Source organism: Nocardioides sp. LHG3406-4, assembly GCF_049897745.1.
GTDB lineage: Bacteria > Actinomycetota > Actinomycetes > Propionibacteriales > Nocardioidaceae > Nocardioides.
In genome coordinates, this window is sequence record NZ_JAFCWV010000004.1 from 141,610 (window position 1) to 515,858 (window position 374,249).

Consider the following 374,249-nt stretch of genomic DNA (forward strand, 5'->3'; position numbering starts at 1 on the left):
CGGGGCCGGGGGCCCCCGCGGCGGGGCGTCCTTTCGCTTCCCCCCCGCTTCCCCGGGGGGGCCGGCCGCTGCCCCCCGCCCGGGCCCGACGGCATTTCCCACGGTGGTGTCGGGAGCCCGAGCTCAGCGCCCCGACAGGCGACGACCCAGCAACCGGGTGGTCTGCCGGACCTCGCGGGCGGTCACGTCGGCGCTCCGCTCGTCGGTGGACGGCCACGTGACCGCGACCGCGGCCACCGGGTGCGCGTTGTGGTCGAGCACTGCGGCCGCGACGCTGACGAACCCGGGCGTGACCTCGCCGTCCTCCACGGCGTACCCGCGTTGTCGGGTGTCGCTCAGCACCGTCCGGAGCGCCGTGAGTGATCGCGGTCCCCGGCCGTGCCGGTCGACGAAAGCCTCCCGGTCGGGGTAGAGCGCGCGGACCTGCGCGGCCGGCAGGGCGGCCAGGATGGCCCGGCCGCTGGCGGTGAGGTGCGCAGGCAGGCGCACGCCCACGTCGGTGACCAGCGGCGGCCGGCCCGGCACCCGCTCCTCGAGCACGTAGAGCACATCACGACCGTGCGGAACGGCCAGGTGCGCCGCGCAGCCCGTGCTGTCGACCAGGGCGGTGAGATGCCGACGGGCGAGACGCTGCAGGGGCGCCTGCCGGGCGTAGCCGCTGCCCACCTCGAAGGCGGCCACGCCGAGGCCGTAGCGGTGCTCGTCGGGCAGGTGGATCACGAAGCCCTCGTCGATCATCGCGTTGAGCAGGTGGTACGCCGTGGAGCGCGGCAGGCCGCACGCGCGCACGATCCGGTCCAGCGGCACCGGGTCGGGCTGGCTGGCCAGGAACCGCAGCACCCGCAGGGTCTTCGTCGCGGCCGGGACCTGGCTCATGGGCGCATCATGCCGGGTCGGTGCTGCTCCGGTCGGCCACGGCCCGGTCGGGCCCGCTCAGGCCCGGTGGCTGCCGCCCTCCGGGGTGCCGCCGCCGATCGGCCGACCGTCCGCGTCGAAGCGCGGTCCGGTGTAGTGCGGATCGCGGATCGGCAGCCCCTGGGCGTCGTACTCCTCGCCGACGGGGGTGCCGACGGGGGTGCCCGCGGGGGACGCCGCCGCGGCTCGCGCCCGCTCCGCTGAAGCGGTGTCGGGGGTGTAGTCGTCCGAGCGGGTGTTCACGTTCGGGTCCAGCTGGTCGGCGGAGCGGATCTTCTCCTCGTGGGCTGCCTGCTCCTGGGTGAAGGCGGTCCCGGCCTCGGCGGCGCGCTGCTCGGCACGCTCGGCCTGGATCCGGGCCTGCTCCGCCTGGGCCTCGGCCTCCTTCGCGCGGGCCTGGGCCTCGGGGATGTTCATGGCGCGCTGGTCGGCCTCCTGGCGCAGCTGGGCGGCGCGCGCAGCGTTGTCCTGACGGCTCTTCTTGCGCATCGACGCGGCGATCAGCCCGACGAGCGCGAGTACGACGACGACGATGACGATGGTCCAGACGATCTGCTCTGTGCTCATCTTCAGCCTCCTTCGGCCGTTCATCGGCCCTTCTTGGCTCGGCCACGGGTGTGCGGCCGGGCGTGCCGTCACCGTGACACAGCGGGGCCGGTGTCGCCACCATCCCTGGAGACGAAGTCTGGAATACGAGACGTGGGTGGTCGTACCGCTCTGGCCGCGAACGCCGCGACGGGGCTTGGATGGAGCCATGGTTGCGACGACTGACACCACCGTCCAGGTGGGCACCGGCCCCGTCTCGTTCGCCGAGCTGGTGAGCGTCGCACGCGACGGCGCACCGGTCGAGCTGAGCCCCGGGGCCTGCGCCGCCATCGACCGGGCACGGGCGGTCGTCGAGGAGCTCGCGGCGGCACCGACCCCGTCGTACGGCATCTCCACCGGCTTCGGCGCGCTGGCGACCCGGCACATCCCCACCGAGATGAGGGCGCAGCTGCAGCGGTCGCTGGTGCGTTCGCACGCCGCCGGCTCCGGCCCCGAGGTCGAGAGGGAGGTGGTGCGCGGGCTGATGCTGCTGCGGCTCTCGACCCTCGCGACCGGCCACACGGGAGTCCGCCTCGAGACCGCCCAGCTGCTCGCGGGCCTGGTGAGCCACGGCATCACCCCGGTGGTGCGCGAGTACGGCTCGCTGGGCTGCTCCGGCGACCTCGCCCCGCTGGCGCACTGCGCGCTGGCGCTGATGGGCGAGGGCGAGGTCCGCGACGCCTCCGGCGAGCTCATGACGGCGGCCGAGGCGCTCGCCGCGGCGGGGCTGACGCCGGTGGAGCTGGTGGCCAAGGAAGGTCTGGCCCTCATCAACGGCACCGACGGGATGCTGGGCATGCTGGTGCTCGCGATCGCCGACCTGCAGCTGCTCGTCCGCACCGCCGACATCGCCGCGGCCATGTCCGTTGAGGGCCAGCTGGGCACCGACCGGGTGTTCGCGGCCGACCTGCAGGCGATCCGGCCGCACCCCGGCCAGGCGGCCTCGGCGGCCAACCTCGTGGCGCTGCTGGCCGACTCCGGCGTGGTCGCCTCCCACCGCGGCCCCGACTGCAACCGCGTGCAGGACGCCTACTCCCTGCGCTGCTCCCCGCAGGTGCACGGCGCGGTGCGCGACACGATCACCCACTGCGCGACGGTCGCCGAGCGGGAGCTGACGTCGGCGGTCGACAACCCGGTCGTGCTGGCCGACGAGGGTCGCGTCGAGTCCAACGGCAACTTCCACGGGGCACCGGTGGCCTACGTCCTCGACTTCCTGGCGATCGTCGCCGCCGACCTGGCCTCCATCAGCGAACGGCGTACCGACCGCTTCCTCGACAAGGCGCGCAACCACGGCCTGCCGCCGTTCTTGGCCGACGACCCCGGTGTCGACAGCGGGCTGATGATCGCGCAGTACACCCAGGCCGCGATCGTCTCGGAGCTGAAGCGGCTCGCCAACCCCGCCAGCGTCGACTCGATCCCCTCGAGCGCGATGCAGGAGGACCACGTCTCCATGGGCTGGTCGGCGGCCCGCAAGCTCCGCCGGGCAGTGGACGGCCTGACCCGGGTGGTGGCGATCGAGGTGCTCACCGCCGCCCGTGCGCTCGACCTGCGCGCCCCGCTGGAGCCCTCGCCCGCCACCGCGGCTGTCGTGGCCCTGCTCCGCTCCTCCGGCGTCGAGGGCCCCGGCCCCGACCGCCACCTGTCCCCGGAGATCGAGACCGCGGTCTCCCTCGTCTCGACCGGCGCCGTCCTGGCCGCCGCCGAAGCAGTGATCGGAGAACTTCGATGAACGACTCACCCGAGAACCCGAGGCTCCCCATCCACGCCGCCACCGGAACCGAGCTCACCTGCCGGTCCTGGCAGACCGAGGCCCCGCTGCGGATGCTGATGAACAACCTCGACCCGGCCAACGCCGAGCGGCCCGAGGACCTGGTCGTCTACGGCGGCACCGGCAAGGCCGCGCGCAACTGGGCGTCGTACGACGCGCTGGTGCGGACCCTGCGCACCCTCGGCGACGACGAGACCATGCTCGTGCAGTCGGGCAAGCCCGTGGGTGTCATGAAGACCAACGAGTGGGCGCCGCGGGTGCTGATCGCGAACTCCAACCTCGTGGGCGACTGGGCCAACTGGGAGGAGTTCCGCCGACTGGAGGACCTCGGGCTGACGATGTACGGCCAGATGACCGCGGGCTCGTGGATCTACATCGGCACGCAGGGGATCCTGCAGGGCACGTTCGAGACGTTCGCCGCGGTCGCCGACAAGAGGCACGGCGGCACGCTCGCCGGCACCATCACGCTGACCGCCGGCCTCGGCGGCATGGGTGGCGCGCAGCCGCTGGCGGTGACGATGAACGACGGCGTCGCGATCTGCGTCGACGTCGACCAGTCGCGCATCGAGCGCCGTATCGAGCACCGCTACCTCGACGTGCAGGCCGACTCGCTCGACGACGCGGTGGCGCGGGCGATCGCCGCACGGGACGCGCGTGAGCCGCTCTCGATCGGCGTGCTGGGCAACGCGGCCGAGATGTTCCCGGCGCTGCTGGCGAGCGGCGCACCCATCGACATCGTCACCGACCAGACGTCGGCGCACGACCCGCTGTCCTACCTGCCGGTGGGCGTGGCCTTCGAGGAGTGGCGCGACGCCGCCGCCCGCGACCCGGAGGGCTTCACCAAGGACGCGCAGGCGTCGATGGCCGCGCACGTGCGCGCGATGGTGGAGTTCCACGACGCCGGCGCGGAGGTCTTCGACTACGGCAACTCGATCCGCGACGAGGCTCGCAAGGGCGGCTACGACCGTGCGTTCGAGTTCCCCGGCTTCGTGCCTGCCTACATCCGGCCGCTGTTCTGCGAGGGCAAGGGCCCGTTCCGTTGGGCCGCGCTGTCGGGCGACCCCGCCGACATCGCCGCCACCGACCGGGCGATCCTCGAGCTGTTCCCCAACAACGAGCGCCTGCACAAGTGGATCACCATGGCCGGCGAGCGGGTCTCCTTCCAGGGCCTGCCCGCGCGGATCTGCTGGCTGGGGTACGGCGAGCGCCACCTGGCGGGCCTGAAGTTCAACGAGATGGTCGCGTCGGGCGAGCTGAGGGCCCCGGTCGTCATCGGCCGCGACCACCTCGACTGCGGGTCCGTCGCGTCGCCGTACCGCGAGACGGAGTCGATGCTCGACGGCTCCGACGCCATCGCCGACTGGGCGATCCTCAACGCACTCGTCAACACCGCCTCCGGCGCCTCGTGGGTCTCCTTCCACCACGGCGGCGGCGTCGGCATGGGCCGCTCGCTGCACGCCGGCCAGGTGTGCGTCGCCGACGGCACCGACCTCGCCGCGCAGAAGATCGAGCGGGTGCTCACCAACGACCCCGGGATGGGTGTCATCCGGCACGTCGACGCAGGTTACGAGCGGGCCGTCGAGGTGGCCGCCGAGCGCGACGTGCGCATCCCGATGACGGAGTCCTGAGCCTGCGTGTTTGCGGGATAGTCCGGTGCAAAATGCGGCTGCGGGAGCCGATTTGGCCCTGATTTGCACCGGACTACCCGGGCCGCAAGCCGTCCACAGGGCCGCCGGAACCCCGGTTGTGCACAGTCGTCTCCGAGGGGTCCCCGGGCCGTCCGGGGGTGGGCCGAGGGTGGCCGGATGGACCCTCTCGCGAGCACTCGGTGCGTCCGACCTCCGGTCGTCTGGCCTGCGGCCGCCGGGGCGGGTGACCTCACGTGGGACATCGCCCGAGGGTCGAGCCACCGCCAGACGTCGCCGGGTCGCTACGTTCCCGCCACGGTGGCTGACGACCCTGTGGAGCAGCGGATCGCGGAGCAGGGCTCGCGTCGCTTCCGCGGTGCGGTGACCGCCTGGGCGGCCCTGCGCTGGCAGGGCGCCGCCTACTTCGACGGTACGGCGAGCGACGGGACACGGCTGCCCGTGCCGCTCGTCTCGCACGCGAAGCTGCGGCCCGACGAGCGCATCGCCGTCTCACGTGAGCAGCTCGCCCTGGCCGACCGGATCAACGTCGCTGGGCTGTGGTGCGCCAGCCCCGAACGCGCGGTCTACGACGAGGTCCGTCGCCGCGGTTCCCTGCGTGCCGGCGTGGAGGCGGTCGACATGGCGGCCGCGGCCGGGCTCACCACCGTGGACGCCGTACGGCACTACGTGCACACGGCTGGCCCGTGGACCGGTGTCGACCTCGCCCGCCGTGCGGTGGCCCTGGCGCTCGACTCGAGCGGCTCTCCGCGCGAGACCCGCATGCGCCTGGTGTGGGAGCTCGACGCCGGGCTGCCCCGGCCGCTGTGCAACGTGCCGGTGTTCTCCCGGGGCGGCACCCTGCTCGGCTACCCGGACCTGCTCGACCCGGTCGCGGGCGTCGTGGGCGAGTACGACGGCGCCGCTCACCTGTCCGCGGTCAACCGCCGCCACGACGTCGCCCGCGAGGAGCGCTTCCGTGACCACGGGCTGGAGTACTTCACCCTGGTCGCGGGCGACCTCGGCGACCTCGCCGCAGTCGTACGCCGGATGCTGCGCGCGCGCAGCCGGGCACGATTCCTGCCCGAGAACGATCGTCGGTGGACCTTGGAGGCGCCGGCGTGGTGGTCGGTGGCGTGAGCCCTGCTCTGGAGGTAGTCCGGTGCATTTCGGGGCTCGGGACGCCGAGACAGCCCTGATTCGCACCGGACTACCCCCAGACGGCGGAGGTTGCTGCGACATGCCAGAGTGCGGGGCATGCGGGGCGGGAGCTGACATGGCGATCCACCGGGACGCGTGGGGGATCCCGCACATCACCGCGACCTCCGTGCTCGCCATGGCGCGCGAGCAGGGGCGTGCGTGCGTCGAGGACCGCGCCGAGCAGCTGCGCCTCGACCGGTTGCGCGGCGAGGGCCGCACCGCCGAGCTGACGGGCACCGCCGGCCTCGAGTGGGACTGCTTCGCCCGCCGGGCGCTGCTCGACGAGACCGGGCGGCGCGCGTACGACGGCTCGGCGGCCGAGACGCAGGCCTTCCTCGCGGCGTACGCCGACGGCGTCAACGACGCCCTGCCCGCCGACCACGAGCCGTGGCACCCGTGGACCCCGGCCACGGTCTTCCTCGTGCACCACATCCTCTTCGGCACCTTCCCCTCGAAGCTGTGGCGGCACCACGCGGGCGAAGCCCTGGGCGAGGAGGGCGCGGACCTCTTCAGGCTCGAGGGTCCGCCCAACGGGAGCAACGCGTACGCCGTCGGCGGAGGCCGCACCGCGACCGGCAGGCCGCTGATCGCCGGAGACCCGCACCGGCAGTTCGAGGACCCCAACGTGTACGCGCAGGTGCGACTGGAGTGCCCGGAGTTCGACGTTGCCGGCTTCGCCTTCCCGGGCGTGCCGGGCATCCAGCACTTCGGGCACGCGGGCGGGGTCGCGTGGGCGATCACGAATGCGACAGCGGACTACCAGGACGTCTTTCGCGAGACGGCCGAGACGCTGGCCGGCGCGCGGCGGCGCACCGAGACCATCGAGGTGCGTGGTGGCGAGCCGGTCGCCATCGAGGTGGTGGTGACCGACCGCGGACCGGTCGTGTTCCACCTGGCCGACGGTGGCTGGTCGCTGCGCACCCCGTCGCTGGTGCTGGGGGCCCTCGGTCTCGACGCGCTGCTGCCGCTCCTCCGCGCGCGTACGGCCGACGACGTCGATCGGGCCCTCGACCACTGGGTGGAGCCCGTCAACAACGTCGTCATCGCCGATGCCGCGGGCACCGTACGGCGTCGGGTCGCCGGGCGGGTGCCGCGGCGGCGCGACGGCATCCGTCGTACGCCCGGCCACGCCGGCGACGGGCACGGCTGGGCCGGGTGGGTCGACGAGCTGCCCCGCACCGAGGCCTCGCCCGACGGCTACGTCGTCACCGCGAACGACCGGGCCACCCCGGCGTACGACGCGATCGGCCTCGACTTCGCCCCGCCCCACCGCGCCCGCCGGATCACCGAGCTGCTCGAGGCGCAGCCCCGCCTCGACGTCTCCGCGGCCGGCGCCGTCCTCGCCGACGTGCGCCAGACCGGCGGCGAGGCCCTGCTCGCCCGCATCGCAGCCCTCGACGGGCTCGTGGGACGCGACCGTGAGGTCGCCGACCGGCTCGCCGCCTGGGACCGCGAGATGACCGTCGACAGCGAGGAGGCCGCCCTCTTCGTGCGCCTGCGCGACCACCTGGTGCAGGGGATCTGCGCCGCGGGCGTGCTGCGAGCGCTGCGCGCCCCGTCGCCGTACGGCGACCTGCTCGCCCCGTGGTTCTCGCTGGAGGCCCGGGTCGCAGCATCGATCGACACGCTGCTCGCCCACGGCAGGCCCTGGGGGCTCCCCCTCGAGCCCTTGCTCCGCGATGCGGTGTCGGCGGCGGGCCGGGCGCATGAGGAGAGGTGGGGAGACGTGCACCGCTACCAGGCCCTCTCCCAGCACGGGGTCGGCACGGCGCCCGCCCTGCCCCTGCCCGGCGACACGCACTGCGTGCTCGCCACCGGCTGGTTCCCCGGGCTGGACGTCAGCGTGCGGGGACCGGTCGCCCGCTACGTGTGGTGCCTGGCCGACCGGGAGGCGAGTCGCTGGGCGGTGCCGCTCGGCGCCTCGGGCGACCCCGGATCGCCGCATCATCACGACCAGCAGCAGACCTGGGCGCTCGGCGGCACGCTGCCTCTCGCCGGGGGCTGAGGGGATCGAGGGGGAGCGCCGAGGTCAGGCCGCGACCGGCGAGGCGAACCACAGCGTGCGGTGGCTCCAGTCGCCCGGGCCGCGGCGCGTCCCGGAGCAGACGATGATGACCAGCTGGGGCGGGCCCTCGGGACTGTAGATCTCGGGCATCAGCGTCTCGGCCGGCACCTCGGTGCGACGGGACACGTCGTAGCAGGCCAGCTCGCCGTCGGCACCGCGGACGAGGATGCGACCGCCTGCCTGCAGACTGCCCAGCAGCCGGTTGCCCAGCGCCGAGCCGTCGGGCCAGGTGTGGGCGTTGAAGAGGACGTGCCCGGCCGGGCTGCCCGGTGCGACACCGGGAGCGTCCCAGGCGAGCTCGGCCTTGCCCTCGGCGGTCAGCGGGGGTACGCCGACCACGCCGTTGCCGTCGCGGGGGATGGCGAGGACCGGAGCACCGGGCGTCACGCCACGCACCGACATGCTGGTGGGCGTGAACCCGCCCGACGTGGCACGGCACCGGGGCTCGGCCCTCGGCTTCCGCTCGGTCGGCGGGGGGACCGTCGGGGTCGGGGTCGGGGTCGGGGTCGGGGTCGCAACGGCGGTGGAGGAGTCCGTGGCCGACCGGTCCGGCTGCTCGCCCTGGTCGCGGACGACCCAGGCGGTGACCCCGACGAGCAGCACGGCGAGTGCCACGAGAGCCACCAGGAGCCTGGTGTGACGATGCGACGGCGGCGAGGAACTCACCCGCCCACGCTATGCCCCGAGCAACCCGATCGCCTCGTGGATGCCGAGAATGCGCTGCGCCGACTCGACGTGGAGGCTCTCGATCATCCGGCCGCCGTAGGTGACCACACCCGAGGTGCGCGACTCCCAGGCGGCCAGGATGCCGCGCGCCTCCTCGACCGCCGCCTCGCTCGGCGCGAAGGCCGTGTTGGCGCCGTCCACCTGACCGGGGTGGATCAGCGTCTTGCCGTCGAAGCCCATCTCGCGGGCCTGCCGGCACTCGGCCAGGAAGCCGTCGGTGTCCTTCACGTCGTTGTAGACGCCGTCGATGATCGCCTTGCCGCTGGCCCGGGCCGCGAGCACGGCCAGGCCGAGGCCCGTGAGCAGCGGGTGCCGGCCGGGCACGTGCTCGGCGTACAGCTCCTTGGCGAGGTCGTTGGTGCCGATGACCAGGACCGTCAGGCGCTCGGCGGCGGACGCGATCTCCTCGGCGTGCAGCATGGCGTACGGCGTCTCGACCATCGCCCACAGCTTCGTGTGCTCCGGGGCGCCGTGGCGGCCCATCGCCTCGACGAGCGCGAGCACGGCATCGGCACTGTCGACCTTGGGTACGACGATCGCCGCCGGCCCCGCTTCGCAGGCGGCGCGCAGGTCGTCGGCGTGCCACTCGGTGTCGGCGCCGTTGACGCGGATCGTCACCTCGCGGCGGCCGTACGCGCCGCTCGCCGCCGCGGCGCACGCGGAGTCGCGAGCGGTGGCCTTGTCCTCCGGCGCGACCGAGTCCTCGAGGTCGAGGATCAGGGCGTCGCACGGGATCGACTTGGCCTTCTCGAGCGCGCGCTCGTTGGAGCCGGGCATGTAGAGCACCGAGCGGCGCGGGACGAACTCGGTCATGCCTGCACCTCGTCGTACATCTTCCTCAGCTCCGGGTCGATCTCGGACAGCTGCTCGGCGAGGGTCACCATCACCTGGCACTGCTTGACCGAGGCGTCGTCCTCCATCTTGCCGTCGAGCATCACCGCGCCCGTGCCGTCGCCCAGCGCGGCGATCACCCGACGGGCGTGCGCGACGTCCTCGACCGACGGGCTGAAGACCCGGTTGGCGATGGCGATCTGCTTGGGGTGCAGGCTCCACGCGCCGACGCAGCCGAGGAGGAACGCGTTGCGGAACTGGTCCTCGCAGGCCACCTCGTCGGCGATGTCGCCGAACGGGCCGTAGTAGGGATAGATGCCGTGCATCGCGCACGCATCGACCATCCGGGCGATCGTGTAGTGCCACAGGTCCTGCTGGTACGTCGCCCGCTCGGCGTCGTACTGCGTCTGGCCGCCGTCCTCCGGAGCATCGGCCCGCACCAGGTAGCCGGGGTGGCCACCGCCGACCCGGGTGGTCTTCATCCGCCGGTCCGCGGCCAGGTCGGCGGGGCCGAGCGAGAGGCCCTGCATCCGCGGGGAGGCGGCGCAGATCTCCTCGACGTTGGCCACGCCGCGGGCGGTCTCGAGGATCGCGTGCACGAGCAGCGGCTTCTCCAGACCGGCCTTCGCCTCGAGCTGGGCGAGCAGCCGGTCGACGTAGTGGATGTCCTCGGCGCCCTGCACCTTCGGCACCATGATGACGTCGAGCTTGTCGCCGATGGCCGGCACCAGTGTGGTCAGGTCGTCGAGCGCCCACGGGCTGTCCAGGCTGTTGATGCGGGTCCACAGCTGGGTCGGCCCGAAGTCGACCTCCCGCCCGATGCGCACCAGACCCGCGCAGGCGGCCTCCTTGTTCTCAGCCTTGACAGCGTCCTCGAGGTTGCCGAGGAGCACGTCCACGTGACCGACCAGGTCCGGCACCTTGGCCGCCATCTTCGGGTTGCCGGGGTCGAAGAAGTGGATCGCGCGGCTGGGCCTGGCCGGCACCTCGCGGAGCGGAGCCGGCGCACCTACCGCGAGCGGGGCGAAGAAGTCCTTGGCTGAGCGCATGCTGCGGAACCTATCGCTGGTCGGGCTCCGCAGGTATGACCGATCCCACGCGCCCTTGTAACGCGCAGTTATGTGCACTGGGCGCCCGGTGTGCGGGGGTCCCAGTGGTCATAACTGCGCGTTACATGGGTCAGGCGCCCCTGCGGCGCCACCAGCGCCGGGGCTTGGGAGCCTCCGCCTCGCTGGCGGCCACCGCCACGCGCTGCGCCTCGATGCGCGCCGTACGACGCGCGCGCCAGGCCTCGACCTCGTGCTCGACGTCGCGCCGGCGGGTGACCACCGGCGGGGCGCTGGGCCCGGTCGGCGGGGTGTAGAGCGCCCTGCGGACCCGCTCGTTGAAGTCCTCGACCTCGCGACCCACCTCGGACTCGGCCGTGATCGCGTCGAGCCGGCCGTCGAGCTCGGCGTCCTCCTTGCGCAGCTGCAGGGCCGGCGGCAGGACGCCGGTGATCTGCTCGCGCTCGATCAGCTTCTTGACCCACCAGTCGGGGTCCCATCCTTCGGCCGAGTCGGTGCCGATGCCGGGGATGGGCTTGCCGCGCCCCGGCAGGTCGTCGAACTCGCCCCGCTCCATCGCCTGCTGCACCTGCAGGTCCACCCAGCGTGCCTGGTTCTGGATCCGGGTCGCGGCGGCCGATCGGCCCGTGCGCGTGTCCCGCTCGGGCGAGCGGTCCGGCGCCGTGGGCTTCCGCTCCTCGCTCATCTCACGAGGGTACGTCGGCCGCTTCGCCGTGCGCATCGGAGAAGGCGTGCCGGGGAGCCGCCAGCAGGGCCAGCGCCGCGAGCAGCGCGGCACCGGAGCAGACCGCCCAGACCGTGAGGTAGCCCGACAGCGGAGCCTCGGCCTCGGTCGCCCCCTCGATGGAGCCCGTGGACGCCAGGGCGATCGCGAAGACCGCCGACGCGATAGCAGCCCCGAGGGTCTTGGTGCCGTTGGTGAGCCCGGTGGCGATGCCGGTGCGGTCCGGAGGCGCTGTCGCCGCGGCCGCGGCCGGCAGCGACGCCACCAGCGCACCCGAGCCCACGCCGGCGACCGCCATGTTGGTCAGCGCCTGCCACGTCTCGTCGTGGAAGGGGATCCACAGCGCGTAGCCCAGCGCCACGAGCAGGCAGGCGAGCACCAGCGTGCGGCGTACGCCGAACCAGCGGGTGGTCAGCGGCAGCGTGAACGCCCCGATGGCCAGGGTGATGACGTAGACGCCGATCAGCGTCGACACGAAGGCCGAGTCGGCGCCCAGCCCGTAGCCGCGGACGGCCGGGTCGGCCTGCGCGAACGTGGACAGCGGGATCTGGCCGCCGAGCACCGGGATCCCGAAGAGGAAGGCGGTCAGCTGCACCGGCCACTGGCCCGCGCTGGCGAGGAGGCGGACGTCGATGATCGGCTCCGGATGGCGCAGCTCGTAGCGGACGAACGGCACGAACGCGAGCACGCCGAGCAGCACCAGGCCCCAGCCCGGCAGGGAGCCCGCGCCGTCGAGCCGGATCACCATCAGGCCGGCCATCACGATGCCGATCGCCCCGGTGACCAGCGCAAGGCCGCCCCAGTCGATGCCGCCACCGGCCTCGCCGGGGGTGTCCTCGATGCCGACCCAGATCAGCAGCAGGACGACCGTCACGACGACGGCCGGGATGGCCAGCACCACCCGCATGTCGAGAGTCTCGACCAGAGCCCCGCTGGTGAGAGCTCCGACGATGACGGCGAGCTCGAGCGCGCCCACGAGCACCGCCGCACCGCGACGGGTGAGGAGCTGCTGACGACCGGAGTCGCGCGTGCGGCGATGGATGATCGCCACCTCGAGAGGCAGCCAGATCACCGCCGCGCCCTGCAGCGCCCAGCCGATGAGGAACGTCGTGAACGACGGCGCCACCACGGTGATCCACGAGCCGATCGCGGTGACCGCGGTGGCCAGCACCAGCACCCGCTTGTGCCCGATCAGGTCGCCCAGCCGCGCGAGCAGCGGGATGCACAGCGCGGAGAGGATCAGCTGCGCGGCCTCGAACCAGTTGACGTCGCCCTCGGAGATCGAGAGGTGGTCGGCGAGCTGCGGGAAGATCGGCGTGTAGTAGCCCTGCAGCACACCCGACGCGACCTCGACCGCGACGAGGAACCCGACGATGGCGACGAGTCCGGGGACCTTCCTGGGCACGGCGGTGGTGGCCATCAGCCGATGCTCTCGATCAGGTGCTGGTACCAGAGCACCCCGTCGGCGAAGTCGTCGATCCCGATCCGCTCGTCGTAGGAGTGGATCGACTCGCGCTGCTCCTTGGTCATCCGGAACGGCGCGAAACGGTAGACCCGGTCGCAGATCTCGGTGAAGCTGCGGCTGTCGGTCGCGGCCATCATGACGTACGGCGCGGGCACGGCATCGTCGAACGCCGCCCGGATCGTGCGCTCCAGCAGGGCGAACGCCTCGTCGTCGAGGTACGGCGACACGGGGGAGGGCTCGTTGGCGTCCACCACGTCGATGCGCACCCGGTCGTCGCGGATCGCCGTGCGGACGTGCTCGAGCACGCCCGCGACTGTGTCACCCACCATGATCCGGATGTTGACGCCGGCGGTCGCGGTCGCCGCGATGACGTTGAGGGCGGGCGAGCCGGAGAGCGTGGTGACGGCGACCGTGGTGCGGGTCATCGCCGCCGTCTCCGGGCCCGCGGCGAGCAGGGCGCGGGTGAGCACCGGCCGGATGCGTTCGGCGTGGGCCATCAGCGGCCGCAGCGCCCGGGGTGCGTGCGGGGCGATGCGGCGCATCAGCTCGAGCGTGGGCGCCGGCGTCGAGGCCGGGAAGGGCGACTTCTCCAGCCGCATGATCGCTCGGGCGAGCCGAGCCGTGGGGCCGAGCTTCGCCGGTGTGGACGCGTGTCCGCCGCGGCCCTCGACGGTGAGCTCGAGCGACGTGACGCCCTTCTCGGTCACGCCGATCACGCCGACCGGCGGAGCCACGCCCGGGAAGGCCTGGTGCGCGATCGCGCCGCCCTCGTCGAGCACGAACCACGGCCGGACGCCGCGGCGTACGAGCTCGGCGACGGCCTCGGGCGCTGCCTGCCCGAACACCTCCTCGTCACAGCCGAACGACAGCCAGACGTCCTGCGCGGGCGTGAAGTCCCGCTCCAGCAGTCGCTCGACCGCCTCGCAGATGCCGGCCAGGCAGCCCTTGTCGTCCAGGGTGCCGCGGCCCCAGAGCACACCGGCCTCGACGACCCCGGCGAACGGCGGGTGCGTCCACTCGCCCTCGACGGGTACGACGTCGAGGTGGGCCATCAGCACGACCGGCCGCTCGTCGCTGCGGCCGCGCCAGTGGAGGAGGAGGCCGTGGGTGTGGATGCGGATGACGTCGAGACGCTCGTGCACGAGAGGGAACTGGTCGGCCAGCTCGACGAGGAACGCGTCGAAGGCGTCGACATCGACGAGGGCAGGGTCCCGGTGGGAGACCGTGGGGATGCGGACGAGCGCCCGGAGCTTGGCGACCGCGCGGTCCCGCACCGCCTCGAAGTCGGCCTCACGGAGGGTCACGGGCGCAACCTACTGGACCAGCGGCCGCGGTGGACGACATCGGCGAGCGGCATGCGGCTCCTCCGCTTCGGCGAGCCGAGCGCGCCGCCGGGTGCGGGGTGGCCGATGGTGATCGCGCCGATGGGGTCGTAGGCGTCGGGGATCCCGAACTCCCGGCGTACGGCGTCGAGGCGCTCCGGCGGGATGCCGAAGAAGCACGCGCCGAGCCCGGCGTCGGTCACCGTCTGCAGGATCAGCAGCGAGGCCATCGCCGCGTCCATGTGCCAGAAGGGCATCGGCCAGCGGGCCGCCACGCTCTCGGGGTCCTGGTCGGTCCAGCCCTTGTCCGGCGCGGCGTACCGGTCGAGGTAGGCCGCCTTGCTCGAGCACGGCAGCACGACGACCGGCGCGCGCATCATGCCGGTCAGCCAGGCGTCGGGCGAGGTGGTGTCGGCCGTGGACTCCCAGTATCGAGTCACGTCGGCAGGGGTGTCGAGCACCACGAACGCCCAGCCCTGGCTGAAGCCGGCGCTCGGCGCGCGAGTGGCGTTGGCGAGGCAGCGGTCGACGACGGTCCGGTCGACCGGACGGTCGGCGTAGCTGCGGACCATGTGGCGGCGTCGTACGACGTCCTGGAACTCCATGCCCAGAGCATGCCCTGCTGGCCACCTGTCTCGGATCCGAGAGCGCAGCAGCGGGCGCGCGGTTGCTCGGGCGGCGCCGTGGCGGTGGACTGAGGCGGTGAGCTTCGAACGCATGTGGCGCGACCTGACCCCGGTGGGCCGTGACCAGCACTCTGGCGGCTACTTCCGGCAGCCGTGGACCAGCGCAGAGACCGAGCTGCGGGTCTGGTTCGCCGAGGAGGCGTCGGCGCGCGGTCTCGACCTGGAGACCGACGGCATCGGCAACCTGGTCGCGTGGTGGGACCCCGCCGGCAGTGGGCGGCGAAGCGGACTGCTGACCGGCTCGCATCTCGACTCCGTGCTCGACGGGGGGGCGTACGACGGCCCGCTGGGCGTCGTGTCCGCCTTCGCGGCGCTCGACCTGATGCGCTCGCGGGGCGACGCCGTGTCGACGCCGATCGGGATCGGCGTGTTCGTGGAGGAGGAGGGCTCGCGGTTCGGCATCGCCTGCCTCGGCTCGCGGCTGGCCACCGGCACCATGACCTGGTCGAGCGCGCAGGAGCTGCGCGACCGGGACGGCGTCTGGCTGCCCGACGCGCTGGCCGACGCCGGGCTGGACCCGTCCCGTGGCTTCGTGGACCTCTCGGGCGTGACCGCCTTCGTGGAGCTGCACGTCGAGCAGGGCCGCGACCTCGTCGACCGAGGAGCGGCGGTCGGGGTGGCGAGTGAGATCTGGCCGCACGGGCGCTACCGCTTCGACTTCCACGGGGAGGCGAACCACGCGGGCACCACGCGGATGGAGGATCGCCGCGACCCGATGCTGACCTACGCGATGACCGCGCTGGCCGCCAACAAGCAGGCCCGGGTGGCCGGGCAGCGGGCGACGTTCGGGCGCGTCGAGGTCACGCCCAACGGCACCAACGCCGTGCCGTCGCACCTCGTCGCCTGGTTGGACGCGCGCGGCGACAGCGAGGCGTCCTTGGCGGCCCTCGTCGGGGAGATCGAGCGGCAGGGCGTCGACCGGGCCGGCCGCGACGGAACGCACCTGACCGTCACGCCGGAGTCGGTGTCGGGGGCGGTGCACTTCGACAGCGACCTCGCCGCCAGGATCGCCGCCGACCACGAGGGCGGCGCCTGGCCGGTCATCCCCACCCAGGCCGGGCACGACGCCGGCGTGCTGTCGGCGGTCGGCGTACCGACCGCGATGCTCTTCGTGCGCAACCCGACCGGCGTCTCGCACTCGCCCGACGAGTCCGCCGACACCGCCGACTGCCTGGCCGGCGTCGATGCCCTGGCCGACACGCTCGCCCGGCTGGCGCGATGACGTCGTACCTGCTCGAGAAGGCCTGGGTGGGCGGCGCCGTCCGCGACGGCGTGCTCGTCGAGATCGAGGGCGGGCGGTTCACATCGGTCGAGGTTCGTGGGCGAGTCGTGGGGTTCGAGGGGAATGCAGAGGGCACGAACCCCGGGAGTCACCGGATATCCGGTGACCCCGAGCGGCTCCCCGGCCTCACCCTCCCCGGCCTCGCGAACTGCCACAGCCACGCGTTCCACCGGGCGCTGCGCGGGCGCACCCAGCGCGAGCGGGGCACGTTCTGGACCTGGCGCGACCAGATGTACGCCGTCGCCGGCCGCCTGGACCCCCACTCCTACTACGCGCTGGCACGCGCGACCTACCGCGAGATGCTCGCCGCCGGCATCACGGCGGTGGGCGAGTTCCACTACCTGCACCACCAGCCCGACGGCACGCCGTACGCCGATCCCAACGCCATGGGGCACGCCCTGATCTCGGCCGCCCGTGACGCGGGCATCCGGATCGCGCTGCTCGACACGTGCTACCTCAGCAGCGGGTTCGGCCAGCCGCCGGAGGGGGTGCAGGTCAGGTACGACGACGGCTCGGCCGCGGCTTGGGCCGGGCGGGTCGCTGACCTGGAGGCGGCCGACGGCGTGGTGATCGGCGCGGCGATCCACTCCGTGCGCGCCGTCCCGAAGGATCAGCTCGCAGAGGTCGCCAAGGCCTCGGGGGACGGGCCGCTGCACGTCCACCTCAGCGAGCAGGTCGCCGAGAACGACGCCTGCCTCGCGGCCCACGGGGTCACCCCCACCCGCCTCCTCCACGACGCCGGCGCCCTCGGCCCGATGACCAGCGCCGTGCACGCCACCCACCTCACCGACGACGACATCGCGCTACTCGGGACGTCCGGCACACGCAGCTGCCTGTGCCCCACCACCGAGCGCGACCTCGGCGACGGGATCGGCCCGAGCCGCCAGCTGCACGACGCCGGCAGCCCGCTCACCCTCGGCAGCGACAGCCACGCGGTCGTCGACCTCTTCGAGGAGATGCGCGCCGTCGAGCTCGACGAGCGGCTGGCCACCCGGCAGCGCGGTCACTGGGCCGCCGCCGAGCTGCTCGCCGCCGCGACGTACGACGGCCACGCCAGTCTCGGCTTCGACGACGCCGGCGCCATCGCGGTCGGGCAGCGCGCCGACCTCGTCACCGTCGACCTGACCAGCCCGCGGACCGCCGGCACCGGCGCCGGACCCGAGACCGCCGTGTTCGCCGCCGTCGCCGAGGACGTCACCCAGGTGGTCGTCGACGGTCGCGTCGTGATGCGACAAGGTGACCGGGTGGACATCGGCCGAGAGCTCGACGAGGCGATCGGCAGGATGTGGGCATGAGCACCGTGCTGACTCACATCGGCGAGCTCGTCACCAACGACCCTGCCCGGGACGGCCTCCTGGGCCTGGTGGCCGACGCGGCTGTCGTGGTCGAGGGCGGCCGCGTCGCCTGGGTCGGCCCCTCCGACGACGCTCCGGCCGCCGACCAGCAGTACGACGTGGGCGGGCGCGCCGTGCTGCCCGGCTTCGTGGACTCCCACTCCCACCTCGTCTTCGCCGGCGACCGGGCCCAGGAGTTCGCCGCCAGGATGACCGGCGAGCCCTACGCCGCGGGCGGCATCCGGACGACCGTCGCGGCCACCCGCGCGGCCACCGACGAGCAGCTCACCTCCCACGTCGCGCACCTCGTGCAGGAGATGGCCCGGCAGGGCACGACCACCTTGGAGATCAAGAGCGGCTACGGCCTCACGGTCCACGACGAGGCGCGCAGCCTCGCGGTGGCGCGCCAGTTCACCGACGAGACGACCTTCCTCGGTGCCCACGTCGTGCCCGCCGACACCGATCCCGCGGCGTACGTCGATCTCGTCACCGGTCCGATGCTCGCCGCGGCGGCCCCGCACGCTCGTTGGATCGACGTGTTCTGCGAGGAAGGCGCCTTCGACGCCGACCAGGCCCGCGCGATCCTGACCGCCGGCGCGGTCGCCGGGCTGCGCGGCCGGCTCCACGCCAACCAGCTGACGTACGGCGCCGGGGTGCGGGTCGCCGCGGAGCTCGGCCTGGTCGCGGTCGACCACTGCACCTACCTGGCCGACGCCGACGTCGACGCCCTGCGCGAGTCCGGAACCATCGCCACGCTGCTGCCCGGTGTGGAGTTCTCGACCCGGCACCCCTACCCCGATGCGCGCCGGCTGCTCGACGCCGGCGTGCGCGTGGCGATCGCCTCCGACTGCAACCCCGGCTCGTGCTTCACGAGCTCGATGTCCTTCTGTGTGGCGCTGGCCGTGCGGGAGATGGGGATGAGCCCCGCCGAAGCGGTGCACGCCGCCACGGCCGGTGGTGCCGCGGCGCTCGACCGCGACGACGTGGGCGTGCTCGCCCCCGGTCGCCGTGCCGACCTGACCGTGCTGGACGCGCCCAGCCACGTCCACCTGGCCTACCGCCCCGGCGTACCCCTCGTCCGCGGCGTCTGGCAGGGCGGCCGGCCCCTCGCCTGAACCTACGGCGCCCTCTGAGGTAGCCACCGCCCGCATCTGAGGTAGCGCGGCCGGCGTAGATAGGGCACGACTCCGATGTGCGGGGCTACCTCAGCGACGGAATCTCTTCTCACGAGGCACCACAGGCAGCACCGAGAAGGGAAACCGAGATGTACACCACCGATAACTACCTCAACGCCGAGATCGAGTACCGCGCCAACCGGGTCCGGGATTCGTGGGGAGGCCGCAGGCGCCGGAAGGACAGCAGGGACGTCCCCGCGACCCGTCCGGTACCGGGTGAGACCACCCGCACCGTCCGCTGAACCGGGCAGCACTCGTGGCAAACACCGCGACGCTGTCGGGGACTCAGGACATGATGGACACCGTGCCCACCCGCAGCGCCGATCTCGTCGGACGCGATGCCGAGCTGAAGGAGCTGAGCTCCCGGCTCGGCATCGTCGCGTCCGTGCGCGACCAGCCCGGCCCGCAGCAGATCGTGCTGCTCGCCGGCGACGCCGGGGTGGGCAAGACCCGGTTGCTGAGGGAGCTGCGCGACCGCGCGCACGCCGCCGGCTGGCACGTGGTGGCCGGGCACAGCCTCGACCTGGGTGACAGCGCGCTGCCCTACCTCGCCTTCTCGGAGATCCTCGGCCGCCTCGTCGCCGACCAGCCGGCCGTCACCGCTGCCACCATCGAGGACCACCCCGCCCTGGCCCGGCTGCAGCCCGGCCGCCGCATCCGCTCGCTCGACGACGGCCGCGAGGACGGCGGCCTCCAGCGCGCCGACCTCTTCGAGGCGGTGCACGCGCTGTTGACCCGCGCCGCCGCCGACGCGCCGCTGCTCGTCGTGGTGGAGGACACCCACTGGGCCGACCAGTCGACCCGCGACCTCCTCAGCTTCCTCTTCACTCGGCCCTTCGACGCTCCCGTCCACCTCGTCGTGTCCTACCGCTCCGACGACCTCCACCGCCGCCACCCGCTCCGCCGCCAGGTCGCGGAGTGGTCCCGCCTGCGCGGTGTCGAGCGCGTCCAGCTGGAGCCCCTCGCCGCCGTCGACGTACGCCGCCTGGTGCGGCTGCTCCACCCCGACCCGATCGCTGAGTCCGACGTCGTCGACATCGTGTCGAGGGCCGAGGGCAACGCCTTCTTCGTGGAGGAGCTGGTCGGCGCTACCTGGGCGACCGGCGGGGTCCCGGCCGACCTGGCCGACGTGCTCCTGGTGCGGCTCGACCGGCTCGACGACGCTGCGCGCCAGGTGGTGCGCACCGCCGCGGCCGCCGGTCGGCAGGTCTCCCACCACCTGCTCGCCGCGGCCTCGGGCGTGGACCCGCGGGCCCTCGACGGGGCGCTGCGCGACGCCGTCGAGATGAACGTGCTCGTCCCGGCGCGCGAGGCCTACGCCTTCCGGCACGCGCTGCTCGGCGAGGCCATCTACGACGACCTGCTGCCCGGGGAGCGGGTGCGGCTGCACGCGTCGTACGCCGCGGTGCTCCGCACGGGCGAGGCCGTCGGCACCTCCGCGGAGCTGGCCCGGCACGCCCGGCTCGGCCAGGACCCGCGGACAGCCCTCTTCGCCTGCATCGAGGCCGGCAACGACGCGATGCGGGTGGGTGGACCCGAGGAGGCGGCGCAGCACTACGAGCAGGCACTGTCGCTCCTGAGCGACCCGGCCGTCGGCGACCTGGCCGACATCGACGTGCCCGACCTCGTGGTCCGCACCGCCGACGCGCTCACTGCGGCCGGCCACGTGCCGCGCTCCATCGCCGTGCTGCGCGAGCAGCTCGAGCAGCTGCCTGCCGACGCACCTGCCGCAGCCCGCGGCCAGCTCATGACCAGTCTCGCGCTGGGTCTGGCGATCACCGACCATCCCCTCGACGAGCTCGAGATGGCTCGCCAGGCGGTCGAGCTGGTCGCCGACGCGAGCCCGCAGCAGCGGGCCCGCTCGCTGGCCGGCTACGCGCGCATCCTCAGCGGCCACCTGCGCCACGACGAGGCCCGTGACGCCGCCACGGAGGCGCTCGCGCTGACCCGTCAGCTCGACATGCCGCGGCTCAGCGCCGACATCCACACCACCCTGGCCGGGCTCGACCGCCGGGCCCTCGTCGACGAGATCGGCGTCTCGCTGCGTGAGGTGATCGAGCAGGCGCGGGCGGCGGGAGCCGTCAACGCCGAGCTCCGGGCGCGCTACCTGCTCGGCCGCTTCCACCAGGACCGCGCCGAGTTCGACGAGGCGGTCGCCGCCTACGCCGCCGCCCGCGGCCGCGGCGTCGAGGTCGGCACACCGTGGTCGCCGTTCGCGTTCGAGAGCCGGTTCATGGAGGCGATGGTGCTGTTCGCGTCCGGTCACTGGGACGCCGCCGCCGCGCTCGCGGACATCTCCGGCGAGTCGCCGCCTCCTGTCTACGAGGCGATGCTCACCGCGGTCACGGCCCAGCTGATGGCGGGCCGCGGCGAGAGCGGGGCGAGCGAGCGCGCGCGGTCGGTGCGCGGGTTCTGGCCCAAGGAGGGCATCGTCGCGATCACCACGGCGACGGCTCTCCTCGAGCTGGCCGAGCACGCTGCCGACGTCGACCTCGCCATGACGACGTACGACGACATCGTCGGGGTGCTGTCGAAGACCTGGCACGACCGCTTCCAGGCGCGGCTCCGGCTGGCGACCCAGGCGCTCGGCGTGCTCGGCACGGCTGCGGCCGGCCTGAGCGGCACCGAGCGCGACGACCTCGCGCAGGTGGCCGGCGACCTGCTGGCCGACGGGCACCTCGTCTACGACTACCACCGCGAGCTGGGAGTGGAATTCGGTCCCGAGGCGCAGGCCTGGATCGTCCGCCTCGACGCCGAGCACCTGCGCTGGCGGTGGGCCGCCCAGATCGACCCGCCCGACGAGGACGAGCTGGTCGGAGCGTGGCGCGAGACGGAGGCGAGGTTCGCCCACTACGCCCACGCCCACGAGCTGGCCCGGGTGCGCGCCCGGCTGGCGGCCATCCTCCGCGGCACCGACCCGGCCGCATCCCGTGAGCTGGCCGACGCGGCCAGGGCGACCGCCCACGAGCTGGGTGCGGAGCCGCTCGTGGCCGAGCTCGTGGCTCTCGGCTCCCAGGCGGTACGCCGCGAGCCCGCCGCCGTGGACGCCCTGACCCCCCGCGAGCGGGAGATCCTCGAGCTGGTCGCCCAGGGCCGCAGCAACGGCGAGATCGGCAAGCAGCTGTTCATCAGCGCCAAGACCGTCTCGGTGCACGTGTCCAACATCCTCGGCAAGTTCGACGCCTCCTCTCGCACTGAGGCGGCCGCGATCGCGCGGCGCCGGGGCCTGCTCGGTTAGGGCGTCTCGTCTCGTCTCGGAGAGGCTCCTCGCCGTTGTTGGAACGTTCGCGCAACGCGCTTTGCTGGAACGTTCGTGCCAGTGATCGGGCCGTTGTTGGAACGTTCGCGCAACGCGCTTTGCTGGAACGTTCGTGCCAGTGATCGGGCCGTTGTTGGAACGGTCGCGCGACGCGCTTTGCTGGAACGTTCGTGCCAGTGATCGGGCCGTTGTTGGAACGGTCGCGCGACGCGCGTTGCTGGAACGTTCGTGCCAGTGATCGGGCCGTTGTTGGAACGGTCGCGCGACGCGCGTTGCTGGAACGTTCGTGCCAGTGATCGGGCCGTTGTTGGAACGGTCGCGCGACGCGCGTTGCTGGAACGTTCGTGCCAGTGATCGGGCCGTTGCTGGAACGGTCGCGCGACGCGCGTTGCTGGAACGTTCGTGCCAGAGATCGGGTCGTTGTTGGAACGTTCGCGCAACGCCGGTTGTGCGAACGTTCCAACAACCAGGCGGCCTCCTCCGCAGCCGGCCCCCACGCCACCCAAGCCCTCTTCACCGACACCGGTGTGGCGGGCACTTGACGGGCGGAGTAGGACTAGGGGGGCGCGGTGGATCGCCCGCCGTCGAATACCAGGAGGCAGCGATGACGACGACTCCCCAGAACCCCACCGGTGGCCTGAGCGACGATGAGATGGCCACCTCCGCGACGCCCGAGGCAGGCTCGGTGCCCGGACCGGCCGACGCCGACGGCACCGACGGTGGGGACGCGGACGGCACCGACGGTGGCGACGCGGACGGCACCGATGGCGGCGACGCCGACGGCACCGACGGCACCGACGCCGACGGCACCGACGGCACGGACACCTGAGGCCGCGTCCTGAGTGCTCTCGACCTGCTCAGCGGTGATGCCCAGGCCTTCGCACAGAAGGTCTGGGCATCCCGCGTCCACCTGCACCAGACCGATCCCGCACGTCTGGTCGGCATGCTGTCGCTCGACGACGTCGACGCGCTGCTGACCACGACCGCGATCCGCACCCCCGCCGTCCGGCTGGCCCGTGACGGCATGGTGCTCCCGGAGGCGTCGTACACGCGCGGGGGCTCGCTGGCCGGCAAGCCGCTCACCGGGCTCGTCGACGCCCGCAAGCTGCTCGACCTCGTCGACGGCGGCGCCAGCGTGGTGCTGCAGGGGCTCCAGCGCTACTGGCCGCCGCTCACCCGCCTCGTCAGCGAGCTCGAGGCCGAGCTCGGCCACCCCTGCCAGGCCAACGCCTACCTCACCCCGCCGGGCTCGCAGGGCTTCGCGGTGCACTCCGACTCCCACGACGTCTTCGTCTTTCAGACCCACGGCACCAAGCGGTGGGAGGTGCACACCGACGACGGCGTCCAGGACGTCCTGCTCGAGCCGGGCCTCGTCATGTACCTCCCGACCGGCACCCCGCACGCCGCCCGCGCCCAGGACACCGCGTCCCTCCACGTCACCCTCGGCATCAACCAGCTCACCTGGCGCGATCTCGTGCGCCGTGCCGTCACGCCCCTGCTCGACGCAGTCGACCCCACGCACCTGCCTGCGGCGTACGCCGGCGATCAGGCCGCGCTGGGCGCCGGTCTCGCCGACCGGCTGACCGCGCTCGCCGACGCCGTCCGCGGGCTCGACACCGACGCGCTGGCGCGCGAGCAGGCCGAGGGCTTCCTGGCCTCCCGGCCGATGTCCCTGGCAGGCGGGCTGCGCGACCGGTTCGCGCTGCCGGCCGTCACCGGCGAGACCGTGCTGCACCGCCGGGCCGGCCGGCCCTTCCGGCTCGTCGACGCGGGGCAGAGCACCGTGCGCGTGCTGCTGGGTGACCGGCACCTGGACGTGCCCGCCCGGATCCGCCCTGCCCTCGAGCGGGTGGCCGACCGGTCCGAGCTCCGTCCCGCCGACCTCCACGACCTTCTCGATCCCGACAGCGCACTCGTGCTCTGCCGGCGGCTCGTGCGCGAGGGCGCGCTCACGGTGCAGGGGTGACCCGCTGCGCGGCCGCGAGCCTCGCGCGCGGCGACCAGCTCGCGGGCACGGCCTCGACCGTGCGGTCCTTCTTCCTCGTCGAGGACCCCGGCCCGTGGGGCACCGCGATCCTGCGGGACAGCAGGCTGCCCCCCGAGGTGCGTACGGCGCTCGGCGCAGCCCCAGGGGTGCGGCCGCTGCTCATCCGGCGCACCGGCCGGAAGCAGCCCGACGGGGTCCGGGTCTTCGCCGTCCAGGTCGACGCCGCGGGCGGCTGGGTCGAGTCGGCCCGGCTCGACTCGGTGCACGACGTGACCTCCCTCGGCCTCGCGTCGCTCGCCGCCGGGGAGTCGATGGGGCTCGACCCCCACACCGACCCGCTCGTCCTGGTCTGCACCCACGGCCGGCACGACGCGTGCTGTGCCGAGCTCGGTCGGCCGGTGGCGCTGGCCCTCGCCGAGGCGGGCGTCGACGCCTGGGAGTGCTCGCACATCGGCGGCGACCGCTTCGCCGGCAACCTGCTCATGCTGCCCGACGGCGTCTACTACGGCCGGGTCGACCCCGACTCCGTCGCCGGGGTCGTGCGAGGGCACCTCGCCGGTCGCCTGGACCTCGACCTGATGCGGGGACTCAGCCACCTGCCGATGCCCGTGCAGGCCGCCGAGATCGCCGTACGCCGCCAGCTCGGCGTCGCCGACCTGCGCGCCGTCGTGCCACTCGGCCACCGCACCGCGGACGGCATCGTCGAAGCCCGCTTCGCGGTGCCCGGCGGAGAGGCCAGGGTGCGCGTCCGCACCACGCTGGGGCCCGACTCCGCCCTGCTCACCTGCCAGGCGCGCGGTTCCTCGGAGCTGCCCCATCATGAGATCGTCGAGGTCCGGCTCACCGGAGGCTGATAGGGATGGGCAGCACAGCAGGCAGCTTCGACACCGACGAGATCGCTGACCTCGCGGCGCAGCGCCATCGGTCGATGAGCCCGTCGCGCGGCTCGGCGCTCCGGCCCGTCGACCGCTCCGCGCTGCCGCCCGGGCCGCGCTGGCCGGTGTTCGCCCAGAGCGTGGGACTGCTGCGCTTCCGGCACCGCTTCGTGCCGTGGCTGCACCGCCGGTACGGCGACGTCTTCACCGTCCGGCTGATCCCGCAGGGCCGGCCGCTGGTGCTGTTCACCCGTCCCGAGCACGCGAAGGAGATCTTCGCCGGCGACCCCGAGGTCTTCCACGCCGGGAAGGGCAACGCGATCCTCGGCCCGATGATGGGCGAGCACTCCCTCCTGCTGCAGGACTCAGGGCAGCACCGGCGGGCTCGCAAGCTGTTGATGCCGGCCTTCAACGGGCATGCCCTGCACGGCTACGCCGCTCTCGTCACCGAGGTGGCGCGCGCGGAGGTCGCGTCGTGGCAGCGCGGCCAGGAGCTGCGTGCCCTCGACCGGATGAACGCGCTCACGCTCGAGGTCATCCTGCGCGTGGTCTTCGGCGTCACCGACGACGCGCGCCTCGCACAGCTGCGCCCACGCGTCAACCGCACCGTCGACATCTCGCCGGTCGTGCTGCTCGGCTGGGGCTGGCCGAGGCTGCAGCGATACGGACCCTGGAAGCGCACGGTCGAGAACGCCCTCGAGCTCGACCGGTTGATCTACGCCGAGATCCGCGAGCGTCGGCGGGCACCCGACCTCACCGAGCGCACCGACGTGCTCTCCCGGCTGATCCGCATCGAGGACGGTGGCGACGCGCTCACCGACACGGAGCTGCGCGACCAGCTCGTGACGCTGCTGCTGGCGGGTCACGAGACCACCGCGACCGCTCTGGCCTGGGCGCTCTACGAGGTCGGCCGCGACCCGGCGCTGCTGGCCCGGTCGCGCGAGGCAGCCCGCACCGGCGACGACGCCTGGCTGGACGCCGTGCTCAAGGAGTCCATGCGGCTCCACCCGGTGATCGCGATGGTCGTGCGCACCCTGACGAAGCCGGCGACCATCGGCGGCTGGGACCTCCCGGCTGGCGTGACCATCGGCCCGTCGATCCTCGTCGCGCACGCCCGCGCCGACAACCACCCGGAGCCCGAGGCGTTCCGCCCGGAGCGCTTCTTGGGGCAGAGCCCGCCCGTCAACACCTGGATCCCGTTCGGCGGCGGGGTACGCCGCTGCATCGGCGCCGGCTTCTCCCTGATGGAGGGCGTGACCGTGCTCCGCGAGGTGCTGGCGGCGTACGACGTCACGGCCGTCGGCGACGACGAGCCGAAGGTCCGCAACATCACGAGCGTGCCCCGCCGCGGCGCACGGATCCGCGTGCACTAGTCCCCGCCGCCGGTTGAGGCGCCGCTGGTTGAGGTGCGAAGGCGCCCTGGCGCCTGAGCCTCGAAACCAAGGCAACCCAAGGACAAGCACCCACCCCAGCCACCCGTCACGCAATCGACGGAGGCAGCCTCTCCGGCACGACCGGCTGCCACCGACCGCCGACCCAGCGAGCCGTGGTGGCGCCCGACGGGTGCTCCCCGACGTGCGGCCCCCTGTCGGCGAGCACGACGGGGAGGTGGCCCTCCGGGCCGAGGGGCCTCCAGTGCGCGTGCACCCACTCGCCGTCCCAGCCGCGATGCCCTTCGACCCACCACGCACGGGACTCCTCGTCGAGTCGCGGGGCGTCACCCGGGGGACGCGGACCGATGACCGGCGGAGCCGCCGGGGGAGGCAGCACGTCGTCCGGCCCCTGCAGGACGCGATCCCTCGCCCAGGCGCTGTAGCCGAACCGTCCGAGCGCCCGGATCCAGTCGTCGAGGATGCGGCCGTACGTCGTCTCGACCTCGATGTGCCGCTGGGTGACCGCGTCCCAGGCCCGCCAGCCCTGCACCAGAGCGGGGGTGTCCTCGAAGCGGCTCTCGGCGTCCGGCGGGTGGATCGTGTCGGCGGCGACGACCAGGCCGCCCGTGCGCGCGAGGCGCATCGTCTCGTCCACCAGGCCGTCCAGCCTCTGGGCATCGAGCGACAGCTCCTCGGCCGCCTCGCTGAGCGACGCCAGGTTGCCGGACACCTCGGTGGCCGCATCCAGGAGCGACCGGCACCGGGCGCGGAAGCTGTCGCCGGCCGCTCCGTCGAACCGGCGGCGGTCGAGGCCGAACCCGGTCGCGTAGGCAACCTCGGCCCGGCGGACCGCCCTGCCCAGCGCCCGCAGCTCCGCGGCGTAGGCCGGGGCCGGGGCCGGGTCGCAGCGGAACCGGCCCAGGTCGATCGGCGCGAACGTCACCGCTCCCACCCCTTCTCGAGGAATCGGTCGGCGACGAGCGCGTCGAGGGCATCGGCCTCCAGCACGAGCCTGTCGAGGTCGGTGGACATCTCCGTCGCGGCCCTGCCGATCGCACGGGCGACCCTCCTGGTGTTGGCCATCGAGTCGGCGACGTAGGGCCGGGCGAGGATCTCTCGAGGTACGTCGATCTCGGCGGCCCGGGTCACCGATGCGCCGGCCACGTCGAGCTGCTCGGCCACGGCTCTCACGGCCCTGGGGCTGATGCGCACGGTGTCTGTCATGGTCGTGAGATGCCCGACACGAGGAGGCGGAAAACGCGCCCGATCGGAGCTGTGGAGAACGGGCGTACCCACTCGCCATGGTCATCGGGGATGATGGCGGCCAACACCATGTCGAGCCTGGAGGTGCACTGTGGCGGATCGGATGTCCGAGCCCACCGAGCGTCCTGTGCTGAGCGGCCTCGTCGCCCTGGTCGGGGTGGGTCTCGTGGTGGGGCTGCTCGCCGGGATCACGGCGTTGATGGGCACCAAGGTGCTCGGCGTCGGCGGTGGCGGCGCCGACTCCACGCAGAACGCGTCCTCCGGCCAGTCCCTCTTCCTGCCCGACCCGGTGCAGACCGACACCCCGAGCGGGCCGTTGATGACGCTCGATCCCAACAGCCCGACCCCGTCGGTCACGCCCTCCGACGGTGGCTCCTCGGCGCCCTCCGCGACCGGGATCACCCTGTTAGCGGGGCAGACCCAGGTGGCGGCCATGGGGCAGATCGACCTGACGGGGGTCTACCCCGACGGCGAGGGTGCCATCCTCCAGGTGCAGCGGTTCGAGGACGGCTCCTGGGTCGACTTCCCGGTGACGGTCTCGGTCGGCAACCAGACGTTCGCGACGTACGTCATGACCAGCCGGCCGGGGGAGAACAAGTTCCGGGTCGTCGACACCGACACGGCGGCGGAGTCCAACGAGGTCGTCGTCACGGTCGGGTGACGAGGGCGGCCACGGCGGCCTCCCGAGGCTCCTCCTCTGGATCCGGCAGCCGCACCCGGCGGCGCAGCAGTGCCGCGACGGCCGGCTGTCCGGCCAGCACGCCGCCCAGCACCAGGAGCATGCCGAACACCTGGGTCAGGCCGAAGGCCTCGGCGGCGAACGCCACGCCGAGCACGGTGCCGACCAGGGGGTTGATCAGCCCGATGAGAGCGGTCCCGCCCGCGGGCATCAGCGTGAGACCGCGGAACCAGCAGTAGTAGGCGAGTCCGGTGCTGATGATCCCGAGCCAGGCGTAGCCGGCCGCGGCCGACAGGTCGATGGCCGGCGGTGCGCCCTCGACCAGGAACGCGAGGGGCAGGAGGAGCACCCCGCCGGCCACGAGCTGCCACGACATCAGCGTGAGCAGGTCGACCGGCGCCGGCCATCGCTTGATCAGCACGTTGCCGAGCGCGGACACGAGGACCGATCCGATGGCGCCGGCCAGCCCGAGCGCGGTGACGCCGTCGGGACTGCGCATCACCAGGAGGCCCACGCCGGCGAGCCCGACCACGGCCGCGAGCACTCGCAGCACGCCCGGCCGCTCCCTGATCAGGGGCCACGCGATGGCCATCACGGCGAGCGGCAGCAGGGCCTGGACCGTGGCGGCGAGGCCGCCGGGCAGGTAGTAGGCGGAGAGGAAGACCAGGGGGAAGAACGCGCCGATGTTGCAGATGCCCAGCAGCACCGACTTCCACCACCACTCGCCGTGCGGCAGCTGGCGGCGCCAGGCGAGCAGCGCGAGGCCGATCGGCAGCGCGCGCACCAACGCGGCGAACAGCGGGCGGTCCGGCGGCAGGAACTTCTCGGTGACGATGTAGGTCGATCCCCACGCCATCGGCGCGACCGCGGTCAGCAGGATCGTCGAGAGCCCGGGCCGATTCGTTTCCATGGAAGACATATTACTTTCCTGGGCAGATATATTCCCGACCATGGAACCCGACCACGTCGGCAGGCTCATGCAGCAGTGGAACGCGGAGCGCCCCGACCTCGACGTCTCCCCGATGGGCGTCATCGGCCGCCTCCATCGACTGGCCGACGCGCTGAACGAGCAGCTCCGGCCGGTGTTCGCCGCGGCCGGCCTGACCGACGGCGAGTACGACGTCCTGGCGGCGCTGCGGCGCTCAGGGACGCCGTACGAGCTGACGCCCGGCGAGCTGAGCGCGTCGACCCTGGTGACGTCCGGAGCGGTCACCAAGCGGCTCGACCGCCTCGAGCAGGCGGGTCTGGTCACCCGCGAGGTGTCGGCCGAGGACGGCCGGTCGCGGCGGATCCGCCTCACCCCGAGTGGGCTGGAGCTCATCGACCGCGTGGTCGAGCAGCACATCGCCAACGAGCACCGGCTGCTGTCGGACCTCAGCGACCTGGAGCGCAGCCGGCTGGCCCACCTGCTGGAGCACTGGGGTCGCAGCGCTGAGCTGGGGAGATAGGCGGCGCTCCCTGGATGCCGGGGTGTTCGCCGCGCCGCGGAGACGTCATTCTTGCCTCCGTGACCACCGAGACCCCGCAGACCACCACCGAACCGGCTTCGACCCCCGCGCGCTACACCGCCCTCGCACGGCTTGCGTGGCGCTACGGACGGTCGGACCTCCTGTCGGGTGCAGGCTTCGACGAGTTCACCTTCGACGACGACGAGACGCCGCTGGGCGACGAGGAGAAGGCCGCGCAGTTCGCCCGCGACCTCGAGGCGATGGGACCGACCTACATCAAGCTCGGCCAGCTCCTCTCCACGCGCTTCGACCTGCTGCCCGCGGCGTACACCTCCGCCCTGGCGCGTCTCCAGGACGACGTCGACCCGTTCCCCTTCGAGGTGGTCGAGGAGATCGTGGAGAGGGAGCTGGGCGCCGAGCTGCGCCACCTCTACGCCGACTTCGACCGCGAGCCGATGGCCGCGGCCTCGCTCGGGCAGGTGCACCGCGCGACGCTCCGCGACGGGCGTCAGGTCGTGGTCAAGGTGCAGCGCCCGGAGGCCCGCGACGTCGTGCGCGGCGACATGGACCTCCTCGCGCGGCTCGCCGCGATGGCGGACAAGCGGACCGAGACCGGTCGGCGCTACGGCTTCGAGAAGCTCGTCGCCCAGTTCCGGCGCTCGATCGCAGGCGAGCTCGACTACCGGCGCGAGGCGCGCAACCTGGAGAGGTTCGTCCGCCTCACCAGCGACTACGACCTGCTCGTCGTGCCGGCCCCGGTGCTGACGCACACGACGGGCCGGGTGCTGACGATGGACCGCGTCGAGGGGCGGAAGGTGACCGACGTCGGCCGCCTCGGGCTCACCGACGTCGATGCGCGGCCGATCGTCGAGCAGCTCTTCTCCTGCTACCTGAAGATGATGCTCCACGACGGCGTGATCCATGCCGACCCGCACCCGGGCAACCTGATCCTGACCCACGACCACCGCCTCGCGCTCATCGACCTCGGGATGGTCGCCAACGTCCCGGGCAGGTTGCAGGACCAGGTCGTCAAGCTGCTGCTGGCCATCACCGACGGTGACGGGGAGGAGGCCTCCCAGGTGCTCGCCGGCATGGGCCACCCGCTGCCCGACTACGACGCCGCAGCCTTCCGCGAGGACGTCTCGCACGTGGTCTCGGAGGCGGTCAACAGCGGTAGCGACCTCAAGGCCGGGTCCGTGCTCGTGGAGCTGAGCCGGCTGTCCGGTGCCCACGGGCTGATGCCGCCGGCGGAGATGTCGATGATCGGCAAGGCGCTGCTCAACCTCGACCAGGCGACCCTGCACCTCGATCCGGACTTCTCGCCGGCGGAGGCCCTGCGGGACAACGTCGGCGACATGCTCACCCACGGCCTCAGCATGAGCGCCGGCGGGCTGATGGCGGCAGCGATCGAGGCCAAGGAGTTCACCGCCATGCTGCCCAAGCGGGCCAACCGGATTCTCGACACCCTCGCCGAGGGGGAGTTCCACGTGCAGGTGGACGCGATCGACGAGGAGCGGCTGCACACCGTGCTCCAGCGGGTGGCCAACCGGATCACCCTCGGCATCGTGATCGCCGCGACGATCATGGGCGCCGCCTTGATGATGCGCGTCCCGGGTGGCTCGAGGATCCTCGGGATGCCGGCCGTGGCCCTGTTCTTCTTCACCTTCGCCGTGGGCGCCGGCGTGGCGCTGACCGTCTGGATCGTCAGCACCGACGGCAAGGTCGCCCGGACCGGCCACGAGCGGACCCGGCGGGAACCCCGGGGCTGACCCGGGAACAACCCGTGTCCACCCTGCGTTGCGATCACTGAACGAAGTTGAGTTGATTCGACTCAACTAATTTGCCAGACTCGTCGCAGTGGCGCAGGATGGCCGCAACCCCACTACATCAGCAAGACATCTGCAGTACTCACACCGGAGGTAATCCATGGCTCGCGCGGTCGGCATCGATCTCGGTACGACGAACTCCGTCGTCGCCGTCCTTGAGGGTGGCGAACCCACCGTCATCGCCAACGCAGAAGGCGCCCGCACCACCCCGTCGGTGGTCGCGTTCGCGAAGTCCGGCGAGGTTCTCGTCGGCGAAGTGGCCAAGCGCCAGGCCGTCACCAACGTCGATCGCACCATCCGCTCGGTCAAGCGCCACATGGGCACCGACTGGAAGGTCGACATCGACGACAAGTCCTTCACCCCCCAGCAGATCAGCGCGTTCGTGCTGCAGAAGCTGAAGCGGGACGCCGAGGCCTACCTCGGCGAGCCGGTCACCGACGCGGTGATCACCGTCCCGGCGTACTTCTCCGACGCGCAGCGCCAGGCCACCAAGGAGGCGGGCGAGATCGCCGGCCTCAACGTGAGCCGCATCGTCAACGAGCCCACCGCCGCCGCGCTCGCCTACGGCCTCGACAAGGGCGACGACCAGACGATCCTCGTCTTCGACCTCGGTGGCGGCACGTTCGACGTGTCCCTGCTCGAGATCGGCGAGGGCGTCGTCGAGGTCAAGGCCACCTCGGGTGACAACCACCTCGGTGGTGACGACTGGGACAACCGCGTCGTCGAGTGGATGGTCAAGAAGTTCAAGGACAACAACGGCGTCGACCTCGCGGCCGACAAGATCGCCAAGCAGCGCCTCCAGGAGGCCGCGGAGAAGGCGAAGATCGAGCTGTCGTCGTCCGCTGAGACCACCGTCCACCTGCCCTACATCACCCACGGCGAGTCCGGCCCGCTGCACTTCGAGGAGAAGCTGACCCGCTCGGAGTTCCAGAAGATGACCTCCGACCTCCTCGACCGCACCAAGGCGCCCTTCCAGAACGTCCTCAAGGACGGTGGCGTCGCAGTCGACAAGATCGACCACGTCGTCCTTGTCGGTGGCTCCACCCGGATGCCCGCCGTCAGCGACCTGGTCACCGAGCTCCTCGGGGGCAAGCAGCCCAACAAGGGTGTCAACCCCGACGAGGTCGTCGCCGTCGGCGCGGCCCTGCAGGCCGGCGTGCTCAAGGGCGAGGTCAAGGACGTCCTGCTCCTCGACGTCACTCCGCTCTCGCTCGGCATCGAGACCAAGGGCGGCGTGATGACCACCCTGATCGAGCGCAACACGACGATCCCGACCAAGCGCTCGGAGATCTTCACCACCGCCGACGACAACCAGCCGTCCGTCGAGATCAAGGTGGCCCAGGGCGAGCGCCAGATGTGGGCGCAGAACCAGCCGCTCGGCAACTTCGAGCTGACCGGCCTGCCGCCCGCGCCCCGGGGCATCCCCAAGATCGAGGTCACCTTCGACATCGACGCCAACGGCATCGTCCACGTCTCCGCCAAGGACCACGCGTCCGGCCGCGAGCAGTCGATGACGATCTCCGGCGGCTCGGCGCTCGGCAAGGACGAGATCGACCGGATGGTCAAGGAGGCCGAGCAGTACGCCGAGGAGGACGCCCGGCGCCGCCAGACCGTGGAGGCCCGCAACCAGGCCGACGGTCTCGTCTACTCGACCGAGAAGTTCCTGGCCGAGAACTCCGAGAAGGTCCCCGACGACGTCAAGACCGAGGTTCAGGCCGACGTCGACGCGCTGAAGGCGACGCTCGAGAACGCCGAGTCCTCGGCGGACGAGATCACCGCCGGCATCACCAAGCTCGGTGAGTCCAGCCAGAAGATGGGCGCCGCGATGTACGCCGCCGCCGAGGCCGACCAGGCCGCTGCCGGTGGCAACAGCGAGGCCACGGGCGACGCCGACGACGATGTCGTCGACGCCGAGATCGTGGACGAGCCCGCCGACGCGGGCACCGGTGACCAGGCCGCGGGCTCGGACGCCGAGGGTGAGACCAAGTGACCGGTTCCCCCGGTGACCCGGCGGCCCGCACGGCCGACGAGCCCGAGGTCGGGGCGCCCGTGGACGACTCCACGGGCGCCCCGGCGCGGCCGGACGCCGACGCCGCGGCCGGCGATGCCTTCGACGGGGCCCCGACGGAGTCGCCAGGCAGCGACCAGGTCGACGGCGCTGAGTCCGCTGGGTCCACTGGGTCGGCTGAGTCCGCGGCGCTGGCCGAGCGCACCGCCGACCTGCAACGGCTCCAGGCCGAGTTCCTCAACTACAAGCGGCGCGTCGACCGGGACCGCGACCTGATCCGCGAGAACGCGACGTACGCCGTCCTCGCGCCGATCACCGAGGTGCTCGACACGATCGACCGGGCCCGCGAGCACGGGCCCCTCGACGACGGCTTCAAGACCGTCGCCGAGCAGCTCGAGCGGGTCGTGACGGGCCTGGGTCTGACGAAGTTCGGGGCCGTGGGCGACGCGTTCGACCCGACGATCCACGAGGCGCTGAGCCATATCGGGGAGGATCCTGAGGTCGAGGTGACCACCTGCAAGGTGATCGCCAAGGCCGGCTACAAGATCGGCGACCGGGTCGTCCGAGCGGCGCAGGTCCTGGTCGTCGACCCGGTCAGCCCCGCGAGCACGGCCTGAGTGCGAAGAAGAGACGTGACGACACCGAAGGGAGGCGCGCATGAGCGCAACTGACGGCATGCGCGCCGACTGGGCGGGCAAGGACTTCTACGCCGTGCTGGGCGTGAGCAAGGACGCCACGGCCGACGAGATCAAGAAGGCCTACCGCAAGCTGGCGCGTGCCAACCACCCCGACTCCAACCCGGGCGACACCGCCAAGCACGACACCTTCAAGGCGGTGGCCGAGGCGTACGACGTCGTGGGCGACGCCGAGAAGCGGGGCAAGTACGACCAGATGCGCGACCTCTACCGCTCCGGCGGGTTCGGGCAGCGTGGTGGCGGCGGCTATGCCGACGCGGGAGCCACCGGCTTCGACCTCAACGACTTCCTGCGCGACCGGGGCGGCACCGGCGGTGGGGGCGGCGGCTTCGGCGACATGTTCGGCGACCTCTTCGGCAACCGGGGCGGGCGCTCCCGGCCCCAGACGCGCCCGCGCAAGGGGGCCGACGTCGAGACGACGGCCACCATCGGGTTCACCGACGCCATCGAGGGCGTGACCGTGTCGCTGCGGCTCACCTCGGACGCCCCGTGCCCCGACTGCAACGGCACCGGCGGCAAGCCGGGCACCCGGCCGCACGTCTGCCCGGAGTGCGAGGGCGCGGGCTTCGTGGTGTCGTCGGTGGGCGGTGCCTTCTCGATGAACGAGACCTGCCCGGTCTGCGGCGGCCGCCAGCTCGTCTACGACGAGGCGTGCCCGACCTGTCACGGCACCGGCCGCGGCGTCTCGGCCCGGACCATCCAGGCCCGCATCCCGGCCGGCGTGAAGAGCGGCCAGCGGATCCGGGTCAAGGGCAAGGGCGCGGTCGGCGAGCACGGCGGCCCGCCCGGCGACCTGTTCGTGGTCGTCAAGGTGGGTGCGCACCGCATCTTCGGCCGCAAGGACGACAACCTGACCGTCGACGTGCCCGTGTCGTTCGCCGAGGCGGCGCTCGGTGCGGAGATCACCGTGCCGACCCTGAGCGGCTCAGCCGTCACCCTGAAGATCCCCGCCGGCACCCCCAACGGCCGCACCTTCAGAGTCCGCGGCAAGGGCGCACCGCGCAAGGACGGCACGAAGGGCGACCTCCTCGCGACCGTGCAGGTCCAGGTCCCCGCCAAGCTCGACCCGGCCGCCCGGGAGGCGGTGGAGGCCTACCGCGCCGCCACTGCCGGCATCCCGCTGCGGGCCAACCTGTTCGAGTCATGACCGGGTTCGCGACGCCCAACCCCGACGCCGCCGTCTACGTCATCTCGGTGGCCGCCGAGCTGACCGGGCTGCACCCGCAGACGCTGCGGACCTACGAGCGGATGGGCCTGATCACCCCGGGGCGCACCGGCGGCGGCGGCCGGCGCTACTCCCACCGCGACCTCGAGCTGCTCCGGCTCATCGCGGACCTCACGTCGCGGGGCATCGGCATCGAGGGCGTACGCCGGATCCTCGTGCTCGAGGACCAGGTCGCCGCCCTGCGCGCCCGCAACGCCGAGCTGGTCGCCGAGCTCGAGTCCGCTCGCGACGCCGTACGCCGCACCCCGTCGTCAGCGGGCGTGCCCGCGAGCCGGGTGCCGGCGCTGCGCGCCCCGCTGACGGGCAACCAGCTCGTCGTCTGGCGCCGGCAGCGCTAGTCGGCGGGCCAGCGGCCGGGTCGCGACAGCCCGGCCGGCAGGCGGGTCTTCCCGTCGCCGGTGGTGGCGTTGACCTGGGGCTGGGTGAGGAAGACCGCGGCCGACAGGTCGGCACCCCGTACGTCCGCGCCGCGCAGGTCGGCCCCGAGCAGGTCGGTGTCGGACAGGTCGCACTCGCGCAGGTCGGCGCCGAGCAGCAGCGCACCGCGCAGGCAGGCCCCGGCCAGCGGCTCGGCACGCATGTCCCGCCCGGACAGGTCGGCGCCCGCACGGTCGGCGCCCAGGGGGCCACGGATGCGCTCGCTGGCCGACCCGAGCTCGGCCCCGACCTCCGCCCGCACCGCGTCGACGTCGACGCCCAGCACCGACTCTGCGTCGCCCGAGGCCAGGGCGGTGATCCGCTCGAGCAGCTCGCTCGCTGCCGGTGACGGTGAGCGGCGCTCGACCTCGCTCAGGTGGAACAGCATCTCGTGGAGCTGGCGCATCGCGGAGAGCACGGCGGCCATCTCGCCCAGGTTGTCGGCCTCGCGCCACGACGTGCCGCCGTACGTCCCCTGCGAGACGTGCTGGCCGGCGCCGAAGCACTCGAAGACCGTGCATCCGGGCCAGCCGCGATCACGCAGGCCGTCATGGATCCCGCAGCCGTCGTCGGCGCCCAGGTGCCGGCAGGGCGTGCCGCTGTCCTTGTCCTCGCCGAAGCCGGACCGCGCCCGGAACGGCATCAGGACGCAGCAGAGTCCGAAGCAGCTCGAGCAGTCCGAGACGAGCTGGAGCCGGGTCACCCGGCCGTCGGGGTCGGCGGCTCGACGTAGTCGCGGCCGAGCGGATAGGGGCGCACCGGGCGCACCGGCCCGGAGTGGGCCACGCGTCTGAGGTGGCCGATCAAGGTCTTCGCCGAGACTCCCTTGATGATGTAGGCGTCGGCACCCGCGTCGAGCGCCGCCTCGGTCATGTGGGTCGCGCTGATGGCCGAGCAGATGACGATCTTGGAGCGCGGCGACTGCTCGAGCAGCAGCGGCAGCACCTCCAGCCCGGTCACCTCGGGCATGGCGAGGTCGAGCAGGATGATGTCGGGCTGGCCGTCGCGGACCACCTGGAGCGCCGCCATCGCGTCGGAGGTGTCACCGAGGATGTCGAAGCCGCGCGACTCCAGGGCGATCCGCAGGATGCCGCGCAGGTCGTCGTCGTCGTCGACGACGACCACGCTGATCGGCTTCTCCTCCTCGACCGGGGCGGGCGCCTCGATCACGGGCTGGTCGTCCGAGCGCGACTTCTTGCCGAACAGCTTCACATCATCCTCCACAAGGGACAGCGTGGTCATGCTAGTGCGCGATGCTGTCCGGGTGACGCTGCCACGGGTGCGCGTCGGGTCGCGCTCAGGGGTCGGGGTCGGGCAAAGTTGAGTGGAATGGACTCAACTTGTGGCGCGTTGTGCCAGTGGACGCCAGAGTGATCCCGGGGGCACGCGTCACCCCCGGACGACGAAAGCAGGAGCCAGCGTTGAGCCAGTTCGGAGCCGACAAGTTCACCACCCGCAGCCGCGAGGTCATCGAGGCCGCACAGCTGTCCGCGACGACGGCGGGCAACACCGTGACCGAGCCCGTCCACCTCCTGGTGGCGCTGCTGCGCCAGGAGGACGGCCTCGCCCGCACGCTCGTCACCAAGGCCGGCGTCGACGCCGACTCGCTGACGGCCCGGGCCCAGGCCGCGCTCGACACCCTGCCGCGCGCCACAGGCTCCACCGTGGCGCAGCCCTCGGCGTCCTCGGCGCTCACCCGGGTGCTGGCCGGCGCCCTGGACCTCGCGGCGTCGATGAAGGACGAGTACGTCGCCACCGAGCACCTGCTCATCTCGCTGGCGACCGTGGAGTCGTCGGCCAAGAAGGTGCTCACCGACGCGGGCCTCACCGCCGACGGGATGCGCGAGGGCCTCACGGCCGTGCGCGGCAACCGCCGGGTCACCAGCCAGGAGGCGGAGTCGACGTACGAGGCGCTGGACAAGTACTCCGTCGACCTCACCGAGGCCGCCGAGGAGGGCCGGCTCGACCCGGTGATCGGCCGGGACGCCGAGATCCGCCGGGTGATCCAGGTGCTGTCGCGCCGTACCAAGAACAACCCGGTGCTGATCGGTGAGCCCGGCGTCGGCAAGACGGCCGTCGTCGAGGGACTCGCGCAGCGCGTCGTCGCCGGCGACGTGCCCGACTCGCTCAAGGGCCGGCGCGTGCTGAGCCTCGACCTGGCCGCGATGGTGGCCGGTGCGAAGTACCGCGGCGAGTTCGAGGAGCGCCTCAAGGCCGTGCTCGAGGAGATCAAGGACGCCGGCGGGCAGGTCATCACCTTCATCGACGAGCTGCACACGGTCGTCGGCGCAGGCGCCGGAGGCGACTCCGCGATGGACGCCGGCAACATGCTCAAGCCGATGCTCGCGCGCGGCGAGCTGCACATGATCGGTGCGACGACCCTCGACGAGTACCGCGAGCGCATCGAGAAGGACCCCGCGCTCGAGCGTCGCTTCCAGCAGGTCTTCGTCGGCGAGCCCAGCGTCGAGGACACCGTCCAGATCCTGCGCGGGATCCAGGAGAAGTACGAGGCCCACCACGGCGTCCGCATCACCGACGCCGCGCTGGTCGCGGCCGCCACCCTCAGCGACCGCTACATCACCGGCCGTCAGCTGCCCGACAAGGCGATCGACCTCATCGACGAGGCGGCCTCTCGGCTCCGGATGGAGATCGAGTCGTCGCCGGAGGAGATCGACCAGCTGCGCCGCCAGGTCGAGCGGCTCAAGATGGAGGAGTTCGCGCTCGCCAAGGAGAGCGACGACGCCTCCGTCGACCGGCTCGCGGCACTGCGTTCCGACCTCGCCGACCGCGAGGAGGAGCTGCGCGGACTCGAAGCGCGCTGGGAGCAGGAGAAGGCCACCCTCGAGGACGAGGGCGAGCTGCGTCGCCGGCTCGACGCGATCCGGGTCAACGCAGACAAGCTGATGCGCGAGGGCAGGCTCGACGAGGCCAGCGAGATCCTCTACGGCAAGATCCCCGAGCTCGAGAAGAAGCTCTCCTCGGTCGAGGGCACCGAGCGGACGGACCTCGACCCCCTCGTCGGCGAGGAGGTCGGTGCCGAGCAGATCGCCGACGTCGTGGAGGCCTGGACCGGCATCCCCACCGGCAAGATGCTGCAGGGCGAAACCGCCAAGCTGCTCGAGATGGAGGCGGCCCTCGGGGAGCGCCTGATCGGGCAGCGCGAGGCCGTCGGCGCCGTGAGTGACGCCGTACGCCGCTCGCGGGCAGGCATCTCCGACCCGAACCGGCCGACCGGGAGCTTCCTCTTCCTCGGCCCGACCGGCACCGGCAAGACCGAGCTGGCGAAGGCGCTGGCCGACTTCCTCTTCGATGACGACCGGGCGATCGTGCGCGTCGACATGAGCGAGTACTCCGAGAAGCACTCGGTCGCCCGGCTCGTGGGCGCGCCCCCCGGCTACGTCGGGTACGACGAGGGTGGCCAGCTCACCGAGGCCGTGCGCCGCCGCCCGTACTCCGTCGTGCTCCTCGACGAGGTCGAGAAGGCGCACCCTGAGGTCTTCGACATCCTGCTGCAGGTCCTCGACGACGGCCGGCTGACCGACAGCCAGGGCCGCACGGTCGACTTCCGCAACACCCTGCTCGTGCTCACCAGCAACCTCGGGTCGAGCTACCTGGTCGACCCCACCCTGGACCCGGCGACGAGGAAGGACTCGGTGATGGGCGTCGTCCGTGCGCACTTCAAGCCGGAGTTCCTCAACCGGCTCGACGAGGTCGTCCTGTTCGACGCGTTGACCATGGACGACCTGGCGCACATCGTCGACCTGCAGCTCGCGCTGCTCGAGAAGCGACTGGCGGTCCGCCGGATCACCCTCACCGTCTCCGACGAGGCGCGGACCTGGCTGGCCGAGACCGGCTACGACCCGGCGTACGGCGCCCGGCCGCTGCGCCGGCTCATCCAGTCGGCCATCGGCGACCCGCTCGCCCGGATGCTGATCGGTGGCGAGGTGGGCGACGGCGGCTCGGTCGCCGTGGACGTCGGGGGCGACGGGCTGGTCCTGTCCCCGGTGTGACCGGTCTGAACGCGGGTCCGCGGCTCTTGGGCCGCAATGGTGGAATGGGGCCGTGAGCGACACCGAGAAGAGCCTGCCGCGACCGCGTCAGGTGACGTGGGCCGGCTGGATGATCATGGTCGGTTCCGCGTTCGTCGTGCTCACCGGCTACGAGGTCATCTCCGGCGTGCGGTCGCTGCAGTCGCGCGACGCGATCGAGAAATTCCTCGCTGAGCCTCCGGGCGACGGACTCGGCATGTCGGTCGAGAGCGTGGTGATGCTCCTGCACGTGAGCGCCATGGTGGCTGCCGGCTGCGCCACGGCAGCGGCCGTGCTCGGGTTCCACGTGCTCCGCCGGCACCGCGGCGCCCGCCTCGGCCTCGCCGTGCTGGCCGCACCGCTGTTCGTGACCGGCATCGTCACGGGTGGCTTCATGTCGTCGCTGGTGGCGGTGGCCTCGCTGATGCTCTGGCTCCAGCCGGCCCGTGACTGGTTCGACGGCAAGGCGGCACCGCCGGTCGAGCGCGGGAGCGGGCAGCAGGCCGTCTGGCCGCCCCCGGTGCCCGAGCAGCAGCCCCCGGCACCCACGGGCGCCGCCCGCCCGTTCGACGGCTTCGGCCGGCCGCCGGTCGCCCTGGCGCCCGTCGTCCAGCAGCCACCGGTCCGGGCCACCAGGCCCGACTCGCTCGTCGCGGCCGCGATCATCACGTGGGTCTTCGCCGGCTTCGCGCTGATGTCGTCGATCGTCGCCCTGGCGGTCGTGGCCTCGTCACCCGACGTGCTCCTCGACGAGATCGCCAAGCAGAACCCCGACATCGAGACCCAGGGCGTCACCGACTCGACGCTGCTCGCGACGACCTACTTCCTGGGCGCCGTGGTGATCCTCTGGTCCGCCCTCGCGTGCCTGTGCGCCGGTGTCATGCTGCGCCGCAGGCTCCGCGCGGCGCGCGGCCTGCTGATCTCATCGGCGGCGGTCGCCGCGTTCTGCCTGGTCGGCACCCTGGCCTCGGTCGCCCTCGCCGTGCCCGCGGTCGCGGCGATCGTGGTGATCGCACTGCTGCGTCGTCCCGACGTGCGAGCGTGGGTCTCCGGCCGCTGACGCTGCGGCCGCCCCTCACGCGCTGAGGTCGGCCCCGGCCAGCCGTCGCAGCGCGGCGGAGATGACGTCGGGCTCCTTGCAGAAGGCCCAGCGCACCAGGTGGCGACCGGCGTCCTGGTCGTCGTGGAGGCCCTGGGTCGGGATGGCCACGACACCGGCGCGCTCCGGCAGGGCGCGGCAGAACGCCATGCCGTCGGCCCAGCCCAGGTGCGAGACGTTGGTGGTGGCGAAGTAGGTGCCCTGCGGCACGCGTGGTGCGAGCCCCGCCTCGGCGAGCCCGGCACAGAGCAGGTCACGCCGTTGCTCGAGGGAGGCGGCCAGCTGGGCCGGGAAGTCGGGCTCCTCGTCGAGGGCCAGCGCGACGGCCGGCTGCAGCGGAGCGCCCGAGGTGAAGGTGAGCCACTGCTTCGCCGCGAGCACGGCGCCGACCAGGTCCGCCGGTCCGGTGGCCCAGCCGACCTTCCACCCGGTGAAGGAGTAGCTCTTGCCCACGCTGGAGAGCGTGAGCGTGCGCTCGAGCATGCCGGGGAGCGTCGAGATCGGCACGTGGGTGCTGCCGGTGAAGACGAGGTGCTCGTAGACCTCGTCGGTGATGACGACCAGGTCGTGCTCGATCGCCACGTCTGCCACGGCCCGCAGCTCGTCCTCGGTGAGCACCGTGCCTGTGGGGTTGTGCGGGCTGTTGAGCAGCACGAACCGGCTGCGCGGAGAGACCGCCGCGCGCAGGGCGTCGACGTCGAGGCGGAAGTCGGGCGCCCGCAGCGTGACGGGTCGGCGTACCCCTCCGGCCATCTCGATCGTCGCGACGTAGGAGTCGTAGTAGGGCTCCAGCACGACCACCTCGTCGCCGGGCTCGACGAGGCCGAGCATGGCCGCGGCGATCCCCTCGGTGCAGCCGGTGGTGATCACGACCTGGCTGTCCGGGTCGAGCTCGATGCCGTAGTGCCGGATCTGGTGGGCCGCGACTGCCCGGCGCAGGGCGGGCACGCCGGGGCCGGGCGCGTACTGGTTGCGGCCCGTGCGCAGCGCCTCCTCGGCTGCCGCGATCACCGACGGCGGACCGTCGACGTCGGGGAACCCCTGGCCGAGGTTGATCGCGCCGGTGCGCAGGGCCAGGGCCGACATCTGGGTGAAGATCGTGGGAGGTGTGCCGCGCAGCCGGCTCGCGACGGGTCGGGGCCTCTTCGCAGACATGCCCGCGAGCGTAACGACGACCCGCCTAGACTCACCCGCATGTCCGCCGAGCCAGCGCCCACCCGGCGGCGCCGGGGCCGGATCCTCACCATCGTCGGCCTGCTCATGGTCCTCGCCGGCCTGGTGATGCTGGGCTGGGTCGGCTGGCAGATGTACGGCACCAACTGGGTCTCCGCCCGCAAGCACACCGAGCTCGTCGAGAAGGTGGAGAAGAGCTGGCACCAGGGCAAGGACACCGTCGAGGCCTCAGATGGCACGGTCCAGGCCGTCGTACGCATCCCCCGCTTCGGGGACGACTACGCGGTCCCGCTGCTCGAGGGGGTGGCCGACGACGCCCTGGCGGCCGGCTTCGGGCACTTCGAGAGCTCCGCGGCGCCCGGCGCCAAGGGCAACTACGCCCTCGCCGCGCACCGCGTCACCCACGGCGAGCCGTTGCGGCGGATGCCGGAGCTCGTGCCCGGCGACGAGATCGTCGTCGAGACCCGCGAGTGGACCTACACCTACGTCCTCGACACCGGCGGCGACGACCTGATCGTGCCGTTCACCCAGACCTGGGTGGTCGACCCGCTGCCGACCAATCCCGATCCGGACGGGCCCCAGCCCGAGCAGAAGCCCGGCCAGCGGCTGATCACGCTGACGACCTGCTCGGAGATCTTCCACACCGACAACCGGATGATCGCCTTCGGTCACCTGCTCACGAAGGAGCCGCGGACGACCTGAACCGGTCGAGGCGGCCGGTCCAGTAGGTCACCCAGACGGTGCCGGCGATGCCCACGCCGCCCAGGGCGAGACAGGCTCCGACCAGCGGCATGACCACGGTCAGCGCCCCCAGCGCCACGGGCGCGGCGGTGTTGCCGAGGTCGGCGGCCAGCCGCCAGCCGCCGAGGTACTGCGCACGTCCGGCCACGGGCGCGGTGTCGGCGCCCATCGTCATCACGATCCCCGAGCCGAGGCCGTTGCCGACGGCGATGAGCACCGAGATGGCGAGCACCGACCAGAACGTCTCGGCCAGTGGCAGCAGGAGTACGCCGACCGCCGCGGTCGCGACGACCGGGAACGCGACCCAGACGCGGCCGAAGCGATCCATCACCCAGCCGGCGGGGTAGAACAGCGAGACGTCGACGGCGGCGGCGAGACCGAAGATGAGGGAGGTGGCCGACGCCGAGAGGCCGACGTGGTCGCACCACAGCGGGAGCAGGGCCAGCCGCAGCGAGCGGGAGGCGGAGATGACCGCGACCGCGCTGCCGAGCGTGACGAGCACCCGACGGTGCTGCCGCAGGACCGACCACACAGACAGCGGTCCGTCGACCGCCTGGGCCGCCCGTGCGTCCGCGCCCAGGTCGGGCATCCACTGCACCATCGCCACGGCGGCGAGGCTGGCCACCGCCCCGAGCGCGAAGACCGACGACAGCCCGAAGAAGTGGATGAGCAGCGCTCCGATCAGGGGTCCGGCGAGCATGCCGATGCGGTGGCTCCCGCCGAGGGCGGAGAGCGCCCTGGCCCGGAAGTGGATCGGCACCGCGTCGATCATGAAGCCCTGCCGCCCGAGGAGGAAGACCGACCAGGCCATCCCCGTCAGCAGCACCAGGACCGCGAAGATGACCAGGTTCTCGGTGCGCCACGCGAGCACGAAGACGACGAACTCCAACAGGCCGGTGACCGTCAGCGCCCGTCGCTCGCCGATGCGAGCCACCAGTGCCCCCGCGGGCAGCGACATCATCAGCTGCCCGATGCCGATCAGGGCGACCACGAGCGCGGCCTGACCGACGGTGGCCCCGAGCTCACGCGCGTGCAGCGCCACGATCGGCAGGATCGCGCCGTGACCCAGCCCCTCGACGATGCTCGGCCCGTATGCCGGCACGGCGATCTCGCGGAGGCGGAACTCGGGTGCGGACGTCATCAGGGCACCGATCCTAGGAGTCGCTACCCTCACCGCCATGAGCAGCATTGAGCCGCAGGGCTCCACCACACCGACCAACGACGCCGACACGCTGGCCGCCGACATCGACGCCTGCTGCCGACTCCGGGGGGAGTTCACCCTCCGCTCGGGTCAGGTGGCGAGCGAGTACTTCGACAAGTACCTCTTCGAGTCCGACCCGGCGCTGCTGGCGCGGGTCGCCGCCCGCATGGTCCATCTCCTGCCCGCCGGCACCGAGCTCCTGGGCGGCCTCGAGATGGGTGGCATCCCGATCGTCACCGTGCTGAGCGCCGACACGGGGCTGCCCGCCCTCTTCGTCCGCAAGAAGGCCAAGGAGTACGGCACGTGCAAGCTCGCCGAGGGGCCGGACGTCGAGGGCCGGCGCATCACCCTGGTCGAGGACGTCCTCACCACCGGCGGCGCCGTGCGTGACGCCACGCGCGCACTCCGTGAGCGCGGGGCGATCGTGGAGGTCGTCGTGTGCGCGATCGACCGCAGCCCGGGTGAGGAGAACCCGCTCGCCGACGTGGGCATCGATGTCCGTCCGGTGCTCACCAGGGCGCAGCTGGACGCCGCTCGCGCCGCGTCCTGACCGCCACGCCTCAGGTCAGCGGGTCGACGTCCTGCCCGGCGACGTCGCGGTCGGGCCGGCCGTCGTGGTCACGGTCGTCGGCCGCGGGGGCGCTGGTGCGCTTGTGCCGCCACCACTCCCAGGCCACCGGGATCAGCGAGAAGGCGAGGATCACGGCGATCGCCTTGTCGATGTTCTCGCCCAGCGCAGGGAAGGCCGAGCCGAGGAAGTAGCCGAGCAGGGTGATGCTGAGCACCCAGGCCACGGCTCCGATCAGGCTCCAAGTGAAGAACCGGCGGCGGTCCATCCGGGTCACCCCGGCGACCACGGTGATGTAGGTGCGGACGAAGGGGACGAATCGCCCGATCACCAGCGCCTTGTTGCCGTGCTTGTCGAAGAACGCCGACGTCTGGTCGAAGTACTTCTGCTTGAGGATCCGGCCGTTGCGCTCGTAGAGCGGGGGACCGACGGCGCGGCCTATCTCGTAGCCGACGACGTTGCCGAGGAAGCCGGCGACGGTGAACAGCACCAGGGCGATCAGGAGCTCGACCGACGGCGGCCCGGGGAAGACGTCGATCCGCTCGGTGGAGATGAACAGCCCCATCGCGAACAGGAGCGTGTCGCCGGGCAGGAACGGGAAGAACAGCCCGCACTCCACGAAGATGATCACCAGGCTCAGCCAGAACGCGGCGCCCCCGAAGCGGTCGAGCAGCCAGTTGGGATCCATCCAGTCCATCCCGAGCAGGAGGGGGTGGAGGTCCAGCAGTGCGGTCACGCGCGCAACCCTAACCGGCCCGCCCACATAGCCTGCGGGCATGGACGAGGAAGAGCGGGCGCCGTACGACCCGATGCCGCACGGTCCGCCCGAGGTCGGGGTCGGGCCGTGGGACGGACCGCTGCCGACCGGCCCCGGCAGCGAGGTGTACGACGCCGCGCTGCTCGCCGAGGGCGACCGCCGCAACGTCGTCGACCGCTACCGCTACTGGTCGATGGCCGCGATCGTCGCCGACCTCGACACCCGGCGGCATGACTTCCACGTCGCCATCGAGAACTGGCAGCACGACTTCAACATCGGCACGATCGTGCGGTCGGCCAACGCGTTCCTGGCCGCGGAGGTGCACATCGTCGGCAACCGGCGGTGGAACCGCCGGGGTGCGATGGTGACCGACCGCTACCAGCACATCCGGCACCACGAGACGGCCGCGGACCTGGCGGCGTACCTCCACGAGGTGGACGTGCGGCTGCTCGGCATCGACAACCTGCCCGGCTCGGAGCACCTCGAGACCATGAGCCTGCCGCGCCGGGTGTGCTTCCTGTTCGGTCAGGAGGGGCCGGGACTCTCCGACGGTGCGCGGGCGGCGTGCGACGGCACGTTCTCGATCGCACAGTTCGGCTCCACCCGGTCCATCAACGCATCGGCCGCGGCGGCGATCGCCATGCACACCTGGATCAGGGAGTACGCCGACCTGTCGGGCGACGGCGCCTGGCGGGGCTAGTAGTCGAACCGCACGTCAGCGTAGAAGTTGACCCCGCGGTCGACCTTCCGGGGGAAGCGGCTCTTGGGCGCGAACACGTAGCGCCCGTTGTCGGACCGCTTGGCACGCAGGGGCCCCGACGACCACACCTTCCGCTTGAAGAAGTCGGTCGTGCGGGCGGCTCGGCCGGCCGGCAGGTAGTAGGACGCGACGTAGGACCGGCCGGCGCGCAGCCCGACGGGATCGGCGAGGGTGACGGTGCGCCAGCCGGCCTTCGCGGGCTTGGCGCCCTTGCGCGGGATCTTCGCGCGGACCAGCCTCGTGCCGCGGTCGGACCAGAGGGTCACCGAGCGCGGGGCCACGCGCCCGCTCACCTGGAAGTAGCGGAGCGCCACCACCGAGCCCGCCCTGGTCGGGGTGAACTCCACGCCCACCTCGACGCCACGCCGCGCGGAGAGCTTCCCGCGAGGCTTCCTGCTGCCGAAGAGCGTGACCGTTCGAGTGCCGTGCGCGGGGGGGTCGGTGGTGGGTGGGCCCGTGGTTGTCGCGGACTCGGTGGTGAACGACCAGGAGAGCGGCGCGAGGTCGATGCCGTCGGTGGACGTGACGCCGCTCAGGCTGGCGGTCACCTGGGTCTGAGGAGCGAGTGCGGCGGACGGCGTGAAGGTCAGCGTGCGCCCGCCCTCGGAGGTCGTCACGCTGCCGGCTACCGGCGCCGAGCCCTGGCTCACCGTGAACGCGGCACCCGGGTCGATCGGCGCGGAGAAGGACACGGTGACCGCGGTGGTGCGGGGCACTCCGGTCGAGCCGGGCGCCGGCTGGCGACCGGTGACCTCGATGGTGGGGAGGGGGTCGGGCGGCCCACTGGGCTGGAACCGGACGTCGACGTAGTAGTTGGAGTTGCGGACGACCGTCTGGGGGAACGCGCCGGGCGTGCCCGAGAAGACCCCGGCGTCGCCGCCGGCGAAGCCGCCAGGCACCGAGACCGGGTCGGCCTCGATCCCGTGGAGCTCGAAGGCGTCGAGCTCGGCGGCGTAGTGACCGTTGGGCGCGGAGTAGGACACGACGTAGGTCTGGCCGGCCTGCACCGTCACCGGGGCGGGGAAGCTCACCGACTGCCAGCCGGTGGCCGACTCCGACGTGAAGGTCGCCTCGCCCAGCTTCGTGCCACCCGAGGTCCAGAGCCGACCCACGTGCGTGCCGGTGTTGCCGGCGCCCTTGTAGAACCGGACCCCTGTGACCGCACCGTCGCGCATCGGGATGAACCGCAGACCCAGCTCGTACGGCGAGCCGTCGCCGCTGTCGGGGACCGCAGGCACCTCGTCGCCGAAGATCGAGCAGGGACAGGTGGCCTGCGGGTGCCGGGCCCTGCCGGGGCCGATGTTGGCGCTGTCGTCGACCGCGCGCACGCGCACGGCACGCGCGCCGTATCCGTGCTGGGTGTAGGTGTAGCTCCAGCTCGTGGTGCCTTCCGCGGGGTGCCAGGTGGCGCCGCGGTCGGTCGAGACCTCCACCCCGGCGACCTGGCCTCCGCCCACGTCCTGCGCGGTGCCGCTCACGGTGACCCGGGCGCCGTTGGCCTGCTGGCCGCCGAGCGGACCGATGGTGACCGTCGGCCCGACCGTGTCCGTCGAGGCGGACGCGGGCGACAACCCGGCCATCAGGGTGGTCGGCTGGGCGTCCATGTCGGCGAGCAGGTTGACCTGGGCCTGCTGCATCGCGGGGTCGGGTGGCGGGGCGCCGAACGAGGCGTCGTGCACGTCGTCGAGGCCCCAGGTCCACTGGATCGTGCCGGCGCCGAAGACGAGCGCGCCGCTCTGCGCGCGGTACATCGTCATGTGGTGGGTGGTCTGACCCGGGGAGACGGTGTTGCCGAAGTCCTGGAGTCGCTCCTGGGTCGTCCCGGTGGTGGTGGACAGACGGATCAGCCCGGGTGGCCGGAAGCCGTTGTCGAGGTCCTCGTCGGACTCGTAGCCCACGGTGCGCGGGGTGAGCTCCCGGGAGCCGCCCGGTGGCAGGGCGGCGAGGTCGGTGTTCCGCCACAGGCGCAGCCTGCCCTCGCGGGAGTCGACCTTCAGTGGGAACTCGTTGTGGTTGGCCATGAACATCGTGCCGGTCACGGCGTTCTCGGGGATTCCGGCGCCGGCGCTCTGCGGGGCGAAGCGAGGGTCGCGGAAGGTGCCGGTCCACTCGGGCTCGGGGTCGGCCTTGCCGTTCGCCCAGGTCTCCTTGTAGCTCGTCATGGTGCGGTGGTCGATCTCCCAGCGGACGCGCCAGTACATCTCGTTGCCGGAGAGGAACATCAGGTTGACTCCCGCGTCACGCGCGGCCAGAACGTTGGCACGTTGGCGGCCGGACCAGTACTCGTCGTGCCCGACCGACAGGTAGGTCTTGTGGTTCGTCAGCAGGTGCCCGCGCCGGTCGGTGTCGGGCCCGGCGATGTAGGAGACGTCGTAGCCGTTGCGCTCGAGGAACCGCACGAGCGGGTACTCGTTGGCGAAGTAGAAGTCGCGCTTGGTCGTCTGGTAGCGCGTGTTGAACGGCCGGTTGTAGGAGAGCTTGTAGGCGCGAGCTGGCGTGCCGTGCGAGCCGCCGCTGTAGTAGTTGGGGCCGCCGTAGTTGTTGTAGGCCTGCCACGTGGTGTCGGAGGTCTGGAACACCAGGTCGGAGTGACTGGCGTCGTCGCGCACGATGAAGGTGACGTGGCTGTCACCAACGCCGTCCCCGCGGACGAGGCGCGCGATGTAGACACCCGACACCGCGGTCGGCGGGACGGTCCACGACGCGGAGACGGCCCAGCTGCCGCAGTCGACCATGTCGGTCGCGACGTCGTTGGCGCAGTTGGGCTGGTCCTGGGCGACGGTCGGGATGGGCTGGGTGTCGATCCGGCGCGCCCCGTCACCGGCGTACCAGCCGGTGCGGTAGATCTCGACGCTGAACGACGGCGCGGTCGTGTCGACCTTGAAGTCGATCCGCTCGCCGCGGTTGACCGAGATCTGGGTGGCGAAGCCCTGGATGGTCTCGTCGCCGGCCTCCTGGATGTCCCAGACGCTCTTCGGGGTGCCCGGCTTGGCGTTCTCGCACGCGATCTCGTTGGCACACGCCGCACCGGCGGGCGGCGCGAAGGCGGTCACGGCCACCTGGGGGATCGCGAGCAACGGCGCGGCGAGCGCTACGACGAGTGCTGGTCTGGCGCGTAAGCGGCCGCGGGCGTGATCCCTCGGCCGTCCCGTCCCCCCGGACGACGGCCATGACACCTTTGAAGGGAGGAGCCCACCCAAGAGCCCCCCGCGGCTCCTGCTCACTTAGGCATGTCAGCACGAAGGCAGGGCGCCGCGAATCACCACAATGAGGGAATGGTCGAGAGGTGCGGCGTCGTCAGGCCGCGAGTGTCACCGCTCGAGCAGCAGGGCGACGACGTAGAGCACGCCGCCGACGACGGCCACCGCGCCGAGCGTGGCCCCGACCCTGCCGATCGGGGCGTCCAGCGGGTCGCGGGCGGCCGACGCCTGCATGCCGAGCACGATGGCGACGACCCCGAAGATGACGGGCACGCCGCCCATCAGGACCGCGAAGATCCCGTCCGGGTAGCTGGTCTGCGCGACGGAGAAGGAGAGCCACTGCACCGCCGTACCGACGACGCCACCGCCCAGGGCGCCGAGGATGCCGAGCGCCAGGGCCAGGAACGCGGTGAAGCGCTGGCGTTGGCCGTCGGCGTCGACGGCTCCGGTGGGCGTGGACACGTACCGGTCGTCGCTCATGTGATCCCCCGATCAGACGCGAGCCGTCTCGCGTGCTGAGGTCACCCTAGGGGGAACCGGAGTCGGGCGAGACGAGCGGCTAGGGTTGAAATCGACGTCAGCACGCGCTGTTCCGCCACATCTTCGAGGAGCTCCCGATGCCCATCGCCACCCCCGAGCGCTACGCCGAGATGCTCGATGCGGCCAAGGCCAGGTCGTTCGCCTACCCGGCCATCAACGTGTCGTCGTCGCAGACGCTCAACGCCGCGCTGCAGGGGTTCGCCGACGCCGGCTCCGACGGCATCATCCAGATCTCGACCGGCGGCGCGGAGTACCTCTCCGGGCCCAGCGTGAAGAACATGGTCACCGGCTCCGTGGCCTTCGCGGCGTACGCCGCCGAGGTGGCCAAGAGCTACCCCGTCAACATCGGCCTGCACACCGATCACTGCCCTCAGGACAAGCTGGACGGCTTCGTGCGGCCGCTGATCGACATCTCGGTCGAGAGGGTCGCGCGCGGCGAGGCGCCGCTGTTCCAGTCGCACATGTGGGACGGCTCGGCCGTCCCGCTCGACGAGAACCTCGAGATCGCCCGGGAGCTGCTCGCCAAGTGCGCGGCCGCGCACATCATCTTGGAGGTCGAGATCGGTGTCGTCGGCGGCGAGGAGGACGGCGTCGACAACGCGATCAACGACCAGCTCTACACCACGCCCGAGGACGCGCTGGCCACGGTCGAGGCGCTCGGCACCGGCGAGCATGGCCGCTACATGGCGGCGCTCACCTTCGGCAACGTGCACGGCGTCTACAAGCCCGGCAACGTCCAGCTCCGGCCGGAGATCCTCAAGGCGGCGCAGGAGGCCGTGGTCGAGAAGCTCGGGCTCGAGGCCGGCGCGAAGCCGTTCGACCTGGTCTTCCACGGTGGCTCCGGCTCGACGGCCGAGGAGATCGCCGCGGCCGTCGACTACGGCGTGGTCAAGATGAACGTCGACACCGACACGCAGTACGCCTTCACGCGCCCCGTCGCCGCGCACATGTTCAGCAACTACGACGGCGTGCTCAAGGTCGACGGCGAGGTCGGCAGCAAGAAGGCCTACGACCCGCGTGCGTGGGGCAAGGCCGCCGAGGCCGGCATGGCGGCCCGGATCGTCGAGGCCTGTGAGAACCTCCGCTCCGCCGGCACCACGTTGGGCGCCTGAGGCCGGCTAGGGCAGCAGCCTCTGGACGATTCCCCGGTTGGCCTCGGCGGCGCGCTGCTGCTCGCCTGCGAAGGCGCTCACCACGACCAGTGCTCCGGTGATGGCAGGCACCGCCCACTGCATGGCCCGAAGCTGACGCTGTGCGTTCGCGACGGCGGGCGGCGTGCCGGCGTCGGGCTGCGTGCCCGACTCCGCCGGCATCCGCGTCTCCTCGGAGACCCTGCGCCCCAGCACCCGGGAGTATGCCGTGACACCCAGGGCGGCCGCGGTCAGCGCGGTCTTTGCCACGGCCATCGAGCCGACGCCCTGCTGGGCGGTGATCCGGCCTTTGTTGCCGGCGAGCTGGCCGACGGCGCCGACGAGGTGGGCGCCGATCGCAGCGGCGTTGACGGGCGTCCAGCGGTCCCAACCGACGTTGGCGACCGCGCCTCGATCGGTCGACGAGCCACCTTGTCCCGCCGCGGGGTTGAGGGCGACGGCATTGGCCAGCGTCCCGCCGAACCAGGCGGCGAGACCGACGTCGTGCAGGGAACGGGAGAGCGTGTTGCGAGCCATGATGGTCCTTCCAGAGCGGGTAGATCCTCGCGGTACCCCGTGCTCCGCGTCCCAATCGCCTCGTCGCCTCAGAAGAGAGCCGCGTCGCTAGCGGCCGGCCTTCGTCAGCGGAGCGAAGTGGCGGGGCCGCTCGAAGAGCACCACGGCCACCAGGCCGAGCGCGAGCACCATCGGCACGAGCAGCAACGACTGCGCCATCGCGTCGCTGAACGACGTCGCCACGGCCGCCGGCAGCTTGGCGACGGCAGCGGGCTCACCCTGGGTCGCGCCGAGGCCGTTCGCGGCGAGCCGCGAGTCGATGAGTACGGCGATCGCCGCCGAGCCGAGGACCGAGCCGACCTGCCGGTTGGCGTTGTAGACGCCGGCGCCGGCACCCGCCAGCCGGAGCGACAGGTTGCGGTTGGCGGTGGTGCTCAACGGCGCCCACAGGAAGGAGCTGCCGACACCGACCGCAGCCAGTGCGAGCACCAGCTGCCACAGCGCGGTGTCCGGCGCCATCCACCACGACAGCAGCAGCAGGCCGGCGATGAGGAAGCCGAACCCGAGCACGGTCAGGATGCGGGGGTGCACCCGGTCGCTGAGCTTGCCGACCCACGACGCCAGGACGAGCGACACGACGGCCATCGGCACCAGCAGCAGCCCGGCCTGCGTGGGGGAGTAGCCGCGCACGACCTGGGCCCACAGCATCAGGGGGAAGCCCATCGCCGTGAAGGCGAAGCCGACCGTGGCGATGCCGAGGTTGGCGATCGAGAAGTTGCGGTCGGCGAAGAGACCCAGCGGCATCAACGGCTCGTGCGGGTTGCGGGACTGCCACCAGACGAAGCCGACCAGCACCACCAGGCCGACGACGATCAGCCGCCACACGGTGATCGGGCCGATGATGACCGACCAGTCGTACTGGTGACCCTCCTGGACGCCGAACACCAGCAGCAGCATCCCGGCGCCGCTGAGCGCCACTCCGAGCCAGTCGAACCGGTGGTGGTGGGTCTCCAGGCGGGGCACGAGCCGCATCGCCAGCACGAGCGCCACCAGGCCGATGGGCACGTTGACGAAGAAGATCCACTCCCAGCCGAGCGAGTCGACAAGCACCCCTCCCAGCACCGGGCCGATCAGCGTCGCCACGCCCGCCGTGGCACCCCACAGCGACATCGCGCGACCGCGGTGGGCGCTGGGGAAGATCCGGGTGATGATCGCCATCGTCTGCGGCGTCATCAGCGAGGCACCCAAGCCCTGGAACACGCGCGCCAGGATGAGGCCGTCGATCGAGGTGGTCAGCCCGCACCACAGCGAAGCCGCCGTGAACAGCACGAGCCCGAGGACGTAGAGCCGCCGCGGACCGAACCGGTCGCCGAGCCGCCCCGTGATCAGCACCGGGACGGCGTAGGCCAGGAGGTAGGCGCTGGTCACCCACACGACGGTGTTCACCGGGGCGTCGAAGTCGTCGATGATCGCCGGCGTCGCCACCGAGACGATCGTGGTGTCGACCAGGATCATGAAGAAGCCCAGGCACAGCGCGAACAACGCGGGCCACGGGCTCTGGGCCGTCTCGGACCGGGGGTGAGTGGGAGCTTCGGCCATGGCATCACTCAACCACGCGGCGCCGACGGCCCTTCACCGACCACTACTGTGGCGGCATGAACCACCTGGACCTGATGGCCGGCCCGCCCCCCACCCACCTGCCGGTCGACCCGGCCGATGCCGAGCTCGCCGGCGGCGAGGCTCCCTTCGACGTCGTACGCCGCCGCCCCGCGTCGCCCGCCGCCTGGGCCGCGCTGGCCGGGCAGGCGCGGGAGCAGGGCGCCGACGACGTCACCGTCTACGCCTACGCGCGGGTGGGCTACCACCGATCGCTCGACATGCTCCGCCGCAACGGGTGGAAGGGGCACGGCCCGGTGCCGTGGGAGCACGAGCCCAACCGCGGCTTCCTGCGCGCGCTCGCCCTGCTGGCCCTCTCGGCGCGCGCCATCGGCGAGACCGACGAGTGGGAGCGGTGCTCGGAGTTCCTGCGCGACTCCAGCCCCGCGGCGCACGCCGAGCTGCTCGGCTAGCTCCCGGCTCCCAGCAGGTCTCGCACGCGGTCCATGCCGAGGGCGACGACCAGCGTCGGCAGCCGGGGTCCGCGGTCCTTGGCGACGAGCAGGTTGTAGAGCAGCCGGAAGAAGTCCTTCTGGTCGGCCTTGACCTGGTCGGTGGGCGCGTCGTCGAAGCCCAGCCCCCGCGCGACCTTGGGAGTGCCGTAGACCACCGACGTGACCTCGTCGAGGTCCATCGAGGCGGGTAGCCGGTCGAGGAAGATCCGCAGCCACAGCTCCTCGTCCTCCGACAGCGCGGCGAGCCGATCGGTGTCGGGCGACTCCCGCACGATCGTGCGGTCGGCGTCGGGCACGAACTCCGCGGTCCACTGCATCGCCTTCGCTAGCCGCGGCTGGAGGTCGTCGACCGAGTCGTGCGCGTGACCGACGTGGGAGATCACCGAGCTGATGAGGTCGGCGGAGCCGGCGGTGACGTCGGCGACCGACGACAGCGTGCGGAACGGTACGACGACCCGCGGGGACGGCAGCGCGCCGGCCGTGGCCGTCGAGGAGGCGCGCTCCCACGCCAGCACGGCGGCGTCGCGCTTCTCCGGGTCGGCGGCCTTGCGACCGAGCGCGTCCCACTCGTCGTACAGGCGCACGACCTCGGGGCCGAAGTCGATCGTGAACGCCTGCTTGGGCTGCCGACGCACGTAGAGCCAGCGCAGGATCGGCGCCTCGAGCACGCGCAGCGCGTCGGCGGCGGTGGGCACCCCTCCCGACGACGACGACATCTTCTGCACTCCGGCGAACCCGACGAACGCGTAGGTCACCCGTGAGGGGGCGCGCCAGTCGAAGATCGTGCCGACCAGCTCCTGGCCGACGGTGTAGGAGGATCCGGGCGTCATGTGGTCGAGCCCGGCCGGCTCGAAGTCGACCTTCTCGTAGGCCCACCGCATCGGCCAGTCGACCTTCCAGACCAGCTTGCCGCCGTCCTCGGTGGTGAGGTTGGTGCGGCCCGCGTGGCCGTCCACGTCGCAGGTGTAGGTCAGCTCGGTCGTCTCGTGGTCGTACGACGTCACGGTGGTGGTGTCGCGCCCGCACTCGGCGCACCACGGCTTGAACGGGAAGCGGGCGAGGTCGCCCGACCCCGTCGCCTCGTCGTCGGCGGCGATCGAGTCGGCGAGCGCGGCCGCCTCCTCGGCGGACTCGGCGGCGGCGGCCACAGCGGCCGCCGGCGCCTTGGTGCGGTGCTTCGCCAGCACCTGCTCGATCTCGTCGCGACGTCGCACGGCGAGAAGGATCTGCTCGCGATAGGCGCCGGAGGAGTACATCTGCGTCTGGCTGATCTCGTCCATCTCGACGCCCAGCTCGACCAGGGCCGCGCGCAGCGGCGCCTTGAAGTGCTCGGCCCAGGACTCGTGGCAGCCCCACGGGTCGGGGACCGACGACAGCGGCCGGCCGATGTGCTCGCTCCACGAGGAGTCGACGCCCGCCGGCACCTTGCGGAAGCGGTCGTAGTCGTCCCAGCTGTGCAGGTGGCGTACGGCGACGCCACGGCGGCGCAGCTCCTCCGCGACGAAGTGCGGGGTCAGGAACTCGCGCAGGTTGCCCAGGTGGATGGGACCGGAGGGGGAGGCGCCCGACGCGACCGTCACCAGGGCACCCTCGCCGGCGTGCCGGACGGCGTCGTCGGCCGCTCGGGTCACCCAGTCGACGGGCTCGGACTGGCTCTTGCCTCGTGCCATCGGCGGTGGTTCCCTCCCTGATCAGGTGCGCTGGTCGCATGCGCTGGTCGGGCGGCCACGCTACAGGTGCCGGTGCGGTCGACCGAGCGCGGAGGGACACCGCAGAAGGAGGACCGTCAGAAGGCCCGAGATGACCCTGAAATGACAAGGACGCCGGAATCGATCCCCTGCGACGATTCCGGCGGCCCCGCGATGGTGGTCGACGCCCTGGGTCCCCCGACCCCGGCATCGGCACATCGGTGCCGAGTTTGACAGCCGAATTCCCTCTTGCCGTGGCTCCAAGTGGCCAGTGGCACTAACCTGCCACCATGCCCATGCGTCCCGTAGCGGCCGCCCTCGGGCTCCCGCCCGAGGTCGACCGGCTGTACCGGCAGGTGTACGCCGGCAGCGGCACGCGCGTCGACGAGGTCGCCCAGAGCCTGCTCCGCACCCGCGAGCAGCTGCTGGCCGAGCTCGGCCCGATGATCTCCTCGGGCGTGGTGCGCCTCGAGGACGACGTGCTGCACGTCGCGTCACCGGCCGAGTCCCTCGGCCTGATGCTGGCGGCGGAGAGCCGGAAGGCCGACGAGGTCGCCCAGCGGCTCGCGGGGCTCTCGCGAGCGCTGCCCTTCCTCGGGGAGGGCGACAGCCGGGTCGAGGACGTCCACGCGCTGGCGATCGACGGGGAGCGCCTCTCCAGCGACCGCAGCGTGCCCCAGACGCTGGTCTCGTGGATCGAGGAGACGTCGGGGGAGGTGCTCTTCCTGCGACCCGACCAGTGGCGGATGCCCAGCGAGTCCATGATGTTCCAGGCCACGATGACCGCGGTGCGGGCGGGGCGCGTCGTCCGCGCCATCTACCCGGCCCGGGCCCTCCAGGAGGCGCCCGACGTGCTGGTCAGCCGGGCGCGCAGCGGTGAGCAGATCCGGGTGGTGCCGGAGGTGCACACCAGGCTCGCCATCGTGGGCACCAACCGGGCGATGCTCCCCGACCCGCCCGGCGTGGCCAACGCGCACCGGCTGGTCATCCGGCAGCGCGGGCTGATCGAGATGCTGGTGGCCTACTTCGACGCCCTGTGGGACACCGCCGCCGCCGTACCCCACCTCGACTCCGGTGATGCCCGCCCCGATCTCCGCCGGCTGCTGCTCACCCAGCTCGCCGCGGGGGCGAAGGACGAGCAGATCTCCCGCACCCTCGGGATGAGCCTGCGCACCGTGCGCCGGCGGATCCACACCCTGATGAGCGACCTGGGCGTCGACACCAGGTTCGCGGCGGGCGTCGAGGCCGTACGCCGCGGCTGGATCTGACCGGCCCTACGGCTGGTCCGCCGGGTCGACGGCGTCGCCGGGGGCGGGCAGCACCATGGAGTAGGCGCCCCGCTCGACCCGCCACGACCGGGACCGCTCGGGCCCGTAGATCTCGCCGTCCGCGGAGACGAAGAACGGCTCGCCGGCCACCGTGACGGTCGTGCCGCGCAGGGCGCGCACGTCCTCGCGCTCCTGGTGCCTGCCGCGGCGCAGGTCCAGCACGTAGCCGAACTTGGCCAGCGGTCCCACGGCGCGCGACACGACCACCTCGACCGCGCCGGTCTCGGGGTCGGCGTTCGGTGTGACCTCCGTGCCGCCGCCGACGAAGGCGCCGTTGCCCACGGCGACCATCAGCACCGGTTGGTCCAGGTCGTTGACCACGACCCCGTCGACCTCAACCCGCAGCCGCACCCGCGGCGGCAGGAAGGCGGCCAGGGCCGCTCCGATCGGGTAGCCGAGCTTGCCGAGGTTGACCCTCCCGACCCCGATGGCGCCGAGCCGCTTCTTCCACCGGTGACCACGGCGGCTCGCCTGCGCGCTCGCGCCGACGTGCACGTTGTTGACGACGACCTCGCCGGTCTCGTCGACGATCAGGTCGACCGCCCGCACCTGGCCCTTCAGCACCAGCCGGGCGGCGCCCGCCGGGTCGATCGGGATCCCCGTGGTCCGGGCGAAGTCGTTGCCGGTGCCGAGCGGGAGCAGGGCCAGGACCCGGCCGGTCAGCTCGTTGCGCCGGTGCAGCGCCGAGACCACGGCGTGCAGGCTGCCGTCGCCGCCGGCCACCACGATCCGCCGCGACCCGGCCCGGTGCAGCACGCCGTCCAGCTCGCCCGGGTTGGAGGTGGCCGCGACCTCGACGGAGGCGCCGTCGCGGAGGATCGCGAGGGACTCGTCCAGGGCTGCCTGGTCCGCCGTGCCGGCGCCGCTGTTGGTGATCACGAGGAGGGGGTCCACCGGCGGGACACTACCCGGCGGCCCGGGAGGCCCTTTGGTAGCGTTGTGCCGCAAGAGCCCCGGTGCCCAAGCAGTACTTGCGCCCGGGGTTGTCTCTTTCCCGAAGCCGTACCGATGAAGGGGGCTGCGATGCCCGCGATCATTGTTCTGGGCGCCCAATGGGGCGACGAGGGCAAGGGCAAGGCGACCGACCTGCTCACCACGACCGAGACGATCGACTACTGCGTGCGCACCAGCGGTGGTCACAACGCCGGTCACACCATCGTGGTCGACGGTGAGAAGTTCGCCACCCACCTGCTGCCGAGCAGCATCCTCACCGGGGGCACCATCTCGGTGATCGCGAACGGCGTGGTGGTCTCCCCGGAGGCGCTGTTCCGCGAGATCGACCTGCTCGAGGCCCGGGGCGTCCCGGCCGGAGAGCGCCTGGTGGTCTCGGCCAACGCGCACGTCATCGCGTCGTACCACTCGACGATGGACAAGGTCACCGAGCGCTTCCTGGGCAAGAACAAGATCGGCACCACCGGGCGCGGCATCGGGCCCGCCTACGCCGACAAGATCAACCGCCTGGGCATCCGGGTCGCCGACCTGTTCGACGAGAAGATCCTGCTCGCCAAGGTCGAGGCGGCGCTCGACGTCCGCAACCACCTGCTCGCGAAGGTCTACAACCGCCGGGCCGTCGAGGCGGAGTCGGTGGTCGAGGAGCTGCTGTCGTACGCCGACCGGCTGAGGCCGATGGTCACCGACACCTCCCTGCTGCTCAACACGGCGCTCGACGCTGAGAAGACGGTGCTCTTCGAGGGCGCCCAGGCGACCATGCTCGACGTCGACCACGGCACCTACCCGTTCGTGACGTCGTCCAACGCCGTCGCGGGCGGGGTGTGCACGGGCGCCGGTGTCGGCCCCACGCGCATCGACCGGGTCATCGGCGTCATCAAGGCCTACACGACCCGGGTGGGCGCGGGGCCGTTCCCCACCGAGCTCTTCGACGAGGACGGCGAGAAGCTGTGGAAGGTCGGCGGGGAGGTCGGCGTCTCCACCGGCCGCGACCGGCGCTGCGGCTGGTACGACACCGTCATCGCCCGGTACGCCACGCGCGTCAACGGCCTCACCGACCTGTTCCTCACCAAGCTCGACGTGCTGTCGAGCTGGGAGAAGGTGCCGGTGTGCGTCGCCTACGAGATCGACGGCGTGCGCCACGACGAGATGCCCATGACCCAGACGGAGTTCCACCACGCGAAGCCCGTCTACGAGCTCCTCGACGGGTGGTGGGAGGACATCTCCGGCTGCCGAACCTTCGCCGACCTGCCGAAGAACGCGCAGGCCTACGTGCTGGCCCTCGAAGAGATGTCGGGCACCCGCATCTGGGGCGTCGGCGTCGGCCCCGGGCGCGAGCAGACCCTCGTCGTGCACGACTGATCGGGAGCGATCCGTGAAGACCCTCGTCATCGGCACCGGCGGCCGCGAGCACGCGCTGGCCCTGGCGCTCTCCCGCGACCCCGGCATCACCGAGGTGCACGCAGCCCCGGGCAACCCGGGCATCGCGGCAGTGGCGACGCTCCACGACGTCGACCCGATGGACGGCGCCGCGGTCGCCGACCTGGGGGCGCGGCTGGGCGTCGACCTGGTCGTGGTCGGCCCGGAGGCACCGCTCGTGGCGGGTGTCGCCGACGCGGTCACCGAGCGAGGCATCGCCTGCTTCGGGCCGTCCCGGGCGGCAGCGCGGCTCGAGGGCTCGAAGGCCTTCTCCAAGGAGGTGATGGCCGCCGCCGGAGTGCCGACCGCGGCCTCCCGCGTGTGCAGCACGGCCGCGGAGGTCGAGCAGGCGCTCGACGCCTTCGGCCCGCCGTACGTCGTCAAGGACGACGCCCTCGCGGCCGGCAAGGGCGTGGTCGTCACCACCGACCGCGCCGAGGCCCTCGAGCACGCGGCCTCGTGCGACCGCGTCGTGGTCGAGGAGTTCCTCGACGGCCCCGAGGTCTCGATCTTCGCGGTCTGTGACGGCACGACCGCGCGGGCGCTCCCACCCGCCCAGGACTTCAAGCGCATCTTCGACGGCGGCCGCGGCGCCAACACCGGCGGCATGGGCGCCTACTCCCCGCTCCCGTGGACGCCGGCCGACCTCGCCGAGCGGGTGCTCGCCACCGTCGTCCAGCCGACGCTCGACGAGATGGTCCGACGCGGCACCCCCTTCGTCGGCGTGTTGTACGTCGGCCTGGCGCTGACCGCGGCCGGGCCGCGCGTGATCGAGTTCAACTGCCGCTTCGGCGACCCCGACAGCCAGCCGGTGCTGGCGCTGCTCACCTCCCCGCTCGGCGAGCTGCTCAGGGCCGCCGCCGACGGCGACCTGGGCGTCGTACCCGCCCCAACCTTCGCCGACGGGGCGGCGGTGACCGTCGTGATGGCGAGCGCCGGCTATCCCGAGTCGTCCTCGAAGGGCGACGTCATCGTCGGCACCGAGACGCTGGCGAAGGAGCGCGACGTCGAGGTGATCCACGCGGGTACATCGCGCACCGACGCCGGGCTCGTCACCGCCGGCGGCCGGGTGCTCGCCGTGTGCGCGACCGGCGCCGACGTGGCCGACGCACGTGCGAAGGCCTACGAGGGCGTCGCCACCATCTCGTTCCCCGGCGCCCAGTGGCGCCGCGACATCGCCGCCGTTCCACTGGGTGTCGTCGAGGGCGCCTCCCTGACCGAGGAGACCACATGACAACCACCCCGACGGCTGTGCCGAACGTCCTGGCCACCCGCTACGCCGGCGCCGACCTCGCCGCGATCTGGTCGCCGGAGCACAAGATCGTGCTCGAGCGGCAGCTCTGGATCGCCGTGCTCAAGGCCCAGCGCGACCTCGGCATCGACGTGCCCGCGGGGGTTGTCGAGGCCTACGAGCAGGTCGTCGACAAGGTCGACCTCGCCTCGATCGCGGCTCGCGAGCGCGTCACCCGTCACGACGTGAAGGCGCGCATCGAGGAGTTCTCCGCCCTCGCCGGGCACGAGCACATCCACAAGGGCATGACCTCGCGCGACCTCACCGAGAACGTCGAGCAACTGCAGATCCTGAGCTCCCTGAGCCTGGTGCGAGACCGGGCCGTCGCCGCGCTCACGCGCCTCGCCCGGCTGGCCGCCGAGCACGAGTCGACCGTGATGGCCGGCCGCTCCCACAACGTCGCCGCGCAGGCCACCACGCTGGGCAAGCGCTTCGCGACCATCGCCGACGAGATGCTCGTCGGCCTCCAGCGCGTCGAGGAGCTCATCGCCCGCTACCCGCTGCGCGGCATCAAGGGCCCGGTCGGCACCTCCCAGGACATGCTCGACCTCCTCGACGGCGACGCCGCCAAGCTGGCCGACCTGGAGTCGCGGGTCGCCGCCCACCTCGGCTTCGACCACGTCTTCACCAGCGTCGGCCAGGTCTACCCGCGGTCGCTCGACTTCGACGTCGTCTCCGCGCTGGTCCAGCTGGTGGCGGGGCCCTCCAACCTCGCCACCACGATCCGGCTGATGGCCGGGCTCGAGCTCGTCACCGAGGGCTTCAAGGAGGGCCAGGTCGGCTCGTCGGCGATGCCGCACAAGATGAACACCCGCTCGTGCGAGCGCGTCAACGGCCTCGCGGTCATCCTCCGCGGCCACCTCTCCATGGTCGGCGAGCTCGCCGGCGACCAGTGGAACGAGGGTGACGTCTCCTGCTCCGTCGTACGCCGCGTGGCGCTGCCTGACGCGTTCTTCGCCGCCGACGGGCTCTTCCAGACCTTCCTCACCGTGCTCGACGAGTTCGGCGCCTTCCCGGCGGTGATCCAGCGCGAGCTCGACCGCTACCTGCCGTTCCTGGCGACCACGAAGGTGCTGATGGCGGCGGTGCGCAACGGCGTGGGCCGCGAGGTCGCGCACCGGGCGATCAAGGAGGCTGCGGTCGGCGTGGCCCTCGCGATGCGCCAGGGCCAGGCCGACAACGACGTCTTCGAGCGACTGGCCGCCGACGAGCGGCTGGCCCTGAGCGCCGACCAGCTGGCCGTGCTGGTCGCCGACCCGATCACGTTCACCGGGGCTGCGGTCGACCAGGTGCAGACCGTCGTACGCCGGGTCGAGGAGGTCGCGCGTCGACACCCCGAGGCGGCGGCGTACTCGCCCGGCGCGATCATCTGACCCGACCGTGCGGCGCGCCGGCGCGGGTCAGAGGTAGTTGCCCTTCTCCTCCTCCTCGTCGAGGAGGTCCTCCCAGGCCTCGGCGATCTCGAGCCCGTGCGCTGCGATGAGCTGGGAGAGGTTCTCGTGGAGCAGCTGGCCGTGCGGGGACTCGCCGGAGAAGACGGCCTCCCAGGTGTCCTCGCCGTCCTTGACCTTCTTGACCAGCGCGGTCATGTCGTCGTCGAGCCGGCCCTTCTCGGCGAGCTCCTCGAGCGCCTTGCGCTCGTCGTCCGACAGCAGCGGCCGCGCCCGCATCTTGTCGAGGTGCGAGCGGAGGTCGGCCTGGGCGACGTTGAACTCGGAGCGCGCCTTGGCCAGCTCGGCCAGGATCTCTTCCTCGCGGGTCATGCGGGAAGGGTACTCAGGCCGTGGCGGTCGCCGAGGGCAGCTCGTCGGGGTTGAAGAAGTCCTTGACCATCTCGATGTAGCTCTTGACGGACTTGAGGATGTTGAAGAACTTCTTCAGCACGTTGAAGGCCTTCATCAGGGCCTGGAACGCCTGGTAGCAGGCTTGGACGACCCGGGCCCAGCCGATCCCGGGGATGCTCATCGTGGCCAGGGCCGAGGACACGGCCTGGACCGCGGACTTGATGGTCTCGACCACGCACATGGCGGTCTCCCAGGCGTCCTTGCAGATCTGGACGACGTTCTGGCCCATCTCGATCATCTTGCCCGCCTGCGAGTCGAGCATGCCGACCCACTGGCCCATGTTGTTGCGGGCGGAGTCGGACGCGGTGCCGCTCCACGTGCCCGAGACGGTGTGCCGGCCGGCCTCGAGGTTCGTGGCGACCGCGCTCACGGACTTGCCGAGCGAGCCCCACGAGGAACCCTGCGTGGAGGCGCCCACGGTGTCGCCGCCGATCTTCTCGGCCAGCTCGGCTCGGATGTCGAATCCGGTGAGCATCGCGATCAGGTCGCACACGATGTCGTAGGGCTGGCCGAAGCTCACCTTGGGCAGCTCGCCCTGGGTGGCCCTCGGACGCGCGAGGGTCGTCTCGACCGCGTCGCCGAAGGCGGTGGACCCGTTGCGGCCGTCGTAGGACTTGCCGCCGTAGGTCTGCGAGACGCCGGCCTCGGTGAGGGTGAAGTCCCTGGCCGTCGCCTTGAGGGCCTCGGCGTGGTCGGCCATCCGGGTGCCGTCCTCCTCGAGGGCGGTGTGCAGCTTCGGCACCAGGGAGTTGTAGGAGCCCATCATCAGCTCGAGGATCGGCCCGAAGTCGGACTGGGTGACGCTCGAGGAGGCGCCCGACTTCACGGCCTTGAGGTCGTCGCTGGCCCTTTGCACCAGCGCGACGTACCCGTCGAGCTCGGACAGGTCGACCTGCATCTCGCGGCTGCCGCTGGCCCCGTGGTCGAGGCGGCCGTGGTGCCGCGTGCCGATGTAGTTCTCGAGAGTGGTGTCGTACTCCATGGCGGCCTCCGGGCTCAGGGCTGGTGAGCGCCTCCTGCCCCTCTCCGGCCGGTCCGAAACCTCCCGAACCAGAAAGTCCTGGCGAGACGCACGGCGTCCAGCGCCGGTCGGTCACGCCGGTCGCCGGCCGCGCCGTGGATAGGGTTTGCGCATGCCCGCCCCGTCGCTCCCCCCGGCCCCGGCCATCGCCGGCACCACCCACCTGCACTCCGGCAAGGTGCGCGATCTCTACGTCGTCGACGAGGGCGAGCACTCCGGGGCGCTGCTGATGGTGGCCTCCGACCGCATCTCCGCCTACGACCACGTCCTGGCCACCGAGATCCCCGACAAGGGCCGCATCCTCACCGCGCTGTCACTGTGGTGGTTCGACCAGCTCTCGCACCTCGTGCCCAACCACCTGCTCTCCACCGACGTGCCCGCCGAGGTCGCCGGCCGCGCGGTGATCTGCGAGAACCTCACCATGTTCCCCGTCGAGTGCGTGGCGCGCGGCTACCTCACCGGCTCCGGGCTCCTCGACTACCGACGCACCGGCGAGGTGTGCGGCATCCCGCTGCCTGCCGGTCTGCAGGACGCCTCGCGGCTGCCCGAGCCGATCTTCACGCCGGCCACCAAGGCGGCCCTCGGCGACCACGACGAGAACGTCGACTACGCAGCCGTGGTCGAGGAGATCGGCGACGACTTCGCGGCGGAGCTGCGCACCCTCACCCTCGCGGTCTACGGCCGCGCGGAGGCGATCGCCCGGGAGCGCGGGATCATCCTGGCCGACACGAAGCTGGAGTTCGGCCGCCGGGCCGACGGCACCATCGTGCTGGGCGACGAGGTCCTCACGCCCGACTCCAGCCGCTTCTGGCCGGCCGACGACTGGCAGCCGGGCCGCGCCCAGGCGTCGTACGACAAGCAGGTGGTGCGCGACTGGCTCACCTCACCTGCCTCCGGCTGGGACCGCAGCGCCGGCGAGCCGCCCCCGCCGCTGCCCGACGAGGTCGTCGAGCTCACCCGCGGCCGGTACGTCGCGGCCTACGAGCTGCTGACGGGGGAGTCGTTCTGAGCGGGACGCGCTTCGGCTGCGTCGTCGACCTGCCGCACCCGCCCGAGCGGGTGTTCCGCTACCTGGCCGACCCGCGCAACCGCCCGGAGTGGCAGTCGACCCTGATGTCGGTGCGACTCGAGGACGCCGACGCCGAGCCCCGGGTCGGCCTCGCCTGGAGCGAGACGACGGTGGTCGGGATGCGGGCCAGGCTCGAGATCACCGAGCTCGTGCCGTTCCGCGTGCTCGCCGAGACGGCCCGGATGGGCGGCATCGTCGGCACGCTGGTGCTGCACTTCACGGCGCGGTCGGGTGGCTGCCGGGTCGAGGCCGAGGGCCGGATGTCGGCGTCCGGGCCGCTGCGGTACGTCGCCGCGGCCGCTGCCCGGATCGCGGGCCGGGTGGCCGCAGCCGACCTCAGGAGGGCCGGTCGGGTGCTGTCCACGAGAGGACCTGGCGACTAGGTTCCGGGGTACCACCGCGTCGAACTGAGGAGATGGCCTTGGACAACCTGTCGATCCTGCTGGAGGACTCGGCCGCGAGGTACGCCGACCGCGAGGCCGTGGTCCTCGGTGACACCAGGCTGACCTACGCCCAGGTCGACGCGGCCGCCAACCAGGTCGCGAACCTGCTGGTCTCGCGCGACGTGCGGCCGGGCGACAAGGTGGCGCTGAGCTGCCCCAACCTGCCCTACTTCCCGATCATCTACTTCGGCATCCTCAAGGCCGGCGCCGTCGTGGTCCCGCTCAACGTCCTGCTCAAGGGCCGGGAGGTCGCCTACCACCTGGCCGACTCCGACGCGAAGGCGTACTTCTGCTTCGAGGGCACCGACGAGCTGCCGATCGGGCGGGCCGGCCACGAGGGCTTCGGCCAGGCCGACGGGTGCGAGCACTTCTTCGTCATCACGGTCGACCCGGCCGCAACGTCGCCGATCGACGGCACCGAGACCCTCGGGCAGGGGATGAGCGGCCAGCCCCCGACGTTCGAGACCGTCGAGGTCGACGCCGACGACACCGCGGTCATCCTCTACACGTCGGGGACGACCGGTCAGCCCAAGGGCGCCGAGCTGCGGCATCGGAACATGCGGGACAACGCGTGGGCCGGCAAGGACCTCTTCGGCGCAGACGCTGACGAGCCCGACACCTACCTGTGCGTCCTGCCGCTCTTCCACTCCTTCGGCCAGACCGTGATCCAGAACGGTGGGTTCGCCTTCGGCGGCACCGTCGTGCTGCTGCCGCGCTTCGACGCGGATGCCGCGCTCAAGACGATGGCCCGGGAGAAGGTGACCTTCTTCGCCGGCGTGCCGACCATGTACTGGGGGCTGCTCGGCGCCCTCGACGACTCCGGGGTGGACGTCAAGGCACTGGCCGGCAACCTCCGGATCGCGGCCGCCGGCGGGTCGGCGCTGCCGGTGGAGGTGCACAAGGACTTCGAGAGGCGGTTCGGGGTGACCATCCTCGAGGGCTACGGCCTCTCCGAGACCTCGCCGGTCGCGAGCTTCTCGCCGAGGGGCGAGGCCGCCCGCGTCGGCTCCGTCGGCCGGCCGATCCTCGGCGTCGAGATGAAGCTGCTCGAGCCGGGCACCTGGGACGAGGTCGAGGACGCTCCGGACGCGGTCGGCGAGATCGCGATCAAGGGCCACAACGTCATGAAGGGCTACTACAACCGCCCCGACGCCACCGACGAGGCGATCCGGGACGGCTGGTTCCGCTCCGGCGACCTTGGCAGGCGCGACGCCGACGGCTGGTACTACATCGTCGACCGGTCGAAGGACATGATCATCCGCAACGGCTTCAACGTGTACCCCCGCGAGGTCGAGGAGGTGCTGATGACCCACCACGACGTCAGCCTGACCGCCGTGATCGGCGTACCCCACGAGAGCCATGGCGAGGAGATCAAGGCGTACGTCCTGCGTACGCCGGGCGCCACGGTCACCGAGGACGAGCTGGTCGAGTGGAGCAAGGAGCAGATGGCGGCGTACAAGTACCCCCGCGAGGTGGTGTTCGTCGACCAGCTGCCGATGACGGCCACCGGCAAGATCCTCAAGCGCGAGCTGGGCTGACGTGGCCATCCTGCTCGTGGCCGTCGGAGGCGTCATGCTGCTGATGGGCGGCGTCTGGACCGCCCAGGGGCTCGGCTGGCTCGACGGCAGCCCGATGACGGGCCAGGAGATCTGGGCGATCATCGGCCCGATCGTGGCCGGACTCGGGGTGGCGCTGATGATCGTGGGGGCTCAGCGGCGCGGCCGTTCGGGCCGCCGATAGACTCATCCCGCACCCATCCCCCGAACCCTGGAGCGCTCCGTGGCCCGGTACGTCGTGGAAGTCATGCCCAAGCCCGAGATCCTCGACCCGCAGGGCAAGGCCGTGCTCGGCGCCCTGCCCCGGCTCGGGTTCGCCGGGGTCGTCGACGTGCGTCAGGGCAAGCGCTTCGAGATCGAGATCGACGGCGACGCCACCGACGAGCGTCGGGTGGAGGTCGAGAAGATGGCGGAGACGCTGATGTCGAACCCGGTCATCGAGGACTTCACGGTCCGGGTCGAGGAGACCGTCGCGTGAAGGTCGGCGTCGTCACGTTCCCCGGCTCCCTCGACGACGTCGACGCCCAGCGCGCCGTACGCCTGGGCGGGCACGAGGCCGTCGCCCTCTGGCACGGTGACCACGACCTGCAGGGCGTCGACGCGGTCGTGCTGCCCGGCGGGTTCTCCTACGGCGACTACCTGCGCGCCGGGGCCATCTCGCGGTTCGCTCCGGTGATGACGGAGGTGGTCGAGGCCGCCGGACGGGGAATGCCGGTGCTGGGCATCTGCAACGGGTTCCAGATCCTGTGCGAGTCCCACATGCTGCCCGGCGCGCTGATCCGCAACGACCACCGCAAGTTCGTCTGCCGCGACCAGCGGCTTCGCATCGAGAACACCCGCACCGCCTGGACCGGGACGTACGCCGAGGGCGCCGAGGTCACCATCGTGCTCAAGAACGGCGAGGGCGGCTACGTCGCCGACGACGACACCCTCGACCGGCTCGAGGGAGAGGGGCTCGTGGTCGCTCGCTACCTCGGCGACAACCCCAACGGTTCCCTGCGCGACATCGCCGGCATCACCAACGAGCGGGGCAACGTCGTGGGCCTGATGCCTCACCCCGAGCACGCCGTCGAGACCCTCTGCGGACCGGGGACGGACGGGCTCGCGTTCTTCAGCGGCCTGGCCGTGGCGACCTTCGCCTGATTCCGCAGGTTTGGGCCCTGCAGGGGCCGGGTAGGCCCCCAGCATTCGCTGCCGTCAGCGCTGGAGAGTGGCATGGAGGTCAATCCCGACGAGCTCGTGAAGCTCGCCGCGCAGTCCCAGTCGGCTGCCCACGTGCTGGCCACCCAGTGGACAGCCGCACAGGCGACGCTCGCCGTGGCCCACGACTCGCTCGGTGACAGCCCGGCTGCGGCCGCCATCGCCGACACCTACGACACCGCCACCGCCGCGGCCGACCAGGTCGTGAAGTCGCTCGCCCAGGTGCTGATGGACGGCGTGCAGGCCCTCCAGCAGGCAGCGCTCGACGCCCGCGAGGCCGACGACAAGGCGACGGAGGCCTTCCTCTCGGTGCGCGAGAGCGGCGCCGACGACGGCAAGAGCGGCGACCAGCGGCGCGGCGGCAGCCACGGGCACGGCCAGGGAGACGGGCAGGGACACGGGCAGGGACACGGGCAGGGACACGGGCAGGGACACGGTCGCGGGCACGGGAACGGGGGCGACTGATGGTCGCCAACCCCTTCCAGCTGCGCGCCGACGTCACCGCGCTCGACGTCGCCGCCCAGACCTGGGCCGAGATGGCGGTCGCGATGTCGACGGCGGCCGACGAGCTGGTCGCCACCGCGCAGAAGGCCTTCAGCAGCGGCTGGGAGTCGATGTCCTCCGAGGGCTACGACGCCCACCGCAAGCAGGTGGTCGGCACCCTGGACAGCCTCGCCCTGGTCGCCGAGAAGATCTCCGACACCCTCACCAAGGTCTCCGGCAGCCTCACCGCCGCCCAGCGCCGGCTCGATCGAGAGTGGTCCTTCGTGGCGCTGGTCCCGCACAGCGTCGTCGGGGCCGACGGGATGGTCGTCTTCACCCCGGGCTCCGACGAGCAGAACACCCAGGTCGAGATGGCCAAGTCCAACGCCGCCGGCATCCGCAGCGACCTCGACTTCGCCCTGTACGGCGACGTCGACACGCTGCGGCGCGCCAAGACGGAGTTCGACTACACCGCCCGCCAGTGGGCCGACGTGGTCGCCCGCGGCCCCGAGGGCATCGACGTGCTGGGTTGGCTGGCTGCCGATCACACCGCGGGCTCGACCTCCACGACCACGGTGCTGGGCGAGACGCAGTCAGGCTCCGTGACGGCCGGTGCCGGGGGCGGCGGCCTGACGGCGGCGTCGTACGCACCGGTCGGCAGCGTCAGCTTCAGCGCACCCAGCCTGGGCGGCGCGGCGCTCGCCGGGGCCTCGGCGCTCTTCGCGGCCGGGAAGAGCGGTCGTCGCAGCCGGGCGGCCCAGGCGGCAGCCGGGACCGGCGCGCTCGGTGCCAGCCCGATGGCCGGTGCGGCCGCCGGCCGCGGGGGTGGTGGCGCGATGCTGGCCGGGAAGGGTGGTGGCTCGCGGCCCGGGATGCGCGGGTCCCAGGCCGGCGGCTCCGCGCGTGCCGAGGACCCGGCCGCGGCGCGGGAGGCCGCGGCGGCGAAGGAGGCCAAGCAGAAGGCCATCGCCGACCGCAGGGCCGCCCGGGCGGCTCGCAAGGCGGCGCGGGAGGCAGAACGCGCCCGGGCCGCCAAGCCCGTCGCCAACATCGTCGACGACGAGTGACGGCAGGGGCTACCTCCGGCCAGCAGCCAGGGCCGCCCACACCTCGGGCGTGGTCGTGCCCGTGACGGTCACGCCCCGCGCCCTCTGGTAGGCCCGGATCGCCGACTCCGTCCTGCGGTCGTAGACGCCGCTGCCCCCCAGCTTGCCGCGCCCGGTGGCGTTCAGGGCGCGCTGGACGCGGAAGACGTCGGCCCCGGCCGAGCCGACCTTGAGCACCGGGGTGGAGCCCTCCGCGAGGAACGACACCCAGTCCCCGCGGGTGAACGCCTTGCCCGCGGTGCGGCCGCGCCCGGTCTGCCACTGGGCCACGCCGTTGCGGGTCTGCTTGTTGTAGCGGCCGTTGACCTTGCCGGCGTACAGCCCGCGGGCGGTGAGGAAGCACTGCAGGACCTTGACCCGGCTGGCCTTCGCCTTCTTGGTGGTGAGCCGGGGGAAGCTCCAGTAGCTGGTCTTGAGCCCGCCGCACCAGCTCTCGGCATCGGCGACGGATCTCCGGCCGAGCTCGAGGTAGTTGCTGTCGATGTTGATCGTGACGCCGCCCCACGTCTCGTTGTGGCCGCCGAGGTACTGCTTCACTCGGCCGCCGGGCCTCCAGCCGTCCTCGCGGATGTAGGACGTCGAGGTGTTGGCGATGCCGTCCCAACGGGCGATCCAGATGCGCGAGGGGAGGGTGAACTGCCCGGGGCGCTGCACGCGGGCATCGTCGATCATCTTGATGCCCGAGCCGGCGCTGGAGTACATGCCGGGCACGAAGCCGCGCGCCAGGACCCGCGTGGTCCAGCCGTGGACGAAGCGCAGGGCCGACTCGCGGCAGTGCGTGTCGGTGAGGTCGAAGCCCTCGAGGTCGTACCAGATGGTGCTGCCCGGTGCGATGCCGAGGACGAGGGCGTCGTCGACGTTCTTGTCGGCCTCCGTCGAGCCCTGGCCCTGGGCGATGGCGTAGGTGCCGCTGGCTCCCGGGTTGGGGTTGATCTTGAAGTCGTCCTTGTAGCGCGGGAACCGCGGCTGGCACGACGCCTGCGGTCCGAGCGCGATCGGGAGCAGCCGCCAGCCGTTGGCCAGCTGGGTCGAGATCCACGCCGGCGTGAGGTTCGGCTGCTCTCGGCAGGCGCGCGAGTCGCCGGAGATGTAGATGCCGACGGCGAGGAAGGGGGAGTGGCGCAGCCAGGCGTCCATCTTCCTCTGGTCCGGCGCCAGGCACTGGTCGAAGCCGTAGCCGGTGAAGTCACCCGGAGTGACGACGTTGGTGCGACGGGCGGCCGGGGGCGGGGTGGTCCCGGCCGGCGCGATGGTGACGGCGAGCAGGCCCGAGGCCAGCACCAGTCCCACGAGCGGGGCGAGGACGGCGGACAGTCGGCGGGGAAAGCGCATCGGGGTGCTCCAACGACGGGGAAGGCCGCTTCTGGGGGTCACAGGTCCCGATCACCCTAACCTCACCGATCACACGCGTCACAGAGTTCGCCAAACGGCCGGCGGGAGAGACCGGGCGCGGCGCCTGCGGATCAGCGCCACCGTCGCCAGCAGGGCCAGGAGCGCGAAGACGCCGGAGGTGAGGAACGCCTCCCGGGCGCCCGGCAGGAACTCACCGGGCACGGACCCGGCGGCGTACACGGACACCACCACCGCGAGACCGATCGCGCCGCCGAGCTGCTGGAAGGTCTGCAGCAGGCCCGAGGCGGATCCCGCATGCGCCGGGTCGACCCCGGCGAGGACGGTCGCGGTGATCGGCATGAAGACCAGGCCGGCGGCGAGGCCGTTGAGCACCATCGGGCCGAAGACTCCGGCGAAGTAGCCGTCATCGGCCCCCACGGTGCTGAGCCACGCGAAGCTGACGGCCAGACCGAGGGTGCCCGCCACGATCATGGGGGTCGCCCCGAGACGACCCAACAGCCTGGGGGACACCCGCGACATCGAGAAGATCCCCAGCGTCATCGGGAGGAAGGCCAGGCCGGTCGCCATCGGCCCGAAGCCCAGCTCGCCCTCGATGTACTGCACCGCGAGGAAGAACATCGACAGCTGGCCACCCACGACCAGGGCCATGACCGCCAGCGCGCCGACCCGTCGACGGCTGCGGAGCAGCTCGGGACGCAGCATCGGGTGCGCCACGCGCCGCTCGGTGACGGCCAGTACGGCGAGCGAGGCGACGCCGACGGCGAGCCCCACGACGGTGTGAGCGGAGCCCCAGCCGTGCTCGGGGGCGCCGATGAGGGACCAGACGATCGCGACCGCGCCGAGCGTCGCACTCGCGGCGCCGACCAGGTCGAAGCGGCCGGGACGACGGGCGGTCTCGTCGAGGAACCGACGGGTCAGGACCAGCACGGCCAGCCCGATCGGCACGTTGATGATCAGGGTCCAGCGCCAGGAGCCGACGTCGGTGAGGAAGCCGCCGAGGAGCAGGCCGATCGACATGCCACCCGAGGACACGGCGCCGAAGAGCGCGAGCGCGCGGTTGCGCGCCGTCTCGTCAGGTGCGCTGGTGGTGAGCAGCGCGAGCACGCCGGGGGCGGCCAGCGCGGCGCCGACGCCCTGGGCCGCGCGGCTCAGGACGAGCATGTCGGAGGACTGGGCCAGTCCGCCGATCAGGGAGGCCACGGTGAAGATCGCCAGGCCGGCCTCGAAGAGGCGGCGCCGCCCGAAGACGTCGCCGAGCCTGCCGCCGAGGAGCAGGAGGCCGCCGAAGGCCAGCGTGTAGGCGTTGAGCACCCACGACAGCGACGCGGGCCCGATGGACAGGTCGGTGGCGATGTGCGGCAGCGCGACGTTCACGACGGTGGCGTCGAGGATCAGCATGAGCTGGGCGACGAGCACGATGGCGATGCCGGCCGCGGCCCGGGCCGCGTTGTCCGGGAGCTCGGAAGGAAGGTCGGTGGCTGCTGGGCTGGTCACCGAGCCGGCTACCGGGGTGCTGAGTGTTTCGGTGGACATGGAGAAGGGTCCTGTTCTGGCCGGATGGGCCGAGGTACGCTGTATCCGGAGGATGACTCCGCTTCAGTGGAAACAATACGGAGAGTCCCTCCGTTTAGCAAGCCGAGCCTGGGAGGACACGTGCGAGCCGACGCGAAGCGCAACCATGACCGCATCGTCGACGTGGCCCGCGAGGTCTTCCGCGAGCAGGGCTACGACGCCTCCCTGGACCAGATCGCCAAGCGGGCCGGGGTCGGGGCGGGCACGCTCTACCGTCACTTCCCGACCCGGGACGCGCTCCTCGACGCGATGATGCAGAGCTGGGTCGACCGGGTGCAGGTCGCGGTCGAGAAGGCGGTCGGCCACGAGGGCGAGCCGCGCGACCTGCTGCTGCTGTGGTTCGACGAGTACATCGGCCTGATCAGCTCCTACCGGGGCGGTCCGGCCAAGATCACCTCGGCGATGGGAGACCCCGACTCCCCGATCCGCACCAAGTGCGAGGTCCTGCGGGCCGCGACCGGCCGCGTCATCTCGCGCCTCAGCGACGAGAAGGCTCTGCGCGACGGCGTCGACCCGCTGCAGGTGGCCCGGCTGGTGGGCGGCGTGGCCGCGGTGGCAGACCAGGCCGAGCTCGACCCGGGCGCCGTACGCCCGATGCTCGAGGTCGTCGCCGACGGCCTGCTGCGCTGAGGCGCCGCCCGACGGCCCGTAAATGCGCGGGCGGACGTCGGTGGCGGCGCCTACCGTGGTGCCCATGGTGAGCAGTCTCGGTACGTCGTCGGCCCCGGCCCGCACGGAGCCGAACCGAGCCGCTCGGCCGACCGGCCGGGCAGCGGCCCGGGTGCCCGTCGACTGGCGCCGGCTGCGCCAGCCGATGTCGGTCTTCTGCTTCACGCTCTCCTTCGTCGGCGCCATCGGCACCGCCCTGGGCTCGGTCGTCGCCGGTCGCCTCGCCGAGCAGGCGACCGAGCGGCTGGCCGTGCTCCTGGCCCTCTGCGTCGTGGGCGCCGCGGTGATCGACACCGTCGCCAAGACCGTCTGGGCCGGGGTCGTCGACCGCGCCGAGGGCAGGCTGCGGTCCGACCTGCTCGACGCGGCCATGTCCCAACCCCTGTCCGCGCTCTCCGAGCAGGCCGTCGGCGAGGTCCTCGACCGCATCGACGACGACACCTGGGAGGTCGGGCAGCTGCTGCGGTGGGGGGTCTGGCAGGCCGCGCGCACGCTGCTGGCGTCCGGCCCGCTGTGGGTGGTGGCGACGCTGACGTGGTGGCCGGCCCTCTTCCTCTTCCCGCTCACCGCCGTCGCCGCGGTCCTCGCCGTACGCCGCCTGCTGCCGCTCGTCGCCCGGCGCAAGGTCGTCGAGGAGGCGGCCTGGACCGACCACGCGGCCGCCACCGAGGAGGGCGTGGCCGCACGTGACGACCTCCGCACGAGCCTGGGGCAGGCCTACGTCCTGCGGCGCAACGCCCGCATCGCGGCCACGGTGCACGCCGCGCTCGACAGGGTCCTGGCCGTCGAGGCTCGCATCACCCGTCGCAGTGGCACGCTCCTGCACGCCGTGCTGGCCGGCACCGCGGTCCTGGGGATCGCCCTGGTCGAGGGCGGGGGGCTCTCCACCGCGGCGCTGGTCACCCTGTTCCTCGTCACCACGACCTTCGTCGGCCAGGTTGACCAGCTGGCCCGCCACCTCCCCGACCTGCAGGAGGGCTTCGGCGCGGTGCTCCGCCTGCGCGGGATGCTCGCCGTGCCCGCCGAGCCGACGGGTGGGCTGCCGCTGCCCGACGGCCCGCTCGACGTCGAGCTCCGGGACCTGCACTTCTCCTACGCCGAGGGCACCTTCGCCCTCCGCGACGTCGACCTGGTCGTCCCCGCCGGGCACACCTGCGCCCTCGTCGGCCGCACCGGCTCGGGCAAGTCGACGCTCGCCTCGCTGCTCTCGCGCGCCGCCGAGCCGGAGCCCGGCACCGTGCTGCTCGGCGGGGTCGACGTGCTCGAGCTCGACCTGCAGGAGCTGCGCGCGGCGGTCGGCGTCGTCACCCAGCGCACCGAGATCCTGGCCGGCAGCCTCGCCGACAACCTCACGCTCTTCGGCTCCCACCCACGCGAGACCGTCGAGGCGGCCGTGGCCGAGCTCGGGCTGACCGAGTGGGTCGCCGGCCTGCCCGACGGCCTCGACACCACGCTCGGCCCGGGCGGCACCAGCCTGTCGGCGGGCGAGGAGCAGCTGGTCGCCTTCGCCCGCCTGCTGGTGCGCGACGTCCGCGTCGTGGTGCTCGACGAGGCCACCGCCCGGATGGACCCCGTGACCGAGGCCCGCGTGGTCCGCGCGGCCGACCGGCTGATCTCGGGCCGCACCGGGCTCCTGGTGGCCCACCGCCTGTCCACCACGCGCCGGGCCGAGCAGGTCGCGGTCCTCGAGTCCGGGCGCGTCGTCCAGCACGGCCCCCGGGAGCGCCTCGCGGTCGACGACGGCCCGTTCCGGGAGCTGCTTCTGGCCGCCGCCCACGAGGTGGAGATCGAGGAGCACCACCACGACGACAGCGCGATCGGCACCGTGCGCCGCACGACCACCCCGCCGCCCCGCCCGCACGTGGAACCCCGCCCCAGCCTGACGCGGGCGACCTGGAGCGCGCTCGTGATCGAGCCCCGGTGGGGACTCCTCGGCATGGGGCTGTTCCTGCTCTCGTCCCTCACCGGGGCCTTCGGCGCGCTCACGGGCTGGGTGTGGGGGCTGGCGGTGACCGACCTCCAGGCAGGCGACGTCCCCGTCGGCCTGGCGGTCGCCCTGGTCATCTCACTCCTGGCCAGCCCGCTGCTGCTCTCCCAGGCGTTCCGCACCTACCCGCGCTGGTGGATCTCCGTGCGGCTCCGGGTGCGGCTCACGGTGCTCAACGGCCAGACCGAGCAGCGCCGCCTCGAGCGCACGCCGCCCGGCGAGGTGGTCGCGCGCACGATGGACGCCGACCGGCTGGCGCGCTACGCCGACCGCTGGGTCGACTTCGTCAACGGCCTCGCCATCGTCATGGTCACCGCCGTGATCGCCGGCACGTGGCTGGCCGGACTGGTGCTGCTCACGGTCATGGTGGTCTCGGCCGGGGCGTCCTCGTTCGGACGTCGGGTGGCCGGTCGCTCGGCCGCCGCGTCATCCACGGCCCGCGCCGGCTTCGGCCGATCCCTGGTGTCGGTGCTCGAGTCGGTCCGCACCGTCAAGCTCGCCGCGGCCACGCCGTACGTCCACGAGCACCTGCGGCAGGTCGACGCCGGGCGGGTCGACGCGGCCGTGCGCGAGCACCGCGTGCAGGCCATGCTCGACGGTGTCCCGGTCATCATGGTCCAGTGCGGGGTCGTGGCCGCGTGGGTCGGGCTGCTGACCGGCCAGTGGGGGCTCGCCACAGCGCTGCTGGTCGCGAACGCCGTGAGCGGCTTCGACTGGTTCGGTCGGGTGGCGGGGTCGGTCGTGACCGAGGCGCCGGGCGTCCGCGCGTGGATGCACGCCACCAGTGAACTCGCTGGTGGCGGCGACCTGATGCGGCTGCCCCAGGGCGTCGACCTGGTGGCCGGCACGGCTCCTGCTCCGGCCGTGCCGGCGCGCACGCCGCTCCGCGAGCTGACCCTGCGCGACTTCTCGGCGGTGCACGACGACGGCACCATCGGGGTGCGCGACGTCGACCTGACCGTGCGCGCCGGCGAGCTGGTGCTCCTGCTCGGCCAGGTCGGGTCCGGCAAGTCGAGCCTGCTGTCGGCCCTAGCCGGCCTGGTGACCAGCACCGGCGAGGTCCGGTGGAACGGCGAGCTCGTCGAGGACCCGCAGACCCAGCTCCGCCCGGCGCGCGTCTCGCACGTGGCCCAGGTGCCGCGCGTGCTGTCGGGCACCTTCGCCGGCAACGTCGCGCTCGACCACGACGAGCGCGAGGTCGCCCCCGCCGTCGAGACGGCCCGTCTCGGGCGTGACGTGGCCGAGGCCGGTGGACTCGACGCCGTTGTCGGGCACCGCGGCGTGCGTCTCTCCGGCGGGCAGGTCCAGCGGCTCGCCCTGGCGCGCGCCCTGGCGTGCGACGCCGACCTGCTGCTCGCCGACGACGTGTCGTCGGCACTCGACGCGACGACCGAGACCGAGCTCTGGGTCTCCCTGCGCAAGGGTGGGGCCGCCGTGGTCGGGGCCACCAGCAAGGCGGCCGCCCTCGCCCAGGCCGACCGGGTCGTGGTGCTGGTCGACGGGCAGGTGCGTGAGGAGGGCCACTGGACCGACCTCTCTGCCCGGTGGAGCCACCTGGCCGGCTGATGACCGCCGTGTGGCGGCCGTCTCCTCCGCCGAGGCAGTGGTCGGGGGAGTGCCGCTGGGCCGGTAGATTGGCGCCGTGCTGGACACCGTCTCCGTAGCCGCCGAAGATCCCAACCGCGACCAGCCCTGGGCAGACCTGGGACTCAAGTCCGACGAGTACGCCCGGATCCGCGAGATCCTCGGGCGCCGGCCGACCAGCAGCGAGCTGGCGATGTACTCCGTGATGTGGAGCGAGCACTGCTCCTACAAGAGCTCCAAGGTGCATCTGCAGCAGTTCAGCGAGATCCCGCAGGAGACCCCGGTCGGCAAGATGCTCGCCGGCATCGGCGAGAACGCCGGCGTCATCGACATCGGCCAGGGCTACGCCGTCACGTTCAAGGTGGAGAGCCACAACCACCCGTCGTACGTCGAGCCCTACCAGGGCGCGGCCACCGGCGTGGGCGGCATCGTCCGCGACATCCTCGCGATGGGCGCCCGCCCGGTCGCGGTGATGGACCCGCTCCGCTTCGGCCCGCTCGACGCCGAGGACACCCATCGCGTGCTGCCCGGGATCGTGGCCGGCGTCGGGGGCTACGGCAACTGCCTGGGCCTGCCCAACATCGGCGGCGAGGTGGTCTTCGACGAGACCTACGTCGGCAACCCGCTGGTCAACGCGCTCTGCGTGGGCGTGCTGCGGCACGAGGACCTCCACCTCGCGAAGGCCAGCGGCGTCGGCAACAAGGTCGTCCTGTACGGCGCCCGTACCGGCGGCGACGGCATCGGCGGGGTCTCGATCCTGGCCAGCGAGACCTTCTCCCAAGGGGTCGACGGAGCCACGGGCCCGGCCAAGCGGCCGAGCGTGCAGGTCGGCGACCCGTTCATGGAGAAGCTGCTCATCGAGTGCACGCTGGAGCTCTTCGCGGCCCGGGTGGTCGCGGGCATCCAGGACCTCGGGGGCGCCGGCCTCTCCTGCGCGACCTCCGAGCTGGCCAGCGCCGGCGACGGTGGCATGCACGTCAGCCTCGACCAGGTGCCGCTGCGCGACTCGACGCTGGCGCCCGAGGAGATCCTGATGAGCGAGAGCCAGGAGCGGATGATGGCGGTCGTCGAGCCCGGCGACGTCGACGCGTTCCTCGGGATCTGCGCCAAGTGGGACGTCGAGGCAGTCGTGATCGGCGAGGTCACCGACACCGGCCGCCTGTGCATCGACTGGCACGGCGAGCGCGTGGTCGACGTACCGCCCCGCAGTGTCGCCCACGACGGGCCGACCTACCGGCGCCCGGTCACGCGGCCGCCGACCCAGGACGCGCTCCAGGCCGACGTGGCGGAGAAGCTGCCGCGCCCCGAGAGCGGCGCGGAGCTCCGCGAGACGCTCCTCCGGCTGGTCGCCAGCCCCAACCTCTGCGACAAGTCGTGGGTCACCGACCAGTACGACCGCTACGTGCGCGGCAACACCGTGCTGGCCCAGCCCTCCGACAGCGGCATGATCCGCGTCGACGAGGAGACCAACCTCGGCGTCGCCGTCTCGACCGACTGCAACGGACGCTTCGCCCTGCTCGACCCCTACGCCGGCGCGCAGCTGGCGCTCGCGGAGTCCTACCGCAACGTCGCCACCGGTGGCGCCCGGCCGCTCGCGATCTCCGACTGCCTCAACTTCGGCTCCCCCGAGGATCCCGGCGTCATGTGGCAGTTCGCGGAGGCCTGCCGCGGCCTCAAGGACGCCTGCCTCGAGCTCGGCATCCCGGTCACCGGCGGCAACGTCAGCCTCTACAACCAGACCGGCGAGACGGCCATCCTGCCGACCCCGGTGGTGGCCGTGCTCGGGGTCGTCGACGACGTCACCCGGCGCACTCCGTCGGCCTGGACCGACGCCGGGGACCGGATCTTCCTGCTCGGCGAGAGCCGCGAGGAGCTCTCCGGCTCCGAGTGGGCCCACGTCGTGCACGGGCACCTCGGTGGCCTGCCCCCCACGGTCGACCTCGCCGCGGAGCGGTCGCTGGCCGAGCTGCTGGCCGACGGTGTCGGCCTGCTGACCAGCGCCCACGACGTGTCCGACGGAGGCCTCGCCCAGACGCTCGTGGAGGCCGCGCTCCGCCACGACGTCGGGGCCGCGGTGGCCCTGCCCGGCGACGCCTTCTGCGACCTCTTCGGCGAGTCCGCCGCGCGGGTCGTCGTCACCGTCCGTGACGCCGACGCCGATGCCCTGGTCGAGCTGGCCCACCGCCACGGCGTGCCCCTCACCCCGCTGGGTCGCACCGGCGGCACCGAGCTCGTGGTGGAAGGTCAGTTCACCGTCCCGCTGTCCGAGGTGCGCGCCGCATGGACCGCCACCCTGCCGGCCGCCCTCGGATGAGCCGGTGCGGATCACCCGTCGCGTGCTGCTCGCCGCGGTGGGTGCCACGGCACTGGTCGCGGGCTGCGGGGACGACGTGACCGACCCGGAGAGGATCGCGTACGGCGACGGCGACGCGCAGTTCGGTGAGCTGACCCGGCCCTCAGGCTCCTCCCGGGGGCTGGTGGTCGTCATCCACGGAGGGTTCTGGAAGGCGGAGTACGACCTGGGCCTGGGCCGGCCGCTGGCGGCCGACCTGGCCGCGCGCGGCTGGACGACCTGGAACATCGAGTTCCGCCGGGTCGGGGCCGGCGGTGGCTTCCCGGCCACCTTCGACGACGTGCACGCCGCCATCGAGAAGCTCGCCGACCTCGACGTCGACACCAGTCGCGTCGTCACGCTGGGCCACTCCGCCGGCGGTCACCTGGCCACCTGGGCCGCGGCGCGCGGCCGCTTCGACCGTTGGCCGACCGCGGTCCCGGTGACTGAGGTCGTCTCGCAGGCCGGCGTCGTCGACCTCACCGGCGCCTACGACGCCGACCTGGGCTCAGGCGCGGTGGCCGCCCTGATGGGCGGCCCGCCCGGCCCCGACTACGACCTCACCGACCCGCTCCGGCAGGTGCCTCTGGACGCACCCGTCTGGTGCGTGCACGGTCGGGCGGACACCGTGGTGTCGCCCGAGCAGTCGGTGCGCTACGTCGACCGGGCCCGCGCCGCCGGCGCCACCGCCGAGGTCGTCGAGGTCGACGGCGACCACTTCGTCGTCATCGACACCGACTCGGAGGCGTGGCGCCGTACCGTGGAGATCCTCGACGGACTCTGAGTCCTCGCCGGGTCTACGTCGCCGATGCGACGTCGGTGATCGAGCGGGCCGCCAGCGCCAGCCGCAGCGCGGTCTGCTTCGTGGGGTCGTCGATGTCGTGTCCCAGGTGCTCGGCGATCCGGGCCAGCCGCTGGTGCACCGACTGCCGTCGGAGGTGGAGGGCCCGGGCCGTCGCTGCCTTCGACCCGCCGCTCGCCAGGTAGTGGTGAAGGGTCGACAGCAGCGTCTCGGCGTTGCGGGCCCGCATCAGCCCGCCGAGCTGCTCCGCGACCAGGTCCGTCAGCTGCAGCGGCGTGCCCACGGCCGCGAGCAGCCGCTCGACGGTGACGTCCTCCGCGAGCACCAGTGGACCTGGCCGCGGGCTGAGGCCGTGCAGGCGCAGCGCCTGGTCGGCGGCCCGCAGGCTGCGCCCGGCCCCTGACAGGGGCCCGAGGCCCCCGAGCGCGGAGACGGGGCCACGGGCCCGGCTGAGGCGCTCGCGCACCGTGCCGAGCGCCTCGGTCGCGTGGCGGGCGGGTACGGCGAGCAGCGCGTAGGTCGTCCCGTCGAGCTCCGCGGCCAGCGCCTGGGCGCCGACCTCGTGGGCGACGTCCTGGGCCAGGGCGAGTCCCGGCTGCTGGCCGGTCGAGCTGATCGCGAGCCCCACCCACTGCGAGTCCGGCCGGATGTGGGACGCCGCGGCATGGGCGGCCAGCGGCCCGGGCCCGCCGGCGTCGCCGTCCAGCAGGCTGGTCAGCAGCAGCCGCCGCTCGCGCCCGCTCAGCAGCGGCTGCTGGTGGCCGCGGAGCACCTCCAGGGCGAAGATCTCGGGTGCTCGGTCGGTCGCGGCCCGCACCAGGTCGGGGTCCGAGGTCCCGTGCCCGATCGCCAGCCGGCCGAGCAGCAGGCCGTCCGCGGTGACCGGGGCCGTGGCGGCGGGGCCACGAAGGACGTCGGGCACGTCGTCGGCGGCCGCAGCGAGGACCAGTCCGGTCGCGTCGGTGACGACCACAGGACGACCCACGAGGTCGGCCAGCGTGGTCGTCAGGCCGTCGAGGCCACCGCGCTGCGCGAGCACGCGGGACAGCGCGCGAGCGACGTCGTCGGCGTGCCGGAGCCGGACGATGGAGCGGTCGAGGATGGCGCTGTTGATCTGCTCGGTGACCTCGACGAAGGGATAGACGCAGCCCAGGACGATGAACGGGAGGCCGACGGCACGCGCCTCCCGCACCATCTCGTCGGGCACCTCCGGGAACGTCTCACCCAGCTCCAGGGCGAGCCCCGCCACGTCGCGGTCGGCGAGGGCGCGGACGTAGGCGCGACGCTCCGCGGGAGTAGATCCGGCCAGCCCCAGGCCGGTCGTCAGCAGCAGCTCGCCGCCGCGGAGCAGCGGGGCGATGTCGTAGATGTCGCTGCTGTGCACCCACCGCACCAGCCGGGCCGCGGGGTCGCCGGACATGACGAGCGGCTGGGCCTGGCCGAAGCCCGGATGGTCGAGGACTGCCTGCAGGGTGAGAGCCAACGCTGGACCTCCGACGGCGAGAGGGCGAAGGGGAACCATACACATCGTCCGGTCCCGGGACCGCCTTTGCGGTCACCCTGTCCCTTGTTCCGTGTCCGGGGGGTGGCGCACACTGCATCCGCACCGTCACTTTCCCCATTCGTCTTCGCGTCCGTCTACTGGAGGTCCGTCGTGGCCACGAGCACGCCTGCGCACAGATCCGCCGACTGGACCCCGGACTGGTCCGGCGAACACAGCCTCGCGCCGGTCCCCGACGAGGCCCGGTCCTCGACGGCTGGCCACCAGTTCTGGATCTGGGCCGGCGCGAACATCGCGCCCATCAACTGGGTGCTCGGCGCGCTCGGCATCTCCCTCGGCCTGTCGCTCTTCGACGTGGTTCTCGTCCTGGTCCTCGGCAACCTCATCGGCATGGGGATGTTCGGCTTCTTCGTGCTGATGGGCCAGCGCACCGGCGTGACGCAGATGGTGCTCAGCCGCAGCGCCTTCGGCCGGCGCGGCGCCTACCTCCCGACCGCCTTCCAGTTCGTGATCACCATCGGCTGGTGCGCGATCAACACCTGGATCGTGCTCGACCTGGTCACCAGCCTCTTCGAGGAGCTCGGCATCGACGGCGGTCGCGGCCTCAAGATCGCGGCGGTCCTGGTCATCATGGCCACCCAGGTGCTGATCGCGGCGTACGGCTTCCGGGCGATCGCCTCCTTCGAGAAGTACACCGTCCCGGTGACGCTCGTCGTCCTCGCCGCCATGACGGTGGTCGCCTGGGCGAAGCTCGACGTCGACTGGGGCTTCTCGGGCACGGGCCTCGCCGGTACCGAGCGGCTGAGCGCGATGAGCACCGTGATGACCGCCATCGGCATCGGCTGGGGCATCTCGTGGTTCGCCTACGCCTCCGACTACTCGCGGTTCGTGCCGCGCAGCATGCCGGCGCGCAAGGTCTTCGCCGCCAGCGCCCTGGGCCAGTTCATCCCGGTGATCTGGCTCGGCGTCCTCGGCGCGACGCTGGCCACCGTCAACCCGGGCGTGGACCCCGGCCAGCTCATCGTCAACTCCTTCGGGGCCCTGGCGATCCCGGTGCTGCTGCTGGTCCTCCACGGCCCCATCGCCACCAACATCCTCAACATCTACAGCGCTTCGGTGTGTGCGCAGACCCTCGACATCCGGGTCGACCGCAAGGTCGTCGCCTACGTCGTCGGCGTGCTCGCCACGGTGTTCACTGTCTGGCTGGTGTTCAAGGACGACTTCGCCTGGGCCCTGGACGGGTGGCTGGCGAGCATGGTGACGTGGGTGGCGCCGTGGGGCGCGATCATGCTGGTGCACTTCTACTGGATCAGCCGCCAGAACGTCGACATCCCCGCCCTCTACGACAAGCCCGGTGTGTCACGTCTCGGCGACTTCCGCTGGGACGCGATCATCGCGTTCGTCGTGGGCATCTTCGCCACCTGGTGCTTCGAGTTCGGCATCCCCGAGGCCCTGCAGGGTCCGGGCGCCAAGGCCCTCGGCAACGTGGACCTCTCGTGGCTGGCCGGCTCCATCGCCGCGGGTGGGATCTACGCCATCTTGGGAGCCAGCCGACGCCGGTCGTCGGGCTCGTCGGCGGTGACTCCGGGCACCGACCGGGTCGGCAGCTGATGCAGCTGCGCGTCCGCGGAGCGCTGCTGGAGGACGGGGCGGCGCTGGTCGACCTCGAGGTGGAGGACGGCGTCGTCTCGTCGCTCGAGCCGCACTCCCCGGATGCGGGGCGGCGCGGCGCGGCGGTGGAGATCGACGCGGCCGGAGCCCTGGTGCGGCCGCCCTTCGTCGAGCCGCACATCCACCTCGACGCGACCCTCACTGCCGGGGAGCCCCGCTGGAACAGCTCCGGCACGCTCTGGGAGGGCATCGCGGTCTGGTCCGAGCGCAAGCCGAGCATCACCCGGGCAGACGTCATCGCCCGCGCCGAGCAGGTGCTCCGGTGGCAGGCGGCGCAGGGCGTGCTGTTCGTCCGCAGCCACTGCGACGTGACCGACCCGGACCTCACCGCCCTCGACGCGCTCCTGGAGCTGCGCGAGCTGGTCAGCGACGTGATGGTGCTCCAGGTCGTCGCCTTCCCCCAAGAGGGCATCGTCTCCTTCCCCCGCGGCGCGGAGCTGCTGGAGGAGGCGGTACGCCGCGGCGCGGACGTCGTGGGCGCGATCCCGCACTACGAGGACACCCGCGAGGACGGCGTCCGCTCCCTTGAGATCGCCGTCGACATCGCGGAGCGGTACGACCGGATGGTCGACGCGCACTGCGACGAGATCGACGACGAGCAGTCCCGCTTCATCGAGGTGCTCGCCACCCTGGCCATGCGCAGCGGACTGCGAGAGCGGGTGACCGCCAGCCACACGACCGCCATGGGCAGCTACAACGGGGCCTACGCACACAAGCTGCAGCGGCTCCTGCAGCGCTCGGGGATCAACCTTGTGAGCAACCCGATGATCAACCTGGCGCTGCAGGGACGCTTCGACGACTACCCCAAGCGTCGTGGGCTCACCCGGGTGAAGGAGCTGGTCGCGGCGGGGGTGAACGTCGCGTTCGGCGCCGACGACGTGGTGGACCCGTGGTTCCCGCTCGGTACGGCGAACCCGATGATGCTGGCCCACAGCGGCGTCCTCGCGGCGCAGCTGACCGGCCAGGCCGAGATCGCGGAGACCTTCGAGATGGTGTCGAGCAGAGGCGCTCGGGTCCTCGGCGTCGAGGCGTCGTACGGGCTGCGGGTCGGGGGCCCTGCCAGCTTCGTCGTGGTGCCGGCGTCCTCCCGCATGGACGCGGTACGGCGCCAGGTCGCTCCGCGCTGGGTCGTGTCCCGTGGCCGCGTGCTCGCCGAGCGCGACCCCTCCCCGGTGCGGCTGCAGTGGCGCGGCGACGAGCACGAGATCGACTTCGTCCGCGCCGCGGACGAGGGTGCCGCCACCTGGCGGCACGCCAGTGTCCAACGAGAGGCGTGACCCGAGTGCCGCAGCAACATGACGTGACCCGCCCGGCAGAGCCGGTCGCGTGGCCGGCGGGCATCCAGGCGGCCGCGACCCTCGGGTTCGACATGGATGCGGAGTCGGTGGTCCTCACCGTGCAGCCGTCGAGCGCGTCCCGGCTCTCGGTCATGTCGCACCAGGCCTACGGCCCCCTCACCGGGATGCCCAGGATCCTCGCCCTGCTTGCCCGCCGCGGCGTGCGGGCGACGTTCTTCTGCCCGGGCTTCACGGCGGAGCGCTATCCCGACCTGCTCCGCCGGGTGCGCGACGAGGGTCACGAGATCGCCCACCACGGCTACCTCCACGAGTCGGTCGCCGGCATGAGCGCCGAGCAGGAGGCGGCGATGATCGACCGCGGGCTGGAGGCGCTCGAGAAGGTCACCGGGGAGCGGCCCGTGGGCTATCGCGCGCCGATGTGGGAGACGACGTACGCGACGCCGGGACTGCTCCTGGACCGCGGCTTCCTCTACGACTCCAGCCTCATGGACGGCGAGCTGCCCTACGAGCTCGCCGAGGGCGAGCAGGACGACGCCCGGTCGCTGGTCGAGATCCCCGTGCACTGGGCCCTGGACGACTGGGAGCAGTACGCCTACCTCCCCGAGGTGTTCGGCTCCGGCCTGATCGAGGACCCGGAGAAGGCGCTGTCCATGTGGAGCGCCGACCTCGCGGCCATCCACGAGGACGGCGGCTGCTTCGCGCTCACCAACCACCCCTTCCTGTCGGGCCGCCCGGCCCGGATCAGGGCGCTGGACCGCCTCGTGGCCCAGATGCAGGAGCTGCCCGGGCTGTGGCTGGCACCGGCGGAGGACATCGCCCACCACGTCCGGAGCCTTGAGCTGGCCCCGCGCGTGTTCCCGCAGCCCGTCGTGAACGACTGAGAAGGAGCCATCCTCGTGGACCCCGCATTGATCATCGGACCTGTCGACGGCACCCGGGTGCCCCGCTTCGCGGGTGCCCCGACGTTCGCCCGGCTGCCCCGCGTCGACGAGGTGAGCGACTTCGACGTCGCCATCCTCGGCGCCCCGTTCGACGGCGGTGTGTCCTTCCGTCCCGGCGCGAGGTTCGGCCCGGCGGCGGTGCGCCAGGCGTCGCGGCACCTCCGGCCGGCGTACCACCCGGACCACGAGGTGGCGCCCTTCCGGGTGCTGCAGGCCGTGGACGCCGGCGACGTCCCGTGCAACCCCTTCGACATCGACGAGGCGCTGCGGCAGATCGCCGACCACGCGTCCGAGCTGGTCAGCGACCGCCGTCGCCTGGTGACGATCGGCGGGGACCACACGGTGGCCCTCTCCGCCCTGCGGGCCGCGGCTCGGCACCACGGCCCCATGGCCGTGGTCCACTTCGATGCCCACCTCGACACCTGGGACTCCTACTTCGGCGCCGACCGGACGCACGGCACCGTCTTCCGGCGCGCTGCCGAGGAGGGGCTGCTGCTCCCCGACGCCTCGACGCACGTGGGCATCCGCGGCCCGCTGTACGACGCCCAGGACCTGGTCGACGACGCGCGCTTCGGGTTCTCGGTGGTCCGCGCCGGCGACTTCGACCGGCTCGGGGTCGCCGAGATCGTCGGCCGGGTCCGCGAACGAGCAGGCGACGCGCCGATCTACCTCTCGGTCGACATCGACGTCCTGGACCCCGCGGCCGCGCCCGGGACCGGCACGCCGGAGGTCGGCGGCTTCAGCTCCCGAGAGCTGCTCGCACTGCTGCGCGCGCTGCCGGGGGAGCAGATCGTGGCGGCGGACGTCGTCGAGGTCAGTCCTCCCTACGACCACGCCGAGATCACGTCGCTGGCCGCCGCCACGGTGATCTACGACGTCATCTCATCGATGGCCCGGCACCAGTCCGCGTGAGCCGCGGGCGCGCCGACCACGCCTAGACGACGAGGGCCCGCTCGCGCCACTCGCTGGGCCTGGGCACGCAGCGGACCGACTTGCTGGCCGTGAGGTAGGCCGCGAGCACGATGGTGGCGGCGAGCAGGATCGCGACCGCCCACGGCCCGCCGTAGCGGTGCAGCAGCCCGGCGCCCAGGATCGGCGCCAGCGGCATCAGCGCGACCGCGAGGAACTGGGCGCTGGCCGAGACCCGCCCCTGGAGCCGGTCGGGCGTCTGCGCCAGCCGGTAGGCGCCGATGCCGGCGTTGCCGATCGGGTTGAGGAAGAGGAAGAAGAACGAGCAGACGCCCACGACGAGGGGGCTGGCCCACCACACCATCGGCACGAGCGGCAGCGCCAGGCCCCACGAGACCCCGACGGTCAGGCGCCCGGTGGCCACCCGGTCGATGACGTACGGCGCCACGAGCGCGCCGAGGATCCCGCCGATGCCCGCCGCCGTCTCGACCAGGCCGATGTGGGCGGGGTGGAAGCCGCCCTGGATCATCCGCAGGAGGACGACGAACAGCAGCGCGTTGGTGACCAGGTTGACCAGCGACGCCCAGGACATGAGGACCCGGAAGAACGGCCTCGCCAGGATGAAGCGGACGCCCTCGCCGATGTCGGCCAGCACCCGGGTGTGGCTGGTGCGCGGGGGAGCGGACAGATCGGTGCGGATCCGGGTCAGGGTCAGGCAGGAGACCGCGAAGGTCATCGCGTCGAAGGCGAACGGCAGCCACCGGGTGAGCGCGAAGAGCGCGCCGCCGAGCGGGCCGCCGACGAGCGAGGCGACGTGGCGGCGGGCCTGGTTCTGGCTGAGTGCGGTCGGCAGGTGGCCGGTCGGGACCACCGAGCGGATGGCGGAGATCTGCGCCGGCCCGAAGACACCCGATGCGGCCCCGGTGAGCAGGCCCACCACCGCCAGGTGCGGGATCGTCAGTCGGTCGAGCACCCCGGCCACGACCAGCGACGAGTAGAGGACGGCTCCCGAGCCGCTCGCCACGAGCATCAGCGTCCTGCGGTTGAGCCGGTCGGCCAGCGCGCCGGCCGGGAGCAGCACCACCGCGGTGCCGAGCAGGTGCGCCGCCTCGACCCAGGCGGCGACCAGCACCGATCCCGACAGGGCGTAGGCGATCAGCGGGAACACGAAGATGGACACGCGACTGCCCAGCTGGTTGATCGTCTCGCCGACCCACAGGACCGTGAAGTCACGGTTGATGGCGAGGCTGCGGAAGCCGGGCATGCTGCTATCGCACCGCCCGCAGCCGGGCAGGGGTCGAGGCAGGCCGCGAGGGCGGCCAGGGGTGACCGGAGCCGGTCATGGGGCCTCCCGAGACGCCCGATACTGGAGTCGTGAGTGAAACACCAACCAACCCAGCGGGCAAGCCCCGCCTGCTGACCTGTGGACCGCGTCCGTCGCGAAGGGGCGTGCGCTGATGCCGCCCCGGCTGCGCATCCTCGACCGGGCCGCGCTCCAGGCGGCCCTCGACGCGCACGACGTGCGCGCGCTGACCAAGCACTTCATGGCGGTCCTGGCCGAGCGAGCCCCCGGCCGCTCCGTCGAGGTCCGGGTGCCGCCGTACGCCGCGGTGCAGGTCGTCGCGGGCATCCGGCACACCCGCGGCACCCCGCCGGCCGTGGTCGAGATGGACGCCGAGACCTGGCTGGGGCTGGCGACCGGGGAGCTGACCTGGGCGGCGGCCGAGGCGTCCGGGCGGGTCCGGGCCAGCGGCCAGCGGGCCGACCTCACGGCGTACCTGCCCCTTGCGTGAGGATGGGCGCATGCAGCTGCGCTCCCTCGCCTTCCGAACCGACCTGCGCCTCCTCGAGCTGACCGGGAGCGAGATCGACGACCGGGGCACCCACCTGGTGGTCCGCACCCCGGCCAATCCGACCTACCACTGGGGCAACTTCCTGCTCCTGGCCGAGCCGCCACACCCCGGCGGGGCACGTGAGGTGATGGCCGCCTTCGACAGCGAGTTCCCACGGGCGCGGCACCGGGCGATCGGCATCGACGGAACGCAGCCCCACGACCTCGAGGAGTTCGTCGCCGCCGGGATGACCGCTGACGTCGGCGTGGCCATGACCTCCACCTCCGTCGTCGAGCCGGCGCGTCGGGCCGACGACGCGACCTACCGCCCGCTGGAGTCCGCCGACGACTGGGAGCAGCGCGTCGCCATCACCGTCGCCAACAACCGCGCGGACGACGTCGACGGCCACCTGGAGTTCGCACGCGGCAAGGTCGCCCAGGAGCAGGCGCTGACCGAGCAGGGGTACGGCGCCCGCTGGGGCGCGTTCGAGGGCGACCGGCTGGTGTCGACGGCCGGGCTCTTCCGCACCGACGACACGACCGCCAGGTTCCAGTCGGTCGAGACGCACCCCGAGGCCCGGCGCCGCGGTTTCGCCGGGACCCTAGTGCACCGGCTGGCCACGCACGGTCTCGGCGACCTCGGGATCACCACGCTGGTCATGGTGGCCGACCCCGAGGCCGAGGCGATCCGCATCTACCGTGCCCTCGGCTTCGAGGTCACCGAGCACGTGACGGAGCTGTCCCAGGTCGACTGACCCAGGTCCCGCCGGTCCGTAGCAGGGCCGTACTAGGTTTGCCCCCATGCCGTTGAGCGACAGTGACCTGCGAGCCCGTGTCCGGTCCGTGCTGCCCGGGATCCGCAAGGACCTGGAGGACCTGGTCCGCATCCAGTCGGTGAGCGCCGACCCGGCCCGGGCCGGTGAGGTGCAGCGCAGTGCCGAGGCGGTCAGGGCGCTCTTCGAGGCAGAGGGCTTCGACGCCGCGATCACCAGCGCCGAAGGCGGCGGCCCGGCCGTCATCGCCCGCAAGAACGGCCCGGAGGGTGCGCCGACGGTGCTCCTCTACGCCCACCACGACGTCCAGCCCGAGAACGACCACGCCGACTGGGACTCCCCGCCGTGGGAGCCGACCGAGCGAGACGGCCGCCTGTTCGCCCGCGGCGCCGCCGACGACAAGGCCGGGATCGCCGCCCACCTCGCGGCCGCCCGGATCTTCGGCGACGACCTGCCGGTCAACGTCGTCATGTTCATCGAGGGCGAGGAGGAGGTCGGCTCCGAGACGCTGGTGCCGCTGCTGCGCCAGCACCACGACGAGCTCGCGGCCGACGTCATCGTCATTGCCGACTCCGGCAACTGGGACATCGGTGTCCCGGCTCTCACCACCAGCCTGCGCGGACTCGTGCGCGTGGACATCGAGGTCCGCACGCTCACCCATGCCGTGCACTCCGGCATGTGGGGAGGGCTCGTGCCCGACGCCCTGATCGCCCTGTCCCGGTTGATCGCCAGCCTCCACGACGACCGCGGCAACGTGGCCGTGGCGGGCCTGGGGTCCGGCCCGGCCGCCGACGTGGACTACCCCGAGGAGCGGCTGCGCGCCGAGTCGGGCGCCGTGCCGGGCCTCGAGTGGATCGGCGACGGCAGCGCGGTGGAACGCCTGTGGACCCGGCCGGCGCTGTCGATCACCGGCCTCGACGCGCCCAAGGTCGAGGGTGCCAGCAACACGCTCGTGCCGTCGGCCCGGGCCAGGATCAGCATGCGCGTCGCGCCCGGCGACACCACCGACAATGCCCTCGCCTGCCTGAGGAAGCACCTCGAGAGCCACCTGCCGTGGGGCGCCGAGCTCGCCTTCGCCGTCGTCGACACGGGAGAGGCGACCGCCATCGACGCGGAGGGACCGGCGTACGACGCGGCCCGGGCGGCGTTCACCACGGCCTGGGACGGCACCGAGCCGATCGACATGGGCGTCGGCGGCTCGATCCCGTTCATCGCGGAGTTCCTCCGGGCGTTCCCGAAGGCCAGCGTGCTCGTGACGGGCGTCGAGGACCCCGACACGCGCGCCCACGGCGCCAACGAGGGTCTCCACCTGGCGGAGTTCGAGCGGGTGATCCTCGCCGAGGCCCTGCTCCTGCAGAACCTGGCGAACGGAGCCTGAGCTCAGACCGCGACCGTGGCGGCCGGCAGGGTGACCCGGAACGTCGTGCCCTTGCCCAGGGCGCTCTCCACCGCGATGCGTCCGCCGTGGCGCGTGACGATGCGCCGCACGATGGTCAGTCCGAGCCCGGTGCCGGGCAGGGCCACCGCCTCGGGGTTGGTGGAGCGGAAGAACTCGTCGAAGATCCGCTCCTGGTCGCGAGGTGAGATGCCCAGGCCCTCGTCGGCGACCGTGAGGACGATGTCGCGGCCGCGCCGGTCGAGACAGACGGTGACGGCGCGTCCCTCGGGGGTGTACTTGACGGCATTGCCGATCAAGTTGCTGCACACCTGGTCGAGGTCGCCGGAGTCGCCGAGGGCGACGACGGGCTTGGTGGGCGGGTCGTAGCTGATCATCAGGCGCTTGCGGCTGGCGGTCAGCGAGACCAGGTCCAGGGCGTCGTCGACCAGCCGGCCCATTTCCACGGGCACCGCGATCAGCGGGTTGTTGGGGTCGCCGACCTTGGCCAGCGTGAGCATGTCCTCGATGACGCGCTCCATGCGCATCGCGCCGCGCTCGATCGAGCTGACGGACCGCTGGGCCCTCACGGGCACGTCGGCGGTGGCCTCCAGCATCTCGACGTGACCGAGGATGGCGGTGAGCGGATTCTTCAGCTCGTGGGCGACCGTCGCGATCAGCTGGCTCTTGTAGGTGTCGAGCTCGCGCAGCTCGGAGACGAGCTGCTGCTCGCGCTCGAAGTTTCGCGCGTTGAGCAGGGCCCGGCCCAGGTCGTGGGCGATGTCGAGGGCCGTGGACGTCTCGACCGGGGTCCACTCCACATCGGGGCCGCTGCGGGTGAGCACCAGGTTGCCCAGGCACTCCGGGCCGGCACCGAGCGGCACGAACAGGAGGGAGGAGACGGCGAGCGTGTCGAGGAACTCGAAGATGAGCTTCTCCTGCTCGGTCGTGATGATCGCGGGGGTCGGGCGCTCACGGCCGATGATCGTGACCTCCTGCACCCGCCAGAGCAGCTCCGCGGCCGACCGGCCGATGCGGACCAGCTCGGCGGGGAGCTCCACGTCGGTGCCGGCGTTGGAGTAGGTCGCGGTGCGGCCCTCTCCGTCCTCGTCGAAGGTCTGGATCCACATGCCGATCACGCCCAGCCCCTGGGTGATCGCCGACTGGGAGACCTCCATGATCCGGTCGACCTTCAGCTCGGAGCTGACGTCGCGCACGATATGGCGGGCCGCGGTCGCGAGCCGCACCTGCTCCTCGAGACGACGGCGGGCGACCTCGGTGAGCACGGCGCGGCCGGCCTGGGCGGCGTACTTGTTGAGCACCGCCCGCTTGGCCTCGTCGGGTCGCTTCCCGTCGTCGGGCACGTCCATCGAGAGCGTGCCGAGCATCCGGCCGCTGTCGTCGTAGAGCGGGGCCAGGAGCAGGTCCATCGGATCCCACGAGTCGGGGCCGTCTCCGACCTCCATGTCGGGTACCCAGGAGGAGAGCTCCTCCTCGTCGGAGAGGCGCTCGGCCGGGACGAAGCGCAGCATGCCCCACTCGTCGGCGCGCTCGATCTCCATCAGGATGGACTCGACGCTCTGGCGTGACCCCATGAGCTGCTCGCGAGCCTCGTCGTTGCCGGCGACGGCCACCGTCTCGAGCCGGCCGTCGTCCTCGCGCAGGACGTTGATGACGGCCACGCCGAAGCCGACGAGGTCGACGACCCCCTCGGCGATCAGCTGGAGGGCGTCGTGAACCACCGGCACGCGTCGGCCGTCGCTCATGTGTCCCCCAAAGTGTGCCCAGTGGAATGTGACCCCCATGGCAGGGGCCCCTATCACGCGAACCCATGCCCACCCCAAACTCCGGCGTAGTCTAGGCGCTGCCGGGGGTCGGCCGATGCGTTATCCACAGAACTTTCCTCGTCAGAGGACTTCGGACCAGGACTGGCGGGGTCGCCGCAGGTGTCCGGTCGGCGGGCCCGATGCCGGCGCGGCGCGGGTGCGCCTAGACTCGGAGGGTGCCGCAGTCGAGCAGACGCCAGGGCGGTGACGGCCGCCTCACCGATGCCGTCGATCCACACGACCAGGGACCCCAGGACGCCTGCGGGGTCTTCGGCGTCTGGGCCCCCGGCGAGGACGTCGCCAACCTCACCTACTTCGGCCTCTACGCCCTCCAGCACCGCGGCCAGGAGTCGGCGGGCATCGCGGTGAGCAACGGCCGCCAGATCCTGGTCTACAAGGACATGGGCCTGGTCTCGCAGGTGTTCGACGAGTCGACGCTGGCGTCGCTGAAGGGCCATGTCGCCATCGGCCACGCCAGGTACTCCACGACCGGTGCCTCCACCTGGCACAACGCCCAGCCGACGTTCCACCCGACGCCGGGCGGATCGATCGCGCTCGCCCACAACGGCAACCTGATCAACACTGCCGAGCTGGCCGAGATGGCCGAGATGGCGTCGTACGACGACGAGCTGGACCTGCACGTCAGGATGGGCGCGGCTCCCACCAACGACACCGCGATCGTCACCGCGCTGCTGGCCCGCCACCCCGACACGTCGCTCGAGGAGCGGGCCGTCGAGGTGCTGACCCAGGTCACCGGCGCCTTCTCCTTCGTCTGGATGAACGAGGACACGCTCTTCGCCGCCCGCGACCCGCAGGGCGTGCGTCCCCTCGTCCTGGGTCGGCTCGAGCGCGGCTGGGTGGTCGCCAGCGAGGACGCGGCCCTGGCCACCATCGGCGCCAGCGTCGTGCGGGAGGTCGAGCCCGGCGAGATGCTTGTCATCAACGAGAACGGCCTGGTCTCCCGGCGCTTCGCCGAGGCCGACCCGAAGGGCTGCGTCTTCGAGTACGTCTACCTCGCCCGGCCCGACGCCAAGATCAGTGGGCGCAGCGTCCACGAGGCGCGGGTCGAGATGGGCCGCCAGCTGGCCCGCGAGTTCCCGGTCGACGCCGACATGGTGATGCCGGTGCCGGAGTCGGGCACCCCCGCCGCCACCGGGTACGCCGAGGAGAGCGGCATCCCGTTCGGGCTCGGCTTCGTCAAGAACTCCTACGTCGGCCGAACCTTCATCCAGCCCAGCCAGACGCTGCGCCAGCTCGGCATCCGGCTGAAGCTCAACGCGCTCGAGCACATGATCCGTGGCAAGCGCCTGGTCGTCGTCGACGACTCGATCGTCCGTGGCAACACCCAGCGCGCCCAGGTCAGGATGCTGCGCGAGGCGGGCGCCGCCGAGGTGCACGTGCGCATCTCGTCGCCTCCGGTGAAGTGGCCGTGCTTCTACGGCATCGACTTCGCCACCCGCGCCGAGCTGATCGCCAACGGCCTCGCGATCGAGGAGATCCGGTCCAGCATCGGCGCCGACTCGCTCGGCTACATCTCCCTGGAGGGGATGGTCGAGGCGACCGGCCAGCCCAGCGACCGGCTGTGCAAGGCCTGCTTCACCGGCGACTACCCGATCCCGCTGCCCGACGAGTCCCGCCTCGGCAAGCACCTCCTCGAGACGTCGGTGACCGACTCGCAGCTGTCCGGCAAGGACCTGCCCGTGCTCAACAACCCGTGACTGGAGCATCCGTGAGCGAGTCCGCCTACGCCGCAGCCGGCGTCTCGATCGAGGCCGCCGACACCGCGATCGAGCTGATGAAGGGCTGGGTCGAGAAGGCACGCCGTCCCGAGATGATCGGTGGCCTCGGCGGCTTCGCAGGCCTCTTCGACGCCTCGGCCCTGACCCGCTACACGCACCCGCTGCTCGCCACCTCCACCGACGGCGTCGGCACCAAGGTCGCCATCGCCCAGGCCATGGACCAGCACGACACCATCGGCTTCGACCTGGTGGGCATGGTCGTCGACGACCTCGTGGTCTGTGGCGCCGAGCCGCTCTTCATGACCGACTACATCGCCACCGGCCGAGTGGTCCCCGAGCGCATCGCCGCCATCGTCAAGGGCATCGCCGAGGCGTGCGTCGTCGCCGGCTGCGCCCTGATCGGCGGCGAGACCGCCGAGCACCCGGGCCTGCTCGGGCCCGACGAGTACGACGTCGCCGGCGCGGCCACCGGCGTCGTCGAGGCCGACCGGCTCCTCGGCCCGGCCCGCGTGCGCCCGGGAGACGTCGTGCTCGCCATGGAGTCGAGCGGCCTGCACTCCAACGGCTTCTCCCTCGTCCGGCACGTGCTGCTCGAGAAGGCCGGCTGGGCGCTCGACCGGGAGGTGCCCGAGCTCGGCCGCGCGCTGGGCGACGAGCTGCTCGTGCCCACGCGCATCTACGCCAAGGCCTGCCTCGAGCTGGCCGACAGGACCGCCACGCACGCGATGTCGCACGTCACCGGCGGCGGCCTCGCCGCCAACCTCGAGCGGGTGCTGCCGGTGGAGCTGACGGCCACCGTCGACCGGGGGACCTGGAGGCCGCAGCCGATCTTCGACGTGGTGGCCCGGACGGGCGGGGTCTCGCGCGCCGACCTCGAGGCCACGCTCAACTGCGGCGTCGGCATGGTCGCCCTGCTCGCCCCCGACGACGTCGACACCGCCATCGAGGTGCTGGCCGGCCACGGCATCTCGGCCTGGGCCGCAGGAGAGGTCAGCGGCGCCTCCGACGACACCGCGGGCCGCGTCGTACTCACCGGCGACCACCCCGGCTGAGCGGTCAGCGACGTTCGCTCCTGGCGAAATCCGGCATCCGGACGGCGAAACGACTGCCTGGGTGTGCGGGAACACCCAGGCAACAGGTAGCGTTGCCCCCACGAGAAATCTTTGAGACAGCCCGGGAGCCATCGTTGCCCCGGCCGACTTGCGAGGGGGCTGACCCTATGGGGCGCGGCCGAGCTAAAGCCAAGCAGACGAAGGTCGCACGCGACCTGAAGTACCGCACTCACGAGACGGACTTCGGGGCGCTCGCCAGTGAGCTGCACGGTGGTGACAGTGGCAAGAAGGACGACCCGGTCGATCCTGAGCTCCTCGAGAAGTGGTCCGACGTCATCGAGCCCTCGCGCGACTGATCTCGCACGGCTGGTCTGACGGCTCCACCGGCTCGTCCGGTGCAGCCGTCTGACTCGTCAGCCGAGCCAGATGCCCCGCAGGCGACCGACGTCGCGCATGCGGCGCTCGGCAAGCCGGTCGGCCGCGATGGCCGGCGGCACGCTGTCTGTGCGAGCGAGTTCGAAGACCGCCCGCGTGGTGTCGAAGATGCCCGTGGCGCGCTGTTCGGCGCGCTCAAAGGAGAAGCCCTCGAGCTCGTCGGCGACCTGGATCACGCCGCCGGAGTTCACGCAGTAGTCGGGCGCGTAGAGGATGCCGCGGTCCTCGAGCGCCTTCTCGATGCCGGAGTGCGCCAGCTGGTTGTTGGCGGCGCCGCACACGATCTTCGCGCTCAGCACGTCGACGACCTCGTCGCTCAGCGCCCCACCCATGGCGCACGGCGCGTAGACGTCGAGCTGGCCGGCGACCAGCTCCTCGGTCGAGGAGACGGTCCTGACCTGCGGGAACTCGTCGCGCACCCGCTCGAGCGTGGGCTGGTGCACGTCGGTGGCGACCACCGTGGCGCCGTCCTCGACGAGGTGCCGCACGAGGTGCCGGCCGACCTTGCCGACGCCGGCGACGCCGACGGTGCGCCCGCCGAGGGTGGGCTCGCCCCACACCTCCTGCGCGGCCGCGCGCATGCCCTGGAACACGCCGTACGCCGTGAGCACGGAGCTGTCGCCCGCGCCGCCGTGGGCGACGGTGCGACCGGTGACGAAGGAGCACTCGCGCGCGATGTGGTCCATGTCCTCGCTGTAGGTGCCGACGTCGCAGGCGGTGTAGTAGCGGCCGCCCAGTGACTGGACGAAGCGGCCGTAGGCGCGCAGCAGCGCCTCGGACTTCAGGCGGGCGGGGTCGCCGATGATGACGGCCTTGCCGCCGCCGAGGTCCAGACCGGCCAGCGCGTTCTTGTAGGACATGCTGCGCGAGAGGTTGAGGACGTCGGTGACCGCGTCGGCGGTCGACGAGTAGGGGTAGAAGCGGGTGCCGCCGAGGGCGGGACCGAGCGCGGTGGAGTGGATGGCGACGATCGCCTTGAGCCCGGTGGCCGGGTCATTGGCGAAGACGACCTGCTCGTGCTCGCCGGCCTGCTCGAACACATCTCCGGACGCGGTGCTGGACATGCGGGCCTCTCTCTGGGTGTCGGCCACGGGGATGGTGTGGCGTTCAGGTAGAGCCACGGGGTGGTGTGGCGCTCCTCACGATCGTATCGGCGTCCCGCCGGCGCTCGCGCATCACCACCAGGTCTCCGTGGGTGCCGTACCCCGGGAGCGGGCCGCCGGTGCGCCGCGCGTCGAACGTCGCCATCAGCCAGCCGCCGTCTGTGTGCACGAGGCTCGGCCACGGGATGTTGGTGGGGTACGGCGCCCGCAGCGCGCCGACCTCGGTGAGGTCCAGGTCGAACACCGGGAACCGCTCGCGCTGCCCGCGTCGCCCGTCGCGTCCGTCGCTGGCCAGGACCCGCCACTGCTCGTCGGGCAGCCGCAGGAGCGTCACGCCCTCCGTCGCGCGGCGGTCCGTCGCCGCGGCCCGGAGGGTGAGGTCGTCGAGGGTGGGTCCCACCGCCAGCGCCGGGTGGAAGCGGAAGAACTTGCGCGCCGACGCGAAGCCGACGTGCCACAGGTCGCCGATGCGCACCAGGTGCGGGTCCCACTGGCCGCGCGAGCGCAGCCCGTCGAGGGGCAGCGCCATCGCCGTCGTGTCCAGCACGTGCCGACCGGTGGTGAGATCCGCACCGGTGCGGGCGAGCGTGATCCCGACGGCGGGCCGGCGGCGGTCGAAGTCGCCCCAGGTGCTCGTGGCCACCAGCCACCCGTCGTCGTCGCGCACCAGGTGCGTCGCGTGGTCGCCGTACACCCCGGTGCCGGTGGGGCGGCGGAAGAAGAGGTCCGAGCGGTGCTCGAGGGCCAAGGTGACCGGGTCGAGACGCCAGAGGCCGGTGTGGGCCGTGTCGAAGAAGCCCGGGCCCGCGTGTGTCGCCGTGAGCCACACCCAGCCGTCCGGTGAGTACGGCGACCCGTCGGCGTGCGAGACGAGGCGGGTGTCGCGTAGGCCGAGCTGGCCGAAGTCGCCGTGCTCGCCCCCGCCGCCGTCGTACTCCACGGTCAGCGAGGCCAGCCACTCCTCGTCCCGGGTGTCGACGAGGTCGAGCAGCCCGACCCGGCCGCGCACCACCCAGTCGCGGCCGTCGCGCGCCCACACCGTGAGGTGGACGCCGGTGAGGGTGAGGGCGATCGCCTCGGGAGCCGAGGGGAGCGAGCCCATCCGGCGGCTGCGGTGCGTGCTCCCGGCACCCGCCGCCGTGCGCACGCTCAGCCCGATCGCGCCGTCGGCGTAGCCGCCGGCGAGGCGCACGCCGTCGGCGCCCACGAGCGCGATCTCCCCGAACCCCGCATCCAGGGTCAGCGTGGCGGCGAGGTAGGGCGCGACGGCTCCGAGCCGGTGCGGTCCCGGGCCGGTGGCCGATCGTCGCGAGGCAGGGGAGACCAGGTCGATCGGGCGCAGCCGAGCCACGATCTCCAAGGGGGGCAGCACCCGCGCATCCTCTCAGCCGACTCATGCGCTGGGCGGCCGGCAGGGCCGGGTCGGGCCGCGCCGGAGGAGTTCTCCGAGCGAATGCGAGGTGTTGGCCCGTCGTTCACCTGACGACGACCGGCCGTTCCTGCGGGCTCCAGACACTGTGCTCGCTCCACCCCAGCAGCCACCTCGGGCCGTCCTTCGAAGGCAACACCCTCGTGACCTTGATCCCCGCCGTGCGTCCCGATGTGGACACCCGGCCGCGCAAGATCTCCCGTGCGACCACGGGTGCCGACCGGCTCTTCGAGCACGGAGCCCGCCTCGTCGGGGCGACCGTGCTCCTCGTGACCGGCGGCATCGGCGCCTTCCTTGCGTGGCAGGCGGTGCCGACCCTGAAGCGGTACGGCTGGAGCTTCTTCACCGAGACCGCCTGGCAGCCCGAGGCCGACGTCCTGGGCATCGGCGCCGTACTCGTCGGCACCGCCTCGGTCGCTGCGGTCGCGATGGTCATCGCCTTCCCGCTCGCCCTGCTCACGGCCCTCTACATCAGCGAGTACGCCCCCGCGTCGATCAAGTCGACGCTGGTGTCGATGGTCGACCTGATGGCCGCGGTGCCCTCGATCATCTACGGGATGTGGGGCTACTTCCTGGTGATGCCCCACGCGGCGGCGTTCGCCCTGTGGCTGCACCGGAACCTCGGGTGGATCCCCGTCTTCGACGTGGACGCCGATCCGAACGCCGCCGTGTGGGACCAGTCCCGCTACATCGGCAGCGCCTTCTGCGCCGGGATCGCCGTCGCGATGATGGTGCTCCCGATGTCTTGCGCCGTGATGCGGCAGGTCTTCTCGCAGACCCCGCCCGGCGAGAAGGAGGCGGCGCTCGCCCTGGGCTCCACGCGCTGGGGCATGGTGCGCACCGTCGTGATCCCCTTCGGTCGCGGCGGCATCATCGGCGGCACGATGCTCGGCCTGGGCCGCGCACTCGGCGAGACCATCGCCGTGCTCCTGATCATCTCGCCGGACTTCGTCATCAAGCCCCGCGTCCTCGAGGTCGGCACGTCGACCGTGAGCGCGCTGATCGCGGGCCGGTTCGGCGACGCGAGCGCCGCCCAGCTCTCCGCCCTGCTGGCCGCGGGGTTCGTGCTCTTCGTCATCACCCTGCTCGTCAACACCGTGGCCGCGCTGATCGTCAACCGCAGTCGCTCCGGTGCCGGGACCGACGCATGAACACCCCACGACGTTCTTCGCCTCCCCCGCTCCGCTCCTCCGTCCAACAGCGTCGCGAGGACCCCGCATGAGTACGACGACCGGCACCGAGGCGCCCGCGCGCACGCACGTCCCGGTGCTCGACGACGACGCCGCACCCGCGCTGCCCCGCCCCGGGCTCGGCCGCCCGACGGCCGAGGAGCGCTTCATCGTGCTCGGGTCGTGGGTGGGCGCGTTCGCCCTGGCCTGGCTGGTCACCCAGCGCCTCCTGCCCCTCGGCGGACCGGCCTGGCTGCTGGTGGCGTGGCTCGTGCTCGGCCTGGTGATGACGGCCGTCACCAGCTCCGTCGGCGGCACGCGCGTCGATGTCATCGACCGGGTGGTGACGGGCGTCGTCACGACCGGGGCGATGGTCGTGGGTGCCGCCCTGGTCAGCGCCGTCGTCTTCGTCGTCTACCGCGGCTGGCAGCCACTCCTGCACCTGAACTTCTTCGTCGACGACATGTCCGGGGTCGGCCCGCGGAACGCGTTCGACCAGGGCGGCATCGTGCACGCCGTCGCCGGCTCGATGATCCAGCTCGGCATCGCGGTCGCCGTGACCCTGCCGCTCGGCATCGGCACCGCGGTGTTCATGACCGAGGTGGGCGGCCGCTTCGCCCAGCTCGTGCGCACCATCGTCGAGGCGATGACGGCGCTGCCCTCGATCGTTGCCGGCCTGTTCATCTACACGACCCTCATCGTGGCGGTCGGCTTCCCGCGCTCGGGCTTCGCTGCTGCCATGGCGCTGAGCGTGATGATGCTGCCCATCATCGCGCGCGCCGCCGACGTCGTCCTCCGCGTCGTACCCGGCGGCCTGCGCGAGGCCAGCCTGGCCTTGGGCGCCTCCCGGTGGCGCACGGTCTGGCACGTCGTCCTGCCCACCGCCCGACCGGGGCTCGCCACCGCCGTGATCCTGGGTGTGGCCCGGGGCGTCGGCGAGACGTCACCGGTCCTGCTGACCTCGGGCGCCGCGTCGTTCGTCGTCATCAACCCCACCGACGGGGTGATGAGCTCGCTGCCGCTGTTCATCTTCACCGGGGCCCGCAGCCCCGAGCCGATGATGATCGAGCGCGCCTTCGCCGCCGCCACCGTGCTGCTCGTGCTCGTGCTGGCCCTCTTCGTCATCGCCCGGCTGGTCGCGCGTCAGCGCACCGGCCCCCGTCGCACCCTCCGCCGCAAGCCCGCCCCGTCCAGGGAGACCCGATGATCCGCCCGCTCCGACTGCTGCTCACCCTCGTGCTGGCGGCCATGCTGCCCGCCGCCGTCGGTGGCATGGCGCACGCCGACGAGGGTGCGCCGGCAGGGCGCGCCGCCTACGCCCAGATCGAGGGCTCGGGCAGCACCTGGTCGGAGGTGATCGTCCAGCAGTGGATCTCCGACGTCGACGCGCTGGGCATGAAGGTGACCTACAACGGCGGCGGGTCGTCCCAGGGCCGCAAGAACTTCTCGCAGAACGTCACGGACTTCGGCATCTCCGAGATCCCCTACCCGGGCGTCGACGAGTTCGGCAACGCCGACAACTCCAATGGTCGCGAGTTCGCGTACCTGCCCATCGTGGCCGGCGGGACGGCGTTCACCTACCAGCTCAAGATCGGCAACGAGCTGGTCCGCAACCTCCGGCTCTCGGGCGAGACGCTGGTGAAGATCTTCACCAACCAGATCACCAACTGGAACGACCCCGCCATCGCCAAGGACAACAACGGGCGCGCCTTCCCCTCCCTGCCGATCACCCCCGTCGTGCGCTCCGACGGCTCGGGCACGACGGCCCAGCTCACCACCTGGATGGACAGCGAGTACGGCTCGCTGTGGCAGGGCTACTACGGGCGCGACGGCTACACGTCGTACTACCCGCGCAAGGGCCGGATGATCGCCCAGTCGGGCTCCGACCAGGTGATGAACACGATCTCCGGGTTCGCCGGCAACGGCACCATCGGGTACGTCGAGTACTCCTACCCGCTCAACAAGGACTACCCCGTTGTCAAGGTGCTCAACAAGGGCGGCTTCTACGTCGAGCCGACGCAGTACAACGTGGCCGTCGCGCTGACCAAGGCGAAGATCAACCAGGACAAGTCCTCGCCGCTCTACCTGACGCAGGTCCTGGACGACGTCTACCGGTCGACCGACCCGCGGGCCTACCCGCTGTCGTCGTACAGCTACATGATCGTCCCGACCGGCGCGTCCGACCAGCGCATGTCGACCGCCAAGCGGCAGACGCTCGGCGACTTCATGTACTACTCGCTCTGTGAGGGGCAGTCGAAGGCCGGCCCCTACGGCTACTCGCCGCTTCCCCTGAACCTCGTGCAGGCCGGCTTCCAGCAGCTGGCCCTCCTCAAGCAGGCCGACCCGGCCGTCGACCTGACGAACCGGGACGTCACCAAGTGCAACAACCCGACGTTCGTCAGCGGGGACCTCAAGCGCAACAAGCTCGCCGAGATCGCGCCCCAGCCAGCCGCGTGCGACGAGGTCGGCGAGGGACCCTGCGGCACCGACACCGGCACGGGGGAGCCGTCCACCGACGACGCCGCGGCCACGGACGGCGAAGGCGGCAAGACCAAGGGCGACAAGAACGGCGACAAGTTCGGGGCCGAGGATCCCGGAGAGTCCTCGGCGCCACCGCCGGGAGCCCCGGCGATCGACCCGGTCACCGGCGAGCAGGTGCCGGGAGGGACGACCGTCGACGCCACGGCCGCCACCGGCACGGGAACCACCGAGCAGATCTACGCCACGCCCACCGAGCTCGCCGCCGACCGGCCGACGGACCGCAAGGCCTTCGGCTGGCTGGCCGTGCTCGAGCTGCTCGCCCTCATCCTGGTCCCCGGCGTGGTCGCCGCGGTCCGCTCCCGCCGCAACGGGGCCGCGCAGTGAGCGCCCGCCGGAGGGTCGTCCGGCTCGCGGTCTGCCTCGGCCTCCTCGCGCTGGCCCCGCTCCTGGTCGTCAGCCCCGACGGGCCGTCGGCGGCCGCGGAGCCCGACGGGCCGGCGTACTCGCAGACCAAGCACCTCACCCGCACGTTCCTCACCAGCGGCGAGGAGCTCGTGGTCGACGAGCGGGACGTGACGGTCAGCGCCGACCGCACCACCGACCTGCGCGGCCGGGAGCGGATCAACATCTCGTGGACGGGAGCCCACCCGACCGGGGGCCGGGCCGCGAGCCCGTACGGCGAGCAGGGGCTCCTCCAGGAGTACCCCGTGGTCATCCTGCAGTGCCGCGGCGTCGACGACCCCGCGCTGCCACCCGAGCAGCAGCTCTCGCCGTCGACGTGCTGGACGTCGACGCGCCAGCAGCGCAGCCAGCTGGTCGACGAGAGCTCGGCCGCCTGGCGCCACGACCTCTACGCCACCGAGGCCGACCGCGCGGCCAAGTCGGGACTGGTCCCCGTGCCCGAGGCCTGCAACGACGTCGAGTCGTTCTCCACCCACATCACGCCGTTCGTCGCCGCCGACGGCACTGTCTCCCCGTCGTGCACGGCCGAGACCATGGCCCCCGAGGCCGCGGTGGGGGCGGCGTTCCCGCCGGCGGAGATGGCGGCGTACACCGACGTCGCGGGGAACGGGTCGGTGAAGTTCGAGGTGCGCAGCGCCGTCGAGAACGAGTCCCTCGGCTGCTCCGACCAGGTGAGGTGCTCGGTCGTGGTCATCCCGATCCAGGGCCTCTCCTGCGCCGACGACGACCGCGAGTGCCGCAAGTCCGGTCGCTTCGAGCCGGGCGCGAGCAACTTCGCCAACGATGGCGTCGACGCGAGCGTGTCGCCCTCCCTGTGGTGGGCTGAGTCCAACTGGCGCAACCGCTTCTCGATCCCCGTCACCTTCGGCCTCGCCCCCGACGCGTGCGACGTGCTCGACGACCGCCCGCCGACCGGCTTCTACGGCTCCGAGCTGATGGCCCAGGCCGCCCTCCAGTGGTCGCCGGCCTACTGCCTGCGCAAGGACCGCTTCAAGTTCCAGCACAACAAGATGTCCGACGAGGCCGCGTTCGCCCTGATGGAGAACGGTGGGGGCGCGGCCGCCCTGGTGTCCGGAGTGCACAAGCAGCGGGGCGAGGACCCGGTCGCCTACGCACCGACCGCCGTCACGGGGTTCACCATCGCCTACGTCGTCGACCGCCCCGACAACGCCGGCGAGGTCACCGACCTCAAGCTGACACCACGGCTGCTGGCAAAGCTCCTCACCCAGTCCTACGTCGGCAGCGAGCGCGGCGCCGGCCATCCCGGCATGTCCGCCAATCCCGCCTCGATCAACCTCGACCCGGAGTTCCAGGCGCTCAATCCCGGCCTCGACCTCGTCCCCCGCGAGGCGGCGGCCACACTGCTCTCCCTCTCCGAGTCCAGCGACGTCGTGGAGACCCTCACCGGCTACCTCGCCCAGGACAAGGACGCGGCCGCGTTCGTCGCAGGCAAGGCCGACCCGTGGGGCATGGTGGTGAACCCGTCGTACAAGAAGATCACCCTGCCCAGGGCGGAGTGGCCGCTGCTCGACAGCTACGTGCCGCCGAGCAACCAGGAGTGCTACCAGCAGAACCCGTCGCCGTACTTCACGCAGCTCGCGGCGCCCGTCACGTCGATGCGCAAGGTCGCCGAGGCGGTGCTCGACGCCTGGCCCAACGTGCAGACAAAGTGCGACCGCTCCACGACCTCAGATCCCTGGCGGGTAGGCCGGGCCGACCGTCAGGGAGTCGGGGCCCGCTTCATGCTGGGCGTCGTCAGCCTCGGTGACGCGCGCCGCTTCGGCCTCCGCGAGGCCGCCCTGGCCACCAGCAAGGGCGCCTTCGTGTCACCGACGCAGGCCGCCCTGGCCAAGGCCGTGTCGGTGGCTCGACCCCCGAAGAAGGACGGCCAGCCGTTCACCCTCGACGTCGCCGACGTCGTCAAGTCCCGGTCCGGCTACCCGGGCACGATGGTCGTCTACACCGCTGCCCGCACGTCGGGGCTCGACGAGGCGGACGCCGGTCGGGTCGCCGACTTCATCAAGATCGCCACCTCCGAGGGGCAGCAGCCCGGGTCCGGCAACGGCGAGCTTCCGGAGGGCTACCTGCCGCTGGCGAAGTCCGGCCCGACAGCGCCGCTGCTCGAGCAGGCACGCGCCGTGGCGGCGAGCATTAGGGACCAGAAGGCCGCCCCCACCGCCGACGACGACGCCGACGACCCGGTCAAGGGAGATGACGGGAACTCGCCCGGTGCCAAGGTCCCCGACACCACGCCCGACGCCCCGCCGCCCGCGGCGGACCCCGCGACGGGGAAGCCCGACCCCGCCAAGGCACCCGAGCCCGAGGCGCCGGAGCCGGTGGCGATGCCGGACACCGTGCTGGTGAGCTCGGGCGTCGCCGGGGGCCTGGTGCCGGTGCTGCTCGGAGTGGTCGTCCTGGGGGCAGCGTGCGCCGGCCTCCTCCGGGTCGCGACCGGTCGCCGGAGAGCCCGGTGACCAGCCTCCTCGAGCGCCCGACCGCGGCCGCGCGCCGTCTCACCGGCGCGCCCCGCCGATCCCGCACTGGACGGCCGCCGGCGGCCGAGGGCACGTCCACGCGGCCCGGAGCGGGCCGCCGTCGCCCCACCGGACCACCCGCCCAGCGTGACCAAGCGCTGTCGATGGTGTCCACGACGGCCTCGATGCTGGTCCTGGTGTGCGCCTGGGTGCTCGTCCAGGTGATGTTCCTGGGCGGCCTGGCCCAGCAGCGCGACCAGGACCGCCTCTACGACGAGTTCCGTGAGCAGCTCGCCGCGGCCACCGCGCCGATCGGGCCGGTGACCCCTCTCGGCGACCCGGTCGCGCTGCTCTCCATCCCCTCCCTGGGCCTGGAGCAGGTCGTCGTCGAGGGCACGGCGTCGGGCGACCTGCTGGCCGGCCCCGGCCACCAGCGCAACACCGTGCTGCCCGGGCAGGTCGGCACGTCGGTCGTGATGGGCCGGGCGGCGTCGTACGGCGGCCCGTTCGGCGACATCGCGGACCTGCGTCCCCACGACGTGATCGAGGTGGTCACGGCACAGGGCCGCCAGGAGTTCTCCGTCCTCGGCGTACGCCGGGCGGGGGACCCGCTGCCGCAGCCGCGTCCGGCGACGGCGGCCCGCGTGATCCTGGTCAGCGCCGAGGGCCAGGGCCGGCTCGCGGCCGTCGCGCCCTCCGACGTGGTCTACGTCGATGCCGAGGCGGAGAAGGCCTTCCCCGCGCCGCCCGGCCTGCCCGCGGCGATCCCGGATTCCGAGCAGGCGATGGCCACCGAGCCGGGGGCACTGCCGTTCCTCGCCCTGTGCCTGGCCCTGCTCCTGGCGATGACTTTCGGGGTCATCGCCGCGCGTCAACGCTGGTCGACCGCCCTGGTGTGGGTCGTCGCGACTCCGGTCGTGGTCGCCGTCGCCTGGGTCACCACCGATGCGGTGATGCGGCTCCTGCCCAACCTGCTGTGACCGGGGCCCGCCCGGGCGCCGGAGCTCCACCAGCACGACCTCAACCAACACTCAGAAAAGGAAGCACATGTCTGTTCGCAGGCTCTTCGCGGGCGTGGCCACCACGTCCCTCGTCGCCGCGTCGTGGGCCATCATGGCTCCGGCCCAGGCCGACCCCTCCGCCGTCCCGACCCTCGGCGACGTCGTGGGTGTCGGCTCCGACACCACGATGTACGCCGTGTCCTACCTGGCCGACGGCCGGGACGGGATCGCCGGCTACAACGTCGGCCGGTCCACCGGTCGCATCATGTCCTTCGACGCCGCAGTCAAGGACGCCAGCGGCACGCAGACCAACTCCGCCACGGTGGTCCTGCAGGCGGGCCACCCCGCGGTCACCCGGCCGAACGGCTCCGGCGCCGGCAAGGGCCTCCTGTACGGCCCCGGCAACAACCCCGACGTCGACTTCGCTCGCTCCTCCTCGGCCATCAACGCGGCCGAGAAGACCAACGGGCTCTTCGCCTTCCCGTTCGCCAAGGACAACCTGGCCCTCGCCACGGCCACCGCGTCCAACGCGCCGGCCACGATCAGCCCCACCGACATGGTGCGGATCTACAGCGGCGCCGTCACCAACTGGAGCCAGCTGGGCGGGTCGGCGGGCGCCATCGCTCCCAAGATCCCCCAGACCGGCTCGGGCACCCGGGACTTCTTCGTCGCCCAGCTCAAGGCCGCCAACGGCGGTGCCGACGTCACCTTGGCGCCGAGCGTCACCGAGGTGCAGGAGCACGACGACACGCCGATCAAGTCGAACCCCAATGCTGTCGCGCCGTTCTCGGTGGGCCGTGCGGGCCTCCTCGGCACCCTGCGCATGGAGGGCGGCTTCGCCGCCTCCCGGGCGCTCTACAACGTCGTCCGCCAGGGCGACGTGGCCAAGCCGGAGATCACCGCGATCTTCGGTGAGAGCGGGTTCGTCTGCTCGCCCGCTGCCAAGCCGCTGATCGCGAAGGCCGGCTTCGAGCAGCTCCTGCCCCGCACCCAGGGCGGCGCCTGTGGCGTGCCGACCCAGGACCCGACCACCAACCTGGCCGTCCAGCAGGTGACCACCTCCACCACGGTGTCGGGCACGTCGGCCGCCGCGGGCGCACTCCGGCTCTCCGCCAAGGTCGGCAGCTCCTCGGCGCCGGACGGGATCGTGAGCTTCTTCATCGACGGCGCGGCTGCTGCGTCCGGCTCTGCCGTGCTCACGGGCGGCACCGCCACCAAGGACCTCACCGGTCTGGCAGCGGGCAACCACACGGTCGTCGCGAGGTTCGTCCCGAGCGCCAACTCGGTGTTCACGGCCTCGGAGTCCAGCCCGACGACGGTCGCCGTTCTGGGCAGCGTCGCGGTGGTGCCTCCGCAGGTGGTCAAGGCGACGTCGAAGGTCGCTGAGTCCTTCAAGTCGAAGGTCAAGCACGGCAAGCGGGCGAAGGGCGTGATCACGATCAAGTCCTCGGTCGCCGGCCGCGTGGCCACCGGCAAGGTCGTGATCAAGCTCAAGAAGAAGGTCGTCGGCAAGGGCACGCTCAAGGGCGGCAAGGTCACGATCAAGCTCAAGCCCCTCCCGAAGGGCAAGAACAAGCTGAAGGTCACCTACGTCTCGGGAGCCGCCACCATCGGCGGCAGCACCAAGACGTTCACGATCAAGCAGCTGTGAGACCGGCGGGCCCGGGCGGTTGCTGACGCCGTCCGGGCCCGCTGCCCGCACACCCCGAAGAGAAGTCACGAAGAGAAGGCACCATGACTACCGCCGCATCGTCCTCCTACACCGACGAGACCGTCGCGCTGCCTGCGGTCCGGGCCGACGGCCCGGCCGCTGAAGAGGGGGGCGTCTCCCTCGCTGAGCTCGAGGCTCGCGAGATCACCGCCTGGTTCGGCCAGCACAAGGTGCTCGACCGGGTCTCCCTGACCATGCCTGCCGGCGGGATCACCGCGCTGATCGGGCCGTCGGGATGCGGCAAGTCGACGTTCCTCCGGATCCTCAACCGGATGCACGAGCTGGTGCCGTCGGCGGCGCTGTCCGGTGAGGTGCTCCTGGACGGTGTCGACATCTACGACGCGCAGCGCAAGCTGACCGACGCCCGTCGCAGCATCGGCATGGTCTTCCAGAAGCCCAACCCCTTCCCGGCGATGACCATCCGCGACAACGTCGTCGCCGGGCTCCGGCTGACGGGCACGAGGGCGTCGCGCGCAGCCAAGGACGAGCTCGTGGAGCGGTGCCTGGTGAGGGCCGGCCTGTGGAACGAGGTCAAGGACCGGCTCGACGCCCCTGGCGGCGGGCTCTCCGGCGGCCAGCAGCAGCGGCTGTGCATCGCCCGGTCGCTGGCGATCAGGCCGCGGGTCCTCCTCATGGACGAGCCGTGCTCGGCGCTGGACCCGACCTCCACGCGGGTGATCGAGGAGACGATGAAGGAGATGGCGAAAGAGGTCACCATCGTCATCGTGACCCACAACATGCAGCAGGCCGCCCGCGTCTCCGACACGTGCGCGTTCTTCCTCGCCTCGCAGGGCACCCCGGGTGTGATCGTCGAGCACGGCGACACCGCGGCGATGTTCAGCCACCCCCAGGACCAGCGCACCTCCGACTACGTCAACGGCCGCTTCGGGTGAGACTCGGCCACCTCGTGGCCACGCTCGCGCTCCTGGCCGGCCTCGGCCTCACGGCGTACGTCGCGCAGCACCAGGCCGGCTACCGGGACCCGGTCCTGGCGACCACCGTGCAGGTGCCACCACCGGTGGTTGAGGTGCCTCCGGCGCGAAGCGGTGGCGATTCCCGGACCCGGGCATCCGTCGCTCCGGTCGATGAGCACTGGGTCGAGGACACGGCGGCCCGGGCGGGCATCCCCGTCCCGGCGATGCGCGCCTACGCGCGCGCGACGCGGCAGGTCCCGGAGTCGTGCCACCTCGGCTGGACGACGCTGGCCGGCATCGGCTGGCTGGAGTCCCACCACGGCACGATCGGTGGCCGCTCCGTGTCGGCCGACGGCCACCCGTCGCCGCCGATCCTCGGCCCCGCCCTCGACGGCCACGGCCGGTTCGCCGCGATCCCGGCGTCGGCACAGAGCGCCCGGTGGCACGGCGACGCCACCTGGGACCACGCCGTGGGCCCGATGCAGTTCATCCCCTCCACGTGGTCGGCCTGGGGCGCCGACGGTGACGGCGACGGCGTCGCCGACCCGAACGACCTCGACGACGCGGCCCGTGCGGCCGCGCGCTACCTGTGCGCCTCCGGCAGCCTGGCCAGCGGCGCCGGCTGGGCGGCGGCGGTCTACTCCTACAACCACGAGGACGTCTACGTCGCGGGTGTGTTCCGCGCCGCCGAGACCTACGCCGAGCGCACGGCCTAGCTGTACCCGGCGATCACGTCGGTGATCAGCCGTTCGATCAACCCGATGCCGTGCTTGTCGACGTAGCTTCCGGCCCGGTTGGGGCCACACCGAACCACGAAGCGCCCGGTCGGGACGTGACCGGGCGCTTCGGGTGCTGGTGGCCAGGGGCGGGGTCGAACCGCCGACCTTCCACTTTTCAGGCGGACGCTCGTACCAACTGAGCTACCTGGCCAAGCGGGAGAAACCATACACGGGGCGGACCGTCGCCGAAAAAGGGGAACGACTCACAGCAGGAGCACGACGGCAGCCGTGACGCCGGCCAGCACGATGAGCGCGCGCAGCAGCGTGGGAGGGACCCGCCGGCCGATCCGCGACCCGGCGTACCCGCCCACGACGGAGCCGCTCGCCAGCAGCAGGATCGCCGCCCAGTCGAGGTCGGCCACGAACAGGAAGATCAGCCCGGCCACCACGTTGCCGGCCATCACCGCGAGCGTCTTGAGGGCGTTGAGGATGCGCAGGTCGATGTCGAGGCCCAGGCCCAGCACGGCCATCGCCATGACGCCGGACCCGGCGCCGAAGTAGCCGCCGTAGACCCCGGTCAGGGTGGCGAAGAACGTCGTGGTCGGGGACATCCGGGTACGCGGTTCCGGCGCCGGTCCGTCGTGGCGGGACCGCATCCAGCGCGAGATGCGGGGCTGCGCCCCGACGAGCAGGCAGGTGAAGAGGATCAGCCAGGGCACGACGGCCTCGAAGACCTCCGACGGCAGGGCGAGGAGCAGGAAGGCGCCCGCGACCCCACCGAGCCCGCACGCCGCCAGCACGGCCACCGCGATCCGCGGGTGCTCGCGCAGCTCCTCGCGGTAGCCGAAGGAGCCGCTGATCGCGCCCGGGGTGAGCCCGACGGTGTTCGACGCGTTGGCCACCACCGGTGGCAGTCCCACGGCCAGCAGCACGGGGAAGCTCAGCAGGGAAGCCACGCCCACGGTGGAGGTCAGGACCCCGGCGCCCAGCCCCGCGGCCAGGACGGCCAGCTGCTCCAGGCCGGTCACCGCTCGCCGTCGCGCAGGACGGCGACGTCGCTGACCATCTCGACGTGGGAGTGCATGGCCGCGGCGGCCGCGGCCGGGTCGCCGGCCCCGATCGCGTCCGCGATGGCCCGGTGGCTGGCCAGCGAGTCGCGTGGCCGTCCGGGCTGGGAGAGCGACTCGATGCGCGACTCCTTGATCAGGTCGCCGATCTCGTCCATCAGCCGGGCGAGCAGCAGCGAGTGAGCGGCCGCGGTCACGGCGCCGTGGAAGCGCTCGTCGCCCTCGACGCCGCGTCCCCCGGCGTCGATGTCGTGCTCCATCACCTGGAGGGCGTCGTGGATGCGGGCGAGGTCCTCGTCGGTACGACGCGCGGCCGCCAGCGCGGCGATCTTGGTCTCGAGGGCATCGCGGGTCTCGATGATCTCCGGCAGCCGGTCGGCATGCGCGCGGATCGCGTCGACGATCCGCGAGGCCTTGGGAGGCCCGGTCACCACCGTCCCGTCGCCGTGCCGCACCGCGACCACGCCGATGACCTCGAGCGCGACCAGCGCCTGGCTCAAGGTCGCGCGGCTCACGCCCAGCCGGGAGGCGAGCTCGCGCTCGGGAGGCAGCCGGTCGCCCGTGCCCAGCCCGTTCTGGGCGATCCACGTGGTGATCTGCTCGGCCACCTGTTCGTAGAGGCGCGTGCGCATCGGCCGGACCGGGAAGTCCCGGCCCTCGCCTGCACCGGCCTCCGCGCTCGCCTGGGGCCCGGTCTCCGACGCGTGGTGTGCATCCGACATGACCCCAGCCTATTGACGTGCGGTTCATTGACCTATTGGCTAGGCCACTGAGCCAACCGTGGCGTCGCTCGTCGTACCGAGAGCTCGGAGGAGGCATCGATGGGACCGGAATGGGTTGCGATCATCGCGCTCGTCGCGTTGTTCGTGGTCGGCACGCTGCTGCCGATCAACATGGGAGCGCTGGCGTACGTCGCCGCGTGGCTGGTGGGCATGTACGCCCTCGACCTCGACGAGAAGGAGATCCTGGCCGGGGTCAGCGGTGACCTCATCCTGACGCTGATCGGTGTCACCTACCTCTTCGCGATCGCCCGGAACAACGGCACGGTAGACCTCATCGTGCGGACCGCCGTCCGGGCCGTGGGTGGCCGGGTCGCGCTGATCCCCTGGGTCATGTTCGCGGTGACCGGGGTGCTCACGGCGATCGGTGCGGTCAGCCCGGCCGCGTGCGCGATCATCGGCCCGATCGCACTCGGCTTCGCCGGCCGCTACGGCATCAGCCCGCTGATGATGGGCATGATGGTGGTGCACGGCGCCCAGGCCGGCGGCTTCTCGCCGATCAGCATCTACGGCACCATCACCAACTCGGTGATGGAGGACGCCGGCCTGCCGTCCAGTGAGATCACGGTCTTCCTGGCCAGCCTGGTCGTGAACACGATCATGGCGGTGATCCTCTTCCTGGTCCTCGGCGGGCGTGAGCTGATGAGCCGGCGCGTCGACCCGGACGAGCCCGACCGCGTCGATGACGACGCCGGGGCCCCGCGCGGCGGTGCCGGCGCGACGACCATGGCGCCCCAGACCGCCGGGGTCCGTCTCGACCAGATCCTGACGCTCGTGGCCTTCGTGGCCGTCGCGGTCATCGCACTGGCCTTCGACAAGAACATCGGCTTCGTCGCGATCACCGCGGCCGTCATCCTCGCGATGCTCTCGCCCACCGAGCACAAGGACGCCGTGAAGCAGATCGCGTGGCCGACCGTGCTCCTGGTGGCGGGTGTCAGCACCTACGCCACCATCCTCACCCTCGCGGGCTCGCCCGAGTTCGTCGGCAACTGGGCCGCCGGGCTGGGCGCGGTCGCCATCGGCGCCCTGGTCCTCTGCTACGTCGGGGGCGTCGTGTCCGCGTTCGCGTCGTCGACTGCCCTGCTGCCCGTGATCATCCCGATCGCGGTGCCGCTCATCGCCGACGGCGGGATCAGCGCGGCGATGTTCGTGGCGGCGCTGGCCGTGTCCTCGACGATCGTCGACGTGAGCCCCTTCTCCACGAACGGAGCCCTGATGCTGGCCAACAAGCCCGACTCCATCGAGGAGCCGGTCTACTACAAGCAGATCCTGACCTACAGCGTGATCGTCGTCCTGGTCGGCCCGCTACTCGTATGGGCGGCCCTCGTGCTGCCGGGATGGTGACCCGATGACCGGACCCCTCGCCGACCTCCTCGTCGTCGACCTGACCCGGGCCCTGGCCGGGCCGCACGCCACGATGATGCTGGGCGACCTGGGCGCTCGCGTGATCAAGGTCGAGACGCCCGACGGTGGCGACGACACCCGCGGCTGGGGCCCGCCCTTCGTGGGCGAGCCCGACGCGCGCCAGTCGACGTACTTCCTCTCCGCGAACCGCAACAAGGAGTCGATCGCCCTCGACCTCAAGGACGACGGCGACCGCGACGTGCTGCTGCGGCTCGTCGACCGCGCCGACGTGCTGGTCGAGAACTTCCGCACCGGCGTCCTGGAGCGGCTCGGCTTGGGCATCGCGAGCCTCCAGGAGCGCAACCCCCGGCTCGTGGTGCTCTCGATCACCGGCTTCGGGCACGACGGCCCCGAGGGCGGTCGAGCAGGCTACGACCAGATCGCCCAGGGGGAGGCGGGACTGATGTCGCTGACCGGCTCCGGCCCCGACGACCCGCAGCGCGTGGGCACCCCGATCGCCGACCTGCTCTCGGGCATGTACGGCGCGTACGGCGTCCTCGCGGCGCTCAACGAGCGGCACCGCACCGGGCTGGGCACGGTCGTGCGCACCTCACTGCTGGCCTCCGTCGTGGGGGTGCACGCCTTCCAGGGCACCCGGTGGACCGTGGCCGGCGAGGTCGGCCGCGCGCAGGGCAACCACCACCCGTCGATCGCGCCGTACGGCCTCTTCCACTGCCGTGACGGCTCGGTTCAGATCGCGCTCGGCAGCGAGAGCCTGTGGCGCCGGTTCTGTGCCGGCTTCGAGCTGGACCCGGACGCCGAGGGGCTGGCCACCAACGCCGACCGCGTCGCCGCGCGCGAGCGCGTCATCGAGGTCGTGGAGGGAGTCTTCGCCGACTGGGACAGTGAACCGCTCCTCGCGCGCCTGGCGGAGGTGGGGGTGCCCGCGGGCAAGGTGCGCACCCTCGACGAGGTCTACGCCTGGGACCAGACGCGCAGCCAGGGGCTGCTGGTCGAGGTCGACCACAGCACGCTCGGCACGGTCTCGCTGCCGGGCCCGCCGCTGCGGTTCTTCGCCGCCGACGGTCATGAGGTCACCCGCCGCGACCACCAGGCCCCGCCAGTGCTGGACGAGCACGGCGGCTCGGTCCGGGCATGGCTCGACGAGGATCCCGCATGACGGAGCGCTGGGGCGCGCACCAGCTTCTCGGGCTGGTGCTGGACGACGACTCGTTCGAGTCGTGGGACGTGCCGATCGACATCTCCGGTCACTCCGAGGCCTATCGCACGACCCTCGAGCGAGCCGCCCAGAAGGCGGGCACCGACGAGTCGGTGGTCACCGGCCGAGGCCTGATGCGCGGCCGCCCGGTCGCGGTGGTGGCCAACGAGTTCGGCTTCCTCGCGGGCTCGATCGGTCGCGCCGCCGCCGACCGGATCACCGCCGCCGTACGACGGGCCACCGCCGAGGGCCTGCCGGTGCTCGCCACGACGGCCTCGGGCGGCACCCGCATGCAGGAGGGCACCCCGGCGTTCGTGCAGATGATCGAGATCTCGCGCGCGCTGATGGCGCACCGGGCGGCGGGGCTGCCCTACCTCGTCTACCTGCGCAACCCCACCATGGGCGGCGTCTTCGCGTCCTGGGGGTCGCTGGCGCACGTGACGGTGGCCGAACCCGGGGCGCTGGTGGGGTTCCTGGGCCCGAAGGTCTACGAGGCCCTCCACGGTGAGCCGTTCCCGAGCGACGTCCAGACGGCCGAGAACCTGGCCGCGCGCGGGGTCATCGACGCGGTGGTCGCCGCGGAGGACCTGCCGGAGCTCGTCGACCGTGCCCTCGCGGTGCTGGTCGACCCTCCCGACGAGCCGACCCTGCCGCGCCGTACCGGCGAGGTGAGCGACGAGGGCTCGGCGTGGGAGGCGATCCAGCGCACCCGGGCCGAGGGACGGGTGGGCGTGCGGGACCTCCTGAGGCACGCCGGCTCCCGCACCCTGCGCCTGGCCGGCACCGACGAGGGCGAGCGTGACGAGACGCTGATCGTGGCGCTCACGCGCCTCGACGGGCAGCCCTGTGTCGTCGTCGGGCAGGACCGCACCCGACAGACGGTCGAGACCCCGATGGGCCCGGGTGCGCTGCGCGAGGCGCGGCGCGGCATGCGGCTGGCCGAGGAGCTCCGGCTCCCGCTGGTCACCGTCATCGACACCCCGGGTGCCGCGCTGTCGCAGCACGCGGAGGAGCGTGCCATCGCCGGCGAGATCGCTCGCTGCATCGCCGAGCTCGTCACCATGACGGTGCCGACGCTGGCTGTGGTGCTCGGCCAGGGCTGCGGGGGAGGGGCGCTCGCGCTGCTGCCCGGGCGCACTGTCATCGCCGCGGAGAACGCCTGGCTCTCGCCGCTGCCTCCCGAGGGGGCCAGCGCGATCGTGCACCACGGCGACACCAGCCACGCCGCGGAGCTGGCGGAGCAGCAGGAGGTGCGCGCGATCGACCTCCACCGCTCCGGCACCGTGCACCACGTGGTGCCCGAGATGCAGGGCGACACGGCCGAGCAGCTGGCGCTCGCCGTCGCCGCCGAGTGCGCCGTACGCCTGCAGGAGATGACCGCCGGGACGGCGTGACATTTGTTGGCGCGACGCGGCCGCCCCTATGCTGTCGGGGCGCTCGCGAGAGCGCAGGCCCCCATCGTCTAGCGGCCTAGGACGTCGCCCTTTCACGGCGGTAGCACGGGTTCGAATCCCGTTGGGGGTGCGCAGCATCGGCCGGTCATCCCGATTGGGAGACACCGGCGGAGATGGGTTAGAGTTCACCCGCTCCACGCACCAGGAACGTCAGCACCACAGCATCACCATGAGGCCCCGTAGCGCAGTTGGTTAGCGCGCCGCCCTGTCACGGCGGAGGCCGCGGGTTCGAGTCCCGTCGGGGTCGCCACCAGGGCTCTGATCCGGCAGCAGCCGGATCAGAGCCCTACGTGTCTGTCGGTGACTCCTCAGCCCGCAGGCGGGTGGTCGCCGCCGTCGGCCATCCGGCGCAGCGCAGCGGTGAGGGTGGGCAGGTCCACCTCCCCCAGGTGGTCCAGGAAGCTGCGCCGCATGCTGCGCAGGTGGACGGGCCAGGCCTTCTTGAGCCGCCTGAGTCCCGCATCCGTCAGCACCGCCTCCGCGCTGCGGGCGTCGGTCGAGCACTGCTCGCGGCGCACCAGGTCGTCGCGTTCGAGTCGGCCGACCGTCCGGCTGACGGCACTCACGGACTGGTGACACTGCCTCGCCAGCTCGGACATCCCGAGCCGCCGCGAGGGCGCCTCGGACAAGAACATCAGCACGCTGTACTCGGTGATCGAGAGGCTCTGGTCGGTCACGAGGTCGGCGTCCCAGCGGCGCATCAGCTCGCGCATCGCAGGTTGGAGCGCGCGCACCAGGGCCTCCTCGTCGGCGTTCATCGGCTGTTCCCTGCGCGGCGCACCCATGGGGGCAACGCTACTTGCTCGACGCCGCAGCGGAGTCCTGCGGAGATCCGGATATTTGCATGCGCACGCAAGTAGTGATTACCTTGCATACGCAAACAAATTCCACCCAAGGAGCGCAGATGCCGCACATCGCCATCATCCTCGGCAGCACCCGGCCCGGTCGCAACGGCGAGCAGGTCGCGAAGTGGGTGCTCGAGGTCGCCTCGAAGCGCCAAGACGCCACCTACGAGCTGGTCGACCTCGCCGACCACCCCCTGCCGCACCTCGACGAGCCGCTGCCCCCGTCGCTGGGGCAGTACAGCAACGAGCACACCCACCGCTGGGCCGAGAAGATCGCGTCCTTCGACGGCTACGTCATGGTCACCCCGGAGTACAACCACTCCACCTCCGGTGTCCTCAAGAATGCCATCGACTACCTGTTCAAGGAGTGGAACAACAAGGCCGTCGGGTTCGTCGCCTATGGCTCCGTCGGAGGCGCCCGCGCCATCGAGCACCTGCGCCTCGTGGCCGGCGAGCTCAAGATGGCCGACGTCAGGACCGGCGTCGCGCTGAACCTCTTCTACGACTTCGAGAACTTCACGACCCTCCGCCCCGGGGAGCACCAGGAGCTGGCGCTCAACACCCTCTTCGACGAGCTCGTCGCCTGGAGCACGGCCCTCGCCCCGCTGCGGCTCGCCGCCCGGCAGGAGGAGCTGGCCCACTGAGGCTCGCCCTCCGGGTCGTCGGGGGCCTCCGCCTTCTCCACTCTCCTAGGATCGGGTGATGCCGGTCGACGTCGCACCCGAGGAGTTCGAGGCGCTCGTCGACCGGGCGCTCGACGAGATCCCCGACGAGCTGGCGGCGCTCATCCGCAACGTCGTCGTGCTCGTCGAGGACGAGCCGCCCGCCGACGACCCCGAGCTGCTCGGCTACTACGACGGCGTCGCGCTGACCGAGCGGGCGAGCAACCACGCGTTCGAGCTGCCCGACCGGATCCTCGTCTTCCGCGGGCCGCTGTCGCGGATGTGCGAGTCCGAGGACGAGCTCGTGGACGAGGTGCGGATCACGGTGGTGCACGAGATCGCCCACCACTTCGGCATCGACGACCGCCGGCTGCACGACCTCGGCTACGCGTAGCTCCCGACTGCGAAGCCGGCCGAGCAGCCCGCCAGTGCCAGGGCCAGCGTCAGCGCGAGGTAGCGGCCGCCGGTCGACCAGCCCCGCTCGTGGGTCTGCACGGCCAGCGACGACCAGGTGGTGAAGCCGCCGCAGAAGCCGACGCCCAGCAGCGCCAGCACATGCTCACCCGGCGTGGTCGCGCTCAGGAAGCCGAGGAACGTCGAGCCCACCACGTTGACGACCAGGGTGCCCAGCGGCAGCTCGTCGTCGAGGAGGTGTGCGACGGCGTACCGCACCGGTGCTCCGACCGCGGCACCCAGCGCCACCAGGAGCACGATCACTCGTCCACCTCGTCGTCGCTCGCCGGGACCGGCGCCAGGCGACGACCGAGGTGTACGGCGACCAGGCAGGCCGCCACCGTCCCGAGCAGGTAGGCGAGGGCCAGCGCCGGGTGACCGGAACCGAAGAGGCCACGTCCTTGCTCGGCGTACGCCGAGAACGTCGTGAAGCCGCCCAGCAGGCCGGGGCCGAGGGCGAGCACGAGCAGGTGCCGCCGCCGGACGGCGGCGAGGGCCGGGAGCAGGGCGAGGGCGAGGGAGCCGGACACGTTGATCGCGAAGGTGGTCCAGGGAAACCCGGACCCGTCCGGCACGGCGTACGTCGCGGTCCAGCGGAGCACCGCCCCGAGGGCGCCGCCGACCGCCACCGCTGCGAGTGCTGCAGGGCTCGGTGCTGATCGGGTCACGACACGCGATGCCCGGCGCTGCGAGGCCGAGACGACCAGGGCGTGGGCTCCTCGCCGGCGATCTGCCGGATGAACTCGCCGAGGAACCACACCTGGAACTCGCGCTGCGCGGGAGTGCGAGCGGTGGAGAGCAGCCGCTGAGCCCTGCAGAAGGCGTCGGCGAGGTCGAACATCTCCAGCATCGTCGCGAAGATGGTCGCCGCCTCAGGCGGCGACTGGAAGGTCAGGTCGACGCGCGTCTCGCCACGCCGGGCGTGCTGGGCGACCTGGAGCTCCGCGCTCGGCGGGAACTGCCGTTCGTACGTCACGAACATCGACGAGAGGTCGCGAGCGAGTGGGTAGTCGGCCTCGTGCGCCAGCGCGAGGAGCCGCAGCTCGCGACGCAGGTCGCTGTACTGGTTCTGGGTGCCCATGAAGAGCTTGAGGTCCACGCCGAGCAGCTGGATCTCGATGGCGTCGGCGGGCGGGCTCCAGTCGGGCTCGTCGGTGCGGACGTCGATGACGCCCTCCCGGAACGCGTCCTCGTGCATCTCGGCCGCCGGCTCGAACCACACCACCTTGCCGTCGGGCTCCATCGAGGCGCCCCAGGTCACCGACGACATGGCCACGATCGACAGCCCGCGTCCGAACGTCGCGAGGAAGCCCTCCTCGGAGTCCTCCTCGAACAATGCCGGCTGCGGAGGCTCGGGCTGCTGCAGCGAAGCGTCGGCCACCTCGATGCGGGGATGCTCGCGGGTGCCGCGAACCCGCACCCACAGCGGCGGCTCGCCGTGCAGGACGGCGTTGGTGACCAGCTCCGAGACGCCCAGCTCGGCGCACTCGACGAGGTCGTGGCGCTCGAGCTCGCGGCATACGGCGACGACCCAACGGCGCGCGTCGGCGACGGCGCTGGGCTCCGCCTCGAGCGGAAGCGCTTGCTTGGTGAGCGGCACGGACCTTCCTGAGTTTCCGGGAGACGGATCAAGCCAATCACGGCTCGTGTACCCACGCGGCGCGACACGTAAACCTGGGTATTCCGATATTGCGGACAGTGGCGGGGCCCGACCGTCTTGTGACCAAGGGAACCACGTCGCCAGTTGGGGTCTGGTGCCCGGGGCGCGGGACACTGGAGACTAGGAAGAGACGAGCACAGGAGGGCAGCAGATGTCCGACCAGATGGCTTCCACCCGGCACCGAGTGGTGGTGATCGGCTCCGGTTTCGGCGGACTGTTCGGGGCCAAGGCGCTGAGTCGCGCAGACGTCGACGTCACGATGATCGCCAAGACCACCTACCACCTCTTCCAGCCGCTGCTCTACCAGGTGGCGACCGGGATCCTGTCCCCCGGGGAGGTCGCTCCGCCCACCCGCGAGGTGCTCAGCCGGCAGGACAACGCGAACGTGCTGCTCGGCACGGTCACCGGCATCGACCTGGAAGCTCGCACCGTCACCTCGCACGTGCTCGGCCGCGAGACGGTGACGCCGTACGACTCACTGATCGTGGCTGCCGGCTCGGCGCAGTCCTACTTCGGCAACGATCACTTCGCCGAGCACGCCCCCGGCATGAAGAGCATCGATGACGCTCTCGAGCTGCGCGGCCGCATCTTCGGCGCCTTCGAGATGGCCGAGCTCGGCGCCAACCGCGGCGACAACGTCGACCACCTGCTGACCTTCGTCGTCGTGGGCGCGGGTCCCACCGGTGTCGAGATGGCAGGCCAGATCGCCGAGCTGGCCCGCCGCACGCTGCGCAAGGACTTCCGGAGCATCAACACGCGCCAGGCACGGGTCATCCTCGTCGACGCCGCCGGCCAGGTGCTGCCGCCGTTCGGCGCGCGCCTCGGTCAGGAGACCAAGGAGGAGCTGGAGAAGCTCGGGGTCGAGGTGCTGCTCGGGGCGATGGTCACAGATCTCGACGAGCGCGGCATCGAGGTGAAGTACAAGGACGGCCGCACCGAGCGCATCGCCGCGGTCACCAAGATCTGGGCCGCCGGCGTCCAGGCGTCGTCGCTCGGCAAGATGCTGGCCGACCAGACCGGCGCCACCGTCGACCGCGCGGGCCGCATCGGGGTGAATCCCGACCTCACGCTGCCGGGCTATCCCGAGGTGTTCGTGGTGGGCGACATGGCCGGCCTCGACAACCTGCCCGGGGTCGCGCAGGTCGCCATCCAGGGCGCGAAGTACGCCGCGAAGACGATCGACGACCGGCTCAAGGGCAAGCCGCCGCGCAAGCCGTTCAAGTACTTCGACAAGGGCTCCATGGCGGTCATCAGCCGCTTCAACGCGGTGGCGATGATCGGCAAGCTGCGGATCACCGGCGTCGTGGCCTGGCTGATGTGGCTGGTCCTGCACCTCATCTACATCACCGGCTTCAAGAGCCGCGTCACCGCCCTGCTCCACTGGTTCGTGTCGTTCGTCGGCCGCGGCCGGTCCGAGCGCACCACCACCGAGCAGCAGATCTTCGGCCGGGCGGCCCTCGCGCGACTCGAGCGGGGCGCGACCGACCTGGTCTCCGAGCCCGGTGCGTACGACGCCGCGCGCGACCGGCTCGAGACCGCGCGTCGCGCAGAGCTGGAGGCCCAGGCCATCGAAGAGGCGAGGCTCACCGACGCGGGCGAGCGCGGCACGGCCCGCTGAGAGCCTGCCGATGATCGACCTCGCCCTGCCTGCCCTCCGCTACGCCGACTCGTGGATCGCCGCGGTCCGCGAGTTCGGCGCCACCACGATGCACGGCAGCGGGCTGTGGGATCTCACCGTCGACGACGCCACCGAGGCCACGCTCGCGGAGCGGATCCCCGGCCTGCTCGCGATGTCGGACCACTCGATCCAGCCGCCGAACGGCCTGGTACACAGCGACTACTGGTGGCTGGTCGAGGGCGACGACTTCGTCGGCTACCTCGCCATCCGGCACGCGCTCAACGACTTCCTGCTCCAGGAGGGCGGCCACATCGGCTACGCCGTACGTCCCTCGCGGCGCAGGCAGGGGCACGCCAGCCGGGCCCTCGGCCTGGCGCTGGTGCGCTCCCGCGAGATCGGGCTCGACCGGGTGCTGCTGACCTGCGACGAGGACAACGCTGCCTCGCGACGCACCATCGAGCGCAACGGCGGCGTCTACGAGGACAGCCGCCGCGGCAAGCGCCGCTACTGGATCGACACGCGGTAGGCCTCCAGGGGCTCGAACCCTGAACCAACGGATTAAAAGTCCGCTGCTCTACCCATTGAGCTAGAGGCCCGGGACATGAGGAGCTTCACCGAGAGTCGCCTCCGGAGAGCAGATGCATCCACACGGTCCGTGCGCCCATCTTGCAGCATCGCCAGCGGGACCGCATGACGGCCGGGCTCGGGAGACACCGCGGGACAGCAGCCGAGCTCCCAGACTGCGCAGATCGCTGTGCCCGTGCGTTGTTGCGGACCGGCTGCGACAGGCCGCTGAGGTAATTAGATGTCTATGATAATCTATTCCCGCGGGAATGGGTGACCACCCGGGGGCCGGCAGAAACCGAACGCGCCGATCGTGCGCCGCTGAGGCCGTGTGGTGCGCGATCCGCTGTGCGCGGATCAGATCCTTGGAGGAGCTTCGAATGACAACATCGACACAGGTGGCCGGCCCTGCGCGGGCCGCGCTGCCTACTTCGTGGAGCGGCGTCTTCGCCATCGCTCTGGGGGCCTTCGCGCTCGTGGTCGCCGAGTTCGTCCCGGTGGGGGCCCTACCGCAGATCGCGGAGGACCTCGACATCTCGCAAGGCACGGCCGGCCTGTTCGTCACCGCCACTGCCCTCGTCGGCATGATCGCCGCCCCGTCGGCGGCGATCCTCGCCCGTGATCTGGACCGTCGTCTGGTGCTCATCTCGCTCACCGTCCTGCTGCTCGCGTCGAGCGTCCTCTCAGCCTTGGCTGACAGCTTCGTGCTGCTACTCGTGGCACGACTCGTCCTCGGTGCAGGGGTCGGCGGCTTCTGGGCCATCTCGATCTCCGCGGCTGCTCGACTCGTGCCGCCGGACCGCGTGCACACCGCCTCGTCGATGGTGTTCGGCGGCATCGCCATCGGGTCCGTCGTCAGTGTTCCGGCCAGCACGCTCATCGCCAGTCACGCGAGCTGGCATGTGGCGTTCGCAGCCGCTGCAGTCTTGGCCGTCCTGACGCTGGTCGCGCAAGCGCTGATGGTGCCGCGCATCGTGGCTCACGAGGCGGTCGGTCTCAGACACTTCCTCGACGTCTTCGGCTCGAGACGCATCACCCTGCTGCTGGCGGGCGCCGTCCTGATCGTGAGCGGACACTTCGCTGCCTACACCTTCATCGTGCCCTACCTTCGGCAGACAACCCACCTGGGCAGCTCGACCGTGAGCGGTCTCCTTCTCATGTACGGGACGCTCACTGTGGTGGGGAACTTCGTGGGCGGCGCCGCGGCTGGCCGACGCCTGCTGACCACGGTTGCTACGACCGGGATCGGCTACACCGTCTCTCTCGTGCTCGTCTCTGCGCTCGGGTCGAGCGAGGTCGTCATCGTGGGCCTCGTCGGATGGGCCCTGGCGTGGGGTGCCGCGCCAGTAGGCATTCAGCTGTGGTTGCACCGCGAGGCCGAAGGGAGGTTCTCCGGCGAAGCCGTGCAGGCCCTCTACACCTGCCTGTTCCAGCTCTCCATCGCTCTTGGCTCCCTGCTGGGAAGCATCACGGTCAACGTGTCCAGCGAGCGGTTCGGGATGTGGCTCGGCGCCGTGCTCGTTGCTGCGGCGACGGTCGCCGTCCTCTTCCTCGTGCGGGTGGTGAGGTCCGGCGGCCGCCGGGCATCCCTGCGACCTGCCGACGGACTCGGCTAGGCCGGCCGCACCCCTTCAGCGTCGACGCCGCGAATAGGTGCCCTTCCTGCCGGTGGCCCTGCTGTGCTCAGGAGTGGTCCGTGGACAGTGAGAGCGCGCGCCAGGTCGCCTGCTCAGCGGCCACGTGCTCGAGCTTCGTGGCGATGGCGCCGAACGAGTCGCTCCCGAGCTGGATGCGCAGGGGAGGGCTCTCGGAGCGACTCAGCGCCACGATCGCCGTCGCGGCCTTCACGGGGTCACCGGGTTGGGCGTGGTTGACCTGGCCGGCCCGCTCCCGCGTCGCCCCGGCCGTCTCGGCGTAGTCCTGGATGACTGTCTCCTCGGTGTGCAGGCTCGAGCTGTCGAGGAAGTCGGTCCTGAAGTATCCAGGCTCGACGAGGGTGACGTGGATGCCGAGAGGCCGGACCTCTCGTGCGAGTGCCTCGGAGAGGCCCTCCACCGCGAACTTGGTGGAGTTGTAGACCCCCCACCCCGGCGTCCCGACGAAGCCCCCGACGGAGCTGAGGTTGATGATGCGGCCCGAGCGTTGGGCACGCATCGTGGGCAGCGCGGCGCGCAGGACGGTGAGAGTCCCGAAGACGTTGACGTCGAAGACCGCACGAGCGGCACCATCCGTCGTCTCCTCGACCGCGCCGATGAGCCCTCGTCCGGCGTTGTTGACGAGGACGTCGATTCGGCCGAACCGGGCGACGGCGTCGGCCACCGCCTGTCGCGCGTGGATGTCCGACGTCACGTCCAGCGGCAGTACGAGCAGCTTGGCACTTGCTCGGAGCGCCTCGCTCGACAGGTCTTCGGGATCGCGTGCGGTGGCGACCACCGAGTCGCCGGCGTCCAGGGCCGCTTCGACGATGCGGGCGCCGAGTCCTCGCGATGCACCTGTGACGAACCAGGTGGTCATCGGGACCTCCCTCGGCACCGGGTGTCGGTGCTCATGATGCTCCGGTCCCGGCATGTGACTCAGAAGGAGCGTGCCCGCCACGCACTGCCGCCAGGATGCGATCGGACAGAGGGGTGCCCGCACTGGCTCGCGCCAGCACCAGGGCGCCGACCAGGAGGGAGGCCTCGCGGATCGCCTCGTCCGAGGCCGGTGTCTCCTCATCGTGATCGCCCAACCATCGAGCGAAGTCCTCGACGCCTTCGGCGTAGCGCAGTCTCGCGTCGGGTGACGTCTCGGAACGCATGAGATCGGCACTGAGTCCCGTCGAGGGGCATCCCTGAGCCAGGTCGTCGCGGTGCTCGGGCGACAAGTAGTAGTCGATGAGCTCGGACTTCGCGGCAGCGCGGTTGTCGTGCTCTCGATCGTAGGCCCGAAGCGAGACCGTCAGGTCCTCGAAGGCGCGCTGCGTCGCCTCAGCCAGGAGGACGTCCTTGGAGGCGAACTGCTTGTAGAAGCCTCCGTGGGTGAGGTGGACCTCCTTCATGAGGTCAGCGATGCTGACCCGATCGAATCCGCGCTCCCGGAACTGCCGGGCGGCTGCGTCGACGATCTGACTGCGGTGCTCCAGCGCCTTCTCGCGTGATACCCGTCCCATGACGCCTCCAGTCGGTCGGTCCCACAATAGATTACTGCCGTCATCTCCAGACTAGGCCACCGGTGGTGACCGGTCGAGAGGCGTTCGCTGCCGCGAGGGCCTCCCATGTCTGCGGACGTTCGCCCTTTCGTGCCCTGAAAGGGGCGGTTGTGTTCTGCTCATCCACCAGATAGATTACGCTCAACATCTAAACGACTCCAGGAGTGAACATGACCATCCCCTCCACCGGCACCGCACTGATCACCGGTGCGACCGCCGGCCTCGGTGCCGCCTACGCCGACCTGCTGGCCCAGCGCGGCCTCGACCTCGTGCTCGTCGCGCGCGACAAGTCCCGTTTGGACGACGCAGCCTCCGCGCTGGTCGCGAAGACCGGCCGGACCATCGACGTACTGGCGGCCGACCTCACGACCCGCGAGGGCATCCGAGCTGTCGAGGACCGGATTCTCGGCGACGGCAACCTGAACTTCCTCGTCAACAACGCCGGCGACGGCCTCTTCGGGCCGCTCTCCGCTGCGGATCCCGACACGCTCGAGCGGCTCGTGGCTCTGAACGTCAGTGCCTTCACCAGGATCGCCGCGGCCGCGGCGAAGGCATTCGTCGATCGCGGTGAGGCGGCCATCGTGAACATCGGGTCCGCCCTCGCGCTCAACATCATGCCGATCAGCGCCGCCTACAGCGCCACGAAGAGCTACGTCATCACGTTCACCCAAGGGCTCGCCCAGGAGTTCGCGGACAGTCCTGTCCAGGTGCAAGCAGTCCTTCCCGGGGGTTTGGCCACCGGCTTCTGGAACGGCTCTGGGCTCGAGCTCGACCAGCTTCCTTCCGAGATCATCATGGCACCGGCGGACGCGGCGGCTGCCGGTCTTGCGGGCCTGGACGCGGGCGAGCTCATCACGATTCCCTCGCTTCCCGACGCTGGAGACTGGGCGGCGTACGACGCCGCCCGAGAGGCGCTGATTCCTCGTCTGTCGCTTGCGACGCCGGCACCCCGCTACCAGTCCTGACTCAACGTCGCCGCGGGAAGGGGGGCCGCGGCGACGTGAGGACGGCTGGCCCTGGCCGGTGGGCCGGCCGCCGAACGTTCCGACTCGAAGGCGCCTTGGCGCACCTCCCGACACTGCGACTGCGGTGGCCACGCCCGGAATGGAAGTTCCCCAAGTTGAGCGATGCCATTTCGGCTGCCGACGTCTTGGCTGGGAGGGTCGATACCACCCGAAGGCGCGTCCTCGGGATCGCGCCCTCGTCTGCCGAGATGGAGGAGCGATGAGATCGACCCGAAAGCTGACCGTCCTGGTGACGGGAGCCGTACTGGCTCTCGGCGGCGTGTCGACGTCACCCAGCGAAGCCCACCCGGGCCACGGCCACGGGGATGGCGCCACTGGCACTGCCGTCAGGGCGTGGAACGAGATCACGGTTAATACGCTCATCGGACTACCGGGGCCTGCCGGGGGCGCCCCACCCGCGGCGCAGGTCCACGTCGCGATGGTCCAGGGTGCGGTCTTCGACGCTGTCAACGCGATAGGGCGCCAGCACTACCGGCCATACCTGCTGGACGAGCGCTTCCCCGCTGGGGCCTCGATGGACGCGGCGGTGGCAGCCGCGGCCTACGGGGTGCTACGCGACATCGTGTCGACCGTGCCGAACCTCCCGGACACCAGTCGGACCACCGCGCTCACCACCCTCGCCACGCAGTACGCGGCCGCGTTGGCCGACATCCACGACGGCTGGCGCGAGGCGCAGGGGATCGCCGCCGGTGAGGCCGCGGCTCGGGTCATGATCGCGGCCCGCAGGGACGACGGCCGGTTCGGACCCTCGCAGTGGGTGCCCAACACCGATCCCGGACACTGGTGGCCGCTGACGGACCCGGCCACCGGGCAGCTCGTCCTCGACCCCACCCCGTGGGTGGGCGCGGTGGAGCCGTTCACTCTCGAGTCGTCCTCGCAGTTCCGCACGCGCGGACCGCTCAGGCTCTCCAGCGCGAGGTACGCCCGGGAGCTCAACGAGGTGAAGGCCATCGGTGCGGTCAACAGCGCCGTCCGGACGACAACCCAGACCTACATCGCCCGGTGGTGGCAGAGCACGCCGGTCAGGAGCTGGAACGAGGTGAGCCGCGACCTCGCGATGCGCCACGGCCTGGACGTGGTCGACACCGCCCGCCTGCTCGCGCTGCAGAACCTCAGCGGCGCCGACGCGGCGATCAGCTGCTGGAACGACAAGTACTACTGGGACTTCTGGCGCCCCTGGAACGCGATCCAACGCGCAGCAGAGGACGGCAACCCGGCCACCGAGCCTGACGCCACCTGGTTGCCGCTGATCACTGCCCCGTATCCCGACCACCCGTCCGGCCACCTCTGCCTCGACGGCGCCCACACCCGCATCCTGCGAACGTACTTCGGCGACACGGGCGACGGCGGCTTCTCGATCACCAGCATCTCGCCGCTCCTCCAACCGGGAGATCCGACGGTCCGCCAGTTCGACAGCTTCTCGCAGGTGCTCGATGAGATCGTCGAGGCGCGCATCTGGGCCGGTCTGCACTTCCGCACTCCCGACCGCCAGGGCAAGAGGCTCGGCATGAACGTCGCGAGGTACGCGGCCGCGCACTACCTCCAGCCCGTCGGATACCACCACCACCATTGAGCCAGGCAGCAACGTCCCGGTCCGCCGCAGGCCGGTGACGCTGCTCGAGGCCGAGATCCATGCCCTCGCGGACGACCATCTCCACGCCTGCGCGCCGCAGAGGTCTGGGGTCAGTTCCGCTCGCAGGAGCGTTCCACCTCGGCGCGACAGATGTCCCGCCCCAGTAGGCCCTCGACGACATCACGGCCGGCTCCACCGGTCAGCTTGTCCTTGAGGGCGGAGCCGGTGATCCGGTCGTTGCCCGGGCCGCCGAGCAGCTGGCTCGGGGCTCCTCGCTTGCTGCAGGCGGCGTAGTGGACGATCCGATCCGGTCCCCCGCGTCCCTGGCCACGCACCACGCACCCGATGGCGATCAGGCGGTTGGCCTCACCATCGCCGAGCAGCCTGACTCCGGGCGCCTGGAACGCCAGGTCCTCGATCCCGGTCATCTCGGCGCGTACGTCGTTCCAGGTCCCTTCGTCCTCAGCGACGAGCCGTCCCCGCCCCAGGTCACCGGTCGCCGTCAGGCCCTGGGGATCGTTGGTGATGAACTGGAGCTTGTCGCGACCTGATCCACCTGCGAGCCGTGAGCGATGCAGGGGATTGTCGGGGCTCATGATGTGCCGGGCGATGATCGTGTCGTCACCACCCCCCATGGCCAGGTCGATCCACCAGGCCGAGAACGTGACTTCCTCGGCAGAGCGACCGCCCACGAAGGTCAGCTGCTCGCCGTTGGCGAACCCGTCCAACGCGAAGCGCTCGAAGCTGGACCAGACGATCATCGCCGTCCCCGCGCGGGTTGCCGCACCGGTCGCATTGTCGAGGCGCCAGCTTCCGGCCGTTCGGGGGAGGACGGCGCTCAGCTCGTCGCTGCCGCTGCCTCCGACGAACCTCGCTGCGCGATTGTCAGCTGCGAGGAGCTCGAGCTCGTCACGGCCCGGACCGAGGTCCACATCGTCTGCATTCGGCTGGCCCGCTTCACCCGAAGCCACCCGGTCGTTGCCTTCCCCGGTGCGAACACGGTCGATGCCCACGTTCTCGCTGTCGATGCCGTAGACGTTGTCCTTGCCGGCGGATCCCACATAGACATCGTTGCCCTCCCCGAGGTCGACCCGGGCAGTGGTGGTCCGCCCGTTGCGGAGGTTGACCACCCGATCATCACCGGCTCCCGCGAATGCTGTGACCTTGTCGCGAGGTCCCGTACTCGAGGTGAGGCAGATGACGTCGTCACCCCCCAGAGAAGCGACGACCCGGGATCCGTTGGAGACGATCACGTCGGCGCTCTCGGTGCCCAGCAGCTGCGTTGCTCCGGGGCTACCGATGATGGTGGCCGGCACGCCCTGACAGGTCTCCGCCGCTCCTTGAGCGGCGGCCTGACCCACTAAGACCGCTGCGCCCAGCGCGGTGGCAGCGACCACCTGGGCCAAACGACGGCGTGCTGAGGTGCGGGACATGAAGGGCTCCTTGCGTAGAGAACGGCTGGTGCGGTGATGAGATGCGCACGGAGTCGCACAAGTTGCGCTTCGCCTCAGTAGAATCTGGCATCCGTTCCCCAGTTGACAGGGCAGCTGGGCCAGTTGACCGACTCAACCGGACCTGTCGTACCGGCTGCGGGTTAACCTCTCGCGAGACCACTCGCCCGGCTCGGGCGCGACGAGAGGATCGATCCGATGCACGCCCTGACCCGGCTGGCGGCGCTCACCGCAGCCACGTGTCTGACCATCGCCGGGCTGGCCGCGCCGTCCGGCGCGGATCCCTCCGCCCCGCAGCCGGCCCGCGCTGACACGTGGGTGAGGACGCCGGGCCCGTTCACCGGCTACGGCTTCGACGTCTGCGCCGCCCCCGACCAGGCGACCATGGACGCGTGGCGGACGTCGTCGCCGTTCGCGGCGGTCGGCATCTACACCGGCGGCACCAACCGGCTCTGCGAGCAGCCCAACCTCACAGCCGACTGGGTCCGCACCCAGGTCGCGGCCGGCTGGCACCTGATGCCGATCCACGTCGGCCCGCAGGCGGCCTGTACGACGTACGAGAGCGTCATGGCCTCCGACCGGCCGACGGCCGAGGCGCAAGGCCGTCTCGAGGCGGCGGCGGCCGTCTCCTCGGTCCAGGCCCTCGCCATCGGGACCGGCAGCACGATCTACTACGACCTCGAGGACTACGACATCACGGATCAGGCCTGCCGCCAGGCCGCGCTCTCGTTCCTCTCCGGGTGGACCCAGCAGCTGCACGCCCAGGGGTACCGCTCCGGTGTCTACTCGAACATCGCCGCCGCCATCACGTCGCTCGACCTCGCCAACAACGTCTCACGTGGCTCCTACGCGATGCCCGACGACATCTGGTTCGCGTGGGGCAACGGCGTCGCCGACACCGAGGCGAGCACCTGGGTGGCCACCTCCGAGTGGGACGACCACGAACGGGCCCACCAGTACCTCCTCGACGTCGAGCAGACCTACGGGGGCGTGACCCAGACGATCGACCTGAACTGGGTCGACGTGGGCGGCGGCTCCACCGCGCCCAAGGACACGAAGGGGTGCCGGGGCGTCCAGGTCGACCAGAGGAAGTACCCCAGCCTCCGTCCCGGCTCCCGGAGCAAGCACGTCGAGGCCCTGCAGTGCCTGCTGCGCGAGCAGCACTTCGGGAAGCCGGCCACCAGCGGACGCTACGACGACAGGACGGCGCGCGCCGTCAGGAAGGCCCAACGCAAGCTCGGCCTCAGGGTCACCGGCAAGGTCACACGCAAGACCTGGACCGCCCTGCATGCCCGCGGAACTCAACCGCTGCTGAAGGTCGGCTCCACGGGCGAGCCCGTACGCCGCCTGCAGCGCGCCCTGACCGCCACCCTCGGCAAGGCGGTCCGCATCGACGGGGTGATGAGCGTCCGAACCCGGGCAGCGGTGAGCAGATTCCAACAGCGCGAGCACCTGGCCCCGACCGGCAACGTCGACATCGTGACCTGGGAACGGCTGGCCTCCGGCGGCTGAGGCGGCAAGAGTGAGCTCGCGGCGGAGAACGCAGACCGCGCGATGGCGGCACGTCGGGAGAAACATCTACGGTCGATGTCGAAGAGCCGGGCAGCCGTTCGACGTACGAGCGACAAGCAACCTTCGGCAACCAGTAGGAGTGATCACAATGCCGCGTTTCATGGGATTCGTGAGGATGGAAGAGGGCATCGGCACGCCGCCGCAGGCGCTGTTCGACGCGATGGACGCCCACATCGGCGAGCGGGCCGCCTCGGGCGTGTTCCTCGACGGCGGCGGCCTCTACGGCACTGAGGACGCCGTGAACTTCGTGGTCCGCCAGGGCCAGGTCACCCGGGTCGACGGCCCGTACGCCGAGGCCAAGGAGGTCGTCGGCGGCTGGGCCATCATGCAGTACGACACCCTCGAGGAGGCCGTGGCCGATCAGCAGGAGTTCGCCGAGCTGCACGCGAAGCACTGGCCCGAGGTCACCGTGATCGCGACCCTGCGCCAGATCTCCACGGGCCCGGAGGCGCCCGGCGACTGAATCGGCTTCGGGGCCGTCTCTTCCGTGAGGGCAACGTCTCGTGCATGTCGCCCGGATCGCGGCAGATCCGATCGTTCGTTCGGGTCGACCCTTGGGCGATGAGCTCGGGCGCAGCCGCTGATTCGGAGCTAGGGTCCCCGTGTATGGACATGCTGAAAGGCGAACAGATCGCCGAGGCCAACCTGACCGACTGGCGCAAGCTCGCCCAGGGACTGCACGCCCGCTACGTGGTCGACGACTTCGGCGCCGGCGCACGGTTCGTCGTCGCGGTGGGTGAGGCGGCCGACGCGCTCGGGCACCACCCGCGCGTAACGATCGGCCATGGGTACGTCGACCTCAAGCTGGTCACCGATGACGCCATCTACCGCGACGACGAGGGCACCGAGCACGTCGTCGAATGGGTGACCCAGCAGGACGTCGACCTCGCGCGCCGGATCACCGAGATCGCCGCCGACCACCAGCTCGACGCCGACCCGGCCTCGGTCAGCGACATCGAGCTCGGCCTCGACACGGCGCACTCTGGGACCATCGCCCCGGTGTGGGCCGTGCTACTGACCGGGAGCCCTGGGGCCCAGGGCCGCGGAACCCCCAGCGACGAGATCCGCGACGCCACGGGACGGGTTCCGAATCTGTGGTTCGGGGACGCCGACGAGAACGGGCCCCCGGGTCAGCGGTTCCACGTCGAGGTCTATGTGGCGCATGAGGTGGCCGAGCAGCGGATCGCCGCCGCCGTCGCCGCGGGTGGGACCGTCGTCGATGACAGCGACGCGCCCTCGCTCACCGTGATCGCCGACCAGGACGGCAACAGGGGAGTCGTCTGCGTCGACGTGTCCGCTGCGAAGAAGAGTTGAGAGGCGACGCGACAGGTGGGCCGGTGTTCGGCGCCGAATCGCAAAGATGACCGCGCCCGAGCACCGGGCCGGCAACGGCCGATTGCCTAGCTCTGGAGTTTCATGCGGGGCAGCCCATCCCGTCGGGCGTCCGCCGGCCCATCGGCATGAGCGGATGCTCGGGTCGCGGCAGATCCTGGTGTTCCGCCGCTGATGGGTCCGGCGCGCTACGGCAAGACTGGCTCATTTTGACGCGTCGGTAGTCGATGGCGATGCATCGCCGGTCTCCGTGAGGTGGAACCTGTGGCTCGCCCGCCGTCACGCGGTCGCGTCGAGCAGTGAAAGCTCCTCTGACGTGAGGCGGAGACTCCCGGCCGCGACGTTCTCGCGCAGGTGAACGGGATTGCCCGTGCCGGGAATCGCCAGCACGTGGTCTCCCTGGTGCATGCACCAGGCCAGGCGCACCTGAGCGGTGGTGACGGCGCGGGAGTCGGCCACGGCGACCAGGGCGTCGGGTTCGATCGACGCTCGCCCGGACTCCCGCCCGGCGCCGGCGATTGCGAAGTACGGCGTGAAGGCGATGCCGTGCTCGCCGCAGACTCGAAGGAGGTCGTCGTACTCACGGTCCGTGAGCCCGTAGCGGTTCTGGACGCAGACAATGTCGGTCACCAAGCGTGCCTCGTTGAGCTGGGCGAGGCTCACATTGGACACGCCCACGTGCCGCACTAGACCGGCTTCGCTCAGCTCAGCCAGGGCACCGATGTGGTCGGTGACCGGTGCGTCGCGGCGCAGGACCCGGAGGTTGACCACATCCAGGTAATCGCGTCCGAGTTGGCGCAGGTTCTCCTCTACCTGTCCGCGCAGCTGGTCCGGGCGGGCCCACCCGGTCCAGTCGCCCCAGGTGTCGCGACCCGGTCCGACCTTGCTGGCGATGACCACACCATCGGCCCATGGCCGGAGCGCCGCGCCGAGCAGCTCATTCGAGGACCGGGTCGGGGAGAAGTAGAAGGCTGCCGTGTCGAAGTGGTTGACCCCGAGGGCAACGGCCTCCTGCACCACTGCAATGGCCTGGTCCCGTCCACGAAGCGTGCTCTGGCCGAAGGCGCTGCTGCCAGCGAGCCGCATGGTGCCGAATCCGAGACGGTTCACCTCCAGATCACCCATGTGGAACGTTCCGGCCGCTGCGGCTGGGGATTGAAGCGAAGTCATGCGACGCGACCCTAGTGCCTGACGACCACTGGCGTCCGTTGACAAGTACTCGATCGGATTGGAGGACGCCCCAGGTTGCGCATCATGGGGAGCAGCAACCCGCTCTGGCGGCCCTTCGCTCATCGGCAGATGCGGTCGTTCCAGCCCGCCGCCGCGCGGCCACGAAACGCTTCGCCCTGACGCACCAGCCGGTGCGGGCAGTCAAGCGTCAACCCGGTCGTCGCCTACTCGGTCAACGCATCGGCCGGACGTACTCGCGTGCCTGGAACTGCTGCGAGACGTCGTCGACCAACCACGTCCATCTCCGGGAGCTGGATTCCGATGTCGCAGTGGTCGCTGAGTGGGCCCGCATCACAGCTGACGCACCCCGGGTTCGCGGGCTCACGTCCAACTTCGTGCAGCCACAGGCTGGCACGCCGAAGCTTCTCGGGGTCTTTGCTCAGGAACCATGGCGGGTGACGGCGCACCCCGAGGTCCAGCCGGCGTCGTGGCTGCTACCCATGGCCGTGACTGGGCCCACTTCGTTCACCCTGCTGGGATTCTGGGGCGTGGAGCCCAAGCTGTTCGGCTCACACACATCGCAGCTACGGCGTGTCATCGATGACGTCTTGCCGATGCTCGATGGCCCTGTCGTGGTGGCAGGCGACTTCACCGCTCTCATCACGGAGTGGACCAGCCGACTCTCGATCACTGTCGGCCGCTTTGAGGACTGGGTGTTGCCGCATCGACCCGATCACGTTCCGCTCATCGTCGATGTGACGCCCAGCGCGCCACCGATGCCACGTTTGGAGACCCTGGGACGAACGGTGACGACGCGTCCGGTGGCCAAGGGGCTATGCGGCCGGGACCGTCTCCTGCTTGGTAGCGCCGAGCTGGACGCAGCCCCCACGACCCAAGCAACGCCACCGAAAAGCGTGAGGTACAGGCCGATTGCCGCCGCGCCGTTCATGTCCATGAGGCACCCCAGTCGGCGGGCTTGACGCCGTGATCAGCTGGTCGGGGCGCAGATGGCGTACGCCGTGACCGTCTCGGCGGCGGGTCCGGGCCAGTAGGTGAGCGTCCACGACGTCGGAGAGGACGTGCTGGGGGCCCCGATCGCGTTGCTCGGGTAGCTGGAGGCGATCGAGTTCGGGTCGTCGGTGTACAGGCCACCGCCGATAGCCACGGCGCCCGGGTCGCACGAGGTGGTCTGCATTGTCGCGGTGAGGCTGCCGTAGACCGTCGACCCTGCGGAGGACTTCACGTAGATCCCGCTGATGCCACCCGTCGGTCCCGTGGCTCCCGTTGCCCCGTTCGCTCCGGCCGGGCCCGTCGGTCCGGTGGCACCGGTTGGCCCTGTGGATCCGGCCGCGCCCGCGGGTCCGGTCGCGCCCGTCGGGCCGGTCGCCCCATCGGAACCGGCTGCGCCAGTGGGTCCGGTGGCGCCGGTGGCGCCCGCGGATCCCGTCGAGCCCGTGGCGCCCATCGGCCCGGTCGCGCCGGCGGGTCCGATGCCGCCGGTGGCGCCCGCGGATCCCGTCGAGCCCGTGGCGCCCATCGGCCCGGTCGCACCGGCGGGTCCGATGCCGCCGGTGGCGCCCGTCGCTCCCGTCGAGCCAGTGGCGCCCGTGGCCCCGGTCGCGCCGCGCGGCCCGGTGGCCCCGGTCGCACCGGCATCCCCGCGGGCGCCGTCAGCGCCCGGTTCGCCCTGCGGTCCGCGCGGACCGGTCTTGCCCTGATCGGGCCTGGCGCCGCCACGGACCCAGCCGAGGTGGTCCTCCCCGCGCCGGCAGTCGGCGTCGCTGCGGACGATCCGGATCTTCCCGGTCTCGGTGCTGAAGCAGGCATGGATGACACGGCGCTCCTGCGGCGCGGCCTGGGCGGCGTCGGCGGCCCCGAACACTGCGACGAACGAGAGCGACACGAGGCTGGCGGAGAGGACGGCGCGAGGGCGGTCGAAGGAGGTCACAGCGGGGAGGTTAGACGCCCAGTCGCAATTGTGAACCGGTTTTCACGACGTGGCGTCGTGTCTTTACCGCGGCGATGTCTCGGAGTGCTCGCTCAGTCGTACGACGGCGCCTTGACCTCGGCCATCGACGGGTCGAGGGAGACCCCTGTCCCCAGATGCTCCTCGCCCTCGGCCACCTTGCCGAGGTGGACGAGAGCGAACCCGAGTCGCATGTGCGCCGCTGCCATCGCCGGGTCGGCATCGACTGCGCGGCGATAGAGCTCGACCGCGGCGTCCAGGTCGGAGCCCTCGGTGAGGATCGCCTTGTTGTAGAGCGCCGGCGCGAACGCGTCATCGTTGTCCAGAGCCGCGTCGTAGGACTTCATCGCGGCCTTGTCGCGGCCGTCCTGTTGCGCGATCACCCCCAGGTTGTAGTGGGCGTAGGCGTTGTCAGGATCGATCGCCAGAACGTTCTCGAAGGTGACCTTGGCCGTTGACGCGTCGCCTGCGGCCAACTCGGCAAGTCCCTTCTTCACCAGCGCCGCGCTCGCAGGGGCCGGCGCGGCCGACCCGGACGCCTGGACATTCGCGCTCGCTTCGGCGTCGGGCTTCCCGTCCGAGCTGCAACCGGCGGCGAGAGTGCCGGTGAGGGCGAGCACTGCGGAGGCCGCCAGGAGGCGCAAGGACTTCGACACGGCGGTCAGTGTAGGTACGCCGGCCGTTCGAGGTGGGATATGCCCGGAGAAGGCCTGCACACGTCGCTGCAACTCCACGCTGCCATGCGCTCGATGCTCGACATCCAGGCGGCTGGGGCGGAGGCATCCACTACCTCTCACAGAGCCGCGGAAGCCTTGCGGCATCGCCTTTTCCGGTCGCCTTGTCGGTGGCGCCTGGTAGCAACGCGTCATGACGACCTTCCCTAGGACCGACGAGCTCGAGGGCGCCGTGCTCGTCGGAGGGAGCCTGCGTGGCGCCAGGTTCACCGACTGCGACCTGTCCGGTGTGGTGATGCGTGCTGTCGAGCTGCGCGATGTCGACATCGACGCCCCGTGGCTGTTCGAGAAAGACACCTTCGTGCGCATCAACGGCGTCGACGTGGTCCCTCTGGTCCGGGCCGAGCTCGAGCGTCGCTTTCCGGGCCGCGATCTGATGACCGCCGACGATCCCGACGGCCTGCAGGCGGCTTGGGCCTCTCTCGAGAGGGCTTGGGCGGGTGTGCTCGAGCGCGTGGCAGCGATGCCGCCGGGCACCGTGGACGAGTCGGTCGACGGCGAGTGGACCTTCGCCCAGACCCAACGGCACCTCGTGCTCGCCACCGACCTCTGGCTGCGCGGCGCCGTGCTGGGCTACGAGCGGCCTTTCCATCCGCTCGGCCTCGCCGACGCCAGCGCCGAGCAGGCGGGGTTGGACCTGACAGTCTTCGCCACCGGAACCCCCTCCTATGGCGACGTGCTCGAGGCGCGCGCCGACCGGGTCGCGGCGGTGCGGGAGTTCATCGAGGGCGTCACCGCCGACGACCTCGCCCGGCCGCGCCGCAACCCGTGGAGCCCGGAGTCTCCCGAGTCGACGCTGTCCTGCCTGCACACGATCCTGCATGAGGAGTGGGAGCACCTGCGCTTCGCCGTCCGCGATCTCGACGCCATCGAGGCGGGCCCTCGGCCCTAGCCCGGGCCGTGGGGCGGCTCAGCGGACGACGTGGTCGGTGCGGGGCACACTGACCCTGTGACGCGTGCGATCGACGTAGCGCTGGACCTCATGTTCGAGGACCTGACGGCGGGAGGTGTTCCGTTGCCTCATGTCGAGCCGAAGAAGTGGCAGACCTGGGATCCGTCGGAGTCCGTCATGCTGTTCGCGGCTGACGGGAGCGGCATGGGCGTGTGGCTGGACCTGGGCCTCTCCGAGGCTCACCGCCTGGCCCACCTGGCAGACCAGGTCCAGGAGTGGGCGGTCGGGGAGCTGGCCCGGCTCGGCCGACCCACGAACTGGCCGGTGTGTGCTGCCCATCCCGTCAACCACCCTCTGCGGGCCACCGTCGAGGACGGCCGCGCCATCTGGGCTTGTCCCGCGGGGGCTGCCACCGCCCGGCCGCCTGTCGGTGGACTGTCGCGCGACGAGGCATGATCCGGCCGCGACGGCATCCATCGGTGGATGCACCCGCTGTCGGCTGTGATGGTTTCGCGCGCGGCTGCATGACGCACCCTTGAACCGCCCAGATCGCGGCAGATGTAGACCCTGTACGAGCCCTTCGTGAGACGGCGCGGTGCCGGGGAGCCGTCGTCGCGCGTGGGGCGCTGGACCGGTTCAGGCGCGCGCGCTCGGGGCCACGTCGCGCACCATCACGCAGTTGCCCTGGCCCTTGGGCCGGTCGTAGGTGAAGCCCTCGCGCTCGTACATCGTGCGAGTGCCGTTGTAGAGGAACGACGAGTTCTTCTTCCGGACCCCGCCGGTGTCGTGCGGGTAGCCCTCGACCAGGCCGCCGCCGGCCTGCGCGATGAGCCCGACGGCTCCGCGCAGGGCGATCGCCGCCAGGCCCTGACCGCGAAGGCCGCGCTCGACCAGGATGCAGGTGACCCGGTAGTCAGGCAGTCGCTCGGCGGTGGCGACGTACTCCTTGCGGTGATGGATGTTGGGCAGCTCCTCGGGTGATCCGTACTCCGCCCAGGCGACGGCCCGGTCGCCGTCGTAGACCAGCGCCGCATGTGCGATCCCGTCGGTCACCAGACGTTGCTTGAGCGCCCGGTTCCCTTCGGCGCTCTGGCGCTTCTCCGCGCACTCGGGATGGAAGTGCGTGCACCAGCAGCTGGCGAACATGCCCTTGTTCCGCTCGACGAGAGCGGCGAAGTCGGCGAACGTCTCCGGCGTGAGGGCCTTGGTCGTGAAGCCGGACATGCCGGCAACGTACACCTGATAGCGGACGTTCGACGCCCGGTATTTTCACGGTCATTGGGTGCAGGCGCCCTGGTCGGCGTGGGCGATCCGGAGGGCCATGGTCGACCCGGTGGTCCGCAGCTGGAGCTGTCGCCACTTCGTCGATTTCAGGGTTGACGGGGTGCCCGCGCAGGCCTTGCATGACGAGGGTGAGGACTGCCAGACCGGAGTCCGGCGCATCTCGGGCAACTGTGGCTGGTGGCTTTCCGCGCCTCGCAGTCAGACCGTTACCTGAGGAGTCATCGTGAGCGAACCCGCCACCAACCCGAGCGGGACCCCACCGGGCCGGGACGAGCCCGACCCGGGTCGCTGGTGGGCGTTGACCGTCCTGGCGGCCGCACAGCTGATGATCATCTTGGACGCCTCGATCGTGAACATCGCGCTCCCGTCGGCACAGGCGGACCTGGACATCAGCAATGCCGACCGGCAGTGGATGGTCACCGCCTACACCCTGGCCTTCGGTGCGCTGCTGCTGCTGGGTGGCCGGATCGCCGACTACACCGGCCGCAAGCGCACCTTCATCGTCGGCCTGCTCGGCTTCGCCGGTGCGTCTGCGATCGGTGGTCTCGCACCCAACCAGGAGCTGCTGTTCGCCGCCCGCGCTCTTCAGGGGGCCTTCGCAGCCCTGATGGCGCCCGCTTCGCTGTCCATCGTGACGGTCACGTTCACCGAGCCGAAGGAGCGTGCCAAGGCGTTCGGGGTGTTCGGAGCGCTCGCGGGCGGCGGTGCCGCGATCGGCCTGATCGTCGGCGGCGTCCTCACCGAGTATGCCTCCTGGCGTTGGTGCCTCGGGGTCAACGTGCCCGTGGCCCTGATCGTCGCTGCAGCGGCCGTCCCGCTGGTCCACGAGAGCAAGGCGCACGGCGACACGCGCTACGACGTACCAGGACTCCTGCTCGCTACGACCGGCTTGTTCGCACTCGTCTACGGCTTCACCGAGGCCGCCCGGGCCGAGAACCCCGACGACCCGAGCTCGACCGCCGTGCAGGGCTGGACCGACCCGAGCACGTTGACGTTCTTGATCCTCGCCGTGGTCCTGCTGATCGCGTTCGTGCTGTGGGAGCAACGTGCTCGCAACCCGCTGCTGCCGCTGCGCGTCGTCCTGGACCGCAACCGCGGCGGGTCGTTCCTGGTGTTCCTCCTGGTGGGCGCCGGGCTCTTCGCGATGTTCCTGTTCCTGACGTACTACTTCCAGGTCAACCTCGGCTACACCCCGCTCGAGGCCGGCTTCGCGTTCCTGCCGTTCAGCCTCGGCATCATCCTGACCGCCGGGTTCGTGTCCCAGCTGCTCCCGCGGGTCGGCCCGAGGGCGTTGATGGTTCCGGGGCTCGCGATGGCTGTCGTCGGGATGCTGCTGCTGACCCGGATAGATCAAGGATCGTCTTACTGGGCGCTGGTCTTCCCCTCGATGGTGGTCATGTCGGTGGGACTGGCCGGCGTGTTCATCCCAGCGGCCAGCACATCACTGGTCGGGGTCGGCAGCCACGATGCGGGCGTCGCGTCTGCGGTGCTCAACACCTCGCAGCAGATCGGCGGCTCCCTCGGGACCGCCCTCCTCAACACGCTGTTCGCCGGCGCAGTCACGGCGTACTTCACCGACAACCCACCGGCCAGCTCCGAGCAGGCGCAGCAGATCCTCCCGCTCGCATTCATCCACGGGTACCACGTGGCGTTCTTCTGGGGCGCCGCCCTGTTCGCGGTCGCCTTGCTGGTCTCGATCGTCCTCATCAACGCCCACAAGGAGGACGTCCCCGCCGACGCCGCCGTCGCCGCCGACCCTACGGAGTGATGCGCGCCGTCCGTCTCGTCCGGTGCACACACTGATGCCGATGCGGCTCGCGAAGGGGCGGCGTGCCCCGAGGAGCAGTCATCCCTCCGCAACCGTGGCTGAGGTGCCAGCCGCAGGGACTCGCTAGTCCCACTCGCCGGAGCCAGGCTCGGGGAAGCAGTCGGCGGACGCCCCGATGGCGCTCATGCCGGAGAGGTCTCCGGCACCGAACTCCTGGTTGTCGTCTCCGAGGAGCGGGTACATCACCTGGTGCTCGCCCGCGGAGTGTCCGAGGCCCAGGGCATGCAGGAGCTCGTGGTGCATCGCCGTGCCCCAGGACAGCGTCCGGTCGCCGTTCAGGGCGAAGCCGGGGTCCAGCACATCACCCTCCTCGTAGTCGAGGATGACCTCGCCACTGTCGAACTCCAGGTCGCCGTGGTAGGTCCCGAACGGGCCGGCCGGTGCGGCGGCCCCGATGACTCCGCCCTTGAGGAGGGGTTCGTCAGCGGCACGTGACCACCGCACGGTCAGCTGTGCGGCGTCGTAGGGCACCTGCTCGAAGGTGAACCCGGTGTGGGAGGCGAGGTCGGCGAAGGCCTGCTGGAGGTCCGCGGCGGCACCGGAGTACTCGTGGGCGGGGTCGTAGCCCCACCGGATGGGCTGGCAGGAGTCCCAGCGGCCCGGCTCGCCGGCATCCGCGAAGTAGGTCCAGTCGTCCGGGTCGCCCTCGACCTGCGGGACCGGGACGCCCGCTTTCCTCACGGAGGTGCTGAACGAGCGCGTCACCGCGGGCAGCCCGGAGGCCCTCGTCAGCTGCACGCGGAACCGCTTGACCCCTGCGGTGTCCCCGCCGGGGACGGAGCCGGATGCCCTGCCCAGCAGGTCGGACTTCCTGACCAGGACCTGGGCCCAGTGCCCGCGCTCCCTCACCGAGACGACGACGGTGCGACGCCGGGCATCCTTCGGCCCGGTCTTGCGCACTCGGGCCTGGACGCCGATCTTGATCGGCGCCCCCACCTTGACCGTTGACGGGACCCGAAGCTGCAGCGGGCCCCCTGCCGACAGCGCATCGGCGATGAACGTGGTCTGCCTGGACGGGGCAGTGGGAGGCAGGTCCGTAGCCGCCGGCGACGAGGCGCTGGAGCCGGTCATGGAGATCCCCAGCGTCGCGATCGCCACCGATGCGGCGCGCCAGACTCGCTGTGCAGACACGTTGACTCCACCCCTGCTGGGTCTCATCCCAATTCGTTGGCGTCTGCGACGGTTGCCCCGTCGTACACGGACTCAGCGCCCCCCGGCGGTCAATCGAGGAGAGCGTAAGACGGCGTGCGGACACGTCAGGGCGACTTGGGTGCGGGTTCCTCGATATGAGGTACGGCGACCCCGGACGCCGGCCCGCACCACGTCGTCGCCACGCGTCGACTCCTCAGGCGGCTGCGCCAGCCGGGGCTCAGGGGAGAGGGCTTTTCTACCCAAATTTGAGTAAATGCCCCAGGTTTCGGCACGAGAGCCTACGTTGAGGCAACGGCCCACCCCCCGGGCCCTTAGGAAGAAGTCCCCTGTGTTTCACACCACTGGCTCCACCCCCTCATCCTCCCCCTCCTTGACCACGTCGCCTCCCGCAGGGCCACGGCGTCCGCTGCTGTCGATCTCGGCCGCCGTCCTGACCACCGGCGTAGCCCTCGCGCTCGCGATGAGCACGCAGACTGCCGCCCACGCCGCGCAACCAGGCGTCGGTCTCGGCACGGCGACGCCGTACGCCGTCCTCGCCGGTCAGACCGTGACCAACACCGGCCCCTCGGTGATCTCCGGTGACCTCGGCGTGAGCCCCGGCACCGCGGTGACCGGCTTCCCGCCTGGTCTGGTCCAGGCAGGCACCATCCACGCAGCCGACGCGGTGGCCCTGCAGGCCAAGAACGACCTCACCACCGCCTACAACGACGCCGCCGGCCGCAACCCAGTGGTGGACAAGACCAACGACGACCTCGGTGGGGAGACCCTCGTCGCGGGCGTCTACCGCGCCTCGACCGGCATGTCGCTGACCGGCACCGTCACCCTCGACGCGCAGGGCGACCCCAACGCCGTGTTCATCTTCCAGGCCGGGTCGACCCTGACCACCGCCTCCAGCAGCCGCGTCGCACTGCTCAACAACGCCAACCCGTGCAACGTGTTCTGGCAGGTCGGCAGCTCCGCCACCATCGGCACGACCACCGACTTCGTCGGCACGGTCATGGCGCTCACCAGCATCTCTGCCCAGACGGGTGCAACCTTCCAGGGCCGGCTCCTGGCCCGCAACGGCTCGGTCACCCTGGACACCAACACCATCAACCGGCCCAACTGCGCCGTCGCGCCGGCGACACCGACGGCCACCCCTACAGCGACGACGCCGCCCACGACGGCGCCCACGACCGCGCCGACCACGAAGTCGAATCCCCCCAAGCAAGGCGGCACCAAGAAGGACGGTGGCACCAAGAAGGGCGGGGACAAGAAGGGCGGCGACAAGAAGGGCGGGGACACCAAGAAGGACAGTCCCAACGGACCCGACTCGAGCGAGGGCACGACGAACCCGACAGGATCCAGTCCCAACGGGCCGACCTCCACGACTGGTCGCGCTCCGACGGTCCCCGAGGGACACCCGCCGACCGGGCGTACGCCGATGGCCACTGACTCCGCGAACGGGATCTGGCTGGGTTCCGGCCTGGCCGTGCTCGGAGGAGTCGCCGGCCTGGTGGTGCTGCGAGGTCGCCCCAGGCGTCTGCACCGAGGATGACTCGTCGGGCATGGGGACCCCTGCGGGTCCTCCTGCTCGCCGGCTGCCTGTGCTTCCTCGTAGCCGGCGCGGCCCTGGTCGTCTGGACGGGCAGCAGGGACGACCCGGCGGGGAGCGAGTCCGGTGCGGCACCGGGGCAGAGCTCGGAGCGCGGTGCCCAGGACACGGGGCCGTCTCGCGAGGGGCGTCCCCCGGCCGCGCCGCCGGTCAAGCTCGACATCCCAGCCATCGACCTCTCATCGCGACTAGTGCGTCTCGGACTCGAGCCGGACCGGACGGTCGAGGTGCCGACCGACGCTGACCTTGCCGGCTGGTTCCGGATGGGACCGGTGCCCGGCGAACGGGGCTCGTCGGTGATCCTCGGACACGTGGACTCGGTGGAGGGCCCGGCCGTGTTCGCCAGGCTCGGGGAGCTCCGGCAGGGCGACCTGGTCAAGGTCGGCCGGGCCGACGGCTCGGTCGTCAGCTTCGTGGTGACTCGCCGGGTCCTCTATCCCAACGCGGACTTTCCCGCCCAGCGCGTGTACGCCGCGCAGGACGGCCGCCGCCTGAACCTCGTCACGTGCGCCGGCGCCTACCTCCAGGACGCCGGGGGCTACCAGTCCAACCTCGTCGTCTACACGCGTCGCACACTGTGACGGCGGCGTACTCGCAGCTCCGCTCGGCCGTGGGCATTTCCGACAGCGCTGCCATACCTTCTGTGTAGGGAGGCGAGCATGAGCGAGCAGGGCTGGAGAGAGTTCCTCGCGGCGGAGGGCGTCGACGACTGGGTGGTTCTGCACGGCGGCGCAACGGCTGTGTTCCAGGTTCCGTCACTCGGCGAAGCCGCGCAACTGGCCGAGGCCGTCGCGCAGCTGCCCGGGTTCGAGGGCTCGGGGGCTCTGATCACCATCGCTGACGGTCAGCTCACCGTCCGGTTGGCCCGGGGTGTCTTCCGGCTGGAGGAGAGCCACGCCGCCGTCGCGCGGGCGGTCTCCGCCGTGGCGCGGGAGCTCGGTGCCGTCGCCGAACGGGGAGCTGCGCAAGAGGTCCAGCTGGCGGTTGCTGCCAAGCCCGACGCGGTCGACGTCGGCTTCTGGCGGGCCGTCCTCGGGTACGCCCCACTGGACGTCGACAACGCCGTCGACCCACTCGGCCACGGTTCGACGGTCTGGATTCAGGAGCTCGAGCCCGCCAAGCCGCTCCGGCACGCCATGCACGTCGACGTGTCCGTCGCCCGCGAGCACGTCGAGGCGCGCCTGGCGGCCGCCCTCGAGGCGGGAGGCCGCATCGTCGACGACGCCGACGCCCCGGTGGGCTGGATCCTTGCCGACCGCGCGGGCAACCGCGTATGCATCACGTCCTGGCCCGACGGGCCCGTTCCCCCTTCCTGGGGGATCGGTGAAGCTGCGCTTCCGGAGTAGCGCGGCCGTTCGCGGCTCGCCGCGATCCGGGGCGAGTCGAGGAGGATGAGTGCCGTGGTGAGCTTGCTGTCCAAGGAGTCGATGGCCGACCTGCTGCCCGCGCCGTACACCTATGCGCAGGTGGGCGCGACCGCGAGCGCACTTCCGCGTGGATACACCCACCTCCGCCGGACCCGAGTGCTGCACGACGTCGAGTTCGACGCCGCCGTCGAACGGCTGATGACCTGGCAGGTGCACGAGCGCGCGGGGCTGCGCGTCGCGGTTTCGTCCGCACGCGCGACACCGGGCACTGTTGTCGAGATGCGCCTGGGGCCCTCGCGGCTCGGAGTCACATTTCCGTGCCGGGTCGTCTACGTGGTCAGCGAACCCGCGCGAGCGGGGTTCGCCTACGGCACCCTGCCGGGGCACCCGGAGGCCGGCGAGGAGCTGTTCACCGTGGGCCGGGGCGATGACGGCACGGTCGCCTTCACCATCGCGGCATTCTCGAATCCAGCGACCCCGCTCGCGCGGGCGGCCGGACCCGTCGGGCGGTGGCTGCAAGCCAGGATGACGACCAGGTATCTGTCGGCCATGCAGTGAGGCTGAGCAGCCCGGATCCGTCGCCGTGGCGCGAACCTGGATGTCGTTCAAATCGGCTTGGTGGCTGGCAGCGCACGGCATGATGCGGTCGTGATCGACGCGCCGCCCCGCCGCTCGCGCCTCATGCGAGCACTCCTCGTCTGCGGTCTTGTCGCGGCCCTGCTGGTGCCGGGCGTGGTGTGGTGGGTCGGGCACCAGGCCACTGTCGAGGCGAGTGCCTCCACCGGCGTACCGCACTGCGAGGGCACCGAGCCCAGGACCGTCACGGACTCGCTGACCGAGTTCGAGCGTGCCGCCATACCCCTGCGTGCTGGCTTCTCCTGCACGGTCGCGATCAGGGTCGTCAACCACAGCGACCGAGTGGTGACCCTCGGGGACGTCACGGTCCCGGTCAGCGGCCCTCAAGGTGGCGGGAGCTTTCAGGTCACGCACCTGGGAGGCGTCGTGGTGCCCACGGACGACGCCGTCGACGCGGCCGTCGAGCTCGACTGGTCGCTGGATCCGGGGGCCGAGGAGCTGGTGGAGGTGCGGGTGGTGTTTCGTGGAGGTGGCTGCACCTCGCCGGACACGTCCATCGATGTCGACCCGGACATCGAGGTGAGGAGCCTTCTGGCCTCCCACGACCTCACGGTGGCAGACCTGCCGCTCTTCGTCGGCACCGCCGACAGCTCTTGCGACGTCTGAGCACGGTGCAGGGTCGCCCACCGTTCATCGCTCGGACAGCCGAACGGCCTCGCGTCGTTCCGCGGCCTCCCTAGCGTCACAGCCATGACCCACACCACTCTCCGCCAGGCCCGCACCGCCCTGGTCGCCGCGGGCGCCGCTGTCGCGCTGTTGCCGGTCGCCGCCGCGCCGACCCAGGCTGCTCCGGCAGACGCCTGCGCCACTATGACCACTCCCGTCCACCTTCGCACCGACGCGAGCACGGGCTCCCAGCTGCTCACCACCGACCGCGCCGCGGCGGATGCCGCGCAGCTGCGGGACGACTCGGTCGCCTTCCTGGCGAGCACCAGCGCCCGCGGCCGCCTCGAGCGGGTCTACCACCTGCGCTCCGCCACCGGCCGGGACGCCTACTCGACCGACCGGGCCGAGGTCGCCGGCTGGCGCGACCTGGGCTACCGCCAGCTCGACGACGGGTTCTTCGCGGCGTCTGGACCGGCCGACTGCCTGCTGCCCGTCTACGAGCTGGTCCGCGGGTCCGACCACCAGCAGGCCTTGGCGGTCACCGAGGGGCAGCGCGACGAGTACCTCGCCGACGGGTACTCCTCACGCGGGGTCGCCTTCTACGCCGGTGTCGACCGGCAGTTCTCCTTCGCGGTCATCCCCGACTCCCAGCAGGAGGTCCTCGACGACCGCGGGCTGTGGAACCAGCGGGCCACCTGGCTGGCAGGGCAGGAGGAGGCGCTCGACCTGCGCTACATCACCCACGTCGGCGATGTCGTCAACTGGGACACCGACGACCACATCCAGTACGAGCGCACCAACGCCGGTGTCGCCACCCTGGACGCGACCGGCATCCCGTGGTCGTTCAGCATCGGCAACCACGACACCATGGCCACCACGGTCGGCGGTAGCGCTCGTCCCGGCGAGGACACGCACGCCAATCAGCGGATCACGGAGACGTTCAACCGCCACTACGGCGTCCAGCACGCCAAGAACCTGCAGGGCACCTGGGAGCCGGGCAAGATCGACAACTCCTACTCCACCTTCGCCGCGGGTGGCGTGGACTGGCTGGTGCTCAACCTGGAGCTGTGGCCCCGCGAGGGCGCCATCCAGTGGGCCAAGGGCGTCGTCGCGTCGCACCCGGACCACAACGTCATCGTGGTGACCCACTCGTTCCTCCAAGGGGACGGCTCGATCATGAAGAGCAACGGCGGGTACGGCGACACCAGCCCGCAGCACGTCTTCGACGAGCTGATCAGCCAGTACGACAACATCGCCTTCGTCTTCAGCGGGCACACCGGCTACACCGTGGAGAGCACGCTGACCGGCGTACACGGCAACACCATCCACGCGATCAACACGACCCTCCACGCCAACAACGACAACCCGACCCGGATCGTGAAGGTCGACACCGCGGGGCAGACCTTCAGCAGCGAGGTGTCCGCCGTCGCCTCCGGCCGCACCTACGAGGGCAGCCTCTTCACCGGCTCGCTGGACCTGCAGCCCTGACCGCGCGGCCCGGCTCGCGACGCCGGTGCGTCAGAGGTCGGACTGGATCCCGGCGAGGAGCTGCCGGGCCATCACGATCCGCTGGACCTGGTTGGTGCCCTCGTAGATCTGGGTGATCTTGGCGTCGCGCATCATCCGCTCGACCGGGTAGTCACGGGTGTAGCCGTAGCCGCCGAGGACCTGGACGGCGTCGACGGTGACCTGCATGGCGACGTCGGAGGCGAAGCACTTGGCGGCGGCCCCGAAGAACGTGAGGTCGGGGTCGCCGCGCTCGGAGCGGCCGGCCGCGGCATAGGTCATCTGCCGGGCCGCCTCGACCTTCATGCCCATGTCGGCGAGCATGAACTGCAGGCCCTGGAAGTCGGCGATCGGGTGGCCGAACTGCTTGCGCTCCCTCGCGTAGCCCAACGCGTAGTCCAGCGCGCCCTGGGCGACGCCGACCGCCTGGGCGGCGATGGTGACCCGGGTGTGGTCCAGGGTCTTCATCGCGGTCTCGAAGCCGGTGCCCTCCGCACCGATCATCCGCGACCCCGGGATCCGGACGTGGTCGAGGTAGACCTCGCGCGTGGGTGAACCCTTGATGCCGAGCTTCTTCTCCGGTGCCCCGAACGACACGCCCTCGTCGGACTTCTCCACCACGAACGCCGAGATCCCCCGCGACCGCTTCGAGGCGTCGGTGACCGCCATCACCGTGTAGAACTCGCTCACTCCGGCGTTGGTGATCCAGCGCTTCACCCCGTTGAGCAACCAGTCGTCACCGTCGCGGACCGCGGTGGTCTTCATGCCCACCGCGTCCGAGCCGGCCTCCGGCTCGGAGAGACAGTACGAGAACCCACCCTGCCCGGCCGCCAGCCGGGAGAGGTAGTCCCGCTTGAGCTCCTCGGAGCCGGCCAGCTGCACCGGCAGCGAGCCGAGCTTGTTCACCGCCGGGATCAGGCTGGAGGACACGCACGCACGGGCGACCTCCTCGATCACGATCACCGTCGCCAACGCGTCGGCGCCTGCACCGCCGTACTCCTCCGGCACGTGCGGGGCATGGAAGTCCGCGGCCAGCAGCGCGTCGTGCGCCTCCTGCGGGTATCGGGCGTTCTCGTCCACCTCGGCGGCGTACGGCGCGACCTTCGCATCACAGACCGCGCGCACCGCCTCACGGATCGCCTGATGCTCCTCGGACAGCGCGTAGAGGGGGTAGTCGGAGCTCATCTGTGTGTCCTCAGTAGGTGTAGAAGCCGCGGCCGGACTTCCGGCCGAGCAGGCCGGCGTCGACCATGCGTGCGAGCAGGGGCGGGGGAGCGTAGAGCGGCTCCTTGAACTCCTCGTAGAGAGACTCGGCCACGGCCTTGGTGGTGTCCAGGCCGATCAGGTCGGCCAGCGCGAGCGGGCCCTGGGGGTGGGCCGCGCCTCGGACCAGGCCCTCGTCGATGTCGCTGGCGGAGGCGAAGCCGGACTCGACCATGCGGATGGCCGACAGGATGAAGGGGATGAGCAGGGCGTTCACGACGAAGCCGGCGCGGTCCTGGCAGTCGATGGCCCGCTTGCCGAGCTCGTCCTGCACGAAGGCGCGGGCACGCTCGGTGGTGTCGGGAGCCGTGAGCAGGCTGGGCACCAGCTCGACCAGCGACAGCACCGGGACCGGGTTGAAGAAGTGGATCCCCAGCACGTGGCTGGGCCGGGTGGTGGCGACGGCGATCTTCATGATCGGGATGGAGGAGGTGTTGGACGCCAGGACCGCGTCGGGAGACGTGACGATCTCGTCGAGCCGGCGGAAGAGGTCGACCTTGGCGCGCTCGTCCTCCACGATCGCCTCGACCACCAGGTCGCGGTCGTGCAGGTGGGACAGGTCGTCCACGACCTGGATCCGGGCGAGCACCTCGGCGGCACTCGCGATCTTGCCGCGCTGCTCGGCCCGCTCCAACGACCTGGTCAGGCGCTCGCGTCCGGCCTCGGCGGCTGCTGCCGACATCTCGGCGACCACGACGTCCTTGCCGGCGCGCGCGCTCACCTCGGCGATTCCCGCGCCCATGAGGCCGCACCCCAAAACCCCTACCTTGACGATGCTCATGCCTGCCTCTCGTTTGTCTCGGCTGGTGCCGATGTCTGTGACCCCGCGGCCCGCGGGTCGCGGGCCCAGTCTGGTCTCGGTGGCCGGGTGAAGGTCTCGTGGGCCTCCACGAGGGACGGGCCGTACCACGTGAGGAGCCGGCCGCTGACCAGCTGACTGGGGATGAGTGTGAACGCTTCGGGGCCGTCGTCGGCGGTGAACACGTACGGCTCGTCGGGCAGGAGTACGACGTCGGCTCCGGTCGCCTCGATCTCCGCCACCTCGACGTGGGGGTAGCGCTGCGGATGGTCGGCGAAGGCGTTCTCCAGCCCGAGACGCCGGAGGAGGTCGCCGGTGAAGGTCGAGCTGCCGACGACCATCCACGGGTCGCGCCAGATCGGGACCACCACCCGTGCGGACGTCGCCGATGGCACCGGCTCGCACCACAGCCGCCGGGCCTCATCGAGCCACGCGGGGCGCGGCCACCCCAGCGCCACGTCGAAGAGCCGCTCCAGCGACTCGACGGCCCGGGGCACGGTCTCGATCTCGGTCACCCAGACGGGCACCCCCGCCGAGCGGAGGCGGCGTACGTCCAGGGCGCGGTTCTCCTCCTTGTTGGCGACCACCACGTCAGGAGCCAGCGCCCGGATGGCGGCCAGGTCGGGGTTCTTGGTGCCCCGCACCCGGGTCGTCGACAGGTCGGCGGGACGCACGCACCAGTCGGTGGCCCCGACCACCGCGTCGGGGCACACCGATGCCAGGGCCTCGGTGATCGACGGCACCAGGGAGACCACCCGGGTGGCGGGGAGGCGCGCGGTGTACGGGTGCCCGAGGTCGTCGACGCTCACACGTTGCGGCGGTACTGTCCGCCGACCTCGAAGAAGGCCTCGGTGACCTGGCCCAGGGAGCACACCCGGGCGGCGTCCATCAGCACGGCGAACACGTTCTCACCCGTGATCGCTGCGTCCTTGAGGCGGGCGATGGCCTCGGCGGCCTCGTCGACGTGGCCGTCCTGGAACGCCCGGACCCGGGTCAGCTGGGACTCCTTCTCCGACTCGGTGGCGCGGGCGAGCTCGACGTGGTCCGGGGTGCCGTCGCCGGTGTCGGGCTTGCGGAACGTGTTGACCCCGATGATGGGCAGCGACCCGTCGTGCTTGCGGTGCTCGTAGAGCATCGACTCGTCCTGGATGCGACCGCGCTGGTAGCCGGTCTCCATCGCGCCGAGCACGCCGCCGCGCTCGTTGATGGCGTCGAACTCGTGCAGCACGGCAGCCTCGACCAGGTCGGTCAGCTCGTCGATGATGAACGACCCTTGGAGGGGGTTCTCGTTCATCGCCAGGCCCCACTCGCGGTTGATGATCATCTGGATGGCCAGCGCCCGCCGCACGGACTCCTCGCCCGGCGTGGTGACGGCCTCGTCGTAGGCGTTGGTGTGCAGCGAGTTGGCGTTGTCGTAGATCGCGATCAGCGCCTGCAGCGTGGTGCGGATGTCGTTGAAGTCCATCTCCTGGGCGTGCAGGGAGCGGCCGGAGGTCTGGACGTGGTACTTCAGCTTCTGGGAGCGCTCGTTGGCGCCGTACTTGTCGCGCATCGCGACCGCCCAGATCCGGCGGGCCACCCGGCCGATGACGGAGTACTCCGGGTCCATGCCGTTGGAGAAGAAGAACGACAGGTTCGGGGCGAAGTCGTCGATGTCCATGCCGCGGGCGAGGTAGGCCTCGACGTAGGTGAACCCGTTGGCCAGGGTGAACGCCAGCTGGCTGATGGGGTTCGCCCCGGCCTCGGCGATGTGGTAGCCGGAGATGGAGACGGAGTAGAAGTTCCGCACCTGCTGGGCGATGAACCACTCCTGGATGTCGGCCATCATCCGCAGGGAGAACTCGGTGGAGAACAGGCAGGTGTTCTGGCCCTGATCCTCCTTGAGGATGTCGGCCTGCACGGTGCCGCGCACGTTGGCGAGGGCGTACGCCGTGAGCTCGGCCCGCTCCGCCTCGGACGGCTCGCGCCCCTCCTGGTCGCGGAACTTGTCGACCTGCTGGTCGATGACGGCGTTGAGGAAGAAGGCCAGCACGGTCGGCGCGGGGCCGTTGATCGTCATCGAGACCGACGTGGTGGGCGAGACCAGGTCGAAGCCGTCGTAGAGAGCCCTCATGTCCTCCAACGTCGCGACCGAGACGCCGGACGTGCCGACCTTGCCGTAGACGTCGGGGCGCGGGTCGGGGTCGCGGCCGTAGAGCGTCACCGAGTCGAACGCCGTGGAGAGCCGGGTCGCCTCGCTGTCGGCGGAGAGCAGCTTGAACCGGCGGTTGGTGCGGAACGGGTCGCCCTCGCCGGCGAACATCCGGGCCGGGTCCTCGCCGTCGCGCTTGAAGGGGAAGACACCGGCGGTGAAGGGGAAGTAGCCGGGCAGGTTCTCCCGGCGCCAGAAGCGCACGAGCTCACCGTGGTCGTCGTACCGGGGGAGCGAGACGCGCGGGATCTTGCTGCCCGAGAGGGACTCGCGGGTGAGCTGGGTGGTGATCTCGCGGTCGCGCACCCTGGTGGTCTGCGAGTCCCCGGAGTACGACGCCACCACGGCCGGCCAGCCGGTGATCTGGTCGGCGACCTCGTGGGGAAGCTCGCGGCGGGCGGACTCCAGCAGCTGCTCGACGGCGGGTGTCTCCTGCTCGGCGGAGACCAGCTCACCGTGCACGAGGTCGAGGCGCTGCACCCGCCGGGCAGCCTCGGCCAGCCGCTCGGTCTCCGCGTGGTAGCTGCGGACGGTGTCGGTGATCTCGGCGAGGTAGCGCACCCGGTCGGTGGGCACGACCTGACGGATCCCCGACGAGTGCCGCACGTCGACGTGGCGGAGCGTGCCCGCGGCGACGTCCAGCCCCGCCTCGCCGAGCAGCGTGCGCAGGTGCTGGTAGAGGGCGGTGACGCCGTCGTCGTTGAACGTGGCGGCCGACGTGCCGAAGACCGGCATCTCCTCGGGGCGCTTGCCGAACGCGCCCCGGTTGCGGACCATCTGGCGGCCGACGTCGCGCAGCGCGTCCTTGGCGCCGCGGCGCTCGAACTTGTTGATCGCGACGACGTCGGCGAAGTCGAGCATGTCGATCTTCTCGAGCTGGGAGGCCGCCCCGAACTCCGGTGTCATGACGTAGACCGAGGTGTCGACGAAGGGCACGATCGCCGCGTCGCCCTGGCCGATGCCGGGGGTCTCGATGATCACCAGGTCGAAGCCCGCGGCCTTGACCACGTCGATCACGTCGGAGAGGTGCTCGGGCAGCTCGTGGGCACCCCGGGTCGCCAGCGAGCGGAAGAAGACCCGGTCGCCGTCGAGGGAGTTCATCCGGATCCGGTCACCGAGCAGGGCCCCGCCGCCGCGGCGCCGGGTCGGGTCGACCGCGATCACGGCAACCCGGAGCTTGTCCTGCTGGTCGACCCGGAACCGGCGGACCAGCTCGTCTGTCAGCGACGACTTGCCGGAGCCGCCGGTGCCGGTGATGCCCAGGACCGGGGTGGTGTGGCTCGTGCTGGCGGTCTTCAGCTGCTCGAGCAGCTCCGCGGACAGCTGGCCCTGCTCGGCGCCGGTGATGGCCCGCGCGATCGCGGACCGGTCGCCGCTGAGCACCTGCTCGGCGGCCACCTGACGCTCGGCCCACAGGTCGTAGTCGCACTCGCGGATCACCGAGTTGATCATCCCGACCAGGCCCATCCGCTGACCGTCCTCCGGCGAGAAGATGGTGACCCCGGAGGCGCGCAGCCGCTCGATCTCGTCGTGCACGATCACACCGCCCCCACCACCGACGACGCGGACGTGGCCGGCGCCTCGGGCCCGCAGGGACTCCACCAGATACTCGAAGTACTCCACGTGGCCGCCCTGGTACGACGACACCGCCACGCCCTGCACGTCCTCCTCCAGCGCGGCGTCGACGACCTCCTGCACCGAGCGGTTGTGACCCAGGTGGATCACCTCCGCCCCCTGGGACTGGAGGATCCGCCGCATGATGTTGATCGACGCGTCGTGCCCGTCGAAGAGGCTCGACGCCGTCACCAGACGGATCGGGTTGACGGGTGCGTGGAGGTCAGGCATCGAGAGCCCTCGAATCAAAATTGGTAGGACGTCCTAGTAAATAAAGATTCTAAGGCGTGCACCCAAGCAGGGGAAGACCTAGGTCCCGGTGGCCATGTCCCCGGCTCGTTCGCGGATGCGCTCAAGCAGGCCGGTGAGCTCGTTCGTGTCGGGTCTGCCGAGACCTGGATCCTCGAACACCGTCCGGTTCAGGCCGTCGGTGGCGAGCCGCGAGATGTCGCGCCCGGCGCTCGTGATCGAGGCCAGGACCACCCGCCGGTCCGCGTCGGGACGGGATCGCTGGACGAAGCCTTGACGCTCCAGACGCGAGACCGCACTACTGGCGCTGGTGGGATGGACCTGGAGCAGCGAGCCGAGACGGGTCATGGGCATGGCGCCGGCCGACGAGAACGACAACAGCATCAAGACCTCGTAGCGCGCGAAGGACAGGTCCAACGGCCGCAGCACCACGTCGATCTTCTCCATGAGCAGCTGCTGGACCCGGAAGATCGAGGTCACCATCGCCATGCCGTCGGCCGCGTCGCTCCAGCCGTGCTTGATCCACTGGTGGCGTGCCTCACGGATCGGGTCGCGCTCTCCAGCAGTCATCGGGACAGCGTAAAGCCCGGCCGCTCCGGCGATCGGACCTTGGCCAGGCCCGCCATCTCGCTGTGAGTGATGATTCACTAGAGCTCCCAACCCAGCGTGGACGCGAGCAGAGGAGCACCGCAGTGGAGCAGGAGAAGATCGTCGTGGTCGACGGTGCGCGCACCCCGATCGGCAGCTTCGGCGGGATGTTCAAGGACGTCGCCGGCTACGCGCTCGGCGCTGCGGCGACCCAGGAGGCACTGCGCCGGGCCGGTGTCGCGGCTGACGACGTGGACGAGGTCGTCATGGGCTGCATCGGCCAGGTGGGCGCCGACGCCTACAACGCCCGGCGGGTGGCGATCGCGGCCGGCCTGCCGGCGAGCGTGCCGGCGTACACCGTGAACCGCCTGTGTGGGTCGGGGCTGCAGGCGGTCTGGTCCGCCGCGATGCAGATGCGCTGGGGCGGCGTCGACGTCGCCGTCGCGGGCGGGGACGAGTCGATGACCCGGATGCCCTTCTACGACTTCGCTGCCCGCAGCGGCTACAAGCTGGGCAACCGCGAGCTGGTGGACGGGACGGTCATGATGCTGACCGACCCGTTCAGCGGAGTCCACATGGGTGTCACCGCCGAGAACGTCGCCACGAAGTACGGCGTCTCCCGCGCCGAGCAGGACGAGTTCGCCGCCGAGTCGCAGCGCCGAGCCGCGACGCCCGAGGCGGCAGCGGCGTTCGCCGAGGAGATCGTGCCGGTCGAGGTGGGCGGCCGACGTCCGGTCACCGCGAGCACCGACGAGCACCCCAGGCCCGGCACCACCCGGGAGGCGCTGGCCGAGCTTCGCCCCGCCTTCGCAGCCGGCGGCACGGTCACGGCCGGCAACTCCTCCGGCATCAACGACGGCGCTGCTGCGCTCGTGCTCGCCCGGGAGTCGGTGGCCGCAGACCGAGGGCTCGGTGCGATGGTGGCGATCGAGGCGGTGACCACCGCCGCGATGGAGCCTGAGCTCATGGGGTACGCCCCGGTCCTCGCCTTGAACGCGCTCTTCGAGAAGACCGGAACGTCCCCGTCCGACATCGGCATCATCGAGCTCAACGAGGCCTTCGCGGCTCAGGCTGTGGCGTGCGTCCGGGACGCGAAGCTCGATCCCGCACGGGTCAACCCGTACGGCGGGGCCATCGCCCTGGGCCACCCCGTGGGAGCCACCGGCGCCAACCTCACGTTGCGCGTGGCCAAGGACATGGTGCGCAGGGACCTCGAGCTCGGTGTCGTGACCATGTGCATCGGTGGCGGCCAGGCCCTGGCCGCCCTCTTCCGGCGGGTGTGAGCCCGAGCGGGCGTCGCCCGCGGCCTCGTTGCTCGCTGTTCACCTCCCGGTGTCGAAGGGCGCCAACCTCTTGGCAAGTGAATCCGAATTCGCTACGTTGAAGGCGGGCCAGAGGAGGCAGGGATGACGTCGTCGTCGTGGGAGTCCGTCGAGCTCGATGTCGAGTCGCTGTTCGACCGCCGAGCGGACAAGCGGTGGGAGCGCGTCTGCGTGGCCGACATCATCGAGCGGCTCACCTGGAGCGTTCCGGACCGGGAGGCCATCGTCGCCGCCCCCGGTGCGTGCGCGGGTCCGGCGTACGAGCGACTGACCTTCCGCGAGCTCGACGAGCTGATGAACCGGATCGCCAACGGCCTCGTCGAGTCTGGCCTGGAGCGCGGTGCTCGGGTCCTGATGGTCTGTGAGAACACCGTCGAGGGCTACGCCTTCAAGCTGGCCGCGGCGAAGGTGGGCGTCGTCGTCGTGCCGCTCAACCCCCAGCTGGCGCCCGACGTGGTCGAGCACCTGGTGAGGCGGGTCGAGCCGCGCCTGATCGTGACCGACGCCGAGCTGTGGCCGCGCGTCGCGCAGGCCTTCGAGGCGATGGCCCTGACTCCCGACGTGACCATCGAGATCGGCGGTCCTGCGGTGCCGGGCAGCCGGTCCTTCGACGACTTCGTCGCCGACCGACCCACGACCGAGCCGGAGGCCACCGTCCACGGTGACGACATCTGGGAGATCCTCTTCACCTCCGGCACCACCGCGATGCCCAAGGGCGTGATGGGCTCCCACACCTCCGCCGTCCTGGCCGCGCACGGCTTCGCCCTGACGCTGTCGCGCGGAGTGCGCTTCGAGTCCGACGTCAAGGTGGCGACCTTCCTGCCGATGATGTACCACGTCGGGCACCTGGTCTTCGCTCTGTCCGCCTTCGTCTGCGGCGGCTCGGTGGTCCTGGGGCGTGCGCCCGACCCCGTCGCCATCGCCGCCGCGATCGAGGCCGAGAAGGTCACCGCCCTGTGGGGCGGGTCGCCGGCGATGATGAAGGCACTCGCGCAGGTCCTGGAGGCCGGGGAGTACGACGCCCGCTCCCTGACGGTGGCGGTCTACGGCTGGGCGGCGCTTCCTCCCGGGGTGCTGCAGATCCTGAAGAAGCATGCGCCGGCGCTCGAGGTCGTCGAGATCTTCGGCCAGACCGAGTCGATCACCTGTCACCGCTTCTGGCCCGGCATGTGGCCGGAGGTGTACGAGGCGACGGCCCCGCAGCAGAACTACGTGGGGCTCCCGAGTCCGCTCCTGGCCTCCCGCATCGTCGACCAGGAGGGCGAGCCGGTCGACCTTGCCGGCCTCGCCGGCGAGGCCGTCTACCGCTCGCCGGTGATGACGGCGGGCTACTACCTGGACGAGGCTGCCACGCGGGAGGCGTTCCGGGGCGGATGGTTCCACTCGGGCGACAGCTGTCTCTACGACGACGACGGCCTCCGGGTCATGGTCGACCGCTACAAGGACCTGGTGAAGTCCGGGGGCGAGAACGTCTCCACCATCCGGGTGGAGGCCGTGCTGTCGCTGCATCCCGGGGTGCAGAAGGTCGCTGTCGTGGGAGTTCCTGATGACCGGTGGGGCGAGGCCGTGACCGCGGTCGTCGTACCCGTCGACCCCGACGGCGTGACCGAGGGCGAGCTCGTCGCCTTCGCACGGGAACGCCTGGCCGGCTTCGAGGTGCCCAAGAGAGTCCTGTTCGTGGACGCGTTGCCCGAGACCGTGGGCGGCAAGGTCATGAAGTACCGCATCCGCCAGACCCTCCAGTCCTGACCGCAGCCAGCCGCAGGCCCCCGACGCACAGGGCCCCCTAGGAGAGACCCATGGATTTCGAGGAGAGCTACGAGCACGCCTCGCTCCGCCGGACCGTCGCGCAGCTGTGCGCGGGCTTCGGCGACGACTACCTGCGCAGGGTGCTGGCCGAGGACGGTCGCACCCACGAGCTGTGGCGCGCCCTGGGCGAGGCAGGGCTGCTCGGGGTGAACCTGCCCGAGGAGTACGGCGGCGGAGGGGCCGGCATCCAGGAGCTGGCCATCGTCGTGGAGGAGACGGCCGCGGCCGGCATCCCCCTGCTGCTGCTGCTTGTCTCCGCGGCCATCTCGGGCGAGGTCATCAAGGAGTTCGGCACCGACGAGCAGAAGCAGCGCTGGCTGCCCGCGATGGCCGACGGCACCGACAAGACGGTCTTCGCCATCACCGAGCCGGAGGCCGGCTCCAACAGCCACCAGCTGACGACCAAGGCGGTGCGTGACGGTGACGGGTGGGTGCTGACGGGGACGAAGTACTACATCTCCGGGGTCGACGAGGCGTCGAACCTGCTGGTCGTCGCCCGCACGGGCACCGCGGAGAACGGCCGCGGACAGATGACGCTCTTCGTGGTGCCCACCGATGCCGAGGGACTCGGTCGGTCGCTCATCCCCGTGGAGGTGCGGGCTCCGGAGAAGCAGTACACGCTGACCTTCGACGGGGTGCGGGTCGGCGACGACAGGCGGGTCGGTGACGTCGGCTCGGGCATGGACATCGTGTTCCGCGGGCTCAACCCCGAGCGCATCACCGGCGCGGCCATCGAGACGGGCATCGCCCGCTACGCCCTGGCGAAGGCGTCGGCGTACGCCCGCGACCGCCGGGTGTGGGATGTCGCGATCGGCTCCCACCAGGGTGTGTCCCACCCGCTCGCGGCGGCCGCGGTCGACGTCGAGCTCGCCCGCCTGATGACAGCCAAGGCGGCCTGGCTCCACGACAACGGCCAGCCCGCCGGTGAGGCGTCGAACATGGCGAAGTACGCCGCTGCCGAGGCCGCGCTGAAGGCGTTGGACTCGGCGATCCAGACGCACGGCGGCAACGGGCTCGCCACGGAGTACGGGCTGGCCCACCTGTGGGGCACTGCGCGGCTGCTGAAGGTGGCGCCGGTCAGCAGGGAGATGGTCCTGAACTACGTGGCCACCCACACCCTGGGACTGCCGAGGTCCTACTGATGAGCTCCGAAGCGGCGCCCGTCACCGTGTCGGCCCCGCCGGTGCTGCCGTCCGTGCCGATCATCCTCGGTGCCCCCGAACGGCTCTTCGGCCTCACCGAGCTGGTGGTGAAGGCGGACGGCTCGATCGCGGGCACGATGCCGACCGGTCCCTGGCTCAGCGGTCCGGACGGTCGCGGCGAGGTCGCTGGGCTCGGGCTGCTGATCGACGACGTTCTCGGCTACGCGGCGGTCCAGCTCGCCGACGGGTGGGCGCTCAGCACGGAGGTCTCGGTCGACATGGTCGGCACGGTGCCGGTGGACGGCAGCAGGGTGCACTGTGTCGCGCGCGTCGTGCACGAGGACACGACGGGCCCCCTGGTCAGTGGCGAGGTCCTGCACGACGACGGCCAGGTGCTGGCGCACTGCACCCTGCGCGGCCGCCTCGTGGGCACCTACCCGACGCCGGCGCTGTCACCGGACCGGCTGCTCCTCCCGTCACCGGCCGTCGCCGCCGACCTCGACGCCCTTCTGGGTGACGACTTCGTCCCCGGCCAGGACGGAGCCAGGGTCACGGTCGGGTCAGGGTTCGCCAACCCGTTGGGCAACCTCCACGGGGGGATGGCGTTCTGCTTCCTCGAGCGGGTAGCGGCACGAGCCATGCCGGCTCCGGGCAGGACGGCCTCGGTGCGCATGCAGCTCGTCCGCGCCGCGCCGGTCGGATCGGTGTTACACCTTGAGGCCGTTCGCGTTCATCGAGGACGTACGCTCGGGGTCGTTCAGGTCGTCTCGCGCGACGAGGCGGGCCGGGTCGGCGCGATCGCCACCGTGACTCGACACTAGGACCGGTGCCACCGGAGAGGAGCCGACCCTTGGCGAAACGCACGCGTGATCCCGCGCGCAGTGAGAAGATCCTCGACGCTGCGGCCGGACTCCTGGCCGACAGCGGGTACCACGCCGTGTCGATGGCCGAGATCGGGGAGCGCGCCGGCATCACCGGATCGGCCATCTACCGCCACTTCGAGAGCAAGGCCTCGATCCTGGTGGTGCTGTTCGACCGAGTCATCGACGACCTGCTCGCGCAGGGCAGGTCTGCCGTCGAGGGCAACCCCGACCTTCGCGCCGCGCTCGACGAGCTGATCGCCGGCCAGGTGCGCTTCGTGGTCGGCGAGCGGCATCTGGCGCAGGTCTACCACAACGAGATCTCGAACCTTCCTCGTGAGGACCAGGTCAGGCTGCGCCGCAAGCAGCGGCTCTACCTCGAGGAATGGGTGCACGTCTACGGGGAGCTCGCGGGCCTCGAGGAGCCGATGACGCGCACCCGGGTCCACATCGCGATCGGTGCCATCCAGGCGGTGCTCTTCCACCAGGTGACGCTGGCGCCCGACGTACTGAGCGACACCCTGACCCAGGCGGCCTGCGCCGTACTGGCCCTCGACCGGCGGCACTGACCGGGAGGAAGTCCTGCCGGGCGAAGACCTCGAGCGGTCGACGTGGCTAGCGGCTGGCTCCGCGCCGCCGCTGTCCGCCGTCCCACGTCGTCACGGAGATGCCTCGACGGCGCAGCTCGTGCTTGCGGATCTTCTGGGTCGACGTCTTGGGCAGCTGGTCGACGACGTCCACGTAGCGGGGCACGGCGAAGTACGCCAAGCGGCCGGCGACGAACTCGATCAGCTCTGGGGGATCGAGCTCGTGACCGGGCTCGGTCACGATGCACGCCATGACGCTGTCCTCGCCGAGCTCGCTGGGTACGCCGTACACGGCGACCTCGGCGACCGCGGGATGGGACAGCAGCACCTGCTCCACCTCGAAGCTGCTGACGTTCTCGCCCGAGACCCGCAGCGCGTCCTTGAGCCGGTCCTGGAAGTAGAACCAGCCCTCGTCGTCCTGGACCAGCATGTCGCCGGTGTGGAACCACCCGTTGCGGTGGGCCTCCCAGCTCTTGTCCGGCTGGCCCCAGTAGCCGAGCTGGCCGACGAAGGGTCGCGACGGCCGGGTCACGAGCTCGCCGGGGACGCCTGGCGGCACGGGCTCGTCGTCGGTGTCGACCAGGGCGACCTCCCACCCGGGGGTGGACCGGCCGCAGGACCCGGGTCGTCGCGCGCCGTGCGGCACACCGATCGGGATGGCGGTATCGGTGGAGCCGTAGAGCTCGTTGATCCGCATCCCGAACCGCTCCTCGAACGCGAGGTAGTCAGCCTTCGGGAAGGGCACCACCATGGCCAGGCGAAGCCGGTGCGCCCGCTCCTCGGGCTGGGGCTCCTGCTTCCACAGGACCGCACCCATGGCGCCCAGCATGTTCGTGACGGTGGCCCCCGAGTCCGTGATCTCCCGCCAGAAGCGGCGGGCGCTGAAACGGGGCGACACGACCACCGGTGCACCCTGCTGGAGCCCCGGGAGGATGGCGGTGAAGAGGGCGTTGATGTGGAAGAGAGGCAGGCAGGTGTAGATCGTGTCCTGCGAGGTGTAGCCCATCACCCAGGTGGCGTTCTCGCTGAACGCGACCGCGGTCCGGTGCGACCACATGACCCCCTTGGAGGGTCCCGTGGTGCCGGAGGTGAAGAGGATCGACAGAAGGTCGGAGTGCTTGGGCCGGTGTGACTCGAGCAGTGGCGCCGACTCGCGGAGCCCTTCGAAGGCGAGGGTGCCGGCCGGGGGAGCAGTGCCCTCGACGCTGGGGATCCACCACGTGTGCAGCACGGTCCCGGAGTCGGACAGCGCCTGGGGGACGGCTTCGAGGTACTCGTCCTCGACGACCAGGTGACAGGGCCCGACCTTCTCGAGCATGTAGGTCAGCACGTCTCCGCGCATGGCGGTGTTGATCGGCACCGAGACGGCGCCGAGCGAGGAGATCGCGAAGAACGTCGTGAGGAACTCGATGCGGTTCCCGACCAGGATCGCGACCCGGTCCCCGGGTGCCACACCGGCCGCGGCCAGGCCGCCCGCGACGCGGCGTACCTCGTCCAGGAGCTGGCCGCAGGTGTAGGCGGCGCCGTCCACGAACGCCACGGCGGGAGCATCCGCATGAGTGGCCGCGGCAGCCTCCAGGACTCCGTGTACTGACGAGGCCGCAGGGGGCGAGGAAGTCATGCTGCGACACTGTAGTGAGACGTGGTTCACTAGACAAGCGGTGTCCACAACACTATTTCCCCGGTTACTGGCTCTGTTGAGGCGGATCTAGAAATAAGTGAACTGGCGGTCACTAACTATTGTGAACAACCATTCGCTTGTGTCACGGTATGGCCGTCGTCACATCACCCGGAGGAAATACCATGAAGCGATCACGCCTATCCGGCCACAGCCCCCGGAGGCGCCTGGCCGCCCTCGGAGCCGCAGCGCTGGGCCTGTCCGTCCTCGCCGCTTGCGGCAGCAGCGGTTCCAGTGCCTCGGGACCCGGCGGCGGCGAGGGGATCCCCGACTCGGTGAAGCTCGTGGCCAGCATCCCCCTGACCGGTCCCGCCGCCTTCGCGGGAGCCGAGGCGGAGAAGGGCTACGACCTCGCGATGAACGAGATCAACGAGTCGGGCTTCCTCGGTGAGGGAGTGACGCTCGAGATCGAGAAGAAGGACACCCAGGCTTCGGTGCAGAAGGCAGCGAGTGACTTCACCGCTGCGATCGCCGACAAGGACGTCACCGCGGTGCTGGGCTCGCTGAGCAGTGGCGAGGCGGTGGCGCAGTCCCCGATCGCCGAGCAGAAGAAGATGCCGGTGGTCTACATCCAGGCGGGATCGCCGGGGATCGTGCTCGGCGACTACACCTACCGCTTCCCCACCCCGATGGCGCAGTACTACGACATCCTCTCCCAGCGGGTGAAGGAGGAGGGCTGGTCCTCCATCGGCATCGTCTACGCCCCCTGGATCCCGACGCTCAAGGAGCTGGGCGAGAGCGCCATCCCCACGATGGCCGAGGACCTCGGGATGGAGGTCACCGCCTCGGTGGCCACCCAGCAGACCACCCAGGACTTCAGCGCACCCATCCAGCAGGTCCTCGCCTCGCACCCCGACGTGGTGTCGATCCTGCAGATCGGCCCGGCGAACGCCACCGCGATGAAGCAGCTGCGCGAGGCCGGCTACGAGGGCAAGGTCCTCGGCAACTCGTCCGCGGGCGCGGACACGCTGCTTCCCGCGGGTGAGGCCGGAGCCGGCATGCTGTGGCCGGTCGACTTCGACGCCGCCTCCGAGGACCCCTCGACGCAGGAGTTCGTGGAGAAGTACCACAAGGCGAACGCCGGCAAGGACCCGTTCCCCTACGCCGCGGAGGCGTACGACGCCACGTGGTTCGTGGCGCGTGCCGTCAAGGAGGCAGACAGCGCCGGCCGCGAGGACGTGGTGGCTGCGATGAAGGACCTGACCGGGCAGCCGTTCAGCGGGGCTCTGGGCACCGACCTCTCCTTCGAGGACAACAGCCTGCAGGTCAAGGGCGCCGTCATCGAGTGGGACGGCAAGGAAGAGCAGTTCCTCTACGCCGCGAAGTGACGGGCCGGGTGGCCGTCGCCCTGGTGACGGCCACCCGTCCCGCATCGCACGTCGACCGGAAGTAGACACCGTGCAAGAAATCGTCGGAGCCGTCAGCCTCGGCTCGATCTACCTGATGTTCGCCCTCGGCATGAGCGCGGCCTGGGGGACCATCGGCATCCTCAACTTCGCCCATGGCTCCATCTTCATGTTCTCGGTCTTCGTGTCCCATCAGGCGCTGGCGCAGACCGACATCCCCATCGTCGGGCTCGCACTGATCGCGATCGTCGTGGGTGCCGCGCTGTCGTTCCTCACCCAGGTGCTGGCGTTCGACCAGATCATCAAGCGATCGACCAGCGAGCGGGCGGCGGAGACGCGGATCCTGATCGGCGGCATCGGCGTGGCCATGATCCCGCTCGCCATCGCCGCCCACGTCACCAAGAACTCGCCCTTCGGTCTCCAGTCGGCGGCCACGCACGTGAAGGTCTGGCAGCTCGGTGGAGTGCGGATCAGCAGCGTCCAGATCGTCACCATCGTCTGCGCGCTCACGATCGCAGCAGCACTCGGGCTGTGGCTGCGTCGCTCCCGGCAGGGTCTGGCGCTGAGGTCGCTCGGCGTGGACGCGCAGGTGGCCTCGCTGATGGGGATCGACGGTCGCCGACTGGCCTGGGGCACCATGGCCTTCGCCGGCGGCCTGGCCGGCCTGGCGGGCATCCTGCTGACCCTCAACCTGGGCGCCATCACCGCGCACAGCGGCGACAGCCTGCTCATCAAGGCCTTCGCGTGTGTGGTCCTGGGCGGGGTGGGCAGCACGCTCGGCGTCGTCACGGGCTGCTTCATGCTCGCCTTCGCGGAGACCCTGGTCCTGACCCAGACGAGCGGCCTGTGGGTGGAGGCCGTCTCGTTCGGGCTCATCTTCGCGGTCCTCCTGCTGCGGCCCCAGGGCATCTTCGGCCACAAGGAGGTGCAGCGGGTATGACGGCGTTCTACGACACCAATCTCGTGCTGATCCAGGGCACGCTCGTGGCGGTCCTGCTGGCCCTCAGCGTGCAGATCCCGTTGCGCTTCGGCATCTTCTCGTTGGCCGGCGTCGGGTCGTACGGCATCGGCGCCTATCTGTCGGCCAACCTCGTGCTTCGGTACGAGCTGGCGTCCGTGCCCGCCATCGTGCTCACCGGACTGGTCACCGCGGTGGTCGGCCTGGTGCTCGGCCTGGTCATCTACCGGCTCGCCGGGCTCTACCTGGCCATGGCGACCATCGCCTTCGACCTGATGGTCGCCGTGGTCGCGCTCAACGGTGGGGAGTGGACCGGCGGTCCGGTCGGCCTGTTCGGCATCTTCAGCGACCTGACGACCGGGCTCATGCTCGCTATCGTCGGGATCTGCCTCCTGGCCGTCCACCTGACCGAACGCGGACGGCTGGCCCGCCGGATCACCGTCGTCCGCGAGGACACCGAGCTCGCGTCCTCCGTCGGGGTCAACGTGCGCGCCTACCGCCTGTCGGCGTTCGTGGTCAGCGGCTTCGTCGGAGGCGTCGCCGGATCGCTGAACACCCTCACCCGGTACGCAGTCGGGCTCCAGGACGTGAGCTTCCACCTGGTCATCGTCGCCCTCACGATGATCATCGTGGGGGGCGCGCTGTCGTGGCGCGGAGCGGTCATCGGGGCGATCCTGTTCACCTGGCTGCCCGAGGCGCTGGCCGTGGTCGGCGACTGGCAGGAGCTCGTCTACGGCGTCGTGGTGGCACTGGCCGGGATCTTCCTGCCGACCGGGCTCTACGGCCTGCTGACCCGGGCCCGCCGCGGGTACGCCGCCCGCCGACGCGCGGTGCCGGCGCGGAGCCGCGCCACGGCGACCGACGTGGCCACAGAGGAGGAGCTGCGCCATGCCGCGACCTCGTCGCAGCTCGTCCCCGACAAGAGGGTGGAACCGAGATGAGCACGCACGCGCAGCGCCCGGGCGACGTACCCGTGCTGGAGACGAGGGACGTCGCCGTGCACTACGGCGGGATCAAGGCCGTCGACGGCATCTCGCTGGCGCTCCGGCCGGGGCTGATCACCGGGATCATCGGGCCCAACGGCTCCGGCAAGAGCACGCTGGTGGCCGCGCTGACCCGGCTGACGCACCTGACCCGCGGCGAGCTGTACGCGTCGGGGGAGCGCTACGACCAGGTGGCGCCCGGCAGGATCGCCGGACTCGGCATCGCCCGGACCTTCCAGACCGTCCGGCTCCTGCCCGACCTGACCGTCGCCGAGAACGTCATGCTCGGGAACGACTCGGTCGCCCGGGAGAGCCGACGAGGACTCCTCCGCGGTCGCGGTCGTTCCCGGGATCCGCTGGTCGAGGAGGCGCTCGAGCGCACCGGCCTCGGGGCCGTGCGCGACGCACATCCCACGGACCTCTCCTACGGCACCCAGCGGAGGGTGGAGATCGCCCGGGCCATCGCCATGCGGCCCCGGCTGCTCCTCCTCGACGAACCGACCGCCGGGATGAACCAGGCGGAGCGAGCCGAGATCTCGGAGCTGATGAGCGCGTTGCGCGACGAGGGGCTGTCGCAGCTGCTCATCGAGCACGACGTCCAGATGATGCTCGACACCTGCGACCACCTCGTCGCCATGGCACAGGGACAACTACTGACCGAGGGTCGGCCCAAGGACGTGGTCGGGGACGGCCGCGTCCAGGAGGCCTACCTCGGCAAGAACTGGAGGGGCCATGTTGGAGCTGGCTGAGGTTCACGTGCGGTACGGACACGTCGAGGCCGTGAGAGGCGTCGACCTGCAGGTGCGCCCGGGCACGGTGAGCCTCATGCTCGGCCCCAACGGCGCCGGCAAGAGCACGATGCTGAACGCCGTGGCCGGCCTGGTCCCCCTGGCCTCGGGGTCGATCACGTTCGAGGGGGAGCGGCTCTCGGGTCTGCCACCGCACCGGGTGGTGCGGCGCGGAGTCGTGCTGGTCCCGGAAGGGCGACGGGTCTTCGCGCCGCTCACCATCGAGGAGAACCTCCGCCTGGGTGGGCACACCGCCCCCCGCGCCAAGGTGCGCGAGACGCTGGCGAAGGTCTACGAGATGTTCCCGATCCTCGCCGACAGGCGCTCGTCGTCGGCCGGGCTGCTGAGCGGTGGGGAGCAGCAGATGCTGGCCTTCGGCAGGGCGCTGATGTCCGAGCCCAAGATCGTCCTGCTCGACGAGCCCTCCATGGGCCTCGCTCCCGCGGTCGTGGACACCATCATCGAGAAGGTCTCGCTGATGGCGGAGTCCGGCATCGGGATCCTGATGGTGGAGCAGAACACCGAGGCGGGCCTCGACATCGCGTCCGAGGTCAAGGTGATGAACCGCGGTGGCGTGGTGTTCGCCGGGCCCGCAGGGCAGGTGCGCACCGACGCCTCGGTGCTCCATGCATTCCTGGGCGACGCCGCCCTGACCGAGAGCTGAGCTCGTCCGTCCGCTGGCTTGACAGCGGTCGCACAACTAGTAATAGTGAATTCACTTTCACTAAGGATGGTGGGTATGGCGGGGAAGACGGTCGTGATCGGAAACGGTCAGGGATTCTGGGGTGACTCGGCGCGCGGCCCGGTCCAGCTCGTACGGGGCGGAGGCATCGACTACCTCACCATGGACTTCCTGGCCGAGGTCACCATGAGCATCATGCAGAAGCTCCGGTCCAGGAACCCCGACGCGGGCTACGCCAGCGACTTCGTGGCCCAGCTCGAGCGCATCCTCCCCGAGTGCGTGGAACACGGCATCAAGATCGTCGCGAACGCCGGGGGCGTGAACCCCGAGGCGTGCGCGCGAGCGGTCGACGAGGTGGTCCGCAAGCTCGGTCTCCGGGTCAGCGTCGCCACGGTGGGCGGCGACGACCTGATGGGCCGGCTGCCCCAGCTGCTCGAGGCCGGACACGCGCTCGACAACATGAACACCGGTGCAGCCCTGAGCCCCGAGCTCGGCAGGGTGCAGAGCGCCAACGTCTACCTGGGTGCGTTCCCCATCGCGGAGGCGCTGGCCGCCGGTGCGGACATCGTCATCACCGGCCGGGTCACCGACCCGTCGCTGGTCCTCGCGCCCCTGATCCACGAGTTCGGGTGGTCCGAGACCGACTACGACCTGCTCGCCGCGGGCACCGTCGCAGGCCACGTCCTGGAGTGCGGGACGCAGAGCACCGGCGGCAACTACGACCGCTGGGAGACCGTCCCCGACCTGGCCGGCATCGGCTACCCCATCGCCGAGGTGTCCCAGGACGGGACCTTCGTGGTGACCAAGAAGAAGGGCACCGGGGGCTTGGTCGACGTCGGCACGGTGACCGCCCAGCTGCTCTACGAGCTCGGTGACCCCCAGCGCTACCTCACGCCCGACGTCATCGCCGACTTCACCTCGATCGGGCTCGAGCAGGCCGGAGCCGACCGGGTCCGGGTCAGCGGCGTCGTCGGGTCCGCGCCCACCGACACCTACAAGGTGTCGATCAGCACGCTGGACGGCTGGCGGACCACCGCCCAGCTGACCGTCGGTGGCCCGGATGCCCCCGCCAAGGCCCGGCTGACCGCCGAGATCCTGCTGGCTCGTCTCGCCGAGGACGGCGTGGCCTTCCCGGCCGAGGACTGCCGGGTGGAGGTCATCGGCACGAACGTCCTGTACGACCAGATGCTCCCGGAGCGGACGGAGGCACCCTCGGAGGTCGTCCTGCGGATCTCGGTGCGCTCGACCGACAAGGCCGCGGTCAACAGGCTGGGGGCCGAGATGGCCTCGCTGCTGACCTCGGGACCTCCGGGCCTCACCGGCTTCGCCGGCGGCCGCCCGAAGGCGAGCGAGATCGTGGGCTTCTGGCCCGCCCTGATCGAGAAGTCGGCCGTGAGCGCCGAGGTGCGCGTGAGCGAGGACGTGGCATGAAGCAGATCCAGCTGCGCGAGATCGCGTGCGCGCGGTCGGGTGACAAGGGTGCCGACGCGAACATCGGCGTGTGGACCGACGAGGAGCGCACGTTCGAGTTCCTGCGGGAGCACCTCACCGCGGAACGGGTGGAGCGGCACTTCCGCGCGCTGTGCCGCGGTGGAGTGGAGCGCTACGAGCTGCCGAACCTGAGGGCGCTCAACTTCATCCTGCACGACGCGCTGGACGGTGGCGGCGCTGCGTCGCTGCGCACCGACGCGCAGGGGAAGACGCTGTCGCTCGGCCTGCTCCAGATGACGCTCGAGGTTCCCGACGAGCTGCTGCGATGAGCGTCAGGGTCGCCCTGGCAGACGGACGTGACCCTCGTGTCCTCGAGGCCGCCCGTCGCCTCGCCGAGCTCGGGGATGTGACGCCGGTCCTCGTGGACCACGACCTGCCCGAGCTGCCCGAGGGCGTGGAGCACCTGGTGCCGCCCCCAGGCGAGTCGGGCGTCGACTACCTGGCCCGGGTGCTGGTCGGGTCGGACCTGGCCGCCGGTGTGAGCGGCAGCGTGACGACGAGCGCCGAGGTCGTGCGGGCGGGCATCCGCAACCTGCGAGCCGGTGGCCTGGTCTGCGCTGCGTTCGCGATCGAGCACACCTCCGGCTGGAAGACCTACGCGGACTGCGTCGTGGTGCCCGAGCCCGACGCGGTCCAGCTCGCCGAGATCGCCGCCACGGCAGCCGACCACCACCGCAGCCTCTTCGCCGAGGACCCCCGCGTCGCCATGCTGTCGTTCTCCACCGGCGGCAGCGCGAGCCACCCGAGGGTCTCGCTCGTCCAGGAGGCGACGCGGCTCCTGACCGCGGCGCGCCCCGACCTGGACGTGGCGGGCGAGGTGCAGTACGACGTCGCGATCGACCCCGAGGTCGCCGCCCGCAAGGCCCCCGGCTCGTCGGCGGCCGGGCGAGCCAACGTGCTCGTCTTCCCCTCGCTCGAGTCCGCCAACATCGCCTACAAGGTCGCCGAGCGGGTCGGCGGCGCGCGTGCCCTCGGCTCCTTCGTGCTGGGCCTGTCCCGGCCATGGGTCGACCTGTCCCGCGGCTGCTCCACCGACGACATCGTCGAGACGGTGCTACTGGTGGGGCGCCGGGCCGCGCACGGCCCCCTCGCCACGCACGGCGTGGCTTCATGACTCTGCAGGAAAGGAAGACCGATGAAGGTCCTGACATCCACCTTTGACCTGAGCTCGTCCGTGGCCGCGACCAACCGCGAGGGCAACCTCGAGCGGCTGGCCGAGCTCGGGCGTCAGCTGGAGCTCGCCGCCGCCGGAGGGGGCGAGAAGTACGTTGCCCGCCACCGCGAGCGCGGACGCCTCCTGGCCCGCGAGCGCATCGAGCTGCTGCTCGATCCCGACGCCCCGTTCCTGGAGCTGGGCGGCCTCGCCGCCTGGGGCACCGAGTACACCGTGGGCGCCAGCGTGGTGACCGGCATCGGCGTCGTCTCGGGCGTCGAGTGCATGCTCGTGGCCCACGACCCGACGGTGAGGGGCGGAGCATCGAACCCGTACACCTGGAAGAAGGTGCTCCGGGCCATGGACGTGGCCCGCGAGAACCGGCTGCCGGTGATCAACCTCGTCGAGTCCGGGGGCGGTGACCTGCGTCGTCAGGTGGAGCTCTTCATCCCCGCCGGGCGGCTCTTCCACGACCTCACGGCACTGTCAGCTGCCGGGATCCCGACGGTCGCCCTGGTCTTCGGCAACTCGACCGCGGGGGGCGCCTACGTGCCCGGCATGTGCGACTACACCGTGATGGTGCAGAACCAGGCGAAGGTGTTCCTCGGCGGCCCGCCGCTGGTGAAGATGGCGACCGGTGAGGATGCCGACGACGAGAGCCTCGGCGGTGCCGACATGCACGCACGCACCTCCGGCCTCGCGGACTACCTGGCCCGCGACGAGCACGAGTGCATCGCGATCGGGCGCGAGATCATGGAGCACCTGAACTGGCGCAAGCGCGGCCCCGGGCCCAGCCTGCCCGCCGACGACCCGCTCTACCCGGCCGAGGACCTGCTGTCGATCGCCTCGGTCGAGCTCAAGGTCCCGTTCGACCCGCGTGAGGTGATCGCGAGGGTCGTCGACGGGTCCCGCTTCGAGGAGTACAAGCCCGTCTACGGCACGGCGCTCGTCACCGGCTGGGCGTCGATCCACGGCTTCCCGGTCGGGATCCTGGCCAACGCCCGAGGTGTGCTGTTCAACGAGGAGGCCAAGAAGGGCTCCGAGTTCATCATGCTGTGCAACCAGACCGACACCCCGCTGATCTTCATGCAGAACACCACCGGCTTCATGGTGGGGACGCAGTACGAGCAGAACGGCATGATCAAGGACGGCGCGAAGATGATCAACGCCGTCACCAACAGCAAGGTCCCGCACATCACGCTGAACCTCGCCGCGTCGTACGGAGCCGGGAACTACGGCATGTCGGGCCGGTCCTACGATCCCCGGCTCCTTTTCACCTGGCCCAACGCCAAGTCGGCCGTCATGGGCCCGGAGCAGCTGGCCGGCGTGATGTCGATCGTCGCCCGGCAGGCGGCGGCCAGTGCCGGTCGGCCCTTCGACGAGGAGGCGGACGCGATCCAGCGTGCCGCGCTCGAGGAGCGGATCGAGGCCGAGTCGCTGGCGATGTACATGAGCGGCCAGTGCTACGACGACGGTGTGATCGACCCCCGGGACACCCGCGACGTCCTCGGGATGACCCTGTCGATGTGCCACAACAACGAGATCACCGGAACGCGTGGTTTCGGTGTCTTCCGAATGTGATTGAGGGAAATCGATGATCACCAAGATCCTTGTTGCCAACCGGGGTGAGATCGCGCGTCGCGTCTTCCGCACCTGCCGGGAGATGGGCATCGCGACCGTCGCCGTCTACTCCGATCCCGACGCGGACGCGCCGTTCGTCCTCGAGGCGGACGAGGCCGTGCCGCTGGGCGGCTCCACGCCGGGGGAGACCTACCTGCGAGGGGAGGCCGTCCTGGACGCGGCGCGGCTCGTCGGCGCGGACGCCGTCCACCCGGGCTACGGGTTCCTCTCGGAGAACGCCGACTTCGCGCGCCAGTGCCACAAGCACGGGATCACCTTCATCGGCCCCACGCCGGAGGCCATCGAGGCCATGGGCTCCAAGCTCACGGCTCGCGAGATCATGCAGGCGGCCGGCGTTCCCGTGCTTCCCGGCGTCGACCTGACCGACGTGCCCGACGACGAGGTCCGGGCAGTCGCGGACGAGGTCGGCTGGCCGGTGCTCGTCAAGGCATCCTTCGGCGGCGGCGGCCGGGGCATGCGCGTGGTGCGGGACCCCGACGGGCTCCTGGAGGCCATCGCCTCGGCCCGTCGGGAGGCGGGCGCTGCCTTCGGCAACGACACCGTCTTCCTCGAGCACTACGTCGACGAGCCCCGGCATGTCGAGATCCAGATCTTCGGGGATCAGGCGGGCACGATCGTGCACCTCAACGAGCGTGAGTGCTCGATCCAGAGACGGCACCAAAAGATCATCGAGGAGTCTCCGTCCCCGGTCGTCGACCAGCCGCTGCGGGACCGCATGGGCGAGGCCGCCGTCGAGGCCGGACGCACGCTCGGCTACGTCGGGGCCGGCACCGTGGAGTTCCTCCTGGCCCCCAACGGGGACTTCTACTTCCTGGAGGTCAACACGCGACTGCAGGTCGAGCACCCGGTGACCGAGCTGGTCTCCGGCCTCGACCTGGTGCGCCTGCAGATCGAGGTGGCCGCCGGCGCCCCGCTCCCGCCGGAGGCCCACGCGCCCCAGCTGCACGGCCATGCCGTCGAGGCACGGCTCTACGCCGAGGACCCGGCCAACGACTTCCTCCCTGCCGCGGGTCTCATCCGGCGCTTCGAGGTCCCGGACGTGCCGGGGGTTCGCGTCGACGCCGGGGTGGTCTCGGGCGACCGGGTCTCCACCAACTACGACCCGATGCTCGCGAAGGTGATCGCCCACGGCGCCACCAGGGCGGAGGCGATCTCCCGGCTGGTCCGCGCCCTGAGGCGGGCGCGCGTCGACGGCATCACGACCAACCGCTCACTCCTCGTAGGGATCCTCGAGCACGAGGACTTCGCGGCCGGGCGCATCGACACCCACTTCCTGGACCGCGTCGAGCCTCGTGACCTGATCGAGGTCGAGGGCGCGGACGTCGAGCAGGCCGCGCTGCTGAGCACCGCGCTCGCCGACCAGGCGGACGAGCGTGCCAGCGCCAAGGTGCTGGCTCACGTCACCTCGGGGTTCCGGACGGCCCGTTCCCAGCTGAACGTCCGCGGCTACCGACGCGGTGACCGGGAGGTGCAGGTCGGGTACGTGCTGGGCCGCGGCGCCCGCTTCGAGGTGGACGGCGTCCCCGTCGAAGCCGTGGTGCACTCGTGCACGCCGGACGCGGTGGACCTCGTCGTCGACGGTGTCCGCCGGCGCATCGGGGTGGTCCGCTATGGCGAGGACCGCTACGTCTCTTGGGCCGACGGCACCATCGAGCTGAGGGTCGTGCCCCGGTTCCCCGAGTCCGCAGACCACCTCGATCCGGGTTCGCTGGTGGCCCCGATGCCGGGCACGGTGGTCCGCGTCAACGTCGCCGCCGGGGACCGGGTGACCGCAGGGGAGACCGTGGTCGTCGTCGAGGCGATGAAGATGGAGCACGCGATCACCGCGTCGATGGACGCCACGGTGGCGAGCGTGCCCGTGGCGCCCGGCGCTGCCGTGGACACCGGCACGGTGCTGATCGTGCTGACCGAGGACGAGGAGGCCGACGATGATTGACGAGGTGCTGTACGACGTCCGCAGCGGTGCTGCGTGGATCACCATCAACCGCCCCGAGGCGCGCAACGCCCTCAACGCAGCGGTCCGGACCGGCCTCAAGGAGTGCTTCGAGCGCGCCGAGAGCGACGACGAGGTCGCGGTCGTGGTGCTCACCGGTGCCGGCGAGCTCGCGTTCTGCGCGGGCGGGGACCTGAAGGAGATGGCCAGCACCGGCCTGACCATCCCCCCGCCGGACTTCGTACCGCAGGTGGGTCGGACCCTCGACGTGAGCAAGCCCGTGATCGCCGCGGTCAACGGCGGCGCCTTCGGTGGCGGCTTCCTCCTCGCGCAGTGCGCGGACCTGGTCGTCGCCTCGGAGACGGCGAGGTTCGCGGTGTCGGAGGCCAAGGTCGGCCGCGGGTCACCGTGGGCGGCCCCGCTCCCGTGGCTGGTGCCGCCCCGCATCGCCATGGAGATCCTGGTCACCGGGGATGCGATCACCGCCCAGCGCGCCTACGAGGTGGGACTGGTCAACCGTGTCGTACCTGCGGCGCAGCTGGTCGAGGCGACCGAGGCGCTCGTGGCCACCATCGTGGCGAACGCGCCCCTGTCGGTGCGGGCCGCGAAGCGCATGGTCTACGCGGTCGCGGAGCACGGCAGGTCGGCCGCCTTCGACGCGGCGGAGAGCATCTGGGCGCCGGTCTACCTCAGCGAGGACGCGCAGGAGGGCCCGCGGGCCTTCGCGGAGAAGCGACGACCGCAGTGGCAGGGCCGATGAGCGCGGTGATCGACACCCTCGTCGCCGACCTCGCCGCTGAGCAGGCGGAGCTGGCCGACTTCCTGTCCAGGCAGGACGTCGCTGCATGGGAGGCGCCCACGCCGGCCGTCGGGTGGAGCGTCCGCGACCAGGTCGCGCACCTGGCCCACTTCGACGCCATGACGCGGCTGAGCATCGCCAGCCCGGAGGAGTTCGTCCGCTTCCGGGACGCGCTCCCGGACCTCCAGACGTACGTCGACGGGATCGGGCCCGCCAACGCCCACCGGAGCCCCGCCGAGATGCTCCAGTGGTGGCGTGACGAGGCCGAGACGGTCGTCGCGGCGGCGGTGGCCGCCGACCCGAAGGCACGCGTCCCGTGGTTCGGGCCGTCGATGAGCCTGGCCTCGAAGCTGACCGCCCGGCTGATGGAGACGTGGGCGCACGGACAGGACGTCTACGACGCGCTGGGCGCCACGAGGAGGCCCACCGACAGGCTGCGACACGTAGCCCGCATCGGCGTGCTGGCGTTCCCCAACAGCTTCCGCACCCGGGGTCTGCCGGTCCCCGACGTCCCCGTGCTGGTCGACCTGGCGGCACCCGACGGGTCGACCCGGTGGTCCTGGGGCGACCCGGCCGCCCGCGACGTCGTGCGCGGGCCGGCGCTCGACTTCTGTCTGGTGGTGACCCAGCGCCGGCACCCGGACGACGTCGACCTCGAGGTGCGCGGCGAGGTCGCCGAGCAGTGGATGGCCGTCGCCCAGGCCTTCGCCGGGCCCGCGGGTGCGGGCCGGCTGCCCGGACAGTTCCCTGTGGAAGCGGAGGCGGGGAAGTGAGCGGCGCAGCGCAGACCCATCCGCTGGTGGGGCGGCGCCTTCCTGACGGCGTACTCCGGATCCACCGCTACGAGGACTGGCTGACGCGCGACGCCATCGGCGCGCCGACCAAGGGGGACCGGCCCCACCCGGCGTGGGCGCTGCTGGGGACCTTCCGGGGAATGGGCGCCGACCTCGTCGAGCTCTTCGGCGTCATGGACGCCGCGGAGGATGACGGGGTGCTCTTCGGTGAGGCGGGCATCGAGCAGACGAGCCACCTCGAGTACGAGCGCGACTACGTGGTCACCTCGGTCATCGAGGACGTACGGCGACGCCGGGGCTCGAAGATCCCGGTCTTCGACCTCGTCGACTGCGTCGTGACCCTCCTGGACGACGGTGCGCCGGTCGTGCGCTGCACCAACACCTTCGTGGTGCCGCGAAGGGGGGAGTCATGACGATCGACGCCGGGACCCAGATCCCGGAGCTGCGGGTGACCGTGGATCCGCAGGCGATGAAGCCGTTCGCCCTGCTCCTCCGCGATCCCAACCCCATCCACCTCGACCCCGACGTCGTGGCGGAGCTGGGGCTGGGGGACCGGGTGATCAACCAGGGACCGCTCAACGCGGCGTACGTCTGGGAGGCGATCCGCGTCTGGCTCGGTGACGACGCGCTGGTACGCCGCCTCGACCTGCGCTTCACCTCGAACGCGTTCGCCGGCGAGGCGCTCGTGGCGGGAGGCCGGGTGGAGGAGGTGCACGCCGCGTCCGCGGAGCTCCGATGCACGGTCTGGCTGCGGCGCGAGGACGGGACGGACGTGCTGACCGGGACCGCGTCCGTCGTCGTGGGCGGGGAGTGACCATGGAGGTGGACCTCTACCCCGGCACCGGTCTCAGGCTGGCGGACGCAGCCGGCTACGCCCGGCTGACCGAGTCCGCAGGACTGGGCGGCCTGTGGGCGCTGGAGGCGGCGTACGAGCCCTTCTCGCCCCTGGCGATCGCCGCCCAGGCGAGCACCCGGGTCGAGCTGCGGACGGCCATCGCCGTGGCGTTCGCCCGGAGCCCCATGCTGACCGCGCAGCTTGCGCACGAGCTCGTCCGCGCCAGCGCAGGACGCTTCACCCTCGGGCTCGGCTCCCAGGTGCGCGCGCACATCGTGCGGCGCTTCAGCCAGGAGTGGTCCGAGCCGGTCGAGCGGATGGCGGAGTACGTCGAGGCGCTCCGAGCGATCTGGGCCTGCTGGAACGACGACGAACCGCTCGACTTCCAAGGACGCTTCTACCAGCACACCCTGATGACGCCGATGTTCGACCCCGGGCCGAGCGGGCACCCCATGCCGCCGATCCACCTGGCCGCCGTGGGCCCCGCGATGATCGCCATGGCAGCCGAGCGAGCCGACGGCGTGGTGCTGCACCCCCTCTCGTCCGTGCGCACGATCACCGACCGGGTCCTGCCGCTCGTCGCGGAGCGACGGGCCGCAGCTGACTTCGAGGTCACGTGCCCCGTGCTCGTCGTCACCGGCGGGACGGACGAGGAGCTCGACCGTGCCCGGGCGGCCGTGCGCAAGCAGCTGGCCTTCTACGCCTCCACGCCGGCCTACCGGTGGGTGTTCGAGCTCTACGACGAGGGCGACCGGGCCGACCGGCTGCGTGAGCTCTCCCGCGCCGGGCAGTGGAACGAGATGACCGACCTGATCACCGACGAGCTGCTCTCCGAGTTCGCGGTGGAGGCCCGGTGCGCCGATCTGGTCGGCGACCTGCGGGCCCGTCACTCGGGACACCTCGACCGGGCGGGTCTCTACGCGCCGTACGAGCTGGCACCCGAGAGATGGCTCGAGATCGGGGCCGGGCGCTAGGACCGCCTCGGGTCGCAACGGCCGGTCCCTGCCCGGCAGGACACGCAGCCGCTATAGAGTCCGCGGCTGACAACCGAAGAAGGAACGACGGGGGACCACACTACGATGCTGCATGCCGCAGTCACGCCTGAGAGCTCCCGTCAGCACCTGGCCTTCATCCACGGGCTGCGCGGCGTCGCCGCCCTCCTCGTCGTCTGGGCCCACCTCGGCAGCGTCTGGCTGGCGACCAACCACGAGCCGTCGATCCTCGACGTGGCCTACGCGCGGCTCATCGTGGAGCCGTTCCGTGTCTTCCAGAACGGAGGCCACCTGGGCGTCATCATCTTCTTCCTCGTCAGCGGCTTCATCATCACCTACACCTCGATGCGCGAGGACCGCACCAGCTTCGCCGTCAAGCGCATCCTGCGGCTGGGTCCCCCGCTCGCCGTCGCACTGGTCGTGTGCTGGCTCTACGTCCAGATCGCCCACCACTACGGCAGCGAGCCCATCAGCGTGAACGACGGTGGGCTGCGCCACTGGCTCAGCGCCCTGTTCCTCCTCGACGGGTTCCACGGCGACTACGTGCTGGGGGTCACCTGGACCCTCAGCATCGAAGTGATCTTCTACGCGATGACGTTCGTGCTCCTCGGCCTCACCCGACGGAACCCGGAGCGGTCGACCTGGGTCCTGACCGGGCTCTGGGCTGTCTTCACCGTGCTCCAGGCAGCCGTCCCGCCGTTGCGCGGCAGCGCCTTCGTCTCGCTGCCCCCCTATGTCGGCTTCCTGCTCGTCGGCCGCTGCATCTACCTGTGGCGGGCCGAGCTCATCCGCCCGATCGTCGCGGCACTCAACGCCACGCTGGCCCTGGTGTTCTTCGCGACCTTCACCGAGCGCCTGCTCCCTGGGCAGCTCTTCGGGCCCAGGATCCTGCCCGACGCCGCGCCGTACTACTCCTACATCTATGCCCTGGTCATCTTCCTCGGGCTGATGGCCGCAGCCCCGAAGCGAACCATCCAGCCCTTCACGATGCTCGGAGACGTCAGCTACTCGCTGTATCTCCTCCACATCCCCGTCGGCTTCGCCGTCTTCGAGATCACGGCAGGCTCGGCGATCCCCAACGAGGTGGTGACCCTGATCGCGATCGCGGCCGCGATCGCCGCGGCGTGGGTCAGCTACCGGCTCGTCGAGCGCCCCTCGCAGCGGCTGGCCCGCCGGCTCCTCCGCCACCGGACTCGACGGGTGGTGGACGTCCCCGCTGCGTGACGGCCCGGGGCGGGCGCAGCACCGTCCCCGGACGCATTTCGTCCGGATCCTGGCCTACTCTCGGCCGATGGCCCTGACCTTCACCGGAACCCTCGACCGTGCCGCGGTCGTGCCCGCCGTCGACCAGCTCACCGACCTCGTCGCCTCGCCGGAGGTCGCCGCCGCCTGGCGGCAGGAGTCCACGTTGCCTGGGATGACCGTCGGCGGGCTGGCCCGGCACCTGGTGAGCCAGCCGGAGTGCGCGGTCGAGTTCCTCCGGGCCGAGGGCCCTCCAGGCGCCGAGACGGTCTCGCTGGCCGACTACTTCGACCGGGTCGACTGGCTGACCGCCCCCGTCGACAGCATCGAGAACACCTCGATCAGGGACGACTTCAACCAGATGTCCGCCGGCGGGCCGGCCGAGTCCGTCGCCATCCTGCAGCGGTCCCGCGACGGGCTGGGGGCGGCGATCGAGGCGGCGGGTCCCACGACCTTCGTCCCGTGGCAGGGCTGCTCCCTGCGGCTCGACGACTTCCTGGTCTGCCGGCTCATGGAGGTCGTGGTGCACGCCGACGACCTCGCCGTGAGCATCGGTCACCCGACTCCGACCTTCGCCCCCGAGGTCCTCGACCCGGTCCTCAGCCTGGTCGCTGCCCTGTCCGTACGACGTCACGGCCAGGACGCCGTGCTGCGGGCGCTGGCCCGGTCCGAACGGTCCAGCGGGTCCGTCTCAGCCTTCTGAGCAGCCGGAGGGGCGTCGGCCCGGGCCCGGCAGCCTCGTCGTCACACGAAGTTCACGCGCCGCAGTGAGATGCATGGCCCCAGGGAGTAGCGAATCCGCGAATGGTTGGTAGTGTTGGTGGCGCAACAGGTGCAAGTTCCAAGTGGTATGACGCCCGCGGAGTTTGTGATCCAACGGCGTTTCTTCTCATGGGTACGACTCTTGGGTCGGAGCGACGTGTCACCGCATCTGATGCGGGATCGTCGAAGTGGCGGTCTTTCGCCCGATAACAGGAGTAACCAGCAATGGCTCAAGGCACCGTGAAGTGGTTCAACGCCGAGAAGGGTTTCGGCTTCATCGCCCAGGAGGACGGCGGCGACGACGTCTTCGTGCACTACTCGGCCATCCAGTCGCAGGGCTACAAGTCCCTCGACGAGAACCAGAAGGTCGAGTTCGACGTTACCCAGGGTCCCAAGGGTCCCCAGGCGGAGAACGTCCGCGCGATCTGATCGAGCGGACTGGCTCGGACAGCACCTGTCCGTGACTTTCCAGACAACGAGGCCCCACCCCTCTCGGGTGGGGCCTCGTTGCACTCGTGCCTCGTTCGGTGCTTGGTCCGGTGCCTGGTCCAGTGCCTGGTCCAGTGTGTTGTCCAGACCCCGAGTGGGTGGCATCGCACCGGCACGATCGGGTCAATTTTCTTGTCAGGGATGTTTACGCTCGAGTGAACAGGGCATGGTGGAACCTGTACACGTGACGAACAGGGAGGGCCGCGTGCACGATCAGTTTGACGTCACGCTCGAAGACGGCGACCTCCTCGGCGAGGTCGAGCTCACCACGACGCTGATCATCGCGGCGAGCGAGTGCGAAGGGCGCCTGAGCACCGAGGAGATCGACCGACTCCTCGGCGTCACACCCGTGCCCCGACAGCGCTCCTGATCCGGTCCTCCGGCCCTTGCACCCACGTCCCGGCGCAGGGGCACTGTCATGTCGGGTGTGGCTGGCCTCAGCAGGTCGCGAAGAGCACCGGCCCGGACGAGAGGTCGGACAGCACGTAGGAGCCCTCCACCGGAGCGAGATCGAGTACGACGACCCGGCCGGTGGCCGTCGCGGACACCACCTCGAACCGGTCGGCGAACTCGCCTCCCTGCCCCGGTGCCGGCCCTGACGCGAGCTCGAGACGGCTCTCGGCGTTGGCCCGGGCCTGGTCGTCGGTCTCGAAGGAGAGCGCGACCCGGACCTGGCCGTCGAGCTGCGCCGACATCGCGAAGCCGGTGAGCGGCGACACCTCGCCCGCCGCGTCGATCAGCGCGTCCGCCTGCGCCTGGTCGGTCTCGTCGGCCTGCGACATGCCGAGTCGCGAGCAGGCGTAGTCGGCGGAGTAGACGGACGCGGCGAGCGGGGAGCCGGTCTCAGCGACCACGTCGTCCACGCCCTCGATGCGGTCGGCGTCCAGCGCCTCCTCGAGGTAGGACGCGCTGTCGGATGTGCGGATCAGGCGCTCGCCGCGGTCGACCGCGACGTACTGCAGCTCCGGCGTCAGGGTCGGGTCGATGCGCGCCAGCAGGTCACCGCCGCCCTCCCAGACACCGTCCTCCGACGACGGCTCCGCGAAGCCCAGCTCGGTGAGTCGGTCGCTGAGCCGGTCGAAGTCGAAGGACTCCGGCATCTTCAGCAGCTCCACCGCGCCCTCGGGCGACTGGGCCAGCAGCTCCCACTCCACCGAGGCAGGCGACAGACCGAAGCGCGCCTGCAGCGCCACCGCCGACTCCCCGAGCGCGGACGCCGCACTAAGGTCGCGCTCGAACGCCTCGTCCATGAAGGTGGTCAGCTCGTCGGTCGAGGATCGCGCTGACACGTCGGCGCCGAGCTCCCGGCGTACGCCGCTCCAGTCCGTCCACGAGATGCGCTGGCTGCCGGCGGGCGCCAGCGCCACCGCGCTCTCGAACGTCGTGCCGCGCTCCGTGCGCCACCACACCAGCGCGCCCACGGCCGCCGCCAGCAGCGCCCCCACCAGGAGCACCACGAGCGAACGACGCATGGACGGGTCTCCTGGGCGAGCGGGAAGTGGTGTGAGACTAGCTCCATGCCGTACGACGTGGTCGCCGCCGGTGCGGTGGTGACCCGTCGGGGCGGCGACGTCCTGCTCGTCCACCGGCCGCGGTACGACGACTGGTCGTTCCCCAAGGGCAAGCGCGACCGCGGCGAGCACGTGCTGGCGACGGCGGTGCGGGAGGTCGCCGAGGAGACAGGCCTGGAGATCAGGCTGGGGCCTCCACTGGACGGCCAGCGCTACCCGACGGCCGGTGGCCGGATGAAGGCCGTGCACTACTGGATGGCCCGGGTCGTCGGTTCGGACGACGTGACCGGCTACGCGGTGAACGACGAGATCGACCAGGTCGAGTGGCTTCCCTGGGCGGACGCCGAGGCCAGGCTCACCTATCCGCACGATCGCGAGACGCTGGCGCAGGCGAGGCGCTTGCGCCGGAGCACCCGCGCGCTGGTGGTGCTGCGGCACGGCGACGCCCGATCGCGCGAGGCGTGGCGGCACGACGACCGGCTGCGGCCCCTGGTCCGGTCGGGCCGCCTGCAGGCCGAGCGCCTGGTGCCCCTGCTGGCGGCGTACGACGTGTCGCTCGTCGCGACCAGCAGCAGTCTCCGCTGCGTCGACACCGTGGTGCCCTACTCACGGACCTCGGGATGGCCGCTCTCGCGCCATGACGTGCTCAGCGAGGAGGACGCCACCGCCGAGGGCGTGCACACGCTGGTGGACGAGCTGATGCACGCCGGCGAGGGAGCGCTGCTGTGCACGCATCGCCCGGTCCTGCCGACGGTGTTCGACGCTCTCGGGGTCGACGAGGTGGAGCTGGAGCCGGCGGCGATGCTCGTCGTGCACCACCGCAAGGGACGGGTCGTGGCGACCGAGCAGCACCCGCTCCGCTGAGCGGGCGGGGCCGGGCCTGTTCATGTGATGGTCGTCTCGTCCCCGGCTGGGCGTCGCCGGATGGGCGATTCGAGTTCACCGCTCGTTCACCACCGCCGATCCAGCCGGACACCTCGGCTCCGCACACTCCGTGATGTCAGCCCTTAAATCAGACATCAGGAGTACCGAAGTGACGAGCACCTCCATCCGCCGGGCGATCGTCCCCGGCCTCGCGGTCCTGGCCCTCGCGCTCTCAGCGTGCGGCGCCGGCAACGAGTCCTCTGCCAGCACCGGCTCGGACGGCAGCGGGGACTCCTCCTCTCTCTCCGGCACCATCGCCGGCGGTGGCGCCTCCTCGCAGGAGAAGGTCCAGGCCGCCTGGCGCGCCGGCTTCCAGGGCGAGAACCCCGACGTCACCATCAACTACGACCCGGTCGGCTCGGGCGACGGCCGTGCGAACTTCATCTCCGAGGCCTACGCCTTCGCCGGCACCGACTCGGCGCTGACCGACGAGGAGGGCGAGCTCAGCGACGCCCAGGCGCGCTGCGGTGACGGCAACGTCATCCAGGTGCCCGGCTACGTGTCCCCGATCGCCGTCGTCTTCAACCTCGAGGGCGTCGACACGCTGAACCTCACGGCCGAGACGATCGCCAACATCTTCAACGGCTCCATCACCACCTGGAACGACGACGCCATCGCGGCCGACAACCCGGACGTGGAGCTGCCCGACACCGCCATCACGCCGGTCCACCGCCAGGACGACTCGGGCACCACGGAGAACTTCACGTCGTACCTCTCCGAGGCCTCCGGCGGCGCGTGGAGCGACGAGCCCGACGGCCTCTGGCCCTCCTCCATCAAGGGCGGCGAGGCTGCTGACGGCACCTCCGGCCTCATCGGCGCCGTCGAGGGCGGCGACGGCACCATCGGCTACGCCGACTTCAGCGCCGTGGGCAAGCTCGGCGTGGTCAGCGTCAAGGTGGGCGACGAGTTCGCCGCTCCCTCCGCCGAAGGCGCTGCCAAGGTCGTCGCGATCTCCCCGCCCGTCGAGGGCGCGGGCGAGACCGACATGGCCGTCCAGATCGACCGCACGACCACGGAGGCCGGCACCTACCCGGTGATCCTGGTCTCCTACCTGGTCGCCTGTGAGACCTACGAGTCCGAGGAGGAGGCCGAGCTGGTGCGCGAGTACCTCGGCTACATCGTCAGCGACGCCGGCCAGCAGGCAGCGGCCGACGAGGTCGGCTCCGCCCCGCTCGACGCGGCCCTCTCCGAGAAGGCCACCAGCCTCATCGAGAACATCTCGGCTGGGTGACCACCCGATTCGTGAACCTCGCGGCGGCCCGGAGCACCCGGGCCGCCGCGTGGCGCGCGTGACGACAGGGATTCCATGAGCGTTCTCTCCCCTCCCAAGACGGAGGCCCCCCAGCAGGCCCGCGCCGCCCGGGGCGTCGGCGACCGCGTCTTCCGGGGGCTGGCGGTGGCCGCCGGCGTCACGATCATGGTGGCGCTCGCCGGGGTGTTCGTGTTCCTCGGCATCGAGGGCTACCCCGGCCTGGACGTCGACGCTCGGCTCTACCAGCCGGCGACGACCTTCCTCGGGTACGTCGGCCCGCTGGTCTTCGGCACGACCTTCGCCGCCATCATCGCCCTGGTCATCGCGGTGCCGTTCGCGATCGCCATCGCGCTGTTCACCTCGCACTACGCGCCGCGCCGCCTGGCCACCCCCATCGCCTACGTGATGGACCTTCTCGCGGCTGTCCCCAGCGTGGTCTTCGGCCTGTGGGGAGGCCGCGCGCTGGCGTCGCAGATCCGCCCCTTCCAGGAGTGGCTTCACGAGTACTTCAGCTGGATCCCGCTCTTCGCCGGGCCGCCCTCCGCGACCGGGCGGACGCTCCTCACCGCCGGCCTCGTGCTCGCGATCATGATCCTGCCGATCATCACCGCGATCTCCCGCGAGGTGTTCCTGCAGACCCCGCGCCTGCACGAGGAGGCCGCGCTGGCGCTCGGTGCGACCCGCTGGGAGATGATCCGGATGGCGGTCTTCCCCTACGCCCGCTCGGGCATGGTCTCGGCGACCATGCTCGGCCTCGGCCGGGCGCTCGGCGAGACCATGGCGGTCGCGATGGTGCTGTCGGCGTCCCCGATCGTCACGCTCAACATCATCTCGAGCGACAACCCGGCGACCATCGCCTCGAACATCGCCTTCAACTACAAGGAGGCCAGCCCCGACAAGCAGGCGGTGCTGATCGCGACGGGTCTGGTCCTGTTCGCCTTCACCTTCGGCGTGAACTTCCTGGCCCGCTGGGTCGCCGGACGCAACGAGCGAAGGATGGCCCGATGAGCACGACCGCCAGCTCCCTCAGCGGGGCCGGGCACCAGGGCAGGCTCCCCGCTTGGGCCCCCGGCCTGGTCGCCGTCGTGGCCGTTGCCTGCGGCGGACTGGCTCTGACGGTCGGCCTCGGGCCGACGCTCGCCGTGCTGGTGGCCATCGCGGTCTTCGTGGTCGCGCTGCCCCTGTGGTCCCTCACCACCGAGAACTCCCGCGCGGCCAAGGACCGGCTCGCCACCTCCCTGATCTGGGTCGCCTTCCTCGTGGCGATGGTGCCCCTGGTCTGGCTGCTGCTGCTCGTGCTCTCGAAGGGGTTCTCGACGCTGAGCGTCGACTTCTTGACCTTCTCCATGCGCAACGTCATCGGCGACGCCCAGGGCGGGCTCTACCACGCCGCCATCGGCACCCTGCTAGTCACGCTCACGGCCGCGGTCATCAGCATCCCGATCGGCGTCTTCACCGCGATCTACGTCATCGAGTACGGCAAGAAGAACCGGCTGGCGAAGGTGATCACGTTCCTCGTGGACGTCATGACCGGCATCCCCTCGATCGTCGCCGGCCTCTTCGCGCTCTCGCTGTTCGTCCTCCTCGTGGACCCGGCCATCCGCTGGGGCTTCGGTGGGTCGGTCGCGCTGTCGCTGCTGATGATCCCGACGGTCGTCCGCTCCACCGAGGAGATGCTGCGGCTCGTGCCCGACGACCTGCGCGAGGCGTCGTACGCGCTGGGGGTGCCCCAGTGGCGCACCATCGCCAAGGTGGTGCTGCCCACCGCGATGGGCGGCATCGTGACCGGCGTCGTGCTGGCGATCTCGCGCGTGATCGGCGAGACGGCACCGCTGCTGGTCGTCGCGGGGTTCACCGACTCGGTGAACTTCAACCCGTTCGAGGGCCGCATGATGACGCTGCCCGTCTTCATCTTCACCCAGTACGCCACCTCCACCGAGAAGGGCTACGCGTACGCGTGGGGTGGCGCCCTGGTCCTGATCCTGATCGTGATGGTGCTCAACCTCGCGGCCCGGATCATCGGAAAGATCTTCGCGCCGCCCAGCGGCCGCTGAGCCCCAGAAGGAAGAACACCATGGCCAAGAGCATCGACATCAGCGACCTCGACATCTACTACGGGGACTTCCTCGCGGTGCAGGGCGTCAACATGACCATCCGGGCCCGGTCGGTGACCGCGTTCATCGGGCCGTCCGGCTGCGGCAAGTCGACCTTCCTGCGCTCCCTCAACCGCATGCACGAGGTGATCCCCGGTGCGCGCGTCGAGGGCAAGGTGATGGTCGACGGCCAATCACTCTACGAGCCCGGGGTCGACCCGGTCGCCGTACGCCGCCAGATCGGCATGGTCTTCCAGCGGCCCAACCCCTTCCCGACGATGTCGATCTACGACAACGTGCTGGCCGGCAACAAGCTCAACGCCAAGCGCATGTCGAGGTCCGACCAGGACGAGATCGTGGAGAGGTCGCTGCGGGGCGCGAACCTGTGGACCGAGGTGAAGGACCGCCTCGGCAAGCCGGGCATGGGCCTCTCCGGCGGCCAGCAGCAACGGCTGTGCATCGCCCGCGCGATCGCCGTGGAGCCGCAGGTGCTGCTGATGGACGAGCCGTGCTCGGCGCTGGACCCCATCTCCACGTCGGCGATCGAGGACCTCATCCACGAGCTCAAGGAGGACTACACGATCGTCATCGTCACCCACAACATGCAGCAGGCGGCCCGTGTCTCGGACGACACCGGCTTCTTCAACCTCAAGGCCACGGGCGAGCCGGGCCACCTGGTGGAGTTCAACTCCACGCAGAAGATGTTCGCCAACCCCGACAACGAGTCGACCGAGGCCTACATCTCGGGCCGCTTCGGCTGAGGCTCGTCCGTCGACGCCCGAGGCTCAGGGCAGGAAGAGATGCACCACGAAGTAGCAGATGGCGGCCATCGTGCCGGCCATGGGGAAGGTCAGCACCCACGCGGTGAGGATCGACCGGGCCACGCCCCACCGCACGGCCGACACCCGCTTGGTGGCACCGACGCCCATCACCGCTGAGGTGATCGTGTGGGTCGTCGAGATCGGCGCCTCCCAGACGTACGCCGTGGTGTAGAGCACCGAGGCCGCGACCGACTCGGCGGCGAAGCCGCGGGGCGGGTCGAGGTGGATGATCCGCCGGCCGAGGGTGCGCATGATGCGCCACCCGCCCGACCACGTGCCGAGCGAGATGGCGGTGGCCGCCGCGATGATCACCCAGAGGGGAAGACCGTCGGACTCAGCGACGTACCCACCGGTGAGCAGCGCGAGGAAGATGACCCCCATCGTCTTCTGGGCGTCCTGGAGGCCGTGGCCGAGCGCCATCGCCGCGGCCGAGACCGTCTGTGCGATCCGGAAGCCGCGGTTGGCCCTGCCCGGGTTCATGCTCTTGAAGATCCACATGATCGCCAGCATCACCACGAAGCCGAGGCTGAACGCGACGAGCGGGGAGACGACCATCGGGATGACGACCTTGTCGATCACGGTGGTCCAGTGGACCGTCGTGCCGGACGCGATCGCGGAGCCGACCAGGCCGCCGATCAGGGCGTGCGAGGACGACGACGGCAGGCCGTAGTACCAGGTGATGAGGTTCCACGCGATGGCCCCGAGGAGGCCGGCCATCACGATGGTCATGCCGTGCGTGCCCGACGGGGGCTCGATCGTGTCGGAGACCGTGTGCGCGATCTTCTGGCCGAGGAAGGCGCCGACGAAGTTCATGACGGCGGCCATGGCCAGGGCGACCCTGGGGGTCAGCGCCCGCGTCGACACCGAGGTGGCGATCGCGTTGGCCGCGTCGTGGAAGCCGTTGGTGTAGTCGAAGACGAGGGCGACGACGACTACCGCGATGATGATCGCGAGTTCCACCGGTCAGGACTCCTTGACCGCGATCTGCTCCACCGTGTTGGCGACCTTCTCGAAGGCGTCGATGGCGCCCTCGAGGGAGGTGACGATGTCCTTGAGCTTCAACACCTCGATGGCCTTGAAGTCACCGCTGAAGAGGCTGGCCAGGATACGGCGGTAGCTCTTGTCGCCGGCGTTCTCCAGGCGGTTGATCTCGATCCAGTACTCCTCGAGGTCCTGCATCGACTTCAGCTTCGGCATCGCCTCGGCGGTCAGGTCGGCGCAGCGCTGGAGGACCTCCACCTGGTTGGACAGCTCCGCCGGCAGCGACTTCACCTCGTAGAGCAGGATCAGGTCGACGGCCTCGTCCATCATGTCCATGATGTCGTCGAGGCCGGAGGCCAGCGCGTAGATGTCCTCCCGGTCGAACGGCGTCACGAACGTCGTGTTGACCCGCCTGACGATGGCGTGGGTGGTCTCGTCCGCGTCGTGCTCGGCGTTGCGCATCTTGCGGGCGATCTCCTCCCGTTCGTCGCCGTCGGCGAGCATCTGGGCCAGGAGATCGGCGCCGGTCACGAGGTGGGTGCCGAATTCAGCGAACAGGTCGTAGAACGACCCGTCGACAGGACGAAACTTCAAACGCACGGAGAACTCCTGGTCAGGAGGATCTGAACGCGTCACATGCTAGGGCCTCGCACTCGCGGGAGCACAAGCGAGGACCCCTACCGCCTCCGGCGCTGCCTCTCGATGAGGGCCTCGTGGAGATGCACGTCACCGTCGTTGCGCTGCCACCCGCCGTCCGGGTCCAGCTCCCAGGCCACCGTGGTGGGGTCGAACGCGAGGTCGAGCAGCGCGGCCACCCGGCGTACGTCGTCGCCCTCCGGCAGGCGCACCAGCACCTCGACGCGGCGGTCGAGGTTGCGGTGCATCATGTCGGCCGAGCCGATCCAGGCGACGGGCTCACCGGCGTTCTCGAACCAGAAGACCCGGCTGTGCTCGAGGAAGCGCCCCAGCACGGAGCGCACCTCGATCGTCTCCGACAGCCCGGGCACGCCGGGGCGCAGCGCGCAGATCCCGCGCACCAGGAGCTGCACGGGGACACCCGCCTGGGACGCGAGGTAGAGCGCGTCGATGACGGCCTCGTCGACCACGGAGTTGGCCTTCAGCCGGATCCGGGCCGGGTGACCGGCCTGGTGGTGGGCGATCTCCTGGTGGATCTGGTCGACCAGCCCGGCGCGCACGGAGTCCGGCGCGACGAGGAGACGGTCGTAGGTCGCGTTGCGGCTGATGCCGGAGAGGTTGTTGAAGAGGTGGGCGACGTCCAGGCCGATGACGTCGTCGGCGGTGAGCAGCCCGAGGTCCTCGTAGAGGCGTGCCGTCTTGGGGTTGTAGTTGCCGGTGCCGATGTGGGTGTAGCGGCGGATGCCGTCGGGCTCGTCGCGCACCACCATGGAGAGCTTGCAGTGCGTCTTCAGCCCGACCAGGCCGTAGACGACGTGGCAGCCGGCGTGCTCGAGCTTGCGGGCCCAGCGGATGTTGTTGGTCTCGTCGAAGCGCGCCTTGATCTCCACGATGACCAGCACCTGCTTGCCGGCCTCGGCGGCGTCGACGAGGGCGTCGATGATGGGGGAGTCGCCGGACGTGCGGTAGAGCGTCTGCTTGATCGCCAGGACGTGCGGGTCGGCGGCCGCCTGCTCCAGGAACCTCTGCACGGACGTGGCGAACGAGTCGTAGGGGTGGTGCAGCAGCACGTCGCGCTTGCGGGTGGCCTCGAACACGTCGACTGGTGAGGAGCTCTCCACCTCGGCGAGGAACGGATGGGTGGTCGGCACGTAGGCCGGGTACTGCAGATCCTCGCGGGGCAGGTCGGCGATGCCGTGGAGCCCGCGCAGGTCGAGCGGGCCGGTGAGCTTGAAGACCTCGTCGGCCGACACCCCGAGCTCCGAGACCAGCAGGTCGAGCACCCTGGGGTCGATGGACTCCTCGACCTCCAGGCGGACCGGCGGCCCGAACTTGCGGCGGAGCAGCTCCTTCTCCAGGGCCTTGAGGAGGTTCTCGGCATCGTCCTCCTCGACCTCGAGGTCCTCGTTGCGGGTGACCCGGAAGGTGTGCGCGGCCACCACGTCCATCCCCGGGAAGAGCCGCTTGAGGTGCTCGCCGATGACATCCTCGAGCGGCACGAACCGCTGGTTCCCGAGAGGGACGAAGCGCTTGAAGATGGGCGGCACCTTGACCCGGGCGAAGTGCTCGGTGCCCAGCTTGGGGTGCCGGACCAGCACGGCGAGGTTGAGCGAGAGCCCCGAGATGTAGGGGAACGGGTGGGCGGGGTCGACCGCCAGCGGGGTCAGCACCGGGAAGATCCGGTCCTTGAACAGCCGCTTGCAGTGCTTCTGCTCCTCCCGGTCCAGCTCGTCCCAGCGGAGCAGCTCGATGCCCTCCGTGCGCAGCTCGGGCAGCAGCGTGTCCCGGAAGACCCGGGACTGCCGCTCCATCAGCTCGCGGGTGGTGGTCCAGATGCTCTCGAGCACCTCGCGCGGCAGCATCCCCGAGACGGCGCGTACGGCGACGCCCGCGGCGATCCGGCGCTTGAGCCCGGCCACCCTGACCATGAAGAACTCGTCGAGGTTGCTGCTGAAGATCGCCAGGAACCGCGCCCGCTCGAGCAGCGGCAGCCTCTCGTCCTCCGCCAGCTCGAGCACCCGCTGGTTGAAGCGCAGCCACGACACCTCCCGGTCGAGGAACCGGTCGTCGTACTTCTCCACCGCGGCGAGCTGCGCCGCGTCGGGGACGTAGGGCGGCTCGACGTCGAAGGTGTCGTGTGGCTGCCCGACGTGGTCGGCGTGGGCCGGGCCCTCCTCGCTGGCCACGCCCACGGTCGCCGGGAAGGAGGTCTCGTCTGTGGCTGGCGACGTGGGCATCTCACGAGTGTGACAAACCCGGGTGAACAACGGGTATCGGCGCGATCCCCCGGTGGTTCCCTCGGTGGCTCCGTCAGTAGACGAGCGCCTGCACGTCCGGTTGGAGGATCTCCTCGGCGAAGGACGCTGCGCCTGCGATGACCGCACCCTCGACGAGGTCGGCCTCGACGATGCCGCGCCGGGCGGCGCACTGGGAGCAGACGGTCACTCGCCCTCCGGCCAGCACCGCGTCGCGAAGCTGGGCCAGCGGCGTGGCGAGGTCGAGCGCGAACTCCTCGGCGCGTCCGGGCACACCGAACCACGCCGCCTCGCCGGTGAGCCACAGCGAGACATCCGCCCCGGAGGCGAGGGCGGAGGCGGCGACGGTGAAGCCCTGGTTGCACCGTTCGGGAGCTTCGGTGCCGCAGGTGACCTTGACGACGAGGGAGCGGGACATGCGCCCCACACTAAACTCACCCCATGCCCTTCGAGCTCCCCGACAACCTGCACCCCAACTGCGGCCCGGTCGCCTGGCTGCTGGGGACCTGGCGCGGCAACGGGCGCGGCGACTACCCGACCATCGACCCGTTCGAGTACCGCCAGGAGCTGATCTTCACCCACGACGGCCGCCCGTTCTTCCACTACATGGCGCGCGCCGAGATCATCGACGAGTCGGGCGAGAAGGTCCGCGACGGCGCCATCGAGACCGGCTTCCTCCGCTGCCCCGAGCCGGGCAAGGTCGAGTTCCTGCTCAGCCACAACACCGGCTTCGTCGAGATCTGGTACGGCACGGCCGAGGGCGGCAAGCTCCAGCTGACGACCGACGCCGTGGTCCGCACCGCCACGGCCAAGGAGTACGTCGGCGGCACCCGGCTCTACGGCAACGTCGAGGGCGACCTGCTCTACGCCCACGACATGGCCGCGATGGGGCAGGAGCTCCAGTCACACCTGTGGGCCAGGCTGCAGCGCGCGTGATGAACGACGACCTGGCAGACCGGCTCCGGGGCAGTGGCTACCGGCTCACCGCCCAGCGCCAGCTGATCCTGCGGGCCGTCGAGGAGCTGGGTCACGCGACGCCCGACGAGGTGCTGGCGCACGTGCGCGACAGGTCGGCGGCGGTGAATGCCTCGACGATCTACCGGACGCTGGAGGTGCTCGAGGAGCTGGGCCTGGTGCGGCACACGCACCTGAGCGACCGCGCTCCGACGTACCACTCGACGACGGAGCCGTCGCACTTCCACCTGGTCTGCCGGAATTGCCACCGGGTCCGGTCGGTTGCACCAGATGTGGCCGCACCTCTGGTGGAGACCCTGCGCTCGGAGCACGGGTTCGCCATCGACCTCGGACACCTCGCGGTGTTCGGGCACTGTGAGACCTGCGAGACCCCGACCGACCCCCACCCCGAGGACCACTCCCATGGCTAGCCCGCTGCTCGACCTGCCCGGTGCCGTCGCCGGAGACGGCGTGGATGCGCCGGTAGCCGCCCACTACGGCTCCTTCAACGGCGAGCAGCGCACCCTCGTGGCCGGAGACGGCTTCGTCGACCTCTCGCACCGCGACGTCATCCGCGTCTCCGGGCCCGACCGGCTGACCTGGCTGCACTCGCTGACCACCCAGCACCTCACCGACCTGGCGCCCGGCACCTGGACCCAGGCGCTCATCCTCAGCCCCCAGGGGCACGTCGAGCACGCGTTCACCGGTGTCGACGACGGGGAGTCCTTCACGGCCCACACCGAGCCGGGTGCCGGAGCGGCGGTCGTCGAGTTCCTGAACAGGATGCGCTTCATGATGCGCGTGGAGGTCGTCGAGGTGACCGACGACGTCGCGGTCACGTGGCGCGCCGGCCACTACGACCTCGTGCCGCGCGAGCGGCTGACCGAGTACGCCGCGGCTGCTGGACCGCCGTGCGGGTCGTGGGCCTTCGAGGCGCTGCGGATCGAGCGCGGCGAGGTGCGGTACGGCATCGACACCGACCACCGGACCATCCCCAACGAGGTCGGCGCCATCCCGGCCGCCGTACACCTCGACAAGGGGTGCTACCGCGGTCAGGAGACGGTCGCGCGCGTGCACACCCTGGGGCGTCCGCCGCGTCGGCTGACGCTGCTGCACCTCGACGGGTCAGAGAACCGGCTGCCGGCCGCCGGGGGCGACGTACGCCTCGGGGACAAGGTGGTCGGGTTCGTCGGCTCCAGCGCGCGGCACCACGAGCTCGGCCCGATCGCGCTGGCCCTGCTCAAGCGGAACGTCCCGATCGACGCGGCCCTCGACGTCGAGGGCATGCCGGCGGCGCAGGAGCCGGTCGTCGACCCCGAGATCGGCCTGCACGTCCGCCCCAAACTCCGTTGAGTTGCGCCTCAGTGCCTGTTGAGTTGCGCGTCTGCACCCGTTGACTCGCGCCTTAGCGCATGTTGAGTTGCGCGTCTGTACCTGTTGACTTGCGCCTCGCGATCCACCGGGTACGCGGGCGCGACTCACCGGGTACGCGGGCGCGACTCAACGGGTACGCGGGCGCGACTCAACGGGTACGCGGGCGCGACTCGACGGGTACGGCGGCGCGACTCAACGACGGGCATACATGACGTGGGTGTCGGAGTCGGCGTGGGTGAAGCCGAGCCCGGAGTAGACGGCGAGGGCGGGTGCGTTGTCGGACTCGACGTAGAGCAGCACCGACTCGACGCCGGCGGCCGCCAGGTGCTCGAGGCCGGCCAGGGTGAGGGCCTTGCCGAGCCCGCGGCCCTGGGCCGAGGGGTCGATGCCGACCACGTAGACCTCTCCCAACGTGGGCGAGTGCCGCTTCGTCCAGTGGAACCCCAGCACCTGGTCACCGTCGGTCGCGACCAGCAGACCGGCGGCGTCGAACCACGGCTCGGCCATCCGGGTCGCGAGGTTGGCGGCGTCCATCGAGCCCTGCTCCGGGTGATGGGCGAAGGCGGCAGCGTTGACGCGCACGATGTCGCCGGCGTCCTCGTCGCGGTAGGTGCGGATCGTGACGCCGGGAAGGTCGCGGCGGGTGGGCAGCGGCAGGTCCGTCGGGCGACGCATCACCCACAGGTCGCGCACCCGCGCGAACCCGTGCCGTGCGGCCAGCGCGGCGGCGGCGGGGTGGCCGCCGTGCGACCACGCGCGCACCGGGCCCTCGAGCCCGGACAGGGTCTCGGCGACCAGACGGCCGCCCACCCCGGTACCGCGGCGGTCGGGGGCGACGGCGACCGCCAGCTCGCCGTCGTGCAGGAGGGCGAACCCACCCTCCGCCTCGTGTACGACGACCCCGGGCGCGTCGTGGCGCAGCGCGAGCCACATCGCCTCGTCCAGGGGCTCGGCCCCGTCGGCGGCCGTGGCCGCGGCGGAGACGTCGCGGATCCGGTCGAGGTCCACGTCAGGCATCGGAGCGCTCGCGGTCGGTGACCGACGCGCCTGCCGGCCCGCCCGACCCGGCCACCGAGCCGGGCGCGTCCTTGCTGGCCGCATCCTTCTTGGGCAGGACGAACCGGTAGCCGACGTTGCGCACGGTGCCGATGAGGGTCTCGTTCTCGGGCCCGAGCTTCGCCCGGAGTCGTCGTACGTGCACGTCGACGGTGCGGGTGCCGCCGAAGTAGTCGTAGCCCCAGACCTCCTGGAGCAGCTGCTGGCGCGAGAAGACGCGGCCGGGGTGCTGGGCGAGGTACTTCAACAGCTCGAACTCCTTGAAGGTCAGGTCGAGCGTACGGCCGCTCACCTTCGCGGTGTACGTCGCGTCGTCGACGACCACCTCCCCGGTCCGGATGACGTGCGACTCGGGGTCGTCGGCGTCGCGCTGGGCCCGCAGCCGGCCGATGGCCAGCTTGATGCGTGCCTCGAGCTCTGCCGGTCCGCAGGTGTGGAGCACGACGTCGTCCATGCCCCAGTCGTGCTGCACGACGGCGAGCCCGCCCTCGGTGACCACGAGGAGCACGGGGACGTCCGTGCCGGTCGTGCGGATCAACCGGCACAGGTCGCGCGAGTGGGCGAGGTCCTGGCGGCCGTCGACCAGGAGGAGGTCGGCGTCCGGCGCGTCGAGCAGTGCGCTGCCCTCGGCGGGCAGGATCCGGACCTGGTGCCCGAGAAGGCCGAGGCCGGGCAGCACCTCGGCCGACGGCTGGAGCGCGCTCGTGAGGAGGAGCAGGATGCTCATGCCAGCCTCCTCGCAGGATGGACGATAAGGAAGGATATCGAGCCATGGGCCCCACACCCGGACAACCGACGGCAGTTGAGACCGCGGCATCCGTCACCGTTCACTACTGGGCGGCGGCGCGGTCGGCGGCCGGCACGGACTCAGACACCTTCCCGGTCGACGGGCGCGTCAGCCTGGCCGACGTGCTCGGACTGGTCAGGGCGGCCCGTCCGTCGCCCGAGCTCGCGCGCGTGCTCGGTGTCTGCGCGGTCCTGATCGGCGACCGGCCGACGGGTTCGCGCGCCGCCGAGGACGTGGTCGTCGAGCCCGGGGAGACGGTGGAGTTGCTGCCTCCGTTCGCAGGCGGCTGAGGCAGCCGCCGCGGGGCTGGCAACCCGGCCCAGGGCGCGGCCGGTCCGATCCGGACGTAGCATCCATCAGGCAACCACAAATGGCCATACGGAGTTCACTCCGCTGTTGCCGTGGTTAGGTTCAAGCGCGGGGGCGATGAGCGTCTCCGCATGTGTGCGCATATCCATGCGAAAGGTGGAGCGTGTGAAGAGAGAACAAACGCGACGGGGGACTCGTCGCCTGACGTCACTGGGGGCGCTCACTGCGCTCGTCGGTGGTGCACTCACGATGGGCCTGGTCACCCCGGCCCACGCGGCAGGGGTGAACGTCACCACGACGATCACCGATCCCGCCGGAAACCCGATCGAGGGCAGCATCTCTGCCTACGCTCTCGGCGGCGATGGCAGCTACAACTACGTCGACTCGCAGTTCGCCACCGGTGGCGTGGTCAACCTGCCCGTCGAGCCGGGCACCTACAAGTTCAGCTTCGACGACTTCTCGGGTCGTCACGTGTCCGAGTGGTACACCGACAAGGCCGATATGGCCACGGCCGACGCCGTCGCCGTGACCGGCCCGACCGCTCTGGCGCCGGTGCAGCTGGCCGTCAACCCGATCGTCACGGGCACCGTCGTCGACGACACCGGCCGCCCGCTCTCGGGCGCCCGCGTCACGGCGTACGACGCCGCCACGGGCGACCCCACGTCGGTCGACGAGACCGACCGGACCGGTGTCTTCACGCTGGGTGCGGCCGTGGGCAACTACAAGCTCGAGGTCGACGGGGTCAACGACTACGCCGGCGAGTGGTACAACAACAAGGTCGACGAGGCTTCTGCCGACCCGATCGCCGTACCCGCCGCCGGTGTCAACGTCGGTGCCATCACCCTGACCGAGGGCACGACCGTCAGCGGCACCGTGACCGGCAACGCCGGCGTCCCGCTGGAGCGGGCCCGCGTCGAGATCTACCGGCCGGCGGACAGCTTCGCGTTCGAGTCCGACCTGACTGACGCGGCCGGCAACTTCACCCTCGAGGGCGTCGAGCCGGGCAGCTACAAGCTCCGCTTCAGCGACCCGGTGGGCGAGTACCTCACCGAGTGGTACGCCGACAAGGGCGACCAGGCGACGGCCGACGCCGTCGTCGTCGCCAAGGACACCCCGCTCGCGGGCATCGCGGTCAACCTCGCTCCCGACCCGGCTGCTGCGATCGACCCGGCCACCGTCGACCTGACCGGTGCCGTCGTCGACTCGTCGGGCAAGCCGGTCGTCGGCGCCCAGGTGGAGGCGGAGTCCACTCCTCTCAACGAGGAGAACCGCAGCACCGACCAGGTGCGCACGAACCGTGCCGGCATCTACGCCTTCACCGACCTCGACCCGGCCGCCAGCGGCCAGTCCGAGGACACCTTCAAGGTGTCGGCGTACGACCCTCTGGAGCGCGAGGAAGGGCAGTTCTACCGCCTGAGCTCCTACTTCGGTGGCGCCAAGCTCTACGACAACGCCGACTCCGTGGTCCTCACGCCCGGTGCTGCCAAGGGTGGCGTGAACATCACCCTGCCGCTGACCGGCGGCGTGTCCGGCACGATCACCAGCGAGTCCGGCCTGCCGGTCTCGGCGACGTACGCCTCGTTCATCAACTCGGACAGCTTCGGCGGCGACCAGGCGGGTGCCAAGTCCAACGGCACCTACCAGACCACCGCCCTGACGCCGGGCACCTACAAGGTGCTCTTCGGTGACTCCGGTGTGGGTCTCGAGCGGCACGCTCCCGAGTGGTACAACAACGCCCGCTTCGAGGACGCCAAGACCATCACGGTCAAGAGCGGCCAGATGGTCACCGGCATCAACGCGGCTCTGAACGAGGACCTGCGTGCGGTCAAGAAGCCGGAGATCAAGGGCAAGCCGTACGTCAACGGCACCGTCCGGGCGACCCCCGGCGAGTGGACCCTCTCCGAGGGCACGACCTACCGCTACGAGTGGCTGATCGGCTCGGCCGTGGTCGGCTCCGGCTCGACCTACAAGCTCTCCAAGAGCAACATGGGCGACCGGATCACGCTGCGGGTGACCGCCGAGAACGCCCCGTACGACGGCCAGGCGCTGGTGACCTCGCAGGTCATCAAGAAGCAGCCGAAGGTCAAGATCAAGGCCCACGGCAAGTCCGCCTCCATCGCGGTCAAGGTCAAGGGCCTCAAGGCCAAGAAGATCAAGGGCTCCGTCACGGCGCGCGAGATCGTCAAGGTCAAGGCCAACGGCGAGCCGAAGTACAAGAAGCTCGGCAAGGCCAAGATCACGAACGGCAAGGGCCACGTGTCGCTCGCCAAGCTCAAGGGCAAGGGCAAGCACAAGGTCGTCTTCACGTTCAAGTTCAAGGGCAAGGTCGGCAACATCGAGATCACCAAGAAGATCAAGTGACCTCGGTGCGCTGATGCACTGACGCAAGGAAGGGCCCCGGCGACATCGTCGCCGGGGCCCTTCGTCGTTCAGGCCGTCAGCAGGTCTCGACCGGCGTGGCCTCGGCGATCCGGTACTCGGAGCGCGCGTCGAGGAGCAGCGGGATGAGGGGCTGGTCCTCCTGGGCCATCGTCACGAACGCACCCTGCGGGTTGTTCTGCCAGGTGATGCCGTGCAGGCGCAGCACCGTGGCCAGGCTGGTGCGCTGCTCGGCGGTGAGCTGGTAGCCGCACATCGGCTCCGGCTCGACCTCGGAGGACGAGGTGGGCACCATGTTGTCCTGGCCGGCGAAGTAGACCACGCCGCTGCGCTCGGCACCCTCGGTGGTCACGCGCTCCGCCGCCGCCGCGGTCTCCGCGACCAGCGTGTCCCGGTTCTCCAGCGTGAACTCGGCGCTGCCGACGGCGCTGAGGTAGTTGACCTCGACGCGACGCCGGTTGAGCAGCGACTCGTCGGCCTCCTCCTCGGCGTTCAGCGGCTCGTTGGCGGTCTCGCTGAGCATGCCCACGACGTTCTGCAGGCCGGCGTAGTTGCGCAGGATGCGTCCCTGCTCGTCGCCTGCCACCTGGCGGAAGGGCTCGCCGTCCTTGACGTAGATGCCGTACTCGCCGGACGTGTAGCCGGCGCTGGTCACCTGGGCGCCGCTGTACTCCTCGCTCATGCTCTTGGCGAGGTCGTGGATCGTCGGGTCGGACTGCCGGTTGCGCGGCCAGAGCTGGAGGAGATCGGTGTGGTAGTAGGGATTCGGGCCGAACTCGTGCAGGTCGTTGAGCACGTCGGGCTTCCAGTCCCGGATCGTCTTCACGATGGCCCGTGCCTCGGGCGACTCCAGGGCCATGTAGTCGCGGTTGACGTCGAGGCCCTGGGCGTTCTCCCGGGTGTCGGCCACCCAGCCGTCGGGGTTGACGTTGACGAACAGGACCGTGGTGTTGCGCAGGAGGCGCAACCACGACGGGTCGGTCGTGGTGGACATGTCGCGAGCCAGCTGCATGCACGACTCCCGCCCGGACGGCTCGTCGCCGTGGACCGAGCAGGTGTACATCAGCACCGACCCGCTGCGCGCCGCGCCGGGCTCGGCGGGGGCCGGGTCACCGACGGAGACCAGCTGGAGGGGCCGGCCCTCGTTGCTTCGCCCGATGGTCTGGACCCTCACCCGGTCGCTGCTCTCGTCGAGCGCTCGCCAGAAGCGCTGCGCCTCCGGAACGGTCGTCCAGGCGGCGCCGTTCGACTCCTCGAAGGGAGTGCGCAACGTGTCGTCGGCGGCCTGCAAGGTCGCCGGCATCTCGGAGCCCTCGTCGGGCGCCGCGTTGAGGGTGCCGGTCGCCGGGGTGGCGACCCAGATGCCGACCGCGACCGCGACCCCGGTCAGGATCGCGACTGGACGGCGCAACGGTGTGGTGCGGTGGGGAATTCTCATGGCGCTCCTCGAGAACGCGCCGCGCCGGGCCCCATGCTGCATGCCCGAGTCGCAGCGAACAATGGTTGGCCTCTGCACCCTTTCGCGTCGCTCGGGTGCAGGGCAAGGGTCCCGGCTGGAATGTCCACGCTCTGGGCGTGGTTGCTGCTGTCATGTCGACTGGTCAGTGGGTGCTCGTGGTCGCCGTCCTGCTCGCCGTGGCCCTCGGCTGCTGGCGCATGGTCGTCGACGGGCGGTTCCGCGGCACCCACCGCGTCCGTGGGGCCGAGAGCCCGGTCGTAGGCGAGGCCACCGACGCGACGAACCTGCTCGCTGCGACGGCGTACGCCGAGAGGCTGGGGGAGCGCGCCACGCTGCTGCAGTTCTCCAGCGCCTTCTGCGCCCCCTGCCGGGCGACCCGCGTCGTGCTCGCCGGCGTCGCGGACGCGGTGCCGGGCGTGACGCACCTGGAGGTCGACGCCGAGCAGCACCTGGAGCTGGTACGCCGGGTGGGCGTGCTGCGCACCCCGACCACGCTGGTGCTCGACGCCGCGGGCGCCGAGGTGGCCCGGGCGGCCGGGGCCCCGACGAGCAGCCAGGTGCTGGCCGCCCTGAGCAAGGCCGTGTGACCACGATATGGACGTCCCATCCACATGTTGAGATGGGCGCTGGGTGGGACGTGCGGCCTCCCCTACTGTTCTGGCCATGCCCTCGACCATGCTGACCCGGCGCCGCGCAGTGGACCACTGCCGCGTGCGCTCGTCGCTGTGTCGAATGTCCTGACGGGCGCACATCCCGCCGGCCATTGTCTAGTCTTCTAGTGGACCATGGCGGCCCCGTGCGCCCGTGCCGCCATCCATCCGCGCAGGACAGCAGGAGACATCCATGACGCACGACACCCTGGCCGCCGGCTGGGTCGAGACCCCGGTGCGACCGGCCGGCATCGACCCGCGGGGCCCGCGGCTCTCGGCAGCGCTGACCACCCTGGTGCTGGCTGTGGTGCTGCTCCTGGCGCCGGGCCCGGTCGCCGCGGTGCTGCTCGCCGCGCAGGCGGGAGTCTTCGCCACCGGTGCATTGCTCGGGGTCCAGCGCACGCCGTACGCGCTGGTCTTCCGCAGCCTCGTGCGACCCCGGCTCTCGCCGCCTGCGCACCTCGAGGACGCCGGGCCGCCCCGGTTCGCCCAGGGCGTCGGCCTGGGCTTCACCGTGATCGCGCTGGTGGCGTTCGTCGCCGGCGCGACGACCGTCGGCCTCGTGGCGACCGGCCTCGCGCTGGCTGCCGCCCTGCTCAACGCCGCCTTCGGCTTCTGCCTGGGCTGCGAGCTCTACCTCACCGGCGCGCGGGTGCTCTCCCGCGGCGTCACCGCCCGCTGACCGCAACAAGGCTGTCCGCACCGTGAAAGGGATCACCACCATGAGCCGCGAAACCGCACTCGTCTCCACCCAGTGGGTGGAGGACCACCTCGAGAGCGACGGTGTCGTCGTCATCGAGGTCGACGAGGACACCAGCGCCTACGACAAGGGCCACATCCGTGGCGCCATCAAGCTCGACTGGACCACCGACCTGCAGGACCAGGTGCGTCGCGACTTCGTCGGCAAGACGCAGTTCGAGGAGCTCCTCTCCAGCCGCGGCGTCGCCAACGACGACACCGTCGTGCTCTACGGCGGCAACAACAACTGGTTCGCCGCGTACGCCTACTGGTACTTCAAGCTCTACGGTCACCAGGACGTCAAGCTGATGGACGGCGGTCGGAAGAAGTGGGAGCTCGACTCCCGCGAGCTGACCGACGAGGTGCCGACGCGGACGAAGACGTCGTACACCGCCCAGGAGCAGGACCAGTCGATCCGCGCCTTCCGCGACGAGACAGTGGCCGCGATCGGCGTCAAGAACCTCATCGACGTGCGGAGCCCCGACGAGTACGCCGGCCGGCTGCTCGCCCCGGCCCACCTCCCGCAGGAGCAGGCCCAGCGCGCCGGCCACGTGCCGACCTCCCTCAACGTGCCGTGGAGCAAGAACGCCAACGACGACGGCACCTTCAAGTCCGACGAGGAGCTCAAGGCCCTCTACGACCAGGTCGGGATCGACGACTCCAAGGACACCATCGCCCTGTGCCGCATCGGTGAGCGTTCGTCGCTGACCTGGTTCGTGCTCCGTGAGCTCCTCGGCCACCAGAACGTCAAGAACTACGACGGCTCCTGGACCGAGTACGGCTCCCTGGTCGGCGTGCCCGTCGCCCTCGGCGACGAGCCGGGCTCCGCCGACGAGGTGCGGGCCTGATGTGCGGCGCGACTGCGGGCGGTCTGTCCCTCGACGGCGTCAACGTGGCCAAGGAGGCGGTGATCCAGGGCCAGGTGACGCGGGCCGGCGAGCCGGTCTCGTCGGCGTACGTCCGGCTCCTGGACCGCACCGGGGAGTTCACCGCCGAGGTGCCCACCTCCGCGACCGGTCACTTCCGCTTCTTCGCGGGCGAGGGTGAGTGGACCCTGCGCACGCTGGCACCGAAGGCAGACCCGGTCGACACAAAGGTGAGCGCGGCCATCGGCACGGTGGCAGAGGTCGCTGTCGCGATCTGACTCACCGCCGACCCACGCGAGGCCCCGTCCCTGTCCCAGGGGGCGGGGCCTCTGCCTAGGCTGGGCCGATGACCCGACGCCGCGTGATCGTGCGTGGACACGTGCAGGGCGTCTTCTTCCGGGCCTCGTGTGCGCAGGAGGCCGCCCGCCACGACGTCGCGGGCTGGGTGTCGAACCGCCCGGACGGCACCGTGGAGGCCCTCTTCGAAGGTGAGCGCGACAGCGTCGAGGCGATGGTCGCCTGGTGCCGGGTGGGGCCACCGGCCGCGGTGGTCGACGGCGTGGACGTCACCGAGGAGCGGCCGCAGGGGGAGCAGGGCTTCGAGGCCCGCTGAGTGGCCGGCGCGGCGCGGCTAGCGCTCGAGGAGGACCGTGAACGGTCCGTCGTTGACGGACTCCACGAGCATGCCCGCCCCGAAGCGCCCCTCCTCGACCCGGGCCCCCAACGCCCGCAGGGCGGCGCAGCAGGACGCGTACACCGGCTCGCTCACCTCGCCCGGTGCGGCGGCCTGCCAGGTGGGACGGCGGCCCTTGCGAGCGTCGCCGTACAGCGTGAACTGGCTGACGACCAGGATCGGCGCGCCGAGGTCGGAGGCCGACTGCTCGTCGCGCAGGATGCGCAGGTCCCAGACCTTGCGGGCGAGCCAGCCGACCTCCGCGGGGCCGTCGCCGTGGGTGATGCCGAGGTAGACGAGCAGTCCGGTGCCGATCCCGCCCACGAGCTCGTCGTCGACGGTGACCCGGGCAGAGGTGACTCTCTGGACGACGGCGCGCATGGCGACATTCTGGGGGAGGCGGTCCTCTGACACGATGACGCCCATGCCTGACGACGTTCCCGCCGACCGCCTGCTCGTGACCGTCGCGCCCACCGGCGCCGAGACGACCAAGGCCGACTGTCCGCAGCTGCCCACCACCATCGACGAGCTGGTGCGCACCGCGGTCGAGTGCGAGGCGGCGGGTGCGGCGATGATCCACGTGCACATCCGCGACGACCAGCACGCGCCCACGCTCGACCTGGGCCGGCTCAAGGAGACCGTCGCTGCGCTCAAGGAGAGCACCGGACTGGTCGTGCAGCTGTCCACGGGCGGCTCCGTCCACGACCCGCTCGACCGGCGCCTGAAGGTGCTGGACGCCGAGCCCGACTCGTGCAGCCTGACGATGGGCACCACCAACTTCGGCGACGACGTGTTCTCCAACCCGTGGCCCTTCGTGTGCGAGCTCTACCAGCTCAGCCAGGAGCGCGGGGTCGTGCCGGAGTTCGAGCTCTTCGACCTCGGGCAGGTGCACGCGCTGACCCGGCTGCTCGCGAAGTACGGCCTGCCGGCGGGCGGCAAAGTGCACTGCGACCTTGTGATGGGCGTGCCCGGCGGCATGAACGGTACGACGGACGCGTTGGTCGCCTCCGTGCGCGACCTGCCTCCCGAGGTGACGTCGTGGTCGGCCACCGGCATCGGCCGGTCGACGCTGCCGGTCGCGCTGGCGGCCCTCTCCAAGGGCGGCCACCTGCGCGTCGGCATGGAGGACGTGCTGACCCTGAGCCGCGGCGTACCCGTGGAGAGCAACCGGCAGCTGGTGGAGCGGGCGGTCGAGCTGGGCCGCGCCGCCCAGCGGACGCCGATGACGCCCGGCGAGGCACGCACCCTGCTCGGCGTCGCCTGAGGTCTACCATCGTCGGGTGGCTGCGGCGCCCCAGCAGGAGATCAGGTTCGCCCGCGCGCCCGACGGCGTGCGGATCGCCTACGCCGTCCACGGCTCGGGCCCGCCGCTGGTCGTCGACTCCTGCTGGCTGAGCCACCTCCAGCACGACTGGGTCTCCCCGGTCTGGCGGCACCACCTCGCGGAGTGGAGCAGCTACCGCACGGTCATCCGGTACGACGAGCGCGGTCACGGGCTCTCGGACCGGGACGTCGCCGACTTCTCGCTGGAGGCCAGGCTCGGAGACCTTGAGGCCGTCGTGGACGACGCCGGCCTGGAGGAGTTCGCGCTGCTCGCGATGGCGCAGGGCGGGCCGGTGGCCACGGCGTACGTCGACCGGCACCCCGGCCGCGTTTCCCGCATCGTGTTCTACGGCAGCTATGCGGCGGCCCACCGGAACCCGACGCCCGACGACCTGGCGCTCGACGAGGCGTTCGAGACGCTGATCCGCGTCGGCTGGGGACGGCCCGAGTCGGAGTTCCGCCGCGTGTTCACCTCGATGATGATCCCGGGCGCCACCGAGGAGCAGCGGGTCTGGCTCGACGAGCTGCAGCGGATGGCGGTCGACGCGGACACAGCGGTGCGGGCCCGGCGACAACGAGCGCAGGCCGATGCGTGCCACCTCCTCGGGAACATCGGCGTGCCCACCATGGTCATCCACTCCCTGGGCGACCGGATGAACGACTTCGACCAGGCGCGGCACCTCGCCTCCGAGATCCCTGGTGCCCGGCTCGTCGCCCTCGACAGCGACAACCACATCCTGCTGGAGGACGAGCCGGCCTGGCCGGTGTACGCCGCCGAGATGCGCGCGTTCCTCACCGACGGGACGCGGTCCGCGCAGGTGCCAGACGCGGCCGTCGGGCAGCTCACGGCCCGCGAGCGTGAGGTGCTGGCGCTGGCCGCCCAGGGACTCGGCAACCTGGCCATCGCCGAACGGCTGACGCTCAGCGACCGCACCGTCGAGCGACACCTGCACAACATCTACGCGAAGCTCGGCATCGAGGGCCGGACGGCCCGCACCGCCGCCGTCGCGCGGTACCTCGCCGCCACCTGAGCCCTACGCGTCAGCCGCCACCGGGCCAGCGTCGACAGGTGAGGAGTTGCGTGCCTGCACCGATGCCGGAGCCGGGCGTCGGCGGGCACCGTTGCACCCATGACAACCAACACTGCGACAGACGAAGACCGATCCCTCAAGCAGCGCCACGCCACCATGTGGGCGCTCGGCGACTACACCGACGTCGCCACCGAGGTCATCCCGACCCTGGGCCCCGTGCTCGTGCGGGCCTGCGGGGTGTCCGAGGGGCAGCGGGTGCTCGACGTGGCGGCCGGCGCCGGCAACGCGGCCCTGCCGGCGGCCCGCACCGGAGCGGCCGTGTGGGCGACCGACCTCACCCCCGAGCTGCTCGACCGCGGTCGAGCAGCCGCCGAGGCCGAGGGCCTCGACCTCTCCTGGCAGGTGGCCGACGCCGAGGCGCTGCCGTGCCGCGACGGCGAGTACGACGTGGTCATGTCGTGCGTCGGCGTCATGTTCGCGCCGCACCACGAGGCGTCGGCGGCCGAGCTGCTGCGGGTGTGCCGCCCGGGCGGCACCATCGGGCTGCTCAGCTGGACGCCGGCCGGCTTCATCGGCCAGATGTTCGCGACCATGAAGCCGTACGCCGCCGCTCCTCCTCCGCCGGGCAGCCAGCCGCCGCCCCTGTGGGGCGACGTCGACCACGTGCGCGGCCTCTTGGGCGACGGCGTGTCCGACCTGACGGCCAGCACCGCCTCGCTGGAGGTCGACCGGTTCGACGACCCGGCGGGCTTCCTCGACTTCTTCAAGGCGAAGTACGGCCCCACCATCGCGGCGTACAAGGGCCTGGCGGGGGACGAGCAGCGCATCGCCGCCCTGGACCGGGAGCTGATCGAGCTGGCCGGACGGTTCGGGCGGGAGAGCGACGCCGGGTTCGTCATGGACTGGGAGTACCTCCTCGTGACCGCCACCCGCGCCTGACCGGAGCGGCTCGGGAGCCGGGGCTAGATTCGGGTCGTTCGCCCCGACCCGTGAGGAGAGACGGCATGGACCAGCAGGACGCACGTGTGGAGGCACTGCGCAACGTGGTGCAGCGGGTGACGTCGTGGCAGGAGTCGGCCACCGACGGCACCGTGCACGAGGAGCTCGAGAGAGGCTTGGCCGAGGCGGGGGTGACGCTCACGCCGGAGCAGCGAGACCAGGTCGCGACGCAGATCTCAGACGGCCAGGACGTCGACGTGGAGGCGCTGGCGGCCGACTCCGAGGGGGGCGGCCCGGCCTAGCGGCCACCGGTCGCGTCCCAGGGTGCGAAACGGCCCGGCAGACCAGGTGGTCTGCCGGGCCGTGCTGCGCGACTCCGGGTCAGGAGGCGCTGTTGATCATGCCGGCGCCGACGGTGACGCCGGTCGCCTCGTCGATCAGGATGAAGGAGCCGGTGGTGCGGTTCTTCGAGTAGGGGTCGCAGAGCAGCGGCACGGTGGTGCGCAGCTGGACGCGACCGATCTCGTTGAGACCGATCTCCTTGGTGTCCTGGTCGCGGTGCAGGGTGTTGACGTCGAGGCGGTACTGGACGTCCTTCACCATCGCGCGGGCGGTGCGGGTGGTGTGCTTGATGGCGAGCTTCTGGCGCGGGCGCAGCGGCTCGTTGGTCATCCAGCAGATCATCGCGTCGATGTCCTGGCTCGGCTTCGGCGCGTTGTTGAGCCGGGCGATCATGTCGCCACGCGACACGTCGACGTCGTCCTCGAGGCGCACCGTCACCGACATCGGCGGGAACGCCTCGTCGACCTCCTTGTCGAAGAGGTCGATCGCCTCGATCCTCGACGTCATGCCCGAGGGGAGTACGACGACCTCGTCGCCCCGCTTGAGGACGCCGCCGGCCACCTGGCCGGCGTAGCCGCGGTAGTCGTGGTAGGCGTCGGACTTCGGCCGGACGACGTACTGGACCGGGAAGCGGACGTCGACCAGGTCGCGGTCAGACGCCACGTGGACGTGCTCGAGGTGGTGCATCAGCGTCGGCCCGGAGTACCACGGCATGTTCTCGGAGCGGTTGACCACGTTGTCACCCTGCAGCGCCGAGATCGGGATGACCTCGAGGTCGGGGATGTTGAGCTTGGTCGCGAACTGGGTGAACTCCTTGTGGATCCGCTCGTAGGTCTCCTGGGAGAACTCGACGAGGTCCATCTTGTTGACCGCCAGCACCAGGTGCGGGACCCGGAGCAGCGAGAGGATCACCGCGTGCCGGCGGGACTGCTCGGTCAGGCCCTGACGGGCGTCGACGAGCACGAGGCCGAGGTCCGCGGTGGAGGCACCGGTGACCATGTTGCGGGTGTACTGAACGTGCCCGGGCGTGTCGGCGATGATGAACTTGCGGCTCGGCGTCGCGAAGTAGCGGTAGGCCACGTCGATGGTGATGCCCTGCTCGCGCTCGGAGCGCAGGCCGTCGGTGAGCAGCGCGAGGTCGGTGTAATCGTAGCCCTTGGACTTGCTGGTCGACTCGACCGACTCCAGCTGGTCCTCGAAGATCGACTTGGAGTCGAGCAGCAGCCGCCCGATGAGGGTGGACTTGCCGTCGTCGACCGACCCGGCGGTGGCGAAGCGGAGGAGATCCATCTGGTCGTTGCCGTCAGCCATCAGAAGTAGCCTTCCTTCTTGCGGTCTTCCATGGCCGCCTCGGAGAAACGGTCGTCACCACGGGTGGCGCCACGCTCGGTCACCCGGGCGACGGCCACCTCCTCGATGATCTCGGCAGTGGTGGACGCCTCGCTCTCGACACAGCCGGTGAGCGTCATGTCGCCGACGGTGCGGAAGCGGACGGTGCGAGTCTCGATCTTCTCGTTCCCCTTGGGCTGCACGGCGTCGGAGGCCGACAGCAGCATGCCGTCGCGGGCGATGACCTCGCGCTGGTGGGAGAAGTAGATCGTCGGGATCTCGATCTGCTCGCGGTCGATGTAGTACCAGATGTCGAGCTCGGTCCAGTTGGACAGCGGGAAGATCCGCATGTGCTCGCCCTCGTGGATGCGGCCGTTGTAGAGGCTCCACAGCTCGGGGCGCTGCATCTTCGGGTCCCACTGACCGAACTCGTCGCGGTGGGAGTAGACGCGCTCCTTGGCGCGGGCCTTCTCCTCGTCGCGGCGGCCGCCGCCGAAGGCGGCGGTGAAGCCCTCCACCTCGATGGCGTTCAGCAGGCTGCCGATCTGCATCCGGTTGCGGCTGGTCTTGCCGTCGTCGACGATGACGCCGCTCTTGATGTCGTCGTCGACCGAGGCGACGACGAGGCGCACGCCGAGGCGGTTGACCCACGAGTCGCGGCACGACAGCACCTCGGGGAAGTCGAAGCCGTTGTCGACCTGGAGCACCGGGAAGGGGATCTTGGCGGGGTAGAACGCCTTCTCCGCCAGGCGGAGCATGACGATGGAGTCCTTGCCTCCGGAGAACATCAGGACCGGCTTCTCGAACTCTGCGGCGACCTCACGGAAGATGTGGATCGACTCCGCCTCGAGCTGGTCGAGCTGACTCAGCTGGTAGTCGGCATGGGTTTGTGTCATGACTGACGGGGGACCTCTCGTCGGAATGGCAACCGACATGGTATCCGTGCGGGCAGTCCTGCGAAGAACCGACGCTTTCGGGTGGTCAGGAGTCGTCGACCCGCTTCATGCCGACCAGGCCGGGCCGGTAGGACGGGTCCTCCAGCTCGGCCACGGTGGGCGAGCCGAACATCGGCAGTCCCGTCGTACGACGGATCAGCCCCCACACCAACGGGACCAGCACCAGCATCGCCAGGCCGATCCCGGCCACGAGCAGCGGCGACGTGTCGTCCTCGCCACTGCCGAGCGGCGCCCAGCCGGCCTTGTCGAGCAGCGCCACGCCGCTCATGGTGAGCACGACCACGATGCCGCGGCGGATGACCGACTGCGGCACCCGCGGGGCGATCTTGCTGCCGAGGATGGTGCCCGGCACCGAGCCGAGGATCAGCGGGATCGTCACGCCCCAGTCGAGGCCGTGCAGAGCGATGTTGGAGATGGCGGCCGCGAGCACCAGGGGCACTGCCTGCACCAGGTCGGTGCCGACCAGCTTCACGGCCGAGAGCCCGGGATAGAGCATCAGCAGCGCGATCATGATGACCGAGCCCGAGCCGACACTCGTCACGCCCACCAGCAGCCCGCCGAGCGCGCCGACCAGCAGCGTGGCGAGGGGCCGGATCGCGGGGTTGTCGTCGGGCGTGTGGCGGCCGCTGCGCACGCGCCGCAGGTTGATGTAGAGGCGCAGAGCGTAGGTGAGCGCCGCGAAGAGCAGGGCGAACCCGATGCACAGCTTGAGGACCCGGTCGAGCTCCCCGGGCGAGTCGGTGAACCACGAGACCAGGTAGGGCCCCAGCAGTGCCATCGGCACCGACCCGAGGACGAGCCACTTGGCCAGCTGGAGGTTCGGCGAGCCCTCGCGCTTGTGCACGATGGCGCCGCCGGTCTTGTAGACCGCCGCCGCCGTGAGGTCGGCCGTGACGACCGTGGCGGTGTCGCCGACTCCGAGGAAGATCAGCGCCGGCGTCATCAGCGCCCCACCGCCCATGCCGGTGAGGCCGACGACCACGCCGACGAGGAAGCCGGCGGCCAGGATGGCCAGGAAGGTGGTGGTGAGCCAGTCCATCAGGCGTCCTCGGTCGGGTCCGGTGAGAGGTCCACGTGACCGCTCTCGCCGAGCGCGACGAGCACGTCGTCGAGGGCGTCCTCGACGGTGCGGCCGGTGGTGTCGACGCGAACCGCGGCGTCGTCCGGCTCCTCGTAGGGCGAGGAGATGCCCGTGAACTCGGGGATCTCGCCGCGGCGCGCCTTGGCGTAGAGGCCCTTGCGGTCGCGGCGCTCGCACTCCTCCAAGGGGGTGGCGACGTGCACGAGGAAGAACGCCCCGCCGGCGGTCTCGACCATGTCGCGGACCTGCTGCCGGGTCTCGTCGAAGGGCGCGATCGGGCTGCACACCGCGATCCCGCCGTGCCGCGAGATCTCGGCGGCCACCCAGCCGATGCGGCGGATGTTGGTCTCGCGGTCGGCCTTCGAGAACGTCAGGCCGGCCGACAGGTTGCGGCGGACGACGTCGCCGTCGAGGCTCGTGACGGTGCGGCCGCCGTGCTCGAGGATGCGGTCCGTCAGGGCCTGGGCCAGGGTGGACTTGCCGCTTCCCGAGAGCCCGGTGAAGAAGACGACGAGCCCCTGCTCGCCCGGCTCGGGCCGGTCCTCGGCCACGATCGCGGCGATGTCGTCGGGCCAGGGGTCGTCGGCGTGCGGCTCGTGCAGGGCGTGCACAGGGTCGCCCGCCGCGTAGTTCTCGGCCACCCGCACGCCCAGGGCGTGGTCGGTCTCGGCGTCGCCGCGCGCGGCCAGGGGTACGACGACCACGTGCGCGTCCGGCAGGTCGCGGGCCGCTGCGAGGGTGGCTCGCACGAGGCCGATCGGCGAGAGCGCGGACGTGCCGTGGCCGGCGTACGTCAGCAGGACGACCCGGCCGACCTCGGCGAGGTCGTCGAGCTGGCCCGTGGTGAGAGCGTCGTCGACCGGCACGAACGTGGCACCGGCGTACTGCTCCCGCACCTGGGCGGGAGTGAGGCGAAGGCGGCGGAAGGGCCCGTGCTGGGCATGCGTGAGGGGCTCAACTTCGCCGGTCGCCGGGGTCACGCGCGCCAGCGGGAGGCCCTCCGGATCGACCACCTCGACCGCGTCGGCCGAGGCGAGGTCGGCGGGCAGGGTGAGGGTGACCGGGCTGCCCGGCTCGTTGAAGCGGGAGGTCGGGGCGACCGCGCCCGAGGTGAGCAGCTCGAGGTCGTCGAGCTCGGTCGGACTGGGGCAGTGCTGGGCGGGGGAGGTGGGTGACACGGGCGTCATCCTGCCACTCGTCGGTCGGTAGCCTGCGCTCATGCCTGCCGCCGCACCCGCCTCGGGACCCGCTTCCCTGCCCGCCGTCGCCGAGATCGTCCGATCGGGGTTCGTCGAGGGGCACCACTACGGCTCCCTCGCGGCCCTCGACGCCGACGGCCAGATCGCCTGGTCGGTCGGGGAGGTGCACGCGCCGGTGCTCCCGCGCTCGTGCAACAAGCCCGTGCAGGCACTCGCCATGGTCCGCCTCGGGCTCGACCTGCCGCCCGACCTGATGGCCCTGTCGTGCGCATCGCACTCGGGAGAGCCGTTCCACATCGACGGTGTGCGCCGCATCCTGGCCACCGCCGGTCTCGACGAGTCGGCGCTGCAGACCCCGCCCGACTTCCCGCTCGACGACGAGGCCCGCCAGGCCGTGATCCGCGCCGGCGGGTCGAAGTCGTCGATCCTGATGAACTGCTCGGGCAAGCACGCGGCGATGCTGGCCACCTGTGTGGTCAACGGGTGGGACACCGCCGGCTACCTCGAGCCCGAGCACCCGCTCCAGCTGGCGATCAAGCGCACGTTCGCCGAGCTGACCGGCGAGCCGGTGACGGCCGTGGCCGTCGACGGCTGCGGCGCACCGCTGCTCTCGACCTCGCTGACCGGGCTGGCGCGGGCGTTCCGGACGCTCGCGGTGGCGATGTCGGGCGACGAGCGCCGGGTGGCGGACGCGATCCGCGAGAACCCGGCGTACGTCTCGGGGAGCACGCGTGACGAGCTCGCCCTGCTGACCGCGATCCCCGGCGCCATCGGCAAGGCGGGCGCCGAGTCGTGCTACGCCGTGGCGCTGCCCGACGGGCGGGCGTTCGCCCTGAAGACCGACGACGGCGCCGCCCGGGTCCGGCCGGTGCTGATGGCCGCGGCGCTGGCCCGCAGCGGCGTCCTCGAGACAGCAGGCGTGGACGCCGACGCCGTACGCCGGACCGGTCACGTGCCGCTGCTGGGCGGAGGCGCCCCGGTCGGCGAGATCCGCGCCTGCTTCTGACGCCGGACCACCGGTGTGACTCGGTTCACGCTTGCTTTGTTTGCATTCTGCTAGCTGTAGCTAGCACGGTGGAGGCATGGCGAAGGGCAAGGTGAGCAAGTCGGTCGAGGGCCTCGGCGACTACCTCAAGGAGCAGCGCGTCAAGGCGCGGCTCTCCCTGCGGCAGCTGGCCGACCTTGCCGGGGTCTCCAACCCCTACCTGAGCCAGATCGAGCGCGGCCTGCGCAGGCCCTCCGCCGAGGTGCTCCAACAGATCGCCAAGGCGCTGCGCATCTCCGCCGAACAGCTCTACGTCCGGGCCGGCATCGTCAGCCCCGAGGAGGGCTCCCACCGGGTCGTCGCCGGATCGGTGGAGCTCGCGATCCTGGGCGACTCCGGCCTGACCGAGCGCCAGAAGCAGTCCCTGCTCGACGTCCACGCCTCGTTCCTCGCCCTCAACCGGGCGGCCGAGAACAGTGCGGCCGACGAGAGTCGACCAACCCAACCCTGAGGAGATTCCCATGGCCAAGGCCAAGTTCGACGTCAAGACCGAGGCAGCCCGCGCCTTCTACGCCGGTGTCGGGGTCAACGACCTCGCCGTCGGGGTGGTCCGCGACCTGGTCGGCACCACCCAGCGGACAGTCCACAGGACGGTCACCGAGATCGACCTCGACCCCAAGAGCCTCCGTGAGCACGCCGTCGCCGTCGTGAGCGCCCGCGTCGACGCCGTGGCCAAGGACGCCACGGCTCGCCGCAAGGCGGTGGAGGCCCGGGTCGCCGAGCTGCAGCACGACGCGAGGAAGGTCCCGGCGAAGGTCCAGGCGCGTGTCGACGAGATCGTCAAGGACAACACCGCGGCGTACGCCGAGCTCGTCACGCGTGGCGCGAGCCTGGTCGGCCGGATCCGCGGCCAGGAGTCGATGGTCCGTGCCACCAGCTCCGCGCGGACCACCGTCGCCAAGGCCCGGACCACGAAGACCCAGGGCGCCGCCGCCGCCTCCGCCCGCAAGGCGGCCGCGAAGCGCACCACGCCGGCCACGAGGAAGAAGGCCACCGCGACGAGGTCGTCTGCCAAGGCCACCGTGACTGCTGCGAAGAAGACCGCCGGCAGCGCGACCCAGGCCGTCACCGACGCCGCCCGGGAGGTCGGCGACTGACGCCTGCCCGCGGTGGGCAGGCCCGACCGGTCTGCTCGCCCGGCTCCAGCGAAGCGCCTCCGGCCCTGGCCGGGGGCGCTTCGTCGTGCTGGACAACCACAACTTCTGCGCACCTCGACTCGTCATAGTCGTGACGACAGGAGGTCCCATGTCCCGCGCCCTTCGCATGGTCGCTGCGCTGGCAGGCGTGCTCGTCCTGGTGTCCGGAGCCGTGCTGATGTCAGGGCTCGGTGGCGGACCACCACAGGAGCCTGGGCCGCTACGCACGTCCCCGCCCGTCGACGCCGAGCCGCAGCTCGACGACCTGCCCGCTGGTCCTCCGACCCCGGTCCCGTGGTGAGGACGGTGTCCTCCAGGTGGGGACGAGCACGATCGGGGCGCCCTCGAGTCAGCTGCGCTTCGCGGCCGGCACCACGGTGGTCGGCGACTCCCACCACCGCCGCGGCTCGTCGTGGTCGCTGGCCCGCGGATCGGTGCTGGTCCCGCTCGTCAGGTCGGCCGGGCTGGTCTCCCTCCGCGTCGCGGACGACGGCCGCACCGTCGTCTGGGCCGAGCGCGTGGCCGACGACCCGCGCAGGGTGACCGCGTACGACGTCGCCGCCGGGACCCCCTCGGGCTCGATCGACGTCCCGGTGGAGGTGTCGTGCTGCACCGGTGAGGGCGAGCTCACGCTGTACGGCGTCCTGCCGGCCCGCCGGGTCGTCTGGTCGGCGGGAGGCTCGACGGTCGCGTGGCGCCCCGGAGAGCCCGCCGCGGTGCCGGTGCGGCTGGCCGGCCGGCAGCTGTCGCTCGTGGGCTGGCCGGGCGGGGTGATGTGGCGGGGGCGGGGCGTCGGGACCAGGACGATGCCCGGGGCCTTCGCGACGGTGGCCGACGACGGCACCGTGACGCGTGCCGGGCAGGTTCCCACCGACCGGCTGGGCGCGTGGTCGCCGGACGGGGCGTCGTACGCCTATCCCGGACGTCGCGACGGCCGGGTGTCGGCGAAGGGGACCGGCGACGTCGTGTGGGTGCAGGACGCCCGGACCGGCAGGCGGCGTGCACTGGCGGTGCCCACGGACCGGAGGATGGAGCTGGTGGCGTGGGAGTCGGCCACCGAGCTGCTGCTGGCCGCCTGGGTGCCCTACTCCGTCGCCTTCCCGGACTCGACCGGGTTGCGGGCCCTGGTGCGCTGCCTCACGGACACCGGCGGCTGCGAGCGCGTGGCCGGGGCGCCGGTGGGGATGGTGACCCTTCCTGCGCCCGGCCCGTCGTGAACGGGCTCCAAGGCCCGACCGGCCCGTAGGCTGTGCCCGTGACCGTCTTTGCTCTCGAGGGGTGGGTGTCCCTCGTCGTCCTGCTGGCCATGCTGGGCGTGAAGGGATTCGCGCTGGTCTCGGCCCTCACCTTCAGCGGCCCGGCCTACGAGGCGGCGAGCAAGGGCAACAAGGTCGGCTGGTCGATCGGGCTCGGCGTCGGCTTCGTGGCCCAGCTGATCATGCTCAGCTGGTCGCCGATCAGCCTCATCTCGCTGGCCTTCATCATCGTGGCCTTCGTCTACCTCGCCGACGTGCGCCCGGCGCTGGCCGAGGTGACCCGGCGCTGAGCCGTCCGCCCGTGGGTGGATACGGTTCGACACCGTCGGTCCGGAAGGAGGAGTCATGAGCGGTCAGTCCGAAGAGCGCCCGTGGGGCTCGTGGCACGTCATCGACGAGGGCAACGGCTACAAGGTCAAGCGCATCCACGTCGAGCCCGGGCAGCGCCTCTCCTACCAGACCCACGAGCACCGCTCCGAGCACTGGGTCGTCATCTTCGGGATGGCCACCTGCGTGATCGACGGCGAGACCGTCGTGGCCGGGCCGGGTCACTCGGTCGACGTGGCCCAGGGCGCGGCGCACCGCATCACCAACCTGGGCGCCGAGGAGCTCGTCATCATCGAGGTCCAGCGCGGCGGCTACACCGGTGAGGACGACATCTGCCGCCTCGAGGACGACTACGGCCGCGAGGACGAGTCCGCCGAGGCGACCGCGCAGTAGCGCTCCAGCGCGACCAGCGCGTCCTCGGGCTCGAACCCGGTGGCCCGGATCTTGGCGAGATCCATCGTGCTCGTCAGCGGGCGCGGAGCGAGCGCCTTGCCGGCGGCGTACTCCTCCGACGTGATCGGCGTGACGTCGCTGCCGTCGCGCCCGGACAGCTCGAACACCCGGGTCGCGATGTCGGCCCACGACGTCGCGGGGCCGCCGTTGCTCACGTGATAGGTGCCGTACGCCGCGCGGGACTCGAGCAGGTGGCGCGTCGCGCGCGCCAGCTCGTCGGTGAACGTCAGCCGGCCGATCTGGTCGCTGACGACCGACGGAGACACGCCATCGGCGGCGAGGCGCTGCATCGTGCGCACGAAGTTGCCGCCGTCGCCGATGACCCACGAGGTCCGGACGACGTAGTGCCGTGGGGCTGCTGCGACGGCGAGCTCGCCGGCGGCCTTGCTCTGCGCGTAGACACCGAGGGGCGAGAGCGGCTCGTCCTCGGCGTGCCCCGGGTCGACCGGGGCGGTGCCGTCGAAGACGTACTCCGAGGAGTAGTGCACGAGCGTGAAGCCGTGCTCACGGGCCAGCGCCGCGAGGGTGGCCGGCGCGGTCGCGTTGGCCGCCCACGCGGCGACCCGTCCGTCGGGGGTCTCGGCGGCGTCGACGGCGGTGTAGGCGGCGGCGTTGAGCACGACGTCGTAGTCGTCCCAGGGCCAGGCGGCGACCGCGTCGGGGTCGGTCAGGTCGAGCCGGTCGCGGCCGACGCCCTCGGCGTCGGGGAACGCCTGCTGGAGCGCCTGGCCGAGCTGTCCGTTGCCGCCGACGACCAGCGTGCGCTGCCGGGCGATCGCGGTCGACGGGTCGAGCCGCGGGTTGTGGCGGTCCTTCTCGGAGATCTCGGCCTCGGCCAGCGGGATCGGCCACGGGATGGCCACGGTGGGGTCGTCGAGCGCCAGAGCGGGATAGGCGATGCCGGGCCGCCAGTGCTGGTTGACGAGGTAGGTGTAGGCGGTGGCGTCCTCGAGCGTCTGGTAGGAGTTGCCGACGCCGCGCGGCACGAACACCGCCACCGATGCGTCCATCTCCACGGTGAACGTGGCGCCGAACGTGTCGCCCTCGCGCATGTCGACCCAGGCGCCGAAGATCCGCCCGGTGGCGAGCGAGACGAACTTGTCCCACGGCTCCGTGTGGATGCCGCGCGTCACGCCGCGGTCGGCGTTGAAGGACACGTTGTTCTGCACTGGGCCGAAGTCGGGCAGCCCGATGGCCAGCATCTTCTGCCGCTGCCAGTTCTCCTTGAAGAAGCCGCGCGGGTCCTCGCGCAGGTCCAGGCGCACGACGACGAGCCCGGGGATCGGCGTCGTCTCCAGCGACGGAAGCGGCACCGTCACATCCCCTTCGCGGCGTACGACGCCTCGGTGGCTTCCTTGGCGGGGCGCCACCAGTCCTGGTGGTCGGTGTACCACGCGATGGTGTCGGCCAACCCGGACTCGAAGTTCTCGAAGCGCGGTCGCCAGCCGAGCTCGCTGCGCAGCTTCCCGGATTCGATGGCGTAGCGCATGTCGTGGCCCGCGCGGTCGTTGACGTGCTCGAAGTCGTCGGCCGGGCGCCCCATCAGGGTCAGGATCAGGCGCACCACCTCGAGGTTGTTCTTCTCGCCGTCGGCGCCGATGAGGTAGGTCTCGCCGATCCGGCCTTCGCGGAGGATGGTCCACACGGCACTGGAGTGGTCCTCGGCGTGGATCCAGTCGCGGACGTTCTCCCCGGTGCCGTAGAGCTTGGGCCGGCGGCCCTCGAGGACCTCGGTGATCTGGCGCGGGATGAACTTCTCGACGTGCTGCCAGGGACCGTAGTTGTTGGAGCAGTTGGACAGCGTCGCCTGCACGCCGAACGACCGCACCCAGGCCCGCACCAGGTGGTCGGACCCGGCCTTCGACGCGGAGTAGGGGCTGCTCGGGTTGTAGGGAGTGTCCTCGGTGAAGCGCTTCGGGTCGTCGAGCTCGAGGTCGCCGTAGACCTCGTCGGTGGAGATGTGGTGGAGGCGCACGCCGTGCTTGCGGACCGCCTCGAGGATCGTGAACGTGCCGATCAGGTTGGTGCGGATGAAGGGGCTGGGGTCGTCGAGGGAGTTGTCGTTGTGCGACTCGGCGGCGTAGTGCACCACCGCGTCGTGCCGGGCCACCAGCGGCTCGACCACGGTCTCGTCGGCCACGTCGCCGACGACGAGCTCGACCCGGTCGGCGGGCAGCCCCTTGAGGGCCTCCCGGTTGGCGGCGTAGGTCAGCTTGTCGAGCACCGTCACGCTGACGTCGGTCTCCCGCAGCAGGTAGTGCACGAAGTTGGAGCCGATGAAGCCGGCGCCGCCGGTCACGAGAAGTCGCTTCATGCCGCGGAGTCTATGGGCCGGCCGCCCGTGCGGTCAGCCGCCACCGCTGGCTCCCGTCGAGCGCGGGCACCGCGAAGCGCGAGGCGCCGCTGCCGGTGGAGACCCAGCCCTCAGGCAGCTCCGCGGCAGCGTAGCCCGCGGGCCAGTGCACGGTCACCGACAGCTCCTCCGGTCGCACGGTCGGGTGGTTGTCGACGTCGAGGCGGTAGACCAGCTCGCCGTCGCCGACCGTGGCGGCGGCCGGGACGTCGTACTCGAGGTGCAGGGTGAGTGACCGGCCGGGAGCTATCTGGCCGGGCAGGGAGAGGTAGGGCCGGCCGAAGTAGTCGCCCGGCCGCGGGGCGACGGCCTCGTCGCGCCACCGGAGCCGGCGTACCTCCGCGCCACGCGGCAGGAAGGCGCCGACGGCGAGGTCGAGGCTGCGCCGGGTGTAGTTGTCGATGTCGGACGCGTGCCCGGGCGGGGCCTCGTTGCGGATCTCCACGTCGAGCCTCACCCGGGCGCTGCCGTCGGTGGCGAGGCGTACGTCGGACGCGATGACCTTGCGCTGCCAGTAGTCCGACTTGGTGCCGCCGAGGTTCTGGGTGAAGAGCCCCAGGTAGTCGCCGTCGCTGCTCGAGAGGTCGCCGTCGGCGTGGAGGTCGGCCAGGGCGCGCTGCGCCGCCGGGTCCCGCAGGTAGACCGCGAGGTGCCGGGCGCGCGCCGAGTCGGCGAGCGCGCGGAACGTGCCGAGCGCGTCGACACCGCCGAAGAGCTTCTCGGCGAAGGCGGGAACCAGCCGTCGGTTGACGGCCTTGCGGCGCTCGGTCTCGCCGGCGCCGAACTTGTCGTAGCTGCCGACCGTCAGCTCGACCAGCCTGTCGGCGCCCACCTCGCCCGACCCGGGTACGACGAGCGGTCCCGTCACCTCGAGCAGGCGGGCGAGGGCGACCACGTCGACGGCGACGAGACCGTCGACGTCGTCGTGCTTCACGCGCGTCCACGCCCGGAGCAGCTCCTCCCCGCTCACCGGCCACGACGGCGCGAGGTTGGCGTTGGTGATCCGCTGCCGGTAGGGCCCGTGGAACGGGTTGCCGTCGACCGGCTTCCAGATGACCGGCCGGAACGCGCGGTTGTCGTTGGCGGTGTCGTTGGTCTCGCCGAGCACGAGCCGGCCCTCGTCGAGCGTCACGGTCGCGAAGGCCAGCGTCGCCCCGCCGGAGAAGCGCATCTCGGCCGGGTTGAGCATCGCCACGAGGTAGGTGTGCACGCCGTCGGCGCCGAGCATCGAGGGCAGCACGTCGAGCAGCGGCCGCAGCTCCTCCACCGCACCCTGGACCGGCCGGAGGGCCGTGAGCGCGCGGTCGCGGGCGTCTGCGGTCCTGCCTCCGACGACGGGAGCGTCGCCGTCGACGGAGTCCAGCGAGTCGCGGGCCACGCGCAGGTGGTCGTCCACGTCGTGCGCCGCGCCGGTGAGGCGGCCCAGCGCTGCGAGGTCGACGCCGCCGTCACGGAACAGCGTGGCTCCAGCCCCCGCCAGCTCGGGGTAGACGCGGGTCGCGACCTCCGCGGCGGCGGTGACCTCGTGCAGGGCCGTTCCGAGCCGGCGTACGTCGCGGATCCCCGGCCCGGCGACGGGGACGAGGCTCCAGACCCGGCCACCGATGCCCTCGGTCACGTCGCGCAGGTCGTCCACGGCCACTCGTGCCTGCGCGACGTGCGCGGTCGCCGCGTCGACGTCGCCGGCCTCCAGCGCCTGGCTGGCGAGGGTGAGTTCCGACTCGGCGGCGTCAGCGTCGGCCGGCAGCCCGCGGAAGGGAAGGGCGAGCAGGCCCAGCGCGACCAGCGCGAGGAAGACGACGACCGCCGCGATGGCGATGCCCCGACGGAGTGGGAACGCGGCCGCGGGCATGCCACATGGTCTCAGAACGCGTGGCCGAGCGGCTCGACCCATAGGCTGCTGCCATGCGCGGCATCATTCTCGCCGGTGGCACCGGCTCTCGTCTGCACCCCATCACCCAGGGCATCAGCAAGCAGCTCGTGCCGGTCTACGACAAGCCGATGATCTACTACCCGCTCTCGACGCTGATGCTGGCCGGCATCCGCGAGGTGCTGATCATCACCACACCGCACGAGGCCGAGGCCTTCCGCCGCTTGCTGGGCGACGGGTCGCAGTTCGGCATCGACCTCACCTTCGCCGTGCAGCCGAGTCCCGACGGGCTCGCGCAGGCCTTCCTCATCGGGGCCGACCACATCGGCGGCGAGAAGGCCGGCCTGGTGCTGGGCGACAACATCTTCTACGGCACCGGCCTCGGCACCCAGCTGCGCAGCTTCGCCGACATCGACGGGGCGGCCGTCTTCGGCTACCACGTGTCGGACCCCACGGCGTACGGCGTGGTGGAGTTCGACGGCGAGGGTCGCGCCATCTCGCTGGAGGAGAAGCCGGAGAAGCCGAAGAGCCAGTACGCCGTGCCGGGCCTCTACTTCTACGACAACGACGTCGTCGGCTTCGCCCAGGAGCTCACGCCGTCGCCGCGGGGGGAGCTCGAGATCACCGACCTCAACCGCCGCTACCTCGAGGCGGGGCGCCTCCAGGTCGAGGTGCTGCCGCGAGGCACGGCGTGGCTCGACACCGGCACCTTCGACTCGCTCAACGACGCCTCCAACTTCGTGCGCACCATCGAGGGCCGGCAGGGCACCAAGATCGGCGCGCCCGAGGAGGTCGCCTGGCGGATGGGGTTCCTGTCGGACGCCGAGCTCGGCGAGCGGGCGGAGCCGCTGCGCAAGAGCGGGTACGGCGAGTACCTGCTGAGCCTGCTCGACGACCGCTGATCAGCGGGCCAGGTCGGCGTCGACCATCGCGGCGACGACCTCGGTGAACGACCGCGTGGGCTGCCAGCCCAGGTCCCGCCGGGCGCGCGTGCTGTCGCCGCACAGCTCGGCCGCGTCGCTGGGCCGGACGAGCGCCTCGTCGGTGCGCAGGTGCCGCTCCCAGTCGTCGATGCCGGCGTGCGCGAGGGCGGCGACCGCGAAGTCGCGCACCGAGTGGGTCTCGCCGGTGGCGACGACGTAGTCCTGGGCGACCGGGTGCCGCGCGGCGCGCACCAGGGCGTCGACGTGGTCGGGAGCCCAGCCCCAGTCGCGGCGGGCATCCAGGTTGCCGAGCACGAGGGTGTCGGCTCGGCCGTGCGCGATCTCGGCTACCCCACGCGTGATCCGGCGGGTCACGAAGCGCTCGGGCCGGCGCGGCGACTCGTGGTTGTAGAGGATCGCGCTGACGGCGGGCAGCCCGCGTGCTCGCCACGTGCCGACGGCCCGGTGCGCGACGGCCTTCGACTCGCCGTACGGGTTGGTGGGCGCGAGCGGGGTCGCCTCGTCCTGCGGGGTCGCGGCCGGCTGACCGAAGATCTCCGCCGACGACGCCTGCACGAAGCGCACCGGGCGACCCTGGGCCAGCATCACGGCGTACGACGACGCCATCAGCTCGACGGCGGCGTCGCCGTTGACCCGGCGTACTGCATCGGGGTGCTGCCAGCTCTGCGCCACCGAGCTGATCGCGGCCAGGTTGTAGACCTCGTCGGGGGCCAGGTCGAGCAGCAGGCCGCGCACAGCGTCGGCGTCGGTGAGGTCGCCGGCGTGCAGCGTGACGTCCGGATGGACGAAGGCAGGCCCGGCGCCGCGCACCAGCCCGTGCACCTCGACCCCGCGAGCGAGCAGCGCGTCGGCGAGGTAGCCGCCGTCCTGGCCGCCGATGCCGGTGACGAAGGCGACCGTCACCAGCCGGCCCGCAGCGCGGCGATGTCGGCGTCGACCATCATGGCGACGAGCTCCTCGAAGCCGACCGCCGGCTTCCAGCCGAGCACCTCGCGGGCCTTGCTCGCGTCACCCACGAGGCGGTCGACCTCGGCGGGCCGTCGGAAGCGGTCGTCCTGGCGGACGTAGCCGCTCCAGTCGGCGATGCCGACGTGGCGGAAGGCGACGGTGACCAGGTCGCGGATGGAGTGGGTGACGCCGGTGGCGATGACGTAGTCGTCGGGCCGCTCCTGCTGGAGCATCAGCCACATCGCCTCGACGTAGTCGCCGGCGAAGCCCCAGTCGCGCTGGGCGTCGAGGTTGCCGAGCACCAGCTCGTCGGCCAGGCCGAGGCTGATCGCCGCCACCGCCTTGCTGACCTTGCGGGTCACGAACTCCTCACCGCGACGCGGCGACTCGTGGTTGAAGAGGATCCCCGACGAGGCGTGCATGCCGTAGGACTCGCGGTAGTTGATCGTCATGTAGTGGCCGAAGACCTTGCTCACGCCGTACGGCGAGCGCGGCCAGAGCAGGGTGCGCTCGTGCTGCGGCCACTCCGGCACCGAGCCGAACATCTCCGAGCTCGACGCCTGGTAGAACCGGACCGCTGACGGGTCGTCCTCGCAGTGCAGCCGCACGGCCTCCAGCATGGTGAGCACGCCCTTGGCCGTGACGTCGGCCGTGAGCGCGGCGTTCTCCCACGAGTAGGCCACGAAGGAGATCGCGCCGAGGTTGTAGACCTCGTCGGGCTGCGCCGCGCTCAGCGCGCGCAGCAGGCTCGACATGTCGGTGAGGTCGCCGTTGTGCAGGTGCACGTCGGGCACCAGCCGCTCGACCAGCTCGCGGCGCGGGTTGTTCTGGCCGCGGATCACGCCGTGGACGTCGTACCCCTTGGAGAGCAGCAGCTCGGCGAGGTAGAGCCCGTCCTGTCCGGTGATCCCGGTGATGAGCGCGCTGGGGGGACGACCGTCGGGCATGGGCGCGATTGTGTCAGGTGGTCAGCATCGCCTCGACGCGCTTCAGCGCCAGGTCGGCGTAGCCCTGCCACAGGCGGCCGATCACGGTCATCGTCAGCCGGGCCGGTGGCGCGGCGGGATGCATGGTCCAGGCCCAGCTGATGCGGGAGCCGCCATCCTCCTGGGCGACCGACCAGACCCCGTCGATGCTGGTCACGAACGGCCGCAGCCTGCCGTGGATGTCGTCGAGGACGTAGCCGAAGCTGTGCGGCCGGTCTACAGAGGTCAGCGTCTCCTGCACCGAGCCCCCGTCCCCGAGTAGGAGGGTGCGTGACTGGCCGACGGTGTCCCAGTCGCCCTGCTGGTCGCGCACGTCGTCGACCGGCGGGAAGGCCGCGAAGCCGCGCGCGAAGATCGACTGCCGAGGCGTCGCGAGGAGCGCGTCGAAGGCCCGGGCGGCATCGACCGCCACCACTCGTGAAGCCTCGACGCGATGGCTGCTCACCCGGGCAGGCTAGCCGAGTGGGAGGGCGATCATGCCGTACGCCGTGACGCGACGTCGGTTGGCTAGGCTGCCAAGCATGAAGGTTCTGGTCACCGGCGGCGCCGGCTACATCGGCTCGATCACGGCGAAGGCACTCGAGGAGGCCGGTCACACGCCGGTCATCTTGGACTCGCTGCTCGTCGGGCCGCTGGCCTTCGTGAAGGACCGGATCTTCTACCAGGGCGACATCGCCGACCGCGAGCTGCTGCGGCGCGTGGTCGCCGAGCACCCCGACATCGACGCCACGATCCACATGGCCGCGCGGATCGTCGTGCCCGAGTCGGTGGAGCTGCCCTACGAGTACTACCGCGACAACGTCGCCAAGTCGCTCGAGCTGTTCGACGAGCTGATCGCCCTGGGCAAGCCGCGCGTGCTCTTCTCCAGTTCGGGCTCGCTCTACGCCATGCGCGACGACTTCGAGGTCCGCGAGTCCGACCCCCTCGACCCGACGTCGCCGTACGCGCGCACCAAGCTCGTCATGGAGATGGCCCTGCAGGACATCGCCGCCGCGACCGGCCTGCGCGCCATCATCCTGCGCTACTTCAACCCCATCGGGTCCGACCCCGACCTCGAGTCCGGCATCTACGCCAAGGAGCCGTCGCACGTCATCGGCCAGCTCGTGATGGCGGCCCGCGGCATCAAGGACGCCTTCACGATCACCGGCACCGAGCACCCGACCCGCGACGGCACCGGGCTGCGCGACTACATCCACGTCTGGGACCTCGCCCGCGCGCACGTGCGGGCGATCGAGCGCTTCGACGAGGTGCTCGCCGCCGTCGACGCGCCCTCGACGATCATCAACGTCGGGCGCGGTGACGGGGTGACGGTGCGCGAGCTGATCGCGTCGTTCGAGCGCGTCTCCGGCCAGACCGTGCCGCTGCGGGAGGCGCCACCGCGTCCCGGTGACGCCGTGGGCGCCTTCGCCAACGTCGACCGGTCGGCCGAGCTGCTCCAGTGGCGGACCGAGCTGAGCCTCGACGACGCCATCGCCTCCGCGCTGGCCTGGGGCGAGAAGCGCCAGGAGATCCTGGGCTACGAATGATCGCGGCCCTGGCGCTCCTCCTCTCCCTCCTGGCCGGTCCGGCAGGCGCCACGGCGGTCGCCACCGGCGCCGAGCCGGCCGACCCGCCTCCGATGGCCGGCCGGGTCGTCGTACTCGATGCCGGACACCAGCTGGGCAACCACAACTTCCCGGCGCAGATCAACGCGCCCGTGCCGGCGGGCGGGTTCACCAAGCCGTGCAACACCACGGGTACGGCGACCGACGGCGGCTACCCCGAGGCGACCTTCACCTGGCAGGTCACCCGGCAGGTGCGCGCGCGGCTCCGAGACCTCGGCGCGCGCGTCGTGATGGTGCGCACCAGCAACAGGCAGGACCGTTGGGGTCCGTGCGTCGACGAGCGCGGTCGCGCGGGCAACGACATCGACGCCGACCTGAAGCTCAGCATCCACGCCGACGGGTCGTACGCCCCGGGCGCGCGCGGCTTCCACGTCATCGCGCCCACCGCCCGCCCGGGCTGGACCGCCGACATCGCGGGCGAGTCGGCCTCGCTGGCTCGCGACGTACGGCGCGGCCTGGTGCGGGTCGGGCTGCCGGTGGCCGACTACATCGCCGGGGGTGACGGTCTCGACGTGCGCGGCGACCTCGGGACGCTCAACCTCTCGGACGTACCGGTCGTGATGGTCGAGCTCGGCAACATGCGCGACCCGGGCGAGGCCCGCCGGATGACCAGCGCGCGCGGCCGCGCGACGTACGCGCGGGGGCTCGTGGCCGGGGTGCGCTCCTACCTGTGGTAGTCGCACGAATCTCGCACCGGAGAATTGGCAACTCGCGACCATAGGAATTCGGGTACCGGTCACCGAGACTTTGCCGAGCCCTCGCCCACTGTCCCCGCCCGGGGTTAGCGTGACGGTCGTCGGTCATCTCCACCTCCGCGTGTGTCTCGTGTGTTCGAAAGGCCCCTCGTGTCTCCCTCCTTCTCGGTTCGTCGCCCCTCGCTCGTCCGCCGCGGTGGCATCGGCGCCGCACTCCTCGGTCTCGTCGCGGCACCCCTCGCGCTCGGCCTCGCCGGGCCGGCCCAGGCGGCCCCGAGCGCGGGCCTGGTGATCTCCGAGGTCTTCGGCGCCAACAGCCCGACGAACCTCTACAACCAGGACTTCGTGGAGATCCACAACGTGTCCGGACAGTCCATCGACCTGACCGGCACGTCGGTCCAGTACCGCTCGGCCACCGGCACGGCGAACCCGTCGTCGGTCGTCCCGCTCAGCGGGAAGGTGCCGGCCGGCGGCTACTACCTCGTCGGTGGGGCCAGCAGCAGTGGGGGCACCTCCATCCCGGCTCCCGACGTCACCGCAGGCGGGATGAACCTAAGCGGCACCACCGGCACCATCTTCCTGGCCGACCAGGCGACCGTGCTGACGAACCCCGCTCCGGCCACGGGCAGCGTGACTGCCGACGAGCGCATCATCGACCTGGTCGGCTACGGCGCCTCCAACACCTTCGAGACCGCCGTCCGCAGCGGCGCGCCGACCACGACGACCACCGCCACTCGCACGGGAGCCGACACCGACGACAACTCCAAGGACTTCGCCGGCACCGCCACGGGCACGCCCACCAACTGCGACTGCGTGGCCCCGCGGCTCAAGATCGCCGAGGTCTACACCGACGGCGGCGCCTCCGGCGCGACCTACGACCACGACTTCGTGGAGCTCCTCAACACCTCCGGTGGCTCCGTCGACCTGGCCGGCCTCACCCTGCAGTATCGCGCCCCCGCCGCGACCGGCACGGCGCAGGTCGCGGTCCCGCTGACCGGCACCGTCGCCAACAACGGACGGGTGATCGTGCAGCTCGGCGCCGGCGGTCCCGGCGGCGTGCCCGTCCCGGGCGTCGACGCCACCGGTGACACCGAGCTGTCCGCCGCGGGCGGGACCCTGCTCCTCGCCAAGGACCCGGCGGGGATCGACCCGGGCACCGGCGACGTCGCCCCCGACCAGTACGTCGCCGACCTGGTCGGGTGGGGCACGAGCAACGTCTTCGAGGGCGCACCCGCCGACACCACCGCCCTGGGCGCCACCACGTCCCTGCAGCGAGCCTCGGGCGGGGTGGACACCGACGACAACTCCGCCGACTTCACGCTCGAGACGCCCACGGCGGACGCCGGCACCGTCGTCCCGACCCGGACCATCCCCGAGATCCAGGGCACCGGCGCGACGACCCCCCTGCCCAACGCCAACGTGACGACGACCGGCGTGGTCACGGCGTCGTACCCCAACGCGGACGGCGGGTTCTTCCGCGGGTTCTACATGCAGACCCCGGGCTACGACCCCTCGAGCGATGCGACTCCCGACGCCTCCGACGGCATCTTCGTCTTCACGGGCAGCTCGGCGATCAGCGCCACGGTCGGCAGCAAGGTCACCGTGATGGGCAAGGTCACCGAGTTCGGCGGCATGACCGAGCTGACGGTGACCGATCCCGCCAACTTCACCCAGGTCGCCGCCACGCCTGCCGAGGCCGTCACGCCCGGCACGGTGCTGCCCGGCACGGAGTGCGAGCTTCCCGGCGCCGGCTGCCTCAGTGGCGACGCCCTCGCCGCCGCGCGGGAGAAGCACGAGGGCGAGCTGTTCCAGCCCACCGACCCCTACACCGTGACCGACTCCTACGACGGCAGTCCCTTCACCCAGGCCAGCCCCAACGGCTTCGCCATGGCCGGGGAGATCGGCCTGGCCGCCAACTCCACGCTGCCGCTGATCGCGCCGACCCAGGTGGCCAACCCGACCGCCGACCCGGTGGGCCTGGCGAACCGCAACCGGTTCAACGAGGCCCACATGGTCACCCTCGACGACGGCGCCGACCTCGACTACGTCAGCTCGAGCGTCGAGGACGTGCAGGCGTTCCCGTGGCTCACGCCCACCCACACGGTGCGCATGGGTGCCGCGGTGACCTTCAACGAGCCGGTGGTCTTCGACTTCCGCGACGCGATGTGGCGGCTGCAGCCGCAGGCCCGCATCCCGGCCGGCGACGACGGCGAGTCCCAGGTCAGCATCGAGCAGGACCGTCCCACGACCCCCGAGGACGTCGGCGGCGACGTCAAGATCGCGACGTTCAACGTCCTCAACTACTTCAACACCACGGGCGAGGCCTACGTCGCCGCCGGCGAGGGCCGCCGGTGCTCCTACTACACCGACCGGGTGGGCAACCGGATCTCCAACGACACCTGTGAGCAGCCCGACCCCGCCGACCCCGGCGGCGCACCGCTGCCAGGCCCCCGAGGCGCGGCCGACGACGTGAACCTGCAGCGTCAGCAGGCCAAGATCGTGCGTGCCATCAACACGATGGACGCCGACATCATGGGCCTGGAGGAGATCGAGAACTCCACCAAGCTCGGTGAGGCCGACCGCGACGACGCGCTCGGGGCGCTGGTCGTGGCGCTCAACGCCGACTGGGCCGCGGTCCACCCGGGCGACCCCGCCCGATGGGCGTTCGTGCCCTCACCCCCGGCGAGCGAGCAGCCCACGCTCGCCGAGCAGGACGCCATCCGGGCCGCGTTCATCTACAACCCGACCGTCGTCGAGCCCGAGGGTGCCTCGCGCATCCTGGTGGGCTCGCCGGCCTTCGCCAACGCCCGCGAGCCGCTGGCCCAGGCGTTCAAGGCGGTCGGCGCGCCCGCCGACCTCGCGTTCGGCGTGACCGTCAACCACTTCAAGTCCAAGGGCGGCTCCGGCACCGGCGACAACGCCGACACCGGTGACGGAGCCGGGGGCTTCAACGGCGACCGCACCCGTCAGGCCGCGGCCCTGCTCGCCTTCACCGACGAGTTCCTCGCCGACCGCGGGATCGACGCGATGTTCCTGGCCGGCGACTTCAACGCCTACAGCCAGGAGGACCCGGTCCACGTGATCGAGGACGGCGGCTACCAGGAGATCACCTCCGACTTCGCGACCGCCACCGACGACGAGCTGACCTACGCCTTCGGCGGCTTCGCCGGGTCGCTCGACCACGTGTTCGCCAACGAGGCGGCCGCGGATCTCGTCACCGGCGCAGACGTCTACCAGATCAACGCCAACGAGCCGGTCTACTACGAGTACAGCCGCTACAACGCGAACCTGGCCGACCTGTACTCGCCCAACCAGTACCGCGCGTCCGACCACAACCCCGAGATCATCGGGCTCCGGTTCCCGGCGGCGCCCACGGCGACGCAGGTCACCGGCACCGCCTCGCCGTTCGAGTTCGGTCGCGCCGGCTCGGTGCACGTCACGGTCGCCCCGGCATCGGCCACCGGCGACGTGGAGGTCAGGGACGGCGACACCGTGCTCGGCACCGGCACCCTCTCCGGAGGGCAGACGACCGTTCAGCTTCCTGCCGGATCCCTGCCGGTCGGTGCGCACGAGCTGACCCTGGTCTACTCCGGCGACAGCACCCACGCGGCCGCAACCGGCTCCGTGACGGTCACGGTCGTCAAGCAGCGGCCGACGATCTCGGCCGAGCTCGACGCGGCGGCCCAGGCGGGCAAGAAGGGCGGGCACCTCGTCGTCACGGTCGACGCCGAGGGGTTCACCCCCACCGGCACGGTCGTGGTCGTGGGGGAGGACACCTTCGGGGTGGCCAGCCTGCGTGACGGCGTGGCGCGGGTCGCGCTGCCCAAGCTGAAGAAGGGCGACCATTACTTCGCGGTGGGCTACCTCGGCGACGGCCGGACACGCGAGGCGGCCACGGTGGTGCGGGTGCGCGTGCGGGGCTGAATGCCACGTCCCGGCTAGGGTCGGCGCGATGATCGCGACCTACCACTGGGACGACTGGGCGCTGGCCGACCTCGTCGCGACCAAGGGACCGACGAGGGTGAGCCTCGTCGTACCCGCCCGCAACGAGGCGGCCACGGTCGGCGACGTCGTCACGCGCGTGCGAGACGCGCTGATGGACACCGTGTCGCTCCTCGACGAGATCGTGGTGATCGACTCCGACTCCACGGACCGGACCTACGCCGTCGCCGAGGACGCCGGGGCGGTGGCGCACCGCTCGGCGGACATCCGTCCCGAGCTGGGCTCACACCCCGGCAAGGGCGAGGCGATGTGGAAGTCGCAGTTCGTCACCACCGGCGACGTCGTCGTCTTCATGGACGCCGACCTGCTCGACTGGGACACCCACTTCGTGCCCGGCCTGCTGGGTCCGCTGCTCACCGACCCCGGGGTGCAGCTGGTCAAGGGGTTCTACGAGCGCCCCTTCGGCGACGACCCGGCTGCGGCGTTCGAGGGCGGCCGGGTCACCGAGCTCGTCGCGCGGCCGCTGGTAGCGGTGCTCTTCCCCCAGCTGGCCGGGCTCATCCAGCCGCTGGCCGGGGAGTGGGCGATCCGGCGCGAGCTCTTCGGGTCGCTCACGGTCCCGACCGGGTACGCCGTCGAGCTCGCTGCGCTGGTCGACACCGTGCGCGGCCACGGCGAGCGGTCGCTGGCCCAGGTCGACCTCGGCCGGCGGGCCCACCGGCACCAGGCGCTGCGCGACCTGGGCGCGATGTCGACCCAGATCCTGGCGGCTGCCCTCGCGCGGTCGGGCAGGGAGCAGGACGACCTGGTGATGCTGCGCCAGTTCCACCCCGACGGTGCCCGCGTCGAGGCGGTCGAGATGATGGTGTCCACGCTCGAACGACCACCCGCGGAGGAGCTCAGGTGACACTCGTGCTGGGTCGGCACACGTTCCCCGACGAGGCCAGGCTGATGATGGCGATCGTCAACCGCACCCCGGACTCCTTCTACGACAAGGGTGCGACCTGGGCCGAGGACAAGGCCCTCGACCGGGTCGCGCAGGTCGTCGCCGAGGGCGCGGAGATCGTCGACATCGGGGGCATCAAGGCCGCCCCCGGCGCCGAGATCGACGCCCGCGAGGAGATCCGCCGGGTCGCCTCCTTCGTCGGCCGGGTCCGGTCGGCCTACCCCGACCTGGTCATCTCCGTCGACACCTGGCGGGCCGAGGTGGGCCGGGTGGTGTGCGCTGAGGGCGCTGACGTGCTCAACGACGCGTGGGGCGGCGCCGACCCCGGTCTGGTCGACGCGGCGGCGGAGCACGGCGCGGCGATCATCTGCACGCACACCGGTGGTGCGACGCCGCGGACGCGGCCCTACCGCGTGGAGTACGACGACGTGATGGTCTCCGCGATCAACGACACGGTCGGCTATGCGGAGCGGGCGATGGCCGCGGGGGTCCGGCGTGAGTCGATCGTGATCGACCCGGCCCACGACTTCGGCAAGAACACCTTCCACTCCCTCGAGATCACCCGGCGGCTGGACGAGATGGTCGCCACCGGCTGGCCGGTGCTGGTGTCCCTGTCCAACAAGGACTTCGTCGGCGAGAGCCTCGACGTGCCGGTGGGCGAGCGTCTCATCGGCACGCTGGCCGCGACCGCGGTGTGCGCCCTCGCCGGCGCCCGCATCTACCGCGTGCACGAGGTCACCGAGACGCGCCAGGTCGTCGACATGGTCGACACCATCGCCGGCCGGCGGCTGCCGCAGCGAGCCATCCGGGGCCTGCAGTGAGGGTCGCGATCGTGCCGCCGGTGCTGGCGTTGCTGCCCGAGTACGCCGGGCGCGAGGACCCCGTCGCCGACCTGCGTGCCGCGGCCCAGGCGGCGGTGGCGTGGCTGCTGGACGACCCGGCCGGCGGCCCGGTGCGGGTGCTGGCCGCCGATGCCCAGGCCGAGCGCATCGGCGCCCACCTCCTCGGAGCGTCCGCGCCCGACCCGGCGAGGGGCGGCCCCCGGGCCGGCGACCCGGCGCTGGTGCTGGTCAACGGGTCGTCGAAGCGCAGCGAGAGGGCCCCGGGGCACCTCGACGAGCGTGCCCACGCCTTCGACGAGGTCCTGGGTGCGGCCCTGGCCGCCGGGGACACCGCGGCGCTGGCCGGACTCGACCGGGCACTGGCCACGCAGCTCGGGACCAGCGGCCTCGACGTGCTGGCGTCGTTGCGCGAGCTGAGCGTCGACGAGGTCGTGGTGGACTATGCAGACGACCCGTACGGGGTCTCCTACTGGGTGGTGAGGTGGACATGCGCGTCTTGATCGGTGGCGAGCCCGGAGCCGTGGTCACGGAGGACGACTTCGAGGCGCTCTACGCACGTCCTGCCCATCACGTGGGTCCGTGGCTGCGCGTCAACATGGTGAGCACCCTCGACGGCGCAGCGCAGGGTGACGACGGCAAGAGCGGCGGGATCAACAACGCCGTCGACAAGAGCGTCTTCCATGCGCTGAGGCGGCTGGCCGACTGCCTGGTCGTGGGTGCCGGGACCGTGCGCATCGAGGGCTACCGACCTCCTGACCTGCCGCTGGTCGTCGTGAGCAGGTCGGGCCAGGTGCCGCCGACGGTGTGCGGGGCCGAGCCCGGACGCGTGCTGATGGCCACCACGGAGCACGCGCCCGCACTCGCGGAGGCGCGGGCCCTGCTGGGCGACGAGAACGTCCTGGTCCTGGGGTCCTACTCGGTCGACCTGGTCACCCTCAAGGCCGCCCTGGGCGATCGCGGACACACCGAGCTGCTGTCGGAGGGCGGACCCCACCTCCTGCACCAGCTCCTCGCCGAGGGCGTCGCCGACGAGCTGTGCGTCACCGTGGTGCCGCGCGCGATCGGCGGCACCCGGCTGCGGATCGTCGCGGGCTCCGAGATCGACGTACCCCTCACGCCGACGCTACTGCTCGAGGAGGGCGGGACTCTGCTCGGGCGGTGGCACGTCAGTCGCTGAGGGCGTCGAGCAGGGCCTTGTTGAACGCCGGGAGGTCGTCGGGCTTGCGACTGGTGATGAGGTTGCCGTCGGTCACGAGCTCGTCGTCGACCCACGTGCCACCGGCGTTGCGGATGTCGGTCTGCAGGCTCGGCCACGAGGTCAGCCGCCTGCCGTCGACGACGCCGGCCTCGACCAGGGTCCACGGGGCGTGGCAGATGGCCGCGACCGGCTTGCCGGAGGCCACGAAATCCTTGACGAAGGCCACGGCGTCGGCGTCGGTGCGCAGCGCGTCGGGGTTGGCGACCCCGCCGGGCAGCACCAGCGCGTCGTAGTCGTCGACCGAGGCGTCGGACACCTTCTGATCCACCGTCCGGGTCTCGGCCCGGTCGAGGTGGTCGAAGAGCTGCACCTGGCCCGACTCGGGCGAGATGAGCACGGCGGTGTGACCCGCCTCCGTGAGGGCTTCCCAGGGCTCCGTGAGCTCGACGCTCTCGATGCCTTCGGACGCGGTCAGGAACGCGATCTTCTTGGTCATGCCCTCCACCGTGGCACGCCGGTCGTGAACGGACAACCGCGTGGTCAGCCCTGCAGGATGCCGCCGGCGCTGTCCTTGTCGAGGGAGCGGCCGATGACCATCCGCTGGATCTGGTTGGTGCCCTCGAAGATCTGCATGACCTTGGCCTCGCGCATGTAGCGCTCCACCGGGAAGTCCTTGGTGTAGCCGTAGCCGCCGAGCACCTGCACGGCGTCGGTGGTGACCTTCATGGCGTTGTCCGTCGCGACCAGCTTGGCGATGCTGGCCTCGCGGGAGAACGGCAGGCCGCGGTCCTTGAGGCGCGCCGCGTGCAGCGTGACGGCCCGCGCGGTCTGGACGGCGGCCTCCATGTCGGCGAGCACGAAGGCAAGCCCCTGGTGGTCGATGATGCGCTGGCCGAAGGTCTTGCGCTCCCGCGCGTACTCGACGGCCTTGTCCAGCGCGCCCTGCGCGAGACCGGTCGCGACGGCGGCGATGCCGAGGCGACCGGAGTCGAGTCCGGCGAGCGCGATCCGGAGGCCGTCGCCCTCGGCGCCGAGGCGCCGCTCGACCGGGACCCGTACGTCGTCGAAGAGCATCGTGGCCGTCGTCGAGCCGGTGAGCCCCATCTTCCTCTCGGCGTTGTCGGCGCTGAGGCCCTCGGTGCCTGCCGGGACCAGGAAGCAGGAGATGCCGTTGCGGTCGCCGGGATCCCCTGCGGTGCGCGCCATCACCTTGTAGAAGTCGGCCTCGCCGCCGTGGGTGGTCCAGGCCTTGGCGCCGTTGAGGACGTAGTGATCGCCGTCGAGCCGGGCACTCGTGCGCATCGCCGCGGGGTCGGAGCCTGCCTGCGGCTCCGAGAGGCAGTAGGCGCCCAGCAGCTGCCCGCCCAGCATGTCCGGCAGCCACTGCTTCCTCTGCTCGTCGGTGCCGAAGTTGACCAGGCCGAAGCAGGACAGCGCGTGCACGCTCACCCCCACGCCGATGCTGGACCACACCGAGCCGAGCTCCTCGAGGACCTGCAGGTAGACCTCGTAGGGCTGCCCGCCGCCGCCGTACTCCTCGTCGTACGGCAGACCGAGCAGGCCCACCTCGCCGAGCATCCGGAACAGCTCGCGCGGGAAGGTCTCGGTCGCCTCGGCCTCCGCGGAGCGCGGCGCGAGCTCGTTGGTGGCGAGCTCGCGCACGAGCTTGAGCAGCTCGGTGGCTTCGTCGGTGGGCAGGACGCGGCGTGCGCTCATGGTGCTCCTCGCGGCTGTGACAGTCGACTCCACCCTAGGACGCGGAGTCGTCATACCGAACTCCGCGGCCCTCCCCGGCTCGTACCCGCGGAATGCCCCGGGCGCGCTCCGGGTTGTGAGAGGAATGCTCGCCGAATCCCGCCGTCTCTCCGTGCTGCTCGGACTCCTGTTCGGGCTGGCCGGCATGGGCTCGTCGTCCGCGGCGATCGCACTGCCCCTCATTGGCGACGAGTTCGGCATCGGCGTCGGGGGAGCGACCTGGACGATCAGCCTCTACACGCTGATGCTCGCGGTGACGACGGCCGTCTACGGACGCGTCTCCGACCTGGTGGGCGTGCGCATCCCGCTGCTCGTCGGCATCGGCCTGATGACCGGTGGCGCCTTGGTCGCTGCCCTGGCGCCGACGTACTCCGTGCTGCTGGTCGCCAGGCTGCTGCAGGGCGCCGGCGCGGCTGCGGTCCCGACCCTCGGGGTGGCTGTGCTGAGCGCGAGGTACGCCGGGCCGATGCGCGGCCTGGCGCTGGGCAGGCTCGCCGCCACCGCTGCGGCCATCAGCTGCCTGGGCCCCCTCGTGGGCGGTGTCGTCGAGCACGCCTTCGGCTGGCGCGCGGTGATGGCCCTGCCGATCCTGGGTGCCCTGGTGCTGCCGCTGATCTGGCGAGCCCTCACCGGCGAGGGCACCGGCGCGAGCCTCGACGTCATCGGCGCCGTGATGGTGGCCGCCACCGCTGCCGGGCTGGTGCTGCTGGTGCAGTCACCTTCGACCGGGGGTCTGGTGGCGCTCCTCGGCACGCTCCTGATCGTCTTCGGTGCGCCGGCGGTCGTCTGGTGGGTACGCCGCCGACCCCATGGGTTCCTGCCCATGAGCGTGGTGCGCAACCCGGTGGTGGTGAGCAGCGCCGTGGCGGCGTCGGCCATCCCGGCGGCGTGGTTCGCGCTGCTCATCGGCGTGCCCGCGGTGCTGGTCGCCGAGGGCTGGGAGACCTGGCAGGTCGGCCTCCTGCTCGTCCCGAGCGCCGTGGTCGCCCTCTTCGTGCCGCGCTTCGCCGGGCCGCTGATCGACCGGGTGGGTCCCGCTGCCTCGATCGCGGCCGCCGCCGTGGGCGCCAGCCTCGCGCTCCTGCTGGCTGCTCTGGGCACCCGGCTCGTGTCCCCGCCGCTGCTCGGTCTCGTGGTCGTGGTGGTGACCGTGATCTTCGGCATGGCCCAGCCGGCACTCAGCGTCGCGGTCGGAGACGCTGTCCGCGGCGAGGAGCGGGGCGTGGCCCTCGGGGTGGCCACGCTGTTCTTCATGGTCGGCGGGAGCGTGGGCTCGGCCTTCGTGGGAGGCCTCGGCGACGTGGTGGGCATCCCGCTCAGCCTGGTGGCGCTGGCGGTGCTTCCGCTCCTCGGCGCGGGCGTGATGGTGCCGCAGGTGCGCCGGTCCCGCGTGCTCGCCTGAGGGCGAGGGCCCAGGGTCAGCCGGGCGGGCCGACGAGCAGGGCTGCCCCGGTGAGTACGACGACCGCGACCAGGCCGGCGATGGCCCCCCGCGCGGGGTTGCGGAGCAGCCAGGACGCTGCACGCTCGCCGAGGGAGGCGGGCTCGTGCGAGCGGAGCCGCCAGGTCGGGGACAGCAGGCCGCGCCTCTCGGCGTACACGTCGAAGGCGATGGTGGCGAAGGGCGGCACCGCCGCCACGAGACCGAGCAGGCCGCGCCCGAGCGACCAGCGCTGGTCGACCCACACCAGGACCGTGACCAGGCAGTAGGCGACGAACACGACCCCGTGCACCATGCCGAAGACCCGGACGCCGAGCTCGGTCGTCTCGGTGACGTACTTGAGGAACATGCCGAACAGCAGCAGCGCCCAGGTGACTGCCTCGGCGATCGCGACCCGGCGGAACAGCGCCTGTGGGGTCACGGTCAGCGCGCCGCCTTGCGTGCCCGGGACGCGGTCTTGGCACGCTCGTTGGCGTCGAGCACGACCTTGCGGATGCGCACCGAGTCGGGGGTCACCTCGACGCACTCGTCGTCGCGGCAGAACTCGAGGCACTGCTCGAGCGAGAGGCGCTTCGGCGGGATCAGCTTCTCGAAGTTGTCGGAGGTGGCGGACCGGATGTTGGTCTGCTGCTTCTCCTTGGTGATGTTGACGTCCATGTCGTCGGCGCGGGAGTTCTCGCCGACGATCATGCCTTCGTAGACCTCGGTCGTGGGCTCCACGAACATGATCCCGCGCTCCTGCAGGTTGGTCATGGCGTACGCCGTGGCCGCGCCCTTGCGGTCGGCCACCAGCGACCCGTTGGTGCGGGAGCGGATCTCGCCGGCCCACGGCTCGTAGCCCTCGGAGATGCCGTGGGCGATGCCGGTGCCCCGGGTGTCGGTGAGGAACTCGGTGCGGAAGCCGATCAGGCCGCGCGCCGGGACCAGGAACTCCATGCGGACCCAGCCGGTGCCGTGGTTGGTCATCTGCTCCATGCGGCCCTTGCGGGAGGCGAGCAGCTCGGTGATCGTGCCGAGGTACTCCTCGGGCGCGTCTATCGTCAGGCGCTCGAACGGCTCGTGGACCTTGCCGTCGATCTCCTTGGTGACGACCTGCGGCTTGCCGACGGTGAGCTCGAACCCTTCACGGCGCATCTGCTCGACGAGGATGGCCAGTGCCAGCTCGCCGCGGCCCTGCACCTCCCAGGCGTCGGGGCGCTCGGTGGGGAGGATGCGCAGCGACACGTTGCCGACGAGCTCGGCGTCGAGGCGGTCCTTGACGAGGCGTGCGGTGACCTTGCCGCCCTTCGTGCGACCAACCAGCGGCGAGGTGTTGGTGCCGATGGTCATCGAGATGGCCGGCTCGTCGACGTGGATGAGCGGCAGCGCGACGGGGTTGTCGGGGTCGGCCAGGGTCTCGCCGATGGTGATCTCGGGGATGCCTGCGATGGCGACGATGTCGCCGGGGCCGGCGGACTCGCCGGGCTTGCGCTCCAGGCCCTCGGTGACGAGCAGCTCGGTGACGCGGACGTTCTTGACCTCGCCGTCGCGGCGCATCCACGCCACCGTCTGGCCCTTGCGCAGGGTGCCCTCGTGCACCCGCACCAGGGCGAGCCGGCCGAGGAACGGCGACGCGTCGAGGTTGGTGACGTGGGCCTGCAGCGGGGCGCCCTCGGTGTAGACCGGGGCCGGGATGGTCTCGAGGATCGTCTTGAACAGCGGCTCGAGGTCGCTGCCCTCCGGCATCGTGCCGTTCTCGGGCTTGGTGAGGCTCGCGATGCCGGCCCGGCCGGAGGCGTAGACGACGGGGAAGTCGAGGGCGTCCTGGCTGTGGCTCTCGTCGAGGAGGTCCATGAACAGCTCGTAGGTCTCGTCCACGACCTCGGCGATCCGGGCGTCGCTGCGGTCGGTCTTGTTGACGACCAGGATCACCGGCATGTCGGCGTTGAGGGCCTTGCGCAGCACGAAGCGGGTCTGGGGGAGCGGGCCCTCCGACGCGTCGACGAGCAGCACGATGCCGTCGACCATCGAGAGACCGCGCTCGACCTCGCCGCCGAAGTCGGCGTGGCCCGGGGTGTCGATGATGTTGATGACCATCGGCTGGCCGCCACCGGCCGGTCCCTCGTAGTGCACCGCGGTGTTCTTCGCGAGGATCGTGATGCCCTTCTCGCGCTCGAGGTCACCGGAGTCCATGACCCGCTCGGCGACGCTCTCGGCCTGGTGGGCGGTGAAGGCACCCGCCTGGCGGAGCATCGCGTCGACCAGGGTGGTCTTGCCGTGGTCGACGTGCGCGACGATCGCGACGTTGCGCAGGTCGCTGCGGGTGGTGGTTCCAGACATGGGAGTGCGCCGTCGCTTTCGCTGGGTTGGGTTGCCTGAATCGTACGGCGACGCGCGGCTTTCCCAGAATCGCGCCGTAGCCCGCGAACGCCTCCTGGCGGTTCAGTTTGTCGGCGTCCTCGGGTAGGACTGAGGGCATGACCTGCCTGTTCGTGCCGCCGTACCTCCTACGCCGTATCGCCGAGTCCGGGCACCCGGGTGCGGGTTGCTCGACCCACACGCTGCGCGTCGACGCCGGCGTGCGTGGGCGCCGCGTCGCCCGGCTCGGTGCGCCTCCCGAGCTCGACTCGGCCTGGGTGGTGCACCCCGCCGACAACGGCACCGTGCTGCCCGGGCGGCCGGTGCGCTCCGCGGGGCAGCCGCCCTCCGGTGACGCCGCGGTCGACGAGGCGGCCGACGGCATCGTGGCCACGCTTGCGCTGTTCGCCGAGGAGTTCGGCCGGTCGTCCTACGACGGGGAGGGTGGGGGCGTCTCCCTGACGGTCCACTACGAGAAGGACTACGACAACGCGTTCTGGGACGGCGCCCACCTGGTCTTCGGCGACGGTGACGGCAGGGTCTTCGGCCGGTTCACCCGGGCGATCGACGTGCTGGCCCACGAGTTCGCGCACGCGGTGACCGAGCGCACCGCCGCGCTGGCCTACCAGGGCCAGGCGGGCGCCCTCAACGAGTCGGTCTCCGACGTGTTCGCCTCCTGCCTCAAGCAGCGGGTGTGCGGCCAGACCGTCGACGAGGCCGACTGGCTGATCGGGGAGGAGCTCTTCCTCCCGGGCGTGCAGGCCCGAGCCCTGCGCGACATGGCCGCGCCCGGCACGGCCTACGACGACCCGGTGCTCGGGCACGACCCGCAGGTCGCGCACATGGACGACTTCATCGACACCACCGACGACAACGGTGGCGTGCACCTCAACTCCGGCATCCCCAACCGCGCCTTCCACCTCGCCGCGACGGCCATCGGCGGCCAGGCGTGGAAGGGCGCCGGGCAGGTCTGGTACGCCGCACTGACGTTCGGCACCGTCGCGACGGGCGCCGGCTTCGTCTCCTTCGCCGGCGCCACCGTCGAGGCGGCCGGCGACCACGCCGAGGTCGTGCGTCAGGCCTGGCGGCAGGTCGGGGTCGATCCCGACGGTCCGCCCCTGACCGCCGGCGCCACCGCACGGGCCGCGGTGCCGGCCGGGGTGGTCGCCGTACGCCGCTCGGGCGGCTTCGCCGGGCGCACCACATCCGGGACGGTCGACCTCGATGGTCCCGACCCCCGGGCCCCGCGGGTGCGCGAGCTGGTCACCGGTCTGGACCTGCGCTCCGTCGCGCCCGCGCTGCCCAAGCCGGACATGTTCACCTACACCTTCGAGATCTGCGGCGCCGATCCGGTCGCCGTACCCGAGCAGCACCTGACCGACCGGCTGCACCGCCTGGCGGAGCTGGTGCTGTCCGAGGGCGGGGAGTCGCCCGCGCGCTGACGCGTTTCGCTCAGGTCGAGCCCTCGCGTGTCGATAGTCCGGCTGTCGACGCACAAAGGAGAAGGCCGCGCATGGACGAGATGGACGAGATCGTCTCGGAGTTCCTCGTGGAGAGCCACGAGAACCTCGACCAGCTGGACCGCGATCTCGTGGAGCTGGAGAAGAACCCGGGATCCCGCGATCTGCTCGCGAGCATCTTCCGCACGATCCACACGATCAAGGGCACCAGCGGCTTCCTCGCCTTCGGGCAGCTGGAGGCGGTGACCCACGTCGGCGAGAACCTCCTCGCCCGGCTGCGTGACGGCAAGATGACCATGACGCCCGGCACCACCGACGTCCTGCTCGCCATGGTCGACCGCGTACGGGACCTGCTGACTGCCATCGAGCACGACGGCACAGAGGGCGACGTCGACGTGAGCGAGGCAGTGGCCCGGATCACCGACGTCCTCGAGGGCCGGGACTCCGTGCCCGCCCCGGTGCTGGTGCCCGAGCCGGTCGCCACCGCCGACCCCGTCGTGGAGCTGGTGCCCGAGCCGGTCGCCGAGGCGCCTGCCGAGCCGGCCCCGGACGAGGAGGTCACCCGGCGCAACGTCGCGGAGTCCTCCATCCGCGTCGACGTGGAGCTGCTCGACAGCCTGATGCGCCAGGTCGGCGAGCTGGTCCTCACCCGCAACCAGATCATCCGGCAGGCGACCGGAGAGGCCGACCCCACCCTGATCCAGGCCGCCCAGCGCCTCAACCTGATCGCCACCGAGCTGCAGGAAGGCGTCATGAAGACGCGCATGCAGCCCATCGACCACCTCTGGGCGAAGCTGCCGCGCGTCGTGCGCGACCTGGGCGCCGCCTGCGGCAAGCAGGTGGAGCTGGCCATGGTCGGCCGCGAGACCGAGCTCGACCGCTCGCTTCTGGAGTCCGTCAAGGACCCGCTGACGCACCTGGTGCGCAACGCGGTCGACCACGGCCTCGAGTCTCCCGACGAGCGCGTGGCCGCGGGCAAGAGCGCTGACGGGCTGCTGACGCTGCGCGCCTACCACGAGGGTGGCCAGGTCGTCGTCGAGGTGTGCGACGACGGGGCCGGGATCGACCCGGCGCGGATCGCGGCGAAGGCCGTCGACAAGGGCCTGCGCACGCAGGCCCAGGTGGCGCAGATGTCGAGCGCCGACATCCTCCAGCTCATCTTCACCCCAGGGTTCTCCACGGCCGCCGCGGTCACCAACGTGTCGGGGCGCGGTGTCGGCATGGACGTCGTCAAGACCAACATCGAGTCCATCGGCGGCACCATCGAGATCGAGTCGGTGCTGGGCCGCGGCACCACGTGCCGCCTGCGCATCCCGCTGACGCTCGCCATCGTGCCGGCGCTCACCGTGCAGTGCGCCGGCGACACCTACGCCATCGGGCAGGTGAACCTGCTCGAGCTCGTGGCGCTCGACGCCGACCGTGCGGCCACCGCCATCGAGGACGTCAACGGCGCCCCGGTGCACCGGCTGCGTGGCAGCCTGCTGCCGCTGGTCCATCTCGCGCAGGTGCTGGGGGTCGAGTCCGAGCGCAGCGACGGCCACGTGCTGATCGCGGTCCTCCAGGCCGAGGGCAAGCGGTTCGGCCTGGTCATCGACCGCGTGCTCTCGACCGAGGACATCGTCGTCAAGCCCCTGGGAGCCCGGCTCAAGTCGCTGGGCACCTACTCCGGTGCCACGATCCTGGGTGACGGCAGGGTGGCGCTCATCCTCGACGTGCAGGCCCTGGCCCGCCGGGCCCTCAACGCCGAGAGCCTCGAGCGCACCAACGAGCGCTCGGACGACGCCAAGGGTGCCATCGAGCACGTACGCATGCTCGTGGCCGGCATCGGTGGCGGCCGTCGCATCGCGATCGCCCTCTCGTCGGTCACCCGGCTCGAGAACATCCCTCAGGCCTCCGTCGAGGTCGTCGGCAGCCGGGAGGTCGTGCAGTACCGCGGCGACATCCTGCCGCTGCTGCGTCTGGGCCGTCACCTCGGCGTCGACTCCTGGGGCACCGAGGAGCAGGACAAGGACAAGGACCTCGTCGTCATCATCTACACCGCGGGCTCCCGGAGCCTGGCGATCGTGGTCGAGGAGATCGTCGACATCGTCGACGAGGAGACCGAGGTCCACGACGACATCGCCGACCGCGGCCTGCTGGGCTCGGTCCTGATCCGCGACCGCGTCGTCGAGGTCCTCGACGTGCGCGACGCCGTACTGGCCGCGGACCCCAACTTCTACGCCGGCGTCGACCCTGTCGACGAGCTCACCTGGTCGGGCTCCGGCTCGGCCTTCGGGGCCACCGGCATCGGTTCAGTCCAGGAGGCAGTGTGAGCACCCGGTTCGTCACCTTCACCCTCGACGCGCGGCTCTACGGCGTCCGCGTCGAGTCCGTGCAGGAGGTGCTGCGCGGCCTGCCGCGCACGCGCATCCCGCTGGCGCCGCCGACCATGGCCGGACTCATCAACCTGCGTGGCCAGGTGCTCAGCGCGGTCGACCTGCGCGAGCAGCTCGGGTTGCCCGGTCATGACGCCGCGAACTCGCAGATGCTGGTCGTGATCCGGGTCGCCGGGGAATCGGTCGCTCTCGTGGTCGACAGCATCGGCGCGGTCGTCGACGTGGAGGACGACCAGTTCGAGCCGCCGCCCGACACCCTCACCGACTCCTCACGCGAGCTTCTTCTCGGGGCCTACAAGCTCGACGACACCCTCCTGCTCGCCCTCGACGTCGACCGAGCCGTCGCCGCCTAATACCTAGGAAATGGACACCGCCATGAAGTCACCCATCACCTGGACCGTGGGCCGTCGGCTCGCAGCCATCGCCGTCGTCGGCGGCATCACGGCAGCCGCGATCACGGCCACGTCCGTCTACACCGGGTCGGGCCTCCGCGAGAACACCGAGCTGGTCGTCGAGGCCAGCCGGGTGGAGGCCGCCATCCTCGGCCTGGACACCCGTGGGAGCGAGATCAAGGTGTCCGCCCTCAAGTCGCTCCTGGGTGAGAACCTCGACGACATCAAGGCCAGCATGCGTGAGGATGAGGCCACGGTGAAGGAGCTGCTGGCCGTCGTCGACGCCAACTCCGGGGGGCTCGACCCCGACGACCTGGAGAACGTCGCGCCGCTTACCGAGGCGTTCGCCACGTACATCGAGCGGATCAACACCTTCCTGGCCCTCGTGGAGTCCGACCCGGCCGCCGCCAAGGCGCACGTGGGAGACATCCAGGACGCCAACGACGCCACCGACGCGGCGGTCACGTCCGCGAAGGCCACGGTCCTGGACCACTTCGGCGAGCTGGAGGCCAAGGCGGCCTCACTCAGCTCGCAGGCACGCACGCTCACCCTGCTGATCGCCCTGCTCGGCATCGCGGTCCTCGGCATCTCGGCACTCGTCATCGCGCGACGCATCGTCCGGCCGCTGCGCCGGTCCGTCACGGCCTTGGAGGCCTTCGCCGCCGGCGACCTCACGCAGCGGGTGCCGGAGGAGTCCAGCGCCGAGCTCGGCCAGCTGGAGCGGGCGCTCAACCACTCCGTGGACTCGGTCGGCGAGATCGTCACCGCGGTTTCCGCCTCGGCCGATGCGGTGGCTGCGGCTTCGGAGCAGCTGTCGGCGTCGTCGCAGCAGATCGCGGCTGGTGCGGAGGAGACCTCGGTGCAGGCCGGGGTGGTGGCTGGTGCGTCGGGTGAGATCTCCCGGAACGTGCAGACGGTTGCTGCGGGTGCGGAGGAGATGGGTGCCTCGATCCGCGAGATCGCGCACTCGGCCAACGAGGCCGCGCGGGTGGCCTCGCAGGCTGTCTCGGCGGTGGACAGCACGAACGAGACGGTCGCGAAGCTCGGTGTCTCGAGCCAGGAGATCGGCAACGTCGTGAAGGTGATCACCTCGATCGCGGAGCAGACGAACCTGCTGGCGCTGAATGCGACCATCGAGGCCGCTCGTGCCGGGGAGGCCGGCAAGGGCTTCGCGGTGGTGGCCAACGAGGTCAAGGAGCTGGCGCAGGAGACCGCTCGGGCCACCGAGGACATCGCGCGTCGGGTCGAGGCGATTCAGGGCGACACCGGTGGTGCGGTGTCTGCGATCGGTGAGATCGCCAAGATCATCACCTCGATCAACGACTACCAGCTCACCATCGCCTCGGCGGTGGAGGAGCAGACGGCTACCACCAACGAGATGAGCCGCAACGTCGCCGAGGCCTCGACCGGCTCGAGCGAGATCGCCGACAACATCTCCGGCGTCGCGGCCGCCGCCGACGTCACCACGCAGGCCGTCAGCCAGACCCTGGCTGCCGCCGGCGAGCTCGCCTCGATGGCGGCCGACCTGCGCGTTCAGCTCTCCCGCTTCACCACCGTCTGATCCCGCACCATCCCACCAGCCACGTCCGCCGCTTCGACGAAGCGGCCCACCATCCCACCAGAGGGGCAAGCATGAGCACCACCGCCACCCGGCGCAGTATCGCGTCGACCATCCAGGACCTCGGTGTCCGCGTCAAGGTCCTGACCGCCGTCGCCGTCACGGCGATCGTGGCGTCCGTCGTCGGCGTCATCGGCCTGCATGCCCTGGGCGGCGCGGCCGAGCAGGCCCGCACTCTCTACAGCTGGAGCGTCCTGGGCGTGTCCGGCGTGGCCGACATGGACCGTTCCATCTCCGCCATGCGCAGGGACGCTCGCGACGCGATCATCTTCCCGGAGCAGGAGAAGGCGCAGGCGGCCCTCGACAGCCTCGACGCGGGCTTCGTCACCTACAACGACGCCGCCGAGAAGTACTCCGCCACCGGTCTGGACGCCCAGAACAAGAAGCTCTTCGACAAGGTCAACGCCGACGCCAAGGACTACTACGACAAGCTGGCCAACGACCTGGGCCCGCTGGCCAAGACCCACGAGGTCGAGGCCTGGGTGAAGGTGAACGAAGGGACCGTGGGCCCGATCGTCGACCAGCTCACCGAGGACCTCGACGCCCTGCGCGCCTACGAGCAGGCAAACGCGGAGAGGCTGGTGGCCGAGGTCGACTCGTCGTACTCCTCCAGCCGCAACCTGATCATCGGCCTGCTGGTCGCCGGCGTCGCCCTGGCCCTGGCCCTCGGCTGGGTCGTCTCGACGGCGCTGGCCCGCAACGTCGCCAAGGTCAAGGGCGTCGCCGACGCACTGGCCGAGGGAGACCTCACCCAGACCGCCGGCCTCACCTCGAAGGACGAGGTGGGCAGGATGGGCGCGAGCCTCGACGTGGCGATGGGCAGGCTGCGCGAGCTGATGGTCAGCGTCATGTCCTCCTCCGATGCGGTGGCTGCGGCTTCGGAGCAGCTGTCGGCGTCGTCGCAGCAGATCGCGGCTGGTGCGGAGGAGACCTCGGTGCAGGCCGGGGTGGTGGCTGGTGCGTCGGGTGAGATCTCCCGGAACGTGCAGACGGTTGCTGCGGGTGCGGAGGAGATGGGTGCCTCGATCCGCGAGATCGCGCACTCGGCCAACGAGGCCGCGCGGGTGGCCTCGCAGGCTGTCTCGGCGGTGGACAGCACGAACGAGACGGTCGCGAAGCTCGGTGTCTCGAGCCAGGAGATCGGCAACGTCGTGAAGGTGATCACCTCGATCGCGGAGCAGACGAACCTGCTGGCGCTGAACGCGACCATCGAGGCCGCTCGTGCCGGGGAGGCCGGCAAGGGCTTCGCGGTGGTGGCCAACGAGGTCAAGGAGCTGGCGCAGGAGACCGCTCGGGCCACCGAGGACATCGCGCGTCGGGTCGAGGCGATTCAGGGCGACACCGGTGGTGCGGTGTCTGCGATCGGTGAGATCGCCAAGATCATCACCTCGATCAACGACTACCAGCTCACCATCGCCTCGGCGGTGGAGGAGCAGACGGCTACCACCAACGAGATGAGCCGCAACGTCGCCGAGGCCTCGACCGGCTCGAGCGAGATCGCCGACAACATCTCCGGCGTCTCGGCCGCCGCCGAGTCCACCACCCAGGCCCTGGCCCAGAGCCGGACCGCGGTGGACGAGCTCGCCCGCCTGGCCGGCGACCTGCGCTCGAACGTGGGACAGTTCCAGATCGTCTGATTGAGTCATGACGCGTCACCGGGCCGGTGGCATCCTGGGGATGCCGCCGGCCTCGTCATGTCCGCCCGAGGTTTGACCGCGGCCCGGTGCGGAGAGGAGAGCCACATGCGCTACTCCGTGGTCGGCGCGGCCACCCTCGGGTTCGATCTCACGCGCCTCGAGCACGGAACCCGGGTGGCCGGCGTGCTGCGTGCGGCGCTGGCCTGTGGCCCGGAAGAGCTGGAGCAGCTGGCTGCCGCGCACCCGGGCCCGCAGGCCCGCCGCGCCCGCCAGGCCGAGCTCCAGACCGCGCTCTTCGAACGCGAGGCGCTGGCCGACCTGCTGCCGCAGGCCGGCCGGGCCTTCGAGGAGTCACTCGGTGGCAGCTCCCCGACCCTGCGCCGGCTCGAGGCGGGGCTCCTCGGCGATCCCGCCGGCATCGACCACCTCGTCCGCCACGACATCCTGGACTGGACCTGGCTGCGCAGCGGCTCGACGTCGGTGCAGGACCCGGTCGCCGCCGACGCCGCCGACGTCCTCTCCGACGCGGCGGTCGCCGCCTACCTGCGTTCCTCGACCCGTCCGGACCTGTGGTCGGAGATGTCGGCACCCCTGGAGTCCTCGGGCATCGAGCCGGTCGAGTCCCTGCTGATCGCCGGAGTGCCCACGGTGAGCGCCATGCTCCAGGAGCTCGCGCTGGCTGACGACGAGCTCCTGGCCCGGTGGCGCAGGGTCGTCGCGGACGTCCGCGGCCGCACCGCCCAGTGGGCACCGGCGATGCATCGCACCAGCTGGGCGCTCTCGCTGGCCGAGCGGCTGCGCCTCGCGGCCGACGTCCAGCTGGCAGGCGTGATCGCCTTCTCGCGGTCCGGGCTGACCGCGAGCGACGCGGCGTACGGCGCTTGGAACGCGCTGACGGGCGTGCTGCAGGCCCAGCTGGTGAGCGACCTGCTGCCCGACGTCGACGCCGACGTCCTGATGCGGCCGTGGCGCCAGGTCAGGGCTGAATAGCTCAGGTCCGGCCGATCCCTGCCGATGAGGGGGGCGGCCACTCGTTCGGGGGGGCCGAGCCCCCCAGAGTGAGGACACCGATGACGCCGATCCGCGTCCTGGTCGTCGACGACTCCGTCGTCATCCGGAGGCTGGTCACAGACCTCCTCCAGGACGACCCCGACATCGAGGTCGTCGGCACCGCCGTCAACGGTCGCGCCGCCCTCGGGAAGGTGGACCTGCTCGAGCCCGATCTCGTGACGATGGACATCGAGATGCCGGAGATGAACGGCATCGAGGCCGTGCGTGCCCTGCGCGCCTCCGGCAGCAAGGTCCCGATCATCATGTTCAGCACCCTCACCGAGCAGGGTGCTGTCGCCACGCTCGACGCATTGGCCGCCGGCGCCTCCGACTACGTCGCCAAGCCGGCCAACGTCGGCAGCGTCAGCCGCTCGATGGACCAGGTGCGCGAGGCGCTCATCCCTCGCATCAAGTCGCTGGTGGCCCGCGCGTCCGTCCCGATCGCCCGCTCCGCCTCCGCCCCGGCAGCCGCACGCGTCGCGGCGCCCGTCGCCCGACCGACCCTCGCCACCCGCTCCCACGCTGAGGACTACCGGCTCCTCGTGGTCGGCGCGTCGACCGGCGGCCCCGAGGCGCTCAACACGCTCTTCACGGCGCTGCCGCTGCTGCCGGTGCCGGTCGCGGTCGTGCAGCACATGCCCCCGGTCTTCACCCGCCAGTTCGCCGCCCGGCTCGACCGGCACTCGGCCTGGACGGTGACCGAGGCCGAGCACGGCCAGCTCCTGACCCCGGGCACCGTGGCGATCGCTCCCGGCGACCACCACCTCGAGATCGTCGCGAGCTCTCGCGGCTTCGTGGCCAAGCTGCACCAGGGACCGCAGGAGAACTACTGCCGTCCGGCCGTCGACGTCCTCTTCCGCAGCGCCGTCGCAGCGGTCGGTCCGGCCGTGCTCGCGGTCGTCCTGACCGGGATGGGGTCCGACGGCGAGCGGGGCGCGGACCTGATCCGGCAGCGCGGCGGCAGCGTCATCGCGCAGGACCAGGCGACGTCCGTCGTCTGGGGGATGCCCGGCGCGGTCGCCAACGCCGGGCTCGCGGAGCTGGTGCTGCCGCTCACCGGGGTGGCTCCCGAGCTGGTGCGCCGGCTCTCGACCCTGGGCCGCGCTGTGCCCTCCGCACACATGGCAAGGGAAGGAGCTCGATGAGCATCGGTGCCCGGGAGTTCGACTTCGTGCGAGAGCTCGTCCGCAGGGAGAGCGCGATCGTGCTGGAGGCCGGCAAGGAGTACCTCGTGGAGTCGCGGCTGCTGCCGCTGGCCCGCGCGACCGGCCAGACCGACGTGACGGCGTACGTCGCGGAGGTGGCGAGGGCCCGCAACCCCCGGACGCTGACGGCGATCGTGGAGGCACTGACCACCAACGAGACGTCGTGGTTCCGCGACAACGACCCCTTCGTCGCGTTGCGTACGGCGGTCCTGCCGGCGCTCGCCAAGACTCGGACCCGCAAGTCCCTGCGGATCTGGTGCGCGGCATGCTCCACCGGCCAGGAGCCCTACTCCGTCGCCATGACGGTGCTCGACTCGCCTCTGCTGGCCGACTTCGACGTCACCATCGTCGCGACCGACCTGTCCGAGGAGGTGCTCGCGAAGGGACGCGCCGGCGAGTACTCCCAGCTCGAGGTCAACCGCGGCCTGCCCGCCTCCCTGCTGGTGCGCCACTTCACCCGCGAGGGGCTCAACTGGCGGATCAGCCCGCAGCTCCGCTCACGCGTGGAGTTCAAGCAGCTCAACCTGCTGCGTCCCTACACCCTGATGGGCAAGTTCGACATCGTCTTCATGCGCAACGTGCTCATCTACTTCGACCAGGCGACCAAGCAGGACATCCTGCGCCGGGTCAGGCAGGTGACCGCTCCGGACGGCTACCTGTTCCTCGGCGCGGCCGAGATGACGCGCGGCCTCGACGACAGCTGGGAACGAGAGCCGGCCGGACGCTCAGCCCTGTATCGGATCAGAGAGGAAGATCGCTCATGCGTGCCTTGGTAGTCGACGACTCCCGGGCGATGCGCCGCATCGTCGGGAACATCCTGTCCCATGCCGGGTTCGAGGTGCTCCAGGCCGGCGACGGCCAACAGGCCCTCGACGTGCTGGAGACGCAGACCGAGCTGCCCGAGCTCGCCTGCGTCGACTGGAACATGCCGGTCATGGACGGCCTGACCTTCGTGAGCGAGGTGCGCAAGCGGCCCGAGTGGCGAGGCATCACCTTGATGATGGTGACCACCGAGAGCGAGCAGGACCGCATCGTGCGGGCGCTCGCGGCCGGTGCCCACGAGTACCTCACCAAGCCGTTCGAGGCCGACGACATGCGCCAGAAGCTCGAGTTCCTCGGCCTTCTTCCCGACGTACCCGTGGAGGTGTGAGATGACGACGATCGTCGTACCCGACGAGGCCCTGCTGGGCGCTGTCGTTGAGCAGGTGTGGACCTCAATGCTCCACCAGCCGGTGCTGCCGTGGCTGGAGCCGTGGTCGACCGGCCGCGCCGGCGTCTCGGCGCAGATCGCCGTCGCCGGCGACTGGACCGGCGTCCTGCGGCTGTGGTGCACCGACTCGGCCGCTGTGTCGATGACCCGCGCGCTGCTCCCCCTGACCGCCGGAGCCGATCCCGAGCTCGACGACATCGAGGACGCGCTCGGCGAGGTCGTCAACGTGGTCGCCGGCAGCCTCAAGGGCGCCCTGGGCGGCACCTCCACGCTGGGTCTGCCGCGCGTGAGCGCGGGCAGCTCGCCCGACCTGACCGGTGGCGCCGCCCACCTGACCGTGTCCTGGCACGGCGACCCGGTCGTGATCTCGATCGTCCCCGTGGACTGACCCGCCCGTCAGTCCACACAAGTAGAACGGAAGACATCCCCCATGAAGGTCATCATCGCCGACGACAGCCGCGTCATGCGTCAGATCGTGCTGCGCACGCTGCGCCAGGCCGGCCTCGGTCACCACGACTTCGTCGAGGCCGAGGACGGCGTCGACGCGCTGGCGAAGATCGCCAGCGAGAGCCCCGATCTGGTGCTCTCCGACTGGAACATGCCCAACATGACGGGCATCGAGCTGCTGCGCGAGCTGCGCGCCGGTGGCAACCAGGTGCCCTTCGCCTTCGTCACCTCCGAGGGCTCCGACGACATGCGCCAGCTCGCTGAGGCGGCCGGGGCGATGTTCGTCATCGCCAAGCCGTTCACCGCCGACACCTTCCAGGACGCGCTCGGCCGCGTGCTGGTCTGACCGTCCCCTGATCAGCCTCCGAGGAGAACAGACGATGCAGCTGCCGGACCGCAAGTCCATCAAGGACCTCTTCGAGGGCCTGCTCGGCCGTGACGTCACGATCGGCGACGCCACGGAGCCACTAGCCCCCGACGTGGTCCCCGCGCCCGGCTTCGCGGTGTACGTCGACGACGGTGGCCGCCTCTCGGCCGTCGCCCTGATGGACTTCGCCCTCGTCGCGTACACCGGCGCCGCGCTCGCGCTCATCCCCGCAGGTGGGGCGGAGGCGGCTATCGAGGACAACGAGATGCCCACGAACCTGATGGAGAACACCGCCGAGGTCCTCAACGTGCTCGCGGCCCCGATCGGCGACTTCAGCGGCATCCACCAGCGCCTCGAGCGCACCTACAGCCCGAACGACACCCTGCCGCCGGAGCTGGCCGCGCTCGCGGCCACCGTCGGCGCGCGCGAGGACGTCACGGTCAGCATCGCGGGCTACGGCTCCGGCCGGCTGGCCATGGTCTGCGCCCCGGGGTACTGACCCCGGGCGCACCTCGGTGAGGGGCGATCAGGCGAGCGCGCGGTCGAGCGCGGCGCGCACGTGCAGCGTCGTACACGGGAAGAGCGGGACCTCGCAGTCGACCTGCTTGACCAGCAGCTCGAGCTCGGTGCAGCCCAGGAGCACCCCGCCGGCCCCGGCGTCCCACATCTCGTCGATGAGCGCGACGACCCGACGGCGGGTCGCGTCGACCACGCGGCCGTGCACGAGCTCGTCGTAGATCGCGGAGTTGAGCCAGCCGTGGTGCTCGGGCGCGGGTACGACGACCTCGGGTCCGCCCTCGGCAATGCGGCTGATGAAGAAGGGGTCGTTCATGGCGACCGTGGTGCCGAGGAACGCGACCTTCTGCACCCCCGCGGCGCGGCACTCGTCGGCGACCACGTCGGCCAGGTGCAGCAGCGGGATGTCGACAGCTGCGGCGACCTGGTCGGCGACCTTGTGGAACGTCGTGGTGCACAGGATCAGGAAGTCGGCGCCGGCGCGTTCGACGCCCCGGGCCGCGTCGGCCAGCAGGGTGCCGATCTGGTCCCAGCGCTCGTTGTCCTCGAGGTCGGTGACCTCGGCGAAGTCGACCGTGCTCAGCACCACCTTCGGTGACGACAGCCCGCCGAGCCGCTCCTGGACACCGACGTTGAGGTCGCGGTAGTAGACGAGGCTGGATTCCCAGCTCATGCCGCCGATGAGTCCGATGGTCTGCACGTCCGAAGTCTGCCACCTCGCGCGTGCGAGGCATCGCGGCTACCCGCGGTAGAGCTTGTGCTGGGCGGCCTGGGCGCGCGGCCGGATCACCAGCTCGTCGATGTTGACGTGGGACGGGCGGGTGGCGATCCAGGCGACCGCGTCGGCGACGTCGGCGGCCAGGAGCGGGCCGGGAACGCCGTCGTACACCGCGTCGGCCCTGGCCCGGTCTCCGCCGAAGCGCACCAGCGCGAACTCGTCGGTCTTGACCAGGCCCGGGGCGACCTCGCTGATGCGGATGGGCTCTCCGAGGAGCTCCAGCCGGAGAGTCTCGGTGACGACCTGGGTGCCGTGCTTGGCGGCGGTGTAGCCGCCGCCGTTCTCGTAGGCGACGCGTCCGGCGGTCGAGCCCATGTTGACGATCACGGCGTCCCCGGACTCGCGCAGCGCGGGCAGCAGCGCCTGGGTCACCCGCAGCAGGCCGATCACGTTGACGTCGTACATAGCCCGCCACAGCTCGGGGTCGGCCTCCTCGACCGAGGCGGCGTCGAAGGCCCCGCCCGCGTTGTTGACCAGCACGTGCACCGGACCGTCGACGGCGGCGGCGAGCCCGGCCACCGACTCCGCCGAGGTCACGTCGCACGCCACCGCCAGACCGTCGATCTCGGCGGCCAGTGCCTCGATCCGGTCGGTGCGGCGCGCGGCGCACACGACCCGGAACCCCTCGCCGGCCAGGGCCCGGGCGGTGGCCGCGCCGATGCCGCTGCTCGCGCCGGTGACAACGGCGACCCGGCGGGAGGCCGGGTCGGAGGTCGGAGGAGATGTCAGGGCAGAGGTCATGGCGACATGATGGCAGGATCGCCCGGGTGACGATCACTGCGGCCGCTGACGGCTCCGCCCTGGGAAACCCCGGTCCTGCAGGCTGGGGGTGGTACGCCGACGACGAGCACTGGGCGTGCGGCGGATGGCCGAACGGCACCAACAACATGGGCGAGCTGATGGCCGTGCTCGACCTGCTCCAGCAGACCGCGCACCTGGACGACGAGCTGCACATCATCTGCGACAGCACCTACGTCATCAACTCCGTCACCAAGTGGCTGCCGGGGTGGAAGCGCCGGGGCTGGAAGAAGGGCGACGGCAAGCCGGTGCTCAACGTCGAGCTGATGAAGTCGCTCGACGAGGCGATGCAGGGTCGCCGGGTCACGTTCGAGTGGGTCAAGGGCCACGCGGGTCACGTGCTCAACGAGCAGGCAGACCGGCTCGCCAACGCGGCGGCGACCGCGTGGAAGGCCGGCGCTGCGCCCGACCCGGGACCGGGCTTCTCCGGCGCGAGGGTCGCCCACCCGGCTGCGACCCCGGGCCAGATCGAGGAGGAGCCCGACCTCTTCGCCGACCTCGAGAGCGCCGACCGGGCCGAGTCCCCGGAGCTGACCGTGATCGCGCTCGAGCGCTCGCTGCTCACCGACGAGGTCCGCGCCGACGCGGCCTCGGTGGCCGCGCTCCTCCACCCGCAGTGGCAGGAGATCGGCAGGTCCGGGCGGCTCTGGAGCCGCGAGGAGATGCTCGCCGAGATCGGGCCGATCGGCGAGGTCAGCCTCGACGTGGTGGACGTGCAGGTCGTCTCCGACGACGTGATCCTGCTGGTCTGGCGCAGCCACTCCGACGAGGCCAGCGCGCTGCGGTCGTCGTTGTGGGTCCGCGTGTCCGGACGGTGGGTGCAGCGCTTCCACCAGGGCACCACGGCCGCCGGCTGAGGGCCCCGCACCGCTTCGCGATGCTGGCACACTGGCCCCGCACGCCGGCCCTGCCTGACTCGGAGAAGGAGAGTCATGACCCCACGTCGTACCGCCGGCCTCTGCTGCCTGCTCGGCGGAGCTTTGTGGGTGGTCCGCCGGCTCGTCGCTCCCTCCGCGTCCGACCTTCTGCAGTACGCCGGCCTGGCGCTGCTCGCGGCGGGCCTCGCTGTCGGCGGCGCCGGCCTGGTTAAGCGGGGCACCTGGTGGCTGAGGCTGGTCGCGGGGCTCGGCACGGCTGCCCTCGCGTGGTCGGTCGTCGAGGTGGTCCGGCCGGCCGGGGGCGCGTCGACGGTCGACGCCGTGGCGGGTGCGCTCGCGCTCGTCGCCGGTCTGGTCGCCGTCCTCACCGGTGGGGCGCGCACGGACCGGCGGCCCGTCGGTGCCCACTTGCGCTGACACCCTCCCGGCGGGCCCGGGAATCCCCGGGCGACGTCCGTGGTTAGCCCCTGTTGGAAGTTTCGACGAAGGGGCACTCGTGACACGACAGTCGACCCGCTGGCGCCGCCGGGTAGCCATGATCAGTCTGCACACCTCCCCGCTCGACCAGCCGGGCACGGGTGACGCGGGTGGCATGAACGTCTACGTGATCGAGCTGTCGAAGCGGCTGGCGGCCCGCGGCATCGCGGTCGACATCTTCACGCGTGCGACGTCCTCGACGCTGGCTCCGGTCGTCGAGGCCTCCGACGGCGTGCTGGTGCGGCACCTCAACGCCGGCCCGCTGGAGGGGCTCACCAAGGCCGAGCTCCCCGCCCAGCTGTGCGCCTTCGCCCGCGAGGTGCTGCGCACCGAGGCGGCCCAGCCGATCGGCTTCTACGACGCCGTGCACTCCCACTACTGGCTCTCCGGCCAGGTCGGGGCGCTGGCCCGCGACCGCTGGGGCGTGCCCCTGGTCCACTCGATGCACACGATGGCGAAGGTCAAGAACGCCGCCCTCGCAGAGGGAGACACCCCCGAGCCGCTGGCCCGGCTCATCGGCGAGGAGCAGGTCGTCGAGGCGGCGGACATGCTCATCGCGAGCACCGACCTCGAGGCCCGCCAGCTCGTCGACCTGTACGACGCGGTGCCCGACCGCGTCGAGGTCGTGCACCCGGGCGTCGACCTGAGCGTCTTCCGCCAGCGCGACCAGGGTGCCGCCCGGCGCGCGGTCGGGCTGCCCGAGGACGCGATCGTGCTGCTCTTCGCCGGCCGCATCCAGCCGCTGAAGGCCCCGGACGTGCTCCTGCGTGCCGTGGCGGTCCTCCTCGAGGAGGACCCCGGGCTCCGCTCCCGCGTCGTGGTGCCGGTGGTCGGGGGCCCGTCCGGCAGCGGGCTCGAGCATCCCGAGTCGCTGGCCAAGCTGTCGGCCGAGCTCGGCCTCGACGACGTGGTCCGTTTCGTGCCTCCGGTGGCGCAGGCCGAGCTCGCCACCTGGTGCGCTGCTGCGACACTCGTCGCCGTGCCGTCGTACAACGAGTCGTTCGGGCTGGTCGCCGCCGAGGCCCAGGCCACCGGCACGCCCGTGGTCGCCGCAGCTGTCGGCGGGCTGACCACGGTGGTCGCCGACGGTCGCAGCGGGCTGCTCGTGGACACCCACGACCCGCGCGACTGGGCGGGCGCACTCGGCTCGGTCATCCGCGACCACGCGCTGCGCACGCGGCTGTCTGCCGGTGCCCGCGAGCAGGCCCGGCTCTTCGCCTGGGAGCACACGGCGGACCGGACCCTGGAGGTCTACCGCAAGGCCGCCGGACTGATGCGCGTCCAGGCCAGCGCATGAGCGACGTGGGCGGCTGCTCGCCCGACCGGTGGGCCCGTCCCTCATGACCGCCGACGTGGTGCGCGACTTCCTGACCGCGGAGGAGATCGAGTTCACCGAGACCGCCCCCGGCGTGTTCTCGCTGACCCTGCCCGGCGAGCGCAAGCTCCAGACGGCCGTGCGCCTCGACGTCGGCGCTCACGCCCTCGGCGTACACGCCTTCGTCTGCCGCAACCCCGACGAGAACCATGCTCGGGTCTACCGCTGGCTCCTCGAGCGCAACCTGAGGATGTACGCCGTCGCGTTCGCCGTGGACCACCTCGGTGACATCTACCTCGACGCCCGGCTGCCGCTCTCGATGGTGACGCCGGACGAGCTCGACCGGCTCCTGGGCTCGGTGCTGGCGCACGCCGACGAGTCGTTCAACGCCATCCTCGAGCTCGGCTTCGCCTCCTCCATCCGCAAGGAGTGGGAGTGGCGGCTGTCGCGGGGCGAGTCGACCAGGAACCTCGAGGCGTTCACCGCGCTGCGCCCCTCGGACGAGCCGGGCCACACCGTCAGCGACTGACCGCCGGCGCCGGCAGCGCCGAGGTCCTCACGACCGCGTCTGCACCGGCCCGGGGGACTCGGGCGCCTGCGCCACCGGCCGGGTGGTGCGACGGGTCAGCAGCACGCCGACGATGCAGAGCGCCCCGCCGACGAAGGCCAGGGCCGCGGGCACCTCGCCGAGCGCCAGCCAGGCGATCAGGGTGGTGATGAACGGGACGAGGAACGTGGTCATCGCGAACTTGCCGGCATCGGAGTGGGAGAGCGCGTAGGCCCACGTGGTGAACGCGATCGCCGAGGGGAAGACGCCCAGGAAGACGATCCAGCCGAGGTTGGCCGCGCTCGAGTCTCCGACGACCTCGACCAGCTCGCCGGCCCACGGCAGGCAGACGACGGCACCGACGACGTAGTACCAGAACGTCATCTCGAGGGCGCTCATCGCTCCGAGCAGCTTCTTCTGGGTGATCACGCCGACGGCGAAGGTGAGGGCCGCGACCACCGCCAGCACCACCCCGAGCAGGTCGCCGTTGTCACCGGTCGACGAGGCACGGCCGATCACCACGACGCCGGCGAAGCCGACCGCCAGGCCGGCCAGCAGCCAGCGGGTCAGCCGCTCGCCCAGGAAGAACGTGGCCAGGAGCGCCACCAGGATCGGGCCGATCTGGACGAGCAGCGCGGCGGTGCCGGCGTCGATGCGCCGCTCGGCCTCGTTGAGGGTGAGGTTGTAGATGCCGATCCAGGTGACCCCGCCGAGCACGATCAGCGGCCACTCGCGCAGCGTCGGCCAGCGCCGGTTGCGCTGGAACTGCAGCATCACGCCCAGGGCGACGACCGCCACGAGCAACCGGCCGAGGGACAGCGCACCAGGCGGCACGTCGTGCCCGAGGTGACGGATCGCGACGAACGCGGAGGCCCACATCAGCAGCGTGAACGCCACCGCCGCCAGCGGCTTCCACGGCACCACCGGTGCGGCTTCGGAAGCGGCGGAGGGCGGTGTCCGGGTGGTCGGGGAGGTCACCCGTCGAACGTAGACGCTCCCGCCGACATCGACCGCCCGATTTACGGTCGTGGACCGGCGACTTTCGGACGTCGCGTCCGGCACCGGCTCAGAGGTCGAGCTTGTAGCCGAGTCCGCGCACCGTGACGAGGTACTTCGGCTCCGACGGCTCCGGCTCGAGCTTGGCGCGCAGCCGCTTGACGTGCACGTCGAGCGTCTTGGTGTCGCCGACGTAGTCGGACCCCCAGACCCGGTCGATGAGCTGGCCGCGCGTCAGCACCCGCCCGGGGTTGCGCAGGAACATCTCGAGCAGCTCGAACTCCTTGAGCGGCAGCCGCTGCTCGCTCCCGTCGACGGTCACCACGTGCCGCTCGACGTCCATGCGCACCGGTCCGGCCTCGAGGGTGTCGGGCAGGAGGTCGGTCTCCTGGCCCCGCCGGAGCACGGCGCGGATCCGGGCCACGAGCTCGCGCGGGGAGTAGGGCTTGGTGACGTAGTCGTCGGCGCCCAGCTCGAGCCCGACGACCTTGTCGACCTCGTCGTCCTTGGCGGACACCATGATCACCGGGACGCTCGACGTCGCGCGGATCTGGCGGCACACCTCGGTGCCGGGGATGCCGGGCAGCATCAGGTCCAGGAGCACGATGTCGGCTCCGTTGCGATCGAACTCGGCGAGCGCGGCGTGGCCGTCCGCGGCGATCGCGACCTCGAAGCCCTCCTTGCGCAGCATGTAGGCGAGAGCGTCGCTGTAGCTCTCTTCGTCCTCGACTACGAGTACCCGGGTCACCGGCGTACCTCCTGGTTGGTGCTCTGGTTGGGATGGTCGGTGGTGGGTGCGGCGCGGGGCAGGCTGAGGGTGAACGTAGACCCTTGGCCCTCGACCGACCACACGCTGACGTCCCCGCCGTGCGTGGCGGCGACGTGCTTGACGATCGAGAGGCCGAGGCCGGTCCCGCCGGTGGATCGGTGTCGCGCCGGGTCGACGCGGTAGAACCGCTCGAAGATCCGGTCGATCTCCTGCGACGGGATGCCGATGCCCTGATCGATCACGGAGACCTCGACCGTCGACTCGGTGCCGCGGGTGGTGACCACGACGCTCGAGCCCTCGGCGGAGTAGGCCACGGCGTTGGCGACCAGGTTGCTGACGGCTGCGGTGATCTGGTCGTGGCTGCCGTAGACCACCAGGTCCCGGTCGCCGCCGGTGACCAGGTTGATGTGCTTGGCCCGGGCCTCGATGGCACTGGTGTCGGTGGCGATCGCGATGACGTCGTCGACAGCCACCCGCACGGGCGTCTCGAGGGGGTCATCGCCCTGGAGGCGCGACAGCTCGATGATCTGCTGCACGAGCCGGGTGAGCCGGTCGCTCTCGGTGAGCATCCGGCCGGCGAAGCGCTTGACCGCCTCCGGGTCGCCCGACGCGTCGGCGACGGCCTCCGACAGCAGCCGGATCGCCCCGACGGGGGTCTTCAGCTCGTGGCTGACGTTGGCGACGAAGTCGCGGCGTACTGCCTCGACCCTGCGCTCGCGGGTGCGGTCGTCGAGCAGTGCCAGCACCAGCCGGGACCCGAGCGGCGCCACCCTCGCGGTGAGCATGCGCGGTGCGGCGGCGTCGCGCGAGAGGGTCAGCTCGGTCTCGCGGATCTGCCCGTCGCGACGGACCTGACGGACCACCTCGGCGAGCTCCTCGATGACCAGCTCGTTGCCGCGGACCAGCCCGAAGGCGTACGCCGGCGCGGAGGCCTTGAGCACGACGTCGCTCTCGTCGACGACGACGGCGCTGCTGCGCAGCACCGAGAGGACGGTGGCGACACCCACCGGCACGGCCGGCTCCTCCGGCGTCGCCAGCTGGTGCTGCTGGCGGTCGCTGATGTGCCAGGCGAGCACGGAGACCGCACCGACGACCACGCCGATGACGGCGGCCAGCGAGGCCTGGGTCGTCGGGTCCACGGTCTCAGCGTACGGCGGGATTCACGCAGCGTTCGCCCAAGGCGGTGGGGGGCGGCAACTGTTCACCCCTCGTTCACGCGACGTCGCCGTCCGGACACCCGGCCTCCGTACTGTCCGCGGCATGCGAGACGTATTCCAAGACCAGCTCGACGGAGTCTTCGGCGACCTGGCCGCCATCGGCCGACTGGTCGAGACCGCCGTGGAACGGGCGACGCGAGCCCTGCTGACCGCCGACGCGGGGCTGGCCGAGCAGGTCATCTCGGCGGACGCCGAGATCGACCGCGCCCGCGAGCGGGTGGAGGACGACGCGTTCCAGCTGCTCTCGCTCCAGGCGCCGGTCGCCGGCGACCTGCGCACGGTCGTCGCCGCCCTGCGCATGGTCAGCGAGCTGGAGCGGATGGGCGACCTCTCGGTGCACGTCGCGAAGATCGCCCGGCTCCGGGTGCCGAACGTCGCAGTGCCGGACCAGATCCGGCCCAGCTTCGAGCGGATGGCGCAGGTCGCCGAGGACATGGTCCGCCGGGCCACCGTGATCATCGCCGAGCGCGACGCCGAGGCCGCCCTGGACCTCCAGCGGGACGACGAGGAGATCGACAAGCTGCGCCGCGACAGCTTCGTGACGCTGCTGGCCGACGACTGGTCGCACGGTGTGGAGGCGGCGGTCGACGCCGCCCTGCTCGGCCGCTACTACGAGCGGATCGCCGACCACGCGGTCTCGATCGCCAACCGGGTGGTCTTCGTCGTCACCGGCCAGGCGCCGTACGAGATCGACGCCTGAGTCGGCACCTGCCGGCATCTTGGTTTCGAGGCTCGCTGCGCTCGCACCTCAACCGGCGATGCGGCGAGGCCGCTGGTTGAGGTGCGAGGAGCTTCGGCGACGAGCCTCGAAACCGAGGCCCCCAGCGAGGGCCTCGCTCGCTCCTGCTCAGCGACCCTGGTTGGCCACGGCTGCGGCAGCCACGGCGGCGGCCTCGGGATCGAGGTACCGGCCGCCGGCCGAGACGGGCTCGAAGGTGTCGTCGAGCTCGTAGACCAAGGGCATGCCGGTGGGGATGTTGAGGCCCGCGATGTCCTGGTCGCTGATCTTGTCCAGGTGCTTGACCAGCGCACGGAGGCTGTTGCCGTGCGCGGCGACGAGCACCAGGTTGCCGTCTTGGAGGTCGGGCACGATGTCGGACTGCCAGTAGGGCAGGAAGCGCTCGACGACGTCCTTGAGGCACTCCGTGCGCGGCAGGTCGGCGCCGAGGTCGGCGTACCTCGGGTCCCCGGTCTGGGAGAACTCGTCGTCGTCGGCCAGCGGCGGAGGGGGTACGTCGAAGCTGCGGCGCCAGGTCATGAACTGCTCCTCGCCGTACTGCTCCAGCGTCTGCTTCTTGTCCTTGCCCTGGAGCGCGCCGTAGTGGCGCTCGTTGAGGCGCCAGCTGCGCCGGACCGGGATCCAGTGCCGGTCGGCGGCGTCGAGCGCCAGGTTGGCTGTCGTGATCGCCCGCCGCTGCAGGGACGTGTGCACGACGTCGGGCAGGAGGCCGGCCTCCACGAGCTGCTGCCCGCCGCGGACCGCCTCGGCGCGGCCCTTCTCGGTCAGGTCGACGTCGACCCAGCCGGTGAAGAGGTTCTTGGCGTTCCACTCGCTCTCGCCGTGGCGGAGCAGCACGAGGGTGTAGGTCATGTCAGTGCTCGCCTTCCGGGACCTCGGCGACGGGGCAGTCCTCGGGACCGGCCGGCACGCCGCTGATGTCGCTGTAGATGCCGCAGTTGACGACCACGGGCACCTTCATGCTCGCCGTCTCGCCGTTGCTGAAGGAGACCTCGACGGGCACGAAGTACCCGGCCTCGAAGTCGCCGGTGACGCTGATCGGGGTCTCGGACTCGGCGAGGTTGACCAGCGCGCCCGGAGCGATCTCGACCGGCGTCACCTCGGGCGCAGACAGGGTCTCCTGCTTGGTGCTCGCGATGCCGTCGAGCTCGACCGCCTTGGTGGTGGAGTTGTTGGAGAGCGACGCGATGAAGACACCCTCGCCAGACTCACCCGAGACGACCATGGCCGACAGCACGTCGACGACGCCACTGCGGTCGTTGGCGCCGTTGGTCGGGGTGTAGTAGCGGTCGGTCGCCATGTTGAAGCCACAGGAGGTCGACAGGGCGGCGCTGAGCAGGATCGCGCCGACGAGCGTGCGGGAAGTGGCTGGCTTTCGAAGCGGCATGCGGGAGCCTTCGCGGGTCGGGTCAGCGTGGGTCGGAAGCAGCCACAGCCTAGCGGCGCGGCCGGGCATCAGCCCCGCTGGGCCAGCCCTACCTGCTGGGCCACCACGAGCAGGGCGACCAGCACGAGAGCGACGTAGGCGCAGGCGAGGACGAGGAGCCGGGTGGCACCCGTCCTCATCGCGATCCGCAGCGGCAGGGACCGGTAGCCGTCCTGGTTGTCCTGCACCAGGCCGGGCAGGGCGCGCAGCACGTGGACCCCGACGCCGAGCAGCGCCGCGCAGACGGTGACGGCGATCCCGGGCGGAGTCTCCGACCCGGTGCCGTCCCAGCCGCCGTACGCGAGGTAGGCGGGGTAGAGGGCGTAGCTCACCGCCCACGGCAGCCACGAGAGCCAGCCCTTGCGCAGCACCACGTTGCCGAGCAGCCCGACGAGCACCGACAGCAGGTACGCCGTGGCGGCGCTCACTCCGGCGGCGACCGAGAGGGGTACGAGGAGCATCACCGCGCACGCGATCGCGAACCACACGGTGCCGGCGTCGAGCAGGCCCTCGCCCACGGGCTTGCGCGGGGTCGCGTGCCGGGCGTCGCGGGCGCGGTCGACGAGGTCGTTGTGCCAGCCGAGGACCGCCTGGCCGACCAGCACGGTGCCGAGCACGAGGAGCACCTCGCGGCCCGGGCGCCCCGCGAGAGCAGCGGCCCCCGCGACGCCGACGGCGGTCAGCACGGCCTGGCGGGGGTGGGCAGCGCGCAGCAGCAGCACGGGCAGGGTGCGACCAAGCATGTGCCGCAGTATCCGGGCTCGCGGGAGCCCCGCCGGTCTCCCACGCGGCCGGACAGGGGGCCCAGATCCGGCGGCCACCACACCGACTCGTGTTCTGTCAAGCCCGGAATAGGCCCCTGACCTGCGGAAACGCAGATGGTGACCATTCGAAGACGTGTTAGAATGGAGACCTAGGAAGGGGTACCGAACATATGACTTTCACCGTCGGCGAAACGGTTGTTTACCCAAATCACGGGGCTGCCATCATCGAGGACATCGAGATGCGCACGATCAAGGGGGAGGACCGGGAGTACCTCGTTCTTCGGATTGTCGCCCAGCAGGACCTGGTCGTGCGAGTGCCGGCCTGCAACCTCGACCTGGTCGGCGTCCGCGACGTCGTCGACAAGGAGGGCCTCGACCGTGTGTTCGACGTCCTCCGGGCCGCCCACGTGGAGGAGCCGACCAACTGGTCGCGCCGCTACAAGGCCAACCTCGAGAAGCTGCACAGCGGAGACGTCATGAAGGTCTCCGAGGTCGTCCGCGACCTGTGGCGCCGTGAGCGCGACCGCGGGCTCTCCGCGGGTGAGAAGCGGATGCTGGCCAAGGCGCGCCAGATCCTCGTCTCCGAGCTCGCGCTGGCCGAGCACACGAACGAGGACAAGGCCGAGGCGATCCTCGACGAGGTCCTCGCCTCCTGAGTCACACCACCGGCTCGACCCCCGACACACGTCCCGTGTCGGGGGTCGTTCCGTCTCCGGATAGCGTGGCCGGGCGATGAACGAGTACGACGAGCTCCCGGACGTCTTCGGTGTGGTCCTGGCCGACGGCCGCGGCAGCCTGCCGTTCGCGCTCATCCACGGTGAGTCCCTCGTGGCCTGCGCAGCCTGGGCGCTGGGGCAGTCGGGCGTGACTCCGCTCGACGCCTCCGTCGGGTGGGACTCGGTGCAGGAGGCGGCCGTGCCGTTCGTGCTGCACGACAGCCTGTGCCCGATGACGCCGGCGGCGTTCATCGCCTCCTGCGTACGCCGCGCGGTCGACGACGACGTGGTCGTGGTGGGCGTCCGGCCGGTCACCGACACGGTCAAGGTCGTGCGCGACGGGCTGGTGGGCGAGACGGTCGACCGGGCCGGCCTGCTGGCCGTCGCGTCCCCGATCGTCCTGCCGGTGCAGGTGGTGGCTGCTCTCGAGGCCGCCCCGGGCGAGGACCTCGCCGCCCTGGTGTCGCGGCTCGCGGCCGAGCACCCGGTCGAGCTCGTCGAGGCACCGCCGGAGGCCCGGCGGGTGGCCTCGGCCGACGACGTACGGCTGCTCGAGGTGCTGACCGCTCCGTCAGCGTGAGGCGAGCAGCGCGGCGGCGATGACGACGTCCTCGGCGAAGGTCACCTTGAGGTTGTGGCTCGTCGAGTCGACCGCGGCGGTCTCGACGTCGGTGTAGCGCTCCAGCACGGCCGCGGTGTCGGTGGCGTCGTACCCCTCGACCGCGGCGGCGGTGTGGGCCGCCAGCAGCTCGGGTCCTCGGAACGCCTGCGGCGTCTGCACGACGCCGAGACCGGATGGCGCCGCCGATCCGTCGAGCGCGACCAGCCCGGTCACGGGTACGACCGGGATCGCCCCGCCGTGCTCGCGGGCGGCGGAGAGCGTCGCCTCGAACAGCGCGACGCCCGCGAGCGGGCGGGCGCCGTCGTGGATGGCGACGGCGTCGATCTCCCCTGACTCGATCTCGTCGTGCAGGGCGCGGACGGCCGCCCACTCCGAGGCGTGCCGGGTGGCGCCACCCTCGACCAGCCGCACCTCATCGTCGCCGAGATGCGGGCTGAGCGCGGCAGCCACGGCGTCAGCCTCGCCGGGCGCGACGACGACGAGCACGCGGCGTACGTCCGGGACGGCCAGGGCGGTGGTCACCGAGTGTGCGAGCACGGGACGGTCGCCGAGGGGGAGGAGCACCTTGTTGACCTCGGCGCCCACGCGCGACCCGGACCCGGCTCCGAGGACGACGACGGCGGCGGCGGCGGACATGCAGGTGAGGGTACGGCGCCGCCGCGCGGCCTCAGACGACGAGCGCGGTGGCGATGGCGGCGATGCCCTCGCCGCGACCGGTGAGGCCGAGGCCGTCGGTCGTCGTCGCGGAGACCGACACCGGCGCGCCGACAGCGGCCGAGAGAGCGGCCTCGGCCTCGGCGCGACGCGGCCCCAGGCGGGGGCGGTTGCCGATGACCTGGATCGCGACGTTGCCGATCTCGAAGCCGGCGGCGCGCACCCGGCGCGCGGTCTCGGCGAGCAGCGCTGCGCCCGCGGCGCCCGCCCACTCGGGCTCGGACGTGCCGAAGTTGCTGCCGAGGTCGCCGAGCCCGGCAGCGGAGAGGAGCGCGTCGCAGGCGGCGTGCGCGGCCACGTCGGCGTCCGAGTGACCCTCCAGGCCGAGGGGCTCGTCAGGCCAGGCGAGACCCGCGAGATGCAGGGGTGCGCCCTCGACGAGACGGTGCACGTCGGCACCGACGCCGGTGCGGGGCAGGGCCGGTGGGGGCAGGGCGCTCACGCGACGATCATGCCCTGAGCGACACTGGGAGCATGAGTTCGTCTCGCAGGTGGGCGCTGGCCGGTCTCGTGGCCGGCCTGTCCGGCCTCGCGACGAGCTACGCCGCAGCGCTGATGCTGACGATCCGCGAGTCGCCGGTCGTGGCGGTGGCGGAGCTGGTGGTGCGGGTGACGCCCGGCTTCGTCGCCGAGCGGGCCATCGCGCTGCTGGGAACCGCGGACAAGCCGGTGCTGGTCTCGACGGTGATCCTGGTGACCAGCGTGGTCTTCGTGGTCATCGGGTGGCTGGGCTCCCGGTCCTGGCGCTGGTCGCTGGTCGCGTGGCTGGCGCTGGCGGCCTTCGGGCTGTTCGCGGTGCTGAGCCAGGACGGGGCTCGGGCGACCGACGCGATCCCGGTCGTGATCGGCTTCCTGACGTGGGTGGTGTGTCTCGACCTGCTCGGTCGGCGCGCCACCTCCCGGCCCGGGTCGGACGACGACGGGCGGCGCCGGTTCCTCGCGCTGGCCGCCGGGATCGGGGCGGGGGCCGCGGCGGTCGCCCTCCTGGGCCGCTTCATCGGCGTCGGCCGCCGCAGGGTCGAGGAGAGCCGCCGCCTGCTCCGTCTGCCCGGCGTGACCCGGCGCGAGCCGGCGCCGCGCACCCGGATCGGTCTCGACGGCGTGACGCCGTGGCGCACCCGCCCCGAGGACTTCTACCTGATCGACACCACCATCGCCGTGCCCACGATCGACCCCGGGGAGTGGCGGCTGCGCATCCACGGCCTGGTCGACCGCGAGCTGACGCTGACCTTCGCCGACCTGCTGGACCGCGAGCTGACCGAGGCCTGGGTGACGCTCAACTGCGTCTCCAACCCCGTCGGCGGCCCGCTCATCGGCAACGCCTGGTGGAGCGGGGTGCGGGTCGCCTCGCTGCTGGAGGAGGTGGGCGTGCAGGACGGAGCCGACGCCGTGCTCCAGACCAGTGACGACGGCTGGACGTGCGGCACCCCGCTCACCGCGCTCACCGACGACCGTGACGCGATGCTCGCCGTCGCGATGAACGGCCGCCCGCTGCCGCTCGAGCACGGGTTCCCGGTGCGCACGATCGTGCCCGGCCTCTACGGCTACGTGTCGGCGTGCAAGTGGGTCGTCGACCTCGAGGTCACCCGGTTCAGCGACTTCAAGGCGTTCTGGACCGAGCGCGGCTGGTCGGAGCAGGGGCCGGTCAAGCTGTCCTCCCGCATCGACGTACCCACCTCGGGCGCGGAGGTCCCGGCCGGTGAGCTGCGCGTCGGCGGCATCGCGTGGGCCCAGCACACCGGCGTCGAGTCGGTCGAGGTCGCCCTCGACGGAGGGGCGTGGCAGGCCGCCGAGATCGCCAACCCCGGCACCGACGACACCTGGGTGCAGTGGGCGGCCACCCTGAGCGTCACCCCCGGCGACCGGATCCTGCGGGTGCGGGCCACCGACAAGGACGGCGGCGTGCAGAGCGGCGCCGAGGTCGACGTCGTACCCAACGGGTCGGAGGGGTGGCACGCCATCGACTTCAGCGTCGCGGACGCGTGAGGCCGGTCAGCGGATGACGTACGCCGTCCCGCCGGACGTCGGGATCCAGGCGTCCTCGAACTCCGCGCGCCGGTAGGTGCGCCGGACGGTCGCGTCGGTGGGCGCGGCGGGGTCGTTGACGACCACGTCTCCCGTGGAGGTGAAGCCGACGATGACCATCAGGTGGCCCGGCGTCGACGAGATGGGCGCGCCGGTCAGCTCGCCACGGCCGAACGCGACCGACACGACCAGCGGAGTGCCGGCGGCGATGTAGTCCTCGGCCTCGCGCAGGCTGCGCAGCCGGGTCACGAACGACTCCGGCACGAAGCGGCCGGCGTAGGCGGTGTTGAACGCCCAGTTGCCGGTGCCGTCGTAGCCGTGGTCGTAGGTCATCCGGGCTGCGTAGTCGACCATCGGGTCGGGATGGCCGGGGCCGGCGGAGCCGATGGCCGCAGCCGGTGTCGCACCGCGGTAGCCGAGCACCATCGCGACCGAGGTGGGCGAGCACCAGGCCTCACCGCCGCCACCCCACTGCGGATAGTGACCCGCGTGCACCATCTGGGAGTACGCCGGCACGTCGAGGGTGGTGCCCGCGCCCGGTCCGGGCGCGGAGGTGGCCACGTCGTCGGTGGCGGGCAGCCGCGAGGCGACCGCGCCGACCCGGTCGAGGGAGACTGCGGCACCCGAGCCGGGTGCTCGCAGCAGCGTCACCTTGAGCTGCCAGCCGGTGGCGCCCGTCGTACCCGCTGTCTGGAGGGTGTCGACGAGGACGCTGGCGAGGTCGTCGGTCTGCGTGCCGGCCGACGTGCGCCGGATCGCCGAGCCGGAGGTCCAGCGGCCCATCACGTCCCACGACGAGGTCGCGGTCGCCGTACGGACGCGGGCCTTGACCTCCACCCAGCTCTGGCCTGGGGTGGTGGCCTGCCAGGAGGGGATCAGCTCGGTCAGCGCGAAGCCGGGCTCGGCCCAGGCCGAGGTCCAGCTGCCGGACTCGTACTTCTTGCCCAGGTAGGTCCGCTGAGCGGCCGGCTTCCTCAGCTTCAGCGACCCCTTCGCGATCTTCACGCCGACCCGGTCGCCCGAGCGCAGCTGGCCGCCCGTGGTCCAGGACGTGTGGGCGATCTGCCGTTCCTCGCCGCGAGACGCCGCGGCCACCGTGGGCGACGGCTGGGTCAGCGCGGGCACGACGAGGGCGGCGAGGACGAGGGCACGGGGAAGGTGGCGCACCAGACGACGGTAGGTCACACCAGCCCCATCCGTCACGGCTTTCAAGGATGCCCGGTGCCGTCGCGCTCGCACCTAGGATGGGCCGGTGACTTTCAGGCTCCATGACACCGCGACCCGCGAGGTCCGTGACTTCGTCCCCCTCGAGGAGGGGAAGGCGGGTCTCTACGTGTGTGGGCTGACCGTGCAGAGCGAGCCGCACGTCGGCCACGTGCGCTCGGGGGTCAACTTCGACGTGCTGCAGCGGTGGCTGCGGGTGCTGGGCTACGACGTGACCTTCATCCGCAACATCACCGACATCGACGACAAGATCCTCGCGAAGGCCGCCGAGCAGGGCCGACCCTGGTACAACCTCGCCTACGCGATGCACCGCGAGCTCGACCGGGCCTACGCCGCGCTCAACGTCGCGCCGCCGACCTACGAGCCGGCCGCGACCGGGCACGTGCCCGAGATGATCGAGCTGATCGGCAAGCTCATCACCCGGGGTCACGCGTACGCCGCGGAGGACGGCTCCGGCGACGTCTACTTCGACGTGCGCTCCTGGCCGGCGTACGGCGAGCTCACGCGGCAGGGCATCGACGACATGGAGTCGGCCGCGGACGCGGACCCGCGCGGCAAGCGCGACCCGCGTGACTTCGCGCTCTGGAAGTCGTGGAAGAAGGAGATCGAGCCGGAGACCGCCGCGTGGCCCTCCCCGTGGGGCCCCGGCCGGCCGGGCTGGCACATCGAGTGCTCGGCGATGGCCGAGAAGTACCTGGGCTCGGCCTTCGACATCCACGGCGGCGGCGTCGACCTGCGGTTCCCGCACCACGAGAACGAGCAGGCGCAGTCGCGGGCCGCGGGCCACGGCTTCGCGTCGTACTGGATGCACAACGCGTGGATCACCACCGCCGGCGAGAAGATGAGCAAGAGCCTGGGCAACTCGCTGACGATCCCGGCGGTGCTGTCCAGCTACCGCGGCATCGAGCTGCGCTACTACCTCGTCGCCGCGCACTACCGCAGCCACGTGGAGTTCAGCTTCGAAGCCCTGGACGAGGCCGCCGTCGGGTTCCGGCGGATCGAGAGCTTCCTCGAGCGGGCCGGCCTCGGCTCCGCTCGACCGGCGGCGGGCCTCGACGACCTTCCCCAAGCGTTCGTGGCCGCCATGAACGACGACCTGGGCACCCCCGCCGCCATGGCGGTGCTGCACGAGACCGTGCGCGAGGGCAACAAGGCCGTCGCCGCCGGCCAGGACGCCGCTGCCCACGTGGCGCAGGTCGAGGCGATGCTCGACGTGCTCGGGCTGCACCCGCACGACCCCGCCTGGGCGACCACGTCCTCCGCCCAGACCGACAAGCTCACCAAGGCCGTCGACGTCCTCGTCGACGTCCTCCTCGACCAGCGCGCGGAGGCGCGCGCGGCGAAGGACTTCGCCGCAGCCGACGCCATCCGGGACCGCATCAAGGCGGCCGGCGTCGAGATCGAGGACACCCCCAACGGCCCCGAGTGGAGCATCTGATGCCAGGTAATTCGTCCCGCAAGGGCGCGATCCGCAAGTCCGGCAAGGGCCCGACCATCGGCTCCGGCGGTCGGGTGAAGCGCGGTCTCGAGGGCCGGGGCCCGACGCCCAAGGCCAAGGACCGTCCCAACCACAAGGTCTACAAGGCCAAGGCCAAGACCGAGCGCGAGGAGGCAGCCCGTCCCAGGCGCCGCACCGCGAAGAGCACCGAGGCCGAGTGGGTCGCCGGGCGCAACTCCGTGGTCGAGGTGCTGCGTGCCGGCATCCCGGTCACCGGCATCTACGTCGCCGAGGGCGCCGACCGCGACGCCCGGCTGCGCGAGGCCTTCAAGCTGGCCGCTGAGCGCGGTCTCTCGCTGCTCGAGGTGGCCAAGCCCGAGCTCGACAAGATGACCAGCGGCGCGGTGCACCAGGGCCTGGCGGCCCGCATCCCGTCCTACGAGTACGCCCATGCCGACGACCTGCTCGACCGTGCCGGCAGCGGCGAGCAGCCGCTCATCGTGGCCCTCGACTCCGTCACCGACCCGCGCAACCTGGGCGCGGTCGTGCGCTCGGCGTCGGGGTTCGGGGCGCACGGCGTGGTCATCCCCGAGCGCCGTGCGGCCGGCATGACCGCGTCGGCCTGGAAGACCTCGGCAGGCGCCGCGGCCCGCACCCCGGTCGCCCAGACGGTCAACCTGGTGCGCCAGCTCAAGGCCTACCAGTCGGCGGGATGCATGGTCGTCGGGCTCGCGGCCGACGGCGACGTCACCCTGCCCGAGCTCGTCTCCGCGGACGGGCTGGCCACCGGGCCGCTGGTCATCGTCGTCGGCTCGGAGGGCAAGGGCCTGTCGCGGCTCGTCGCCGAGACCTGCGACCAGCTCGTCAGCATCCCGATGGCCAACCAGCTGGAGTCGCTCAACGCCGGTGTGGCCGCCTCGGTCACGCTGTACGCCGTGGCGCAGGCCCGCGCCTCCCGCTGAACCCATCATGCGCCGACCACGGCACGCCACCACGCTGCGCTGGGTCGTTCTTGCGGCGGTGTGGCTGGTGCTGTCGACCGCGACGGCGACGACGCTGTTCCTCACCAGCAGCCGCGAGACGGTCCTGGCCAGCCATGACGCCGTGCTACGGCCCAGCTTCGACGGCCACGCGGTCCTGCGGACCGGCCCGGTGCTGCCGAACTTCCGGATGGCCACGGCCGGCCCGGTCGGCGTCACCATCGACCTCGGCAAGACCGAGGCGGCATCGACAGGGGAGCTGTTCCAGCGCTACGCGCTGATCGCCGCCGAGCCGGACGCGCAGATCGAGAAGGCGCGGCGCCTGGTCGTCGACATGGCCGTGGCCGCGGTGCTGCGGGGTGCCGCGGTCGGCTGCCTGCCGGTGGTGGTCTACCTCCTGCTGGGCCCGGTCCGCCGACGCGAGCTCTGGCAGTCGGTGCGGCAGCGCCACCCCCGGGCCCTGGTCGGCACCCTGGCGCTGGTGCTCCTCACGGTGGCGTTCTGGCAGCCCTGGCAGTCCCGCGACGAGTCCCTGGACGAGTCCCGTCGGTGGGTGCCGCTGGCCGACTACCTCGGCGACGAGGTCAGCCTGCCTGCCGGTGCCGACGGGGTCGAGATCCGGGTCGACGCCGCCACCGACTCCTCGAAGCGGCTCTTCGAGAGTGCGCTGTCGACGTACGACAAGAGCAAGGAGTTCTACGCCCAGGCCGTCGAGGACGCAGCCGAGCTGGACCTGCGCGAGCCTGAGGACGGTGAGACGGTCGTGACGCTGGTCTCCGACCGGCACGACAACATCGGGATGGACAAGGTCGCCCGCGCGATCGGCGACGCCGGCGGCGCGACCGCGGTGTTCGACGCCGGCGACGACACGTCGTCGGGCAAGGCGTGGGAGGCCTTCTCCCTCGACTCCCTCGACAACGCCTTCGACGACCTCGACCGCTGGGCGGTGGCGGGCAACCACGACAACGGACCGTTCGTCGGCGACTACCTCAGCGACCTGGGGTGGACGACGTTCGACGGTGAGGTCATCGACGGTCCGGGGGACACCACCCTCCTCGGGGTCGACGACCCGCGGTCGAGCGGCCTCGGCAGCTGGCGCGACGAGACCGGGCTGTCGTTCGAGGAGGTCGGCGACCGGCTGGCCGACGCCGCCTGTGCTGCCGAAGAGCGGGTCTCGACGATCCTCGTGCACGACGCCAACCTCGGCCGCGAGGCACTGGCGCGCGGCTGCGCCGACCTCGTCGTGGGCGGGCACCTGCACGTGGAGGTCGGCCCGACCGCGGTGACCGGCGAGGACGGCAGCACCGGCTGGACCTACACGACGGGCACGACGGGCGGTGCGGCGTACGCCATCGCGGTGGGCAGCAAGCCGCGGCGCGACGCGCAGGTCGCGCTCATCACCTACGCCGAGGGCCGGCCGGCAGGCATCCAGAGCGTGCTGCTGCGCACCGACGGCCGGTTCAAGGTCGGCCCCTGGGTCCCCGTCCCGACCGACTGACGGTCGCTTCTGTCAGAAGTAGTTGCGGATGTGCACCTCGCGGGCGCCGAAGAGGGCGTCGATCGTCGCGTCGTACGCCGTGGTGCCGGTGAGCAGGCCGGCGGTGCGGATGGTCGCGCAGGACGTCACGCCCGCGTAGGCGAGGGCGAGTCCCCGGGGGGTGAAGACCGGCCCGTCGGCGTCGTCGACGCGCGTGCAGACCGACGTGGGGCCGGTGAGCTCGTAGGAGCCGTTCATCGTGCCCAGCACGTCGTCCACGACGGAGAACCGCACCGGCCCGCGGCCGGGCAGTGACAGCCCCGTGCACGCACCCATCACGTCGTGCACGCGCAGCATGTAGGGGTACCTCGTGGACACCGGCCATGCCATCGACGGCACGAGCAGCCGGATCGGGTCGAGGCCGGAGGTCGGGATCCGGACGTGACCGGTCACCGTCGCGAACGATCCGAGTGACCGGAGCAGCGCGCGCAGCGCGTCGGACGTCGTCGCCAGCAGGTCGGTGACGTTGATGGTGGCCTTCTCGTCGTAGCCGGAGCCACGCTCCCACGAGCAGTAGCCCAGCACCGAGCCGTCCGCGTCGCACGCCAGCGTCACGCCGGTGAACGCGTCCACGAACTCCTGCGGAGTCGTCGTGAACGACGGTCCGCGCCTCGTGAGCGGCCCGTTGTGGGCCCGGGCCCACGCGTCGTACACCGCGCTCACGGCGCCCAGGTCCTCCGGGTCCGCGCGACGCAGCGTGATGCCGTCGCCCGGCCGGACCGCCGCCAGCGCCGCCGTGGGCACCTCGACGACGTCGAAGGAGGAGATCAGCTCGTAGCCGAACCGGCGGTAGATCCCGGGTGCGGTCGGGAAGAGCGTCGACACCACCTCGCCGCGCTCCCGCAGCCCCTCGTCGAGGACGACGCGGAAGAGGTCGTCCAGCAGCCCCTGGCCACGCGCCTCGGCTCGAACGGCGACCGCGGCGATGCCGTTGGTCGCCACCTCGACGCCGTGGAACCAGGAGTGGTACGCCAACCCCATGACCCGGGCGACGAGGACGTCGTCGTCGAGGGTGCCCCAGTCGTGCCGGCCGGGCCGCGGGTAGGTGGCCGGGTCGGGTGCCGGTGTCCCGGCCGGCCAGTCACCGAACGCCTCCTTGGCGAGGCTGGTCATCTGCGGCAGGTCGGCTGCGGTGAGGCTGCGGGTCTCCACGGACGCCAATGTAGGGCCAGCAGGGTGTCGCGGTCGTGGGGATTGTCGCCGGTCCCGGAGAGGGCCCCGCCGTTGTTGGAACGTTCGCGCATAGCCCGTTGCGCGAACGTTCCAACAACGCCTGCATCTCTGGTGCGAACGTTCCAGCAACGCCCGTTGCGCGAACGTTCCAACAACGGCCGCATCTCTGGTGCGAACGTTCCAGCAACGCCCGTTGCGCGAACGTTCCAACAACGGCACGAGCTTCTCCTCGGACCGCCCCAGGGCTTCTACAGGGCTAACCTGCCGACATGGCGCTGCGCATCGTGGCCAGCCGTCCGGACCCGGCGATCCTCACCCTGCCGTGGTCGACGCCGCTGGAGGAGTGGACCGACGAGTACGTCGTACCGCTCCCGCGCGGCCTCTCCCGCCACGTCGTGCGCATCATCCGCCTCGGTTCGCACACCTACGCGGTGAAGGAGACCAACGAGCCGATCGCCTTTCGGGAGTACTCCACGCTGCGTGACATGCAGCGCCTCGGCCTGCCGGCCGTGGTGCCTCACGGTGTCGTCTCCGGCCGCGTCGACCCCGACGGCGAGGAGCTTCCGGCCGCGCTGATCACCCACCACCTGCAGTTCTCCCTGCCCTATCGCAGCCTCTTCTCGCACGGCCTCACCGCCGACAACCTGCCGAGCCTGATCGATGCCATCGTGGTGCTGCTCGTGCGGCTGCACCTGGCCGGCTTCTACTGGGGTGACGTCTCCCTCTCCAACGTGCTCTTCCGCCGCAACGCTGGGGAGTTCGCGGCGTACCTCGTCGACGCCGAGACCGGCGAGCTGCGCCAGGAGATCAGCGACCGGATGCGGGAGTACGACGTCACGGTGGGCTGCGAGAACGTCTTCGCCGAGCTCCTCGACCTGCAGGCCAGCGGTGCCGTCGACACCGGCACCCAGGGGCACGACGTCGTCGAGCACCTCCGCGCCCGCTACGAGGTGCTGTGGGCCGAGCTCACCCAGGAGGAGGAGTTCTCGGCCCAGGACCTGTGGCGCATCGAGCAGCGGGTCGAGCGCCTCAACGACCTCGGGTTCGACGTCGAGGAGATCGACATCGTCACCGACTTCGACGGCGACACCGTGCGCATCCAGCCCAAGGTCGTCGAGCTCGGACACCACCGGCGGGAGCTGCAGGCGCTGACCGGGATGAACGTCGAGGACAACCAGGCCCGGCGGATCCTCAACGACCTGGCGTCGTTCACGGCGCACTTCGACCTCGGTCGCGAGGACCGGCACCTGGTCGCCAACCGCTGGATGACCCAGATCTACGAGCCGATCATCGCGATGATCCCGCCCGAGGCACGGGGGAAGCTGGAGCCGGCGGAGGTCTACCACGAGCTTCTCGTGCACCGGTGGTACCTCTCGGAGCGCGCCGGCCACGAGGTCGACATCTTCGAGGCCGCCCGCGACTACATGGAGCACGAGCTGAGCCGGCGGCCCGACGAGGCCATCACCACCGCGGAGTGAGGACCGCCGGACCGCGGCCGCGTCGCGTGGTCAACTAGCATGTGCGCGCGCCGCTTCGGCGCACGCCGGTGTAGCTCAGTTGGTAGAGCATCCGCCTTGTAAGCGGACGGTCGCAGGTTCGAGTCCCGTCACCGGCTCCTCAGTGTCCCCACCGCTGGATACCGTCACCTCATGTTCGAGTGTGTGGGGTGCGGGAAGGTCTGTGCAGGGCGCGTCGGTCGCAAGTTCTGCAGCAACGCATGCCAACGCCGTAAGCAACAGCGCGATCTCGTGGAGGCTTGGCTGGCTACCGGTCAGGGCTATCCCGCATCCAAGCGTGGTCACTACGTGCGGTCGTTCCTCATGCTCGAACAACGTGGCCGCTGCGCAGTTTGCGACGGTCCTGACACCTGGTGCGACCGCGAACTGGTGTTCGTGCTCGACCACATCGACGGCGACGCCGACAACAACGTGCGGGCGAACCTCCGACTGGTGTGCCCGAACTGCGACTCTCAGCTGACGACGTACAAGAATCGCAACAGCGGACGCGGCCGATACGCCCGACGCCAGCGGTATGCAAGCGGGCAGTCGTACTAGTCGGCTCACGCGACCTGTGAGGGAGTCGTCACCGGCTCCGAATCTCTCGGTCGCCGCGATGTCGAGGTGGCACTCCCAGCGACCCTGATCACCGCACCTGGGTGACCTCGAACTGCATCCGCGGCTCGGCGAACGTGTCCTGCGAGGCGATCAGCCGCAGCTCTCGCTCGCCCGAGTCGAGGGTGTTCTTCAGCAGGTCGAAGACGCTGGAGGTCGTGCGCCCCAGCGCCTCGGCCGGCGAGCCGGTCTCGTGCAGGTGCGCGGTGAAGAGCGCCGCCGTGACGTCGCCGGACCCGTTGGCCTTGAGGGGCAGGTACGGCGTCTGCGCCAGCCAGGCCCCCTCGCCGGTCACCACCATCATCTCGAGGGTGTCGGCTGGGCGGTCGGGCCGCTGCACGGACGTGATGAGCACCGTCGACGGCCCCATGGCCATCGCCGCGTCGGCGGAGGCGAGGGTCGACTCGAGGGTGTCCGGGCGGGTGTCGGTGAGGAAGCCCAGCTCGAACTGGTTGGGGGTGATCAGGTCGGCACGCGGCACCACCCGCTCGCGGATGACGGGCGGGATCGCCGGGTCGACGAAGCAGCCCGACTTGGCGTTGCCCATCACGGGGTCGCAGGTGTACGTCGCCTTCGGGTTGGCCGCCTTCACCCGGGCCACGGCGTCCAGGATCACGTCGGCGATGCCGGCACCACCCTGGTAGCCAGAGAGCACCGCGTCGACCTCGCCGAGCACGCCTCGCTCCTCGATGCCGACGATGACCTCGCGGACGTCGTCGGGGGAGAGCAGCGGCCCCCGCCACGCGCCGTACCCGGTGTGGTTGGAGAAGTGCACCGTGAAGACCGGCCAGACCTCGTGACCGAGTCGCTGGAGCGGGAAGACGGCGGCGGAGTTGCCGACGTGGCCGTAGGCGACCGAGGACTGGATCGACAGGATCTTCACGGTGGGCATTCTCCCACGCACGGTTCGGGGCCTACTCTCGACGGGATGCGTGCACTCCTCGCCCTCGCCACCGCCCTCGGCCTAGCCGTCCCCTTCGCGCCGGCAGTCGGTGCGGGCACGCCGCCGGCGCAGGCCCAGCTCGCCAAGCGCGTGATCGGGAACGGCACGCCGTCGAGCTGCACGTCGGCCGCGGTCGTCAAGGCGGTCGCGCAGGGTGGGTCCATCACGTTCGACTGCGGTCCGAAGCAGAAGACGATCAAGATGAGGGCCACCGCGAAGGTGGTCAACACCAGCAGGGTCGTGCGCATCGACGGGGGCGGCCGGGTGACCCTCGACGGCCTCGGCAAGCGGCGGATCCTCTACCAGAACACCTGCGACCAGCGGCAGACGTGGACCACCGACCACTGCGACGACCAGCAGTACCCCAAGCTGGTCGTGAAGGGACTGACCCTCAGGCGCGGTCACGCGACCGGGTCGGACGACGAGAGCGGCAGCGGTGGCGCGATCTACGCCCGCGGCGGCCAGCTGGTCATCGCCGACTCGACGTTCGCCCGCAACCGCTGCAAGTCGTCGGGCCCCGACGTCGGCGGCGGTGCCGTGCGCGCCCTGGACCAATGGGGAGACCGGCCGGTCCGGATCGACGGCAGCACCTTCCGCCGCGGCCGGTGCAGCAACGGCTCCGGGCTGAGCAGCATCGGCGTCTCGTGGCAGATCACCGACAGCGTCTTCACCGACAACGAGGCGACCGGTCGGGGTGCCAACCCGGCCCGCCCCGGCACCACGGGCGGGGGCAGCGGAGCGGCGGTCTACGCCGATGGCAACGACTTCGAGATCGTCGTACGCAACACCCGGATGGAGGGCAACCACGCCCGCGAGGGGGGTGGTGCGATCTTCTTCGTCTCCAACGACCGCAGCGGCCACCTGACGATCGTCGACTCCACGTTGCGCGACAACCCGAGCGACGGCTTCGAGACCATCCCGGGCATCTTCTACCTGGGTCGCCAGTCGCGGCCGACGGTCACCGGCTCAGTGGTGGAGTGACTCGGTGATGGCCTGGATCACGCGACCTGCAACGACCGCTTCGACAGTCCCATCCAGAACCCGTCGATGACCTGGGTGCCGGGCGCCTCAGCATCGGTGGCCGCACCGAGGGTGACGAACAGCGGCGTGTAGTGCTCGACCGTCGGGTGCGCATAGGGCATGCCCGGCGCCTTCGACGTGTACGACGCCAACGCATCGACGTCGCCGCGCGCGAGCGCCTCGCCGGCCCACGAGTCGAACTCACGGGACCAGCCCGGCGCCGGGGCGTCGATGCGGAACTCGGTGAGGTACGGCAGCCCGTGGGTGAGGAACCCCGAGCCGATGATCAGCACACCCTCGTCGCGCAGCGGGCGCAGCCGCTCGCCGAGCCTCATCAGCTGGACCGGGTCCTGGGTCGGCAGTGACATCTGCAGCACGGGGATGTCCGCGTCGGGGTACATGATCCGCAGCGGCACCCACGCGCCGTGGTCGAGTCCGCGCGACGCGTGCTGGTGCACGGGCTCGGTGTCGGGCATCATCGCGGCGACCCGGCCCGCGAGCGCGGTGGCATCAGGGGTCTCGTAAGTCATCCGGTAGTACTTCGCGTCGAAGCCGCCGAAGTCGTAGACCAGCGGCGCACTGCTGGCGGAGAGGCTGACCGGCGCCGACTCCCAATGGGCGCTGACGATGAGGATCGCCTTCGGGCGCGGGAGGTCCGCCGCCCAGGCGGCCAGCTGCCCCGACCAGGTCGGGTCGTCGAGGAGGGGCGGAGCGCCGTGGCCGAGGTACAGCGCGGGCATACGGGAGGTCATGTAGCCATAATGATCCAGAATTCAACTTTATTCCCGGGTCAATCGCCAGTCCACCTGCGTTCCGCCCTGCTCGACCAGCAGCCGGTTGACCCGGCTGAACGGCTTCGACCCTAAGAACCCGCGGCTCGCGGAGAGCGGCGAGGGGTGCGCCGACTCGACCCACGGGATCGGCCCGAGCATCGGCTTGAGCGACTGGGCGTCGCGGCCCCACAGGATCGCCACGCACGGACCGCCGCGACGGGCCAGTGCGGTGATCGCGCACTCGGTGACCTGCTCCCAGCCGCGGCCGCGGTGTGAGGCAGCCTCGCCGGGACGCACCGTCAGCACCCGGTTGAGCAGCATCACCCCCTGATCGGACCAGCCCGTGAGGTCGCCGTGGGCCGGCGGGTCGATGCCGAGGTCCGTGCGCAGCTCCGCGTAGATGTTGGCCAGCGACCGCGGAACCGGCCGCACGTCGGGAGCCACCGCGAAGCTCAGCCCGATCGGGTGGCCGGGCGTCGGGTACGGGTCCTGGCCCACCACCAGCACGCGTACGTCGGCCAGCGGCCGCGCGAACGCCTTGAGGATGTCGTCCCCGGCCGGCAGGTAGGGCCGCCCCGCGGCGAGCTCCTCACGCAGGAAGCGTCCCATCGCCGTGATGCGGTCCTCGACCGGCGCCAGGGCCTCCGCCCAGTCGGGGGCCACCAGCCCGCGTTCCACCAGTCCCGCCAGCGCTCCCATGGCCGGAAGTCTGCCGTACGCCGAGCCCAGCTCGCCGCTGGTTGAGGTGTGACGAGCGCAGCGAGGAGCCTCGAAACCAAGGCGTCGATACAGTCCCACCATGGCCCGGCGCGCACAGGTCGACGACGTACACACGGTGGCGAAGGCCATGCCTGGGGTGAAGCTGGTCGAGGGCGGGCGCGCGGTCTATCAGGTGTCGGGGCGCAGCTTCGTCTTCTTCCGCAACCCGCGGCCCGACGCGTTCGACCCCGAGACCGGTGAGCGGTACGACGACGTGATCGTGTTCTGGGTGGAGTCGGAGGAGGCCAAGCACGCGCTCGTCGACGACGAGTCCTCGCCGTACTTCACGACGCCGCACTTCGACGGGCACCCGTCGGTGCTGCTGCGCGGCGCCCACATCGATCGGCTCGACGTGGACGAGATCACCGAGGTCGTCCAGGACGCCTGGCTGGCGCGCGCGTCCAAGACGGCGGCGAGGAAGTGGCTGGCCGAGCGCGGCCTCGCCTGAGCAGCCGCTCCTCGTTCGAGCCTCTCGGTACGGCGACCGTCAGTCTTGCCCGGAGGGTCCTCACGGGTTGATCAAGCGTTCGACCAACGCCCGCCTTGGTCGAACGGTTGATCAACCCGCGTCGACCGGTCCACAGACAGGCAGGCGCCGTCACCGCTCCGGGCGCGACAGCCGGTCGAGGAAGGCGACGAGCAGGGCCTCCCGCATGGCGGGGGCGGCGACGTCGAGCATCGCGTTGACCGGGGCCATCCGTTCGGGCAGCGCCAGGCCGCCGTCGGCGGACTCGCCGACCAGGCCGGAGGTCGCGAGGAGGCCGTCGAAGTCGTCGTCGCCCAGCGTCGTCGGGTCGAGGGCATCGATGAAGGAGACCACCGCGGGGTCGACGGCCACGGGACCCACAGCCTGTGCGGCGGCGACGGACTCCCGGAAGGCGGCCAGCAGCTCGTCGACACGGGCGAGAGTTGCCGCGCTGACGGACAGGTGGATCGTCGGCGGGCCGCCGTCGTAGGACAGCTGGGGCTGGACGTACCACCCGCGCGCCAGCATCTCGTCGGTGACCGTGAACGGGTCGCACGTGTCGTCGGTGGCGACGGCGAGCAGCGTCGAGTCCGGGGGTACGACGGCGCGCAGGGCAGGGATGGCTTCGACTCCGGCGGCCAGCTGGTCCACGGCCGAGAACACCTCGCGAGCGAGCCGGAGGTAGCCGTCGTCGCCGATCGTCCGCAGCACAGCCCACGCCCCGGCGAGAGGGCCGCCGGACTTCGTCGACTGCATCGTGGAGTTCAGCATCGTGTAGCCGGGCCACGCCGCCGACGCGAAGAACTGCGCGCGGCGCAGCGACGACGTGCGGTGCAGCAGCAGCGAGGTGCCCTTGGGCGCGTAGGCGTACTTGTGGGTGTCGACCGAGATGGAGGTGACGCCCTCCACCGCGAAGGTCCACGGCGGCACCGGGCGACCCAGCCGCGCGGCGTACGGCAGCACCCAGCCGCCGATGCACGCGTCGACGTGACAGCGCACCCCGGCCGCCGCGGCCGCTGCGGCGATCTCGGTCACGGGATCGACGACGCCGTGGGCGTACGACGGCGCCGAGGCCACCACGAGCACGGTGGACTCGTCGATCGCGGCCGCCATCGCGGCCGCGTCGGCGCGGAAGTCGGCACCCACCGGCACCACCGCGGCACGGACCCCGAAGTAGTGCGCTGCCTTGTGGAACGCCGCGTGCGCGGTCGACGGGATCACCATGCTCGGCGCCGTCACCGACGGACGGCTGTCGCGAGCCGCCTGCACGGCCAGGAGCACCGACTCGGTGCCTCCCGACGTCACGCTGCCGACCGCCGAGGGCGGGGCGTCGAGCAGGTCGCAGGCGAAGCCGACCAGCTCGTTCTCCATCTGCAGCAGGCTCGGGAACGCGGTCGGGTCGAGAGCGTTGGAGGCGGCGTACGCCGCCACCGCCTCGCTTCCCACCCGCGCGACCTCGCTGTCGCCGGAGTCGTAGACGTAGGCCAGGGTCCGGCCGCCGTGCACGGGCAGGTCGCCCTGCTGCATCTCACGGAGCCGCTGCAGTGCATGGGTCTGTGGATCGCTCACCCGGAGACCCTCTCATCGACCTGGGCGGCATCGAGGGAGTAGCGCGTGAGCCACCACAGGCTCACCACGGTGAGCACCGCCGGCAGCACCGAGAAGCCCAGTGTGATCGCGGTCAGTGCCGAGTCGGGCTGTGCCACGTTCCCCGACGTCGAGGAGCGGTAGCCGCCGATCGCGAGCACGACCGCGAAGACGCCCGGCCCGAGCGCGAGCCCCAGGGTCTCGCCGGCGGTCCAGACGCCGGTGTAGACGCCGGTGCGGTTGCTGCCGGTACGGCGCGCGTCGACCGCCGCGGCGTCGGGCAGCATCGCCATCGGGAAGACCTGGCAGCCGGCGTAGCCGACGCCCACCAGGGCGGTCGCGGCGAACACCACGGCCGGCGGCGCCGACCGCGCGAGCACCGCCAGCAGCGCCCCGGAGGCCAGCACGACCGATGCGATGAGATAGCCCTGCCTCTTGCCCCACCGGGTGCCGACGCGCGCCCACACCGGGGTCAGCACGAGAGCCGGGCCGACGAAGCAGACGAAGAGGATCGTGCCCGCGCCGGGACGGTCGAGCACGTCGGAGGCGAGGTAGTCGACGCCGGCGAGCATGCAGCCCGTGGCCAGCGCCTGCAGCACGAACGTCGTCAGCAGCAGCCGGAAGTCGCGCGCCCCGGCGACGACCCTCAGCTGCTCCCGCAGCGACCCGGCCCCCGCCGACACGCTGCCGACCGGCGCGCGGCGCGTGCCGGCGTACGCACCGACGACACCGACCACGATGATCGCCGCCATCACGACGCCCATCACGCGGTAGCCGCCGCGCCCGCCGATGCCGTCGCGGATCAGCGGCGCCGTGGCGCCGGCCAGCATGATCGTGAACGCCAAGATGGCGACGCGCCAGGTCATCAGCCGGGTGCGCTCGTCGTACGACGTGGTCATCTCGGCCGGCATCGCGACGTACGGCACCTGGAAGAACGCGTACGCCGTGGCGCAGGCGAGGAAGAACACCAGCACCCACAGGGCTCCGAGCCAGGCGGAGCCCAGGTCGGGCGCGGCGAAGATCAGCGCGAAGCTCACGGCGAGCAGCAGCCCGGCCCGCAGCAGCCACGGCCGCCGGGGGCCGCGGGGGTCGTCGGTGCGGTCGCTGATGCGGCCCGCCACGGGGTTGAGCACGACGTCCCACGCCTTCGGCGCGAAGACGATCAGGCCGGCCCAGAGCGCCGCGATGCCGAGGGTGTCGGTGAGGTAGGGCAGCAGCATCAGGCCGGGCACCGTGCCGAACGCGCCGGTCGCCACGGAGCCGGAGCCGTAGCCGAAGCGCACGCTGCGGGGGAGTGCGCCGGCAACGGTCATCGGACGCCCGAGTCGACGTCGCGCAGGTGCGTCCGCAACAGCTGCTGCATGCCCTTGACGGTCTTGGGCTTGCGGCGGGCCAGGTCGGTGCGCTCCCCGGGGTCGGAGCCGAGGTCGTAGAGCTCGGCGCGGCCGGCCTGCCGGACCAGCTTGAGGTCGCCCACGCGGACGGCGGCGCGGGTGTCGGCCCGCCGGAACCGGGGCCGGTGCACCCAGTAGAGCGTCTCCCGGTCGAGCCGCCCGGTCCCGGTGAGCACCGGCGCGATGCTGAGGCCGTCGACCGCGCGCGGCGGCGTGCGCCCGGCCAGCTCGACCGCCGTCGGCAGCAGGTCGATGGTGCTCGTCATGGTGTCGTCGACGCGCCCGGCGGCCACCGTGCCCGGCCAGTGGGCCACCAGCGGCACCCGGATGCCGCCCTCGTAGAGCTGGCCCTTGCCGCCGCGCAGCGGACGGTTGGCGTCGTGGCGCGGCGCCCCGTTGTCGGAGGTGACCATCAGCAGCGTGTCCTGGGTGAGCCCGAGCCGGTCGAGGGTGCGCACGATCTGGCCGACCTGCTGGTCGACGCTCTCGAGCATCGCCGCCAGCACCGGCGAGCTGCCGGGCCGCGTCGCGCCCGGCTTGGCGCGGTACTTCGCCAGCAGCTCGGGCTTGCCCTGCAGACGGGTGTGCACGGCGTAGTTGGAGACGTGCAGGAAGAACGGCCGGTCGCGGTGCCGGGTGATGTAGGCGGAGGCCTCCCGAGCGAGCCGGTCGGTGAGGTACTCGCCGCGAGGGCCCGGAAGTCCTGGCATGAACGCGTACGGCGCGACGTAGTCGCCGTCCCCGATGTAGCGCGTCTCGGAGGCCCGCACCTCGTCGAAGCCCAGCCGGTAGGGGTTGGCCAGCCGGGACCGGTAGCGGCCGCTGTAGTCCTCGGTCAGGTGCCACTTCCCGATCAGGCCGCTGGTGTAGCCCGACCGGGCCAGGGCCTCGGGGAGGCTGTGGGTGCGGGGCGGCAGGAAGTGCATGCCCGGCGCCTGCTCGGGGCGCAGGAAGTCGGTGATGCCGGTTCGGGCGGGGTAGAGCCCGCTGACCAGTGCGGCGCGCGTGGGGGAGCACAGCGGCGCCGCGGCGTACGCCTTGGTGAAACGCATGCCCTCCTTCGCCAGCCGGTCGATCTCGGGGGTCTCGTTGAACTCGTGGCCGTAGCAGCCCAGCTCGCGCCAGCCCAGGTCGTCGATGGACACGACGAGGATGTTCGGGCGGCGTACGGCGGGTCGCCCCGCGCTCGGCCCGGCCGCGGCGGGCAGCAGGCCGGCCACGGTGCCGCCCAGGACGCCGCCCAGCAGGGCCCGACGGCTCGGGTGGGCGAGCGGCTTCATGGACGTCTCCTGGCGTGGGTCGAGAGGGTGCGGTGTGGCGGGGCGAGCGTAACGACCCCTACGGCCGCTTCGGCCCGATACGCCGAGACCAGGCGCGCCACGCCCACCTCGGTCAGCGGGCCTTCCTGCCACCCGGTCCCGGGCCGGTCGCGGGAGGCGTGGACCACTGCTCCACCCACTCGTCGAGCACGCGCCAGGTCGTGTCCCGCGCCGCGCGACCGGTCAGCATGCCCAGGTGACCTCCGGGGACCACCTCGAACCGCACCTCGCGCGAGCCCGTGAGGAGCGGAAGCACCGGGCGCACGGCGGCGATCGGCGTGATGACGTCGTCGGCGCCGCCGAACACCAGCACCGGAGCGGAGACGGCCGAGAGTGAGATGGTGCGCCCGTCGAGCATGAAGTCGCCGTCGGCGAGTCGGCTGCCCTTGATGAACCGGTGGTACAGCTGCCCGAAGGTGCGCCCCGGATAGGCGGTCATCCGCGACGTGAAGTGGTCGACCGCCTCCACCTGGGCGAGGAAGTCACGGTCGTCGAGCCGGACGGCCAGGGCGAGCGGCGTGGCCACCAGCCTCTGGAACGACGACAGCTGGCCGGCCCACCTGACCAGGGGCTGGGCGGCGCTGAGGGCCTGGTAGGCACGGCTGAGTGCGCTGCGGCCCTCCGCGCCACCGAGGTCCAGCAGCGGTCGGACGGGGGCGACGATGGGCACGTCAGCGGTGTCGAGCGGTGCGCCCAGCAGGGTCAGGGACGCGATCGGCAGCTCCGGCTGGTCGGCTGCGGCCAGCAGCGCGAAGATCCCGCCCAGGCTCCAGCCCACGACGTGCACCGGACGTCCGCCCGCGTGCGCCGACACCGCCCGGACGGCGGCCGGCACGACCTCGTCGACCCACGGCTCGATGCCCAGGCAGCGGTCCTTGACCGACACCTGGCCGTACTCCACGAGGTACGTCGGCCGGCCGCCGCCGACCAGGTGCTCGACGAGCGAGCAGCCCCGGCGCAGGTCGAAGCACAGGGAGGGCGCGGCCAGTGGCGTCACCAGGAGCACCGGGTCGCCGGTCTCGACCACCTGCGCGGCCGGCCGGTAGTGGTAGACCTCGCGCCGGTCGCCCTCGTCGATCAGGGTCCGCGGCATCGGCCGCAGGTCGGCCAGCCCGCCGTTGACGAGCGCGTGGGCGACGTTGCCCGCCGCCGCGACGACCTGATCGGGCTTCGGGATCAGATCCATGGGGGCAAGATACGCGCATCACCCACTGGGGTGGTCGACAAGCGTGCCGCTCGCGACTAGACCTGACGCATGAAGTGGACGCTCGCGGCACTCGGCGCCGCCGCCCTCGGTGGAGTGGCGGCGCACGACCTGACCCAGAAGCGGCACGCGATCCTGCGCAACTTCCCGGTGGTCGGGCACGCGCGGTTCTTCATCGAGCGGTTCGGCCCTGAGCTGCGGCAGTACGTCGTGGCGTCCAACGACGAGGAGCGCCCGTTCACCCGTGACCAGCGCAGCTGGATCTATGCCAGCGCAAAGCTGGAGAACAACTACTTCGGGTTCGGCACCGACAACGACATCGAGCACGTCGAGGGCTACCCGATCATCAAGCACCGCACCTTCATGGGGCCGGGCGCCCAGACCGCGCCGCACGGCGACGAGAAGGTGCCGCTGCCGGCGGCCAAGATCCTCGGCGGCCCCCGCGGCCGCACCCACGCCTTCCGCCCCCAGTCGGTGGTGAACATCTCGGGGATGAGCTTCGGGTCGCTGTCGGGCGCAGCCATCGAGGCGCTCAACAAGGGCGCCGCCATGGTCGGCTCGCTGCACAACACCGGCGAGGGCGCGCTCTCGCCGTACCACCGCAACGGCGGCGACGTCGTCTTCCAGATCGGTACGTCGTACTTCGGCTGTCGCGACGAGCGCGGCCGCTTCGACATCGACCGGCTCAAGGAGCTGGTCGCCTCCGCGCCGGTGCGCGCGATCGAGATCAAGCTCAGCCAGGGCGCCAAGCCCGGCCTGGGCGGGATGCTGCCCGGGGAGAAGGTATCGGCGGAGATCGCGGCGATCCGCGGCATCCCGCGGGGAGTCGACTGCGCGTCGCCGAGCCGGCACGAGGTCTTCCACGACGTCGACTCGATGCTCGACTTCGTCGAGATGGTCGCCGACGAGACCGGCCTCCCCGTCGGGATCAAGTCGGCGGTCGGCAACCTGGAGTTCTGGGACCACCTGATCGAGGCGATGCTGCCTCGCGAGCGCGGCGTCGACTTCGTCAACATCGACGGCGGCGAGGGCGGCACCGGGGCGGCGCCGATGATCTTCGCCGACTCGGTGGCCTACCCCTTCCGGGTCGCCTTCACCCAGGTGTACCGCCGCTTCGCGGCCGCCGGGCTCGCCGACGACGTCACGTTCATCGGAGCCGGGAAGCTGGGCATCCCGGAGAACGCCGTCGTGGCCTTCGCCCTCGGCGCCGACATGATCAACGTCGGTCGCGAGGCGATGATGGCGATCGGCTGCATCCAGGCGCAGAAGTGCCACACCGACCACTGCCCGGTGGGGGTGGCGACCCAGAACCCGCGGTTCACCCGCGGGCTCGACGTGGGCCTCAAGAGCGTGCGGGTGGCCAACTACCTCGTCTCGATGCGCCGCGACCTGCTCAAGGTCTCCGAGGCGGTCGGGGTGGTGCACCCGTCGCTGATCACCCCCGACGACGTCGACATCCTCGACGGCCAGTCCAAGACCATCACCCTCGGTGAGCTCTACGGCTACGAGCCCGGGTGGGGCACGCTCTCCGGCGCCATCGCCAAGGACATCACCGACGTCATGTGCGGCGACCTCGAGCCGCCTGAGCCGGCACCGGGTGAGGGAGCCGCCGCGGTGCCACCGCGGAGCCCTGCTCAGGAGTAGCGGTGGCTCTTGGCCGTGTGCCCGTGCTCCCGCGTGCACGTGCGGCCACTGATCGCCCGGTGGCCACACAGCTGCGGGTCAGGGGAGGCGGGCGCGCCTGCCGGGGCGCGGACCTCGGCCGGCCGGGCAGCCGGCCGGCTCGCCGCCTTGGGCGGCGCCGGGGACTTGGCCGCGCGTGCCGCCGCCTGCTCGGCGCGCGCCTCGCGCATCGCTCGCAGGCCATCCATCTTGCTCATCGTCGCTTCACAGCCCCGACACTAGGGCCAGGCGCCGACAGTTCCCGACAGGCGCCTCGTGGGGGAGTCACTCAGGAGCCCGCGCGCCGGCGACCGCGGACCGGTCGGCCGTCGTGCCCTGCGGGCGGACCGACGGTGAGCGTGGCGAGCAGCGTGCTGATCGGCACGGCGAGCACGAGCCCGATGGCCGACGCGAGGGTGCGCACGATCTCCTCGGAGTACTCCTCCCGGGAGAGCAGCACGGTGGCGGGCAGGTCGTAGAAGGACAGCAGGATCAGCACGGAGAGCGCGGCGCCGGCGTAGGCGAAGACGATGGTGTAGATCGTGGAGGCGATGTGGTCGCGCCCGATCCGCATCCCGCGGGTGAACAGCTGACGCCGGCCCAGCCCGGGTGCGGCGCCGCGCAGCTCCCAGACGGCCGACGTCTGGGTGATGGTCACGTCGTTGAGCACGCCGAGCCCGGCCACGATCACCGCGCAGGTGAGCAGGCCCTGGAAGTCCATGTCCGGCGCGAACGACGTGAGCGCCGACCCGCTGTCGTCGGAGACGCCGGTGAGCCGGGTCGCTCCGATGGCCACCGCGCTGATGGCTGCGGTGATGCCGATCGCGACGAGTGTGGAGGCCAGCGCGGCGCTGGTGCGGACGGAGACGCCGTGCGCGAGGTACAGGACGACGTAGAGGATGGCCGACGAGCCGACCAGCGCCACGCCCAGGCCGGTGCTGCCCGCGGTGAGGGCGGGCAGCATGAAGGTCACGATCAGCCACGCCCCGAACCCGAGCCCCAGCAGCGCGAGGAGGCCGCGCAGCCGCGCGACCGCGGCGACCACCAGCACGAAGACCACGGCCAGGACGCCGAGGGGCAGATTGCGCTGCACGCTGAAGAAGGCGTACGACGGCGCGGCGCCGGTGTTGGGCGTGCGCAGCACCGTGATCTCGTCGCCGCCCCGCAGGCCGGACCCCTGGACCTCGAGGGGCACCTGCACCATCGCGGGGTCACCCCGGTCGGGGCCACTGAGCACGGAGACCCGGACCTGTCCGCACTCGTCGGCGTTCTCCATGTCCCGGAGATCGACGGGACACGCCGGCAGCACGTCCACCACCTCCGCGTCCTCGAAGGTGACGCCCGGCGCGGTGAAGTCCTGGCTCGGGCGCCCGGCGTCGCCGGGCCACATCACCAGGAGGCCGACGACCGTGGCGACGCCGACGACCGCCAGGAAGGCCAGGAGGATGGCGCGTGCCGCTGCGCGGGTCCGGACGTCGTCGAGGTCTGCGCCGTGCTGGTGTCCGCTGCCCACCGGGCGATCGTAGGGGTGCGGGTGCTCGGCCCGGGCGCCGGTGACCGGGACGCCTGCGGAGCCGGCCGGCGGCCATGGACTACTGGGGGGTCTCCCGGGTGCGGATCAGCCGCTCCGCGACGGCACTGAGCTTCTCGTTGCGGTCCTGGGAGATCCGGCAGAGTGTGTAGAACGCCTTGTCTGCGGAGAGGCCGAAGCGCTCCATCAAGATGCCCTCCGCCTGACCGATCACGGTGCGGGCGACGATCGCGCGTTCGAGGTGCTCGGCGTTCTGCGCCCCGGCCACCGCGACGGCGACGTGCGCGGCGAGTGCGAGCCCGTGGATCACGTCGTCGTCGTCGAAGCCGTCGGTGCGCAGGGAGTAGAGGTTCATGGCCCCGAGGCTGTCGTCGGTGACGAACAACCGGTAGCTCAGGCTGCTGAGCACCCCGAGCTCACGCGCGATGGTGGGCCCCCATTCCGGCCACCGCTCGTCGGTCCTGAGGTCGCTGCTCTGCACCGTCTCCCGGTGACGCAGCGCGTCGTAGCAGGGCCCCTGCTGGAGTGCGTACTGCAGCTCGTCGATGCGGCGGGTGGCCTCGTCGGTGCCCGACGGCGTGTCGATGCCGTTCTTGTGCACGATCGAGATGCCCGCCAGGTCGCAGCCGCGGATGATGGTGGTGGCGCTGGTGACGGCCTGGTCCAGCGTCTCCTGGGTGCCTGTCTCGCCCTGCATCGACCGGACGGCGGCCGAGAGCTGGGTGTTGAACTGTCCGGCCCTGTCGCTCATCGCTTCGTCCCTCCCATCTGCATGTCACTCTGAGTCGCTCAGGAGCCCCGCGCAGGACGCAGCGGCTTCCCGTGCGACTCGCGCACCTGCGAGAGCTCCTCGAGGAACGAGGCCGCCCACGCGTTGACGTCGTTCTCGACGACGGTCTTGCGCATCGCCCGCATCCGCCTGGTGCGCTCCTTCGCGGTCGACCGGCTCGCGTCCAGGAGCGTCTGCTTCAGGCCGTTGATGTCGTAGGGGTTGACGAGCCACGCCTGCCGCAGCTCGTTCGCCGCCCCGGCGAACTCCGAGAGCACCAGCGCCCCGTCGTCGTCGTAGCGGCAGGCGACGTACTCCTTCGCGACCAGGTTCATCCCGTCGCGATAGGGCGTGACGACCATGACGTCGGCGGCGCGGTAGAGCGCGGCCATCTCCTCGCGGGGGTACGACGTGTGGAGGTAGGAGATCGCCGGCCGCCCGATGCGCCCCAGGTCGCCGTTGACCCGGCCCACCAGCTGCTCGATCTCCTCGCGGATCAGGATGTACTGCTCCACCCGCTCGCGCGAGGGCGTCGCCACCTGCACGAAGATGGCGTCCTCGACGTCCAGCTCGCCGTCGGCGACCAGCTCGCCGAAGGCGCGCAGCCGGGCGATGATGCCCTTGGTGTAGTCGAGCCGGTCGACTCCCAAGAAGAGCTTGCTGGGGTTGCCGAGAGCCTCGCGGATCTCGGCCGCCCGCTCGTCGACGGCGTCGGACCGGGCGAGCTTCTCGTAGCCCGCGGCGTCGATGGAGATGGGGTACGCCGCGGCGCGCACCGTGCGGTCGTCGGGCAGGTAGACCAGGTCGCGGTGCGTCTTGTGGCCGACCCGCTGGCGCACCAGCCGGATGAAGTTCTGGGCGCCGCCGGGGAGCTGGAACCCGACCACGTCGGCACCGAGCAGCCCCTCGAGGATCTGCCGCCGCCACGGCAGCTGCTGGAAGAGCTCACCGGGCGGGAAGGGGATGTGCAGGTAGAACCCGATGCGCAGGTCGGGCCGGAGCTCCCTGAGCATCTGGGGCACCAGCTGGAGCTGGTAGTCGTGCACCCAGACCGTGGCGTCCTTGGCGGCCACGTCGGCGGCCTTCGCCGCGAACCGCCGGTTGACCGTGACGTAGGAGTCCCACCACTCGCGGTGGAACCTCGGCTTGGCCACGACGTCGTGGTAGAGCGGCCACAGGGTGCCGTTGGAGAAGCCCTCGTAGAACTCCTCGACCTCCTGGGCCGTGAGGTGCACCGGCACCAGCGACATGTCGTTCTCGACGAAGGGCTCCAGCTCCTCCTCGGTGTCTCCCGGCCAGCCGATCCAGGCGCCGTCGTTGGCTCGGAGCACGGGCTCGAGCGCACTGACGAGGCCGCCGGGGGAGGGGCGCCAGCCCCCGCCCTCGGCCTCGGGCACCCGGTCCACGGGCAGCCGGTTGGCGACGATGACGAGGTCTGCCTGCCCGGATGCGCTCACGCGACCACCCTAATGCGGCTCGAGGGCCCCAGCCTCACCCGAAGCGCGGAGCGAGCAGGTCGGGCTCGGTGGCCCAGGTCGTCCCCGCGACTCGCCGGAGCCGAATGACATCCGTGTGGTTCGTCGCCTACGATGGGTCCCATCACACGCCGCGCACACGGGGAGACGGACATGGACGCCGCCAACGCCATCCAGGGCCACCCGGCCGAGGAGTCGGCCGGCCTCAGCGACCGCGACCGCGAGATCCTCGAGTTCGAGCGGCACTGGTGGAAGTACGCCGGCGCCAAGGAGCAGGCGGTGCGCGACAACTTCGACATGTCGTCCACCCGCTACTACCAGGTGCTCAACGCCCTCATCGACCGCGAGGAGGCTCTCGAGGCCGACCCGCTGCTGGTCCGCCGGCTCCGCCGCCTCCGTTCGCAGCGCCAGCGCCAGCGCTCGGCTCGTCGTCTCGGCTTCGAGCTCTGATGATGCGCACCCGCGACGAGCGCGGCGTCGCCGTGCCCTCCCCGCTGGTGATGCTCAGCATCATCGCGGTGGCGATGGCGGCCATCGCCTTCGTCGCCACGCGCGACGAGGCTCCCGACGAGCGCCGTATCGAGACCGTGTCGGGGCCCAGCGTCCCGCCCGTGCCGGTTCCCACGCCCACGCCCCCGCCCACCAAGAAGCCGGAGCCGCAGATCAAGCGCGGCAAGGTGATGGTCGAGGTCTTCAACAACTCCGGCATCCAGGGGCTGGCGGGCAGCACGGCTGACAAGGCCCTCGCCGCCGGTTGGCAGGTCGTCGGCACCGACAACTGGATCGGCACAGTGCCCAGCTCGACCGTCTACTACCCCCAGCGACTCAAGGCCGCGGCGCGGCTGCTGGCCCTCGACCTCGGCATCGACCGGGTGATGCCCTCGGTCGACCCCATGCGGCTCGACGCACTGACCGTCGTCCTGACCGGCTGACCACCGGCGACCTCCGCGCGGCTGGCCCCATGGCAGGGTGAGCTCATGGAGTTCACCTCCGCAGCCGCGCGTCGGCGCTACGACGACATCGTCGCGGTCGCCAAGGACACGGTCGTCGCCCTCGACTTCGACGGCACCCTGTCGCCGATCGTCGAGGACCCCGACAGCGCCCGCATCCACCACGACGCCCCCGACCTGCTCGTCGACCTGGCCGAGGTGGTCCGCGCCGTCGCCGTGATCACCGGACGCCCCGCACGCCAGGCCCTCGCGCTGGGCGGGCTCGACGAGGTGGGCGACCGGATGGGTGGCTCGGGACGCGAGCTGTTCCTCTTCGGCCAGTACGGCAACGAACGCTGGTCCTCGACCAACCGCCGGGTCGTCTCGCCGCGTCCGCCGCCCGGCCTGAGCTCGTTCCTGCGTGAGCTGCCCGGGATCCTGCGTCGCGCCGACGCCGCAGAGGCGTACGTCGAGGAGAAGGGCCTGGCGGTCGCCGTGCACACCCGTCGGCTGCCCGAGCCGGAGGTCGCGTCCGCGCGGCTGCTGCCGGGGCTCCGCGATGCCGCCGAGCGCCACGACCTGATGATCGAGCCGGGGCGGCTGGTGGCCGAGGTGCGCGCTCCGGGAATGCACAAGGGCATCGCGGTGCGCACGCTCGCAGACGAGGTGGGCGCGGCCGGCTTCGTGTTCGCCGGCGACGACCTCGGTGACCTGGAGGCGTTCGCCGCCGTGGGGGAGCTCCGGGACGCCGGGCTCGCGACCCTGCTCGTGTGCTCGTCGAGCCCCGATGCGGAGGGCCCCGAGGAGCTGGTCGAGCTCGCCGACGTCGTGGTCCCCGGCCCCGACGGGGTGCTCGCCCTCCTCCGTCAGCTGGTGGACGACGCTCGGCGTTCCTGAGTCGCCCAGCATGCGGACACGATGTGCACATCGTGAGACGCCCGCCTAGGCTTGCGCAAGCTCATCGAGAGGGACTGAGGGAACGGCCCGTCGAAGTCCCGGCAACCGCCGCGAAGCCTCCCATTTCGCGGAAGTGGTGCTAATTCCGGCCCGTGGCGAAGTCCGCCACGGGGCAGATGAGAAGGAGGAATCCTTGAGCGCCCCCACCGTAGAGAAGACGTCCGGCGGCACCCGAGCCGGCGCGTTCGGCAACGCCACCGGCCTGTCCTGCCGGGAGTGCGGCCACCTGGTCGAGCTCGGCCCGCACTATGCGTGTCCGGAGTGCTTCGGCCCCCTCGAGATCGCCTACGACTTCCCCGAGGTGACCCGCGAGCAGATCGAGGCGGGCCCGGCCAACATCTGGCGCTACAAGGCGCTGCTGCCGGTGCCCGACGACATCGAGCAGAGCCCCAACATGGAGCCCGGCTTCACCCGGCTGCTCCGGGCGAAGAACCTCGGCCGCGAGCTCGGCATCGACAACCTGTGGGTCAAGGACGACAGCACCAACCCCACCAACTCCTTCAAGGACCGGGTCGTGGCCTGCGCGCTGAGCGCGGCCGTCGAGTTCAAGGCGAAGGTCTTCGCCTGTCCGAGCACCGGCAACCTCGCCAACGCGGTCGCCGCCGCGGGTGCGCGCGCCGGCATCAAGACGGTGGTGTTCATCCCGAGCAACCTCGAGAAGCCCAAGCAGATCAACAGCGCGGTCTACACCGACTCCCTGGTCGCTGTGAAGGGCAACTACGACGACGTCAACAAGCTCGCCTCCGAGATCGCCGGCGAGGAGGAGGGCTGGGCGTTCGTCAACGTCAACGTGCGGCCCTACTACGCCGAGGGCTCCAAGACCCTGGGCTACGAGATCGCCGAGCAGCTCGGCTGGCGGCTGCCCGACCAGCTCGTCATCCCGGTCGCGTCCGGCTCGCAGCTGACCAAGGTGCACAAGGCGTTCCGGGAGCTCATCAAGCTCGGGCTCGTCGAGGACAAGCCCTACAAGGTGTACGGCGCCCAGGCCGAGGGCTGCTCCCCGGTCTCCGCGGCCTACAAGGCCGGCGTAGACGCGATCCGCCCGGTGAAGCCGGACACGATCGCCAAGAGCCTGGCGATCGGCAACCCCGCCGACGGCATCTACGTGCTCGACATCTGCCGTGAGACCGGTGGCGGGGTCGAGGACGTCACCGACGACCAGGTGCGCGACGCGATCGTGCTGCTGGCCCGCACCGAGGGCATCTTCACCGAGACCGCCGGCGGCACGACGGTCGGCGTGCTGAAGAAGCTCGTCGAGAGCGGCCAGCTCGACACCAGCCTCGAGACCGTCGTCATCAACACCGGCCACGGGCTCAAGACCCTCGACGCGATCGCCGACCGGGTGGGCCCCACCGCGACCATCGACCCGTCGTACGCCGCGTTCGCAGCGACCGGCATAGCCTGAGTGAAGTCCACCGCACCGAAAGAGAGAGGGACCCCCATGAGTGTGAGCGTCCGCATCCCCACCATCCTGCGCACCTACACCGGCGGGGAGTCCGAGGTGACCGCCGAGGGCACGACGCTCGCCGAGGTGCTCGACCATCTCGACGCGTCCTACCACGGCATCAAGGGGCGCATCCTCGACGAGGCGGGCCAGCTGCGCCGCTTCGTCAACGTGTACGTCGGCAACGACGACGTCCGCTTCCTCGAGAACCTCGAGACGGCGACCCCCGAGGGCACCCAGATCTCGGTGATCCCGGCCGTCGCCGGAGGCTGAGGCGCGACCGCCGCTAGGCCAGCGAGGTGACGAGGAGCCGGTAGGTCTCGTCCACCGCACCCTCGGCGCTCCTGATGACCACGGCATCGCGTCGGGTCGCCGTCATCTCGTCGAGCGCCGCGTGGCACCGCAACAGCTCCGCGTCACCGCCGTTCGCCGCGACGATGGCACGCACGGTGTCGTGCCAGGTATCCTCGGGCTCCGACTCCCCCCGGCGCGCGAACCGCGCGACGGTGGCGGCGGGGGTGTCCATCAGGATGCGCTCGACGAAGAGCGCGCCGGCTGAGGCGGCACAGGCCTCGAACCTGGCCAGCTCCACAGGGTTGATGAGCATCTGCGGCAGGACGACCTCGAGGCCCTCCGCGAGGTACGCCTCCATCATCGCCAGCGCGGCGGGCCTGATGAGCGCGCCGGCCCGGCCGAAGTCCTGCGCCCATCCGCCGATGAGCGTCCGGAGGATGTCGATGTCGCAGTTCAGCACGCCCGGATGGGCATCGGCGTAGCGTCGCGCCAGCGTCGACTTCCCGATCCCGGGTGGGCCGTTCAGCAGGATGAGTCGGCTCATGACCGGCTCAATCTAGCCGCGGCCCTCGGCCTCGGTGCGCCGCCGCACGAGGTGGGCGCGCTCCGGCTCGTTGTCGCAGCGCGCGATCGCCTCGTCGTACGACGCGAGCGCGGCGGCGACGTCTCCCGACCTGGCCAGCAGCTCGGCCCGGGCGCCGGGGAGGCGGTGACCGGGCAGCTCGAGCCCGTCGAGCAGCCGGAGCCCGGCCAGCGGACCGTCGGCCTCCGCGACCGCCACGGCGCGGTTGAGCCGCACGACCGGCGACGGCACGAGGTCCTCGAGCTCGGCGTACCACCGCGCGATGCGGCTCCAGTCGGTCTGCTCCGCGGAGCCGGGGACGGCGTGCTCGGCCGCGATCAGCGCCTGCAGCAGGTACGGCGTCGACGGGCGTCCCAGCTGGGGTCGGAGCAGCTCGAGGGCCTCGTCGATCTCGCCGGCGTGCCACAGCGCCCGGTCCTGGTGGGGCAGCAGCACCAGGGCCCCCTCGGCGACCCGGGCATCGCGGCGGGCGTGCTGGAGGAGCATGAGTGCGAGTAGCGCGTCGATGTCGTCGGCGGCGTCGAAGCCGGCCGGCAGCAGCCCGCGCACCACCCTGACCAGCCGGATCGCCTCACCTGCCTCTGCCGCACGCAGCACGTCGGCGCCCGAGCCGGGCGCGTAGCCCGCCGTGAACGCCAGGTAGGCGATGTCGGCGACGGCCGACACCCGCTCGACCAGGTCGGCTCCGGTCGGCATCGCGAACGACTCGCTCGCCAGCCGCTTGCGAGCCCGGGTCAGTCTCGCCGCCATCGTCGGCGTGCTGACCAGGAACAGGCGAGCGATGTCGGGGGTCGAGACACCGAGCACCAGCCGGAGCGTCAGTGCGGCGGCCGCCTCAGCGGGGAGCGACGGGTGCGCGCACAGCAGCAGCAGGCGCAGCCGCTCGTCGGCCAGGCCGTCCCCGGTGTCTGCCATCACGCGCTGCGCCTCCTCGGTCAGCTCGGACTCGACGGCGAGCCGCGGCATCGTGCGTACGGCGACCGCCTCCGACCGCAGCCGGTCGAGGATGCGGCGCCGGGCGGTCGTCATCAGCCAGCCGGCTGGGTTGGTGGGCGTCCCGTCGCGCGGCCACGTGCGGGCGGCCGCCTCGAACGCGTCGGCGAGGCCGTCCTCGGCCAGGTCGAGGCGCCGGAAGCCCGCCACCAGCAGCGCCAGCAGCCGTCCCCACTCGTCGCGCCATGCGCGATCCAGCTCCTCCATCCCGTCAGCCATCCGGTCAGCCGTCGTAGCCCTCGACCGAGGTGACGGGCCGCACCTCGATCGTGTAGCCCGGCGACAGCAGCGTGGCCAGGTCCACGGCGGCCTCCATCGACTCGAGGTCGACCAGGTAGAAGCCGACCAGCTGCTCGGCGGACTCCGCGAAGGGACCCTCGGTGACGACGCCGTCGCGCACCCCGCGCGCCTCGGCCGCCCCGGCCAGCGCCTCGGCGACGACGAGTGCGCCACGCTCCTCGAGGGCTGCGTCGAAGGTGGCGTGGCCGTCGAAGACGGCCTGTCGCTGCTCCTCGCTCGCGCGTTCCCAGGCAGTGGGGTCGTCCTCGTTGAGGAGGACGAGGAACCTCACGACCCGCACCGCCGCAGCTCGAGCCCCTTCTCGCTCTCGGCGAGGATGCCGACGCACTGCACGAGGTCGTCGAGGTCGGTGGTGTCGATCAGGTAGAAGCCGGAGAGCTGCTCCGCGCTCTCGGCGTACGGACCCTCGGTGACCACCACCCGGTCGCGGCTGCCGCTGATCACCTTGGCCTCGCGGCTGTTCGAGAGCTCCGCGCTGGCCCTGACCTGGTGGCCGCGCGTGGCCAGGGCATCGCTGAACTCGCGGTGCCTGGCGAACACCGCGTCCTTGTCGCCCTGGGGCAGGGCGTCCCAGGCGGCCTCGTCGGTGGGGATGAGCAGGATGTAGTCGGTCATGGCCGTCCTCTCTCAAGGGGGTCGAGTCTTCCACCGAGATGACGCATGAGGGGTGCCCGGATCGACACGGTCGGCCGGGACGCTCGGCCGGTGCGGCACAGTTGAGCCATGGCACGCACCATCGCAACCAACGACCGAGTCGACCGCGACGCACTGCTGGACTTCATCCGCCCCAGGCACCGGGCCACCCTGGTGACGATCCGTCGCGGCGGGCGTCCCCAGCTGTCCCCCGTGTCGTGCGGCGTCGACGAGCAGGGCCGCCTCGTGGTGGCGACGTACCCCTCGCGGGCGAAGGTGCGGAACCTGCGCCGAGACCCCACCGCCAGCGCGCTGGTCCACAGCGACGACTGGAACGGGCCGTGGGTCCAGGTGGACGGCACGGCAGAGGTGATCGACATGCCCGACGCGGTCGAGCCGCTCGTGGACTACTACCGCAGCATCGCGGGAGAGCACCCCGACTGGGACGAGTACCGCCAGGCCATGCACGACCAGGACAAGTCGCTCATCCGGCTCACCATCGAGCGGTGGGGCCCGGTCGCGACCGGCGGCTTCCCGCCCGAGCTGGCCGACTGAGGCGCCGCGTTGGGCCGCCCGTCATGCCGGGTTGCCCGCCCGTTCAGGCCGGTGTGGTTCTACTCGGCGCATGCGCAGACTCGATCGCCGGGCCCTCGCGGTGCTGGCGTCGGCCGGCCTCGTGGCCACTAGCAGCGTCGGCGCCCGGCAGTTCCTCCAGCGCCAGGCGGCCATCGCCCGCGGCATCATCGGCGACCCGCTCGGGCATGCCGCCCCGGAGGCCGACAAGGTCTACCGCAAGAGCCGGGACGGACGCCTCGAGCTGCTGATGCTCGGGGACTCCATCGCCGCGGGGCTCGGCGCCGAGCGGCCCAAGGACACCCTGGGGGCGAGGCTCGCGCGGGGGCTGGGCAAGGCAGCGAACACGTCCGTGCGCCTGTGTACGGCGGCCCGCGTGGGCTCGGAGTCGAGCCTGCTCGCGGCGCAGCTCGATGCGCTGCCCGGCGGCTATCGGCCCGACGTCGCGGTCATCGTGGTGGGCGGCAACGACGTGACGCATCGGGTGCCGGTGGGCGAGTCGGTGCGCCACCTCACCGACGCCGTCGACCGGCTTCACGAGCTCGGCGCCCGCGTGGTCGTCGGCACCTGCCCCGACCTGGGCGCCCTCCGGCCGGTGCCGCAGCCGCTGCGCTCCCTCGGCTCGCGGGCCAGCCGCCAGCTCGCCGCCGCCCAGCGCCGGGCGGCGCTCGACCGTGGCGCGTACGTCGTCTCGCTGGCGCACGTGGTCGGCCCGTTCTTCATCACCAACCCCGACGAGATGTTCAGCCTCGACCGGTTCCACCCCAGCGCCGCCGGCTACCGGCGCACGGCGAAGGCGATGCTGCCGTCGGTGCTGCGAGCGCTCGGGCATGCCGATGAGCTGCCCTTCGGCCATCACGCGCCGCCTGCGGGACCGTAGCCGTCGACCTCAGCCCGCCTCCGGGTCGCTGCTCTCGACGGCCTCGCGCACCTCGATCCCGCCATCGGGTCCGGCCAGGATCCCGACGCACTCGAGCAGCCCGTCGAGGTCGTCGGTGTCGACGCAGTAGAAGCCGGTGAGCTGCTCCACGCTCTCGGCGTACGGCCCCTCGGTCACCTCCAGCCTGTCGCCGACCCGGCGCACGACGCGGGCTCCGCTCGAGTGGGTCAGCTCCGCGCCGCCGGTGATCTTGTCGCCGCGGGCGGCCAGCATCTCGGCGAACCGAGTGTGCTTGGCGTACGTCGCCTTGCGCTCCTCCATGGTGGCGCTCGACCAGTGGCTCTCGTCTCCGGGCAGCAGCACGACGTAGGACGTCATCGGTCTCTCCTCTCGCTGAGGGTGGGTGAGTCTGTCACCGAGATGACGGGCGGGGGAGGGCGAGATCGACACCACCCGCTCTCGTTCTAGGGTGACCGGGTGCCCGAGGACCCGAAGGAACGACGTCGCCGCCTGCTCGCGATGGACCTCACCGAGCTGGCCGTCGAGTTCGGCACCGACAAGTGGGGAGTGCACCGCTACACGCCGCACTACCAGCGTCATCTCGAGCACCTGCGCGGCGAGGAGTTCACGCTGCTCGAGCTCGGTGTCGGCGGCTACACGCGCAGCATCGGCGGCGCCTCGCTGAAGATGTGGAAGTGGTTCTTCCCCCGGGCGCACATCGTCGGGCTCGACATCGAGGACAAGACCGCGCTGAGCGCCGGCCGGATCACCGTCGTCCAGGGCGACCAGACCGACGAGGCGCTGCTCACCGCCCTGATGGCCGAGCACCGGCCGTTGGTCGTGATCGACGACGGCTCGCACGTGCCCGACCACGTCCGGGCGAGCTTCGGGGTGCTGTTCCCGCTGCTGCCCGACGACGGCATCTACGCGATCGAGGACACCCAGACGTCCTACTGGCCGGAGTGGGGCGGCCAGGCCGACCCGCGGGCGCGCGGCACCTCGATGGACCTCGTGAAGGACCTCGTCGACGGGCTCAACTTCGAGGAGTACGTCGACCCGCACGAGCCGTCGTACACCGACCGCTGGGTGCGATCGGTGCACTGCTACCACAACCTCGTCGTCGTCGAGAAGGGTGACAACGTCGAGGGCACCAACAAGTTCGACGTGCTGGCGGAGCGCTACCCGTGACGACCGTCCTGCTCGCGACCAGCCGCGACTGGCCCGAGGGCGAGCCCGGCCACGAGGCCCTCGACGCGGCCCTGGCCGCACGCGGCATCGACGCCCGGTGGGCCGTCTGGGACGACGCGTCGGTCGACTGGGCGGGCGCCGGCCTCGTCGCCGTGCGCTCGACCTGGGACTACGTCGCCCGCCACGAGGAGTTCCTGGCCTGGGTCCACGCGGTCGAGCCGACGACCACTGTGCTCAACGGCGCCGACGTGTTCGCGTGGAACCTCGACAAGGGCTACCTCGCCCGCCTCGGTGACGTGCCCGTCGTGCCCACCCGGCTGGTCACCTCCGCCGACGACGTCGAGGCCGCCGTGGCCGATTTCGGTGACGTGGTCGTCAAGCCGCGGGTCGGCGCCGGCGGCATCGGCGTGACCGTCGTACGTCGCGGCGACGCGATCTCCCTGCCGGCTGTCCCGGTCGTCGCCCAGCCGCTCGTCGAGACCGTCCACACCGACGGTGAGACGTCGGTGTTCGTGATCGACGGGCGGGCCGTCTCGATGGTCAACAAGGTGCCGGCCGACGGTGAGATCCGGGTGCACGAGCAGTTCGGCGGTCGCACCACCGAGATCGCGCTGTCCAGGCCCGAGTCGGTGCTCGCGGTCGATGCGCTCCTCGCGGCCGCCGACTTCGCCGGCCGGCCCCTCGACTACGGCCGGGTCGACCTGCTGAGGTACGACGGCGGCTGGCGGGTCAGCGAGCTCGAGGTCACCGAGCCCGGCCTCTACCTCGACGTCCTGCCGGCCAACGCCGACCCCTTCGCCGACCTCGTGGCCTCGCGGCTGAGGTGAGGACGTCCCATGGAGCGCGCCGGTCGGTGTTTGCGCACCGACGGTAAGGGGTACCCACCCCCACGATGAGTGACCCCAGAGAAGCCATGGAGCCGATCCCCGAGACGCACGAGGCGATCGAGCAGCTGGAGCGGATGAACGAGGCCTCGACGCTGCTGAGGGACCTCCAGGAGCAGACGCGCGAGGTCCGGGACATCGTCCCCGACTGTCTCGGCCTCAGCCTCGCCTCGATCGAGCACGACGTCACCTTCACCCTGGTCGCCTCGTCGGACGACGTCGCGGTCCTGGATGCCATCCAGTACCTGGCCGGAGGCCCCTGCGTCGCCGCCGCGAAGGCCGATCGGGTGCTCGAGTTCGACCGGGAGGGGATGCTGGACGAGGGCGCCTGGCACCTGTTCGCGTCCGCCACCGCCGCCTACGGCGTGGCCAGCACGCTCACCCTGCCCATCATCGTCGACGGGCGGGTCACCGGGACCGTCAACCTCTACGGCGGGTCACGGCGGGCGTTCGTCGGGCACCACGAGGCGCTCGCCGACCTCTTCTCGGCCTGGGCGCCGGGCGCCGTGGCCAACGCGGACCTGTCGTTCCGCACCCGCGAGGAGGCCAAGCGCGCGCCCGAGCGGATCCGCCGCCGGGTCAGGATCGACACGGCGCTGGGCATCCTGGCGGCGTCGCGAGGCATCGACGTGCAGCAGGCCCGAGCGGACCTGGCGGAGGCGGCTCGGCGGGCCGGCGTCGAGCTGGCCGACCTGGCCGCGGCGCTGATCGAGCTGCGGAACTCCCGCGACCTCGGCGACTGACGCGGCCCGGGGCGTTTGCACTCGACCCCGTCGAGTGCTAAACATGTTGCTGGCACTCTCGACACGAGAGTGACAACACGGCACTGGTGACGTTGAGGTCCTCCAGTCCGGCGGGAAGGGTCCGCCGGAGGGTGAGGGTCGTCCGTCGCGGGCAACCCACCGGCGCCGTACACCCCCAGACGCTGAAGGAATCACATAGCATGTCGAAGCTGATTGCTTTCAACGAGGAGGCCCGACGCGGCCTGGAGCGTGGCATGAACACGCTCGCAGACGCCGTCAAGGTCACGCTCGGCCCCAAGGGTCGCAACGTCGTTCTCGAGAAGAAGTGGGGCGCGCCCACCATCACCAACGATGGTGTGAGCATCGCCAAGGAGATCGAGCTCGAGGACCCGTTCGAGAAGATCGGTGCCGAGCTCGTCAAGGAAGTTGCCAAGAAGACCGACGACGTCGCCGGTGACGGCACCACCACCGCGACCGTCCTCGCCCAGGCGATGGTCCGCGAGGGCCTGCGCAACGTCGCCGCGGGTGCCAACCCGATGGGCCTCAAGCGTGGCATCGAGGCCGCCGTCGCCGCCGTGACCGAGCAGCTGCTCGGCATGGCGACCGAGATCGAGACCCGCGAGCAGATCGCGGCGACCGCCTCGATCTCCGCCGGTGACCCCACCGTCGGCGACGTCATCGCCGAGGCGATGGACAAGGTCGGCAAGGAAGGCGTCATCACGGTCGAGGAGTCGAACACGTTCGGCATCGACCTCGAGCTGACCGAGGGCATGCGTTTCGACAAGGGCTACATCTCGGCCTACTTCGTGACGGACCCTGAGCGCATGGAGACCGTGCTGGAGGACCCCTACGTCCTCATCGCGAACTCCAAGGTGAGCAACGTCAAGGACCTGCTGCCGCTGCTCGAGAAGGTCATGCAGTCCGGCAAGCCGCTGCTCATCATCGCCGAGGACGTCGACGGCGAGGCGCTGTCGACCCTGGTCGTCAACAAGATCCGTGGCACCTTCAAGTCCGTCGCCGTCAAGGCCCCGGGCTTCGGTGACCGCCGCAAGGCCATGCTGCAGGACATCGCCATCCTCACCGGTGGCCAGGTCATCTCCGAGGAGGTCGGCCTCAAGCTCGAGAACGCCGGCGTCGAGCTCCTCGGCCAGGCCCGCAAGGTCGTCATCACCAAGGACGAGACCACCATCGTCGAAGGCGCCGGCGACACCGGCCAGATCGAGGGCCGGGTCAACCAGATCCGTGCCGAGATCGAGAAGTCCGACTCCGACTACGACCGCGAGAAGCTGCAGGAGCGGCTGGCCAAGCTGGCCGGCGGCGTTGCGGTCATCAAGGTCGGCGCGGCCACCGAGGTCGAGCTCAAGGAGCGCAAGCACCGCATCGAGGACGCCGTCCGCAACGCCAAGGCGGCCGTCGAAGAGGGCATCGTCGCCGGCGGCGGCGTGGCGCTCGTCCAGGCCGCGGCCACCGCGTTCGACAAGCTCGACCTGACGGGCGACGAGGCGACCGGTGCCAACATCGTGCGCTACGCGACCGAGGCCCCGCTCAAGCAGATCGCGATCAACGCCGGCCTCGAGGGCGGCGTCGTGGCGGAGAAGGTGCGCAACCTGACCCCGGGTCACGGTCTCAACGCGGCCACGGGCGAGTACGTCGACATGCTGGCCAAGGGCATCAACGACCCGGTCAAGGTGACCCGCTCTGCTCTGCAGAACGCCGCCTCGATCGCCGCGCTGTTCCTCACCACCGAGGCCGTCGTGGCCGACAAGCCGGAGAAGGCCGCCCCGATGGGCGGAGACCCCTCCGGCGGCATGGGCGGCATGGACTTCTGAGTTCCGCCCGCTCGGTCCGAGGCAGTCGCTAGCGCCTGGCCTCGACCGGCGAAAGAGCTTCACCAGCAGGGCCCCCGCTCCGGCGGGGGCCCTGCTGCGTGTCGCGTCGCACAACTCATCGACCGCGGCGCGCGTCGCAGTACCGTGACCGCACCGATGAAGACACCTCCTGGACCTGCCCGGATCGGCGCCGCGCTGGTGGCTGCGCTGACCGGGCTCGCTGTGCTGACCGGGCTCGCTGGGCTCGCGGCAGCACCGGCGACCGCCCTCGACACACCGCCGGCGGCGCGGGCCGCCGACGACCGGCCCAACATCGTCCTGATCACCACCGACGACCAGACCCTGGCCGACCTCTACTGGATGCCGGCGACCCGGGCCGCGCTCGGTGGGGCCGGGGCGACGTTCGGGCAGGCGATCTCGCCGCACCCGCTGTGCTGTCCGGCGCGGGCCGAGATGGTCACCGGCCAGTACGCGCAGAACAACGGCGTACGCAGCAACTCGGGGCCGCACGGAGGCTTCGGAGCGCTGAAGGAGCCGGGCAACACCGTGGCGAGCTGGCTGCACGACGCGGGCTACGCCACCGGCTTCGTGGGCAAGTACCTCAACCTCTACTCCGAGCGCGACGGCATCCAGGCGGGCTGGGACCACTGGGCGCCCATCACCCACAACACCTACCAGGCCTTCGACTACTCCGTCTTCGACAACGGCACCAGGGTCGAGCACCACGATGACCTGCACAGCAACGACTTCGTCTCCCAGCGCACCGTCGACCTCGTGGAGCGGTACGCCGCCGCCGACGAGCCGTTCCTCGTCTGGTCGTCCTACGTCGCCCCGCACGGGCAGTGCACCGACAACCTGCCCCTCGACGTGTGCGCCGCCCCGCCGACGCCTGCTGCCCGGCACGCCGGTCTCTACTCGGGCTCGCCGCTGCCTTCCCTCGGCAAGCCGTCGTTCAACGAGGCCGACGTGTCCGACAAGCCGATCATCATCCGCAAGCAGAAGCGGGTGAGGGCCGCCAACCTGCAGCGGCTCTTCACCCAGCGGATCCGAGCCCTGGCGTCGGTCGACGAGGGGGTCGCTGCCACCGTCGAGGCGCTGCGGGCGGCCGGCGAGCTCGACAACACCTACCTGGTGTTCACCAGCGACAACGGCTACCTGCTGGGCGAGCACCGCTACAACGGCAAGGTGCTCGCCTACCGCGAGTCGCTCCGCGTGCCGATGCTGATCCGCGGCCCCGGCATCCCCGCGGGTGTCGTGCGCCAGCAGCGCGTGTCCACCATCGACCTGGCGCCGACCATGGTCGAGATCGCGGGGGCCGTTCCCGGGCGCCCGATGGACGGCGTGTCCATGCTGGCGGCGGCCCGTGCCGACGCACCACTCCCGCGGACCTCCCTCATCCAGGCCGGGCCGTTCCACCGGAGGGGGACGATCGACTGGACCTACCGCGGCGTCTACACCGGCCGTTACACGTTCGTGCGCTGGAACCGCACCGGCTTCGTCGAGCTCTACGACCACGCCCGCGACCCCTACGAGCTGCGCAACCTGGGGACCACGGCGAAGTACGGCAAGGTACGCCGCGAGCTCTTCCGCCGTACCAACCTGCTGTCGCGGTGCTCGGGTGACGCCTGCCGTGTGGACTTCGGGCCGGTGCCCCGGCCCCGCCGCTGAGACCGTCCGCTCGCTACGTTGGAGCCGTGACACGGGAGGAGCGCTTCGAGGCGCTGGCGCGCGAGGTGATCGATCCGGTACGCCGCTTCCTGGCCCGCCGCACCGATGCCGACACCGCCGAGGACGTGCTCTCCGAGACGCTGCTGGTGCTGTGGCGCCGCTTCGACGACGTACCCGACAACGCCCTGCCCTGGGCCTACGGCGTGGCGCGCGGCTGCCTGCAGAACGCCGAGCGCAGCCGTCGGCGACAGGACCGGGTCGCCGCGAAGCTGGCCGGCCAACCCGTCGAGCCGCACCCCACGGGCACCGACCCGCGGCTCGCCGACGCGCTCGGCCGGCTGCCGGAGCGTGACCGGGAGCTGCTGCGACTGTGGGCCTGGGAGCAGCTGAGCCCGGCCGAGATCGGCGCCGTCCTCGACATGACGCCCAACGCCGCGAGCATCAGGCTGCACCGGGCCAAGGGGAAGCTCCTCGACGAGCTGCGAAAGGCCGGCTCGGCTGCCGGACATGAAGGGGCAGAAGGGAGGCCATCGTGAACGAGAACGACGACGAGCTGCGCCGCAGCCTGCGGGCGCTGGACCCGGCCTCCCGTCTCGACGCCGCGGCCCCCGAGCAGGTGGCCCGACTCCTGGAGGAAGCCATGAGCAACCAGACCCCCGACACCCGGACCGACCCGGCAGGGCGACGCAGCCCCCTCGTGTGGATCGCAGCTGCGGCTGCCGTCGTGGTCATCGCCGGCGCCTCCTTCGCCGTACTGCGTGGCGGCGACGAGGAGCAGGCGCCCACTGCTCAGGAGTCCACCAGCCAGGCGCCGGACTCACCCGCGTCCGAGCAGCCGGCACCCGAGCCCGGCTCCAACACCGCGCTCGTCGCGGGCGACGGCGCCAACGCGAAGTGCATGGCACCCAACGTGCAGGTGCTGCGCACCAACACCCTCGCCTTCGACGGCACCGTGACCGCGATCGAGGGCGACCAGGTCACCTTGAAGACGACCCAGTGGTTCAAGGGCACGCCCACCGAGACCGTGACCGTGACCGCGCCGAGCGAGCAGCTCCAGGAGCTGCTGGTCGCGGTCGACTTCGAGGTCGGTGGCCGCTACCTCGTCACGTCCTACGAGGACGCCGTCACGCTCTGCGGCTTCAGCGGCGCCTACACCGCCGATCTCGCCAAGCTCTACCAGGACGCGTACGCCGGCTGAGCCGCCCCTCAGAAGACGTTCAAGGGCCGGAACTGCACCGACAGGCGCGGCCCGGCATGCGCCGTCTTGGGTACGGCGTGCTCCCAGGTGCGCTGGCACGAGCCGCCCATCACGAGCAGGTCGCCGTGGCCCATCACGACCGCGATGGAGTCGGCGCCGCCGCCGCGGGGACGGAGCAGCAGCCGTCGCGGGTCACCGACCGAGACGATGGCGACCATGGTGTCGGTGATCCTGCCGCGACCGATGGTGTCGCCGTGCCAGGCGACGGAGTCGCGGCCGTCGCGGTAGTAGCAGCAGCCCGCGGTCACGAAGGGCTCGCCGAGCTCGGGCAGGTAGTGCGCCGACAGCGCCTCCTTCGCCTCGTTGAGCAGCCGGTGCGGCAGGACCTCGCCGACGCCGTACTGGTGCACCAGGCGGGGGACGTCGACCACGCGGTCGTACATCTGGCGGCGCTCGGCGCGCCACGGCACGTCGCGCACCAGCGTCTCGAACACCTCGTCGGCTCCCGGCAGCCAGTTGCGCTGGACGTCCACCCAGGCGCCGCGGGTGAGCGTCGTCCGCTCGGGTGCCGGCTCCGGGAGGAGGTCGGCGTCGACGTGGGCGGTCGGTCCAGAGTCGACCGGAGCCGAGTCGAAGAGCGTGCCCTGGAAGTCCACGCCCTCCATGATATCGAACACGCGTTCGAACGCAAGGGGGCTCCAACCCGGCCACCCCGGGATGCTCCAGCGTGGTCCCGGGGCACGGCTCAGGGTGGTTCCCGATGGCCGGCGCTTGGCGCCCGGGGCACGCTGATGGCATGACGACGCATCCCTCGACCGTGGCCGCCGCGCGGGTCCGCAGCCTCACCAAGACCTACGGCACCGGCCCGGCCCAGGTGCGCGCGCTCGACGACGTGAGCCTCGACCTGGGCGCGGGGGAGTTCACCGCGATCATGGGTCCGAGCGGATCGGGCAAGTCGACGCTGATGCACTGCTGCGCGGCCCTCGACTCGGGCACGTCGGGGGAGGTCTTCATCGGCGACCGGGAGCTCAGTCGGCTCGGCGACAAGGAGCTGACGCGGCTGCGGCGCGACGAGATCGGCTTCGTCTTCCAGTCGTTCAACCTCGTCCCGACCCTGACCGCCCGCGAGAACATCGTGCTGCCGTTGGCCATCGCCCGCCGCAAGCCGGACGGCGAGTGGTTCGACTCCGTCATCGCGACCGTGGGTCTCGGGGACCGGCTGGGCCACAAGCCCAACGAGCTCTCGGGCGGGCAGCAGCAACGGGTGGCGATCGCCCGGGCCCTGGTGAGCCGGCCGAGCATCGTCTTCGCGGACGAGCCGACGGGCAACCTCGACTCCCGGTCGGGGGCGGAGGTGCTCGAGCTGCTGCGGCGCAGCGTCGACGACTACGGCCAGACGATCGTGATGGTCAGCCACGACCCGGTCGCCGCGGCGTACACCGACCGGGTGGTGTTCCTCGCCGACGGGCGGGTGGTCGACGAGCTGCGCGACCCGGACCGTGAGTCGGTCCTGGAGGTCATGGCGGCGATGACCGCGGTGGCGGGCTGATGCTCCGCGCCGCTCTCAAGAGCCTGCTGGGGCGCAAGGTCAGGCTGTTCCTGAGCACCTTCGCGATCGTGCTCGGCGTCGCCTTCGTCGCCGGGTCGCTGGTCTTCAGCGACACGCTCGACCGCAGCTTCACGGCGTTGTTCGCCTCGACCGTCGGTGACGTCGTCGTCCGGCCGGAGGGAGGGGCCGCCGACGTCCGCAACGGGCCGTCCACCCGCACGGTCCCAGCCTCGGTGCTCGCCGACCTGGAGGACGTCGACGGGGCGGCGCGCGTCGACGGCAACGTCACCGATCTCGGCGTCTTCGTCGTCGACGCAGACAACAAGGTCGTCGGCGGACAGGGTCCGCCGGGCATCGGCGGCAACTGGTCCGACGCCCCCGCCGGGCACGGGCTGGAGGGCCTCAGCATCGTCGAGGGCGTCGAGCCTCGCGGGCCCGACGAGGTGGTGCTCGACGCCTCGACGGCAGAGCGCGCGGGCTACGGGCGCGGCGACCGGGTGCACCTGGTGACCGCCGGCGACCAGGCGGTGCTCAACCCGGTGCTGGTGGGCATCGCCGACTTCGAGCAGGGCGGCTCGCTCAACGGCGCGACGTACGCCGCCTTCGACACGCGGACGGCCCAGCAAGTGTTCCTCGGCGGCGAGGACGCCTACACCGATCTGTGGGTGACCGCGGAGGACGGCGTGTCCCAGGAGGAACTGCGCGACGCCGTGGCGCCACGGCTGCCGGACGGGCTGGAGGCGGTGACCGGCGACGTGGCGGCCGACGAGAACGCCAGCGACCTGGTCGAGGCGATCTCGTTCCTGACGACGTTCCTCCTCATCTTCGCCGGCATCGCACTCGTCGTGGGCGCCTTCCTGATCGTCAACACGTTCTCGATCCTGGTGGCGCAGCGCAGCCGGGAGCTCGCGCTGCTGCGGGCGCTGGGCGCCTCGCGCAGGCAGGTGACGGGGTCGGTGCTGCTGGAGTCGTTCGTGCTGGGCGTCCTCGGCTCGACCGTCGGCCTCGGCCTGGGCGTCGTGCTGGCGGTCGTGATCCGCCTCGTGGTCGGTCGCTTCGGGCTGGACCTGTCGGAGCAGCCCCTGGTGTTCGAGGCGCGCACGGTGCTCGCGGCGTACGCCATCGGGATCGTGGTGACGATGGCCGCTGCCTGGCTGCCGGCGCGCCGGAGCGCCAGGATCGCGCCGGTGCAGGCGCTGCGGGACGACATCTCGATGCCCGAGACCTCGCTGCGCCGGCGGTTCCTGGGCGGCCTCGCGCTGATCGCCGCCGGCTGCGCGGCGCTGGCAGCGGGCCTGTTCACCTCGGTGAGCCGCGGCGGCTGGTTCGTCGGGGGCGGGGTGCTCGCCGTCCTTCTCGGCGTCGCGTCGGCGAGCCCGGTGCTCAGCCGGCCGTTCCTCGCGGTCGCCCGCAGCGTGCTGGCGCGCCTGTTCGGCACCGTCGGGCACCTCGCCGGCCAGAACTCCCTGCGCAACCCGCGCCGCACCACCGCCACGGCGTCGGCGCTGATGATCGGGCTCGCGCTGGCCGCGACCATGGCGATCGTCGGCGACTCCGCGAAGGCGTCGGTCGACCAGACGATCGAGGAGAACTTCACCGGCGACTACGTCGTGAGCAACCTGATGGGCCAGCCCTTCTCCTCCGGGATCGGCACCCGGATGGCCGCCATCGACGGGGTCGAGACGGTGGCCCGCCAGCGCTTCGCCATCGGCGAGACCGCCGACGGGCCGCAGGGGGTCGGAGCCTCCGACCGGTCGTCGCTGGCCGGGCTCCTCGACCTCGACATGACCAGCGGCTCACTCGACGACCTCGGCCTTGGCACCGTCGTGACGTCCGACGAGTATGCCGACGAGCACGGTCTCGACGTCGGGGACGAGCTCGAGGTCAGCTTCCAGGGGCAGGAGAGGTCCTACCCGGTCGTGGGCACCTTCGCCGAGAACCCGCTCGTCGGGTACCCGATCGTGACCACCCTCGACACCCTCGCGGAGGCGGGCTTCCCCGACCGCGACAACTTCCTCGTCATCGACGTCGACCGGCAGACGCCGGAGCTCGAGGCGGCCATCGACGCGGTGGTGGCCGACCTGCCGATCGTGACCGTGAAGGACCAGGTCGCCTTCGCCGAGGAGCAGCGCGGCCCCATCGACCAGCTGGTGCTGATGATCTTCGCCCTGCTCGGGCTCGCCCTCTTCATCGCGGTGCTGGGCATCGTCAACACCCTCGCGCTGTCGGTCATCGAGCGCACCCGCGAGGTCGGCCTGCTTCGTGCCGTCGGCCTCGGCCGCGCCCAGCTCCGCTGGATGGTCACCTTCGAGTCCGTGGTGATCGCGGTGCTCGGCGCGGTGCTCGGCAGCGTGCTCGGCGTCGGGTTCGGCATCGCGATGATGTACGCCCTGCGCGACGAGGGGCTCGAGGTGATCGCGGTCCCGTGGGACCAGCTCGCGGCGTTCCTCGCGGTCTCGGTCGTCGTGGGCGTGCTGGCCGCCGTGCTGCCGGCCCGCCGCGCCGCTCGCCTCGACGTGCTGAAGGCGATCGCGACCGAATGAGGGGGCGGACCGAGGGTAAAAGGATCGCCGGTCCGGGCATGGCCTCCCCAATTTCGGGTACGGATCGGCCCGACCGGTCCTATCCTGATCCGGTGACCCAGGTAGCCGGACCCGTGCAGCGCGAGCTCAAGCACGTGCAGGTGCGTGAACATGTGAGGAACCTGGTCGCCGGCGCCGAGCCCGGGACACCCGCCCCCTCCGAGCGCGAGCTGGTGGCGCAGTTCGGTGTGGCCCGGATGACTGTGCGGCAGGCCATGGACGCCCTGGTGGTCGAGGGCCTGCTCGAGCGGATGCCCGGACGCGGCACCTTCGTCGCCCCGCCGCGCCGCCGCGTCGGCATGCTCACCGGCTTCACCGAGGACATGCGCCAGCGCGGCCTGCTCCCGGAGTCCCAGACGCTGCTGGCCCGACGCGAGCAGGCCGGCCCCGGCGTGGCCCGCGCCCTCGACATCTCCGCCGGCGACGCCGTCATCCACTGGAAGCGGCTCCGCAGGGGCAACGGCCAGGCCATCTGCATCGAGGACGCCTACCTCAATGAGGTGCTGCTCCCCGGGTTCCTGCAGTCGGGAATGCCCACCAGCCTGTACGACGCGCTCGACGCCCGCGGCCTGCGGCCCACCTGGGCCGAGGACTCCGTCACGTCCGACATCGCCACCGACGAGGAGGCCGAGCAGCTCGAGCTGCCGAAGGGGTCACCGGTGCTGCGCGTGGCGCGGCGCGCGCTGATGGACCACAGGCCGGTCGAGGTGTCGCGGTCGGCCTACCGACACGACCGCTTCACGATGTACGTCCAGGTCGGCGCGAACTCCTGAGCCCCGCCCGGCACCGCCATCAGGTCAGGTCGTCGTGACGTCGTCGGCGTCGATGATCCGGTACGCGTAGCCCTGCTCGGCCAGGAACCGCTGCCGGTTCTGGGCGAAGTCCGCATCGACGGTGTCCCGGGACACGATGGTGTAGAAGTGCGCCGTCTTGCCCTCCGCCTTGGGCCGCAGCAGCCGGCCCAGCCGCTGCGCCTCCTCCTGGCGTGACCCGAACGACCCGCTGACCTGGATGGCCACCTCCGCCGACGGCAGGTCGATCGAGAAGTTCGCGACCTTGCTCACCACGAGCAGCCCGATCTCGCCGGACCGGAACGCCTCGAAGAGCCGCTGTCGCTCCTTGACCGGCGTCTCGCCCTTGATCACCGGGGCACCCAGGGCCTCGGCGATCTCGTCGAGCTGGTCGATGTACTGACCGATGACCAGCGTCGGCTGGTCCTGGTGCTCCTTGACGAGGCGCCGCAGCACGTCGAGCTTCTGCCCGGTGCAGGAGGCCAGCCGGTACCGCTCCTCGGGCTCCGCGGTCGCGTAGACGAGGCGCTCGCCCTCGGGGAGGGTGACCCGCACCTCGACGCAGTCGGCGGGTGCGATCCAGCCCTGCGCCTCGATGTCCTTCCAGGGCGCGTCGTACCTCTTGGGCCCGATCAGGGAGAAGACGTCGCCCTCGCGGCCGTCCTCGCGCACCAGGGTGGCGGTCAGCCCGATGCGGCGGCGGGCCTGGAGGTTGGCGGTCATCCGGAAGATCGGGGCGGGCAGCAGGTGCACCTCGTCGTACACGATCAGGCCCCAGTCGCGCGCGTCGAACAGCTCGAGGTGGGAGTAGACGCCCTTCCGCCGGGTCGTCATCACCTGGTAGGTCGCGATGGTGACCGGCCGGATCTCCTTCACCGACCCGGAGTACTCCCCGATCTCCTCGGCGGTCAGCGACGTGCGCTTGATCAGCTCGTCCTTCCACTGCCGGGCGCTGACGGTGTTGGTGACGAGGATCAGCGTGGTGGCCCCGGCCTGCGCCATCGCGGCCGCGCCGACCAGCGTCTTGCCGGCGCCGCAGGGGAGCACGACGACGCCCGAGCCGCCGTGCCAGAACGAGTCGGCGGCATCGCGCTGGTAGTCGCGCAGGTGCCACTCGCTCTCGTCGAGCTCGATCGGGTGCGCCTCGCCGTCGACGTACCCGGCGAAGTCCTCGGCCGGCCAGCCGAGCTTGAGCAGCGCCTGCTTGAGGTTGCCGCGCTCGCTGGCGTGCACGACGACGGTGTCGCCGCCGGGCCCACCGATGCGCTCACCGATCATTCCCTGGATGCGCTTGGCGCGCAGCACCTCCTCCAGCACCGGCCGGTCGGTGGAGACCAGGACCAGGCCGTGGACGGGGTGCTTCTCGAGGCGGAGCCGGCCGTAGCGCGCCATGGTCTCGGCGATGTCGACGAGCAGCGCGTGCGGCACGGGGTAGCGGGAGTAGGAGAGCAGGGTGTCGACGACCTGCTCGGCGTCGTGACCGGCGGCTCGGGCGTTCCAGAGCCCCAGCGGGGTCAGCCGGTAGGTGTGGACGTGCTCGGGGGAGCGCTCGAGCTCGGCGAAGGGCGCGATCGCCTTGCGGCAGTCCTGCGCGCGCTCGTGGTCGATCTCGAGGAGCAGGGTCTTGTCGGACTGGACGATGAGTGGGCCGTCGGGGGCGGTCATCAGGCGGTAGCGGCAGCTTTCTGACGGGCGCGGTAGGCCGCGACGTTGGCGCGCGAGGAGCAGCGGTCCGAGCAGTAGCGCCGGGACCGGTTGGGGGAGGTGTCGACGTAGACGTTGGTGCACGGCGTCGCGCTGCACACGCCGAGGCGGCTCGGGCCGAGGTCGCAGACCAGCGTCGCCAGCCCCATCAGGGCCTCGCCGATCAGCAGGTCGGAGACCGTCGCGGCCCGGTTGGCGACGTGCATGTGGAGGTGAGCGGGGTCGTGGTCGCTGATCATCGGGGTGATGGGGTGCTCGCCGAGAAGCGTGTTGAGCCCGGCGACGACGTCGTCGACCCGGCCGTCCTCAGAGGCGTCGAAGACCCCCCGCAGCTCCTTCTCGAAGCGGCGCAGCACGGCGACGTCGCGCTCGCTGGTCTGCGGGTGCAGCCACTGGCGGTCGGCCAGGTGCGCGCGGAGACCGTCGACGTCGGCCACGTCGGCGTTCAACAGCGCCGCGGCCGACTCGGCGTACCTCAGGAAGTCCATCCCGCAAGTCTACGTTCGGCCGGCAACGGGCCGGACGGTCGTGATCCGGTGGACCGCGAAGGTGCGGGTGTCGTCGCTGCGATGGTCGTGGGCGGTGAGCTGCCCGCCCTCCACGCGCAGCGGGTCGACCAGCCGCTCGGACGACGAGCCGTGGTTGTCGACGTAGCCGATGAGCACGGTGGCGCTCGCCTCGACCGCCTGCCGCAGGGCGGCCAGGGCGTCCGAGGGGCTGGTGGCGTCGGCGGGCCGGGACGGCCGGGAGGCGCTGGCCCGGTCGCCGGCCCGGATCGCGGTGACGACCGCGGTCACCGTGGCCGCCTCCCGTGCCGTGCGTACGGCGGGCGGGCGGCGGTGCCGCGGGGTGCGCGCGCGCTGCAGGTCGCGGCGGGCGATCCGCACCGTGCCGTCGGGGGCCTCGACCACCGGCGCGGACCCCATCTCGCGCAGCCGGGGGAGCAGGACGTCGACCGGGACCGTGCTGACCAGGACGGTCGGGGCGAGCCGGCGCAGCCCGAGCGTGCTCGCCTTCGGGTGGTGCAGCAGCTCGGTGAGTGCGCCCTCGTCGTCGGCTCGCAGGAACGCCTCGGCGTGCCCGACCCGCAGGGTGCCGAACGTGCGGGCGACGTCGTCGACGAGGTAGGTCAGCGGCTGCGGCAGCGGTGTGCGGGAGACCGAGGCGAGGAACTCGTGCACCTCCGCCGCCGACCAGCCGGCGTCGAACGCCCGGCGCACGGACGTCGGCGCGAACCGGTAGACCGTGGCGCCGCCGCGGGACTCGACGTCGGCCAGCAGGTGCAGGGTGCGGGCGAGCGCCGGCTCGAGCGGGCCGGGTGCGACGGCGGTCAGGTCGGCCTGCACCAGCACGTGGTCGACCGGCTCGGGAAGCAGCGGCGCCAGCGCCCCGGCGGCGCCATCGAGGTCACCGGCCAGGAGCAGGCGGCCGGCGCTGGAGATGCCGTCGTAGCCGGTGACGCCCAGTGCGGCGGCCTCGGCGAGCGCCCACGCCACCATGTCGGCGCGCGACGGCGGCCGTCGCGGCCGCCGCCAGGCGACCCGCGCCACCACGGCGGGGGTGCCGGTGCCGGCCGCGAGCGTGGCCCCTGGCGGCAGCACGGCCAGCTCCTCGAGGGCCATCCGGCGCGCCTCGGCGGCGAAGGTGCTCGAGAGGTCGGGGGCGAGCGCGTTCCAGGTCTTCCCCGCGGGATCGCGGGTGCCGACGAGCCCGGCCAGGCGCGGCGACTCCAGCCAGGCCCGGCCGAGCGCGGCCCAGCGCACGGCGGGCGCACCGGTCGACCACGCGTCGTAGGTGTCGGTGGGCAGCCAGACGGCCTCCCCGTCGGTGTCCGTCGACTCCGCCAGCAGGCCGGCCTCGTGGGCGATCTCCACGAGCAGCCCCGCCTCCGCCGGCGTGACGTGCAGCTCGATCGAGGCGGCCTTGAGGTCGCGCACCGCCAGCCCGCCTGTCCGCAGCACGCCCGGCGGAGCCAGGCCCCAGTGGTCGAGCAGCAGCTCCACGCGTCGTACGGCGTCGAACGCGGCGCCGGCCGCGAGCCGGTCGACCAGGGCGGGGTCGCGTTCGCTCGTCGGCACCGCGGGTACGTCGTCGACCGCCGCCGTCGTGGTGCGGCCGCCGCGCAGGGCCAGGCCGACCTCCCCGGGCAGGTGCACGACGCCCTGGCCACGCGGGGTGAGCAGGCCGTGCGCGAGGAGCTCCTCCACCGGGGTGGTGGCGTCCTCGGGACGTCCCGGCGTCCGGGCGGCCCCGGTGGTGCCCTCGCCGCCGTGGTCGGTGAGGTGCTCGAGCATGCTGCGGGCCGCGGGGGTGAGCCGGTCGATGCGCTCGCGGAGGGCCGCGGGGTGGGGGCCGTGACCCGTCACCGGCCGCAGCCCGCTGACGCCGGCAGCCGCCCCGCCGCGCAGCACCTCGGCGACGCCGGTCAACGGCCGCAGTCCCGACGGGCTCTCCCACGTCAGCGCCAGGTCGACGAGGCGGTCGGTGGCGGCCCGGACCGCGGCCGGGTCCGCGTGCACCAGCGAGACGAGCTCGTCGTAGGTGGTTTGAGATGCAACGACCTGGGCATCCAGTACGGAGAGCTCCAGCCGGGTCAGTCCGTCGAGCGCGCGCAGCAGCGACGAGCGCGTGGCGGCGCGCGAGGCCAGCTGGGCGGAGTCGTGAGGAGCGGGGGTGGCGAGGTCGGGCCGGTCGCGCAGGAGGTTGCCCAGCCGCTCGTCCGACCAGCTGCGCAGCTGGTCGGCGAGGGTGCGTGGGGGTGTCCCCGGCGGGTTGGCAGACATCTCTCCTACGCTACTCGTCAGCCTCCGCCCCGGAGGCGGCGACCACGGCCACCGTCGTGGTCATGAGAGGGAGTGCCGATGAGGGCCGTCGACCTGCACCACGGCTCCTCCAGCGAGACCGGCCACGTGCGGAAGGTCAACGAGGACGCCTTCCTCGTCGCGCCCCCGCTCTTCGTCGTCGCCGACGGCATGGGCGGCCATGCCGGGGGTGACGTCGCCAGCGGCATCGTCATCGAGGAGTTCGCCCGGCTCAGCGACGAGGGCTACGACTCCCGCGAGGGCGCCGAGGCCGTGGTCGCGACGCTGACGCGCTGCCAGGTGCGGATCCGCGACTACGCCACGGCCCAGGCCCGTGCCGGGCACCGCCTCCACGCCGGCACGACCGTGGCGGTCGCGCTCCTGGTCGAGGACGAGCGGGGCCCGAAGTGGCTGCTCGCCAACCTCGGTGACTCGCGCATCTACCGCCTGGTCGACAACGAGCTCGACCAGGTGAGCGTCGACCACTCGGTGGTGCAGGAGCTCATGGACGCCGGCGAGATCACTCTCGCCGAGGCCGCGGACCATCCCGAGCGACACGTCATCACCCGCGCGCTCGGCGCCGCGCTGGACTCGCTCGAGCCCGACTTCTTCCTGCTGCCGCTGGCGGCGGCGGAGCGCATCCTGCTCTGCACCGACGGCGTGACCGGGATGATCGACGACGCCACGGTCGGGCGCATCCTGCGGCAGAGCGACGATCCGCGCGACGCCGCCGACGGCCTGGTGCAGGCGGCGCTGATGGCCGGAGGTCACGACAACGCGACGGCGGTGGTCGTCGATGTGGTGGGATTGGTGACGGACGAGTCGTTCGACTTCGTGCGCCAGCGCGAGAGTCTCGAGACGAAACTGGGGGCCCTGCCATGAGCAACGCCGTGAACGAGAACATCGGGAGCCGTCGCGGCTACGTCCCGGGCTCCTGGTACGCCGCGGTCGGGCCGGGCATGGCCGTGCTGCTGCCGCCGTCCGCCAAGGCCCGGGTCGCCGCGGTGTGGGAGCAGGTCGACGACGGGGCCGGCTTCGACCAGGTCCTCGACGCGCTGCTCGGCTCCGGCCTGCGTGACCTGGCGGGCTTCGTGCTGGTCGGCGACGTCGACGGGGCCACCCGGATCCTCGTGCGCGGCCAGGCGCGGGTCAGCTGTGACACCGCGGACGGGGCGGTCGAGCTGACCGCCGACGAGGGCTCGATCTGGAGCGAGCGCACCCTCACCGGTGTCACCGGGCTGACCGTCGAGGTCGAGGCGGAGACCGCGGGTGACGAGCTGGCCGTGGCCTCCGGGCTGGTCCGCGTCTCGCGGGTCACCTGGGGTGGCGGCGCCGTGGTCGGCGGTGCTGCCTCGAGCGTCGTAGCGGAGGAGGCGCGTGAGCCCGAGCCCACGCCCACCCCCGAGTCGGTCCCGCAGGTCGTGCCCGACCCGCAGCCACCCACCGAGGCCATGCCCGAGCCTTTGGCCGAGCCCGTGGCTGGGCTCTCGGCCGAACCCGAGCCTGAGGTGACCGCCGACGAGACCGGGGAGAAGACCGGGGAGCAGCCCGCGACACCGCAGGACCTGCCGTACGCCGCGCCGGTGCCGACCCCTGAGCCCTCACCTGTCGTCGCGGCCCCCGAGATCGACGAGCCCGCCGTCCCGAGCACCGGTGAGGGGGACCACGACGGCAACACGACCACCGGCGGTGTGGGCGGGGCGGCCGCTGCGGAGCCCCCCGGGATCCCCGGCCAGCCGCCGGCGCCCAGCGTGACCTCGCGCCCGGTCGCCAGGCTGGTGTTCTCCAGCGGCGAGACCATCGACGTCGACCGCGCCATCCTGATCGGCCGAGCCCCCGAGGCCCGCCGCTTCGCCTCGACCGACCAGCCGCAGCTGGTCACGGTGCCGAGCCCCAACCACGAGATATCCTCCACCCACCTCGAGATCCGGCCCGGCTCCGGCGTGGACCACGGCATGTCGGTGGCGACCGACCTCGGCTCCACCAACGGCACCATGCTCATGCAGCCGGGTCTGCCTCCCGAGGAGCTGCAGCCGGGCATCGCCGCGTCCCTCATCCCGGGCGCCATCATCGACCTCGGCGACGGCGTGACCATCCAGGTCACCAACCCCTGACCACGGACGTCCACGACATGACCGACCGCAACACCTGGTCCCCGCCCACCTTCCCCGTCGCCGAGCTCGAGCGACGCTTCTACGCGTTCGCGATCGACCGGCTGGTCGTCTGGGGCCTCTACGTGGCGACGGCGGTCGCGTGCTGGTACTTCCTGGGCGGCGAGCGGATCTGGACCGGCGTCGGCATCGTCGTCGGCGTCGCTGTGCTCATGACGCTGGCCTTCTCGGCCGTCCTCGGCATCACCGGGTCGTCCCTCGGCAAGAGCCTGGTGGGCCTGCGGGTCGTGCACCACGGCACCGGCACGCCCATCGGCTTCGGCCGGGCGCTGCTGCGCTCGGTGGTGCTCGGCCTGTCTGCGCTGCCGACCTTCGGGCTGGGCCTGGCCACCCTGGCCTGGACCGCCGTGGCCGACGGCGGTCACCGGCGCCGCGGGTGGCACGACCACATCTCGCACGCGATCGTGGTCGACGTACGCCCCGCTCCGCCCGAGCCGACCACCGCCGACGAGGCGCCGCGGCACGTCGTCAACCTCACCGCGATGCGGCTCGTCCCCGCCCCGTCACTCCCGCCCGCGCCGACCCCGGCACCCGCGCCCCGGGTCACCGACGGCGGGTCGACCTCGCACCGGGCGCCCCAGCCGGTGCAGCAGCAGCCGATGGCCCCGCCTCCCGCTCAGCACCCCGGCCCGCCGGTCCCGCCCCAGCAACAGCCGTATCCGCCGGCGCAGCCTTCCGGTCCGTTCCCCGGCCAGCAGCCCCCGCCGCCGCAGCTGCCGCCGGAGCCGCAGCAGCGTCGCCTGCACCGGGCCCCGCAGCCGCACGTCCCGGTCGCCCAGCCGGTCGCCCGGCCGGTCGCCCAACCGGCGGCCCCGCCCTTCCCACCGGCCGACGACGGCCGCACGTCCGTGCGCGGCGCCCACCGGGGCGTCCCACCGAACCTCCAGCCCAACGCCCAGCCCACCCCGGGGCAGCCTCAGCGCCACATCCCGCGGTGGCGGGTGACCTTCGACGACGGGGAGACGTTCGTCGTCGAGGGCCTGGCCCTGGTCGGCCGGCGGCCCGAGCCGCGCGGCGGTGAGCCGGTGCGCCACGTCGTACCCCTGTCCTCGGGCGACATGTCGCTGTCGAAGACGCACGCGCAGTTCGGCCCGGCGGCCGACGGCGCCCTGGTGGTGATGGACCGCGGGTCGACGAACGGCTCGATGCTGCTGCGCAAGGGCGTGGCACGCGAGCTGACGGCCGGCAAGCCGACCACCGTGATCGACGGTGACACCGTCCGCTTCGGCGACCGGGAGATGAAGGTCAGCCGCGAGCGCTGACCCGCGCCGCGAGGGGCCATCGGGCGGCAATGCCGCCGAGGGTCAGCGCACCAGCACGACGGGCACCCGCACGGTGGTACCGCGCGCGCTCGTCCAGACGACCTGGCCCGCGTCGAGGCGGTGCGGCCCGGACGGTCCCGAGACGCGGACGCGGAAGGTCGCCGACTCGTGGGGGCGCAGGGTGAGGGCGGCCGGCCGCACGCTGACCGTGTGACGGTTGAAGCCGACGGCCCTCGAGGAGAAGTACATCGGCCGGCTGCTCACGTTGGTGACCCGCCGGGTGAGGGTGCGGTGGCCGCGGATCAGCATCGACGGGACGTTGAGGTCGTCGCCGGTCAGCTCGCCGGTCAGGTAGGCCCGGAAGGCGGCGTCCCCGACCGGGAAGGCGAGGCCGGGGCGGGCGGCAGCGGCGGCGACGCTCCGGCCGGCGCCCTGGTGCAGGCCGTTGCCGGGGCCGTCGATCGGCAGCGCCGTCGTGGCGATGGCCGAGCGCACCAGGTCGGCGGTCCAGTCGCGGTGCCGCGCACGCACCAGGGCGGCGACGCCGCTGACCTGGGCGGCCGCGGCGGAGGTTCCGGTGAACAGGTCCCAGCGCCGGCCGGTGGTGGACGGCACGGCGCCGAGCACGCCGGTGGCGGGCGCGACGAGGTCGGGCTTGACGGTGCCGGCAGTCGGGTCGCCGGGCGCGGACCAACGGGCCATCCGGGGCGGGGCGGTGGGCCGGTCGAGGGGTCGCAGGGTCGCCTGGGCACCGGGATGCCGGCGCAGCCATCGGACCAGCACCCGGGCCTGGCGCGCCTCGAGGTGCACGGTCGGCACGCTGTGGAAGTCGTCGGCGACGGTGCCGCGATCACGGTTCACCAGCACCATGCCGACGCCGTCGGCGTGCCTGACCGTCTGGGACTTCTCGACCCGGGCGCTCCCGCCGCGGCTGCAGACGACGATGGCACCGGCCGCGAGGCTGGCGTCGAGCGATCCGGGCTGGCACTGGCTCGCCTGGCGCTGGGTGGCGTCGGAGGCCGCGACATCGTTGGCGAGCAGGATCCGCGCCCGGCCGGTTGGTGCGACGGCGCGGCTGGCTCCCTCCAGCGTGGGCCCGCGGCGTACGACGACGCGGCCGGCCCGGATGGAGCCGGCCAGCCCGCCGACGGTGGTGACCCACGGCGCGGGGTGGGCGGCGTACTGGCGGCGCGCGTCGTTGCCGGCGGCCGCGACCACCACGACGTCGTTCTCGGTAGCGCCGAGGAGGGCTCGCTCGACGGTGTCGAAGGCGGTCGGGCCGGCCACCGAGAGGTTGAGCACGTCGACGCGGTCGGCGGTGGCGCGGTCGATGGCGGTGACGAGGTCGGCGGTCGAACAGCCGTCGTCGGTGGGGTCCGGCGCCGACCAGCAGGCCTTGTACGCCGCGATCCGGGCCTGGGGTGCGACGCCGCCGAAGGAGCCGGACCAGTCCTCGGCCGCCACGGACACACCGGCGTTGCCCGCCGCCACGGACGCGACCTGGGTGCCGTGGCCGATGACGTCACGCGGGGAGAGCGACTCCGTGCTGCGGACCCGGTCGGCGCCGAACCCCGCCACGAACCAGCTGGCCCCGACCAGCTTGCGGTTGCAGAGCTCGACCGACCAGTCGTCGCCGGTGGTGCAAGCTCCCAGGAACCGCTCCGGCTCCCGGCCCAGACCGGGGGTGTCGGCGAAGACCGGGCTCTCGGGGGCGATGCCGGAGTCGATGACCCCGACGACCACGCCGGCTCCGCCGCGAGGCCTGCGGGTGGCCTTGGCCATGCTGGCGGCGGACGAGGCGCTGCGCGGGGCTGCCGCGAGCGGCAGGATGGCGTCGGCCTCGACGAGCTCCACGGCCGGGTCGGCCGTGAGGAGCGCGGCCTGCTCGGCGGTGAGCTCCGTGGCGAAGCCGTTGAGCGCGGTGGTCCACCGGTAGATCGGGACGGGCGCGCCCACCGAGGCGATCAGTGCGTCCTGCTCCGCCGTCGCCGCGGCCGTGGGCGACGACGAGCCGGGTGAGGCGAGCGTGACGAGGTAGAGCCCGGTGGGCCCGACCTCGTCGGCGGCGGCCACCGGGGCGAGCGCCATCGTCGAGGCGGCCACCGACGCTGCCGCCAGGGCGGTGAGCGCAGCGCGGAGGGCGCGTCGTCGAGACACGGGGCTGGCGCTGATGGCTCCCACTGCGTGCCTCCCCCTCCGATCGGACCCACGATTGTGCCGACCAACCGTCCATGCTCGCAGGGGAATGGTGGGGAATCAAAGGCCGGACCTACGCTGGACCCATGTCTGCCAGTCCTGTCCCGCTGACCGTGGGCTTCGACCTGGACATGACCCTCATCGACACGGTGCCCGGCTTCCGGGCCACGCTCGTGGCGCTCGGCGCCGAGCTGGGGGTCGAGCTCCCCGTCGAGGAGATGACCGCCCGGCTGGGTCCGCCTCTCGATCTGATGCTCAGCCCGCACCTGCCCGACGGCACCGTCGGCTCCGCGATCGAGCGCTTCCGGGCGCTCTACCCCGACCACTCGATCACCACCGTGCCCGCGTTCGCCGGGGCCCACGACGCCATCGCCGCCGTACGCCGCCACGGTGGGCAGGTCGTCCTCGTGACCGGGAAGTTCGCGCCCAACGCCCAGCGGCACGTCGACCACCTCGCCCTCGACGTCGACCTGGTGGCCGGTGAGGTCTGGGGCGTCGGCAAGGCGCAGGTGCTGCTCGAGAGGGGCGCCACCGTCTACGTCGGCGACCACGTCCACGACGTCGAGGGCGCGCTCGCGGCCGGCGCGACCAGCGTGTCGGTGCTCACCGGCGGCTGCACGCGCGAGGAGCTGCTGGAGGCCGGCACGCACGTCGTGCTCGACGACCTCACCCAGTTCCCCGCCTGGCTCGACGAGCACGTGCTCGACACCCGTCTCGCCGCCCTGGCCGCCGACCTCGCCGGGCGCGAGTCGGTCGTGGTCGCCTACAGCGGGGGAGCCGACAGCGCGTTCCTGCTGGCCGCCGCCGTCCGGGCGCTGGGCGCTGACCGGGTGCTGGCCGCGACCGGCTACTCCCATTCCCTGCCGGAGGCCGAGCGCGACCCCGCACGCGACTTCGCGGCCTCTCTGGGTGTCCGGCTCGTCACGCCGCGCACCCACGAGATGGAGCGGGAGGGCTACGTCGCCAACTCGGGCGACCGCTGCTACTTCTGCAAGGCCGAGCTGACCGAGGTGCTCGGCGAGCTCGCCTCCCGGGAGGGCTTCCGGCACGTCGCCACCGGCACCAACGCCGACGACGCCGTGGCCGGCTTCCGGCCGGGCATCCGCGCGGCGGCCGAGCGGGGTGCGATCACGCCGCTGCTCGACGCCGGGCTCACCAAGGCGCAGGTCCGCGCCGCGTCCCGCCGCTGGGACCTCCCGACCTGGGACAAGCCCGCCGCGGCCTGCCTCTCCAGCCGGGTCGCCTACGGCATCGAGGTCACGCCTCATCGGCTGGGGCGCATCGAGCGTGCCGAGGCAGCCGTACGCCGAGTGCTCGACGAGGCCGGCGTCGGGCTCCGCAACCTCCGGGTGCGCGACCTCGGCGACCGGGCCTCGGTCGAGGTCGACGCGGCGCTGCTCGACGGTCCGCTGACCGCCGAGTGGTTGCGCGCGGCCGTGCGTGGCGCCGTACTCGCAGAGGGGTTCGACCAGGCCGACCTGGATCCGCGCGGGTTCCGCTCGGGGTCCCTCAACGACCTGCTGGCCTGACCGATCGGCAACTGCGTGGCCTGCCGGTTGCCCCGGCACATATCCTTCCCCTGCGCGGCACGGGCCGCGCGCGACGACGCAACAGTGAGGCAGCCCAGTGCCCAGTGGCAAAGTGAAGTGGTTCGACGCGGAGAAGGGCTTCGGCTTCCTGTCCCAGGACGACGGTCCGGACGTCTACGTCCACGCCGACGCGCTGCCCGACGGCGTCACGACCCTCAAGAACGGCGCCCGGGTGGAGTTCGGCATCGCCCAGGGCCGGCGCGGTGACCAGGCGCTGCAGGTGCGCATCCTCGATGCGCCCGCGTCGGTGAGTCGCAACCAGCGCATCTCCTCTCGCAAGAAGCCCGAGGAGATGGTTCCGATCGTCGAGGACCTCATCCGGCTGCTCGACGACGTCGGCGAGGGCTACCGGCACGGCCGCCATCCCGACGCCCGGACGGCGAAGCCGACGGCCAAGCTGCTGCGCGCGCTGGCCGACGAGCTGGAGCTCTGAGGGTCAGGTCGTCGTCCGCCGACGCGCGACCAGGACGTACGCCGACCAGGCCACGAGGACGCCGGCCGCGATGCCCAGCCCCAGCCGGGGGATGAGCGGCATCGCGATGCCGACGAAGCCGCCGATCACCCAGGCGAGCTGCAGGGTCGTGTCGGAGCGCGCGAACGCGCTCGCCTGGATGCGGTCGGGGACGTCTCGCTGGATCGTGGAGTCGAGCGACAGCTTCGCCAGGGACTGGGCCAGGCCGGCGGTGAGCCCGAGCAGGGCCAGGGTGAGCACGCCGTAGAAGAGCGCCGCCACCAGGGCGAGCGCGGCGTCGGCGAGGAGCGCGACCACCACGGTCGCCGCGGGGTTGATCCGCCGGGTCATGGATGCGGCGGCGATGCCGAGGGTGTTTCCGAGGCCGGCCGCGCCGATGACGATGCCGAGGAGGTACTCCGGCTTCCAGCCATCGATTGGGTTCTCGCGGAGCAGGAACGCCATGAACATCGTCAGGAAGCCCGACAGCCACCGCGGCCCGCAGTTGGCCCGCAGGGCCAGCGCGACCGCCGTCGGGATCCGGACCCGCTGCCGCCGCGTCGTGGTCGTCGTCGCTGAGGTGCCCGTGGAGGCGCCCGTCGAGGCGCTCTCGGACGTGGACGACGACTGCGCGGCGCTGGAGCCCGGCATCAGCACCAGCATGCCCTCGCCCTGGCTGGAGTCGACCTTCTCCGGGAGCCGGATCGCCAGGACGGTGGCCACCACGAACACCGCGAACGCGTAGCGCAGCGACCACTCCGGCCCGAAGTACGACGCCCCGGCCGCCAGCGGCGCGGAGATCGCGGCCCCGACCACGCCGGCCATCGACGTGCGGGCGTTGGCCTTCACGAGCGTCAGGCCAGCGGGGATCAGCCGGGGCACGGCGGCGGCGCGGGTGACGCCGTACGCCTTGGACGCGACGAGCACCCCCAGCGCGGCGGGGAACAGCCACGTGGAGTTGGTGACCACGGCCGTCGCGAGCACCCAGCAGAGGAAGCCGCGGATCGCCATCGTCGAGCCGATGGCCCAGCGCCGGCCGTGGCTGAACTTGTCGAGGAAGGGCCCGATGAGCGGCGCCACGATCGCGAACGGCAGCATGGTGAGCCCGAGGAAGAGGGCCACCTGGCCGCGTGCCTCGCCGGTCGGGACCTGGAAGAAGAGGGTGCCGGCCAGCGAGATCGCCACCGCGGCGTCGCCCGCGGCGTTGCAGGCGTGCAGGCCGATGAGCCGGGACAGGCCGGAGTCGCCGGCGCCCTCGGCCCGGGCTGCCCGCCGGGCCTGGCTGGCCGAGAACCGGCCGGCGCGGCCGGTGACCCGGGCCACCCCGGTGACGCCGCGCCCAGTGACCCGGGCGGCCGCGCCCACGGCGCGCCCCACGCCCCGGCCGGCCCCGCGAGCGCGCTCGGAACCGGTTCGGTCGGGCTCCGGGTCGCTCGTCGTCACGCGCCCATCCTGCCGGGTGGGGTGGCCCGGGGAGACAGCGCCACACTGCATTTGCCATGATCAGGGGGTGACCCCCCTCTTCACCACCAAGCCCGACGCCACCCTGGTCAAGGCACAGGACGCCGCGCGCGCGGTGCTGCTGGAGGAGGTCCCGGCCACGGACGTCGGCGAGCACCTCGGCTACGAGGTCGAGGTCGAGGCCGAGAAGGTCGTCACGCACCTCTTCGAGTGCACGCGCCCCGGCTACCTCGGCTGGCGCTGGGCCGTCACCATCGCCCGCGCCCCGCGCCAGAAGGACGTCACGGTCAACGAGGTCGTGCTGCTCCCGGGCGCCGACGCGATCGTGGCGCCCGGCTGGGTCCCCTACCGGGAGCGCATCCAGCCCGGGGACCTCTCGCCCGGCGACCTGCTGCCGGTCGAGGACGAGGACCCCCGCCTGGTCCCGACCTACTCCTTCGGCGACGACCCGCTCGAGCCCGACGACACCGCGCAGGTCCGCCAGGTCGCAGCCGAGCTCTTCCTGGGCCGCGTCCGCACGCTCTCGGTGGAGGGTCGCGACCTCGCCGCCCAGCGGTGGTACGACGGCGACGGCGGCCCCGAGGCGCCCCTCGCGAAGTCGGCCCCGGCCAGCTGCACGACCTGCGGCTTCCTGGTCCGCATCGCCGGCCCGCTGGCGGAGATGTTCGGCGTGTGCGCCAACGGCAACGCCAATGACGACGGCAGGGTCGTCTCCTTCGACCACGGCTGCGGTGCGCACTCCGAGGTCAAGCTGAGCCGCAAGAACCAGCCGCAGCCGCCGCCGGAGCACGCGTTCGACAGCCTCAGCGTCGACGACTTCGAGACCTTCTGAGGGAGGCTCGCCTTCCTCAGGCGGTGAGCTCGGCGCGCGCCTTGCGCCGCCGCCGGCAGTACTCCAGCCCGAAGAGCCCGAGGCCGAAGCCGGCCATGCAGGTCCACAGCCACCACACGCGGCCGTCGTCGTCGAGCCGGCCGTAGAACGGCAGCAGGGCGAGGAAGCCCAAGAACCACAGCGCCGTGCCGACCTCGAGGGTGCGCACGCCGTCGACGTCGAGCGGCTCCACATCGGCCACGATGTAGGTCCGGTTGCCGATCTCGTGCTTCCTCGGCTGGTCGTCGCGCAGTTCCACGGTCGGCACGCTAGCAACAGCGCGTCCCGTCGTACACACGCGCTGACGTGCGGACCGGGGCCACGCTCTGTCAGGATGCCGCCGTGACCAAGGCGCTCTCCACCCAGTCCCGCGGCCTCGACCGCTTCTTCAAGATCTCCGCACGCGGGTCGACGGTGGGGCGGGAGGTGCGCGGCGGCATCGTGACCTTCCTGACGATGGCCTACATCATCGTGCTGAACCCGATCATCCTGCTGGCCGGCGCCGACATGAACGGCGACCAGCTGGCGGGCGGCGACTTCGCCGCGATCAGCGCGGCCACCGCGCTCGTGGCCGGCGTGGTCACGATCCTGATGGGCCTGGTCGCCAACTTCCCGCTGGCGCTGGCCACGGGGCTCGGGCTCAACGCGTTCGTGACCTTCTCCATCGCGAGCGAGATGACGTGGGCCGACGCCATGGGCCTGGTCGTCATCGAGGGCCTGATCATCCTCGTCCTCGTGCTGACCGGCTTCCGGGAGGCCGTCTTCCACGCCGTACCCGCCCAGCTCAAGGTCGCCATCTCCGTGGGCATCGGCCTGTTCATCGCACTCATCGGCCTGGTCGACGCCGGGTTCGTCCGCCGCACCGGGGCCGGGCCGGTGCCCGTCGAGCTCGGCATCGGCGGTCAGCTCGCGGGCTGGCCGGTGCTCGTCTTCGCCGTCGGGCTCACGCTGGTCATCGGCCTGTACGTCGCCCGCGTCAGGGGCGCGATCCTCATCTCGATCGTCGTGACGACCGTGCTGGCGATCATCATCGAGACGATCGCGGACATCGGCCCGTCCGTCGGCCCCGACGGGGTGAACCCGAAGGGCTGGAACCTCAACGTCCCGGCGATCCCCGACTCGATCGTCGACGTGCCCGACTTCCAGCTCCTCGGCAACTTCAGCCTGCTGGGGTCGTGGGAGAACGCCGGTGTCGTCACCGTCTGCCTCTTCATCTTCACCCTCCTGCTGGCCGACTTCTTCGACACGATGGGCACGATGACGGCCATCGGCGCCGAGGCGGGGCTGCTGGACGACGAGGGCAACCCGCCCAACATCCGGCGCATCCTCGTCGTCGACTCGGTCGCCGCCGTCGCGGGCGGCGCGGCGAGCGTGTCGAGCAACACGTCCTACATCGAGTCGGCCTCCGGCGTGGGGGAGGGCGCGCGCACCGGGCTCGCGTCGGTCGTCACCGGCCTGCTGTTCCTCCTCGCCACCCTCTTCGCCCCGGTGGTGAAGGTGATCCCCAACGAGGCGGCCGTCCCGGCGCTGGTGCTCGTCGGCTTCCTGATGATGCAGCAGGTGAAGGGCATCGACTGGGACGACCTCGAGATCGCCATCCCGGCGTTCCTGACGATCGTGCTGATGCCGTTCACCTACTCGATCTCCGTGGGCATCGGCGCCGGCTTCCTGGCCTACGTGCTGATCAAGGTCGTACGCCGCAAGGCCTCGGCGGTGCACCCGCTGATGTGGGTCGTCGCCGCGCTCTTCGTCGTCTACTTCGCGATCTCCCCGCTGTCCTCCTGGCTCAACTGACCTCACGCGGGCTGGCGACAGCCGGCGAGGAATACTTAGCGGAGGTAATGACTTACGCTAAGTATCATGTCCACGGTTGAGAAGGTCGCCCGCACCAACGCGGGCCTGGCCGCCGAGCTGCGCCTGTCGGTGATGCGTCTGCGTCGCCGGCTGGCCGTCGAGCGGCACCCCGACAACGAGCTGAGCCTCGGCCAGATGGCCGTCCTCGGCTGCCTCTACCGCAACGGCGACCTGGCCATCGGCGAGCTGGCCGCATCCGAGAAGGTGCAGCCGCCCTCGATGACCCGCACGGTCACCGCGCTGGAGGCCGGTGGCTATGTCACCCGGCGTCCGCACGAGGTCGACGGCCGCCAGGTCGTCGTCGGGCTGACCGACTCCGGCAGGTCGACCCTGCTGGCCGATCGCGACCGCCGTGACGCGTGGCTGGCCCTCAGGCTGAGCCGCCTCACCACCGATGAACGGGCCGTCCTGCGCCGGGCGACCCCGATCCTCCAGCGACTGGCGCAGGAAGACTGACCACAACGACTTGAGTCCCACGTTCCGCTCGCTCCGCAACCACAACTACCGGCTCTACCTCGCCGGCAGCATCGTGTCGAACACCGGCACCTGGATGATGCGTGTCGCGCAGGACTGGCTGGTGCTCTCGATCCCCGGCAACAGCGGCACCGAGCTAGGCATCACCACCGGCCTGCAGTTCCTGCCCGTGCTGCTGCTCTCGCCGTACGCCGGCGTGCTCGCCGACCGCTTCTCGAAGCGACGCCTGCTGCAGATCACCCAGGCGATGATGGCCGTCGTGTCGCTGATGCTCGGCGTGATCGCCGTGCTCGGCGCCGCCGAGACCTGGCACGTCTACGTGCTCGCTCTCCTGTTCGGCATCGGGTCTGCGTTCGACGCCCCCGCGAGGCAGTCGTTCGTCTCCGAGATGGTCGGCCCCGAGGATCTCAGCAACGCGGTCGGCCTCAACTCCGCGAGCTTCAACACCGCGCGCATCCTGGGTCCCGGCCTCGCCGGCCTGCTGATCGGGCTGCTGGGCGACGGCATGGTCGCCTCGGGCTGGGTCATCCTCATCAACGCCCTGTCCTACCTCGCGGTGATCTTCCAGCTCCAGCGGATGGACACCGCCCTGCTCAACTCACCCGAGCTCCGCACCGGCCGCAGCACCGGGATGCTCCGCGAGGGCGTCGCCTACATCCGCAGCAAGCCCAAGATGCTGATGATCCTGGTGATGGTGTTCTTCGCCGGCACCTTCGGCATGAACTTCCAGATCACCTCCGCGCTGATGGCCACCGAGGTGTTCGACAAGGGCGCCTCGGAGTTCGGCGTCCTCGGCTCGGCGATGGCGGTCGGGTCGCTGACCGGCGCCCTGCTCGCCGCGCGCCGGGTCCGGATCCGGATGCGGCTGCTCGTGGGGGCGGCGCTCGGCTTCGGAGCCGCGGAGATCGTGGCCGGGCTGCTGCCGACGTACGTCACGTTCGCGCTGTTCGCGCCGGTCATCGGCCTGTGCACCATCACGCTGCTCAACTCCGCCAACGCCACCATGCAGCTCGAGTCCGACCCGTTGCTGCGCGGCCGGGTGATGGCGCTCTACATGACGATCGTGATGGGCGGCACCCCCCTCGGCTCCCCGGTGATCGGCTGGATCGGGGAGACCTACGGCGCCCGCTGGTGCCTCATCCTGGGCGGCGTCCTGGTCATCGTCGGGGTCGTGGTGGCCTTCGTCGTCTACCTCCGGACGTCCCACCTGACCATCCGCGAGGCGCTGCGGGGAGCCGCGGCCCTGGCCCCGGCCGAGGACCAGGCCCAGTACCCGGGCTGAGGCCGGTGTCCGGCGTTTTGACCGGGTCAGGGGCGGCAGGTAATCTCGATCAACGTGTCTGGGGTTACCAGGCACATCTGGCGTGCCCTCAGCAGCCGCCACGTCCCAGGCACATCGCAGCACTCGCAACTCCACCGTTCCGGCAAGGCGCCGGTCCGTGACAGCACACCGAAAGGGAACCATCAGGTGCCCACCATTCAGCAGTTGGTCCGCAAGGGCCGCCAGGACAAGGTGTCCAAGAGCAAGACCCCCGCTCTCAAGGGTTCTCCGCAGCGACGCGGTGTCTGCACCCGCGTCTACACCACCACCCCGAAGAAGCCGAACTCCGCTCTCCGCAAGGTCGCCCGCGTGCGCCTGTCGAGCGGCGTCGAGGTCACGGCGTACATCCCGGGCGTGGGCCACAACCTCCAGGAGCACTCGATCGTGCTCGTCCGCGGCGGCCGGGTGAAGGACCTTCCCGGTGTCCGCTACAAGATCATCCGCGGCACCCTCGACACCCAGGGCGTCAAGAACCGTAAGCAGGCTCGCAGCCGCTACGGCGCCAAGAAGGAGAAGAGCTGATATGCCGCGCAAGGGTCCCGCACCGAAGCGTCCGATCGACGTCGACCCCGTCTACGGGTCGCAGATCGTCACCCAGCTGGTCAGCAAGGTCCTCCAGGACGGCAAGAAGCAGGTTGCCCAGCGGATCGTCTACACCGCCCTCGAGGGCTGCCGCGAGAAGACCGGCACCGACCCGGTCGTCACGCTCAAGCGCGCGCTCGACAACGTGAAGCCGAGCATCGAGGTCAAGTCCCGCCGAGTCGGCGGTGCCACCTACCAGGTGCCGATCGAGGTCAAGCCGAACCGCAGCACGACCCTGGCCCTGCGCTGGCTGGTCGGCTACGCCGCCGACCGTCGCGAGAAGACGATGGCCGAGCGCCTGATGAACGAGATCCTCGACGCGAGCAACGGCCTCGGTGCCGCTGTGAAGAAGCGCGAGGACACCCACAAGATGGCCGAGTCCAACAAGGCCTTCGCCCACTACCGCTGGTGACGGGAGGAGTGCGCCGCACCCGTGCGGCGTACTCCTCGCCCACCGCCCCACTACTTCCGAGGGACTGAGACTTACCTGTGGCTGTCGACATCACCACCGACCTGAACAAGGTCCGCAACATCGGCATCATGGCGCACATCGACGCCGGCAAGACCACCACCACCGAGCGCATCCTCTTCTACACCGGCATCACCTACAAGATCGGTGAGGTCCACGAGGGCGCGGCCACGATGGACTGGATGGAGCAGGAGCAGGAGCGCGGCATCACCATCACGTCCGCCGCGACGACCTGCTGGTGGAAGGACCACCAGATCAACATCATCGACACCCCCGGTCACGTCGACTTCACCGCCGAGGTCGAGCGCTCGCTGCGCGTCCTCGACGGCGCCGTCGCGGTGTTCGACGGTGTCGCCGGCGTCGAGCCGCAGACGATGACGGTGTGGCGGCAGGCCAACAAGTACTCCGTGCCCCGCATGTGCTTCGTCAACAAGCTCGACCGCACCGGCGCCGACTTCTTCCGCTGCGTCGACATGATGGTCGAGCGCCTCAACTCCACCCCGCTCGTGCTCCAGCTGCCGATCGGGGCCGAGGGCGACTTCATCGGTGTCGTCGACCTGGTGGGCATGCGTGCGCTGGTCTGGCGCGGCGAGACCACGATGGGTGAGGACTACACCGTCGAGGAGATCCCGGCCGACATGGCCGAGCAGGCCGCGGAGTACCGCGAGAAGCTGCTCGAGACGCTGTCGGACGCCGACGACCAGATCATGGAGAAGTTCCTCGAGGAGGGCGAGTTCTCCGTCGAGGAGCTCGAGGCCGCGATCCGGCGCGCGACCCTGGCGGACAAGCTCAACCCGGTGCTGTGCGGCACGGCGTTCAAGAACAAGGGCGTCCAGCCCCTGCTCGACGCGGTCGTCAAGTTCCTGCCCTCGCCGCTCGACATCGACGCGATCATCGGCCACTCGCCCAAGAACGAGGAGGAGGAGATCAAGCGCCTCCCGTCGGACGACGAGCCCTTCTCCGGCCTGGCCTACAAGATCGCCACCGACCCGCACCTCGGCAAGCTGATCTACGTCCGCGTCTACTCCGGCAAGCTCGAGGCCGGCTCGACCGTGGTCAACTCGGTCAACGGCCGCAAGGAGCGGATCGGCAAGGTCTACCAGATGCACGCCAACAAGCGTGAGGAGATCGCGTCGGTCGGCGCCGGCCAGATCGTCGCCGTCATGGGCCTCAAGGACACCAAGACCGGGCACACCCTGTCCGACCCGAACCACCAGGTGATCCTCGAGTCGATGACGTTCCCGACCCCGGTGATCGAGGTCGCGATCGAGCCGAAGACGAAGTCCGACCAGGAGAAGCTGGGCACCGCGATCCAGCGCCTCTCCGACGAGGACCCGACCTTCACGGTCAAGGCCGACGAGGAGACGGGCCAGACGATCATCGCCGGCATGGGCGAGCTGCACCTGGAGATCCTCGTCGACCGGATGAAGCGCGAGTTCCGGGTCGAGGCCACGGTCGGCAAGCCGCAGGTGGCCTACCGCGAGACCGTCCGCAAGGAGGTGACCAAGCACAGCTACACCCACAAGAAGCAGACCGGTGGGTCCGGCCAGTTCGCGAAGGTCGTCGTCTCGCTCGGCCCCAACATCGACCCCGAGACCGGCACCGGCGCGGGCTACGAGTTCGTCAACAACGTCAGCGGTGGCCGCGTCCCCAAGGAGTACATCCCCTCGGTCGACCAGGGCGGCCAGGACGCCATGGAGTTCGGCATCCTCGCCGGCTACCCGATGGTCGACGTGAAGTTCACCCTCGAGGACGGCGCCTACCACGACGTCGACTCGTCCGAGCTCGCGTTCAAGATCGCCGGCAACCAGGCCTTCAAGGAGGCCGCCCGGATGGCCAAGCCGGTCCTTCTCGAGCCGATGTTCGCCGTCGAGGTCACCACGCCCGAGTCGTTCCTCGGCACGGTCATCGGTGACATCAACAGCCGTCGCGGTCAGATCCAGGCCCAGGAGGAGCGTCACGGCGACATGGTCGTCAATGCGCTCGTCCCGCTGTCCGAGATGTTCGGGTACGTTGGCGACCTGAGGTCCAAGACCTCCGGGCAGGCGTCGTACTCGATGGAGTTCGACTCGTACGCCGAGGTTCCTTCGAACATCGCCGACGAGATCATCAAGAAGGTCCGCGGCGAGTGATCCATCTGGATCGCTCTTCGCAGATCCTCGGCTGCACCACACCCACCACGAGTCAAGTAACAACCCAAACCAGGAGGAGCCCCAGTGGCTAAGGCGAAGTTCGAGCGGACCAAGCCGCACGTCAACATCGGCACCATCGGTCACATCGACCACGGAAAGACGACGCTGACCGCGGCGATCACCAAGGTGCTGCACGACAAGTACCCGAACCTGAACGAGGCCTCGGCCTTCGACCAGATCGACAAGGCGCCCGAAGAGCGTCAGCGCGGCATCACCATCTCCATCGCGCACGTCGAGTACCAGACCGAGGTGCGTCACTACGCGCACGTCGACTGCCCGGGTCACGCGGACTACATCAAGAACATGATCACCGGTGCTGCCCAGATGGACGGCGCGATCCTCGTGGTTGCCGCCACCGACGGTCCGATGCCGCAGACGCGTGAGCACGTGCTGCTCGCCCGCCAGGTCGGCGTGCCGGCCCTGGTCGTGGCGCTCAACAAGTGCGACATGGTCGACGACGAAGAGCTCATCGAGCTCGTCGAGATGGAGGTGCGCGAGCTCCTCACCGAGTACGAGTTCGACGGCGACGAGATCCCCGTCGTCCGCGTGGCGGCCTTCCCGGCGCTTCAGGGCGACGCCAAGTGGGGCGAGTCGGTGGCCGAGCTCATGCAGGCGGTCGACGACTACATCCCGACCCCCGAGCGGGAGATGGACAAGCCGTTCCTCATGCCCGTCGAGGACGTCTTCACCATCACCGGTCGCGGCACGGTCATCACCGGCCGCATCGAGCGGGGCGTCGTGAAGGTCAACGAGGAGGTCGAGATCATCGGCATCCGCGAGGGCTCGCAGAAGACCACGGTCACCGCCGTCGAGATGTTCCGCAAGCTGCTCGACGAGGGCCAGGCCGGCGAGAACGTCGGGCTGCTGCTCCGCGGCACCAAGCGCGAGGACGTCGAGCGAGGCATGGTCGTGATCAAGCCGGGCACCACCACCCCGCACACCAACTTCGAGGCGAGCGTCTACATCCTCTCGAAGGAGGAGGGTGGCCGTCACACGCCGTTCTTCAACAACTACCGTCCGCAGTTCTACTTCCGGACCACGGACGTGACCGGTGTCGTGACCCTGCCCGAGGGCACCGAGATGGTCATGCCCGGTGACAACACCGAGATGTCGGTCGAGCTGATCCAGCCGATCGCCATGGACGAGGGCCTGCGCTTCGCCATCCGCGAGGGTGGCCGCACCGTCGGCGCCGGCCGGGTCACCAAGATCACCAAGTGACCGACTGAACCACCGCACACCGCCCCCGGACCTCATCGGTCCGGGGGCGTTGTCGTTCCCGGCGGGCGACGCAGCTCGGAGCTGGGCGGACCATCGGTGAATGGGTCCCGGCGGGCCCCGATGGGAGAATCGAGGCATGACGCATGTCCGGCCGGCCCGCCCGCACCAGAAGCTGACCTCGGACGGGCGCCGCATGCGCGAGGTGCTGTCCTACTCGCGGCGCGGCAGCAGGTTCACGCCGAGCCAGCAGGAGGCCTGGGACGCGCACGCGGCGGAGTGGGTGATCCCCGACGAGGCGGTCGACGCGGCGGACTTCTCCCTCGCCGACTGGTTCGGCCGGGAGGCGCCGCTGATCGTGGAGATCGGCCCGGGTGTCGGCGAGGCCACGGGCGTGCTCGCCGCTGCTCGTCCCGACCACGACGTCCTCGCGCTCGAGGTGTGGAAGCCGGGCATCGCCGCGGGTCTCGGTGAGGTGGCCGCGGCGGGCGCGACCAACGTGCGCTTCTGCTCGGTCGACGCCGTGTGGATGCTCGAGCACGTCGTCCCCGAGGCCGGCCTGGCCGAGCTGTGGACCTTCTTCCCCGACCCGTGGCCCAAGACCAAGCACCACAAGCGGCGCCTGGTCGACCCGGCCTTCGCAGCACTCGCCGCGTCACGGCTCTCGCCCGGCGCCACGTGGCGGCTGGCGACCGACTGGGCGGCGTACGCCGACCAGATGCGTGCCGTGCTCGACGACGAGCCGGCGCTCTCCGGTGGGGCGGTGGAGCGATGGGCCGAGCGGCCGGTCACGAAGTTCGAGCGCAAGGGCACCGAGGTCGGCCGCGCCATCACCGACCTCGCCTACCGGCGCCTCTGACTCACGCGACGTCCAGACCGTGCTCGTGGAGCAGCCACTCCACCCGGAGCCGCTCAGCCTCGCGGTCCGTGCCCGGCGGCAGCTGCGAGAGGGTGTCGGGGATCCCGAGCGCGGCGCACGCGTCCCTGAGCGCGTCGTCGTACGCCGCCGTGGTGGCGACGCGCCGCACCCGGGGCTCTCCGGGCCAGGGGTGCAGCACCGCGGCACGCAACCGTCGTAGGTCGGTCGAGATGACGTCGATGGGCGGACCCGGCGTGGGACGAGGCTCAGCCACGATGCCCAGGGCCCGGCCGAGCCGGACGAGGACGCGGAGGATCGACGATGCGTACAGCACCGAGCCCAGCACCGCGGCGAGCATCGCGGTGCCGGCGAGCACCGTGAGGATGCCGGCGAGCACGCCTCCACGGTACGCCGGGTCACCGGTTGAGGCGATCGCCTCGTGGATGTGGGTCAGAAGTCGGCGCGGTCGAAGTCCTCGGCGGAGTAGGCGCGGGGCTCGACCAGCACCATCCAGTTGCCGGAGTTGTCGCGCATCAGCGCCTCGACGCCGTACGGCCGCTCCTCGGGAGGCTGGATGAACTCCACGCCCTTGGAGACCAGGTCGTCGTAGGTCTTGCGGCAGTCGTCGACGTTGAGGCCGATGCCGGGCAGGCCGCCCTCGGCCTGGGCCCGCTGCATGGCACCGATGAGGTCGTCGGAGAGCGGTTTGCTGGGGGTGGTCAGGTGCACCTGGAGCTCGGGCTGGCTGGGGTGTCCGACGGTGCACCACCGGAAGTCCTCGCCGAGGGTGATGTCGTCACGAGCCTCGAAGCCCAGGACGTCGGTGTAGAAGGCGAGGGACTCGTCGATGTCGCGGACCCAGACGCTGACAAGGGAGATGTTGGAGATCATGCGGCAACGCTAGGTCGGGCCGTCGCCGCCCTGCTTCTCCTCGCTTGCGGTCCTGCGCTCCGCCAGCCCCCACATGAAGACGTAGCAGCCCGGGATGCGTGGAGCACCGTCGGCGTACCTGCGCTGGAAGTCGCTCGGGCTCTCCCCGACGACGGCGCGGAACCGGCTGCTGAAGGAGCCGAGACTCGAGAAGCCGACCGCGTGGCAGACCTCCGTGACGGTGAGGTTCGTGGCGCGCAGCAGGTCCTGGGCGCGCTCGACGCGGCGCTCCGAGAGGTACGCCGCGGGGGTGCGGCCGTACGTCGCGGTGAACAGGCGGTGGAAGTGCCACTTGCTGATGGCGGCGACCGCGGCCAGCTGCTCGAGGTCGAGGGGCTCGGCGAAGTTCCGGTCGGCATGGTCGCGGGCCCGGCGCAGGTGCACGAGCACGTCGGGAGCAGGGCGCATCGCGCGGGTCACGGGGGTCGTCGGCTTCGCGTGAGCCGTCGTCGCAGCGACTCCTCGCGGGCAAGGCGGGCGACGTCACGCGCGCGGCGCTCGGCGATCACAGCGGCGAGGTAGGCCTCGGGGCGGGTGCCCGGCGGGGGGACGGGAGCGACGTACCGGCTGGTCTCGCTCGCCAGCTGGGTGCCGAGCCGGGCCCGGGTCGCGGGGTCGATCTCGGGGAGCCGGGCGAGATACTGCCGGATGCCGAGGGCCAGCCTCGGCGGCAGGCCGGCCATGTCGGCGGCGCCTGCCCACCGGGCGAGCTCCCTCGGCATCCCCGGCGGGTTGGGCAGGCTCAGCCGCACCCGGTCGCGGACGACGTAGGTGCCGGCGGCGTAGTCGCCGAGACGCTTGCCGCGCGAGCTCAGCAGGGCCGAGAAGAAGGCAGGGGCGCCGGAGAAGGCGTAGATCTCGACGAGCCCGACCAGGGCGCGCACGAACGCGTGCTGGAAGGAGATCGGGCCGGCGTCGTCGCGGACGGCGCGCAGGCCCATCACCCACTTGCCGAGCGACTTGCCGCGGGTGAGCGTCTCGACGGTCGTCGGCACCACCAGGAACACCACGACCATCGAGCCGATCATCGCCACCTGCAGCAGCGCCTCGTCGGTCTGCAGAGCCGCGAGGGTGAAGGTGAAGATGATGCCGGCGAGCAGGGCGACGGTCACGATCACGTCGATGAGCCCGGACACGATCCGGGTGCCCAGGCTGGCCGGGGGCAGGTCGAGGGCGACGGCCTCGCCGGTGACGAGGTCGTCGACGGTCAGCGCGGCGTAGGCGGAGTGCTCGGGTGCCTGGGTCGTCCGCAGATCGGGGTCGGCCATCGCGAGCCAGCATAGGGTGACGAGCGTGGACCTCGACGCCTACGTGATGGCTCATCACGACGAGTGGCGGCGGCTCGAGGAGCTGACCAAGCGGCGCCGGCTGTCGGGCTTGGAGGGCGACGAGCTCGTCGACCGCTACCAGCGGGTCGCCACCCACCTGTCGGTCGTGCGCACCTCGGCACCGGACGCCCAGCTGGTCGCCTACCTCTCCGCGCTGCTGTCCCGGGCCCGCAACAAGTCGGCGGGCACCCGCGCGACCACCTGGCGCGGGGTGACGACGTTCTTCACGGAGCGGTTCCCTGCCGCGCTCTACCGGCTGCGCTGGTGGTGGATCGGCACGTTCGCGGCCAACGTCGCCGTGATCGCGGTGATGATGTGGTGGCTGCTCGGCCACCCCGACGTCGAGCAGAGCCTGCTCACGCCGGACCAGGTCGACCAGCTCGTCAACGAGGACTTCGAGAGTTACTACAGCCAATACGCCGCGTCGCACTTCGCCGCGCAGGTCTGGGTCAACAACGCCTGGGTCGCCGCGCTGTGCATCGCCTTGGGGGCGCTCGGCGCCCCGGTCGTCTACCTGCTGTTCCAGAACGTCGCCAACCTGGCGATCATCGGCTCGATCATGACCCGGCACGGGCACGCCGGGCACTTCTGGGGGCTGATCCTCCCGCACGGGCTGCTGGAGCTGACCGCGGTCTTCGTGGCGGGAGGCGTCGGGCTGCGACTCTTCTGGTCGTGGGTCGAGCCCGGCCCGCTGTCGAGGTCGCAGTCGCTGGCGCGCGAGGGCCGCACCGCAGGCACCGTCGCCCTGGGGCTGGTGGCCGTGCTGCTGGTGAGCGGGGTCATCGAGGCGTTCGTGACCCCGTCGGGGCTGCCCACCTGGGCACGCATCGCCATCGGCGTCCTCGCCGAGCTGGTGTTCCTCGCCTACGTCTTCGGCCCCGGCCGGGCGGCGTACCACCGCGGCGTGACGGGCGACATCGACGCCGCCCTGCTCGAGGACCGGGTCGCCACCCGAGCCTGAGGCCCTGCTCGTCGAGTTGCGCCTCCGTGCCTGTTGAGTCGCGCCACCGTGGCCGTCGAGTCGCGCCTCCGTGCCGGCGCCAGGTGCGTCCGGCGCAACTCAACGGTGCGGATGGCGCAACTCAACGGAGAAGGGGAGTCAGAGCAGCCCGCGCGCCTTGAGGGCGAGGTAGTGGTCGGCCAGGGCCGGCGGCAGCGCCTCGGCGGGGGCGTCGACCACGTCGACCCCGAGGGTGCGCAGCAGGTCGGCGGTACGCCGCCGCTGGGCGAGCACCTGCTGGGCTGCCGCGGCGTCGTACACCTCGGCGGCGTCGGAGTGGCGCCCCGCCATGGCCGAGAGCGCCGGGTCCTGCACCGACGCGAGCACCACGCGGTGGTGGCGGATGAGCGTCGGCAGCACCGGCAGCAGCCCCTCCTCGATCGCGGTGGGCTCCAGCGGCGTGAGGAGTACGACGAGCGCCCGCTGCCGCCCCATGGTGGTGACCGCGCCGGCGAGCGCGGTCCAGTCGGCCTCCGCGATGACCGGCTCCAGGTCCGCCATCGCCTCCTGGAGGGTCGCCGCGACGTCGCGGGCGCCGGTGGTTCGGAGCCGGCTCCGGACCAGCCGGTCACCGGCCACGAAGTCGACCCGGTCGCCGGCGCGCGCCGCGAGCGCGGCCAGCAGCAGCGCGACGTCCATCGCTGAGTCGATGCGCGGCACGTCCTCCACCCGGCCGGCCGAGGTCCGCGACGTGTCGAGGACCAGCACCACCCGGCGGTCTCGCTCCGGCTGCCAGGTGCGCACGACCACCGAGCGGTTGCGGGCCGAGGCTCGCCAGTCGATCGAGCGCACGTCGTCGCCGCGGACGTACTCGCGCAGCGAATCGAACTCCGTGCCCTGTCCGCGCACCCGCACCGCCGACCGGCCGTCGAGGTCGCGGAGCCGGGCCAGTCGCGACGGCAGGTGCTTGCGCGAGTCGAAGGGCGGCAGCGACCGCACGGTGCCCGGCACGTCGAGGGTCGCCTGACGGGCGGCCAGCCCGAGCGGCCCGACACAGCGCACGGTGACGCCGGACGCCCTCAGGTCGCCACGTCGTACGGGAAGCAGGGGTGTGCTGACCAGCGCGCCGTCGTCCCGTGTGATGCGCACCCGATGCCGATTGGCGCCGGCGCCGGCGCTCGGCTGCCAGGCGTCGCGCACGGTCGCGCGGACGGTGCGACCGCCGGTCGACAGCGCCAGCTCGGAGACCGCCGGCGTGCCCAGCCGGACGGTGCCGGGCGGACGCCGGGTCATCTCCAGGGCCCGCGGTGAGGGCGCCAGCGCCCAGTCGACGAGCACGAGGAGGAGTACGGCGAGCAGCCACAGCCACACCGTGCCCATGCCGGGCCGCAGCACCACCGGGACCAGGCCCAGGAGGAGCAGCAGCGGCACGCGACCGGTGATGGCCATCAGCTCGACCGCATCATCGCGGGACCGGCACCGAGCCCAGGGCCGACGACAGCACGGCGGCCACGTCGACGCCCTCGAGCTCGGCCTCGGGCCGGAGCCCGAGCCGGTGCACGAGAGCGGCATGCGCCAGCGCCTTCACGTCGTCAGGTGTCACGAAGTCGCGGCCGGTCAGCCACGCCCACGCCCGCGCGGCCCGCAGCAGGGCGGTCGCCCCCCGGGGGGAGACACCCAGGGACAGCGACGGCGACTGCCGGGTGGCCCGGGCGATGTCCACGATGTATCCCGTCACCTCCGGCGAGACCTGCACGCCGCGACAGGCGGACTGCCCGACGGCGATGTCCGCCGGCCCGGCGACCGCGGTGATGCCGGCCGCCCTCAGGTCACGCGGGTCGAAGCCGGCCGCGTGCCGCGCCAGGATCTCGAGCTCCTGCTCCCGCTCGGGCACCGGGAGCACGACCTTGAGCAGGAACCGGTCGAGCTGGGCCTCGGGCAAGGGGTAGGTGCCCTCGTACTCCACGGGGTTCTGGGTCGCCGCGACGAGGAACGGCCGGGGCAGCGGCCGTGAGACCCCGTCGACCGAGACCTGGCCCTCCTCCATCGCCTCGAGCAGCGCAGACTGGGTCTTGGGCGGGGTGCGGTTGATCTCGTCGGCCAGCAGCAGGTTGGTGAAGAGCGGTCCCTCCCGGAAGGCCAGCTCGCCGCGCCCGCCCTCGATCACCATCGAGCCGGTGATGTCGCCGGGCATCAGGTCGGGGGTGAACTGCACCCGCCGCGTCTCGACGTCGAGCGAGGCCGCCAGCGCGCGCACCAGAAGGGTCTTCGCGACCCCGGGCACGCCCTCCATCAGCACGTGCCCGCCGGTGAGCAGCGCCACGAGGAGCCCCGAGACCGCAGCGTCCTGGCCCACCACGACCTTGCCGACCTCGGTGCGTACGGCGGCCAGTCGCTCACGCGCCTCGCCGACCGACGCCTCGGTTGGTGTGTCAGTCATGTGCGACGTACCTCTCTGTCGAGTTCGGCCAGCTCGCTGGCCAGGTGGATCAGCTCCGGATCGGTGGCCGGCGGGGGCGCCGCGTCGTCGAGCAGCCGGGCCAGGTCGTCGGGGCGGCGTCCGGTGCGCGCGGCCAGGGCGGGCACCAGCAACGCGAGGTCGCCCGGTGGGAGGCGCAATGCCGTCTCGGCGGTGCTCCGCGCGGCCTGCCGCAGGGCGGTCGCCGCATGCGCCCGGTCGCCGACGCGGTGGTAGAGGCGGCCGCGGCTCTGGGTGGTCTCGACCGCCTTGACGACCACCGGCAGGGGCTCGGTGGCCAGCGGTCCGAGCCGGCGGCCGCGCCAGAGCATCAACGCGATGGTGGACAGCCCCAGCAGCCAGACGGCCGGGATCAGCCAGGAGGGAAGGAGGCTGCGCACGCTCACCCCGTCGTCACCGACCAGGTCGGCGTACGTCGGGACGTACCAGACCAGCCGCGGCCGCTCGCCCAGCAGCCGCACGGCGGCGGCGGCGTTGTCGGCGCGCAGGATCTGGTCGTTGGTGAGGAGGTCGCCGGCCCCGAGCAGCGCCACCTGCTCGGTCGGCCGGGCGAGGAGGCGTCCCTCGGCCGTCGGGAAGCAGCCGTCGCCCTCGAAGGCCAGGCCGCTGTCGATGCTGATCTCGAGGTCGGCGAGTCCCGGCTCCGCGCACCCGGCCTCGACCTCACCGGGCGGCGTCACCCGCACCGGCAGGGCGTCGAGCCCCATCGCCTCCACGGCGCCGATGCCCGGCTCGGAGACCACGAGCTGCCCGGGAGCGGCATGGTCGAGCAGGCGACGGGTGGTGCTGTCGCCGAGCTGCTCGCTGGAGGTGACCAGCACCGTGGTGCCGGCGTCGACGAGCGCCTCGTCGAAGGAGTCGGCGTCCCGGGTCACGCTGACGTCGACACCCTGGTCGGCGAGCACCCGCGCCAGCGCCTGGGCGCCCTCGGTGCCGGGGTTGTCCGGGTCGAGCCGCGCGGCCGTGCGGGCGCCGGGGGTGCCGAGCAGCAGCACGACGGCCAGCGCCGCCAGCAGGCCACCGGCGATGAGCAGCGTCGAACGGTGCCCCTGCCAGCGCTGCGACCGGGCCCCGCTCATCGCACGCCCACCAGGTCGTCGTCCAGTGCCAGGACCGACCCGGCCTGGTCCCGGGTGGCCGGCCGGCCGCCGTACAGCACGCGATCGAAGAGGGTCGCGGCGTCGCCGATCCGCGCGGCCAGGTCGGGTACGGCGAGCCCGAGGTCGCGAGCCACCTCGTGGGCGGTGGCACCGGGTGCGTCGGCCAGCCGCCCGCGCTCGATCTGGCGTACGGCGACGGCCCGGAACCCGTCGACGAGCGCGTCGTCGAGCCGGCCCTCCGCCAGTGCGGCCTCGGCCCGGGCGCGCAGCTCGGCGGCGCCGACGCGCTCCTCGCCGAGCACGGGGCCGGCCGGACCGCCGGCGGCGGATGAGCGGCGGGCGCGGCTGAGCAGCCACACCAGGGCGAGGACCAGGAGCAGCAGCACCAGCATCGCCGCGAACGCGGAGAGCGGAGGCACCCGCGAGGCGGCGTCCAGGCCCTCGTTGAGGGTGCGCTCCAGCCACGAGACCAGGCGGTTGAGCAGGTCCTGCTCGTTGTACTCCGGCTTCAGCAGCTCACGTCGCAGCCATGACCTGGCCTCGTCGGGGGAGGGGTCGAGCGGCGCCGCGGCCACACGGGCGATCACGTGACCCGGATCCCTGCCCGGGTCATCAGCTCGACGTCGTACGCCTCCTTGCGCATCCGCTGGTCGAGGTACTGCAGGGAGGTCATCGTCGCGGTGAAGGGCGACACGAAGGCCGCGGCCACCACCGAGCTGGCGGCCTGGCTCAGGACGAGCAGGAAGATCGCCGACTCCGACGGCGCGCCGGCCGCGAGGGCGCCCTGGCCGAGGAAGGAGATCGGCATCGAGAGCATGCTGCCGGCGACCTGGGCGACGATCACGGTGAGCAGGGCGATGCCGAACGTGCGCCAGAACTGACGCCTCGTCAGCGTGAAGCCGCGACCGATAGCGACGAGGATCCCGACGTCCTCGAGCATCAGCGCCGGCACCGGAAGGTAGTAGACCCGGATCCAGAACCAGCACATGAACGCGAGGAAGAGCGGCACGCTCACCAGCCCGTAGAGCACGATCGGCCACGCCTGGTCGGACAGCAGCACGACCGGCACCCACGTCGCGGCGTACGCACCGACGACCAGCATGAGGAGCAGGGCCAGCAGCAGGGTGAGGCCCACCAGGCGCCAGCGCTTGCCGCGGGTCTCGCCCCAGGCCTCGACCAGGCCGAGCCGCCTGCCGATCGCGGCGGCTGCGCAGACGCGGGCGATCATGCCCGTGACCAGGATCAGGCCGATCGACTGCAGGAAGGTGCCGAGCAGCAGCGAGCCGCCGGCTCCGATGAGCCCCGCCAGCTGGGCGGCCGTCGGCTCGCCGGAGGACGACGCGTCGAAGGAGAGGTCCACGGCGAGGCTGAGGCCGCCGGTGATCAGCACCGGGATGGCCATCGAGACCGCGGCGACCAGGACCGCGGAGCCCACGGTCGCCTTGGGGTTGAAGCGGATGATCTTGAAGGTCGCGTCGTACATGTCGGACAGGCCGAGCGGCCGCAGCGGCAGCGCCCCGGGCTTGTGCGCGGCGCCCATCGGTGCCGGCCCGGGCGGACGCCAACCGGGCGGTGGCTGGTACGGCGCCGGCCACGCGCCCTGCGGCTGTCCCGGCGCGGGATAGCGGGGCTGCGTGGGCTCGGGTGCGCCTGCGCCGGCTCCCGGAGGCGGGAACTCGCCGTGTCCAGACATGCCCACCCCCCGAACCGCGCCGTAGATCGCTGCGAGGACCATCCTCGCAGACACCTCGCCGTCCGCCCGTCATCGCCGAGGGACTTGCCGGCGTTCGGGTTAGCCTGCCTCCCATGAGCCGGCTCGGGGTCCTCGTCACGCTGCTCGTGCTGCCCCTGGCCGCCTGCGCCGGCGAGCCCCCCGAGGAGCCCGCCGTCTTCGTCGACACGACCGCCGACCCCGGGGACCCCCCGCCCACCGAGGCCTCCATCCGCGAGCGCTGCGCCTCGCAGCTGCCACCGGACGCGCCGATCCGCGACGTCCGCGTGCTGGGCGAGGGTGAGGGCGAGTCCGGGACCAGGGTCCCGGCGGTGGTGATCGGTCCCGAGCGGCCCTCCGAGACAGTGATGGTGCTGCTCCACCAGGTCGGCACCGGGCTGTGCGGCTGGGGCCGCTTCGCCACCCGGGCCGCCGAACGGGGGGTCACCTCGGTGCTCGTCGACCTCTGCGGGTACGGCGACGCCACGTGCCCCGAAGGGTCGGCGGGGGAGGTGTCGGCACGGCTGGGCCTCGACCTGGCCACCACCGAGCTGGGGGCCGAGCGGACCGCTCTCGTGGGCGCGTCGATGGGCGGCAGCGAGACGGTGCTGGCCGTGGCCGGCGGCACCGAGGTCGACGTCTGGGTCGACGTCTCCGGCCCGTCCAGCTGGGCCGGCGTCGACCTGCTGTCGGTGGCCCACAGGGTGGAGCGGCCGGGCCTGGTCGTCTACGCACGCTCCGACGGCGAGACCGAGTACGCCGCGGGGCGGGCCCTGGCCCGGCGTACCGGCGCCGAGTTCCTCGACGGCGGCCGGGGCCACGGCTACGAGCTGCTGACCGACTTCGAGGGCGCCCTGATCGACGGCGGGGAGCGGGTGCTGGCCTTCGCCCAGGGCGGCTGACCGCCTCCGTGCCGAACCGATTTGGCGTACTGCCAGGACCTCTGCCAAGATATCCAGGTTGCTCCGGCGGGTCGCCGGGGTGTGCCACACCAACTTGACCACTGAATCGCGTCTCCGGATCGATCAGTAGCTGGCGTGCGGCCGCATCACTGTCATCCATGACTGTGCACGTGAAGTGCACGTCGACAGGGAGACCCGATCAGCCCGACGAACCGTCGGGCGCCACACAACAAGAGTTCGATTCCCGGTCCTGTGCCGTGCCACTGAGCGCGACACGCCCGACCTCGGGGGTCGGCGGGGTGGCGGAGAGACAGGCGGGACGGCCTCACCCGGGGACGTGTCGAGAACAGACCAGTACGCGGTACCACCGGCCGGTCCGGAGGTACGAGATCGATAAGGACGAGAGAGACCTATGGCGGGACAGAAGATCCGCATCAGGCTCAAGGCCTATGACCACGAGGTGATCGACACCTCGGCGCGCAAGATCGTGGACACCGTCACCCGTACGGGTGCCAAGGTCGCCGGCCCTGTGCCGCTGCCGACCGAGAAGAACGTGTACTGCGTCATCCGCTCGCCCCACAAGTACAAGGACTCCCGCGAGCACTTCGAGATGCGCACCCACAAGCGCCTCATCGACATCATCGACCCCACGCCCAAGACGGTCGACTCGCTGATGCGCCTCGACCTGCCTGCCGGTGTCGACATCGAGATCAAGCTCTGAGGTCCTGACATGACTGCCACTTTCGAACGCAACGTCAAGGGACTGCTGGGCACCAAGCTCGGCATGACCCAGCTCTGGGACGAGAACAACAAGATCGTCCCCGTCACCGTGATCGCGGCGACCACCAACGTGGTCACCCAGGTCCGCCAGCCCGAGACCGACGGCTACAACGCCATCCAGGTCGGGTTCGGCGAGATCGAGGGCCGCAAGGTCACCAAGCCGTCCGCCGGTCACTTCGCCAAGGCCGGGGTCACCCCGCGCCGCCACCTGGTGGAGATCCGCACCGCCGATGCCGCGTCGTACTCCATCGGGCAGGAGCTCAGCCCCGAGCTGTTCGCCGCCGGTGACGAGATCGACATCACCGGCACCAGCAAGGGCAAGGGCTTCGCCGGCGTCATGAAGCGTCACGGCTTCCACGGCGTCGGGGCCTCGCACGGTGCCCACCGCAACCACCGCAAGCCCGGCTCGATCGGCGCCTGCGCCACTCCGGGTCGCGTCTTCAAGGGCACTCGCATGGCCGGCCGGATGGGTAACGACACCGTCACCACCCAGAACGTCACCGTGCACGCCGTCGACGCCGCCAAGGGCCTGATCCTGCTCAAGGGCGCCGTTCCCGGCCCCAAGGGCGGGGTCGTGATCCTGCGCTCCGCCGCCAAGAAGACTGCTTCGAACGATGGGGAGGCCTGAGCTCCATGGCAACCAAGACCGTCAAGGTTGACCTGCCCGCCGAGATCTTCGACGTCGAGGTCAACATCCCGCTGATCCACCAGGTCGTCGTGGCCCAGCAGGCTGCCGCCCGCCAGGGCACGGCCAGCACCAAGCGTCGCGGCGAGGTTCGCGGCGGTGGCCGCAAGCCCTACAAGCAGAAGGGCACCGGCCGCGCCCGTCAGGGCTCGACCCGCGCCCCGCAGTTCGCCGGCGGTGGCGTGGTGCACGGCCCCAAGCCGCGTGACTACAGCGAGCGCACTCCCAAGAAGATGAAGGCCGCCGCCCTGCGCGGGGCCCTGTCCGACCGGGCCCGCGAAGGCCGCATCCACGTGGTCGACTCGCTGGTCGCCGACAAGATCTCGACGAAGGCTGCTCTCGCCTCGCTGGCCGGCCTGTCCGACCGCGTGCGCTTCCTCGTCGTGCTCGAGCGCACCGACACCGTCACCTGGCTCTCCCTGCGCAACGCGCAGGAGGTGCACATCGTGGCCGTCGACCAGCTCAACACCTACGACGTCCTCGCGAGCGACGACGTGGTCTTCACCCAGGGCGCCTACGACGCGTTCATCTCGAAGGCCCCGACCTCGTCCGAGCGCCCGGTCGCCACCAAGGCCCCGGCCGCGGAGGCGCCTGCCGCCAAGGCCGAGCCCGTCGCGGTCGCTGCGGTCGAGACCGACACCGACGCCCCTGCCGCGGACGCCAAGCCCGAGCTGCCCAAGGGCGCGAAGGCTCCTCTCAAGAGCGGCAACGCTCCCAAGGGCTACGAGATCAAGGGCAACGCCGACTCCGGTCTCTACCACGAGCCCGAGAGCCAGTGGTACGACGCGACCGAGGCCGAGTTCTGGTTCAAGTCTGCCGAGGACGCCGAGGCTGCGGGCTTCACCAAGGCCGGTAGCAAGAAGGAGGGCGACAAGTGAGCACCCTGCACAAGGACCACCGCGACATCCTGATCGCGCCGGTCGTGTCCGAGAAGAGCTACGGCCTCCTCGACGCCAACAAGTACACGTTCATCGTGCGCCCCGACGCCAACAAGACCGAGATCAAGATCGCGGTCGAGAAGGTCTTCAACGTCAAGGTGACGTCGGTCAACACGATCAACCGTGTCGGCAAGACGCGTCGTACCCGCACCGGCCTCGGCAAGCGCAAGGACACCAAGCGCGCCATCGTCAGCCTCGCTGAGGGCCACCGCATCGACATCTTCGGAGGTCCGGTCTCCTGACCGGGCTTCTGACTAGGAACTGATATGGCTATCCGCAAGTACAAGCCGACCACGCCGGGCCGTCGTGGCTCCTCCGTGGCCGACTTCGTCGAGATCACCCGGACCACGCCGGAGAAGTCGCTGACGCGTCCGCTGCCCAAGAAGGGCGGCCGCAACAACCAGGGCCGGATCACCACCCGGCACCAGGGTGGCGGTCACAAGCGCGCCTACCGCGTCATCGACTTCCGTCGCTACGACAAGGACGGCGTGCCGGCCAAGGTCGCTCACATCGAGTACGACCCCAACCGCACCGCACGCATCGCGCTGCTGCACTACGCAGACGGCGAGAAGCGCTACATCATCGCGCCGAAGGACCTGACCCAGGGCACGCCCGTGGAGTCCGGCCCGAACGCCGACATCAAGCCCGGCAACAACCTGCCGCTGCGCAACATCCCGGTCGGTACCACCATCCACTGCGTGGAGCTGCGTCCGGGTGGCGGCGCCAAGATCGCCCGCTCCGCGGGCATCTCGGCCCAGCTGGTCGCCAAGGAAGGCTCGCGCGCCACCCTGCGCATGCCCTCCGGCGAGATGCGCTTCGTCGACGTGCGCTGCCGCGCCAGTGTCGGCGAGGTCGGCAACGCCGAGCAGTCGAACATCAACTGGGGCAAGGCCGGCCGGATGCGTTGGAAGGGCAAGCGCCCGACCGTCCGCGGTGTCGTCATGAACCCGGTCGACCACCCGCACGGTGGTGGTGAGGGCAAGACCTCCGGTGGACGTCACCCGGTCTCGCCGTGGGGCAAGCCCGAGGGCCGCACGCGCAAGCGCAAGGCCTCCGACTCCCAGATCATCCGTCGTCGCAAGTCCGGCAAGGGTAGGAAGTAACCGACATGCCTCGCAGCCTGAAGAAGGGCCCCTTCATCGACGACCACCTTCAGAAGAAGGTGGACGCCGAGAACGAGAAGGGCAGCCACAACGTCATCAAGACCTGGTCCCGCCGGTCGATGATCGTGCCCGACATGATCGGCCACACCATCGCCGTGCACGACGGTCGCAAGCATGTTCCCGTCTTCGTGACCGACTCGATGGTCGGCCACAAGCTCGGCGAGTTTGCCCCCACCCGCACCTACCGCGGGCACGTGAAGGAAGACCGGAAGGGACGTCGTCGATGAGTGTCACCGAGCGCCGGCGCACGAGCGCCCGCCGCGAGTCCCTGCTGGGCGACCAGCCGGGTGCCTTCGCGAGCGCGCGTTACGTGCGCATCACCCCGATGAAGGCCCGCCGTGTCGTCGACATGGTCCGCGGCCTGCCTGTCGACGAGGCCCTGGCGCTGCTGCAGTTCGCGCCCCAGGTCGCCTCCGAGACGGTCTACAAGGTGCTGGAGAGCGCGATCGCCAACGCGGAGGGCACCGAGAGCCTGTCCGCCGCCGAGCTGGTCGTCTCCGTCGCACAGGTCGACGAGGGTCCCACGATGAAGCGGTGGCGTCCGCGCGCACAGGGCCGCGCCACCCGCATCAACAAGCGCACCAGTCACATCACCCTGGTCGTTCAGCCGGCTGGTGTCGTGGCCGCGCAGAAGACCGACAAGAAGGGACGGAAGGCCTGATGGGCCAGAAGATCAACCCGAATGGCTTCCGCCTGGGCATCTCCACCGACCACAAGAGCCGCTGGTACGCCGACAAGCTCTACAAGGCGTACGTCGGCGAGGACGTCGCGATCCGCAAGCTGCTCTCCAAGGGCATGGAGCGGGCCGGCATCTCCAAGGTCGAGATCGAGCGCACCCGTGACCGCGTCCGTGTGGACATCCACACCGCGCGCCCGGGCATCGTGATCGGTCGGCGTGGCGCCGAGGCAGACCGCATCCGCGGCGAGCTCGAGAAGCTCACCGGCAAGCAGGTCCAGCTGAACATCCTCGAGGTCAAGAACCCCGAGGTCGACGCACAGCTGGTCGCCCAGGGCGTCGCCGAGCAGCTCTCCGGTCGTGTGCAGTTCCGTCGTGCCATGCGCAAGGCAATGCAGACCTCGATGCGCTCGGGTGCCAAGGGCATCCGGATCCAGTGCTCGGGTCGACTCAACGGCGCCGAGATGTCCCGCACGGAGTTCTACCGTGAGGGCCGCGTGCCGCTGCACACCCTGCGTGCCGACATCGACTACGGCTTCTACGAGGCCCGTACGACCTTCGGCCGCATCGGCGTGAAGGTCTGGATCTACAAGGGCGAGGTGGCCGCCACCCGCGCCGAGCGCCAGGCCCAGCAGGCTGCCCGCGCCGGTGCTCCGGGCCGCGGCGGCGCCGGTGGCGCCGGCGGCGGTCGTCCCAGCCGTGGCGGCGAGCGCCCGAGCCGCGGCTCGCGCGGAGACCGTGCCCCCGGCACCACCAGTGCCCCCCGCACCGACGCACCGGCCGAGGCGGCTGCTCCGGCAGCGACCGAGGCTCCGGTTGCCGAGGCTGCGGCCACGTCGAGCAATGGGGAGGCCTGACCATGTTGATGCCCCGTCGTGTCAAGCACCGCAAGCAGCACCACCCCAACCGGAGCGGTGCCGCCAAGGGCGGTACCAAGCTCGCCTTCGGCGACTTCGGTATCCAGGCGGTCGAGGGTTCCTACGTCACGAACCGGCAGATCGAGTCGGCTCGTATCGCGATGACCCGCCACATCAAGCGCGGCGGAAAGGTCTGGATCAACATCTACCCGGACCGTCCGCTGACCAAGAAGCCCGCTGAGACCCGCATGGGTTCCGGCAAGGGCTCGCCCGAGTGGTGGGTGGCGAACGTCAAGCCCGGCCGCGTCATGTTCGAACTTTCCGGTGTGGACGAGGAGACCGCTCGCGAGGCCATGCGCCGCGCGATGCACAAGCTCCCTGTGAAGTGCCGGTTCATCTCCCGCGAGGCTGGTGAATTCTGATGAGCAACAAGTTGAGCGCATTCGAGCTCGATGAGATGAACGCCACCGACCTCGAGGCCAAGCTGCGCGAGGCCAAGGAGGAGCTGTTCAACCTGCGGTTCCAGGCGGCCACCGGCCAGCTGGAGAGCCACGGCCGCCTCCGCACGGTCAAGAAGGACATCGCCCGGATCTACACCGTGGTGCGCGAGCGCGAGCTCGGCATCCGGTCCACGCCGGGTGCGAGCACTAAGGAAGAGGCGTCCGCATGAGCGATGTCAACGAGACGGTCGAGCGCAACTCGCGCAAGGTCCGCGAAGGCCTCGTCGTGAGCGACAAGATGGACAAGACGATCGTCGTGACCGTCGAGGACCGCGTGAAGCACGCGCTCTACGGCAAGGTCCTGCGCCGTACGTCCAAGCTGAAGGCCCACGACGAGCAGAACCAGTGCGGCATCGGGGACCGGGTCCTGATCATGGAGACCCGTCCGCTGTCGGCCACCAAGCGCTGGCGCGTCGTCGAGGTCCTCGAGAAGGCCAAGTGACCCAGGGGACCTGATCCCCCGGCCATCCGGCCACACGATTTCAACAACAAGTTCGGCAAGGCTCGACCGCCCGGGAGGGCGGCGAGAACCAGCTCGACAACCAGGAGAAACCAATGATCCAGCAGGAGTCGCGACTCAAGGTCGCCGACAACACCGGTGCGAAGGAGATCCTCTGCATCCGTGTTCTCGGCGGCTCTGGTCGTCGCTACGCCGGCATCGGCGACACCATCGTCGCCACCGTGAAGGACGCGATCCCCGGTGGCAACGTGAAGAAGGGTGACGTCGTCAAGGCTGTCGTCGTACGCACGGTGAAGGAGCGTCGGCGTCCCGACGGGTCCTACATCCGCTTCGACGAGAACGCCGCCGTCATCCTCAAGACCGACGGCGAGCCGCGCGGAACCCGCATCTTCGGCCCCGTGGGTCGCGAGCTGCGCGAGAAGAAGTTCATGAAGATCATCTCTTTGGCCCCGGAGGTGCTGTGATGAGTAGCCACCAGAGCAAGCCGAAGAAGAACCCTTCCGTGAGCATCAAGAAGGGCGACACCGTCAAGGTCATCGCCGGCAAGGACAAGGGCGCCGAGGGCAAGGTCATCCAGGTGCTCCGCGAGGAGCAGCGGGTGGTCGTCGAGGGTGTCAACCGCATGAAGCGGCACACCAAGGTCCAGAACCAGGGCGGTCGCGCCGGCACCACCGGCGGCATCATCACCGCCGAGGCCCCCATCCACGTCTCGAACGTGATGCTGGTCGAGGGTGACGGCGTCACCCGCGTCGGCTTCCGCCGCGACGAGGTCACCAAGCGTCGCCCCGACGGGTCCGAGTACACCGCGAACCGCAGTGTCCGGATCTCGCGCAAGTCCGGGAAGGACATCTGAGATGGCTAGCACCGACTCCGGGACCACCACCGCTCCCCGCCTCAAGACCCGCTACCGCGCGGAGATCATCCCCGCGCTGCAGTCCGAGTTCGAGATCAAGAACGTCATGCAGGTCCCCGGCCTGACCAAGATCGTGGTCAACATGGGTGTCGGCGAGGCGGCTCGCGACTCGAAGCTGATCGAGGGCGCCATCAAGGACCTCACCGCGATCACGGGCCAGAAGCCGTTCGTCACGAAGGCCCGCAAGTCCATCGCGCAGTTCAAGCTGCGTGAGGGCATGCCGATCGGCGCGCACGTCACGCTGCGCGGCGACCGCATGTGGGAGTTCCTCGACCGCCTGCTCTCGCTCGCGCTGCCGCGTATCCGCGACTTCCGCGGGCTCTCGCCCAAGCAGTTCGACGGTCGCGGCAACTACACGTTCGGTCTGACCGAGCAGGTCATGTTCCACGAGATCGACCAGGACAGGATCGACCGGTCGCGTGGCATGGACATCACCATCGTGACCACCGCCACCAACGACGACGAGGGTCGGGCGCTGCTCAAGCAGCTCGGCTTCCCGTTCAAGGAGAACTGACATGGCGAAGACTGCACTCAAGGTCAAGGCCGCCCGCAAGCCGAAGTTCGCAGTGCGCGGCTACACCCGCTGCCAGCGCTGCGGTCGCCCCAAGGCCGTCTACCGCAAGTTCGGCCTGTGCCGGATCTGCCTGCGAGAGATGGCCCACCGCGGCGAGCTGCCCGGCGTCACCAAGTCCTCCTGGTGAGCACTCACCACCACAACCGCTGAAGGTCCCGCCCGCGGGCGGGAAACCACAGAAGAGAGAAACGACCACACCATGACGATGACTGACCCGATCGCAGACATGCTCACGCGGCTGCGCAACGCCAACCAGGCGTACCACGACGCGGTGTCGATGCCGTACAGCAAGCTCAAGGCGGGCGTCGCGGAGATCCTCCAGCAGGAGGGCTACATCACCTCCTACGACGTCGCGGAGCCGGGCGAGGGCGAGGTGGGCAAGACGCTCAACATCACCCTCAAGTACGGCCGCAACCGCGAGCGCTCCATCGCCGGCGTACGCCGCATCAGCAAGCCCGGTCTCCGGGTCTACGCCAAGAGCACCGGGCTTCCCAAGGTGCTCGGCGGGCTGGGCGTCGCGATCATCTCCACGAGCCAGGGCCTGCTCACCGACCGCCAGGCCAACAAGAAGGGCGTGGGTGGGGAAGTCCTCGCCTACGTCTGGTAACCCGAGACCAGAGAAGGAGAGAAGAACATGTCGCGAATCGGCAAGCTCCCGATCACGGTCCCGGCCGCGGTGGACGTGCAGATCGATGCCGCCTCCCCGGTGACCACTGTGACCGTCAAGGGGCCCAAGGGCACCCTGATGCACTCCATCGCCGCCCCCATCACCGTGGACAAGGGTGACGACGGCGTCCTCGAGGTCAAGCGCCCCGACGACGACCGCATCAGCCGCTCGCTCCACGGCCTGACGCGCACCCTCATCAACAACATGGTGGTGGGTGTGACCGACGGCTACGAGAAGAAGCTCGAGATCGTCGGTGTGGGTTACCGGGTCCTGGCCAAGGGCCCGACGCAGCTGGAGTTCCAGCTCGGCTACTCGCACTCGATCACGTTCGACGCACCCGAAGGCATCACCTTCACCGTCGACGGCCCGACCAAGCTCGGCGTCGTCGGCATCGACAAGCAGCTCGTCGGTGAGGTGGCCGCCAAGATCCGCAAGCTGCGCAAGCCCGAGCCCTACAAGGGCAAGGGCGTCCGTTACGCCGGCGAGCAGATCCGCCGCAAGGTCGGAAAGGCCGGTAAGTAACCATGGCTATCTCACTGTCCAACAACAAGCACACCGCGGCGCGCACCAAGTCGCGCCTGCGTCGCCAGATGCGTGGGCGCAAGAAGATCTCCGGCACGACCGAGCGTCCGCGCCTGGTCGTCACCCGGTCGGCCCGGCACATCTCGGTCCAGGTCGTCGACGACCTCGTCGGCCAGACGCTCGCGTACGCCTCGACCATGGAGGCCGACCTGCGCTCCAGCGAGGGTGACAAGACCGCGAAGGCCAAGAGGGTCGGCGAGCTGCTCGCCGAGCGGGCCAAGGCTGCTGGCGTCGAGGACGTGGTCTTCGACCGCGCCGGCAACAAGTACCACGGCCGCATCGCGGCCCTCGCTGACGCCGCCCGTGCGGGCGGACTGGCGTTCTGATCGCACGACAACGCGGTAAGAGAGAGAACCTAGATATGGAGCACATCTCATGAGCGGAGCCCAGCGCGGACAGCGCAGCGGCGGCTCGGGCGACCGACGCCAGCGCGACGACCGTCGCGGTGGCGGCGCCGAAAAGTCTGCCTACATCGAGCGCGTCGTTGCGATCAATCGTGTCGCCAAGGTCGTCAAGGGTGGCCGTCGCTTCAGCTTCACCGCCCTGGTGATCGTCGGCGACGGCGAAGGCATGGTCGGCGTCGGCTACGGCAAGGCGAAGGAAGTCCCCGCGGCGATCGCCAAGGGTGTCGAGGAGGCCAAGAAGCACTTCTTCAGGGTCCCCCGCATCCAGGGCACGATCCCGCACCCGGTCCAGGGTGAGAAGGCCGCCGGCGTGGTGCTGCTGCGCCCGGCCGCTCCCGGTACCGGTGTGATCGCGGGCGGCCCGGTTCGCGCCGTGCTCGAGTGCGCCGGCATCCACGACGTGCTGAGCAAGTCGCTCGGCTCGTCCAACCAGATCAACATCGTCCACGCAACCGTCGCGGCGCTGAAGATGCTGGAAGAGCCCGAGGCTGTTGCCGCGCGCCGTGGGCTGTCCGTCGAGGACGTCACCCCCGCAGCGATCCTGCGGGCGCGCGCCGAGCAGGCGGCGGAGGTGTCGGCCTGATGGCACAGCTCAAGGTCCAGCAGAAGAAGTCCACGATCGGCTGCAAGGCCAACCAGCGCGAGACCCTGCGTACGCTCGGTCTCAAGCGGATTGGCGACGTGGTCGTCAAGGAGGACCGTCCGGAGATCCGGGGCATGGTCCACACCGTCCGTCACCTGGTGTCGGTCGAGGAAGTGAGCTGACATGACGCTCAAGCTGCACCACCTGCGCCCGGCACCGGGCGCCAAGACCGCCAAGACCCGGGTGGGCCGCGGTGAGGGCTCCAAGGGCAAGACGGCCGGCCGCGGCACCAAGGGCACCAAGGCCCGCTACCAGGTCCCGGTCGCCTTCGAGGGTGGCCAGATGCCCCTCCACATGCGGCTCCCGAAGCTCAAGGGCTTCCGGAACCCGTTCAAGGTGGAGTTCCAGGTCGTCAACCTCGACCGGCTCGGCGAGCTCTTCCCCGAGGGTGGCGAGGTCACCGTCGACGAGCTCATCGCTCGGGGCGCGGTCCGCAAGGGCCACCCGGTCAAGGTGCTCGGCCAGGGTGAGATCTCCGTTGCGGTCCAGGTGACCGCCAACGCGTTCTCGGGCTCTGCCAAGGACAAGATCGAGGCCGCCGGCGGCACCGCCACGGTCGCCTGAGGCGTCTTCAGCCTGCGTGAGTACGGGGCTCGTCCAGCCGTGTGATCGCGGCAGGTCGGGCCCCGTACTGCATGTCTGAGGGTGCGGGCCTGCCTGTTAGGCTTCCCCGGGCCCCAACGCCACCTCGTCGTCGACGAGTCTCGGCGATGGACCCACCGATGGTCGAGCTCGGAGAGACCACGGACCCCATGAGAAAGAGGATCCAGTGCTAGGCGCGTTCGCCAACGCTTTCCGCACGCCGGACCTGCGGCGCAAGCTGCTGTTCGTCCTGCTGATCATCACGGTCTTCCGGCTCGGCTCCCAGGTGCCCACGCCGGGAGTCCACGTCGCCAACGTGCAGTCGTGCCTGAGCGACGTCGAGGACTCCGGGCTCTACAGCCTGGTCAATCTGTTCTCCGGCGGTGCGCTGCTCCAGCTCACGATCTTCGCGCTGGGCATCATGCCCTACATCACCGCCAGCATCATCCTGCAGCTGCTCGTCGTGGTGATCCCACGGCTCGAAGCGCTGAAGAAGGAGGGCCAGGCGGGCCAGACGAAGATCACCCAGTACACCCGCTACCTGACCCTCGGCCTCGCGCTCCTCCAGGCGACCGGGATCGTGGCGCTCGCGCGCTCCGGAAACCTGCTCCAGGGGTGCAACGAGGACCTGCTGCACAGCAACAGCACGGGCACCTTCCTGATCATGGTCATCACCATGACCGCCGGCACCGCCGTCATCATGTGGCTCGGTGAGCTCGTCACCGACCGCGGCATCGGCAACGGCATGTCGATCCTCATCTTCACTCAGGTCGTCGCGACCTTCCCGGCCTCGCTGTGGAACGTCCAGCAGACGCAGGGCTGGTGGGTGTTCGGCGTGGTCATGGCCATCGGCCTGGTCATCATCGCGGGCGTCATCTTCATCGAGCAGGCCCAGCGTCGGATCCCGGTGCAGTACGCCCGGCGGATGGTCGGCCGCAAGATGTTCGGCGGCAGCTCGACCTACATCCCGCTCAAGGTCAACCAGGCCGGCATCATCCCGGTCATCTTCGCCTCCTCGCTGCTGTACCTGCCCGCGATGGCCGTGCAGTTCAACCAGAACACCACCAACCCGGTGCTCACCTGGGTCAACAACTACCTCGTGGGTGGCGACCACCCCCTTTACATGGCGGTCTACTTCGCCCTGATCATCTTCTTCACCTACTTCTACGTGTCGATCACCTTCAACCCGCAAGAGGTGGCCGACAACATGAAGAAGTACGGCGGCTTCATCCCCGGCATCCGTGCGGGCAAGCCGACCGAGGACTACCTGTCCTACGTTCTGTCCAGGATCACCCTCCCGGGCGCGCTCTACCTCGGTCTGATCTCCCTGATCCCGCTGATCGCCTTCGCGCTGATCAACGCCGATCAGAACTTCCCCTTCGGCGGCACCTCCATCCTGATCATGGTGGGCGTCGCACTGGACACGGTGAAGCAGATCGAGAGTCAGCTCCAGCAGCGCAACTACGAAGGGTTCCTGCGCTAAATGCGACTCATCATCATGGGGCCGCCGGGAGCCGGGAAGGGCACCCAGGCCAAGTTCATCGCCGAGCACTTCGGCATCCCGGCCATCTCCACGGGCGACATCTTCCGCGCCAACGTCACTGCGGGGACTCCCCTCGGCGTCGAGGCGAAGCGCTACATGGACGCCGGCGAGTACGTCCCCGACGAGGTCACCAACCTGATGGTGCGCGACCGGATCGACGAGCCGGACGCCGAGCCCGGGTTCCTCCTCGACGGCTACCCGCGCACGCTCGCCCAGGTGGAGGAGCTCGACGGGATGATCGCCTTCACCGGCCACGCGCTCGACGCGGTCGTGGTGCTCACCGTCGACCAGGACGAGATCGTCCAGCGACTGGTCCAGCGGGCCGAGCTCGAGGGGCGCGCCGACGACACGGAGGAGGTCATCCGCCGTCGGCAGGAGCTCTACACCGAGCAGACCGAGCCCCTCGTCGAGGTCTACCGGCAGCGCGGCCTGCTCCTCGAGCTCGACGGCACCGGCGAGGTCGAAGAGGTCACCCAGCGCATCTTCGAGGCGCTGGACGTCGTACCCCAGAGCTGAGCGACATGGGCTTCCGCGACCGCGGCATCGAGATCAAGACATCCCAGCAGATCGACGGCATGCGCCGCGCAGGTCTGGTGGTGGGCCGCACCCTGGAGCTGCTGCGCTCCTCGGTGCGGGTGGGCATCACCACGGGTGAGCTCGACGCCATCGCCGAGGACGCCATCCGCTCGGCCGGTGCGACCCCGTCGTTCCTGGGCTACCACGGCTTCAGCGGCTCCATCTGCGCGTCGGTCAACGACGAGGTCGTCCACGGCATCCCGGGCGGCCGCGCGCTGTCCGAGGGCGACGTGATCTCGCTCGACTGCGGTGCCATCGTCGACGGCTGGCACGGCGACGCCGCCATCACCCTGGCGGTCGGGGAGGTGCCCGCCGACGTGACCGAGCTGATGCGGGTCACCGAGGAGTCGATGTGGCGCGGCATCGCCGCCGCCCGGCTCGGCGGACACGTCACCGACATCTCCCACGCGATCGAGCAGTACGTGCGGGGCGCCGGCAGGTTCGGGATCCTCGAGGACTACGTCGGGCACGGCATCGGCTCGCAGATGCACCAGCCTCCCAACGTGCCCAACTACGGCCGGGCCGGCCGGGGACCGCGGCTCGTCGAGGGCCTGGCCCTGGCCGTCGAGCCGATGATCACCCTCGGCACCCACGACACCGAGGTCCTCGAAGACGACTGGACCGTGGTCACCACCGACGGCTCGTGGGCCGCCCACTTCGAGAACACCTTCACGCTGACTCCTCGAGGCGCCTGGGTGCTCACCGCCCTCGACGGCGGCGAGGAGAAGCTGGCCGAGCTCGGCGTCCCCTTCGGCGGGCGCTGACCGGTCCGCCGCGGCGGGCCGGATTGGCTCGCCCCGCCCGGCTCGTGAGAGCATGGGGGCATCAGGAGGGGAGTATTCCCGTCGCGATGGTGTCGTCAGTACGGCGCGGGCCGAGAGGTCCGCTCCCGGTGCCATCGGCTCTCACGCAGCAGCGTGACCGAGCGGAAGAGACCTCCGGAGCATGCACCGGCCCGCGGATCCCGTGTGGCCGGAACTGTCCACTCCGGAGGAGAATGCCCACGTGAATGCTGTCCTCGGCGACTCGGTCGCCTCGCCCACCGTCTGGATAGTCACGCTGGTCGTGACCACGGGACTGCTGCTGATCGACCTCCTGGTCATCGCCCGGCGCCCGCACGAGCCCACCATGGCCGAGGTGAGCAGGCACCTCGCCTTCTTCATCGGGCTCGCAGTGGTCTTCGGCCTCGGGCTGTGGTTCTTCGCCGAGCCGCACGAGCTCTCGCCACACCCCGGGCCCGAGTTCTTCGCCGGCTGGCTGACGGAGTACTCCCTCTCCATCGACAACCTGTTCATCTTCATCATCATCATGAACAGCTTCGCGGTGCCCCGGAAGTACCAGCAGACAGCGCTGATGATCGGCATCGTGCTCGCACTCATCATGCGCGCCATCTTCATCGTGGTGGGCGCCGCCGCGATCAACGAGTTCAGCTGGGTGTTCTACATCTTCGGGCTGTTCCTCATGTACACGGCGTGGAAGCTCGCCAAGGAGGGCAGCGAGGACGAGGACGAGTACGAGGAGAACCGCCTCGTGCGGTTCGCCGAGAAGCACCTGCCTGCCACCAAGGAGTGGAACGGCACCAAGCTGGTCGTCAAGGAGAACGGCAAGCGCTTGATCACGCCGATGTTCCTCGTCGTGCTGACGCTGGGCACCACCGACCTGCTCTTCGCTCTCGACTCGATCCCGGCGATCTACGGCCTCACCCGCGACCCCTACCTGGTCTTCACCGCCAACATCTTCGCGCTGATGGGTCTGCGCCAGCTCTACTTCCTCATCGGCGGACTGCTGCAGCGGCTGATCTACCTGTCCTACGGACTGGCCGTCCTGCTCGGCTTCATCGGCGTCAAGCTGATCCTGCACGCGATGCACGAGAACGAGCTGCCGTTCATCAACGGCGGTGAGCCCATCTCGTGGGCGCCCGACATCCCGATCTGGCTCTCCCTGCTCGTCATCGTCGGCACCCTCGCGGTCACCGCGGTGCTCAGCCTGTGGGTATCCAGCCGCATGTCCGACAGCGAGCAGGACGCGGTCACCGGGCCGCGCCGCGACTGGGAGGACGGCTGAGCCGACCTCGCCGCCTGAGGCCCGGACCGCCAGCGGTACTGGGTCTCAGGCGCAGGCCTGGGCCACCGGGGAGTCGTCGCCGTCGCGCTGTAGTCGCACCTCGACGCAGACCTGCTTGTCCGCCCGGATCAGCGCAGACTGCTTGGTGGTACGCCGGAAGGCGTCCGTGTCGAGGCGCTGCAGCAACCACTGGTCACCCGGCTTGGCGTCCTGGGCGGTCCAGCGGAACCGCACCCCCCGCGGAGTCCGGTCGGCGGACAGGGTCGGGGGCTGGTCGACGGCGCTGGGGATGAGGTCGATGGGCGTGCTGGGCGCGCTCGGGCCCGGGTCGGGCTCGTCGGAGCCTCCGCCGCCCTTGAGCAGCAGCCCGCCGACGATCGCGACCAGCACCAGGGCGGCCACGACCGCCCAGACGACACCGCTGCGCGACGGTGCGTCGTCGGGGTCCGGGGGAGTGGGGGCCACGGTGCGCGGCCCGGACGCGGAGATGACGGTGACGGCCTTCATTACCGTGTGGTCGTCGTCGGTCTCGGGTTTCGGCTTGGCCACCGCGGCGTCGGCGCGGTCTCCCTCGACTGCCACGGCCGTGCGCGGGAACCCGGCGTCGGCCTCGATGCGCTGCAGCGAGCGCGCCAGTTCGAGGGCGCTCTGGGGCCGGTGCGCGGGGTTCTTGGCCAGGCACTGCTGGAGCAGGCGGTCGAGCGCCGGAGGCACGTCGGGGCGCTGCGTCGCCGGCGGGGCAGCATGCAGGATCCGCGCCGAGAGCGCCCGCGTGGAGTTGTCGCCGTTGGGGATCGAGAAGGGCGACCGGCCGACCAACAGGTGCCAGATGGTCGCGCCCAGGGAGTAGACGTCGGAGTGCACCGACCCGTTGGAGCGTCCGTCGAGCATCTCCGGCGGCGACCACGGGTAGGAGATCCGGACGTCGCTCTCGCCGGCGACGTCGTGGATGTGGCCCGCGATCCCGAAGTCGGTCAGCGCGGGCTCGTGATAGGTGGTCACCAGCACGTTGCTGGGCTTGATGTCGCGGTGCAGGATGCCGGAGCGGTGGGCGGTCTCGATGGCGCTCGAGAGCTTGATGCCGGTGCTGATCGCGTCGATGGGTGCCATCGGGTTGGAGCGCACCCGCACCCCGAGGTCCGGCGGTGGGCAGTAGCGCATCACCAGGAACGGCCGGCCCGAGTCGTGGGTGATGCCGGCCGTGATGACCGAGACGATGTAGGGATGGTCGGCCAGCCGGGCCATCGCGTTCGCCTCGGCCGCGAAGAGTCCCTTCTCGCGCTCGTCGAGGGGTACGTCGGGGCGCACGACCTTGACGGCGACCCGCTGTCGGGGCCAGTCCTGCTCGTAGAGGAACACATCGGCGAAGCCACCGCTGCCCAGGTGCTCGACGAAGGTGAACCCCGGGATGACGGGCGCGCTCACAGGGCCACCTCCGGACCGGCCTCGTAGCGGACCTCGTAGACGTCGGCGAGGTCGAGGGCGTGGCCGGGCTCCAGGACGTAGGACTCGTTCGCGACCATCTTCTCGGGCGGGCGGCCGGGAACCTTCCAGGTCGTGCCGCCCCGGGAGCCGAGGTCGCGGGCGATGACCAGCCAGCCGTTGATCTCGATCTGGACGTGCATCCGGGAGACGTAGGTGTGCTCGGGGGACAGGTGCACCAGGTGCGGCCAGTCGCCGGTGCCCGGGATCGGCGCGGGACGGCGGCCCAGGATGACGCCGCGATCGAGGGGCACGACCTCGCCGGTCGGCAGGCGCAGCCCGCCCAGCGTCGGTCGGGAGACGCGCTGGGCCGCCTGGGGCGCGACCTGCTTGCGACAGATCCGGCACAGTGGTGCGTCGGGCTGGGTGAGGTGGCCGTCGGGACACCAGACGGCCTGCACCGTCTCGCCCGTCGTGGACACGAGGTGCTCGGGTCCGCTGGACCGGAACACGGTCGAGCCGTCGTGGTCGTGCTCCTCGACGGGGGCGCCGGGCAGGCGCTTGCCGGTCACCGCACCGGTCGAGCCGACCGGCTCGCCGCCGTCGAGGGGCGTGGAGCCGCCGGTGGGGGGCGTGTCGGCGTACGGCGTGCTGTCGGTGACCTCCGCCGCAGGCCCGTCGACGCGCTCGTTGACGAACGGGTCGGGCTCGCTGGTGTCGCGCGGCCCCGAGTCGGAGACGCTGGCTGCTCGGAGATGCCGCGCCCGGGGCTTCGGGGGGCCGTCGGGGCCGCGCGCCTCGAGGATCGCCTGCGGGATGCCGTCGATCATGCCCTCGGTGCTGGTCTCGGCCTCGGCCGCCGGGGTCCCGGTGGCGGGCCCGGTGACGGATGGCGAGAGGGGACGGATCTCGGCGCGCTGCGCGGCCACGACACCGCCGACGAGACGGCGCAGCCCGCCTCCAGGCGTCTCGTCGACGAGGGAGATGAGCCGGGCCGGACCCTCGACGCGCACCCGGCCGCTGCCGAGCGAGACGGTCTGTCCGGTGCCGGGGGTGAGGTCGATGAGCACGAGCCCGGGCGGCTCACCGCCGAAAGCGGCCTCGACGATGTCGAGCACCTTCTCGGCGGCGCGCGGCCCATCGCCGAGAGCTGACCACAGTCGCTCGACGACCTCCTCGTCGCCGGGATCGGTGATGAGCAGCCAGTGTTCGCCGGCCCCGAGGAGCACGCCGCTGCCCGCGGCGTACCGGGTCTCCACGACCACCCTGCCCCCTTCTCCGACCGGAACGAGCCAAAAGCCCTCCGACATTGTGCCCGTCCCCCGACAATAGTGTGACCGATCCGCCGGACGGCCGGGCATCCGCGCGCGAACTTGTTCGACGTCCGTGGACTGCCTACGCTCAGCCGGAGAGTTGTGAGGATTCAGGGGGTAGCAGGTGCGCCTGCGGGGGTTCATGAGGCGTCATCGCGCTGCCATCGCGACCAACGCTGCCCTGGCGCTGGCCGCTGGAGCGATCGTGGTGTACGCCGTCTCCGCCGAGGGCTACCGCTCGCACCGCACCGACCTCAATGACGGCGGCATCTGGGTCACCACCTCCGAACGCGGCTACTTCGGTCGGGTCAACAAGCCCATCGGTCAGCTCGACGGGGCCATCTTCGCCGAGGAGGACACCGACCTCGACATCGTGCAGGACGGTGCCGGCGTCGTCGGGCTCAACCTGCGCGAGGGCCGCGCCTACGCCATCGACCCGGCCGGCCTGACCCTCACCGAAGGCGCCACCGCGGAGATCCCGTCGGGCGGGCAGGTGCTGATGCGCGGCGGCACGCTGGCCAACCTCGACCCGGCCAGCGGCGAGGTCTGGGCGGTGCGCTTCGACCCGCAGAACGGCAAGCCCCTCGTGGGGGGCATCGATCCCTCGGCCGATCCCGTGGCGACCGCCGGCAAGGGGGCCGCGATGGCGCTCACGGAGTCGGGAACCATCGTGGTGACCTCGGTCGACAAGGGCACGCTGACGACGATCCGGCCCTCGGGCGTGGGCTACGCCAAGCCGACCAGGAAGCCTCTGCCTGACGCAGCAGGCAGCCCGACGGCCATGACGACGGTCGGCGAGAAGGCGGTCACCCTCGACGCGGAGTCCGGCCAGCTCGCCGTCATCGGCGGCGGCGCGACCACCCTGCCCGACACGGGCGTCCTCCAACAGTCCGGACCTGCCGCCGACGCCGTACTCGTCGGCACGCCCGGCGGCCTGCTCTCGGTCGACCTCGCGCGCGGCGAGACCAGCACCGTCGTCGAGGGGCAGAGCGGCCAGCCCGCCGCCCCGGTCCGGCTCGGCGCGTGTGAGTACGGCGCCTGGTCGGGAGGCCTCGGCTCCGTGGCCGTCTCCTGTGACGACGGCGAGGTCACGCCGCAGAGCCTCGGCGGCCAGGCGAGCAACCTCGTCTTCCGCGTCAACCGCGGCGAGATCCTGCTCAACGACCGGAGCACCGGCTCCATCTGGGACATCGACACCGACAAGCCCCTCAAGATCGACAACTGGCAGGCGTTCACCAACACCAAGAAGGTCAAGGACAAGGACAAGGACGACGACAACCAGAACAACGCCGACAAGCGTCCGCCGCAGGCCAAGCCCGACGACTTCGGCGTCCGGCCGGGCCGCACCAGCGTCCTGCACCCTCTCGACAACGACTCGGCCCCGGACGGGCGGCTGCTGGCGATCCGCGGCGTCGACAAGCCCAGCATGCCGGGCTCCAGCGTCACGATCAGCCCCGACGGGCAGACACTCCAGCTGACCGTTCCCGACCAGGCCAAGGGCTCCACGTCCTTCGAGTACTACGTCGACGACGGGCGCAGCACCAGTGCCCACGCCACCGTGAGCGTCGCCGTGCGAGGGCCGAGCGACAACGGCCAGCCGACCCTGCGCGAGGGCTACGAGTCGGAGCCGTGGCTGGTGCCGGCAGGCGGCTCGCTCGAGGTGCCCGTCCTCTCCGACTGGCGGGACAACCAGGACTCCGACCCGCTGGTCCTCGACTCCGCGACGGTGGTCGGCTCGGGCCGGACCGCGGCCACCGCCCGCACCACGTCCACCGGACGAGTGCGGTTCCAGGCGCCGCCCGAGGGCGGCAACGTCCGGGTCGAGTACGCCGTCACGGACGGCCTCGGCCCGGTGTCGACCAAGGCCCTCAACTTCGCCGTGCAGGACAAGTTCGACACGACGGCGGTCGCGCCGAAGGCCAATCCCGACGTCGTCAGCGGGGAGGTGGGCAAGCCGATCACCATCGCGCCGCTGGCCAACGACATGCCGGGTGCCGACCCGACGACCCCCAACGCCGACCTGTCGATCGGGGGCGAGCTCCCCGACCAGGCCGGGGCGCGCATCCGGACCGACCTGAACGCCGGGACGATCCGGTTCGTCTCCGACAAGGCCGGCACCTACTTCCTCGACTACGACGCCGCCTACGGCAACGCCCCGACGTCACCGGGCAAGGTCCGGGTCGACGTGCGGGCGGCACCCAAGAACACGCTGGACCCGGTGGCCATGCCCGACACGCTCACCGTCTACGGGCAGGCGGCGGGCACGGTCGACGTGCTGGCCAACGACGTCGACCCGGCGGGCGGCATCCTGGTCGTCCAGAACGGCAACGCCGTCACCGCGAACCAGCTCGACGTCTCGGTCATCGAGGGGCGCTGGCTGCGCATCGCCCCACGGCAGGGACAGCTGCAGCCCAACCCCCAGGTCGTCAGGTACACCGTCAGCAACGGCAGCGGCACCGCCCGCGGCGAGGTCACGGTCAGCCAGCGGCCCGAGCCCAAGGACAACACACCCGTCACGGCGACGGACCGGGTCACCGTGCGCGCCGGCTCGGCCGTGCTCGCGCCGGTCCTCGACAACGACTACAGCCCGTCGGGCGACCAGCTCGTCCTGGCCGACGACGCCACGGAGGTCGCCTCCGGCGAGCTGCGCGTCCGGGCGCCCATCGACGTGAAGGGCGACCTCGGGCGGGCCTTCATCGCCGGCCGGATGGTCCGCTACATCGCCCCGCCCGACATCAAGGAGCGCGACAGCTTCGACGTGCCGTACGTCGCCGAGAACTCCGCGGGTGAGACGGCTCCCGGCCGGCTCACCGTCGTGGTCGTCCCCGCCAAGTCCCCCAACACGGCACCGGAGCCCCCGGTCCTCGAGGGCCGGGTCGTCTCCGGCGACACGATCAAGCTGAAGGTGCCGGGCTCCGGCGTCGACCCCGACGGCGACCCGGTCACGATCACCGGGATCGCCTCCGCGCCCAGGCTCGGCCGCGTCGTCTCGTTCGGCGCGAACTCCCTCGAGTTCCAGGCCTACCCGCGGGGCGTCGGCTCCGAGGAGTTCACCTACACCGTGGTCGACACCCACGGGGCCGAGGCGACCGGCACGGCGCGGGTGGCGGTGGTGCCGGTGGGCACCCCGCAGCCGCCCGTCGCCGTGCCCGACCACATCACCGTCGAGCCCGGCCGCACGGCCCACGTCGACGTGATCGCCAACGACCAGATCGGGTCGACCGAGCGCATCAAGGTCGAGCTGGTGGACCCACCCCCGGGGGTGAAGCTCGAGTCCGACATCGGCCCCATCGCCATCAAGGCCCCCGACAAGGTCACCGACGACGTGGTCGAGGTCGTCTACCGCCTCGACAACGGGCTGGCGACGTCCGCGAGCACGGCGACGCTGACGCCGATCGAGGACTACAACAACCCGCCCGTCGTCTACGACGCCTACGGCCGAACCACCGACAGCGACGAGGTCACCGTCGACGTGCTGGCCGGACCGAACGAGCTGAGCGGGGCCTACGACCCGGACGGCCCGGCAGGCGACCTCCGCCTCGCGGAGGTGTTCGCCGACCCGTCCGTGGCGTCCTTCCAGGGGTCCGAGGTCACGGTGACCCGCGGGCGCGAGCCCCGGGTCATCCCCTTCCGGATCGAGGACGCCGACGGCGGCTCGGCGACCGCCTCGGTCTACGTGCCCCCCACCGGTACCAGCCGGCCCTACGTCCGGGACGGTGAGCCGATCAAGATCAGCTCGGGCAAGTCCCGCCGGGTCAAGCTCGAGGACTACGTCGTCAACCCGTCGGGTGCGCCGCTGGAGATCACCGGACGCGACCGCGTCTGGGCGTCGCCGCCGGTCGCGCTGGAGGCGCGGATGAACGGCGACTACGCCGTCGACCTGACGGCGCGCGGAGACTACGCCGGCCCCGGCGCGGTGCTGGTCGAGGTCGCCCCCACCACCGGCGACGACGCACGGCCCACCATCGTCTCCATCCCGGTCCAGATCGGCACCGACCGGCCCGAGCTGGACTGCCCCGACGTCGCGGTGCCGGTCAGCCAGGTCGATGACATCGAGATCGACGTCGCCTCGGTCTGCAACGTCTGGACCCAGGATCCCGCGGACGTCGCCGGCCTCACCTACGACGCCGCGTGGGAGAGCCCGATCACCGGCGTGACCCTGTCGGGGTCGGGCACGGACACGCTCCAGGTCGCCGCGAGCGGCAGTGCTCGGTCCGGCGACGAAGGGGTCATCTCGGTCACCGCGGGCAGCAGCGAGCCGGACCAGCTGCGGGTGCTGGTCGTGCAGGCTCCGCCGCCGTCCCTCCTGCCGAGCAAGGTCCCCGACCTCAAGCCCGGGACGTCGCGCACCATCGACCTCGGTCCGCGGTTCACGCCCGGGGTGGCCAACCCCGAGCCACACATCCTCGATGTGACCCGCACCGGTGGCGACGCTGTGCGGGCCACGGCGGACGGTTCCCGCGTCACCCTCAGCGCACCCGAGGGGTTGACGGGTCATGCGGAGTTCCAGGTCCGGATGAGCGACGTCTCAGACTCGGATCCGGCCTCCGACCGGGTGGCCCAGAGCACCATCTCCGTCGACGTCCTGGACACCCCCTCCACGCCGGGAGCACCGGTGCTGATCGGCAACGTCGAGAGCAAGCGCATCGGCCTGTCGTGGGCGCCGTCGGAGGCCAACGGGTCGCCCATCGACTACTACCTCGTCAAGGAGATCCGGACGGGGCAGACCCAGCGCTTCCGCACGAACTCCGGCTCCTTCAAGGTCCCGGAGAACGGCAGGAACTACAACTTCGTCGTCGCGGCGCACAACCGGGTCGGGCTCTCCCCGTACAGCGAGCGCTCGGTGACGGCGGTGGCGACGACCAAGCCGGGCCGCGTCCCCTCCATCCGGCAGGTCAGCCGCGGACCGAACTCCATGCGCATCCAGTGGGGTGCCGCCAACCCGTCCGGCTCCGCGATCCAGAGCTACACCGTGAGTGCGCAGGGGCTGCCGACGCAGGTCGTCCCCGGGACCGTGACCGGGCTCGACCTCGCCGACCTCGACAACAACCGCACCTACACGTTCCGGATCTACTCCCGCAACAAGGCCGGTCTCTCCGACATCCGGGAGTCGGAGCCCTTCCAGTCGCTCGGCACCCCATTGAGCCCGACGTCCGTCCGCGCGACCGACCAGCAGCTGGCGCGCGACACCACGACGGTGCGCATCGACTGGGCGGCCACCCTGCCCGAGGGCCCCGGCCCGACGACGTACACCGTGTTCGCGAGAGTGGGCGAGGGCGCACCGGCGGCGGTCCCGGGCTGCGTGCGGACCCAGGAGATCGCGTGCCTGCACCGGGGCGTGCCCTACGACGGCAGCGTCGTGAACTACACCGTCGTCGCGTACAACGCACCGGGCAACTCCTCGGCCCCCAGCGCACCGGCGCGGTTCGAGGCGATCGGCAAGCCCGCCGCCTGGGGCGCGTGGAGCTGGCAGCCGACCGGTCAGGACAACACCGCGTCCATCACCTACACCGTGCCGGACGCACGGGGTGCCCAGAGCAACGTCTACCTCCTGATCAACGGAGTGGCGCGGCCGCAGAACACCTTCAACAACGTCTACGGCGTGCGCACGCACACGTTCCAGGTCGACAGCAACGAGACCGACTACGCCGTCTCGCTCCGGCTGTGCAACGAGAACGCCGCGCGCGGCGGCTGCACCGACAGCGACGTGCAGCGCGTGCAGACCTACGGCCCGCTCACGGGCAAGATCACGAGCCTCACCCAGAACGTCGGGCTCAACTCGGTCAGCTGGACGGTGACCGGCTCCACCAACGGCAGCGCCGCCAAGCTGGGGGTCGCCTACAACGACGGTCCCGAGCAGATCTTCGACTTCAACCAGCTGGGCTCGTTCACCTGGTCGTCCGGGGAGAACGTCATCGGCTTCGGCGCTACGCAGAAGATCCAGGTCCGGCTCTTCGACGCCGACACCCCGGGTCGGGGCCAGGAGATCAGGTCCGATGTAGCGAAGACGGACAAAATGCCTGAGGGAAGAGTCACCATCCGCAAGCACGACCCCTGCCAGGACGACGGCACCGGCAACCCCTGCCAGGTCCAGGGCGGCGACCCGGCGTGCACCTGGTCGAACTGCGCCCGGGTGAAGCTCCAGATCAGCGGCTTCATCGGCAACGTCGACTGCACCCTGTACACCTACGGCAACAGCGGGTCCGTCCGCGGCGGCGGGCCGTGGGACGCCGTCATCTCGGGTGGCGACGGCGACAACTACTACTCCCAGTACGCAGGCGGCCCCTTCTCCCTTACTGACCCACTCACGGTGGGCGTCCATTGTGAGAACCCCCTCGGCCAGTCAGACGACGACGAAACGACGTGGTAGCCCCTGCGGCCACGGCTCCACGCGCACCAGACCTGAAACCGGAAGGAACCCCATGACCATCTCGCCCGAGCAGGCCGACTGGTTCAAGAAGACGTTCGACCAGCTGACCGACAACATGGAGAAGGCCGTCCTCGGCAAGCGCCACGTCGTCCGCCTCGCGCTCACCTGCCTGCTCTCCGAGGGTCACATCCTGCTCGAGGACTTCCCCGGCACCGGCAAGACGATGCTGGCCCGCGCGCTGGCCAACACCGTCCAGGGCAGCCACGCGCGCATCCAGTTCACCCCCGACCTGCTGCCCTCCGACGTCACCGGCGTGACGGTCTACGACCAGCACAAGGGCACGTTCGAGTTCCACCCCGGCCCGATCTTCCACACGATCGTGCTCGCCGACGAGATCAACCGGGCCTCGCCGAAGACCCAGTCGGCGCTGCTGGAGGTCATGGAGGAGGGCCGGGTCACCGTCGACGGCGTGGCGCACCCCGTCGGCCGCCCGTTCCTGGTCATCGCGACCCAGAACCCGATCGAGCAGGCCGGCACCTACCGGCTCCCCGAGGCCCAGCTCGACCGGTTCCTGATGAAGGCGTCGATGGGCTACCCCGACCGGGCCGCCACCATCGAGCTGCTCGTCAACGCGGCGGTCCGGGACCGCGCGTCCCTGGTCACGCCCGTGATCACCGCCCAGACCATCGCCCAGATGAGCGGGCTGGCCGACCAGGTCTACGTCGACCCGGCGGTCATCGGGTACGTCGCCGAGCTGGCCGAGGAGTCGCGCCGCCAGCCGCACGTGAAGCTCGGCCTTTCGCCGCGAGGCGGACTGGCCCTCGTGCGGGTGGCCAAGACGTGGGCCGCCGCCGACGGCCGCGACCACGTCGTGCCCGATGACATCAAGGAGCTCGCGGAGCCGGTGCTGTGCCATCGCGTGCTGCTCGACGCCGAGGCACAGTTCAGCGGCGTCACCGTGGAGACCGTGATCGGGCGCCTCCTGGACTCCGTCTCCCCGCCGACCGACCGGGTGGCCTGAGCGCGGTGCCCGACACCGAACGACTCGACCGTATCCTGGGGATCATCAGGCCAGTGGGCTGGGTGATCCTCGGGATCGGCGTGAGCGCGACCCTGGTGGCCCAGACCACGCACTGGCGCGAGATGGGAGTGATCGCCGCTGCCTGCGTGCTCGCGCTCCTGCTCGCGGCGCCGTTCCTGCTGGGCCGCACGGCCGTGCGGGTCGACCTGCGGCTCGAGCCCGAGCGGGTCATGGCCGGAGAGTCGGCCGCGGCCGGCGTCCTGGTCACGAACATCGCAGGCAGGCGCCTGCTGCCCACCACGCTCGAGGTGCCCGTGGGGTCGGCCGTGCACCGCTACGGCATCGGCGCGCTGGCCCCGGGCGCCGGGAACGAGGAGACCTTCACGATCCGCACCGAGCGCCGCGGCGTCATCCCGGTCGGCCCGGCCACCACCCGGCGCGGCGACCCGCTCGGCCTGTTCTCCCGGGACGTGACCTGGACCCCGGTGCGTGAGGTCCTCGTGCGCCCCCCGCTGCTTCCGCTCGAGTCGCTGGGCGCCGGCCTGCTGCGTGACCTCGAGGGCGTGTCTACCGATGCGGTGTCGCAGAGCGACCTGGCCTTCCACGCGCTGCGCGAGTACGTCCCCGGTGACGACCTGCGCCACATCCACTGGCGGTCGTCGGCGAAGGTGATGGCCTCCACCGGTGAGTCGTCCCTGCTGGTCCGCCAGTACCTCGACACCCGGCGCAGCCACGCGACGCTCGTGGTCGAGGACCGCGTCGCGGCCTGGCCCGATCCCGACGACTTCGAGATGGCGATGGCCGTGGCCGCCTCGATCGCCGTACGCGCGATCATGGACGAGTTCGAGGTCTCCTTCATCTGCGGCAAGCACGCGTCGTCGGGTGCCGACGGGCACCTGGCGCTCGATGCCGTGTGCCGTGCCGACCTCGGCCTCGAGGGACTGGTCAACAGCGGTCGCCGCGCGGTGTCGGTCGCTCCGGACACCAGCCTGTGCTTCCTCATCACCGGCCCGAAGGGAGAGTTCAGCGACGTGCAGCGCGCCTCCGCGGCCTTCCCGCCCGAGGTGCGCCGGTTCGCGATCCTGATCGACCCCGCCGGCCGGAGCCGGGTCAGCGAGGCCGGGGGACTGCCGGTCCTGCACCTGGCCGACAAGGACGACCTCGCCGGGCTGCTGCGCTGGAGCGTGCGATGACCGACCTGGACACCCAGACCCGCCGCCGGGCACGTCTCGACCTCCCCGACGGGCATCGCCTGATCGACCTGGCGTTCGTCGTGGCGCTGACGTCCCTGGCGCTGAGCGGGTTCGCGTCGTCGTACACCGGGCAGGGCTTCCTCGTGGTCGGCATCATCGGCACGCTGCTCGGCGTGCTGATCGCCACGGCGTTCCGGGCGCTCCGGTGGCCCACCGTCGGTGCCCTGCTCGCCCTGGCCGTGGTGTTCTTCCTGCTCGGCGGGCCGCTGTGCCTGCGGTCGATCGGCGACACGGCGTACGTCCCCGGTGGCGGCACCCTCGGGGAGCTGACCGACCAGGTGCTCTTCGGCTGGAAGGACATGCTCACCACGCTGCCTCCCGTCGACGGGACCGGCCCGCTGCTGGTGCTGCCGTGGACCCTCGGCCTGGTGTCGGGGTTCGTCGGTGCCGTGCTGGTGCACGTCCACACGAAGCGCTCCTGGCTCACGGCCCTGATGCCGGTGCTGGCGTGTGCGCTGGCGCTGGTCGCGGTCATCGCGCTCGGCGTCCGTCACCCGCAGTCGCTGTGGCTGCAGGGTGTCGGCTTCGCCGCGCTGGCGCTGGGCTGGCTGGCGCTGCGGGGTCGCCGGGAGAGCGCGACCGTCCGCGGAGGCAGCCGCGGCATCGGGCGCGGGATCGCCGGCGTCGCCCTGCTCGCGGTCGCCGCGGTGCTCGCGCTCCCGATGGCCAACGCGGCCATGGGCAGCGACTCCGACCGGACCGTGCTGCGGTCCTACGTCGAGCCGCCCTTCGACATCGGCCGCTACCCCTCCCTGCTCGCGTCGTTCCGCAACTACGTCGAGCTGCCCGCGTCAGCCCGCGAGGAGCGGCCCACCAACGTCTACGACAAGGAGCTGTTCCGGGTGACCGGCGCCCAGGCCGGCACCCGGGTGCGCTTCGCGACGCTCGACCGCTACGACGGCATGGTCTGGGGCGCGTCCAACGACGCGCTGCCCGGGGAGGCCGAGGACTCCTTCCAGCGGGTCTCGTCGGTGATCGACAACCCCGTGAAGGGCGAAGAGGTGAAGGCCACCGTCACCCTGGGGGAGGGGTACCGCGGGGTCTGGCTGCCGGTGATCGGCGCCCTCCGGTCGATGGACTTCGAGTCGGGCGAGCCGGGCGTCAAGGCCGAGTCGTTCCGCTACAACCTAGCCACCTCGACCGCCGTCGTACCCTCCGGGCTGCACCCCGGCGACCGCTACTCCTTCACCGCCGTGACGCCGCCGGACACCGTGACCGCCGACGACAGCCCCTCCAGCTCGACCGCCCTGCCCGCCGAGGGCACCGGCTTCCTCGACGGACCCGCCTCGAAGTGGACCGAGGAGGCGACGACCCCCATGCAGCGGGTGTTCGCGGTCGCCGAGCACCTGAAGACTGAGGGCCGCTACTCCGACGGCGTGAAGAAGTCCGAGCGCACCTACTACCCCGGCCACGGCATCCAGCGGCTCTCCGACGGCTTCGTCAACGCCGAGGTCATGGTCGGCAACGACGAGCAGTACGCCGCCACGATGGCGCTGATGGCCAACAAGATCGGCGTCCCGGCCCGCGTGGTCATGGGTGCGGTGGTCCCCGAGGGCGGAGTCGTCACGGGCAAGGACGTCTCCGCCTGGGTCGAGCTGCGGCTCGCCGACGGATCGTGGCGCACGCTGCCGACCGAGGAGTTCATGTCCGACCGGCCACCGTCGGAGCAGCAGCCGCAGACGCAGGAGCCGCTGAGCGGCACGGTCGTGCCGCCGCCCGCGCCCATCCCGCCGCCGTCCGACCTGGGGGAGCAGGCCGACTCCGACCTGCGCGCCAAGATGGCCAGCAAGTCGGCCGAGAAGGACGAGAAGAAGGCCGGCGGGCTGCCCGGCTGGATCGTCACCGTGGTCACCTATGTGGGGCTGCCGCTGCTGGTCATCGCGCTGATCCTCGGCTCGATCATCGGCGCCAAGGCGCTGCGCCGCCGCCGTCGCCGCGGTGCCGCGTCGGTGTCGACCCGCTTCGTCGGTGCCTGGCACGAGCTGGTCGACCACGCCCGCGACCTCGGCCAGCAGGTGCCGCTCTCGAGGACGGTCACCCGCCGCGAGCAGTCGGGCGCGATCGCCTCGGAGCGGGCTGCGGCGCTGGCGCGGGAGGCCGACAGCTCGGTGTGGGGCCCGGCCGTGCCGGCGCCCGAGAGGGCCGAGGCCTACTGGGCGCGCATCGACAAGGAGCGCCGCGCGATGTCCCGCAGGGCGGGCCGGCGGCAGCGCTGGCTGGCCGCGGTCAACGTCACGACCTTCCGGCCGGGGTTCCTGCGTCGCTGACACCACGCGGGAGCACATCGGCACCGCTCGGGCCCGGAGCCAGGGGGAGTCTGGCTGGCGCGAGGAGCGCTGCACCCGCCCCGAGCCGATTCGTGATTCGGAGCCCCTCGGGCTAAACTTGCCTGTCGGCCCAACGTGGGTTGCATTTCGTGGTGCCTCGCGGCTGCCCGGACTAACCAATCGACCAGCTCTTGTGAGCTCGTCGTGCGCGTGCCCGGGTGAGACATCCGAACTGTTGCACGAGGTCCACCGGTCGTTCGCGACCGGGCGGTTCCCGGGCCACCCGACGGAGCGATCCGCCGGTGCACAAGACGGTAGACAACGAATCAACAGATTGTGGAGGACATGCCGAAGAAAGAAGGCGTGATCGAGATCGAGGGCACCGTAGTGGAGGCCCTTCCCAACGCCATGTTCCGGGTCGAGCTGACCAACGGACACAAGGTGCTCGCCCACATCAGCGGCAAGATGCGCCAGCACTACATCCGGATCCTCCCCGAGGACCGCGTAGTGGTGGAGCTGTCGCCGTACGACCTCACCAGGGGTCGGATCGTCTACCGCTACAAGTAGCCAGCCACCAAGAAGAAAGGCCCTCCTCGTGAAGGTCAATCCCAGCGTCAAGCCGATGTGCGACAAGTGCAAGGTCATCCGTCGTCACGGCCGCGTCATGGTCATCTGCGAGAACCCGCGTCACAAGCAGCGCCAGGGCTGAGCAGAGCCATCCCGCACGACAACTGAACACAACTACGACGTGATCGCTAGGTCCTGAGACTTCAGGGCTGAATCACCTCCGGAGCAGTGGCCGGAGCCCAACCGAGGCGGTATGGGACGCGACACGAACCGAAACCACCGTGCAGACAGACAAGGAAAACGCCACATGGCTCGCCTCGTTGGTGTCGACCTCCCGCGCGACAAGCGCATCGAGATCGCACTCACCTACATCTACGGCATCGGCCGTACCCGCTCCCAGCAGCTCCTCGCCGCGACCGGGGTCGACCCGAACGCGCGCGTCCACACGCTGGGCGATGAAGAGCTGGTCAAGCTCCGCGACGAGATCGAATCCAACTTCAAGATCGAGGGCGACCTCCGTCGTGAGGTCCAGGCAGACATCCGCCGCAAGATCGAGATCGGCAGCTACCAGGGTCGCCGGCACCGCATGGGCCTCCCGGTCCGCGGGCAGCGCACCAAGACCAACGCCCGCACCCGCAAGGGTCCGAAGCGCACCGTCGCCGGCAAGAAGAAGGCCAAGTGACGCGCGTGCGTCACTGCCTCCTCTCCTCGATCTCTCACCGACCAGCTACCTCCAGGAGTTACTGAATGCCTCCCAAGAGCCGCACCACCAAGGTGCGCCGCAAGGAGAAGAAGAACGTCGCTCAGGGCGAAGCCCACATCAAGAGCACGTTCAACAACACGATCGTCACGATCACCGACCCCACCGGTGCGGTGATCGCCTGGGCCTCTGCCGGCACCGTCGGCTTCAAGGGCTCGCGCAAGTCCACCCCCTTCGCCGCGCAGATGGCAGCCGAGGCTGCTGGTCGTCGGGCGCAGGAGCACGGCATGAAGAAGATCGACGTCTTCGTGAAGGGTCCGGGTTCGGGCCGCGAGACGGCGATCCGCTCCCTGGGTGCGATCGGCCTCGAGGTCGGCACCATCCAGGACGTCACCCCTGCTCCTCACAACGGATGCCGGCCGCCCAAGCGCCGCCGCGTCTGATCCCGGCAACCAGAGACCCAAGGAGAGACTGACATGGCCCGTTACACCGGCCCCATGACCAAGAAGTCGCGCCGTCTCGGTGTCGACCTCGTGGGTGGCGACTCGGCTTTCGAGCGTCGCCCCTACCCGCCCGGCCAGCACGGCCGCGGCCGCATCAAGGAGAGCGAGTACCTCCTCCAGCTGCGCGAGAAGCAGAAGGCCCGCTTCTCCTACGGCATCCTCGAGAGGCAGTTCCACAAGTACTACGTCGAGGCGTCGCGTCGCTCGGGCAAGACCGGTGACAACCTGCTGCAGATGCTCGAGTGCCGTCTCGACAACGTGGTCTACCGCGCCGGCTTCGCCCGCACGCGTCGCCACGCCCGGCAGCTCGTCGTCCACGGCCACTTCCTGGTGAACGGCCGCAAGGTCGACATCCCCTCGTTCCAGGTGAGCGCCCACGACGTCATCGACGTCCGGGAGAAGTCGCTGGAGATGACCCCGTTCATCGTGGCTCGCGAGACCCACGGCGAGCGCCACGTCCCGGCATGGCTCGAGGCCATCCCGACGCGGATGCGCATCCTCGTGCACCAGGTCCCGGTCCGCGCACAGATCGACGTGCCGGTCCAGGAACAGCTGATCGTCGAGTACTACTCGAAGAAGTAATGCGGTGGCCGGTGCCCACCATGCTGGTGGGCACCGGACTCCGACTCACACCCTTCTCCATCACCGCAGTTCGGGCCCGTCAAATAGCGGGTGGGCCCGGGAAGGAAAGAATCAGTGCTTATCGCTCAGCGCCCCACGCTGTCGGAAGAGACCGTCGACGAGTTCCGCTCGCGCTTCGTGATCGAGCCCCTGGAGCCAGGGTTCGGTTACACCCTCGGCAACTCACTGCGTCGTACGCTCCTCTCGTCGATCCCCGGTGCCTCGGTCACGAGCATCAAGATCGACTCCGTCCTCCACGAGTTCTCCACCGTCGAAGGCGTCACCCAGGACGTCACCGAGATCATCCTCAACCTGAAGGGCCTGGTCGTCTCCTCCGAGCACGACGAGCCCGTCACGATGTACCTGCGCAAGTCGGGTGCCGGTGACGTCACCGCCGCCGACATCGCGCCGCCCGCGGGCGTCGAGGTGCACAACCCCGATCTCAAGATCGCCACCCTCTCCGACTCGGGCAAGCTCGAGATGGAGCTGGTCGTCGAGCGTGGCCGCGGCTACGTCTCCGCGGTCCAGAACAAGGGCCTCGACAACGAGATCGGCCGGATGCCGGTCGACTCGATCTACAGCCCCGTGCTCAAGGTGACCTACAAGGTCGAGGCCACCCGAGTCGAGCAGCGCACCGACTTCGACAAGCTCGTCATCGACGTCGAGACCAAGCCGTCGATCCGTCCCCGCGACGCGATCGCCTCGGCCGGCAAGACCCTGGTCGAGCTGTTCGGCCTGGCCCGTGAGCTGAACGTCGAGGCCGAGGGCATCGACATCGGCCCGTCGCCCGTCGACGAGCAGCTCGCTGCCGACCTCGCCCTCCCGGTCGAGGAGCTGCAGCTGACCGTCCGCTCCTACAACTGCCTCAAGCGTGAGGGCATCCACACCGTGGGTGAGCTCATCTCGCGCTCGGAGCAGGACCTGCTCGACATCCGCAACTTCGGCGCCAAGTCGATCGACGAGGTCAAGGCCAAGCTGGTCGAGATGGGTCTGTCCCTCAAGGACAGCGCGCCCGGCTTCGACCCGCACGCTGCTCTCGCGGCGTACGGCGACGACGACGACGACGCGTTCGTCGAGGACGAGCAGTACTGATCCTCACCAACTTCATCCACCCAAATCGACCGGCTCCGGCCGGTCGTCTATCCGGGTACCTGACACGGCCCGGGAGAATCGAGAGAACGACATGCCTACTCCCAAGAAGGGCAAGCGCCTCGGCGGCAGCCCGGCCCACCAGCGCCTGATCCTGGCGAACCTGGCGACGGCGCTGTTCGAGCACGGTCGAATCACGACCACCGAGGCCAAGGCGCGGCTGCTGCGCCCGCACGCGGAGAAGCTGATCACCAAGGCGAAGAAGGGCGACCTGCACAACCGTCGCGAGGTCCTCAAGACCGTGCGCGACAAGTCGGTCGTGCACACCCTCTTCACCGAGATCGCGCCGACCTTCGCCGAGCGCCCGGGTGGCTACACCCGGATCACGAAGATCGGTCCCCGCAAGGGCGACAACGCGCCGATGGCCGTGATCGAGCTGGTGACCGAGGCCTACTCGCCGAAGGCCGCGTCGTCGAAGAAGACGTCGAAGGCTGCCGCGAGCACCCCGGTCGCGACCGAGGCGGAGCCGGTCGAGGCCGAGCCCACCGAGGCAGCACCGGTGGAGGCTGAGGCCACCGGGGCCACCGAGGCCGACGCCACGGACGCCGAGCAGGTCGAGACGACCGACGCCGACGCGGCGGAGGCCCCCGAGGCCGCCGACGCCGAGGACGCCCCGGCCGAGGGCGACGACGAGTCGAAGTAGCACCGCAGCACCGCACGAGGGCCCGCCGTCCACCCGGACGGCGGGCCCTCGTCGTCGTGCGTCAGGCGCGTGCCCAGCCGTGCTCGACGAGCCGGGTCGCCTCCGACACCGTCAGCCCGAGACGGCGGCAGGTGGCGACGTAGGCCGCAGCGGCGGTGCCCGCGGCGCTCGACGACGCAGCAGCCGACGACGCGACGAACGTGCCTCGGCGGCCCTCGGTGACCACCACGCCGTCGGTCTCCAGCGCGCGGTAGACCTTGGCCACGGTGTTGACCGCCAGGCCCAGGTCGTCGGCGAGCGCGCGCACCGTGGGCAGCCGGGTGCCCGGGGCCAGTCCGCCGCTCGCGGCGCGCGCGGCGATCTGGGTGCGCAGCTGCTCGTAGGGTGCGACGGCCGACGCGGGGTCGGGTGGGGCGAGCCCGAGGCTAGGATCCATGCTCACATGATGCCTCCCCGCACCGGGGGTGTGCGGCGGTGAGAGGGGTTGTCGTGGCGGCCGGACGGGGCGACGCGTTCCTGGTGATCGGCGAGAGCCTCATCGACGTCGTGCACACCCCCGACCACGACCCGGTCGAGCACGTGGGGGGCAGCGCCGCCAACGCGGCGGTGGCGCTCGCGCGGCTCGGCCGTCCGGTCTGGCTCGCCTCCGCGTTCGGTGCCGACGACCGGGGCCAGCGGATCCGCTCGGAGCTGCAGGACCAGGGGGTCGGCTGGGCCAGCGACCCGCACTCGCTCGAGCACACGTCCTACGCGGTCGCGGAGCTCGACGACGAGGGCCGGGCGTCGTACACCTTCGACGTCGCCTGGCGGCTGCACTCGCTGCGCGAGGACCTGCCGGCGCCGGTCGTGGTGCAGGTCAGCTCCCTGGCGCCGACGCTCGAGCCCGGTGCCGGGCAGGTGCTGGCGGTGGTGCGCGGGCTCCGCGGCCGCGCCCTGATCGCCTACGACGTCAACCTGCGGCCGGCGATCACGGGCACCGGCCCCGACGTGGTCGCGGCGGTCGAGGCGATGGCGGCCGTGAGCGACGTGGTGAAGGCGTCCGACGAGGACCTGGCGGGCCTCTACGACGACCGGGACGAGCAGGCCGCCATCGCGCACCTGCTCGCGCTCGGGCCGGTCGCCGTGGTGGTGACCCGCGGGGCAGCGGGGTCCGGGTGGTACGACGGGTCGGTCGCTGTGGAGACACCCGCCCAGCCCGGCCCGGTCGTCGACACGATCGGCGCCGGTGACACCTTCGGTGCGGCGATGCTCGACGCTCTGGCCACCCGCGGGTGTGTCGGCGCCGGCGCCCCGGCGGCGCTCCGGGCGCTGACCGCCGCCGAGGTGCACGACGTGCTGTCGTGGGCCGCGCGTGCCGCCGGGGTGACGGTGTCGCGGGCGGGCGCCGACCCGCCGTACCTGCGCGATCTGGGCTGAGCCCGGGTCAGACCGGCGGCCGCCAGGACGGGTCGCGGCCGATGAACGCGATCAGCCGGTCCTGGGCCGAGGCGTCGTCGGGCACGGGGACCCTGGGGCCGTACTGGCCGGATGACCGGATGACCTCCTCCATCGGCTCCATGCCGGCGAGCATCTCCGCGCTGGTGTCCGCGTCGAGCTCGTGCTCCTGGCCGGTCGCCGTGGCGAGGTCCCAGGCGTGCATGAAGACGTCGGAGGTGTAGAACCGGTCGATCGCCATGTCGAGGGGCAGGTCCCCGATGTGCGGGTTCGAGAGCGTGCGGCCCGCCGTCGCGGGGTCGTCGAGCACCGCCTGCACGCCGTCGGCGTGCACCTGCCAGGCGGCTACCGGGTCCGTGCCGACCGGAGGACCGGTGGGCAGCTCGATCCCGGCTCCGCTCGCTAGGAAGCCGGGGAACCACTCGACCAGGTGGCCGACGACGTCGCGGGCGACCCAGCCGTCCACCGGCGCCGGCGCCTCCCACGACCGGGTCCCACGGACCAGGTCGGTGAAGGTGCCGGCGATCGCCCGGTGGCGGGCCGCCGGGTCAGACGGCAGCATCGGCCAGCAGCCGGTCGAGCTTGGCGTAGCCCTCGTTGACGCCGACCTCCATGCCGGAGGAGAGCCAGGCGTCACGTCCCTCGAAGGAGTCGACCAGCGACTGGGAGTGCAGCCGGGTGCGGCCGTCGCCGAGGTCCTCGAAGGTCATCGTCTCGAGCGAGACGCCCTCGGGCATGCCCTCCCACGTGAACGTCTGCACGATGCGCCCGGGGCCGACCTCGTGGAAGCTCCCGTGGAAGCCGTACTCCTCGTCGTCGCGGGTGTTGGTGAATCGCCAGCTCCCGCCGGTGCGGGCGTCCCAGTAGTCGATCTCGGTGCCGACGCTGTCGGGCCCGACCCACTGCTTGAAGATCTCCGGGTCGGTGTGCGCCCGCAGCAGCTGCTCCGGCGTCGCGTGGAAGTCGCGCGTGATGGTGATCATCGGGACGTCCTTGACCGCCTCGATGGTGGCTTCGGCGTGCTTCGTCGTGGTCATGATGCTGTTCCTCTCTGGTTGGTTTCTGACTTGTCGGGGTCCTGCTCCTCGGTGAGCCTCGCCAGTACGGAGTCGAGGCGCTGGTAGCGCTCCTCGGCCTGCCGGCGGTATCGCTCGATCCACTTCGTCATCAGGTCGAACACCTCCGCTTCCAGGTGCACCGGTCGGCGCTGCGCCTCCCGGGTCCGGCTGACCAGGCCCGCCTCCTCCAGCACCTTCAGGTGCTTGGAGACCGCCTGGACGCTGACGTCGTACGGCGCGGCGAGGTCGCCCACGGTGGCGTCCGCCTCCGTCAGCCGGGCGACCATGTCGCGCCGGGTGGGGTCGGCCAGGGCGGCGAAGACGCGGGAGAGCTGATCGGTCATGGTGGCCTCAGCCCTGTCGGTCGGGCGCCGGGCGGTGGACCTGCTCGGCGATCGTCGCGCGGCGCAGCCAGGCGATCAGGCCGGCGACCGCGAGGAAGGCGAGCGGCAGCACCGGAGACTCGCCGAGCACGAACAGGTTCGTGACGACCGCCCCTGCCATCACCCCGGTGAGCCCGAGGGCGGCCAGACCGCAGAGCCGTGGCAGCAGCAGGCCGATCGCCCCGGCCAGCTCCAGCACGCCGACGAGGTAGCGGAACCACTGGCCGGCTCCGATCTCGGCGAACATGTCCACCATCGCCGCGTTGCCGGACAGCTTCGTCAGGCCTGCGCCCACGAACTGCGTCGCCAGCAACACCTGGACCACCCAGAGGGCGACGGAGCCGGGCCGGACCCTGGGCTTCGTCACCGGCGAGGCCGGGATCGTCATGGTCGAGGTGCTCATCACTGCCTCCTAGGCAATTCAACTGATTGGTTGAATAAACCGTAGGACGGGTCTCGCCTCTTTGTCAACCGTTTGGTTGAAGAAGCTTCTCTAGTCTCCCGGCGCGAGGTAGGCGTGCACGAGGGGCACGGCGCTCGCCCCCTCGCCGCTGGCCGCGGCCACCCGCTTCATCGACCCGGCCCGGATGTCGCCGGCCGCGAACACACCGGGCACGGTCGTGGCCAGGCTCTGGGGCGGCAGGCCGTCGGACCAGGCCTCGGCCGGTGCGTCGCGGCCCGTGAGCACGAAGCCACGACTGTCCCTGGCCACTGCCTCGGGGAGCCAGTCGCAGTGCGGCTCGGCCCCGAGCAGGAGGAAGAGCCCGTCGGCGCTGCGCCGGGTCACGTCGCCGCTCGTGGTGTCGCGTACGTCGACCCACTGGAGCCGGCCGTCGCCTCCTCCGTCGACGACCTCGGCGCTCGGCTGGACCGTGATGACCGGGTTGTAGCCGATCTCGGAGATCAGGTACTGCGACATGGTCGACTCCAGGCCGGGCCTGCGAACCAGGATCGTGACGGACCGGGCGTACCGCGCGAGGTGGATCGCCGCCTGGCCCGCGGAGTTGCCGCCACCCACGACGACCGTGTCGCGGCCCTGCATCTCGCGCGCCGCGGTCATCGCGCTGCCGTAGAAGACGCCGTTGCCCGTCAGCGCCTCGACGCCCTCGACGCCGAGCTTGCGGTAGGCGACACCGGTGGAGACCACCACGGCGCGCGCGTGCACCTCGCCGCCGTCGGAGCGCAGCACATGGGGGCCGCCGTCGGTGCCGGGCTCCAGCGCGGTGACCTCCCAGCCCGTGAAGAAGCGGGTACCGAAGCGGAGGGCCTGGTTGCGGGCCCGCTGGGCCAGCCGCATGCCGGAGATCCCACGCGGGAAGCCCAGGTAGTTGCGGATCATCGAGCTCGTGCCCGCCTGACCTCCGATCGCCTCGGCCTCCACCACGACCACGGAGAGCCCCTCGGAGGCGGCGTACACGGCCGCGGCCAGACCCGCCGGACCGCCGCCGACCACCGCGAGATCGACGACCTCCTCGACGACGAAGTCAGCGGGGACGCCGAAGAGGGCGGCCGCGACGTCGCGCACCGAGGTCGCCTGCACCGGGATCCGGTTGTGGGCGAAGACCAAGGGGTAGGGGGCATCGGGTGCGAACATCTCGCGGACCTGCTGCCCGACCTCGCTGTCCGGCTCGTAGACCCTGCTGGGCATGCCCATCCTGTCGAGGTAGTCCCGGATCGCCATCGTCAGCGCGTCGTGCACCGGGGACACCACCTTGACCGAGACCACCTCGGGATCGGCCACCGTCGACCCCCAGTCGGAGAGCAGGTCCGTGACCGCGTTGTGGAACTCCTCGTCCCGTGTGCCCCGCGGCATCAGCAGGTAGGCGTCGTACTTTCCAGTGGCCATGCCGGCTCGCAGTCCGGGCGCGTCGATGAGGAAGTTGTCGACGTGCGCCGCGATCATCCGGCGCGCCGTCGGCACCAGCTCGCGCCACCGGCCGAAGGCCTCCAGGACCACGGCGTCCGGGAGCCGTGAGTCCGAGACGAACAGCGCCACCCGGCCGCCCTCGGCCAGGATCTGCTCGGTCGTCTCGAGCGCCTCGGCGCAGGATCGAGCGGTGCGCAGGTCGTACTCGCGCGCGTAGCGGTGGAAGGCATCGAGCAACGGCTCGAGGTGGGTCTCGGAGACCAGGACGATGGCGGGATCGGTCACCCGACGAGCCTAGGACGCGCGGCCATAGGGTGGCCACGTGCGTATCCGGATCGACCTCGCCTACGACGGCACCCACTTCCACGGCTGGGCGACCCAACCGGGGTTGCGCACCGTGCAGGGGCTGCTCGAGGCGGCCCTCGCCACCGCGCTCCGCCTGCCCGAGGCGCGGCTCGTCGTCGCCGGCCGCACCGACACCGGCGTGCACGCGCGCGGCCAGGTCGCGCACCTCGACCTCGATCCCGACGTGCTGTCGGGGTCCGTCGGTCGGTCGACGGACGAACCAGCCGTGGCTCTCCGGGGGCGGCTCAACGGGATCCTGCCGGCCGACCTGCGCGTACGCCGCGTGGCCGAGGCCGCAGACGGGTTCGACGCGCGCTTCTCGGCGCTCTGGAGGCGGTACGCCTACCGGGTGGTCGACGACCCCGCCAGCGTCGACCCGCTGGCCCGGCACCATGTGTTGGCCTGGCCCCGGGCCCTGGACCTCGACGCCATGAACGAGGCGTCCGCCGCGCTGGTCGGCCTGCGTGACTTCGCCTCCTTCTGCCGCCGGCGCGAGGGCGCCACCACGGTCCGGACCCTGCTGGACCTGGCGTGGACGCGCGACGAGCGCGGCGTCGCGATGGCCGTCGTCCGGGCCGACGCGTTCTGCCACAGCATGGTGCGATCCCTCGTCGGCTGCCTGCTCGCGATCGGGGACGGCCGCCGCCCGGTCGCGTGGGCGGCCGAGATGCTGGCTGCCGGGCGTCGCGACCCCGGCGTGACCGTGGCGCACGCGCACGGTCTGACGCTGGAGGAGGTCGGCTACCCCGACGACGCGGAGCTGGCGGCGCAGGCGGCCCGGACCCGCGCCCGGAGGGATGCATCGTGACCGACGACGCCGTGGAGCCGTCGGGGGACCACTACTTCACCGCCGACCCGTCGGTCCCGTTCCGGCGGGAGCCGTTCTCGTGCGAGGTGTGGGGCCAGCGCCTCGACCTGGTGAGCGGGTCGGGCGTCTACAGCCGCGGCCGCCTCGACGTCGGGACCGCCGTACTGCTGCGGGAGACGGAGCCTCCCGAGCCGGGCAGCGTGCTCGACCTGGGCTGCGGGTACGGCGTGATCGGCCTGGGCGTCGCCGCGGCCTGGCGCGCACGCGGGGTGGCGGCCGGTCCCGCCCAGGTCAGCGGCATCGACGTCAACGAGCGCGCCGTACTGCTCGCCAACGAGAATGCCGCGGCGCTGGGGCTCGCGGACGTGTTTACGGCGTCCGTGCCCGGCTCGCTCCCGGAGGCGCCGACCTTCGACGAGATCTGGTCCAACCCGCCGATCCGCATCGGCAAGCCGGCCCTGCACGGGCTGCTGCTCAGGTGGCTGCCGCGCCTGAAGCCGGACGGGCGTGCCGTGATGGTGGTCGGCAAGAACCTCGGCGCGGACTCGCTGCAGCGGTGGCTGGGTGAGCAGGGCTACCCGACGAGGCGGCTGGCCAGCGCCAAGGGGTTCCGGGTGCTCGAGTCACGGGGAGCGTGAGGTTCTCGATGCGCTCCGGGTGCGTGGACTGGTTGTTGGAACGTTCGCACAAACGGTGTTGCTGGAACGTTCGTGCCAGTGATCTGACAGTTGCTGGAACGTTCGCGCAACGCGCGTTGCGCGAACGTTCCAACAACGGGGACGACCCCTTCCGGGACCGGCTCGGCGGCTAGGTGTGATGCCCAGGCACGTTGTGCGATGGGGTACGGCGAGCCGTAGATAGGTGAAGGCCTCCCGGTGTGGAGTGGAGCTGTCTAGGACTTCACTTCCACAAGGGAGGCCTTCATGGCCCA

369 protein-coding genes, 5 tRNA genes and 1 riboswitch are annotated in these 374,249 nt (G+C 71.3%); of the genes, 245 read left to right on the forward strand and 129 right to left on the reverse strand.

What is annotated here, in order from left to right; all coding sequences use genetic code 11:
• Nucleotides 1-123: 123 nt before the first annotated feature.
• Nucleotides 124-876 carry an IclR family transcriptional regulator gene (locus tag ACP7BP_RS14920; RefSeq protein ID WP_426245656.1) on the reverse strand — a complete coding sequence of 251 codons (753 nt, stop codon included), beginning with the start codon at nucleotides 874-876 and terminating at the stop codon, nucleotides 124-126.
• Nucleotides 877-933: 57 nt separating this feature from the next.
• Nucleotides 934-1,482 carry a hypothetical protein gene (locus ACP7BP_RS14925; protein ID WP_426245657.1) on the reverse strand — a complete coding sequence of 183 codons (549 nt, stop codon included), beginning with the start codon at nucleotides 1,480-1,482 and terminating at the stop codon, nucleotides 934-936.
• Nucleotides 1,483-1,669: 187 nt separating this feature from the next.
• Here ACP7BP_RS14925 and hutH point away from each other — a divergent pair, with 187 nt between their 5' ends.
• The 4 genes from hutH (at nucleotide 1,670) to ACP7BP_RS14945 (ending at nucleotide 8,098) form a co-directional block, all read left to right on the forward strand.
• Complete coding sequence (gene hutH / locus ACP7BP_RS14930; RefSeq protein ID WP_426245658.1) at nucleotides 1,670-3,229, forward strand: histidine ammonia-lyase; 1,560 nt, start codon at nucleotides 1,670-1,672, stop codon at nucleotides 3,227-3,229.
• The gene (gene hutU / locus ACP7BP_RS14935) at nucleotides 3,226-4,896 is read left to right on the forward strand and encodes a urocanate hydratase (protein ID WP_426245660.1); all 1,671 of its coding nucleotides are present in this window, start codon (nucleotides 3,226-3,228) and stop codon (nucleotides 4,894-4,896) included. Before hutH ends, hutU begins: the two co-directional genes overlap by 4 nt.
• A 318-nt stretch (nucleotides 4,897-5,214) precedes the next feature.
• Entirely contained in the window at nucleotides 5,215-6,033 is an 819-nt protein-coding gene (locus tag ACP7BP_RS14940) for a hypothetical protein (RefSeq protein WP_426245661.1), read from the forward strand.
• A 136-nt stretch (nucleotides 6,034-6,169) separates the two neighbouring features.
• A complete protein-coding gene (locus ACP7BP_RS14945) occupies nucleotides 6,170-8,098 on the forward strand; it encodes a penicillin acylase family protein (protein ID WP_426245662.1) in 1,929 nt (642 codons plus the stop codon).
• A 24-nt stretch (nucleotides 8,099-8,122) separates the two neighbouring features.
• Here ACP7BP_RS14945 and ACP7BP_RS14950 read toward each other — a convergent pair whose 3' ends face one another.
• From ACP7BP_RS14950 to ACP7BP_RS14980, 7 genes are all read right to left on the reverse strand, one after another.
• Nucleotides 8,123-8,782, reverse strand: a complete 660-nt coding sequence (locus ACP7BP_RS14950) for a class F sortase (protein ID WP_426245663.1) — start codon at nucleotides 8,780-8,782, stop codon at nucleotides 8,123-8,125.
• Nucleotides 8,783-8,833: 51 nt separating this feature from the next.
• Entirely contained in the window at nucleotides 8,834-9,697 is an 864-nt protein-coding gene (locus tag ACP7BP_RS14955) for an HpcH/HpaI aldolase/citrate lyase family protein (protein WP_426245665.1), read from the reverse strand.
• Nucleotides 9,694-10,764 (reverse strand): HpcH/HpaI aldolase/citrate lyase family protein, encoded by a 1,071-nt coding sequence (locus ACP7BP_RS14960; protein WP_426245667.1) that lies wholly within the window; start codon nucleotides 10,762-10,764, stop codon nucleotides 9,694-9,696. The genes ACP7BP_RS14955 and ACP7BP_RS14960 overlap by 4 nt, the downstream gene beginning before the upstream one ends.
• 130 nt (nucleotides 10,765-10,894) lie before the next feature.
• Nucleotides 10,895-11,467 (reverse strand): DUF1992 domain-containing protein, encoded by a 573-nt coding sequence (locus ACP7BP_RS14965; protein ID WP_426245669.1) that lies wholly within the window; start codon nucleotides 11,465-11,467, stop codon nucleotides 10,895-10,897.
• Nucleotide 11,468: 1 nt separating this feature from the next.
• Entirely contained in the window at nucleotides 11,469-12,926 is a 1,458-nt protein-coding gene (locus ACP7BP_RS14970) for an MFS transporter (RefSeq protein ID WP_426245670.1), read from the reverse strand.
• Nucleotides 12,926-14,275, reverse strand: coding sequence for a M20/M25/M40 family metallo-hydrolase (locus ACP7BP_RS14975; RefSeq protein WP_426245672.1), 1,350 nt, complete (start codon nucleotides 14,273-14,275; stop codon nucleotides 12,926-12,928). Before ACP7BP_RS14975 ends, ACP7BP_RS14970 begins: the two co-directional genes overlap by 1 nt.
• Nucleotides 14,272-14,898, reverse strand: a complete 627-nt coding sequence (locus ACP7BP_RS14980) for a nitroreductase family protein (protein ID WP_426245674.1) — start codon at nucleotides 14,896-14,898, stop codon at nucleotides 14,272-14,274. Before ACP7BP_RS14980 ends, ACP7BP_RS14975 begins: the two co-directional genes overlap by 4 nt.
• Before the next feature lie 97 nt (nucleotides 14,899-14,995).
• On the opposite strand from ACP7BP_RS14980, the gene ACP7BP_RS14985 reads away from it, so the two are divergent.
• The 9 genes from ACP7BP_RS14985 to ACP7BP_RS15025 all read left to right on the forward strand — a co-directional run bounded on the left by ACP7BP_RS14985 (nucleotide 14,996) and on the right by ACP7BP_RS15025 (nucleotide 26,264).
• Nucleotides 14,996-16,201, forward strand: coding sequence for an allantoate amidohydrolase (locus tag ACP7BP_RS14985; protein ID WP_426245675.1), 1,206 nt, complete (start codon nucleotides 14,996-14,998; stop codon nucleotides 16,199-16,201).
• On the forward strand, nucleotides 16,198-17,556 hold the full coding sequence (locus ACP7BP_RS14990) for a formimidoylglutamate deiminase (RefSeq protein WP_426245677.1): 1,359 nt from the start codon (nucleotides 16,198-16,200) through the stop codon (nucleotides 17,554-17,556). The genes ACP7BP_RS14985 and ACP7BP_RS14990 overlap by 4 nt, the downstream gene beginning before the upstream one ends.
• Entirely contained in the window at nucleotides 17,553-18,710 is a 1,158-nt protein-coding gene (hutI, locus tag ACP7BP_RS14995; protein ID WP_426245679.1) for an imidazolonepropionase, read from the forward strand. The genes ACP7BP_RS14990 and hutI overlap by 4 nt, the downstream gene beginning before the upstream one ends.
• Nucleotides 18,711-18,859: 149 nt before the next feature.
• Nucleotides 18,860-19,012 (forward strand): hypothetical protein, encoded by a 153-nt coding sequence (locus tag ACP7BP_RS15000; protein WP_426245681.1) that lies wholly within the window; start codon nucleotides 18,860-18,862, stop codon nucleotides 19,010-19,012.
• Between the two features lie 62 nt (nucleotides 19,013-19,074).
• Complete coding sequence (locus ACP7BP_RS15005) at nucleotides 19,075-22,008, forward strand: helix-turn-helix transcriptional regulator (RefSeq protein ID WP_426245682.1); 2,934 nt, start codon at nucleotides 19,075-19,077, stop codon at nucleotides 22,006-22,008.
• 625 nt (nucleotides 22,009-22,633) lie between these two features.
• Nucleotides 22,634-22,858 carry a hypothetical protein gene (locus ACP7BP_RS15010; protein WP_426245684.1) on the forward strand — a complete coding sequence of 75 codons (225 nt, stop codon included), beginning with the start codon at nucleotides 22,634-22,636 and terminating at the stop codon, nucleotides 22,856-22,858.
• A 114-nt stretch (nucleotides 22,859-22,972) separates the two neighbouring features.
• Nucleotides 22,973-23,995 carry a cupin domain-containing protein gene (locus ACP7BP_RS15015; protein WP_426245685.1) on the forward strand — a complete coding sequence of 341 codons (1,023 nt, stop codon included), beginning with the start codon at nucleotides 22,973-22,975 and terminating at the stop codon, nucleotides 23,993-23,995.
• Nucleotides 23,992-24,870 carry a sucrase ferredoxin gene (locus ACP7BP_RS15020; RefSeq protein ID WP_426245687.1) on the forward strand — a complete coding sequence of 293 codons (879 nt, stop codon included), beginning with the start codon at nucleotides 23,992-23,994 and terminating at the stop codon, nucleotides 24,868-24,870. The genes ACP7BP_RS15015 and ACP7BP_RS15020 overlap by 4 nt, the downstream gene beginning before the upstream one ends.
• Nucleotides 24,871-24,875: 5 nt before the next feature.
• Nucleotides 24,876-26,264, forward strand: a complete 1,389-nt coding sequence (locus ACP7BP_RS15025) for a cytochrome P450 (protein ID WP_426245689.1) — start codon at nucleotides 24,876-24,878, stop codon at nucleotides 26,262-26,264.
• A 106-nt stretch (nucleotides 26,265-26,370) separates the two neighbouring features.
• Here the strand turns inward: ACP7BP_RS15025 and ACP7BP_RS15030 are convergent, their stop codons facing one another.
• Entirely contained in the window at nucleotides 26,371-27,207 is an 837-nt protein-coding gene (locus tag ACP7BP_RS15030; protein ID WP_426245691.1) for a hypothetical protein, read from the reverse strand.
• The gene (locus ACP7BP_RS15035) at nucleotides 27,204-27,488 is read right to left on the reverse strand and encodes a hypothetical protein (protein WP_426245692.1); all 285 of its coding nucleotides are present in this window, start codon (nucleotides 27,486-27,488) and stop codon (nucleotides 27,204-27,206) included. The genes ACP7BP_RS15030 and ACP7BP_RS15035 overlap by 4 nt, the downstream gene beginning before the upstream one ends.
• A gap of 142 nt (nucleotides 27,489-27,630) precedes the next feature.
• Between ACP7BP_RS15035 and ACP7BP_RS15040 the strand changes: the two genes are divergently transcribed.
• Complete coding sequence (locus ACP7BP_RS15040; RefSeq protein ID WP_426245694.1) at nucleotides 27,631-28,188, forward strand: hypothetical protein; 558 nt, start codon at nucleotides 27,631-27,633, stop codon at nucleotides 28,186-28,188.
• On the opposite strand, the gene ACP7BP_RS15045 is transcribed toward ACP7BP_RS15040, so the two are convergent.
• Complete coding sequence (locus ACP7BP_RS15045; RefSeq protein WP_426245696.1) at nucleotides 28,175-29,116, reverse strand: EamA family transporter; 942 nt, start codon at nucleotides 29,114-29,116, stop codon at nucleotides 28,175-28,177. The two genes, ACP7BP_RS15040 and ACP7BP_RS15045, sit on opposite strands and share 14 nt — an antisense overlap.
• Before the next feature lie 40 nt (nucleotides 29,117-29,156).
• Here ACP7BP_RS15045 and ACP7BP_RS15050 point away from each other — a divergent pair, with 40 nt between their 5' ends.
• From ACP7BP_RS15050 to ACP7BP_RS15075, 6 genes are all read left to right on the forward strand, one after another.
• Nucleotides 29,157-29,654 (forward strand): MarR family winged helix-turn-helix transcriptional regulator, encoded by a 498-nt coding sequence (locus ACP7BP_RS15050; RefSeq protein ID WP_426245698.1) that lies wholly within the window; start codon nucleotides 29,157-29,159, stop codon nucleotides 29,652-29,654.
• Between the two features lie 59 nt (nucleotides 29,655-29,713).
• Nucleotides 29,714-31,423, forward strand: coding sequence for an ABC1 kinase family protein (locus tag ACP7BP_RS15055; RefSeq protein WP_426245699.1), 1,710 nt, complete (start codon nucleotides 29,714-29,716; stop codon nucleotides 31,421-31,423).
• A gap of 157 nt (nucleotides 31,424-31,580) precedes the next feature.
• A complete protein-coding gene (dnaK, locus tag ACP7BP_RS15060) occupies nucleotides 31,581-33,470 on the forward strand; it encodes a molecular chaperone DnaK (protein ID WP_426245701.1) in 1,890 nt (629 codons plus the stop codon).
• On the forward strand, nucleotides 33,467-34,105 hold the full coding sequence (grpE, locus tag ACP7BP_RS15065; protein ID WP_426245703.1) for a nucleotide exchange factor GrpE: 639 nt from the start codon (nucleotides 33,467-33,469) through the stop codon (nucleotides 34,103-34,105). The genes dnaK and grpE overlap by 4 nt, the downstream gene beginning before the upstream one ends.
• 40 nt (nucleotides 34,106-34,145) lie before the next feature.
• The gene (locus tag ACP7BP_RS15070) at nucleotides 34,146-35,330 is read left to right on the forward strand and encodes a DnaJ C-terminal domain-containing protein (RefSeq protein ID WP_426245705.1); all 1,185 of its coding nucleotides are present in this window, start codon (nucleotides 34,146-34,148) and stop codon (nucleotides 35,328-35,330) included.
• Nucleotides 35,327-35,746 (forward strand): heat shock protein transcriptional repressor HspR, encoded by a 420-nt coding sequence (locus ACP7BP_RS15075; protein ID WP_426245707.1) that lies wholly within the window; start codon nucleotides 35,327-35,329, stop codon nucleotides 35,744-35,746. Before ACP7BP_RS15070 ends, ACP7BP_RS15075 begins: the two co-directional genes overlap by 4 nt.
• Here the strand turns inward: ACP7BP_RS15075 and ACP7BP_RS15080 are convergent.
• Both ACP7BP_RS15080 and ACP7BP_RS15085 read right to left on the reverse strand, forming a co-directional pair.
• Complete coding sequence (locus ACP7BP_RS15080; RefSeq protein WP_426245709.1) at nucleotides 35,743-36,528, reverse strand: pentapeptide repeat-containing protein; 786 nt, start codon at nucleotides 36,526-36,528, stop codon at nucleotides 35,743-35,745. The two genes, ACP7BP_RS15075 and ACP7BP_RS15080, sit on opposite strands and share 4 nt — an antisense overlap.
• Complete coding sequence (locus tag ACP7BP_RS15085; protein WP_426245710.1) at nucleotides 36,525-37,067, reverse strand: response regulator; 543 nt, start codon at nucleotides 37,065-37,067, stop codon at nucleotides 36,525-36,527. The genes ACP7BP_RS15080 and ACP7BP_RS15085 overlap by 4 nt, the downstream gene beginning before the upstream one ends.
• Before the next feature lie 179 nt (nucleotides 37,068-37,246).
• On the opposite strand from ACP7BP_RS15085, the gene clpB reads away from it, so the two are divergent.
• Nucleotides 37,247-39,835, forward strand: coding sequence for an ATP-dependent chaperone ClpB (gene clpB, locus ACP7BP_RS15090; protein WP_426245712.1), 2,589 nt, complete (start codon nucleotides 37,247-37,249; stop codon nucleotides 39,833-39,835).
• Between the two features lie 52 nt (nucleotides 39,836-39,887).
• On the forward strand, nucleotides 39,888-40,913 hold the full coding sequence (locus ACP7BP_RS15095) for a hypothetical protein (protein ID WP_426245714.1): 1,026 nt from the start codon (nucleotides 39,888-39,890) through the stop codon (nucleotides 40,911-40,913).
• A gap of 15 nt (nucleotides 40,914-40,928) precedes the next feature.
• Here the strand turns inward: ACP7BP_RS15095 and ACP7BP_RS15100 are convergent, their stop codons facing one another.
• The gene (locus tag ACP7BP_RS15100) at nucleotides 40,929-42,107 is read right to left on the reverse strand and encodes a pyridoxal phosphate-dependent aminotransferase (RefSeq protein WP_426245715.1); all 1,179 of its coding nucleotides are present in this window, start codon (nucleotides 42,105-42,107) and stop codon (nucleotides 40,929-40,931) included.
• A gap of 39 nt (nucleotides 42,108-42,146) precedes the next feature.
• Between ACP7BP_RS15100 and ACP7BP_RS15105 the strand changes: the two genes are divergently transcribed.
• Nucleotides 42,147-42,827: a class E sortase gene (locus ACP7BP_RS15105; RefSeq protein ID WP_426245716.1), complete on the forward strand. Its 681-nt coding sequence runs from the start codon at nucleotides 42,147-42,149 to the stop codon at nucleotides 42,825-42,827.
• Here ACP7BP_RS15105 and ACP7BP_RS15110 read toward each other — a convergent pair.
• Nucleotides 42,802-44,007, reverse strand: coding sequence for an MFS transporter (locus ACP7BP_RS15110; protein ID WP_426245717.1), 1,206 nt, complete (start codon nucleotides 44,005-44,007; stop codon nucleotides 42,802-42,804). The two genes, ACP7BP_RS15105 and ACP7BP_RS15110, sit on opposite strands and share 26 nt — an antisense overlap.
• A 37-nt stretch (nucleotides 44,008-44,044) precedes the next feature.
• On the opposite strand from ACP7BP_RS15110, the gene pyrE reads away from it, so the two are divergent.
• On the forward strand, nucleotides 44,045-44,617 hold the full coding sequence (pyrE, locus tag ACP7BP_RS15115) for an orotate phosphoribosyltransferase (RefSeq protein WP_426245719.1): 573 nt from the start codon (nucleotides 44,045-44,047) through the stop codon (nucleotides 44,615-44,617).
• 10 nt (nucleotides 44,618-44,627) lie between these two features.
• Here pyrE and ACP7BP_RS15120 read toward each other — a convergent pair whose 3' ends face one another.
• On the reverse strand, nucleotides 44,628-45,371 hold the full coding sequence (locus tag ACP7BP_RS15120; RefSeq protein WP_426245721.1) for a DedA family protein: 744 nt from the start codon (nucleotides 45,369-45,371) through the stop codon (nucleotides 44,628-44,630).
• Between the two features lie 40 nt (nucleotides 45,372-45,411).
• Here ACP7BP_RS15120 and ACP7BP_RS15125 point away from each other — a divergent pair, with 40 nt between their 5' ends.
• Complete coding sequence (locus ACP7BP_RS15125; protein WP_426245722.1) at nucleotides 45,412-46,092, forward strand: TrmH family RNA methyltransferase; 681 nt, start codon at nucleotides 45,412-45,414, stop codon at nucleotides 46,090-46,092.
• Here the strand turns inward: ACP7BP_RS15125 and ACP7BP_RS15130 are convergent.
• Both ACP7BP_RS15130 and ACP7BP_RS15135 read right to left on the reverse strand, forming a co-directional pair.
• Nucleotides 46,089-49,205, reverse strand: coding sequence for a N,N-dimethylformamidase beta subunit family domain-containing protein (locus ACP7BP_RS15130; protein WP_426245723.1), 3,117 nt, complete (start codon nucleotides 49,203-49,205; stop codon nucleotides 46,089-46,091). The genes ACP7BP_RS15125 and ACP7BP_RS15130 overlap by 4 nt on opposite strands.
• Nucleotides 49,206-49,463: 258 nt before the next feature.
• The gene (locus tag ACP7BP_RS15135) at nucleotides 49,464-49,832 is read right to left on the reverse strand and encodes a hypothetical protein (protein WP_426245725.1); all 369 of its coding nucleotides are present in this window, start codon (nucleotides 49,830-49,832) and stop codon (nucleotides 49,464-49,466) included.
• 119 nt (nucleotides 49,833-49,951) lie between these two features.
• Here ACP7BP_RS15135 and fbaA point away from each other — a divergent pair, with 119 nt between their 5' ends.
• Nucleotides 49,952-51,004, forward strand: a complete 1,053-nt coding sequence (fbaA, locus tag ACP7BP_RS15140; RefSeq protein WP_426246223.1) for a class II fructose-bisphosphate aldolase — start codon at nucleotides 49,952-49,954, stop codon at nucleotides 51,002-51,004.
• Nucleotides 51,005-51,010: 6 nt separating this feature from the next.
• Here the strand turns inward: fbaA and ACP7BP_RS15145 are convergent, their stop codons facing one another.
• The gene (locus tag ACP7BP_RS15145; protein WP_426245726.1) at nucleotides 51,011-51,559 is read right to left on the reverse strand and encodes a hypothetical protein; all 549 of its coding nucleotides are present in this window, start codon (nucleotides 51,557-51,559) and stop codon (nucleotides 51,011-51,013) included.
• Nucleotides 51,560-51,646: 87 nt separating this feature from the next.
• Nucleotides 51,647-53,137 (reverse strand): MFS transporter, encoded by a 1,491-nt coding sequence (locus ACP7BP_RS15150; RefSeq protein WP_426245728.1) that lies wholly within the window; start codon nucleotides 53,135-53,137, stop codon nucleotides 51,647-51,649.
• 56 nt (nucleotides 53,138-53,193) lie between these two features.
• On the opposite strand from ACP7BP_RS15150, the gene ACP7BP_RS15155 reads away from it, so the two are divergent.
• The gene (locus tag ACP7BP_RS15155) at nucleotides 53,194-53,607 is read left to right on the forward strand and encodes a DUF3151 domain-containing protein (protein WP_426245729.1); all 414 of its coding nucleotides are present in this window, start codon (nucleotides 53,194-53,196) and stop codon (nucleotides 53,605-53,607) included.
• Here ACP7BP_RS15155 and lysS read toward each other — a convergent pair.
• Nucleotides 53,604-55,319: a lysine--tRNA ligase gene (gene lysS, locus ACP7BP_RS15160; RefSeq protein ID WP_426245730.1), complete on the reverse strand. Its 1,716-nt coding sequence runs from the start codon at nucleotides 55,317-55,319 to the stop codon at nucleotides 53,604-53,606. The two genes, ACP7BP_RS15155 and lysS, sit on opposite strands and share 4 nt — an antisense overlap.
• Nucleotides 55,320-55,627: 308 nt before the next feature.
• On the opposite strand from lysS, the gene ACP7BP_RS15165 reads away from it, so the two are divergent.
• Nucleotides 55,628-56,605: a DNA-binding response regulator gene (locus tag ACP7BP_RS15165; protein ID WP_426245731.1), complete on the forward strand. Its 978-nt coding sequence runs from the start codon at nucleotides 55,628-55,630 to the stop codon at nucleotides 56,603-56,605.
• Nucleotides 56,606-56,611: 6 nt separating this feature from the next.
• Here ACP7BP_RS15165 and ACP7BP_RS15170 read toward each other — a convergent pair whose 3' ends face one another.
• On the reverse strand, nucleotides 56,612-57,559 hold the full coding sequence (locus ACP7BP_RS15170) for a diacylglycerol/lipid kinase family protein (RefSeq protein WP_426245733.1): 948 nt from the start codon (nucleotides 57,557-57,559) through the stop codon (nucleotides 56,612-56,614).
• 129 nt (nucleotides 57,560-57,688) lie between these two features.
• Here ACP7BP_RS15170 and ACP7BP_RS15175 point away from each other — a divergent pair, with 129 nt between their 5' ends.
• The 3 genes from ACP7BP_RS15175 to purB are packed head-to-tail and all read left to right on the forward strand — an operon-like array spanning nucleotide 57,689 to nucleotide 61,696.
• On the forward strand, nucleotides 57,689-58,975 hold the full coding sequence (locus ACP7BP_RS15175; protein ID WP_426245735.1) for an adenylosuccinate synthase: 1,287 nt from the start codon (nucleotides 57,689-57,691) through the stop codon (nucleotides 58,973-58,975).
• A gap of 13 nt (nucleotides 58,976-58,988) precedes the next feature.
• Nucleotides 58,989-60,266, forward strand: coding sequence for a phosphoribosylamine--glycine ligase (purD, locus tag ACP7BP_RS15180; RefSeq protein ID WP_426245737.1), 1,278 nt, complete (start codon nucleotides 58,989-58,991; stop codon nucleotides 60,264-60,266).
• On the forward strand, nucleotides 60,263-61,696 hold the full coding sequence (gene purB, locus ACP7BP_RS15185) for an adenylosuccinate lyase (RefSeq protein WP_426245739.1): 1,434 nt from the start codon (nucleotides 60,263-60,265) through the stop codon (nucleotides 61,694-61,696). The genes purD and purB overlap by 4 nt, the downstream gene beginning before the upstream one ends.
• 27 nt (nucleotides 61,697-61,723) lie before the next feature.
• Here purB and ACP7BP_RS15190 read toward each other — a convergent pair whose 3' ends face one another.
• On the reverse strand, nucleotides 61,724-62,086 hold the full coding sequence (locus tag ACP7BP_RS15190) for a hypothetical protein (RefSeq protein ID WP_426245741.1): 363 nt from the start codon (nucleotides 62,084-62,086) through the stop codon (nucleotides 61,724-61,726).
• 13 nt (nucleotides 62,087-62,099) lie between these two features.
• Nucleotides 62,100-63,149, reverse strand: coding sequence for a hypothetical protein (locus ACP7BP_RS15195; RefSeq protein ID WP_426245743.1), 1,050 nt, complete (start codon nucleotides 63,147-63,149; stop codon nucleotides 62,100-62,102).
• 151 nt (nucleotides 63,150-63,300) lie between these two features.
• Between ACP7BP_RS15195 and ACP7BP_RS15200 the strand changes: the two genes are divergently transcribed.
• The 8 genes from ACP7BP_RS15200 to ACP7BP_RS15235 all read left to right on the forward strand — a co-directional run bounded on the left by ACP7BP_RS15200 (nucleotide 63,301) and on the right by ACP7BP_RS15235 (nucleotide 69,006).
• Complete coding sequence (locus ACP7BP_RS15200) at nucleotides 63,301-64,197, forward strand: phosphoribosylaminoimidazolesuccinocarboxamide synthase (RefSeq protein ID WP_426245745.1); 897 nt, start codon at nucleotides 63,301-63,303, stop codon at nucleotides 64,195-64,197.
• A gap of 29 nt (nucleotides 64,198-64,226) precedes the next feature.
• The gene (locus ACP7BP_RS15205; protein WP_426246224.1) at nucleotides 64,227-64,640 is read left to right on the forward strand and encodes an SRPBCC family protein; all 414 of its coding nucleotides are present in this window, start codon (nucleotides 64,227-64,229) and stop codon (nucleotides 64,638-64,640) included.
• Between the two features lie 32 nt (nucleotides 64,641-64,672).
• Nucleotides 64,673-66,238, forward strand: coding sequence for a long-chain-fatty-acid--CoA ligase (locus ACP7BP_RS15210; RefSeq protein ID WP_426245747.1), 1,566 nt, complete (start codon nucleotides 64,673-64,675; stop codon nucleotides 66,236-66,238).
• Between the two features lies 1 nt (nucleotide 66,239).
• Nucleotides 66,240-66,440, forward strand: coding sequence for a hypothetical protein (locus tag ACP7BP_RS15215; RefSeq protein WP_426245749.1), 201 nt, complete (start codon nucleotides 66,240-66,242; stop codon nucleotides 66,438-66,440).
• A gap of 39 nt (nucleotides 66,441-66,479) precedes the next feature.
• Complete coding sequence (gene purS / locus ACP7BP_RS15220) at nucleotides 66,480-66,734, forward strand: phosphoribosylformylglycinamidine synthase subunit PurS (RefSeq protein ID WP_426245751.1); 255 nt, start codon at nucleotides 66,480-66,482, stop codon at nucleotides 66,732-66,734.
• Nucleotides 66,731-67,399 carry a phosphoribosylformylglycinamidine synthase subunit PurQ gene (gene purQ, locus ACP7BP_RS15225; protein WP_426245753.1) on the forward strand — a complete coding sequence of 223 codons (669 nt, stop codon included), beginning with the start codon at nucleotides 66,731-66,733 and terminating at the stop codon, nucleotides 67,397-67,399. Before purS ends, purQ begins: the two co-directional genes overlap by 4 nt.
• 72 nt (nucleotides 67,400-67,471) lie before the next feature.
• Nucleotides 67,472-67,921 carry a hypothetical protein gene (locus ACP7BP_RS15230; protein WP_426245755.1) on the forward strand — a complete coding sequence of 150 codons (450 nt, stop codon included), beginning with the start codon at nucleotides 67,472-67,474 and terminating at the stop codon, nucleotides 67,919-67,921.
• Complete coding sequence (locus ACP7BP_RS15235) at nucleotides 67,921-69,006, forward strand: hypothetical protein (protein WP_426245756.1); 1,086 nt, start codon at nucleotides 67,921-67,923, stop codon at nucleotides 69,004-69,006. Before ACP7BP_RS15230 ends, ACP7BP_RS15235 begins: the two co-directional genes overlap by 1 nt.
• Nucleotides 69,007-69,015: 9 nt before the next feature.
• Here the strand turns inward: ACP7BP_RS15235 and ACP7BP_RS15240 are convergent, their stop codons facing one another.
• Both ACP7BP_RS15240 and ACP7BP_RS15245 read right to left on the reverse strand, forming a co-directional pair.
• Nucleotides 69,016-70,377 (reverse strand): glycoside hydrolase domain-containing protein, encoded by a 1,362-nt coding sequence (locus tag ACP7BP_RS15240; RefSeq protein WP_426245758.1) that lies wholly within the window; start codon nucleotides 70,375-70,377, stop codon nucleotides 69,016-69,018.
• Nucleotides 70,378-70,455: 78 nt separating this feature from the next.
• The gene (locus ACP7BP_RS15245; protein WP_426245760.1) at nucleotides 70,456-71,931 is read right to left on the reverse strand and encodes an MFS transporter; all 1,476 of its coding nucleotides are present in this window, start codon (nucleotides 71,929-71,931) and stop codon (nucleotides 70,456-70,458) included.
• A 120-nt stretch (nucleotides 71,932-72,051) separates the two neighbouring features.
• On the opposite strand from ACP7BP_RS15245, the gene ACP7BP_RS15250 reads away from it, so the two are divergent.
• The 4 genes from ACP7BP_RS15250 (at nucleotide 72,052) to ACP7BP_RS15265 (ending at nucleotide 79,326) form a co-directional block, all read left to right on the forward strand.
• Nucleotides 72,052-72,600: a TetR/AcrR family transcriptional regulator gene (locus ACP7BP_RS15250; RefSeq protein WP_426245762.1), complete on the forward strand. Its 549-nt coding sequence runs from the start codon at nucleotides 72,052-72,054 to the stop codon at nucleotides 72,598-72,600.
• Nucleotides 72,601-72,664: 64 nt separating this feature from the next.
• Nucleotides 72,665-76,192, forward strand: a complete 3,528-nt coding sequence (locus ACP7BP_RS15255; protein ID WP_426245764.1) for an ATP-binding cassette domain-containing protein — start codon at nucleotides 72,665-72,667, stop codon at nucleotides 76,190-76,192.
• Between the two features lie 76 nt (nucleotides 76,193-76,268).
• A complete protein-coding gene (gene purL / locus ACP7BP_RS15260; protein ID WP_426245766.1) occupies nucleotides 76,269-78,524 on the forward strand; it encodes a phosphoribosylformylglycinamidine synthase subunit PurL in 2,256 nt (751 codons plus the stop codon).
• Between the two features lie 4 nt (nucleotides 78,525-78,528).
• Nucleotides 78,529-79,326: an alpha/beta hydrolase family protein gene (locus ACP7BP_RS15265; protein ID WP_426245768.1), complete on the forward strand. Its 798-nt coding sequence runs from the start codon at nucleotides 78,529-78,531 to the stop codon at nucleotides 79,324-79,326.
• Between the two features lie 13 nt (nucleotides 79,327-79,339).
• Here ACP7BP_RS15265 and ACP7BP_RS15270 read toward each other — a convergent pair whose 3' ends face one another.
• Nucleotides 79,340-80,827, reverse strand: coding sequence for a PucR family transcriptional regulator (locus ACP7BP_RS15270; protein WP_426245769.1), 1,488 nt, complete (start codon nucleotides 80,825-80,827; stop codon nucleotides 79,340-79,342).
• Between the two features lie 171 nt (nucleotides 80,828-80,998).
• Here ACP7BP_RS15270 and ACP7BP_RS15275 point away from each other — a divergent pair, with 171 nt between their 5' ends.
• Genes ACP7BP_RS15275 through speB form a run of 4 tightly spaced genes read left to right on the forward strand, consistent with a single transcriptional unit; the run spans nucleotide 80,999 to nucleotide 85,667 of the window.
• Nucleotides 80,999-82,456 carry a purine-cytosine permease family protein gene (locus ACP7BP_RS15275; RefSeq protein ID WP_426245771.1) on the forward strand — a complete coding sequence of 486 codons (1,458 nt, stop codon included), beginning with the start codon at nucleotides 80,999-81,001 and terminating at the stop codon, nucleotides 82,454-82,456.
• A complete protein-coding gene (gene codA / locus ACP7BP_RS15280; RefSeq protein ID WP_426245773.1) occupies nucleotides 82,456-83,793 on the forward strand; it encodes a cytosine deaminase in 1,338 nt (445 codons plus the stop codon). Before ACP7BP_RS15275 ends, codA begins: the two co-directional genes overlap by 1 nt.
• Nucleotides 83,794-83,816: 23 nt before the next feature.
• Complete coding sequence (locus ACP7BP_RS15285; RefSeq protein ID WP_426245775.1) at nucleotides 83,817-84,695, forward strand: polysaccharide deacetylase family protein; 879 nt, start codon at nucleotides 83,817-83,819, stop codon at nucleotides 84,693-84,695.
• A gap of 15 nt (nucleotides 84,696-84,710) precedes the next feature.
• Complete coding sequence (gene speB / locus ACP7BP_RS15290; protein ID WP_426245777.1) at nucleotides 84,711-85,667, forward strand: agmatinase; 957 nt, start codon at nucleotides 84,711-84,713, stop codon at nucleotides 85,665-85,667.
• Nucleotides 85,668-85,689: 22 nt separating this feature from the next.
• On the opposite strand, the gene ACP7BP_RS15295 is transcribed toward speB, so the two are convergent.
• Nucleotides 85,690-86,928 (reverse strand): MFS transporter, encoded by a 1,239-nt coding sequence (locus ACP7BP_RS15295; protein ID WP_426245778.1) that lies wholly within the window; start codon nucleotides 86,926-86,928, stop codon nucleotides 85,690-85,692.
• Between the two features lie 193 nt (nucleotides 86,929-87,121).
• Between ACP7BP_RS15295 and ACP7BP_RS15300 the strand changes: the two genes are divergently transcribed.
• From ACP7BP_RS15300 to ACP7BP_RS15310, 3 genes are read left to right on the forward strand one after another with little or no spacing between them, the layout of a single operon-like run.
• Nucleotides 87,122-87,457, forward strand: a complete 336-nt coding sequence (locus tag ACP7BP_RS15300) for a sterol carrier family protein (protein WP_426245780.1) — start codon at nucleotides 87,122-87,124, stop codon at nucleotides 87,455-87,457.
• A gap of 10 nt (nucleotides 87,458-87,467) precedes the next feature.
• Entirely contained in the window at nucleotides 87,468-88,250 is a 783-nt protein-coding gene (locus ACP7BP_RS15305) for a GNAT family N-acetyltransferase (RefSeq protein ID WP_426245781.1), read from the forward strand.
• 46 nt (nucleotides 88,251-88,296) lie between these two features.
• Nucleotides 88,297-89,646: a dipeptidase gene (locus tag ACP7BP_RS15310; RefSeq protein WP_426245783.1), complete on the forward strand. Its 1,350-nt coding sequence runs from the start codon at nucleotides 88,297-88,299 to the stop codon at nucleotides 89,644-89,646.
• A gap of 2 nt (nucleotides 89,647-89,648) precedes the next feature.
• On the opposite strand, the gene ACP7BP_RS15315 is transcribed toward ACP7BP_RS15310, so the two are convergent.
• Nucleotides 89,649-91,409 carry a sensor histidine kinase gene (locus ACP7BP_RS15315; RefSeq protein WP_426245784.1) on the reverse strand — a complete coding sequence of 587 codons (1,761 nt, stop codon included), beginning with the start codon at nucleotides 91,407-91,409 and terminating at the stop codon, nucleotides 89,649-89,651.
• Nucleotides 91,410-91,645: 236 nt separating this feature from the next.
• On the opposite strand from ACP7BP_RS15315, the gene purF reads away from it, so the two are divergent.
• From purF to ACP7BP_RS15330, 3 genes are all read left to right on the forward strand, one after another.
• Nucleotides 91,646-93,187 carry an amidophosphoribosyltransferase gene (purF, locus tag ACP7BP_RS15320; protein WP_426245786.1) on the forward strand — a complete coding sequence of 514 codons (1,542 nt, stop codon included), beginning with the start codon at nucleotides 91,646-91,648 and terminating at the stop codon, nucleotides 93,185-93,187.
• An 11-nt stretch (nucleotides 93,188-93,198) separates the two neighbouring features.
• Nucleotides 93,199-94,260: a phosphoribosylformylglycinamidine cyclo-ligase gene (gene purM, locus ACP7BP_RS15325; RefSeq protein ID WP_426245788.1), complete on the forward strand. Its 1,062-nt coding sequence runs from the start codon at nucleotides 93,199-93,201 to the stop codon at nucleotides 94,258-94,260.
• Between the two features lie 167 nt (nucleotides 94,261-94,427).
• Nucleotides 94,428-94,616, forward strand: a complete 189-nt coding sequence (locus tag ACP7BP_RS15330) for a DUF3073 domain-containing protein (protein ID WP_426245789.1) — start codon at nucleotides 94,428-94,430, stop codon at nucleotides 94,614-94,616.
• Between the two features lie 57 nt (nucleotides 94,617-94,673).
• On the opposite strand, the gene ACP7BP_RS15335 is transcribed toward ACP7BP_RS15330, so the two are convergent.
• Together ACP7BP_RS15335 and ACP7BP_RS15340 are read right to left on the reverse strand one after the other, a co-directional pair.
• Entirely contained in the window at nucleotides 94,674-95,759 is a 1,086-nt protein-coding gene (locus tag ACP7BP_RS15335) for a Glu/Leu/Phe/Val family dehydrogenase (protein WP_426245791.1), read from the reverse strand.
• A gap of 43 nt (nucleotides 95,760-95,802) precedes the next feature.
• A complete protein-coding gene (locus ACP7BP_RS15340; protein WP_426245792.1) occupies nucleotides 95,803-97,170 on the reverse strand; it encodes a hypothetical protein in 1,368 nt (455 codons plus the stop codon).
• 200 nt (nucleotides 97,171-97,370) lie between these two features.
• Between ACP7BP_RS15340 and pstC (ACP7BP_RS15345) the strand changes: the two genes are divergently transcribed.
• The 8 genes from pstC (ACP7BP_RS15345) to ACP7BP_RS15380 all read left to right on the forward strand — a co-directional run bounded on the left by pstC (ACP7BP_RS15345) (nucleotide 97,371) and on the right by ACP7BP_RS15380 (nucleotide 108,155).
• Nucleotides 97,371-98,378: a phosphate ABC transporter permease subunit PstC gene (pstC, locus tag ACP7BP_RS15345; protein WP_426245793.1), complete on the forward strand. Its 1,008-nt coding sequence runs from the start codon at nucleotides 97,371-97,373 to the stop codon at nucleotides 98,376-98,378.
• A 67-nt stretch (nucleotides 98,379-98,445) separates the two neighbouring features.
• Nucleotides 98,446-99,603, forward strand: a complete 1,158-nt coding sequence (pstA, locus tag ACP7BP_RS15350) for a phosphate ABC transporter permease PstA (protein WP_426245794.1) — start codon at nucleotides 98,446-98,448, stop codon at nucleotides 99,601-99,603.
• Entirely contained in the window at nucleotides 99,600-101,261 is a 1,662-nt protein-coding gene (locus tag ACP7BP_RS15355; RefSeq protein WP_426245796.1) for a substrate-binding domain-containing protein, read from the forward strand. The genes pstA (ACP7BP_RS15350) and ACP7BP_RS15355 overlap by 4 nt, the downstream gene beginning before the upstream one ends.
• Nucleotides 101,258-103,813, forward strand: a complete 2,556-nt coding sequence (locus ACP7BP_RS15360; protein ID WP_426245797.1) for a hypothetical protein — start codon at nucleotides 101,258-101,260, stop codon at nucleotides 103,811-103,813. The genes ACP7BP_RS15355 and ACP7BP_RS15360 overlap by 4 nt, the downstream gene beginning before the upstream one ends.
• The gene (locus tag ACP7BP_RS15365) at nucleotides 103,810-104,793 is read left to right on the forward strand and encodes a sortase (protein WP_426245798.1); all 984 of its coding nucleotides are present in this window, start codon (nucleotides 103,810-103,812) and stop codon (nucleotides 104,791-104,793) included. Before ACP7BP_RS15360 ends, ACP7BP_RS15365 begins: the two co-directional genes overlap by 4 nt.
• 67 nt (nucleotides 104,794-104,860) lie before the next feature.
• Nucleotides 104,861-106,465: a substrate-binding domain-containing protein gene (locus tag ACP7BP_RS15370; RefSeq protein ID WP_426245800.1), complete on the forward strand. Its 1,605-nt coding sequence runs from the start codon at nucleotides 104,861-104,863 to the stop codon at nucleotides 106,463-106,465.
• Nucleotides 106,466-106,548: 83 nt separating this feature from the next.
• Nucleotides 106,549-107,418 carry a phosphate ABC transporter ATP-binding protein gene (locus tag ACP7BP_RS15375; protein ID WP_426245802.1) on the forward strand — a complete coding sequence of 290 codons (870 nt, stop codon included), beginning with the start codon at nucleotides 106,549-106,551 and terminating at the stop codon, nucleotides 107,416-107,418.
• Nucleotides 107,415-108,155, forward strand: a complete 741-nt coding sequence (locus tag ACP7BP_RS15380) for a lytic transglycosylase domain-containing protein (protein WP_426245804.1) — start codon at nucleotides 107,415-107,417, stop codon at nucleotides 108,153-108,155. Before ACP7BP_RS15375 ends, ACP7BP_RS15380 begins: the two co-directional genes overlap by 4 nt.
• A gap of 137 nt (nucleotides 108,156-108,292) precedes the next feature.
• Here the strand turns inward: ACP7BP_RS15380 and ACP7BP_RS15385 are convergent.
• The 3 genes from ACP7BP_RS15385 to ACP7BP_RS15395 all read right to left on the reverse strand — a co-directional run bounded on the left by ACP7BP_RS15385 (nucleotide 108,293) and on the right by ACP7BP_RS15395 (nucleotide 109,947).
• Nucleotides 108,293-108,369, reverse strand: a tRNA-Phe gene (locus tag ACP7BP_RS15385).
• Nucleotides 108,370-108,421: 52 nt separating this feature from the next.
• The gene (locus ACP7BP_RS15390) at nucleotides 108,422-109,186 is read right to left on the reverse strand and encodes a sulfite exporter TauE/SafE family protein (RefSeq protein WP_426245805.1); all 765 of its coding nucleotides are present in this window, start codon (nucleotides 109,184-109,186) and stop codon (nucleotides 108,422-108,424) included.
• Complete coding sequence (locus ACP7BP_RS15395; protein WP_426245806.1) at nucleotides 109,183-109,947, reverse strand: FadR/GntR family transcriptional regulator; 765 nt, start codon at nucleotides 109,945-109,947, stop codon at nucleotides 109,183-109,185. The genes ACP7BP_RS15390 and ACP7BP_RS15395 overlap by 4 nt, the downstream gene beginning before the upstream one ends.
• A gap of 99 nt (nucleotides 109,948-110,046) precedes the next feature.
• Between ACP7BP_RS15395 and ACP7BP_RS15400 the strand changes: the two genes are divergently transcribed.
• The 5 genes from ACP7BP_RS15400 to ACP7BP_RS15420 all read left to right on the forward strand — a co-directional run bounded on the left by ACP7BP_RS15400 (nucleotide 110,047) and on the right by ACP7BP_RS15420 (nucleotide 114,271).
• Nucleotides 110,047-111,348, forward strand: a complete 1,302-nt coding sequence (locus tag ACP7BP_RS15400; RefSeq protein ID WP_426245807.1) for an SLC13 family permease — start codon at nucleotides 110,047-110,049, stop codon at nucleotides 111,346-111,348.
• Between the two features lie 4 nt (nucleotides 111,349-111,352).
• Complete coding sequence (locus ACP7BP_RS15405; RefSeq protein ID WP_426245808.1) at nucleotides 111,353-112,528, forward strand: CaiB/BaiF CoA transferase family protein; 1,176 nt, start codon at nucleotides 111,353-111,355, stop codon at nucleotides 112,526-112,528.
• Nucleotides 112,525-113,961, forward strand: a complete 1,437-nt coding sequence (locus tag ACP7BP_RS15410; RefSeq protein WP_426245809.1) for a carboxyl transferase domain-containing protein — start codon at nucleotides 112,525-112,527, stop codon at nucleotides 113,959-113,961. Before ACP7BP_RS15405 ends, ACP7BP_RS15410 begins: the two co-directional genes overlap by 4 nt.
• 57 nt (nucleotides 113,962-114,018) lie before the next feature.
• A tRNA-Glu gene (locus ACP7BP_RS15415) sits at nucleotides 114,019-114,091 on the forward strand.
• Between the two features lie 103 nt (nucleotides 114,092-114,194).
• Nucleotides 114,195-114,271: transfer RNA gene (locus ACP7BP_RS15420), tRNA-Asp, on the forward strand.
• 58 nt (nucleotides 114,272-114,329) lie between these two features.
• On the opposite strand, the gene ACP7BP_RS15425 is transcribed toward ACP7BP_RS15420, so the two are convergent.
• Nucleotides 114,330-114,806 carry a MarR family winged helix-turn-helix transcriptional regulator gene (locus ACP7BP_RS15425; RefSeq protein ID WP_426245811.1) on the reverse strand — a complete coding sequence of 159 codons (477 nt, stop codon included), beginning with the start codon at nucleotides 114,804-114,806 and terminating at the stop codon, nucleotides 114,330-114,332.
• Nucleotides 114,807-114,925: 119 nt separating this feature from the next.
• Between ACP7BP_RS15425 and ACP7BP_RS15430 the strand changes: the two genes are divergently transcribed.
• Both ACP7BP_RS15430 and ACP7BP_RS15435 read left to right on the forward strand, forming a co-directional pair.
• Nucleotides 114,926-115,510 carry an NADPH-dependent FMN reductase gene (locus tag ACP7BP_RS15430; RefSeq protein WP_426245812.1) on the forward strand — a complete coding sequence of 195 codons (585 nt, stop codon included), beginning with the start codon at nucleotides 114,926-114,928 and terminating at the stop codon, nucleotides 115,508-115,510.
• A gap of 58 nt (nucleotides 115,511-115,568) precedes the next feature.
• Entirely contained in the window at nucleotides 115,569-115,922 is a 354-nt protein-coding gene (locus ACP7BP_RS15435; protein ID WP_426245813.1) for a metallopeptidase family protein, read from the forward strand.
• Here the strand turns inward: ACP7BP_RS15435 and ACP7BP_RS15440 are convergent.
• Genes ACP7BP_RS15440 through ACP7BP_RS15450 form a run of 3 tightly spaced genes read right to left on the reverse strand, consistent with a single transcriptional unit; the run spans nucleotide 115,913 to nucleotide 117,581 of the window.
• The gene (locus tag ACP7BP_RS15440; protein WP_426245814.1) at nucleotides 115,913-116,245 is read right to left on the reverse strand and encodes a fluoride efflux transporter FluC; all 333 of its coding nucleotides are present in this window, start codon (nucleotides 116,243-116,245) and stop codon (nucleotides 115,913-115,915) included. The two genes, ACP7BP_RS15435 and ACP7BP_RS15440, sit on opposite strands and share 10 nt — an antisense overlap.
• Complete coding sequence (locus tag ACP7BP_RS15445; RefSeq protein ID WP_426245815.1) at nucleotides 116,242-116,649, reverse strand: fluoride efflux transporter FluC; 408 nt, start codon at nucleotides 116,647-116,649, stop codon at nucleotides 116,242-116,244. Before ACP7BP_RS15445 ends, ACP7BP_RS15440 begins: the two co-directional genes overlap by 4 nt.
• Nucleotides 116,646-117,581, reverse strand: a complete 936-nt coding sequence (locus tag ACP7BP_RS15450; protein WP_426245816.1) for an ATP-binding protein — start codon at nucleotides 117,579-117,581, stop codon at nucleotides 116,646-116,648. Before ACP7BP_RS15450 ends, ACP7BP_RS15445 begins: the two co-directional genes overlap by 4 nt.
• Nucleotides 117,582-117,792: 211 nt before the next feature.
• On the opposite strand from ACP7BP_RS15450, the gene ACP7BP_RS15455 reads away from it, so the two are divergent.
• Both ACP7BP_RS15455 and ACP7BP_RS15460 read left to right on the forward strand, forming a co-directional pair.
• The gene (locus ACP7BP_RS15455; RefSeq protein ID WP_426245817.1) at nucleotides 117,793-119,259 is read left to right on the forward strand and encodes an NAD(P)/FAD-dependent oxidoreductase; all 1,467 of its coding nucleotides are present in this window, start codon (nucleotides 117,793-117,795) and stop codon (nucleotides 119,257-119,259) included.
• A gap of 10 nt (nucleotides 119,260-119,269) precedes the next feature.
• Complete coding sequence (locus ACP7BP_RS15460; protein WP_426245819.1) at nucleotides 119,270-119,785, forward strand: GNAT family N-acetyltransferase; 516 nt, start codon at nucleotides 119,270-119,272, stop codon at nucleotides 119,783-119,785.
• On the opposite strand, the gene ACP7BP_RS15465 is transcribed toward ACP7BP_RS15460, so the two are convergent.
• Nucleotides 119,783-119,855: transfer RNA gene (locus ACP7BP_RS15465), tRNA-Lys, on the reverse strand. The genes ACP7BP_RS15460 and ACP7BP_RS15465 overlap by 3 nt on opposite strands.
• 348 nt (nucleotides 119,856-120,203) lie before the next feature.
• Between ACP7BP_RS15465 and ACP7BP_RS15470 the strand changes: the two genes are divergently transcribed.
• Nucleotides 120,204-121,439 (forward strand): MFS transporter, encoded by a 1,236-nt coding sequence (locus ACP7BP_RS15470; protein ID WP_426245821.1) that lies wholly within the window; start codon nucleotides 120,204-120,206, stop codon nucleotides 121,437-121,439.
• Between the two features lie 67 nt (nucleotides 121,440-121,506).
• On the opposite strand, the gene ACP7BP_RS15475 is transcribed toward ACP7BP_RS15470, so the two are convergent.
• Nucleotides 121,507-122,337 (reverse strand): oxidoreductase, encoded by an 831-nt coding sequence (locus ACP7BP_RS15475; protein ID WP_426245823.1) that lies wholly within the window; start codon nucleotides 122,335-122,337, stop codon nucleotides 121,507-121,509.
• Between the two features lie 31 nt (nucleotides 122,338-122,368).
• Nucleotides 122,369-122,971, reverse strand: coding sequence for a TetR/AcrR family transcriptional regulator (locus ACP7BP_RS15480; RefSeq protein ID WP_426245825.1), 603 nt, complete (start codon nucleotides 122,969-122,971; stop codon nucleotides 122,369-122,371).
• Between the two features lie 209 nt (nucleotides 122,972-123,180).
• Between ACP7BP_RS15480 and ACP7BP_RS15485 the strand changes: the two genes are divergently transcribed.
• Nucleotides 123,181-123,975 carry an SDR family NAD(P)-dependent oxidoreductase gene (locus ACP7BP_RS15485; RefSeq protein ID WP_426245827.1) on the forward strand — a complete coding sequence of 265 codons (795 nt, stop codon included), beginning with the start codon at nucleotides 123,181-123,183 and terminating at the stop codon, nucleotides 123,973-123,975.
• Nucleotides 123,976-124,234: 259 nt separating this feature from the next.
• On the forward strand, nucleotides 124,235-125,608 hold the full coding sequence (locus tag ACP7BP_RS15490; RefSeq protein ID WP_426245828.1) for a vanadium-dependent haloperoxidase: 1,374 nt from the start codon (nucleotides 124,235-124,237) through the stop codon (nucleotides 125,606-125,608).
• A gap of 110 nt (nucleotides 125,609-125,718) precedes the next feature.
• Here the strand turns inward: ACP7BP_RS15490 and ACP7BP_RS15495 are convergent, their stop codons facing one another.
• A complete protein-coding gene (locus ACP7BP_RS15495) occupies nucleotides 125,719-127,041 on the reverse strand; it encodes a hypothetical protein (protein ID WP_426245829.1) in 1,323 nt (440 codons plus the stop codon).
• A gap of 216 nt (nucleotides 127,042-127,257) precedes the next feature.
• On the opposite strand from ACP7BP_RS15495, the gene ACP7BP_RS15500 reads away from it, so the two are divergent.
• From ACP7BP_RS15500 to ACP7BP_RS15510, 3 genes are all read left to right on the forward strand, one after another.
• Nucleotides 127,258-128,571, forward strand: a complete 1,314-nt coding sequence (locus tag ACP7BP_RS15500) for a glycoside hydrolase domain-containing protein (protein ID WP_426245830.1) — start codon at nucleotides 127,258-127,260, stop codon at nucleotides 128,569-128,571.
• A gap of 175 nt (nucleotides 128,572-128,746) precedes the next feature.
• Nucleotides 128,747-129,094 (forward strand): YciI family protein, encoded by a 348-nt coding sequence (locus tag ACP7BP_RS15505; protein WP_426246225.1) that lies wholly within the window; start codon nucleotides 128,747-128,749, stop codon nucleotides 129,092-129,094.
• 143 nt (nucleotides 129,095-129,237) lie between these two features.
• Entirely contained in the window at nucleotides 129,238-129,945 is a 708-nt protein-coding gene (locus ACP7BP_RS15510; RefSeq protein ID WP_426245832.1) for a 4a-hydroxytetrahydrobiopterin dehydratase, read from the forward strand.
• Between the two features lie 297 nt (nucleotides 129,946-130,242).
• Here the strand turns inward: ACP7BP_RS15510 and ACP7BP_RS15515 are convergent, their stop codons facing one another.
• The 3 genes from ACP7BP_RS15515 to ACP7BP_RS15525 form a co-directional block, all read right to left on the reverse strand.
• Nucleotides 130,243-131,088, reverse strand: a complete 846-nt coding sequence (locus tag ACP7BP_RS15515; RefSeq protein ID WP_426245833.1) for an aldo/keto reductase — start codon at nucleotides 131,086-131,088, stop codon at nucleotides 130,243-130,245.
• A 1,033-nt stretch (nucleotides 131,089-132,121) separates the two neighbouring features.
• Complete coding sequence (locus ACP7BP_RS15520) at nucleotides 132,122-133,081, reverse strand: hypothetical protein (RefSeq protein ID WP_426245835.1); 960 nt, start codon at nucleotides 133,079-133,081, stop codon at nucleotides 132,122-132,124.
• Between the two features lie 92 nt (nucleotides 133,082-133,173).
• Nucleotides 133,174-133,755 carry a tetratricopeptide repeat protein gene (locus ACP7BP_RS15525; protein WP_426245837.1) on the reverse strand — a complete coding sequence of 194 codons (582 nt, stop codon included), beginning with the start codon at nucleotides 133,753-133,755 and terminating at the stop codon, nucleotides 133,174-133,176.
• A 211-nt stretch (nucleotides 133,756-133,966) separates the two neighbouring features.
• On the opposite strand from ACP7BP_RS15525, the gene ACP7BP_RS15530 reads away from it, so the two are divergent.
• Nucleotides 133,967-134,725 carry a DinB family protein gene (locus ACP7BP_RS15530; RefSeq protein ID WP_426245838.1) on the forward strand — a complete coding sequence of 253 codons (759 nt, stop codon included), beginning with the start codon at nucleotides 133,967-133,969 and terminating at the stop codon, nucleotides 134,723-134,725.
• 57 nt (nucleotides 134,726-134,782) lie between these two features.
• On the forward strand, nucleotides 134,783-135,181 hold the full coding sequence (locus tag ACP7BP_RS15535) for a hypothetical protein (protein WP_426245839.1): 399 nt from the start codon (nucleotides 134,783-134,785) through the stop codon (nucleotides 135,179-135,181).
• Nucleotides 135,182-135,361: 180 nt separating this feature from the next.
• On the opposite strand, the gene ACP7BP_RS15540 is transcribed toward ACP7BP_RS15535, so the two are convergent.
• Nucleotides 135,362-135,949: a GNAT family N-acetyltransferase gene (locus ACP7BP_RS15540; protein WP_426245840.1), complete on the reverse strand. Its 588-nt coding sequence runs from the start codon at nucleotides 135,947-135,949 to the stop codon at nucleotides 135,362-135,364.
• A 283-nt stretch (nucleotides 135,950-136,232) separates the two neighbouring features.
• Between ACP7BP_RS15540 and ACP7BP_RS15545 the strand changes: the two genes are divergently transcribed.
• Nucleotides 136,233-137,777 (forward strand): MFS transporter, encoded by a 1,545-nt coding sequence (locus ACP7BP_RS15545; protein ID WP_426245842.1) that lies wholly within the window; start codon nucleotides 136,233-136,235, stop codon nucleotides 137,775-137,777.
• Nucleotides 137,778-137,900: 123 nt separating this feature from the next.
• Here the strand turns inward: ACP7BP_RS15545 and ACP7BP_RS15550 are convergent, their stop codons facing one another.
• Nucleotides 137,901-138,968 carry a matrixin family metalloprotease gene (locus tag ACP7BP_RS15550; RefSeq protein WP_426245844.1) on the reverse strand — a complete coding sequence of 356 codons (1,068 nt, stop codon included), beginning with the start codon at nucleotides 138,966-138,968 and terminating at the stop codon, nucleotides 137,901-137,903.
• 391 nt (nucleotides 138,969-139,359) lie between these two features.
• Here ACP7BP_RS15550 and ACP7BP_RS15555 point away from each other — a divergent pair, with 391 nt between their 5' ends.
• The 6 genes from ACP7BP_RS15555 (at nucleotide 139,360) to ACP7BP_RS15580 (ending at nucleotide 144,680) form a co-directional block, all read left to right on the forward strand.
• Nucleotides 139,360-140,526, forward strand: a complete 1,167-nt coding sequence (locus ACP7BP_RS15555) for an ice-binding family protein (RefSeq protein WP_426245845.1) — start codon at nucleotides 139,360-139,362, stop codon at nucleotides 140,524-140,526.
• Nucleotides 140,523-141,164, forward strand: coding sequence for a class F sortase (locus tag ACP7BP_RS15560; protein WP_426245846.1), 642 nt, complete (start codon nucleotides 140,523-140,525; stop codon nucleotides 141,162-141,164). The genes ACP7BP_RS15555 and ACP7BP_RS15560 overlap by 4 nt, the downstream gene beginning before the upstream one ends.
• A 78-nt stretch (nucleotides 141,165-141,242) precedes the next feature.
• Nucleotides 141,243-141,929: a VOC family protein gene (locus tag ACP7BP_RS15565; protein WP_426245848.1), complete on the forward strand. Its 687-nt coding sequence runs from the start codon at nucleotides 141,243-141,245 to the stop codon at nucleotides 141,927-141,929.
• An 81-nt stretch (nucleotides 141,930-142,010) separates the two neighbouring features.
• Entirely contained in the window at nucleotides 142,011-142,508 is a 498-nt protein-coding gene (locus tag ACP7BP_RS15570; RefSeq protein ID WP_426245850.1) for a DUF1990 family protein, read from the forward strand.
• Between the two features lie 90 nt (nucleotides 142,509-142,598).
• Nucleotides 142,599-143,192: a hypothetical protein gene (locus ACP7BP_RS15575; RefSeq protein WP_426245851.1), complete on the forward strand. Its 594-nt coding sequence runs from the start codon at nucleotides 142,599-142,601 to the stop codon at nucleotides 143,190-143,192.
• A gap of 84 nt (nucleotides 143,193-143,276) precedes the next feature.
• Nucleotides 143,277-144,680 carry a metallophosphoesterase gene (locus ACP7BP_RS15580; RefSeq protein WP_426245853.1) on the forward strand — a complete coding sequence of 468 codons (1,404 nt, stop codon included), beginning with the start codon at nucleotides 143,277-143,279 and terminating at the stop codon, nucleotides 144,678-144,680.
• A 30-nt stretch (nucleotides 144,681-144,710) separates the two neighbouring features.
• On the opposite strand, the gene ACP7BP_RS15585 is transcribed toward ACP7BP_RS15580, so the two are convergent.
• The 5 genes from ACP7BP_RS15585 to ACP7BP_RS15605 all read right to left on the reverse strand — a co-directional run bounded on the left by ACP7BP_RS15585 (nucleotide 144,711) and on the right by ACP7BP_RS15605 (nucleotide 151,384).
• Nucleotides 144,711-145,883 carry an acyl-CoA dehydrogenase family protein gene (locus ACP7BP_RS15585; RefSeq protein WP_426245855.1) on the reverse strand — a complete coding sequence of 391 codons (1,173 nt, stop codon included), beginning with the start codon at nucleotides 145,881-145,883 and terminating at the stop codon, nucleotides 144,711-144,713.
• A gap of 10 nt (nucleotides 145,884-145,893) precedes the next feature.
• Nucleotides 145,894-146,742 (reverse strand): 3-hydroxybutyryl-CoA dehydrogenase, encoded by an 849-nt coding sequence (locus tag ACP7BP_RS15590; protein ID WP_426245857.1) that lies wholly within the window; start codon nucleotides 146,740-146,742, stop codon nucleotides 145,894-145,896.
• On the reverse strand, nucleotides 146,739-147,569 hold the full coding sequence (locus tag ACP7BP_RS15595; RefSeq protein ID WP_426245859.1) for a helical backbone metal receptor: 831 nt from the start codon (nucleotides 147,567-147,569) through the stop codon (nucleotides 146,739-146,741). Before ACP7BP_RS15595 ends, ACP7BP_RS15590 begins: the two co-directional genes overlap by 4 nt.
• Complete coding sequence (icmF, locus tag ACP7BP_RS15600) at nucleotides 147,566-150,796, reverse strand: fused isobutyryl-CoA mutase/GTPase IcmF (RefSeq protein ID WP_426245861.1); 3,231 nt, start codon at nucleotides 150,794-150,796, stop codon at nucleotides 147,566-147,568. The genes ACP7BP_RS15595 and icmF overlap by 4 nt, the downstream gene beginning before the upstream one ends.
• Before the next feature lie 78 nt (nucleotides 150,797-150,874).
• On the reverse strand, nucleotides 150,875-151,384 hold the full coding sequence (locus ACP7BP_RS15605) for a MarR family winged helix-turn-helix transcriptional regulator (protein WP_426245863.1): 510 nt from the start codon (nucleotides 151,382-151,384) through the stop codon (nucleotides 150,875-150,877).
• A 122-nt stretch (nucleotides 151,385-151,506) separates the two neighbouring features.
• Between ACP7BP_RS15605 and ACP7BP_RS15610 the strand changes: the two genes are divergently transcribed.
• From ACP7BP_RS15610 to ACP7BP_RS15630, 5 genes are all read left to right on the forward strand, one after another.
• The gene (locus ACP7BP_RS15610; RefSeq protein WP_426245865.1) at nucleotides 151,507-152,685 is read left to right on the forward strand and encodes a thiolase family protein; all 1,179 of its coding nucleotides are present in this window, start codon (nucleotides 151,507-151,509) and stop codon (nucleotides 152,683-152,685) included.
• A 123-nt stretch (nucleotides 152,686-152,808) separates the two neighbouring features.
• The gene (locus tag ACP7BP_RS15615) at nucleotides 152,809-154,473 is read left to right on the forward strand and encodes an AMP-binding protein (RefSeq protein WP_426245867.1); all 1,665 of its coding nucleotides are present in this window, start codon (nucleotides 152,809-152,811) and stop codon (nucleotides 154,471-154,473) included.
• Nucleotides 154,474-154,523: 50 nt separating this feature from the next.
• On the forward strand, nucleotides 154,524-155,675 hold the full coding sequence (locus tag ACP7BP_RS15620) for an acyl-CoA dehydrogenase family protein (protein ID WP_426245868.1): 1,152 nt from the start codon (nucleotides 154,524-154,526) through the stop codon (nucleotides 155,673-155,675).
• Entirely contained in the window at nucleotides 155,675-156,496 is an 822-nt protein-coding gene (locus ACP7BP_RS15625) for a PaaI family thioesterase (protein ID WP_426245870.1), read from the forward strand. The genes ACP7BP_RS15620 and ACP7BP_RS15625 overlap by 1 nt, the downstream gene beginning before the upstream one ends.
• 29 nt (nucleotides 156,497-156,525) lie before the next feature.
• Nucleotides 156,526-157,104 carry a TetR/AcrR family transcriptional regulator gene (locus ACP7BP_RS15630; RefSeq protein ID WP_426245872.1) on the forward strand — a complete coding sequence of 193 codons (579 nt, stop codon included), beginning with the start codon at nucleotides 156,526-156,528 and terminating at the stop codon, nucleotides 157,102-157,104.
• A 46-nt stretch (nucleotides 157,105-157,150) separates the two neighbouring features.
• On the opposite strand, the gene ACP7BP_RS15635 is transcribed toward ACP7BP_RS15630, so the two are convergent.
• Nucleotides 157,151-158,743 carry an AMP-binding protein gene (locus ACP7BP_RS15635; protein ID WP_426245873.1) on the reverse strand — a complete coding sequence of 531 codons (1,593 nt, stop codon included), beginning with the start codon at nucleotides 158,741-158,743 and terminating at the stop codon, nucleotides 157,151-157,153.
• A 182-nt stretch (nucleotides 158,744-158,925) separates the two neighbouring features.
• On the opposite strand from ACP7BP_RS15635, the gene ACP7BP_RS15640 reads away from it, so the two are divergent.
• The 19 genes from ACP7BP_RS15640 (at nucleotide 158,926) to ACP7BP_RS15730 (ending at nucleotide 176,058) form a co-directional block, all read left to right on the forward strand.
• Nucleotides 158,926-160,128, forward strand: a complete 1,203-nt coding sequence (locus tag ACP7BP_RS15640; RefSeq protein WP_426245875.1) for an ABC transporter substrate-binding protein — start codon at nucleotides 158,926-158,928, stop codon at nucleotides 160,126-160,128.
• A gap of 70 nt (nucleotides 160,129-160,198) precedes the next feature.
• Nucleotides 160,199-161,086, forward strand: coding sequence for a branched-chain amino acid ABC transporter permease (locus ACP7BP_RS15645; RefSeq protein ID WP_426245876.1), 888 nt, complete (start codon nucleotides 160,199-160,201; stop codon nucleotides 161,084-161,086).
• Nucleotides 161,083-162,045 (forward strand): branched-chain amino acid ABC transporter permease, encoded by a 963-nt coding sequence (locus ACP7BP_RS15650; RefSeq protein ID WP_426245877.1) that lies wholly within the window; start codon nucleotides 161,083-161,085, stop codon nucleotides 162,043-162,045. The genes ACP7BP_RS15645 and ACP7BP_RS15650 overlap by 4 nt, the downstream gene beginning before the upstream one ends.
• The gene (locus ACP7BP_RS15655; protein WP_426245878.1) at nucleotides 162,042-162,836 is read left to right on the forward strand and encodes an ABC transporter ATP-binding protein; all 795 of its coding nucleotides are present in this window, start codon (nucleotides 162,042-162,044) and stop codon (nucleotides 162,834-162,836) included. Before ACP7BP_RS15650 ends, ACP7BP_RS15655 begins: the two co-directional genes overlap by 4 nt.
• Complete coding sequence (locus ACP7BP_RS15660) at nucleotides 162,820-163,539, forward strand: ABC transporter ATP-binding protein (protein WP_426245880.1); 720 nt, start codon at nucleotides 162,820-162,822, stop codon at nucleotides 163,537-163,539. Before ACP7BP_RS15655 ends, ACP7BP_RS15660 begins: the two co-directional genes overlap by 17 nt.
• A gap of 75 nt (nucleotides 163,540-163,614) precedes the next feature.
• Nucleotides 163,615-164,988 carry an acyclic terpene utilization AtuA family protein gene (locus ACP7BP_RS15665; protein WP_426245882.1) on the forward strand — a complete coding sequence of 458 codons (1,374 nt, stop codon included), beginning with the start codon at nucleotides 163,615-163,617 and terminating at the stop codon, nucleotides 164,986-164,988.
• On the forward strand, nucleotides 164,985-165,317 hold the full coding sequence (locus tag ACP7BP_RS15670) for an AtuA-related protein (RefSeq protein ID WP_426245884.1): 333 nt from the start codon (nucleotides 164,985-164,987) through the stop codon (nucleotides 165,315-165,317). Before ACP7BP_RS15665 ends, ACP7BP_RS15670 begins: the two co-directional genes overlap by 4 nt.
• Nucleotides 165,314-166,162 carry a phosphate acyltransferase gene (locus tag ACP7BP_RS15675; RefSeq protein WP_426245886.1) on the forward strand — a complete coding sequence of 283 codons (849 nt, stop codon included), beginning with the start codon at nucleotides 165,314-165,316 and terminating at the stop codon, nucleotides 166,160-166,162. Before ACP7BP_RS15670 ends, ACP7BP_RS15675 begins: the two co-directional genes overlap by 4 nt.
• Nucleotides 166,163-166,183: 21 nt before the next feature.
• Entirely contained in the window at nucleotides 166,184-167,782 is a 1,599-nt protein-coding gene (locus tag ACP7BP_RS15680; RefSeq protein ID WP_426245890.1) for an acyl-CoA carboxylase subunit beta, read from the forward strand.
• 13 nt (nucleotides 167,783-167,795) lie between these two features.
• A complete protein-coding gene (locus ACP7BP_RS15685; RefSeq protein ID WP_426245892.1) occupies nucleotides 167,796-169,778 on the forward strand; it encodes a biotin carboxylase N-terminal domain-containing protein in 1,983 nt (660 codons plus the stop codon).
• On the forward strand, nucleotides 169,771-170,535 hold the full coding sequence (locus ACP7BP_RS15690; RefSeq protein ID WP_426245893.1) for an enoyl-CoA hydratase/isomerase family protein: 765 nt from the start codon (nucleotides 169,771-169,773) through the stop codon (nucleotides 170,533-170,535). Before ACP7BP_RS15685 ends, ACP7BP_RS15690 begins: the two co-directional genes overlap by 8 nt.
• Nucleotides 170,532-171,347, forward strand: a complete 816-nt coding sequence (locus tag ACP7BP_RS15695; RefSeq protein WP_426245895.1) for a TIGR03084 family metal-binding protein — start codon at nucleotides 170,532-170,534, stop codon at nucleotides 171,345-171,347. Before ACP7BP_RS15690 ends, ACP7BP_RS15695 begins: the two co-directional genes overlap by 4 nt.
• The gene (locus ACP7BP_RS15700; RefSeq protein ID WP_426245897.1) at nucleotides 171,344-171,781 is read left to right on the forward strand and encodes a hypothetical protein; all 438 of its coding nucleotides are present in this window, start codon (nucleotides 171,344-171,346) and stop codon (nucleotides 171,779-171,781) included. The genes ACP7BP_RS15695 and ACP7BP_RS15700 overlap by 4 nt, the downstream gene beginning before the upstream one ends.
• Nucleotides 171,778-172,182 carry a MaoC/PaaZ C-terminal domain-containing protein gene (locus ACP7BP_RS15705; RefSeq protein ID WP_426245899.1) on the forward strand — a complete coding sequence of 135 codons (405 nt, stop codon included), beginning with the start codon at nucleotides 171,778-171,780 and terminating at the stop codon, nucleotides 172,180-172,182. The genes ACP7BP_RS15700 and ACP7BP_RS15705 overlap by 4 nt, the downstream gene beginning before the upstream one ends.
• A gap of 2 nt (nucleotides 172,183-172,184) precedes the next feature.
• Nucleotides 172,185-173,177, forward strand: a complete 993-nt coding sequence (locus ACP7BP_RS15710; protein ID WP_426245901.1) for a TIGR03617 family F420-dependent LLM class oxidoreductase — start codon at nucleotides 172,185-172,187, stop codon at nucleotides 173,175-173,177.
• A gap of 105 nt (nucleotides 173,178-173,282) precedes the next feature.
• Nucleotides 173,283-174,419, forward strand: coding sequence for an acyltransferase family protein (locus ACP7BP_RS15715; protein WP_426245902.1), 1,137 nt, complete (start codon nucleotides 173,283-173,285; stop codon nucleotides 174,417-174,419).
• A 67-nt stretch (nucleotides 174,420-174,486) separates the two neighbouring features.
• Nucleotides 174,487-175,140 (forward strand): maleylpyruvate isomerase N-terminal domain-containing protein, encoded by a 654-nt coding sequence (locus ACP7BP_RS15720; protein ID WP_426245904.1) that lies wholly within the window; start codon nucleotides 174,487-174,489, stop codon nucleotides 175,138-175,140.
• A gap of 284 nt (nucleotides 175,141-175,424) precedes the next feature.
• Nucleotides 175,425-175,628, forward strand: coding sequence for a transcription antiterminator/RNA stability regulator CspE (cspE, locus tag ACP7BP_RS15725; protein ID WP_028636594.1), 204 nt, complete (start codon nucleotides 175,425-175,427; stop codon nucleotides 175,626-175,628).
• 265 nt (nucleotides 175,629-175,893) lie between these two features.
• The gene (locus tag ACP7BP_RS15730; RefSeq protein WP_426245906.1) at nucleotides 175,894-176,058 is read left to right on the forward strand and encodes a hypothetical protein; all 165 of its coding nucleotides are present in this window, start codon (nucleotides 175,894-175,896) and stop codon (nucleotides 176,056-176,058) included.
• Nucleotides 176,059-176,125: 67 nt separating this feature from the next.
• Here the strand turns inward: ACP7BP_RS15730 and ACP7BP_RS15735 are convergent, their stop codons facing one another.
• On the reverse strand, nucleotides 176,126-177,160 hold the full coding sequence (locus ACP7BP_RS15735) for a hypothetical protein (protein ID WP_426245908.1): 1,035 nt from the start codon (nucleotides 177,158-177,160) through the stop codon (nucleotides 176,126-176,128).
• 45 nt (nucleotides 177,161-177,205) lie between these two features.
• Here ACP7BP_RS15735 and ACP7BP_RS15740 point away from each other — a divergent pair, with 45 nt between their 5' ends.
• From ACP7BP_RS15740 to pstB, 5 genes are all read left to right on the forward strand, one after another.
• Nucleotides 177,206-178,063: an NUDIX hydrolase gene (locus tag ACP7BP_RS15740; protein WP_426245910.1), complete on the forward strand. Its 858-nt coding sequence runs from the start codon at nucleotides 177,206-177,208 to the stop codon at nucleotides 178,061-178,063.
• A gap of 169 nt (nucleotides 178,064-178,232) precedes the next feature.
• Nucleotides 178,233-179,354, forward strand: a complete 1,122-nt coding sequence (locus ACP7BP_RS15745) for a phosphate ABC transporter substrate-binding protein PstS (protein WP_426245911.1) — start codon at nucleotides 178,233-178,235, stop codon at nucleotides 179,352-179,354.
• 75 nt (nucleotides 179,355-179,429) lie between these two features.
• Nucleotides 179,430-180,383 (forward strand): phosphate ABC transporter permease subunit PstC, encoded by a 954-nt coding sequence (pstC, locus tag ACP7BP_RS15750; protein WP_426245912.1) that lies wholly within the window; start codon nucleotides 179,430-179,432, stop codon nucleotides 180,381-180,383.
• The gene (gene pstA, locus ACP7BP_RS15755; RefSeq protein WP_426245913.1) at nucleotides 180,380-181,429 is read left to right on the forward strand and encodes a phosphate ABC transporter permease PstA; all 1,050 of its coding nucleotides are present in this window, start codon (nucleotides 180,380-180,382) and stop codon (nucleotides 181,427-181,429) included. The genes pstC (ACP7BP_RS15750) and pstA (ACP7BP_RS15755) overlap by 4 nt, the downstream gene beginning before the upstream one ends.
• Nucleotides 181,430-181,449: 20 nt before the next feature.
• On the forward strand, nucleotides 181,450-182,229 hold the full coding sequence (gene pstB, locus ACP7BP_RS15760; protein WP_426245914.1) for a phosphate ABC transporter ATP-binding protein PstB: 780 nt from the start codon (nucleotides 181,450-181,452) through the stop codon (nucleotides 182,227-182,229).
• A 24-nt stretch (nucleotides 182,230-182,253) separates the two neighbouring features.
• Here pstB and ACP7BP_RS15765 read toward each other — a convergent pair whose 3' ends face one another.
• The 4 genes from ACP7BP_RS15765 to ACP7BP_RS15780 all read right to left on the reverse strand — a co-directional run bounded on the left by ACP7BP_RS15765 (nucleotide 182,254) and on the right by ACP7BP_RS15780 (nucleotide 186,579).
• A complete protein-coding gene (locus ACP7BP_RS15765; protein WP_426245916.1) occupies nucleotides 182,254-183,249 on the reverse strand; it encodes an anion permease in 996 nt (331 codons plus the stop codon).
• Nucleotides 183,250-183,252: 3 nt separating this feature from the next.
• Nucleotides 183,253-183,870 (reverse strand): DUF47 domain-containing protein, encoded by a 618-nt coding sequence (locus tag ACP7BP_RS15770; protein ID WP_426245918.1) that lies wholly within the window; start codon nucleotides 183,868-183,870, stop codon nucleotides 183,253-183,255.
• Nucleotides 183,871-183,947: 77 nt separating this feature from the next.
• The gene (locus ACP7BP_RS15775; protein WP_426245919.1) at nucleotides 183,948-186,143 is read right to left on the reverse strand and encodes an RNA degradosome polyphosphate kinase; all 2,196 of its coding nucleotides are present in this window, start codon (nucleotides 186,141-186,143) and stop codon (nucleotides 183,948-183,950) included.
• Nucleotides 186,144-186,216: 73 nt separating this feature from the next.
• Complete coding sequence (locus ACP7BP_RS15780; RefSeq protein WP_426245921.1) at nucleotides 186,217-186,579, reverse strand: DsrE family protein; 363 nt, start codon at nucleotides 186,577-186,579, stop codon at nucleotides 186,217-186,219.
• Between the two features lie 23 nt (nucleotides 186,580-186,602).
• On the opposite strand from ACP7BP_RS15780, the gene ACP7BP_RS15785 reads away from it, so the two are divergent.
• Genes ACP7BP_RS15785 through ACP7BP_RS15795 form a run of 3 tightly spaced genes read left to right on the forward strand, consistent with a single transcriptional unit; the run spans nucleotide 186,603 to nucleotide 188,468 of the window.
• A complete protein-coding gene (locus tag ACP7BP_RS15785) occupies nucleotides 186,603-187,097 on the forward strand; it encodes an FABP family protein (RefSeq protein ID WP_426245922.1) in 495 nt (164 codons plus the stop codon).
• Nucleotides 187,097-187,546 carry a Fur family transcriptional regulator gene (locus ACP7BP_RS15790; RefSeq protein WP_426245923.1) on the forward strand — a complete coding sequence of 150 codons (450 nt, stop codon included), beginning with the start codon at nucleotides 187,097-187,099 and terminating at the stop codon, nucleotides 187,544-187,546. The genes ACP7BP_RS15785 and ACP7BP_RS15790 overlap by 1 nt, the downstream gene beginning before the upstream one ends.
• Nucleotides 187,539-188,468 carry a YgfZ/GcvT domain-containing protein gene (locus ACP7BP_RS15795; RefSeq protein WP_426245924.1) on the forward strand — a complete coding sequence of 310 codons (930 nt, stop codon included), beginning with the start codon at nucleotides 187,539-187,541 and terminating at the stop codon, nucleotides 188,466-188,468. The genes ACP7BP_RS15790 and ACP7BP_RS15795 overlap by 8 nt, the downstream gene beginning before the upstream one ends.
• 213 nt (nucleotides 188,469-188,681) lie before the next feature.
• Here the strand turns inward: ACP7BP_RS15795 and mshD are convergent, their stop codons facing one another.
• Entirely contained in the window at nucleotides 188,682-189,506 is an 825-nt protein-coding gene (gene mshD / locus ACP7BP_RS15800) for a mycothiol synthase (protein WP_426245926.1), read from the reverse strand.
• Complete coding sequence (locus ACP7BP_RS15805; protein WP_426245927.1) at nucleotides 189,499-190,272, reverse strand: response regulator transcription factor; 774 nt, start codon at nucleotides 190,270-190,272, stop codon at nucleotides 189,499-189,501. The genes mshD and ACP7BP_RS15805 overlap by 8 nt, the downstream gene beginning before the upstream one ends.
• A 44-nt stretch (nucleotides 190,273-190,316) precedes the next feature.
• Here ACP7BP_RS15805 and ACP7BP_RS15810 point away from each other — a divergent pair, with 44 nt between their 5' ends.
• Complete coding sequence (locus ACP7BP_RS15810; protein WP_426245929.1) at nucleotides 190,317-190,622, forward strand: MoaD/ThiS family protein; 306 nt, start codon at nucleotides 190,317-190,319, stop codon at nucleotides 190,620-190,622.
• A 268-nt stretch (nucleotides 190,623-190,890) separates the two neighbouring features.
• Complete coding sequence (locus ACP7BP_RS15815; RefSeq protein ID WP_426245930.1) at nucleotides 190,891-193,002, forward strand: carboxypeptidase regulatory-like domain-containing protein; 2,112 nt, start codon at nucleotides 190,891-190,893, stop codon at nucleotides 193,000-193,002.
• 76 nt (nucleotides 193,003-193,078) lie between these two features.
• On the opposite strand, the gene ACP7BP_RS15820 is transcribed toward ACP7BP_RS15815, so the two are convergent.
• A complete protein-coding gene (locus tag ACP7BP_RS15820; protein WP_426245931.1) occupies nucleotides 193,079-194,458 on the reverse strand; it encodes a M14 family zinc carboxypeptidase in 1,380 nt (459 codons plus the stop codon).
• Between the two features lie 152 nt (nucleotides 194,459-194,610).
• On the opposite strand from ACP7BP_RS15820, the gene ACP7BP_RS15825 reads away from it, so the two are divergent.
• The 5 genes from ACP7BP_RS15825 (at nucleotide 194,611) to ACP7BP_RS15845 (ending at nucleotide 197,346) form a co-directional block, all read left to right on the forward strand.
• Nucleotides 194,611-195,066: a thioredoxin family protein gene (locus ACP7BP_RS15825; protein ID WP_426245933.1), complete on the forward strand. Its 456-nt coding sequence runs from the start codon at nucleotides 194,611-194,613 to the stop codon at nucleotides 195,064-195,066.
• Between the two features lie 256 nt (nucleotides 195,067-195,322).
• Nucleotides 195,323-195,811, forward strand: coding sequence for a DUF4395 domain-containing protein (locus ACP7BP_RS15830; RefSeq protein WP_426245934.1), 489 nt, complete (start codon nucleotides 195,323-195,325; stop codon nucleotides 195,809-195,811).
• A gap of 40 nt (nucleotides 195,812-195,851) precedes the next feature.
• Complete coding sequence (locus tag ACP7BP_RS15835) at nucleotides 195,852-196,715, forward strand: sulfurtransferase (protein WP_426245935.1); 864 nt, start codon at nucleotides 195,852-195,854, stop codon at nucleotides 196,713-196,715.
• The gene (locus ACP7BP_RS15840; protein WP_426245937.1) at nucleotides 196,715-197,011 is read left to right on the forward strand and encodes a DUF1416 domain-containing protein; all 297 of its coding nucleotides are present in this window, start codon (nucleotides 196,715-196,717) and stop codon (nucleotides 197,009-197,011) included. Before ACP7BP_RS15835 ends, ACP7BP_RS15840 begins: the two co-directional genes overlap by 1 nt.
• Nucleotides 197,012-197,079: 68 nt before the next feature.
• Nucleotides 197,080-197,346 (forward strand): acylphosphatase, encoded by a 267-nt coding sequence (locus tag ACP7BP_RS15845; protein WP_426245938.1) that lies wholly within the window; start codon nucleotides 197,080-197,082, stop codon nucleotides 197,344-197,346.
• A gap of 18 nt (nucleotides 197,347-197,364) precedes the next feature.
• Here ACP7BP_RS15845 and dtd read toward each other — a convergent pair whose 3' ends face one another.
• Nucleotides 197,365-197,787 (reverse strand): D-aminoacyl-tRNA deacylase, encoded by a 423-nt coding sequence (gene dtd, locus ACP7BP_RS15850; RefSeq protein WP_426245939.1) that lies wholly within the window; start codon nucleotides 197,785-197,787, stop codon nucleotides 197,365-197,367.
• Between the two features lie 43 nt (nucleotides 197,788-197,830).
• On the opposite strand from dtd, the gene ACP7BP_RS15855 reads away from it, so the two are divergent.
• From ACP7BP_RS15855 to ACP7BP_RS15870, 4 genes are all read left to right on the forward strand, one after another.
• A complete protein-coding gene (locus tag ACP7BP_RS15855) occupies nucleotides 197,831-198,670 on the forward strand; it encodes a 3-keto-5-aminohexanoate cleavage protein (RefSeq protein ID WP_426245940.1) in 840 nt (279 codons plus the stop codon).
• A gap of 16 nt (nucleotides 198,671-198,686) precedes the next feature.
• On the forward strand, nucleotides 198,687-199,760 hold the full coding sequence (locus tag ACP7BP_RS15860; protein ID WP_426245942.1) for an alpha/beta fold hydrolase: 1,074 nt from the start codon (nucleotides 198,687-198,689) through the stop codon (nucleotides 199,758-199,760).
• 99 nt (nucleotides 199,761-199,859) lie between these two features.
• A complete protein-coding gene (locus ACP7BP_RS15865) occupies nucleotides 199,860-200,699 on the forward strand; it encodes a class I SAM-dependent methyltransferase (protein WP_426245944.1) in 840 nt (279 codons plus the stop codon).
• Between the two features lie 65 nt (nucleotides 200,700-200,764).
• Nucleotides 200,765-201,001: a hypothetical protein gene (locus ACP7BP_RS15870; RefSeq protein WP_426245945.1), complete on the forward strand. Its 237-nt coding sequence runs from the start codon at nucleotides 200,765-200,767 to the stop codon at nucleotides 200,999-201,001.
• A 79-nt stretch (nucleotides 201,002-201,080) separates the two neighbouring features.
• On the opposite strand, the gene cysN is transcribed toward ACP7BP_RS15870, so the two are convergent.
• From cysN to cysC, 4 genes are all read right to left on the reverse strand, one after another.
• Complete coding sequence (cysN, locus tag ACP7BP_RS15875; protein ID WP_426245947.1) at nucleotides 201,081-202,352, reverse strand: sulfate adenylyltransferase subunit CysN; 1,272 nt, start codon at nucleotides 202,350-202,352, stop codon at nucleotides 201,081-201,083.
• Nucleotides 202,352-203,266, reverse strand: a complete 915-nt coding sequence (gene cysD, locus ACP7BP_RS15880) for a sulfate adenylyltransferase subunit CysD (protein ID WP_426245948.1) — start codon at nucleotides 203,264-203,266, stop codon at nucleotides 202,352-202,354. Before cysD ends, cysN begins: the two co-directional genes overlap by 1 nt.
• 85 nt (nucleotides 203,267-203,351) lie before the next feature.
• Nucleotides 203,352-204,365 carry a sulfite exporter TauE/SafE family protein gene (locus ACP7BP_RS15885; RefSeq protein ID WP_426245950.1) on the reverse strand — a complete coding sequence of 338 codons (1,014 nt, stop codon included), beginning with the start codon at nucleotides 204,363-204,365 and terminating at the stop codon, nucleotides 203,352-203,354.
• Complete coding sequence (cysC, locus tag ACP7BP_RS15890) at nucleotides 204,365-205,585, reverse strand: adenylyl-sulfate kinase (RefSeq protein WP_426245952.1); 1,221 nt, start codon at nucleotides 205,583-205,585, stop codon at nucleotides 204,365-204,367. The genes ACP7BP_RS15885 and cysC overlap by 1 nt, the downstream gene beginning before the upstream one ends.
• A gap of 40 nt (nucleotides 205,586-205,625) precedes the next feature.
• On the opposite strand from cysC, the gene ACP7BP_RS15895 reads away from it, so the two are divergent.
• The 7 genes from ACP7BP_RS15895 (at nucleotide 205,626) to ACP7BP_RS15925 (ending at nucleotide 209,763) form a co-directional block, all read left to right on the forward strand.
• On the forward strand, nucleotides 205,626-206,612 hold the full coding sequence (locus ACP7BP_RS15895) for an asparaginase (protein WP_426245953.1): 987 nt from the start codon (nucleotides 205,626-205,628) through the stop codon (nucleotides 206,610-206,612).
• Between the two features lie 76 nt (nucleotides 206,613-206,688).
• Nucleotides 206,689-207,102, forward strand: a complete 414-nt coding sequence (locus ACP7BP_RS15900; protein WP_426245955.1) for a helix-turn-helix domain-containing protein — start codon at nucleotides 206,689-206,691, stop codon at nucleotides 207,100-207,102.
• Nucleotides 207,103-207,112: 10 nt separating this feature from the next.
• Nucleotides 207,113-207,748, forward strand: a complete 636-nt coding sequence (locus tag ACP7BP_RS15905; protein WP_426245957.1) for a hypothetical protein — start codon at nucleotides 207,113-207,115, stop codon at nucleotides 207,746-207,748.
• A gap of 148 nt (nucleotides 207,749-207,896) precedes the next feature.
• On the forward strand, nucleotides 207,897-208,088 hold the full coding sequence (locus ACP7BP_RS15910) for a hypothetical protein (RefSeq protein WP_426245958.1): 192 nt from the start codon (nucleotides 207,897-207,899) through the stop codon (nucleotides 208,086-208,088).
• Between the two features lie 16 nt (nucleotides 208,089-208,104).
• Nucleotides 208,105-209,004: a hypothetical protein gene (locus tag ACP7BP_RS15915; protein ID WP_426245960.1), complete on the forward strand. Its 900-nt coding sequence runs from the start codon at nucleotides 208,105-208,107 to the stop codon at nucleotides 209,002-209,004.
• A 38-nt stretch (nucleotides 209,005-209,042) separates the two neighbouring features.
• Nucleotides 209,043-209,333: a DUF2516 family protein gene (locus ACP7BP_RS15920; RefSeq protein ID WP_426245961.1), complete on the forward strand. Its 291-nt coding sequence runs from the start codon at nucleotides 209,043-209,045 to the stop codon at nucleotides 209,331-209,333.
• 55 nt (nucleotides 209,334-209,388) lie between these two features.
• Nucleotides 209,389-209,763 carry a phosphomannose isomerase type II C-terminal cupin domain gene (locus ACP7BP_RS15925; protein ID WP_426245963.1) on the forward strand — a complete coding sequence of 125 codons (375 nt, stop codon included), beginning with the start codon at nucleotides 209,389-209,391 and terminating at the stop codon, nucleotides 209,761-209,763.
• Here ACP7BP_RS15925 and ACP7BP_RS15930 read toward each other — a convergent pair.
• Genes ACP7BP_RS15930 through ACP7BP_RS15940 form a run of 3 tightly spaced genes read right to left on the reverse strand, consistent with a single transcriptional unit; the run spans nucleotide 209,721 to nucleotide 214,028 of the window.
• The gene (locus ACP7BP_RS15930) at nucleotides 209,721-211,136 is read right to left on the reverse strand and encodes a sugar nucleotide-binding protein (RefSeq protein WP_426245964.1); all 1,416 of its coding nucleotides are present in this window, start codon (nucleotides 211,134-211,136) and stop codon (nucleotides 209,721-209,723) included. The genes ACP7BP_RS15925 and ACP7BP_RS15930 overlap by 43 nt on opposite strands.
• 2 nt (nucleotides 211,137-211,138) lie before the next feature.
• Entirely contained in the window at nucleotides 211,139-212,137 is a 999-nt protein-coding gene (gene rfbB, locus ACP7BP_RS15935) for a dTDP-glucose 4,6-dehydratase (RefSeq protein ID WP_426245966.1), read from the reverse strand.
• A 10-nt stretch (nucleotides 212,138-212,147) separates the two neighbouring features.
• Nucleotides 212,148-214,028 (reverse strand): DUF4012 domain-containing protein, encoded by a 1,881-nt coding sequence (locus tag ACP7BP_RS15940; protein ID WP_426245967.1) that lies wholly within the window; start codon nucleotides 214,026-214,028, stop codon nucleotides 212,148-212,150.
• Between the two features lie 53 nt (nucleotides 214,029-214,081).
• Between ACP7BP_RS15940 and rfbA the strand changes: the two genes are divergently transcribed.
• Nucleotides 214,082-214,948 carry a glucose-1-phosphate thymidylyltransferase RfbA gene (rfbA, locus tag ACP7BP_RS15945; RefSeq protein WP_426245969.1) on the forward strand — a complete coding sequence of 289 codons (867 nt, stop codon included), beginning with the start codon at nucleotides 214,082-214,084 and terminating at the stop codon, nucleotides 214,946-214,948.
• Here rfbA and ACP7BP_RS15950 read toward each other — a convergent pair whose 3' ends face one another.
• The 3 genes from ACP7BP_RS15950 to ACP7BP_RS15960 are packed head-to-tail and all read right to left on the reverse strand — an operon-like array spanning nucleotide 214,949 to nucleotide 217,369.
• A complete protein-coding gene (locus tag ACP7BP_RS15950) occupies nucleotides 214,949-215,893 on the reverse strand; it encodes a GDP-mannose 4,6-dehydratase (RefSeq protein ID WP_426245971.1) in 945 nt (314 codons plus the stop codon).
• Nucleotides 215,890-216,885 (reverse strand): GDP-mannose 4,6-dehydratase, encoded by a 996-nt coding sequence (gene gmd / locus ACP7BP_RS15955; protein WP_426245973.1) that lies wholly within the window; start codon nucleotides 216,883-216,885, stop codon nucleotides 215,890-215,892. The genes ACP7BP_RS15950 and gmd overlap by 4 nt, the downstream gene beginning before the upstream one ends.
• A 13-nt stretch (nucleotides 216,886-216,898) precedes the next feature.
• Nucleotides 216,899-217,369, reverse strand: coding sequence for an SRPBCC family protein (locus ACP7BP_RS15960; RefSeq protein ID WP_426245975.1), 471 nt, complete (start codon nucleotides 217,367-217,369; stop codon nucleotides 216,899-216,901).
• A gap of 76 nt (nucleotides 217,370-217,445) precedes the next feature.
• Between ACP7BP_RS15960 and galE the strand changes: the two genes are divergently transcribed.
• The 7 genes from galE to ACP7BP_RS15995 all read left to right on the forward strand — a co-directional run bounded on the left by galE (nucleotide 217,446) and on the right by ACP7BP_RS15995 (nucleotide 226,130).
• Nucleotides 217,446-218,450, forward strand: a complete 1,005-nt coding sequence (gene galE / locus ACP7BP_RS15965; protein WP_426245977.1) for a UDP-glucose 4-epimerase GalE — start codon at nucleotides 217,446-217,448, stop codon at nucleotides 218,448-218,450.
• Entirely contained in the window at nucleotides 218,447-219,205 is a 759-nt protein-coding gene (locus ACP7BP_RS15970) for an N-acetylmuramoyl-L-alanine amidase (RefSeq protein WP_426245978.1), read from the forward strand. Before galE ends, ACP7BP_RS15970 begins: the two co-directional genes overlap by 4 nt.
• Nucleotides 219,206-219,373: 168 nt before the next feature.
• On the forward strand, nucleotides 219,374-223,147 hold the full coding sequence (locus ACP7BP_RS15975) for an ExeM/NucH family extracellular endonuclease (protein WP_426245980.1): 3,774 nt from the start codon (nucleotides 219,374-219,376) through the stop codon (nucleotides 223,145-223,147).
• Between the two features lie 28 nt (nucleotides 223,148-223,175).
• Nucleotides 223,176-224,072 (forward strand): glucosyl-3-phosphoglycerate synthase, encoded by an 897-nt coding sequence (locus ACP7BP_RS15980; RefSeq protein ID WP_426245982.1) that lies wholly within the window; start codon nucleotides 223,176-223,178, stop codon nucleotides 224,070-224,072.
• Entirely contained in the window at nucleotides 224,069-224,932 is an 864-nt protein-coding gene (folP, locus tag ACP7BP_RS15985) for a dihydropteroate synthase (RefSeq protein WP_426245983.1), read from the forward strand. The genes ACP7BP_RS15980 and folP overlap by 4 nt, the downstream gene beginning before the upstream one ends.
• The gene (locus ACP7BP_RS15990) at nucleotides 224,929-225,453 is read left to right on the forward strand and encodes a hypothetical protein (RefSeq protein ID WP_426245985.1); all 525 of its coding nucleotides are present in this window, start codon (nucleotides 224,929-224,931) and stop codon (nucleotides 225,451-225,453) included. The genes folP and ACP7BP_RS15990 overlap by 4 nt, the downstream gene beginning before the upstream one ends.
• The gene (locus ACP7BP_RS15995; RefSeq protein WP_426245987.1) at nucleotides 225,441-226,130 is read left to right on the forward strand and encodes a dihydrofolate reductase family protein; all 690 of its coding nucleotides are present in this window, start codon (nucleotides 225,441-225,443) and stop codon (nucleotides 226,128-226,130) included. The genes ACP7BP_RS15990 and ACP7BP_RS15995 overlap by 13 nt, the downstream gene beginning before the upstream one ends.
• Here the strand turns inward: ACP7BP_RS15995 and ACP7BP_RS16000 are convergent.
• On the reverse strand, nucleotides 226,120-226,647 hold the full coding sequence (locus ACP7BP_RS16000; RefSeq protein ID WP_426245988.1) for a type 1 glutamine amidotransferase domain-containing protein: 528 nt from the start codon (nucleotides 226,645-226,647) through the stop codon (nucleotides 226,120-226,122). The two genes, ACP7BP_RS15995 and ACP7BP_RS16000, sit on opposite strands and share 11 nt — an antisense overlap.
• Before the next feature lie 44 nt (nucleotides 226,648-226,691).
• Nucleotides 226,692-227,867, reverse strand: coding sequence for an acyl-CoA dehydrogenase family protein (locus ACP7BP_RS16005; RefSeq protein ID WP_426245989.1), 1,176 nt, complete (start codon nucleotides 227,865-227,867; stop codon nucleotides 226,692-226,694).
• Between the two features lie 151 nt (nucleotides 227,868-228,018).
• On the opposite strand from ACP7BP_RS16005, the gene ACP7BP_RS16010 reads away from it, so the two are divergent.
• Nucleotides 228,019-229,308: an MFS transporter gene (locus ACP7BP_RS16010; RefSeq protein ID WP_426245991.1), complete on the forward strand. Its 1,290-nt coding sequence runs from the start codon at nucleotides 228,019-228,021 to the stop codon at nucleotides 229,306-229,308.
• Nucleotides 229,309-229,324: 16 nt separating this feature from the next.
• Here ACP7BP_RS16010 and ACP7BP_RS16015 read toward each other — a convergent pair whose 3' ends face one another.
• Both ACP7BP_RS16015 and typA read right to left on the reverse strand, forming a co-directional pair.
• Nucleotides 229,325-229,768, reverse strand: coding sequence for a DUF3817 domain-containing protein (locus ACP7BP_RS16015; RefSeq protein WP_426245992.1), 444 nt, complete (start codon nucleotides 229,766-229,768; stop codon nucleotides 229,325-229,327).
• A gap of 2 nt (nucleotides 229,769-229,770) precedes the next feature.
• Nucleotides 229,771-231,666 (reverse strand): translational GTPase TypA, encoded by a 1,896-nt coding sequence (gene typA / locus ACP7BP_RS16020; RefSeq protein ID WP_426245993.1) that lies wholly within the window; start codon nucleotides 231,664-231,666, stop codon nucleotides 229,771-229,773.
• 137 nt (nucleotides 231,667-231,803) lie between these two features.
• On the opposite strand from typA, the gene ACP7BP_RS16025 reads away from it, so the two are divergent.
• From ACP7BP_RS16025 to ACP7BP_RS16080, 12 genes are all read left to right on the forward strand, one after another.
• On the forward strand, nucleotides 231,804-233,126 hold the full coding sequence (locus ACP7BP_RS16025) for a protealysin inhibitor emfourin (protein WP_426245995.1): 1,323 nt from the start codon (nucleotides 231,804-231,806) through the stop codon (nucleotides 233,124-233,126).
• 71 nt (nucleotides 233,127-233,197) lie between these two features.
• Nucleotides 233,198-235,456 carry a chemotaxis protein CheW gene (locus tag ACP7BP_RS16030; RefSeq protein WP_426245997.1) on the forward strand — a complete coding sequence of 753 codons (2,259 nt, stop codon included), beginning with the start codon at nucleotides 233,198-233,200 and terminating at the stop codon, nucleotides 235,454-235,456.
• Complete coding sequence (locus ACP7BP_RS16035) at nucleotides 235,453-235,872, forward strand: chemotaxis protein CheW (protein WP_426245999.1); 420 nt, start codon at nucleotides 235,453-235,455, stop codon at nucleotides 235,870-235,872. Before ACP7BP_RS16030 ends, ACP7BP_RS16035 begins: the two co-directional genes overlap by 4 nt.
• A gap of 22 nt (nucleotides 235,873-235,894) precedes the next feature.
• Entirely contained in the window at nucleotides 235,895-237,472 is a 1,578-nt protein-coding gene (locus ACP7BP_RS16040) for a methyl-accepting chemotaxis protein (RefSeq protein WP_426246001.1), read from the forward strand.
• 71 nt (nucleotides 237,473-237,543) lie between these two features.
• The gene (locus tag ACP7BP_RS16045; RefSeq protein WP_426246002.1) at nucleotides 237,544-239,166 is read left to right on the forward strand and encodes a methyl-accepting chemotaxis protein; all 1,623 of its coding nucleotides are present in this window, start codon (nucleotides 237,544-237,546) and stop codon (nucleotides 239,164-239,166) included.
• 105 nt (nucleotides 239,167-239,271) lie between these two features.
• On the forward strand, nucleotides 239,272-240,156 hold the full coding sequence (locus ACP7BP_RS16050; RefSeq protein WP_426246004.1) for a hypothetical protein: 885 nt from the start codon (nucleotides 239,272-239,274) through the stop codon (nucleotides 240,154-240,156).
• A gap of 80 nt (nucleotides 240,157-240,236) precedes the next feature.
• The gene (locus ACP7BP_RS16055; protein WP_426246006.1) at nucleotides 240,237-241,361 is read left to right on the forward strand and encodes a protein-glutamate methylesterase/protein-glutamine glutaminase; all 1,125 of its coding nucleotides are present in this window, start codon (nucleotides 240,237-240,239) and stop codon (nucleotides 241,359-241,361) included.
• Nucleotides 241,358-242,197: a CheR family methyltransferase gene (locus ACP7BP_RS16060; RefSeq protein ID WP_426246008.1), complete on the forward strand. Its 840-nt coding sequence runs from the start codon at nucleotides 241,358-241,360 to the stop codon at nucleotides 242,195-242,197. Before ACP7BP_RS16055 ends, ACP7BP_RS16060 begins: the two co-directional genes overlap by 4 nt.
• Nucleotides 242,182-242,571, forward strand: a complete 390-nt coding sequence (locus tag ACP7BP_RS16065; protein WP_426246010.1) for a response regulator — start codon at nucleotides 242,182-242,184, stop codon at nucleotides 242,569-242,571. The genes ACP7BP_RS16060 and ACP7BP_RS16065 overlap by 16 nt, the downstream gene beginning before the upstream one ends.
• 1 nt (nucleotide 242,572) lies before the next feature.
• Nucleotides 242,573-243,019 carry a chemotaxis protein CheX gene (locus ACP7BP_RS16070; RefSeq protein ID WP_426246011.1) on the forward strand — a complete coding sequence of 149 codons (447 nt, stop codon included), beginning with the start codon at nucleotides 242,573-242,575 and terminating at the stop codon, nucleotides 243,017-243,019.
• A gap of 42 nt (nucleotides 243,020-243,061) precedes the next feature.
• Entirely contained in the window at nucleotides 243,062-243,424 is a 363-nt protein-coding gene (locus ACP7BP_RS16075; RefSeq protein WP_426246013.1) for a response regulator, read from the forward strand.
• Between the two features lie 34 nt (nucleotides 243,425-243,458).
• Nucleotides 243,459-243,944 carry a hypothetical protein gene (locus ACP7BP_RS16080; RefSeq protein WP_426246015.1) on the forward strand — a complete coding sequence of 162 codons (486 nt, stop codon included), beginning with the start codon at nucleotides 243,459-243,461 and terminating at the stop codon, nucleotides 243,942-243,944.
• A gap of 27 nt (nucleotides 243,945-243,971) precedes the next feature.
• Here the strand turns inward: ACP7BP_RS16080 and ACP7BP_RS16085 are convergent, their stop codons facing one another.
• Nucleotides 243,972-244,661, reverse strand: coding sequence for an aspartate/glutamate racemase family protein (locus ACP7BP_RS16085; RefSeq protein ID WP_426246016.1), 690 nt, complete (start codon nucleotides 244,659-244,661; stop codon nucleotides 243,972-243,974).
• A gap of 39 nt (nucleotides 244,662-244,700) precedes the next feature.
• Nucleotides 244,701-245,480, reverse strand: coding sequence for an SDR family oxidoreductase (locus ACP7BP_RS16090; RefSeq protein WP_426246018.1), 780 nt, complete (start codon nucleotides 245,478-245,480; stop codon nucleotides 244,701-244,703).
• A 26-nt stretch (nucleotides 245,481-245,506) separates the two neighbouring features.
• Here ACP7BP_RS16090 and ACP7BP_RS16095 point away from each other — a divergent pair, with 26 nt between their 5' ends.
• The 4 genes from ACP7BP_RS16095 to ACP7BP_RS16110 all read left to right on the forward strand — a co-directional run bounded on the left by ACP7BP_RS16095 (nucleotide 245,507) and on the right by ACP7BP_RS16110 (nucleotide 248,736).
• On the forward strand, nucleotides 245,507-246,394 hold the full coding sequence (locus tag ACP7BP_RS16095; RefSeq protein WP_426246019.1) for an RNase H family protein: 888 nt from the start codon (nucleotides 245,507-245,509) through the stop codon (nucleotides 246,392-246,394).
• Between the two features lie 75 nt (nucleotides 246,395-246,469).
• Nucleotides 246,470-246,832 (forward strand): hypothetical protein, encoded by a 363-nt coding sequence (locus ACP7BP_RS16100; protein ID WP_426246021.1) that lies wholly within the window; start codon nucleotides 246,470-246,472, stop codon nucleotides 246,830-246,832.
• Between the two features lie 79 nt (nucleotides 246,833-246,911).
• Nucleotides 246,912-248,189 (forward strand): D-inositol-3-phosphate glycosyltransferase, encoded by a 1,278-nt coding sequence (gene mshA, locus ACP7BP_RS16105; RefSeq protein WP_426246023.1) that lies wholly within the window; start codon nucleotides 246,912-246,914, stop codon nucleotides 248,187-248,189.
• A 43-nt stretch (nucleotides 248,190-248,232) separates the two neighbouring features.
• On the forward strand, nucleotides 248,233-248,736 hold the full coding sequence (locus ACP7BP_RS16110; RefSeq protein ID WP_426246024.1) for a YbjN domain-containing protein: 504 nt from the start codon (nucleotides 248,233-248,235) through the stop codon (nucleotides 248,734-248,736).
• 27 nt (nucleotides 248,737-248,763) lie between these two features.
• On the opposite strand, the gene ACP7BP_RS16115 is transcribed toward ACP7BP_RS16110, so the two are convergent.
• The 3 genes from ACP7BP_RS16115 to ACP7BP_RS16125 form a co-directional block, all read right to left on the reverse strand.
• Nucleotides 248,764-249,732, reverse strand: coding sequence for a DMT family transporter (locus ACP7BP_RS16115; RefSeq protein WP_426246025.1), 969 nt, complete (start codon nucleotides 249,730-249,732; stop codon nucleotides 248,764-248,766).
• Between the two features lie 88 nt (nucleotides 249,733-249,820).
• Nucleotides 249,821-250,498, reverse strand: coding sequence for a response regulator (locus ACP7BP_RS16120; protein WP_426246027.1), 678 nt, complete (start codon nucleotides 250,496-250,498; stop codon nucleotides 249,821-249,823).
• Nucleotides 250,495-251,658: a sensor histidine kinase gene (locus ACP7BP_RS16125; protein ID WP_426246028.1), complete on the reverse strand. Its 1,164-nt coding sequence runs from the start codon at nucleotides 251,656-251,658 to the stop codon at nucleotides 250,495-250,497. The genes ACP7BP_RS16120 and ACP7BP_RS16125 overlap by 4 nt, the downstream gene beginning before the upstream one ends.
• A gap of 121 nt (nucleotides 251,659-251,779) precedes the next feature.
• On the opposite strand from ACP7BP_RS16125, the gene phoU reads away from it, so the two are divergent.
• Nucleotides 251,780-252,436, forward strand: a complete 657-nt coding sequence (phoU, locus tag ACP7BP_RS16130) for a phosphate signaling complex protein PhoU (protein WP_426246029.1) — start codon at nucleotides 251,780-251,782, stop codon at nucleotides 252,434-252,436.
• A gap of 147 nt (nucleotides 252,437-252,583) precedes the next feature.
• Here the strand turns inward: phoU and ACP7BP_RS16135 are convergent, their stop codons facing one another.
• The 3 genes from ACP7BP_RS16135 to ACP7BP_RS16145 form a co-directional block, all read right to left on the reverse strand.
• Complete coding sequence (locus ACP7BP_RS16135) at nucleotides 252,584-253,327, reverse strand: phosphoglyceromutase (protein ID WP_426246031.1); 744 nt, start codon at nucleotides 253,325-253,327, stop codon at nucleotides 252,584-252,586.
• A 1-nt stretch (nucleotide 253,328) separates the two neighbouring features.
• Nucleotides 253,329-253,862, reverse strand: a complete 534-nt coding sequence (locus tag ACP7BP_RS16140; RefSeq protein ID WP_426246033.1) for a hypothetical protein — start codon at nucleotides 253,860-253,862, stop codon at nucleotides 253,329-253,331.
• 68 nt (nucleotides 253,863-253,930) lie between these two features.
• Entirely contained in the window at nucleotides 253,931-254,644 is a 714-nt protein-coding gene (locus tag ACP7BP_RS16145) for a UbiA family prenyltransferase (RefSeq protein ID WP_426246034.1), read from the reverse strand.
• A 191-nt stretch (nucleotides 254,645-254,835) separates the two neighbouring features.
• Here ACP7BP_RS16145 and ACP7BP_RS16150 point away from each other — a divergent pair, with 191 nt between their 5' ends.
• Both ACP7BP_RS16150 and ACP7BP_RS16155 read left to right on the forward strand, forming a co-directional pair.
• Nucleotides 254,836-255,321 (forward strand): CarD family transcriptional regulator, encoded by a 486-nt coding sequence (locus ACP7BP_RS16150; protein ID WP_248583291.1) that lies wholly within the window; start codon nucleotides 254,836-254,838, stop codon nucleotides 255,319-255,321.
• 76 nt (nucleotides 255,322-255,397) lie between these two features.
• Nucleotides 255,398-255,961 (forward strand): 2-C-methyl-D-erythritol 4-phosphate cytidylyltransferase, encoded by a 564-nt coding sequence (locus ACP7BP_RS16155; RefSeq protein WP_426246037.1) that lies wholly within the window; start codon nucleotides 255,398-255,400, stop codon nucleotides 255,959-255,961.
• On the opposite strand, the gene ACP7BP_RS16160 is transcribed toward ACP7BP_RS16155, so the two are convergent.
• Both ACP7BP_RS16160 and ispF read right to left on the reverse strand, forming a co-directional pair.
• Nucleotides 255,953-256,639, reverse strand: coding sequence for an IspD/TarI family cytidylyltransferase (locus ACP7BP_RS16160; protein ID WP_426246038.1), 687 nt, complete (start codon nucleotides 256,637-256,639; stop codon nucleotides 255,953-255,955). The two genes, ACP7BP_RS16155 and ACP7BP_RS16160, sit on opposite strands and share 9 nt — an antisense overlap.
• A 31-nt stretch (nucleotides 256,640-256,670) precedes the next feature.
• On the reverse strand, nucleotides 256,671-257,159 hold the full coding sequence (ispF, locus tag ACP7BP_RS16165; protein ID WP_426246040.1) for a 2-C-methyl-D-erythritol 2,4-cyclodiphosphate synthase: 489 nt from the start codon (nucleotides 257,157-257,159) through the stop codon (nucleotides 256,671-256,673).
• A 32-nt stretch (nucleotides 257,160-257,191) separates the two neighbouring features.
• Between ispF and ACP7BP_RS16170 the strand changes: the two genes are divergently transcribed.
• Nucleotides 257,192-258,703, forward strand: a complete 1,512-nt coding sequence (locus ACP7BP_RS16170; RefSeq protein ID WP_426246042.1) for a molybdopterin-dependent oxidoreductase — start codon at nucleotides 257,192-257,194, stop codon at nucleotides 258,701-258,703.
• A gap of 6 nt (nucleotides 258,704-258,709) precedes the next feature.
• Here the strand turns inward: ACP7BP_RS16170 and ACP7BP_RS16175 are convergent, their stop codons facing one another.
• Complete coding sequence (locus ACP7BP_RS16175; protein ID WP_426246043.1) at nucleotides 258,710-259,909, reverse strand: C39 family peptidase; 1,200 nt, start codon at nucleotides 259,907-259,909, stop codon at nucleotides 258,710-258,712.
• Between the two features lie 85 nt (nucleotides 259,910-259,994).
• On the opposite strand from ACP7BP_RS16175, the gene cysS reads away from it, so the two are divergent.
• Genes cysS through ACP7BP_RS16190 form a run of 3 tightly spaced genes read left to right on the forward strand, consistent with a single transcriptional unit; the run spans nucleotide 259,995 to nucleotide 263,882 of the window.
• Nucleotides 259,995-261,404: a cysteine--tRNA ligase gene (cysS, locus tag ACP7BP_RS16180; protein WP_426246045.1), complete on the forward strand. Its 1,410-nt coding sequence runs from the start codon at nucleotides 259,995-259,997 to the stop codon at nucleotides 261,402-261,404.
• Complete coding sequence (gene rlmB / locus ACP7BP_RS16185) at nucleotides 261,404-262,366, forward strand: 23S rRNA (guanosine(2251)-2'-O)-methyltransferase RlmB (RefSeq protein ID WP_426246046.1); 963 nt, start codon at nucleotides 261,404-261,406, stop codon at nucleotides 262,364-262,366. The genes cysS and rlmB overlap by 1 nt, the downstream gene beginning before the upstream one ends.
• Before the next feature lie 7 nt (nucleotides 262,367-262,373).
• Complete coding sequence (locus tag ACP7BP_RS16190; protein WP_426246047.1) at nucleotides 262,374-263,882, forward strand: metallophosphoesterase; 1,509 nt, start codon at nucleotides 262,374-262,376, stop codon at nucleotides 263,880-263,882.
• 12 nt (nucleotides 263,883-263,894) lie between these two features.
• On the opposite strand, the gene ACP7BP_RS16195 is transcribed toward ACP7BP_RS16190, so the two are convergent.
• Nucleotides 263,895-265,073: a GNAT family N-acetyltransferase gene (locus ACP7BP_RS16195; protein ID WP_426246049.1), complete on the reverse strand. Its 1,179-nt coding sequence runs from the start codon at nucleotides 265,071-265,073 to the stop codon at nucleotides 263,895-263,897.
• 290 nt (nucleotides 265,074-265,363) lie between these two features.
• On the opposite strand from ACP7BP_RS16195, the gene ACP7BP_RS16200 reads away from it, so the two are divergent.
• The 3 genes from ACP7BP_RS16200 (at nucleotide 265,364) to ACP7BP_RS16210 (ending at nucleotide 267,148) form a co-directional block, all read left to right on the forward strand.
• Nucleotides 265,364-266,572 (forward strand): DUF4032 domain-containing protein, encoded by a 1,209-nt coding sequence (locus ACP7BP_RS16200; RefSeq protein WP_426246051.1) that lies wholly within the window; start codon nucleotides 265,364-265,366, stop codon nucleotides 266,570-266,572.
• A gap of 64 nt (nucleotides 266,573-266,636) precedes the next feature.
• A tRNA-Thr gene (locus ACP7BP_RS16205) sits at nucleotides 266,637-266,709 on the forward strand.
• 34 nt (nucleotides 266,710-266,743) lie between these two features.
• Entirely contained in the window at nucleotides 266,744-267,148 is a 405-nt protein-coding gene (locus ACP7BP_RS16210) for an HNH endonuclease signature motif containing protein (protein ID WP_426246053.1), read from the forward strand.
• An 88-nt stretch (nucleotides 267,149-267,236) separates the two neighbouring features.
• Here the strand turns inward: ACP7BP_RS16210 and pdxY are convergent, their stop codons facing one another.
• Nucleotides 267,237-268,088 (reverse strand): pyridoxal kinase PdxY, encoded by an 852-nt coding sequence (gene pdxY / locus ACP7BP_RS16215; RefSeq protein WP_426246054.1) that lies wholly within the window; start codon nucleotides 268,086-268,088, stop codon nucleotides 267,237-267,239.
• Between the two features lie 45 nt (nucleotides 268,089-268,133).
• Here pdxY and ACP7BP_RS16220 point away from each other — a divergent pair, with 45 nt between their 5' ends.
• On the forward strand, nucleotides 268,134-269,129 hold the full coding sequence (locus ACP7BP_RS16220) for a hypothetical protein (RefSeq protein ID WP_426246055.1): 996 nt from the start codon (nucleotides 268,134-268,136) through the stop codon (nucleotides 269,127-269,129).
• 17 nt (nucleotides 269,130-269,146) lie between these two features.
• Here the strand turns inward: ACP7BP_RS16220 and ACP7BP_RS16225 are convergent, their stop codons facing one another.
• Entirely contained in the window at nucleotides 269,147-269,920 is a 774-nt protein-coding gene (locus tag ACP7BP_RS16225) for a dioxygenase (RefSeq protein WP_426246056.1), read from the reverse strand.
• Nucleotides 269,921-269,947: 27 nt separating this feature from the next.
• Complete coding sequence (locus tag ACP7BP_RS16230) at nucleotides 269,948-270,640, reverse strand: uracil-DNA glycosylase (protein ID WP_426246058.1); 693 nt, start codon at nucleotides 270,638-270,640, stop codon at nucleotides 269,948-269,950.
• 100 nt (nucleotides 270,641-270,740) lie between these two features.
• Here ACP7BP_RS16230 and ACP7BP_RS16235 point away from each other — a divergent pair, with 100 nt between their 5' ends.
• Nucleotides 270,741-271,148 carry an MmcQ/YjbR family DNA-binding protein gene (locus ACP7BP_RS16235; protein WP_426246059.1) on the forward strand — a complete coding sequence of 136 codons (408 nt, stop codon included), beginning with the start codon at nucleotides 270,741-270,743 and terminating at the stop codon, nucleotides 271,146-271,148.
• A gap of 150 nt (nucleotides 271,149-271,298) precedes the next feature.
• Here ACP7BP_RS16235 and ACP7BP_RS16240 read toward each other — a convergent pair whose 3' ends face one another.
• The 4 genes from ACP7BP_RS16240 to ACP7BP_RS16255 form a co-directional block, all read right to left on the reverse strand.
• On the reverse strand, nucleotides 271,299-272,735 hold the full coding sequence (locus ACP7BP_RS16240) for a pyridoxal phosphate-dependent decarboxylase family protein (RefSeq protein ID WP_426246061.1): 1,437 nt from the start codon (nucleotides 272,733-272,735) through the stop codon (nucleotides 271,299-271,301).
• Nucleotides 272,732-274,066: an MFS transporter gene (locus tag ACP7BP_RS16245; RefSeq protein WP_426246063.1), complete on the reverse strand. Its 1,335-nt coding sequence runs from the start codon at nucleotides 274,064-274,066 to the stop codon at nucleotides 272,732-272,734. Before ACP7BP_RS16245 ends, ACP7BP_RS16240 begins: the two co-directional genes overlap by 4 nt.
• Nucleotides 274,063-275,427, reverse strand: coding sequence for a sulfatase (locus ACP7BP_RS16250; protein WP_426246065.1), 1,365 nt, complete (start codon nucleotides 275,425-275,427; stop codon nucleotides 274,063-274,065). Before ACP7BP_RS16250 ends, ACP7BP_RS16245 begins: the two co-directional genes overlap by 4 nt.
• Nucleotides 275,428-275,539: 112 nt before the next feature.
• Complete coding sequence (locus ACP7BP_RS16255) at nucleotides 275,540-276,652, reverse strand: alpha/beta fold hydrolase (RefSeq protein ID WP_426246067.1); 1,113 nt, start codon at nucleotides 276,650-276,652, stop codon at nucleotides 275,540-275,542.
• A 69-nt stretch (nucleotides 276,653-276,721) separates the two neighbouring features.
• Here ACP7BP_RS16255 and ACP7BP_RS16260 point away from each other — a divergent pair, with 69 nt between their 5' ends.
• On the forward strand, nucleotides 276,722-278,314 hold the full coding sequence (locus ACP7BP_RS16260) for a glutamate synthase-related protein (protein WP_426246068.1): 1,593 nt from the start codon (nucleotides 276,722-276,724) through the stop codon (nucleotides 278,312-278,314).
• Here the strand turns inward: ACP7BP_RS16260 and ACP7BP_RS16265 are convergent.
• The 4 genes from ACP7BP_RS16265 to ACP7BP_RS16280 all read right to left on the reverse strand — a co-directional run bounded on the left by ACP7BP_RS16265 (nucleotide 278,305) and on the right by ACP7BP_RS16280 (nucleotide 282,089).
• Nucleotides 278,305-278,550: a hypothetical protein gene (locus tag ACP7BP_RS16265; protein WP_426246069.1), complete on the reverse strand. Its 246-nt coding sequence runs from the start codon at nucleotides 278,548-278,550 to the stop codon at nucleotides 278,305-278,307. The two genes, ACP7BP_RS16260 and ACP7BP_RS16265, sit on opposite strands and share 10 nt — an antisense overlap.
• Before the next feature lie 71 nt (nucleotides 278,551-278,621).
• Entirely contained in the window at nucleotides 278,622-279,845 is a 1,224-nt protein-coding gene (locus ACP7BP_RS16270) for a YibE/F family protein (protein ID WP_426246070.1), read from the reverse strand.
• A 79-nt stretch (nucleotides 279,846-279,924) separates the two neighbouring features.
• Nucleotides 279,925-280,614: a GAF and ANTAR domain-containing protein gene (locus tag ACP7BP_RS16275; protein ID WP_426246071.1), complete on the reverse strand. Its 690-nt coding sequence runs from the start codon at nucleotides 280,612-280,614 to the stop codon at nucleotides 279,925-279,927.
• 38 nt (nucleotides 280,615-280,652) lie between these two features.
• Nucleotides 280,653-282,089 (reverse strand): alpha,alpha-trehalose-phosphate synthase (UDP-forming), encoded by a 1,437-nt coding sequence (locus tag ACP7BP_RS16280; RefSeq protein ID WP_426246072.1) that lies wholly within the window; start codon nucleotides 282,087-282,089, stop codon nucleotides 280,653-280,655.
• Between the two features lie 171 nt (nucleotides 282,090-282,260).
• On the opposite strand from ACP7BP_RS16280, the gene ACP7BP_RS16285 reads away from it, so the two are divergent.
• The 5 genes from ACP7BP_RS16285 (at nucleotide 282,261) to ACP7BP_RS16305 (ending at nucleotide 285,710) form a co-directional block, all read left to right on the forward strand.
• Nucleotides 282,261-282,557, forward strand: coding sequence for a DUF3263 domain-containing protein (locus ACP7BP_RS16285; RefSeq protein WP_426246073.1), 297 nt, complete (start codon nucleotides 282,261-282,263; stop codon nucleotides 282,555-282,557).
• A complete protein-coding gene (locus ACP7BP_RS16290; protein ID WP_426246075.1) occupies nucleotides 282,557-283,039 on the forward strand; it encodes a LytR C-terminal domain-containing protein in 483 nt (160 codons plus the stop codon). Before ACP7BP_RS16285 ends, ACP7BP_RS16290 begins: the two co-directional genes overlap by 1 nt.
• A 45-nt stretch (nucleotides 283,040-283,084) precedes the next feature.
• Nucleotides 283,085-283,933, forward strand: a complete 849-nt coding sequence (gene otsB / locus ACP7BP_RS16295) for a trehalose-phosphatase (RefSeq protein WP_426246077.1) — start codon at nucleotides 283,085-283,087, stop codon at nucleotides 283,931-283,933.
• 58 nt (nucleotides 283,934-283,991) lie between these two features.
• Nucleotides 283,992-284,116: riboswitch (SAM riboswitch) on the forward strand.
• A 10-nt stretch (nucleotides 284,117-284,126) separates the two neighbouring features.
• A complete protein-coding gene (gene thrC, locus ACP7BP_RS16300) occupies nucleotides 284,127-285,398 on the forward strand; it encodes a threonine synthase (RefSeq protein WP_426246078.1) in 1,272 nt (423 codons plus the stop codon).
• Nucleotides 285,399-285,434: 36 nt separating this feature from the next.
• Nucleotides 285,435-285,710, forward strand: coding sequence for a MoaD/ThiS family protein (locus tag ACP7BP_RS16305; protein WP_426246079.1), 276 nt, complete (start codon nucleotides 285,435-285,437; stop codon nucleotides 285,708-285,710).
• Nucleotides 285,711-285,723: 13 nt separating this feature from the next.
• Here ACP7BP_RS16305 and ACP7BP_RS16310 read toward each other — a convergent pair whose 3' ends face one another.
• From ACP7BP_RS16310 to ACP7BP_RS16325, 4 genes are read right to left on the reverse strand one after another with little or no spacing between them, the layout of a single operon-like run.
• A complete protein-coding gene (locus ACP7BP_RS16310) occupies nucleotides 285,724-286,275 on the reverse strand; it encodes an AAA family ATPase (RefSeq protein WP_426246081.1) in 552 nt (183 codons plus the stop codon).
• A 12-nt stretch (nucleotides 286,276-286,287) separates the two neighbouring features.
• Nucleotides 286,288-287,526, reverse strand: coding sequence for an RNA polymerase sigma factor (locus ACP7BP_RS16315; RefSeq protein WP_426246083.1), 1,239 nt, complete (start codon nucleotides 287,524-287,526; stop codon nucleotides 286,288-286,290).
• Nucleotides 287,527-287,530: 4 nt separating this feature from the next.
• A complete protein-coding gene (locus ACP7BP_RS16320) occupies nucleotides 287,531-287,878 on the reverse strand; it encodes a YciI family protein (RefSeq protein ID WP_426246084.1) in 348 nt (115 codons plus the stop codon).
• Nucleotides 287,875-288,222, reverse strand: a complete 348-nt coding sequence (locus ACP7BP_RS16325) for a YciI family protein (RefSeq protein ID WP_426246085.1) — start codon at nucleotides 288,220-288,222, stop codon at nucleotides 287,875-287,877. The genes ACP7BP_RS16320 and ACP7BP_RS16325 overlap by 4 nt, the downstream gene beginning before the upstream one ends.
• A gap of 108 nt (nucleotides 288,223-288,330) precedes the next feature.
• Between ACP7BP_RS16325 and ACP7BP_RS16330 the strand changes: the two genes are divergently transcribed.
• Both ACP7BP_RS16330 and ACP7BP_RS16335 read left to right on the forward strand, forming a co-directional pair.
• Nucleotides 288,331-288,795, forward strand: coding sequence for a PPOX class F420-dependent oxidoreductase (locus ACP7BP_RS16330; RefSeq protein ID WP_426246087.1), 465 nt, complete (start codon nucleotides 288,331-288,333; stop codon nucleotides 288,793-288,795).
• A gap of 70 nt (nucleotides 288,796-288,865) precedes the next feature.
• On the forward strand, nucleotides 288,866-289,693 hold the full coding sequence (locus tag ACP7BP_RS16335; RefSeq protein WP_426246089.1) for an SGNH/GDSL hydrolase family protein: 828 nt from the start codon (nucleotides 288,866-288,868) through the stop codon (nucleotides 289,691-289,693).
• A gap of 9 nt (nucleotides 289,694-289,702) precedes the next feature.
• On the opposite strand, the gene ACP7BP_RS16340 is transcribed toward ACP7BP_RS16335, so the two are convergent.
• Nucleotides 289,703-290,071: a YciI family protein gene (locus ACP7BP_RS16340; protein WP_426246090.1), complete on the reverse strand. Its 369-nt coding sequence runs from the start codon at nucleotides 290,069-290,071 to the stop codon at nucleotides 289,703-289,705.
• Nucleotides 290,072-290,170: 99 nt separating this feature from the next.
• Here ACP7BP_RS16340 and ACP7BP_RS16345 point away from each other — a divergent pair, with 99 nt between their 5' ends.
• The 7 genes from ACP7BP_RS16345 to ACP7BP_RS16375 all read left to right on the forward strand — a co-directional run bounded on the left by ACP7BP_RS16345 (nucleotide 290,171) and on the right by ACP7BP_RS16375 (nucleotide 297,203).
• Nucleotides 290,171-290,881, forward strand: a complete 711-nt coding sequence (locus ACP7BP_RS16345) for a hypothetical protein (protein ID WP_426246092.1) — start codon at nucleotides 290,171-290,173, stop codon at nucleotides 290,879-290,881.
• Nucleotides 290,878-291,708, forward strand: a complete 831-nt coding sequence (locus ACP7BP_RS16350; RefSeq protein WP_426246093.1) for an ATP-grasp domain-containing protein — start codon at nucleotides 290,878-290,880, stop codon at nucleotides 291,706-291,708. Before ACP7BP_RS16345 ends, ACP7BP_RS16350 begins: the two co-directional genes overlap by 4 nt.
• 65 nt (nucleotides 291,709-291,773) lie before the next feature.
• Nucleotides 291,774-292,508, forward strand: coding sequence for an ANTAR domain-containing protein (locus tag ACP7BP_RS16355; protein WP_426246094.1), 735 nt, complete (start codon nucleotides 291,774-291,776; stop codon nucleotides 292,506-292,508).
• 200 nt (nucleotides 292,509-292,708) lie between these two features.
• Nucleotides 292,709-294,337, forward strand: coding sequence for a chaperonin GroEL (gene groL / locus ACP7BP_RS16360; protein WP_426246095.1), 1,629 nt, complete (start codon nucleotides 292,709-292,711; stop codon nucleotides 294,335-294,337).
• A 156-nt stretch (nucleotides 294,338-294,493) separates the two neighbouring features.
• Nucleotides 294,494-296,005 carry a sulfatase family protein gene (locus ACP7BP_RS16365; RefSeq protein WP_426246096.1) on the forward strand — a complete coding sequence of 504 codons (1,512 nt, stop codon included), beginning with the start codon at nucleotides 294,494-294,496 and terminating at the stop codon, nucleotides 296,003-296,005.
• A gap of 26 nt (nucleotides 296,006-296,031) precedes the next feature.
• Nucleotides 296,032-296,541, forward strand: coding sequence for an RNA polymerase sigma factor (locus ACP7BP_RS16370; protein ID WP_426246098.1), 510 nt, complete (start codon nucleotides 296,032-296,034; stop codon nucleotides 296,539-296,541).
• The gene (locus ACP7BP_RS16375) at nucleotides 296,538-297,203 is read left to right on the forward strand and encodes a hypothetical protein (protein ID WP_426246099.1); all 666 of its coding nucleotides are present in this window, start codon (nucleotides 296,538-296,540) and stop codon (nucleotides 297,201-297,203) included. Before ACP7BP_RS16370 ends, ACP7BP_RS16375 begins: the two co-directional genes overlap by 4 nt.
• An 8-nt stretch (nucleotides 297,204-297,211) precedes the next feature.
• Here ACP7BP_RS16375 and ACP7BP_RS16380 read toward each other — a convergent pair whose 3' ends face one another.
• Nucleotides 297,212-297,859 (reverse strand): alpha-ketoglutarate-dependent dioxygenase AlkB, encoded by a 648-nt coding sequence (locus ACP7BP_RS16380; RefSeq protein WP_426246226.1) that lies wholly within the window; start codon nucleotides 297,857-297,859, stop codon nucleotides 297,212-297,214.
• 140 nt (nucleotides 297,860-297,999) lie between these two features.
• Between ACP7BP_RS16380 and ACP7BP_RS16385 the strand changes: the two genes are divergently transcribed.
• The 3 genes from ACP7BP_RS16385 (at nucleotide 298,000) to ACP7BP_RS16395 (ending at nucleotide 302,107) form a co-directional block, all read left to right on the forward strand.
• Nucleotides 298,000-298,752, forward strand: coding sequence for an ABC transporter ATP-binding protein (locus tag ACP7BP_RS16385; protein WP_426246100.1), 753 nt, complete (start codon nucleotides 298,000-298,002; stop codon nucleotides 298,750-298,752).
• Nucleotides 298,752-301,295, forward strand: a complete 2,544-nt coding sequence (locus ACP7BP_RS16390) for an ABC transporter permease (RefSeq protein WP_426246101.1) — start codon at nucleotides 298,752-298,754, stop codon at nucleotides 301,293-301,295. The genes ACP7BP_RS16385 and ACP7BP_RS16390 overlap by 1 nt, the downstream gene beginning before the upstream one ends.
• 92 nt (nucleotides 301,296-301,387) lie before the next feature.
• Nucleotides 301,388-302,107, forward strand: coding sequence for a GntR family transcriptional regulator (locus ACP7BP_RS16395; RefSeq protein ID WP_426246102.1), 720 nt, complete (start codon nucleotides 301,388-301,390; stop codon nucleotides 302,105-302,107).
• Nucleotides 302,108-302,131: 24 nt separating this feature from the next.
• Here ACP7BP_RS16395 and ACP7BP_RS16400 read toward each other — a convergent pair whose 3' ends face one another.
• The 3 genes from ACP7BP_RS16400 to ACP7BP_RS16410 are packed head-to-tail and all read right to left on the reverse strand — an operon-like array spanning nucleotide 302,132 to nucleotide 306,612.
• Nucleotides 302,132-303,790, reverse strand: a complete 1,659-nt coding sequence (locus ACP7BP_RS16400; protein WP_426246104.1) for a DNA repair helicase XPB — start codon at nucleotides 303,788-303,790, stop codon at nucleotides 302,132-302,134.
• Nucleotides 303,790-304,317: a CGNR zinc finger domain-containing protein gene (locus ACP7BP_RS16405; protein WP_426246105.1), complete on the reverse strand. Its 528-nt coding sequence runs from the start codon at nucleotides 304,315-304,317 to the stop codon at nucleotides 303,790-303,792. The genes ACP7BP_RS16400 and ACP7BP_RS16405 overlap by 1 nt, the downstream gene beginning before the upstream one ends.
• 9 nt (nucleotides 304,318-304,326) lie before the next feature.
• On the reverse strand, nucleotides 304,327-306,612 hold the full coding sequence (locus tag ACP7BP_RS16410) for a helicase-associated domain-containing protein (protein ID WP_426246106.1): 2,286 nt from the start codon (nucleotides 306,610-306,612) through the stop codon (nucleotides 304,327-304,329).
• Nucleotides 306,613-306,690: 78 nt separating this feature from the next.
• Between ACP7BP_RS16410 and ACP7BP_RS16415 the strand changes: the two genes are divergently transcribed.
• The 3 genes from ACP7BP_RS16415 to ACP7BP_RS16425 are packed head-to-tail and all read left to right on the forward strand — an operon-like array spanning nucleotide 306,691 to nucleotide 310,063.
• The gene (locus ACP7BP_RS16415; RefSeq protein ID WP_426246107.1) at nucleotides 306,691-307,512 is read left to right on the forward strand and encodes a PP2C family protein-serine/threonine phosphatase; all 822 of its coding nucleotides are present in this window, start codon (nucleotides 306,691-306,693) and stop codon (nucleotides 307,510-307,512) included.
• On the forward strand, nucleotides 307,509-308,744 hold the full coding sequence (locus ACP7BP_RS16420) for a hypothetical protein (protein ID WP_426246109.1): 1,236 nt from the start codon (nucleotides 307,509-307,511) through the stop codon (nucleotides 308,742-308,744). Before ACP7BP_RS16415 ends, ACP7BP_RS16420 begins: the two co-directional genes overlap by 4 nt.
• A gap of 17 nt (nucleotides 308,745-308,761) precedes the next feature.
• On the forward strand, nucleotides 308,762-310,063 hold the full coding sequence (locus ACP7BP_RS16425) for an RDD family protein (RefSeq protein WP_426246111.1): 1,302 nt from the start codon (nucleotides 308,762-308,764) through the stop codon (nucleotides 310,061-310,063).
• 42 nt (nucleotides 310,064-310,105) lie between these two features.
• Here the strand turns inward: ACP7BP_RS16425 and ACP7BP_RS16430 are convergent, their stop codons facing one another.
• Entirely contained in the window at nucleotides 310,106-312,220 is a 2,115-nt protein-coding gene (locus tag ACP7BP_RS16430; RefSeq protein ID WP_426246113.1) for a S8 family serine peptidase, read from the reverse strand.
• Nucleotides 312,221-312,345: 125 nt separating this feature from the next.
• Here ACP7BP_RS16430 and ACP7BP_RS16435 point away from each other — a divergent pair, with 125 nt between their 5' ends.
• A complete protein-coding gene (locus ACP7BP_RS16435; RefSeq protein WP_426246114.1) occupies nucleotides 312,346-313,788 on the forward strand; it encodes an HAD hydrolase-like protein in 1,443 nt (480 codons plus the stop codon).
• 97 nt (nucleotides 313,789-313,885) lie between these two features.
• Entirely contained in the window at nucleotides 313,886-314,281 is a 396-nt protein-coding gene (locus tag ACP7BP_RS16440; protein ID WP_426246116.1) for a cold-shock protein, read from the forward strand.
• 3 nt (nucleotides 314,282-314,284) lie between these two features.
• Here the strand turns inward: ACP7BP_RS16440 and ACP7BP_RS16445 are convergent, their stop codons facing one another.
• On the reverse strand, nucleotides 314,285-315,742 hold the full coding sequence (locus tag ACP7BP_RS16445) for an MFS transporter (protein WP_426246118.1): 1,458 nt from the start codon (nucleotides 315,740-315,742) through the stop codon (nucleotides 314,285-314,287).
• 67 nt (nucleotides 315,743-315,809) lie between these two features.
• Between ACP7BP_RS16445 and ACP7BP_RS16450 the strand changes: the two genes are divergently transcribed.
• On the forward strand, nucleotides 315,810-316,592 hold the full coding sequence (locus ACP7BP_RS16450; RefSeq protein ID WP_426246120.1) for a DUF3027 domain-containing protein: 783 nt from the start codon (nucleotides 315,810-315,812) through the stop codon (nucleotides 316,590-316,592).
• Between the two features lie 16 nt (nucleotides 316,593-316,608).
• Here ACP7BP_RS16450 and ACP7BP_RS16455 read toward each other — a convergent pair whose 3' ends face one another.
• Nucleotides 316,609-316,890 carry a DUF2530 domain-containing protein gene (locus tag ACP7BP_RS16455; RefSeq protein WP_426246121.1) on the reverse strand — a complete coding sequence of 94 codons (282 nt, stop codon included), beginning with the start codon at nucleotides 316,888-316,890 and terminating at the stop codon, nucleotides 316,609-316,611.
• 83 nt (nucleotides 316,891-316,973) lie between these two features.
• Here ACP7BP_RS16455 and ACP7BP_RS16460 point away from each other — a divergent pair, with 83 nt between their 5' ends.
• From ACP7BP_RS16460 to trmB, 8 genes are all read left to right on the forward strand, one after another.
• Nucleotides 316,974-318,425 (forward strand): NCS2 family permease, encoded by a 1,452-nt coding sequence (locus ACP7BP_RS16460; RefSeq protein ID WP_426246122.1) that lies wholly within the window; start codon nucleotides 316,974-316,976, stop codon nucleotides 318,423-318,425.
• A gap of 66 nt (nucleotides 318,426-318,491) precedes the next feature.
• On the forward strand, nucleotides 318,492-318,941 hold the full coding sequence (locus ACP7BP_RS16465) for a MarR family winged helix-turn-helix transcriptional regulator (RefSeq protein ID WP_426246123.1): 450 nt from the start codon (nucleotides 318,492-318,494) through the stop codon (nucleotides 318,939-318,941).
• Between the two features lie 10 nt (nucleotides 318,942-318,951).
• Entirely contained in the window at nucleotides 318,952-320,241 is a 1,290-nt protein-coding gene (locus ACP7BP_RS16470) for an MFS transporter (RefSeq protein ID WP_426246125.1), read from the forward strand.
• A 186-nt stretch (nucleotides 320,242-320,427) separates the two neighbouring features.
• Entirely contained in the window at nucleotides 320,428-320,802 is a 375-nt protein-coding gene (gene rpsL, locus ACP7BP_RS16475) for a 30S ribosomal protein S12 (RefSeq protein ID WP_101526259.1), read from the forward strand.
• Nucleotide 320,803: 1 nt separating this feature from the next.
• Entirely contained in the window at nucleotides 320,804-321,274 is a 471-nt protein-coding gene (gene rpsG, locus ACP7BP_RS16480; RefSeq protein ID WP_426246127.1) for a 30S ribosomal protein S7, read from the forward strand.
• A gap of 77 nt (nucleotides 321,275-321,351) precedes the next feature.
• Complete coding sequence (gene fusA / locus ACP7BP_RS16485; protein WP_426246129.1) at nucleotides 321,352-323,463, forward strand: elongation factor G; 2,112 nt, start codon at nucleotides 321,352-321,354, stop codon at nucleotides 323,461-323,463.
• A gap of 84 nt (nucleotides 323,464-323,547) precedes the next feature.
• Nucleotides 323,548-324,741: an elongation factor Tu gene (tuf, locus tag ACP7BP_RS16490; protein WP_426246131.1), complete on the forward strand. Its 1,194-nt coding sequence runs from the start codon at nucleotides 323,548-323,550 to the stop codon at nucleotides 324,739-324,741.
• 136 nt (nucleotides 324,742-324,877) lie between these two features.
• Complete coding sequence (gene trmB / locus ACP7BP_RS16495; protein ID WP_426246133.1) at nucleotides 324,878-325,597, forward strand: tRNA (guanine(46)-N(7))-methyltransferase TrmB; 720 nt, start codon at nucleotides 324,878-324,880, stop codon at nucleotides 325,595-325,597.
• A 1-nt stretch (nucleotide 325,598) separates the two neighbouring features.
• Here trmB and ACP7BP_RS16500 read toward each other — a convergent pair whose 3' ends face one another.
• Genes ACP7BP_RS16500 through ACP7BP_RS16515 form a run of 4 tightly spaced genes read right to left on the reverse strand, consistent with a single transcriptional unit; the run spans nucleotide 325,599 to nucleotide 327,795 of the window.
• A complete protein-coding gene (locus tag ACP7BP_RS16500; protein ID WP_426246134.1) occupies nucleotides 325,599-325,994 on the reverse strand; it encodes a hypothetical protein in 396 nt (131 codons plus the stop codon).
• Between the two features lie 53 nt (nucleotides 325,995-326,047).
• On the reverse strand, nucleotides 326,048-326,488 hold the full coding sequence (locus ACP7BP_RS16505; protein ID WP_426246136.1) for a VOC family protein: 441 nt from the start codon (nucleotides 326,486-326,488) through the stop codon (nucleotides 326,048-326,050).
• A 9-nt stretch (nucleotides 326,489-326,497) separates the two neighbouring features.
• A complete protein-coding gene (locus tag ACP7BP_RS16510; RefSeq protein ID WP_426246137.1) occupies nucleotides 326,498-326,947 on the reverse strand; it encodes a helix-turn-helix domain-containing protein in 450 nt (149 codons plus the stop codon).
• Nucleotides 326,944-327,795 (reverse strand): RDD family protein, encoded by an 852-nt coding sequence (locus tag ACP7BP_RS16515; RefSeq protein ID WP_426246138.1) that lies wholly within the window; start codon nucleotides 327,793-327,795, stop codon nucleotides 326,944-326,946. The genes ACP7BP_RS16510 and ACP7BP_RS16515 overlap by 4 nt, the downstream gene beginning before the upstream one ends.
• 25 nt (nucleotides 327,796-327,820) lie before the next feature.
• On the opposite strand from ACP7BP_RS16515, the gene ACP7BP_RS16520 reads away from it, so the two are divergent.
• Complete coding sequence (locus tag ACP7BP_RS16520) at nucleotides 327,821-328,816, forward strand: stage II sporulation protein M (protein WP_426246139.1); 996 nt, start codon at nucleotides 327,821-327,823, stop codon at nucleotides 328,814-328,816.
• A gap of 138 nt (nucleotides 328,817-328,954) precedes the next feature.
• Here ACP7BP_RS16520 and ACP7BP_RS16525 read toward each other — a convergent pair whose 3' ends face one another.
• From ACP7BP_RS16525 to ACP7BP_RS16545, 5 genes are read right to left on the reverse strand one after another with little or no spacing between them, the layout of a single operon-like run.
• Nucleotides 328,955-330,244, reverse strand: coding sequence for a DUF58 domain-containing protein (locus tag ACP7BP_RS16525; protein WP_426246141.1), 1,290 nt, complete (start codon nucleotides 330,242-330,244; stop codon nucleotides 328,955-328,957).
• A gap of 13 nt (nucleotides 330,245-330,257) precedes the next feature.
• Nucleotides 330,258-331,235 (reverse strand): AAA family ATPase, encoded by a 978-nt coding sequence (locus ACP7BP_RS16530; protein WP_426246142.1) that lies wholly within the window; start codon nucleotides 331,233-331,235, stop codon nucleotides 330,258-330,260.
• Nucleotides 331,232-332,353, reverse strand: coding sequence for a DUF4350 domain-containing protein (locus tag ACP7BP_RS16535; protein WP_426246143.1), 1,122 nt, complete (start codon nucleotides 332,351-332,353; stop codon nucleotides 331,232-331,234). Before ACP7BP_RS16535 ends, ACP7BP_RS16530 begins: the two co-directional genes overlap by 4 nt.
• Nucleotides 332,350-332,961 (reverse strand): DUF4129 domain-containing protein, encoded by a 612-nt coding sequence (locus ACP7BP_RS16540; RefSeq protein WP_426246144.1) that lies wholly within the window; start codon nucleotides 332,959-332,961, stop codon nucleotides 332,350-332,352. The genes ACP7BP_RS16535 and ACP7BP_RS16540 overlap by 4 nt, the downstream gene beginning before the upstream one ends.
• The gene (locus ACP7BP_RS16545) at nucleotides 332,958-334,067 is read right to left on the reverse strand and encodes a hypothetical protein (RefSeq protein WP_426246146.1); all 1,110 of its coding nucleotides are present in this window, start codon (nucleotides 334,065-334,067) and stop codon (nucleotides 332,958-332,960) included. The genes ACP7BP_RS16540 and ACP7BP_RS16545 overlap by 4 nt, the downstream gene beginning before the upstream one ends.
• Nucleotides 334,068-334,180: 113 nt before the next feature.
• On the opposite strand from ACP7BP_RS16545, the gene ACP7BP_RS16550 reads away from it, so the two are divergent.
• The 26 genes from ACP7BP_RS16550 to ACP7BP_RS16675 all read left to right on the forward strand — a co-directional run bounded on the left by ACP7BP_RS16550 (nucleotide 334,181) and on the right by ACP7BP_RS16675 (nucleotide 349,594).
• Nucleotides 334,181-334,987, forward strand: a complete 807-nt coding sequence (locus ACP7BP_RS16550; protein ID WP_426246148.1) for an alpha/beta fold hydrolase — start codon at nucleotides 334,181-334,183, stop codon at nucleotides 334,985-334,987.
• Between the two features lie 412 nt (nucleotides 334,988-335,399).
• On the forward strand, nucleotides 335,400-335,708 hold the full coding sequence (gene rpsJ, locus ACP7BP_RS16555) for a 30S ribosomal protein S10 (RefSeq protein ID WP_008360994.1): 309 nt from the start codon (nucleotides 335,400-335,402) through the stop codon (nucleotides 335,706-335,708).
• Between the two features lie 9 nt (nucleotides 335,709-335,717).
• Entirely contained in the window at nucleotides 335,718-336,395 is a 678-nt protein-coding gene (rplC, locus tag ACP7BP_RS16560; protein ID WP_426246152.1) for a 50S ribosomal protein L3, read from the forward strand.
• 5 nt (nucleotides 336,396-336,400) lie between these two features.
• A complete protein-coding gene (rplD, locus tag ACP7BP_RS16565; protein ID WP_426246154.1) occupies nucleotides 336,401-337,330 on the forward strand; it encodes a 50S ribosomal protein L4 in 930 nt (309 codons plus the stop codon).
• Nucleotides 337,327-337,632, forward strand: coding sequence for a 50S ribosomal protein L23 (rplW, locus tag ACP7BP_RS16570; RefSeq protein WP_426246156.1), 306 nt, complete (start codon nucleotides 337,327-337,329; stop codon nucleotides 337,630-337,632). The genes rplD and rplW overlap by 4 nt, the downstream gene beginning before the upstream one ends.
• A 24-nt stretch (nucleotides 337,633-337,656) precedes the next feature.
• A complete protein-coding gene (gene rplB / locus ACP7BP_RS16575) occupies nucleotides 337,657-338,493 on the forward strand; it encodes a 50S ribosomal protein L2 (RefSeq protein ID WP_426246158.1) in 837 nt (278 codons plus the stop codon).
• A 5-nt stretch (nucleotides 338,494-338,498) separates the two neighbouring features.
• Nucleotides 338,499-338,780 carry a 30S ribosomal protein S19 gene (gene rpsS / locus ACP7BP_RS16580; RefSeq protein WP_056599671.1) on the forward strand — a complete coding sequence of 94 codons (282 nt, stop codon included), beginning with the start codon at nucleotides 338,499-338,501 and terminating at the stop codon, nucleotides 338,778-338,780.
• Nucleotides 338,777-339,214 (forward strand): 50S ribosomal protein L22, encoded by a 438-nt coding sequence (gene rplV / locus ACP7BP_RS16585; RefSeq protein ID WP_426246160.1) that lies wholly within the window; start codon nucleotides 338,777-338,779, stop codon nucleotides 339,212-339,214. Before rpsS ends, rplV begins: the two co-directional genes overlap by 4 nt.
• Nucleotides 339,214-340,086: a 30S ribosomal protein S3 gene (rpsC, locus tag ACP7BP_RS16590; RefSeq protein WP_426246161.1), complete on the forward strand. Its 873-nt coding sequence runs from the start codon at nucleotides 339,214-339,216 to the stop codon at nucleotides 340,084-340,086. Before rplV ends, rpsC begins: the two co-directional genes overlap by 1 nt.
• Nucleotides 340,087-340,088: 2 nt before the next feature.
• A complete protein-coding gene (rplP, locus tag ACP7BP_RS16595; RefSeq protein ID WP_426246163.1) occupies nucleotides 340,089-340,508 on the forward strand; it encodes a 50S ribosomal protein L16 in 420 nt (139 codons plus the stop codon).
• Nucleotides 340,508-340,756, forward strand: a complete 249-nt coding sequence (rpmC, locus tag ACP7BP_RS16600) for a 50S ribosomal protein L29 (protein WP_426246164.1) — start codon at nucleotides 340,508-340,510, stop codon at nucleotides 340,754-340,756. Before rplP ends, rpmC begins: the two co-directional genes overlap by 1 nt.
• On the forward strand, nucleotides 340,753-341,028 hold the full coding sequence (gene rpsQ, locus ACP7BP_RS16605) for a 30S ribosomal protein S17 (protein ID WP_426246166.1): 276 nt from the start codon (nucleotides 340,753-340,755) through the stop codon (nucleotides 341,026-341,028). Before rpmC ends, rpsQ begins: the two co-directional genes overlap by 4 nt.
• Before the next feature lie 113 nt (nucleotides 341,029-341,141).
• Nucleotides 341,142-341,510: a 50S ribosomal protein L14 gene (gene rplN, locus ACP7BP_RS16610; protein ID WP_426246167.1), complete on the forward strand. Its 369-nt coding sequence runs from the start codon at nucleotides 341,142-341,144 to the stop codon at nucleotides 341,508-341,510.
• Nucleotides 341,510-341,899 (forward strand): 50S ribosomal protein L24, encoded by a 390-nt coding sequence (gene rplX, locus ACP7BP_RS16615; RefSeq protein WP_426246169.1) that lies wholly within the window; start codon nucleotides 341,510-341,512, stop codon nucleotides 341,897-341,899. Before rplN ends, rplX begins: the two co-directional genes overlap by 1 nt.
• A 1-nt stretch (nucleotide 341,900) precedes the next feature.
• Complete coding sequence (rplE, locus tag ACP7BP_RS16620) at nucleotides 341,901-342,473, forward strand: 50S ribosomal protein L5 (RefSeq protein WP_426246170.1); 573 nt, start codon at nucleotides 341,901-341,903, stop codon at nucleotides 342,471-342,473.
• A 1-nt stretch (nucleotide 342,474) separates the two neighbouring features.
• Nucleotides 342,475-342,660, forward strand: coding sequence for a type Z 30S ribosomal protein S14 (locus tag ACP7BP_RS16625; protein ID WP_011757321.1), 186 nt, complete (start codon nucleotides 342,475-342,477; stop codon nucleotides 342,658-342,660).
• Between the two features lie 72 nt (nucleotides 342,661-342,732).
• Nucleotides 342,733-343,140, forward strand: coding sequence for a 30S ribosomal protein S8 (gene rpsH, locus ACP7BP_RS16630; RefSeq protein WP_426246172.1), 408 nt, complete (start codon nucleotides 342,733-342,735; stop codon nucleotides 343,138-343,140).
• Nucleotides 343,141-343,167: 27 nt separating this feature from the next.
• Nucleotides 343,168-343,722 (forward strand): 50S ribosomal protein L6, encoded by a 555-nt coding sequence (gene rplF / locus ACP7BP_RS16635; RefSeq protein WP_426246174.1) that lies wholly within the window; start codon nucleotides 343,168-343,170, stop codon nucleotides 343,720-343,722.
• A 2-nt stretch (nucleotides 343,723-343,724) separates the two neighbouring features.
• Nucleotides 343,725-344,108: a 50S ribosomal protein L18 gene (gene rplR, locus ACP7BP_RS16640; RefSeq protein WP_426246176.1), complete on the forward strand. Its 384-nt coding sequence runs from the start codon at nucleotides 343,725-343,727 to the stop codon at nucleotides 344,106-344,108.
• Between the two features lie 49 nt (nucleotides 344,109-344,157).
• Nucleotides 344,158-344,769: a 30S ribosomal protein S5 gene (rpsE, locus tag ACP7BP_RS16645; protein WP_426246178.1), complete on the forward strand. Its 612-nt coding sequence runs from the start codon at nucleotides 344,158-344,160 to the stop codon at nucleotides 344,767-344,769.
• Nucleotides 344,769-344,951, forward strand: a complete 183-nt coding sequence (gene rpmD, locus ACP7BP_RS16650; RefSeq protein ID WP_248583183.1) for a 50S ribosomal protein L30 — start codon at nucleotides 344,769-344,771, stop codon at nucleotides 344,949-344,951. Before rpsE ends, rpmD begins: the two co-directional genes overlap by 1 nt.
• Nucleotide 344,952: 1 nt before the next feature.
• Nucleotides 344,953-345,393 (forward strand): 50S ribosomal protein L15, encoded by a 441-nt coding sequence (rplO, locus tag ACP7BP_RS16655; protein WP_426246180.1) that lies wholly within the window; start codon nucleotides 344,953-344,955, stop codon nucleotides 345,391-345,393.
• A gap of 205 nt (nucleotides 345,394-345,598) precedes the next feature.
• Nucleotides 345,599-346,894, forward strand: a complete 1,296-nt coding sequence (gene secY, locus ACP7BP_RS16660) for a preprotein translocase subunit SecY (RefSeq protein ID WP_426246182.1) — start codon at nucleotides 345,599-345,601, stop codon at nucleotides 346,892-346,894.
• On the forward strand, nucleotides 346,895-347,470 hold the full coding sequence (locus ACP7BP_RS16665; protein WP_426246184.1) for an adenylate kinase: 576 nt from the start codon (nucleotides 346,895-346,897) through the stop codon (nucleotides 347,468-347,470).
• 5 nt (nucleotides 347,471-347,475) lie between these two features.
• On the forward strand, nucleotides 347,476-348,294 hold the full coding sequence (gene map / locus ACP7BP_RS16670; RefSeq protein ID WP_426246185.1) for a type I methionyl aminopeptidase: 819 nt from the start codon (nucleotides 347,476-347,478) through the stop codon (nucleotides 348,292-348,294).
• Between the two features lie 241 nt (nucleotides 348,295-348,535).
• Entirely contained in the window at nucleotides 348,536-349,594 is a 1,059-nt protein-coding gene (locus ACP7BP_RS16675) for a TerC family protein (protein WP_426246187.1), read from the forward strand.
• A 45-nt stretch (nucleotides 349,595-349,639) separates the two neighbouring features.
• Here the strand turns inward: ACP7BP_RS16675 and ACP7BP_RS16680 are convergent, their stop codons facing one another.
• Together ACP7BP_RS16680 and ACP7BP_RS16685 are read right to left on the reverse strand one after the other, a co-directional pair.
• The gene (locus ACP7BP_RS16680) at nucleotides 349,640-351,019 is read right to left on the reverse strand and encodes a serine/threonine protein kinase (protein ID WP_426246188.1); all 1,380 of its coding nucleotides are present in this window, start codon (nucleotides 351,017-351,019) and stop codon (nucleotides 349,640-349,642) included.
• Nucleotides 351,016-352,281: a hypothetical protein gene (locus tag ACP7BP_RS16685; RefSeq protein ID WP_426246190.1), complete on the reverse strand. Its 1,266-nt coding sequence runs from the start codon at nucleotides 352,279-352,281 to the stop codon at nucleotides 351,016-351,018. Before ACP7BP_RS16685 ends, ACP7BP_RS16680 begins: the two co-directional genes overlap by 4 nt.
• A gap of 190 nt (nucleotides 352,282-352,471) precedes the next feature.
• Here ACP7BP_RS16685 and ACP7BP_RS16690 point away from each other — a divergent pair, with 190 nt between their 5' ends.
• The 11 genes from ACP7BP_RS16690 to rplQ all read left to right on the forward strand — a co-directional run bounded on the left by ACP7BP_RS16690 (nucleotide 352,472) and on the right by rplQ (nucleotide 367,423).
• Nucleotides 352,472-358,699, forward strand: a complete 6,228-nt coding sequence (locus ACP7BP_RS16690) for an Ig-like domain-containing protein (protein WP_426246191.1) — start codon at nucleotides 352,472-352,474, stop codon at nucleotides 358,697-358,699.
• Between the two features lie 52 nt (nucleotides 358,700-358,751).
• Complete coding sequence (locus tag ACP7BP_RS16695; protein ID WP_426246193.1) at nucleotides 358,752-359,720, forward strand: AAA family ATPase; 969 nt, start codon at nucleotides 358,752-358,754, stop codon at nucleotides 359,718-359,720.
• 5 nt (nucleotides 359,721-359,725) lie between these two features.
• Nucleotides 359,726-360,913, forward strand: a complete 1,188-nt coding sequence (locus ACP7BP_RS16700) for a DUF58 domain-containing protein (RefSeq protein WP_426246195.1) — start codon at nucleotides 359,726-359,728, stop codon at nucleotides 360,911-360,913.
• Nucleotides 360,910-363,240: a transglutaminaseTgpA domain-containing protein gene (locus tag ACP7BP_RS16705; protein ID WP_426246196.1), complete on the forward strand. Its 2,331-nt coding sequence runs from the start codon at nucleotides 360,910-360,912 to the stop codon at nucleotides 363,238-363,240. Before ACP7BP_RS16700 ends, ACP7BP_RS16705 begins: the two co-directional genes overlap by 4 nt.
• Before the next feature lie 345 nt (nucleotides 363,241-363,585).
• Nucleotides 363,586-363,807, forward strand: coding sequence for a translation initiation factor IF-1 (gene infA, locus ACP7BP_RS16710; RefSeq protein ID WP_036490070.1), 222 nt, complete (start codon nucleotides 363,586-363,588; stop codon nucleotides 363,805-363,807).
• Nucleotides 363,808-363,835: 28 nt separating this feature from the next.
• Nucleotides 363,836-363,949, forward strand: coding sequence for a 50S ribosomal protein L36 (rpmJ, locus tag ACP7BP_RS16715; protein WP_056707964.1), 114 nt, complete (start codon nucleotides 363,836-363,838; stop codon nucleotides 363,947-363,949).
• Between the two features lie 165 nt (nucleotides 363,950-364,114).
• Nucleotides 364,115-364,489 (forward strand): 30S ribosomal protein S13, encoded by a 375-nt coding sequence (gene rpsM, locus ACP7BP_RS16720; RefSeq protein WP_426246198.1) that lies wholly within the window; start codon nucleotides 364,115-364,117, stop codon nucleotides 364,487-364,489.
• A gap of 65 nt (nucleotides 364,490-364,554) precedes the next feature.
• The gene (rpsK, locus tag ACP7BP_RS16725; protein WP_181312654.1) at nucleotides 364,555-364,950 is read left to right on the forward strand and encodes a 30S ribosomal protein S11; all 396 of its coding nucleotides are present in this window, start codon (nucleotides 364,555-364,557) and stop codon (nucleotides 364,948-364,950) included.
• A gap of 33 nt (nucleotides 364,951-364,983) precedes the next feature.
• Nucleotides 364,984-365,592, forward strand: coding sequence for a 30S ribosomal protein S4 (rpsD, locus tag ACP7BP_RS16730; protein ID WP_426246200.1), 609 nt, complete (start codon nucleotides 364,984-364,986; stop codon nucleotides 365,590-365,592).
• Between the two features lie 114 nt (nucleotides 365,593-365,706).
• Nucleotides 365,707-366,723 carry a DNA-directed RNA polymerase subunit alpha gene (locus tag ACP7BP_RS16735; protein ID WP_426246201.1) on the forward strand — a complete coding sequence of 339 codons (1,017 nt, stop codon included), beginning with the start codon at nucleotides 365,707-365,709 and terminating at the stop codon, nucleotides 366,721-366,723.
• A 91-nt stretch (nucleotides 366,724-366,814) separates the two neighbouring features.
• Nucleotides 366,815-367,423: a 50S ribosomal protein L17 gene (gene rplQ / locus ACP7BP_RS16740; protein ID WP_426246203.1), complete on the forward strand. Its 609-nt coding sequence runs from the start codon at nucleotides 366,815-366,817 to the stop codon at nucleotides 367,421-367,423.
• 61 nt (nucleotides 367,424-367,484) lie between these two features.
• Here rplQ and ACP7BP_RS16745 read toward each other — a convergent pair whose 3' ends face one another.
• Complete coding sequence (locus ACP7BP_RS16745) at nucleotides 367,485-367,859, reverse strand: GntR family transcriptional regulator (RefSeq protein WP_426246205.1); 375 nt, start codon at nucleotides 367,857-367,859, stop codon at nucleotides 367,485-367,487.
• Nucleotides 367,860-367,912: 53 nt separating this feature from the next.
• Between ACP7BP_RS16745 and ACP7BP_RS16750 the strand changes: the two genes are divergently transcribed.
• A complete protein-coding gene (locus ACP7BP_RS16750) occupies nucleotides 367,913-368,839 on the forward strand; it encodes a PfkB family carbohydrate kinase (RefSeq protein ID WP_426246206.1) in 927 nt (308 codons plus the stop codon).
• Nucleotides 368,840-368,846: 7 nt separating this feature from the next.
• Here the strand turns inward: ACP7BP_RS16750 and ACP7BP_RS16755 are convergent, their stop codons facing one another.
• The 5 genes from ACP7BP_RS16755 to ACP7BP_RS16775 all read right to left on the reverse strand — a co-directional run bounded on the left by ACP7BP_RS16755 (nucleotide 368,847) and on the right by ACP7BP_RS16775 (nucleotide 372,450).
• Nucleotides 368,847-369,419 carry a TIGR03086 family metal-binding protein gene (locus tag ACP7BP_RS16755; protein WP_426246207.1) on the reverse strand — a complete coding sequence of 191 codons (573 nt, stop codon included), beginning with the start codon at nucleotides 369,417-369,419 and terminating at the stop codon, nucleotides 368,847-368,849.
• Nucleotides 369,406-369,894, reverse strand: a complete 489-nt coding sequence (locus ACP7BP_RS16760) for an SRPBCC family protein (RefSeq protein ID WP_426246209.1) — start codon at nucleotides 369,892-369,894, stop codon at nucleotides 369,406-369,408. Before ACP7BP_RS16760 ends, ACP7BP_RS16755 begins: the two co-directional genes overlap by 14 nt.
• A complete protein-coding gene (locus ACP7BP_RS16765) occupies nucleotides 369,891-370,259 on the reverse strand; it encodes an ArsR/SmtB family transcription factor (RefSeq protein ID WP_426246211.1) in 369 nt (122 codons plus the stop codon). Before ACP7BP_RS16765 ends, ACP7BP_RS16760 begins: the two co-directional genes overlap by 4 nt.
• 7 nt (nucleotides 370,260-370,266) lie before the next feature.
• Entirely contained in the window at nucleotides 370,267-370,701 is a 435-nt protein-coding gene (locus tag ACP7BP_RS16770; protein ID WP_426246213.1) for a DoxX family protein, read from the reverse strand.
• Between the two features lie 90 nt (nucleotides 370,702-370,791).
• Nucleotides 370,792-372,450, reverse strand: a complete 1,659-nt coding sequence (locus ACP7BP_RS16775; protein ID WP_426246215.1) for an FAD-dependent oxidoreductase — start codon at nucleotides 372,448-372,450, stop codon at nucleotides 370,792-370,794.
• A gap of 37 nt (nucleotides 372,451-372,487) precedes the next feature.
• Here ACP7BP_RS16775 and truA point away from each other — a divergent pair, with 37 nt between their 5' ends.
• Together truA and ACP7BP_RS16785 are read left to right on the forward strand one after the other, a co-directional pair.
• Nucleotides 372,488-373,318, forward strand: a complete 831-nt coding sequence (truA, locus tag ACP7BP_RS16780; protein ID WP_426246216.1) for a tRNA pseudouridine(38-40) synthase TruA — start codon at nucleotides 372,488-372,490, stop codon at nucleotides 373,316-373,318.
• The gene (locus tag ACP7BP_RS16785) at nucleotides 373,315-373,956 is read left to right on the forward strand and encodes a class I SAM-dependent methyltransferase (RefSeq protein ID WP_426246217.1); all 642 of its coding nucleotides are present in this window, start codon (nucleotides 373,315-373,317) and stop codon (nucleotides 373,954-373,956) included. The genes truA and ACP7BP_RS16785 overlap by 4 nt, the downstream gene beginning before the upstream one ends.
• Nucleotides 373,957-374,249 lie beyond the last annotated feature (293 nt).

What these genes read in the sequence shown, in the direction of transcription:
- ACP7BP_RS15410 (WP_426245809.1), top strand. Translation starts at nt 112,525, where the DNA reads ATGACGGAGCGCTGGGGCGCGCACCAGCTTCTCGGGCTGGTGCTGGAC.
- rplC (WP_426246152.1), top strand. Translation starts at nt 335,718, where the DNA reads ATGACTGCCACTTTCGAACGCAACGTCAAGGGACTGCTGGGCACCAAG.
- ACP7BP_RS16340 (WP_426246090.1), bottom strand. Translation starts at nt 290,071, where the DNA reads ATGACGTCCTACGTCGTGCTGCTGCCCGGAGACGAGAGCCACTGGTCG.
- ACP7BP_RS15195 (WP_426245743.1), bottom strand. Translation starts at nt 63,149, where the DNA reads ATGGAGTACGACACCACTCTCGAGAACTACATCGGCACGCGGCACCAC.
- typA (WP_426245993.1), bottom strand. Translation starts at nt 231,666, where the DNA reads ATGTCTGGAACCACCACCCGCAGCGACCTGCGCAACGTCGCGATCGTC.
- ACP7BP_RS16245 (WP_426246063.1), bottom strand. Translation starts at nt 274,066, where the DNA reads ATGACCGTTGCCGGCGCACTCCCCCGCAGCGTGCGCTTCGGCTACGGC.
- ACP7BP_RS16145 (WP_426246034.1), bottom strand. Translation starts at nt 254,644, where the DNA reads ATGCTTGGTCGCACCCTGCCCGTGCTGCTGCTGCGCGCTGCCCACCCC.
- ACP7BP_RS15235 (WP_426245756.1), top strand. Translation starts at nt 67,921, where the DNA reads ATGGTCGCCAACCCCTTCCAGCTGCGCGCCGACGTCACCGCGCTCGAC.
- ACP7BP_RS15300 (WP_426245780.1), top strand. Translation starts at nt 87,122, where the DNA reads ATGCCGCCCCGGCTGCGCATCCTCGACCGGGCCGCGCTCCAGGCGGCC.
- rpsG (WP_426246127.1), top strand. Translation starts at nt 320,804, where the DNA reads ATGCCGCGCAAGGGTCCCGCACCGAAGCGTCCGATCGACGTCGACCCC.
- ACP7BP_RS16220 (WP_426246055.1), top strand. Translation starts at nt 268,134, where the DNA reads ATGCGTGCACTCCTCGCCCTCGCCACCGCCCTCGGCCTAGCCGTCCCC.
- ACP7BP_RS15075 (WP_426245707.1), top strand. Translation starts at nt 35,327, where the DNA reads ATGACCGGGTTCGCGACGCCCAACCCCGACGCCGCCGTCTACGTCATC.
- ACP7BP_RS15840 (WP_426245937.1), top strand. Translation starts at nt 196,715, where the DNA reads ATGTGCGGCGCGACTGCGGGCGGTCTGTCCCTCGACGGCGTCAACGTG.
- ACP7BP_RS15105 (WP_426245716.1), top strand. Translation starts at nt 42,147, where the DNA reads ATGTCCGCCGAGCCAGCGCCCACCCGGCGGCGCCGGGGCCGGATCCTC.
- ACP7BP_RS15615 (WP_426245867.1), top strand. Translation starts at nt 152,809, where the DNA reads ATGACGTCGTCGTCGTGGGAGTCCGTCGAGCTCGATGTCGAGTCGCTG.
- ACP7BP_RS15400 (WP_426245807.1), top strand. Translation starts at nt 110,047, where the DNA reads ATGGGACCGGAATGGGTTGCGATCATCGCGCTCGTCGCGTTGTTCGTG.
- ACP7BP_RS15050 (WP_426245698.1), top strand. Translation starts at nt 29,157, where the DNA reads ATGGAACCCGACCACGTCGGCAGGCTCATGCAGCAGTGGAACGCGGAG.
- ACP7BP_RS15925 (WP_426245963.1), top strand. Translation starts at nt 209,389, where the DNA reads ATGAGCGGTCAGTCCGAAGAGCGCCCGTGGGGCTCGTGGCACGTCATC.
- ACP7BP_RS16505 (WP_426246136.1), bottom strand. Translation starts at nt 326,488, where the DNA reads ATGATCTCCAACATCTCCCTTGTCAGCGTCTGGGTCCGCGACATCGAC.
- ACP7BP_RS16385 (WP_426246100.1), top strand. Translation starts at nt 298,000, where the DNA reads ATGACGACGCATCCCTCGACCGTGGCCGCCGCGCGGGTCCGCAGCCTC.
- ACP7BP_RS16060 (WP_426246008.1), top strand. Translation starts at nt 241,358, where the DNA reads ATGAGCATCGGTGCCCGGGAGTTCGACTTCGTGCGAGAGCTCGTCCGC.
- ACP7BP_RS16400 (WP_426246104.1), bottom strand. Translation starts at nt 303,790, where the DNA reads ATGACCGCCCCCGACGGCCCACTCATCGTCCAGTCCGACAAGACCCTG.
- trmB (WP_426246133.1), top strand. Translation starts at nt 324,878, where the DNA reads ATGACGCATGTCCGGCCGGCCCGCCCGCACCAGAAGCTGACCTCGGAC.
- ACP7BP_RS16275 (WP_426246071.1), bottom strand. Translation starts at nt 280,614, where the DNA reads ATGAGCGACAGGGCCGGACAGTTCAACACCCAGCTCTCGGCCGCCGTC.
- ACP7BP_RS15100 (WP_426245715.1), bottom strand. Translation starts at nt 42,107, where the DNA reads ATGTCTGCGAAGAGGCCCCGACCCGTCGCGAGCCGGCTGCGCGGCACA.
- ACP7BP_RS15335 (WP_426245791.1), bottom strand. Translation starts at nt 95,759, where the DNA reads ATGTCCAGCACCGCGTCCGGAGATGTGTTCGAGCAGGCCGGCGAGCAC.
- pyrE (WP_426245719.1), top strand. Translation starts at nt 44,045, where the DNA reads ATGAGCAGCATTGAGCCGCAGGGCTCCACCACACCGACCAACGACGCC.
- ACP7BP_RS16140 (WP_426246033.1), bottom strand. Translation starts at nt 253,862, where the DNA reads ATGCCGCTTCGAAAGCCAGCCACTTCCCGCACGCTCGTCGGCGCGATC.
- ACP7BP_RS15455 (WP_426245817.1), top strand. Translation starts at nt 117,793, where the DNA reads ATGTCCGACCAGATGGCTTCCACCCGGCACCGAGTGGTGGTGATCGGC.
- ACP7BP_RS15240 (WP_426245758.1), bottom strand. Translation starts at nt 70,377, where the DNA reads ATGCGCTTTCCCCGCCGACTGTCCGCCGTCCTCGCCCCGCTCGTGGGA.
- ACP7BP_RS16405 (WP_426246105.1), bottom strand. Translation starts at nt 304,317, where the DNA reads ATGGACTTCCTGAGGTACGCCGAGTCGGCCGCGGCGCTGTTGAACGCC.
- ACP7BP_RS15375 (WP_426245802.1), top strand. Translation starts at nt 106,549, where the DNA reads ATGACTACCGCCGCATCGTCCTCCTACACCGACGAGACCGTCGCGCTG.
- rplF (WP_426246174.1), top strand. Translation starts at nt 343,168, where the DNA reads ATGTCGCGAATCGGCAAGCTCCCGATCACGGTCCCGGCCGCGGTGGAC.
- rplR (WP_426246176.1), top strand. Translation starts at nt 343,725, where the DNA reads ATGGCTATCTCACTGTCCAACAACAAGCACACCGCGGCGCGCACCAAG.
- ACP7BP_RS15790 (WP_426245923.1), top strand. Translation starts at nt 187,097, where the DNA reads ATGAACGACGACCTGGCAGACCGGCTCCGGGGCAGTGGCTACCGGCTC.
- rplN (WP_426246167.1), top strand. Translation starts at nt 341,142, where the DNA reads ATGATCCAGCAGGAGTCGCGACTCAAGGTCGCCGACAACACCGGTGCG.
- ACP7BP_RS14955 (WP_426245665.1), bottom strand. Translation starts at nt 9,697, where the DNA reads ATGACCGAGTTCGTCCCGCGCCGCTCGGTGCTCTACATGCCCGGCTCC.
- ACP7BP_RS16065 (WP_426246010.1), top strand. Translation starts at nt 242,182, where the DNA reads ATGCGTGCCTTGGTAGTCGACGACTCCCGGGCGATGCGCCGCATCGTC.
- hutH (WP_426245658.1), top strand. Translation starts at nt 1,670, where the DNA reads ATGGTTGCGACGACTGACACCACCGTCCAGGTGGGCACCGGCCCCGTC.
- ACP7BP_RS15690 (WP_426245893.1), top strand. Translation starts at nt 169,771, where the DNA reads ATGATTGACGAGGTGCTGTACGACGTCCGCAGCGGTGCTGCGTGGATC.
- ACP7BP_RS15010 (WP_426245684.1), top strand. Translation starts at nt 22,634, where the DNA reads ATGACGACGACTCCCCAGAACCCCACCGGTGGCCTGAGCGACGATGAG.
- ACP7BP_RS15515 (WP_426245833.1), bottom strand. Translation starts at nt 131,088, where the DNA reads ATGGGTGATCTGGAGGTGAACCGTCTCGGATTCGGCACCATGCGGCTC.
- ACP7BP_RS15870 (WP_426245945.1), top strand. Translation starts at nt 200,765, where the DNA reads ATGGACCAGCAGGACGCACGTGTGGAGGCACTGCGCAACGTGGTGCAG.
- ACP7BP_RS15460 (WP_426245819.1), top strand. Translation starts at nt 119,270, where the DNA reads ATGATCGACCTCGCCCTGCCTGCCCTCCGCTACGCCGACTCGTGGATC.
- ACP7BP_RS14980 (WP_426245674.1), bottom strand. Translation starts at nt 14,898, where the DNA reads ATGGAGTTCCAGGACGTCGTACGACGCCGCCACATGGTCCGCAGCTAC.
- ACP7BP_RS14925 (WP_426245657.1), bottom strand. Translation starts at nt 1,482, where the DNA reads ATGAGCACAGAGCAGATCGTCTGGACCATCGTCATCGTCGTCGTCGTA.
- gmd (WP_426245973.1), bottom strand. Translation starts at nt 216,885, where the DNA reads ATGCCCGACGGTCGTCCCCCCAGCGCGCTCATCACCGGGATCACCGGA.
- ACP7BP_RS16025 (WP_426245995.1), top strand. Translation starts at nt 231,804, where the DNA reads ATGACCTGCCTGTTCGTGCCGCCGTACCTCCTACGCCGTATCGCCGAG.
- ACP7BP_RS15035 (WP_426245692.1), bottom strand. Translation starts at nt 27,488, where the DNA reads ATGACAGACACCGTGCGCATCAGCCCCAGGGCCGTGAGAGCCGTGGCC.
- ACP7BP_RS15685 (WP_426245892.1), top strand. Translation starts at nt 167,796, where the DNA reads ATGATCACCAAGATCCTTGTTGCCAACCGGGGTGAGATCGCGCGTCGC.
- ACP7BP_RS15155 (WP_426245729.1), top strand. Translation starts at nt 53,194, where the DNA reads ATGAACCACCTGGACCTGATGGCCGGCCCGCCCCCCACCCACCTGCCG.
- lysS (WP_426245730.1), bottom strand. Translation starts at nt 55,319, where the DNA reads ATGGCACGAGGCAAGAGCCAGTCCGAGCCCGTCGACTGGGTGACCCGA.
- ACP7BP_RS15885 (WP_426245950.1), bottom strand. Translation starts at nt 204,365, where the DNA reads ATGGACTGGCTCACCACCACCTTCCTGGCCATCCTGGCCGCCGGCTTC.
- ACP7BP_RS16190 (WP_426246047.1), top strand. Translation starts at nt 262,374, where the DNA reads ATGCGCCGACCACGGCACGCCACCACGCTGCGCTGGGTCGTTCTTGCG.
- rplP (WP_426246163.1), top strand. Translation starts at nt 340,089, where the DNA reads ATGTTGATGCCCCGTCGTGTCAAGCACCGCAAGCAGCACCACCCCAAC.
- ACP7BP_RS15210 (WP_426245747.1), top strand. Translation starts at nt 64,673, where the DNA reads ATGGCCTTGGACAACCTGTCGATCCTGCTGGAGGACTCGGCCGCGAGG.
- rplO (WP_426246180.1), top strand. Translation starts at nt 344,953, where the DNA reads ATGACGCTCAAGCTGCACCACCTGCGCCCGGCACCGGGCGCCAAGACC.
- ACP7BP_RS16040 (WP_426246001.1), top strand. Translation starts at nt 235,895, where the DNA reads ATGAAGTCACCCATCACCTGGACCGTGGGCCGTCGGCTCGCAGCCATC.
- ACP7BP_RS15940 (WP_426245967.1), bottom strand. Translation starts at nt 214,028, where the DNA reads ATGCCCGCGGCCGCGTTCCCACTCCGTCGGGGCATCGCCATCGCGGCG.
- ACP7BP_RS15825 (WP_426245933.1), top strand. Translation starts at nt 194,611, where the DNA reads ATGTCGACTGGTCAGTGGGTGCTCGTGGTCGCCGTCCTGCTCGCCGTG.
- rfbA (WP_426245969.1), top strand. Translation starts at nt 214,082, where the DNA reads ATGCGCGGCATCATTCTCGCCGGTGGCACCGGCTCTCGTCTGCACCCC.
- ACP7BP_RS15780 (WP_426245921.1), bottom strand. Translation starts at nt 186,579, where the DNA reads ATGTCCCGCTCCCTCGTCGTCAAGGTCACCTGCGGCACCGAAGCTCCC.
- ACP7BP_RS15510 (WP_426245832.1), top strand. Translation starts at nt 129,238, where the DNA reads ATGGACATGCTGAAAGGCGAACAGATCGCCGAGGCCAACCTGACCGAC.
- rfbB (WP_426245966.1), bottom strand. Translation starts at nt 212,137, where the DNA reads ATGAAGCGACTTCTCGTGACCGGCGGCGCCGGCTTCATCGGCTCCAAC.
- ACP7BP_RS15720 (WP_426245904.1), top strand. Translation starts at nt 174,487, where the DNA reads ATGGCCCTGACCTTCACCGGAACCCTCGACCGTGCCGCGGTCGTGCCC.
- rpmC (WP_426246164.1), top strand. Translation starts at nt 340,508, where the DNA reads ATGAGCAACAAGTTGAGCGCATTCGAGCTCGATGAGATGAACGCCACC.
- ACP7BP_RS16045 (WP_426246002.1), top strand. Translation starts at nt 237,544, where the DNA reads ATGAGCACCACCGCCACCCGGCGCAGTATCGCGTCGACCATCCAGGAC.
- ACP7BP_RS16150 (WP_248583291.1), top strand. Translation starts at nt 254,836, where the DNA reads ATGACTTTCACCGTCGGCGAAACGGTTGTTTACCCAAATCACGGGGCT.
- ACP7BP_RS15015 (WP_426245685.1), top strand. Translation starts at nt 22,973, where the DNA reads ATGCTGTCGCTCGACGACGTCGACGCGCTGCTGACCACGACCGCGATC.
- rplQ (WP_426246203.1), top strand. Translation starts at nt 366,815, where the DNA reads ATGCCTACTCCCAAGAAGGGCAAGCGCCTCGGCGGCAGCCCGGCCCAC.
- ACP7BP_RS15640 (WP_426245875.1), top strand. Translation starts at nt 158,926, where the DNA reads ATGAAGCGATCACGCCTATCCGGCCACAGCCCCCGGAGGCGCCTGGCC.
- ACP7BP_RS15470 (WP_426245821.1), top strand. Translation starts at nt 120,204, where the DNA reads ATGACAACATCGACACAGGTGGCCGGCCCTGCGCGGGCCGCGCTGCCT.
- ACP7BP_RS15435 (WP_426245813.1), top strand. Translation starts at nt 115,569, where the DNA reads ATGCCGGTCGACGTCGCACCCGAGGAGTTCGAGGCGCTCGTCGACCGG.
- ACP7BP_RS15150 (WP_426245728.1), bottom strand. Translation starts at nt 53,137, where the DNA reads ATGGCCGAAGCTCCCACTCACCCCCGGTCCGAGACGGCCCAGAGCCCG.
- codA (WP_426245773.1), top strand. Translation starts at nt 82,456, where the DNA reads ATGCAGCTGCGCGTCCGCGGAGCGCTGCTGGAGGACGGGGCGGCGCTG.
- ACP7BP_RS16745 (WP_426246205.1), bottom strand. Translation starts at nt 367,859, where the DNA reads ATGGATCCTAGCCTCGGGCTCGCCCCACCCGACCCCGCGTCGGCCGTC.
- ACP7BP_RS15900 (WP_426245955.1), top strand. Translation starts at nt 206,689, where the DNA reads ATGGCGAAGGGCAAGGTGAGCAAGTCGGTCGAGGGCCTCGGCGACTAC.
- ACP7BP_RS16110 (WP_426246024.1), top strand. Translation starts at nt 248,233, where the DNA reads ATGACCGCCGACGTGGTGCGCGACTTCCTGACCGCGGAGGAGATCGAG.
- ACP7BP_RS15815 (WP_426245930.1), top strand. Translation starts at nt 190,891, where the DNA reads ATGGGCCTGGTCACCCCGGCCCACGCGGCAGGGGTGAACGTCACCACG.
- hutU (WP_426245660.1), top strand. Translation starts at nt 3,226, where the DNA reads ATGAACGACTCACCCGAGAACCCGAGGCTCCCCATCCACGCCGCCACC.
- ACP7BP_RS15145 (WP_426245726.1), bottom strand. Translation starts at nt 51,559, where the DNA reads ATGGCTCGCAACACGCTCTCCCGTTCCCTGCACGACGTCGGTCTCGCC.
- ACP7BP_RS16355 (WP_426246094.1), top strand. Translation starts at nt 291,774, where the DNA reads ATGAGTGACCCCAGAGAAGCCATGGAGCCGATCCCCGAGACGCACGAG.
- ACP7BP_RS15330 (WP_426245789.1), top strand. Translation starts at nt 94,428, where the DNA reads ATGGGGCGCGGCCGAGCTAAAGCCAAGCAGACGAAGGTCGCACGCGAC.
- ACP7BP_RS16050 (WP_426246004.1), top strand. Translation starts at nt 239,272, where the DNA reads ATGCGCTACTCCGTGGTCGGCGCGGCCACCCTCGGGTTCGATCTCACG.
- ACP7BP_RS15855 (WP_426245940.1), top strand. Translation starts at nt 197,831, where the DNA reads ATGCCTGACGACGTTCCCGCCGACCGCCTGCTCGTGACCGTCGCGCCC.
- ACP7BP_RS15305 (WP_426245781.1), top strand. Translation starts at nt 87,468, where the DNA reads ATGCAGCTGCGCTCCCTCGCCTTCCGAACCGACCTGCGCCTCCTCGAG.
- ACP7BP_RS15310 (WP_426245783.1), top strand. Translation starts at nt 88,297, where the DNA reads ATGCCGTTGAGCGACAGTGACCTGCGAGCCCGTGTCCGGTCCGTGCTG.
- ACP7BP_RS15485 (WP_426245827.1), top strand. Translation starts at nt 123,181, where the DNA reads ATGACCATCCCCTCCACCGGCACCGCACTGATCACCGGTGCGACCGCC.
- rpsK (WP_181312654.1), top strand. Translation starts at nt 364,555, where the DNA reads ATGCCTCCCAAGAGCCGCACCACCAAGGTGCGCCGCAAGGAGAAGAAG.
- ACP7BP_RS16765 (WP_426246211.1), bottom strand. Translation starts at nt 370,259, where the DNA reads ATGACCGATCAGCTCTCCCGCGTCTTCGCCGCCCTGGCCGACCCCACC.
- groL (WP_426246095.1), top strand. Translation starts at nt 292,709, where the DNA reads ATGTCGAAGCTGATTGCTTTCAACGAGGAGGCCCGACGCGGCCTGGAG.
- ACP7BP_RS16465 (WP_426246123.1), top strand. Translation starts at nt 318,492, where the DNA reads ATGTCCACGGTTGAGAAGGTCGCCCGCACCAACGCGGGCCTGGCCGCC.
- rpsJ (WP_008360994.1), top strand. Translation starts at nt 335,400, where the DNA reads ATGGCGGGACAGAAGATCCGCATCAGGCTCAAGGCCTATGACCACGAG.
- ACP7BP_RS15820 (WP_426245931.1), bottom strand. Translation starts at nt 194,458, where the DNA reads ATGAGAATTCCCCACCGCACCACACCGTTGCGCCGTCCAGTCGCGATC.
- ACP7BP_RS16410 (WP_426246106.1), bottom strand. Translation starts at nt 306,612, where the DNA reads ATGTCTGCCAACCCGCCGGGGACACCCCCACGCACCCTCGCCGACCAG.
- ACP7BP_RS15715 (WP_426245902.1), top strand. Translation starts at nt 173,283, where the DNA reads ATGCTGCATGCCGCAGTCACGCCTGAGAGCTCCCGTCAGCACCTGGCC.
- purB (WP_426245739.1), top strand. Translation starts at nt 60,263, where the DNA reads ATGACAACCACCCCGACGGCTGTGCCGAACGTCCTGGCCACCCGCTAC.
- ACP7BP_RS16330 (WP_426246087.1), top strand. Translation starts at nt 288,331, where the DNA reads ATGGCACGCACCATCGCAACCAACGACCGAGTCGACCGCGACGCACTG.
- ACP7BP_RS16225 (WP_426246056.1), bottom strand. Translation starts at nt 269,920, where the DNA reads ATGACCTCCCGTATGCCCGCGCTGTACCTCGGCCACGGCGCTCCGCCC.
- ACP7BP_RS16170 (WP_426246042.1), top strand. Translation starts at nt 257,192, where the DNA reads ATGAGTTCGTCTCGCAGGTGGGCGCTGGCCGGTCTCGTGGCCGGCCTG.
- ACP7BP_RS16310 (WP_426246081.1), bottom strand. Translation starts at nt 286,275, where the DNA reads ATGAGCCGACTCATCCTGCTGAACGGCCCACCCGGGATCGGGAAGTCG.
- ACP7BP_RS16260 (WP_426246068.1), top strand. Translation starts at nt 276,722, where the DNA reads ATGAAGTGGACGCTCGCGGCACTCGGCGCCGCCGCCCTCGGTGGAGTG.
- dtd (WP_426245939.1), bottom strand. Translation starts at nt 197,787, where the DNA reads ATGCGCGCCGTCGTCCAGAGAGTCACCTCTGCCCGGGTCACCGTCGAC.
- ACP7BP_RS15680 (WP_426245890.1), top strand. Translation starts at nt 166,184, where the DNA reads ATGAAGGTCCTGACATCCACCTTTGACCTGAGCTCGTCCGTGGCCGCG.
- ACP7BP_RS16770 (WP_426246213.1), bottom strand. Translation starts at nt 370,701, where the DNA reads ATGAGCACCTCGACCATGACGATCCCGGCCTCGCCGGTGACGAAGCCC.
- ACP7BP_RS15070 (WP_426245705.1), top strand. Translation starts at nt 34,146, where the DNA reads ATGAGCGCAACTGACGGCATGCGCGCCGACTGGGCGGGCAAGGACTTC.
- ACP7BP_RS16390 (WP_426246101.1), top strand. Translation starts at nt 298,752, where the DNA reads ATGCTCCGCGCCGCTCTCAAGAGCCTGCTGGGGCGCAAGGTCAGGCTG.
- rpsQ (WP_426246166.1), top strand. Translation starts at nt 340,753, where the DNA reads ATGAGCGATGTCAACGAGACGGTCGAGCGCAACTCGCGCAAGGTCCGC.
- ACP7BP_RS15025 (WP_426245689.1), top strand. Translation starts at nt 24,876, where the DNA reads ATGGGCAGCACAGCAGGCAGCTTCGACACCGACGAGATCGCTGACCTC.
- ACP7BP_RS15865 (WP_426245944.1), top strand. Translation starts at nt 199,860, where the DNA reads ATGACAACCAACACTGCGACAGACGAAGACCGATCCCTCAAGCAGCGC.
- ACP7BP_RS16425 (WP_426246111.1), top strand. Translation starts at nt 308,762, where the DNA reads ATGACCGACCGCAACACCTGGTCCCCGCCCACCTTCCCCGTCGCCGAG.
- ACP7BP_RS15490 (WP_426245828.1), top strand. Translation starts at nt 124,235, where the DNA reads ATGAGATCGACCCGAAAGCTGACCGTCCTGGTGACGGGAGCCGTACTG.
- ACP7BP_RS15175 (WP_426245735.1), top strand. Translation starts at nt 57,689, where the DNA reads ATGCCCGCGATCATTGTTCTGGGCGCCCAATGGGGCGACGAGGGCAAG.
- ACP7BP_RS15665 (WP_426245882.1), top strand. Translation starts at nt 163,615, where the DNA reads ATGGCGGGGAAGACGGTCGTGATCGGAAACGGTCAGGGATTCTGGGGT.
- ACP7BP_RS15370 (WP_426245800.1), top strand. Translation starts at nt 104,861, where the DNA reads ATGTCTGTTCGCAGGCTCTTCGCGGGCGTGGCCACCACGTCCCTCGTC.
- ACP7BP_RS15695 (WP_426245895.1), top strand. Translation starts at nt 170,532, where the DNA reads ATGAGCGCGGTGATCGACACCCTCGTCGCCGACCTCGCCGCTGAGCAG.
- ACP7BP_RS16235 (WP_426246059.1), top strand. Translation starts at nt 270,741, where the DNA reads ATGGCCCGGCGCGCACAGGTCGACGACGTACACACGGTGGCGAAGGCC.
- rpsD (WP_426246200.1), top strand. Translation starts at nt 364,984, where the DNA reads ATGGCCCGTTACACCGGCCCCATGACCAAGAAGTCGCGCCGTCTCGGT.
- ACP7BP_RS16325 (WP_426246085.1), bottom strand. Translation starts at nt 288,222, where the DNA reads ATGACCGACTACATCCTGCTCATCCCCACCGACGAGGCCGCCTGGGAC.
- ACP7BP_RS16515 (WP_426246138.1), bottom strand. Translation starts at nt 327,795, where the DNA reads ATGGCCGACCCCGATCTGCGGACGACCCAGGCACCCGAGCACTCCGCC.
- pstA (WP_426245913.1), top strand. Translation starts at nt 180,380, where the DNA reads ATGAGCACGACCGCCAGCTCCCTCAGCGGGGCCGGGCACCAGGGCAGG.
- ACP7BP_RS16030 (WP_426245997.1), top strand. Translation starts at nt 233,198, where the DNA reads ATGGACGAGATGGACGAGATCGTCTCGGAGTTCCTCGTGGAGAGCCAC.
- galE (WP_426245977.1), top strand. Translation starts at nt 217,446, where the DNA reads ATGAAGGTTCTGGTCACCGGCGGCGCCGGCTACATCGGCTCGATCACG.
- ACP7BP_RS15570 (WP_426245850.1), top strand. Translation starts at nt 142,011, where the DNA reads ATGGCCGACCTGCTGCCCGCGCCGTACACCTATGCGCAGGTGGGCGCG.
- ACP7BP_RS15480 (WP_426245825.1), bottom strand. Translation starts at nt 122,971, where the DNA reads ATGGGACGGGTATCACGCGAGAAGGCGCTGGAGCACCGCAGTCAGATC.
- ACP7BP_RS15795 (WP_426245924.1), top strand. Translation starts at nt 187,539, where the DNA reads ATGGCTAGCCCGCTGCTCGACCTGCCCGGTGCCGTCGCCGGAGACGGC.
- ACP7BP_RS15110 (WP_426245717.1), bottom strand. Translation starts at nt 44,007, where the DNA reads ATGACGTCCGCACCCGAGTTCCGCCTCCGCGAGATCGCCGTGCCGGCA.
- ACP7BP_RS15295 (WP_426245778.1), bottom strand. Translation starts at nt 86,928, where the DNA reads ATGCCCGGCTTCCGCAGCCTCGCCATCAACCGTGACTTCACGGTCCTG.
- ACP7BP_RS15670 (WP_426245884.1), top strand. Translation starts at nt 164,985, where the DNA reads ATGAAGCAGATCCAGCTGCGCGAGATCGCGTGCGCGCGGTCGGGTGAC.
- ACP7BP_RS15650 (WP_426245877.1), top strand. Translation starts at nt 161,083, where the DNA reads ATGACGGCGTTCTACGACACCAATCTCGTGCTGATCCAGGGCACGCTC.
- cysN (WP_426245947.1), bottom strand. Translation starts at nt 202,352, where the DNA reads ATGGCTGACGGCAACGACCAGATGGATCTCCTCCGCTTCGCCACCGCC.
- ACP7BP_RS15620 (WP_426245868.1), top strand. Translation starts at nt 154,524, where the DNA reads ATGGATTTCGAGGAGAGCTACGAGCACGCCTCGCTCCGCCGGACCGTC.
- rplE (WP_426246170.1), top strand. Translation starts at nt 341,901, where the DNA reads ATGGCTAGCACCGACTCCGGGACCACCACCGCTCCCCGCCTCAAGACC.
- ACP7BP_RS16285 (WP_426246073.1), top strand. Translation starts at nt 282,261, where the DNA reads ATGGACGCCGCCAACGCCATCCAGGGCCACCCGGCCGAGGAGTCGGCC.
- rplX (WP_426246169.1), top strand. Translation starts at nt 341,510, where the DNA reads ATGAGTAGCCACCAGAGCAAGCCGAAGAAGAACCCTTCCGTGAGCATC.
- ACP7BP_RS16435 (WP_426246114.1), top strand. Translation starts at nt 312,346, where the DNA reads ATGTCTGCCAGTCCTGTCCCGCTGACCGTGGGCTTCGACCTGGACATG.
- ACP7BP_RS16005 (WP_426245989.1), bottom strand. Translation starts at nt 227,867, where the DNA reads ATGAGCGCACGCCGCGTCCTGCCCACCGACGAAGCCACCGAGCTGCTC.
- ACP7BP_RS15135 (WP_426245725.1), bottom strand. Translation starts at nt 49,832, where the DNA reads ATGAGCGACGACCGGTACGTGTCCACGCCCACCGGAGCCGTCGACGCC.
- ACP7BP_RS15565 (WP_426245848.1), top strand. Translation starts at nt 141,243, where the DNA reads ATGAGCGAGCAGGGCTGGAGAGAGTTCCTCGCGGCGGAGGGCGTCGAC.
- ACP7BP_RS15805 (WP_426245927.1), bottom strand. Translation starts at nt 190,272, where the DNA reads ATGAGCATCCTGCTCCTCCTCACGAGCGCGCTCCAGCCGTCGGCCGAG.
- ACP7BP_RS16690 (WP_426246191.1), top strand. Translation starts at nt 352,472, where the DNA reads ATGAGGCGTCATCGCGCTGCCATCGCGACCAACGCTGCCCTGGCGCTG.
- ACP7BP_RS16135 (WP_426246031.1), bottom strand. Translation starts at nt 253,327, where the DNA reads ATGACCTACACCCTCGTGCTGCTCCGCCACGGCGAGAGCGAGTGGAAC.
- ACP7BP_RS16250 (WP_426246065.1), bottom strand. Translation starts at nt 275,427, where the DNA reads ATGAAGCCGCTCGCCCACCCGAGCCGTCGGGCCCTGCTGGGCGGCGTC.
- ACP7BP_RS16305 (WP_426246079.1), top strand. Translation starts at nt 285,435, where the DNA reads ATGAGTGTGAGCGTCCGCATCCCCACCATCCTGCGCACCTACACCGGC.
- ACP7BP_RS15910 (WP_426245958.1), top strand. Translation starts at nt 207,897, where the DNA reads ATGTCCCGCGCCCTTCGCATGGTCGCTGCGCTGGCAGGCGTGCTCGTC.
- ACP7BP_RS16255 (WP_426246067.1), bottom strand. Translation starts at nt 276,652, where the DNA reads ATGGATCTGATCCCGAAGCCCGATCAGGTCGTCGCGGCGGCGGGCAAC.
- ACP7BP_RS16530 (WP_426246142.1), bottom strand. Translation starts at nt 331,235, where the DNA reads ATGACTGACACACCAACCGAGGCGTCGGTCGGCGAGGCGCGTGAGCGA.
- ACP7BP_RS15255 (WP_426245764.1), top strand. Translation starts at nt 72,665, where the DNA reads ATGGTGAGCAGTCTCGGTACGTCGTCGGCCCCGGCCCGCACGGAGCCG.
- ACP7BP_RS16625 (WP_011757321.1), top strand. Translation starts at nt 342,475, where the DNA reads ATGGCGAAGACTGCACTCAAGGTCAAGGCCGCCCGCAAGCCGAAGTTC.
- ACP7BP_RS16315 (WP_426246083.1), bottom strand. Translation starts at nt 287,526, where the DNA reads ATGGCTGACGGGATGGAGGAGCTGGATCGCGCATGGCGCGACGAGTGG.
- ACP7BP_RS14960 (WP_426245667.1), bottom strand. Translation starts at nt 10,764, where the DNA reads ATGCGCTCAGCCAAGGACTTCTTCGCCCCGCTCGCGGTAGGTGCGCCG.
- ACP7BP_RS15425 (WP_426245811.1), bottom strand. Translation starts at nt 114,806, where the DNA reads ATGGGTGCGCCGCGCAGGGAACAGCCGATGAACGCCGACGAGGAGGCC.
- ACP7BP_RS15845 (WP_426245938.1), top strand. Translation starts at nt 197,080, where the DNA reads ATGACCCGACGCCGCGTGATCGTGCGTGGACACGTGCAGGGCGTCTTC.
- ACP7BP_RS15000 (WP_426245681.1), top strand. Translation starts at nt 18,860, where the DNA reads ATGTACACCACCGATAACTACCTCAACGCCGAGATCGAGTACCGCGCC.
- ACP7BP_RS16365 (WP_426246096.1), top strand. Translation starts at nt 294,494, where the DNA reads ATGAAGACACCTCCTGGACCTGCCCGGATCGGCGCCGCGCTGGTGGCT.
- pstC (WP_426245912.1), top strand. Translation starts at nt 179,430, where the DNA reads ATGAGCGTTCTCTCCCCTCCCAAGACGGAGGCCCCCCAGCAGGCCCGC.
- ACP7BP_RS15785 (WP_426245922.1), top strand. Translation starts at nt 186,603, where the DNA reads ATGCCCTTCGAGCTCCCCGACAACCTGCACCCCAACTGCGGCCCGGTC.
- ACP7BP_RS15590 (WP_426245857.1), bottom strand. Translation starts at nt 146,742, where the DNA reads ATGAGCATCGTCAAGGTAGGGGTTTTGGGGTGCGGCCTCATGGGCGCG.
- ACP7BP_RS15970 (WP_426245978.1), top strand. Translation starts at nt 218,447, where the DNA reads ATGATCGCGGCCCTGGCGCTCCTCCTCTCCCTCCTGGCCGGTCCGGCA.
- ACP7BP_RS15710 (WP_426245901.1), top strand. Translation starts at nt 172,185, where the DNA reads ATGGAGGTGGACCTCTACCCCGGCACCGGTCTCAGGCTGGCGGACGCA.
- icmF (WP_426245861.1), bottom strand. Translation starts at nt 150,796, where the DNA reads ATGCCTGACCTCCACGCACCCGTCAACCCGATCCGTCTGGTGACGGCG.
- ACP7BP_RS16695 (WP_426246193.1), top strand. Translation starts at nt 358,752, where the DNA reads ATGACCATCTCGCCCGAGCAGGCCGACTGGTTCAAGAAGACGTTCGAC.
- ACP7BP_RS15705 (WP_426245899.1), top strand. Translation starts at nt 171,778, where the DNA reads ATGACGATCGACGCCGGGACCCAGATCCCGGAGCTGCGGGTGACCGTG.
- ACP7BP_RS15995 (WP_426245987.1), top strand. Translation starts at nt 225,441, where the DNA reads ATGCGCGTCTTGATCGGTGGCGAGCCCGGAGCCGTGGTCACGGAGGAC.
- ACP7BP_RS15585 (WP_426245855.1), bottom strand. Translation starts at nt 145,883, where the DNA reads ATGAGCTCCGACTACCCCCTCTACGCGCTGTCCGAGGAGCATCAGGCG.
- ACP7BP_RS15740 (WP_426245910.1), top strand. Translation starts at nt 177,206, where the DNA reads ATGCCGTACGACGTGGTCGCCGCCGGTGCGGTGGTGACCCGTCGGGGC.
- ACP7BP_RS16290 (WP_426246075.1), top strand. Translation starts at nt 282,557, where the DNA reads ATGATGCGCACCCGCGACGAGCGCGGCGTCGCCGTGCCCTCCCCGCTG.
- ACP7BP_RS15775 (WP_426245919.1), bottom strand. Translation starts at nt 186,143, where the DNA reads ATGCCCACGTCGCCAGCCACAGACGAGACCTCCTTCCCGGCGACCGTG.
- ACP7BP_RS15495 (WP_426245829.1), bottom strand. Translation starts at nt 127,041, where the DNA reads ATGTCCCGCACCTCAGCACGCCGTCGTTTGGCCCAGGTGGTCGCTGCC.
- rplB (WP_426246158.1), top strand. Translation starts at nt 337,657, where the DNA reads ATGGCTATCCGCAAGTACAAGCCGACCACGCCGGGCCGTCGTGGCTCC.
- ACP7BP_RS15405 (WP_426245808.1), top strand. Translation starts at nt 111,353, where the DNA reads ATGACCGGACCCCTCGCCGACCTCCTCGTCGTCGACCTGACCCGGGCC.
- rplD (WP_426246154.1), top strand. Translation starts at nt 336,401, where the DNA reads ATGGCAACCAAGACCGTCAAGGTTGACCTGCCCGCCGAGATCTTCGAC.
- ACP7BP_RS16545 (WP_426246146.1), bottom strand. Translation starts at nt 334,067, where the DNA reads ATGTCTGGACACGGCGAGTTCCCGCCTCCGGGAGCCGGCGCAGGCGCA.
- ACP7BP_RS16265 (WP_426246069.1), bottom strand. Translation starts at nt 278,550, where the DNA reads ATGAGCAAGATGGATGGCCTGCGAGCGATGCGCGAGGCGCGCGCCGAG.
- rpsE (WP_426246178.1), top strand. Translation starts at nt 344,158, where the DNA reads ATGAGCGGAGCCCAGCGCGGACAGCGCAGCGGCGGCTCGGGCGACCGA.
- rpmD (WP_248583183.1), top strand. Translation starts at nt 344,769, where the DNA reads ATGGCACAGCTCAAGGTCCAGCAGAAGAAGTCCACGATCGGCTGCAAG.
- dnaK (WP_426245701.1), top strand. Translation starts at nt 31,581, where the DNA reads ATGGCTCGCGCGGTCGGCATCGATCTCGGTACGACGAACTCCGTCGTC.
- rpsH (WP_426246172.1), top strand. Translation starts at nt 342,733, where the DNA reads ATGACGATGACTGACCCGATCGCAGACATGCTCACGCGGCTGCGCAAC.
- ACP7BP_RS15395 (WP_426245806.1), bottom strand. Translation starts at nt 109,947, where the DNA reads ATGTCGGATGCACACCACGCGTCGGAGACCGGGCCCCAGGCGAGCGCG.
- ACP7BP_RS15660 (WP_426245880.1), top strand. Translation starts at nt 162,820, where the DNA reads ATGTTGGAGCTGGCTGAGGTTCACGTGCGGTACGGACACGTCGAGGCC.
- ACP7BP_RS14920 (WP_426245656.1), bottom strand. Translation starts at nt 876, where the DNA reads ATGAGCCAGGTCCCGGCCGCGACGAAGACCCTGCGGGTGCTGCGGTTC.
- ACP7BP_RS15230 (WP_426245755.1), top strand. Translation starts at nt 67,472, where the DNA reads ATGGAGGTCAATCCCGACGAGCTCGTGAAGCTCGCCGCGCAGTCCCAG.
- ACP7BP_RS15045 (WP_426245696.1), bottom strand. Translation starts at nt 29,116, where the DNA reads ATGGAAACGAATCGGCCCGGGCTCTCGACGATCCTGCTGACCGCGGTC.
- ACP7BP_RS15430 (WP_426245812.1), top strand. Translation starts at nt 114,926, where the DNA reads ATGCCGCACATCGCCATCATCCTCGGCAGCACCCGGCCCGGTCGCAAC.
- ACP7BP_RS16525 (WP_426246141.1), bottom strand. Translation starts at nt 330,244, where the DNA reads ATGGCCATCACCGGTCGCGTGCCGCTGCTGCTCCTCCTGGGCCTGGTC.
- rlmB (WP_426246046.1), top strand. Translation starts at nt 261,404, where the DNA reads ATGCCAGGTAATTCGTCCCGCAAGGGCGCGATCCGCAAGTCCGGCAAG.
- ACP7BP_RS15125 (WP_426245722.1), top strand. Translation starts at nt 45,412, where the DNA reads ATGGACGAGGAAGAGCGGGCGCCGTACGACCCGATGCCGCACGGTCCG.
- ACP7BP_RS16335 (WP_426246089.1), top strand. Translation starts at nt 288,866, where the DNA reads ATGCGCAGACTCGATCGCCGGGCCCTCGCGGTGCTGGCGTCGGCCGGC.
- phoU (WP_426246029.1), top strand. Translation starts at nt 251,780, where the DNA reads ATGCGAGACGTATTCCAAGACCAGCTCGACGGAGTCTTCGGCGACCTG.
- ACP7BP_RS15040 (WP_426245694.1), top strand. Translation starts at nt 27,631, where the DNA reads ATGTCCGAGCCCACCGAGCGTCCTGTGCTGAGCGGCCTCGTCGCCCTG.
- ACP7BP_RS16230 (WP_426246058.1), bottom strand. Translation starts at nt 270,640, where the DNA reads ATGGGAGCGCTGGCGGGACTGGTGGAACGCGGGCTGGTGGCCCCCGAC.
- mshD (WP_426245926.1), bottom strand. Translation starts at nt 189,506, where the DNA reads ATGCCTGACGTGGACCTCGACCGGATCCGCGACGTCTCCGCCGCGGCC.
- ACP7BP_RS15605 (WP_426245863.1), bottom strand. Translation starts at nt 151,384, where the DNA reads ATGACTGCTGGAGAGCGCGACCCGATCCGTGAGGCACGCCACCAGTGG.
- ACP7BP_RS15830 (WP_426245934.1), top strand. Translation starts at nt 195,323, where the DNA reads ATGACGCACGACACCCTGGCCGCCGGCTGGGTCGAGACCCCGGTGCGA.
- ACP7BP_RS15810 (WP_426245929.1), top strand. Translation starts at nt 190,317, where the DNA reads ATGGGCCCCACACCCGGACAACCGACGGCAGTTGAGACCGCGGCATCC.
- ACP7BP_RS15190 (WP_426245741.1), bottom strand. Translation starts at nt 62,086, where the DNA reads ATGACCCGCGAGGAAGAGATCCTGGCCGAGCTGGCCAAGGCGCGCTCC.
- ACP7BP_RS15735 (WP_426245908.1), bottom strand. Translation starts at nt 177,160, where the DNA reads ATGCGTCGTTCGCTCGTGGTGCTCCTGGTGGGGGCGCTGCTGGCGGCG.
- pstB (WP_426245914.1), top strand. Translation starts at nt 181,450, where the DNA reads ATGGCCAAGAGCATCGACATCAGCGACCTCGACATCTACTACGGGGAC.
- cysD (WP_426245948.1), bottom strand. Translation starts at nt 203,266, where the DNA reads ATGACACAAACCCATGCCGACTACCAGCTGAGTCAGCTCGACCAGCTC.
- ACP7BP_RS15540 (WP_426245840.1), bottom strand. Translation starts at nt 135,949, where the DNA reads ATGTCCGGCTTCACGACCAAGGCCCTCACGCCGGAGACGTTCGCCGAC.
- ACP7BP_RS15165 (WP_426245731.1), top strand. Translation starts at nt 55,628, where the DNA reads ATGCCCATGCGTCCCGTAGCGGCCGCCCTCGGGCTCCCGCCCGAGGTC.
- ACP7BP_RS15245 (WP_426245760.1), bottom strand. Translation starts at nt 71,931, where the DNA reads ATGTCCACCGAAACACTCAGCACCCCGGTAGCCGGCTCGGTGACCAGC.
- ACP7BP_RS16090 (WP_426246018.1), bottom strand. Translation starts at nt 245,480, where the DNA reads ATGACCTCTGCCCTGACATCTCCTCCGACCTCCGACCCGGCCTCCCGC.
- ACP7BP_RS14970 (WP_426245670.1), bottom strand. Translation starts at nt 12,926, where the DNA reads ATGGCCACCACCGCCGTGCCCAGGAAGGTCCCCGGACTCGTCGCCATC.
- rplV (WP_426246160.1), top strand. Translation starts at nt 338,777, where the DNA reads ATGAGTGTCACCGAGCGCCGGCGCACGAGCGCCCGCCGCGAGTCCCTG.
- ACP7BP_RS15895 (WP_426245953.1), top strand. Translation starts at nt 205,626, where the DNA reads ATGCCTGCCGCCGCACCCGCCTCGGGACCCGCTTCCCTGCCCGCCGTC.
- ACP7BP_RS15530 (WP_426245838.1), top strand. Translation starts at nt 133,967, where the DNA reads ATGACGACCTTCCCTAGGACCGACGAGCTCGAGGGCGCCGTGCTCGTC.
- rpsM (WP_426246198.1), top strand. Translation starts at nt 364,115, where the DNA reads ATGGCTCGCCTCGTTGGTGTCGACCTCCCGCGCGACAAGCGCATCGAG.
- ACP7BP_RS15200 (WP_426245745.1), top strand. Translation starts at nt 63,301, where the DNA reads ATGCCCGCCCCGTCGCTCCCCCCGGCCCCGGCCATCGCCGGCACCACC.
- ACP7BP_RS16550 (WP_426246148.1), top strand. Translation starts at nt 334,181, where the DNA reads ATGAGCCGGCTCGGGGTCCTCGTCACGCTGCTCGTGCTGCCCCTGGCC.
- ACP7BP_RS16160 (WP_426246038.1), bottom strand. Translation starts at nt 256,639, where the DNA reads ATGTCCGCCGCCGCCGCCGTCGTCGTCCTCGGAGCCGGGTCCGGGTCG.
- ACP7BP_RS15355 (WP_426245796.1), top strand. Translation starts at nt 99,600, where the DNA reads ATGATCCGCCCGCTCCGACTGCTGCTCACCCTCGTGCTGGCGGCCATG.
- ACP7BP_RS16535 (WP_426246143.1), bottom strand. Translation starts at nt 332,353, where the DNA reads ATGAGCGGGGCCCGGTCGCAGCGCTGGCAGGGGCACCGTTCGACGCTG.
- ACP7BP_RS15315 (WP_426245784.1), bottom strand. Translation starts at nt 91,409, where the DNA reads ATGAGCGACGGCCGACGCGTGCCGGTGGTTCACGACGCCCTCCAGCTG.
- cspE (WP_028636594.1), top strand. Translation starts at nt 175,425, where the DNA reads ATGGCTCAAGGCACCGTGAAGTGGTTCAACGCCGAGAAGGGTTTCGGC.
- ACP7BP_RS16100 (WP_426246021.1), top strand. Translation starts at nt 246,470, where the DNA reads ATGACCCCACGTCGTACCGCCGGCCTCTGCTGCCTGCTCGGCGGAGCT.
- ACP7BP_RS15085 (WP_426245710.1), bottom strand. Translation starts at nt 37,067, where the DNA reads ATGACCACGCTGTCCCTTGTGGAGGATGATGTGAAGCTGTTCGGCAAG.
- ACP7BP_RS15560 (WP_426245846.1), top strand. Translation starts at nt 140,523, where the DNA reads ATGACTCGTCGGGCATGGGGACCCCTGCGGGTCCTCCTGCTCGCCGGC.
- ACP7BP_RS15500 (WP_426245830.1), top strand. Translation starts at nt 127,258, where the DNA reads ATGCACGCCCTGACCCGGCTGGCGGCGCTCACCGCAGCCACGTGTCTG.
- hutI (WP_426245679.1), top strand. Translation starts at nt 17,553, where the DNA reads ATGAGCACCGTGCTGACTCACATCGGCGAGCTCGTCACCAACGACCCT.
- ACP7BP_RS16155 (WP_426246037.1), top strand. Translation starts at nt 255,398, where the DNA reads ATGAACGAGTACGACGAGCTCCCGGACGTCTTCGGTGTGGTCCTGGCC.
- ACP7BP_RS16420 (WP_426246109.1), top strand. Translation starts at nt 307,509, where the DNA reads ATGAGCAACGCCGTGAACGAGAACATCGGGAGCCGTCGCGGCTACGTC.
- ACP7BP_RS16415 (WP_426246107.1), top strand. Translation starts at nt 306,691, where the DNA reads ATGAGGGCCGTCGACCTGCACCACGGCTCCTCCAGCGAGACCGGCCAC.
- ACP7BP_RS15475 (WP_426245823.1), bottom strand. Translation starts at nt 122,337, where the DNA reads ATGACCACCTGGTTCGTCACAGGTGCATCGCGAGGACTCGGCGCCCGC.
- ACP7BP_RS16070 (WP_426246011.1), top strand. Translation starts at nt 242,573, where the DNA reads ATGACGACGATCGTCGTACCCGACGAGGCCCTGCTGGGCGCTGTCGTT.
- ACP7BP_RS16055 (WP_426246006.1), top strand. Translation starts at nt 240,237, where the DNA reads ATGACGCCGATCCGCGTCCTGGTCGTCGACGACTCCGTCGTCATCCGG.
- ACP7BP_RS16080 (WP_426246015.1), top strand. Translation starts at nt 243,459, where the DNA reads ATGCAGCTGCCGGACCGCAAGTCCATCAAGGACCTCTTCGAGGGCCTG.
- ACP7BP_RS15505 (WP_426246225.1), top strand. Translation starts at nt 128,747, where the DNA reads ATGGAAGAGGGCATCGGCACGCCGCCGCAGGCGCTGTTCGACGCGATG.
- ACP7BP_RS16200 (WP_426246051.1), top strand. Translation starts at nt 265,364, where the DNA reads ATGGCGCTGCGCATCGTGGCCAGCCGTCCGGACCCGGCGATCCTCACC.
- ACP7BP_RS14990 (WP_426245677.1), top strand. Translation starts at nt 16,198, where the DNA reads ATGACGTCGTACCTGCTCGAGAAGGCCTGGGTGGGCGGCGCCGTCCGC.
- ACP7BP_RS15635 (WP_426245873.1), bottom strand. Translation starts at nt 158,743, where the DNA reads ATGACTTCCTCGCCCCCTGCGGCCTCGTCAGTACACGGAGTCCTGGAG.
- ACP7BP_RS16705 (WP_426246196.1), top strand. Translation starts at nt 360,910, where the DNA reads ATGACCGACCTGGACACCCAGACCCGCCGCCGGGCACGTCTCGACCTC.
- rpsS (WP_056599671.1), top strand. Translation starts at nt 338,499, where the DNA reads ATGCCTCGCAGCCTGAAGAAGGGCCCCTTCATCGACGACCACCTTCAG.
- ACP7BP_RS15625 (WP_426245870.1), top strand. Translation starts at nt 155,675, where the DNA reads ATGAGCTCCGAAGCGGCGCCCGTCACCGTGTCGGCCCCGCCGGTGCTG.
- pstA (WP_426245794.1), top strand. Translation starts at nt 98,446, where the DNA reads ATGAGTACGACGACCGGCACCGAGGCGCCCGCGCGCACGCACGTCCCG.
- ACP7BP_RS16760 (WP_426246209.1), bottom strand. Translation starts at nt 369,894, where the DNA reads ATGACCACGACGAAGCACGCCGAAGCCACCATCGAGGCGGTCAAGGAC.
- ACP7BP_RS15905 (WP_426245957.1), top strand. Translation starts at nt 207,113, where the DNA reads ATGGCCAAGGCCAAGTTCGACGTCAAGACCGAGGCAGCCCGCGCCTTC.
- ACP7BP_RS15980 (WP_426245982.1), top strand. Translation starts at nt 223,176, where the DNA reads ATGATCGCGACCTACCACTGGGACGACTGGGCGCTGGCCGACCTCGTC.
- ACP7BP_RS15655 (WP_426245878.1), top strand. Translation starts at nt 162,042, where the DNA reads ATGAGCACGCACGCGCAGCGCCCGGGCGACGTACCCGTGCTGGAGACG.
- ACP7BP_RS15580 (WP_426245853.1), top strand. Translation starts at nt 143,277, where the DNA reads ATGACCCACACCACTCTCCGCCAGGCCCGCACCGCCCTGGTCGCCGCG.
- map (WP_426246185.1), top strand. Translation starts at nt 347,476, where the DNA reads ATGGGCTTCCGCGACCGCGGCATCGAGATCAAGACATCCCAGCAGATC.
- ACP7BP_RS15835 (WP_426245935.1), top strand. Translation starts at nt 195,852, where the DNA reads ATGAGCCGCGAAACCGCACTCGTCTCCACCCAGTGGGTGGAGGACCAC.
- ACP7BP_RS14965 (WP_426245669.1), bottom strand. Translation starts at nt 11,467, where the DNA reads ATGAGCGAGGAGCGGAAGCCCACGGCGCCGGACCGCTCGCCCGAGCGG.
- ACP7BP_RS16665 (WP_426246184.1), top strand. Translation starts at nt 346,895, where the DNA reads ATGCGACTCATCATCATGGGGCCGCCGGGAGCCGGGAAGGGCACCCAG.
- ACP7BP_RS16000 (WP_426245988.1), bottom strand. Translation starts at nt 226,647, where the DNA reads ATGACCAAGAAGATCGCGTTCCTGACCGCGTCCGAAGGCATCGAGAGC.
- rpsC (WP_426246161.1), top strand. Translation starts at nt 339,214, where the DNA reads ATGGGCCAGAAGATCAACCCGAATGGCTTCCGCCTGGGCATCTCCACC.
- ACP7BP_RS16075 (WP_426246013.1), top strand. Translation starts at nt 243,062, where the DNA reads ATGAAGGTCATCATCGCCGACGACAGCCGCGTCATGCGTCAGATCGTG.
- ACP7BP_RS14945 (WP_426245662.1), top strand. Translation starts at nt 6,170, where the DNA reads ATGGCGATCCACCGGGACGCGTGGGGGATCCCGCACATCACCGCGACC.
- ACP7BP_RS15675 (WP_426245886.1), top strand. Translation starts at nt 165,314, where the DNA reads ATGAGCGTCAGGGTCGCCCTGGCAGACGGACGTGACCCTCGTGTCCTC.
- ACP7BP_RS16755 (WP_426246207.1), bottom strand. Translation starts at nt 369,419, where the DNA reads ATGCTGCCGTCTGACCCGGCGGCCCGCCACCGGGCGATCGCCGGCACC.
- infA (WP_036490070.1), top strand. Translation starts at nt 363,586, where the DNA reads ATGCCGAAGAAAGAAGGCGTGATCGAGATCGAGGGCACCGTAGTGGAG.
- otsB (WP_426246077.1), top strand. Translation starts at nt 283,085, where the DNA reads ATGGAGTTCACCTCCGCAGCCGCGCGTCGGCGCTACGACGACATCGTC.
- ACP7BP_RS16210 (WP_426246053.1), top strand. Translation starts at nt 266,744, where the DNA reads ATGTTCGAGTGTGTGGGGTGCGGGAAGGTCTGTGCAGGGCGCGTCGGT.